Origin of the sequence: Priestia sp. FSL R5-0597 (genome assembly GCF_038006305.1) — a bacterium.
GTDB lineage: Bacteria > Bacillota > Bacilli > Bacillales > Bacillaceae_H > Priestia > Priestia zanthoxyli.
This window is the reverse complement of record NZ_JBBOUZ010000001.1, coordinates 4,322,047-4,700,000: the sequence shown is the minus strand read 5'-3', so window position 1 is coordinate 4,700,000 and position 377,954 is coordinate 4,322,047. Positions and strand designations below refer to the sequence as shown.

Genomic DNA, 377,954 nt, shown 5'->3' with positions numbered 1-377,954 from the left:
CTTAGAAGTGAGAATGCCGGTATGAGTAGCGAAAGACAAGTGAGAATCTTGTCCACCGAATGCCTAAGGTTTCCTGAGGAAGGCTCGTCCGCTCAGGGTTAGTCGGGACCTAAGCCGAGGCTGAAAAGCGTAGGCGATGGCCAACAGGTTGATATTCCTGTACCACCTCCCCGCCGTTTGAGTAATGGGGGGACGCAGTAGGATAGGGTAAGCGCGCTGCTGGATATGCGCGTTCAAGCAGTTAGGCTGATGAGTAGGCAAATCCGCTCATCATAAAGGCTGAGCTGTGATGACGAGGGAATTATAGTACCGAAGTTCCTGATTCCACACTGCCAAGAAAAGCCTCTAGCGAGGCGGGAGGTGCCCGTACCGCAAACCGACACAGGTAGGCGAGGAGAGAATCCTAAGGTGATCGAGAGAACTCTCGTTAAGGAACTCGGCAAAATGACCCCGTAACTTCGGGAGAAGGGGTGCTCTGGTAGGGTGTATAGCCCGAGAGAGCCGCAGTGAATAGGCCCAGGCGACTGTTTAGCAAAAACACAGGTCTCTGCGAAGCCGCAAGGCGAAGTATAGGGGCTGACGCCTGCCCGGTGCTGGAAGGTTAAGAGGAGGGGTTATCCTTTGGGAGAAGCTCTGAATCGAAGCCCCAGTAAACGGCGGCCGTAACTATAACGGTCCTAAGGTAGCGAAATTCCTTGTCGGGTAAGTTCCGACCCGCACGAAAGGCGTAACGATCTGGGCACTGTCTCAACGAGAGACTCGGTGAAATTATAGTACCTGTGAAGATGCAGGTTACCCGCGACAGGACGGAAAGACCCCGTGGAGCTTTACTGTAGCCTGATATTGAATTTTGGTACAGCTTGTACAGGATAGGTAGGAGCCTGAGAAGCCGGAGCGCTAGCTTCGGTGGAGGCGTCGGTGGGATACTACCCTGGCTGTATTGAAATTCTAACCCGCGGCCCTGATCGGGCCGGGAGACAGTGTCAGGTGGGCAGTTTGACTGGGGCGGTCGCCTCCTAAAATGTAACGGAGGCGCCCAAAGGTTCCCTCAGAATGGTTGGAAATCATTCGTAGAGTGTAAAGGCACAAGGGAGCTTGACTGCGAGACCTACAAGTCGAGCAGGGACGAAAGTCGGGCTTAGTGATCCGGTGGTTCCGCATGGAAGGGCCATCGCTCAACGGATAAAAGCTACCCCGGGGATAACAGGCTTATCTCCCCCAAGAGTCCACATCGACGGGGAGGTTTGGCACCTCGATGTCGGCTCATCGCATCCTGGGGCTGTAGTCGGTCCCAAGGGTTGGGCTGTTCGCCCATTAAAGCGGTACGCGAGCTGGGTTCAGAACGTCGTGAGACAGTTCGGTCCCTATCCGTCGTGGGCGTAGGAAATTTGAGAGGAGCTGTCCTTAGTACGAGAGGACCGGGATGGACACACCGCTGGTGTACCAGTTGTCTTGCCAAAGGCATCGCTGGGTAGCTATGTGTGGACGGGATAAGTGCTGAAAGCATCTAAGCATGAAGCCCCCCTCAAGATGAGATTTCCCATAGCGCAAGCTAGTAAGATCCCTGAAAGATGATCAGGTTGATAGGTCAGAGGTGGAAGCGTGGCGACATGTGTAGCTGACTGATACTAATCGATCGAGGACTTAACCAAACTTTAAAAGTGTAAGCTTTACTCAGCAAACTGTTATCTAGTTTTGAAAGAATAAATCTTTCGAAAAAAAGTATTGCTTTCTTTATATAATAGTGTATAATATAATATGTCTGGTGGCGATAGCGAAGAGGTCACACCCGTTCCCATACCGAACACGGAAGTTAAGCTCTTTAGCGCCAATGGTAGTTGGGACTTTGTCCCTGTGAGAGTAGGACGTTGCCAGGCTTTTATATCGGAGGATTAGCTCAGCTGGGAGAGCACCTGCCTTACAAGCAGGGGGTCGGCGGTTCGATCCCGTCATCCTCCATCATCGACTATTTAAGTCAGAGATTGCACGCCGGTGTAGCTCAATTGGTAGAGCAACTGACTTGTAATCAGTAGGTTGGGGGTTCAAGTCCTCTTGCCGGCACCATTTTTTTCGAGCCATTAGCTCAGTTGGTAGAGCATCTGACTTTTAATCAGAGGGTCGAAGGTTCGAGTCCTTCATGGCTCACCATTTAATATTCACACGCGGGTGTGGCGGAATTGGCAGACGCGCTAGACTTAGGATCTAGTGTCTTACGACGTGGGGGTTCAAGTCCCTTCACCCGCATCTTTACTTAATTTCATATATGTGCGGAAGTAGTTCAGTGGTAGAACACCACCTTGCCAAGGTGGGGGTCGCGAGTTCGAACCTCGTCTTCCGCTCCACATATATAAGTCCTGCCGGGGTGGTGGAATTGGCAGACACACAGGACTTAAAATCCTGCGGTAGGTGACTACCGTGCCGGTTCAAGTCCGGCCCTCGGCACCATTTTAATAAGCGCCCGTAGCTCAATTGGATAGAGCGTTTGACTACGGATCAAAAGGTTAGGGGTTCGACTCCTCTCGGGCGCGCCATAAACGGGAAGTAGCTCAGCTTGGTAGAGCACTTGGTTTGGGACCAAGGGGTCGCAGGTTCGAATCCTGTCTTCCCGACCATTTATGGGGCCTTAGCTCAGCTGGGAGAGCGCCTGCCTTGCACGCAGGAGGTCAGCGGTTCGATCCCGCTAGGCTCCACCAATGAAATTAAATAATTGTAACGAATAATATGGCGGTGTAGCTCAGCTGGCTAGAGCGTACGGTTCATACCCGTGAGGTCGTGGGTTCGACTCCCTCCGCCGCTACCATATAAGTTACATTTGTTATAAATATACGGAGGAATACCCAAGTCCGGCTGAAGGGATCGGTCTTGAAAACCGACAGGGGTGTTAAAGCCCGCGGGGGTTCGAATCCCTCTTCCTCCGCCATTTATTTATATCATATTCATATCATCGCGGGGTGGAGCAGTTCGGTAGCTCGTCGGGCTCATAACCCGAAGGTCGCAGGTTCAAATCCTGTCCCCGCAACCAAAGTGGTCCCGTGGTGTAGCGGTTAACATGCCTGCCTGTCACGCAGGAGATCGCGGGTTCGATTCCCGTCGGGACCGCCATTTTGTTTGGCTCGGTAGCTCAGTTGGTAGAGCAAAGGACTGAAAATCCTTGTGTCGGCGGTTCGATTCCGTCCCGAGCCACCATTTTAAGACGGCGATTGTGGCGAAGTGGTTAACGCACCGGATTGTGGTTCCGGCATTCGTGGGTTCGATTCCCATCAGTCGCCCCATCTTAAGTAACGCGGGTGTAGTTTAGTGGTAAAACCTCAGCCTTCCAAGCTGATGTCGTGAGTTCGATTCTCATCACCCGCTCCAAATAATGGGCCTATAGCTCAGCTGGTTAGAGCGCACGCCTGATAAGCGTGAGGTCGGTGGTTCGAGTCCACTTAGGCCCACCATATTCCACAGTAGCTCAGTGGTAGAGCTATCGGCTGTTAACCGATCGGTCGTAGGTTCGAGTCCTACCTGTGGAGCCATACGGAGAAGTACTCAAGTGGCTGAAGAGGCGCCCCTGCTAAGGGTGTAGGTCGTGTAAGCGGCGCGAGGGTTCAAATCCCTCCTTCTCCGCCAGTCGTTTTAAATTTAAATATGGCCCGTTGGTCAAGCGGTTAAGACACCGCCCTTTCACGGCGGTAACACGGGTTCGAATCCCGTACGGGTCATCTTAAAAAGGTTTGCATATATGCAAACCTTTTTTTATTTGCGCTTTTTTAAAGATTAAGTAAACAGGAATAATAGTTAGGAATAATTACCATGAATTTTCAGAATAAAAAGTAAGTTTTAAGCAGGATTTTCCCTATATCATATGGAATTATTCATAAAGTAATAAAGTATGAAGAGTATGGAATAAAGAGTAATTTTAAAGAACATTTATTCTATTATATTTGTAGAAAAGGTTTATGTTTTTACTATAAAAGGGAATGAGTGGTAAGAAGCGTATATTATGTGCGTATATTATGTTTGAAGTTAAAGGGGTGGCAAAAGTGAATCTAGCGGTTCAGCCTACTGAATTTGATGTTCATTTGTATCACGAAGGAAACTTATTTCGCAGTTACTCTATTTTCGGTGCGCATCAGGTAACGGTAGAAGGAATTGAAGGCGTACGATTTTGCGTGTGGGCACCTCATGCAAAGGGTGTAAGCGTTGTAGGTGATTTTAATAAATGGAACGGTTTTCAACATTCAATGGTTAAAGTTAATGAAGAAGGTATTTGGATGACATTTATCCCTGAATTAGAACAAGGGACTATTTATAAATATGAAATCATCACACAAAGCAATCAAAAAAAATTAAAAGCAGATCCATACGCTTTCTTCAGTGAAGTGCGTCCAAACACTGCGTCTATTGTTTACTCATTGGATGGGTACAAATGGAACGACCAATATTGGCGTAGAAAGAAAAAACAGCAAAATATATATGAAAGACCACTGTGTATTTACGAGCTGCATGCAGGGTCTTGGAGGACTCATGAAGATGGCAGCCTTTATACATACAGTGAATTAGCACAGGAGCTTATTCCTTATATTGCTGAACAAGGTTTTACACATATTGAGTTATTACCAGTCATTGAGCATCCGCTCGACCGATCCTGGGGATATCAAGGAACTGGATACTATTCTGCTACCAGTCGATACGGTACACCTAAAGAGTTGATGAACTTTATAGATGAGTGTCATCAAAATAATATAGGCGTTCTTTTAGACTGGGTACCCGGGCATTTTTGTAAGGATGAACATGGTCTGTATATGTTCGATGGAGAACCTACTTATGAATACAAAAAAGAACCCGACCGTGAAAACTATGTTTGGGGAACAGCTAATTTCGATTTAGGCAAGCCTGAAGTACAAAGTTTTCTCATTTCGAACGCTTTGTTTTGGTTGGAGTACTTCCACATAGATGGATTTCGAGTAGATGCTGTAGCTAATATGCTTTATTGGCAAAATTCTTCTGGAAAAGCAGTAAATGATGGAGCTGTCAGCTTCTTAAAAAAATTGAATGAAGCTGTTTTTAAATCTGATGAAACGATATTAATGATGGCAGAAGATTCAACGGATTGGCCCCTTGTTACAGCACCTACGTATGAGGGCGGTTTAGGCTTTAATTATAAGTGGAACATGGGATGGATGAATGACGTTTTAACGTACATGGAAGCTGGAGTGGAAAGACGTCCCTATCTTCACGATAAAATGACCTTTTCACTAATGTATGCGTTTAACGAAAACTTTATTTTGCCGCTTTCTCATGATGAAGTCGTACATGGGAAAAAATCATTGCTTAATAAGATGCCAGGTGATTACTGGCGCAAGTTTGCACAGCTTCGACTGCTATATGGATATTTCTTTGCACACCCTGGAAAAAAGCTTTTATTTATGGGCGGAGAGTTTGGCCAATTTGATGAGTGGAAAGATTTAGAAGAGTTAGACTGGATGCTTTATGACTTTGACATGCATCGCAATCTTAACGGATATATGAAGGATCTCATCAAGATTTATAAAAGAAGCAAGCCTTTATATGAATTAGACCATAATCCAGATGGATTTGAATGGATTGATGTTAACAATCATCATCAACAAATTTTCTCCTTTATTCGCAAGTCGAAAGAAAATCAGGAGATTTTTATAGTTGTTAGCAATTTTTCTGAGCATCCATATCATTCTTACAAAGTTGGAGTTCCAGTTGAGACAGAGTACATTGAAGTTATTAACAGTGATGACGAAGTGTACGGCGGTTCAGGCATTGTAAATAAAAAGGCATTAAAATCAGTGGATGAATCGTTTCACGGTCAACCTTTTTGCATTGAAATGAATATTCCGCCGTTTGGCATTAGTATACTACGAGCAAAGAGAAAACGAGGGGAGAGAAAACAACATGTTAAAAAAGAAATGCGTAGCGATGTTATTGGCAGGAGGAAAAGGTAGTCGGCTAAGTTCGCTTACAAAAAATCTAGCAAAGCCAGCTGTACCATTTGGTGGTAAGTATCGAATTATTGATTTTGCTTTAAGTAATTGTACAAATTCAGGTATTGAAACAGTGGGTGTATTAACACAATATCAACCGCTAGTTCTCAATTCATACATTGGAATTGGAAGCGCTTGGGATTTGGACCGACGGAATGGTGGCGTCACAGTATTGCCTCCATACGCGGAGTCAGATGGAGTAAAGTGGTATAAAGGCACGGCTAGCGCTATTTATGAAAATTTAAACTATTTGACACAATATGATCCTGAGTACGTACTGATTCTATCAGGTGATCACATTTATAAAATGAACTATGAAAATATGCTTGATTATCATATAAACAAAGAAGCAGATGTAACGATTTCTGTTATTGAAGTACCTTGGGAAGAAGCGAGCCGTTTTGGTATTTTAAATACAAATAGTGACCTAGATGTAATGGAGTTCGATGAAAAGCCACAGCGTCCTAAAAATAATCTAGCTTCTATGGGGATTTATATTTTTAAATGGAGTATTTTAAAAGAATATTTAGAAATGGATGCACGCAATCCATACTCAAGCCATGATTTTGGTAAAGATGTTATTCCGCTTTTACTAGATGAAAAGAAAAAGCTAATTGCATATCCATTCCAAGGTTATTGGAAAGATGTAGGAACTGTAAAAAGCTTATGGGAAGCGAATATGGATTTGTTATGTGATAAAGACGAGCTTAATTTATTTGACTCTTCATGGAAAGTATACTCTGTTAACCCTAATCAGCCTCCTCAATATATTGCGCCAAACGCCTGCGTGGTGGAGTCATTAGTAAATGAAGGGTGCGTTGTCGAAGGAAACGTAGAGCAGTCCGTGTTATTTCCAGGTGTACAAATCGGTTCAGGTTCTGAAGTTAAGAAAACGGTTGTCATGCCTACTGCAAAGATAGGCTCTAACGTATATATTGAAAACGCAATTGTTCCATCGGACATTGAAGTTCCAGACGGTACTATCATTCGACCGACCAAAGGAAGCGAAGAAGTAATTCTTGTTACTCAAGAATTGATTGAATCAGTTGCTAAATGCATTTAACGAACAGAGAGGATGAACGACATTGAATAATCAAATGCTTGGTATTATTGATGCTTGTACAAACACAACAGCGCTGCAGCCTTTAACCTTTTATAGATCGATTGCTGCCATTCCTTTTGCAGGGCGCTATCGATTAATCGATTTTACGCTTTCTAATATGGTGAACTCTGGAATTTCGAGCGTTGCCATTTTTCCTCGTGATCGCTATCGCGCATTGATGGATCATATAGGTTCAGGAAAAGAATGGGATTTGGATCGGAAGCGAGATGGATTGTTTATCTTCCCTCCTATGACAAGTGATTTACACTTAGAGAGTCCATCACTATTCACGCAGTTCCGTTATCATATTGATTATTTCTTAAGAAGTAAGCAGGAATACGTATTAATTGCTAATAGTTATACGATATGTACAGTTGACTTTGAGCACGTGCTGCAGCGTCATATTGCTTCAAATGCAGATATTACTGAAATGAAGCAGGGTGATAAATCGCTTAATATGTATATTATTAATAAATCTATTCTAGTTAATATTTTGCAAAATGAATCGCATGATTTTTATACGATTAAAGAAATGGTTCGATATATGGCACAATCTCATCGTGTAGAAAAGTACGAACACCACGGATATACGGCTGAGATTTCTAGCTTAGATGCCTACTATAAAACAAGTATGGAAATTTTATCTCCAGATGTTTGGAAGCAGTTATTTATCAACGAACGTCCTGTTTTCACTAAAGTAAAAGATGAACCGCCTACTCGTTACGCAAAAAAAGCGGTTGTGAAAAACTCAATGATCGCAAACGGGTGCGTGATTGAAGGACATGTGGAAAATAGTATTATCTTCCGAGGCGTTAAAATTGGAAAAGGTACGGTCGTTAAGAATAGCATTGTGATGCAAAAAGGCGTTATTTTAGAAAATAGTGTATTAGAAAATGTTGTTTTAGACAAAGATGTGAAAATAGGAAGTAATGAAACGTTGCTAGGTGAGTCAGGTCTACCTAGAGTCATTGCTAAAGGAACAACTCAAGGAGCGTTGATGAAGTCGTGAATGTATTATTTGCTGTATCAGAATGTGTACCTTTTATTAAAACAGGAGGATTAGCAGACGTAGCAGGTGCCCTGCCTAAAGAATTAAAAAAGTTAGGAACGAACGTATGTGTAGTCATGCCAAAGTACGGAACCATTCCTCAACATTATCAAGATGAAATGGTGCTTGAAAAAGTTATTCATGTGCAGGTTGGGTGGAGAAGACAGTACTGTGGGATTGAATCGTTAACAATGGATGGCGTTAAATATATTTTCATTGATAATGAATATTATTTTAAAAGAGATAGCTTATATGGGCACTACGATGACGCTGAACGATTTGCTTTCTTCAGCAGAGCTGTGCTTGAAGCTATCCCATTTTTAGAGAATGAGCCTGATATCATTCATTGTCACGACTGGCATACGGCTATGATTCCATTTTTACTTCGTGCTAATTATGATATGTATGATCATATCCAGACGGTCTTTACGATTCATAACTTGCAATTCCAAGGAATTTTCCCTAAAAGCAATTTATATGAGCTATTAAATTTAAATGATTATTATTTTACTACAAGCCAGCTCGAGTTTTATGGGAATATTAATTTTATGAAAGCGGCTCTTGTATCAGCTGATAAAATTACCACGGTAAGTCCTACATATCGAGATGAAATTCAAATGCCCTATTACGGAGAAAGTTTAGATGGATTATTGCGTCAGCGAAATCAAGATTTAATTGGGATTGTAAATGGAATCGATGAAGAAGCTTATAGCCCAGACGCAGATCAGCTTATATCTTATCCTTATTCTGTAGAAGAGATTGAAGGAAAATATAAAAATAAAAAAGAGCTCCAGCGCTATCTTGAATTAGAGGAAAATAAGGATGTTCCAATTATTTCGATGGTTACAAGGTTAACCCAGCAGAAGGGATTGGATTTAGTCAAGCACGTTTTCCATGAGACGGTTAACTTAGGAGCCCAAATTGTTATTTTAGGAACTGGCGAACACGAGTTTGAGCAGTTTTTCCGTGAGATGGAAGATACGTACCCGCAACAAGTAAAAGCCATTATTGGTTTTAATGAGGAACTTGCTCATAAAGTTTATGCCGGTACGGATTTATTTTTAATGCCTTCCCGTTTTGAGCCTTGCGGACTCGGACAATTAATAGCCTTAAAGTATGGAACCATTCCAGTCGTGCGTGAAACGGGCGGCCTGAATGACACGGTTAAAGCTTATAATGAATATAGCGGAGAGGGAAATGGCTTCTCTTTTAAGAATTATAATGCTCATGACATGCTTCATACGTTAGAAAGAGCTGTTTCATTTTATCACCAGAAAGATGTATGGAAAAAATTAATGATGGATGCTATGAGTCAGGATTATAGCTGGGGGCAATCGGCATTTAAATATAATCAATTGTATTCAAATTTGACATCTACTCCATCGTGAAAGGGTGAGCAGATTGTTCTCTGATAAAAAAAGCTTTCAAGAGGCTTTTTTAAAAAAGCTGGAAATGACATATGGAAAGAGCTTTAAAGAATCTACTGTTCAAGATCACTATCATACATTAGGAAATATGGTGCGAGAGTATATTAGCAGCGATTGGATTTCAACCAATGAAATTCATAGGTCTTCACATACAAAGCAAGTGTATTATCTTTCTATCGAATTTTTATTAGGCAGACTGTTGGGTCAAAATCTGTTGAACTTAGGAATTCGGGAAGTTGTAAAAGAAGGATTAAGTGATCTGAATATTTCACTTGAAAATATTGAGGAAATCGAAGTAGACGCAGGATTAGGAAACGGGGGATTAGGCAGGCTTGCTGCTTGTTTTTTAGATTCTCTTGCTTCACTTAATCTTCCTGGTCACGGTTATGGGATTCGCTATAAACACGGTTTGTTTGATCAAAAGATTGTAAACGGCTTTCAAATTGAGCTCCCAGAACAATGGTTAAGGCATGGGAATTCATGGGAAGTACGCAAATTAGATCAAGCAATCGAAGTGAACTTTTGGGGCGAAGTTGAAATGGTACAGGAAGACGGAACATTCTCTTTTCGTCATGTAAAAGGAGAACCCGTCTCTGCTGTTCCTTATGACATCCCGGTTATCGGGTATAAAACAGATACAGTGAATACACTTCGCCTTTGGAATGCGGAGCCTTCATCATTTCCAGTACATAAAGATGTGATGGAGTATAAGCGTCAAACAGAGGCTGTATCAGAATTTTTATATCCGGATGATACACATGAAGATGGTAAAATATTAAGGTTGAAACAGCAATATTTTCTTGTGTCAGCTAGCTTACAAAGTATTATCAGAGCACATCGAAATACCTATCAAACACTTACAAACTTTCACGAAAAAGTAGCCATTCATATTAACGATACGCATCCTGTACTTGCGATTCCTGAGCTAATGAGAATTTTACTGGATGAAGAAAAAATGGAATGGGAAGATGCATGGCATATTACGTCCAATACCATTTCATACACAAACCATACGACTCTTTCTGAAGCCCTTGAGAAATGGCCGATTGATTTATTTCAACCCTTGCTTCCACGAGTGTATATGATTATTGAAGAAATTAATGAGCGCTTTTGTAAAGAATTATGGGAAGCATATCCAGGAGACTGGCAGCGGATTGAAAATATGGCTATTTTAGCGCACGGGCTAGTAAAGATGGCTCATTTAGCAATTGTGGGAAGTTATAAAGTAAACGGCGTGGCAAAGATTCATACTGATATTTTAAAAGAACGAGAAATGAAAGATTTTTATCAGTTTTATCCTGCTAAATTTAACAATAAAACGAATGGAATTACCCACCGGCGCTGGTTGTTAAAAGCTAACCCGCAGCTTTCCTCTCTTATTACCGAGGTGATAGGAGATAAATGGATTAAACAGCCGCATTCTCTTATAAAGCTCCAAGAGTATGTGGAAGATCCAAGCTTTTTACAAGGACTAAAAACAGTAAAACAACAGCGTAAAAAGCTGCTTGCCGATATTATTCAAGAGCAAACGGGAATTAAAATAGATTCACATTCTATTTTTGATGTACAGGTTAAAAGGCTTCATGCTTATAAAAGACAGCTTTTAAATGTACTGCACATTATGTATTTGTACAATCGATTAAAAGAAGACCCTAATTTTCAAATCGTGCCTCGTACATTTATTTTTGGTGCGAAAGCTTCTCCCGGCTATTATTATGCAAAAAAAGTCATCAAGCTAATTAATTCTGTAGCTGATGTTGTCAATCATGATCCACAAACATCACCGTTTTTAAAAGTCGTTTTTTTAGAAAACTATCGAGTGTCACTTGCTGAGTATATCTTTCCTGCAGCGGATGTCAGCGAACAGATTTCAACCGCCAGCAAAGAAGCTTCGGGAACGGGAAATATGAAATTCATGATGAACGGAGCGTTAACTCTTGGTACGATGGACGGAGCGAACGTCGAAATTAGCGAGGCAGTAGGAAAAGATAATGTCTTTATTTTTGGGTTAAAAGCCGAAGAAGTATTGAGCTATCAGCAAAATGGAGGATACCGTGCCTATGATTATTACCATCATGATAAGCGGATTCGACAAGTGCTCGAGCAGCTCACAAACGGCTTCTTACCTGACACATATGACTTATTCGAGCCTATATATGATTCATTATTAATGCAAAATGATGAATACTACGTACTCCGTGACTTTGACTCATACGTTACGGCACAGCAAAAAGTAAACGAAGCTTATGGAAATGAAAATAAATGGCTTCAAATGAGTGCGACGAACATTGCACATTCCGGCTTTTTTTCTAGTGACCGAACGATTGAGGAATATGCATCTGATATTTGGGGAATTCATTCCACTAAAAATTTATTAAATCAATAAATAAAAAAGGTGTAGTCAACGACTACACCTTTTTTATTTTATCTGTTGTCACCGTTTAAGAAATCACCTAAAGAACCAAGGATACTGCCTTCACCTTTACCTCCCGTTGGTGAAACTGCACTTGATAAAACGCGATCGGCTAGTCGACTAAAAGGAAGAGATTGAATCCAAACTGTTCCCGGTCCTGACAGAGTAGCAAAAAACATGCCTTCTCCTCCAAACAGAGCTGTTTTAATTTTCCCTACATATTCGATGTTGTAATTTACATCACGGGTCATGGCCACTAAACAGCCAGTATCCACACGAAGGCGTTCACCCGGCTGCAGCTGTCTCTTATGAATGGTGCCGCCTGCATGCAAAAATGCGAGACCATTGCCTTCTAATTTTTGCATAATAAAACCTTCACCGCCAAAGAAGCCAGTTCCTAGTTTTTTTTGAAAGTCAATACCAACGGATACGCCTTTGGCAGCGCATAAAAAGGAGCTTTTTTGACAAATAATTTTATGATCGAGCTGCTCTAAATCGACAGGAATAATCTTACCTGGAAAAGGTGAAGCGAAAGATACTTTTCGCTTGTGATATCCGTTATTTGTATATACCGTCATAAATAAACTTTCACCAGTTAATACGCGTTTCCCAGCACCTTTTAGTTTATTAAAAAGTCCGCTGCTGTTGGAGGAAGAACCGTCACCAAAAATGGTTTCCATCTCAATATCATCTTCCATCATCATCATTCCTCCAGCTTCTGCTATCACACTTTCTGAAGGATCTAATTCAATTTCAACAAACTGCATGTCATCTCCATACAATTTATAATCAATTTCATGTGCATTCATTATGTTCACCTCATTATTAATTCTAATCTCCTATTCATTCGATGTCATCTCCCATAGCTCCTACTAAAAATAGAAAAAAGAGTAGTATGAAGAACTACTCCTTTTCAGTGTATGGATCTTTCTCATAGGCCGGTAAATCTCCAAATATGGTCATCGTACCTTCTTCATCCAGTGCATTTTCATATCGCTCATGCTCTTTTGAAGGGTAAATAGGAAGAGGCTGTCCATATAAATCGGTAGCGGCAAAGTTTTCATAATCTTCAACGTACCCAATAGCTTCATCCGCCTCAATATAGGTTTCACTATAGTTAGACGTATCTTCTATAAAATCAGAAGGAGATTCAGACGTCCCGTAACGCGCAACGTCTTGCCAAGAATCTTCTGCGTCGTATCCTGTCGTCTCGGTATCGTCATAGTCGTATTGACCAAATGGGTGATGGAGAACATTTTCTTCTACAGGTCTGTGCTTTGGAATATCCTGTGATGGGCTATGTTCTCTACAGTATAAAGTAGTTGGTACAGCCTGAAGTCTTTCAAACGAGATATCTGCTCCACATACTTTGCATGTTCCATACGTGCTGTGAGCGATTGCCTGCAGTGCTTCTTCTATTTCATGTAGCTCTTGTTTTGCATGTTCATTTAGTGCAAGGTCTTTTTCACGCTCGTATGTTTCTGTGGCTGTGTCACCAGGGTGGTTATCGTAGCTTGAAAGTTCTCCTACAGCATCGTGAGCGTCGCTTCGAGTTAGACCAAAATGATCATTTTGATCAAAGTGCGATTGAATATCAGCCTGCTGCTGCTGTAAATTTTGTTTTAACTGACTGATTTCTTGTTTTGAAAGTGTCATGAAGCTCCCCCTTAAAAATTTAGTGTGCTTTTGTAGTATGTGTTAAAAATTCAAAAAAACACGATTCATATTAGGAGGATTTGGGGTATTCATGAAGCTAAGAGAGAAATGCAGTGGAAAATTAAAGAAAGGTAAAGGTTATAGAAAAGGGTATGATAAAAATAACGTTCTTGAGGGCTAAAGAGTACTAAATAGATCATAAAGATTTTTTTATTGGTTTACTGAAAAGGCGTAATTTAGACAAGCGAAATTAATTTTTGCTCATGAATCGCGATGCTAGATTTTTTTGAACTGAAAGTTTATAATAAGTTAGTTACAGACTTAAGAAAAAAAGATGAACGGGGGGACGTAGTGTGATTGCAACGACCGAACAGTTAGTACAAGAATACATTAAAGATGCGATTGAGTGTGCAAAAAATGAAAATCAGCCAAAATTGGTCAGTTTAGTGAAAAAAGTAAGACCTATTGACCCCCTTATTTTTTATGCGAACGGACATGACCAGTTTTATAAAGAACGCTTTTTTTGGAAAGATCCCAACAGTTATTATACATTTGTTGGATTAGGATATGCGCATACTATTTGCACCAATGCGGCAAAAGAACGTTATTTCCACATTGAAAATGAATGGAAGCGCTTTATAAAAGAAGACTTTTATAAAAATAACCAAATTTTCCCTGATGGGACAGGTCCTCTTTTATTTGGAGGATTTTCATTTGATCCAAATCAGTATCGAGAAAACTATTGGAGTGATTTCCCGAGTTCAAAATTTATGATTCCAACTGTGTTATATACCCAGGTAAATAAAGAAGGATATCTTACCGTTAATATGATGGTTAAAGGACAAGATTCTGTAAAAGAGCACATCAATTATTTCGAAGAGGTCCAAAAACTTGTTCTTTGTGAAGAGTACGACGGGGAATCTCATATTTCACCTTTGCTGTTGGAAAAAGAAGAAATTGGGGTAGAGAAATTTAAAGGAAATATTGAAAGAGCTACTACTTTAATTAAGCAACAGGTTATAGAGAAAGTGGTTCTTGCTCGCCAATTAAAAGTAAAATTTAATGAAGATATTTCTACTGAATACGCGCTTCAGCGTCTGTTAAAGGAACAGCCAACTAGCTACACATATATTTTAGAGGGAGAGCATCAGCATTTTATCGGCGCTTCCCCAGAAAGACTAGTACAAAAACAAGGAGATTACGTGTTTTCCACTTGTTTAGCGGGTTCGATTCCAAGAGGAAAGACAAGGCAGGAAGATCACGAACTAGGTGAGGAATTGCTTCAGGATCCTAAGAACTTAATTGAGCACGATGTTGTTGTTCATATGATTAAAGAAGCGATGAATTCTTATTGTTATGAAGTAGAAATTCCAAGTAAGCCAAGTTTATATAAAACAAAGCATATTCAACATTTGTATACACCTGTGAAAGGGCGTATAAAGGAAGATGTGACGCTATTTTCATTTATTCAAAAGCTCCATCCAACACCAGCGTTAGGAGGATATCCTCAACAGGAGGCCTTGCCTATTATTCGAAAGCTAGAATCCTTTGACCGAGGGTGGTACGCAGCTCCTTTAGGATGGATGGATATCAATGGAAACGGTGAATTTATAGTAGGAATCCGCTCGGCTGTTATTCAGCAAAAAGAAGCTGTTTTATTTGCGGGCTGTGGAATTGTAGCAGATTCTACGCCTGAAAGTGAATATGAAGAAACAAAAATTAAATTCAACCCGATGCTTTCAGCTTTAGGAGGGATTATGCGTGGAACACATTAAATCATTAACAACGTATATTGCGTCATTCGTGGATGAATTAGTAGAAGCAAATGTTGAAGAAGTAGTGGTCAGTCCAGGGTCACGTTCAACGCCTATTGCGATGCTTATGGCTGAGCACCCTGATATTCATGTGCACTTAAACATTGATGAACGTTCTGCCGGTTTTTTTGCTCTAGGAATAGCAAAAGCAAAGAAAAAACCAGTGGCGCTTGTATGTACATCTGGAACAGCTGCAGCGAATTATTATCCTGCAGTAATTGAAGCTCACTACTCACGCATTCCTTTAGTCGTTATCACAGCCGATCGGCCGCACGAGTTAAGGGATATAGGTGCCCCGCAGGCAATTAATCAGAATCATCTTTTCGGTCAGTATGCGAAGTGGTTTGTAGATACAGCTTTACCAGAAGAAAGTGCAGATATGAATCGTTATATTCGAACAGTAGCTTCAAGGGCTGTTCATACAGCTCAAGCTATACCGAGCGGTCCTGTACACATTAACGTACCTTTACGTGAACCGATTGTACCAGATTTGTCTATTGAAGATTTATGGAGTCAGGGGAAACGCGGTAAATCATATGTGGCTGCTATTCATGGAGAAGCATCTCTATCTGAAAAAGGATTCGAAGAAATTGCGAAGCGCCTAGAGGGAACAACAAAAGGACTTATTATATGCGGAGATCAAATGTCTTTAAAAGCAGTAGACAGCGTATGCCGTTTAGCTGACGCTTTAAGCTTTCCGGTGCTCGCAGATCCGTTATCACAATTAAGAAGCGGCAAGCATTCAAAAGAAAATGTAATAGAGACATATGATACATTTTTAAAAAGTGATAAGGTTGATGAGCGTTTTTACCCCGAAGTTGTCATTCGTTTTGGCGCGATGCCGGTATCGAAACCGCTATTGCAATTTTTAAAAGCACACGAGCCGAAAGAAATGTTTGTAGTTGACCAAGGTAAAGGCTGGAGAGATCCTACTTTGCGTTCAACAGTGATGATTGAAGCCAATGAAACATTATTTTGTGAAGAACTGATCAAGCGCCTTTCAGCGAATCAAGAGGAGTCTACTTCATGGCTGAGTCTATGGAAAAAGATTAATGCTCAAACTGCACAGGCTCTCAAAACATTAACTTCTGGCCAGGAATGGTTCGAAGGACAAGTAGTTCAAGAAATTGTGGATGTAGTACCTGAAGGCACGGCTTTGTTTGTTGGAAATTCAATGCCTGTTCGAGATATTGATTCTTTCTTCTTAAATACGGAGAAAGATATTCCACTTTTTGTAAACCGAGGAGCAAATGGAATTGATGGTGTGGTTTCGTCTGCTCTAGGCGTAAGCACGGCTTACGATCACACCGTTTTATTTATTGGTGACCTATCTTTTTATCACGATTTAAATGGTCTGCTGGCAGCTAAGATGCATAATTTAAATTTAACCGTTGTGCTAGTTAACAATGACGGCGGAGGAATTTTTTCATTTTTACCGCAGTCAAAACAAGAAAAGCACTTTGAATTTTTATTCGGTACGCCAACTGGATTGAATTTTGAGCATGCCACTCGTCTGTATGATGGCACATTTTCTTCAGCAAGCAGCTGGGAAGAATTTCGACATGCAATGAACCATGCTTTCACAAAAGGCGGGTTACATGTTGTAGAGATTCGCACAACTCGTACAGAAAATGTAGAGACTCATCGCAGTTTGTGGAAACTTGTTTCCGAGGAAATAAATTTGTCAAACGGTGAGGAATAAGCAATGATGTATCAATTAAATGGTGTATCTTACTATGTGCACACCGAGGGAAAAGGAGAGCCGCTGCTGCTTCTTCACGGCTTTACCGGTTCTTCTCAAACCTGGCGTACCTTTATGAAGAAATTCGTTAAAGACTATCAAGTGATTGCTGTTGATATTATTGGTCATGGCCAATCAGCAGCTCCGAAAGAAATCAAACCATATTCAATGGAAGCAGTTGTTGAAGCACTGCATGAGCTGCTTCAACAGCTATCTCTATCACAGGTGAATGTAATTGGATATTCGATGGGAGGAAGGCTTGCTCTCTCATTTGCTCAGCGATATCCACACCTTGTGAAAAAGTTGGTATTAGAAAGCGCATCGCCTGGTTTAAAAACGCGAGAAGAACAAAAGCTAAGAAAAGAAAAAGATGAGCAGCTGGCGAGCCGCATTGTGAAAAATGGAATTGAAGAATTTGTGAACTTTTGGGAGGAAATCCCTCTTTTTCGTTCTCAAAAGCAATTGCCTAGCTATGTTCAAGAAGCGGTGCGTCAAGAAAGACTTTCGCATACAGAAATCGGCCTTTCCAACAGTTTGAAAGGAATGGGAACAGGAGTCCAGCCGTCCCTTTGGGAGAAGCTGGACGATCTGTTGATGCCGGTTTTGCTTATTACAGGAGAAGTAGATCAAAAGTTTTGTTTAATTTCCAAAGAAATGCAAACATTAATACCAAATGCTACTTCTAAAATTATTTTAGGGACAGGCCATGCAATTCACGTGGAACAACCCGAGATTTTTGGTAGAATAGTAAGTGAGTTCTTAGCTACTACATAATTAGGAGGAAATAAAGATGACAGTTGAATGGACATCAGTACGTCAATATGAAGACATTTTATACGAAACATATAACGGAATCGCTAAAATTACGATTAACCGTCCGGAAGTGCACAATGCATTCCGTCCAAAAACAGTAATGGAATTGATCGATGCATTTGCTTATGCTCGTGACGATGCAAGCGTTGGAGTAATTGTATTAGCAGGTGCTGGGGATAAAGCATTTTGCTCAGGCGGAGACCAAAGAGTTCGCGGTCACGGCGGCTATGTAGGAGAAGATGAAATTCCACGTCTAAACGTTCTAGATTTACAGCGTTTAATTCGCGTAATTCCAAAGCCGGTTGTTGCAATGGTATCAGGCTATGCAATTGGTGGAGGCCACGTTCTTCACGTTGTATGTGACTTAACAATTGCAGCGGATAACGCAGTCTTTGGACAAACAGGTCCTAAAGTTGGAAGCTTCGATGCAGGATATGGCTCTGGTTACTTAGCTCGCATCGTAGGCCATAAGAAAGCACGTGAGATCTGGTTCTTATGCCGTCAGTACAACGCTCAAGAAGCACTAGACATGGGATTAGTAAACACGGTCGTTCCATTAGAGCAGCTTGAAGCTGAAACAATTCAATGGTGTGAAGAGATGTTAGAAAAAAGTCCAACCGCTCTTCGTTTCTTAAAAGCAGCATTTAATGCTGATACGGACGGCTTAGCTGGTATCCAGCAATTTGCGGGTGACGCAACGCTTCTTTATTACACAACGGACGAGGCAAAAGAAGGTCGCGATGCATTTAAGGAAAAACGCAATCCAGACTTCCAACAGTTCCCACGTTTCCCTTAAACAGCTGAAACAGCTTGGTGATTATCATCAGGCTGTTTTTTCAATTTGATTTAGTTAATTAGTATAAAAAGGAGAGAAATTTATGAGTGGCCAAACGATTCCTAATGGGCTTATGCAAAGAGCATATTTGACGCCAAACCGAGTGGCGGTAGAAACACTGCAAACGTCGCTTACTTTTCAAGAGCTTCATAAGCGTGTTCAAAAAGTAGCGCAGCAGCTTTCGTTTAACGGTGTAAAGCAAGGTGATACCATTGCTTTATGCATGAAAAACAGCGTGGAGTTTATTGAGATTTTACATGCGGTTTCTTATATTGGCGCTCGGGTGCTGCTCGTCAATACGCGTTTGACAAATGAAGAAATCAATTATCAGCTAACAGATGCAAACGTGTCGTTGCTTATTACGGATGAAGCATTTTTAACGAGAGAGTTCCAAAGTTCCATTACTCAGCTTCCTTTATCTTCTTTAAAAAGTTCTCCAGAAACAGAAACGTATTTTCAGAAAACGTGGAATCTCGAGGAGACGTTCACCATTATGTATACGTCTGGAACAACAGGTAATCCAAAAGGAGTGCTGCAGACATATGGAAATCACTGGTGGAGTTCCATTGGTTCAGCGCTTAATTTAGGATTAAATGAAAAAGACTGCTGGCTTATAGCGGTTCCTTTGTTTCATATTAGCGGATTATCCATTTTAATGCGGAGCGTCTTTTACGGAATGAAAATCATTTTAGAAGAACGATTTGAAGCAAGAGCGGTGAATGAAGCCATTGAAAACAAAGGAGTAACAATTATTTCGGTTGTCACTTCCATGCTATCGAATATGCTGGATGAATTAGCTGAACGTAAATACCCAAATACATTTCGCTGTATGCTTTTAGGAGGAGGACCCGCACCGCTTACTATTTTAGAGGCTTGTGTGAATAAAGAAATTCCTGTTTATCAAACGTATGGAATGACAGAAACATCTTCACAGTTCGTTACGCTTTCACCTGAAGATAGTTTGCGAAAACTGGGATCAGCAGGTAAACCATTATTTCCGTGTGCAATGAAAATTGTAGATGAGAATGGAAATGAAACACGTGAAGCAGGAGAAATCATTGTTAAAGGTCCAAATGTTACAAAAGGATATTTAAATAAACCTGAAGCTACTAAAAAAGCCCTTCAACAAGGCTGGTTCTATACAGGAGATATCGGGAAAGTGGATGAAGAAGGTTTTCTATATGTATTAGACAGACGTTCGGACCTTATTATTTCAGGTGGAGAAAATGTATATCCAGCTGAAATTGAAAATGTTTTGTTGAAGCATCCCGCTGTTAAAGAGGCCGGTGTAACGGGAGTAGCCGATGGAAAATGGGGACAAGTTCCTGCAGCATGCATTGTTATAAACGAAGACGTTTCAGATGAAGAGTTATCTTTACACATTCAACAATTTTTAGCAAAGTACAAACTTCCAAAGTATTTCGTTCGAGTAGAGGAGCTGCCGCGAACGGCCTCTAATAAAATCATACGCCGGAAGCTATCATCGTTCATACAGAAAGGAATTTAATCGATGATTATCAAAAAAGTACATCTTTATAAAATTGACATGAAGCTTCTTTCTCCTTTTTCAACAAGCTATGGTACGGTCCAGGATCGAGAATTGATTTTGCTTGAAGTAGAAGATGAAAAAGGATTTACAGGATGGGGAGAAGTCGTTGCTTTTTCATCTCCTTGGTATACGGAAGAAACGATTCAGACATGTTTTCATATGTTAGACGATTTTTTAATTCCTTCGCTTCTTCACCAGCAGCTTCAAAAACCAGAGGATGTTCAAAAGTTATTCAAACCTCTAAAGCGGAACAACATGGCTAAAGCAGCTTTGGACTGTGCTGTATGGGATTTGTATGCAAAGCGCCAAAATAAGCCCTTAGCTGAAGTAATTGGCGGAATAAGGCCTGCTGTAGAAGCTGGAGTGGTAGTTGGCTTAAATGATATTTCCATCATGAAAGAACAAATAAAGACTTATATGAAAGATGGTTATAAGCGCTTTAAAGTGAAAATTAAGCCAGGCGCTGACTATGAGCTACTGAAACAAATTCGAGATGAATTTCCAAGCATTCCTCTTATGGCTGATGCCAATTCAGCCTATACGTTAAGCGATAGTGATTCATTGAAAAAACTAGATGAATTGAATTTAATGATGATCGAACAGCCGTTAAGTTCGGATGATATCCTTGATCATCGATTATTACAAAAGCAAATGAAGACGCCGATTTGCTTAGATGAAAGTATTGTGAGCTATGAAGATGCACGTCATGCAATCGAACAAAAAAGCTGCAAGATTATCAATGTGAAAATCGGTCGAGTTGGCGGAATGTCTGTAGCAAAAAAAATTCATGATTTATGCGCCCTACATGGTGTAAGGCTTTGGGTTGGCGGAATGTTAGAAGCCGGGATTTCACGAGCTCATAACATCGCCCTTGCCACACTGCCTTCTTTCACGATACCAGGTGACATTTCTGCGTCGTCTCGCTATTGGGAAAAAGATATTATTAAGCCCGAAGTAGAGGTAGAAGCCGGAGTAATAAAGGTGAAGGAAAAACCGGGGATCGGATACGATATTGATAAAAAGTTTATCAAAACAATCACAGCATTTGAAAAAGAATACAAATAATTAAAAACCGTTTTTTATGAAAAACGGTTTTTTTATTGATGTTGGCAATGTTTAGTAGAAAAATAGGACAAATTTTTTAAAAAGAGCACATTGTTCCATCAAGCGTGTCAAAACATGTTATGATGGAGTAGTTTGATGAAAAAAGTCGAAGGATTTTATCGTAAAAAACAAAATTATTTTTGAAAATAGGTTGATAGTTTTCTAAGTTGTCCTATATAATGTGTTTATAACATAACACAATATGTTGTTTGTTAAACAATAATAAAATACTATATTTTGTGTTTTCCAGTGAAAAAGGTGTCTGATAAAAAGACTTAAAAGGGAATTTGGTGAAAATCCAAAGCTGTCCCCGCAACTGTGAATGCTGATGAAATAAGGAGATCCACTGTGAGTAAACATCATGGGAAGGCCTTAAAGTAAAAAGAAGCATAAGTCAGGAGACCTGCCTTTTTTATGTCGTTTTATCTTCTTCGGGAGGTGAGAGGGTAGAGCGAGGATTGAGAAAAGACTTAGTGTCTTCTTCTATCTTCGTTCTATTCGCTCACCGAGGTACGGTGAGCGATTTTTTATTTTGAAGTGAAGAGAGGAGCCATATTTATGGTGAATACATTAAAGCCTACAATTCTACATGAATTAACTGCATATATTGAACGTTTAAAAAAAGAATTTACGCAGCTTGATTTTTCTTTGTATGAGGAAAAGGTTATTCAAACTGTTACAGTAAAGGAAAATATGACGGACGAAAAGGTTGCAAACGTACTAATTTTGGCAGCCCTAGAGCGTATTTCAATGGAAGAACCAGATTGGACGTACGTGGCGGCAGACGTCTACTTAAACGAACTATATCGAAAAGCAGCGGACAACCGAGGTTATGATAAAAAAGAGAAGTACGGTTCGTTTTATGAGCTTATTCAAGAACTAACAAAAATCGGCATTTATAATAAACAGCTATTAAAAACATATACAGAAGAAGAAATTAATGAAATTGCTTCAGTCATTATTCCTGAACGCGATCGTTTATTTACATACATTGGATTGCTGACATTAGCAGATCGCTATTTAGCGACATCACATGATAAGCGTGTATACGAATTACCGCAAGAACGTTTTCTTATCATTGCTATGACGCTGATGTCTCAAGAAAAGAAAGAAAATCGAACAGCATTAGTAAAAGAAGCGTACTGGGCGCTTTCTAGTCTATATATGACGGTTGCCACACCAACACTCTCAAACGCAGGAAAGAGCTACGGACAGCTATCTAGCTGCTTTATTGATACGATTGATGACAGCTTACGCGGTATTTATGATAGCAATACAGATTTGGCCACGCTTAGTAAAAATGGAGGCGGAATTGGTGTCTACCTCGGTCATATTAGAAGCCGAGGAAGTGATATAAAAGGTTTTAAAGGCGTATCATCAGGAACAATTCCATGGATGAAACAGCTAAATAATACGGCTGTAAGTGTCGATCAGCTAGGTCAACGACAAGGAGCTATTGCCGTATATTTAGACGTTTGGCATAAAGACATTTTTTCATTCTTAGACGCGCGTTTGAACAATGGTGATGAACGCCAGCGCACGCATGATTTATTCACTGGCGTATGTTTGCCAGATTTGTTTATGGAAAAAGTAGAAGCACGTGAAGACTGGCACTTATTCGATCCTCACGAAGTTCGTACGCTGATGGGCTACTCGTTAGAAGATTTTTATGATGAAGAAGAAGGCAGCGGTTCGTTCCGCACTCGTTACGCTGAGTGTGTAAACAATGAACAGCTTTCAAGAGAAACAGTGCCTGCTATTGAGATCTTCAAGCGCATTATGCTTTCGCAGCTTGAAACCGGAACTCCTTATATGTTCTATCGTGATACGGTTAACCGAGCTAATCAAAACCGACACGCGGGCATGATTTACTGCAGTAACTTATGTACAGAAATCACGCAAAACCAAAGTACAACGGTCGTAACAGAGGAAATTACGGAAGACGGAAAAATTATTATTACAAAGAATCCGGGCGATTTTGTTGTATGTAATCTTTCTTCTATTAACTTAGCGAGAGCCGTAACTGAAGATGTACTTGAACGTTTAATTCCAATTCAAGTACGCATGCTTGATAATGTTATTGAGTTAAATGATTTGCCGGTACTTCAAGCAAAGCTAACGAATCAAAAGTACCGCGCAGTAGGGCTTGGCACATTTGGCTGGAACCATTTGCTTGCCTTAAAGAAAATAGCATGGGAGACAGATGAAGCGGTAGCATATTGCGATGAATTGTATGAACAAATTTCTTACTTAACCGTGCAGGCAAGCATGAACTTAGCTAAAGAAAAAGGCGCATATCCATTATTTAAAGGCTCAGATTTTGAGTCAGGCGCTTATTTTGAAACACGTGAATACACGAGCGAAGCGTGGAGTGAACTGCGTAGCGAAGTTCAAAGCAATGGGATAAGAAATGGATATTTAATGGCTGTAGCACCTAATTCATCAACATCTATTATCGCGGGTTCTACGGCAAGTATTGATCCGATTTTCCGTAAGTTTTATTCAGAGGAAAAGAAAAACTATAAAATCCCAGTGACGGCACCAGATTTATCGCCAGCAACAAACTGGTATTATAAGTCCGTTTATTTAATTGATCAGCACTGGAGCATTAAGCAAAACGCCAAGCGCCAGCGTCATATTGATCAATCTATTTCATTCAATTTATATGTACAAAATGATATCCGAGCAAAAGAGCTGCTGGATCTTCATATGACGGCATGGAAAGAAAAATTAAAAACGACCTATTACGTACGTTCAACATCAAGTGAAGTCATTGAAGAATGTGAAAGCTGTCATAGTTAAAAGGAGTGAATAATTGATGACAAGCATGTTAAAACGAGAATTAATGAACGAAACAGCTCCGAACCGTTCGACAGGAATCATCAACGGCAAGAGCTCCAATATTCTAAACTGGGATGACGTCCGATTTTCATGGGCGTTCCCTAAATACAAGCGTATGCTAGCTAATTTCTGGACGCCGTTTGAAATTAATATGGGTCAAGATATTAAACAGTTCCCTCAGTTAACCGCTGACGAACAAGAGAGCTTTCTAAAAATTATTGGCCTGCTGGCGCTACTGGACAGTATTCAATCAGATTATGCTAGCAAAGTAGCTGACTATGTAACCGATTCTTCGATTAACGCTCTAATGATTATTTTAGCGCAGCAAGAAGTGGTTCATAATCATTCGTATTCATATGTTTTATCAAGTCTTGTACCAAAAGGAAAACAAGATGAAGTATTTGAATACTGGCGTACAGACGAAAAGCTTCGCGCACGAAATGACTTTATTACAAACGGATATAAAGCATTTAGCGAAGAAGCAACGGTTGAAAACTTTTTGAAGTCTATGGTATATGATGTTATTTTAGAAGGACTTTTCTTCTATAGCGGATTTGCGTTCTTCTATAATCTTGCGAGAAATCAAAAGATGGTGGCGACATCTACGATGATTAATTATATCAATCGTGATGAACAGCTTCACGTTGGGTTATTTGAAAAGATTTTCAAGGAAGTACTAAATGAAAATCCAGCTTATCGTACGGAGGAGCTAGAAACGTTTGTAGTTGAAACGTTCCAAGAGGCAGCTCGTCTTGAAATTGAATGGGCGGAATCTGTTATTGGAGAAAAATTCGACGGCATTACGATGAAAGAACTGCAGCAGTACATTGAATATATGGCGAATAAACGCTGTAATCAGTTAGGCTTCGGTCGAGCTGCTTTCCCAGAAGCACCGATTGAAAATCCTCTTCGTTGGATTATTGCTTATCAAGAGGTAGATTTAGGGAAAACCGATTTCTTTGAACAGAAATCACGACAATATACAAAAGCATCAGATGCAAATGGATTTGATGATCTATAAACACAAAAGCTGACTAATTTCCTTATTGATTAGTCAGCTTTTTTTAAGTGAATAAGTCCAAGTTCTAACGCACGTGTGGTAATTAAGTCATCAATTTCTTCTGGAATGTTTTCAAGTGTTCCCCATTTGTATGTCCATAAATGAGTAAATGATTGTACATAGATTGGAAAGGTTTGTTCATTTGCTTTTATGGCTTCTTCTTTAAAAAAATGAATCAGTTGTTCAGTCTTCATACTAGTCTCCTTTTTTATAATCTTGAAGAGAGAAAAAAGACAACCCAGAGGCTGTCCTTTTGCGGGTTACGCTTCAGTTGGCTTGAACGTTTTACAGTCTGTTTCATAGCTGCTTGCTGCATGTTTTCCGCTATGACTTACTACGTAAATTTCTTCTGCACTGCAGTGATTTCCATTTTTCCAAAAGTGACAGTTGTTTACTTCACAAAGAATGTTTTGTTCCAACGTTAACCCTCCTTTGTATGTGATAGCTATAGTATGGTCAAAATTCAACTAACTTATAAGAAAGGTGGTAGACTTTCATTTTAATTGAGAATTTTTATCAATTAAACATTGACAAAGAGAATCATTCTCAATTAAACTGTATATATAGTAAAGAATACAGGTTGTTGTCAAATCATTAAATGAATAATTAATTGGGAGGGAACAAACATGTCATCAGTCATGGTTGTAGGAGGAGACAGGTTAAAGCATATTACAGATCGTCTAGCGGGAGAAGGGTTTAATGAAGTAATTCATTTAGATGGCCGTAAAAGCAATATGGTGAAGCGAGAAATTCCCGAACATATTGGGTTTGTATTAGTTATTACGGATTTTATTAATCACAATATGGCAAAAGTCATTAAAGAGAAAGCAAAAAAACAGCAAAAACCAATTTATTTCGTCAAACATTCATGGAGTGCTATTCGTAAAGTGATTGAGCAAATTTCATGATTTAATTTTTGATCATTATTGAGAATGAATTTCAATTAGGGCGGTGAGACATAGATGGAACCGATGAAAGTGCATATAAAGACACTCTCCAATAACCACATCGAACAATTTATTCGATGTCCGTACAAATTTTATCAGCAGCAGCTTCTTTTGAAAAAGACATCTATAGATTGGAAACAGCATGTTCAAGTAACCGTCCATCAAATCATTAAAACATACTATAGCAAGCCAGTTGAGTATCGCTCAAACCTCTATGTTTTACAGCTTATTGAAAAATATTGGCGTCTAAAGCCAAATATGTTTTCATCACCCATTCACTATTACGATGTGTTAGCTAAAGTAAGTGATTATTTACTGAGGTTTTTAGGCGAGAAAACACATGTGGAGCTACCACTTTTTGTGTTTGAGAAATACAGCGTTTATGTAGAAGAAATTCAAAGCAACCTTTCTCTGACCATTGATTTTGCTGCATGGACAGAGAAGTCTTATACGGTAACAAAATTCATTCTAGATGACCATGAAGAAGTGAAGAACGCAATGAAAGACTTTATTATCGTTTTTTCGAAACAAGCTTTTAAAAAGGTTCCTGAACAAATTCGTTTTTATTCATTATTAACCGGAGAAACAACAACTTATTATATTGCAACAGGCGATTATGAAAAAGCCATACTTCAACTACATATTGTCAAAAGTGTGTTAATGGAACCAAAACATTTTCAAAAGAACTATGCATCCAGTGAGTGTGAAAACTGTCCTCTTAAGCAAGAATGTGATGAAGAAGGGGATGTGCGGCCCACACTACTGGTGTAAAGGAGAGTCATTTAAATGAAGGAAATCTTACTAGCTTATGCGAGTATGTCAGGCAACACAGAAGCAATAGCCGATTTGATTGAAGAAGAATTAGTCAAGCATGGATTGCATGTGAAACGAACAGAAGTATATGACATTGATGCTTCGGACCTTGTATTGGCAGAATCTATTATCTTTGGAGCTTATACGTGGGGAGATGGAGAGCTGCCAGATGATTTTTTAGATCTTTATGATGAAATGGATGATATAGATCTCAGTCAAAAGCAGATGGCTGTATTTGGTTCAGGTGATTCATCATATGATGTTTTTTGCGGAGCAGTTGATTTAATTGAAGAAAAAATAAAGGGACGCAACGGAAATATAGCTGTTCCTGGTTTGAAAATCGAGCTTTCTCCCTTTGGAGAAGATGTAGAAAAATGTAAGGTATTTGCTAAAGACTTTGCTGAAGTAGTGGCAAAATCTGCTGCTTCATAAGAAAACCCGGTCAAGTGCTGACCGGGTTTTTAATATGGCTTCTTTTTGCTGTATTCTTTATTATCTTTCATAAATAGACGCCAGAAATAAAAGAATCCAGGAAATAAAATCGCAAAGCCAACAATATACACAATAAATAACGAATGGAACGCATCGGGATGTGTAAATCCATTCTCAATCGTTACGTTTGGATACACGACATACGGTAAATGACTTCGTCCGTATACGTAACTTGCTAAGAAATATTGAAGGACGATTGATACCACGGCTAAACGAGGCATTCCTTTTCCTTTTTGAGAAGGCAGCAGCAGAGCAATACCAGCTACTACAAATAGACCTACAGACCCGTAAAGAAGAGGCTTAAACTGCATCATTTTATCATATAACCAGCTGGCTTCTGATTGCATTGTAATCATAATAAAGATAGCCATTAGCAGTGAAAGAGGTCCTGTAATGAGCGCATCGCGCCGATAGACCGCATAAGCTTCCATTTCGTCAGATGACTTCGAGTAATCTGCTAATAAAAGAGACGACAGAAACAGGGAAGAGGTAATGGCAAAACCAATAAATGAATAGACGTGCGGACTTGAAAACACTCTTGCTAAATTTAATCGCTGCGTTCCGTCAATTACATCAATAAATCCACCTTGACTTACGGGCAGTACGGCGATTAAAAAAGCAGGAATTAATACGCCAGATATACCAGATACATAAACCAACGCTCTCCGATATTTGAAGCTGCCAGCATAGTGTGAAAACACTAAAAATCCGCTTCGAATAGATAAGAGAAGTAAAATGATACTCCCCGGTACTAGTAGCACTGTTCCAAGCGTAAATGTAGCTCGCGGAAAAAAGCTAAACAGCGCAACAACAATCGCAACGATAAATACATTGGTTACTTCCCAAGTAGGCGATAGATATCTGTTTGCTACATCTGTAGCATTTGTTTTCGTACGGTTAATATAGACCATCGACCAAAAACCAGCTCCAAAGTCCATCGTTCCCATTACAGCATAGATAAAAATGAAGCCCCATATTACAGTAATTGCTAGTAATGAATCACCCATATTCTCACATCCTTTTTAATCTGCTTGCGCAGCAAGCTCTTTAGAAAGCGGATTTCGTCTAAAATAAAACACCAGTACAAGGGCGACTGCGGCCACGAGTACGATATAAACAAGCAAAAACAAGAAAAATAAAATATGCAAATTAGCAGAAGTAGTAACGGCTTCTGATGTACGCATGATGCGGTAAATGACCCAGGGTTGTCTGCCTGTACATGCGAAAATCCATCCGAATTCAATGCCCATGATCGCGAGAGGGCCCGTTGCGACAAATGCCCACATGAAAACTTTAGGGAAGCTTTTCTTCTTTAAAAACTTGTACCAAACAACGCCCACTAGCGCCACTAAAATTAAAATCGATCCGATAATGACCATACCGTTAAACAAGGTATGCACAAAAAGCGGCGGCCAATAATCTCTAGGGAAGTCATTGAGTCCAGTAATCACTGTATTAAAGCTATTACCCGACAAGAAGCTGAGCATCCATGGAAACTCAATGCCATACTTGACTCGCTGTTCTTTTTCATCTGTAAATCCGCCTAAAGCTAATGGCGCATGATCTTGCGTTTCAAATAGACCTTCAGCTGCTGCAAGTTTTTCGGGTTGATATTCGTATACTTTTTGCATCGATTCATGTCCATTCAAAGCTGTTACAAAAGAAAAAATCCCGCCGATTACTAATCCCATCATCAATGCTTTATGATGAAATTTATATTCTCTTGGATTATGTTTTCGCGCACGAAGCATTTTAAAGGCAGCGACTGAAGCAATGACAAAGCCTCCGGTTGTATAAGCAGAAACGGCTACGTGACCGGACGTTACAAAGAAACTCGGATTAAAGAAAGCTGCCCAAGGATCTACGCTTACAATTTCGCCATTTAAAATTCGAAAGCCAGCAGGTGTTCCTTCAAATGCGTGCACGTTTGTAATTAAAACGGCAGAGGCAAGAGCACCTATTGCTACTAAAATGAGACTGATAATCCTCATTTTTCGAGAAATACGGTCCGCTGCGTATACGTAAATAGAGAGAAAAAGAGCCTCAATAAAGAAAGCATAAATTTCAATTTGAAAAGGAAGAGCCATCACTTTTCCTACGATTTCCATAAAACCCGGCCAAAGCAACGCTAATTGCACACCAGCAATCGTTCCCGTAGGAATAGCGACTCCAAGCAGGACAGCAGCTCCTTTTGTCCAGCGCTGTGCCATAAGTTCATAATCTTTATCTTTTGTTTTGTAGTAAAGAATTTCAGCCAATAAAATCATGAGAGGAATGCCGACGCCAAGAGTGGCAAAAATGATATGTACTCCCATGTTCAGACCAAACATTGAACGTGCAGTAACTAAATGATCCATTCATTTTTCAACCTTTCCAGTAAAGTATTGATAAACCTTATTGTCCACTTTTTACCACGCTTTATGCATCAGAATTGGTAAAACATATAACTTGAAAATAGTAATCATTACGATTATAATAAGTATATATTGTTTTAAAGGAGAGATATTTAATGAAAACAAATATTCATCCAGACTATCGTAAAGTTGTGTTTATGGATACAAATAGCGGAACATCATTTTTATCAGGATCTACAAAACAATCAAATGAGACCGTCCAATGGGAAGATGGCAACACATATCCGCTTTTAAAAGTTGAAATTAGTTCGGATACACATCCATTTTATACAGGAAAACAAAAATTTGCTGATAAAGGCGGCCGTGTGGAACGCTTTAAGCAAAAATATAAATTACAATAAAAAAACTAGCCGAGAGGCTAGTTTTTTTATTAATATAATGCTTTTTTCAACGTATCAATGTTGTGTTGCATAATGGAGAAATAATCTTCTTTATTTTTAACATCGTTTTTCGTTAATGACTCTAAGTTATGAAGTGTTAAAGCTTGAGCTCCCACTTCATTTTTTACAAGTGTAGACACTTTAGGCTTTAAATTTTGGTCAAAGATAAAGTATTTGATATGGTCTTTTTTTGCTTGTTTTACGATGTTTTCTAATTGTTTTTGAGACGGCTCATTTGTAGGAGATAAACCCGCTACGCTAATTTGCTTTAATCCGTATCGTTTTTCCCAGTAGCCGTAGGCTGCATGTGATACTAAAATTTCTTTATGAGGTGCGTCGCCAATCGTTGTTTTTAACTCTTGGTTCACATCTTCAAGCTGAGTCTTTAAGGATTGGAAGTTCTTTTCAAATTCTGCTTTTTTATCTGGTTTTAATTCAACAAGTTCATTTTTAATATTTTCTGCTAATTGAATAGCTAAAATAGGATCAAGCCAAACGTGAGGGTCTGTATCTCCGTGGTGATGCTCTTCTTCATGTGCATGTTCGTCCTCGTGGGCATGCTCATCTTCAGAACTCTTTGCTAGTTCAATTCCTTTTGCAGCTTCTACTAAAGCGACATCTTCATTCTTTAGCGTAGACTGTGCTTTATCTGCAAAGCCTTCAAGCCCAATTCCTGAGTAAACGAATGCGTCCGCGTTTGCGATTTTGACCATTGTTTTTGTGGTAGGTTCAAATGAGTGAGCATCTACACCGGTTGGTAAAATGCTTTTAGCTTCTACATATTTTCCACCGATTTTTTCAGTGAAATCCTGTAAAGGGTAAATTGTTGTGTAAACTTCTAATTTTTTATTTTTATTATCAGATGCGTTATTTGCACTGCTTGAACTGCACCCTGCAAGGGCTGTTCCAATTCCTAATGCCAGCACCATTAAAAGTGGTTTGAATTTCATTATGTTGCTCCTTCCGTTCGTATCGTAACCATTTATGACCTATGTTATTATATCGTAATTATTACGATTTGAAAACTAAAAATTTACGCACTTACTGTAAACTTAGGAAGGGGGTCTTTGAAAGTAGCCCAATCTTGATTCATTTCCTCATTTGTCAGCAAACAGTGGTCTAAAGTTTCAATTATTTCAGCTTTGTTCATATCAATACCAATCAATACAAGCTCGTTAATACGGTCTCCAAATTGTTCATCCCATTTTGCTCGTAATTCAGGTTCTTCCTTTAAGGTTTGTTCCCTTTCCTCTGCTGTGTACGTTGCGACCCATTCACCCGCTCCTTGAATCATAATGGACGTACCTGCTTGAGAAAGAAGTCCTGCCATATGGTTACGTGAAGCAAGCCAGAAAAATCCTTTTGCACGTACAATATCAACCGGCCAGTCCTCTAACCATTTCATAAAGCGTTCAGGATGAAGGGGACGATTCCTTCTATATACAAAAGAAGAAATACCAAACTCTTCTGTTTCAGGCGTATGGTGTTCTTCATTTAATTCTTTAATCCACCCGGCTCCTTGACTAGCTTTTTCAAAGTCGAATAAGTCGGTATGAAGTATGGCTTCAAGTTTTACCTCACTATTAATTGTTTGGATAACAGTGGCCTCTGAGTTTAATTTGTGAAGAACAGCCTGCAGCTCATCTGCATCATCTTTTGTTAACAAATCAACTTTGTTTAATAAAATGACGTTTGCAAATTCAATTTGATCGATTAATAAATCAACCACTTCTCTTTTATCGTTTTCATCCGTTCCTTCTTTGCGGTCTAATAAGCTTTCGCCGGATGAAAAGTCTTCCCAAAAGCGATTAGCATCTACTACAGTGACCATCGTATCTAATGAACATTTCTGAGTTAAATCAATGCCAAGCTCTTCATCAATATAAGTAAATGTTTGAGCAACAGGGATAGGTTCGCTGATTCCGGAAGATTCAATGACAATATAATCAATATCATCATTGTCAGCGAGGCGTTCTACCTCTTTCATTAAATCATCTCGAAGCGTACAGCAAATACAGCCATTTTGCATTTCAACAAGTTTTTCTTCTGTTCGAGAAAATCCGCCTTGTTTAACTAAGTCTGCATCAATATTTACTTCGCTCATGTCATTGACAATGACCGCGACCTTTAAACCTTCTTTATTTTTTAAAATATGGTTCAAAAGAGTTGTTTTACCTGACCCAAGGTATCCGCTTAAAACGGTAACGGGAATTTTTTTCACTGTTATAACCTACTTTCTTGTCTTTAAATAATAATGATTACGATTTAACACTTTTCATCTTATAGGAAAAAGTATTATAATACAAGAAAGAATTTTTTTTATGAAGGAGAAGACAGCAAATGAGCTTATTACAAGATGTTTTAGAATTCAACAAAAAATTTGTAGAAGAAAAGAAGTATGAACTTTACGAAACAAGCAAATTCCCTAATAAAAAAATGGTTATTTTATCGTGTATGGACACAAGATTGGTAGAACTGCTTCCGCACGCTTTAAATCTGCGTAACGGAGACGTGAAAATTGTTAAAAATGCAGGAGCACTTGTTTCACATCCATTTGGAAGTATTATGCGAAGCATTTTAGTAGCTGTGTACGAGCTACAAGCTGATGAGGTATGTGTAATTGGTCACCATGACTGCGGAGCAGGTAAACTTCAGGCGGAACCTTTTTTAGAGAAAGTAAGAGCAAAAGGCATCTCAGATGAAGTGATTAATACCATTGAATATTCTATGGACTTGAAAAAATGGTTAACGGGTTTTGATTCAGTAGAAGAGACTGTTCAGCATAGTGTAGAGACAATTCGTAATCATCCTCTATTTTCAAAAGATACTCCTGTACATGGACTAGTTATTGATCCAAATACAGGAAAGCTAGATGTTGTTGTAAATGGTTATGAAGCAATCGAAAACAACTAAAGCTTAGTGTGATTTTTTCTCAGGTACTTCATCGATGCCACCCGGATGGAACGGGTGGCATTTTAAAATGCGTTTTATAGTCAAATAAGATCCCTTTACGGCACCAAAGCGTTTAATGGATTCAACTCCGTACTGGGAGCAAGTAGGGTAAAACCGGCACCTTGCCGGAAGAAAAGGCGAAATTCCTTTTTGATATCCTTTTATAAGTAAAAGCAAAAGCTTTGCAATCATTTATTATCACGTTCTTTCTTTCGTGTTTGCTCATACTATAAGGGATAGAAGGAATAAAAAGCAACTAAAAGAAATAAAGGTTATTAAATGGATGAAATATATCGGAATTGCATGTTATGATAGGTGAAAGAAGAAAAAAGGAGTGGTATTATGCCATCAGTAGAAAGTTTTGAGCTAGATCATAATGCGGTTAAAGCACCTTACGTAAGACACTGCGGTGTTCACAAAGTGGGAAGCGACGGCGTTGTAAATAAATTCGATATTCGTTTTTGCCAACCAAACAAACAAGCAATGAAGCCGGACGTTATTCATACGTTAGAGCATTTATTAGCTTTTAATATTCGTACTCATGTAGAAAAATACGATCACTTTGATATTATTGATATTTCGCCTATGGGATGTCAAACGGGATACTACTTAGTAGTGAGCGGGGAGCCGACTGTACGTGAAATTATTGATTTGTTGGACGATACGCTAAAAGATGCAATTAACATTACTGAAATTCCAGCAGCAAATGAAAAACAGTGCGGTCAAGCAAAACTTCACGATTTAGAAGGAGCAAAACGCTTGATGAAGTTCTGGTTAGAACAGGACAAAGAAGATTTAGAAAAAGTATTTGGCTAAAAATAAGCAGTCCGCTGGGCTGCTTATTTTATTTGGAAAAAGATGAAGACGTTTCTCCGAGTCTAAAGAAAGGGAAATGTCTCTTTTTATGAAAAAAATGTTTTAATCAACTAAAAAAGGGTACAACTATACTATATAAAGAGTTCATAAAGGAGCGAACAACATGGCAGCAAATGTAAATGAAATTGTTAATAAACAAGTGGCAAACTTTAGTGTAATGTACATAAAACTTCATAATTTTCATTGGTACGTGAAAGGTGAACAATTCTTCACTCTTCATGAAAAGTTTGAAGAGCTGTATACGGAAACAGCTACAATTATTGATGACCTTGCAGAACGCCTTTTAGCACTAGAAGGAAAACCTGTGGCAACAATGAAAGAATCGTTAGAGCTTTCTTCTATTAAAGAAGCGGATGGAAGCGAAACGGCTAAAGACATGGTTGCTTCTTTAGTAAGCGATTTTGATACGCTAACTGCTGAATTAAAAGAAGGAATGGATGCAGCCGGTGAAGCGGGCGATGAAACAACAGGAGACATGCTGTTAGCTATTCATCAAAGCTTAGAAAAACATACGTGGATGTTAAAATCATTCCTAGGCAAGTAAGCAAAACCTGCGAGCAATCGCAGGTTTTTTTATGATAAGATGGACGAACACTTTTTTTTCACCGGCATATACTGTAGGGATATGACTTCTGAAAGGGTGAAAAAAGTGGATATGCAGAAGCTTTCTGTCTTGATAATTTCAAGTTTAGGTTCACTGGCTTTTTTTTTATTTGGAGAGTGGGACTATTTACTAATGGCTTTAGTAGCATTAGTGGCGATGGATTACTTGACAGGCACGATTGCAGCTTTTATAAATAAACGTTTATCTAGCAAAGTAGGTTTTAAAGGAATTGCCAAAAAAATTTTTATTTTTGCCATGATTGCTGTAGCAAACTTTATCGATTCTGTATTTTGGGAAAACGGTCATATTATTCGAGATGGAGCTATTTTGTTCTATATTTTAAACGAAATGATTTCAATTACAGAAAACGCAAGAATTGTAGGGGTTCCAATTCCAGAGCCGTTAAAAAAAGCAATAGCGATTTTAAAAGACCGCTTTAAATCGTAGAGTGTATAAAAAAAGAATAAGATACACATAAGAAAGATAAGTTGGCACTAGAAAGAAGGAGCTGAATATCTTTCATGACAAAAAAATATTATGTATCTCTGAGTTCAGGGGAAATCAATCAGTCAAATACTGCTTCAGATTGGAATTATGCGATTGAAGCAACAGATGAAGAAGTGGAGCAGCTGAGAACCTATTTAGATCAGCGCGCTTCAAGCGATTGGTCAAGCTTTTGGCGATCCCATATTCCGTATCTGGAATATCATCATGATTCTCAAAATGATATGTACGATAAAACAACAGTTGACATATATGCCATGCTTTATCAGCTGGGAGACGATGAAACAAAATCACATATCAAACAGATGAATATTTTATCTTCAGATAGAACGGAATAAGGGGTAAAATGCAAAGAAAAAAAGTACGAGCATACTTTTCTTATCAGGTATGGCCGTAATGTATGATAAAATAAGGGAAAAATCAAATGGAGTTTGAGTCGACCATGTACACATTTAAGGATGCATATCATAATCAAGTATTTTTATCATTTGAAAAAAATCCATTCTCGAAAACTCCACGTCATGTTTGGGTCGTATGCAGGTATGAAAATCAATGGTTGCTAACGAATCACTCAAAACGAGGTTTAGAATTTCCCGGAGGAAAACTAGAAGGCAATGAAGTACCAGAAGAAGCAGCGGTTCGAGAAGTGTTTGAAGAAACAGGCGGAGAAGTCTCTTCTTTAACTTATATTGGTCAATATAAAGTAGTAAGTAAAGGAAAGACTATTATTAAAAACATTTATTTTGCTACGATTGGAAATGTAATTAAAAAAGAAGACTACATGGAAACAGATGGTCCCGTAATGATTGACGAACTACCTTCGGGCATTCAACAAGATGATGCGTACAGCTTCATTATGAAAGATAATGTTTTGCAGTATGTAATGAAATATGTAAAGCGAACATTTTTGTAAAAGCATCATATCAACGAAAATACCCCCGTTTGTACGGGGGTATTTTTTATGAGCGTCGGATCAATTTCTTTTCTAGATAAGCCACGCCTTGGTACATAATCGTAGCGAAAATGGCAATTAATAATAAGCTGAGAAGAACAAGAGTAAAGTTGAAGACTTGGAAACCATAAATAATCATATATCCAAGCCCTTTTGAAGAAACTAAAAATTCTCCTACGATGACGCCTACCCAAGATAAACCGACGTTTACTTTAAATGTGGAAATAATGGCAGGCATGGAAGCTGGAAGAATTGCTTCTTTAAAACAGCGGGTTTTCGTTGCCCCGAAGCTTTTTAGTAATTTAATATAGTTTGGATCCACTTCTTTAAAGGCTGTGTAAACGACGATGGATGTAATGATAACGGATATAATCGCTCCCATCGTTAAAATTGAGAAAAATCCTGGCCCAATTGCTACAATTAAAATAGGGCCCAGCGCTACTTTAGGCATGGCGTTTAAAATAACGAGGTAAGGGTCTAATATATGTGCAAGCCTAGTTGAATACCAAAGGGCCGTTGCAAGTAAAATACCTAGCACTGTGCCTAAAATGAAGCCAAGAACTGTTTCGAATAACGTAAAACCAATATGTTCTGCCAGCGAGCCGTCGGCAAGTTTAATTAAAAATAAATGCCATACTTTAGTAGGGGAACTGAAGATTAAAGGGTCAATCCACTTTAAACGAGAAGCCAGTTCCCAGAAGCTAAAAAAGGCTAAGAAAATGACCAGCTGTACGCTCAGTACTAATCGTTTTTCGCCCCGAACCTTGCGAAGGTAGCTTTCGTGAAGAGTATCTAGGGAGCTAGTGGGTTTCAAGTTGATCAAGCTCCTTCCATATGTCCATAAATAAATCGTTATAGACAGGATGCTGTCGTGCTTCAAACGGAGAGAGGGTTCGTAAAATAGAAGGAACCGTGAATGTTTTTGCGATTTTTCCTGGCTTGGCTGAGAATAAAAAGATTCGGCTGCTCATAGCAATGGCTTCGCCGATATCGTGCGTGACCAAAACGGCCGTTTTTTGATAAGTCATCAGTGTTTTGGAGACAAGTTCTTCAAGCTTGAGTTTTGTTTGAAAATCAAGTGCTGAAAAAGGTTCATCCAAGAGTAAAATAGCGGGGTCAATGGCAAGTGTTCGGACTAAAGCGACGCGTTGTCTCATGCCTCCGGATAACTGGTGTGGATATAGGTCATCTACGCCTTGTAGACCAATTTCTTTTAGGAGCAGCAGTGCTTTACTCTCCGTTTTGTCTGTTAGCTGTCCGCGAATTTCAAGCCCAAGTAAAATATTTTCTTTAATGGTTTTCCACGGAAACAAATAATCTTGTTGAAGCATATAACCGATGTTTGGAACTGATGTTCCGATATTTTCACCGTCTATTGTGACAGAGCCTGACGTTGGTTCAATCAAGCCTGCAATAATCGATAGAAGCGTCGTTTTTCCACATCCGCTTGGGCCGAGAAAGGAAACGAATTCTCCTTCTTCAATAGACAAATTAATATGTTCAAGTGCAGTGGTAGCAGACTTTGTCGTAAGGTACATATGTTGAACATCTTGAATGTGAAGTTTTGTCATATTACTCCCTCATTGCATCTTTTGCGAATTTTGTGTTGACTAGCTTGCTGTGATCAATGTGTCTTGGAAGTTCTCCAGATTCGTCCATGATTGTTTGTAAATGATCCCACTCTTTTTGATCTAATAAAGGGTTAGTTGCAAAGGATTTTTGGGATTTATAGCGGTCAATAACCGTTTTTAGCGTGTCTTTAGGTGTATCTTCAAAATACGGTGCAACCACTTCAGCAATTTCATCTGTGCTATGTGTATTCACCCATTTTTGTGCTTTGTAAATAGCTCGAGTAAATTTAGCTGCTGCTTCAGGGTTATCTTTTAAATAGCTTTCTTTGGCCATAAATGTTGTATAAGGAACTGTTCCTGATTCTTTTCCGAAGGAAGCAACGATATGTCCTTTTCCTTGTTTCTCTAAAATACTAGCCGTTGGCTCAAATAATTGAACGTAATCTCCAGTACCAGAAGCAAAAGCATTCGCAACGTTAGCAAAATCAATGTTCTGAACGAGTTTTACATCTTTTTTAGGATCAATATTATGCTGTTTTAACACATATTCCCCTACCATTTGCGGCATGCCGCCTTTGCGTTGACCAAGAAACGTTTTGCCTTTAAGCTGATCCCATGAAAATTGATCGACCTTTTTACGTGCTACTAGAAATGTTCCGTCGGTTTGGGTTAGCTGTGCAAAGTTGATGACGGGATCACTAGACCCTTGTGCATATACGTAGATTGACGTTTCCGAGCCGACTAAGGCGACGTCGATGCCATCAGATAAAAGTGACGTCATTGTCTTATCTCCGCCCCAAGTTGTTTTTAAATCTACCTTTAGTCCTTCTTCTTCAAAAAAGCCTTTTGAAATAGCGACGTACTGGGGAGCATAAAAGATAGAGCGAGTTACTTCGCCGACACGAACCGTTTGTACAGATGTTGTTTTGCTGCAGCTAATTAGTGGAATGAGTAAAATCATAATAGCAAGCAAAGAAAAAAGCCATTTAATTGGTTTCATAAAGCAAACCTCCTTAAAGTAATAAAATATTTTATGATAATGTATGTAAAGAAGTGGAAGAAGGTGAGTGCCTATATAACTATGTGGAAAATCAAAGAAGTAGTAGTCAACGACTGAAAGTAAACCTTAGCGGAAGAAAGTAAACCTTAGCGGAAGAAAGTAGGCTAGTTATATAAAGAATGGAGGAAAAAAATGAAAGATGGAACAATTCTTCATAAACAGCGTTTCCCATCATCAAATCCTCGCGTGACGCTGTGGGTGATTACATATGCATGTCAAGGGCTTAAGATTAAAGGAATGCTTGCAGAGCCAAAAGAAAAAGGAATGTATGACGGCTTTTTATACTTAAGAGGAGGTATTAAGAACGTAGGAACGGTTCGCCCTGCTCGACTCATTCAATTTGCTTCACAAGGTTTTATTGTGATGGCTCCGTTCTATAGGGGAAATCAAGGAGGCGAAGGAAACGAAGATTTTGCAGGAGATGATCGTTACGATGCTTTTGCTGCTTACGATTTACTGAAACAGCTCCCTAACGTCCACCATGACCGCATTCATATTTTTGGGTTTTCACGAGGGGGAGTGATGGCTTTACTCACAGCCATTGAAAAAAAAGACAGCCGTTCTCTTGTGCTATGGGGAGGCGTCACGGATATGGTGCTGACATATGAAGAAAGAGAAGATTTAAGAAGAATGATGAAGCGGGTGATTGGAGGAACTCCTTCTAAATATCCTGAAAGATACGAATGGAGGACACCTTTGCATCGTGCTCATCTCGTCGAGCCGCCGGTCTTGCTTATTCATGGTTTAGAAGATAAAAACGTCTCAATTGATCATTCCTATCAGCTCGAATCTAAACTAAAGAAGTCCAATAAAAAAGTTACCAGCTGGTATTTTGAAAACTTTCCACATGCTTTTCCACCAAAAGAAAACCGAGAAACGGTAAAGAAGTTAACGAAGTGGATGAAAGCGCAATAAAAGATATGCTACGATAGAAAAAACAAGTAGAATAACAGTGAGGAGTGAGAGAAAATGGGGATGCCGCTAGAATTAAATACAATGATTGTGACAAAAGGCAACGAAAAGCGTGTAACAGATAACATTTTTCAAGTTGAGAAAAAAGGATATCGTTTGTATCCGTTGGATATTCCATTAAACATTCACAAAACGAAAAATGGAGAATGTATTGGAACTGCTGTTGTGCGTAAGGTAGAAATGGAGCAGGAAAAAACCATTGTCACATATGAACTGACAAAATTACATTCGACTAACTAAAAAACCGATCGTCTATAAGACGATCGGTTTTTTATTAGACTCTAGGTCCGCCTAATGTTGAAATGTCCGATGCTACATCATTAAAACGCTTGAAGTTCGCTTTGAATTTAGCGGCAAGTTCAGTTGCTTTTTGGTTATAAGCTGTTGCATCGTTCCATGCTTTAGAAGGCTGAAGCACTTCATCAGGAACTCCCGGAACATGAGTTGGAATCGATAAACCAAAAATAGCATCTGTTACTGTTTCGGTATTAGCTAGTTCTCCTTCAAGAGCTGCTTGAACCATAGCTCGAGTGTAACTTAACTTCATTCGTTCACCCACGCCGTATTCACCGCCGGTCCATCCAGTGTTTACAAGGTAGACATTTACGTTATGTTCATCGATTTTCTTTCCTAGCATTTCTGCATAAGTTGTTGGAGCAAGAGGTAAGAAAGGCTCACCAAAGCATGTAGAGAAAGTAGCCTGTGGCGATGTTACGCCGCGCTCTGTTCCAGCTAACTTACTAGTGTATCCGCTCAGAAAATGGTACATCGCTTGTTCTTTTGTAAGCTTGCTGATTGGAGGTAAGACGCCGAAGGCATCAGCAGTTAAAAAGACAATAGCTGTAGGGTGCCCAGCAACGCTTGGCAATACCGTATTATCAATAGAGTCAATTGAATAAGCGGCACGAGTATTCTCTGTTAAACTATTATCATTGTAATCTGCTACTTTCGTATTTTGATTCAACACTACATTTTCCAGTACTGCGCCGAAGCGAATTGCATTAAAAATTTGCGGTTCTTTTTCTTCGGAAAGCTGAATGCACTTCGCGTAGCAGCCTCCTTCAATATTAAATACACCAGAGCTTGACCAACCGTGCTCGTCATCTCCGATTAAACGACGGTTTGCATCAGCAGAAAGCGTTGTTTTACCCGTTCCAGATAAACCAAAGAATAATGCAACGTCACCTTCTTCTCCTACGTTAGCAGAACAGTGCATGGATAGAATATTGTTTTGAGGAAGCAAGAAGTTCATCACTGAAAAAATGGATTTTTTCATTTCACCAGCGTATTCAGTTCCTCCAATTAGCACAATGCGTCGCTCTAATGAAAGAATAATGAAGGTTTCCGAATTCGTCCCGTCTGTTTCAGGGTCAGCTTTGAACGTTGGAGCTGCTACAATTGTAAACGGCTTCACATCATCATTTGTTTTTTGTTCAGCTGAAGGGCGAATGAATAACTGCTGAGCGAATAGGTTGTGCCATGCAAATTCATTAACTACTTGAATTGGTAACTGATACTTTTTATCAGCTCCAGCATATCCATTAAAAACAAAAAGTTCATCCTGCTTCTTTAAGTGGGTTAAGACTTTTTTGTATAGCGCATCGAATCGCTGAGCAGAAATTGGCTGATTGACGGGTCCCCATTCAACCGTTTTTGAAGATACAGCATCGCTTACAATAAATTTATCCAAAGGAGAGCGACCTGTATATTTTCCGGTTTCGACTGACACAGCACCTGTAGAAGTCAGCGTTCCTTCGCGTCGAGCTAGAATTTTTTCAACAAGTTGTGGAACAGATAATTGGTGTTTTGTTGTTTTTAATTGAAGCAAACCATTTAATTCGATAGACATATCAACAGTACTCATGTGCACTACCTTCCTTTTTAGCTATTATTTATTCATTAATGTTTGAAATTTATAATTAGTATAACACATTTATTTAATTATTCTATACTATTTAACTAAAAATGTTTGTGTATTATAAAAAAATGTACGTTATACCTATTTTAGACACATGTATATGTGCTAGAAGCGAAAAAAGTGAAGCTATTTCAAGTGAAAGCCTTTTTTTGGTCTGTCTTGTTAACCAAACTTCGTGATCATTCTTAATAAGGTATACTATTTTTAAATTTGAGTATGTTACATTAAAACAGATTCAAACATAAAGAGATGATTTCCATTTGAATGTTGTTGACAGTGAAGCGCTTTTTCATGTATTATATGTCCTTGAACGGATACTCTCTTATCCCGAGCTGGTGGAGGGACAGGCCCTGTGAAACCCAGCAACCATCGTCATTTTTTTGTGTAGACGATAAGGTGCTAACCTGATGCAAGGGCACAACCTTGATCGATAAGAGTGAAAGGCTTATGTAGAATTTGATACCTTTCCTCGATACAAGGAAAGGTTTTTTTATATTTTTTAACGTGTAATGAAAATAAGGGAATGAGTACCGTATCACAATGTATCGTATTTATAAGGAGGAAAACTGATGTCAACACAACGTCGTCTGTTCACGTCAGAATCTGTTACAGAGGGACATCCCGATAAAATTTGTGACCAAATTTCTGACTCAATTCTTGATGCTATCCTAGCAAAGGATCCAAATGCTCGTGTTGCTTGTGAAACAAGCGTAACAACTGGTTTAGTTTTAGTAAGCGGTGAAATTACAACTTCTACTTACGTGGATATTCCTAAAACAGTTCGTGAAACAATTAAAGGAATTGGCTATACTCGTGCAAAATACGGATTTGATGCTGAAACTTGTGCAGTATTAACATCTATCGACGAGCAGTCAGCTGATATCGCTGCTGGTGTAGACCAAGCGTTAGAAGCACGTGAAGGTCAAATGTCCGATGAAGAAATCGAAGCAATCGGAGCTGGAGACCAAGGGTTAATGTTTGGTTATGCATGTAACGAAACAAAAGAATTAATGCCTCTTCCAATTTCATTAGCTCATAAACTTGCTCGCCGTCTAACAGAAGTACGTAAAGAAGAAATTCTTCCTTACCTTCGCCCGGATGGTAAAACACAAGTAACAGTTGAATATGATGAAAACAACAAACCTGTTCGCATCGATACAATTGTTATTTCAACTCAGCATCACCCAGAAGTAACGTTAGAGCAAATTCAACGTAACTTAAAAGAATATGTAATTAATCCAGTTGTTCCAAATGAGTTAATTGATGAAAATACAAAGTATTTCATTAACCCAACAGGACGTTTCGTAATCGGCGGCCCTCAAGGAGATGCTGGTTTAACTGGTCGTAAAATTATCGTTGATACTTACGGCGGATATGCTCGTCACGGCGGCGGTGCATTCTCTGGTAAGGACGCAACAAAAGTAGACCGTTCAGCAGCTTATGCAGCTCGTTATGTTGCGAAAAACATTGTAGCAGCTGATCTTGCTGATAAATGTGAAGTACAACTAGCATATGCAATTGGTGTTGCACAGCCAGTATCTATTTCAATTGATACATTCGGTACAGGAAAAGTTTCTGAAGAAGTACTAGTAGATGTAGTACGCAAAAACTTTGACCTACGTCCAGCAGGCATCATTAAAATGCTTGATTTACGTCGCCCAATTTATAAGCAAACAGCAGCTTACGGTCACTTTGGTCGTACAGATGTGGAGCTTCCTTGGGAGTTCACAGACAAAGCTGAAGCATTAAAAACTCAAGCTTTAGCTAAATAATAAAAAAAATCTCCGTGAAAACGGAGATTTTTTTTATGCCCATTGAATACCTTCAGCAGATTTTTCTACGACATCTTCATATTCTGAAAGCAAATGCTGAAAAATGGCGTCCCATGATTGAGTAAGAGCATAGTGTCTCGCTGCATGGCCAAAGTGAAGCCGCTGGTGCAAATCATCAAGTAAACCTGTAATAGCCGAACTGAATTCTTCTAAGGAGTGAGGTTTGCAAAGGTAGCCGTTTCGCCCGTGCTGAACCATCTGTTTAACTCCTCCTGCATTTGCTGCCACCACGGGAGTTCCAGAAGCAAGAGACTCCAGTACGACATTTCCGAACGTTTCTGTTTCTGAAGGGAAAACAAACAAATCAGATGAAGAATAGATATGAGCAAGTTGCTTACCTTCAAGAAAGCCTGTAAATGTCATATGCTCAGATGCTTGCTGTTGCATTTGTTCTTTTAAAGGACCATCTCCCACAATAAGCCAGTGAACTTGGTGGCGGATATGATCAGGTAAAGATCGGGCAATTTTTAGTAAAAAATCAGCGTTCTTTTCTTTAGCTAACCTTCCTACATACGTTAAGATGTAGGGTTTTTTTATATTATATTTAATACGAATATCAAAGCGGTCATAGTGGGGATGGAACAATTTGTGATTTACCCCTCGCGACCAAATAGCTACGTTGTGAAACCCTTGTTTTTCTAGCTGCTGTTTGGTCACTTCGGAGGGAGCGAATAATTTTTGTACAGGTTTATAAAACCATTTCATATATTTTTGCAGTGGTACACGCATTTTTTCAAGTTCATAGTGAGATAAATAATCATCAAAATTGGTATGATAAGAGCCGACAAGAGGAATACCTAATCTTTTCCCGTAATAGGAGCCGCAAAGCCCCATTGTAAAAGGAGTGGCCAAATGAATAAGAGAAGGGTTGAATTCCTGCAGCTGCTTTTTAATTTTTAAAACGTTTGGCAATGAAAAGCGGCTGTTTGGATAAAGGAAAAACGGCATGCTAGGCGAGCGGTGAACATACGTTGAAAACGACCGATTATGAGCAAATTCAGGAGCAAATACCTGGATGGGAATTTGCTTTGATTTGACATACTGAGTAAATTGATAAAGTGTTTTAGCAGCTCCGTTAACTTCCGGAGCAAATGTATCTGTAAATAAAGCAATTCTCATGAGTACTCCTCCTATCAATTAGACTAAAAATATGTTCAGTGAAACAGCACCTGAAAAGATGCCGAGTATCAGGCCTACCATGACATCCGTCGGATAGTGCAGACCGAGATAAATTCTTGAAATGCCTACCGTTACTGCAAGCGGCAAAAGAACGGCAGCGAAGGCTGGGTAAGTAATCATCAGAGGGGTAACTAACGAAAAAATAGCCGTTGTATGCCCCGATGGAAATGAATGATCTTTTAATGGATTTTCTAATACTTTTGTATGCTTTAGTTGAATATAAGGCCGTTGTCTCGGATATAGCTTCTTAGCAATGGCAACAGGAATATGGCTAACGGCTAGAGAAAAGGCACAGGCGTAAGCGACGGATGAAGGATGCAGAAATAGCAGCAAGCACGCTATCACAATGGTAAACGTGGCTCCGCCGGCATGAGTTAGTAAACGTAAAAATCTATTTAAGTGCTTTCGATCAAAATGTTGATTTACACTTTTGAATAATCGGCATTCGGCATCGTATACATACTGAATTAACTTGGCTTTCATAGAGTCGCTCCCTTTTTAATAAATACGTCTTTATTATTCAGTTTAATCTTTAATTGTGGAGGCAGTACTAAAACGATGTAAATTAATATGGAAATTTCTTTACAATTGTGGAGAGAATAGAACATGATTAGAGAGTTTGTGGAGATACTAAAAAAATTCCCTCAGTATGACTTTCTGAGGGAACGTTTCCTTTATAATGAAGAATCAGATTTCTTAATAGACTTATAATACTGCCCTTTTTCTACATATTCTGTACGAATGCGCTGCATATCTTTTAAATCTTCCTCAGTCAGAGTGCGGATTACTTTAGCAGGTCGACCGAGTGCGAGAGTATTAGGTGGTATTTTTTTACCGGGAGGCACTAAACTTCCTGCACCGATAAAAGCACCTTCACCAATTTCCGCACCGTCTAAAATAATAGAGCCCATGCCAATGAGCGCGCGTTTGCGGATGATGGAGCTGTGTAAAATAACTTGATGTCCTACTGTCACATCATCCTCAATAAGCAAAGGAGCATTTGGGCTTTGATGGAGTGTTGATTGATCTTGTATATTTACTCGTTTCCCGATAATAGTAGGCGAAACATCTCCTCTAATAACGGTGTTAAACCAAATGCTGCTTTCTTCACCAATGGTGACATCTCCAGTAATCGTGACATAGTCTGCGAGGAAGCAGCTGGGTGCAATATTAGGCATTTTTTCTTTATACGGATAAATCATCAAATCATCTCCCTTTATTAGTTGAAAAAAAGTAGTAAATCTTCTAATGTAAGTGTACAAAGGTTTTTAAAGCAGGTAAACAAAAAAAGGAAGAAGGAGTAACTCAAATGCATAAATGGGAAGCAGTAAATCCAAAAGGCGTTATTGTCATGGTCCATGGAGCAGCGGAGCATCACGGGCGCTATCGCTGGCTGATTGAGATGTGGCGTTCGGTTGGAATGCACGTAATCATGGGAGACCTTCCTGGCCAAGGCTTAACAACGAGAAGAAGAGGACATATCCTATCCTTTGATGAATATGTATATGAAGTGGAAGAATGGGTACGTGAAGCGCAAAAATATGATTTGCCTATTTTCCTGTTAGGACATAGTATGGGAGGACTGGCGGTTATTCGTACGCTGCAGACAAAAAATCTTCCTATATGGGGTGCGATTCTTTCCTCACCTTGTCTAGGATTAAAAGAGCAAGTACCAGCTTACTTAGATATGTTATCTAAAGGATTAAATAAAGTCATGCCGAACAAACTTTTTGATTTGGGTCTTACTGTTGAAAAAGCAACAAGAAACCAAGAAGTTCGAGATGAAGATGAAAACGACTCACTGTACGTTACAAAAGTTTCTGTAAGATGGTACCGAGAATTGATTCAAGCTGTTAACTTAGCTTTTAAAGATATCGATCGTTTGCCGGATGTTCCGCTTCTTGTGATGCAGGCAGGAGAAGATAAAATTATTGAAAAGCTGATTGTTAGACAGTGGTTTGATGAAATAGAGCTAAGTGAAAAAATCTACAAAGAATGGTCTCAGCTGTATCACGAAATCTTTAATGAGCCTGAAAGAGAATACGTTTTTACATACGCGAAAAGCTTTGTTGATCTTCACATTTAATGAGTGCTGTCAGAAATTGAGGTGAAAATAAATGAAGATTCCGTCTCGTCCTATTTCATTAATGAGAAAAATTTATCGAGAAGTGTTTCCCGTCGTTCATCATGAGCTTAATCATTGGCGGGAACGGGCAAAAGAGATTCCTAATAAAGAATTACGCACTCAAGCATTGGCAAGTATCGATACAAAAACTTTTCATTGTGAAGGAGGCGGCATCCTATCGATTTTAGCGAAAGAAAACATGATTGAATGCGTAAAATTTATCGTTGCCTACCAAACAATCAGCGATTACTTAGATAACTTATGTGACCGCAGCAATTCGCTCGATCCTAAAGATTTTGCAGCCTTACATGAATCGATGCCAGATGCGTTGACTCCTCATGCACCTCTTGGGGATTACTATCGTTTTCGAACGGATAAAGACGATGGAGGATATTTAGCGGAACTTGTCCAGACTTGTCAGCAGTCCTTGCGAAAAGCCTGTAATTACCATATCGTCTCTTCACATTTATTAGAACTAGCTACTTATTATTGTGATTTGCAAATACATAAGCATGTTGAAATCAAGGAAAGAGTTCCACGATTAGAGAATTGGTTTGATGCTCACCGGCACAGTGTTCCTGAAATGGAGTGGTATGAATTTTCAGCGTGCTCTGGTTCAACGTTAGGCATTTTTTGTTTGGCCGCTTACAGTTTTCAAGAAGAGATGACCAAAGAAATGACGGAGAAAATAAAAGCGGGATATTTTCCTTATATTCAAGGTTTACATATTTTACTCGATTATTTAATTGACCAAGAAGAAGATAAAGCAGGAGGAGATTTGAACTTTTGTTTTTATTATCCTCACTATCAGCAAATGATGGACCGCTTTTTGCATTTTGTTGTAAAAGCGGACGAATATGCTAAAAAACTGCCGGATTATCACTTTCACTGCTTTATCTATAAGGGACTCCTGGGCGTTTATTTGTCCGATCAAAAAGTGAGGGCACAAAAACATGTTCATGTGAATGCACGTCGATTAATCAAAGCGGGGGGAGCACTCAGCTACTTTTTCTATATCAACGGACGCTTGTACCGAATGTTAAAAAGATAAGCCATATGCGGCTTATCTTTTTTCAATAGCAATGATGAACGGAGGATTGTTTTGCTGATTCATGAAGCGATATTGTAAAACATGGACGTCTTTTTGATCCAGATTTTGGACGTACGTTAGTAAATCGTCTCTTTCTTGTTTCCCTTGTTCGTGTCCGTGATAAATAACGAGCACAATCACTCCTTCAGGTGCTAGCAAATCAAGTAACTGCTCAATTGCAGAAATTGTTGTTTCAGAAGTGGTGACGATGTCTTTATCTCCACCTGGTAAATAACCTAAATTAAAGACAGCGCCCGTCACTCGTCCATTAATAGAGTGGGGAAGCATGCTTATATTGCTATGGCTTTCTTGGATAAGCGTGACTCGTTTTTCTACATGATGTTCTGTCAATCGCTGCTGAGTTGCTTGAATGGCTTGGGGCTGAATGTCAAATCCATATACATGACCTGTATCTCCGACTAAGTTGGCTAAGAACAATGTATCATGTCCATTTCCTGCTGTAGCATCAATCGCGACATCTCCTTCGGCCACAGCATTAGTGAGCAACGTGCGGGCAAAAGGCAGGATACGTTCTATTTTCATCTTTCCATCAACTCTTTTTCGTAATATTTTCCTTGATAGCTTTGGCGACGTTCGAGCTCTTGATCAATGGCATTTAATACGCTCCACTTATTTACGCTCCACATCGGTCCGATCATGAGGTCTATCGGTCCATCACCGGTAATACGATGAACAATCATCTCAGAAGGGATTACTTCGAGCTGATCGCATACAAGCTTTACATATTCTTCAAATGAAAGAAATTCAACAAGGCCCTTTTCATACTGTTTGACCATAGGAGTTCCTTTTAGTAAATGAAGCAGATGAATCTTAATTCCTTGAACGTCTAATTTTGCTACTTCCCGTACCGTTTCCATCATCATCTCAGGTGTTTCTAAAGGCAAACCATTAATGATGTGAGAACAAACGCGAATACCGTGTTTTCGAAGCTTTGCTACACCATCTACATAGCATTGATGATCGTGTGCCCGGTTGATAAGCAGTGAAGTTCGTTCATGAACAGTTTGCAGTCCAAGTTCTACCCATAGATAAGTTCGTTCATTTAATTCAGCCAAGTACTCCACCACATCGTCGGGGAGACAGTCAGGGCGCGTGGCGATAGAAAGCCCAACAACTCCGGGAAGCTTTAAGACCGCTTCATATTTTTCACGAAGCTCCTCAACAGGAGCGTGAGTGTTAGTGAATGCTTGAAAGTAAGCAACGTATTTTCCGTCTTTCCATTTATGATGCATTTTTTCACGGATTTCGTTAAATTGTGTCACAAGATCATCCGCTCTGTTTCCAGCGAAATCTCCTGAACCGGCAGCGCTGCAAAACGTACAGCCGCCGTGAGCTACCGTGCCGTCTCTGTTTGGACAATCAAATCCTCCATCTAAGGCTACTTTAAATACCTTATGGCCAAAGTGGTTACGTAAGTGGTAATTCCAGGTATGATAACGTTTGTTTTCAGATTTATACGGAAATGGGTTTGTCTGATTCAAATCAGCAACCTCCTTTTTACATGCAATATACATCAACAAATTGTATCAAAAACGTGAAAAAGTGCCAAACAAATTTAAGGATGCTTATATTTAACAGGTTCTTCTTGTCGTAAAGGAGAGTAAAGTTGCGCAAAATAAGACAGAAATGAACGAATAGGAGGAATAGACAATGACAACTCGTCAAGCAGTGGATCAACTTATGCAGCAGTGTGAAGATGCTATTCGCTTTGGACAAGGTCAGTTACAGGAAGGCATGAAACAAGAACATTACAATGACACTGAATATACAAAAGCACAGGAAAAATTAGAAAATGCTTATAAAGAAATTGAAGAGTTTTCTCACAGTGCAAATGCACAGCAAAGAGAGCAGCTATATCGCATGCGCCTGCAAGTTCAGCAGCTGCAAAATAAATTGATTACAACTCAGCATTAAGGAGAGGATTTTATGGCAACTCGTTCAAATCAAAATAACCCGGAACAAAAAACAAAAAACGGGATCAACAGCAATGATATTGAGCTAGGAAAAGATTTTGATCCTGTAAAAGAATTAAAAGCACGGAACAGCAAGCGTGCCCAGCCGGTTCGTTCGAAGCAAAAATAAGCGGTAAAAAGGTGATTTTGCATGATATTGTCATGTGAAATCACCTTTTTAAATAGTCAGCGAATTTCAAATAAATTGTCTATATGTAAAAGCATTGCGAACCCTTTAAGAAAAGACTAGAATGTACGTTGGCATTCGAATAGATAGGGGGGAGATCAATGCCCAAGTCACTTTGGTTTTTGATTATTGGTATGCTTGTAAACGTAACGGGAGCTTCGTTTTTATGGCCTCTCAATACAATTTATATAAATGAACATTTAGGAAAGTCGTTATCCGTTGCAGGAGTGGTTCTTATGCTGAACTCTGCTGCAAGCGTAGTGGGTAATTTACTAGGGGGAACGCTTTTTGACAAAATTGGAGGATATAAATCCATTTTATCAGGAATTATTATTACCCTTGTTGCATTAGTGGGACTGGTGTTTTTTCATGGTTGGCCTACATACGTTGTTCTCTTGGTTATTGTAGGATTTGGATCTGGTATTGTGTTTCCATCTATGTATGCAATGGCAGGCTCAGTCTGGCCACAAGGCGGAAGAAAAGCATTTAATGCGATGTACGTTGCTCAAAATGCAGGAGTGGCTATTGGCGCAGCGGTAGGGGGCGTTGTAGCATCCTATTCATTTACGTATATTTTCTTAGCTAATACAATTTTATACGTTATTTTTCTTCTTATTGCTATTTTTTCATACCGTCATATTTCGGTTACAGTTGGGCAAACGAATGTCCTTAATGAAGCCGGTAGTATTCAGCACAAAACGAAACTGACGGCCCTTCTTATTTTATGTACAGGATACGTATTATGCTGGGTCGCGTATGTTCAGTGGCAAACAACGATTGCTACGCATACGCGTGAGTTGAATATACCTCTTTCTAGCTACAGTTTGCTTTGGACGATTAACGGCATTTTAATTGTAGTCGGTCAGCCTTTGATTGTGCCTATCATTCAAAAAGTAGCAAAGACATTAAAAGTACAGGTTCTAATTGGAACGGTTATTTTTGTGGCTTCTTTCATCATCGTGGTGAATGCCACAACATTTTCGCAGTTCTTAACAGCAATGATTGTGTTAACAGTTGGAGAAATGTTTGTTTGGCCAGCAATTCCAGCTGTCGCAAGTCAGTTAGCTCCATCAGGAAAAGAAGGGTTTTATCAAGGCGTAGTCAACAGTATGGCTACTGCAGGTAAAATGATTGGCCCTCTCTTTGGAGGCATTATTTTCGATGCGTTTAATATGTCTACCCTGTGCTATTTATTAATTGCACTATTGTTATTTAGCATGTGTACAACATGGATATACGATTATAAATTAAAAGAAAAACGTCAGCGTTCACTAACCATCTCTAAATAAATAGAGGTGGTTTTATTTTTGACTGTTCAATAAACGTAGGAATGTCTTCAGTATTCCTTTAATAATATAGTAAGGGTCGTGACAAGCAAAGAAAGGAGTATATACCTGTAAAAATGTAAGCGTTTTCTAATTATATAACTTCTTGGGGGGCTAGAATATGCTTAGTATGATTGGATTAATTGGAGGATTATTGCTGCTCATTGTATTAACGATGAGAGGCATGAATTTATTTATAGCAGGTCCGCTTAGTGCTTTAGTTGTTGCGTTAACAAGCGGAATGCCTTTATTTCCACAGCTGGTGAAAGAAGGAGAAGCAAATTTTGTTGGGAATTATATGTCTGGTTTCACAGGATTTATTGCTTCTTGGTATTTAATGTTTCTATTGGGCGCCGTTTTTGGAAAAGTGATGGAAGACAGCGGGGCCGCTGATAGTGTTTCTCGCTGGATTGTCAGTAAACTAGGAATGAAAAGAGCAGTGTTGGCGATTGTACTTGCCTGTGCGGTCTTAACATATGGAGGAGTCAGTCTGTTTGTAGTAGCATTCTCTGTCTATCCAATGGCTTTAAGCTTATTCAAACAAGCTGATTTGCCGAGGCGGTTTATCCCTGCTGCTTTAGCATTCGGTTCCGTTACGTTTACGATGACCTCGGCTGGATCGCCTGAAATCCAAAACTGGATTCCAATTGAATATTTAAAGACTAGTCCGTATGCAGGATGGGAAGTTAGTTTAGTTGTAGCGGTAGTGATGGCTGTATTCGGCTACTGGTGGTTAAAGCGCTTGATTTCAAAAGCAGTTAAAAATGGAGAGCGTTTTATATCACGCGAGAAAGATCCAGCAGTAACGGAAAATCAGTCTCTTCCTAATCCGTTATTAAGTTTGCTTCCGCTTGTGGTCGTGCTCATTATTTCTTTTGCACTTCATAAGCCGCTTCAGCAATCTGCGTTGATTGTCGCACTTTTAAGCGGTATTATTGTCACATACATTGTGAACCGAAAACACTTTAAAGGATTTTGGAATGCAGCATCAGAAGGGACGCTTGGAGCGTTAATTGCAATTGGGAATACAGCTGCTGTCGTAGGTTTTGGAGGGGTTGCTAAGGCTGTTCCCGCGTTTGGAGTGGCTGTAGATGCCATGACGCATATTCCAGGCAGTCCGTTGATAGGGGGAGCTATTGCGGTGAGTGTTATCGCGGGGATGACAGGTTCGGCTTCAGGAGGTCAGGCGATTGCTTTGCCAATTTTAGCCCCTCACTATCTAGATGCTGGTGTAAATCCAGAAGCTCTCCATCGTGTAGTAGCTATATCTTCTGGCGTATTAGATTCCTTGCCTCATAATGGTTATGTCGTCACCACAATTAATTCTATTTGTGGAGAAACTCATAAAGATGCGTATGGATCAGTTGCAGCGATGACGGTAATTGTTCCGCTTGTTGGTCTCGTACTTGCGATTATCCTGTTTTCTTTTGGATTTGGTATTTAATAATAGCTGTTAAAGAAAGTAGAGGCGGGGACAAAAGTATTTTAGCTGAAGGAAGATCCGAACGATAAATCGTTCGGATCTTTTCATTATTATGGTGAACTCGGCTTTTATGTGTTTAGTTGCTTTAAGCTGTTGATTGGAGCGCAAGATGAAGCCTTGCACGGAAATGAACAGTTTTGTAGCAAGGAGTCCAGATATCCTATTTATTCAGCTTTAGATAGGATTAACTTAATTATGTCTAAATCTCTTTGTTTGGCGTTGTATGTATGTTTTTGGGAGAAGTTGTTCATATATAAGAATGAAAGAGGGGATTTAGCAACAAAGCAGTGAGGCAGTGTAGAAACTTTTACAAAATCCGTTGAACAACTTGCAGTTTGCGAACATATTATTTACAATACAAGGTAGTATGATGTAAAAACTATGATAAGGAATAGTAGTGAACGAAGCGAGCTAAGAGAGCTGACGGGTGGTGCGAGTCAGCAAACGGGCGTTCATGAACTCACCTTGGAGTTGTAAATGTGAAGTAAAGTAACATTTACCGTCTATCCGCGTTAAGGAAAATGAGTGAGTACATAATTGTGCTAATTTGGGTGGTACCGCGGGAAGTTTATTCAACCTCTCGTCCCTTTGTTTGAGGGATGAGGGGTTTTTTAGTTTAATTAAATACAGCTGGAGCGTACAAGGAGGATTATGTATGGCTTTTAATCATGAAAAGATCGAACAAAAATGGCAAAAAGTTTGGGAAGAAAATAAAACATTTAGAACAACAGAAGATGAAGGAAAGCGTAAGTTTTACGCATTAGATATGTTCCCTTATCCATCTGGGGCGGGTTTACACGTTGGGCATCCAGAAGGTTATACAGCAACGGACATTTTATCTCGTATGAAGCGTATGCAAGGATACAATGTACTTCATCCAATGGGATGGGATGCATTCGGACTACCTGCTGAGCAGTATGCATTAGATACAGGAAACGATCCGGCTGAGTTCACTGAACTTAACATTAATAATTTCCGTCGTCAAATCAAATCGTTAGGTTTCTCTTACGATTGGGAGCGTGAAATTAATACAACTGATCCTAACTACTACAAATGGACGCAGTGGATTTTCTTACAGTTATATAAAAAAGGCTTAGCTTATGTGGATGAAGTAGCTGTTAACTGGTGTCCTGCGTTGGGAACAGTACTTGCAAACGAAGAAGTTATAGATGGCAAAAGTGAGCGCGGTGGGCATCCGGTTGAGCGTCGTCCAATGAAGCAGTGGATGCTTAAAATCACAGCTTATGCAGATCGTTTACTAGAAGATTTAGATGATCTTGATTGGCCAGAAAGTATTAAAGAAATGCAGCGAAACTGGATTGGCCGCTCTGAAGGAGCTCACGTTCACTTCACAATTGATGGATATGACGAAACATTTACTGTGTTCACAACGCGTCCTGATACGCTGTTTGGGGCAACGTATGCCGTTTTAGCACCTGAACATCCGTTTGTGGATAAAATTACGACAGCCGAACAAAAAGAAGCGGTAGAAGCGTATTTAGATCAAATTAAAAGCAAAAGCGATTTAGAGCGTACAGACTTAGCTAAAGACAAAACGGGCGTATTCACAGGTGCTTATGCAATTAACCCTGTAAACGGTGAGAGAATGCCAATTTGGATTGCTGACTATGTTCTAATGAGCTATGGTACAGGTGCAATTATGGCTGTTCCTGCTCATGATGAGCGTGATTATGAGTTTGCTGTTAAATTTGAACTGCCGATTAAAGAAGTAGTAGCGGGTGGAGACGTTTCAAAAGAAGCTTATACAGGCGACGGCGAGCACGTTAATTCAGACTTCTTAAATGGTCTAGACAAAGAAGAAGCAATTTCAAATATGATTCAGTGGCTTCAAGCAAATGAAAAAGGTGAAAAACAAGTAACATACCGTCTGCGTGACTGGTTATTCAGCCGTCAGCGCTACTGGGGTGAACCGATTCCTGTTATTCACTGGGAAGATGGCACAACAACTGCAGTTCCTGAAGATCAGCTTCCGCTTGTTTTACCAAAAACAACTGAAATCAAGCCGTCAGGTACAGGTGAATCTCCATTAGCAAACATTGATGACTGGGTGAACGTTGTAGATCCGGAAACGGGCAAAAAAGGGCGCCGCGAAACAAATACAATGCCTCAATGGGCAGGCAGCTGCTGGTATTACTTACGCTACATTGATCCAACGAACAGCGAAGCATTAGCAGATGCAGACAAATTAAAAGAATGGTTGCCGGTTGATATTTATATCGGTGGAGCTGAACACGCTGTTCTTCATCTATTGTATGCTCGTTTCTGGCATAAATTTTTATATGATATCGGCGTAGTTCCAACAAAAGAGCCGTTCCAAAAACTGTTTAACCAAGGTATGATTCTTGGAGAAAACAATGAAAAAATGAGTAAGTCAAAAGGTAACGTTGTAAACCCAGACGAAATCGTAGAAAGCCACGGTGCAGATACGCTTCGCCTTTACGAAATGTTTATGGGACCGTTAGATGCATCCATTGCTTGGTCAACAAAAGGGCTTGATGGTGCACGCCGTTTCTTAGATCGTGTATGGCGTTTACTTATCGAGGATAATGGTGAATTAAGCAGCAAGGTTCAAGAAAGCAATGATACTACACTTGAACGCGTATATCACCAAACGGTGAAAAAAGTAACGGAAGATTACGAAGGTCTTCGTTTTAATACAGGTATCTCTCAACTTATGGTATTCATCAACGACGCATACAAAGTTGATGTGCTGCCAAAGCAATACGTAGAAGGATTTGTGAAGCTATTAGCACCAATTTGTCCTCATACAACTGAGGAATTATGGAGCAAACTAGGCCACGAAGATACGATTTCATATGAAGCTTGGCCTGCGTTTGATGAAGCGAAACTTGTAGATGATGAAGTGGAAATTGTCGTTCAAATTAACGGTAAAGTACGTGCAAAATTAAACGTACCTGCTGAGGCATCTCGTGAAGAGCTTCAAGATATTGCAATGGCTAATGAAGATGTTCAAGAGTTCATTGAAGGTAAGACAGTACGCAAAGTGATTGCTGTGCCTGGTAAATTAGTAAACATCGTAGCTAATTAAGTATTGATGTAGAACAGCCCCCCTGACTAAAGAGCAGTCAGGGGGGCTGTTCTAGACCTAAGCGTCTGATGTCCCCCTTTCGGGGTTGACATCAGGCCCTTAGTTAAACCTTTAACTACGATTGGAAAAGCTTAGGTAGGCTGCTGCTTAAGCTTTTCTTATTTAGTGGCATAAAGGTATTTGAATTTGCTACAATAGCGATAGCAAGCTGAATGAAAGAATAGAGAGGAATGACGAAGATGGAAGAAGTAAAAGTGATTACGCCTGAAGAGCTTCAAAAACGCGTGGAAAATGGAGAAGAGCTTCATTTAGTTGATGTTCGCGAAGATGAGGAAGTAGCAGAAGGAATGATTCCAACTGCTAAACACATTCGTATGAATGATATTCCAACTAATGTGGATTATTTCGATAAAGAAAAAGAATATATTTTCATTTGCCGTTCTGGACGCCGCAGTGAAAACGTATGTTACTACCTTCAAGAACAAGGTTATAAAGTAACAAATATGGTTGGCGGTATGTTAGAGTGGGAAGGAAAAACGGTTAATAAATAAGAAAAAGCGCCTTTGACAGGCGCTTTTTTCTTTTGGAATGAAACTTCTACCATTCGACTAAAATGATAGTAGCAAAACAAATGATGACTAAATCTATAAAAGTCTTCATAAAAATAGAGGTAGGAAGAAGTTGAAAATCAGTACGAAAGCCATCATTGAGAGAAGCAGTCCATTCTGATTGAAACAAATTTGATAGGACAAGGTGGTAGAAGCTATGATACAGGTGAAAATGTTTGATAAAGAGCATGAAAAAGATTTAGAGTTTGCGGTGAACCGATTTTTACGCAAATTAGAAGATGAAGACGTCGTGGATATTAAGTACCAAGTCACAGTGGATGTTGATCGTGATGAGCAGGTGTACTGTTTTTCAGCCATGGTTATGTATAAAGCCTAGCATATTATGCTAGGCTTGTTGCAAATTCTCCTGCATTACTGCCAGCCAAACGGCCTGTTACAAGGGCAGAAGTAATATTGTATCCTCCAGTATATCCGTGGATATCAAGAATTTCCCCGCAGAAGTAAAGGCCTTGCATAAATTTAGAAGACATTTCTTTTGGGTGAATTTCTTTAACGGATACTCCGCCTCCTGTGACGAAGGCTTTCTCTAAAGAAAGTGTGCCGTTTACAGCAAATTCAAATCGTTTGCACATTCTCGAGAATTCTCTCAGTTTTTCATGCTGAAGCTGTCCCGCTAGCGCTTGGCTATCAATGTCTGCTTGCTCGAGTAAAAATAATAGATAGCGTTCAGATACAAAACCTTTTAAAACATTTTTAATCACTTTTTTCGGCTCTTCTTTTGTTGTTTTGACTAATTGTTGAAAAATCTCTTCTTCGTTTTGGCTAGGAAATAAATCAAGAGACATTTGAACAGTGTTGCTTTTTTGTTTCTTTAACTCTTTAACAACATATTGGCTGCAGCGAAGAGCGGCAGGGCCAGAGATGCCAAAGTGAGTGAAAATCATATCCATCTGATGAGTTATGACAGGTTTGCCTTTTTTATTAAGTACGCTTAGTCCTACGTTGCGAAGCGATAGACCTTGAAGCGTTTTTGTTTTAATAAAGTGTTCGCTAGATGTAATAGGAACTTCTGTTGGGTAAAGTTCAGTAATTTTATGACCTGCATCTTTTGCCCATTGATAACCGTCTCCTGTCGAACCCGTATGAGGCACTGATTTTCCGCCTACTGCAATCACAACGCTTTTCGTTTGGATTGCTTCTCCGTTTTGAAGCACAACTTCTTTCACGGTGTTGTTTTCATAGTTTACGCGTTTAACGGCTGTGTTTGTGCGAATTGTTACACGAAGACGGTGAAGTTCACTAATTAATGCATCAACAACAGATTGTGCTTTATTGCTAACCGGAAACATACGCCCGTGATCTTCTTCTTTTAATTTAATTCCAAGGCCTTCAAAATAGGAGATGATATCTTCGTTATTAAAAACAGAAAACGCACTGTATAAAAAGCGTCCGTTTCCTGGAATGTGTTTAATAAGTTCATCAATCGGAAGGCGGTTTGTTACATTACAGCGGCCCCCTCCAGAAATGGCAAGCTTTCGTCCAAGTTTATTGCCTTTATCAATTAATAATACGTTTGCACCTGACTCACCAGCTGCAATCGATGCCATCAAACCAGAAGGTCCTCCTCCGATTACGACTACATCATATATCATACTTTCACCAACCTGTCTATTCTTAAAAAATTTTAGTTTGTTCACTGACAAATCTCTCAACATTGGATAAAATGGGCTATAGTCTTTGTTTTTTAGCTTGTTGACGAGTGTGAGTGAGTATAAGACCTTTCTTAGTGTATACTCTCACTTGCTTCTTTTCAATTCTATCATTATTATCAGTATGTAACATTAAGTATCGGAGGCAAACGTATGTCTGATTCAAAATTGTTAAGAGGGACCTTTGTGCTAACGCTTGGCACTTATGTATCCCGAATTCTGGGAATGATTTATTTATTTCCATTTGCGATCCTTGTTGGAACCGTAGGGGGAGCACTGTTTGGTTATGGATATAACCAATATGCTATTTATTTAAGTATTGCTACAGCCGGTATGCCAATGGCCGTATCGAAATTTGTATCAAAATATAATGCACTCGGTGATTATTATACGAGTAGAAGAATGTATCGGGCCGGCATGAAATTAATGCTTGTCACAGGAATACTTGCATTTTTACTTTTATATTCGTTAGCGCCTGTTATGTCTAGAATTACACTTGGAGGCTCTGATTTAAATAACTCCTTAGAAGATGTAGTAATGGTTATGCGAATGGTTAGTGTTGCGTTAATTGTAGTACCGATGATGAGTTTAATGCGAGGATTTTTCCAAGGTCACCAGTCTATGGGACCCACAGCTGTTTCACAAGTAGTTGAACAACTTGTGCGGGTTGTCTTTTTATTAGCATCCACTTATATCGTCATCAAAGTTGTACATGGGAGTCTTGCGCTAGCCGTTGGATTTGCTACAATGGGTGCTTTTGTAGGAGCTCTTGCTGGACTTGCCGTATTAATTTGGTACTGGAAAAAACGAAAGCCTCATCTCGATAAAATGGTGAACGAGCAGACGGTAACGCCTACGCGTATTTCTACCGTATCCATTTTTAAAGAGCTGCTTACGTATTCATTGCCCTATGTATTTGTCAGCTTAGCTATTCCGCTTTATCAGTATGTGGATCAATTCACATTTAACCGTGCGATGGTAGCGGCTGGACAAAAAGAAATAGCGGAGTCCATGAACGGAATTGTTCAGTCTTATGTTCCAAAGCTTGTGATGATTCCTGTTTCATTAGCTACTGCATTCGGTTTGACTCTTGTACCAACGATTACACGTTCATTTGTGAATAAAGATTATAATGTATTGCAAAAGCAAATTGATCAAACATATCAAACGATTATGTTTCTTGTGCTGCCAGCATCTGTAGGGTTAATGGCTTTAGCTGGTCCAGCATATACGTTTTTCTTTGGAACAGATGCATCGGATGCGGGTGGAAATGTCTTGCTTTATTATGCACCCGTAGCTTTATTGTTCTCGTTTTTCACGGTTAATGGAGCTATTTTACAAGGGATCAACAAACAAAAATATGCTGTTTTAAGTCTATTATTTGGATTGATTGTGAAAATTGTCGTGAACGTGCCATTTATTCTTATGTTCCACGAGATCGGTTCAGTTTTAGCGACAGCACTAGGCTATATCGTATCTCTTGTTTATATGTTTGCGCTTATTCAAAAACACGCAAAATATAACTACAGTGAGTTTATAAAACGCTCTGTGCTCATTCTCATTTTTGTTGCGATTATGGGAATCAGCGTAAAAATTGTTTCAGTAGTAATTGGTCTGTTTACAACCCCAGGACGATTCTCTGCCACGGTTATTACGATTATAGGAGCAGCAGTAGGCGGCCTTATTTACTTTATTATTACCTATCGTTCAAGCCTGCTTGAAAAAGTAATGGGAGCGAGGGTAACAGGTGCAATTGAACGAAAGATACTGCGCCGAAATAAACAGCGCAGTGCATAAGAAGATGACTCGTTAGAGTCATCTTCTTTTCAAAAAAAGGAGGATATTACATGCGTTTGGATAAATTGCTTTCTACCATTGGGTACGGAAGCCGAAAAGAAGTTAAAGGTCTTTTAAAGACTGGAGCTGTTAAGGTAGACGGTACAGCGGTTAAAGGTGCTAAGGTACATGTTAATCCAGATGAACAAGAAATAACTGTGCATGGCGAAGCCGTTTCTTACCGAGAATTTGTTTACTTTATGCTGCATAAGCCGCAAGGTGTCATATCAGCGACGGAAGATTCTCTTCATGAAACAGTTTTGGACTTATTGGAAATTGACGATGCTGTGTATGACCCATTTCCGGTAGGGCGTTTAGACAAAGATACAGAAGGGCTCTTGCTGCTGACAAATGACGGTCAGCTTGCACATCAGCTGCTATCTCCTAAAAAGCACGTTCCTAAAACGTATTTTGCAAAAATTAATGCGCCGGTGACTGAAGAAGATGCTGAAGCATTTAGACAGGGTGTCACTCTTGATGATGGATACGTAACAAAATCAGCAGAGTTAAAGGTACTAACAAGCGGTGTGGAATCAGAAATTGAATTAACGATCGTTGAAGGGAAATTTCATCAAGTGAAGCGTATGTTTGAAGCAAGAGGAAAAAAAGTAACGTATTTAAAACGTTTATCTATGGGAGCTTTGCTATTAGACGAGTCGTTAGATTTAGGAGAGTACAGGGAGTTAACGGAAGAAGAACTAGCTTTATTACAAAAATCAAATGCCTAAGAAGAGGCGAAAGAAAAAGGAACCTAAGTCTAAAATGGTTCCTTTTTTTGTCCACTTTATTCGACAAGTGAAACATTTCACGTTAAAGCACTTAAACGAGTACCAACTCTGCTTGACGTGCAAATGGAGCGGGGGACTATGCACTCGTCCAAGTCTTGACTTTCTACTGCGTAGAATTTTATCTCTATATATAAATCACTTACTACCCTTGAAATAAACTTACTAGGATGACATCTTGACCTTCTTTTGCGTAGTCGTCCATGTACCGCGACTTGGGCTGCGAACTAAATCATTATATGCTAACACATTCAAGTCACGCTGAATGGTTCTTGGTGTAATACCAAATTCGTCTACGAGCTCTTGCGTTGTAACTGTTCCATTTTTACAAATGAACATATAGACCGATTTGATACGAGTTAGCATTCGATTAGTTGAAGGTTTCAAAAAACCACTTCCTTATTCGTTTTTCGTAAGGCACAACTTCTTTATAACTCTGAGATGTCAAGCACTATTTCAGTCCTTATCCTTATTGTACACAAAATCGACAGAAAAATAAAAGAGAAAACGCAAATTAACACAATATTTACAAAAAATGATATAAATATGTAATCCTTTCGTAACATCTCCTTCCTCTATTTGCACATTTTTTATAGTATATGTAAACAATAAACAAATAGAATCCGTTTTTATCGATTGTGCCTACAAATTATTTCCCGGAATTTTGACTCTGTAAACCTTTGATATGAAAGGAAAGAGACAATTATTTCTTTCTATATAAAGGTATGATAAAGTTAAATTTACCAATAGTAATGATAGATACAATCTGTAAAAGCAGGCAAAGGAGGCACACAGATGACAGCAATTAATTGGAAAGAGGAAGTGCAAAAAAGAGAAGCTGAAATTCTAGCTGAGACGCAGCGTTTTTTGCAAATTAAAAGTGTTTTGACAAGCACAGAAAAAAAAGAAGAGCCATTTGGACCTGGAGTTGCTCAAGCGCTTCACTTTCTTTTAAACAAAGGAAAAAATGACGGGTTTTCCGTCAAGAACGTAGACGGATATGCAGGTCATATTGAAGCGGGAGAAGGAAAAGACCTTCTTGGCATTTTGTGTCACGTAGACGTCGTTCCTGAAGGAGACGGGTGGTCGGTTGATCCATACGGCGGTGAAATAAAAGACGGGAAAATTTTTGCTAGAGGAGCAATCGACGATAAGGGCCCGACGATGGCTGCTTATTATGCGATGAAAATTGTGAAAGATTTAGGGCTTCCTCTATCTAAGCGGGTTCGAATGATTATTGGAACGGATGAAGAAAGTGACTGGAGATGTGTGGACCACTACTTCAATCATGAAGAGATGCCAACGATGGGCTTTGCGCCGGATGCGGATTTTCCTATCATTTATGCTGAAAAAGGCATTACAGATGTAGAAATTCGCCAGCAGCCCATTGAAGGAACAAAGGGAAGCGTCCAGCTTACATCATTTGTCTCTGGGCGACGCTACAATATGGTTCCTGATCTTGCAACAGCTGTTCTTGAATTCCATAGTGAAACGGATATTAGAAATAAATATGATCAATTTTTAAAAGATCAGTCTTTAAAAGGTTCAATAACCGAAAAGAGCGGTGCGTATACACTTACTCTAGAAGGAGTTTCAGCACATGGAAGCGTGCCTGATAAAGGGAAAAATGCTGGGCTTACACTTCTTCGCTTTTTACACACATTAGAACTTGATGAACAAGCTAATCAGTTTGTAGGTTATGCAAATGCGTATTTAGTCCAAGATGCACTAGGAGAAAAAATGGGCTTAAATCGCAAAGATGAGGTCACGGGTGATTTAACGATAAATGTGGGAATCATGTCTTATAATCAAGAAGAAGCGGGGCACTTTGGCTTAAATATTCGCTATCCTGTATCAGCTCATATTGACGATATTATTGATACGATTAAAGAAAAAAGTGAATCTTATCAAATGACTATCAAACATTTTACAGATTCTAAACCACATCACGTCGATCAAAAACATGAGCTTATTCAAACGCTTCAAAAGGTTTACCAAGAACAAACAAATGAAGAACCTACGCTTATTTCAATTGGAGGAGGAACATATGCCAGAGCATTAGAAGCGGGTGTGGCATTTGGACCTCTTTTCCCAGGCCGTGAAGAAGTAGCGCACGAAAAAGACGAGTACATGGTAATTGAAGATTTGCTTCGTGCAACAGCTATTTATGCACAGGCTATTTACGAATTGGCTAAATAAAAAGAGGTTGAGACATAACGAAACGAATCCAATTTAAAGGTGAATAACTAGGATACATGAGCTGGACTGTTTGTGACACCGCAGTTGATTTCCATGCAAGGCTTCGCTTTCCGCGGGCGGCCGCTGAGTCTCCTCGTCGCCTGGGCCCCTGCGGGGTCTCACCTGTTCTGCTTTTCCCGCAGGAGTCTTCGCCTTGCCCTCCAATCAACTGCTAGAAGTAACGAAACCGATGAACCTACATTCACCATCACAAAAAAACGAACCATGAATCAAACATGTTGATCAATGGTTCGTTTTTCATTTGGGCTAAAATCCTTTTGTTCCAGCCTCTTTATTATTCATATGAGAATAGGTCGCTTGATAAATAACGTTCACCTGTATCGCAAGCAATACATACGACCACTTGATCAGGAGATAATTTTTTGGCTACCTCGATAGCAGCATAGCACGCAGCGCCAGATGAAGGACCGACTAAAATCCCTTCTTCAGAAGCTAGGCGTCGCGTAATATCGTAGGCTTGTTCATCTTTAATTTTTAAAATTTCGTCGTAAACCTCTATGTTAAGCGTATCAGGAATAAATCCAGGGCTTGTTCCTACAAGCTTGTGCTTTCCAGGTCTTCCTCCAGATAATACAGGAGACCCAGCTGGTTCCACAACATGAACGGTCATATTTGGGTAGTTTTCTCTTAGGACTTCACCTGTGCCCGTGATCGTTCCGCCTGTTCCAGCAGTAGCAACAAAAGCAGATAGGTCTTTTCCTAAATCGTTCATTGCCTCAATAATTTCCTTAGCAGTCGTTTTTCGATGTGCGTCAGGGTTTGCATTATTTTCAAACTGCATGGGCATAAATGCATTTGGAATTTCTTTTGTAAGCTCTTCTGCCTTACGGATTGCGCCAGGCATTTTTTCATCGCCAGGTGTTAGAACAACTTCAGCACCATATGCTTTTAACAAGTTAATTCGTTCTTGAGTCATCGTATCGGGCATGACTAAAATAGAACGATACCCTCTTGCTGCTGCATTCATAGCTAAGCCAATACCTGTATTTCCGCTCGTTGGTTCAATAATGGTGGAATTTTCATTGAGCAAGCCTGCTTTTTCAGCTTCCACGATCATATTAAAAGCAGCACGGTCTTTTACACTACGGCTCGGATTAAAAAATTCTAGTTTTAAGTAAACGGATGCTCCATCTGCTGGTTGAAGACGATTCAATTTAACAAGAGGTGTCTCGCCAATTAAATCAGCCATATTGTTAACAACTTTCATTTTTCTCATCCTTTTCTTATAAAAATTCTCTGTATTATTTCTATGATAACACAATTTCTTATTTTTTAAGCACATGACAAATTTTCAGAAAAACCTCTCTATTTGATCCAGAAAACCTTTAAAATAAATCTAGCTCTTTTTGAACATGACAAATTGGGGGAAGATAATGAAAAGAAAAGGAGGGATTTGATGAAAAGTGATCAACACTATTTTATTGGAATCAACGTGCCAGTCTCCATTGCATATCAGGCAGAAAATTGGGCAAAAGAATTAACACCTTTTCCTTTAAAACAATGGACATACCCTGACGATTATCATATAACACTACAATTCTTAGGATTTGTAGATAACAAAAAGGAAAAGCTGATTAACCGCTTAAAAGAAGTAGCCTCCCGTCATTCAAGTTTTTCACTGCAGACCGTTCAGTACGATGTGTTCGGTGCGTATAACAAGCCTAGAGTGCTTTATGTAAGCCTTAAGCCAAATGATAAGCTTGTGAATCTACAAAGGGATATACAAGCTGTATGGGGAGACCTAAGCGGCTTATACGAAAAACGTCCTTATCGTCCTCATATTACGATTGCAAAGAAGTGGGGAGGGGAAGCCGGGCTTTCGGAAGAGCAGTTAAAGCAAACGTCGGTTGAAGAACAGTTTCAAGTAAGTTCATTTGCCCTTTTTGAAGTTCATCCTGCTAGCAAACCTAAATATAAAAAAATACTATCTTTTTCATTGCAGTCACAGTAGCATATGAACATACAAGCATGGAGAGAGGTTATTTAAAGATCACTCTTATTAAAGGAAAGAAAACGCCGATGATAATAGAGAAACAATCGGTGAACCAAGTGTTAGAGGAATTTTAATTAGGGGATTGATGTAAACGTGGCGCAGCTACTTAAGGTGCAAGATTATATTTCCCGTTATGAAAAAGACGTTTATCACTACACGTCTCAGTTTAATCATTTAAAAAAACATAATTGGAAGAAAGCAAAGCAATTGTTTGAACAAGGGCTATTACATGGCCCTCCTGTAAAAGAAGAAACAAAAGCTCAACGTTCATTTTTGCAAAAAGCAAAAGAGCGGTTTACAAGGAAAAAAGAAACGCTTGAAGTGGAAGAAGCGTTCTCTAGCGATAGCGTGGAAAATCAAGAGCTATTGAGGTTTACAACTCTTCCACAAACAGCGGAAGATTTGAAAATATTGTTTTTAGAAAATGTATTTGATCTTCAAATGAAATGGGCTACATCCACTTTATTTGAGTTCTCGCAAGCAGATCGTAAATATTACCATGATGAAGCTCTCCGTTATTTTATTCAGCGCTTTCCTGATACGTATCTCGTGATGTACAAGCCTGTTTTCCTGATTAATAAAGCTCCGGTAGAAGGGGATATCATTATTGTTACTCCAACGGAAACCCTCTGTATTTGTTTAATAGAAACATATAAAAGTGCTGTTTTTCAGTATTCAAAAGAAAATTTTTGGACAGAGTTAAGAGGAAGAGATCAAAAAAAGATATTAAATCCGTTAATTGGGTTAAATCGAATGGAGCAAATTGTCCGAAGTATCTATCGTACTCACGATATTGAACATAGCGTAAAGAAAATATTACTAAGCAGAAATGGATACATTGACTACGCTGCGGAGCCTTATCAGGTTGAATTTGTAGATGCTAGAAAGTATGAAGAATGGTTTTATGAACTTAGGAAATCTAAAGCGCCTTTAAAGTTTAAACAGATGAAAGCAGCTCAGGTACTGCTCGAACACAGCCAGAGTATTTATTTTGACCGGGAATTCGAAGCAGGTGAATAATCCGAACATTCATGCTATGAAAGTGCTTTCGTTTTTGCGTTTGCTACATATAATGCTACTAAAGAGGTAATTGGCATAAGGAGGAGAAAAGGATGACTGGTGATAATAAGTTTCAGGCTTATTTAGATCAAATAGATCGTATTACTGTTTTAGTTCCAACTTCTTATCATGAAGGTCAAATTGATTTTTTTGTGATTAAAGGTGCACAAATGCATGAGACCATCTCTATTGAAAACGTACATGAATTAGAAGGTTTTATCAAATATGAAGGTAAGGTTGAAGAGAGCATAGAAATTGGACATTCGTACGTTATCTGTGATAATCACGGGGAGAAAGTTCCGTTGCAGGTAGGGGCTGTTATACGAACAAAAGAGTTTGATGAAAGATTTTATTATAATCAAAATGATTTGGGTGCAGCCTTTTATTCAGATCATATTATGATAAAAGTCTGGGCCCCGACTGCATCAGCAGTGGTTTTAAAATTAATACATGCAAATAGCGGAGAAGAAGAACTGTACGTTATGACTCGTCAAAGAAAAGGCGTATGGGAAAAGGAACTTCCCTTAGATAAAGAAGGGTATTATTATCGATTTTTAATAGATGTAAACGGTCGGACAAATGAAGCGGTGGACCCTTATGCCGTTGCAGCTACAGCAAATAGTGAATACGGAGTTCTGATAAATCTTCATACAGCCTATGTTCATCCCCATGAAAAGCCGCCTTTCCTTCAGCCAACGGATGCCGTTATTTACGAAATGCATGTTCGAGACTTTTCTATTCATCCTTCAAGCGGGATAGAAAAAAAAGGTACGTACCTAGCTGTTACTGAATCAAGCGGTCAGCCAGGCAAACCAACAGGCCTCCATTATTTAAAAGAGCTAGGAGTGACCCATCTTGAATTTCTTCCTATTAACGACTTTGGCGGAGTAGATGAATTAAATCCTCATGCTTCTTATAATTGGGGGTATAATCCATTGTTGTTTAATGTGCCGGAAGGAAGCTACTCTGCTGACCCTTCAAATTCCACCACTCGTATTGTTGAAGTGAAGCAATTAATATCAACGCTTCATCAACAGGGATTCCGTGTTATTATAGATGTAGTTTATAATCACGTATTTGTACGAGAAGAATCACCTTTTGAAAAAATTGTTCCGGGCTATTATTTTCGACATGATGAGTTTGGGATGCCTTCGAACGGGACGGGAGTAGGAAATGATTTTGCTTCTGAACGGAAAATGGCGCAAAAGTTTATTATCGATTCAGTATTATTTTGGATAAAAGAGTACGATGTTGATGGTTTTCGTTTTGACCTCATGGGGATTTTAGATATAGAAACGATGAAAATCATTCGGGAAAAAATAAATGAAATTGATTCTACTATTTTGGTGTTTGGCGAAGGCTGGGATTTAAATACGCCTCTTCCCCACACTCAAAAAGCAATGATGGCGAATGCCCGCCAAACACCTCAAATCGGCTATTTTAATGACCGCTTTCGAGATTCTGTAAAAGGAAGCACGTTCGATGTGTATGAAAAAGGTTTTATCAGCGGGAATATTCATCAAAAAGAAGCAGTGCAATCTGTGATAGCGGGTAGCATTCTGGATAAAGAAGACAGTCCCGCTTTATTTATAAATCCAGCACAGTCAATTAATTATGTTGAATCACATGATAATCATACGCTGTGGGATAAGTTAACGAATTCAAACGGAGAAGAAGACGAAGACACTCGTAGAAGTCGTCATCGCCTTGCTACTGCTATTGTGCTTCTTTCACAAGGCATACCGTTTCTTCATAGTGGTCAAGAGTTTTACCGCACTAAAAAAGGCGTAGAGAACAGCTATAATTCACCCGATGATATTAATGCACTCGATTGGAATCGAAGAAGGGAATTTTCTTCTGATGTGAATTGGGTTCAAGAGCTGATTCGTATTCGCAAACAGCACGATGCATTTCGCTTGGGGGATGCTTCAGCGATTAGGCAGCATGTCTCTTTTCTAAACACGCCGAAATCCGTTATTGGCTATTGCTTATCAAACGTATTGGCTTACGGTCCGTGGAAGAATATTATTGTGTTTTTTAATCAAGGCCTAATGGAAGAAAAAGTAGTTTTGCCAGAAGGACCATGGAAAATAGCACTTGATCATTGTAAAGTATATAAAAATGGGTATCCTACTATAGAGGATAATGCTATAAATGTTCCAAAGCTTAGCGTTCTTATTTTATTTCAAACGTAATTATTGTCTTCAACCACTTGACGAAAAAAGTGTGATGGAGATAATATTTATAAAGGATGGCTATTGATACATATCCTCAATAGCCGTCTTTTTTATTTACTAAGAAAATAACGTCATGATGTCTTAATAGATTGCTTTATTGAGTGAAATTTTTAAACGAAATGTGTGTGTTGAAATTGAAGGTGAATTGGTTGGAAGATATATTAGGAAGCGAATGGGAAATTACTCCTGCTGGCGGAGCGACAGGAGAAGCTTATTTTGCAAAATTTCAAGACCGAAAGCTTTTTTTAAAGCGTAATTCATCACCTTTTTTAGCAGTATTGTCAGCTGAAGGAATTGTACCGAAGCTCGTGTGGACAAGACGAATGGAAAATGGAGATGTGATCACAGCTCAGCACTGGCTAGATGGTCGAGAATTAAAACCAAAAGATATGAATTCGAGTCGAGTGACAGAATTGCTTAGTAAAATTCATCATTCAAACGAGTTATTAGATATGTTGAAAAGGTTAGGGAAAACACCGCTTCTTCCCGGAGACGTGCTAGCCGATATTCTAGAGAACGTGGACGAGCGACTTCAAAAAGAGAGTATTGTAGAGCAGGGAATCAGCTATTTACAAGCAGAGCTTCCGTCCATTCAGACAGATAAATATGTGGTATGTCACTGTGATGTGAACCACAATAACTGGATGCTTGGAGAGAATACGCAGCTATATTTAATCGATTGGGACGGAGCGATGATTGCAGATCCTGCTATTGATTTAGGTTTATTGCTTTATTGGTACATCAATCCATCTCAGTGGGAAGAATGGCTTGAGCATTATGGGGTTGAACTAACTGAGAACTTGAAAACGAGAATGAAGTGGTATGTGATAAGTCAAACCATTTTATTCATTGAATGGCATCGTTCGAAAAATGAACATTCTGAAATGAATTACTGGCTTGAATATCTTCGGATGTTGCTCGTCAACGACATTCAAGCACAGTAGCAAAGGTTATGACAAGGTAGATAGTTCTTGGACCCATTGTGATAAATTTTGTTGATTGGTTTGAATATGTTCGTCTAAATGAGCAGCACTTTTTGCATCTTGCGTGTATTTATAAACGTTTTGTAGTGTTGCTTGTACGTCTGTGCTAGCATATCCTTTTGCTAACATTGATTGAATTAAACGTTCAACCTGTTCACATTCCGCAACCGTTCCGCAGCAATCACTTTGATGATTAGATAAAATATCTTTTACTATATTCATTTGGTGTTCGGCATTTAAAGGCATTAAGCATCATCCTTTCTCGTATGATGCTCTTATTTTTTTCTATCTAAACACAATTATGCATGAAAATGTCGGTTGTTTCGAATAACCGACATTTTCAATGCGTCAAAATAAATTAAAGAGGTGCAACATGAGATTACGAAACAAACCTTGGGCAAAAGATAAAATTGCTGAAAATCCCCAATACGTGGTTCCAAATCCAGCGGAGTATAAAGGAAACTGGAAAGAAGTTTTTGGAAATGAAAATCCTCTTCATATTGAAGTAGGAACAGGAAAAGGCCAATTTTTAGTAGGGATGGCTAAACAAAATCCGCATATCAACTATATTGGAATTGAAATGTATGAAAGTGTCATCTTAAGTGCTCTAGAACGATTGATTGAAGAAGAGCTTCCAAATTTAAAGTTGTTGAATGTAGATGCTAACCATCTTAGTGAGTTTTTTGCAAAAAATGATGTGGGTCGCGTTTATCTCAATTTCTCTGATCCATGGCCAAAAAAGAGACATGCCAAGCGCCGCTTAACATACAAAACGTTCTTAAGCATGTATGAAAATCTGCTGGTTGATGGTGGAGAAATTCACTTTAAAACAGATAATCAAGGGCTATTTGAGTATTCATTGACAAGCTTTTCAGAATATGGACTTCTTCTCAAGTACATTAGCTTAGATTTGCATAAAAGCGATTTTGAAGGCAATGTTATGACGGAATATGAAGAGAAATTTTCACAAAAAGGCAGCCGCATTTACCGCTGTGAAGTAAAATACCTGAATGAAAAAGACTGAGTTCCTCAGTCTTTTTTTGTTCAAAAAGAGAAGGGGATAGTGATAAAATAAAAAGGAATATAATGGAGGTGTAAAATGGAAACGCTAACAATAGGCGAATTAAAAGTTACATGGCTTCGTGGAGGGAATAATCATTTAGATGGAGGGGCAATGTTTGGTGTTGTTCCAAAAGAGCTTTGGACAAAAAAATATCCCATTTCAGACGGGAATCGAATTCCCATGAGGACTGATCCTTTGCTCGTTCAAACTGAAAAACACCTCATGTTAATTGATGCAGGTATAGGAAATGGGATGTTGGATGAGAAAAAAAAGCGTCATTTTGGCGTAACGGAAGAATCATTTATTGCTGAAGACTTACAAAAGTTAGGGTTCACGTGCGAAGATATTACTCATATCATTATGACGCATCTCCACTTTGATCATGTGTCAGGCTTAACAAAATGTATCAACGGAAACTTTTCCTCTGCTTTTCCAAATGCAAGAATTTTTGTTAGTGACATCGAGTGGAATGAAATGAGGAATCCTAATATACGTTCTAAAAATACGTATTGGAAACAAAATTGGGAATTTATTCAGCATCAAGTAATAACATTTAGCGACAAAGATGAAATTGTGCCTGGAGTAACGGTTCATCATACCGGCGGTCACAGCGATGGTCATGCTGTAGTTATATTAAAAGGAAACAATGACATCTTAATGCACATGGGCGATCTTTTGCCAACACATGCACATCAAAATGTCTTATGGGTAATGGCATATGATGACTATCCAATGACTTCGATTGAACAAAAGCAGCAGTGGTTAGCTTATGCCTATGAGCATCAAGCTTGGCTAAGTTTTTATCATGATGCTTTTTATCGAGCTGTAAAATGGGATAACAAAGGAGAAATAGTTGACGAAATTAAACGGGTGTATTCAGCGTCAATTCAATAATAGCACCGCTTTTTTTATCAATGAAAAACTCGTAATGTTCCTGTTTTGCATCACGTGTTCTGATAATTCCACCTGTATAACCATAAAAAGAGAGACCATGCTTTTGAATGACCTTAGTCGTCGTTTCAATCCATGAGCCGTCGATTGCCCCATTTTGTTTAAAAGCGCTTTTAACAATCGTAAGGGCTTCCGATGAGGAAATTGACGACGTTCTTTTTTGAATAATATAAGCGCTTGCAAATCCGACTGCAGCTCCTGCTATTAGTTGAGTCCATTTCACGTTATTCACCTGCTTTTTAAGGATATGTTTTCATCATTATATCAAATTGTCGAATGCTTTGTTAAGTTGAGTCATAGAAGAGAAGGACGGAACTAGCAACTATTTCCGGTTTTCGATACAATAAAGAAAATGATACATAAAGGAGAGTATATATGAACAATGAAACGCTATCTCTATTTAAAACATTAACGGAGTTACCAGGTGCCGCTGGAAACGAACATCAAGTACGTTCATTTATGCGCTCGCAAATTGAACCCCTTGTAGATGAAGTCATTCAAGATGGGTTAGGAAGTTTATTCGGCGTTCGCTATAATGAAGAAAAAGGTCCTAAAGTAATGGTAGCAGGACATATGGACGAAGTAGGATTTATGGTTACGTCTGTAACTGATAAAGGAATGCTTCGTTTTCAAACTCTAGGAGGATGGTGGAGTCAAGTACTTCTAGCTCAACGCGTCCATGTTGTGACAAAAAAAGGTCCTATCACCGGCGTAATTGCTTCTATCCCTCCCCATTTATTAGACGAATCACAGCGCAACAAGCCAATGGCCATTAAAAATATGATGATTGATGTGGGCGCAGATAGCAAGCAGGAAGTAGCAGAAATGGGCATTCGTCCTGGCGATCAAATTGTACCGATTTGTCCGTTTACGCCAATGGCAAATGAAAAGAAAATACTGGCAAAAGCATGGGATAACCGCTATGGGTGCGGACTTGCGATTGAATTATTAAAAGAAGTAAAAAATGAAAAATTGCCAAATATCTTATATTCTGGAGCTACTGTTCAAGAAGAAGTAGGACTTCGCGGTGCTCAATCAGCTGCGAATATGATTAAACCGGATTTGTTTTATGCACTAGATGCTAGTCCTGCTAACGATACGTCAGGCGATAAAAATGCATTTGGACAATTAGGAAAAGGCGTATTACTTCGTATCTTTGACCGTACGATGGTCACACATAGAGGAATGAGAGAATTTATCTTAGATACAGCTGAGACAAACAGCATCCCTTATCAATACTTCGTTTCTCCAGGAGGTACGGATGCAGGGCGCGTTCATACTTCTAATAACGGAGTTCCTTCTGCAGTGATCGGCGTATGTTCACGTTATATTCATACCCATGCATCTATGATTCATGTGGATGACTATGCAGCTGCAAAAGAATTATTAGTCAAACTTGTACGCTCTACAGACCAAACAACGCTTGATACGATTAAACAAAACGGATAAAGAAGAACAAAGCAGCTGCTTTTGCGGTTGCTTTGTTTCATCATGACAGGAGAAAAAAATGAAAATTGCAATCGGAACGAAGAATCCAACAAAAGTAAATGCAGTAAAAAAAGTATTTGGAGATACTTTTACATATGTAGAGGTAGACGTGCAGTCCGGGGTGTCACCACAGCCTTTTTCTGATGAAGAAACCATCCAAGGAGCGATTAACCGCGCGCGTGCTGCTGTTAAAGAGACAGGTGCTGATATTGGCATTGGACTTGAAGGAGGGGTACAGGAAACACCTCATGGCTTATTCCTTTGCAATTGGGGAAGTCTTGTTACCTCTAAGGACCTTGAACCGATTTTAGGTGGAGGGGCTCGTATTCGGCTTCCTGAAGCGGTAGCCGACATGCTTCGTCATGATAAAAAAGAATTAGCCGAAGCTATGGAAGTGTATACAAACCAAAAAAATATTCGAAAAAAAGAAGGAGCAATCGGCATTTTCACCAATGGGAATTTAGATCGGACTTCTATGTTTTATCAGGTTGTTTTAATGCTAAAAGGACAGCTAGATTTTAGGACAAATCAAGCTGTTCAATAGGAAATTCCTTTGTAACCCTTTATAATAGAAAAGCATCAGTGTATGATAGTTGCAACAACTCATATACTATGTTTTGATGTAGAAGGATTAAAAAATGTATGGGGCTTTAGCCGTTTAAATACGAAAGTAAAAGAAAAAGTGGAGGAAAGAAAAATGGAAAAAATGCAAACAATTGAACAATACAAAGAAATTATTAAAGAAGGAAAGCATATCATGATGTTTTCAGCAGACTGGTGCCCAGATTGCCGAGTAATCGAGCCTGTGCTTCCAGAAATTGAGGCGAATCACAGCGAGTATACATTTCACTATGTGGATCGCGACGACTTTATCGATCTTTGTGCAGAATTAAGCATCTTTGGTATTCCAAGCTTTGTTGGTTACAGCAACGGAGAAGAAACAGGACGTTTTGTCAGCAAAGACCGTAAAACAAAAGAAGAAATTGAAGAGTTCATTAACGGCTTAAATGCATAAAACAAGTGAAGACTGATAGCGATAAATTGCTATCAGTCTTCATACATAAAAATGAGAAAAGGAGGCGTAAATATGGCGAAAATGAATAGTCAAAAGATGAGAAAGCTACTTGAAGAGCGATTAACGGGTGCGGATTGGTCATTTTTATTTGACCGTGAAAAAGATACGCTTCGCGTTGAACATAAGGAAACGAAAAAAGGTGTAACCATTTCTTTACCTGGACTAATTGCAAAATGGGAAGAAAAAAAGGAAGCGGCTCTAGATGAAATGGTATATTATATAAAAGAAGCTCTTCGTGTTATGAACGATGAACAGCAGGTAACGGGAAAAGAAAAGCGCATTTATCCAGTTATTCGCTCAACGTCTTTTCCGGATAAATCGAATGAAGACGTGCCGTTGATTTATGATGAACATACAGCTGAAACACGCATTTATTATGCGCTTGATTTAGGCAATACATATCGTCTATTAGATGAGAAACTAATTCGTAAGGAAAATTTAGATCTATCCGCAGTGCGGGAAATGGCTAAATTTAATCTTCGCTCTTTGCCGATTTCACATAAAAAAGATACGGTAGCAGGCAATGACTTTTATTTTGTAAATCAGAACGATGGATACGATGCAAGCCGAATTCTTAACGAGGCATTTTTGCAAGATTTTGCTTCTAGTGTTTCGGGCACAATGGCTGTAGCAGTACCTCATCAAGATGTGCTGATTCTAGCTGATATCCAAAACGAAACGGGTTATGATATTCTTGCGCAAATGACCATGAGCTTTTTTGCAAGTGGACGTGTACCCATCACAGCTCTTTCATTTTTATACGAAAACGGTGAGCTAGAACCTATTTTTATTCTAGGAAAAAATCGCAGTAAAGGACGGGACTAATTATGAATCTTTTTTATAATAAAGAAGGTATCGGCGATACGTTAATCGTCAAGCTAGAAGATATTGCAATTGAAAATCGCACGTTTGAAACAAAAAGCGACGTTGTGCGTATCTTTGATCAAAAATCAAATACAACGGCTGGCTATAACATCTTTCATGCTTCTTCTAAGTTAAAAGTAGAGGGAAATGGTTCTCTTGAATTAACAGAAGAAATGGTGGAAGAAGTAAATCGTGTACTTAGCGAAAGTGGTTTTGAAGGTAAACTTGAAGTGGATTTATCTCCTAAGTTTGTAGTTGGATATGTTCAAGAAAAAGAAAAGCATCCAAATGCAGATAAGCTAAACATCTGTAAAGTAGATGTTGGCACAGAAACACTTCAAATTGTATGTGGAGCACCAAATGTAGACGCAGGTCAAAAAGTCGTCGTAGCAAAAGTAGGAGCGGTTATGCCAAGCGGTATGATCATTAAAGATGCAGAGCTGCGCGGTGTACCTTCTTCAGGCATGATTTGCTCTGCTAAAGAGCTGGCGCTTCCGAACGCTCCTCAAGAAAAAGGGATTTTAGTACTTGAAGACAAATATGAAGTAGGTCAGCCTTTTCAAGCATAAAAGCAGAGTGTGATACTAATTTATAGGGCAAAAGCAGGATGTTTTTTTACACGTATATTTCAAAGCGTTACAGTTGCTGAAAAGCAATTGTCAATTCTTAAAAAGGTTTGATAAAATTAAAAGCCACTAGTCTAGACTAGTGGCTTTTTTCGCGTTTAATTATGAGTGCTAATTAAACATGAAAAAATATTTTTGCAAAGAGGAATTTTACTGTATAAATAAGGGAAGCAAAATAGTAGATTTTATAGTAAGAGTTCAAGCATACGTGATAGAATGATAAATGAAAAGATAGTATATATATCCATCTCAGAGAATACTTTGAGGCCAAAGGTAAATAAAGGATGTATGGATAGCTTTTTGTAGATGTCGCAGCACTGCGATATAAGAGGCTAAACGAAGTAAGATAGTCTGATAGAAAGAGTGATAAAAATGGGTTTTGTACGAAAAGTAATGGATTATTTACTAGGATACGAAGTGAAAGAAATCGTTGTAGACGAACATGGAAATACAACGGAAGAATACCCTTTAAATAGAGAAAAAACAATTCCTAAAAAGAGGGCTACTAAGCCTAAACAAATGCAGTCAGTTCATCAAAAGCCAGTGATGAAAGCAGCGCCAAAACCTTCTGTTCCACACTCGGCCAGAACGCAAAAGCGGAATTACAGTGAAGAGCAGCAAGATGTTCATACAAAAGTAGCTTATCAATACCCAAAAGGAACGTTTCGTTTCCCTTTAATTGATGATACGGGAGAAGCAAAAAAGGCAGCAGCTCCTAAAAATGAACCAAGGCCTGTAGCAAAAAAGGCACCGGCTCCGTTTTATCAAGAGCCTGTTCGCAAGTCGGCGCTAACGCAGCCTAAGTCAGTATCTCAGCCGTTAAAAGCGGTATCTGAAAAGAAAGAAGCGATTCCGCAAGTAAGAAAACGTCCGTTCCGTCCGACTGAAATCCCTTCACCTGTTTATGGGTTTAATAAGCGGCCTTCTAATGTTGTACAAAACGGAAGTGAGGAAGTAGTAGAATATGAGCTTCCGAGTACACAGTTATCAAAAGCAGCGTTTGAAGATGAAATTTACCGACGAGCGATGAATACGTCTGTTGTAGAGCCGTTAAGAAAACCAGTTTCTAAGCCTATAGCGGAAGAAGCACAGATTCAAGAAACGGAAGAAATGATGCAACTGTCTTCTCAGCGTTTTGCTCAGTGGAAGCAATATGAGGAGAATCAAAAAGAGAAGATATCATTTCCTGAAGAAAAGCCAAGTTCTTCAGTAGCCGTAAAAGAACAGGAAGAGGTTCCAACTTTTGAAGAATCACATGCGGTCGAACCGTTAGTGGCAAAAGAGAAAGCTACCGACTGGGATTTGGCGGAAGAAACAGCAGTAGCTGAAGAGGCTCCAATTTCAAAGGAAACGCCTCCGTTTGAATCATCCGTTTCTTTCCAACAAGAGATCGGAAATGAAGCTGAAGAGGCAGAAGCAGAAACGTTGATGGAAGAAAGCCCAGCGTTTTTACAAGCAGAAGAAGTAGAAGCACTAAAGCCTAGAAAGAGAGAAGAAGTTCCAGCCGCTGAAAAAGAAAGTGACGTCATTCTAGAAGAGCCAACAAACAGTGTTCATGTTGAAGCAGAACATGAGCTGAATTCTGAAAGTTTACATCCATCGCAACCCGCAGCTGATGAATGGCAACCAGAAGCGGTATCCGCTGTTGTGCACCGAGAGCTTGAAAATTCAGTGATAAAAGAGGAAGAGAGCAGGATGCAAGAAAGTCAAGAGTTACAAGGACAAGTACAGCAAGAGTCAGCTGTAGAACCTCTTGTACCTGCAGAACAGCCAGGGAATGCTGAACGAGCTCGCGGTAAGCGATTAGTGCCTTTTAACGTAATGATGCTGAAAAAAGACCGCACGAAGATGGATAACAGCGCTCGAGAAAAAAGTCAGTCGTCCCAAGGTTCATACCAAAGGCAGGAGGCAGAAGCTCTGCAAAAAAAAACGGAAGTAAGTAGGCAAGAAGAAGTTCACGGTGAAAAAACCGAAGAAGTGGTTCCGCAGGCTTCATTAAAATCTGAAGAACCTGTAAATGTAAAAGCTTCTTCTCCTTATGCATTTCCTGGAATGAACTTGCTTAACATTCCTCCAGCTGCTATTGAAGAAGATAATCAATGGGCGGATGAGCAGCGTGAGCTTTTGGATATGACATTAAAAAACTTTAACGTTCGAGCTAAGGTCGTAAACGTCACGCAAGGTCCTACCGTAACCAGATTTGAAGTACATCCTGAACCCGGTGTGAAAGTGAACAAAATTACGAATTTAACAGATGATATTAAACTGAGCCTAGCCGCGCGTGATATTCGAATTGAAGCGCCAATTCCAGGGAAAAATACGATTGGAATTGAAGTGCCAAATCGTCAAAGTAAGCCGGTGTTAATTCGCGAAATTTTGAGGCATCCTTCTTTTAGAAAAGATAACTCTCCTTTAACGGTGGCGTTAGGGTTAGATATTTCAGGAACGCCGGTTGTGACTGACTTGAACAAAATGCCTCACGGTTTAATTGCTGGAGCGACGGGGTCTGGTAAAAGTGTGTGTATTAATACCATTATCGTCAGCTTGCTTTATAAAGCTGCGCCACACGAAGTCAAGCTTATGTTAATTGACCCTAAAATGGTTGAGCTAGCTCCTTACAACGGCATTCCGCATTTAGTCAGCCCGGTTATCACGGATGCGAAAGCAGCTACTACAGCTTTAAAGTGGGCAGTAGAGGAAATGGAGCGCCGTTACGAACTGTTTGCACATGCGGGCGTACGTGATATTACAAAATACAACGAACGTGTAAAAGAACATAATGAAAAAAGCGGGGAGCTGCCGTATCTAGTTATTATTATTGATGAACTTGCCGACTTGATGATGGTATCTCCAGGGGAAGTAGAGGAAGCTATTTGCCGTATTGCACAAAAGGCAAGAGCGTGTGGCATTCACTTATTGCTTGCAACGCAGCGTCCTTCCGTAGATGTTATTACAGGCTTAATTAAAGCAAATGTGCCAACGCGTATCGCATTTTCTGTTTCTTCGCAAGTTGATTCACGTACAATTATCGACACAGGAGGAGCAGAGAAGCTATTAGGTAAAGGTGATATGCTGCTTCTTGAAAACGGATCTTCTAAAAGCGTTCGAATTCAAGGGAACTTTGTTTCAGATGAAGAAATTGATCGCGTTGTAGATCATGTCAAAAAGCAAATGAAGCCAACATACTTATTTGATCAAGAAGATTTGTTGAAAAAGCAGCAAAGCTTTGCTTCAAATGAAGAAGATGAGCTTTTCTATGAAGCATGCGAGTTTGTGCTAGACCAAGGCGGTGCATCTACTTCCAGTCTGCAAAGACGCTTCAGAATGGGGTACAATCGCGCAGCGCGCCTAATTGATATGATGGAGCAGCAAGGAATTATTTCAGAAGCAAGAGGAAGCAAGCCGAGAGATGTGCTCATTACCGAAAACGAGCTTCAGGAAATGGAAAGTCAAACAGCCACTTCTACATTTTAAGCTGTTTTTCTGCATGTAGGTTAAAAAAAGAGGCTATGCAAAATCAGCAGGATACAGCTTTATGTGAGCTAACGCTCTGTCACTGTATCCGCCGCCTCTTTTTTTCCTGCTTTAAGTTCGTTTATACAGAATTTGAGTAGGGATTTTGGAAGAAATCCATCAGGAAAAAAAGGAAAAGGTTTGTCAGAACTAGTAAAATGATTTACTATATGTAAGGATAATGTGTGTTTTGCTTTTTTAGCATGTGATAGTTTGCTATCATTTCTCACCAGCTGAAACATATGAGCTGAAGGCGTTTAAAGAGGACAAACCAAAATAATTAGAGTACGAGTGAAGAGTAATGACAGAAGAAAATCATGAACTGATTAACTTTAATGAAATTCGTGAACAAAAGCAGCTTCAGTCTGATAATGCTATTTGCGACTTTTACAATCAATATTGCTTTTTTGTGAACCGCTATACGAATATACGAGAAAAAGTGCGGGCTTCACATCTATTTAAAGAGTTAGTAAACTTGCCTCATGAGGCGGCTCTATCTGATTCCCATGAACAATTATTTTTTCAGTGGTTTGCATTTGAATATGTAACCATTCAGGGGAAAACCCTGCTGCAGCTGTTTTTAGCTGATCAGGCGAAGCAGAAAACAGAGTCGTTTTTAATTCAAGGAGCCTTTTTTTTGACGAGTGTACTAGAGCCAATTATTGTGTCTAAAGTACCTAATTCGTTTTTCTTAAAAGGATATACCCCATTGACAAATGAGCAGGTTATCATCAAAGATGTAAGAGGAAGATTTGCAAATTTAGAGGAACAACAAGTAATTTGGATTCGAAAAATAAAATCAATCGGATATGACGTGTTAATTGACTCTTTCTTTTTAGGACATAAACAACGCATTGAACAGTTAGTAACCCAATATAATGACAAAAAAAATGCAATGACATGGCGATCGTTTTTAAAACAGCAGGCTATATACTATGTGATGAAGCCAAAATAAAAGGCCGTTTCGCAAGGGAAGAGAGTAGAAATGGAGTCATGGAGTTATGTTATAAGAAGTGATATAATGTACGAATGTTATCGTGAAATCAGCAATCAAACGACATTTATATACGTTTGTAAGAGCAATTCTAGATAACCGTCATATACTGTCTTACAGATAGACGAATGTTGGAGGTTCTTTATATGACAGTTTACCATTTTGTAGGTATTAAAGGAACAGGAATGAGTGCGCTTGCGCAAATCCTAAACGATATGGGCTTTCAAGTTCAAGGATCGGATATTGAAAAAGAAATTTTTACGCAAAAAGCACTAGAACAGCAGGGAATTCCTGTTTTACCATTTGATAAAAATAATATTAAAGACGGCATGACTGTAATTGCAGGAAATGCTTTTCCTGATACGCATGAAGAAATTGCAGAAGCAGCTTCAAAAGAAGGAGTCAAGCTTGTACGCTATCACCGTTTCTTAGGTGACTTTATGAAACAGTATACGAGTGTAGCTGTAACAGGAGCACACGGAAAAACATCCACAACGGGTATGTTAGCGCATGTGATTCAAGGAGCTGAACCTACTTCATATTTAATTGGAGACGGTACGGGTAAAGGTGTAAAAGACAGCAAGTATTTTGCGTTTGAGGCATGTGAGTATCGCCGCCACTTCTTATCTTATACGCCAGACTATGCAATTATGACGAATATTGATTTTGATCACCCTGATTATTTTGCCAATATCGATGATGTATTCAGCGCGTTCCAAGAGATGGCACTTCAAGTCAAAAAAGGAATTATTGCCTGTGGAGACGATGAACATCTGCAGCAAATTCAAGCGAAGGTACCTGTTCTTTATTACGGATTAGGCGAAGAAAATGATTTCCAAGCACGTAATATCGTAAAAAGCACAACAGGCACAACATTTGACGTGTTCGTTCGAAATACATTCCACGCATCATTTGAGATTCCAGGGTATGGCGACCATAACATCTTAAATGCACTTTCCGTTATTGCACTTTGTCATTATGAAGAAATTGACGTTGCTGTGCTGCAAGAGCGTTTTAAAACATATCAAGGTGTAAAGCGTCGTTTCAGCGAAAAGAACGTTGGCAAACAAGTGCTAATCGATGATTATGCACACCATCCAACGGAAATTAATGCAACGATTTCAGCTGCTCGTCAAAAGTATCCAAACCGCGAAGTTGTGGCTGTTTTCCAACCGCATACGTTTACGCGTACACAAACGTTCTTAGAGGACTTTGCAGCAAGCTTACAGCACGCTGATAAAGTATATCTATGTGACATTTTTGGATCAGCCCGTGAGCATCAAGGTAAATTATCAATTGAAGATCTACGAAGCAAAATCAGCGGAGCTGAATTAATTAATGAAGAAACAATTGAATCGTTAAAAGACCATAATGAAGCTGTATTAGTATTTATGGGTGCTGGAGACATTCAAAAGTTTGAAAAACTATATCAGCAAACCGTATCATAAAAAAAAGGCACTCTCCTGAGTGCCTTTTTTTTATTTCAAAACTCATTTTAAATTTTCAGGGTTTAACGCTTTTAATTCTTCAATGACAAATAGCCCGTCTTTACGAATCAACACGTCATCGAAATAAATCTCACCGCCACCGTATTCTGGGCGCTGAATCATCACCATATCCCAGTGAATATTTGACTTGTTTCCGTTATACGCATCTTCGTAGCACTCGCCAGGAGTGAAGTGGAAGCTTCCGTCAATTTTTTCATCAAATAAAATGTCTTGCATTGGATGTTGAATATACGGATTTACGCCAATCGCAAATTCGCCAACAAAACGAGCGCCTTCATCTGTATCAAAAATGCCGTTGATGCGTTCTGTATCATTAGCGGTTGCTTCAACAATTTTACCGTTTTTAAATGTTAAGGATACATTCTCAAACGTAAAGCCTTGATAGTTAGAAGGAGTGTTGTAAGAAATTGTTCCGTTTACAGAATCACGTACAGGAGCCGTGTATACTTCACCGTCCGGAATATTCATTTCTCCGGCACACTTCACTGCAGGAATATCTTTAATAGAGAACGTTAAGTCTGTATTCTCACCCGTTAAACGCACTTTGTCCGTACGGTTCATGAGCTCAACTAAAGCATCCATCGCTTTGCTCATTTTGCCATAGTCTAAGTTGCATACATCGAAATAAAAATCTTCAAATGCTTCTGTACTCATTTTAGCAAGCTGCGCCATTGAATCGTTTGGGTAGCGAAGAACGACCCATTTTGTTTTTGGAACGCGAATTTCTCTATGTACTTTTTTACCGATCGTATTCCCTTGGATTTTCATTTTATCTGCCGGAACATCTGATTGTTCAAAAATGTTTGAACCAGAACGTAAGCCAATATAAGCATCCATTTCTTTCATCACATTTGCTTCGAAGTCTGCCATCATATTGTACTGCTCTTCTTGTGCACCGTTTAAAAGAGCTCGGTCTACCGAATGATCTTTTAGCAGTACAAACGGGTAGCCACCGGCCTTGTACGCTTCATCTACAAGTGCTGTCACAAGCTCGCGCTGAAGTCCAAAGTTTTCGATTAATACTTTTTCTCCTTTTTGAAGGCGAACAGAATAATTAATTAAATTTTTAGCTAATGTTGCAATTCTAGGGTCTTTCATAAATAGTGCCTCCTTAAAATAACAATGATTGATGATTCACTTTCCATTGTACCCCACTGAGCTTATTTTGTTTGTTTTTATGCTTTAAAATCCTTTTTTTCTTTAGGAAGGGAAATAACTCATATATCGCGAAATAATGTAGCAATCTTCCCTTTTTATGAATAAATGCAGAGAGAATATGGTAAAGTTAAAGAGTCTATAGGGAATAGAAGGTTTAATTGTTTATAAAATTGGGAAAGTAGTTATAACAAGAGAGATGAAAATAGGAGGTGCCTTGCACAGATGGTTATTATTCTTTATTTAAGCGCTGCTATTGTTGCCATTGCGATTTTTTACCTGGTGGTTTCCGTGTCAAAAACATTGAAATCCGTTCAGCACACATTAAATTCAGTGGCAGGTACTTTAGACGGTGTAGAAAAGCAAATGACAGGAATCACAGCTGAAACAACTGCACTTTTACATAAGACTAATCTGTTAGCTGAAGATATTCAGCGTAAATCCGAAGCGCTGAACACAGTCGTGGATTCTGTTAAAGGCGTAGGTGACTCAATCCAAGACCTAAATAAGTCGATTAAAAGCGTATCATCAAGCGTTTCAGAGAAAGTAGAAGAAAATAAAGAAACTGTTGCTCAAGTCGTTCAATGGAGCAATGTTGCATTAGACGTATGGGAACGTATAAAATTAAGAAAACAGAAAAAAATTGACGCGGAGCCTGTACCTGTTGAAGTAAAAGAAAAAGCGGTTCAACGCTCACGCTCATTTTCATAAGGATGAACTTTAAAGGAGGAGACGCATATGTCAAACAAACCAAATAAACCAAACAACACTTCAAATAAAGGCTTTTTAGTAGGAACAGTGATTGGAGGAGTTGTAGGAGCTGCAACGGCATTATTACTTGCTCCAAAATCAGGTAAAGAGTTCCGTTCGGATTTAAATGAGCAGGCAGCTTACGTTCGTTTAAAAACAGAGCAAGCGAAAAACAGCGCTGTTGAAAAAGGACAAGGGTTTGCTCAAACGGCTAAAGAAAAAACGGCTGGTTTATCACAAACATTATCTGAGCAATCTTCACAAGTAGTGGACAAAGTGAAAAACTTCCGTAAAGTAGATCCTGAACACGAAGCATTACCTCCAACGAGCTTAGAAGTGCTTGCTGATGAAGTGGAGTCTCAAAGCAACGAAGACGTTCAACAGAAGCTAACAGAAGCTCAAAAAGCATTAGATGAAGTGGAAAGCACAGTGCCACGACCATAATAAAGAATCAAAAGCGTTTACCCTATAGGGTGAACGCTTTTTTTGTATGTAATTTAGGTTGGGTAACGGCAAGTAAATGTTAGTTTCATCAGAGGGATTTTAATTTAACAAGTTCTTTTCTTTCTATGCTGAAAATAACTTCACCTTATAAATAAATTCATTAGCATTATACATAAAGCTGAGCACTCTTTTTGTATGGAAACGGTCAAACCATGTAAACTTAAGAGTAAGTACAGAAAGGGTGAAAAAAATGAAAAAGATTTCAACAGTTGAAGAGTTCGAACAAGTTATTAAGGAAAACCATCGCTTTTTATTTTTAAAGCACAGCACGACGTGTCCAATTAGTGCAGCTGGTCATGAGGCATTTTCAGCGTTTGCTTCTAGTCATGAAGACATTCCTTCTTATTATCTTCATGTGCAAGATTCACGAGACGTATCCAACTATATTGCTGAAACGTATGAAGTGAAGCATGAATCACCTCAAGCGCTTCTGTTTGAAGATGGAAAAGTGAAGTGGCACGCTTCTCACTGGAACATTAACGAAGAAGAATTAGCGAAAAATGTAGCTCATTAATTGAAAGAGGCTGGTACAAAAGCAGTTTAGGTGAAGGAAGATCCGAACGATTAATCGTTCGGTTTTTTTTGTAAGCTGATTGCGGTTTCATCCACTTTTTCGTACAATAGATGTAGTTTAGCACATAAAAGCAGAGAAGCCCCTTACATATATCCTCCATCACCTATCATCTTATGTAGTAACCCTGCTAAACGGATTTTTTAAAATCAGTGAAAGGGTGGACGTACATGACGAATTCAGATCTTCAGCATTTGCGATCTCAAATTGACGAAGTAAATATGAAACTGTTAAAGCTTATTAATGAGCGAGGCGAGCTTGTTCAAGAAATAGGAAAATTAAAAGGAATGCAGTCAACCAAACGGTTTGACCCTGTTCGTGAACGAGCAATGCTTGATGCGATTTTAAGCAAGAATGAAGGACCGTTTCAAACATCTACGCTTCAACATATTTTCAAAGAGATTTTCAAAGCTCATTTAGAGCTTCAAGAAGATGATCATCGTAAAGCACTTCTTGTATCCCGTAAAAAGAAGCCGGAAAATACAATCGTTACGGTAAAAGGAGAAACAATTGGTGACGGACTTCAGCGTTTTGTAGCAGGACCTTGTTCCGTTGAAAGCTATGAGCAAGTAGCAGCCGTAGCAAAAGCCGTAAAGCAGCAGGGTGTGCGGATGCTTAGAGGCGGAGCCTACAAGCCAAGAACATCTCCTTATGATTTTCAAGGCCTCGGCTTAGAAGGACTGCAAATTTTAAAAAGAGTAGCTGACGAATATGATTTAGCCGTTATTAGTGAAATTGTCGACCCCGCTGATATTGAAACGGCTGTAGAATACGTAGATGTGATTCAAATTGGTGCTCGTAATATGCAAAATTTTGAGCTGTTAAAAGAAGCGGGTGCGGTGAAGAAGCCTGTCTTATTAAAGCGGGGCTTAGCCGCTACGATTGATGAGTTTATTAATGCTGCTGAATACATTGTATCAAAAGGAAATGATCAGCTGATTTTGTGTGAACGAGGAATTCGTACGTATGAGCGAGCAACGCGAAATACGCTGGATATTTCAGCCGTTCCCATTTTAAAACAAGAAACTCATTTACCTGTTTTAGTCGACGTCACGCATTCAACAGGAAGACGAGATTTGCTTGTTCCAACGGCTAAAGCGGCTCTTGCCATTGGTGCGGATGGAATTATGGCAGAAGTTCATCCAGATCCGGCGGTAGCACTTTCTGACTCAGCTCAGCAAATGGATATTCCACAATTTACAGAATTTATGAAGCAGCTAAAACCTATATGTAACTTAAATTTATAAAAAAACGTAAAAAAGAAAAATTCGTATACTTTTATGACAAGTTTGAGGCACTTAATGGTTTCAAGCTTGTTTGCCTTTCGTTATAATAAAGATAAGCGAAATTATCACGTATTTTGAAAACAGTCGATAACTTTTGTCAAAATAGGAAAGAATAAGTGCAAATCCAAAAAACAAGAATTTATGAAATTCTCGTGAAACTTGTCGGAAAAAGGCGGTAAATACGTTGCGGTGAAGCACATAGTATCGTATAGTAGTTACAGATATTCGCTATCATTCTGTGAGTGCATATGATATAAATTCGCGATTCACTTTTTTTATTTACTTACTATACACCGTCTTTTACATTGTTACATATAAACTGGTAAAATTGTCTTTGCACACGTAATAATAAGGGCATAACAGGAATGATTTAGATGCATACAGGGTATCTAAGCTGTATGTAAGAGTGAAGGAGCTAGAAATAGCCATTCTATAAAGGAAGATGGATTTATATACGTAAATACAAGAAATGAAATAAGGATAAAATAAACGAAATGTTTTTCGATAAGGAGTGTTTGTTGTGAACGTAACAATTTATGATGTAGCAAGGGAAGCAAGCGTGTCGATGGCAACGGTTTCTCGTGTGGTAAACGGAAATCCAAATGTAAAACCATCAACTAGAAAAAAAGTATTAGAAACAATTGAAAGACTAGGCTATCGTCCGAACGCAGTAGCGCGTGGATTAGCCAGTAAAAAAACAACGACAGTAGGAGTTATCATTCCTGATATTTCAAATATTTTCTATGCAGAGTTAGCGCGTGGAATCGAAGATATTGCAACAATGTACAAGTATAATATCATCTTAAGTAACTCCGACCAAAATCAAGATAAAGAACTTCATCTTTTAAATAACATGCTTGGTAAACAAGTAGACGGAATCATCTTCATGAGTGGGAATGTAACGGAAGAACACGTAGAAGAGTTAAAAAAATCACCGGTTCCAGTTGTACTTGCAGCATCAATCGAATCAACTAACCAAATCCCATCTGTAACTATTGATTATGAACAAGCAGCTTTTGATGCAGTGCAATCACTAATTGACAGCGGTCATAAAAATATTGCATTCGTTTCAGGTACGCTAGAAGAACCGATCAATCATGCGAAAAAAGTAAAAGGGTACAAGCGTGCTCTTACTGAAAGCGGATTGCCTGTACGCGATTCTTATATTGTAGAAGGAGACTACACGTACGATTCAGGTATTGAAGCAGTTGAAAAACTATTAGAAGAAGATGAAAAGCCAACTGCTATTTTCGTTGGAACGGATGAAATGGCATTAGGCGTTATTCACGGGGCACAAGATCGCGGGTTGAATGTACCAAACGATCTAGAAGTTATCGGTTTTGATAACACAAGACTTTCAACAATGGTTCGTCCTCAGTTAACATCTGTTGTACAGCCAATGTATGATATTGGTGCAGTAGCGATGCGTCTCTTAACGAAATACATGAACAAAGAAACGGTAGACAGCAGCATTGTACAGCTTCCTCACCGCATCGAGTTCAGACAATCAACAAAATAATACCTGTGAATGAATAAGAACGAATCCAAAGTTCAGACACGGGGAGATAGAATATGAAAAAAATTGATATGCTCACACCTATAGGGATACTAATTGGTATCTCTATGGTTGTGTTTGGGGTTATTTCAAGTGGAGGAATGAGCGGTTTTTTAGCTTTTATTGATGTGCCATCGATTTTAATTGTACTGGGAGGCGTTTTTGGTACGCTGTGCGTGAGCTTTCCGTTAAAACAATTAAAAAATATGGGAAGAGTAGGGAAACAAGCGTTTCAATCGAAAGAAATAAACGTAGAAGAAATTGTAGGAACATTTGTACATTTATCGGAAAAAGCGCGTCGAGAAGGGCTTCTATCGCTAGAAGCAGAGCTTGAACAAATCGATGATTCATTTGTGAAAAAAGGTATTTTGCTAGCCATTGATGGAGTAGAACCAGAAATGATTCGAGAGCTGCTTGAAGCTGAAATAGCTGCAGTAGAAGAAAGACATACGAGAGGTCGAAGTATGTTTGAAAAAGCAGGCGATTATGCCCCCGCTTGGGGAATGATTGGGACGCTCGTTGGGCTAGTACTAATGCTTAAAAGCCTTAATACCCCTTCATCGCTTGGGCCTAACATGGCAATTGCTCTTTTAACGACTTTCTACGGGGCGCTGCTTTCAAACTTGTTTTTTCAGCCAATCGCAGCTAAATTAGCTGGTAAAACGGAGCATGAGCTTTTTGTTAAAGAAGTGATTATTGAAGGTGTCATCGGCTTGCAGGCGGGGCAAAATTCTCGCTTTGTGCAAGCAAAGCTAAAAGTATTTGCCCCTGTTGAAAAACGAAAGCTGGAAGAAAAGAGAGAACACGTTCGTGAAGCGTAGAAGAAAAAGGTATTCGGCACAGTCGCCAAAATGGATGGTAACATTTGCTGATTTGGTGACGTTAATATTAGTTTTTTTTATTTTACTATTTTCAATGTCTAGCGTTGATAATCAAAAGTTTCAGACCGTTGTCAATTCGCTTACAAGCGGTGGCTCATTAGCTTCTGTAGAAAAGAGCCAGCAGTCTCAAAAGCTGGATAACATTTTAGCGAAAGTGCAAAATTACCTGAAGGAAAATAAGCTTCAGAATGTTATTACTGCTAAGCGAGATGAACGCGGAGTTGTGCTTATTTTACAAGAACAGGTGCTGTTTGAAACAGGACAGGCAGACATTTTGAAGAAAGGTACCCCTTTCCTGGATGAATTAGGAAGGTTATTCAGTACTATTCCAAATGATATTAAAGTAGAAGGTCATACCGATAATCGACCTATTCACACCTATCGTTATCCATCTAATTGGGAACTATCGGCAGCGCGTGCCAGCGGCGTCATACGTTATTTAACGAACCACTTTTCTCTTTCTGCTAACCGCTTTGAAGCACTTGGATACGGAGATACAAAGCCGCTTGTTCCGAACACGTCTAATGACAATTTACAAAAAAATAGACGCGTCGAAATTATTATTTCAGATCCCAAAGCACAGTGAAAAAGGCCATACGTTTGTATAGCCTTTTTTTAAGAATGAGATGTATGAGAACGAATAGGATAAAGAGCGCGCTCAAGAGTTTGAGCGTTTTTTTCTGTTATTTCTGGTTTTCTTGGAATTGGCTGATAGATATTAGGTTCATCATCCCACTGCGTGCAAATGGGGTGAGGCGATACTTTTGTCCATTTTTCAAGCCATGATAGAGGAAGCATGCCTTCTGCCTTTCGTTCAATCATTTCAAGCCAAATGAATGACCAAGCCCGAGGAACAACCCGCCAAATATCATAACCTCCTCCGCCAACCGCAATCCATCTTCCCTGACAGTATTCATGGGCAATTTCATGAGCAATTTTAGGAATCTCACGGTATATTTTCGTGGTGCCGCATAAATGAGTGAGCGGATCGTAATAATGAGAATCGGCTCCATTTTGTGTCAAGATAACATCTGGTTTAAAAAAAGCAGCTACTTCTTTTAAAGAGGTCTTATAAACGTCGAGCCAAGACTCATCTTCCGTATAAGCATCAACAGGCACATTAAATGAATAACCATAGCCTTCACTGTGCCCGCGTTCGTTAACGTTTCCCGTGCCTGGAAACAAGTAGCGTCCCGTTTCATGAATGGAAAGAGTACAAACGGAAGGATCGTCATAAAATGTCCATTGCACGCCGTCACCATGGTGAGCATCTGTATCGACATAGAGGACGCGCGCGTTGTACTTTTGCTGCATATATTTGATGGCTACCGCGCTATCGTTATAAATACAGAAGCCGGAAGCTTTTCCTCGAAAGCCGTGGTGCAATCCTCCTCCTAAATTTAGAGCATGCTTAGCTTTTCCAGTCATCACATAATCTACAGCCGTAAGTGTACCCCCAACTAAAAACGCACTGGCTTCATGCATGTTGGGAAACATAGGTGTATCTTCTGTTCCAAGACCAAAATCTGCTGCTTTTTCAACAGAAAGCTCGCCGCTTCCTGCTAATTTTACCGCTTGAATATAGCTAGTATCATGGACAAGCTGAAGTTCTTCATCAGATGCCATCCGCGGTAATACAATATCTTGATTGCCTAAAGCGCCAAATTCCCGTAACAGTTCATATGTTAGTTGAACACGAAGCTGGTTAAACGGATGATTATTGCTGAATTTGTACGAAAGAATATCATCTGAATAAATAAATACAGCATTACTAGTCATTACGTCATCTCCGGTAATTTAGGCCATAGCACCTCATAGCCGTTTTCTTTTAATGTATTTATACTAATCAATGGGTTAATAGCTTGAATGCGAAGCACAAGGATTTTATATCGTTCATCTACATCAGGGTAGACAAGTACGCTTAAGATGTTTGTTCTCTTTGAACCAAAGAGGGATGTAACTTCAGCGAGCACGCCAGCCTTATTTTCTACTTTTATTTCAATTTGTGAACCTGGCTTATTAGTGCCAGTAAGCTGAATAAACGTATGTAGTAGATCTCTTTCGGTAACAACTCCTACTAACCGCTTGTTTTTTGTGACGGGAATACAACCGATTTGGTGTTCATAAAAAATGCTTGCAATTTCTTCAACAAAATCAAGAGGGTGAGCTGTAATGACTTCTGTTTTCATAATCATCCGCACGGGTTCGGATAGAAGAGCAGATGTATAAGTATTATCTAAAATAGATGGACTTGCATCTCTTACGTCTCGATCAGAAATGATGCCAACTACGTGATGAAGGTCATTAACGATAGGAATATGTCTAATCTTATGTGTATCTAAAAGTTTCATAGCTTCAGCAATCGTATGGTCGGGGGTTAAGGTAACGAGATCGGTTTTCATCATCTCTTCAACAATCATCAGACACAGCTCCTTTTCTTAAAGGTCAGCTCAATACATAAAGCGATTTCGAAAGCGCAGGCTATCAAATTCTTGTATGCTTTCTTGAGGGACTCTGCTCCCGATTCTTACCATCAAACAATTAGCAGGGTGGGAGCTAATCTCCGGATCATCTGTGGCAAACCACGTCAGTCCGCCTTTATTCATCATTTTCTCCATAATTTTGCGGTAATCCCACACATTTAGCCCTGTTCCTTTTAAATCCCAATGCCAGTAGTATTCTGTCGTAATGACAATATAATCTTCCATTGCATCATCCATCATAGATACGATAAGCAAGTTTTTTCCAACAGCGTAGCTGCGAAACGGGGCAGCTACCTCTATAGCTCCTAATTCGATTAAATTCTCCATATTTCCTTCCGACCATCGTTCTAGAGGATCGGGATATAAAAAGGTGACATAACCAATGATTGTATGATGATGACGAGCAATAATGATTCTACCTTCAGGCAAGTTGGCAATCTCGATCAATGCTTCTTTTTGCTGTTCAGGTGGACGAAAGGCCGTTAGTTGCTCATGAAAATCAAGTTGTTGCAAGGTTTGTGAGGAGACAGGTCCTTCAATAACAATTGCTCCAACCGCTGTTTTTAGTTCTTTCATATTGTATGTTTGGGAATGTTTCACATGAATCACCACCTTCAAGCAGTCTTATCTGTATTATAATACAAAAAAAACTCTACATTAAAGCGTTTTCAAAAAATTAAATAAAAGAAAAGGAGTTTTTTCAAAAACATAGAATAGGAAATTAAAAGAGATTCTTGTTAATTCGACACTTATACAACAAAGGTTGTCATATAACAAGGGAGACTATTATCCCAATTCCGACAAATAATTTTTATAAAATTGTGAAAAGTATATTTTTGTTATATAATAGGTTTGTAAATTTTATACATAAGGGGGAGTTTGTGATGAAGGTGGAAGCGCTTCCTGTAATTGAAGGGGTATACAACTTACAGGACTACGATAAAACGTATCAAACCTTTGACTGGTCACAAGTGGAGAAGGAATTTTCATGGCATGAAACAGGTAAATTAAATGCAGCTTATGAAGCAATTGATAAGCACGCAAACTCTACGCGTAAAAATAAAGTTGCGCTTTATTATCGAGATGCGCAGCGCAATGAAAAATATACATTCAAAGAAATGAAAGAATGGTCAAACAAAGCCGCAAACGTGCTAAAACAAGCAGACGTAGAGAAGGGAGATCGTGTGTTTATCTTTATGCCTCGCTCTCCGGAACTTTATTTTGCATTGTTAGGCGCGGTGAAGCTTGGCGCTATTGTTGGGCCTTTGTTTGAAGCATTCATGGAAGGTGCAGTAAAAGATCGTTTGCAAGACAGTGATGCAAAAGTGTTAATTACAACGCCTGAACTGCTGAGCCGCGTTCCGGTGAAGGATTTGCCAGCTTTAAAACACATTCTCCTTGTAGGGGAAAATGTAGCAGAAGAAGGCATTCAACTAGATTTTCTGAAGCGATTAGAAGCGGCGAATAAAGAGGTGGAGATTGAGTGGGTAGATAGAACAGATGGTATGCTGCTTCATTATACATCAGGTTCAACTGGAAAACCAAAAGGGGTGCTTCACGTTCATAATGCAATGCTTCAGCATTATCAAACTGCTAAGTGGGTGCTCGACTTAAAAGATGACGATGTGTATTGGTGTACAGCAGATCCGGGTTGGGTAACGGGAACTTCCTACGGAATTTTTGGTCCTTGGCTTGCTGGAGCAACAAATGTGATTGTAGGAGGACGCTTTAGTCCAGATGCATGGTATCAAGCACTTGAAGACTTTGGCGTAACGGTTTGGTACAGTGCGCCTACAGCATTTCGTATGCTAATGGGTGCTGGCGATGACTTAGTTAAACGCTATGATTTAAGCAGCCTCAGACATGTATTAAGCGTGGGAGAACCATTAAATCCTGAAGTGGTACGCTGGGGAATGAAGGTTTTCCAAAAACGTATTCATGACACGTGGTGGATGACTGAAACTGGAGGTCAGACGATTTGTAATTACCCGTCTATGAAAATTAAACCAGGATCTATGGGAAAACCTATTCCGGGTGTACAAGCAGCAATCGTTGACGATCAAGGACAAGAGCTTCCACCTTATCGAATGGGTAACTTAGCAATTAAAAAAGGCTGGCCATCTATGATGCATGCAATTTGGAACAACAAGGAAAAGTATGAGTCATACTTTATGCCAGGCGACTGGTACGTATCAGGTGATTCCGCGTATATGGATGAAGACGGTTATTTTTGGTTCCAAGGCCGAATTGATGACGTTATTATGACCGCAGGAGAACGAGTTGGTCCATTTGAAGTAGAAAGTAAGCTTGTTGAACACCCTGCTGTAGCAGAAGCGGGTGTCATTGGTAAGCCTGATCCTGTGCGTGGGGAAATTATTAAAGCGTTTATCGCACTTAGAGATGGGTATGAATCTTCAGATGAACTGATTGAAGATATTCGTCAATTTGTGAAAAAAGGGTTAGCTGCTCATGCAGCTCCACGTGAAATCGAGTTTAAAGATAAGCTACCTAAAACACGAAGCGGTAAAATTATGCGTCGCGTTTTAAAAGCGTGGGAATTAGATTTGCCAACGGGCGATTTGTCGACGATGGAAGACTAAGGAGTAAACGTTTCAATCTTTGTAGGGAAAATAAGTGATTTTTATAAAGTTCAAACAGCCAGCTGTTTGAACTTTTTTTTGGACTTGAATTTTAAAATGAAATCATTCATAATTGTGGGGTGTAAACTTTTAAATAAAATAAACTGCAGTGATAGGAAGAAGTAATACTTGTCTCCCTGTTTAAGAGAGCTGATGGTTGCTGAAAATCAGTACATAGACAAATATGAAATACGTCCTTGAGCATCTTTTGTGAACTTACAGTAGCAAAAGACGGGTAGACCGTTACATCATTTAAGTGGGAAATAATTTATTTCCAAATAGGGTGGTACCGCGATATTTTCGTCCCTTCTTTTTTAAGAAGGGGCGTTTTTTATGTTGTTCAACAAATTGTAACGAGCAATTAGATAAAGGAGAGAATATAACATGGATATTTTACAAGATCTTGAGTTTCGAGGGCTCATTAATCAACAAACGGATGAAAAAGGTTTAAATGAACTTTTGAGTAAAGAGTCTGTTCGTTTGTACTGTGGATTCGATCCAACAGCCGACAGCCTTCACATCGGCCACATGCTTCCTGTTTTAATTTTGCGTCGCTTTCAACAAGCTGGACACCAACCGATTGCATTAGTTGGTGGAGGTACGGGTCTTATTGGAGATCCAAGCGGTAAAAAAGCAGAGCGTACGTTAAATGAAAAAGAAACGGTTGCTATGTTTAGTGAGCGTATTAAAGGTCAGCTTTCACGCTTCTTAGATTTTGAAGAAGGTGAAAATGCAGCGGTTATTGCGAATAACTATGACTGGATTGGCACGTTAGATGTTATTACATTCCTACGAGATATCGGTAAAAACTTTGGTATTAACTACATGATGGCAAAGGATTCTGTTCAATCTCGTATCGAATCAGGCATCTCATTTACGGAATTCAGCTACATGATTTTACAATCATATGATTTCTTGAACTTATACCAAACGTATAACTGTAAGCTTCAAATTGGCGGCAGCGACCAATGGGGAAATATTACAGCTGGCTTAGAATTAATTCGTAAATCAGAAGAAGATGCAAAAGCATTTGGATTAACAGTTCCGCTTGTAACAAAAGCAGACGGCACGAAGTTCGGTAAAACAGAAGGCGGAGCAATTTGGTTAGACGCTGAAAAAACAAGTCCGTATGAATTCTACCAGTTCTGGATTAATACAGATGATCGTGATGTTATAAAATATTTAAAATACTTTACATTCTTATCACATGAAGAAATTAATGAATTAGCAGCATCTGCAAAAGAAGCGCCTGAAAAACGCGAAGCACAAAAAGCACTAGCAGCGGCGATGACTACGCTTGTACACGGTGAAGAAGCTCTTGAGCAAGCCATTCGTATTTCGCAAGCTTTATTTAACGGAAGTATTTCAGAGTTAACAGCAGAAGAAATTAAGCAAGGATTCAAGGATGTTCCTTCTTACACGCATACAGGTGAAGATATTGGTTTAATCGATTTACTTGTAGAAAGTAAAATCTCTCCTTCTAAACGTCAAGCGCGTGAAGATATTTCAAACGGTGCGATTTACTTAAACGGTGAGCGTGAGCAAGATTTGCAAAAAACAGTAGGAGCAGAAGACCGTATTGAAGGTCAATTTACAGTAATTCGTCGAGGCAAGAAAAAATATACGCTTATTCAATACGCATAAAAAAAGGCCGAAAGGCCTTTTTTTGTATAAAGACAGTAAAAAAGCCGCTCCATAGGGAACGGCTTTTTACTATTAACGAGAGTAGAACTCTACGATTAGTGCTTCGTTGATTTCAGCAGATAATTCAGAACGCTCAGGTAAGCGAGTGAATGTACCTTCTAATTTCTCAGCGTCTACTGTTAAGTAGTCTGGTACGAAGTTGTTAACTTCAAGCGCTTCTTTCACGATTGAAAGGTTGCGAGATTTTTCGCGAACACCGATCACTTGACCAGGTTGTACACGGTAAGATGGGATGTCAACGCGTTTACCGTCAACTAAAACGTGACCGTGGTTAACTAATTGACGAGCTTGACGACGAGTGCGTGCAAGACCCATACGGTATACTAAGTTATCAAGACGAGCTTCTAAAAGAATCATGAAGTTCTCACCGTGCTTACCAGTTAATTTACCAGCAGCAACGAATAAGTTACGGAATTGACGCTCAGTTACACCATACATGTGGCGTAATTTTTGCTTTTCTTGTAATTGTAAACCGTACTCAGAAATTTTCTTACGTTGACCTGGGCCGTGTGGACCTGGAGCGTAAGGGCGTTTTTCTAATTCTTTACCTGTACCACTTAGAGAAAGACCTAAGCGACGAGAGATTTTCCAACTTGGACCTGTATAACGAGCCATGATGACTCCTCCTTGTTTGTGTTTTTATTTTATGCAAAACAAAAACAGACACATTCTAGCGATATGCTCATTTTGTTTTCATGTACCATCGCTCTAGCAGCAGAGAGTTACACGATACACCATCTTTTTAAAAGAATTGCTACTTCTGTAAAACAACCTTTTAATGAGGAACAAAATGAAAAAACATAAAGAAGATTGTATAAGCTGCAATATTTCACACAACGAGTATTATAGGTGTTTCCTCGTATAAAGTCAAGGAAGATTGAAGATTAAAAGAATGTAAAAGAAAGGATATATTCATTTGAAGTATGAAAAGAGAAGAAAGAACGTAAGAAAACGGCGGTGATGGCTAATCAAACGTTTGTTTAATAAGCAAAAACCGCTGATTTGCAGCGGTTTTTTTTGCTTATTCATATTTAAAGAAAAGAAGTGAGTTCTTTGACGAATTCTTCAAGATACTGTTGATCGATTTCATCAAAGCGATTTTTGATTGGACTGTCAATATCAAGAACACCTAAAAGCTGACCGTCTTTTACAATTGGTACAACGATTTCAGATTGAGAAGCGGCATCACATGCAATGTGGCCAGGGAAGGCGTGAACATCTTCAATTCGCTCTGTTTTTTGATTTTGAGCTGCTGTACCGCATACGCCTTTTCCAAGTGGAATACGAACGCAAGCCGGCAGTCCCTGGAAAGGTCCAAGCACTAACTCCCCGTCTTCCATTAAATAAAAACCTACCCAGTTTACTTCATTTAAAAATTGATTTAGCAAAGCTGAAGCATTTGCTAGATTAGCAATCGCATTGCTTTCTCCTTCTAATAAGGCGCGTAATTGCTTAATTACTAATTCATAATCTTTTTGTTTTGAGCCGCTGTAGTTTTCGACATTAAACAATGTATTCTCCTCCATTCAACATAAGATTTAATGAATTTTTATCAGGAAACGTCAGTTTTAACGCTACTTTGTCGATAAAAGATTACAGGAACTAAAAAGCCTATCACGAATTATGTAGAGAGGCTACTAAAATCCTTTTTAAATACTGTAACGATTTCTACACAATTTTGCAATCATATGTGTTTGGTAAAAATAAATCGAAATGAGGTGTAGATAGATGGCTGTACAGTCAAAAACGAAAGAGAAAATTATTGATGCGGCTGTTTCTCTTTTTAACGTAAAAGGTTTTGATGGTACGTCGGTGCGGGAGATTGCAGGAAAAGCGAAAGTGAACGTAGCGAATATTTCATATTATTTTCATAGCAAAGAAGGATTACTTGAAAGTTTAGTGATTTCTTATTTTGAAGGTTATATTGGGGTGCTGGAGCAAGCATTTCAAGAAATGAAAAAGCTGTCTTCAACAGAAAGTATGATCGTAATGATTCGAGCTATCTTACATTACCAGCACGAAAATAGGCATATTGCCCGGCTTGTATATAGAGAAATCTCTCTTGACACGATTTTAATTCGAGAAGTTATGACTACGTATTTAACCAAGGAAAAATACTACTTAAAAACAATCCTTGAAAGAGGGATGAAAGAAAAGGAGTTTCGAAAGCTGCACGTTTCCTTTACAATCATTGAGCTTAAGGGCATGCTCTCTATGCCTTATCTTCATCCTCAGTATCTAAGTGAAGTTCTTCATATATTGCCTCACGAACCGTATTTTGTTCAGCAATATGCGATTGAGCTTGAGCAATGGGTGCACACAACGGTATGTTTGCCATATGAACGGACAAACAAACTGCGCGTTCAATTATCCTAAATGGAGCTCTCCATAGCCTTGGCCTAAATCCTTCGCACAGTGGGCGTCTGACCCATATACGAGAGGGATTTTTTTCTGTTGGGCTGCCTTTACGACAAAGGGAGCTGGATACGCTTCCTTGCACAAAGGTTTAAACAACCCTGCACTATTATAATCCAACGCCAGATTTTTCATTTTTATTTCATCGAGTATTGATAAAATAATAGGGGAAAGTGTGTCTTCATATGGAAAGCGAGTTTGAAATTTATGTACGAGTGTCATATGACCAATGCGCTTAGGCTTATAAACGCCTAAATTGGCCTGTACAGAGCGTAATACCGTGTTGTAATACTTATCATATACTTTGCTTACGCTGCCGAATTTCTGTACAATATGTGCAAATACGTCAGCGCTAAAATCCAGGCAGTCATATTCTTCTTCATATTTTAAGAAGTGAACCGAAAGGATGCTGTCATCGAGATAAGGACCATATTCGTTTAAGAACTCTGTTGTTTCGTGTTCAAATCCTTCAATAAAGTCAACTTCCAATCCGATATTAATACGAATATCGCGCTCAAATTCTTTTTTTACTTGCTGTACGTTTTGAATGTAGCGATCAAGTTTGTCAGGAGCCATTCCGCTGTCTCGATCAGGCGTCGGATCAATGAAGCTTTTTGGTAACGGAGCATGCTCTGTAAACGAAATCTCGCCAAAGTTCAGGGAAATCGCCTGTTCAACATATTGTTGCAATGAATCAGGCGAACCGTGTGGGCAAAATGGAGTATGAATATGTTTGTCAACTTTCATAAAAAATGCCTCCTTTTTTCTTCTTTTTCCATTGTAACGACACAAAGTGACTCCATGCCAATATTTTGTATAAAAAAATTTAATTTTTTGCTCAAAAGTTGGGCTTTACATGGTATCATAAAAACATTGACGCAAAAAAATTTAAAGGATTAAATTCACCCTTTTTATAAATAAGAAACTTGTCATGTAGAACGCACTGTAAGGGGGCTTAGTATGGAATTCATTATAGCACTAATCATACTCATTATCGGATTAGTTGTGTACGGAATGTTTTCACGTAAAAAGATTTATCAAGAAATTGATCGCCTGGAAACGATCAAAGTCGAATTAGCAAATACGCCAGTTGCAGAGGAAATTTCAAAAGTAAAAGAATTGAACATGACAGGTCAAACTGAAGAGCTATTTGAACGTTGGCGTGAGCAGTGGGATGAAATTATATCAACTAATCTCCCCAAAATTGATAAAGAACTGTTTGAAACGGAAGAAGCAGCAGATAAATACCGATTTAAAAAAGCGAAGCAGTTATCTATACATATTGATCAAGCCTTAGAACAAACCAAGATAGATATTGAAAACATACTTACTGAACTTCAAAATTTAATTGGTAGCGAACAAGATAATCGATATGATATTGAGGAATTAAATCAGCTTCACCGCCATGTGAAGAAAAAATTGCTCGCACATCGGTATTCCTATGGAAATGCTGAAAAAACGTTAGAATACGCAATTAATACATCGAAAGAGCAGTTTAAAAAATACGAGGAAGAGACGATTAACGGAAACTATCTTCAAGCACGTGAGATTGTTCTTCAATTAAAAACTGATTTAACAGCTATTGATTCGTATTTAGAACAAATTCCGAAAGTGTTAGTTGAGTGTCAGACCACTCTTCCTGTTCAATTCAATGAGCTGCTTGACGGGTTCCGCGAAATGAGTGAGCAGGGATATGTGTTAGATCATCTGCAAGTAGAAGAAACGGTAGAGCTTTTAAAACAAGAAACTGCTGAAATTATTGCAGATATTGAAGAATTATATGTGGAAGAAGCGATTACAAAACTAGATGATGTTAACGAACGCTTAGAGCAGTTATATGACTCACTTGAGCATGAGGTTTTCTCCTATCATAAAATGAACCGTGAATCTCATACGGTATCTAACTTCCTTCGTATGCTTCAAGAACGAAACCGTGAACTTCGTGAAGAAACGCTATTTGTACAGCAGAGCTATCATTTTAAAGAGCGCGATTTAGACGTATATTACAAAATGGATCGCGAACTAAAACGATTAACTAACTTGTACTATAATATTTCGGACAAGGTAGCGGAGCACAATTTAGCCTACAGTGTGATCCAAGAAGAACTCGAAGACGTTTCCAAACAGCTTAATCAATTAAAAGAATCTCAGGAATCCTATAGCGATATGCTACAAGCTCTTCGCAAAGATGAGCTCTCAGCTAAGGACAAAATAGAAGAACTGAAAGCTCAGTTGATTGAAGCACGACGCCTTATTCAAAAAAGCAACCTTCCCGGTGTTCCTGAAGAATATAAAGTGCAGCTTGAAAAAACGGTTCATATCTTAAATGAAGTAACCGCTAAGCTGAAAGAAAAACCCCTTAATATTCAAGCTGTTCAATCTTTACTTGAAGATGCTGTTGGTTTTGTTCAAGATACATTTGATGAAACAGAGGCAATGTTAGAGGAAGCGCGACTCGTTGAAAGAGTGATTCAATACGGGAACCGTTATAGAAGTACTCATCACTCGATTGCACAGTCTTTAGAAGAAGCAGAAGAAGCATTTCGTCATTATGAATACAAAGAAGCGTTAAAACAGGCATCTGCAGCTATTGAGCAAGTGGACCCTGGTGCGCTTGATCGTATACAGCGTATTGTATCTTCACAGAGTTAAAAAGCTCGTGTCCTTTGGACACGAGCTTTTTTATGATGCTTTTCTTTGTATACTATCCGTGTGATGTGTACCTCTTGCAATGCTAATAATATAGCCTATGAAGGCAGCAGCAACTGTTGGAATAAGCCAGCCAAGGCCTTGGCTATAAAGGGGCAAATAGTTTTTGAAAAAATCGTCTATGCTTGTTAAGATAATTCCTGCTGCTTTTAACCCGTCAAAAATGCTCAGAATCGAGCTAATGATTACGGCTGTCACATATACTTCTCGACCGAACGAAATGGCTCTTTCAATTAATGATAAAGCAATTAGCGTAATGGCAATAGGGTATACAAAGGTCAAAATAGGTATGGAAATAGAAATTAATTGAGTAAGCCCTACATTTGAAATAACAGCACTAAACAGCATTAAAATGACAACAAATGTTTTATATGACATGCTTGGCACCAGCTGCGTGAAAAATCGTGCGCAAGCAGAAGTTAATCCGATGGCTGTCGTTAGACAAGCAAATGTAATAGCAAGTCCTAAAATAATGGTGCCAAACGAACCGAATAATGTTGTAGCTACAGCTGTTAAAATAGCTCCTCCATTTTCTTTCATACCAATTGCTTCTACGCTTGAAGCGCCGACATACGCGAGAGAAAGATAAACGATAGCTAACCCAGCAGCAGCAATCAACCCGGCTTTGATACATACCGAAGCGAGTGTTCGTTCGTCCGTTACGCCTTTTTCCTTAATACTGTTGATAACAACGATGCCAAATACGAGAGCTGCAATTGTATCCATTGTCAAATATCCATCAATAAAGCCGCCCGTAAATGGAGAGGCTATATATTTGGCGTGAGGTTCTTGAAAAGAACCCATAGGTGTCATTAAACTTTTGATAGCTAAAAGAGCTAATACTGCGAGCAGTAAAGGAGTTAGAATTTTTCCTATGCGATCAACAATTTTAGTTGGATTCAATGATAAATAAAGTGTTAGTCCAAAGAAAATAACGGTATAGACCATTAAAGGAATCTTGCTTGCAACCGCATTTTCTGATAAAAATGGGGTCACACCGATTTCAAACGCTACTGTATCCGTTCTGGGTATACCAAAAAAAGGGCCAATTGCTAAGTAAAGCAATATAGTAAAAGAAATCCCGAAAATAGGGTGAACTTTTTTAGCTACTTCGGTAAAGTTTCCATTGCTTTTAGAAACAGCGATTATCCCCATAAGCGGAAGTCCTACACCTGTAATGAGAAAACCGATAATGGAACTCCAAGTGTGTGTTCCGGCTTGCTGTCCGAGCAAAGGAGGGAAAATCATATTTCCCGCTCCGAAAAAGAGAGCAAACAGCATAAGACCGATGGCGAGTATTTCTTTGTTAGTGAGTGCTTTGGTTTTCATAATGCCTCCTAGTGTTTCTTATGTTGATGATTAAATTTTCTGACTTTTTAAAAACTAAAAGTACGTGATACATACTACCACATTTATGGAATCATATATAGGTTTTTTTGAAAAAATCTAAATAGTTTATCAATAATAAAAGGAACGCCTAATTTAAAAAAATACCAAGGTGTGGTATGATAATACGTTGTTCCGAAAAAATGAAGAAGGGGGCGCGCATCCTTGATTTATTTAGATAATAGCGCTACAACAAAACCCTATAATGAAGTCATAAAATCTTTTACCAAAGTAGCTACAACTTATTATGGCAATCCATCGTCCCTCCATCAATTTGGCGTACAGGCGGAGAATTTGTTGAGCCGTTCACGTGAGCAAGTAGCAGAATTGCTGCACGTATCGTCAAATGAAATTATCTTTACATCAGGAGGAACGGAAGGGAATAATTTAGCTATTAAAGGCGTAGCGATGCAATATAAAAGCCGAGGTCAGCATATTATTACGACAAATATTGAACATGATTCTGTTCATGAACCATTTAAGCAGTTAGAAGCACTAGGGTTTCATGTGACGTATGTTCCGGTAGATTCAAATGGATTTGTGTCACCTGCGGCTATTGAATCAGCTATTACGGATGAAACCATTTTAGTATCCGTTATGCATGTAAATAATGAAATTGGCACCATTCAGCCAATTGAAGAAATTGGACAGATGCTCACGAACTATTCGAAGGTGCTTTTTCATGTCGATCATGTGCAGGGGATTGGAAAAGTTCCGCTTTCTTTAGCAAATCATAAAATTGATTTATGCACATTATCAGGACACAAAATTCACGGCTTAAAAGGAACGGGGATTTTATATAAACGGAATGGAGTTCAGCTTCATCCGTTGCTTAGCGGAGGCTCTCAGGAAATGCAGCATCGATCAGGCACGGAAAATGTTCCGGGAATCGTAGCATTTGCTAAAGCACTTCGTTTAACACTTGAACATGCAGCTCAGAATCAGCAAAAAATGCAGAAAATAAAAGCAGAACTGATGGACAAACTTTCTGCTCACGAAAGAATCACGATTAATACGCCGAATGAGCATTCAGCTCCCCATATTATAAATTTTACAGCGCAAGGTATTAAAGGTGAGGTTTTTGTTCACGCTCTTGAAGAAAAAGGAGTGTTTGTATCAACTACATCTGCCTGCTCATCAAAACGAAAAAAGCCAAGTAAAACGCTTTTAGCTATCGGTAAAAATTACGAAGAAGCCGATCAGTCCATTCGTTTGAGCTTGTCAGGATTAAATGACTATAATGAAGTAACGCCCATTATAAATGCTATTTTCACAGTAATTGAAGATCTAAAGAAAGTAATGAGGTAAATAACTATGATATATAACCATATTTTAATTCGATACGGAGAAATTTCCACTAAAGGACAAAATAGAAAAAAATTTGTTGCGCAGCTAAGAAAAAATATTGTAACGGCTCTTAGTGCATTCCAAAACATTCACGTAAAATACACAAGAGACCGCATGTATATTCACTTAAATGGTGAAAATCACGAGCCTATCATTGAACGTCTTCAGCAAATCTTTGGTATTCAAAGTTTTAGTTTAGCATTAAAAGTTGAAAATGAACTTGAAGCCATTCAAGAAGCAGCGCTAGAAGCAATGAAAGAATTTGATATAGAAGGAAAAACGTTCAAAGTATCTACTCGAAGAGCGTACAAACAATTTCCTCTTGATACAAATGAATTAAATTATGCAGTAGGAAGTCATATTCTACGAAATACAGAGCATCTACAAGTAAATGTAAAAGAGCCAAGCGTAAATGTACGAGTAGAAGTGAGAAGTGAAGCAACGTATATTACATGTTTTGATTATCGCGGAGCAGGGGGTCTTCCAGTTGGTACGAGTGGAAAAGCGATGCTCATGCTTTCTGGAGGAATCGACAGCCCGGTTGCAGGATACTTAGCTATGAAGCGCGGTTTAGAAATAGAAGCGGTTCATTTTTATAGTCCGCCTTTTACAAGTGAACGTTCTAAGCAAAAAGTAATTGATTTAACGCAAAAATTAACGGCTTATCACGAAAAAGTAAAGCTGCACATTGTACCGTTTACAGCTGTGCAGCAAGCGATTCAAAAACAAATTCCAGAGAATTATACGATGACTTCTACACGTCGTATGATGCTTCGAATTACGGACCTCATTCGTGAAAAAAATGAATCGTTAGCTATCGTAACTGGAGACAGCTTAGGGCAAGTAGCTAGCCAAACTGTTGAGAGCATGTATGCGATTAATGAAGTGACGAATACGCCAATTTTGCGTCCGCTTGTGACAATGGATAAAACGGAGATTGTTGAAATTGCCCGTAAGATTGATACGCATGAAATTTCGAATCGTCCGTATGAAGACTGCTGTACCATTTTTACGCCAAGCTCACCTAAAACGAAGCCAAAGCGTGAAAAAATCAATCGATACGAACAATTTTATGATTTTGAAACATTAATTCAAGAAGCGGTAAATAATGTAGAAACGCTTGAAATGACTGCTTCTTCGGCTACAAATACGGCAGAGAACGTCGAAGATTTGTTTTAAAAGTAAAATTTCATAAAATTACCAAAAGAGATCATGTATGAAGCCATGTGTTTTGACACAATCTATATTCAACAAGGAGGTGAAAACACATGGCAAACACAAACAAATTAGTAGCTCCTGGTTCAGCAGCTGCTATCGACCAAATGAAATACGAAATCGCTTCTGAATTCGGTGTAAATCTTGGACCAGAAGCAACAGCTCGCGCTAACGGATCTGTTGGTGGAGAAATCACTAAACGCTTAGTTCAACTAGCTGAGCAACAACTTGGTGGTAAATAAGTCATATTAATTAAATAGTGATGGCTAAAAAGAGTGGGGGAAACCCCACTCTTTTGTCTTGTTTGTTTTGTCACGTATAATAGAGAAAAGGTCAAGCTTTATAAAGTAAAGGAGATGTTGGCGATGGGAACTTTATTTTACGGCGGCAAAATATATACGATGCGAAAAGAAGATGAACATGTAGAAAGCGTATATGTTGAAAAAGGATTTATTGAAGATATAGGTGCAGAAGAAGAGTTAAGAATCAAATGGGGTCCTGCAATTGAAAACGAAGTACACCTCAAAGGATATACAATGTACCCTGGCTTTGTAGATAGCCATCTTCACTTGATTGGTCACGGTGAAAAGCTTCTTCGGCTTGATTTGTCTCAAGCTACTTCTCGGGAAGACGTGTTGAGGCGTGTTCGACAAAAAGTAGAGAGTACACCAAAAGGAGAATGGGTGATCGGGGAAGGCTGGGATGAAAATCAGTGGGAAGATTCCTCATTGATTCAGTATCAAGATCTTGATCAGCTTTCAACTGAACATCCTATTATGTTGAAGCGAGTTTGTCGTCACGGATTAGTAGCGAACGGAACAGCTCTTAAAATAGCCGGAATTACAGCTGAAACACGTGATCCGGAAGGAGGCATTATCCAGAGGGATGAAGCTGGAAATCCTACCGGTTTTTTGGCTGATCAAGCGCAAGAATTAGTAACGGCTCATATTCCTCAAGTATCAGAAGCATACATTCGACAAGCGCTCTCAGTGGCCATTAAAGATTGTGTTCGGCACGGATTAACGGGTGGACATACGGAAGATTTAAATTATTATGGAGGCTTTCTGCGTACATATCAAGCATTTCAAGACGTTATTCATAAAGAAAAGCAGCTGTTTCGTGCTCATTTACTTGTTCATCATGAAGTTGTAGATGATATGTATACATACTGTGAAGAAAAGAAAGACACATCCAATTTTATTGAAATAGGACCAATGAAGATTTTTGCTGATGGTTCGCTTGGCAGTCAATCTGCGCTTTTAAGCTTTCCCTACAAAAGCGACCCTTCTACAAGAGGTGTAGCTATTCAATCACTAGATGAATTAAAGCAGCTAGTGAGGAAAGCGAGAGAATTGGGCATGACCGTTGCAATTCATGCGATTGGTGATTTAGCGTTTCAATATGTAGTAGAAAGCATCGAGCAATACCCTCCTCAAACAGGGCGAAGAGATCGTATCATTCATGCGCAGATTTTACGAAAAGATTTAGTTGATCGTGTAAAAAATCTTCCTGTTGTATTGGATATTCAGCCTCGGTTTTTAGCCAGCGATTTTCCATGGGTTATTGAAAAAATTGGAGAAGAGCATTTGGATTATTGCTATGCGTGGAAAACGTTATTGGACGAGGGCGTTATGTGTGCAGGTGGATCGGATGCGCCTATTGAACCTATCAATCCAATGTTAACGATTCATGCAGCGGTTTCAAGAAAAACTTCTCCAAACAGCTCGGTCGTTTACATACCTTCTGAGCGACTGACTGTATTTGAAGCTGTTCAGCTGTTTACGTTAGGAAGCGCGCAGGCCATTCATCAAGAGCATAAAAAAGGATACGTTCAAAAGGGTTATGTAGCTGATTTTACCGTATTAGAAAGAGATCTGTTTGAGATACCTGCAGATGATATTCCAGGGGTACGGGTGCAGATGACTGCTATTGATGGAGAAATTGTATATCAAAAATAAAAAGCGCCCAAGGGCGCTTTTTGTTATAGAAATGTACGCTTAACTCGTTGCCAGAAAGAGTTATCTTTCAGCTTAACCGTTTTAATTTGACGGTCGCTTAAACGAATTTGAACTTGATCAACTTGACGTGCATTTAATGCTTCGTTATCTATTCCAATAATTGGATTGTGGTTGTTGTCATTGGATAGTTTTAAAGTGAGCGTATGCTCAGCGCTTAGGATGAATGAAGATCCTAATGTACGATAGTTATTATTATTTAACGATGCCAATTCGCTGACTTGCATACAAGGAATTAACGGATCAACTACGGCTCCATTTACCGATTTATTATAAGCCGTACTGCCTGTTGGTGTTGAAATAATCATCCCATCCCCACGGAATGTTTCAAAGTGATTTTCGTTAATAAAAACATCTAGACTGAATGTTTTTATAACACCTGATCGAATGGAACATTCATTTAAGCAATAAAAAGAAGTTCCTTGATCAATTTGAGTTTGTAAAACGGGAAATCGACGTACTTCTATATTTTCTGTTGTAATAGCTTCAATCATTTTATCCGTTTCATCAATATGAAAATCGCAGTAAAAGCTTAGCTGATCTGAAGTTGTGACACCAGCATATAAGCAGTCATCTCGAAAGCCAGATTGACGGACAGCCTGCAAGAAAGCTCCGTCACCGCCAATACTTACAATGATGTTAGCGCTGTCGAAATGGTCTACTACATGAAAATCATATTGTTTTGCAAGTTCAATAAGTGGACTTACGAGCGCCTTTGTTTCCTGGTTTTTTGGATGAAAGAAATAAACGTTGCGACGATTTGGCATAGATAGTTCCCCCTTGTTTGTCTGATATGTAAAATATTAGCGATAAAGTAAACTTTTTAAAAAAAGTTTGTTACAATAATTATAGCATTATTGCTTTAAAAATTAAAAGAATAATCTTTTAATTCTGACACCTAAAAAGGAGGATTTTCATGAACAAAAAAAGGTGGATTGCTCTTTTGATTGCGGCCTGCTTATTCATTTTCTCTGCGATTGTTAATGTTGGTTTTTCAGTCAAAGAAGAAAAAGATGACGGTCTGGCAGGCATATTTGGAGGAGACGACAGTGAACTATCAGAAACAGTTATCGAAAAAGGGAATGCAGCTAAGAAAATTGCAGTACTAGAGGTCAATGGAACGATTCAAGATACAGGAAGCGGTTCCTCTCCGCTTATGTCTCAAAATGGTTATAACCACCAAGCATTTTTAAAGCAGCTAGAGGCTGCAAAAAATGATAAGGCAGTTAAAGGAGTCATTATTAAGGTGAATTCACCGGGCGGGGGCGTCGTTGAAAGTGCTGAAATACATAAAAAAATTGAAGAGCTGAAGAAAGACACGAAAAAGCCAGTTTATATTTCAATGGGATCAATGGCTGCTTCAGGAGGCTATTACATTTCAACAGCTGCTACTAAAATCTATGCAATCCCTGACACTTTAACAGGTTCACTAGGTGTAATTATGCAAAGCGTTAACTATGGCAAGCTGGCGGATAAACTAGGAGTAGAATCTGTTGTTATTAAAAGCGGGGCTCATAAAGATATTATGTCTCCAACAAGAGAAATGACCGGAGAAGAAAAAGAAATTATGCAAACACTTGTAGACAACTCGTATGATGGTTTCGTCAATGTTATCTCTGAAGGACGTCACCTTTCTAAAGAAAAAGTGCGTTCTATTGCAGATGGACGAGTGTACGATGGACGTCAGGCTAAAGAGCTGAAGCTGGTCGATCAACTAGGCTATTTTGAAGATACGGTAAAAGGAATGGAGAAAGATTACAAGTTAAAAGGTGCACAAGTAATTCAATACAATCAAGGATTCGGACTGCCTTCTTGGCTTTCAATGAGCATGCAAAAAGTAATTGGTGGAGATGAACAAGTTACCGCAATGTTAAAAACATTTGCGCAGCCAAGCTCTCCGCGCTTGATGTATTTATATGCAGAATAGAGGTGGGAACATGGAAAATCAATCTCATTCAACCGAATCAAACGACACTATAAAACATGAGCCAGCGGTAAGTGCTCCAATAGGTAGTGAATTCCATTATGCAGGCTTTTGGATGCGCTTTTGGGCATATCTTTTGGATCTAGCTGTAGTAGCTAGCTTGAACTCCCTGCTGATCAAACCCATTTTCCATTTAGCAGATATTCCTCAAGGGGATGGATTTTTTTCTCCCTATACGATTGTGACGGTGATTATCTTTTATGGTTATTTTGTTTTAATGACCAAGTATTTTGGACAAACGCTTGGAAAGATGGTGTTTGGGCTTAAAGTAGTATCACTGAAAGACTCCACTTTAACTTGGCCTGTTGTGCTGTTTCGTGAAGGAATTGGACGTTATATTTCTAAAACAGTTTTTTTACTTGGCTATTTGTTAGTTGCTTTTTTACCTAAAAAGCAAGGAGCGCATGATTACTATGCAGATACAACCGTTATACATGAAGGTACAATAAGCAGATAATAAAAAGAGGCTGGGGCAAAAGTATTTAGACAAATTGAAAAACGAACCATTGATCAAGGTGTTTGATTAGTGGTTCGTTTTTTTGGTTATGGTAAACGTAGGTTTCATGTGTGTAGGTCTTTCTAGCAGTTGATTGGAGGGAAAGCGAAGCCTTGCACGGAAATCAACTGCGGTGTCGCAAGCGGTTAAGCTCATGTATACTATTTGTTCGTCTTTAAATTGGATTCATTTCGTTATGTCTCAACCTCTTTTTATTGTTTTCATAAGGTTTAATATTCTGTGTGTTGGAGATAATGTGAAGCTAAGAAGGAGTGAAGGATGTGCTATGGCTTTTATGGATATTGCTAGCACTTTTAATTGTTATTGTACTTATTGTATGGACAAACATCACGCTATTTGTAGAGCTTCATCATGTCCGAGATAACGATTATTACAGAGTGAGACTCAGGGCTTGGTTTGGTCTTATTCGCTATACATATGAAATTCCGGTAGTGAAAGTAAAAAAAGATTCTCCTCGTTTGCTTGTTGAAAAGAAGAAAGGAATGGGTGATCAAGGAAAAGAAGACGAGAATTCATGGAGTGATTATTCTGTAGAAGACGGGTTAAGCATGTTAGAAAATGCGAAGCAATTCCTTGAACAGGTAGTCGGTTTTCATAAAATTTTTCGTCGTTTCTTACAGAAAGTGACGGTAAGGGATATTAAATGGCACAGCCGTTTCGGCTTAGGTGATGCTGCGTTAACAGGCGTACTTACCGGGGCTGTATGGTCTGCAAAGGGGGGCATAGTTGGTATAATCAGCCGTTATATGAAACTAAAAGATATGCCTGTAATGAGCGTTACCCCTGTATTTCAACATCTTTGGTCAGAAACGGTATTTGAGTGCATAATTTCTTTTCGAGTTGGTCAAGCTATTCTAGTAGGTTTACGGACCTTGAGATACTGGCGGCATACGTCCAAAAAGCGTCGCAAAAGATGGAAGTCGTCAAATAAGAACAAGACACACTCTGTGAAAACATAAGGAGGTTATCTTAATGGCAGAACATCCAATTAAAAGTTTAATGTCGACAGCTATGGAAAATTTAAAGGAAATGATTGATGTTAATACAATCATTGGTGATCCCGTAGAAACACCTGATGGCAGCGTTATTTTAACTGTCTCAAAAGTAGGTTTTGGCTTTGCAGCGGGCGGAAGCGAGTTTGGAGTAGAAGGGCATGCGCCATCTTCTCCAGGGCAGCATCAGCAAGAATCAGGTCATCCATTTGGCGGAGGTAGCGGTGGCGGTGTATCAATTACGCCAATTGCCTTTTTAATTGTGAGTGGAAGCGGAATTAAAATGCTTCACCTTAATGAAAGTACACATTTATATGAAAAGATTTTAGATACAGCACCTCAAGCAATTGAACGCGTGCAGCAAATGTTCAAGCGAAATAACCATCAGCAGGATCATCATAATCAACAAAATCAGCATCATGACGGTGCAAATGATTTTAATTTGTAGGGATAAAATAAAGCTTTGCTTGCTTCTTTGAACGATAAAAGAAGCAAGCAAAGCCTTTTTTTATTGGGCATGTTTTCTAGCATATAGCGTTATAGTATGTATGTCATTTAATTGCAATATAGAGACAGACAAGCTAATATGAACAGTGTACATACTTATTTAAAGGAGGAATTATTCGTGACTAAATTTAAAGGTAACGATGTAACATTATTAGGAAATCAAGTAAAGGTTGGAGACAAGGCGCCAAACTTTACCGTTTTAGCAAATGATTTATCAGAAGTAACGCTTGACAGTACAAAGGGTTCTGTTCGCCTAATCAGTGTAGTTCCTTCTATTGATACTGGAGTTTGTGATGCGCAAACTCGCCGCTTCAACGAAGAAGCAGCTAAATTAGATAACGTAAAAGTATTAACAGTGAGCGTAGATTTACCGTTTGCTCAAAAGCGCTGGTGTGGTGCTAATGGCATTGATAATGTTCAAACATTATCTGACCACCGTGACTTATCTTTCGGCGAAGCATATGGTGTAGCTATTCAAGAATTACGCTTATTGGCTCGTTCAATCTTTGTAGTAGACTCAAATGACAACGTAACGTATGTTGAGTACTTACCAGAAGTAACTGAGCATCCGAACTACGAAGCAGCAATCGAAGCAGCTAAAGCAGCTAAGTAAGATTGTCGATGGCGTTCGGCAGAAGGCGGAAAACAATGTTTTTCGCCTTCTTTGTGTTTTAAGAAGCTTTTATGATAAAATATGATGTTCCAAATAGGACGTTTACTCATTTATATAGATATCATTTCATTACACAGGAGGCAGAATATGAGTCAATTAGCTAGTATGGAAAAGCTATTTGGTGTAATTGATCAAACAGCTATTATTTTAAGAAAAGAACTAAACTGCGTATATTTAGAAGCAGTAGCTGAAACGGGAGAAAACTTGTTTCAAGGAACTATTTTGCAAGAAGAGCTAGATGAGGTAACCAAAAAACGTTTAAAAAAAGAATACGATTCAATCACGCTTGATCATTTTGAAAAAGAAACGATTCGAAAAGCATATCAGCTAGCTATTTTAAAAGGGATGAAAGAAGCAGTTCAGCCTAACCACCAAATGACCCCTGATGCTGTAGGACTATTTGTCAGCTACTTAGTTGGAAAATTCATGGCAGGAAAAGATAAGTATACGCTTTTAGATCCAGCAGTAGGAGCTGGAAACTTATTAACAACCATTTTAAATACACACGCTGCGTCAATTGAACATGTATACGGTGTAGATGTGGATGATTTATTACTTCAACTGACATATGTAAATGCAAACTTACAGAAGCACGGCGTTCAATTATTTAATCAAGACAGCTTACAGCCGCTTTTTATTGATCCTGTTGATTTAGTTGTCTGTGACCTGCCGGTTGGTTATTATCCAAACGATGAAGGGGCAAAAGAGTATAAAGTAAGAGCTGAAGAAGGTCATACCTATGCTCATCACTTATTCATTGAACAAAGCTTGCGCCATGTAAAAGACGGAGGATACGTAGTAGCTCTTATTCCAAATAACTTGTTCGAATCTGAACAGTCTCATTTATTACAGCCGCTGCTAAAAGAGGAAGCAATCGTTCAAGGAATCGTTCAGCTGCCGCTTTCAATGTTCAAACAAGAGCAGGCTGCTAAGAGTATTATCATTCTTCAAAAGCAAGGAGAAGGGGTAACGGCACCTGAGAACGCGCTGCTTGTGAATTTGCCGAAGTTCAGTAATCGAGAAGCAATGAGTGATATTATGGCTCAAATGGACCAATGGTTTCGCGTTAATAAAAAGTAAGTCTTTTTCGAAAATAATGAATATTTGCCGGTAGCGTTTTCATGATGTATAGCTCTTGAAATCTATTGTCGTGAATGATTAAATGAATAAGGATAGAAATCGTGTCGAAATGCATAGAATATTGTAGAGATTACACTTTTATGTTCTGTTCGTTATGTTTATGATGCACGTATAATAAAGAAGGAGCTGTTTTTTTATGTCAAAAATCATGGCAATCAACGCCGGCAGTTCTTCACTTAAGTTTCAATTATTTGAAATGCCAAGTGAGACGGTATTAACAAAAGGTTTAGTAGAACGAATTGGTTTAGATAACGCTGTTTTCACGATCTCGGTAAATGGTGAAAAACAAACGGATATTACAGAAATCCCTGACCATGCTGTTGCAGTTAAAATTTTAGTTGAAAAGTTACTTTCTCAAAACATCATTCAATCATACGATGAAATCACTGGTGTAGGTCACCGTGTCGTACACGGCGGAGAGAAATTTGCTGACTCTGTTTTAATCACAGATGAAACACTAGCGGAAATTGAAGCTTTATCTGATTTAGCACCGCTTCACAACCCAGCAAACATTGTGGGAATTAAAGCGTTCCAAGATATTCTTCCAAATGTTCCAGCTGTAGCAGTCTTCGATACAGCATTCCATCAAACAATGCCAGAAAAATCATTCTTGTACAGCTTACCGTACGAGTACTATGAAAAGTATGGCGTTCGTAAATACGGTTTCCACGGCACATCTCATAAATATGTTTCTGAGCGTGCAGCTGAGCTTCTTGGACGCCCAATTGAACAATTACGCTTAATCTCTTGTCACTTAGGTAACGGTGCAAGTATCGCTGCAATTGAAGGCGGAAAGTCAATTGATACATCAATGGGCTTCACACCATTAGCTGGTGTAGCAATGGGAACTCGTTCAGGTAACATTGACCCTGCATTAATTCCATTTATTATGGAGAAAACAGGAAAAACTGCTGACGAAGTATTAAATGTATTAAATAAAGAAAGTGGTCTTTTAGGTGTATCTGGTATTTCTAGTGACCTACGCGATCTAATCAAAGCAAGCGCTGAAGGCAATGAACGCGCTGAAACAGCACTTGAAGTATTTGCTAGCCGTATTCATAAATATATCGGTTCTTATGCTGCTCGTATGTCTGGTGTAGATGCAATCATCTTCACAGCAGGTATTGGAGAAAACAGTGATGTTGTACGTGCTCGCGTTCTTCGTGGTTTAGAGTTCATGGGCGTTTATTGGGATCCAGCTTTAAATAGTGTACAAGGAGAAGAAGCATTTATTAGCTACCCTCATTCTCCAGTTAAAGTTATGGTTATTCCTACAGACGAAGAAGTTATGATTGCACGTGACGTTACTCGTTTAGCGAATATTTAAGTTCATAAAGTGCCTCTTCAATGCATGAATTCTCATAAATTGTCAGGCAAACTAACGAAAAGCTGATTTCCTTGTTAGGAAATCAGCTTTTTTATATAGCGTAAGGAGCTGACGGTTGAAAGAAGGTTTACAACGTATAGAAGAAAGAAATAATATAGGAAGCAAAATGTAACGGATGCATTATTTGTTATAATAAAAATAAAACTACTTATTTCTTGAAAGGGTGACATGATGATATTAACGAATCGCGAAGAACAGCTTTTAGAAGAAATCTATAAATGGGAAGAGAGCTTACAGAGCGTAGAAGCAACTGAGATGGAGTTATTGTACGAAGAATGGTTAGAAAAAGGGCTTAACTTAATTCCTGCTTCTGTTCGTGAGACCTATTTACATAAAATTGATGAGGGACTCTTTCAGTTAACTGCATTAATTCAAGGTACGGAAATGCAAACTCAAGCGACAAAACGAATTATTGAAACCGCCCGTGTATTCAAAGAAGATATCACAGATCTGTCAGAAATGAATTCCCTTCAAGTAGATCAGCTTTCTTATATATGCGAACAGCAAATGGCCAAGCTGCGGTTGTATGCGCTGAGTCAAGGAGCACTTTCAGGAACCGGCCAATCGCTGCTAGTCGGTATTGATATACCCGCTGTTTTATGCATGAATATTCAAGCGGTGCAACAGGCAGCAATGAGCTATGGCTATCATATCCAGACTCCTTCAGAGCTTATGCTAACGCTAAAAGTTTTTCATGCAGCAACGTTACCTAGACACCTTCAGGCTGAGGGGTGGCATCAATTAAAGAGTGAGCTAAGCCAAGAATTTGACCCGTATTTTTATGAAGGTGTTGATCAAATTGTAGATAAGACGTGGCTGCAAAAAATCGTTGTGCAAATTGGAAAAACGCTAGCTATATTTGCTGCGAAGCGAAAAGTTTATAATCGTTTGCCAATTGTGAGTATGATGGTTGGCGGAGGGATGAATTATCGAATGGCCAAACAAGTGACAGATTATGCGAAGCGCTTTTACCAATACCGCTATTTGCTGGATAAGAAAAACGAGTCTCATTAATTTTTCATGAGACTCGTTTTTTTGTCTATCCGTGAACTTTTTTTGATATTTCCTCATTTGTTCGATACCAAATCCACAAATCATTAATAATAGAAGCAAGTTCTCCTATCTCGCTATTTAATTCACAGGAGCGGATAAAATTAGTCTCATCTTCTAACGCCGCTTGTTTTTGATTAATCCTCTTTTCTACAGATTGAATTTTGTCTGGAATTTGCCCTCGAATGGATTCCCATTTTAGGAGGATATCCTGCTGAACTTTTTCAGAATAGAATGTCCATTCTCTTTCAAGAGCAGGAATTTTTATACCGAGTCTGTTGTCATAAGTAAAAAAGCGCTCCATTTTTTCACCTCTTTCCTTCCATTTTATACAATGACAAAAGCCAGAGCTACTTTAAGTGAAAAATAAATCATTTATACTTGATTTATGCATATAAATATACAATGCATTTAAGGCAGGAATATTCATTCACGTCTATTTTTACAGTATTTTAAAAGCTTTTATCCTATTAAATTAAAAAAAACGTGAATTTATATACTTTTTTTTGAATAACTATTGAAAATAGATTAAAAAGTTGTTAAAGTAATAGTAGATTAAATGAATAAAAATTAAAACGGTTGTATTAATATATATAATTTGTAGGAGGAATAGATGATGAGTAATCCAAAAGTTGTTTTAGCATATTCCGGAGGTTTAGATACATCAGTTGCAATTAAATGGTTACAAGAAAAAGGGTACGATGTGGTAGCTTGCTGTTTAGACGTAGGCGAAGGAAAAGATTTAAAATTCGTTAAAGAAAAAGCCTTAACAGTTGGAGCGGTATCGTCATATGTGATTGATGCAAAAGAAGAATATGCTAATACATTTGCATTAGCAGCACTTCAAGCACACACGTTATATGAAGGAAAATATCCATTAGTATCTGCACTATCTAGACCGCTAATCGCTAAAAAGCTTGTAGAAGTAGCAGAACAAGAAAATGCAGTAGCTGTCGCACATGGATGTACGGGAAAAGGAAATGACCAAGTGCGTTTCGAAGTATCAATTAAAGCATTAAATCCACACTTAGAAGTTTTAGCTCCTGTTCGTGACTGGAAATGGTCTCGTGAAGAAGAAATCGAGTATGCAAAAGAAAAGAATATTCCAATTCCAATTAACTTAGACAGCCCATTTTCAATTGACCAAAACTTATGGGGAAGAAGTAACGAGTGCGGCGTTCTTGAAGATCCTTGGGCAGCTCCACCTGAAGAAGCATATGACCTAACGGCTTCTCTTGAAAATACTCCGGACACAGCCGATGTAGTAGAAATTGAATTCGTTGAAGGTGTTCCAGTAGCATTAAATGGTCAATCTTATACGCTAGCTCAGTTAATTCTAGAATTGAATGAAATTGCAGGTAAGCACGGAGTGGGACGTATTGATCATGTAGAAAACCGTCTTGTGGGAATCAAATCACGTGAAGTATATGAGTGTCCAGCTGCTATGACATTAATCAAAGCACACAAAGAGCTTGAAGATTTAACATTAGTGAAAGAAGTCGCGCACTTCAAACCAGTGATTGAGAAAAAATTAACAGAAGTTATCTATGAGGGTTTATGGTTCTCTCCATTAACAAATTCCCTGCTTGCATTCTTAAAAGACACGCAGCAATATGTGAACGGAACAGTGAGAGTAAAACTATTTAAAGGGCATGCTATCGTAGAGGGACGTAAATCTCCTAATTCTTTATACAATGAAAAACTTGCAACATATACAAAAGAAGATGAATTTGATCACAATGCAGCAGTTGGTTTTATCTCATTATGGGGTCTTCCAACACAAGTGAGTAGCATGGTAAATCAAAAGAAGGTGACAACGGTATGACCAAACTTTGGGGAGGGCGTTTTACGAAACGCCCTGAACAATGGATTGACGAGTTCGGTGCGTCCATTTCATTTGATCAGCATCTTGTAGAAGAAGATATTGAAGGCAGTTTAGCACATGTAACAATGCTTGAGAAATGCAGCATTCTTTCTGGAGATGAAGCGTCACAAATTAAAAAAGGCCTTCAAACACTGCTTGAAAAAGCTAAGAAGAAAGAATTAACATTTTCTGCTCAATATGAAGATATTCATTTGAATTTAGAAAAGCTATTAATTGATGAAATTGGTCCGGTTGGAGGTAAGCTTCATACGGGTCGAAGCCGTAATGATCAAGTTGCTACAGATATGCACTTATATTTAAAAAAGCATGTTCAGCAAATTGTAGGACTGATCGAAAATCTAGAAGATGTGCTGCTTACAAAAGCAGATCAGCATGTCGAAACTATTTTTCCAGGCTACACACATTTACAGCGCGCGCAGCCGGTTTCTTTTGCTCATCATCTAATGGCTTATGTTTCAATGTTTAAGCGTGATGCTGAGCGTTATGCGGAATCACTAAAGCGTATTGATTTATCTCCTTTAGGAGCAGGAGCTTTAGCTGGCACGACATTTCCAATTGATCGTCATTACAGCGCGGAGCTTCTAGGCTTTAATGGAATTTATCAAAACAGTATGGATGCTGTCAGCGACCGTGACTTTATTTTAGAGTTTTTAAGCAACAGTTCTATTTTAATGATGCATTTATCTCGTTTTTGTGAAGAGTTAATTTTATGGTCTAGTCAAGAGTTTCAATTTATTGAAATGGATGATACGTATGCAACTGGCAGCAGTATTATGCCTCAAAAGAAAAATCCTGATATGGCAGAGTTAATTCGTGGTAAAACAGGACGAGTATATGGTCATTTATTTAGCTTGTTGACTGTGTTAAAAGGCACGCCTTTAACATACAACAAAGACTTGCAAGAAGATAAAGAAGGCATGTTCGATACGGTTACAACGATTGAAGGCTGCTTAACAATCTTTGCTGGCATGATTGAAACAATGACAGTAAAAACAAATGTTATGGAAAAAGCTACGAAACAAGATTTTTCAAATGCAACGGAGTTAGCTGACTATCTTGCTGCAAAAGGTATGCCGTTTCGTGAAGCACATGAAGTGGTTGGGAAACTAGTTCTCGTTTGTATTCAGAAAAATATCTACCTAATGGATTTGCCGCTCGAGCAATATAAAGAAGCGTCAGATTTATTTGAGGAAGACATCTACCATGTATTAAGTCCAAAAACAGCTGTTAATCGCCGCAATAGCGCGGGAGGAACAGGGTTTGAACAAGTGAAAAAAGCAATTCAGCTAGCTAAAGATGAATTGCATGAAAAAGCTTCAATATAAAACAGTTTTCAAAACGTCCGCAGAAAATTCTGCGGGCGTTTTTTGATGTGAGATAAATGGTATAACTAGAGCAATTAAGAAGAAAATAGAAAAGATCATGTAAGGGATTATGAAATAAAGTTCACATTCGTAAAGAAAATAGAGTGAAAAAGGAGAAGTGACATATGAAAGACAAAAAACATCCGCAGCATGTATATGAATATGATTTTGAAGGAGAAAAAGAGACATCAAGACAGCTAATGGATTCTTATTCAAGCGGCGTTATTGGCGATGCTATGGCTTCTGTAGTTGAAAATCCAGAAGCACAGAGTGATAACGAACTATATGAATAACTACATGCATATACTGTATATAGACTAAGAAAAGCAGGATTATGCTGAGCTCTATCGAAAGGTAACGTCATAGTAAATCCGGTTTTCTAAAGGATTTGGTGTGGCGTTCTTTTTTCAGTTAATCACTGATATAAGAAAAGAGGGATAAAGGTGAAAATTGGAGTGCCGAAAGAAGTAAAAAATAATGAAAATCGCGTGGCTATTACTCCAGCTGGTGTTACAGCTTTAGTTAACGGTGGGCATGATGTATATATTGAAACACAGGCAGGAGAAGGCTCTGGATTCCATGATGAAGATTACACAAATGCAGGAGCTTCTATTGTAAATACTGCAAAAGAAGCATGGGATGCTGAAATGGTTATGAAAGTAAAAGAACCGATTTCAGAAGAATACGGATATTTTCGTGAAGGACTTATTTTGTTTACGTATTTACATTTGGCAGCTGAAGAAGCGTTAACGAAAGCATTGATTGATAAAAAGGTAGTGGGTATCGCTTATGAAACGGTACAGCTTCCAAATAAAAGCTTGCCTCTGTTAACGCCGATGAGCGAAGTTGCAGGAAGAATGTCTTCTCAAATTGGAGCTCAATTTTTAGAAAAAACCAAAGGTGGCAAAGGGATTTTGTTAAGTGGAGTGCCAGGCGTGCAAAGAGGAAAAGTAACAATTATTGGAGGAGGAGTAGCGGGAACCAACGCTGCTAAAATTGCGGTCGGATTAGGGGCTGATGTCACAATAATTGATTTAAACGCTGATCGCCTTCGCCAGCTGGATGATTTGTTTGGTAAAGAAGTGACAACATTAATGTCAAATCACTACAATATCGCACAATCTGTAAAAGAGTCAGATTTAGTGATAGGAGCGGTTCTCATACCGGGAGCTAAAGCGCCAAAGCTTGTCACCGAGGAAATGGTTCAAACGATGTCAAAAGGGTCAGTTGTGGTTGATATTGCCATTGACCAAGGCGGAATTTTTGAAACAACTGATCGTATTACTACTCACGATAACCCGACTTACTCGAAGCATGAGGTCTTGCATTATGCTGTTGCTAATATGCCAGGGGCTGTTCCCCGCACGTCGACCTTAGCGCTGACCAACGTAACGGTTCCTTATGCTCTGCAAATAGCAAATCAGGGATATAAAAAAGCGTGCTTAAAAAACCCTTCCCTTCTTCAAGGCATCAACACCCTAAATGGGTTTGTCACTTACGCGGCTGTTGCAGATGCACACGGTCTAACTTACGCTGATGCAACAACTTTATTAGAGCAAGCATAATAAGGCATGTTTTTGCGCAGTTTGTGATATGATAGCCGCGTATTCACTTGTTTTGTAACCAAAACAGACGGGTAGAATATAGAAAAGGTTAGTGTAAAAGGAGAGAATATATGATGCACGTTTCTTATCATGGACATTCTGTTGTTAAAATTGAAACAAAAGGAAAAACAATTTTAATTGACCCGTTTATCACTGGAAATGAATTAACAGATTTAAATGCTGAAGATGTAAAAGCAGATGTGATTTTACTGACTCATGGCCATAATGATCATGTAGGCGACACGGTGGAAATTGCTAAGCGCAGCGGTGCACTTGTTGTGGCAGTAGCAGAATTAGCTACATATCTTAGCTGGCAAGGCTTAAACGTACATCCAATGAGCATAGGCGGAGCCTATACATTTGATTTTGGTACGGTAAAATTGACACAAGCTTTCCACGGTTCAAGTTATACAGAAAATAATGAGAAAATTATTTATACAGGAATGCCGGCTGGTTTGCTTTTAACGATTGAAGGAAAGACAATTTATCATGCTGGAGATACGGCTTTATTTTCTGATTTAAAGTTAATTGGTCGCCATGAGCCTGACGTAGCATTTCTTCCAATTGGAGATAACTTTACAATGGGACCTGAAGATGCGGCTATCGCAGCGGAATGGGTGCAGGCAAAGCTTGTTGTGCCAATTCACTACAATACATTTCCTGTAATTAAGCAAGATCCTCATCAATTTGTTGAGTCTTTATCTGGTATTGAAGGAAAAGTATTAAAAGTTGGAGAAGGATTGGATCTTTAATCATAGAGGATGGGACAAAACGATTTCAGTTAAAGTTAAAAAAGAACGAGTAATCGATAATATCGATCACTCGTTCTTTTTTTATTGTTAAGGTGAACGTAGGTTTCACATTTGTTCATCTTTAGATTGAATCGATGCAGTTATGTCTTAATCTCTTTTTATTTGCAAAGAAACGTTCTGCTTTTTTTACTTTCCCGCATACGATAGTAATAATAAGGAGGGAGAGTTATGGAAAAAAATCGAGTTATTTTATCGCTTTTACTATGCGGAGTGATGCTTTACTATGCAATGCCGCACTTAGTGTTAACAACTGCGAGTTTGCAAGGGATTTTTAGTATAAGCTGGCTTACCTTTGCTCTTTTTGTAGCCGGAGGCAATTTGTCATCACTACTTTATGCACCGCGCCGTAAAAAGACAGGTATTCAAAAAAATAGTGCGAGAAAGCCTTTGCGTCAAAGAGGTTAGATTGAATCCATTTCACTTCCCCCGTATAATAAAAGAAAAGACATATGAAACGTAAAAACGTTTTAGAAGGGTGAAGTACACGTGGCGACAAAACATGAGCAAATTTTACAGTATATCGATTCGCTTCCAATTGGTGAAAAAATTTCAGTGCGCCAAATTGCCAAAGAACTGACTGTCAGTGAAGGCACGGCGTACCGAGCAATAAAAGATGCGGAAAATAAAGGATATGTTTCAACGATTGAACGAGTAGGGACTATTCGAATTGAACGAAAGAAGAAAGAAAACATTGAAAAGCTCACGTTTGCCGAAGTAGTAAACATTGTAGATGGACAAGTGCTGGGCGGACGTGAAGGTTTGCATAAAACGTTAAATAAGTTTGTTATTGGAGCGATGAAGCTTGATGCTATGATGAGGTATACCGAGGCCGGAAACCTTCTTATCGTAGGGAATCGAGTAAACGCTCATGAATTAGCCCTTGAAGCAGGCGCAGCCGTTTTAATTACGGGCGGCTTTGATACGGAAGAATGGGTTAAGAAGCTTGCGGATGATCTGAAGCTTCCTATTATTTCAACGAGCTATGATACATTTACAGTTGCAACGATGATTAATCGGGCTATTTATGATCAGCTGATAAAAAAAGAAATTGTGCTTGTAGAGGATATTTTAACACCCGTCTCTGAAGCGGTTAGCTTGCAGTTAACCGATACGATTGAAAAATGGCACGAATGTAACGATCAAACGCACCACAGTCGTTTTCCTGTAGTAGATCAGCATATGAAAGTTCATGGTATGGTTACCTCAAAAGATGTTATTGGATATGATCTTTCCACTTCGATTGAAAAAGTGATGACGAAAAATCCGATGACCGTTCACGGGAAAACATCGGTCGCTTCTTCCGCTCATATGATGGTATGGGAAGGGATTGAAGTGCTGCCTGTAGTGGACGATTACCATCGACTAGAAGGCATTATCAGCCGTCAAGATGTCTTAAAAGCGCTGCAAATGATTCAGCGTCAACCACAGGTAGGAGAAACCATTGATGACATTGTAACGAATCAATTTATGGACGTACAAGAGACAAAGGAAGCACCTGTCTATCGCTGTGAAGTAACGCCACAAATGACAAATTATATGGGAACTATTTCATACGGAGTTTTTACTACTATTGTGACGGAAGCTGCTAATCGTGTTCTGCGCTTATATAAAAAAGGTGATTTGGTTATTGAAAACATTACCGTTTATTTTATTAAACCGGTTCAAATTGAAAGTGTAATTGAAATTCGCCCTAAGCTATTAGAACTAGGTCGGAAGTTTGCTAAATTAGATGTAGAAGTCTACAACGCCGGAGTTGTAGTAGGAAAAGCGATGATGATGGCTCAGTTATTGGACAGAGTATAAAAAAAGAAGCTGGGACAAAAGTATGTTAGACGAAGTGAAAAACGAACCATTTATCAACCATGTTGATGAGTGGTTCGTTTTTTTTTGTTAGGGTAAACGTAGGTTTCACCTGTTTAGATTCTTCTAGCCGTTGATTGGAGGGCAAGACGAAGACTCCAGCGGAAAGCGAAGTCTTGCACGGAAATCAACGGCGGTGTCTCAAGCGGTTCAGCTCATGTCTCCCATTTGTTCGTCTTTAGATTGGATTCCTCTCGTTATGCCTCAGCCTTTTTTACATTTGATCTGCTTCTTTTATTGCATAAGGCTGATAGTACTTATAAGCTTTGACACCTGCTATTATGCTACCTGAACCGAATAATACAAATAATATGCCGATGATAAGCGAAAGGTTTGTTTCGTAAATAAACCATTGATTGATCCCAAAAAATAATACAAAAGAGCCAAGACAAATACTCGACTTAGCGGAAATCCACTTTCGTTCCATTGGGCGTTTTGAACGTACGTATTTTACTTTTAAATACATGTAGAAAACAAAGGACACAACGATTAAAATCATAAAAAATGGCACAGACGCCCCTCCAGTCCGGTGTATTTCTATCCGTAATGTTTCTAGATGCTAGTAATGCGTAGTGTTGAAAGTGTTTACAGTAGTATCTATTATTTTACAGGTCAATAACAGAAAATTCTACTATTGATTGATTCTTCTTTTAAAAAGGAGAAGAGATATGATTTAATAAAGATTATGGATACAGCGCTGGGGAAATATAAGTGCATGTGGTACGTACATAAAACAAGAACAGTATTGACAGGAGAGAGAAAATGAAAGCACAAATATTAGAAGCTATTAAGCAGTTTGACACCATCATTATTCACAGGCACATTCGTCCAGATCCAGATGCATACGGATCTCAGTGCGGATTAGCGGAATTGTTAAAAACATCTTTTCCGGAGAAGAAGGTATACGTAACGGGAGAAGAAGCGGAGTCGTTAAAATTTTTATACCGTATGGATGATATCGCCGATGACACCTATGAAGATGCGCTTGTCATCGTTTGTGATACGGCGAATGAAGCGCGTGTATCAGATCAGCGCTACGCAAGTGGAAAAATGATCATTAAAATCGATCACCATCCGAATCAAACTCCTTACGGTGATTTACTTTGGGTTGAGACGTCTGCTTCTTCAACAAGTGAAATGATTTATGAATTTTACTTGGAAGGAAAAGAAAAGGGGTTAGCTCTTAATGATGAAGGAGCAAAGTTAATTTTCACTGGTATTGTCGGTGATACGGGCCGATTTTTATTTCCAAATACAAAGCCGAAAACGTTTTGCTATGCAAGTGAATTGATTCAATATGGCTTCAATTTTAAGGATGTATATGATCAGCTATACAAAACAAAAGAAAACGTCGCTCACTTACATGGATATGTGCTGCAAAACTTCACGATGTCTCCAGCGGGAGTTGCTCACATGAAAATTCCGAATGAAATTCTTCGCAAATATGATGTGACACCTGCTGATGCCTCTCAGCTAGTCGGCTCGTTAGGACAAATTGATGGAGTGAAAACGTGGGTATTTTTTGTAGAAGAAGAAAATCAGATTCGGGTCCGCCTGCGTTCAAAAGAGCTTGTGATTAATACAATTGCTAGAAAATACAACGGAGGAGGCCATCCTCTTGCGTCCGGCGCTTCCATTGACTCATGGGAAGAAGTAGAGCCTTTACTACTTGATTTAGAAGAGCTCTGCAGTCAGGAGTAATCTGTAAAATAAGCCGTTGATTTTAAATCAGCGGCTTTTTATAGTACTTTTTCCATCTTTTTAATTCGAACTTCAATCGAAAGCGTTGTATAAAAATAAATTTGATGAACTTCAACTTCATAAATCGTTTTATCGAATTCGTATTTTTTGTTTTCAATTGCTTTTTTTAAGATATCCCTGCTTCGATACGCACTTTCAATATCTTGGGCAATTAAGTGCTGCGCTTCTTCGTCGACGCTTTTTTGAATATTGTATTCCACCACAGAGTTTACTTTATAACGATGGCCGTTCACTAATTTTACTTTCACATTTTGAATAATCAAATGCTGCTTCATTTCCTTGTTTAATGCTTTTACATCTTCTTGCCATGCGCTAATTTGCAAATTTGCTTTTTTTAGCTTATCATTAGCAATTCGAATCTCCTCTAGCTCTCTATCTCTTGAAACGCCGTAAATTGTTAAAAACACTCCCCAGCTGACAATTGCTCCAATGACAATACCGGCAAAAAAACGCTGCCAGTCGGAGCGCTTGAACATTCGCTCGCTGGGTACTCTCATACAAAGTGCTCCTGCGTTAACCACTTGATGATCAGAGCCCCGGTCTGAGCTCCTCCCATAGCGGATAGAATTAAAAGAATTTGTTTGAATACATCTTTTGTCGCTCCTTCAAAGAGTCCTCGCTCAAAGCTGTAAAACGTATCAAATGTTCCTCCGATGGCTCCGACAATTGCCCAGATTTTTAAGCTATTGCTGAGGGTATGCATAACGTACAGGGGAGATTTTCCAATTAAGAACCCCGCAAATGCTCCGATTAATGAACCGCCTAAAATAATACCTAATGAAGTAAAGTAACTCCAAATGAAAAGAGACATAAAAGGCTCTTTTGTCATGACGCGTCCTCCTTTACTATTTTATTGATAACTCATGCTTCCTACATATATATGGACAAACGTTCAGAGTTATGTAATTTGTCTACGCCCGCAACAAAATTTATAATGAGAATAAAGAATTAAAGAAAGGTGGGAAGTCCTGTGCCTTTTGTTCACTTACAGCTTCAAAGTTCTTATAGCTTACTAAGCAGTTCTGTTCGTATTCATGAACTTGTAGAAACAGCTAAAAAAATGAACTATGAAGCGATTGCTTTGACCGATGAAAATGTAATGTACGGAGTCATTCCTTTTTATAAAGCCTGCGTGAAAGCGGGGATTAAGCCGATTATTGGGCTTACACTATCAATTTTGGAACATGAAGAAAGCGAGCAAGCGTATCCTTTAGTTTTGCTAGCAGAAAATGATAAAGGCTATGAAAATCTATTAAAACTAAGCAGTTTAGTTCAAACAAAGGAAAAACACGGTGTAAAGAAAAAATGGCTCCAGCATTATAGCAGCGGGCTGATTGCTATTACACCTGGCGTAAGGGGAGAAGTAGAAACTCTGCTAGCAGAAAACCAGCTTCAAGATGCAAAGCGAGTGCTTCAATTCTTTAAAAAAGTATATTCTCAGTCTTTGTATATATCTATACAGCGCCACGGACAGGATGAAGCTTTGATAAATCAGCAGTTAACGGAGCTTGCTGCTGAAGAAAATGTCCCGCTCGTAGCAACGAATCAAGTGAAATATTTAAAACAAGAAGATCGGGACGCATATGATTGCTTAGCGGCTATTCGAGACGGAGAGAAATTACATAGCGGTGAACAGGTGCAAGAAGAAAGCAGCGAGTACTATTTCAAATCACCTCATGAAATGGAAGTTCTCTTTCATGATCAGCATTTTTTAATAGAAGAAAGTATAAAAATCGCAAGACGATGCGAGCTTAAAATTTCTCTAGGCGTCATGTCTATTCCAAAATACCCTGTTCCTCCGTCCGTTACATCATCAACCTACTTACGCACTCTTTGCGAGAAAGGACTGCAAGAAAGAGTTCAAGTGATCACGGAACAATACCAGAAACGCTTAGATTATGAGCTGAACATTATTGAAAGTATGCGCTTTAGCGATTACTTCCTTATCGTGTGGGATTTTATGAATTATGCTCATGAACATGGTATTTTAACAGGTCCAGGTCGTGGCTCAGCGGCGGGCTCACTAGTTTCATACGCCTTACGAATTACAAATGTTGATCCAATTCAGCATCAGCTTCTCTTTGAGCGCTTTTTAAATCCTGAACGTATTTCGATGCCTGATATTGATATCGATTTTCCTGATAATAAACGGGATCAAGTCATTCAGTATGTGGCTCAAAAATATGGAGCGCTGCATGTAGCTCAAATTATTACATTTGGAACATTAGCGGCTAAAGCAGCCGTACGTGATGTAGGAAGAGTGATGGGATTTGATCAAGAGGCGTTAAATAAAATGTCTAAAGCGATTCCAACTAAACCAGGTACAACGTTAAAAAGCGCTCTTCGTGATTCAAGAGTTCTTCAAACTTATTTAGCAGAAAATGAAGCCAGAAAGCAATGGTATAACATTGCCATGAAGATAGAAGGACTGCCAAGGCATACTTCCACACACGCAGCAGGCGTTGTGATCAGTGAGAAGCCGCTGACGCAATCTATAGCTGTACAAGAAGGACATGATGATGTATATCTGACTCAATATCCAATGGAAGCTCTGCAAGACGTTGGGCTTTTGAAAATGGACTTTTTAGGTTTGCGTAACTTAACCATTTTAGATCACATTTTAAAGAAAATTGAGCGGGACATGAGCCAAAAGCTGTCACTGTCTCGTATTCCATTTAACGATCAGAAAACTTTTGAACTGCTGAGCAAAGGAGATACGACAGGGATTTTTCAGCTAGAGTCAGATGGAATGAGAAGGGTTCTTCAGCAATTAAAACCTACAGAGCTAGAAGATATTGTAGCAGTTAACGCGCTGTATAGACCCGGTCCGATGGAAAATATTCCAACTTATATTAAGCGCAAGCACGGAGTGGAGAGCGTCATATATGACCATCCCACGCTTCAAGGCATTTTACAATCCACCCATGGCGTTATCGTGTATCAGGAGCAAATTATGCAGATTGCTTCAAAGATGGCCGGTTTTTCTCTTGGAGAAGCAGATTTATTGAGAAGAGCAGTTAGTAAAAAAGAACGATCCGTGCTTGATCGTGAACGAGCACATTTTGTTCAAGGAAGCGAGAAGAAAGGATATGACCTATCCGTTGCTAATCGGGTCTATGACCTTATTGTGCGCTTTGCTGATTATGGCTTCAACCGGAGCCATGCCGTTGCTTACAGTATGGTGGCCTATCAGTTAGCTTATTTAAAAACACATTATCCGCTACAGTTCTTTTCAGCGTTGTTAACGAGCGTTATTGGAAACGAAGGGAAAATTGCTCAATATATTAATGAACTCAAAAGAAAAAAAATACAAGTTCTCCCACCTTCTATTAACAAGAGCATGTATTCGTTTAATGTAGAAGGTGAAAGAATAAGATATAGCCTTGCAGCGATTAAACATATTGGTGCGGCAGCTATGCAGGAAATAACAGAAGAGAGAAAGAAAAAAAGATTTGAAGACTTATTTGATTTTTGTGCACGTGTTTCACCAAAAGCCGTGAATAAAAAAGCGCTTGAAGCTTTGATTTTGTCCGGAGGCTTTGATGAATTTGGAGAAAATCGAGCAACTTTATTAGCAACCATTGATGTAGCATTTGAACATGCAAGCTTGGTGCTCCCTGATGATGACTTTGGATTTGGAGCTGAATTTTCGTTAAAGCCTAAATATATGGAAAAAGAGGAACTGAAAATAGAAGATCGGCTTCAGTATGAAAAAGATATGCTAGGTTTTTATTTATCAAGCCACCCTGCTTCTCAGTATGAAGCACTGAATTCCTTTTATTCTGTTGTTTCTCTTCACGATATGAAAGAACACGCTTCAGGAAAAGCGGTCTCTCTTTTAGTATTTGTGTTGGAAATTCGCGTCATTCGCACGAAAAAAGGAGAGCAAATGGCCTTTTTGCGCATTACGGATGAAAGTGGAGAAGGAGAAGTTGTTGCGTTTCCCCGCGTATTTGAGCAGAATCGTCTGCTGTTTGAACAAGGTAAGGTTTTACTGATACATGGAAAGATAGATGAAAGAAATGGGCAGCAGCAAATTGTTTGTCAACGTGCTGAAGCTGCTAGCGAAGCGGTTCAAAAATTACCGTCAGAAGAATTGTACTTACGTATAGAAACAAAGCAAGGTACGGAAAAGCTGCTTCATACTATTTATCAGCATTTTCAGTCTCATAGAGGGAAAATCCCCGTGAAAATTTATTATGAGGCAGAACGTCAATTGGTCAAGCTTCCTGTTCACTATTCTGTTGAACGAAGCGATGAGTTGATCAAAACGTTAAAAGCAATGCTTGGAGAGAAGCACGTTGTGTTCAAGAAGATATAGTCTTTACAGATTTCATGTGATGTTATATGGTAAAATAGTTAAAAAAGTGGTCTGACCACCGTTTTTTTATAAAATATACGAATTAGATGCGTTTTTCTTGAAATGAAATGCAATTGGATTTATAACATCATATGAGTGTGGGAAAGAACATGGTTCAGGCACAGTATTTGTTATCATTTTGTTTATTGGGAGTGAAATTCATTGTCTTTACGTGAAGAAGCATTGCATATGCACCGCATTAACAAAGGTAAACTAGAATCAAAGTCCAAAATTCCTGTTCGAAACGCAGAGGATTTAAGCCTTGCTTATTCCCCTGGTGTAGCAGAACCTTGCAAAGAAATATATGATGATGTAAACAATGTATATGAATATACGATGAAAGGAAATATGGTAGCTGTTGTATCTGATGGCACTGCCGTATTGGGCTTGGGCAATATAGGCCCTGAAGCTGCTCTGCCAGTAATGGAAGGGAAAGCGGTCCTTTTTAAAAGTTTTGCCGGCGTAGATGCATTCCCAATTTGTTTAAACACGACAGATGTGGACAAAATTATAGAAACTGTTAAATTGCTAGAACCAACTTTTGGAGGCGTTAATTTAGAAGATATTGCGGCTCCTAACTGTTTTGAAATTGAAGAGCGGTTGAAAAAGGAAACAAATATCCCGGTTTTTCATGATGATCAGCATGGGACGGCTATTGTTACGGTAGCGGGTCTTCTTAATGCCCTGAAGCTGACAGGAAGAAAAATGTCACAAATCAAAGTAGTAGCGAATGGAGCAGGAGCTGCTGGTATTGCTATTATTAAATTATTATACAGCTATGGAGTGCGCGATATTATTATGTGTGATTCCAAAGGAACGATTTATGACAAGCGTCCTCACGGCATGAACCGTATAAAAGATGAAGTTGCAGCCTATACAAATCGAAGCAAAGTAGAAGGTACGTTAGCCGATGCGTTAGAAGAAGCTGATGTATTTATTGGAGTTTCGGTTGAAGGAGCACTCACATCGGAAATGATTGGAAAGATGAATCCAGACCCAATCATTTTTGCAATGGCAAATCCAGTGCCTGAAATTATGCCAGAAGAAGCTAAAAAAGCTGGCGCGAAAGTAATCGGCACCGGACGTTCAGATTTTCCTAATCAAGTGAACAATGTCTTAGCGTTTCCGGGGATATTCCGAGGTGCACTGGATGTGCGTGCTACTCATATTAATGAAAAAATGAAAATGGCTGCAGTTGAGGCCATTGCTAATTTAATTACGGAAGAGGACTTGAATACAGACTATGTGATTCCAGGGCCATTTGATGCACGAGTGGCTCCGGCAGTAGCCGCAGCTGTTGCAAAAGCAGCTATGGAAACAGGCGTTGCCCGAATAAAAGTAAAGCCAGAAGCCGTAGCTGAAAATACACGCCGTTTAGCGATTATTGAATAAGGTTACATCAACTGTTCTTTGACAGGCATGATGCTTCAAGCATGCCTGTTAAAGTAATGTAAAGTGAGTGGTAATAAACTTGAAGAATGAACGTTCAAAAGTATATGTAGAAATTCTAAAACAAATTCGCCAGCTAATGGAAGATGATCGTTTAACTACGGGTGATAAAATTCCGTCAGAACGAGAGCTTTCTGAACGGTTAGGCGCAGGACGTTCTTCCGTTCGAGAAGCGCTCAGAGCGTTAGAGCTAATTGGATTGATTGAAACTAGAAGAGGTGAAGGTACGTTTATTAAAGAAGTGGGAGATCATCAATTTATTGATTTATTAGCTACTTTTTTAATACAAGACGGCAAAACAAAGTCAGACTTAATTCAGACGAGATATATTCTGGAAAAAAGCTGTTTGTTTTCTGTTTTAGCGGAACAGAACAAAATCAATGTTTCAAAAGTAATTCAAAAGCAGAATGACGATCGCTTAAAGAACTTGTTTGACTATTTGTTTTCTTTGCAGCCTAATCGGCTATTGCACCGAATTTGGCTGATTATTTGCCGTTTTTCTCAAACCTTTCAACAAAACTCAGCGCCAAGCGACACTCTTATAAATGAATTAGTAGAGGCGCTAGTTAAAAAAGATGAAGCAGCTGTATTAAATCTTCACCATCAGTGCTACAAACAAGTGTGAAAGAAGGAATTTGTCGAAAGAGACATGCCATCTTTCTACACAAAATCAAACCGTCATCTAGTAAAGTAAATAGCAACTAATAAAGTGAAGCGAATAATTCATCCAATTTTTTCTTATATGTCGCTTGTTTTTGCGTTTGAGACGGGCTTTCATAACGTGTAAAGTAGAAGAAGAGGAAGAAGAAAGGTTCTTATGTTAAAGAAAAGAACCAAAAGGAGGTTACACCTTGTTACGAGATTTATTTACAAAAAACACAAAAACTCCAAAAAAACGAAAATATGCTACGATTCCTTCTGAGCATATGAGACAAGATGTACCTGAAGGGATTATGACCAAGTGTAAAAAGTGTAAGAAAATCATGTATACAAAAGAGTTAAATAAAAACTTAAAAGTATGCTTAAACTGTGGATATCACCATCAAATGACAGCACCAGAGCGTATTGAAAGCTTGATTGACAGCGGTACGTTTGTTGAATACGACAAAGATATGACGTCAGAAAATCCTCTTGGATTCCCGGACTATCTTGAAAAGCTCGAAAAAGATCGTGAGAAAACTAATTTAAGTGAAGCGATTGTTACGGGTGAAGGAGATATTGAAGGAATTAAAGTAGTGGTTGCTGTTATGGATTCACACTTCCGTATGGGAAGCATGGGTTCTGTAGTAGGTGAGAAAATTACTCGCGCCATTGAAAAAGCAAAGGAAATGCATGTCCCATTCCTTATTTTTACAGCTTCAGGCGGTGCACGTATGCAAGAAGGTGTTCTGAGCTTGATGCAAATGGCTAAAACTAGCGCAGCCCTTAAAATGTTCAGTGACGAAGGCGGCTTAATCATTTCGATCATGACACATCCTACTACAGGAGGAGTGTCAGCAAGCTTTGCTTCGCTAGGCGATTATAATTTAGCCGAGCCGGGCGCGTTAATTGGCTTTGCTGGAAGACGTATTATTGAACAAACAATTAGAGAAGAGCTTCCAGAAGATTTTCAGACGTCTGAATTTCTGTTGAAGCATGGTCAATTAGATGGAGTTATTGACCGTCACGATTTAAAAGACACGTTAACAACTATTTTAGATATACACGTAGCAGGAGGTGACATCGAGTGGTAAGTGAATTAGAGTTTGAACGTCCAATTGTTGAGTTACGCGACAAGATTGCAGAACTGAAAGAGTTTGCTAAAAATACAGAAGTGGATTTATCTAGCGAAATTGATAAGTTGGAAAAGCGCTTAGAAAAAGTAGAAAACGATATTTACAATCATCTAAGCCCGTGGAACCGTGTTCAAATTGCTCGTCATCCTGAGCGTCCTACAACACTCGATTATATTACTCGCTTGTTTACAAACTTTTTAGAGTGTCATGGAGATCGCTTTTATGGAGATGATGAAGCAATCGTAGGAGGAATTGCCAAGTTTAATGGCGTGCCTGTTACCGTGATTGGACATCAGAGAGGTAAAGATACGAAAGAAAATATTCGCCGTAATTTTGGTATGCCTCATCCTGAAGGCTACCGTAAAGCACTGCGTCTAATGAAGCAAGCGGAGAAATTTAACCGCCCAATTATTTGCTTTATTGATACAAAAGGAGCTTATCCAGGAAAAGCGGCAGAAGAACGCGGACAAAGCGAAGCTATTGCGAAAAATCTTTTCGAAATGGCTGGCTTAACTGTACCTGTTATTTGTATTGTCATTGGAGAAGGAGGAAGCGGAGGAGCCTTGGCATTAGGTTTAGGAAATCACCTTCATATGCTTGAGAACTCGACGTATTCAGTTATTTCTCCAGAAGGAGCGGCTGCCATTCTTTGGAAAGATTCTTCTCTTGCTAAAAAAGCTGCTGAAACGATGAAGATTACAGCACCGGATTTGAAAGAACTGGGTATTGTAGATGAAATGGTTTCAGAGGTAAAAGGCGGAGCTCATCGAGATATCGATGCACAAGCTGGATACATGGAAAGCATTATTAAGAAGTCATTAAAAGAACTGATGAATTTATCAAAAGAAGAGCTAGTGGAAGAGCGTTATTTAAAATACAAAAAAATCGGACAATTTGCAGCTGAAAACGATGCCATTACTATAAAATAAAGAAACGTGCACTCTTGAAAAATAAGGGTGCGCGTTTTTGTGCGGTTTGTATAGCCCTTCTCTATTGTGTTTACAAGTTCTTCGTGGTATTTTATAGACAGCAAAAACCTTTAAGTAAAAGTAGAAAAAGAGTGTTTTTTAAAAAATTCCTATGGTTATTAGCAGCTGTGCGAGCGTTTGTCTTTTCTCTAAAACGTGAGATATATAAGACAAATCAGGCAGCAAGTATTGCTGTATGAATTGCAGGGAATAGTAAAACAAGAAGCAAACGATGAAGAAATTCATCGTTAAAGTGCTGTGTATTTGTTTGCTATTTGATTCAGCGCTATGTAGGTATTTCATAAGTTACACGTAAAGCAAGGTGAACAGGTTAAGGCAACAAAATATTTGTTCACAGCCTGCTTGTAAAAGGTTAGTAAAGGAAATAGCTGTTTGCTCTACCTAAAGAGTAAATAGTAAATATATAGGAGGAAATTTGAATGCGTAAAACTAAAATTGTATGTACTATTGGACCAGCGAGTGAAAGTGTAGAAAAATTAGTTGAACTAATTAACTCAGGCTTAAACGTTTGTCGCCTAAACTTCTCTCACGGTGACTTTGAAGAGCATGGTGCACGTATCGTTAACATTCGTGAAGCTGCGAAACAAACAGGTAAAACAGTAGGTATCTTACTTGATACAAAAGGACCTGAAATTCGTACAAACACAATGGAAAATGGTGCAATTGAGTTAGAAGAAGGCGCTGAAATCATTGTTTCTATGACAGAAGTAGTGGGAACAACTGAAAAATTCTCAATTACATATCCAGGTCTAATTGATGACGTACACGTAGGATCAAAAATCCTTTTAGATGACGGTTTAATCGGTCTTGAAGTACTAGACATCAATAAAACTGATGGTGAAATCAAAACGAAAGTACTTAACCCTGGTACATTAAAAAATAAAAAAGGTGTAAACGTGCCAAACGTAAGTGTAAACCTTCCTGGTATCACTGAAAAAGATGCAAACGATATTGTATTTGGTATCGAACAAGGCATTGATTTTATCGCTGCTTCTTTTGTGCGTCGTGCATCTGATGTATTAGAAATTCGTGAACTACTAGAAAAACACAATGCAGCTCACATTCAAATCATCTCAAAAATCGAAAACCAAGAAGGCGTAGATAACATCAAAGAAATCCTTGAAGTTTCAGACGGCTTAATGGTTGCTCGTGGTGACTTAGGAGTAGAAATTCCTGCTGAAGAAGTACCATTAGTACAAAAAGATCTAATCAAACAATGTAATGCACTTGGCAAACCAGTTATTACAGCTACACAAATGCTTGATTCAATGCAACGCAACCCGCGCCCGACTCGTGCGGAAGCAAGTGACGTTGCCAATGCTATTTTTGATGGTACAGATGCAATTATGTTATCTGGTGAAACAGCTGCGGGTTCTTACCCAGTTGAAGCTGTACAAACAATGCATTCAATCGCTTCTCGTGCTGAGCAAGCTCTAAACTACTCTGAGATTTTACAACAGCGCAGCAAGCAAGTTGGCCCATCTATTACAGATGCAATCGGACAATCTGTTGTACACACAGCGCTTAACTTAAACGCTAGTGCAATCGTAGCGCCAACAGAAAGTGGTTATACAGCGAAAATCGTTTCTAAATATCGTCCGCAATCTCCAATCGTAGCTGTTGCAGCAAACGATTCTGTTGCACGTCGTCTTTCTCTAGTATGGGGTGTTACACCAGTTGTTGGTGAGCGCGTAAGTACAATTGACGATATGTTAGATCACGCTGTAAATGACGCAGTAAAAACAGGCGTTGTAGCACACGGTGATTTAGTTGTTATTACTGCTGGTGTTCCAGTTGGAGAATCAGGTGCAACGAACTTAATGAAAGTTCAAGTTGTAGGTGACGTTCTGGCTAAAGGACAAGGAATTGGTCGTAAAGCAGCAGTTGGTAAAGTAGTTATTGCTAAAACTGCTGAAGAAGCAAATGCAAAAATGACTGAAGGTGCTATCCTTGTTACAAACAGCACAGATCGCGATATGATCAGTGCAATCGAAAAAGCAGGGGCTCTTATTACGGAAGAAGGCGGTCTAACAAGCCATGCAGCTGTAGTAGGATTAAACTTAAGCATTCCTGTCATTGTAGGTGTAGAAAACGCAACAAGCGTATTCTCAGAAGATCAAGATATTACAGTTGATGCTTCACGTGGTGTTGTATACAACGGACACGCAAGCGTACTGTAAGAAACACGTAGATGATTGAAAAAAAGAGAAGGGGAAATCCTTCTCTTTTTGTTTAGGCAATTCAATAAGCGAAGAGGTGATGATGGTGAGGAAGCTTCTTCCGCTCCTTCTTATTGTACCTGCTGTTGAGGTGATGATTTTGATTTATTCAAGTCATCTCATTGGTGTAATGTCAACATTTTTACTGATTATTGCTACCAGTTTTATTGGTGCGTTTCTAGCGAAAAAACAAGGAACATCTCTTTTTCAAAAAGCACAGCGTCAGATGAGCCAAGGACATGTTCCAAGCGGTGAAATCCTTGATGGTATGTGTGTACTATTTGGCGGTTTGTTTCTACTGTTTCCAGGCTTCTTGACAGATGTTGTAGGCTTTATCTTTTTACTGCCGTTTACACGCAAAATCGTTAAGCCTTTCCTTTTAACGTGGCTAAGAAGATTTTTTCAAGGACGTAATCGAATGACGATTATTCGTTAACTAGAAAGTGTGTGAAAGAAGCTTCTTTCACACACTTTTTCATTTTCCTATAATAAACTGCCACGTTTCTTTAAAAACTCCCGTTGTATGAAGTGTTTTTAGAATAACAAGAATAACAGGGCCAACTATTAATCCAAAAAATCCAATCAATTGATATCCTACAAATAAAGAAATTAATGTAGCAAGAGGGTCAAGACCAATGCTCGATGACAGAATCTTGGGCTCCATAATTTGTCGCTGCACAAGTACTACAGCATATAGTACCGAAAGTCCTACAGCAAATGACACATTATCTGTTGCAAACGCATAAATCATCCAAGGAACAAAAACCAGTCCTGTTCCGAGGTAAGGAAGAATATCTACTAAGCCGATTAATAAAGCGACTGTAATAGCATAATCAACCTTAAGAACAAGTAAACCAAAAAGAACGATGATGGTGGTAATCGAAATAAGCGTAAGCTGAGCTTTAATAAAACCAAACAGTGCATTTTTAAGCTCCATAACAACTGTCTGTCCATTTTCTCTTACTTTTTTAGGAATAAACACGCTGCTTTTAGCCATCAGCTTGTACCAATCTTTACTAATAAAAAAAGTAGCCAGCAATGAAAAAATAATCACAGTAGCTGCATTAGGCAATACGGATAAAAATACTGGGATGCTTTGCAATACATTTTGCAGAAAATCGCCCACCGTTTGAGCGATATGGTTGCCTACCCCTTTAATGTTCGATAAAATAGTTGCTTGCTGACCGGTATTTAAGTTATTAAACATAGAAGTAATGCGTTCATAAAACGGAAGTATTTGTTCTGTAGCAATATTTTCAATAAATATGACCACTTCTTTGAAATTTGTGGGAACAACTTTCGCTAAATACGTACTTCCTGCAATAATCTCTGTGATAAGTAACGTAATAAGTCCAGCCAAAAGAGAGAAGATAAGAACCATTGACAGTAAAACAGCTAAGTAGCGTGGTAAGCGCAGCTTTAATTCAAATAGATTAACCATAGGATTTATAAAAAAAGCGATGCAGCAGGCGATAATAAATGGATAGAGGAGAGAAGAGACATAATAACTAAGAAATACAGCTGCTGCAATAATTACCAACACACAAGCTAAGCGAAATAGGCGATGTAAATGAAGCTTGTACACAATAAATAGAGGCCTCCTTGTAAACGATAGTCAACAAAAGAAAAAGCTACTCATAAAATAGTTACGTAATACGCTTTAGAATTATCACAATAAAAAAAGAAAGGATGAGTAAAATGTTTTCACAACCGATGCTTTTTTTAGCTGTTTTACTCGTAATTGGATTAGTGGCTAAAAATCAATCATTAATCATTGCAGTTGCATTTTTACTTATTTTAAAATTAATCGGGTTAGACAGTAAGGTTTTTCCGTTTCTACAATCAAAAGGAATTAATATTGGGGTAACGGTGATTACAATTGCCGTTCTTGTGCCAATTGCAACAGGAGACATAGGGTTTAAACAATTAGGAGAAGCTGTGAAATCTTCTTATGCCTGGATTGCTCTAGGAGCCGGCATTGCTGTAGCAATTATTGCCAAATATGGGCTTACGCTCTTGGAAGATGATCCGCATATTACGACCGCTTTAGTTTTTGGCACAATTCTTGCTGTGGCGCTGTTTCAAGGGGTAGCAGTAGGTCCGTTAATCGGTGCTGGAATTGCTTATTTATTTATGAAATTAACTGAACTTTTTTCGTAGAAATTTTTGTATAATAATAATTTTTTTAAAATTTCTTCTCTCTTTTGATTCACAAAAGTCAGATAATTGTTTATAATATATTTTGAGGCCGCATCTTTTTACATACAATTGTATGTTTTACCTATAGGGCTGTAACAAAGCAATGACACATGCAGATGTTTTAATTTTGTGTGTTATTGAAACAAATGGAAATGTAAGCATTTTCTTTACGTGGGGTGAAGGAATGTTCTTCCAAGATATATATTCAAAAGAGGCGCTTCGTATATCATTTAATGTCTAGTTGAGCAGAAGCTCAATTTTGTTTTTCACGTTTTACACAGAAAGGTATGGGGAATTTTTTCTGTAAAGGAGTGGAGATTTATGACAGCAACTCGAGGTCTAGAAGGGGTAGTCGCTACAACGTCAGCAGTAAGTTCAATTATTGATGACACTTTAACATATCAAGGCTACAATATTGATGATTTAGCGAATTATGCAACATTTGAAGAAGTGGTGTATTTACTATGGCACGGAAAATTACCTAATAAAGAAGAATTATCTGTGTTTTCTAGATTACTAGCAGAAAACGCTAAATTACCCCAAGAAGTCTTAAATCATTTCAAAACTTATCCAATTCAAGATGTTCATCCAATGGCAGCTTTAAGAACAGTCGTATCACTATTGGGGTTGTACGATCCTGAAGCTGATTTAATGGATGAAGAAGCAAATTATCGCAAAGCTGTTCGTTTGCAAGCACAATTACCAACAGTGGTGACGGCTTTTTCAAGAGTTCGCAACGGATTAGAGCCAATTGAGCCAAACGAAAATTATAGCATTGCCGCTAACTTTTTATATATGTTAACCGGCGAAGAGCCAACTGATATCCAAGTAGAAGCGTTTGATAAAGCACTTGTCTTACACGCTGACCATGAGCTAAATGCTTCAACTTTTACAGCGCGTGTCTGTGTGGCAACGTTATCCGATATTTATTCAGGGATTACAGCCGCTATTGGGGCGTTAAAGGGTCCTCTTCACGGGGGAGCGAATGAAGCTGTTATGAAAATGTTGTCTGACATTCAAACAGTTGAAAACGCAGAACCTTACATTCGCGAAAAGCTCGCGAAAAAAGAAAAGATTATGGGATTTGGACATCGTGTGTATCAGCAGGGTGATCCTCGTGCCAAGCACTTGAAAGAAATGTCTGAAAAACTTACAAAACAAGCAGGAGATACAACGCTATACGATATGTCAGTGAAAATTGAGGAAATCGTAACAGGCGAGAAGAAGCTTCCGCCAAACGTTGATTTCTATTCAGCTTCTGTATACCACAGCTTAGGTATTGATCACGATTTATTTACTCCGATTTTTGCCGTAAGCCGCGTATCAGGATGGATTGCTCACATTTTAGAGCAGTATTCAAACAATCGTTTGATTCGTCCAAGAGCTGATTATATCGGTCCTGGAAAACAAACGTACATTCCGCTTGAAGAGCGCAGCTAAACAATGTGACGAAGGTGCTCACGTTCGTTGAGCACTTTTCCATAAGTGAAAGTAGACAATTTTTTAAGGAGGTCATTCTCATGACAAAAGGTGAACAAATTTCTGTAGCAAACGGCGTTTTAAACGTACCAAATAACCCAATTATTCCATTTATCGAAGGTGACGGAATTGGTCCGGATATCTGGGCAGCAGCTTCCCGCGTATTAGAAGCAGCAGTTGCAAAAGCATACAATGGTGAAAAAGAAATCGTTTGGAAAGAAGTATTAGCAGGTGAAAAAGCATTTAATCAAACTGGCGAATGGTTACCGGAAGAAACGTTAGATGCAATTCGCGAATACATAATTGCAATCAAAGGACCATTAACGACACCAGTAGGCGGTGGAATTCGTTCTCTAAACGTGGCATTGCGTCAAGAATTAGACTTATTCACATGCTTACGTCCTGTTCGCTACTTTGACGGCGTACCTTCTCCAATTAAGCGCCCAGAAGATACAGATATGGTTATCTTCCGTGAAAATACTGAAGATATTTATGCTGGTATTGAATATGCGAAGGGTTCTGAAGAAGTACAAAAACTTGTTTCATTCCTACAAACGGAATTAGGCGTAAATAAAATCCGTTTCCCTGAAACTTCTGGATTAGGTATTAAGCCTATTTCTTCTGAAGGAACAGAGCGTCTTGTGCGTGCAGCAATCAACTATGCGATTGAACAGGGCCGCAAGTCTGTTACGCTTGTACACAAAGGTAACATTATGAAATATACAGAAGGCGCATTTAAAAATTGGGGCTATGAGCTAGCTGAAAAAGAATTCGGCGATAAAGTATTTACTTGGGCTCAATATGACCGCATCGTTGAAAAAGAAGGTGCACAAGCTGCAAACAAAGCTCAAGCAGAAGCGGAAGCAGCAGGAAAAATTATTGTAAAAGATTCTATTGCAGATATCTTCTTACAACAAATTTTAACTCGTCCACGTGAATTCGATGTAGTAGCAACAATGAACTTAAATGGAGATTACATTTCAGATGCATTAGCAGCACAAGTTGGCGGTATCGGAATTGCTCCAGGAGCAAACATCAACTATGAAACTGGACATGCTATCTTTGAAGCAACTCACGGTACAGCACCTAAATATGCTGGTTTAGATAAAGTAAACCCATCTTCTGTATTATTATCAGGTGTGTTAATGCTTGAACACCTTGGCTGGAATGAAGCAGCGGATCTAATCATGAAATCAATGGAAAAAACAATTGCTTCAAAAGTAGTAACATATGATTTCGCACGTTTAATGGACGGCGCAACAGAAGTGAAGTGTTCAGAGTTTGCTGATGAATTAATTAGCAATCTAGGAAAACAAGTAACAGTTTAATAGCTATTCATTTAGGGGAGGAATTATAATGGCAAATATGCGTAAAAAAGTATCTGTTATCGGAGCGGGCTTTACAGGAGCTACAACTGCTTTTTTAATTGGTCAAAAAGAATTAGCTGATGTTGTATTAGTTGATATTCCGCAATTAGAAAATCCAGCTAAAGGTAAAGCGCTGGATATGTTAGAAGCAAGTCCTGTACAAGGCTTTGACGCTAACATTACAGGAACAGCCAACTACGAAGACACAGCTGATTCTGACATTGTCATTATTACAGCTGGTATCGCGCGTAAGCCAGGTATGAGTCGCGATGATTTAGTCACAACGAACCAAAAAATTATGAAGTCTGTTACTCAAGAAGTTGTTAAATACTCGCCAAACTGTCACATTATCGTGTTAACAAACCCGGTAGATGCTATGACGTACACAGTATTTAAAGAATCTGGTTTTCCTAAAAACCGCGTAATCGGTCAATCAGGCGTATTAGATTCTGCACGTTTCCGTACGTTCGTAGCGCAGGAGTTAAACATTTCAGTGAAAGATATCACAGGTTTTGTACTTGGTGGACATGGCGACGATATGGTACCTCTTGTACGCTACTCATATGCTGGCGGTATTCCTCTTGAAACGCTTATTCCAAAAGCGCGTCTTGAAGCAATTGTTGAAAGAACACGCAAAGGCGGCGGCGAGATCGTTAACTTATTAGGCAACGGAAGTGCGTACTACGCTCCTGCTGCTTCTTTAGTGGAAATGACAGAAGCGATCTTAAAAGATCAGCGTCGTATTTTACCAGCGATTGCTTACCTAGAGGGTGAATATGGTTATAACGGCATCTACTTAGGTGTTCCGACCGTATTAGGAGCTGCAGGAATTGAGCAAGTAATTGAATTAGAACTTACTGATTCTGAAAAAGCTGCGTTAGATCAATCAGCAAAATCAGTCAAAACTGTCATGGGTGTATTAGCTTAATACAATAAAGTAGGTTTGAGTATAGGTTTTTATAGATATTCAAACAATAGTCACAAGGAAAATTCGAGGGAAACCTCGAATTTTTCTTGTATATAAAGAAAAACTATTACTTTATACAAAAGGTGGAATGATGATGGTATTAGGTAAAAAACAAAAAATAGGTCGAAGTCTTGAAGATATAAAAGTTGGAGAAAAATTAACGCTAACTGAACGAATTGAAGATAAAGATATCTTATTGTACTTAGGGCTGACAAATGATTCTAACCCTTTATACATTCAGCATGATTATGCATCTCAGACACCTTTTAAGAAACCTATTGTGCCAAGCATTATGATTACCGGTATTATGACAGCAGCCATTTCAAAGTACTTGCCCGGACCTGGAAGCCATGTTGCAGAACATACGGTTGCCTTTCCTAAAAAAATTCATCATTATAGTACGATTGAATTTTTATTTGAAGTCACAGAGGTAGATGTTTCTTCTAAAACTGTTACGATTGAAGTAGAAGCGGTCAATGAACAAAAAGAGAAAGTAGTAACGGCTCGGTTTCTTGTGTATCCGCCGCTTAGACTTCCATCAGTAGAGACACATGACTTTGAAAATTTTTAAAACGCCCTAAATATTGATAAATATAGAAGAAGCTCTTTAGCCATATTTTCTGAAAATGTTGAAATGTATTGGAGAACGAGGCTAAAACATTGTATGATAAGAGAAGATAAATAGAAAATAATATCATTTGGGTGAAGCTGCGGTTTAATTTAACTAGATGGAGGCTTATATCGTTAATATGAGTAAGAAATTATTAGTCGTAGATGATGAACAATCAATTTCAACATTATTACAATATAATTTACAACAAGCTGGCTTTACAGTAGAAACAGCTGAAGACGGGGAAGAAGGATACAACAAGGCATTAGAAGGAAAACCTGATTTAATTGTGTTAGACTTGATGCTTCCTAAAATGGATGGAATTGAAGTTTGTAAAAAGCTTCGTCAGCAAAAAGTGATGACGCCTATTTTAATGTTAACTGCAAAAGACGATGAGTTTGACAAGGTATTAGGGCTAGAACTTGGCGCAGATGACTACATGACGAAACCATTTAGTCCTCGAGAAGTAGTAGCCCGTGTAAAAGCCATTTTACGCAGAACACAAATTATTGCTCAGGAAAATGAACAGGAGGAAGATGGCGAACGCATCATGATTGGTGATTTAAAAATTCTTCCAGATCATTATGAGGCCTACTTTAATCAAGAGCAGCTTGAGCTTACTCCGAAAGAATTCGAGTTATTATTATATTTGGCAAAATACAAAGGACGGGTATTAACTCGTGATCAGCTGCTGAGTGCAGTGTGGAATTATGATTTTGCCGGAGATACGCGAATTGTAGATGTGCACATCAGCCATCTGCGTGAGAAAATTGAACATAATACGAGAAAACCGGTTTATATAAAAACGATTAGAGGATTAGGATATAAGCTGGAGGAACCAAAGGTAGATGAATAAATTTCGTTCAAGGCTACTTTTGGCTCTATTAGTACTTATTATTATTGTATTAGTAGGTCTTGGCCTGCTGCTGGGGCAGTTGTTTAAAAACTTTTATTTTCAAACGTTTCAAGAGCGAATGGAAAAAGAAGCAAAGCTTGTGGAAATGTACATTAGTGAAGAAGGCATCACAAGTCCTGCTTTAAAATCTAAAGTTGATCAAATCAGTCATTCGCTAAGTGTACGAACGACTGTCGTTCAAAAAGATGGAAAAATATTAGTTGACTCAAATCCAGGTAGCAAGCAGCAAAGAATCGAAAAAAGTATTGTAATCCAACAAGTATTAAAAAAGCAGTTAAACAGCAAAAAAAGCTTTGATCAAATTAAAGAAGATTACGACTTATATTACTATGGTATCCCGCTTATTATAGAAGGTAAGCAAGAGGGGTTTGTTGTTTTGAGTACATCGTTTGATTCATTAAAACAAGTAAATCAGCAAATCTGGGGGCTTCTTATTGGAAGCTTAGGTCTAGCTTTGATTGTGATTTTACTCTTAGGTGTAAAGATTATGGGGCGCTATACCCGTCCTATTGAATCGGCAACCAAGGTGGCTATGGAACTTGCAAAAGGGAATTATAAAGCTCGTACATATGAAGATTATGTAGATGAAACAGGGATGCTGAGTCAGTCTATTAACGCACTTGCTCGTAATCTGCAAGAGTCTATCACTAATCAAGAAATGCAGCAGGACAGGCTGCGCACGCTAATTGAAAATATGGGAAGCGGTATGCTTCTTATCGATAGTCGAGGCTATATAAACTTAGTGAACCGAGCTTATAAAGAGCAGTTTCATATACATCCGGACGACTTCCTTTATCACTTGTATTATGAGGTATTTGAGCACAAAGAAATCATTAAACTTGTGGAAAAAATATTTATGACCGAAGTAAAGGTTCGAAAACAAGTCGTTTTGCCTTTAAATATTGAACGAAGATATTTTGATGTTTACGGAGCGCCGATTATTGGCTTAAACGATGAATGGAAAGGCATTGTGCTTGTTTTCCATGATATTACCGAGCTGAAAAAACTAGAACAAGTGCGCCGTGACTTTGTAGCGAATGTGTCTCATGAACTAAAAACACCTATTACGTCCATTAAAGGGTTTAGTGAGACATTGTTAGACGGTGCCATGGAAGATCCAAAGCTGCGAGAGCAGTTTCTATCTATTATTCTAACGGAAAGCCAGCGCATGGAGAGCCTGATTCAAGATCTTTTGGATTTATCTAAAGTTGAACAGCAAGGTTTTAAACTAAGCATTCATTCAGTAGATTTGAATACCCTTCTCTATGAGGTCATAACAGTGCTATCGAACCGAGCGAATGAAAAAGAAATCACTCTAACGTTAGATACGCTTCCTGAAGAAGCGTGGATTGATGGTGACAGTCAGCGCCTTATGCAAGTGTTCGTTAACTTAATTGGCAATGCGCTCATGTATACAATGCCTGGAGGAACCGTTCACGTTTCGCTTGAAGAGGAAGAAGAAACGATTACGGTTCATGTTCAAGATACAGGTATCGGTATTGATTCTGATGAAATTTCACGTATTTTTGAGCGTTTTTACAGAGTAGATAAAGCAAGAAGCCGCAATTCCGGAGGAACAGGTCTTGGATTAGCAATTGTTAAACATCTTGTTGAAGCTCATAAAGGGGAAATTGAAGTGAAAAGTGAAGTCAATAAAGGGACAACTTTTTCGGTGAAGCTGCACAAGTATTTGCCGCAGATGTAAAATGTTTACGTTCCTTTTACAATTTATTTAATGTAGCTTAATAATTAATTGATACAATTTTTCATGGAAACCCCTTCATCCAAGGAGCCAATATGTAAGGCGAAAATAGCTTTAACCGTGCTATTTTCGCCGATTCTTTTTGACAATTTCTATCCATTCACATGCTACACCGCCTAAAATAACCAGGCGGTGTTTTTTATTTTATGATGTATAGATCTTATCACCATATGAAAATAAAACGTTGAATTCAAGAGTACTTTTTGTTCTTAAAGCTTATTGTTTGCTAAAATAAAGGTAAGATAAGAAGAGAGCGAAATGGAGGAACATGAATGACACAAAAACTAGTATTAATTGACGGGAATAGTATTGCCTACCGTGCATTTTTTGCTTTGCCGCTTTTAAACAATGATAAAGGAATACATACAAATGCCATATACGGCTTTACTACAATGCTGACACGTATTTTAGAGGAAGAGAAGCCAACGCATTTACTGGTGGCTTTTGATGCAGGGAAAACAACGTTTCGTCACAAAACATTTACAGAATATAAAGGAGGCAGACAAAAGACGCCTCCTGAACTTTCAGAGCAGTTTCCCTTTATTCGTGAGTTATTAGATGCATATGGAATTAAGCGCTATGAACTGCCTGAGTACGAAGCAGATGATATTATCGGTACACTTTCAAAACAAGCAGAACAAAAAGGAATGGCCGTGAAAGTCATTTCCGGTGATAAAGATTTACTTCAGCTTGTGTCAGAGCATGTAACCGTAGATATTACGAGAAAAGGAATTACGGATGTGGATTCCTATACGCCTGCAGCCATTGATGAAAAATATGGAATCACGGCTGCGCAAATCATTGATATGAAGGGTCTTATGGGAGACAGCTCAGATAATATCCCAGGTGTGCCTGGAGTTGGAGAAAAAACAGCCTTAAAGCTATTAAAAGAGTTTGAAACCGTTGAAAATGTATTGCAATCTATCGATCAAGTCAGCGGTAAAAAATTAAAAGAAAAGCTAGAAGATAATCGTGAATCAGCCATCATGAGTAAAAAGCTTGCAACTATTTATTGCGAAGCGCCTCTTGAAGTATCTGTAGAAGATGCGAAATATGACGGGTTTGAATCTTCAAAGGTCATCTCTTTATTTAAAGAGCTTGGGTTTAATTCTCTGCTTGCTAAATTTGGTGAATCAGCAGAAGAGGAAGCAGATTTTGAAGAACTGACGTTTGAAATAGTGCAGGAAGTTCACGATGATATGTTAACAAGCGAAGCAGCTCTGATCGTAGAAGGTTATGAAGAAAACTATCATCACAATCAGCTGCTCGGTTTTGGAATCAGCAACAAAAACGGCCACTATTTTATTGATAAAGACACAGCTCTTTCATCTTCCAAGTTTACAGCATGGCTAGAAGATGAAGATGTAAAAAAGACGGTATTTAATGGAAAACGTACGATTGTATCGTTAAAATGGGCGGGGCATGAAATTAAAGGAATTGAACATGATGTAATGGTTGCTTCTTACATCTTAAATCCCGCTGAAGCAAATGATGACCTAGCGACAATTGCAAAATTAAAAGGATATCATCAAGTGCAATCAGATGAAGCTGTGTATGGAAAAGGAGCTAAGCGAAGCATTGCGGAAGCTGCTCAGCTAGCTGAGCATGTTATAAGAAAAGCAGCCGCCGTAGCTTATTTAAAAGAAGTGTTGGAAAAAGAATTGGTTGAAAATGAACAGTTTGAGCTGTTTGAAAAGCTTGAAATGCCTCTTGCCATTGTCCTTGCCGATATGGAATATCAAGGGGTGAAAATTGATCGGGCGCGTTTGGATGAAATGGGCGAAGATCTTCGAGAACAGCTTGAAAAAATTGAAGCGAAAATCTACGAATACGCTGGACAAGAATTCAATATTAATTCACCAAAGCAGCTAGGAGTTGTTCTTTTTGAAAAAATGCAGCTTCCAGTCATAAAGAAAACAAAAACAGGCTATTCCACATCAGCTGATGTATTAGAGCAATTAGCTAGCGCCCATGATATTATCCCAGAGATTTTACAATACCGTCAGCTAGGAAAATTACAGTCTACGTATATCGAAGGGTTAAAAAAGGTTATTCATGAAAGCGATGGAAAAGTTCATACCCGCTTTAATCAAACGTTAACTCAAACGGGAAGGTTAAGCTCAGTAGATCCTAACTTGCAAAACATCCCGATTCGTCTTGAAGAAGGTAAAAAAATAAGAGGTGCGTTCGTGCCTTCACAGCCTGATTGGTTAATATTTGCGGCGGATTATTCACAAATTGAGCTGCGCGTACTGGCTCATATTGCAAATGATGAAAAGCTAATTGATGCGTTTAAGCATGACTTAGATATTCATACGAAAACAGCGATGGATGTGTTCCACGTCGAAAGAGAAGAAGTAACGTCGAATATGCGCCGTCAGGCTAAAGCAGTTAATTTTGGAATCGTCTATGGCATCAGTGATTACGGTTTATCGCAAAGTTTAGGAATTACAAGAAAAGCAGCGGCTACTTTTATTGAACGCTATTTAAAAAGCTTCCCGGGTGTACAGGAGTATATGGATACGATTGTGCGCGATGCAAAAGAAAAGGGATACGTAACAACGCTCTTGCACCGCCGCCGTTACTTGCCTGAAATCACGAGCCGAAACTTTAACCTCCGCAGCTTTGCTGAGCGTACAGCTATGAATACGCCTATTCAAGGGACAGCAGCTGACATTATTAAAAAAGCAATGATCGAAATGGATAAGCGCTTAAAAGATGAAAATCTTCAGGCTAAGCTGCTGCTTCAAGTACACGATGAGCTGATTTTTGAAGCCCCAGAAGAAGAAATTAAAATTTTAGAGAAAATCGTACCAGAAGTAATGGAGCATGCTTTAGAGCTAGAAGTTCCGTTGAAAGTAGATTATTCTTACGGAAAGACTTGGTACGAAGCAAAGTAGTGGAAAAAGGATGTGACAAACGTGCCAGAATTACCAGAAGTTGAGACCGTCAGACGTACGTTGATTGAATTAGCCAGTGGTAAGACCATTGAGCGTGTAACCGTTAAATGGCCTAATATTATCAAACGTCCTGAGCAAGTTGAGCAGTTTTGTGACGCGCTTGTTGGACAAACCATTCGAGATGTTGAACGCAGAGGTAAGTTTTTGAAAATTGTACTCGATGATTATACGATGGTTTCTCATCTGCGTATGGAAGGAAAATATGCTCTCCATGAAAATGCAGACGAACCAGATAAGCATGTACACGTCTTTTTTCACTTCACCGACGGAACAGAATTACGATACCGGGATGTAAGGAAATTTGGTACCATGCACTTATTTAAAAAGGGAGAGGAAGATCTGTTTCCTCCTCTTATTGGCCTTGGACCTGAACCGTTTGACGAAACATTTAATCCAAGTCAGTTAAAAATGCGAATCGGCAAAACCTCTCGAAAAATCAAGCCGGTTTTACTCGATCAAAATGTCGTGGTTGGGCTAGGGAATATTTATGTAGATGAAGCACTATTTCGCGCAGGGATTCACCCTGAACGAGTGGCCAGCCAATTAACAGACGAAGAGTATGAAAAATTGTACGAAGAAATTGTAGCGACCCTTCAAGAAGCGGTGAAACAAGGGGGAAGCACAATTCGCACGTATGTAAACACACAGGGGCAAATAGGCATGTTTCAGCAGCAGCTTTACGTGTACGGAAGAAAAGGCGAATCCTGTAAAATTTGCGGTACCCCAATTGAAAAATTTGTTGTAGGCGGTAGAGGAACACATATCTGCCCAAATTGTCAGCCGGCTAAAAAATAACAATGGATGGGCTCCTTTCATATACTACGTATAGACAGAAAGGAAAGGAGTCCTCTCATCATGATAACATTTTCTTTACTTATTCTTGCTTTTGCCGTAAGTCTTGACAGCTTTAGCGTTGGCCTGACATACGGACTTCGAAAGGTGAAAATCCCGCTGAAATCCATTTTTATTATTTCATGTTGCTCAGCATTTTCTTTAATGTTTTCTATGTTTTTAGGAAAGGTACTTACGCATCTATTTTCAGTGGATGTACTAAATAAAGTAGGCGGAGGTATTCTTGTTCTACTTGGAATGTGGATTTTATACCAGTTTTTTTGTCCGGCAGATTCATCTCGAGTGAAAGAAGAAAAAACATTAGTGAAAATTGAAATTAAGTCAATTGGCTTAGTCATTAACGTATTGAAAAAACCAACGGCAGCAGATTTAGATAATTCAGGTTCCATCACTGGGATTGAAGCATTTATACTTGGAATTGCATTATCTCTTGATGCATTTGGAGCAGGGTTTGGAGCAGCTTTATTAGGTTATTCGCCGTATGCTTTAGCAATTGCTGTAGCTCTTATGAGTTCACTTTTTTTAAGTGCTGGCATACAGTTTGGCAAAGTTTTTTCACGTTTATCATGGATGAAAATGTTTTCCTTTTTACCGGGAGTTCTGCTTATTATTTTAGGTATTTTTAGATTTTAAATAAAGCGATAAAGGAGAGGCCAATGTCAATTGTAATTGGATTAACGGGCGGAATTGCTAGTGGAAAAAGTACGGTAACCGGAATGCTGAGAGATATTAATATTCCAGTAATCGATGCTGACCACATTGCAAAAGAAGTCGTCGAACCAGGAAAAGAAGCATATAACCAAATCGTAGAGACGTTCGGCCGTGCCATTCTTCACGAAAATGCGGAGATCAATCGAGCGGCTTTAGGGGGAATTGTGTTTTCTCAAGAGGAAGAACGTAAAAAGTTGAATGCAATTGTACACCCTGCGGTAAGAAAAGAAATGCTTTCTCAAAAGGAAAGGTATATCGAGGAAGGATATGATGCTGTGGTATTAGATATTCCGCTGCTGTTTGAAAGTGATTTGACGCATTTAGTCGATAAAGTAGTGGTTGTATATGTCGATGAGCCTGTGCAGCTAGAAAGGTTAAAATCTCGTAATGATCTCTCGACGAAAGATGCCTATGCACGTATCCACGCACAGCTGCCTTTGATTCAAAAAGTAGCCTTAGCCGATGCGGTGATCAATAACAACGGACCTGTAGAGGAAACAAAACAACAGCTTTTAAGTATATTAGCCCTATGGCTAGATTAAAGAGGCTGAGATAAACGTATGTTAGCTGAAGGGAAATCCGAACGAGCTTGATTCTTGAGGTAGAATCAAGCTCGTTCGGATTTTTTTATTGAGAATATTTACGAGCTTCTAAAAAAGAATGTGTTAAATATCTGTTCTCGCTATATACATATAGTAAAACTTAATTAAAATAATTTATTAAAAAAAATTAATATTATTCACTTTTTAAATATTTATGTTATACTATTCAATATAAAAAGTTAAATAGTATAACACATATAGAGAGGGGTATAGCCATGAAAGCACGTATTGCCATTAATGGTTTTGGGAGAATAGGAAGAATGGTTTTTCGCACAGCGATTATAGAGGAGAATTTAGATATTATTGCTATAAATGCATCTTATCCAGCAGAAACATTAGCACATTTAATCAAATATGACTCTATACACGGACCATTTAATGGAGATGTTAAATGTGATGATGATGCGCTAATTGTTAACGGTAAAAGAATCCAGCTATTAAATTCACGCGATCCGCTGAATTTGCCTTGGAAAGAGCTTGGGATTGATTTAGTTGTTGAAGCGACAGGGAAATTTAATTCAAGAGAAAAAGCGCAGTTACATATTGAAGCAGGTGCTAAAAAAGTTGTCTTAACGGCACCGGGTAAACAAGAAGATATTACTATTGTGATGGGCGTAAACGAACGAGAGTTTGATGTGAATCAGCATAACATTATCTCTAATGCCTCTTGTACGACAAATTGTCTAGCTCCAGTTGTCAAGGTGTTAGACGAAGCGTTCACAATTGAAAACGGTTTAATGACGACCGTTCACGCATATACAAATGATCAAAAGAATATTGATAACCCGCATAAAGACTTGCGAAGAGCCCGTGCGTGTGCTCAATCAATTATTCCTACAACAACTGGAGCAGCCAAGGCGCTTTCATTAGTTCTTCCTCATTTAAAAGGAAAGCTTCATGGAATGGCGCTGCGCGTTCCTACGCCGAACGTATCGCTTGTCGATTTAGTTGTGGATGTAAGGAAACCTGTGACGATGGAAGATGTTAATCTAGCGTTCATTAAAGCTGCTGAAGGACCATTAAAGAATATTTTAAATTTAACAATGGAACCACTCGTATCAATTGACTTTAATACAAATCCTCATTCAGCGATTGTAGATGGACTATCGACTATCGTAATGGAAGATCATAAAATTAAAGTGTTAGCTTGGTACGATAACGAGTGGGGCTACTCTCAGCGCGTAGTCGATTTGGTAAGATATATTGCTGCAGAAATGCGTAATGGATCAAAGATAAGAGTAAGCTAAGAAAGCTATAGATTGCTTTTTAAAAAAAACAGGGAGCTATCGCCCTGTTTTTTTTGTTTTTATTCAAAAGAATAGGGAAAAGCAATAAGATAATCATGCAAAGGAGTGTTTCTTTTCCTCAATTTTAATAAAAAAATGAATAGTCGTTTAGCAGCTTTTACACACTGTCTCACGAGAATACAGGGGTAATTTGTATAGGTCTATCTGCGGGAACAATCTTTAATAAAATCAAAACACGTATTGCAAAATAAATGTAAACAAAGTATACTATGTTTCGTGAACTTCTTGTGTACCTTTCGGTGATGTGGCTACTTAAAGGGTTAGGACCTCTTTGGACTAACTTTCCCCCGTGGTAGTTAACATGCTATATGGCGAAAGAACTTCATGTTTAACGATTAAAAATTGTTAAAGGGGGAAATATCATTATGGAAACAATGGGTCGTCATGTCATCTCAGAATTATGGGGATGCGATTTCGATAAGTTAAATGATATTGATTATATTGAAAAAACGTTTGTTGATGCAGCTTTAAAATCTGGTGCGGAAGTTCGCGAAGTAGCGTTCCATAAATTTGCACCTCAAGGTGTAAGTGGCGTTGTTATTATTTCAGAATCACATTTAACGATTCACAGCTTCCCAGAGCATGGTTATGCAAGTATCGATGTTTATACTTGTGGTCATTTAGATCCTACAATCGCAGCAGATTATATTGCAGATGCTCTAAGTGCACAGACACGTGAAACAATTGAATTACCACGTGGAATGGGTCCTGTTCAGGTAAAACAAACTAAAGCGAATGCACTTTAATAGTGTCGATTGATTACGTAAGTTAAGAGGTGTATTACACACCTCTTTTTAGTATATAAATTTTTAATATGCAAAAACAAAGGGGATAACAACATGGGGGTAGTACAAGTAGTTAAATCTTTATTTTCTAATCATGTAGAAACAAGCGATCGTCATTCAGATCCGACTCTAAAAACGCATTATTACAAAACAACGGCTGGGAATGCATTTAAGCAAGTTCATGAAATGTTGAAGCATATGCAAGGGATAGAGATACTTGCTGCGTATGAAGAGCGAGGAGAAATTAGCTTAAACGTTGTAAAAGGAAGAAAAGCTTTTGTTGTGATTACCATTATTAGCGTACGTCCTCTTGAAACCGCTATCGATTTTTCTGCTACAACAGAGTCAAAAGTGGTGCCAGTTGATTTTGGTTTTAGCAAAGAACTTGTACGTACGCTTTATAAGAGCTTTGATCAAAAACTTATTCCTCTTTCTTCGTAAGTTCCTTATCATTTTTGAATTTCAGGAAATAAAATGGGGAAATTCCTTTTCCTTTACTTGTATTCAAGCCTTGTTTTCTATAAGATGGAATAAAGTAAATCCTTTAATATAGCATCGTGTTTGATAAAGGAAATGATGATGATAATCATAATAAATGGCGAATAGCCGGCTAACATAGATGAAAATTAACTTATATGAGAGAAAATAAAAAGAAAAACAAGGTTTATTATTGGAGCTGAGAATATGAAGTGCCCATCCTGTCATTACAATGGAACGAGAGTGCTGGACTCGCGCCCTGTAGAAGAAGGCCGCTCTATTCGTAGAAGACGTGAATGCGAAGAGTGTCACTATCGTTTTACAACTTTTGAGAAAGTAGAAGAACTTCCGTTAATTGTTGTAAAAAAAGATGGAGCGAGAGAAGAGTTCAGCAAAGACAAAATCCTTCGAGGGTTAATTAAGGCGTGTGAAAAACGCCAAGTAAGCTTAAAACAACTGGAAGATACCGTACACGATATTGAAACAGAGCTGCGCAGTCAGGGTACATCAGAGGTGCAGTCAGATGTGGTAGGAGAAATGGTGATGGAGCGATTAGCTGCTATCGATGAAGTCTCTTATGTTCGATTTGCTTCGGTATACCGACAATTTAAAGACATCAATGTATTTATTGATGAATTAAAAGATTTAATTAAGAAGGAACGACTGTAAAAGAGCTATTGAAGTATTCTTTAGGCTCTTTTTTTGTCATTTCTATTACTTTAAAAGTAGGTAGGGAACGACATGAAAGAACAACATTGGAAAGAAATGATACCGGTCGATCGTTATGTTGTTCGTTCGAGCGGCATACTGCAGGAATACGACCGAAAGATTTTAACAATGCTCTATCAGCCGTTGGTGGGTACGACGTGTTTTGGTTTGTATATGACGCTATGGAGCGAGCTGGAACAAGATCGTTTATGGGGAAAAGAGTCTACGCATCATCACCTAATGTCAATGATGCAAATTAATTTGAAAGCTATTTACCATGAGCGGTTAAAATTAGAAGGTATTGGTTTGTTAAAAACATATATTAAGGAAGAAGATGATGTTCGTGTGTTCATTTATGAGCTCATTCCTCCTCTTACGCCCCATCAGTTCTTTAACGATGGCGTGTTAAATGTATATTTATATAACCGACTAGGAAAATCCATCTTTCAAAAAATAAAAAATTATTTTTCGGATTCACTCGTGGATGATCAATCGTTCAAAGATGTGACGCATTCATTTAACGATGTATTTAAATCAGTTAAAGCAACGGAGCTGGCTCCAAGTTTTCAGTCTGAAAGCAAGGATGTATTTTCTCCTGATGCTCAAACGGACTTTATAGATTCTTCAAACCGTGCTTCTATTGAGATGAGCCCGGATTCCTTTGATTTTGATTTATTTTTAGCAGGCCTAACAGATTCAATGATTTCGAAAAGGTCCATTACATCTAAAGTAAAACAAGCGATTGAAAAGTTAGCTTTTTTATACGGCATTGATCCTCTTCAAATGAAAAATGTAGTGCTCGATTCGCTAAATGAGAATGATCAAGTTGATATTGAATTGCTTAGAAAAGCAGCACAGTCCTTTTACCAATTTGAAAATGGAGAAGCACTTCCCAATCTAAGCGAACAAATTCAGCCTCCTATGCTTCGTACTATGCAGGAAAAGCAGCCTCAGACTAAGGAAGAGCAGCTCATTCAACAGCTAGAAGTCACCTCTCCTCGACAGCTATTGATCGAGTTTTCAGGGGGGGCAGAGCCATCAAAAGCAGATTTGCAAATGATTGAAGAAGTGATGTTTAATCAAAAGCTTTCACCAGGGGTAGTAAATGTTCTGATTTACTATGTTATGCTAAGGTCCGATATGAAATTATCTAAGAGCTATGTAGAGAAAATTGCTGGACACTGGGCGCGCAAAAAGGTACAAACTGTTCAAGATGCCATGAATTTAGCTAAAAATGAACAGAAAGAATATCAGAACTGGACCGAGGCAAAGCAAAATAAAAAAACGGCCGGACGAAAAATTGTGCGTAAAGAAATGGTGCCAGAGTGGTTGAGCGATGAAGAAAAAGAAGAGAAAAAGCAGCCTTCAAAAGAAGTGGATGGATTTGAAGAAGAAAAACGAAAGCTACAAGAAGAGCTCAAGCAGTTAGATCAAGAGCTAAAACAAAAGCATAAAGAATAAAAAGCAGGTATGATAGAGATGAGGTGAAAAAGATGAAGCCTATCAATGATTCACTAAATCAGTTAGTGAACAAAAAGGATTTTAAAGCACGTTTAGAAGCATTAAGAAACAGTATTCTGTCTAATCCCGAAGTTAAAACGTTTCTGCAAGAGCATCGCCATGAGTTAGATGAGCAAATGGTCGACCGAGGCTTGATGAAGATGCATGAATTTATCGATCAGAGCAAATGCTGTGACAAATGCCCTTCTCTGCAAAGCTGTGTCAATATGGTGAAGGGGTATCACCCTCAGCTGGTTGTAAAAGGCCGTAATATTGATTTACAGTATGAACGCTGTCCTAGAAAAGTACAAGAAGATGAGCGAAAAGAACAAGAATCTTTTATTCAGTGTATGTACGTGCCCAAAGAAATTTTACAGGCAACGATGTCTGATATTGAAATTGAGCAGGGAAGATTTGAAGCCATTAAATTAGTAAGAGATTTTGTGCGAGAATATGAGCCAAATAAGAAAATGAAAGCTTTATATTTACACGGTTCGTTTGGTGTGGGGAAGACGTATTTTCTTGGAGCAATTGCCAATGCGTTAGCCGAAAAGAAAGTGAAATCTACGATTCTGTATGTCCCGGAGTTTTTGCGTGAGTTAAAAGGTTCGTTTCAAGATCAAAGCTTCAATGAGAAAATAGAGTATGTCAAAAAAGTACCGGTTCTTATGCTTGATGATCTCGGAGCAGAATCTGTAACGAGCTGGATGCGAGACGATGTGCTCGGAACCATTTTACAATTCCGCATGCTCGAAAATTTGCCGACATTTTTCAGCTCGAATTTAAATTTTAAAGAGCTTCAACATCATTTGACTTATACCCAACGAGGCGAGCAGGAAGAGCTCAAAGCCGCTCGTGTCATGGAACGAATTAAGTCTCTAGCCATTCCCGTTGAAATGAATGGAGAGAATAAGCGAAATAGATGAGCAGGTCGTTTTACATTTCTTGTAACGACTTGCTCATTTTTTTGCATGTTGCCCCATATACATTAATAAAGCGTGTCCAAAGGGGGGCTATGAGGAATGAAAATATTCTTTAAATATGTAGAAGACGCAGTCATTGTATATGAGTCTTTATGCGCGAAGCGAAGCGCTTTATCATATGGTTCACAGTGCTTGAAGTTGGTGAATAATCAGCTTTTAGTTATTGATGAGACATACAATCGAGAGGCCATTTTACAAGACATGGTGATACCGGTATTAACGCACGTGATTTTAAAAAAGAAAGAAAAAAAGATGATGGTAAACATATTAAAAGAACAATTTTTCTATTCAGAAGAGGAAGAACAAGATTTGCTGCTTCAAATTATGGGGGGGATTATGGAAGGAGAGAGAGGCGAAATTCCGCAAAAAACATTTTCCCTTCCAAGAGAATTACTTATCCGCCAGGCTCTTCAAGACTTCTTCATTCATAATGTAACATTCACCTTTGAGTCTTTTCTCCAATTCCGTTTAAAAGAATATCAAGAGCGGCTGCGCTATTATGCTGAGCTGGCGATTGATGAATATAAGCTTGAACAAGACTATCAAATTCTTATTCATCAGCTGCGTCAAGCAGCTAATGAAAGACAGTCATCTACAGGCGATGTGTATGTAATGCATTTGAATAAAAACAAGTTTGTATTGTACGACCAAAGCAGTAGATATGTTCCGGAGCGTGAATGTGCAGCCCTAGCAGAGGCCTTTCTATCTGAACAAGAATCAGTATACATAGACTCAACTATCATCGCGCCTTTGCTGAGTTTATCTCCAGCTGCTATTCATCTGTATAGCGACCAGCATGATCATGATTTTGTTTATACCATTCAAAATATTTTTCAAGAAAAAGTGATGTTATACGAAAAAAATGAATTTCCGTTTGATCAAAAGCAAAATATAACGTGAAAGGTTGATTTCTATTTTGAAAATGAATATAATAAATGCATATTGAAAAACAGCTATATGTCACAAGTTATGATGAGGACATGAGTGTATATTTACGGTTTATAGAGAGGGAGATCTAGGCTGAAAATCTCCTAACACGGAATATATTCTTACCACCTCTAAACTTCAGTAGTAAACGAGCAGCGTCTCTAGTAATTACTGACGGAATTTCCGTTATAAAACCTCGAGCCGCTTCGGGTTATTTGGGTTATCCAAGATACGAAGAGGAAACAAGGGTGGTACCGCGTGTATACACAACTCGTCCCTTTTTATAAGGGACGAGTTTTTTGTTTTTACAAAAAGTTTATTAGTTATGTTAAAGGAGTGGAAAGTTGTGTCAGAAGTAATCAAAATGACATTTCCTGATGGAGCTGTTAAAGAGTATCCAAAAGGATCATCAACAGAAGATATTGCGGCTTCTATTAGCCCGGGATTAAAGAAAAAAGCATTAGCAGGTAAAGTAAACGGCGAGCTGCTGGATTTACGTACGCCAATCGAACAAGATGGCAGTCTTGAAATCATTACGCAAGATGCTCCTGAAGCGCTTGAAATTATGCGCCATAGTACAGCGCATTTAATGGCTCAAGCAATCAAACGTTTATACAAAGATGTAAAAGTACAGCTAGGTGTAGGCCCGGTTATCGAAAATGGGTTTTACTATGACATCGATATGGAAGAATCAATTACTCCTGAAGATTTAGGTAGAATTGAAAAAGAAATGAAAAAAATCGTTAATTCAAATATTGAAATTGAACGAAAAGAAGTTTCTCGTGAAGAAGCCATTCAACTTTTTAAAGAAGTTGGCGATGAACTAAAGCTTGAATTGATCGATGCGATTCCAGCAGGTGAAAAGGTGACGATTTACCAACAAGGCGAATTCTTTGATCTTTGCCGAGGTGTGCACGTGCCGTCAACAGGCAAAATTAAAGAGTTTAAACTATTAAGCGTAGCAGGTGCTTATTGGCGCGGAGACAGCGACAATCAAATGCTGCAGCGTATTTACGGTACAGCATTCTTTACAAAAGCAGATTTAGACGAGCATCTTCGTCTTCTTGAAGAAGCAAAAGAACGTGACCACCGTAAACTTGGTAAAGAGTTAAACTTATTTACAAATTCTCAAAAAGTAGGACAAGGTCTGCCTTTATGGCTTCCAAAAGGTGCGACGATCCGCCGTATTATCGAACGTTATATCGTAGATAAAGAAGTAAGCCTTGGTTATCAGCACGTTTACACGCCGGTGCTTGGAAGTGTAGAACTTTACAAAACGTCTGGTCACTGGGAGCACTATCAAGATGACATGTTCCCTGCAATGGAAATGGATAACGAAGACCTGGTTCTTCGTCCAATGAACTGTCCTCATCACATGATGGTGTACAAACAAGGTATTCACAGCTATCGTGAGCTTCCAATCCGTATTGCTGAACTTGGAACAATGCACCGCTACGAAATGTCAGGAGCATTATCAGGACTTCAGCGCGTTCGAGGCATGACGTTAAATGATGCACATATCTTTGTACGTCCGGATCAAATCAAAGAAGAATTTATTCGTGTGGTTCGCTTAGTTGAAGCGGTTTATAAAGATTTTGGATTTGAAAATTATTCATTCCGTCTATCTTATCGTGATCCTGAAGATACAGAAAAATACTTCGATGATGATGCAATGTGGGAAAAAGCACAAAGCATGTTAAAAGATGCAATGGATGAGCTTGACCTTGATTATTATGAAGCTGAAGGCGAAGCGGCATTCTACGGTCCAAAACTAGATGTTCAAGTTAAAACAGCTCTTGGTAAAGAAGAGACGCTATCTACGGTTCAATTGGATTTCTTACTTCCTGAACGCTTTGATTTAACGTATGTAGGGGAAGACGGAAAACAGCATCGACCTGTTGTTATTCACCGCGGCGTGGTGTCAACAATGGAACGTTTTGTAGCTTTCTTAATCGAAGAATACAAAGGAGCTTTCCCAACGTGGTTAGCACCTGTACAAGTTCAAGTGATTCCGGTATCACCTACGGTTCACCTTGAGTATGCAAAAGAAGTGCAAGAACAGCTTCAGCTTGCGGGTATTCGCGTGGAACTTGATTCTCGCGATGAGAAAATTGGCTATAAAATCCGTGAGGCTCAAATGCAAAAAATTCCTTACATGCTTGTTGTAGGGGATAAAGAAGTAGAAGATAAAGCAGTAAACGTACGTAAATATGGTGAGCAGAATTCAGAAACAGTGGATTTCCAAGCCTTTTTACAAAATGTAAAAGCAGAAGCATCTCGTTAATGAAAAAAGCAGAGAATTGAAATTCTCTGCTTTTTTATCTAACATTTATAAAAAACTGTTGCATAAATGGTTTTCCTTTGATACAATAACTTTTGTTGTGAAAAAAGAACGAAATCATTGACTTTTGTCTTTGTTGATACTATAATAGCTTAAGTAATTGAATACTTGTTTATACAGAAGAAGAAGCACCCGCTTCTCACCTGAGTGACGCATAAAGCAGTTAGCAGGTACATCGTATCTTAATTAAAACGATAGAAGTGTGGGTGCAGTATGTACTCACACTTTTTTGTGTGAGTTAATAATCGGTCTAAGCAAGCGTATTCGCTCATTAAACCTTGGAGGTGGCTACTTATTAGCAAGGACATGATGGTAAACGAGGGCATTCGAGCTCGCGAAGTTCGTCTAATTGATCAAAATGGTGAACAATTAGGAATTAAATCAAAAAATGAAGCATTAGAAATTGCTTCACGAGTAAATCTTGACTTAGTAATGGTTGCTGCAAATGCGAAACCGCCGGTATGTCGTATTATGGACTACGGTAAATTCCGCTATGAGCAACAACGTAAAGAAAGAGAAGCTCGTAAAAACCAAAAAGTTGTAAACTTAAAAGAAGTTCGTTTAAGTCCAACAATTGATGAACATGATTTTAACACTAAACTTCGTAACGCACGCAAGTTCCTTGAAAAAGGTGACAAAGTGAAAGCGTCTATTCGCTTTAAAGGTCGTGCCATTACTCATAAAGGGATTGGCCAAAAAGTACTTGAACGTTTTTCACAAGCTTGCGAAGATGTAAGTTCAGTTGAATCGGCTCCTAAAATGGAAGGCCGCAGCATGTTCTTAGTCTTGGCACCTAAAAACGAAAAGTAATAGAACGAGGAGGAACACCCCATGCCAAAAATGAAAACACATCGTGGCGCTGCAAAGCGTTTCAAAAAGACTGGAAGCGGTAAATTAAAACGTGCTCGTGCTTACACAAGCCATTTATTCGCTAACAAATCTACAAAACAAAAGCGTAAATTACGTAAAGGTTCTTTAGTAAGCAAAGGTGACTTCAAACGTATCCGTCACTTATTAGATAACATTAAGTAATTTGGGTTGAGATAGAAACAATACAGGAGGTAAACAATTATGCCACGCGTAAAAGGCGGTACAGTAACACGCAAACGTCGTAAAAAAGTTTTAAAATTAGCTAAAGGTTTCTTCGGTTCGAAGCATAGATTATATAAAGTTGCTAATCAGCAAGTTATGAAATCTCACATGTATGCTTATCGTGACCGTCGTCAGAAAAAACGTGACTTCCGTAAATTATGGATCACACGTATTAATGCAGCTGCTCGTATGAACGGTCTTTCTTACAGTCGTTTAATGCACGGTTTAAAATTAGCAGGTATTGAAGTTAACCGCAAAATGCTTGCTGACTTAGCTGTAGCTGATGAAAAAGCATTTGCTGAATTAGCAACTGCTGCTAAAAAAGGCTTAGATAAGTAATGAATATAAAGTCTCGTCATCTTTAGATGATGAGGCTTTTTTGCTATCGGAGGACATATCATGAATGAACTGCTGCTTACCTATTTTATTGTTATTAATATAATAGGGATAGGAATGATGTATAGAGATAAACAAAAAGCGAAAAGACATGAGTGGAGAATTGCCGAAAGCACACTGTGGACGGTAGCTGCTATCGGAGGAGCCATTGGAGGACTGATTGGTATGTATTGCTATCGTCATAAAACGAAGCACACATCGTTTACAGTAGGTTTTCCTATTCTTGCCGCTCTTGATTTACTTTTCTTTTTTGTTATCAGCTGAGCACAAATGATTTTGTGCTCAGTGTAAAAATTCTCGAACGGGGCTTTTCCAGCGAATAGGAGCATTTGGATACATGTTGTGTACGTGATTTTCCAGCAGCTTGAAATCTTGTTTTTGCAGTTCATGCAATCGAGATGGATCTGTTAACACCATTGTAATCGACAAAGACTCTGGTTCATTGGGATTGCTGTATTTTTCTCCTTCAAATAAAATACCTTTATACGTTAGTAGAAAATTTTTGCGGATATTCGTTTTTTCGTCAACGACAAAAAATTGCTGATGTTCCTGAGCTGCTACAAGCTTCCGCTTTGGACTGCGAAAATGCTGAACCAGCTTTAATAGTGTGTAAGCAACAAGCGCGAAAATGAACACGCGAACGATAACAATAACAAACATAACGCTCCCTCCTTTACAAGGCACAGTTTTCTTACTTTACGTTTCAGTCTCTAAAAAGTTTCACGATTTTTGATATAATTTCTTTATTGGTTTAAAAAGAAGAAGATATACATAATTACAGGAGTGATTACATTGAATTTACAACAGCTATTTACCATGCAGCGCCAGCTGGATCAGCATATAGAGGACAAGCATCAGCTTCATAAGGAAGACTTGGTTCCAAGAAAACTTTTAGCTCTGCTTGTTGAAATGGGAGAGCTGGCAAACGAAACGCGCTGCTTCAAATTTTGGAGCGTTAAACCTCCGGCTGAAGATGCTGTTATTTTAGAAGAATTTGTGGACGGCGTACATTTCATTCTTTCTTTAGGTATTGAAAAAGGATACGATGATTTAACTGAGCTGCCAAAAGTAAAAGCAGCTGATTCAAAAACAACACAATTTTTACAGGTATTTGCACAAGTTTCTGCTTTCGAGCAGGACCTGTCAAAAGAAAACTATGTGAACATGTTTGCATCTTACATGAAGCTTGGCGATATGTTTGGTTTTTCCGCTGAACATATTGAAGAGGCGTACATGTCAAAAAATGAAGTGAATTTTAAACGCCAAGAACAAGGATACTAGAAATAAAGGGATGGGAAATTTTACTTCAACCTCTTTTTAGCTATAATAGAGGTATACATATGAAAGGGGTAATCCATATGACAAAGTTAGATGAAACATTGACGATGCTTAAAGCACTAACAGATGCAAAAGGAATTCCTGGAAATGAGCGTGAACCGCGTGAGGTTATGAAGAAATATATTGCACCTTATGCAGATGAAGTAACGACGGATGGGCTAGGCAGTTTGATTGCAAAAAAAGTAGGCAACGAACAAGGGCCTAAAATTATGGTAGCCGGTCACTTGGATGAAGTTGGTTTTATGGTGACTCAAATTGATGAACGCGGCTTTATTCGTTTTCAAACGGTAGGCGGATGGTGGTCTCAAGTTATGCTTGCTCAACGCGTAACCATCGTGACATCTAAAGGAGAGGTAACGGGGATTATTGGCTCAAAGCCACCTCATATCTTGCCTCCAGAAGTTCGCAAAAAGCCAGTTGACATTAAAGATATGTTCATCGATATTGGTGCTTCTAGCAGAGAAGAAGTAGCGGAGTGGGGAGTAAAACCTGGTGATCAGGTTGTACCTTATTTCGAATTTACGGTTATGAACAATGAAAAGATGCTCCTAGCGAAAGCCTGGGATAACCGTATTGGTTGTGCAATCGCTATCGATGTATTAAAAGCTTTAAAAAATGAAAAACATGAAAATGTTGTGTATGGTGTAGGAACGGTGCAAGAAGAAGTTGGACTCCGAGGTGCAAAAACATCTGCTAACTTTATTGAACCGGATATTGCATTTGCTGTTGATGTCGGTATCGCTGGAGATACACCTGGTGTTTCTGATAAAGAAGCCTCTTCTAAAATGGGGCAGGGTCCGCAAATCATTTTATATGATGCTTCCATGGTCTCTCATAAAGGACTTCGAGATACAGTGGTAGATGTGGCAGATGAATTAAATATTCCGTATCAATTTGATGCAATTGCTGGAGGCGGTACGGACTCGGGTTCTATCCATATTTCAGCTAACGGGGTGCCAGCACTTTCGATTACAATTGCAACTCGTTATATCCATTCTCATGCAGCAATGCTTCATCGTGATGATTATGAAAACGCAGTTAAATTAATTGCGGAAGTCATTAAGCGCTTAGACCGAGATACGGTTAACGCCATTACGTATAATTGAAAAAAGCTCATTCTCCTAGGAGAATGAGCTTTTTGTTGTACATAGGAAAAGGTTATTTATTTTAAACCGTTTTCAAGCGTTGTCAGAATTTCTTCTTTTTCTGATTCCGGAGACTTTTCCCAAAGCACTTCAAATAAAACACCAAGTCCAGGGAGCATTTTTTCTTCACCGCTTTGAATAGCGTCAGAAATTGTAGCCTCAAGCTCTTCTTTTGAGTTTCCTGAAACGTTTGCAATAACAGCATTTCGTAAATTAAGATCCATCATTTTCACCTCAGCTATCGTAAAGTTACCAATAGTTTTTGTTTTCTTTGCGATTTCTATGTACAATAAAGTGAAACTTATCTAATGATTATTGAACAAAATGTAATCGAACTATTTATTTTTGTATAGATAAAGGAGTTATGTTTGTGAAACAAATTGATTCAGTTAAAAATCCGCAGGTAAAAGCGTGGAAAAAACTGCATAATAAAAAAGACCGTGATAAGCAGGGCCTTTTTATGGTAGAAGGCTTTCATTTAGTCGAAGAGGCTATCAAAAATAAGGATTGCGTAAAGGAACTAATTATACGCGAATCGACCGAAGTGCCCGCACAGTGGGATATAGACGGTATCGAAATAATCGTTGTAAACGAAGCAATTAGTAAGTTATTATCTGACACAGAAACACCTCAAGGAATTATTGCCGTGTGTTTTCAAACAAAGCATGCGGAAATTATTCATACAGCACAGAAAGTATTGCTTTTAGATGCCGTGCAAGATCCAGGTAACCTAGGTACCATTATCCGAACCGCTGATGCTGCGGGAGTGGAGGCTATTATCATTGGAGAGGGCAGCGTGGATGTGTACAACCCAAAAGTCGTTCGTTCAACGCAAGGAGCTATTTTTCACCTTCCAATTGTAAAAGGCGATTTACTCGAAATAATTTCATTGTTAAAAGAAAGAGGAATAGCAGTTTACGGCACGTCGTTACAAAATGGAAAGGTCTACACACACGTAAAACCTTCAAACGAATTTGCGCTGATTGTGGGAAATGAAGGAAATGGCGTAAGCGAGAAAGTGTTGGAACAAACGGATCAGAATCTGTACATTCCCATCTATGGAAAGAGCGAGTCGTTAAATGTTGCCATCGCTTCTGGAATCTTACTTTATTATTTACGCGGAATGTAGTTGCATCAAGAACGTGTTTTCACTATAATAATACAATAGTTACATATGTAAAAAACGATGAAAGAGAGCAGTAGCTTATGTCCGTTTATGCAGGGAGAAAATGCCATGACTGAAAGCATTTTTATAAATGTAATAAGTGAATTCACCTCTTGAGTTGACACTTAGACCATCTTACATAGATGTAAAGGTGTTCCGGAGATTCCGTTAACTTGAATGAAGTGAACTGTATACGTCTGTGTATATAGTTAACAAGGGTGGTAACGCGACTAATCCTCGTCCCTTTTTTGGGAGGAGGTTTTTTTATTTGTCATTTTTTACGTTAAAAGGAGGAATAAGTGATGAAAGAACGTTTACAAGAACTTCAACAAGAAGCAATTGCAAAAGTCGAAGCAGCAAGTGCTTTAAAAGAATTAAACGACGTACGCGTAGCTTATTTAGGAAAGAAAGGCCCTATCACAGAAGTACTTCGCGGTATGGGAAAACTTTCAGCTGAAGAGCGTCCTGTAATGGGAGCACTTGCAAATGAAGTACGTGAAGCGATTGCATCTAAAATTGAAGAAAAACAAACGGCGTTAGAAGCAGCCGAGGTAGAGCGTAAACTTGCTTCAGAAACAATTGACGTAACGCTGCCGGGACGCCCGGTTAAAGCAGGTACGCATCACCCGCTCACAAGCGTGGTTGAAGAAGTAGAAGATTTATTCTTAGGAATGGGCTATGAAGTAGCAGAAGGACCAGAAGTAGAGCAGGACTACTATAATTTCGAAGCGCTGAACTTGCCAAAAGGTCACCCAGCACGTGATATGCAAGATACGTTCTATATTACGGAAGAAACGCTTCTTCGTACGCATACATCAACTGTTCAAGCTCGTGTTATGAACAAGAATGAAGGCAAAGGACCTGTTAAAATTATTTGCCCAGGTAAAGTGTACCGCCGCGATGACGATGATGCTACGCATTCACATCAATTTATGCAAATTGAAGGTCTTGTAGTAGACGAAAACATTCGTATGAGCGATTTAAAAGGCACGCTTGAAGTATTTGTGAAAAAGATGTTCGGTGCAGACCGTGAAATTCGTCTTCGTCCAAGTTTCTTCCCATTCACTGAGCCGTCTGTAGAAGTAGACGTATCGTGTGCAAAATGTGGAGGTAAAGGCTGTAATGTATGTAAACAAACAGGCTGGATTGAAATTTTAGGAGCCGGTATGGTTCATCCAAATGTTCTTGAAATGGCTGGATACGATTCAACTAAATATCGTGGTTTTGCTTTTGGAATCGGTGTAGAGCGTATTGCTATGTTAAAACACGGCGTGGATGATATTCGTCATTTCTATACAAATGATGTTCGTTTCTTAGATCAATTTAAACAAGTATAAAGGAGGGACTACGATGTTTGTATCTTATCGTTGGTTACAAGAGTATGTTGACTTATCAGGCGTAACGGCAGAAGAGTTAGCTGATAAAATCACAAAAAGTGGAATTGAAGTTGAAGGTGTAGAAAACTTAAATAAAGGCATCAGCGGAGTGGTAATTGGTCACGTTGTAGAACGTGAACAGCATCCAAATGCGGATAAATTAAGCCGCTGTCAAGTAGATCTTGGCGGAGGAGAAATCGTTCAAATCGTGTGCGGAGCACCTAACGTGGCACAAGGTCAAAAAGTAGCGGTTGCAAAAGTGGGAGCTGTACTTCCAGGTAACTTTAAAATCAAGCGTGCTAAGCTTCGCGGTGAAGAATCGAACGGTATGATTTGTTCTCTTCAAGAGCTTGGCATTGAAAGCAAGCTTGTGGCAAAAGATTATCAAGAAGGCATCTTCGTCTTCCCAAGTGATGCTGAAGTAGGAGCGGATGCGCTAGATGCATTAAACTTAAACGATGAAGTATTAGAACTAGGGCTAACACCAAATCGTTCAGACTGCTTAAGTATGTTAGGTGTAGCACATGAGGTGGCTGCTATTTTACGTCGTGAAGTGAAGTATCCGTCAGTAAACGTGCAAACGTCTGATGAGCAAGCAGCTGATTATATTTCCGTTAAAGTAGAGGCAAAAGAAGACAATCCCCTTTACGTAGCGCGCGTTGTGAAAAACGTAAAAATTGCTCCGTCACCATTATGGATGCAAACGCGTTTAATGGCAGCTGGTATTCGACCTCATAACAACGTTGTTGATATTACCAACTATATTTTGCTTGAATACGGCCAGCCGCTGCATGCTTTTGACTATGATCGTCTTGGTTCAAAAGAAATTGTTGTACGTCACGCGTCAGAAGGCGAGAAGTTTGTAACGCTTGACGATCAAGAGCGCGTATTAAAAGGCAATCAGCTTGTTATTACAAACGGCAGTGAACCGGTAGCCCTTGCAGGTGTAATGGGGGGAGCAAACTCTGAAGTAAAAGACGATACGGTAAATGTTCTTATTGAATCAGCTTACTTCAAAGGTTTAACAGTTCGTCAAGCTTCCAAAGACCACGGTCTTCGCAGTGAGGCAAGTGCTCGTTTTGAAAAAGGAATTGATCCTAACCGTACGCGTGTAGCTGCTGACCGCGCAGCAGAATTAATGGCTGAATACGCTTCAGGTGAAGTGGTAAGCGGTACTGTAGAAGTAGATACACTAACTGTGGAACCTGCTGTTGTAGCTGTGTCACTTGGACGTATTAACAATGTGCTTGGTACAGAACTATCGATGGAAGAAGTACAAGATATTATGAACCGTCTTCAATTTGAAAGCAAAGTCGAAGATGAAACAATCGTTGTAACGGTACCGACTCGTCGAGGCGATATTACAATTGAAGAAGATATCGTGGAGGAAGTAGCGCGCATGTATGGTTATGACAACCTTCCTACAACGCTTCCTGTAACAGTGGCAACTCCAGGAAAATTAACAGAGTATCAGCTTGGACGCCGTAAAGTTCGCCGTTTCTTAGAGGGAGCAGGGCTAGCGCAAACAACAACCTATTCGTTAACGAGCGCTGAAAAAGCTACTCAGTTTGCACTCAATGCAACAAGTACGATTGGTTTAGCAATGCCGATGAGTGAAGATCGCAGCATCCTTCGTCAAAGCTTAGTGCCTCATTTACTTGAAGCAGTGAAGCACAATAATGCTCGTCAATCGGATTCTATTGCGCTATACGAAACAGGCTCAGTGTTCTTATCTAAAGGTGAAGGGGAATTACCGGATGAGCAGGAGCGCGTAGCTGGTGCAATCACGGGTCTATGGCATGCTCACGGCTGGCAAGGTGAAAAGAAAGTCGTTGATTTCTATGTGATTAAAGGTGTACTAGAAGGGTTATTTGCACAGCTTGGTTTAGAGAAACGAATCTCATATGCTCCCGTTAAAAAAGACGGTATGCACCCTGGACGTACAGCGGCTGTATGGTTAGATGAAAAAGAAATTGGATACGTGGGTCAAGTTCATCCTGTTGCTCAGAAACAGTATGGCCTTCGTGAAACATACGTGTTTGAATTACACCTTCAAGAGCTATTAGCTGCAGATGTCGAAGAAGTTCGTTATTCAGCTATTCCAAGATTCCCATCTATTACACGTGATATTGCACTTGTTGTAGATAAAAACGTTCTTGCAGGAGAAGTTCAGCGCGTCATCTATACGACGGGCGGAGAACTTTTAAAAGACGTGACAGTATTTGATCTATATGAAGGCGAGCGTATGGAAGAAGGCAAGAAATCTGTAGCTTTCTCTTTACGTTACTTAGATCCTGAACGTACATTAACAGATGAAGAAGTAGCAAAAGCACATGGTGCAGTTTTAGAAGCTGTTGAAAAAGAATTTGGTGCAACGCTTCGTTCATAAGAATAAAAAAAGAGATGTGGATTTCCACATCTCTTATTTTTTAGCTAATTTTAAAGCTTTTTCTGTATTAGCAAAATGGATTTTAGCTAAAGAGTTCAGCGCATTGACGCCATGTTTTTTAATAATTTTAGCAGCGGCTATATCAACTTGTGCTCCAGCTCCGCGAGGAATGACCATCCCCGTCTTTTCCGTTAGTAAATCCATTTGTTTTAAAAATGCGTATCTGGCAATAATGGAAGCAGCGGCTACAGATAAATGAACGCTTTCTCCTTTTGTACTGAAAAAGACATTTTCTTTGATAATCTCTTTTTCCTTTACGATGTGTTTATAATAGGTGTTTTTTTCAACAAACTGGTCAATTAAAATCGCATCAGGTTTTTCAGGATCCAATTTTTTTAACACGTTGGATAAAGCTTTGTTGTGCAACAGAGCTTTCATTTTACCTTGTGACATGCCTTTTTCTTGAAATGCATTATACTTTTCGTTATGTAAGACAAGCAAACTGTAAGGAATAAACGAAACAAGCTGCTTGGCAATTTCAATGATTTTAGCATCCGTTAACTCTTTTGAATCTCGTACTCCTAATTCTTTTAACAAAGGAAGCTGCTCTTTTTGAACATAGGCAGCAACTACGGTCATGGGACCAAAATAATCTCCCGTTCCTACTTCATCAGAACCAATGACCGATAGTGAACTGAAGTTTGATGGGAGGTGTGAGACGGGAGCCTTTTTAGCAGCATCTAAAGGACCTCCCCACTTAGCTGCTTCTGTTTCAGCTTCTTTTCCTTGAAAAAGTACTTTTCCAGAGCGGTATGCAGTGATAGAACAGCCGGGAGTTTTAGCCGAAAAAATACTTCCCTGCGGCAATTTAGGCTGCAAATAGGATGTGTAATGAAGCTTCATTTTAGCTATCTGATCAGCTGATACCTTAATAACAGCATGTGACATAATGCTTCACTCCTTTCGGGGTATTTTAGTTTACTTTATAAGCACTATCCCTTATGATAGCTTAAATATAGATATGTTTCCATTGAAGTCTTCTTCGTGGTATGATAGGGATTAGGATTTTTCGTGGAACGGAGGATTTTCTCGTGTCAAGACAAGATAAAACACGTGCGACAGTTGACATCTTTGGTCAGCAGTACAGCATCGTCGGTAGCGAAAGTACAAGCCATATTCGACTTGTCGCCTCTATAGTGGATGAAAAAATGCGTGAAATCAGTACTAAAAACCCTTCTTTAGATATCAATAAATTAGCAGTATTAACAGCTGTGAATGCTGTACACGAATATATAAAACTGAAAGAAGACTATGAGAGACTTGAACAAAAACTTTATGGAAAAGAGGAATGACTGAGTCAATGCTTAATATCATTTTAATTATATTGCTTCTTTTAGGCTTTGTAACAGGTCTTAAAAGGGGATTTATTTTGCAGCTCATTCATATTGTCAGTTTTGCGGTTTCGTTTATCGTCGCTTATATGTTTAGTGGAGATTTGGCAAGCCGACTTCGCTTGTTGATTCCGTTTCCAGACAATATTCAGCAGCAAAGTGTCGCATCGTTTGTATTTGATTCTGGAACGATAGAAGACGCTTTTTATCGAATGATTGCATTTGCGATTTTATTTTTTGCTACTCACATTGTACTTCGCCTTGCAGGCTCTGTTTTAACGGCTTTAACCGAACTGCCAATTCTGCGCCAGTTAAATAAATGGGGCGGAGGTGCACTTGGATTCGTTGAAGTGTATATCATCGTTTTTATTTTGTTATACATTGGAGCCGTGATTCCTGTAAGTGAAATTCAAACGCCAATTCAACAGTCTTCAATTGCAATCAATATCGTACAAAATACTCCATACTTATCGTCTGCCATTCAAGATTTGTGGACTCAGTATGGTGTAATGTAATGAAATTACAATAGCTTGTTGAGAGGGTGTGTCGAAAGTGTCATAATACTTTTGAGATACCCTCTTTTTTTATCGCAGTCTGTTCTGCGGTTTTCACGGAGATAAAAGTATGTCTAGATAAAAATTTGAGAGAGTACATATGTCACTCATCATGTGTTGAAAGTTTCGTTATTATGATAATAGGCTGGTGAAAAGAGATGAATAAAAAGGATATTATTAAATTGTTAGAAACAATTGCTACATATATGGAATTAAAAGGAGATAACCCTTTTAAAATTTCTGCTTTTCGAAAAGCAGCTGCAGCGCTAGAAACGGACGAGAGAACGCTGACAGAGATTGAGGATTTTACCAAGCTCCAAGGGATTGGTAAAGGAACGGCCGCAGTTATTACAGAGTATATGGAAACAAATGAGTCAAGCGTACTAGAAGAACTAAAGCAAGAAGTTCCTGAAGGACTTATTCCTCTGCTTAAGCTGCCGGGGCTTGGAGGTAAAAAAATCGCTAAATTATATAAAGAGCTAGATATTAAAGACATGGAATCACTGCATCAGGCCTGTATGGAAAATCGAGTGCAGGGACTAAGCGGTTTTGGTAAAAAGACGGAAGAGAAAATTATCGCTGCTATTGAAGAGTTTGGGAAACGTCCTGATCGTTTGCCTCTTGCTTTTATGCTTCCAATAGCGGAAGAAATTTTAGAAGCCCTTAAACATATGCATAGCATTGAGCGTTTTTCTCAAGCAGGGAGCATTCGCCGCATGAGAGAAACTGTAAAAGATCTTGATTTTATTATTTCAACAGCTGAGCCTCATGCTGTCCGTGAACAGCTAGTATCGCTGCCAAATGTGAAGGATGTCATTGCAAATGGAGATACAAAAGTATCGGTAACGTTAGCCTATGAGTACGATGTGTCCGTGGATTTTCGTCTTGTAGAAGATAAAGCGTTTGCCACGACGCTTCATCATTTTACAGGATCAAAAGATCATAATGTGCGCATGCGTCAATTAGCAAAAGAACGCGGTGAAAAAATTAGCGAGTATGGCGTTGAAAATGCGGAGACAGGCGAAGTTATGACATTTGAGTCTGAACAAGCATTCTATGAACATTTTGGGCTGTCTTTTATTCCGCCGGAACTTCGTGAAGATGGAACGGAAGTAGATGCATTTATAAAACCTCAAACGCTTGTGACCTACGGTGCGGTAAAAGGTGATTTGCATATGCACTCCACGTGGAGCGACGGGGCGTATTCGATTGAAGAAATGGCGGAAGCATGTCGCGCGCGAGGCTATGAATACATGGCGATTACAGACCACTCTCAGTATTTAAAAGTAGCTAACGGTCTAACGCCTGAACGCATTCGCAAACAGCGTGAAGAAATTAATCGTTTAAACGCACAGTTCGATGATTTTACAATACTAGCAGGAATTGAAATGGATATTTTGCCCGATGCAACACTTGATTATGATGATGAAATGCTAGCTGAGCTAGATTTTGTTATTGCGTCCATTCACTCTAGTTTTTCACAATCACGCGAAGAAATTATGAATCGTTTAAAGCAAGCGTTAAATAATGTTCATGTAGATTTAATCGCTCATCCGACCGGTCGTTTGATTGGTCGCCGCAACGGATATGATGTAGATATTGATATGCTAATTGAATTAGCTAAGGAAACAAAAACGGCTCTTGAACTAAACGCGAATCCAAACCGTTTAGATTTAGCCGCTGAGCACATAAAAAAAGCACAAGAGGCAGGAGTTAAAATTGCAATTAATACAGATGCTCACAATCTAGACATGCTAGAGCATATGGAAATTGGAATATCTACGGGAATTAAAGGCTGGCTTAAACCAGAAACGGTATTAAATACGTATAGCCTCAAAGAATTAACCGCCTTTTTAAATCGACATAAATAAGCAACAGGAGGAATCAGTTTTGCAATCACGTATTTTCCATGTACTAGAGTTTAATAAAGTTAAGGAACAGCTTCAGAAAAAAGTAGCTTCTTCTTTAGGCCGAGAAAAAGTAGCGAATTTGATTCCCTCGACTCAGTATGAAGAAGTAGTCAAATGGCAGGAAGCAACAGATGAAGCTACAACCGTGCTGCGATTGCGTGGCAACGTACCGCTAGGAGGCATCTTTGACGTTCGACCTAGCGTAAAGCGCGCTGAAATTGGAGGAACGCTAAGCTCTAATGAACTTCTTGATGTAGCAAGTACTATTTATGCTGCAAGACAAGTCAAGCAATTTATCGAGCAAGTAGTAGAAGACGAAGATTTACAGCTTCCAATTATAATTGAACATATCGAAAAACTAATGCCTCTTCCTGAGGTAGAACAAACAATTAAAATGAGCATTGATGAGAATGGCACAGTACTAGACGGTGCAAGCGACCAGCTAAGAGGCATTCGTCAAAAACTTCGCTCGACGGAGTCTCGTATTCGCGAAAAGCTAGAAAGTCTTATTCGCTCCTCGTCTGCTCAGAAAATGTTGTCAGATGCGATTGTTACCATTCGAAACGAACGTTTCGTTATTCCTGTTAAGCAAGAATATCGCAGTGCGTATGGAGGCATTGTGCACGATCAGTCTTCATCTGGAGCAACGTTATTTATTGAGCCACAGGCGATTGTGACGTTAAATAATGAGCTTCAAGAAGCAAAAGTAAAAGAAAAACAAGAAATTGAGCGTATTCTTATTGCTCTAACCGTTCAGGTAGCGGAAGTGGCAAATGAACTCCGTCAAAACGTTTATTTGTTAGGTGAGCTGGACTTCATGTTTGCTAAAGGGCGCTATAGCCATGAGCTAAAAGCTTCAAAACCTAAAATGAACGATCGAGGCTATATTAAGTTAGTGAAGGCAAAACATCCTCTTATTGCACAGGAAGATGTCGTTGCAAATGATATTGAGCTAGGTGATCAATATACGTCTATCGTTATTACAGGACCAAATACCGGCGGTAAAACCGTAACGTTAAAAACACTTGGGTTATTCACATTAATGGCTCAAGCAGGTTTGCAGATTCCTGCGCTGGATGGATCGGAAATGGCTGTGTTTAAACACGTATTTGCTGATATTGGAGATGAGCAGTCCATTGAACAAAGTCTGAGTACCTTTTCATCTCATATGGTCAACATTGTAGATATTTTACAAAAAGTAGATCATGAAAGTCTGGTCTTGTTCGATGAATTGGGAGCCGGAACAGATCCCCAAGAAGGTGCAGCGCTTGCGATTTCGATTTTAGATCAAGTATATGAAAGAGGCGCTCGCGTAGTTGCGACTACTCACTATCCTGAATTAAAAGCGTACGGCTATAACCGTGAAGGAGTGGTCAATGCTAGCGTAGAGTTCGATATTGAAACATTGAGCCCTACTTACAAGCTGCTGATTGGTGTACCGGGTCGAAGCAATGCTTTTGAAATTTCAAAACGTTTAGGTTTAAGTGCAGAAGTAATTGAACGTGCCAAAGGCTATATTGGCTCAGAAACAAATAAAGTAGAAAACATGATCGCTTCTCTTGAAGATAGCCGCCGTCAATCTGAACATGAGCTAGAAGAAGCTGAACAGCTAAGAAAAGAGGCTCAGAAGCTTCATAAAGAATTACAGAGTCAGATTATTGAGTTTAATGAAAAACGAGATAAGCTGTACGAAAAAGCTGAAGAAAAAGCTCAAGCCACAGTTCAAGCAGCATCTGAAGAAGCAGAGAAAATCATTAGCGATTTGCGTAAAATGAGTCAAAAAAATCATGCGCTTGTAAAAGAGCATGAATTGATTGAAGCACGTAAGCGTCTAGAAGATGCAGTTCCAACTCTTGAAAAAAGTAAAAAGAAACCGGCTGTGCCGAAAAAACAAGAGCGCACTCTTCAAGCTGGAGATGAAGTGAAAGTCTTAAGCTGGGGACAAAAAGGAACGCTTGTGGAACGAGTAAGTAATAATGAATGGCAAGTGCAAATGGGAATCATGAAAATGAAGGTGAAAGAAAAAGATCTTGAATATATTAGTTCCCCAAAACCTGTAGAAACAAAGCCGCTTGCTACGGTAAAAGGAAAAGATTATCATGTAAATCTAGAACTGGATTTAAGAGGAGAGCGCTATGAAAATGCGCTGATTCGAGTTGAAAAATATATTGATGATGCTTTGTTAGCCAACTATCCGCGCGTTTCGATTATCCACGGTAAAGGAACTGGAGCTCTTCGTAAAGGTGTACAGGAATATTTGAAAAATCATCGTTCTGTTAAAAATATTCGTTTCGGAGAAGCTTCTGAAGGAGGTTCTGGCGTTACGGTTGTGGAATTTAAGTAAAAGAATGCTGAGATAAAGGTGTCAGTGGATGCGCTGAACAAGCATATATGAAGATGGAAAATCCGACATGGCTCATGAACTATGTTGGGTTTTCTATCTCTTTTAAGAACGATGCAAGTAAAGGAAAGAGACCTGTCAGTTCATTACGTGGAGTGTAATATAAATTAGGAGTGATGCAAAAATGAGGGATTTTTGGAAAGACCCGTATATTGAATCCGCCGCTTATTACAGCGTGGTTGTCTTGAGCATTGTCGTCTTTCTTGTTGTGTTTGAGCTCGTTACTAAATATAAGAATTGGGAAGAGATTCAAAAAGGAAATATGGCTGTTGCGATGGCAACAGGTGGGAAAATATTTGGATTAGCTAATATTTTTCGCTATTCAATTGAGCACAACGACAATTTGTTAAGAATGCTTGGATGGGGAATATATGGGTTTGTTCTTTTACTAGTCAGCTATTTTATTTTCGAATTTTTGACGCCGAAATTTCGAATCGATGATGAAATTGAACAAGATAACAGAGCCGTTGGGTTTATTTCACTTGTTATTTCAATCGGTATGTCCTATGTAATAGGAGCAGGGATAGGATAGGAGAGAGTCATGGAGAAGTTAGCGAAAATTTTACTCATTTTATGCGGAGTGTTTATGCTTATTGGTCTTATCTATTTATCTATATAGCTTTTCCTAACATTGTGATGACAGCAAAAAAGCTGGCCTTAAAGCAGGTCAGCTTTTTTAATGATTACTTCCATACATCTTCAGCAATTGCAATCACGTGCTTTACTTTATCCCACTGCTGTTCTTCAGTTAGTAAATTTCCTTCTTCTGTAGAAGCAAATCCGCACTGGGGACTCAAACAAATTTGATCAAGAGAAACAAATTCTGCCGCTTCAGCAATTCGTTTTTTCACTGCTTCAGGATCTTCTAAATCTCCAAATTTTGATGTGATAAGACCAAGGACAATCTGAAGGTCATTTCGCTTTACATGTCGAAGAGGTTCGAATCCTCCTGAGCGTTCATCATCAAATTCTAAAAATAGTCCATCTACGTTTAACTGACTGAAAATAGCTTTTGACGCATTTTCATATCCGCCGCTTGCTGTATAAGTAGACTGGAAATTCCCTCTGCAAATATGCATTGTAATAACCATATCATCTGGCTTATGCGCAATGGATTCATTGATCGCATCCGTAAAACGTTTCAGTAATTCTTGGGGCGTAAATCCTTTTGACGCGATTTGTTCTTGTCCTTTTTCTGAGAAAAAGACCGCCCACGCAGTATCATCTAACTGTAAATAGCGGCATCCAGCATCATAAAATGCTTGAATGGCTTTTTGATATGTTTTAACTAAATCAGCAAAAAATACATCCGTATCCGAGTAAGCAGACTCTTCAATATGGCCTCTGAAAAACAGCATATTGGGACTTGGAATGGTGAACTTAGCCACGTGTTCTTTTCCGGCCGCTTGATGAAGAAATTTATAATCTTCAATCATAGGGTGGTGATTAAAATCTAGTTTTCCAGTAACTTTTATACCGTGAGCTTTTGTTTGGACCCCGTGAAACTGAATTCCCGACTCTGCTTCGTAAAGTTCTACGCCCACAAGTTCTGATAGAAAATCAAAGTGCCACCACGCACGGCGAAACTCACCGTCTGTTATGGCTTTTAATCCAATTTGTTTTTGCTTTTCTACGAGCTTACTAATTTCTTCATCTTCAATTGCTCGAAGCTGTTTCTTTGTCATTTCCCCGTTTTCTACCTGTAATCGTGCTTGCTTGATACGCTCAGGACGCAAAAAGCTTCCAACGTGATCTGCTTTGAACGGTCCTTTAGTCAATGTTGTTATCAATTTATACAGCTCCTTAAAAAAATCTAATTTTTATTATATACAAAAAATTCGGATAATGTACAGGGATAAATCCAATTTTTATTTATTACGCTGCAGGATGAAAGAGTGATTAGACAGGAAAGAGAACATTCAATAACGATTGCATCTAAAAAAAGAATGAACTATAATTTTAATTAGAAAATTCTAATTTTTTATTTTTTTGAGGGAGAGGATACGTGTGGAATCCACCGAAAAGATATGGCTTTCTCAATACCCAGAGGAAATATCTGCTACGCTTCATTATGAGCAAAAAAATTTAGCACAGCTTTTTGAAGAAGCAGTTCAAAAAGCCCCTAAAAAAAACGCAATCTATTTTCTAGGGAAAAAAATGACGTTTTCCCAACTGCATCAAGATTCTTTGAAACTGTCATCTTACCTTATTGAACTGGGATTAAAAAAAGGGGATAGAGTAGCCATTATGCTTCCAAATTGCCCTCAAGCTGTCATTTCCTTTTATGCTGTTCTTCTTGCCGGAGGAGTAGTCGTTCAAACAAACCCTTTGTATACGGAAAGGGAGTTAGAGTATCAGCTGAATGATTCAGAAGCGACCATGATTATTGCACTCGATTTGCTATATCCGCGTGTAGTAAAAATGAAAGCGTTAACAAGTGTAAAACACGTAGTCATCACCTCTATTCAAGACTATCTCCCATTTCCCAAAAACATAATCTATCCATTTATTCAGCGCAAACAGCAGAAGATAAGCGTGGATGTGAGTCATACGGAGACTACTCATTTATTTAAACGCATTATAAGTGAATCCTCTCCAGCAGTATGTAATGCTGAGGGAATTTCAGACGAAGATATCGCGATTTTACAATACACCGGGGGAACAACAGGTTTTCCAAAAGGAGTCATGCTTACTCATAAAAACTTGGTAGCCAATGCAACGATGTGTTCACATTGGTTATACCGCTGCAAGCATGGAGAAGAAAAAGTGCTTGGAATTATCCCGTTTTTTCATGTGTATGGTTTAACAACGGTTCTGGTTCTATCGGTTTTGCAAAACTACGAGATGGTGCTTCTGCCTAAATTTGATGCAAAAACGACGCTCAAAACCATTCATAAGCAGCAGCCTACTTTATTTCCAGGTGCTCCGACAATTTACATCGCATTATTAAACCATCCTGATTTAGCAAAATACAACCTATCTTCTATTGATTCATGTATGAGCGGTTCGGCTCCTCTGCCTGTGGAAGTGCAGGAGCAGTTTGAAAAGCTCACTGGAGGTAAACTAGTGGAAGGATATGGATTGACGGAAACCTCTCCTGTTACTCATGCTAATTTTCTTTGGAAAGAGAGAATTCCAGGAAGCATTGGAGTGCCTTGGCCAGACACAGATGCCAAAATTCTCTCGTTTGAAACAGGTAAAGAAGCTGCTGTAAGCGAAGTAGGAGAAATTGCGGTTAAAGGTCCTCAGGTCATGAAAGGATATTGGAAGCAGCCTGAAGAAACGGAGGCTGTTATGCGAGACGGGTGGTTGCTAACAGGTGATGTTGGCTATATGGATGATAAAGGTTATTTTTATGTAGTAGATCGAAAGAAAGATATTATTATTGCCGGGGGATATAATATCTATCCTCGAGAAGTTGAAGAAGTATTATATGAGCATGAAAAAATTCAAGAAGCTGTAGTGGTAGGTGTTCCTGACCCATATAGAGGAGAAACAGTGAAGGCTTACATTGTATTAAAAAATGGTGTAAGATGTACTGAAGAAGAGTTAAATGAGTTTTCTAGAAAGTATTTAGCTGCTTATAAAGTTCCGCGCCTTTATGAATTTCGAAATGAGCTTCCAAAAACAGCGGTCGGGAAGATTCTGCGACGAGCGCTGATTGAAGAAGAAAATGAAAAGCATAAAAAGGCGACGTAATCGATCGTCGCCTTTGATTTTTTTGCTGAAACATAATTGACAGATACTTGCGGTTTCTTTATTATAAAGATATGAATGAATAATCATTCATATTTTAAAGGAGCGTATAAGATTGAGAAGAAATAAGCCAAAGTATAAGCAGATTATCGATGCAGCTGTAGTAGTAATAGCAGAAAACGGATACCACAATGCTCAGGTTTCTAAAATTGCTAAGCAGGCTGGAGTTGCAGACGGTACGATATATTTATATTTTAAAAACAAAGAAGATGTCTTGATTTCCTTATTTCAAGAGAAGATGGGACAGTTTGTAGAAAAAATTTATGAAGAACTGGCGGGAATTGAAACTGCGGCAGAAAAACTTCACGTATTAATTGACAAGCATTTTTCGTTTCTAGCGGAGGATCATCATTTAGCTACAGTGACACAGCTTGAACTGCGTCAATCGAACAAAGATTTAAGATTGAAAATTAACGATGTATTAAAAGATTATCTGACTCTCATTGATTCTATTTTACAGACAGGAATCGAAACGGGTGAGTTTTCTGAAAATATAGATATTCGTCTTGCGCGACAGATGATTTTTGGAACGATTGATGAAACTGTCACAACATGGGTAATGAACGATCATCGATATGGTCTAATAGAATCGGTAGATAAAGTCCATTCCCTGCTGTTAAACGGCTGCAGCGGCTCATAATCGTAAGTGAGCCTGCTGCTCCCTTGCGAGGGGAGAAGCGCAAGGTAATGAAAATAGAAAGAAAGGGTGGGGGAAACAAATGGAGATTATCCAGGTTGAAACTGTTGATGCAATAAGCTTCATTACGTTGAATAGACAACCTGCTAACGCTTTGTCTCAAGATTTATTAAAAGATCTTTCAAGTGTTTTAAAACATTTAGAAGATAGCAAAGAGACAAGGGTTATCGTCATTAAAGGCGAAGGGAAATTCTTTTGTGCTGGAGCTGATATAAAAGAGTTTACATCACTGCAGCAGGAAAAAGATTACGAGAAACTTGCTGTTAACGGCCAAGAGCTCTTTGAGTATATTGAAAATTACCCAAAACCAGTTATTGCAGCTATTCATGGAGCTGCTTTAGGCGGAGGATTAGAGCTTGCTATGAGCTGCCATATTCGTTTGGTAACAGAAAATGCTAAGCTGGGCTTGCCTGAACTTCAGTTAGGAATTATACCAGGGTTTGGAGGAACTCAGCGATTGCCTCGTTATGTAGGGGTTCATAAGGCTTGTGAGATGATGCTGACAAGTGATCCAATATCGGGCAGCGAGGCAGTGGAGTTAGGATTGGCAAACGCAGCTTTTGAAGAAAGTCAGCTTATCAATGAAACATTTTTACTTGCTAGAAAAATTGCCAAAAAAAGCCCAATCTCTGTTAAAGCTACTTTGCAGCTGCTTCAACATGTAAAAACAGATGCTTATTACAGCGGCATCAAAAAAGAAGCGCAATTTTTTGGAAGCGTATTCAAAAGCAGTGATGCTCAAGAAGGCGTAGCCGCTTTTATTGAAAAGCGCCAGCCCAAATTTTTAGGAAAATAAGCTTAGGAGGGGAATTGAATGAATATTTATGTGTTAGTAAAAAGAACGTTCGATACAGAGGAGAAACTTTCACTAAAAAATGGTCAAATTGTTGAAGATGGAGCTGAATTTATTATTAATCCTTACGATGAGTATGCAGTTGAAGAGGCTATTCAGCTAAAGGAAAAGCATGGCGGAGAGATTACGGTCGTGAGTGTAGGAGGGGAAGAATCAGAAAAAGAACTCCGAACAGCTTTGGCTATGGGAGCAGATAAAGCGGTTTTAATCAATACGGAAGATGACATAGAAGATGGCGATCAGTACACGACTTCTAGGCTGCTGGCACAGTACTTAAAAGAGCAATCTCCTGATTTAATCTTAGCAGGAAACGTAGCGATTGACGGAGGTTCAGGCCAGGTGGGACCGCGCGTAGCAGAACAGTTAGAAATCCCTTATATTACAACGATTACAAAGCTGGATATTGAAGGTGAAAAAGTGACGGTTGTACGCGATGTGGAAGGAGATTCGGAAGTTATTGAAACGTCGCTTCCTCTTTTAGTAACAGCTCAGCAGGGACTTAATGAGCCTCGCTATCCATCTCTTCCAGGGATTATGAAAGCGAAGAAGAAACCGTTGGTTGAAGTGGAATTAGACGATTTAGATTTAGATGAAGATGATGTAGAAGCAAAAACAAAGACAATTGAAATTTATTTACCTCCGAAAAAAGACGCGGGGCGCGTATTACAAGGAGATATAAAAGATCAAGTAACAGAGCTGGTCAATTTACTGCATAAGGAAGCAAAAGTCATTTAATAAGTCAAAAGTCAAAACAATGGGGGTATTGTAATGGGACGCAAAGTGTTAGTTCTTGGAGAAGCACGTGATGGGGGATTACGAAACGTATCGTTTGAAGCGATTTCCGCAGCGTCTACTGTAGCTGATGGGGGAGAAATTATTGCAGCGTTAGTAGGAAAGGACGTAAAATCTTTAAGTGAAGAACTTATTGCATACGGAGCAGATAAAGTTGTTGTGACGGAGCATGAAGATTTAGCTGCTTACACATCGGATGGTTACGCTCAGGCATTATTAGCCATCATTGAAAGTGAACAGCCTGAAGCTATCGTATTTGGGCATACGGCTCTTGGCAAAGATCTAGCGCCAAAACTGGCAGCTCGCTTAGATAAAGGACTTATCTCGGATGTGACGGATGTAGAAGTGGGAGGGGATCAAGTAGTCTTCACTCGCCCAATTTATTCTGGTAAAGCATTTGAGAAGAAAATCATGACCGATGCTTTTACGTTTGTCACGATTCGTCCAAATAATATTTCACCGCTTGCAAAAGATGAGGGGCGTACAGGTGATGTAGAGGATTTAAATGTTGAAATCAAAAACCTGCGTACTGTTGTAAAAGAAGTCGTACGCAAAGCAACGCAAGGGGTTGATTTGTCCGAAGCAAAAGTCGTGATTGCAGGTGGTCGAGGTGTAAAAAGCACGGAAGGTTTTGGACCTCTCCAAGAACTAGCGGACGTGTTAAATGGAGCTGTTGGAGCGTCTCGCGGAGCGTGCGATGCAGATTACTGCGACTATTCTCTTCAAATCGGTCAGACGGGCAAAGTAGTCACACCAGATTTATACATTGCCTGCGGAATTTCAGGTGCTATTCAGCATTTGGCAGGTATGTCAAATTCAAAAATTATTGTTGCAATCAATAAAGATCCTGAAGCGAATATTTTTAAAGTAGCTGACTACGGAATCGTTGGAGATTTATTTGAAGTAGTGCCTCTGCTAACGGAAGAATTTAAAAAGCTGAAAGTACAGTCTGCGTAAGATTCTCGGACAAAAGTATTTGAGACGAAGTGAAGAACGAACCGTTGATCAAGATTTTTGATTAGTGGTTCGTTTTTTTGTTAGGGTAAACGCAGGGTAGGTCTTTCTAGCAGGTGATTGGAGGGCAAGGCTCCTGCTAGAAAAGCGAAGTCTTGCATGGAAATCAACTGCGGTGTCGCAAGCGGTTCAACCCATGTATACTATTTGTTCGTCTTTGGATTCATTTAGTCAGGTCTCAGCCTCATGGGAAATGAAATTTTCTACGCATATTTTTAGGCAAATTGTACAAACTAGAGCGGAGAATAAACAGTATAAATGTAAGCAAAAAGTTAGCAAACCTTATTTGAAGGTGATATACTGTGAGTAGAATTTGGATATTGCATATATTTAGGAGGAATTAAAATGGCTATTGCACATGCTACAGATAAAAACTTTACAGATGAAATTAAATCAGGCCTAGTGCTTGTTGACTTTTGGGCACCATGGTGTGGCCCTTGTAAAATGATTGCTCCAGTTCTTGAAGAAATTGATGGCGAACTTAACGATAAAGTTAAAATCGTAAAAGTAGACGTTGATGAAAATCAAGAAACAGCTGGAAAATTTGGTGTTATGAGTATCCCAACTTTAGTATTATTCAAAGATGGAGAGAAAGTTGATCAAGTAGTTGGTTTCCAACCAAAAGAAGCATTAACAGAATTAATTAATAAACACGCGTAAGTCAAAACCTAGCTCAGGCTAGGTTTTTTTCTTTTTCTCCACTTTTTCTCCACTTTTTCTCTTTTGGGAATACTTTTATTTAGCGAATATGCGTTCGTTTGTTTTATACTAGATGTAAGGAACACCGCCATAAATCCAGCTTATGTACATGTATTAAGACAGGAAAGAATGTAGGTTACGCTTCATAAGCGATTGTATAGATGGACAGAGTAAGAGAAGAGGAAGGAGAAAAGTATGAACGATTATTTAAAAGAAAAGCTGGCTATTTTACCGGATCAGCCCGGCTGTTACTTGATGAAAGATAAATATGGAACGGTCATTTACGTAGGAAAAGCAAAAGTATTAAAAAATCGAGTACGTTCCTACTTTACCGGATCTCATGACGGAAAGACGCTTCGACTTGTAAACGACATTGTCGACTTTGAATATATCGTCACATCTTCTAATTTAGAAGCGCTTATTTTAGAAATGAATTTAATTAAAAAGCATGACCCAAAATACAATATTATGCTTAAAGATGATAAGGGCTATCCGTTTATTAAGATTACAGCTGAAAAACAGCCCCGACTTGTTATTACAAGAAAAATAAAAAAAGATAAAGGGAAATACTTCGGTCCTTATCCTAATGTTCAAGCAGCAAATGAAACAAAGCGGCTTCTTGATCGCATTTATCCGTTAAGAAAGTGCTCCACTATGCCAGATAGGCCTTGTTTGTATTACCATATCGGGCAATGTCTAGCTCCTTGCGTAAAAGAGGTAAAAGAAGAGCAAAACAAACAAATTATTGAAAATATCACGCGGTTTTTAAATGGTGGATATGAGCATGTCAAAACAGAGTTAACTGAAAAAATGTTAAAAGCTTCAGAAGAACTTGACTTTGAACGGGCTAAAGAATACCGAGATCAAATTGCTCATATCGAAGCGACAATGGAAAAGCAAAAAGTAACGTTTAATGATTTTGTTAATCGAGATGTGTTTGGCTATTCTTACGATAAAGGCTGGATGTGTGTTCAAGTTTTCTTTATTCGCCAAGGGAAATTAATTGAGCGAGAAGTTTCTATGTTTCCTTTTTATAAAGAGCCAGAAGAAGATTTCTTAACTTTTATCGGTCAGTTTTATGCCAAAAATATTAAGCCAAAAGAAGTGATGGTTCCAGCAACGATTGATGCAGAGTTAGCTGAGAAGTTAGTAGAAGTAGAGGTTCAGCATCCAAAGCGAGGCAAAAAGAAAGAATTAGTAGAACTTGCGTGTAAAAATGCAAAAATTGCGCTCGGTGAAAAATTCTATTTAATTGAACGAGATGAAGAGCGTACAGTTGGCGCAGTTGAACGGTTAGGAGAAGAGCTTGGAATTGCCGCTCCTTATCGGATTGAAGCATTTGATAACTCAAATATTCAAGGAACAGACCCAGTTTCTGCGATGATTGTTTTTGTTGATGGGAAACCGGAAAAGAAAGAATATCGCAAATATAAAATTAAGACCGTAAAGGGACCAGATGATTACAGTTCCATGAGGGAAGTCGTTCGCAGACGGTATTCCAGAGCGTTAAAAGAAGGCCTTCCGCTTCCTGATTTAATTGTTGTAGATGGAGGCAAAGGGCATTTAGCTGCAGTCCAGGACGTTCTCGAAAATGAATTGGGACTTTTAGTGCCTACAGCAGGTCTTGTTAAAGATGATAAACACAGAACCTCCAACCTGATGATTGGTGAGCCTCCTCAAATCATACCGCTTGAACGCAATAGTCAAGAATTTTATTTGCTTCAGCGAATTCAAGATGAAGTTCACCGCTTTGCAATCACCTTCCACCGTCAAGTGCGCTCTAAGTCCGCTTTTCAGTCAGTTCTAGACGACATTCCGGGAGTGGGAGAAAAGCGTAAGAAAGCTTTGTTAAAGCATTTTGGTTCGGTGAAAAAATTGAAAGAAGCAACGGTTGAAGATATACGAAATTCAGGTGTTCCTCAAAACATTGCTGAAAAAATTTATGAAACATTACAAAAATAGTCTTGAAATAATAGAAAATATTTGATAAGCTATTAACTAATTTCATACGACACTTCATCAAATGAAGTGAAGATAGAGGTGCAAATTTAATCAGTACGCATCAGGAAGGGTATGAGCCCTTATGAACGATGCGGAAAGGGAAATTTGCCGAAGTGAACATTACCTCATAGTAATGATTGCTGGTTCTGCGTTGAATAAACGTAGGATTGTCAAGATGTAGATTCTTGGAGAGCTATCTCACGGCAGTGGACGGTTATGTTTTATAATTTTCGTTCGTTAAGCAATGAGAGCTCATCTCATTGCTTTTTTTATTGTCTGAGTAAAAAAATTTAGCTTCTCATCATCCTGCATATGCAAATTTATTGAAAAGGAATGAACAAAATTATGGCATTAATCGTTCAAAAATTTGGTGGAACATCTGTTGGTTCTGTTGAACGTATTCAACATGTAGCAAACCGTGTTATTCAAGAAGCAGAGCGCGGTAACCAAGTAGTAGTTGTTGTATCGGCAATGGGCAAAACCACAGATGCACTGGTGAAATTAGCAAGTGATATTACGGACAGTCCAAGTAAACGCGAAATGGATATGCTTCTTACAACTGGAGAACAAGTAACGATTTCCCTGTTAACAATGGCTCTTCAATTCAAAGGTCATGAAGCCACTTCGCTAACAGGTTGGCAAGCTGGTATCCAGACGGAAGCAGTTCACAGCAATGCACGAATCCAGCACATTGACACGACTCGTATTCAAAGCCAATTAGATAGAGGTCGAATCGTAGTAGTAGCTGGATTCCAAGGCTGTTCAGAAGATGGAAGCATTACAACATTAGGTCGAGGCGGCTCTGACACTACGGCAGTAGCTCTTGCCGCGGCACTAAAAGCTGCAAAATGTGATATTTATACAGACGTAACAGGAGTGTTTACGACGGATCCGCGCTACGTAGAAGATGCTCGTAAACTTCATTCTATTTCATATGACGAAATGTTAGAATTAGCCAATTTAGGAGCAGGGGTGCTGCATCCGCGCGCTGTTGAGTTTGCAAAAAATTATCAGGTACCGCTAGAAGTGCGTTCAAGCTTAGAAAACGAGAATGGAACGATTGTTGAGGAGGAAGTTTCAATGGAACAAAACTTAGTCGTAAGAGGAATTGCGTTTGAAGATAATATTTCACGGGTGACAATTGAAGGGTTAAACAACGAGTTACAAACTCTTTCTACTATTTTTACAGCATTAGCAAAAGAACAGTTAAATGTGGATATTATTATTCAAAACGTAACGGCTAATAATCGCCTCTCTATCTCATTTTCTATTAAAACTGTAGATGTAGAAGCTGCTCTTGCCGTCTTAAAAGAGTATAAATCTACCTTGGGGTATACGCGTATTGAACATGAAAGCAGTCTGGCCAAAGTATCGATTGTGGGATCTGGCATGATATCTAATCCAGGTGTTGCAGCCGAAATGTTTGAAGTGCTGGCAGGAGAGAAAATTGAAGTGAAGATGGTCAGCACGTCTGAAATTAAAGTATCTACAGTTGTACCGCATGCTGATATGGTAAAAGCTGTTGAGACGCTTCACGTAGCATTTGAATTAGAAGAGCAGCAGGCAGTGCAAGTATAAAGAAAAGAAAAAAGACGTGGTATCTCCACGTCTTTTATATATACGTATTTCTTACTTTTTATAACGCTCCGCACGGGTTTCGGTAGGTAAGATATCTTTTCGGTCCCACTGCACGGAAATCAGCACTTTTCCGTTCTTTTCTTTAGGTGTTAAGTAGGCTTCTGTTAGGCAGTTGTTTTGACGCTGAATCTGTTCAGCCACAAACCCTGACTCAAGATGAAATGAACAAGTTTCCTGCTGAAATCTTTTGCTGACCACATCACCTGATAACTCAAGCTCTAGTGAATATTTATCTTTTTTGGCAAGCGTCAGTGTTCCCCAGGAAGCTGCTTTAAAAAATGCGACGATTTCATCCATTGTATTTAATGGATATTTACGCGCAAGGTGTTTTCCTGCCCAGTATGAGATGGTATTCGTTTCGTCTCCAAGAAGCTCTGGAATTAACACGTCACGCAAAAGGCTGTATCCGAAATATGGAACGTGATCAAGAGCTCTCTCTGTTTCAGCTGCGGCATTAGGTTCTAATGTTTCCATCGTCTCTTCAAGTTCTTGCTGTGATTCTGTTTGTAAATTGCTCATGCTTTCCCCTCTTTCTTTACTACTATTATATACAAATCTAAAAAACCTCTCACGCATTTTTTTAATAAAATGTAAGAGGATCTTTATTATGGTAAAAAGAGTTAGATGTAAAGATAAAAAATCCATAAAATTACTTTTAAAAGGGTACTTTTACCTGTGTAAATGTTTTGTGAACTTGTTTACAATAAAAGTATAAAGTAAACGCTTACTTAACTGTGGCAAGCGATATTATAATAGAAAGAAAAAATCTTTAACATCAATGCAGTAAGCGTTAACAAATATAAAATTTTATAAATTTATATTTTATAGAAGATTTAAACATCTTGCCTTGACGCTCTTAATCGATGGGAGTAAAATTAACCTGTCACATACTTTATTAGGAAATGCAAAGGTTTTCATTTCCTGTATTCACGATTAATCTATTTGTCTAGTGGGAGTAAGAAAGTTCTTCACAAACTATGTTCATTTAACTAAGGGGGGTCTACGCAGATGGCGGCAAACAGAGAGTTTCAATATCGGAGAATCCATTCACTACTTGGAGTAATACCAATCGGGATTTTCTTAACACAGCATTTAGTTGTGAATCATTTCGCGACAAAGGGAGAAGAATCATTTAATCAAGCAGCTCACTTCATGGAGAGCTTACCTTTCCGCTATGCTCTAGAAATTTTCATTATTTTCTTACCAATCGTTTTTCACGCAATATATGGTCTTTACATCGCATTCACTGCTAAAACAAACGTTAACAACTATGGATTTTTCCGTAACTGGATGTTTATCCTTCAGCGTGTTTCAGGTGTAATCACACTTATCTTCATCACATGGCACGTATGGGAAACCAGAATACAAGCTGCGCTTGGAAAAGAAGTAGATTTTCAAATGATGGAACGAATTTTAAGCAACCCAGCAATGTTTGCATTCTACATAGTTGGTGTTGTATCTACGATCTTCCACTTTGCAAACGGTCTATGGTCATTTGGAGTTAGCTGGGGGTTAACTGTAACACCACGTTCTCAAAGAATTTCAACTTATGTGACATTAGCAATCTTCTTAGCACTTACATTCGTAGGTGTTCGTACATTATTCGCATTTGCATAAAATTAAGGTTTTGAAGGAGTGGGGTTCCGATGAGTAACGGAAAAATCATCGTAGTCGGTGGCGGTTTAGCTGGCTTGATGGCAACAATAAAAATTGCTGAGTCTGGCAAGCAAGTAGATTTATTTTCACTAGTTCCGGTAAAAAGATCTCACTCAGTTTGCGCGCAAGGTGGAATCAACGGAGCCGTAAATACGAAAGGTGAAGGAGATTCACCATGGGAACACTTTGATGACACAGTGTATGGCGGAGACTTTTTAGCCAACCAGCCACCTGTAAAAGCAATGTGTGAAGCAGCTCCTGGTATTATTCACTTACTTGACCGTATGGGTGTTATGTTTAACCGTACTCCTGAGGGTTTGTTAGACTTCAGACGATTTGGCGGAACGCAGCATCACCGTACGGCTTTTGCTGGAGCAACAACGGGTCAACAGTTATTGTACGCATTAGATGAGCAGGTTCGTCGCTATGAAGTTGCCGGACTTGTGACAAAGTACGAAGGATGGGAATTCTTAGGTGCTGTTCTTGATGATGAGCGCAGCTGTCGCGGAATTTCTGCACAAAATTTAAAATCAATGGAAATTAAAACGTTCCCAGCTGATGCGGTTATTATGGCTACAGGTGGACCTGGTATTGTCTTTGGAAAATCGACGAACTCAGTTATTAATACAGGTTCAGCGGCATCTATCGTGTATCAGCAAGGTGCATACTATTCAAACGGAGAGTTTATTCAAATTCATCCAACTGCTATCCCGGGAGATGATAAGCTTCGTCTTATGAGTGAATCTGCTCGTGGAGAAGGCGGACGCGTTTGGACATATAAAGACGGTAAACCTTGGTATTTCTTAGAGGAAAAATATCCGGCATACGGTAACTTAGTACCTCGTGATATTGCAACTCGTGAAATTTTTGACGTCTGCGTAGCGCAGAAGTTAGGAATTAACGGAGAGAACATGGTTTATCTGGACCTTTCACATAAAGATCCAAAAGAGCTAGACATTAAACTTGGAGGTATCATCGAAATCTATGAAAAATTCATGGGCGATGATCCGCGCAAAGTACCAATGAAGATTTTCCCAGCCGTACACTATTCAATGGGCGGTTTATGGGTGGATTACGATCAAATGACAAATATCCCTGGCTTGTTCGCAGCTGGTGAGTGTGATTATTCGCAGCACGGAGCGAACCGTTTAGGAGCAAACTCATTATTGTCAGCTATTTATGGCGGTATGGTTGCTGGTCCTAAAGCCGTTGAATACATCAATGGTTTAGAAAAGAGCGCAGATGCTATTTCTTCAAGCGTATATGATCGTCATGTGAAAGAAGAAGAAGAGAAATGGAACAATATCATGAATCTTCAAGGTACAGAAAATGCATACGTTCTTCATAAAGAGCTAGGGGAATGGATGACTGACAACGTGACAGTCGTACGATACAATGACAAACTGTTAAAAACAGATGAAAAGATTCAAGAATTAATTGAACGCTATGATCGTATTAACATTAATGACACGGCTAAATGGAGTAATCAAGCGGCAACATTTACTCGTCAGCTTCAAAACATGCTCCAACTTTCACGTGTTGTAACGCTTGGAGCTTACAACCGTAACGAAAGTCGCGGTGCTCATTATAAGCCGGATTTCCCAGATCGTAACGATGAAGAATTCTTAAAAACAACAATGGCATCTTTCGTTGATAAGAAAACGGCTCCTTCTTTCCATTATGAAGAGGTAGACGTATCGTTAATCAAACCGCGTAAGCGCGACTACACAAAGAAAAAAGATGAAAAACCAAAAAAACAACAAGAGGGGGTTCGTTAATCAATGAGTGAACAACAAACAGTCCAAAAGACAGTGCGCTTCATTATTACACGTCAAGATTCAGCTGAATCTGCTCCTTACAATCAGGAGTTTGAAATTCCGTATCGTCCGAATATGAACGTTATTTCAGCACTGATGGAAATCAGACGTAACCCTGTTGATGCTTCAGGTAAAGAGGTTGCTCCGATAAACTGGGAAATGAACTGTTTAGAGGAAGTATGCGGAGCCTGTTCAATGGTTATCAACGGTAAACCTCGTCAGTCATGTACAGCTCTTGTTGATAAACTAGAACAGCCGATTCGCTTGCAGCCAATGAAAACATTCCCTGTTGTTCGTGACTTGCAGGTAGACCGCAGCCGTATGTTTGATTCACTGAAAAAAGTAAAAGCCTGGGTTCCGATCGATGGCACATACGATTTAGGACCAGGACCGCGTATGCCTGAAAAGAAACGTCAGTGGGCGTATGAGTTATCCAAGTGTATGACATGCGGCGTTTGCTTAGAAGCTTGTCCAAACGTAAACGACAAGTCAAACTTCATCGGTCCAGCACCACTTTCTCAAGTTCGCTTGTTTAATGCCCATCCAACCGGTGCGTTAAATAAAGGAGAACGTTTAGAGACGATTATGGGTGATGGAGGGCTAGCGAACTGCGGGAACTCTCAAAACTGCGTTCAATCATGTCCAAAAGGAATTCCATTGACTACTTCAATCGCAGCTTTGAACCGCGACACAACAATTCAAGCATTCAGAAGTTTCTTTGGTAGCGATCAAGTATAACCACTCAAAACCTCTCCACGTGGAGAGGTTTTATTTTGTCTATGACGAACGGAGGAAATACAGATGAATAATATTTCGTATATTGAAGACATGGATCACTGGAAAGAGTCATTTTCGTTTAAGCAGAAAATCAAGGTAAGATTTTCGGAAACAGATATGTTTGGGCACTTAAATAATACGGTTCCTTTTGTTTATTTTGAACAAATACGTACGGAATTCTTTCACCATATTGGCTTTATGCAAAAGTGGACGAGTGAGTATGAGGGAACGATACCGGTGGTGGCTGATTTGCAGTGCGACTATGTCAAACAAGTGTATTTTGGTAACGTGCTAGCTGTTTTTGTAAAGGCCCATAAAATCGGACGTTCTTCGGTTGATTTACACTATATGATTCAAAATGAGCAAGGAGAGGTTGTACTCACGGGGAGAGGAACAATGGTGCAAATTTCTAAAGAAACAGGAAAAAGCGTGCCTTGGAATGAAGAGATGAAAAGGTGTTTATCGACTATATAAAAATGGCTTGAAGGCTCTTTCTTCAGGCTTTTTTTCTTTTTCAAAGGTAAAAAAGAGTTTTTTGCATATTTTTTCTAAAACTAGTAACCGCGTAGGCATACCGCACATAAGATATGTTGACTAAATTTACACCCATCCGATAGTTCAACTCAGGATCAGGCAAGGAGGGTTACATTGAAAGAAAAAGAGTTTCAACCTAAACCGCTACTTACAAAGCGTGAACGAGAAGTATTCGAGCTTTTAGTACAGGACAAAACAACAAAAGAAATCGCGAGTGAACTATTCATTAGCGAAAAAACAGTTCGAAATCATATTTCTAATGCGATGCAAAAGCTTGGAGTCAAGGGGCGTTCTCAAGCAGTCGTAGAACTCCTTCGAATGGGAGAACTTGAACTATAACATGAGCTGGCTTTCTTTTTAGAAAGCCAGCTTTTTGTATATTTTTTTAAGTATCGCATATGTATCTAAAAAGAATATCATTAAGAAAATATTATAAAAAAGGTAAATCTTTATAAAAGAAACTTATTGCTTGAAATTGAATTTCAGAGTACGTATACTTTTAAGTAAGGAGATACTACTTCAAAAGAAAGAGAGGTGAGATGATGAAGAATGTATGGTTAGGGGTATTATTATGCATGATATTCTGCTTGCCTTTTGCGAGTTTGCCAGATAAATTTATTGATAATGACTTTGAAAAAGTAAAGGTCACAAAAAGTTCGGTACAGCATTACACGGATATCGTGCACATGTCTCCAGGAGCTAAGCACAGCGTCAAACAAATAGGATCTCTAATACAAAGTGTGATAGTAACTTTTGCTTTAGTATGGGTGAGTACCAAGCTCATCATTCCGACGCATCAAATTGCGTATTTTTTCCTCAAGAAAACACTTTTTTATCCAAAAATCTTTCAATCAAGTTACCTCAATTAAATAAAAAAGGTTGAAATTTCAGCAGCCTTTTCTTCAAACCTAAAATTACCTACTATTCTTAGGCTTATTTGTCATGGGGATTTTCTATACAAATAATGCAATGAAAATTTAATATTCTTCTTAAAAACTTTATAGGAGTGATCATTCAATGATGATTAAAGAAACGGAATTACCAGGAATCGGCCGTAAATTTGAAATTGAGACAAGCGGAGGAAACCGTGTGGTCGTTATTATTCATGATGATGGACGACGTGAAATCTACCACTTCGATCAAAAAGATTTAGAAGAAAGCATTTTTGACATTACGTTAACAGATACGGAATCAAGACAGCTAGCTGCAATTTTAGGCGGCATGATTTACAAGCCAAAAGCAATGGAAACCATTGAAGTGGCATTCAATGACTTAGTGATTGAATGGTACAAAGTTGAAAAACAGGCGAAAGCTCACAGTAAAACAATTGGCGAAATTGACGTTCGCAGCAACTATGATGTCACAATCATCGCTGTCATTAAAAACACGCAAAAAAAATTATCCACCCCAGGACCAGATACGTTAATTGAAGAAGGAGATACGCTTGTCATCTCTGGTGAAAGAGGAAATTTAAAAACGCTCATTAAAGAATTGCTTTCACAAGGAGGTAGTTCATAATTGGATCATTTAGTATTTGAAGTTGGGACAGCTTTGTTACTAGTCGCTTTAGCGGCTATACTAGCACATAAATTTAAATTTACGATTATTCCATTCCTCATTCTGCTGGGCATGGCGGTTGGTCCCCATGCTCCTGAGTTTGGCTCATTCAGTTTAAAGTTTATTGAAAGCCAAGAGATTATTGAATTTATGGGGAGAATTGGAGTTCTCTTTTTACTTTTTTATTTAGGGTTAGAATTTTCAGTTGGAAAGTTAATTAAATCAGGTAAGTCCATCGCGGTGGGAGGATCTATTTATATTTTAATTAACTTTACCTTAGGATTATTGTATGGATACCTGACAGGAAATCCTCTTCTTGAAGTGCTGATTATCGCTGGAATTATTACGATTTCGTCCAGCGCAATTGTCGCAAAAGTATTGGTTGATTTAAAACGAACGGCAAATCCAGAAACGGAATTGATATTAGGGATCATCATGTTTGAAGATATTTTCTTAGCGGTTTATCTTTCTGTCGTTTCAGGGTTGGTGCTTGGAGACCACGGATCGCTTGCTGGATCTTTAACATCTATTTTAATTGCGTTTGGCTATATGATGCTGTTCTTTATCATTGCTCGAAAAGCTACGCCTCTACTAAATAAACTTTTAAATATTTCATCGAATGAAATCTTTATAATCGTCGTTTTTGCGGTATTGTTTTTTGTGGCAGGCTTCTCAGAAACAATTCACGTGGCAGAAGCAATTGGAGCATTATTGCTTGGGCTTGTATTTTCTGAAACAGAACATCGCGATCGGATTGAACATCTTGTCGTACCGTTTCGTGATTTCTTTGGAGCCATCTTTTTCTTCAGCTTCGGATTAAGTATTGATCCTCTCACGCTCTGGGATGCAGGCTGGCTTGCCCTTGGAGCAGTTGCGCTTACGATTATTGGTAACTTTACAGCCGGTATGATTTCAGGAAGAAAAAGCGGGCTGTCACACAAGGCTTCGACCAATATTGGATTAACAATCATGTCACGAGGTGAGTTTTCAATCATTATGGCTAACATCGGAATTGAAGGAGGATTATCGGCCATCCTTCAGCCATTCGCTGCGCTTTATGTATTGATTTTAGCTATTATTGGTCCTTTGTTAACGAAGGAGTCTAAGCATATATACGGATTTTTAAACTCAATATTTAAATGGAAAAAACCAAATCCTCAAGAATCTAATGGATAAAATATATAAAACACAGTTGACAAATCGGATTAATATGATAAAATTCAAAATAATCCAATAACAAATCAGTTAACTATAGCAACGGGCTGATCGGTCAACCGAAAGCTCCTACCTTTTTTAGGTAGGAGCTTTTATGTTTTTAGGTGAAATAGCTTTTGATTTAAAAATTCAAGGAGGAGGAATTGCTGTGAGTGTCGTGATTCAATCGGTTAACCGCTCATTTCAAAAAGGAGAACAAGTAACTCAAGCATTGCGAAATGTAAATCTTACGATTAATAAAGGTGAATTTATTACCATTATTGGTCCGAGCGGATGCGGAAAAAGTACGCTGCTTAAAATGATCGCTGGACTTGATATAGATTATGAAGGGCGCATTGAAATCAACGGGAAGCACATAGCCGGACCTAGCATTAAACAAGGAATGATCTTTCAAGAACACCGCTTGTTCCCGTGGCTTAATGTGGAGCAAAATATAGCGGCTGACTTATCGCTGAAAGATTCGAACGTTCGGCGCCGCGTAGATGAGCTAATTGATATTGTCAGGCTGAAAGGATTTGAAAAAGCTTATCCTCGGGAACTATCTGGGGGGATGTCTCAACGAGTTGCGATTGCGCGTGCTCTTTTAAGAAATCCCGAGGTTTTATTGTTAGATGAACCGTTTGGTGCGTTGGATGCTTTCACTCGCACTCATCTGCAAGATGTGCTGTTAGACATATGGAAAAAAGAAAAAACAACCATGATTTTTGTTACCCACGATTTAGATGAATCCATTTACTTAGGAACTAAAATTGTGATTATGAGTGCCAGACCAGGAGAAATTAGTCGGGTTGTTCCAGTAGAAATTAGTCATCCGCGAAAAAAGACAGAACTACCTTTTCAGCAGCTAAGGCAGCAAGTGCTGAAAGAATTTGAAGAAGCAGGAGAACATTAAAGATTCAATCAGACAGAGAAGGAGACAGAACAGATGAAAAAGCTACTTTTAACTGCAGCTATTGTACTTGTTCTCGCATTGGCTGGGTGCGGGACGAAAGAAAAAGCGAGCGGCGAAGATTCGAAAAACGTTACGATCAATATTGGCATTCAACAAAGCCTAGGACCTTTAATGCTGGCACAAAACCAAAAATGGTTTGAAAAAGAATTTAAAAAAATAGGTGTAAACGTTAAATGGACAGAGTTTCAAAGCGGTCCTCCGCAATTTGAAGGGTTAGCATCTGGACACTTGGATTTCGGCCAAGTTGGAAACTCACCGGTTATTTCTGGTCAAGGGGCAGATATTCCATTTTTAGAAATTGCTAATTCGAGCGACGGATTAAAAGGAAATGCTATTTTAGTAGGAAAAAACAGCAAGATTAAAAGCGTAAAAGATTTAAAAGGTAAAAAGATTGCGGTTGCCAAAGGCAGCAGCGGTTTTAACTTATTGTACAGAGCTCTTGATCAAAATGGGTTAAAGCCAAGTGACGTAAAGATTATTCAGCTTCAGCCAGACGAAGCTCAGCCAGCATTTGAAAATGGGTCAGTGGATGCATGGTCAATTTGGGAACCGTTTATCTCCCTGCAAAACTTAAAAAATGAAGCTCGTATTTTAGCAGACGGCGATTCGTTAAAGGTTGCTTCACCAGGCTTTACTATTGTAAGAGAAGGCTTTGCAAAAGATCATCCAGAGTTAGTCGTTAAGTTTTTACAAGTTTATCAAAAAGCACTTGAATGGCAAAACGAACATTTTGAAGAATCTGTGGATATTCTAGCAAAACAAAAAAATCTAGATAAAGACGTAGTAAGACAAGTGTTAAAAAATAATCCTGCCTATAATCGCCCAACCTCTAAAGAAATTATTGCAGAACAACAGCGAACAGCTGATTTTCAACAATCTTTAGGCGTTATTAAAAAGAAAATTGATACGGGAGATGTCTTTGATAATTCATTTATTGAAAAAGCATTAAAAGAAAAATGAGGTGATGAAAATGAGTAAAACATCCGTGGTTTCAGGACATGTCCAGTCTTCAGCAGCTCACTTGCAACAAGTGAAAAAAAGAAAGGAAGAAGCGAAAAATAAGCAGGGAATTTTCCTTCGTTCTCTCGTCGTGCCAATTTTGCTTATCGTCGTGTGGCAAATCATTGGTTCTGCGGGCTATGTATCTAAAACCGTTCTTCCTACACCTGTTGATATTGTACTTTCTTTCAAACAGCTCATCGTATCGGGAGAACTCGGAGCTAATCTTCAAATCAGTATTTTACGTGCTGCCATAGGTTTTGCCGTTGGAGCTGGTCTAGGTTTACTATTTGGTATTATTGTCGGTTTCTCAAAGAAAACGGAGCACTATATGGATCCATCCATTCAAATGCTTAGAACTGTTCCTCACCTTGCCTTGGCTCCTTTATTTATCTTATGGTTTGGCTTTGGGGAAATTTCAAAGATATTGCTAATTGCAAACGGTGCGTTTTTCCCAATCTATGTTAATACGTATTTAGGCATTCGCGGCGTTGATTCGAAATTGTTTGATGTTGCGCGTGTTCTGCAATTTAGTAAATGGAAACAAATCACGAAACTCATTTTACCAGCCGCTCTTCCTAATATTTTACTTGGTGTCCGATTGTCTTTAGGTATTGCATGGCTCGGACTGGTAGTAGCTGAATTAATGGGAGCAAGTGAAGGTGTAGGATATATGATTATGGATGCTAGGCAGTTTTCTCAAACAGATGTAGTTTTTGTCGGAATTATCATTTTTGCTGTTGTAGGCAAATTAACTGATTCATTTGTCCGAGTATTAGAAAAGCGTCTTCTTAAATGGAGAGACAGCTACGCAGGTGAAAAATAAAAGAAGGATTTATATACTTATTAATCCTTGTAAATCTATCAGTTTTATAAGTTAAAAGGAGAGATGATAATGAGTCAGTTTACAATTATTACGGGAAGCCCTTCAAAACAATCAAGGTCAGCTGCTTTAAGTGAGTATATTGCAGCATATCTGCAAAATGAAAAACATGAAGTAAAAACCGTGCATGTCCGCGATCTACCAGCTGAAGACTTACTATATGCTAACTTTTCTAGCCCTGCGATTCAAGAAGCTCAAAAGAAAGTGGCAGATGCTGATGCCGTTATTATTGTCAGCCCAATCTATAAAGCTAGCTACACAGGAATCTTAAAAACATTTTTAGATTTAATACCTGAAAAAGGTTTGCACAATAAAACCGTGCTGCCGATAGCTACAGGGGGAACCATTGCTCATCTACTGGCTCTTGATTATGTATTTAAGCCGACATTATCCGTTTTAGGAGCTACTGCTCTTATTCATGGAGTTTATATTGTTGATTCTGAGGTGGCCTATACGAAAGAAAATGAAATTGAGTTTATTGCGGAAGAAGCAGAAGCGAGAATTAAACGTTCATTAAAAGAGCTTGAATATCATCTAGAACAAACGAAAAGGAGTGTTGAATCATGAAAATGTTATGGTTTATTCCTTCCCATGGAGATGGAAGATATCTAGGGACAAATCGAGGAGGTCGTTCAGCAGACTATTCATATTTTCGGCAAGTTGCTCAAGCAGCTGACCGGTTAGGATTTGAAGGAGTTCTGATTCCAACGGGGAAATCATGCGAAGACCCGTGGCTATTGGCTGCTTCACTTATACCTGAAACAGAGCGTTTGAAATTTTTAGTAGCTGTACGTCCGGGCATTATGGCTCCTTCCGTGGCAGCGCGCATGACTTCGACTCTTGATCGAATTTCAAACGGTCGTTTACTAGTTAACGTAGTAGCAGGAGGAGATCCAGCAGAATTAGCCGGAGACGGCCTTTTCTTATCACATGATGAACGTTATGAAGCTGCGGATGAATTTTTAGATGTGTGGAAAGGGTTATTGGCTGGAGATACGGTTAATTATGAAGGAAAACATATTCATGTAGAGAACAGTGAGCTGTTGTATCCACCTGTTCAAAAACCTTCTCCACCTATTTATTTTGGCGGATCTTCACCCGCAGGACAAAAAGTTGCAGCAAAACATTCTGACGTGTATTTAACGTGGGGAGAGCCTCCTGAACAAGTAAGAGAAAAAATAACGGCTGTGAGAAAGCAAGCAGAAGCAGAAGGCAGAACCGTTAAGTTTGGGATTCGTTTGCATATTATTGTACGGGAAACGGAAGAAGAAGCTTGGGAAGCAGCCGATCGATTAATTCAGCATTTGGACGACGACACAATTCAAGCTGCACAGCGTACTTTTGCAAGGTATGACTCAGTTGGGCAGCAGCGAATGGCGAGCCTTCATAGAGGAACCCGAGAGGAACTTACGATTAGCCCTAACTTATGGGCAGGTGTGGGGCTCGTCCGGGGAGGTGCAGGAACTGCCCTGGTAGGCAGTGCTGAAAATATAGCGAAACGAATAAAAGAATATGAAGCTTTAGGAATTGAATCTTTTATTTTATCAGGCTATCCGCATTTAGAAGAAGCTTATCACGTAGGAGAGTTATTGTTCCCGCTTTTAAATATTGATGAGGGTGAAGGAAAGAGTGAAAGCATCGGTGAGATTATTGCAAACGATAGGTTTCCAAAAGCTTCAACCTCGTAAAAGAAGAACCGGTGAATTTTTCACCGGTTCTTCTTTTACATTCATCTCAGCCGAGAGACGAGTCCGTTAAATTGTTGGTTTTGGTTTTTCAGGTGCAGCTTGTTTATCTTTTCGACTTTCTTGAATATATACTTTAAAGAGAAAAATATTTAAACAGCCCAGTGTGAGGAATAACGGTGCAAAATAATATTCTTGAGACATAAGTAGGACGAAAACGCTTCCAAAACAGAACAGAGAACTAAACATAAAGTAAAACTGTAAGAATCTTCTCATTTTAGTCGCCTCCTATTCTTTTTCTTCTTACACTTATTATATCAAATACTTTCCAAAAAAGACACAAAATATTCACAAAATGTTCAATTTTTTTCTTAATTACCTATTGATTTTTTTGTCGATATGTAAATTAAGTGGGTTGTAATACCAATTAATTCCTGGGTGTAACTTTCTGATGGAAAGTTTATGTAAAATTTTATATGATAGAAATGGTATTGAAAAAAGGGGGAAAATCATCATGAGACGAATTGGGTGGCTATTTTTTACTATGGCAATTCTCTTACTCATAACTGCCGGTTGCTCAAATGATCAACAGAAAGCACAGGATCGATTTGATAAATATGTAGCCATGTGGAATAAAGAAGATTTTGAAGGTATGTATGGATACTTGTCTAAAGATGCTAAAAAGACGATTTCAGAAAAAGACTTTGTAAATCGATATAAAAATATCTATGATGCAATTGAAGCGGACAAGCTTAAAGTGAAGGCAAGTAAAATAGAAGACTTAGAAATAAAAGACCATAAAGCTGTTTTACCTTTTGAAGTAAACATGAACTCTGTAGCCGGTGAAATCTCATTTAAAGAAAATGCTGCTGTGGTTCAAGAAAAACAAGGGGATACAGAGAATTGGTATATTAATTGGAAGCCTAATATGATTTTTAAAGGACTTGAGCAAGGAGAGCAAGTAAGAGTAGCTACTCAGTCAGCTGTGCGTGGAGAAATTATGGATCGTTCAGGGAAATATTTAGCTCAAAACGGAGAAGCGATTCAAGTTGGAGTTGTTCCCCAGCAGTTTTCTAAAGGCGGCGAGCAAGCGATACGACAATTAAGCAAGACTCTTGCTCTTTCAGAAAAAAGTATTAATCAAGCACTGAGCGCTTCTTGGGTGAAAGAGAATCAATTTGTTCCTATTAAAACAGTTAGTCAAAAAGACGCCTCTAATTTAGAGAATTCTTTGAAAAAAGTAGAAGGCATTCAACAAAAAAAGGTGAATGCGCGCGTATATCCTTGTGAAGAAGCGTGTGCTCATTTAGTTGGATACGTTGCGCCTGTCACAGCTGAATATTTAAAAGAGCATAAAGATGAAGGTTATAATGCTCAGTCTAAAGCTGGAATGATTGGCTTAGAGTCTTTGTATGAAGATAAGCTTCGTGCTCGAGACGGCGTCACGATTTATACTGTAGATAAAGATGGTAATAAAAAGAATGAAATTGCAAAAGTGAATCCAAAAGACGGGGAAAGCATTCAGGTTACGGTAGACACGAATGTTCAAAAATCCCTTTATGAACAGTTAAAAGATGAAAAAGGAGTAGCTACTGCTCTTCAACCTAAAACGGGAGAAATATTAGGTCTTGTAAGCACGCCAGCTTTTGATCCGAATTCTTTTTCTTTTGGAATCGATGCTAATACGTATCAATCCCTTTCAACGAATCCTAATAAGCCGTTAATGAATCGTTTTACCAAAACGTATTCTCCGGGATCTACATTTAAGTTAGTCACCGGAGCTTTAGCGGTTGATGAAGACGTGCTAAATCCAAATGAAAGTATATCAATCAGCGGGAAGAAATGGCAGAAAGATAAAAGCTGGGGAAATTTCTACGTAACACGAGTGGGCAGCAAACCGAATGTTAATTTACGTGATGCTTATGTTACATCTGATAATATTTATTTTGCGCAGACTGCTTTGAAGCTAGGTTTAGACAAATTTAACAGTGGTTTAAAACAGTTTGGGTTTAATCAAAAATTGCCTGTTAATTATCCTTTTGAAACGTCTAAAATTGCAGGTGATCAAGATATTAAAGATGAGGGAGTATTAGCAAACTCTGGCTATGGCCAGGGGAAACTGCAAGTGAATCCTCTCCACTTGGCATTGATGTATACATCGATTGTAAACGATGGAAATATAGTAAAGCCTATTCTTATGAACGGTGATGAGAGTGGAATATGGAAAAAACAAGTAATATCTAAAGAAACGGCGCAATTAATTCAAAATGATTTAGTTGATGTCATTGAAGATAAAAACGGTACGGGTCATGCAGCAAAGATAGATGGGTTAACCTTGGCTGGAAAAACGGGAACAGCAGAGCTAAAGAAAACTCAAGGTGAAAAAGGGCAGGAAAACGGATGGTTTGTAGCTGTGGACACAAAACAGAAAAACTTACTCGTTTCAATGATGGTTGAAGGGGTAGAGGATAAAGGCGGAAGTCATTACGTCGTGCCGAAAGTAAAAAATGTATTTCAGCAATATAATAAGTAAATAATAAAAGCCAGTTCTAAAAGAGCTGGCTTTTATTATTTACACAAGGGGAGTAATGTTAAGTTTTTGTAAATCCCAATTTTATACAAACTCTGAAAACCCTTATTTTAAAAGGAATCAACGTATTATTGTTAATGTATTGTAAAGAAGCCTAAAAAAATGTGTTTGAAAAGTTATTGACAATTAACAATAATAGGAGTAATTTTTGACTTGGCGTAAAAAAATGAATCGCATAACCTATAGGTAAAAGAACCACATTTTGGGACTTTTGCTCTGGTAAACGTTTGTTTTTTTAGAATTTTTTGATACACAAGAGAGGTGGTTTCTCTCGTTATAGTAATGAACAGCTAGGTTTTATCCATTACTTTAAATGAAAAAAGAAACTAGAACACATATAAAAAGATAGAGAGAAAAAACGAGTGGTAAAGTTTCGATAAATTGGATGGAGGATTGCAACGTGATCAAAAGAAAAAAAGACAAGTTTTCTGAAATGTTAATGGACATTGCCCAAAATATTAAGGACTCAGCGGAGTTTTTAGGCAGCTTTGAACTTCAAAATGTATCTGACCTAAAGGAATTTGCCAACGTTTTAAAAGCGTATGAATCAAAAGGTGATAAATACGTGCATACAGTGATTACTGAGTTGAACAAAGCATTTATTACTCCAATTGAGCGTGAAGATATTTTACAGCTAGCGATGAGCATGGATGATGTACTTGATGGCATCGACAGCTTTGCTGCTTTAATGGAAATTCATTCAATTACGACATTTGATGAATATGTAGCTGAATTTGTTAAAAATATTCAAGGCTGTGCTGAAGAAATTTTAATTACTATTAATTTGTTGTCTGAGAAAAAGCTTCTTCAAATTAGTGAGCATGCAATTAAAATTAAAGAGTATGAGTCACATTGTGATACATTATATCGTCGTGCACTAAAACAATTATTTGCAACATGTAAAGATCCAATTAAAGTTATTCAATATAAAGAAATTTATGAAACGCTAGAAGAAATCGCGGATTATTGTCAAACGGTTGCGAACAACTTAGAATCAGTTATTATGAAGAATGCGTAACGGGGCTATAGTATAATGGATTCAATGCTAATATTAACCATTCTAATTGTAGTTGGTGCACTTGGTTTTGACTTTATCAACGGATTTCACGATACAGCTAATGCCATTGCGACTTCTGTTTCAACCAAAGCTTTAAAACCGCGACATGCAATTCTTTTAGCCGCAACCATGAACTTTGTCGGGGCTATGACGTTTACGGGCGTAGCCAAAACGATTACAAAGGATATCGTTGATCCTTATACGCTTCAAAATGGTTCTGTCGTTATTTTAGCAGCATTAATTTCTGCTATCGCGTGGAACCTAATCACATGGTATTTCGGTATCCCGAGTAGTTCTTCTCATGCAATTATTGGATCGATTGCAGGAGCAGCTATTGCAGCTGCTGGATTTGGTGCTTTAAATTACAAAGGTTTCATCAAAATCATCGAAGCCCTTCTAATTTCACCAGTTCTAGCCTTTGTAGTAGGTTATATTGTCTATACGATTATCAAGCTAACGTTTAAAAACCATAACTTGACGAAAACGAATAAGCGTTTTCGCCGCGTTCAAATCCTGACTGCAGCTCTACAATCTTACACACACGGTACGAATGATGCGCAAAAAGCAATGGGTATCATTACGCTAGCGCTTATTGCTAACAATATGCAAAGCGGTACTGAGATTCAGTGGTGGGTACAGCTGGCTTGTGCGGTCGCAATGGGGCTTGGAACGTCAATTGGTGGATGGAAAATCATTAAAACCGTTGGCGGTAAAATTATGAAAATTCGTCCTGTTAATGGAGTAGCTGCGGACTTAACGGGTGCTGCCATTATCTTTGGAGCAACGTTTATTCATCTACCTGTCAGTACTACTCATGTTATTTCATCTTCTATCTTAGGTGTAGGTTCTGCTCACCGAGTGAAAGGTGTAAAATGGGGAACTGCACAGCGCATGGTGATTACATGGGTTATCACATTGCCAATTTCAGCTTCATTAGCTGCACTTATCTATATGATTTTAAATTTGTTCTTTTAATAAATGGGGAGCTTCTTTTAAAGAAGCTCCTTTTTTTATTTACATCCCCTCATTTGCACAGTACACTTAAAACATGAAAATAACACAATCGTTTTTAAAAGGGAGATGGGGAAATGTTTGGAAAAGTAGCTGCTGATGTATTGGGGCTAAGTGATATTGGTTCTGTTATTAAGCCAGTTGATTATGACAAGGTAGATGCAGACGATTACGTTATGCATGAAGAACAAGAAAAAATTTATTTTCTAATCAAATCAAAGTCAGATGAATATTGCTTTACCAATAAAGCGCTCATTCACCTTGATGGAACAAGTGCTACAAGTAAAAAGCGAATGCTTCGCCGCTATAACTACAGCACAAATCACATTTCAAACGTAATGCTAGAAACGGCTGGAACTGTCGATTTAGATGTGGAAATTAAATTTAAAATTGGCTCGGAAACTTTTTCTATCGATGTACACAAAAAGCATATAGAAGAGGTAAAAGATTTATATAAAGCGCTGTTTAAAATGTCTGAAATAACGCGTGAAAATGAAATTGCGCTCGATTTTGCTAAACAAAGCATTCAGCTAGCTTCTTCTACGCTAAGCAGTACAAGAAATACAAGTGGAAGTGTTGCTGGTGAATTTAAAGAAATTAACGAAGCCGCGTTTTCTTGGTTATTAGATAAAAAAACAGCCTACACAACAAAAGATTTCAGCTCAGTTTTCGAGCTGTATATCAATAATTAATAGAAACAGCTGCTCCTTTTATGGAGCAGCTGTTTTTTAATGCTGAACGTTGTAGAATCCTCATGTTAACCTTGAAAAATCACCGAAAAAAGAGCACAATATAAAATAGAAAAGAGAAACAATAGAGACGGGTTTAACTGAAAGAAATAATAGAAAATAAGACTTATAGGTGGAAAGGATTACGGTATGACAGCAAAAAATAATGAGGATACAGTGGCAGAATTAGAAAAGTCACTTCGACATATTGCAGCTATTGTGAAGCAAAAAGGAAGAGAAATTTTAGAAGACTATACGATTACGCCACCTCAGTTTATTGCTTTGCAGTGGCTGTTTGAACGTGGAGATATGACGATTGGCGATTTATCAAATCGGATTTTTCTCGCTTGTAGTACAACGACAGATTTAGTAGATCGTATGGAAAAAAATAAGTTGGTGGTTCGGGTCAAAGATCCGAAAGACCGCCGCGTAGTGCGTATTCATTTGCTTCCTGAAGGAGCACGTGTTATCGAAGAAGTAATTGAAAAGCGACAAACGTATTTAAATGGCGTACTGGCAAACTTCTCTCCTAGTGAAACAGAAGTTTTACGAGTAACGTTACGAAAATTACATGATGAAATGAAAGAAAAATGAGGCGATTGTTTTGAGTAGACCAATTGGTGTTATAGATTCAGGTGTGGGCGGATTAACGGTAGCAAAGGAAATTATGAGACAGCTTCCGAAAGAACAAATTATGTACATTGGAGATACAGCCCGCTGCCCATACGGTCCTCGTCCCAGTGAAGAAGTACGAGCTTTCACATGGGAGATGACTAATTATTTAGTAGATAAAGATATTAAAATGCTTGTTATTGCGTGCAACACGGCTACGGCAGTTGTACTAGATGAAATTCAAGAACAGCTCGATATTCCGGTTATAGGCGTCATTGAACCAGGATCACGAGCTGCGCTTAAAGTAACTAAAAATCATAAAATAGGCGTAATCGGCACAAACGGAACCGTTAAAAGCCAAGCCTATACACATGCACTCCGCGCTCTTCATACGAGAGTGGAAGTGGAAAATTTAGCATGCCCTTTGTTTGTACCTCTTGTAGAGAGCGGTAATTATGAAGGACCGGAAGCGCAGCGAATTGTAAAAGAAACATTAAAACCTTTTTATCATACAGATATGGATACCCTTATTTTAGGATGTACGCATTATCCGTTATTAAAGCCAGTTATTCAAGAAGCAATTGGGCCTCGAGTTCAGTTAATCAGTTCTGGTGAAGAAACGGCAATAGAGGTAAGTGCCATTCTTTCTTATAGCAATTTACTAGCTCCTAGAAGCATGGAGCCCGAACACTACTTCTATACAACAGGCTCAATAGAACTGTTTCAATCTATTGCATCTAAATGGTTTGAACACCCTGTATATAATGTTGAGCATATCAAGCTTTAAAACCGAGCATATTAAGCTCGGTTTTTTTTGTGGCCAAAAACTTGTTTGAGCTGGTCTAAAATGCAAATAAGCTCGTATACATAGTAGTACAAACAGTCTGAGGAGGGAAAGGAATGTCCAAAAAGACCAAATTTGTTCTCATATCCGCCGTGGTGACCACATCTGTGTTGTTATCCGGCTGTGGACTTTTCGGAGGGGATAACGCAGCAAAAGAAATTGATCCGCCAAAGGATGTCACCTATGTGAAAGATGAAAAATCATTAGCGACTGAAGCGAAAGTAACGGAAGCTAATAAAAAACAAAGTAAAGCGGCAGAAACATCTGCGCCTACCAAAAGAGAAATTTACTTAATTGATAAAAACGGGTACGTTGTTCCCCAGACGCTTGAAATTCCTAAATCAAAAGGTGTCGCTAAACAGTCTCTTGAATATTTAGTAGAGGGTGGACCAGTCACAAACTTATTGCCAAATAATTTCCGAGCGGTTCTTCCTGCTGATACAAGAGTTTTAGGGACAAAGCTGGAAAGTGACGGCACGATGGTAGCAGATTTTTCACCTGAATTTGCTGAATATAAAAAAGAAGATGAACTCCGTATCCTGCAGGCCGTAACGTGGACGCTGACGCAGTTTGAAGGCGTAAATAAAGTTAAAATTCGCATTAACGGCTATGATAAAGATGAGATGCCTGTAAATCATACACCAATCAGTAAAGGGTTGAGCAGAGCAGATGGTATTAACTTTGATAATACTGGAGTAGTTGACGTAACCCAAACGAAGCCAGTTACGATCTATTACTTAGCTCAAGAGGGCAAACAAACTTACTATGTTCCTGTTACAAAACGAATTGCTTCTGATGACAAAGATATGTACACTGCAATTGTGAACGAGCTTGTAGAAGGACCTGCGCCTGCATCAGGTTTAGTGACAGATTTTAATCCTGATGCAAAGCTCGTAGCAGCTCCAAAGTATGCGGACGGTCAGTTAACGCTGAACTTTAATAAAAACATCTTTGGAAATTTAAAAGGAACGGAAATTTCTCAGTATGTTCTCGACTCCTTGGTGTTATCGCTGACGGAACAAAAAGCCGTAGACAGCGTTGCCATTAAGGTGAATGGCAAAAAAACGCTAAAAGATGAAAAAGGGAAAAAGCTAACGGAGCCAGTTTCAAGACCTAAAAATGTGAACACAGGTAGTTTTTAAAAACAAATTTTTGTTATACTAGTAAAGGACTAAGTAGAAAGAGGTCTGCTGAAATAGCGACCTCTTTCCGCTGTTTTATAGTTAAAATGGAAGAAGCTATTACATATAAATGAATTAATAGGAGGACATGCTTAATGCGTTTGGACGGTAGGGAATTTAATGAATTGAGACCTGTATCTCTTCATACTTCATACTTAAAGCATCCAGAAGGATCTGTATTAATCTCGGTGGGAGACACAAAGGTTATTTGTACAGCAAGCATAGACGACAGAGTGCCTCCTTTTATGCGTGGACAAGGAAAAGGATGGATTACAGCTGAATATTCTATGCTGCCTCGAGCTACGGCACAAAGAAATATACGCGAATCAACAAAAGGTAAAGTCACAGGACGAACAATGGAAATTCAGCGTCTGATCGGACGAGCTCTTCGTTCTGTAGTCGACCTGGAAAAGGTCGGAGAAAAAACCATTTGGATTGATTGTGATGTTATTCAAGCAGATGGCGGAACAAGAACAGCATCGATTACAGGTGCATTTGTGGCTATGGTTTTAGCGTTTGGAAAGCTGGTTGAAGAGAACAAGCTGACAGAAATTCCTATTCGTGACTATTTAGCTGCGACTTCAGTAGGTATCCATGGAGAAAATTCGATTTTAGATTTAAATTATGAAGAAGATTCGACAGCGGAAGTTGACATGAATATTGTGATGACAGGAAGCGGACAGTTTGTAGAATTACAGGGAACGGGAGAGGAATCGACGTTTTCGAGAGAACAGTTAAACCATCTTCTGGATTTAGGGGAAAAGGGTGTTTATCAATTGATTGAACAGCAAAAGGAAGTTCTTGATCATCTGGCTGCTTACATTCCGGTTAAAGAAAGGTAAGGGATTAACGTGCGTGAAATCATTATTGCAACTAAAAATGCAGGCAAAGTAAAGGATTTTGAAACACTATTCTCACCGAAGGGATTTAAAGTAACATCGCTTCTTGATTTTCCTGAAATTGAGGACGTGGAAGAAACGGGCGTTACATTTGCAGAGAACGCCACGCTAAAGGCAGAAACCATTTCATCAGCATTAAATAAGCCGGTTATTGCCGATGATTCTGGGCTTGCTATTGATGCCTTAAACGGAGAGCCAGGCGTTTATTCCGCGCGTTATGCTGGTGAAAATAAAGATGATAATGCTAATATAGAGAAGGTACTTCAAAAATTACATGACGTGCCGTTTGAAAAGCGCACGGCACGTTTTCATTGTACGCTTGCTATTGCAGTGCCTGGAAAGAGAACAGAGCTTGTAGAAGGCACGTGTGAAGGGCGCATCTTGGAAGAAAAAAGAGGCGAGAACGGCTTTGGATACGATCCTATTTTCTTTGTAGAAAAATGGAACTGCTCCATGGCAGAATTGTCTAAAGAACAAAAAAATCAAATTAGTCACCGAGCAAATGCGTTAGAAAAACTAGCACCGCTAATTGATGCGCAATTTTAGAAGGAGTGATGACGTGTGAAACTATTAATTGTAAGCGATAGCCACGGGTTACAAGAAGAACTGCTCACTATCAGAGAAAGACATGCTGATGTAGATAAGATGATTCATTGTGGTGACTCTGAGCTGCCACAAGACAGCAAAGAAATGTCTTCGTTTTTAGGCGTTCGAGGAAATTGTGATTATGATGCATCTTACGTCAATGATCGAGTAGAGTCACTTGGAGAAGCCACGTGTCTGGTTACACACGGTCACTTATATAATGTTAAAATGTCTATGATGAATCTGCATTACAAAGCGAGAGAAGTGGGGGCAAACGTTGTTTGTTTTGGGCATTCTCACATAGCGGGAGCTGAGCTCATGGACGGAGTTTTATTTATCAATCCAGGAAGTATGTTACTTCCTCGTATGAGAAAAGAACGTACGTATGCTATACTAGTAATGGATGGTACAGAAGCTACCGTGCAGTTTTACGATATAAGCGGTAAACATATTCCTAGCATGCAGTTAACCTGTACACTTTCAGCATAATATAGCCAAATATAGGGAGAAGAGAAGGTTTTTTACCTCTCTTCTCATAAAATTTCAAAAAAACGTTGACTTTTAAATTATATTTGAATATAATAAGTATTGTCTTTGATACAGTTTAACATTATGTCCCAGTAGCTCAGCAGGATAGAGCAACGGCCTTCTAAGCCGTCGGTCGGGAGTTCGAATCTCTCCTGGGACGTCTAGAAAAAAATCCCGGTTTTTACTTTTTAGTAAAAGCCGGGATTTTTTTATTTATCTTAAAAGTGAATGTTTGTTCATTCAGTGTGTACAAATGAACGTTTCAGAAAAACTTTTTGAGTGGCTATAAACCCTTATTGCATCAATAATGAAAACGCATTCAAGTATTCTGTTTAGTCTAAATTGTCTAAAAAAATCTTGAAAAGTGGTTGACTATGCATAGAAATGGGCGTAAGATAGTCCTCAAATATAAGTTTTCTAAAAATTTTAATTAATTGTAATTAATTTAAAATATGATGTGTAAAGCATTGTTCAAAAAGCATATAGCGTTTTAAAACGTTGAAGAGGATAAGTAGTTTTGATGTTTAGGTATCAACAGAGAGTCGGGTTGCTGGAAGCCGGCGTTACCAAGTCAAAATGAACTCACCTCAGAGTGTCACCCTGAAATTCAGTAAGGGCGACCGAGTGTACTTCCAAAGCACTCGTTATCAAAAAGAATGTACAGTATACATTCATAAGGTAATCATTACGATTACAAACGAGGGTGGTACCGCGTAAAGTACAAAAGACTTTTCGCCCCTTGACCTATATCATTTGATAGGGTCTATTTAGGGGTGAGAAGTCTTTTTTCTTTTATCTAGAAAACGAAAGGATGAGAAAAGTGGGAGCCAATATGCAAACGAAAGAACCTGTAAGCGCTGGGGCACAAATGAATGGAGCTGACATGTTGATTGAATCTCTAAGAAGAGAAAACGTTGACGTCATCTTCGGTTACCCAGGGGGAGCCGTTTTACCGATTTACGATAAGCTATACGGTTCAGGAATGTTTCACGTACTTGCTCGTCACGAACAAGGTGGAATTCACGCAGCAGAAGGGTACGCAAGAATTTCAGGTAAACCCGGTGTAGTTATCGCAACAAGTGGTCCTGGTGCAACAAATATCGTAACAGGTTTGGCAGATGCGATGATTGACTCACTTCCTTTAGTTGTTTTTACTGGTCAAGTAGCTTCAAGTGTAATTGGTTCTGACGCGTTCCAAGAAGCAGATGTATTAGGAATCACAATGCCAATTACAAAACATAGCTATCAAGTACGCAATATCAGCGACATGCCGAGAATCATCAAAGAGGCATTTCATATTGCGACAACAGGAAGACCTGGTCCAGTCTTAATCGACATTCCAAAAGATATGGCACAGGGTGATGGAACATTTAATTACGAAGGAGAAATTGATTTACCTGGCTATCAGCCAACTTATTTTCCAAATCAGCTGCAGGTTAAAAAGTTAACAGACGCAGTAGCAGCTGCAAAGAAACCTGTTATTCTAGCAGGTGCGGGAGTATTATTGAGTAAAGGTTCAGAAGAATTAAAAAATTATGCTGAGCGTCAAAATATTCCGGTCATTAATACGCTTTTAGGGTTAGGTTGTTTTCCTGCAGATCATCCGCTTCATTTAGGAATGGCTGGCATGCACGGAACGTACACAGCAAACATGGCAATTTATGAGAGTGATCTTCTCATTAGTATCGGGGCGCGCTTTGATGACCGAGTAACAGGTAACTTAAAGCATTTTGCACCAAATGCAAAAATTGCTCACATTGACATCGACCCAGCGGAAATTGGAAAGAATGTTCCAACCAAGATTCCAATTGTTGGAGATGCAAAAGAAGTATTAAAGCAATTGCTTCTGCAAGAAGGAGAAGTTGGAGATTATACGAAATGGCATGAGAAATTAGCGGCGTGGAAACAAGAATATCCATTATGGTATCAGAACTCAGCGGACGTGTTGAAACCACAAAAAGTAGTTGAGTTGCTTCACAAATATACAAATGGAGATGCCGTTGTTACAACGGACGTTGGGCAACATCAGATGTGGGTAGCTCAATACTACACATTTAATAATCCAGATCGATGGGTAACTTCAGGTGGCCTTGGCACCATGGGTTTTGGATTACCTTCTGCAATCGGCGCTCAGCTGGCAAATAAAGATAAAACAGTTGTAGCAGTCGTTGGTGACGGTGGATTTCAAATGACGCTTCAAGAATTAGGGGTTATTAGAGAATTAAACTTACCTGTTAAAGTGGTTGTGCTTAACAATCAGTCGCTTGGAATGGTTCGTCAGTGGCAGGAAATCTTCTATGAAGAACGCTACTCGCACTCTTTAATTCCGAATCAGCCTAATTTAATGAAGCTTGCAGAAGCCTATGATATCAAAGGTTTACAAGCTTCTACTGAAGAAGAAGCGCATGCGGCTCTGAAAGAAGCAATGGAAACAGATGGACCTGTTTTACTAAACTTCTTTGTCGCACCTAAAGAAAACGTATATCCAATGGTTGCACCTGGAAAAGGATTACATGAAATGGTAGGGGTGAAACCATGAAGCGAATCATTACAGCAACTGTATTAAACCGTGCGGGCGTTTTAAATCGCGTAACGGGGTTATTTACAAAAAGAAATTTCAATATTGAGAGTATTTCGGTAGGACACACTGAATCTGAAGATGTATCACGCATGACGTTTGTCGTAAACGTAGAGCATGACAATGCTGCTGAACAAGTGATTAAGCAGTTAAACAAGCAGATTGACGTGTTGAAAGTTCAAGATATTACGGATCAAGCCGTGGTGTCAAGAGAGCTTGCTTTAATGAAAGTAGCATCTACACCTGCGAGCCGTAACGAACTTTATGCAGTAATTGAGCCTTTCCGTGCAACCATCATTGATGTAAGCCGCGACAGCTTAATTATTCAAGTAACAGGTGAATCCAGCAAGATTGAAGCGATGATTGATTTACTTCAGCCTTATGGATTAAAAGAAGTAACGCGCACAGGGACAGTAGCTGTTCCGCGCGGTACGCAAAAAGCAGCAGCCAAACTTTCATCAATCATTTAATTCTAGCTAGTTACTAAAAAAGTAAACTATATAAAACTATATAAACTAAGAGGAGAGATTTATTATGACAAAGGTATATTACAACGGAGATGCAAAGGATCAATTATTACAAGGTAAAACAGTAGCAATCGTAGGTTATGGTTCACAAGGTCACGCTCACGCACAAAACTTACGCGACAGCGGAGTAAACGTGGTAGTAGGATTACGTAAAGGTAAATCATGGGATCAAGCAGAACAAGACGGCTTCACTGTATTATCTGTAAAAGAAGCAGTTCAACAAGCAGAAGTAGTAATGGTATTACTTCCAGATGAGCATCAGCCAAAAGTTTATAACGAAGAAATTCTTCCAGGATTAAAACCAGGAAAATCTTTAGTATTTGCTCACGGTTTTAACATTCACTTTAATCAAATCGTAGCACCTGAATTCGTTGACGTATTCTTAGTAGCTCCAAAAGGTCCTGGTCACCTTGTAAGAAGAACGTATGAAGAAGGAGCTGGCGTACCGGCGTTATTCGCAGTATTCCAAGACGTAACTGGCGAAGCAAAAGACGTAGCATTAGCTTATGCTAAAGCAATTGGCTCAGCTCGTGCGGGTGTATTAGAAACAACGTTTAAAGAAGAAACAGAAACAGATCTTTTCGGTGAGCAAGCAGTACTTTGCGGCGGTTTAACTTCATTAGTTAAAGCTGGTTTTGAAACGCTTGTAGAAGCTGGCTACCAACCGGAAGTTGCATATTTTGAGTGTTTACACGAATTAAAATTAATTGTTGACCTTATGTATGAAGGCGGAATGGAAGGCATGCGTTATTCAATCTCTGATACAGCTCAATGGGGTGACTTCGTTTCAGGACCACGCGTTGTAGATGAGCGTTCAAAAGAACAAATGAAAAAAGTGCTTGAAGATATCCAAACAGGTAAATTTGCAAAAGGCTGGATCCTAGAAAACCAAGCAAATCGTCCAGAATTTACAGCTATCAATAACCGTGAAAACGAACATTTAATTGAAAAAGTTGGCGCTCAATTACGTGAAATGATGCCATTTGTTAAAAAACAAAAGAAAGAAGCGGTGATCGCTAGTGCAAAAAATTAAACTATTTGACACGACGCTACGCGATGGTGAACAGTCACCTGGAGTCAATTTGAACCTACAAGAAAAGCTTGAAATTGCTAAGCAGTTAGAGCGATTAGGTATCGACATTATTGAAGCCGGATTTCCAGCTTCTTCAAAAGGTGATTTTCAATCCGTAAAAGAAATTGCGTCTATTGTCAAAAATTCTTCTGTAACAGGCCTTGCAAGGTCTGTTACAAAAGATATTGACATTGCATGGGAAGCGTTAAAAGAAAGTGCAGAACCAAGACTGCATGTTTTTATCGCTACTTCCGAAATTCATATGCAGCATAAATTGAAAAAAACACCTGATGAAGTACTTGAAACAGCAGTGGAAATGGTGAAATACGCAAGTGAAAAATTCCCGGTTGTTCAATGGTCTGCTGAAGATGCATGTCGCACAGATTTACCGTTTTTAGCTAGAATTGTAGAAGCTGTTATCGATGCTGGTGCAAAAGTCGTTAATATTCCAGATACGGTAGGATTTATCACGCCTGGTGACTATCAATCCGTATTTAATTACTTAAAAGAACATGTATCAAATATTCATAAGGTCGATTTGTCAGCTCACTGCCACGATGACTTAGGGCTAGCTGTTGCTAATTCAATGGCTGCTATTGAAGCAGGAGCTACTCAAATTGAAGGAACGATTAACGGAATCGGAGAACGTGCAGGTAACGCTGCTCTTGAAGAAGTAGCACTTGCGCTTCATGTCCGTCAAGACTTCTATCAAGCGAGCACAGGTTTGATCTTGCCCGAAATCAAGCGTACGAGTGACATTATCAGTAAGCTTACCGGAATGAATATTGCGCCAAATAAAGCAATTGTCGGAAAAAATGCTTTTGCTCATGAATCAGGTATTCACCAAGATGGCGTCTTAAAAAATCCGTTAACATATGAGATTATTTCCCCAGAACTTGTGGGTGTTAAACAAAATCCGATTGTGCTGGGTAAACACTCAGGCCGTCATGCGTTCCGTACACGCTTAGTAGAGCTTGGGTTCACATTGGAAGATACAGAAGCAAACGTGCTTTTTGAGAAGTTTAAAGACTTAGCAGATAAGAAAAAAGACATTACCGACGATGATTTATTGGCATTAGTCATTCAAAAGCAAGTTAGCAAAGACAGTGAATATAAGCTTGAAAGTCTGCAAGTTCAGTATGGTACGAACAATATTCCTACGGCTACGATTACGCTTCGCAAAGAAAACGGCGAAGAGATTCAAGAAGCAGCTACGGGATCTGGAAGCGTGGAAGCTATCTATAATACGCTGCAGCGCTGTGTTGAGCAAGATGTCAAACTATTAGACTATCGTATTCAGTCTATTAACGGCGGTCCGGATGCACTGGCTGAAGTATTTGTGAAGGTTGAAAGCGAAGGAACTGAAGCAAGCGGACGCGGAGTAGCATTTGACGTATTAGAATCGTCAGCGAAAGCCTATTTAAATGCCATTAATCGATTAATCGCTATTCAGCAGCATCGTACAAAGCAAGAAGTAATGTGAACTGAAGGGAGAGACCACCATGACAAAAAAAGTCGCTGTATTACCAGGTGACGGCGTAGGAACAGAAGTAACCAAAGGCGCTGTTGCCGTTTTAAAAGCAATTGGAGAGCGCTTTGATCATCAATTCGAGTTTACGTATGGATTAATTGGCGGAGCTGCAATTGATGAGGCTGGCACACCTCTTCCAGAAAGTACAATTGAGATTTGTAAGCAGGCGGATGCCGTCTTACTTGGATCCGTTGGAGGGCCAAAATGGGATCGTAACCCTTCACATTTGCGACCAGAAAAAGGTTTGCTAGCTATTCGAAAAGAATTGGATTTATATGCTAACCTTCGTCCAGTGACGTTTTATGATAGCTTAGCAGATGCCTCTCCTTTGAAAAAAGAATACATTGAAGGTGTTGACTTCGTTATCGTTCGTGAGCTAACAGGGGGCTTATATTTTGGTCAGCCTAGCGAGCGTCGAACAGAAGGAAATGAAGAGACAGTTGTCGACACGTTATTTTATAAGCGTACAGAAATAGAAAGGATTATTCGCCAAGCGTTTGAAACGGCTGTAAATCGACGTAAAAAGGTAACGTCGGTTGATAAAGCGAATGTGCTTGAGTCTAGTCGAGTGTGGCGTGAAGTAGCTGAAGAAGTAGCAAAAGACTACCCGGATGTAGAGCTTGAGCATATGCTTGTAGATTCAGCTGCTATGCAGTTAATTCGTAATCCGAAATATTTTGATGTAGTGGTAACTGAAAATATGTTTGGTGATATTTTGAGTGATGAGGCTTCTATGCTGACAGGATCGTTAGGGATGCTTCCATCTGCGAGTTTAACGGTTGATGGTCCATCTTTATACGAACCGGTTCACGGTTCTGCACCAGACATTGCTGGACAAAACAAAGCTAATCCGATTGCTGCTATTTTATCTGCAGCAATGTTGCTTAGACATTCATTTGGATTAGAAACAGAAGCAGCGGTGATTGAACAAGCGGTTGAAAGTGTATTACATGCAGGTCATCGAACAGCTGACTTAGCAGACGGTAATCATTATTTAGGTACCGATAAAATGGTGGATGCAATAACTGCGGTTATTGCCAACGATTCTGCCATTTCAAGCATTATGACAGCTTACAGTTAATCATGCGTTTCTCACGTTTTGTGAGAAACGTTTTTCATAATCAGAAAGGAGGAGCAGTATGAAACCAAAAACAATTATTGATAAGCTTTGGGAACAACATGTTGTACGTCGAGAAGAGGGGAAGCCGGACTTATTATATATCGATCTTCATCTTATTCATGAAGTAACGTCTCCTCAAGCATTCGAAGGTCTTCGCGTGGCAAATCGTCAAGTGAAGCGTCCGGACTTAACGTTTGCTACAATGGATCACAATATTCCAACGGTTGACCGTTTTAATATTAAAGATCCGATTGCAAAGAAACAAGTAGACAAACTATCTGAAAACTGTCATGAGTTTGGCGTGAAGCTTTTAGATTTAACAAGCGAAGAGCAAGGAATTGTGCATATCATTGGACCGGAATTAGGATTGACGCAGCCTGGAAAAACCATTGTGTGCGGAGATAGCCATACATCTACTCACGGTGCATTTGGAGCGCTTGCTTTTGGTATAGGAACGAGTGAGGTAGAACATGTTTTAGCAACGCAAACGCTATGGCAAGCGAAACCAAAAACGCTACAAGTGAAAGTAAATGGCAAAAAACAGCCTGGTGTTTATGCTAAGGACATTGTGTTAGCAATTATTCAAAAATTCGGCGTGAATTTTGGAACGGGTTCAATCGTAGAATTTACGGGCGAATGTATTCGCGATCTTTCAATGGAAGAGCGCATGACTATTTGTAATATGTCTATTGAAGCCGGTGCAAAAGCTGGTTTAATCAGTCCAGATGATGTTACTTTCTCTTATATTAAAGGGCGTCAGTATGCTCCTAAAGGAGAACAGTTTGAAAAAGCAGTGGAAGCTTGGGCAGCTTTAGCAACAGATGAAGGTGCAACATACGATGAAACGCTAGAAATTGATGCAGATACAATTGAGCCTGTTGTAACATGGGGAACAAACCCGGCGATGAGTTCTTATGTTAGCAAGCAAGTTCCTACATTAGAAGAGTGTACAACAGAAGCTGAGAAAAAGTCTTTGTCACGAGCACTTGAGTATATGGGCTTACAGCCCGGCATGGCAATAGAAGAGATCCCAGTTCAGCATGTATTTATCGGTTCATGTACAAATGCTCGTTTGTCTGATCTTCGTGACGTGGCAGCCTTTATTAAAGGAAAGAAAGTGTCACCAGATGTGCGAGCGATGATTGTACCAGGTTCTCAAAAAGTAAAGCGAGTGGCTGAAGAAGAAGGGTTATCTGCTATTTTTATTGAAGCAGGCTTTGAATGGAGAGACTCGGGCTGCAGCATGTGTCTAGGCATGAACTCTGACTTAGTTCCACAAGGCGAACACTGTGCGTCCACTTCTAATCGAAACTTTGAAGGACGTCAAGGAAAAGGTGCCAGAACGCATTTAGTAAGCCCGGTAATGGCAGCAGCGGCAGCGGTATATGGACATTTTGTTGATGTACGCAAACTACAAGAACAAGCGGTGCGATAAGGAGGAGAACACAGATGAATGCTTTTACAATCCATACAGGAAAAGTAGCAGGTCTCGACCGAGCAAACGTAGATACTGATCAAATTATCCCAAAGCAATTTTTGAAAAGAATTGAGCGTACTGGCTTTGGCCAATTTCTCTTTTTTGATTGGCGATATAATGAAGATGAAACGTTAAATGAAACGTTTGAACTAAATCAGCCTCAAAATCAAGGAGCAACAATTCTTGTAGCTGACGAGAACTTCGGGTGTGGTTCGTCACGTGAACACGCTCCATGGGCGCTTTTAGACTATGGGTTCCGTGCCATTATCGCACCGTCATTTGCGGATATTTTTAAACAAAACTGTCTAAAAAATGGTATTTTACCTATTGTTTTACCAAAAGAAGATGTTTCCTATTTAATGAAAGAGTCTCAAAGTGCTTCTTACGCCTGTACAATCGATCTTCATCAGCAAAAAATTACCGATGAAGCAGGTTTTGAACGTACGTTTGAGATCAATGGCCATTGGAAATATATGCTTGTTAACGGATATGATGAAATTGGCTATACGCTTTCTTTTGAAGACGACATTTCTGCTTATGAAGCAAAAACGGTAAGATATTAACCAAAAATCGAGCAAAATGATGATTTTGCTCGATTTTTTTGCGTTCCGTTAATTCAATTGCTAAACTGTAAAGCAAATGGACCGCGAAGTGGGGAGAAAACATGTCGAATGAACAACAAAACAAAATTGTAGCTTTTCCTCTATTAAAAGAACGGTTGGTTGAAAAAGCTACAGAACATATGCAGCACAAGCAATTTCAAGAAGCACTTCCTTTATTTGAGCAGGCCTACGAACTTGATAATAAGCATCATGAAATTTTGCTTGGCCTTGTTATTTGTCACGTGGAGCTCGGTGATGCAGGCATAGCTAAGGAATTATGTGAGCAAATGCTGAAAGAAGATATTGGCGATTATTATCATAATTTGCAAATGTACCTCATGGTGTTAATTCAGCTTGGTCATTATCATGAAGGATATGTCACTCTACAAGCAGTTATTCAAGAACACAAACTCCCTTCTGAACATGCTGAACAGCTTTATCAGCTATTGGAGTTCTGCAAAAATAGAATGAATCAAGAACAAGTCATAGAAGAACAAACAGAAGAAGAACAGATAGAGCAGTTTAAATCATTCACAGCTCTAGACAATATTCAAGATCAGCTTGAATGGGTTCATTCATTAAAAACAAAGAGAATTGAAAAGCAGCGCTTCTTTCTGGAACAGCTATTTTCATCTGAAGCTATTCACCCTATCGTAAAAACAGTCGCTTTAAAAACAGTCATGGAAGAAGAAGTAGACATTGATTTTATGATTAGTAAGTTTGGAGAGACGAAAAAAGTAAATGCGCTTCAGCTTCAACGAACAACACCGTATTTGTTTGCCGAGCAAGTAGAAGCGCAGCTGACGGAAAAGCTGGAGCATGAAAATCCTACATTGCTGCAGGTTGCCGTTGAAATATGGCAGCGTCATTTATTTATAACATTTCCGTTTTTACCGGGTGATAATGTAAAACTTTGGACAGAAGCGGTGTATGCTGTTAGTCTGATGATGCAAGGAGAAGAGTCAGATGCAGCTGTAGCAGAGGAAGACGGAAGTTTCTCCGCAGCTGAATTACGAAAGGCAATTAAAGAGCTAAAAGAAATTGAAGAAATTTCTTTTATATAAAATGTGGTGTTTAGTTGAAACGTCATTGTTGTATGTTATAATATAATGGTTGTAAAATGCACTTAAATACGTATAGTAGAATTTCATCTTTACATTACATTCCTACTTACTTTAAAGTAGTAGGGAGTTAAATAGATAATGATTGAGGTTTGAACTGATAGGCTATCTGCATTATCTAATTTAGAAATCACTACTTAAAATGATTTTGGAGGGAAACATTCATGTCTGCAAAATGGGAAAAACAAGAAGGAAATCAAGGCGTTTTAACAGTAGAAGTTGAAGCTGCTGAGTTTGATAAAGCCTTAGATAAAGCATTCACAAAAGTTGTAAAACAAGTAAACGTACCAGGGTTCCGTAAAGGTAAAATGCCTCGTCCACTTTTCGAAAAACGTTTTGGCGTAGAATCTTTATACCAAGATGCACTAGACATCTTATTACCTGAAGCTTACAGCAATGCAATTGTTGAAGCTGGTATCGAGCCGGTTGATCGTCCAGAAATCGATGTTGAAACAATCGAAAAAGGACAACCTCTAGTTTTCACTGCTAAAGTAACTGTTAAGCCTGAAGTTAAATTAGGCGAATACAAAAACTTAGAAGTAGAAAAAGTAGATACAACTGTAACAGATGAAGACGTTGAAGCTGAATTAAAAACACTTCAAGAGCGTCACGCTGAACTAGTTGTTAAAGAAGAAGGAACAGTAGCTGAAGGCGATACAGCTGTAATCGACTTTGAAGGTTTCGTTGATGGCGAAGCATTTGAAGGCGGAAAAGGCGAAAACTATTCTTTAGAAATCGGTTCTAACACATTCATCCCTGGCTTTGAAGAGCAACTAGTTGGTCTTGAAGTAGGCGCTGAAAAAGAAGTGGAAGTAACATTCCCTGAAGAGTATCACGCTGAAGAGCTAGCTGGTAAAGCTGCTAAATTCAAAGTGAAATTACACGAAATCAAATCTAAAGAGCTTCCAGCTTTAGACGATGAGTTTGCAAAAGACGTAGATGAAGAAGTAGAAACTTTAGAAGCGTTAAAAGCAAAAACAAAAGAAAAATTACAAAGCGATAAAGAAAACCAAGCAGAATCAGCTCTTCGCGACACTTTAGTAGAAAAAGCTGCTGAAAATGCTGAAGTAGAAATTCCAGAAGCAATGTTCAACACTGAAATGGATCGTATGATGCAAGAGTTTGAACAACGTTTACAAATGCAAGGTCTTAACCTTGAACTTTACTTCCAATTCTCAGGTCAAGATGAAAAAGCTCTTCGCGACCAAATGCGTCCGGATGCTGAAAAGCGTGTGAAAATCAACTTAACGCTAGAAGCTATTTCAAAAGCTGAAAATCTTGAAGTAAGCGAAGAAGAAGTAGAAAAAGAATTAGAAAACATGGCAGGAATGTACAACATGCCTGTCGAAGAAATTAAGAAAGTGCTTGGCAGTCTTGATAGCATTAAAGAAGACATGAAAGTACGTAAAGCAGTTGAATTTCTTGTAGAAAACAGCAAAGCTGTTGCATAATAGTAAGTAAGAAACAAGGCGCGACTTGATCGTGCCTTGTTTTATAAACTTCAATAGTTTTTTTATATCATAACCAACACCGTAGAAGCAGCTTTAACCCATTGTTTGAAATCCGTGGTTATGAAATAGGCCCAATAAGAGGACACTATATAATAGCAGATCTTCATTCTGTTATGCTCATCAACAACATATACATAAAACGTTTTAGTATCTATTCAAGAAAATGTATGGTAAAATGCAATACAAATCTTTTCATAGCGCTTTTACTATGTGATAAAGAGGGGCATTTACCTACAAATAGATGAGTTGTTCATGTTGTTGGGCTATAGCGCGGATAGAAATCAGCTTCGAGCACTTTAGTAAATACTACAAGGGGTGAAAATTATGTTTAAATTTAACGATGAAAAAGGGCAGTTAAAATGCTCATTTTGTGGTAAAACACAAGAACAAGTACGCAAGTTAGTTGCGGGTCCAGGTGTTTACATATGCGATGAATGTATTGAACTTTGCACGGAAATCGTAGAAGAAGAGTTAGGTACAGAAGAAGAAGTAGAATTTAAAGATGTACCAAAACCAAAAGAAATTCGTGACATTTTAGATGAGTATGTAATTGGTCAAGAGGATGCGAAAAAATCGTTATCTGTTGCAGTATACAACCATTACAAACGAATCAATTCAAACAGTAAAATTGATGACGTTGAGTTATCAAAAAGTAATATTGCATTAATTGGACCTACAGGAAGCGGTAAAACTTTACTAGCTCAAACATTGGCTCGTATTTTAAACGTACCGTTTGCGATTGCAGATGCAACATCTCTAACAGAAGCGGGTTATGTAGGAGAAGATGTTGAAAACATCTTATTAAAATTAATTCAATCAGCTGATTACGATGTGGAGAAAGCTGAAAAAGGTATCATCTACATCGATGAAATTGATAAAGTAGCGCGTAAGTCTGAAAACCCATCTATTACACGTGATGTATCAGGTGAAGGTGTGCAGCAGGCTCTTCTTAAAATCTTAGAAGGTACTGTAGCAAGTGTTCCTCCTCAAGGTGGACGCAAACACCCTCATCAAGAATTTATTCAAATTGATACAACAAATATCTTATTTATTTGCGGTGGTGCGTTTGACGGAATCGAACCTATTATTAAGCGCCGTCTAGGTAAAAAAGTAATTGGTTTCGGTTCAGAAACAAAACAACAAGACTTTACAGAAAAAGAGTTACTAGCAAAAGTATTACCGGAAGATTTATTAAAATTTGGTTTAATTCCAGAGTTTATTGGTCGTTTACCGGTTACTGCTAGCTTAGTGCCTCTTGATGAAGAAGCGCTAGTTGAGATTTTAACAAAACCGAAAAATGCACTAGTGAAACAATATCAAAAAATGCTTGAACTTGATGACGTTGAACTTGAGTTCGAAGACGAGGCTTTAGTAGAAATTTCTAAAAAAGCAATCGAGCGTAAAACAGGTGCTCGTGGTCTACGTTCAATCATTGAAGGTATTATGTTAGATGTAATGTTTGATCTTCCTTCACGTGATGATATTACAAAATGTATTATCACAGGTGAAACAGTTCGTGATCAAGCGGCTCCTAAGTTCGTATTAGAAGACGGATCTACTATTCAAGAAGGCAGCAAAACATCAGCATAAAAAAAGCCGGGTACTCAATTTGAGTACCCGGCTTTTTTCTGTTGATGAAGGACAACTAAATTTTACTTTTTACTAGAATCTTGTTTATTCCTACTGCTGCAGGGAGATAATAACTGATAATTATCTTACTAAACTGCGCAGGAGGTTTATCTATGAACTGGACGAATATTGCCTTAATGGTCCAACTCTTTTTTGGTATCATCATTGGCTTATATTTTTGGAATTTATTACGCAATCAGCGTACGCAAAAAGTCTCAATTGACCGGGATTCAAAGAAAGAAATGGAGCAACTGCAGAAGATGAGAGCCATCTCTTTAACTGAGCCGCTTGCCGAACGTGTGAGGCCGTCTAGCTTCTCCGATATTGTCGGACAAGAAGATGGAATTCGGTCACTAAAGGCTGCCCTTTGCGGTCCTAATCCACAGCACGTTATTGTATACGGGCCGCCTGGAGTAGGAAAAACAGCAGCAGCACGTTTAGTGTTAGAAGAAGCAAAGAAAAATAAAAAATCACCTTTTAAACAAGCAGCTGTATTTGTAGAGTTAGATGCAACTACGGCGCGTTTTGATGAGCGAGGCATTGCAGATCCTTTAATTGGATCAGTGCATGACCCCATTTACCAAGGCGCAGGCGCTATGGGCCAAGCTGGAATTCCGCAGCCAAAACAAGGAGCAGTTACAGATGCACACGGGGGAATTTTATTTATTGATGAAATTGGAGAACTCCATCCTATTCAGATGAATAAGCTGTTAAAGGTTCTAGAAGATCGAAAAGTGTTTATGGAAAGCGCCTATTACAGCGAAGAAAATACACAAATTCCAACACATATTCACGATATTTTTCAAAATGGTTTACCAGCCGACTTTCGCTTGATTGGTGCGACGACTAGAACGCCTAATGAAATTCCGCCTGCCATTCGTTCCAGATGCGTAGAGGTATTTTTCCGTGAGCTTGATCGCGACGAAATTATTACAGTTGCAAAAAAAGCAGCAAATAAAGTCAGAATGGATATATCAGAAGAAGGTTTATCTCTGTTTTCTACATATGCACGCAATGGACGTGAAACGGTTAATATGATGCAAATTGCGGCTGGACTAGCGATATCAGAGGAACGAACGGACATTAAAAATGAAGATATTGAATGGATTGTTCATTCTAGTCAACTATCTCCAAGACACGATCCGAAAATTGCAGATGAGGAAAAAGTGGGGCTTATTAATGGATTAGCCGTGTACGGGCCCAACTCTGGAGCACTTTTAGAAATTGAGGTCAAAGCGATTCCTGCAAAAGAGAAAGGGAACATTATTATTACGGGTATCGTTGAAGAGGAAAGTATAGGGACTCAAGGGAAGTCTATTCGTCGTAAAAGTATGGCTAAAAGCTCAATTGAAAATGTCATAACGGTTCTTCGCTCAATGGATGTGCCAGCCGATGAGTATGATATCCACGTGAATTTTCCGGGAGGTGTGCCAATCGATGGACCTTCTGCTGGTATTGCTATGGCAACAGGGATCTACTCAGCAATTTATGAAGTCCCAATCAAACACACGGTAGCAATGACAGGAGAAATTGGTCTGCACGGCAACGTAAAGCCAATTGGCGGCGTAATTCCAAAAATCAAGGCAGCAAAACAAGCAGGCGTTCAGACGGTGATTGTGCCAAAAGAAAATATGAATGCAATGGTAGAAAAGGTAAAAGGTATCGATATTATTCCTGTCCATCATTTAACAGAGGTGTTTGAACAAGCACTATTGTCTGTACATGAGCATGTTGCACATTTGTCGGTAGATCCAGCTATTCCAAATAGAGAATCTAGCTAATTCTATCATGATAATTAAAAATTAATGGTCAGATGAATATTCATCGCCTTTTTCGCGTATAAAACCTTTATACACAGCCAACGAAAAAGGCGTTTTTTTATGAAAAGAGCTTAAAAAGATATATTTTGCCTTTTAATTCTTTCTCATGATACAATTAGTAATTACTATTGTTAGACAATGTGTATACAAATGAGATAAAATTGTTAAAAGAATTCACACTTTACATACTTTAATTGACGAGCATTGGAGGTGTTCATTGCATGGCAGAAAAAGAAAAATTGACAATGCCGCTACTGCCTTTACGAGGTTTGATCGTCTATCCGACAATGGTGCTTCATTTAGATGTTGGGCGAGACAAATCTGTGCAAGCATTAGAAAAAGCAATGATGGATGATCACTTAGTTTGTTTAGTATCACAAAAAGATATGGGTATCGATGAACCAACAAAAGAGGATTTATATAGAACCGGTACGTTGGCAAAAATTAAACAAATGCTAAAGCTGCCGAATGGAACGATGCGCGTCTTAGTAGAAGGACTAAATCGCGTAACCGTTACAGAATTTGAAGACAGCGAAGAATATTTTGTTGTACACGTGGAAAAGCAAAATGAAGAACATCAGGTTGATGTAGAAGATAAAGCGCTGATGCGCACGCTTTTAGACTATTTCGAACAATACATAAAACTTTCCAAAAAGGTGTCCGTTGAAACTCTTTCAACCGTAAGTGACATTGAAGAACCAGGAAGATTAGCAGATATTGTAGCCTCTCATTTACCAATAAAAATTCAGCTTAAACAAGAAATTTTAGAAACAACTGATGTGAAAGAAAGATTAAATACGATCATTTCTCATATTCAAGACGAGCAAGAAGTTTTGCAGCTGGAGAAAAAAATTGGACAGCGTGTAAAGAAATCAATGGAACGCACTCAGAAAGAGTATTATCTTCGTGAGCAAATGAAGGCGATTCAAAAAGAGCTTGGAGACAAAGAAGGAAAGACAGGAGAAGTAGCAACGCTTCGCGAAAAAATTGAAGCAAGTGGGATGACGGACCATGTCAAACAAGTGGCGTTTAAAGAATTGGATCGCTATGAAAAAATTCCTGCTACCTCCGCTGAAAGCTCAGTCATTCGAAATTATATCGAGTGGTTGATTGCGCTACCTTGGACAAACGAAACGGAAGATACGCTCAATATTCATAATGCTGAACAAGTGCTGAACGATGAGCACTATGGCCTTGAAAAAGTGAAGGAACGCGTATTAGAATATCTAGCCGTGCAGCAGTTGACAAAATCTCTTAAAGGCCCTATTTTATGTTTAGCAGGACCTCCTGGCGTAGGGAAAACATCCCTAGCCCGCTCAATTGCTACGTCTCTAGATCGTCATTTTGTACGAGTATCTCTAGGCGGTGTGAGAGATGAGTCAGAAATCCGCGGTCATCGTCGCACGTACGTGGGAGCTATGCCTGGACGCATTATTCAAGGAATGAAAAAAGCAGGAACGATTAACCCTGTATTTCTGCTTGATGAAATCGATAAAATGTCAAATGATTTCCGAGGAGACCCGTCTTCTGCTTTGTTAGAAGTATTGGATCCTGAACAAAATCATAATTTCAGCGATCACTATATAGAAGAAACGTATGATTTATCAAAAGTGATGTTCGTGGCTACAGCTAATAACTTAGCTACGATTCCGGGGCCGCTGCGCGATCGAATGGAAATTATTCAAATTGCTGGTTACACGGAGCTGGAAAAGCTTGAAATCGCGAAGCGTCACCTATTGCTGCGCCAGCTAGAAAATCACGGATTGCAAAAGGGCAATTTGCAGATTCGCGATGACGCCTTAACAGCAATCATACGTTTATATACGAGAGAAGCTGGTGTTCGTAACCTTGAACGCGAAATTGCTTCCATTTGTCGAAAAGCAGCTCGTATCGTAGTCTCTGGTGAGAAAAAGCGCGTGGTGGTGACGGCCAAAACGCTTGAAGAATTCCTTGGTAAGCCTAGGTTCCGCTACGGACAGGCTGAGACGGAAGATCAAGTTGGCGTTGCTACAGGTCTTGCTTACACAACTGTAGGAGGAGACACGCTGGCCATTGAAGTAAGCTTATCCCCTGGTAAAGGAAGACTAGTGCTAACCGGAAAGCTTGGAGACGTGATGAAAGAATCAGCTCAGGCGGCATTTAGCTACGTGCGTTCAAATGCAGAGAAACTAGGAATTGATGAGAAGTTTTATGAAAAACATGATATTCATATCCATGTTCCAGAAGGAGCTGTACCAAAGGATGGACCTTCTGCAGGAATTACCATTGCCACTGCTCTAGTATCAGCACTAACGGGTAAACCAGTGCGTAGAGAAGTAGGAATGACAGGAGAAATTACACTAAGAGGTCGCGTATTACCAATCGGTGGTTTAAAAGAAAAGTCACTTAGTGCACACCGTGCCGGATTAACTAAAATATTAATCCCTCACGATAATGAACGTGATATTGAAGATATCCCTGACAGTGTACAAGAGGAATTAGACATCGTTCTTGTGTCACATGTGGACCAAGTATTGGAACATGCGCTAGTAGGAGAGGTAAAATGAAAGTAACTCAAGCCGATATTGTTATCAGTGCCGTACGCCCTGAACAATATCCTAAAGAAAACCTGCCAGAATTTGCGTTAGCAGGCCGTTCAAATGTAGGAAAATCATCTTTTATTAATAAGATGCTCAATCGCAAAAGCTTAGCGCGTACGTCGTCTAAGCCTGGAAAAACTCAAACGCTTAACTTCTTTTTAATTAATGAAATCCTTCACTTTGTAGACGTACCTGGCTACGGATTTGCAAAAGTGTCTAAAAAAGAGCGTGAAGCATGGGGGAAAATGATTGAAACGTATTTAACAAATCGTGAGCAGCTTAAAGCTGTGTTAATGATTGTTGATCTACGCCATGCTCCTTCAAAGGATGACGTTATGATGTATGAGTTTTTGAAGCACCATGACCTTCCCGTTATGGTTATTGCGACGAAAGCCGATAAAATTCCTAAAGGAAAATGGCAGAAGCACTTAAAAGTAGTGAGAGAAACGCTGGATTTAGATCCAAATGATGAATTAATTCATTTCTCATCTGAAACAGGTGAAGGAAAAGATAAAGCGTGGAAATCTTTGCAGTATCGCATGACTCACTAAACAAAGGAATAGAAGCTAAAAAAATGGAACGTTTATCATCACTCTACCAGGAAGTGAGTCAAACGTTCCATTTTTTTAACTTGTTTACATAGATTACTTTCGTTTGAAAAATAATAAATATAGCCCAACTAGTAACAATAAAATAGGCCAGAAGGTTGTTAAATAATTTACGCCGTCTTCAACTTTTGGCAAAAATAGTTTAAGACGGTCTGAAAACATCATTAAAATGGCAATAATTAAAAGGGTGCCGCCTTGGAAAAAGCCCGATTTGGCTTTTCTAGCACTGAGTAAAAAGCTAATGGCCACCATAAAAACGACCATGCTAATATTCGTAGGCCAAAAGGGAATTTGTTCACTTACATAGAAATGAATACCTAAAGTGATTAATATGTAACTTGCAAGCAAGTTTGAATGATCTTGAGATAAAGCAGACTCAGTTAACAGTGCCGCTCCTATTAAAATTAACAGTACAGGCCACGTGTATACCTTTGCTGCAATGCTCATATGTAGTTCATTCAGTAAGAAAAAGATTCCAAATCCAACTAGTAAGACACCAAAAAACATTGATTGCTTTTTCATAGTAACCTCCAGGTGTTTCAAAACAGAAAACGTGATAAAACGCTGCTTTTTTGATACAATTTATTACGGAATAACAGTTAATATCTTAACACATGTTTTCAAAGACTGTTCACATTTTTTTTTCGAATGACTTATAGAACATGTTATAATAGTTAGAGATAAGGCGAAGATTACATCTGTGTAATGTCCGCCGGTTTTTACTAATAGGAGAATGAAGAACGCCGGATTTTACGGGCAGTTATCTCACTGTAGCTCTTTGGAAATTTAGGGGTTACTGCCCGTCAAATTCGGATAAATAAGCACATTTCAATTATAGGGGGTATGTACAAATGCATATTATAGCAGTCGGCTTAAACTTTCGAACAGCCCCTGTTGAAATAAGAGAAAAGCTTAGTTTTAATGAGCAAGAACTAGCATCTGCCATGAAAACGTTAAGCGGCCAAAAAAGCATTTTGGAGAACATCATTGTTTCAACATGCAATCGTACGGAAATTTATGCTGTTGTTGATCAATTACACACGGGCCGTTATTATGTAAAAGCATTTTTAGCTGAATGGTTCGGAATAGATAAAGAAGAGTTTTCGCCTTATTTAACCATCTATGAAAATGATGGAGCCATCGAACACTTATACCGAGTAGCATGTGGATTAGATTCAATGGTGATTGGTGAAACACAAATTCTTGGACAAGTGCGTTCAAGCTTTTTGCTTGCTCAAGAAGAAGAAACAATTGGAACGGTTTTTAATCAGCTGTTTAAACAAGCTGTGACATTAGCCAAAAAAGCTCATCATGAAACAGAAATTGGTGCGAATGCAGTTTCTGTCAGCTACGCAGCCGTAGAGCTTGCTAAAAAGATTTTTGGAGACTTATCATCTAAACACGTATTGATTCTTGGTGCGGGAAAAATGGGTCAGCTGGCCGTGCAGAATTTATATGGCAGCGGAGCTAAAAAAGTAACGGTAGTGAATCGAACATTTGAAAAGGCACAGGAGCTAGCAAACCGTTTTTCTGGAGAAGCCAAACCATTTGCTGATCTTCAACATGCTTTAAGCGAAGCAGATATTTTAATTAGTTCAACAGGAGCTAATGACTATGTAGTAACGAAACGAATGATGAGTGAAGCAGAGCGTACGCGTAAAGGTCGTCCATTGTTTATGGTAGACATCGCCGTTCCGCGTGACTTAGATCCAGAACTAGATGAGCTAGAGACGGTCTTTTTATACGATATCGACGATTTAAACGGGATTGTAGAATCTAATTTGCAAGAGCGTCAAAAAGCTGCGGATGAAATTGAAATTATGCTTGAAGCTGAAATTGTTGCTTTCAAGTCTTGGCTTGGTACATTAGGCGTTGTACCTGTTATTTCTGCACTTCGTCAAAAAGCACTTACCATTCAAGCTGAAACGATGAAAAGCATTGATCGTAAGCTCCCAGATTTATCTGAGCGTGAGCGCAAAGTGTTAAATAAACATACAAAAAGTATAATTAATCAACTTCTTCGCGATCCAATTTTACACGCGAAAGAATTGGCTGGAGAGAAACATGCTGAAGAGTCTTTAGAGCTGTTCATGAAGATTTTTAATATTGAACAGGAAGTTGCTTTGCAAAAAGAAAAAGAAGAGCAGCTTCATACATCGATTACGTCTCATTCAGTAGCTTATCAGTCTTAAGTGAGGATTGAATAATGGTTGATATGGAATTAACCAGAATCTATGAATTGATTGTGATTTTATACGCGGTGAGCGTTTTATTATATTTTATTGATTTTGTACAAAATAACCGGAAGGCAAACTCGATAGCCTTCTGGTTACTTTCTATTGTATGGGTTTTGCAAACAGCCTTTTTAATTTTACGAATGTTTGAGACGGGAAGGTTTCCTATTCTTACTGTTTCTGAAGGGCTGTATTTTTACGCGTGGGTGTTAATTACTCTTTCACTTGTGATTAATCGCCTGTTCCGCGTTGATTTTATGGTGTTTTTTACAAATGTGATTGGTTTCTTAATTATGGCTATTCATACGTTTGCTCCACTTGAAACATACACGGCTGTCCAGTCGGAGCGCCTTGTGTCAGAATTATTAATCATCCATATTACCATGGCTATTTTATCTTACGGCGCTTTTTCAGTTTCTTTTGTTTTTTCTGCTCTGTATCTTGTTCAGTATAATTTATTGAAAAAGAAGAAATGGGGCAAGCGCTTGCTAAGAATTGAAGATTTAACAAAGCTAGATTACATGTCCTATGTATTAATTTTAATTGGTGTACCGCTGTTATTGCTTTCGTTAATCTTAGGAATCATATGGGCTTATATTAAATACGTAGATTTTCATTGGTACGATACAAAAGTGTTAGGTTCATTTTTAATGTTTGTTGCATACAGCGCTTACTTGTATGCTAGACTGCGTAGAGGTATTCAAGGAAAGGCAATCGCGATGTGGAATATTGGATTGTTCTTAGTCTTACTTATTAATTTCTTTTTATTTGGCAGTTTATCGAATTTTCACTTTTGGGGTTCGTAATTAGGAGGACAACATGCGAAAAATTATTGTCGGCTCTCGTCGAAGCAAACTTGCGTTAACACAGACCAAGTGGGTCATTGAACAGTTAAAAAAACAAGGTCTTCCTTTTGAGTTTGAAATTAAAGAAATGGTGACAAAAGGGGACAAAATTTTAAATGTAACGCTGTCCAAAGTAGGCGGTAAAGGTCTTTTTGTAAAAGAAATTGAACAAGCCATGTTAGATAAAGAAATTGATATGGCCGTTCATAGTATGAAAGATATGCCGGCTGTTTTGCCAGAAGGATTAACGATTGGATGTATTCCTTTACGAGAAGATCACCGTGATGCGCTTATTTCAAAAAATGGTGAGCGATTTGAGGAGCTGCCAAGCGGTGCTGTGATTGGGACAAGCAGCTTGCGTCGAGGGGCACAGCTTCTATCTATGCGTTCAGATATCGAAATTAAATGGATTCGAGGAAATATCGATACACGCCTAGAGAAATTAAAAAATGAAGATTACGATGCGATTATCTTGGCCGCTGCAGGACTATCTCGTATGGGCTGGTCGAGAGATACGGTCACTCAGTACCTAGAGCCGGAAATAAGTGTTCCTGCTGTAGGACAAGGAGCTTTAGCTATCGAATGCCGAGAAAATGACGATGAATTATTATCGCTTCTTCAAACTCTAAATCATGATGAAACGGCTCGTGCTGTTAGAGCTGAACGCGTATTTTTAAAAGAGATGGAAGGCGGATGCCAAGTTCCGATTGCGGGATATGGGCGTATAGTAGACGGTGGAAATATTGAGCTAACGTCGCTAGTCGCATCTCCTGATGGCAAAACGATTTATAAAGAGCACATTACGGGAAAAGACCCCGTTGCTATCGGTTCAGAAGCTGCTAGTCGCTTAACATCTCAAGGAGCTAAGCTTTTAATTGACCGCGTAAAAGAGGAGCTGGACAAATAATGAGTCATGAGGCTCCTCTTTTTTTGAAAAAAGTTTTGATTACAAGAGAAGCGAAGCAGGCTCATTCATTTGCAGCACAGATTAAAAAGCTTGGAGGCATACCTTTAAGCTTACCAGTCCTCACGTTTGCACGTTCTAACAATGAAAAAGAAGTGGAAGATGTCCTGCTGTCGATTGACTGTTTTGATTGGATTGTTTTTACAAGTCAAAACGGCATTTCTTTTTTCTTTGAATGGCTAAAAGAGTTAAATATCAGTCGGAGTGCTTTAAAAAGATTAAAAGTGGCTGCGGTTGGAGAAAAAACCGCAAAATTGCTGGAAAAATACGATGTTAACGTGCAACTTGTTCCAAAAGAATACGTTGCCGAATCACTTCTTGAGTCGTTAAAAGCAAATGTGTTACATCACGAGCGAGTTCTCCTTGTACGAGGACAATTAGCCCGCTCTGTTTTAAAAGATGGGTTAAAAGAGTGTGAGGTAACGGATTTAGTTGTATATCAGACCATTCGAAATCAAGGCTCTGAACGCTTGGTTAAGCAACATTTAGAAACAGGAATTGATGCCATTACTTTTACAAGTTCTTCTACAGTGAGATTTTTTGTCGAGTCAGTTAAAGATATTCCGAATTGGCTTGAGCTTATAAATGAAACCAAAGTTGTTTGCATCGGTCCTATTACGAGTCAGACAGCGAGCGAATATGGAATTAAGCATCTTGTTCCTAACACATACACAATAAATGGTATGATAGATATGTTGGTTAGTTGTTTTGAATAATAAAGGAGGATTTTAACATGAAAGATTTACAATTTACACGTCATCGTCGTCTTCGTAATTCTGTAAATATGCGTGCGCTTGTACGTGAAACACATTTACAACCGGAAGACTTTATATATCCTATTTTTATTGTAGAAGGTGAACAAAAAAGAAATGCTGTAAAATCAATGCCAGGTGTGGATCAAATTTCTTTAGACTACTTGAATGATGAAATCCAAGAGTTAGTCGATTTAGGAATCAAGTCAGCTATGGTATTTGGTGTTCCCGCTGAAAAAGATGCGGTCGGCTCACAGGCATACCATGACCACGGAATTGTCCAAAAAGGTATTCGTCAAATTAAAGAAAATTTTCCAGATTTTGTTGTTATCGCAGATACATGCTTGTGTCAATACACAGATCATGGCCACTGTGGTGTAATTGAAGACGGAAAAATCTTAAACGATCCTAGCCTTGACTTATTAGCGCGTACAGCGGTTAGTCAAGCTAAAGCAGGAGCGGATATTATTGCGCCTTCAAACATGATGGACGGTTTCGTGGCAGCTATTCGCCACGGTCTAGACGAAGCTGGATTTGAAGATGTGCCGGTGATGTCTTATGCTGTTAAATATGCATCTGCTTTTTACGGACCATTCCGTGATGCAGCGCATTCTTCTCCTCAATTTGGAGACCGTAAAACATATCAAATGGACCCAGCTAATCGCTTAGAGGCACTTCGAGAAGCGGAATCTGATGTCGAAGAAGGAGCAGATTTCTTAATTGTAAAACCAGCTCTATCATATTTAGATATTATGCGCGATGTTAAAAATACGTTTAATTTACCTGTAGTGGCTTATAATGTGAGCGGTGAATATTCAATGATTAAAGCGGCAGCTCAAAACGGCTGGGTAAATGAAAAAGAGATTGTTCTTGAAAAATTAATTAGCATGAAGCGTGCAGGAGCGGATTTAATTGTAACGTATCATGCTAAAGACGCAGCACGCTGGTTATCTGACAAGTAATTAAGGAGGCTTACACATGAGAAGTTATGAAAAGTCAAAAGCAGCTTTTTTAGAAGCGCAGCAACTAATGCCGGGTGGAGTAAACAGTCCTGTTCGTGCATTTAAATCAGTAGATATGGATCCTATTTTTATGGAACGAGGAAAAGGCGCTACGATTTACGATATTGACGGCAACAAATATATTGACTACGTCTTATCATGGGGACCTTTAATTCACGGACATTCCAACGATCAAGTAGTTGAAGCAGTAAAAAAAGTAACGGAATCTGGTACAAGCTTTGGTGCACCAACATTAATTGAAAATGAGCTCGCTAAAGTTGTGATTGAGCGCGTTCCTTCAATCGAAATCGTCCGTATGGTGAGTTCAGGTACGGAAGCAACGATGAGCGCACTGCGTTTAGCGCGTGGCTATACGGGCCGCAACAAAATTTTAAAATTTGAAGGCTGTTACCATGGACACGGTGACTCTCTTCTCATTAAAGCTGGCTCAGGCGTTGCAACGTTAGGCCTACCAGATAGCCCGGGAGTGCCTGAAGGAATCGCTAAAAACACGATTACAGTGCCGTACAATGATTTAGAAAGCGTACAATATGCTTTTAAAGAATTCGGAGATGACATTGCCGGAGTAATCGTTGAACCGGTAGCAGGAAATATGGGTGTGGTACCACCTCAGCCCGGTTTCTTACAAGGGCTTCGTGATATCACATCAGAATATGGCTCACTGCTCATTTTTGATGAAGTAATGACAGGGTTCCGCGTAGCGTACAACTGTGCACAGGGCTACTACAACATTACGCCTGACTTAACTTGCTTAGGAAAAGTAATCGGTGGTGGTTTACCAGTAGGTGCTTACGGTGGTAAAGCTGAAATTATGGAGCGAGTTGCACCAAGCGGCCCGATTTATCAAGCAGGTACATTATCAGGTAATCCGCTTGCGATGACAGCTGGATACGAGACATTAACACAGCTGACACCTCAATCCTACGATGAGTTCATTCGTAAAGCAGATCGCTTAGAAGAAGGATTGATGGCAGCAGCTGAAAAATATGATGTGCCGTTTACCGTAAACCGAGCTGGTTCAATGATCGGTTTCTTCTTCACAAACGAACAGGTCATAAATTACGAAACAGCGAAAACATCGAATTTAGATTATTTTGCAGCTTACTATCGTGAAATGGCTAATGAAGGCGTGTTTTTACCTCCTTCTCAATTCGAAGGAATGTTTTTATCAACTTCTCATACAGATGCAGACATTGAACATACAATTGCAGCAGCTGAAAAAGCTTTTTCAAAGTTGCGTGGATAAACAGCTAAATAGAAATAACTTTTATAAAGAAGCTTACGGAGGATTCCGTAAGCTTTTTTAGTTTTCAAGACATATTTTAATTTATTTGTTCATACATCTTTAATGACCGCGCTATTACCTGGCGGGTGTTGGAAGGGGGAGAACAATTTGTCGCAGGATAATTTATCATGTCTGCGTTTTTCCGTAGAAGAATCAGTATGGTTTCAAAAAGGACAGGAAGTCTCACAACTTTTGTCTATCTCCTTAGAGCCTCAAGTATCTATTCAAGAATATGACCAATATGTGTCTATTCGAGGAGCATTACAATTAACAGGTGAATACGAAACGTACGAGGGAGAGCACTCGTTACGCGAATATACAAATGAGAATCAAGTGCAATCTATCTCTGTCCGTGAAGACGGAACGGCTGAATTATCACATCAATTTCCTGTTGATATTACCATTCCTAAAAATCGTATTCAAAGTATTGAAGATGTATATGTATCTATTGATTTATTTGATTATGAATTACCAGGCACAAATCAGCTGCAGCTAATGGCTGACTTGTCCATCACAGGATTGTACGGGGAACAGCATGAAGAACAAGAACAAGAACGAGAAGAAGAGGAAGAGTTTGCGGAAGAACAGCACATCGTCTCCTATGAAGAAGCAGACGATGCTGAAGAGGTATATACTGAAAACTTTGCTCAAGAAGAAGAGAAACAAGAGGAGCAAGAGTTTGACGTAAGCTATCGTGAAGCTCCCGCACTTTTAGAGGCAGAGGCTATTGAAGAAGATCATTCAGAAAAGCCTCCTAGTTATTTTTCATCTGTATTTAAAAAAGAATCTCGTGCTGAGCCGGTCGTGGAATATGAAGAGGAAGCATATGAACCATTTGAAGTCGAAGTGAAAAAAGAGGCACCAATCGAGGAAGAAAGAGAAGACAACGTGATTGAGCTCTTTCAGCTTCGTCAAGAGCAAGAAAGCTTCGAAGAATCGCAAGCTAGTGAATTAAATACGTATGCTGACGTTCAACAAGAGGCTGAGCAAGAAAAGGAAAAGATTATTGTTGAATTTCGGAAAGAAGAAAATGAAAGCGGCCGAAATGAAAACGCCCTTTATTTAACAAAGCTCTTTTCGCGGGAAGAAGAAGCTTTTTCAACGTGGAAGCTTTGTATTGTTCAAGACGGAGATTCGCTTGATACGATAGCAAACCGCTATAATACGAATGTACAAAACATTTTACGAGTGAATAATTTAGGAGATGAATATGAGCTGGAAGAAGGAAGCATCTTAAATATTCCCGTTCGTTAAAGTCGGAAAGAAAACAGTTTTGACGCATATAATGTCTTAACTGTTTTCTTTATTTTTTACGAGGAAGGAGAATATAGATGCAGCGGACAGTAGCAGACTACAAAGTATTGTTAAAAGAATATGACTTAGATGTTGACTTTATCGAAGACTACGGAAAAGTAAAAAAAGTCTATACAAAAACTGGCGTATTTGCGCTTAAAGAAATGGCGAATCATCAAGAGCGAAATCAGAACTTCATTCAAAAGTTGCAGAACGTGTATCAAAAAGGGTGGATGGGCTTTGTCCCTATTTATCAAACGAAGCGTTCTCAGCCCATTGTTTCAGATGAAAGCGGCTCGTATTACTTAATGCCGTGGCTCCCAAATAACCCAACCGAAGAGCGTGATATTCGATATCATAAATTATTTCAAGAGCTTGCTAAGCTTCACGGTGCTTCGGCGCAGGAAGTAGAAGTAAAAAAAGAAGATATAGAAAATCATTATACATCGATGAAAGAAACGTGGGAAAAACGTCAGGAAGAGCTGAAGCAGTACGTAGTAGAATGCGAGAAGAAAGTGTATATGTCCCCGTTTGAGTTGCATTACTGTACATTTTATTATGAAATGACAAGAGCGCTTGAGTTTGGTTTTGGAAAGCTCGATCAGTGGAACGATGAAATGGAAGAAAAGGAAAAGATCCGGCTGGTTACGTCTCATGGAAAGCTATCGGCTAAACATTTTATCTATGACGAACGGGGAAATGGTTTTTTTATTAACTTTGAACATGCAAAAGATGCTTCACCGATTTATGATTTGGTCTCATTTTATTTCCGTACTCTTCGCACGTACCCAGTAACTACCTATGACAGCTATGAGTGGTTTAGTACGTATGAAAAACATTTTGCTCTCAGAGAAGAGGAAAGACTGCTTTTGCACAGTTATTTAGCGTTTCCAGAACCCTTGTATCAGTGTATCGTTCAATATAGGCAGCATAAAGAAAGTAAAACGGAGCTTGAACATATGCAGTCATTTATTCGAGCATACTGGCTGACGAAAAACATTGAACAGCTCAATATTAAAATATTTGAAGTAGATCAGCAAAAAAAAATGGCAGCGGAAGCAGCTGCACAAGCCCAAGCGAACGAATAGCGCTTGGGTTTTTAAATCCAGTCCGAATATAAAGCAACCGCTAGTATGGCAAGAAGTGCCAACAACAGTACATCAAAGGTTGTGGGGAAGAATAGTGTACGTATACCTTGAAAAATTGTTAAAGGAACAATAAACTGTCCACAAGCCGCTCCTGCTGTTTTGAGCCACCGCTGCAGCTGATACGAATTTACATTTATTCGTTTCTTCATTTGTACATGCCCCTTTCAATCCACGTGCCCAGGTTAAAGTAAGTATATGAAAAAAGAAAGAAATGGTGCCATTTTTTTGAGCGGACTTTTCATTTTATTTCCAAAATTAGCGAGTGAATGAAAAAATAAAGAGCAGAACAAAAAAATTATGAATATAATCATAAAAAAATGGAGAAGATTATTGACGATTCAACATTTTTTCATATAGTATAATTAAGAGAAATTCATACATAAATACAGTGAATAGGAAGAGTACGGGATGTTCGTCTTTCAGAGAGAGAAATCAGCTGCTGTGAGATTTCTTAAGAATGTGCACTCGGAATGTCGCCTATGAGTAGCTTTTTTGAACAGCTGCATAGCTCAGTAGAAAAAGCCGGTTAATCAACCGTTATGAAATGAAGTGTATAGGCTTATCAAACGGGATACGTCTATAAAAAAAGGTGGTACCGCGAAATCAACTCCTTTCGTCCTTTTATTAGGAAAGGAGTTTTTTTATGTTTATAAAAGCTTTACACAGTTTCTAAAGACTGAAACTTTATATTATGGAGGTATACATTATGTCTGAAAAAGAAGTGACTCTTCCAACGAAGTATGATCCAAAAGCCGTTGAAGAAAATCGTTATCAGTATTGGTTAGACGGGAAGTTTTTTGAAGCAACAAATGACCCTGAAAAAGAGCCATATACAATTGTAATTCCACCCCCAAACGTAACGGGCAAGCTGCATTTAGGCCACGCTTGGGATACAACGTTACAAGACATCTTAACGCGTATGAAGCGCATGCAAGGCTATGACGTTTTATGGCTTCCCGGCATGGACCATGCGGGGATTGCAACGCAGGCAAAAGTAGAAGAAAAGCTTCGCAACGAAGGGAAAAGCCGCTACGATCTAGGCCGCGAAAATTTTGTAGCCGAAACGTGGAAATGGAAAGAAGAATATGCAAGCTTTATTCGCCAGCAGTGGTCGAAGCTAGGACTTGGCTTAGACTATTCACGCGAGCGCTTCACGCTTGATGAAGGCCTTTCTAAAGCAGTGCGCGAAGTATTCGTAACGCTTTACAAAAAAGGGTTAATCTATCGCGGAGAATATATTATTAACTGGGATCCAGCTACAAAAACAGCTCTTTCAGACATCGAGGTTATTTACAAAGATGTACAAGGTGCGTTTTATCATATGCGCTATCCGTTGGCAGATGGTTCTGGACATATTGAAATCGCAACAACTCGTCCTGAAACAATGCTAGGAGATACGGCTGTAGCTGTTCACCCTGAAGATGATCGCTATAAGCACTTAATCGGCAAAAAGGTTGTCCTTCCGATTGTAGGTCGTGAAATTCCAATCGTAGGCGATGATTATGTAGATATGGAATTCGGTTCTGGTGCGGTAAAAATTACGCCTGCTCATGACCCGAACGATTTTGAAATTGGAAACCGTCATAATTTAGAGCGTATTTTAGTGATGAATCAAGACGGCACGATGAATGACAAAGCAGGTAAATATGAAGGAATGGATCGTTTTGCTTGCCGTAAGCAAATTGTTAAAGACCTTCAAGAAGACGGCGTATTGTTCAACATTGAAGACCACATGCATTCAGTAGGTCACAGTGAACGAAGCGGTGCCGTTGTTGAACCTTATTTATCAACTCAGTGGTTTGTAAAAATGCAGCCGTTAGCAGATAAAGCAGTAGATCTTCAAAAACAAGAAGAAAAAGTAAACTTTGTGCCTGATCGTTTTGAAAAGACATACTTACACTGGATGGAAAATATTCGCGACTGGTGTATTTCGCGTCAGCTTTGGTGGGGACATCGCATTCCAGCTTGGTATCATAAAGAAACTGGAGAAGTATACGTAGATCATGAGGCTCCAGCAGATATCGAAAACTGGGAACAGGATTCAGATGTATTAGACACATGGTTCAGTTCAGCGCTATGGCCGTTCTCAACAATGGGCTGGCCGGATGTGGATGCAGCTGATTTCAAACGCTACTACCCAACAAATGTGCTTGTAACGGGCTACGACATTATTTTCTTCTGGGTATCTCGTATGATTTTTCAAGGTCTTGAATTTACGGGTAAACGTCCGTTTGACGATGTACTTATTCACGGTCTTGTACGAGATGCTGAAGGTCGTAAGATGAGTAAATCACTTGGTAACGGCGTAGATCCAATGGAAGTAATTGAGAAATACGGTGCAGATTCTCTTCGCTATTTCTTATCTACAGGAAGCTCACCAGGACAAGATTTACGCTTCAGCTTTGAAAAAGTCGAAGCGACGTGGAACTTTGCAAATAAAATTTGGAATGCTTCTCGTTTTGCATTAATGAACATGGACGGCATCACATTTGAAGAGCTTGATTTATCAGGCGAAAAGTCAGTTGCGGATAAATGGATTTTAACGCGCTTAAATGAAACGATTGAGCACGTAACAAAATTAGCTGACAAATATGAATTTGGTGAAGTTGGACGCATTCTTTATAACTTTATTTGGGATGACTTCTGCGATTGGTACATTGAAATGGCTAAACTTCCTCTTTACGGAGAAGATGAAGCAGCTAAAAAGACCACTCGCTCAATTTTAGCTTATGTACTTGATAACACAATGCGACTTTTACATCCATTCATGCCGTTTATTACTGAAGAAATTTGGCAAAGCTTGCCGCATGAAGGTGAATCAATTACAGTAGCTAAATGGCCGGAAGTACGCGCTGAGCTTTCGGATAAAGAAGCTGCTAACGATATGCGTTTACTTGTAGATATTATCCGTGCTGTTCGTAACATTCGTGCTGAAGTGAACACGCCGATGAGCAAACAAGTAAAATTATTTATTAAAGCTAAAGATGAAAATATTCAAAGTCAGCTTGAAAAGAATCGTGCGTATGTAGAACGTTTCTGTAATCCAAGTGAGCTTGTGATTTCAACCGATGTTTCATTAGATGAAAAAGCGATGACTGCTGTTGTAACAGGCGCAGAATTAATTTTACCTCTTGAAGGTTTAATTAATATCGAAGAAGAAATCGCCCGTTTAGAAAAAGAATACGATAAGTTAAACAAAGAAGTAGAACGTGTACAAAAGAAATTAAACAACCAAGGCTTTATTGCAAAAGCGCCTGCTAAAGTAGTAGAAGAAGAGCGTGCAAAAGAGCAAGATTACGTTGAAAAACGTGAAGCTGTTCAGTCTCGTATTGCTGAATTACGCGGATAATCAATGGGTTAATAAACTAACAGAAAAAGCGTGGCTTGTATAGCGACGCTTTTTCTTTACATAATAATAGCGATGGAAAAGAAAGGTGAATAAAAGATGATAACGACATATGAAGAAGCGCTTGATTGGATTCATAACAGACTTCGCTTTGGAATCAAGCCGGGGTTAGAACGAATGGAATGGATGCTAGAGCAGCTTGATTTTCCGCAGCAAAATATAAATGCTATTCACGTTGCTGGAACGAATGGTAAAGGTTCTACTGTTTCGTATTTGCGAAATATGTTAGAAGAAGCAGGGTATAAAGTTGGAACGTTTACTTCCCCTTATATCGAAACATTTAATGAGCGGATTAGCGTGAATGGACAGCCTATTTCAAATGAAGCAATGACCGCTCTTGTTCAGGAAGTAAAGCCTGTAGTGGAGCGACTAGAACATACGGACTTAGGGTCAGCAACGGAATTTGAAGTGATTACAATCATGGCTTTTCTTTATTTCGGCTATCATGATTCAGTTGACTATGTTGTGTTTGAAACAGGTCTTGGGGGACGATATGATTCAACAAATGTTGTGAATCCTATGGTTAGTATTATTACAAACATTGGATTTGATCACATGGCGATACTAGGTGATACGGTAGAAGAAATTGCAGCAGAAAAAGCGGGGATTATTAAAAAAGAAGTCCCTATTATTACTGGTGCAGAGCAAGTAAAGGCGCTTGACGTCATTACAGAAGAGGCAAATTTGAAGCAGGCTTCGTTATTTGTGTTAGGAAAAGAATTTAAAATTGAAAACTATGAGCCCTTAGCAAATGGAGAAGGCTTTACGTTAAAAACGCCGTATGGTACATTTGAACACTTGCAATTAAATATGCTTGGCTATCATCAAGTTAAAAATGCAGCTTTGGCTGTGATGGCCGTTTGTTATTTAAAAGAAAAGAAAAAGCTTTCTATCTCCAATGAGCAAATGATAAAAGGGATTCAGCATACAAAGTGGAACGGCCGCTTTGAGATAGTAAATGAGCATCCTTTAACGATTATTGACGGGGCTCATAATGCAGAAGGCATTGATAGCTTGTTATCTACTTTACGCCTTCATTATGAAGATCGAAACATTCATTTAATCTTTAGCTGCTTAAATGATAAAAGCGCTGATCGAATGGTCCAAGAACTTGAAACAATCGCTGCAAGTATTACATTTACGTCGTTTGACTTTCCTCGTGCTCGCGCAGCTGGGGAGCTTTATGAGATGAGTACTCATCGTAATAAGCATATGGACGAGGAGTGGAAAAAAGCAATTGCTTACGTAAAGGAAAAGGCGACAGGTGAACAAGACATGGTCGTGATTACAGGGTCTCTGTATTTTATATCAGAAGTGCGGGCCTTTCTTCTCAAATGAGCAGAAGCAGCAAGTGAAATCTTGCTGCTTTTAACATAATGTAAGAAAGGGATACAAATAATAAGGAAGCACTAAGTTCAAAGTATTGTCACTTTCACCCCCTAGGTAAGTGATATATAATAAACATGTACATCACTAAATAAGGAGATTGTTAACATGAGTAAGAATAATGAAAAAATTGTACCGAAAAGTAATAAAAACTTTACCGGTATTATTCTTACCTTTTCAGTGATAGCGAATGTTATTATCTTACTGCTATTCTTTTCGAATATTGGCTATCAAGGAAAAGTAAGTTTTGATTTGACTATCTTTCCACGGTTAAATGCTATTTTGAATAGTTTTACGTTTATTTTTTTAGTTGCAGCGTTGATTTCAATCTTTAGAAAAAACATCAATGCTCATAGAGGGTTTATCTTAGCGGCATTCACTTCTACACTGCTCTTTTTAGTTTCATATTTAACGTTCCACTATATCTCAACGGAAACAGCTACGTTTGGTGGAGAAGGAATTGTTCGTCCCATTTACTTCTTTATTTTGATCACACACAGTTTCTTAGCAGCGATTATCGTTCCGCTGGCACTGTTTGCACTTGTGTGGGGCTGGACAATGCAAGTTGAAAAACATAAAAAAATTGTGCGATGGACAATGCCAATCTGGCTTTATGTAAGCCTTACAGGTGTAATTGTCTACTTATTTATGGCTCCTTACTATTAAAAAACGTCTGCTTTTGCAGACGTTTTTTTATGCTGTTTTTGTTTTTTAGTGGTATAATCCTTATTACCTATAAAAGGTGTGTTTTAAGGAAGGAGGCATACAGAATATGACTTTTATGGGTATTAAGATTCAGTTTATTAATGAAGGAGCTGTTTGATACTAATCAATAAAAGAGAGGTGTGGAAATGGATAAACTGTCAAAAGAGAATAAAGGACTTTCTCTCACGCAAGTGATCATACTGGTTATCGTAATAGGTCTTCTAGCAGCTTTTCTCATACCGTTTATTGGCAGCTATTTAAAAGGAAAAGATACATTGCCCCATTCAAAAGAAAATCTACAGTTAGTATTCTATACCCCTGAAATGGAAGGAGTCGTATGAGTATAATTTACCTTTATCTATTCGTTTCAGGTATCACTCTAGGTTCATTTTACAACGTAGCAGGCCTTAGAATTCCTCAGGGAAAATCTATTTTATCTCCAAGATCTCATTGTCCACACTGTTTATACGTTCTTTCTCCACAACAGTTAATCCCCGTAGTCTCCTACATTAAAAATGCAGGAAAATGTAGTATGTGTCGCAAAAAAATCTCCTTCATCTACCCGTTCGTAGAATTTTCGACAGGAAGTTTATTTGTATATGCTTTTTTAAAATTGAATATGACGTTAGAACTGATTGTCATATTAACTTTTGTTTCTTTTTTAACAATTATCGTTGTCTCAGATATAGCCTATATGATTGTCCCAAATAAGGTGCTGCTTTTCTTTTTGCCTATCTTTCTTCTTGAGCGTCTTTTCATTCCATTAACTTCGTGGAGTGATTCTTTAATGGGAGGAGGAATCGCATTTTTTCTCCTCTTTCTAATCGCATTTCTCAGCAGAGGAGGCCTTGGAGAAGGAGATATTAAATTGTATGGTTTGATTGGTATTGTGCTTGGAGTAAAGCTTGTTTTGCTATCACTTTTTTTAGCTATATTAATAGGCGGAACCGTTAGTATAGGAGCATTGTTAATGAAAAAGGCAAAGGTAGGTGTACCAATTCCTTTCGTTCCTTTTATTTTTATAGGGACAATCGCTGCTTATTTTCATGGAAACGAATTGATAGATTGGTATGTTAGCAACTATTTTTATTGAGCTTCAAGTCTTCGACAAAGTTAAAATTTCTGTAACTAAATAGCGAAAACCTTTTGTAACAAGACGACAAATGTCTTGTTATTTTTTTTTTCTTCTATGATAGCATGGAAAAAAGTGTATGTTTTATGTCGGTTTACCTCAGCTTACAACCGGTACTAAGACTACGTTAACTAAAGGCGGTGGGGCAGTGGACAAGCAGGAACGAAAAATTTCAATTAAAATCAATGGTCAATCTAAGGATGAGAAGGAAGAACAAGCGCCGGAAAAAGACGAATTTACGTGGGTTCTTCCGGAACCGGCATCCAAAGATTCTCATGTGGAAGAAAATAAAGTGGTGTTTATTGAAGATGTAAGAAATGAAAAGAAGAAAAAGCCGCGATTACACCCTAAAAATGTTTCGATTAAAACAGTAAACGGCGGTGTGATCAAACGAACGGCTGTGATTGTATTACTAGCAGTCGGAATAGGCAGCGGCATCGGTATGGTTGGTGTGAAAATGATGACAGGAAGCGAACAGCCTGTAGGAAAAGCACAAACAAGTGAGCGAGCGAAAGAAGAAAAAGCTGCTCAAACAGCGTCTGCCACTGAAAGTGTTGGTAAAGCTGAAAAGAAAAGCGAACAGGAATCGAAGGATACGTCAGCTGCTGCTTCTACTTTAGACCCTTTTTCCTTTTACATTGTGCAAGCAGGTGCTTTTTCATCAAAAACTGCTGCAAATAAAGCAATGGATAAATGGAAAGAAGAGAACGAAGCAGGCGAGATTTTTTCACCTAAAACCTATTCTCTTGTCGTTGGTGCTGCGACTGGAGAAGAAAAAGCAAAGGCACTTAGTAAAACGTATAAACAACAAGGTAAAGATGTATATGTAAAGTCTTATGAAATTAAGCCCACCAGCGAATTAGGGAAAAAAGATCAAACGGTTATAACAACAGCGCAGCCGTTTATGGCTAATCTCTTAGATCAATCTGTTAAAGCGATTGAGGGAGAGCGGGTAGCCGATATCAAATCTTTGAAAAAAGAGCTGACAAAAGTTCAGAAAGAAGCGTCAAATGAAGACATTAAAACCATGGTGAGAACCCTTCAAAAGGCTGCGGCTTCTCTTTCTTCATATGAAGACAATAAAAGCAGTAAAGACGCTTGGCTTGCTCAGGGATACGTGTTAAAAGCTCTTCAGCAGTATGAAAGCCTTGTAACGTCTTAACAGGTGAGGTAGTGTAATGCTGCCTCACTTGTTTATTGTCATTTAGAGATGAAATTGCTAAAATAACGGTGTGTCCTTCTTTTTTAAAATCAAAATGCAAAGGTGAGATGTATGAAACAAACATTAATTTTAGCCTCAGGCTCTCCTCGTCGAAAAGAATTACTTCAGCAGCTTCACATTCCCTTTACCGTTCACGTTAGTACAATTGAAGAAATCGTCAATCCATCATACACTCCGTCCGAGGTAGTAATGGATTTAGCTAGGCAAAAAGCAGTGGACGTCGCTTCGCATTATAAAGAGGATATGGTCCTAGGCGCCGATACAGTTGTCGTATATGGCAATCGTATTTTAGGAAAGCCAAAAACGAAACAAGAAGCGATTGAAACACTTACGATGCTGTCAGGTCAAAAACATCAGGTGTTAACTGGAGTAGCGTTCGTATCAAATGCAAAAGTTCATACGTTTTATGAACAAACTGATGTAGAGTTTTGGCCGATTGAACAAGATGAAATCGTACAGTACGTAGAGTCAGGAGAGCCTATGGACAAGGCTGGTTCTTATGGAATTCAAGGTCTCGGTGCTGCGCTAGTTAAAAAAATTGAAGGAGACTATTTCTCCGTGGTGGGCTTGCCGCTCTCCCGAACAATACGTGAGCTAAAACAATACGGTTTCGTCTACTAAAAAGGAGTGACGAAATTGGATCAATCATTGCTAATTAAAGATTTTCCTCAAGATGAAAGACCTCGAGAGCGCCTTGTGGCAATGGGTGCTTCTAGTCTTTCTAACCACGAGCTTATTGCTATTTTGCTGCGCACCGGAACCAAAGATGAATCTGTTCTTCAGCTGTCCAATCGCATATTAACGCATTTTGAAGGTCTTCAACTTTTACAGCATGCATCGCTTGATGAAATGATGAATATTAAAGGTATCGGACCTGCAAAAGCGATTCAAATTATAGCGGCTATTGAAATAGGTAAGAGGATTGTACAGCGGAAATCTAGTGAGCGATATACCATTCATGGCCCTGAAGACGGAGCTAATTATGTGATGGAAGAAATGCGCGTGCTGTCCCAAGAGCATTTCGTCTGTTTATACCTCAACACGAAAAATCAAGTTCTCCACAAGCAAACCATTTTTATCGGAAGCCTCAATTCATCTATTGTCCATCCAAGAGAAGTATTTAAAGAAGCCTTTCGTCGTTCAGCTGCATCTCTTATTTGTATTCATAATCATCCCTCCGGCGACCCTACTCCCAGCAGAGAAGATATAGAGGTAACGAAACGCTTAAAAGAGTGCGGATTTATCATAGGAATTGAATTGTTAGATCATTTAATTATCGGAGATCGAAAATATATTAGTTTAAAAGAAAAAGGATACATGTAAGGCTATGCTTTTTAAAATCCTTGGGTTATAATAGTAGTCATGATTTTAAATGACAAGTTCTTTACAATCATTCGTTATTAATAGACAAAGTATGACTTTTTATCATACAATATTTGGCGTTGACATCTATGAAAAAAGTATAGAAAATAAAAAATGTTACTTATGAAATGAAGAAATTGAATTATGGAATTTTTACCTTTGCATTTTGGTAAGAGAAAGGAAGAGACACATGTTTGGAATCGGTACTAGAGACCTTGGAATAGATTTGGGTACTGCAAATACGCTCGTTTATGTAAAAGGAAAAGGAATTGTTGTGCGTGAGCCGTCTGTTGTGGCTTTGCAAACTGATACAAAACAAATCGTTGCGGTAGGTAACGATGCAAAAAATATGATTGGTCGTACACCTGGGAACGTAGTAGCCCTTCGTCCAATGAAAGATGGAGTTATTGCAGATTACGAAACAACTGCGACGATGATGAAATATTACATCAATCAAGCTCAAAAAACAAAAAGTTTGTTTGCGGGTAAGCCGTATGTAATGGTTTGTGTACCTTCTGGCATTACAGCTGTTGAGAAGCGTGCCGTTATTGATGCGACTCGTCAGGCTGGCGCGCGTGATGCGTATACAATTGAAGAACCGTTTGCTGCAGCAATCGGCGCCAATCTACCGGTTTGGGAGCCAACGGGAAGTATGGTAGTAGATATTGGTGGAGGAACAACAGAAGTTGCGATTATTTCTTTAGGCGGAATCGTAACATGTCAGTCAATCCGTATCGCTGGGGACGAGATGGATGAAGCGATTATTCAATATATTCGCAAGAATTACAATTTAATGATCGGTGAGCGTACGTCAGAAGCATTAAAAGTAGAAGTCGGCTCTGCCGGAATTCCAGAAGGTATTGAAAACATGGAAATTCGCGGACGTGACTTACTAACAGGTCTACCGAAAACAATCGAAATTTCAGCAGAAGAAATTGCAGAAGCGCTAAAAGATACAGTGGCTTCTATTGTCGATTCAGTAAAAAGTACATTAGAAAAAACACCACCTGAACTTGCGGCAGATATTATGGATCGCGGTATTGTATTAACAGGCGGTGGCGCATTGCTACGTAATTTAGATAAAGTTATTAGTGAAGAAACAAATATGCCGGTTGTCATCGCAGAAGATCCGCTTGACTGTGTTGCAATTGGAACTGGTAAAGCGTTAGAACACATTGATTTATTTAAAAATCGTACAAGCGATTCATATCGCTAAATATTAAGAGGTGTAGATCGTGCCACAATTTTTCTTAAATAAACGTTTAGTTATTTTATTGGTCAGTATTATTGTATTAGTGGCATTGATTGGTTTTTCGTTAAATGGTCGTAAAAATGTAACGTGGCCTGAGCAGTTTGTCAAAGATACGGTTGGTCTTGTTCAGGCTACCTTTAATGAACCCGCACAATTTGTAGCGGGTTTCTTTCAGAATGTAGGTGACTTAAAGCGTACATACGAAGAAAACGAGGTATTAAAAGCCCGTTTAGACGAACGCATGCAATTAGAAACGAAAGCCAACGCTTTGCAGCAAGAAAATAAAAAATTAAGAGCACAGCTCGACAAAAAAACGGATTTAAGTCAATACAATCCAATCGAAGCAACAGTTATTGCTCGTAATCCAGACCGTTGGCATGAGGTAATTGCCATTGATAAAGGGACGGTTCATAATGTACAGGAAAATATGGCTGTTATGACTCCTGAAGGGCTGATTGGTAAAGTGAAGCATGCATCTAAGTTCACATCTACTGTGCAGTTAATTAGTTCATCAGATCGTACAAACCGTGTATCTGCTAAAATTCAGGCTAAAAAAGAAGTGTTTGGTTTAATTGAAGGCTATGATGATAAAGAACAGGCGCTTGTTATGCGTCGTATTCCTTTTGATGCTGATATTAAAGAAAAGCAAAAAGTAGTAACGTCCGGTCTAGGACAAGAAGACGGCATTTTTCCTAGCAATCTTCCAATTGGCGTTATCACAAAAATTGAGCCTGATGAATATGGATTAACGAAAAAAGCTTATATCAAACCTGCTGCTGACTTGTATGACTTAGATAACGTAGTTGTAGCTAAAAGAAGTGCGCCCGCTGCTGAAGACGATTTAGGGGCGGAGGAGGCTAACTGATGAAGCGGTTTGTCCTTCCTATTCTCGTGCTTGTCGTTTTTATGTTTGAAAGTATCTTTGTTAATTTTGTCGCCATGGCATCACCATGGCGAGACTGGATTCTATCGCCTCACTTTGTTGTAGTGGTACTGGCTTTTATGGCAGTGTATTATCACCCAAAGCAAGCGATGCTATATGGGGTAATCCTTGGATTCATGTACGATATTGCCTTTACGGATGTCTTAGGAGTATACGCGCTTGGATTGCCGGCCGTATGCTATATCGTATCAAAACTAATGAAGATTTTTCAGCAAAATACGCTTATCGTAATCTGCATGTCGCTATTAGCTGTAGCCATTATTGAGTTTTATGTATATGGAATTAATAGCATTATTAATATATCCGATATGACCATTGGTCGCTTCTTGCAAGAGCGATTTTACGCAACCATCATTTTAAATGCCATATTTGCACTCATTTTTGCATTTCCGCTTCAAAGATGTTTTCAATATTTCGCTAAATTTATCGATGAACGCTGATCCGAAAATATATTACGCTTCTCGTTCGTGATGTGATAAAAATGCTGATTGAAGAAACGAAAAAAAGGAATTGAGTAAGTCTCTGTCGAAATTATATATTCGTTGAGGTGAGCGTCTTGAATAAACAAAAGCAACAAAATGTGACAATTAAAGGAACAAAAGATGGATTAACGTTGCATCTCAATGATACATGTTCATTTGCAGAGCTTTTGACGGAACTTAAGACGAAGCTTTTGACAAATAAGCATGGCGATGCCGATCAAATCGTCACAGTGTATGTCAAAATCGGAAATCGTTATTTAACTACAGAGCAGGAAACCGAATTGAAGGCGCTCATAGAAGAAAATCAGTATTTAGTAGTTAAACAAATTGATAGTAACGTTATTTTAAAGCAAGATGCAGTCCGAGTAAGAGAAGAAAGTGAATTAGTATCTGTTACAAAGGTAGTTCGTTCAGGACAGGTTCTCCATGTAGAAGGCGATTTGCTTCTAGTCGGAGACGTAAATCCCGGAGGAACCGTTGTAGCTGGAGGAAATTTATTTGTATTAGGTGCTTTAAAAGGGATTGCTCATGCAGGATATCGCGGCAATAAAAACGCCGTTATTGCTGCATCGTTAATGAAACCTTCACAGCTGCGCATTGCTGATATCATTACCCGATCAGAAGAAGAGCGCAGTGAGAAGGAAGAGAATATAATGGAATGTGCATACTTAGATGATAATGATCAAATGGTGATAGATCGCGTGCAAGCTTTACCGCATCTAAGACCGAATTTGACCAGGGTAGAAAGGAGAATTTGACAGTGGGAGAGGCTATTGTTGTTACGTCTGGTAAAGGTGGAGTTGGAAAAACAACGACATCAGCCAATTTAGGTACTGCTCTAGCATTAGCTGGAAAGCGCGTGTGTCTAGTAGACACTGATATCGGCTTACGCAACTTGGATGTTGTAATGGGGCTTGAAAATCGTATTATTTATGATCTTGTAGACGTGGTAGAAGGTCGATGCCAACCGCAAAAAGCCTTGATTAAGGACAAGCGTTTTGAATGTTTGTACTTACTTCCTGCTGCTCAAACGAGTGACAAAACAGCTGTTCAACCAGAACAAATGCGAGAGTTAGTTCTTCAGTTAAAGCAAGACTATGACTATGTGGTTATTGATTGCCCAGCTGGTATTGAACAAGGCTATAAGAATGCCGTAGCTGGCGCTGATAAGGCACTCGTTGTGACAACACCGGAAGTTTCAGCTGTTCGTGATGCTGACCGTATTATTGGATTATTGGAGCAAGAGGATATCGAATCTCCAAAACTGGTTATTAACCGAATCCGTAGTCATATGATGAAAAATGGAGACATGCTGGACGTGGAAGAAATTTCTCAGCTTCTGGCTGTTGATTTAATTGGAATCGTTGCTGACGATGAAAATGTTATTCGTGCTTCTAACAACGGTGAACCAATTGTCATGGATCCATCAAGCAAAGCATCAATTGCATATCGTAATATTGCAAGACGTATTCTAGGTGAAACGGTTCCTCTTCAATCGTTAGATGAAGAAGATAAGGGAATGTTTGCACGTATTAAACGATTCTTTGGTGTTCGTTCTTAAAAAGCTTCCGATAGAGGAAGCTTTTTTTATTTGTGTGATTTTGTAGAGTCAAGCTGTCATAAGCTCCACGGACAAGTCATATAGTTGATTATACGATAAGAACAAGGAGAATGATGAATCATGAATCGACGTGCTGATGAAATCCGTAAACGAATTGCTGAGCGCAAGCGAAAACAATTAAATACAACGAAGCGTCTTCCTCAAGAACCTCTTCATACGTCCTTAATGAGTGAAGAAGAAAAATATGGATCGATGGATTATTCTGCGGTTGAATACACACCATCAGCAAAGGAATATCACCCGTTATTTCGAAAAGAACGCTTTTTATTTAAAATTTTAGCTTCGGCCTGCTTAGTGTTAATTGTAGGGATTATGTTCAAGAACGCTTCTCCTGCTTTTGAACAGGCCAGAGTGGTGGTTCAACAAACAATGGATAAAGAATTTCAGTTTGCAGCTGTTTCCTCTTGGTATGAAGATAAGTTTGGGAAGCCGTTAACGCTCCTGCCGAATAAGGAGTCTAGCAAAACGGAGCAAAGTGTAAGCGGAGAATACGCTACTCCAGCTTCAGGGAAAGTAACGGAAACATTTGCTCAAAGTAAGCAAGGGGTGACGGTTCAAACAGGAGTGGATTCTGTTGTAGAAGCAATGAGTGAAGGTATTGTAAGGTATGTAGGAAAACGTGATGATACTGGGAATACGGTTATTATTCAACATGCCGATGGAACTGAAACTTGGTATGGACAGCTCAAAAAAATCAATGTTAGCATGTATGATTTTGTGAATAAAGGCAAAGAAGTAGGAATTGTGGAAAACAGTAAAAAAGGCGATGCTGGAACGTTCTATTTTGCTATTAAAAAAGGCGATAAGTTTGTGGATCCTAGTCAGGTGATTCAATTTGAATAGTGCTTTTTCGTTATTGATGAAAATTCACATTCATCCATTGTTTTGGGGGATTTTCGTAATTGGTATCTTAACGGCTACGGTAAAGCAGCTTTTTTTGTTATTTATTATTGTAATTATTCATGAACTGGGCCACGCCGTAGCAGCTCAGTGTTTTTCTTGGCGAATTCGTAGAATTATGCTCTTACCTTTTGGAGGAGTAGCAGAAGTAGATGAACATGGTAATCGTCCATTTCGAGAAGAGTTTATTGTGACAATAAGTGGACCTCTTCAGCATCTTTGGATGTTTGGAGCTGCTTTCTTATTAATGAAAATAAATGTGTTGTCTTTGGAAACGTATGAGCAATTTATGTTTCAATGCACAGTAATTTTACTGTTTAACCTTTTGCCCATTTGGCCATTGGACGGAGGGAAGCTGCTTTTTTTAATGTGCAGTCGTTCTTTACCATTTTTAGAAGCGCATAAGCTTGCACTCCGGTTATCAACGTTTTTTTTAGCTATCGGTATTATCTACGCCGTCATTATGCATCCTTTTCAGCTGCACTTATGGATTGTTATTTCATTTTTAATTATATCCGGATATTTGGAATGGAAGAGCAGGCAATTTGTCTACATGCGCTTTTTGTTGGAGAGGTATCATGGAAAAGAGCATCCAATTGGAGCTTTAAAAACGCTAAGTGTATCAACCAGTGAGACGCTCCATCAAGTCCTGCAAAAATTCCAAAGAGGTTGTAAGCATATGATTATTGCTACATCTCAAACAGGCGAGCATGTACAAATTGATGAAAATGAACTTTTACACGCTTACTTTGTAGAAAAAAGAACAAATAGCCCACTAGATGAACTTGTAACAGTTTACTGATTTCTAGTAACATAGAATAGAATGAAAAAAGTTCGGTTGCACTGACCGAACTTTTTCCTATGAATTTAGATTAAAGTGAGGCAATGTATGTGAAGGCATGTATCATTAACGCGGCTACTTCTTCCAAACGTATAGCCGTGATAAACGATAAAACACTAGAAAAAATATATTTAGAAGAACAAAGCGAGAATCAAATTATTGGTGATATATATTGGGGTAAAGTCGTAAAAGTCCTGCCGCATATGCAAGCAGCCTTTATCGATATTGGTTTATCAATGAACGGATTTATTCATCGAAATGAACTTGTATCCTATCAGCAGTCAGATAATCCTCACAAGGATCAGCAGCCGATGTCTGCTTTTATTCGTGAAGGAGAAAAAGTATTGGTTCAAGTTGTAAAAGAAGGCATTGGAACAAAAGGGCCGAAGCTGACGGGTATTATTGAATTTTCTTCTGATGAGCTTGTATATTTACCGCACGGAAACTATGTCGCTGTATCCAAAAAAATAGATGAGCCAAAACGCCAACAGTGGAAACAGCTTGGCGAGCGGTTAAAACAGGGGATGGAAGGCTTTTTATTTCGAACAGCGATTGAGGAAAAATCAGAAGCTGCGGTCCAACACAAAATAAAAGAGCTACAGAAGAAATATGAGCGCCTTGAACGACAGACACAGGGAATGAAAGCTCCTGCCCTAGTCAGCAAAGGACAAGATTTTCTCGAAACAAGAGTGCAAGCTGCACTTCAACAAGGAATTGACGGGATAGTAGTAGATGACTTTGACCTATATCAGCATCTTCAAGCTGCCTACCCTAACTCGTCAATAGAGTACTATAAAGGAAATGAAAATATTTTCTCCTTTTATGATGTGGAACGGCAAATAGAGAAGCTTTTAAAGCGAATCGTGTGGCTCAAAAGTGGAGGTTATATCGTTATTGACGAAACGGAAGCGATGACGGTCGTAGACGTGAACACGGGGAAGTTTTCCGGAAAAGATAATATTCGAAAGACGATGCTTCAAACAAATATGGAAGCTGCGTATGAACTGTCCAAACAGATGCAATTACGTCACTTAGGCGGCATGATCTTAATTGATTTTATAAATATGTCTCATAAAGAAGATCGGACAGAAGTAGAAAGGTACATGAAAAAGCTATGTGAACAAGATGAAGTGCGGACGAATGTAGTTGGCTTTACAGAGCTCGGCATATTGCAATTAACGCGGAAGAAAGTGCGCAATAGCATTGGGTCAACATTAACTATGCCTTGTGAAGTATGTGAAGGAACCGGTAAAATGATTGATTCCAAAACGGTTGCTTTTCAAATTGAACGTGTAATTTGGGAACATCGCGGCGCGGAAGAAGAGGCTATTTGGATTGAGACGCGAAGTGATGTTATAAATGAAATGAAAGCTCAAGGGTTTCTCAAAGCTCTAGAGAAAATGGTTAAAAAAACCGTATATCTTACGCCAAGCGATGATTATACAAACGCATTTGTTTTGCGTCAATTGGGGTCGAAAGAGCAGATTCAAAAAAGGGTCTCTGCTTCTATATAAATTTTTAGAAGAAAACATGAATTCCAATTGACACTAACCTTTGATTTGTAGTAAGATTTAATATGTTGGTTTGTAGCACCCGTGCTACAACCGCTCAGAACAGGTTTTAAGTTCACTTGAACACCTGTGATGGCGAGTCTTAGTTTTTAGAGGAGGTGCAGAGAATGTACGCAATTATTGAAACTGGTGGTAAGCAAATTAAAGTAGAGGCTGGTCAAGCAATCTACGTTGAAAAACTTGCTGGTGAACAAGGCGAAACAGTTACTTTTGACAAAGTATTATTTGTAGGTGGCGACAGCGTGAAAGTTGGTGTTCCTTTCGTAGAAGGTGCAACAGTTACGGCTAAAGTTGAAAAACAAGGTCGCGCTAAAAAGATCACTGTATTTAAATACAAAGCAAAGAAAAACTATCGTCGTAAGCAAGGTCACCGTCAACCTTACACAAAAGTTGTAATCGACGCTATCAACGCGTAATTATAACAAATGATTAAGGTGACGATTTCTCGTGATGCAAATAAGAAAGTTGACGGGTTCACGATGAGTGGACATGCTGACTTTTCCGAACACGGAAAAGATCTTGTTTGTGCGGGAGCATCTGCAGTTTCATTTGGAACAATTAATGCTATCTTTTCAATAAGTGGGGTTGAACCGCACTTAGAGCAAGGTGGAGATGGTGGCTATCTCCGTTGTGAGATTCCGAAAGATGTGGATTCGTTCACATTGGAACAGATTCAATTGCTATTAGAAGGTATGGTTGTTTCACTGAAAACGATCGAATTAGATTACAGTAATTATATAAAAATTAACGACAACTAAACAGGAGGTGGATGTCATGTTAGTAAGATTAGACCTTCAATTCTTCGCTTCTAAAAAAGGAGTAGGTAGTACTAAAAACGGTCGTGATTCAATCTCGAAACGTCTTGGTGCTAAACGTGCTGATGGCCAATTCGTATCTGGTGGTTCAATTTTATACCGTCAACGCGGTACTAAAATTTACCCAGGTGCAAACGTAGGTCGTGGTGGAGATGATACTTTATTCGCTCAAATCGACGGTATCGTTAAATTTGAACGTTTCGGTCGTGACCGTAAAAAAGTATCTGTATACCCTGTTGCTCAAGAAGCATAAGATACAAAAAGAAAACTCTAACCCAAGTAGGTTAGAGTTTTCTTTTTGTAGAATATTTCACCTATTACCCATTGGAATTTGTTATAATCGAACATATCTAAGAAGATTGATACGAGATGTTTGTCAGCGTTGTGAAATACTTATGCTCGAGTCAAAGTTAGGAGTGCTAAGATGGAAAAAGAATGGGATGTCGTAGAGGTATTAAGATACGCGCGGCATGATTGGTTAAATAAGCTGCAATTAATCAAAGGCAATCTAGCGTTGAATCGGCTTGATCGAGCGAATGAAATCATTGAAGAAATTGTAAATGAATCCAAACATGAATCCAAGTTAACAAACATCAATATGCGACTGTTTGCGGGCTTTGTTATGACCTATCATTGGAATAACCATGCTGTTCGCTTAGATGTGGAAGTGCTTGGAGAATTGAAGGATTTATCACAATACGATGAGTTCGTATACAACTGGTGTTGCTATTTGACAGAAGCACTCGAAAAATATGTTGATTATCATGCAGAAAACTATTTGAGTATTTCAGTATGCATTGAAGAACAGGGAATTCGTTTCTTTTTTGACTTTAGTGGAATACTAACAGATATACAGAAGCTACAAAACAAGCTACAATGTTATGAGTGCGCTCAAGGAGTTGCATTAGTTGAACAGCATATGTCTGAAGATGAATTTAGCCTTATGCTCACAATAAGTTAAAAGCGCTTTTGCTATGGCAAGAGCTAAGATATAGAACGGAGTGAAAAAGAAATGTTTGTAGATCAGGTCAAGGTATATGTAAAAGGTGGCGACGGAGGAAATGGAATGGTTGCCTTCCGTCGCGAAAAGTACGTACCAAAAGGAGGTCCTGCAGGTGGTGACGGTGGTCACGGTGCAGATGTCATTTTTGAAGTAGAAGAAGGATTACGTACGCTGATGGATTTCCGCTATAAGCGTCACTTTAAAGCAAGCCGTGGTGAACATGGAATGTCAAAAGGACAGCACGGACGTAACGCTGAGCCGATGATTGTAAAAGTTCCACCAGGTACCGTTGTGTTGGATGAAGATACGAACGAAACGATTGCTGATTTAGTTGAGCACGGCCAGCGCGCAGTGATTGCTAAAGGTGGACGCGGAGGGCGTGGGAATACGCGTTTTGCTACACCTGCAAATCCAGCACCGGAGCTTTCAGAAAATGGAGAGCCAGGTAAAGAGAGAAATGTCATTCTTGAATTAAAAGTATTAGCCGATGTAGGATTAGTTGGTTTCCCAAGTGTTGGAAAGTCAACGTTATTATCCGTAACGTCTGCTGCAAAGCCAAAAATTGCTGAATATCATTTTACAACAATTAATCCGAATTTGGGAGTAGTTGAGACAGAAGATAGTCGCAGTTTTGTGATGGCAGATTTACCAGGGCTAATCGAAGGTGCACATGAAGGTGTAGGATTAGGTCATCAGTTTTTACGTCACATTGAACGTACCCGCGTGATTGTCCATGTAATCGATATGTCAGGTTTAGAAGGCCGTGATCCATATGAAGATTACTTAACTATTAATGAAGAGCTGCGTCAGTATAATATGCGTTTAACGGAACGTCCGCAAGTAGTGGTAGCAAATAAAATGGATATCCCGCAAGCCGAAGAGAATTTAGCTGCATTCAAAGAAAAAGTAGGGGACGAAGTGAAAATCTTTCCAATTTCTGCGGCAACGCGTGATGGAATCCGCGAACTGTTATTTACAGTAGCTGATCTTGTAGAAACGACGCCGGAATTCCCAATGCAAGAAGAGGAAGATCTATCTATGCACCGCGTACTGTACAAGCATGAAAAGAAAGAAGTGGAATTTGTTATTACGCGTGATAGCGATGGCTCATACGTATTAAGCGGTGAAAAAATCGAAAAATTATTCAAGATGACTGACTTCTCACGTGAAGAATCAGTTCGTCGATTCGCGCGCCAGCTTCGAGGCATGGGCGTCGATGAAGCCCTTCGTGAACGAGGAGCAAAAGATGGCGACATTGTAAAGCTGTTTGAATATGAATTTGAATTTATCGACTAATTGTTGTTCATAGGATAAGGGGAGGGGCTTTACTTGCATAAGAGCGATAAGCAGTTTTATTTAGTTCGCGAAGATGTATTACCAGAAGCGATGAAAAAAACATTGGATGCGAAGCTGTTAATTGAACGGGGAAAAGCTGAGTCGGTAGCAGATGCTGTACAAGCCGTAGACTTGAGTCGCAGTGCTTTTTATAAGTACCGCGACACGGTCTTTCCGTTTCAGACGGTTGTCAAACAGCGCATTATTTCACTGTTTTTTCATATTGAAGATCGATCAGGAACTTTATCACATTTATTGAGCACCGTTGCATCATCGGGATGCAATGTGCTAACAATTCACCAAACCATCCCTTTACAAGGGCGTGCCAACGTAACTCTTTCATTAGATACAGCAAGTATGAGTGTTGAGTTAAATGAAATGCTGCGAAGACTGAAAAGCTTAGAGTTTGTAGATAAAGTGGACGTGCTTGGTTCAGGGGCATAATGGTAAACAGATATAGATAAGGAGAGGCATGATTGTGGGGAAAGTAGGATATTTAGGACCAAAGGCAACATTTACACATGTGGCCGTCCAAGGCGTATTTAAACAGCACGACCATATTCCATACAAAACAATTCCAGCATGCATTGATGCAGTGGATAAAGGAGAAATTGAGTATGGAATTGTACCGTTAGAAAATGCACTTGAAGGATCTGTAAATTTAACACTTGATTATCTCATTCATGAACGTCGTCTGCCGATTGTTGGAGAAATTGTGCTTCCAATTCGTCAGCATTTAATGGTTCATCCATCTCATGCAGAACAGTGGAAAAACATTGAAACGATTTATTCTCATCCTCATGCAATTGCGCAGTGTCATAAATTTTTACACGGAGAATGTACGTCAACTGCAGTAGAAGAGATGACATCAACGGCGTTTGCTGCTAAATATGTAAGCGAACACCCTGAGCTTAATATTGGAGCTATTGCGAATGGATTAGCAGCCCGTGAATATGGATTACATATTGCTTGCCCGAACATTCATGATTATGATCATAATACAACAAGATTTGTTATTTTGCATAAAGATGGAGGACAAGAGGTGCCATTTTTAGCTGGAAACGGGTGCAAGACAACGTTAATGATTACACTTCCATCTGATCAGGCAGGAGCGCTTCATCAAGTGCTTTCAGCTTTCTCTTGGCGTAAGCTAAATCTGTCTAAAATTGAATCCCGTCCCATGAAAACAGGGCTTGGAAACTATTTCTTTATCGTTGATATTGAACAAAAAATGGATGAAGTATTAATCCCTGGGGCTATGGCTGAACTTGAGGCACTAGGCTGTAGCGTAGAGCTGTTAGGAAGCTATCCTCATACACTACTTGAAACAGAAATCCCGCTTTAAAGCGGGATTTTTTTTGTTATAACACCTTTTTACTCATTCGAAACTAAATAACCTTCCGCTTCAAGAGCTAAGCAGGCAGCATTCAGTTTTTCAATTGTATCTGCTTCAATCGTATGAAGGTGAATCCCCTCTGTTAACTGAGATAAATAAGTTGCGTTTGTTTCTTGAATTTTTTTTATGAACGTTTCTACTTCTTTTCGGGTTTGAATCATAACGGAAGCCGTTAATTCACCATACACAGGGTGTTCAACGGTTACATTTTTTACGAGAACGCCGTGGTCAACAAGCAGGAGAAGCTCCTTTTCAGCATCTTCTGGCGTATGCTGACAGGCAATAATTCGCTGATGCACGGTAGTTTGAGATGGATTTTGAATATAAATATATCCTTGGCTTGTTGCGATAATGGGCTCATTTTTAGCTTTAAGCAGCGAAATATCTTGTACAATGACTTGGCGGCTAACGTTTGTTCTTTTCGAAAGCTCACTGCCCGTCATTGGTTTATTCTCTGTTTGTAACCATTGTAGAATAAGTTCTCTTCTTTCTTCTCCAAGAATTTTTTTTTGAGTTCCTGGCACCTTTAATCCCTCCTTTTACACTGTCATAAATTCTTGCTGTAATAAATGAAAAACGGATATGAGTCGATCAATATGCTTAAACGTTGAATGTTGACTAAATGAAAGACGTACAAAGTTCTTAGCATTCGCAGTCGATTTGCCAATCGCAAGTAAAGAAGCTAATGGTTCCTGCTGATTTACATGGCAGGCACTTCCCGTAGATATAGCAATTCCGTGACGATTACATTGTAACATAACATATTGACCCTGTATGTTTGAAAATGTCAGTCCAATAATTCCAGGAAAATGAGAGTTCCCAAGGCCTTCTACCTCTATAAAAGGAGCAAGAGATTCTAGTTTTTCCAGTAAGTACGATTTTAAGCGCTCATAATGGCTTCTGGCGGTTTTCATTTCTGCATATGCGCATTCAGCTGCTGCAGTAAAGGCAGCAATGCCTGTGGTATTTACAGTCCCAGGGCGAAAGCCTTTTTCATGAGTTGCTTTATGGTAAATAGGCTTCCAAGAAGAACTTGAATTCATGTATACCATTCCTACACCTTTTGGTCCGTAAATTTTATGACTAGAAACTGAGATGCTATCAGCTTTCAGCTTTTTAACATCAATAGGAAGCTTACCGAAAGATTGAACACAATCACAGTGAAAGAGAATTTCTTTTTTAGATAAAAAATGGCCAATATCCTCAACTGGCTGAATTGTACCGAGCTCATGATTGATATGCTGAATGGCTACTAGCACAGTGTCAGGTCGAATCGTCTTCTTTAAGTCGTCTACAGACACAACGCCGTTTTGATCTACAGGTACGTAAGATAAGGAAAAGCCTTCTTTTTCAAGCTGCTGCAACGTATGAAGAACTGAAGAATGTTCAAGCTTCGTTGTAACCAAATGTTTTCGTTTGCTAGTGTTTCCTTTTAAAAGAGAGTGAATAGCTAAGTAATTAGCTTCTGTTCCCCCGCTTGTAAAAAAAAGATCATCCTCTCGGCAATTTACTAACAGGCTTAATTTTTTTCTGCATAGTGTAAGCAGATTCTCTGCTTGTGTTCCAAGTGTGTGAAGACTGCTGGAATTTCCATAATAGCTCGTTGCCGCTTCAGTATATACCTCAATTGCTTCTTGTCTCATTGGCGTTGTTGCTGCATAGTCCAGATAAATCATTTTCTCCCCCCGATAAAAAAACTTCTTGTCTTTCATTTAATAATATGTAAATATAGGTGTCAAGACACATGTAAATAAAGAGGTGTAAAATGTTAGAGACGGATGTTTTAATTATTGGAAGCGGATTAGCAGCGTTTTCTGCAGCTTATGAACTGTGTCGTCATAACAGAGTTGTAATGGTAACGAAAGGGAAAATTGACCGCAATAACTCAGTTCTTGCTCAAGGCGGAGTAGCAGCTGCTATTGGAAGCAGCGATCACTGGAGTGAACATCTCTATGATACGTTGATTGCGGGCAATAAGCATTGCAATGAACAAGCGGTACGCACTTTAGTGGAAGAAGGTGCGGCTGTAGTAAATGAATTGATTCATAAAGGAATGAAGTTTGATAAAAATCCAGATGGTACGCTGCATTTTGGAAAAGAAGGAGCCCATCGTGTCAATCGTATTTTGCATGCAGGTGGGGATGCAACAGGACAAGCGCTGTTCGCTTTTTTGAAAAAAGAAGTACTGCCATATATTACAGTGATTGAAAACGAAATGATTCAGCATTTAGTAACTGTAGATGGAACGTGTAGAGGTGCTATCGGACAAGGTGAAAACAACAAAATTACTATATATTATGCTCGCCAAACCATTATTGCTACCGGAGGAATCGGCGCTTTGTACAAGCATACATCTAACCAGCCGCTTGCGACAGGAGATGGGCTAGCGCTTGCGTACAGGGCTGGAGCAAAATTAGCGGACTTAGAATTTGTTCAGTTTCATCCGACCCTTTTGTATCAAAAGGAAGCGAAAGGTCTAGTATCCGAAGCGGTTCGAGGTGAAGGTGGTGTACTGGTAAATGAATGGAATGAACGTATAATGGAAGGCGTTCATCTCTTTAAGGATTTAGCACCGCGAGATGTTGTAGCAAGGACGATTTTTAATGAAATGAAAAAAGGAAGATCCGTATTTTTAGACATTGAAAAAGTGGCTCATTTTGAACAAAAATTTCCTACGATTACGGCACTGTGTCGAAAGTATAAAATTCAATTGGACAAAAAACGAATACCTGTTACTCCGGGCGCACATTTTTTAATGGGTGGAATTGAAGTAGATGCTTACGGACAAACAAGTGTTGAAGGATTGTATGCCGTGGGGGAAGTTTCTTCTACAGGCGTTCATGGAGCAAATCGTCTAGCAAGCAATTCATTGTTAGAGTGTCTTGTATTCGGAAAACGGGCAGGGCGTCATATTTTACATAAAGCGAGAACGGTATCTCGTTATACTCCCGTTCGTTACGTCTATAAAGGCATGCCTAAAATCCTGCCTGCCACAAGACAAATTCAGCATAAAATGATGGATTGTGTAGGAATCATTCGTCATGAAAACGAATTGGCTACCATTGTGCATGAATTCACAAATTATTTGGATGGAATACCTCTTGATCAAGAAGTTATATATTCGAGGGAAGCTGCAACCATCTGCAATATGCTAACTGCAGGTCTGCTTATTGCCGAGTCCTCTCTTGCAAGAAAAGAAAGTAGAGGAGGTCATTACCGAAGTGACTTTCCACATGAAAAGCAAGAGTGGGAGCATAAGCGAATTATTAAGCAGTCTGCCGCTTCAACAAAACAATCATTGATTTTATAAGCAAGGAAATCTAAAAAGAAAGGTGAGGTAGCATAATGAACACGTTGAAATTACAAACACTGTTGCAGTCTTTTTTTATAGAAGACATTGGAGATGGAGATATAACTTGTGAAGCTATTTTTTCTCCGTCTGACCAAGGGAAGGCTGTGTTTACGGCAAAGCAATCAGGTATTATCGCAGGAGTGGAATTGATTAAAGAAGGATTTCATTTAATAGACCCTAATGTGAAAGTGGATTTCGAAAAAAAAGATGGAGATGTTCTTAAGCCTGGAGATAAAATAGCTGCCGTTTCAGGATCCGTGCGATCTATTTTGACCGGTGAACGGGTAATTTTAAACTTACTTCAAAGAATGAGCGGCATTGCCACGATGACGCACAAAGCCGTAGCGATGCTTGGCAGCTCACATACCCGCATATGTGACACGCGAAAAACAACGCCTGGTCTGCGAATGTTAGAGAAGTATGCCGTTCGTGCTGGAGGAGGTTATAATCATCGTTTTGGCTTGTACGATGGCGTCATGTTAAAAGATAACCATATTGCACATGCAGGATCTATTCTAGACGCTGTTGTGAGAGTAAGAGATCAGCTTGGACATATGGTTAAGGTGGAAGTAGAAATTGAAAATAAAAGTCAATTGCTAGAAGCAATAGAGGCAGGAGCAGATGTCATTATGTTCGATAACTGTTCTCCAGAAGTCATTAAAGATTGGATACCGCTGGTTCCCGCTCATATTGTCACAGAAGCATCCGGTGGAATTACGCTTGGCACGCTCCATTCTTTTAGAGACAGCGGAGTGGACTATATTTCACTTGGAGCTTTAACGCATTCAGCAGGGTCTATCGATATCAGCTTGGACTTATTAACAGAAAGGGGAACAGAAAATGATGAGTTTATTACAAACGCTTCAGCAGCAAACGCTGCCCGCTAAATATACGGAGCTCACAGAAAATGAAATGAAAAGAAGAGTATTAGAAATCAAGAAAAAACTCGGAAGCAAATTGTTTCTGCTCGGCCACCATTATCAAAAAGACGAAGTGTACGAGTTTGCAGATGCGGTAGGAGACTCCTTACAGCTGGCTCAAATAGCGGCTGAAAATAGAGAAGCTGAGCATATTGTGTTTTGCGGCGTTCACTTCATGGCAGAAACAGCTGATATTTTAACAGATGAAAACCAAAAAGTCATTTTACCCGATATGCGAGCTGGCTGTTCAATGGCTGATATGGCTACTATTCAGCAAACAGAAAAGGCATGGCCTGTCTTGCAGGATCTTTTCGGAGATACGATTATTCCGCTTACGTATGTAAATTCTACAGCTGCAATTAAATCTTTTGTAGGCGAACATGATGGTGCAACAGTAACATCTTCAAATGCAAAAAATATGGTGGAGTGGGCATTTTCTAAAAAAGAGCGCATTCTCTTTTTACCAGATCAGCATTTGGGCAGAAACACAGCTTATGATTTAGGTGTTGGACTAGATGAAATGGCCATTTGGAATCCTATTGAAGAAATGCTTGAATATGAAGGCGATATAAACAACATCAAGGTGATTCTATGGAAAGGTCACTGTTCTGTGCACGAAAATTTCACGGTTAAAAATATTGATTATTTACGCGAGAAGCAGCCTGAGATGAATATTATTGTTCATCCGGAGTGTTCCTATGAAGTGGTGCAAAAATCAGATTATGCAGGTTCTACAAAATATATTATTGATACAATTGAAAAAGCTCCTTCAGGCTCTAAATGGGCCATTGGCACGGAAATGAACTTAGTGAAACGGATTATCAACAGTCATCCGGATAAAGAAATTGTTTCGCTTAATCCCTATATGTGTCCTTGTTTGACGATGAACCGAATTGATTTGCCTCACTTGCTGTGGGCTTTAGAAAGCATTGAAGAAGGAATAGAAGTAAATCAAATCAAGGTAGATAAGCATACAGCGCAAGGTGCAATCAAAGCGCTAACGAATATGCTAGAACGAGCATAAAGATTTTTAAGACAATTGAAAAGAGAAGGTCTAAAAGAAGACTTATTGACATATTGTTTGTGTTGATAAGTCTTTTTTTCTTTATCATAAAAACTTGAACCAAACTGTGGGCAAAATGAATAAAAAAATGGTTCAAGGCATATCTTGTGATGAACAAACAGAACTTACTTTGATTTTGCACATATAGATGGCAGAGACTCTACTCGGGAGGGGAATGACGTTGAAAATCCATATCGTTCAAAAAGGGGATACCCTTTGGAAAATCGCTGAAAAGTATGGGGTTAATTTTGAAGAGTTAAAAAAAGCGAATTCTCAATTAAGCAATCCAGACATGATCATGCCTGGAATGAAAATTAAAGTGCCGACAAGCGGAGTGCCTGTTCAAAAAGAAGGAGCTCCTTCACCTGGTATAAAAGAAATGCCTAAAGTTCAACACCCTTATAGTGACCAATCCACTAAAGCTTATCCAGTAACGGAAATTGATGAAAGTTCAGATGACAATAAATCAGCTAATCAGCCTGCTCAGACGCCCTTTATGCAGCCGATAAAAGAAGCACCAATTGCGCAGCCAAAGAAAGAAGCACCGATTGCTCAACCGAAAAAGGAAACGCCCATTGCGCAGCCAAAGAAAGAAGCGCCGGTCGCCCAGCCTAAAAAAGAGGCACCAATTGCGCAGCCTAAAAAAGAAATGCCAGTTGCACCAAAGCTTCCTAAATTAAAGCCGATTGCACCTGAGATTGATATTAACAACTATTACACGGTTAATATGGCGATGCAGGCTCCAAAAAAAGAAGCGCCAAAAGAACTGCCAAAGCATGAATCGCCAGAAAGTCCTGAAATGGAGAGTATCGAAATGCCTCCTCAAATGCCATGTTATCCAATCACGCCGATATCGCCTGTGATGCCAGGCTACGGATTTAATTATATGCCGTGTCATCCGCCAATGTATGCACCACAGCCGTATCCAATGCCAATGTATCAACAGGCTCCAATGTATCATCACGGTTATGAAAACGAATCGTTTGAAGAACATGCAATGGGTGCTCATATGGCACCGATGCCAATGTATCCAATGATGCCACACAGCTGCTATGGACCGGTACAATGCTCTCCTTGTCCGCCTCCATGGGGATATCAGCAGCCCGTTTATCCGGCCTATCATCAAGCACCAATGTATCCACAAGTGCAGGGAGCCATGACAGGTGGACATTATGAAAGTTCTTCGGAAGGTTTTGGAAACGTGCCTTACCATTATGGGCAGCACTATGCCCCACAGCAGCAAGGAGACTGCGGCTGCGGTGAACCAAGACCTGACGACTATGCCACACAGCAGCCTTATCCACAGTATCAGCAGCCGGTACCTTACGGCTTTCAGGATCCAAGGGCACTCTATCCAGCCCCATATGGCATGATTGGTGTACCTCCGTATCCTGCGTTTGACCCAAATGCATTTAGTATTCCAGAATATGATGAGTACGACGAAGATGAAGATTGATTATTATAGACGAGACGATTTTAATTTAAATCGTCTCTTTCTCTATTTGAAAAAAAGAGATATTCACGTTGAGACCTACCGTATGAAAAAGCCTCACGTCATCATCGCGGATACGAATAAAGGAAGAAAAGTAATAAAAGCATACAGAGACAAAGGTAAAATTGAACATGTTTATCACGTTTTATCTCAAATTAAGCAGGGGTATGCGGTTAATTTCGAAACTTACCCAGAAGGTGAACTTTATATAAAGGACCGTCATTTGTATTGGGCGATGATGCCCTTTGTTAAGCAAGTAAAAGAGATAACGTACGAAAGTTTTCAGGATCGGGAAGAGGTATTACAAACATTGATCCGCTATCATGGAGAAGTTCGTAAAAAGAAAATAGCTGCGTATACAAAGCTTCCTGAATATGATCTTATTTTAAAATGGAAAAAGCGGCTTTCCTCTTTTCGAGAAACGTCGTATATATTTAAAGAGTGTAATCAATTTCATGTATATAAAGATATTGTGACTTGGGGGGAAAAAGCTTTAGTTTTAATGGAGCGTTTCAGAGATAGTCAGTTGAACCACTCCATTATTCATGGTGACGTTGCTTCACATAATTTCTTGAAAACAAACCACTTGGGTATTGTTATGATTGATTTTGACTTAGCGGCTAAAGCTCCTGCTCTTTATGACTATGTTCAGCTGGCCCAGCGCTTTTTGCCTTACGTCCAGTGGTCGATGAAAGAACTACTTCAACACTCGAAAATAAAAGAATTAAGCAAGCAGCGTTTTTTTCTTGCTTCTTTGCTATTTCCATCGATGCTGATGAGAAACTGGAATATAAACCCCTCTGCTTTATCATGGGCAAACCGTCAAAGGTTAATGCAGCAATCAGTTGAAGAATGGTCACAGCGTACACGGTTTTATCGAGTGATTTACCAGCACTTACAAAACCTACATGACATGTAAAGAGTTTATAAACACTTCATCGAATAAGAAACGGCTTGTCTTTTAATCCTAATAGTAAGCTCAGAGTAAATAGAGCTTAAATTAGGGGGCGATTATGTTGAATAGGTATGTAGCAACTTCTTTAGCTTTTGCATGTATGATGGGACTTGGCGCTTGCAATAACAAAGACCAAGGTATGGAACAACGCTATACAGATACGACACAGCCTGTTGGGTATCATACAAATGAAAAAGCGAATGAACATCGCGTAGATAATCCGAAAGGTCCAATGACTGAAGTTTTAGATGGGAATGGAACACCTAATTATCCGTTAAACGTAAGTGATGGACGTTTTGACAATCCGACAAACCCTTATGGAAACATCAATAATACAAATGATCGTACAAATGGCGTGGCTAATATGTATTACGGTGAAGATTATCCAAGAGACTTTACGGAAAAAGTGGCTGATCGAGCTGCAAGCGTTAAAGGTGTAGAAAATAGTCGCGCCGTTGTCCGTGGAGATCAGCTATTAGTTGCTGTGGATCCTGCCAAAGACATAAATAACGGCCGTTTAAGACAAAATGTGCTCGATAAAGTAAAGCCTATTGCGAAGGACTACAATGTTCAAGTAAAAGTAGATCACGATGTATTTATGAATGCTCGTTCTCTTGATGACGATATTCGAAATGGAAAAGACCGAAATACGATTCAAACTAATTTCAATGGTCTATTTGAATCAGTCGATGAGAATGTCAATCATAAACATCGTTAAATGAAGAAGCAGCTGTCTGTGAAGGGCGGCTGTTTTTTTGATGAGAATACATATAAAAAAGCTGCCATTGAAGCCAGGCAGCTATTCCTCGAACATGTAACTATTAATTTTTCTTGTTAGAAGCAGATTTGTTTGTTGTTTTAGATTCCGCTTCTTCATTTTGAGCGTTAGTTTCGTTTTGTTTGAGGCGACCTTCTCTTTTTTTCGTATCTGCTGGTGCCGTAGCGACACTCTTTGTATTTTTAACATTTTTTGCAGAAGAGCTTGTCTTATTAGCTTGTGTGTTTGGCTTCTCGTTGTTAGTTGTCTGACTATTTTCGTATTCAGCTTCCACGTCGCTTGCTAGAGCTGCAGAAACTTGAGCGTAAGTATGGTCTGTATAGTTCATCATATTTTCGTATACTTCAGGGCTCGCGAGTCCATCAGGTTCTACGCTTGCTTCTTCTTTCTTAATCGTTTCAGTCCATTCTTTTGTTTCTTGAATAAGTTTTTTTCCTATAATTACTTCTTCAACAATAACTGGTCTTTTGGTTATTTCTACTCGTTCTTCCATGATTGGAACACGAATAATTTCATCTTCTGTAAGTGGGCCAGCGTTATAGTCTCCGTCAATTACAGGGCGGCGTTCAATATAAAACTCTTCTCTTGTAACAGGAACGTGTACAGTTCTTTCTTCCTCTATTACTTTTTTGTGGAGTTTTACTTCACCTACTTGAACGCGTTCTTTTAAGACATCTAATTTTTCTTCACGCAGTTGGACAGCTCTATGCTCGTTGTGTTCCGTATAGGTTCCGTACGCTGGAGTTTGTTCAGAGCTTACGGCATCTATCAAAATTAGAATTTTACCAGCAGCTACATCTGTCTCGCACTGCACGGCTGAGATGTCTGGGATGCCCATGCGGATTAATTTTGATTTCAAGCCGCTTCCTTGTTTGAGCCCCATGCCGCCTGTCATCATGGTAAAAAAGTTATCCATCATGACGCCAGCTAATGAACTTACGGCAGGCGAACCAGCTTCAATAATTACATTTGTATCATGACCTATTTGAAATGTATTGCTTTTACTATTAGAAATGACCATGATGTCTGTTTCTCGATAACCTTGACGTTTTAAATTATGGATAACATCTAAAGCTTCTTTTTCTGAAAAAAAAGTTCCGACTACACGTTTATTCATTCTCATTACTTCAGCTCCCTTTTTTATGAAAATAGATAATAGAAGTCCTTACAATTACTTCCACTATGTACATACCCTGCGAAAATTTAATTAAAACGTTTAAGAGAAAATTTTACAAATAGTGTGCAAATGTAACAAATACTCCATGTTTTCTTAACATAATATCGTGAAAAGGATTCGCTTCATAAAATAAGAGGATAAAAGAAAATAAGTAGGTCAAACTATTAGTGTAGATTTTCACAAAACCTTTTTAGATAATACTAAAAAGAGTATGATTAACGTGTGAGGTGAAGGTGAGTGAAGAAAGTCATTCATCAAGCAGCTTTTTTAATGCTAGTAAGTATTGTGCTTTGTATAATGCCATACCGTGCAGATGCGAATGAAAAGGAGCCGATGACATTATTTCTTGAGCGCGTGTATGTGGATGGAGTCGTAAGTCAAGAGATGATCAAAAGCCCTTCTATGACAAAAAAACAATTAATGAAAAAATATAAAAATTGGCGACTGCTTAAAGAAACCGATCGAGAGCTAGTTTTTAGAACAAGCATAGACGATATTTCACCTATTTTAAAAGACAACGGCTACGTAGGGCTTTCTGTTAACGGTATTCTCTCAGCATTTGAAGGCAAGCCAGCTTCGTCGCAGCACATTATACAGTCGTTTTTTCAAATTGACATCAAAAGGCTTGAAAGCTATCAGCATGAACAATTAAAGAAAGGTATTCGCGTTCAATCAAAAGATGAATATCTTTCCCTCATTAATTTCTATAAAATCTATCAGCTCCAGCAGCGGCCGCTTTCGATCAAGCAGCCGTTTTTTAGTATGGTAAAATAATTATTGAATTCAACATTCTAAATTGCTTCTATTTGCTTTTGGCGATATGTTAAAATGGTATTCAGCAGTCTAGTATTGTATATAACTTAAAAGGTCATTCATCAATAAAAGTGGGCGGTTCTATTTTTTACAGCTATTGTAAAAGTGGGTTGAGAAAGATGAAAAGAGGCGAACGTTCTCTTGAACGTCTTTTTAAAAGGAACTGTAAAGGAAAATAGAGAACGATGCGGGCAGGACTCTTCATAGGTAAGATGGAAGGTCACTGCCCGCGCGTACGTGAGTAAGGAGAGAGCTTATTGTTTGATTATATCAAAGGCACGGTTACATATATAAATCCTGAGTATATAGTAATTGAAAACAACGGAATAGGCTATCAGGTCTTTACGCCGAATCCATACGTGTTTTCAATTGATGAACAACCAAAAACGGTTTACACCTATCAATATGTAAGAGAAGACGTAATTGCACTTTACGGGTTTGCTTCGCGAGAACAAAAGGATTTATTTATGAAGTTAATTAGCGTGTCAGGAATCGGCCCAAAAGGCGGTTTAGCTATTTTAGCGTCAGGTAATCCAGCGCAGGTTGTCCAAGCTGTGGAGGAGGAAGACGAGAAGTTTTTAGTTAAGTTTCCAGGAGTAGGTAAAAAAACAGCTCGACAGATGATTCTAGATTTAAAAGGAAAGCTGCATGATATTGTACCAGATGCCGTTCCTTCTTTATTTGCAGATTTGGACGCACAACAAGTCAAATCTCAAAGTTCAGAAGCACTCGATGAAGCGATTGAAGCACTTAAAGTATTAGGTTACGCAGAAAGAGAAATCAAAAAAATTGTTCCAGCTTTAATGAAGGAAACGATGACAACAGATCAGTATATTAAAGAAGCGCTAAAACGATTATTGAAACAATAAGTAAGGGAGGAGTAAAATGGACGATCGTATTGTAACGGGAGATGTTCTTGGTGAAGAAGAAATCATCGAGCAAAGTTTGCGGCCGCAAACCTTACAGCAGTATATTGGTCAGCATAAAGTAAAATCCCATCTTGACATTTTTATTAAAGCTGCCAAAATGCGAAGCGAAACGTTAGATCACGTGCTCTTATATGGTCCTCCAGGATTAGGTAAAACAACCCTTGCCACTATTATCGCTAATGAAATGGGCGTGCAAATCCGAACGACCTCAGGGCCAGCCATTGAGCGTCCAGGCGACTTAGCAGCGGTTTTAACCAGCTTAGAGCCTGGAGATGTGCTTTTTATTGATGAAATTCATCGATTAAATCGTTCTGTTGAAGAAGTACTGTACCCAGCAATGGAAGACTTCTGTTTGGACATTGTGATTGGAAAAGGGCCGAGTGCACGTTCTGTCCGTCTTGATTTGCCTCCGTTTACGCTAGTAGGTGCAACAACAAGAGCAGGGCTTTTATCTTCTCCTTTACGTGATCGCTTCGGCGTTTTAAGCCGTTTGGAATACTATCAAGAAGAAGATCTTGCTTCGATAGTAGAAAGAACAGCAGCTATTTTAGATGTAGAGATTGATCAGAAAGCGACGTTTGAGATGGCTAGGCGTGCTAGGGGAACTCCACGTATTGCGAATCGCTTGCTTCGAAGAGTCAGAGATTTTGCCCAGGTAAAAGGAGACGGAGCTATAACTGAAACCCTTGCTACTGAAGCATTAGAAATGTTACAGGTGGACCGTTTAGGTCTTGATCATATTGACCATAAATTATTAAGAGGGATTATTGAAAAATTTAGAGGCGGGCCTGTAGGCTTAGATACAATATCAGCTACTATTGGTGAAGAATCTCACACGATTGAAGATGTATACGAGCCTTATTTACTACAAATTGGCTTTTTGCAGCGAACGCCTCGAGGACGAATTGTGACTCCTTTGGTTTATGATCATTTTCAGCTGGAGGTGCCTGATCAGTGAATGATATGCCTAAGATGCTGATCACATTAGGAGGCATTTTAGTAGTCATTGGGCTGTTATGGCAGTTCGTTGGCAAGCTTCCTGGCGATATTTTTATTAAAAAAGGAAATACAACCTTTTATTTCCCGATTGTGACATGTATCCTAGTAAGCGTTGTGTTATCACTTATTTTTTATGTAATTGGCAGGTTTAAATAATTAAGTAGAAACAGGTGAACATTTTGAAAGTAGATTTATTTGATTTTCATTTACCAGAAGAATTGATTGCACAAACACCACTTGAGCAGCGAGATGCATCAAGACTCATGGTATTAAACAAAGAAACAGGAAATGTGAAACATCATATGTTTCATGACCTTCTTGATTATGTGCAAGAAGGAGATTGTTTAGTCTTAAACGATACGCGTGTTCTTCCTGCACGTTTATTTGGCACAAAAGAAGATACAGGTGCTAATATTGAAGTATTGCTTTTAAAGCAAACACAAGGCGATACGTGGGAGACGCTTGTAAAACCGGCTAAGAGAGTAAAAGAAGGAACGGTTATTTCGTTTGGTGACGGACGTCTGACTGCTGTATGCAAAGAAACGAGCGATCAAGGCGGACGTTTGCTAGAATTCAACTATGAAGGCATCTTTTATGAGGTGCTTGAACAGTTAGGAGAAATGCCGCTGCCCCCTTATATTAAAGAACGTTTGGATGATCAAGAGCGCTATCAAACGGTTTTTGCCCGTGAGCAAGGTTCTGCAGCAGCGCCAACAGCAGGTCTTCACTTTACAGAAGAGATGCTTGAACAGTTAAAAACAAAAGGTGTGCATATTGCATTTTTAACGCTTCATGTCGGATTAGGTACGTTCCGTCCAGTCAGCGTTGACGACTTAGAAGAGCACGATATGCACGCAGAGTTTTATCAAGTGAGTGAAGGAACCGCGGCTTTACTAAACAGCGTACGCGAAAAAGGCGGACGCATTATTTCAGTAGGTACAACTTCTACCCGTACTCTTGAAACAATTGCAACTGAGCATAACGGAAAATTTGTTGCTTCTTCAGGCTGGACCAATATTTTTATTTTCCCAGGGTATGAATTTAAAGCAATTGATGGAATGATTACAAACTTCCATCTTCCAAAATCTACGCTCATTATGCTTGTAAGTGCCTTAGCAGGAAGAGAAAACGTCATTTCTGCCTATGAACAAGCTGTAGCAGAGAAGTATCGCTTTTTCAGCTTCGGCGACGCGATGCTAATCGTGTAATTTAACATGAAAGGAATACATCAATGACAGCAATTCGTTACGAACATATAAAAACTTGTAAACAAACAGGAGCGCGTTTAGGTATTGTCCACACGCCTCATGGTTCATTTGAAACGCCTATTTTTATGCCAGTAGGCACATTAGCTACAGTAAAAACAATGTCTCCGGAAGATTTAAAAGCAATGGGGGCAGGCATTATTTTAAGTAATACGTACCATTTATGGCTTCGTCCAGGTCATGAAATTGTTAAAAAAGCAGGTGGTCTGCATAAATTTATGAACTGGGATCGTCCTATCTTAACAGATTCAGGCGGCTTCCAAGTTTTTAGTTTAAGCGATTTGCGCCGTATTGAAGAAGAAGGCGTTCATTTCCGCAACCATTTGAATGGAGACAAGCTTTTCCTATCTCCAGAAAAAGCGATGGACATTCAAAATGCGCTTGGGTCTGATATTATGATGGCATTTGATGAATGCCCTCCTTATCCAGCAGAGTATGACTACTTAAAACGTTCAGTAGAGCGTACTAGCCGATGGGCAGAGCGATGCCTTGAGGCTCACAGCCGCCCTCAAGACCAAGGTCTTTTTGGAATTGTTCAAGGCGGAGAGTTTGAAGATTTACGCCGTCAAAGTGCAGCTGATTTAGTATCAATGGACTTCCCAGGTTATGCTGTGGGAGGCCTGTCAGTTGGAGAACCAAAAGATGTGATGAATCGTGTGCTTGAGTTTACGACGCCATACTTGCCAACTGACAAACCTCGTTATTTAATGGGAGTAGGATCACCTGACTCGTTAATTGATGGAGCAATTCGCGGGATTGACATGTTTGACTGCGTATTACCAACGCGTATTGCACGTAACGGAACGCTTATGACAAGTGAAGGTCGTCTTGTTGTTAAAAATGCCAAATATGCAGAAGACTTCGGTCCGATTGATCCAAACTGTGACTGCTACACATGTCAAAATTATTCAAGAGCGTATATTCGCCACTTAATTCGCTGTAATGAAACGTTTGGAATTCGTTTAACATCTTACCATAACTTATATTTTCTGCTAAACTTAATGGAGCAAGTCCGTGAAGCCATTCGCGAAGACCGACTTGGCGATTTCCGCGATGAGTTCTTTGAAAAATATGGGTTTAACGGCCCAGACGCAAAGAATTTCTAGGTCACTACAGGAATTTTCATCAAATTTATGAATGAGTACCTGTTGATAATATAAATAAAAGGAGGAGTTTTCATGGGTGTTTTACAAAATATTTGGCCATTACTTTTAATGTTTGTCATTTTCTATTTCTTGTTAATCCGTCCACAGCAAAAACGTCAAAAAAACGTACAGCAAATGCAATCAGCACTTAAAAAAGGTGATAAGATTGTTACAATTGGCGGTATGCACGGTTTGGTAGAAGCAATCGATGAGTCACAAGTTGTGGTTCGCAGCACTGACGGTTCAAAATTAACATTTGACCGCAATGCTATTCGTGAAGTAAGAAGCGTAGATTAATAAAAAAACGTCACGTACATGTACGTGACGTTTTTTTATGCTTCTCGTGAACCGGCAATGTTTACGCCAACAATTCCCCCGAGAATAGCGACTCCAATAAACCCAGCGTGAAATAAAAGCTGCTGTGCAGAAAACAGGTGACTATAGCCGAGGAATTGCAGCAAAAACATTAAAAAAGAATAAGAAATACCAGTGGCTCCTCCAACAAGCAGTCCCTTTGAACCGTTTCGTCCTCCCGCTATAAATCCTCCGATAAACAGTGTAATAAATGAGAGAATAAGTAAAAATAAACGTACGGACTGTTCTTCAAGCGATGTGAATTTTAAAATAAGCGAAAAGATAATGCTAATCGCTAAAGCCATCACTAAGATTGTTGCTACCCCTGCAAATACAGCGTTGCTCATTCGTTTTGCACCCAACTTGTTTCCCCCTCATGAAATAAAAAGATAGGTGAACCCTTAGTACGAGCATATTCGGGATGACTTCAAAATAGACGCATAAAAGTAAGGCTATTTTAAAATAAATGGTACAAACTACAAGGGAATACATAAAGGAGGTCTTTGCAGTGGAACTATTAATCATGGTTGCGCGAACCGTGCTTTTGTATGTAGTAGTTTTAATTATTTTTCGCGTTATGGGCAAAAGGGAAATAGGAGAGCTGAGCATTTTGGATTTAGTTGTCTTTATTATGATTGCTGAAATGGCAGTAATGGCTATTGAAAACCCAAAAGATCCTTTGCTGTATTCAATTCTTCCGATGTTAACGCTTCTTATTATTCAAATTGGTTTAGCTATATGGTCTCTTAAAAGCAACCGAATGCGAAATTTTATTGATGGTAAACCTAGTATTATCATTGAAAATGGAAAAATAAATGAACATGAAATGAAAAGGCAGCGATATAACTTCAATGATTTGCTTGTGCAGCTGCGAGATAAAAATATAAAAAATGTAGCTGATGTTGAATTTGCTATTTTAGAATCTTCAGGAAGGCTATCCGTGTTTGAAAAAGATCAGCAATCAGGTAAAAAAGGCAATTTGAATTTGCCTTTTATCATTGACGGCGTTATTCAAGAAGAGCATCTGTTGCATGAACATAAAACAACGGAATGGTTAAGGCAGGAGTTAGAGAAACTGGGGCATTCAAACTTAGACAAGATTTCATATTGCAGCTACGACAACGGAAAATTTTTTATAGACTTAATAGATGTGAAACAATAAAACGCGGAGTGCTCCGCGTTTTATTTTCGTTTAAAATAACGTAAAACAGAAAAGCGATTTAATTCTTCTTTTGTTATCAGTCTAAAAAGCAGCAAAAACAGTACATATACAAAGCTTGTCAGTGCAATTGATAAAATGGTTCGTAAGCTTAACGGGATGGAAGTGAAAAGGTTCATATAAGCAAAGTGTCCAATAAAGCCTGATATGCCCATTACAGCAAAGCTGCGAAGATACTCAAACACATGAAGCTTATACGTGATTTTTTTCATGACCGTAGACAGATGTAAAAGAGTGACAAGCATCATTCCCACAACAATTGCAAGGCCAGCTCCCATAATGCCTAGATTGGGCTGAGTTGCGAGTAAGAAGATAAGAGACGTTTTGACCGCTGCTCCTATAAAACTGTTAATCATGGCGGCTTTTGCAAGGTCTAGCGCCTGCAGAACAGCTTGAAGCGGCCCTTGAAAGTAATAAAAGATAAAAAAAGGCGCCATGACTTTGACAAAAATAGCAGCTTTGTCAGAACCATACATCAATTCCATTACCGGATTAGCAAATACATAAAGAACAACAACGGCCAGTCCGCCTGTTACAAACGACAAGCGGAGAGCTTGATGAAGCCGATATTCGATTTGTTTCATTTGATTCTGTGCAAGAGATTCACTGATTGCGGGAACCAAAGAAGTGGATAGAGACACCGTTACAAAAGAAGGCAGCATCAGGAGAGGGAGTGCAAAGCCTGTTAATTCTCCGTACTGCTTCGTTGCTACCGCTGTCGCTACTCCTGCAATTGCTAAACTTTGAGCTACTACAATCGGTTCTAAAAACCAAGAAATTGACCCAATCATGCGGCTTCCTGTCGTGGGAAGAGCGATTCGCATTAAGTCAAGGAACGTATCTTTTCCCGCATGTAAAGAAGCAAAAAATTTTCGTCTTACCGTTATTTTCTTCTTTCGCTTGAACATAAACACCATGTAAAACAGGGAAGCGAGCTCTCCAAATACCGAAGAGAGCATAGCGCCAGCCGCGGCGTACTCAATTCCATAAGGTAAAAATGCTTTTGTACAGACAGCAATTAACGTAATTCGCACCACTTGTTCAATAATTTGAGAATAAGCAGCGGGCTTCATTTGCTGCTTTCCTTGAAAATATCCGCGAATGACAGACGACACGGCGATGATCGGAATAACAGGAATAATCGCAAGCAGCGGATAGATCGTACGTGAATCTGTAAAGAAGGTTTTTGCTACAACGGGAGCGAATAATATTAGTCCGAGCGTAAATAAAACGCTCAGCGTACACGTAATACTTAAAGAGACGACAAGTATTTTTTTTATTTTATGCCTGTCACCTAAAGCTTCTGCTTCTGCCACTAACTTTGAAATGGCAACCGGTAGCCCAAGCTGTGTTAAGGTGATTACTAATACCAGCGTGGGGACCGCCATCATATAAAGTCCCACACCTTCGTCTCCAATCATTCGAGCCACCACAATTCGATTGACAAACCCGAGTACACGTGTAATTAAGCCAGCAATTATTAAAATAATAGTTCCCTGTAAAAATTTAGACATATACTCACTGCTTTCTTGAGGTTTATACAGTGAATATATGCGCCGTCGGTGTCCAAGCATGACAAGTATTCCTCATACGAGAAAGAAATTTTACGCAAAATGTCAAACGGAAAGGAGGATCAATATGACACATCCATTTATTTCAGCTTCGAAAGAACTTATACAGCCTGTCGTATCCAGCAAAATGGAAGAATTTCATATGCTCGGATATGAAGAAGTAACGGAGAACGATTTATTGAGTTATTTGGAAATGAAAAAATGGAAAAAAGAAAAGGAGCTATCTCTCCATCAAGTTGTAAATGATATTTTATCTGTTAAGATCACGCAGGTGATGAGCTATGTAACCATTGAATCTTATAAATCTGATATGTTCTCAAGTGTTAATAATGGAGAAGACTGGAAAGAATTATTAAAGTAGAGTTTGTAAAATACATGTATTAAAATTTGATAAGGTCTTTATTTGACAGACATTAGGTTATGAATGATAATTAGATTGGTCATTTATCTATTGTTATCATTTCATGTTTTTTACATAAGAAGGAGGATTTTCTGTCGATGGTTAAAAGAGGACGTATCGTTGCCTTTTTCCTCTTAGTACTGCTTGTGTTTAGTACAATCGGAACAACGATGACTGGAATTACAAAAGATATTAAACTTGGCCTCGACCTTCAAGGTGGATTTGAAATTTTATATAAAGTCAGTCCAGCTAAAAAAGGCGATGTCATTGACAAAAAGGCACTTAACAGCACGGTTGAAGCGCTGCGTCAACGTGTCGATGTACTGGGAGTTAGTGAGCCCAGCATTCAAATTGAAGGAAACGACCGCATCCGTGTTCAGCTAGCTGGTGTCACGAATCAAAAGCAAGCTAGGGATCTGTTATCAACTCAAGCAAACTTAACGTTCCGTGACGTGAACGATAAGGTGCTGATGGATGGTACAGACTTAGCGCAAGGCGGGGCAAAGCAATCGTTTGACCAAAGCAATCAGCCTAGCGTCTCACTAAAGTTAAAAAATGCGAAAAAATTTGAAAAGATTACGCGAGAGCTTTCTCAAAAACCAGCACCTAACAATTTAATTGTCATTTGGCTGGATTATGAAGAAGGAAAAGACTCGTACCAAAAAGAATCAGCAAAACAAAATCCGAAGTACCTGTCTGCAGCTTCTGTTAGCAGCGTGTTAACACAGCCAGATGTTGAAATTTCAGGTGGAAACTTCACAGTGAAAAGTGCAACGCAGCTGGCGGAATTACTAAACGCCGGGTCGCTGCCAGTTAAATTAGATGAGCTATACTCTACATCCGTTGGAGCGCAGTTTGGAGAAGAAGCTCTTCATACGACTATACTAGCGGGTATTATCGGCATCGGAATTATTTTCCTTTACATGCTGTTTTTCTACCGTTTACCGGGGCTTATTGCCGTTATTACACTCAGTTTTTATATCTACTTAAACTTAGTTGTATTTGACTGGATGCACGTGGTTATGACGCTTCCAGGGATTGCGGCTCTTATTCTCGGCGTAGGTATGGCAGTAGATGCGAATATTATTACCTACGAGCGGATTAAAGATGAACTGAAAACAGGAAGGTCTGTTATATCGGCTTACCGGGCAGGAAATCGTCGCTCACTTGCGACCATTTTTGATGCCAATATTACAACAATGTTAGCGGCTCTTGTACTGTTCTTTTATGGTCAAAGTTCAGTAAAGGGATTTGCAACAACATTAATGATCGGGATTGTGCTAAGTTTTATTACGGCCGTATACGGTACGCGTTTATTAATGAGCCTTTTAGTAAACAGCCGCTGGTTTGATAAAAAACCAGGATACTTTGGCGTGAAGAAAGAGCAAATTCACGATTTAAGCAAAGATGACGGCACAACCGTTTTACCTACAGCGTGGGATAAAATTGACTTTGTTAAATACCGTAAAGCGTTCTTCACATTCTCAAGCGTGCTCGTGATTATCGGTATTATCTCGGTTGCTGTGTTTAGGCTGAACCTCGGTATTGACTTTACGAGCGGAACTCGTATAGAGATTCCAGCAAATCATACCGTTACGCAGGCTGAGATACAGCGTGAAATGAAGTCTCTTGATATCAAAACGGATGACATAGTTATTACAGGAAAAAGTAATGATACGGGTGTCGTACGTGTAGTTGGGGTCTTGAATAAAAAAGAAATTGCCAATTTAAAAGACCACTTTAAAGACAAATACGGTTCTGAACCAAACGTAAGCACCGTTTCGCCGACAGTTGGAAAAGAACTGGCGAAAAATGCAATGATGGCGATCGTGATTGCTTCAATTGGAATTATCATCTATGTAACGATTCGATTCGAGTTTTACATGGCGCTTGCAGCCGTGCTTGCTCTGTTGCATGATGCGTTCTTTATCGTTACGGTCTTTAGCTTAACAAAGTTAGAGGTAGATTTAACGTTTATCGCCGCTGTCTTGACGATTGTTGGTTACTCAATTAACGATACAATCGTTACGTTTGACCGCATTCGTGAAAACATGCAGAAATTCAAATCCAAAACGTTCGACGATTTGGCATTTATCGTAAATCTAAGTTTACGCGAAACGTTTACTCGTTCGATGAATACCGTGTTAACAGTTGTGATTGCAGTTGTAGCACTTCTTGTATTCGGAAGTGAGTCCATTCAAAACTTCTCAATTGCCCTGTTAGTAGGTTTAATTCTTGGTGCATATTCATCTGTGTTTATTGCTGCGCAGCTATGGCTTGTGTGGAAAGGTAAACAGTTGAAGCGTGAGGAACAAAAAGAAGTAGAAAGCAAGTAATTCAAAAACGTGCGAAGTGTTCGCACGTTTTTTTTGTACGTGAAAATTTAAGGCGCACTGTCAGAAAAATATGCTTATTTTCTTTCGTTGCTCCATTTCATCCACTCTAGTATAATAATGTGGGTTAAGGGGTGAAGAGACATGTTACAGTCAAAAAAACGTTGGAATGTTCAAGAATGTGATGAACAACTTGTTAATGAATTTGTAGAAAACCTCAATATTACACCTCTAGTAGCTTCGTTATTACTTAATAGAGGCATGACAACAGTAGAAGCGGCACGTGAGTTTTTACACGTTGATGCACAAACGTTCCACGATCCGTTTTTATTGCACGATATGGACAAAGCAGTAGCTCGTATTCAGCAAGCAATTGATCATAATGAAAAAATTATGATCTATGGAGATTACGATGCGGACGGCGTCAGCAGTACTTCAGTTATGTTATCTGCTTTACAGCAGCTCGGCGCTGATACTGATTTTTATATTCCTAATCGCTTTACAGAAGGTTATGGGCCGAATAAGGCAGCATTTGATAAAATAAACGCAGGCGGCTATCAGCTGGTGATTACGGTAGACACAGGTATTTCGGCAGTCGAAGAAACGGCGTATGCACGTGAATTAGATTTTGATTTAATTATTACTGATCACCACGAGCCGGGTCCGGTTTTACCCGATGCGTATGCAATTATTCATCCAAAGCTTCCGGGAAGTACATATCCATTTAAAGAACTGGCAGGTGTAGGAGTGGCTTTTAAACTCGCTCATGCGCTGTTAGGGGAGCTTCCGGAACATTTGTTAGAACTAGCAGTGATTGGGACGATTGCTGACTTAGTTCCTTTAGTCGACGAAAACCGCTTAATTGCTCGCAAAGGTCTTGACTATCTCAAGCTCACGAAGCGTACTGGAATTGAAGCGCTGCTGAGCGTATGTGGAGTAAAACGCGAAGAAATTACTGAAGATACAATTGGATTTGCCATGGCTCCTCGCATTAATGCAGTAGGACGTCTTCAAGATGCTGATCCAGCTGTTCATTTGCTTATGACAACAAATGCTGAAGAAGCAAAAGGTTTAGCTAAAGAAATTGATGCGTTAAACAAGGAAAGGCAGCAAATCGTAAATGATATTACGGAAGAAGCCGTTGAATTTGTTGAAAGTATGTATCCTCCGGATGAAAATAGCGTTCTTATTGTAGAGGGAGAAGGATGGAATGCAGGCGTTGTTGGAATTGTTGCTTCTAGGCTCGTAGAAAAGTTCTACAGACCAACAATTGTATTAAGTGTTGACTCTGAAAACCATATTGCTAAAGGTTCAGCAAGAAGTATCCAAGGCTTTGACTTATTCGCGAACTTATCTAAATGCCGTGACATTTTGCCGCATTTTGGAGGGCATCCAATGGCAGCTGGCATGACGTTAAACAGCGAGGATGTAGAAGAACTGCGCAGACGCCTTAATGAACAAGCAAGCAACGTGTTAACTCAACAGGACTTTATTCCAATTACATCAGTTGATACAGTATGCAAAACAGAGGAAATTACGCTGGAAAACATTGAACAAATGAGTGCGCTTGCTCCATTTGGTATGCATAATCCGAAGCCAAAAGTTCTCATTAAAGATGTTCATACAACATCTATGCGGAAAATTGGCGCGAATAAAAATCATTTAAAACTCGTATTTGAAGACAGCGGTGTATCGGTTGATGCAGTAGGATTTGGGTTAGGCTATATATTAGATGAAGTATCTCCTATAGCTAAGGTATCATTAGTAGGTGAACTATCTATTAATGAGTGGAACAATATGCGCAAACCGCAGCTGATGGTAGAAGATATCTCTGTAGATGAGTGGCAGATGTTTGATTATCGCAGCGCGGTTGATGTCAAACGTTTCTTTGAACAGGTATTCACAGATCAAATGAAAGTTGTTGCTTTTCACGATTCAACAATTGATAAATACAAGTCGATGCTGCCGATGGAACATGTTGTTCTTATTCAAAATGAAGAACAGGCAAAAGCATGCATGTTTGCAGGAGAACAGATCGTTTTATTAGATTTGCCTCCGTCACAGAAGTGGCTTGAAGCTTTGTTTGTCCAAGGTATTCCTTCTAGGATATACGCTATTTTCTTAACGGAAGAAGACCATTATTTTGATACAATCCCAACTCGCGATCACTTTAAATGGTTCTACGGCTTTTTAGCGAAAAAGGGTCCTTTTGATTTAAAACGCTACAAAGAAGATTTAGCAATTCATAAGGGCTGGTCGAAAGAAACGATTGATTTTATGGCAAAGGTGTTTTTTGAGTTAGAATTTGTTACAATAAACAATGGCTTAATTTCGTTAGTGAAAAATTCTACGAAACGTGATTTAATAGAATCTGCGACTTATCGCCAAAAGCAGCAGCAGATTGAAATAGAAAAAAACTTTATTTATACGTCATATGTACAGCTTAAAAATCAATTTCAAGATATTTTTAAGCGTTCGATTGAATGAGGAGGCAACATTAGAATGAATTTTAAAGATTATATTACAATTGTACCTGACTGGCCAAAACCAGGTATTACATTTAAAGATATCTCAACATTAATGGATAACGGTGACGCATACCGTGCCGCAACGGATGAGATTGTAAAATATGCCAATGATAAACAAGTTGATATTATCGTAGGACCGGAAGCTCGCGGATTTATCGTTGGTTGTCCAGTAGCATATGCGTTAGGTATTGGCTTTGCACCTGTTCGTAAAGAAGGAAAATTACCGCGTGAAGTAATTAAAGTAGATTACGGTTTAGAATACGGTAAAGACGTATTAACGATTCACAAAGATGCAATTAAGCCAGGTCAGCGCGTGTTGATTACAGATGATTTATTAGCAACAGGCGGTACAATTGAAGCGACAATTAAGCTTGTTGAAGAATTAGGCGGAATTGTTGTTGGAGCTGCGTTCTTAATTGAACTTTCTTACCTTGACGGCCGTGACAAACTAGACGGTTACGATGTATTCACATTAATGACGTATTAAGAAGAACGATCACATAAAAAAGAGTACCTGATACAGGTGCTCTTTTTTCGTTAAAAAACGTGAATACGTAAAATGGAAATGATGTAAATTTCATAAATTAGACGCAAAGGCTTTACATCCTTGGATTTTTTCAAGATAATAGTTACAATATGAATTAAAAATGCTAGTTGATAAAAGGTGATTTCATGGCAAATGAGCAAGTCCTAACAGCGGAACAGGTCATTGACAATACGAAGCGATATTTAAATGAAGAAGACGTGGCTTTTGTACAAAAAGCATATGATTTTGCAAAAGAAGCTCACAAAGAACAATATCGCAAGTCGGGTGAACCATATATTATCCACCCGATTCAAGTCGCAGGAATTTTAGTTGATCTAGATATGGATCCAGCAACAATTGCAGCTGGATTTCTACATGATGTGGTCGAAGATACAGAGATAACACTAAAGGATTTAGAAAAAGCTTTTAACGAAGAAGTAGCAATGCTAGTAGACGGCGTAACGAAACTTGGAAAAATTAAATATAAGTCTAAAGAAGAGCAGCAGGCTGAAAATCACCGCAAGATGTTTGTGGCAATGGCTCAAGATATTCGAGTCATACTGATCAAACTTGCGGATCGTCTTCATAACATGCGTACGCTGAAGCATTTACCGCAGGAAAAGCAGCGACGCATTTCAAATGAAACGCTTGAAATTTTTGCTCCTCTTGCTCATCGTCTTGGTATTTCAAAAATTAAGTGGGAGCTTGAAGATACAGCTTTACGTTACTTAAATCCTCAGCAATATTATCGCATTGTCAATTTGATGAAGAAAAAGCGTGCGGAACGCGAGCAATATTTGGCTGAAGTTATTGATGAAGTTCGTGAGCAAGTAGATGAAGTGTCGATTAAAGTTGAAATTTCAGGACGTCCAAAACATATTTATTCCATTTATCGTAAAATGGCACTGCAAAACAAGCAGTTTAATGAAATTTACGATTTACTAGCTGTGCGCATTATTGTAAATAGTATTAAAGACTGCTATGCGGTGTTAGGGATTATTCACACGTGCTGGAAACCAATGCCAGGACGTTTCAAAGATTATATTGCGATGCCAAAACAAAATATGTACCAGTCTCTTCATACGACGGTTATCGGACCAAAAGGTGATCCGTTAGAAGTTCAAATTCGAACATTTGACATGCACCAAATTGCTGAGTATGGAATTGCTGCTCACTGGGCTTACAAAGAGGGAAAAACAGCTGAGCATGCTTCATTTGAAGAAAAGTTAACGTGGTTTAGAGAAATTTTAGAATTTCAAAATGATGCAAACGATGCAGAAGAGTTTATGGAATCTCTAAAAGTTGATTTGTTTTCTGACATGGTTTATATTTTTACGCCAAAAGGCGACGTCATTGAGCTTCCTTCGGGTTCTGTTCCAATTGATTTTTCCTATCGTATTCATTCTGAAATCGGAAATAAAACCATTGGAGCAAAAGTCAACGGCAAGATGGTTACGCTTGATTACCGTTTGAAAACGGGGGACATTATCGAAATTTTGACGTCTAAGCATTCATATGGTCCAAGCAAGGACTGGTTAAAGCTTGCTCAAACGTCTCAAGCCAAAAATAAAATTCGCCAATTCTTTAAAAAGCAAAGCCGCGATGAAAATATTGAAAAAGGCAAAGAGCTGGTTGAAAAAGAAATTCGTCAAATGGAGTTTGACTTAAAAGAAGTATTAACAGCTGATAATATCAAACGAGTAGCGGAGAAGTTTAATTTCTCAAATGAAGATGATATGTATGCAGCTATTGGATATAACGGATTAACTGCGGCTCAAGTAGCTAATCGTTTAACCGAGAAGTGGAGAAAGCAGCGCGATCAAGAACAAGAGATCCAAATTGATGACATTGCACGCGACACTGCGGCTAAACGTGTTCGCCAGCATAAACGAAAAGATTCCGGTGTTATCGTACCGGGTGTAGAGAACATGCTGATTCGCTTGTCTAAATGCTGTAATCCAGTTCCCGGAGATGAGATTGTTGGTTTTATTACAAAGGGGCGGGGAGTATCTGTTCATAGAGCAGATTGTTTAAACGTTCACACAGATGATGCTGAAAGCCGTCTTATTCCTGTAGAGTGGGAAACACATATTAAAGAAGGCAAAGAGTTTAATGTGGAAATTGAAATTTCGGGCTACGACCGTCGAGGCTTACTAAATGAAGTTCTGCAGGTTGTAAACGAGACTAAAACGAATATTTCAGCCGTTTCAGGAAAATCGGACCGAAACAAAATGGCTACGATTCATATGTCAATTTCTATTCATAACATCAGTCATCTTCATAAAGTGGTCGAGCGCATTAAGCAGCTTCGAGACATTTATTCAGTTCGCCGAATTATGCATTAAGAAAGGTCGTTATACATGAGAGTAGTCGTACAAAGAGCAAAGAGTGCAAAAGTAACTGTTGCAGGCGAGACGGTCGGCGAGATTGAGCACGGATATATGCTTTTAGTCGGTATTACCCACGAGGATACTGAAGCCGATGCAGAGTATGTAGCAGACAAAATTGTAAATTTGCGAGTGTTTGAAGATGAGTCTGGCAAAATGAATTTGTCGCTTCTAGATGTAGAAGGAGAAATTTTATCGGTATCTCAATTTACGCTTTACGGAGATTGCCGAAAAGGCAGAAGACCAAACTTTATGGAAGCTGCTAGGCCAGATCATGCTGTAACGATTTACAACTATTTTAATAAAGTATTATCAGGAAAAAATATTCGAGTAGAAACCGGCGCATTTGGCGAAATGATGGACGTATCATTTACGAATGACGGACCGGTCACACTTATTGTAGAAAGCAAAGAAAAAACGCAGGCTCACAGATGAGTCTGCGTTTTTTCTTTGTTTTGAAAGTAGTGATTTAATCCTTCAGCGATAGCGGATGTAATCATTTGCTGATAACTGATGGAATTAATATACGTTTCTTCCCGTTCGTTGCTTAAAAAGCCCAGTTCAATTAATGTACTCGGACGTGTATTTTCGCGAAGAACATAATAGTTTCCAAATCGTTCTCCTTTGTCTTTCAATTTTGCATGTTCAATGAGTGACTGATGAATAGAATGTGTGAGTGGACTGTCCTGATGCTGATGATAATAATACGTCATAAGGCCAGTTAGCTGTGAGCTGTTCGTACTGTTGTAGTGAACGCTTATAAAAGCATCTGCTTTAGTCGATTGCAGCGTGCGCTGTGAAAGCAGAACGTACTCATCACGGGTGCGGGTTAAAATGACGTGTGCGCCTTCTTTTTGAAGTTTGTTTTGTAAAATCAGCGCTGTTCGGAGAGTGAGATCTTTTTCATATGTGCCCTGTGTGCCGATGGCTCCTTTGTCTTTTCCTCCATGGCCTGCATCAATAATAATGGTTTTGCCCTTTAGGTGCTGCAAGCTTTTACTCAGCGTATAAACAGGCTGGCGCTGCGCTACTTGCATGCTAGGCTGAACGCTGCGGAGCGCTACGGTTTTCGTGAATTTTTTAAACACCCAGCCTTGAATACCCGAGCTTTCTACATAATACCAATCTCCTTGACGGTCTGAAACGGATAGTCTTGTATTCTTCGTCAATTTATTTGTAATTGAAAATGAACGTCCTGGACCGCTGCGTACATGAAGAGAGTCAGCTGTTACAACAATGGGTTGATGCACCGGTACATTTGGGCGCTCAAATGAGGAAGAGCACAGTAACAAAAGGATACTTGCAGCCAAAACAGATACAGACTTCATGTTAAGATGGCGAATAGATAGACCTCCTTTTTATAACAAAATAGAGTATTCGATGAAAAGAAAAAAAATCCTTTCTCTTATGTAAAAACATCTTTTTTGGGCAATGCTAATAAAAGGATAAGTAAGTGTAGGCAGGGAGGAAGAAACGATGAAGTTTAGTGAAAAAGGTGAACAATCATTTCAGCAGGTAAATCCGGTATTTGGCATTCATTTTCATGATTTTATTGATAGAGAAAGTGAAGCTTCATCCCTTGAATTGGCTTCTGAATTTGGTTTAACGCTTCGAGATATTCAGAAACTAAGAAAACAATTAGACCGCTCTTAACATGAAAGGTGCTTGACAACTGCTCATTTCATTCGTAATATAGAAAGCAATTGCTAAATTAAAATGAATGTATAACATTTTTATATTGATAAGCCAAAGATCGAGAAAAGTAGTAAAGATGACACATGGCTAGAGAGGAAATGTCTTAGGCTGAAAGCATTTCTACATGATGACTTTATGAAAGAACACTCAGGAGGCTTCACTCTGAAAAGGGAAACTTAGTAGGAGATGAACGTGTTCGTGCGTTAACGAAATGAGTGGAAACATGTCATATGTTTCAATTAGGGTGGTACCACGTGAGATTAACTCTCGTCCCTACTATGGAAAAATAGTAGAGGCGAGAGTTTTTTTGTATTGTAAATTTTAAATATAGGAGGCATATCACGTTATGTCAGTTCAAATACCTAGAGGCACACAAGATATTTTACCGGGCAAAGTAGAATATTGGCAGTTTGTTGAACAGCGAGCAAGAGAAATCTGCCGTGCGTTCAACTACCAAGAAATTCGTACACCAATGTTTGAACACACTGAATTATTTTTGCGCGGAGTGGGAGAAACAACGGATATCGTGCAAAAAGAAATGTACACATTTAAGGATCGAGGCGACCGCAGCTTAACACTTCGTCCAGAAGGAACAGCTGCAGTTGGACGATCATTTGTTTCAAATAAAATGTTTGGAAATCCAACGCAGCCAACAAAGCTGTTTTATATCGGTCCTATGTTTCGTTATGAACGCCCTCAAGCGGGACGTTTCCGTCAATTCGTTCAGTTTGGCGTAGAAGCATTAGGGGTAAATGATCCAGCTATCGACGCTGAAGTTCTTGCCCTGTTAATGAGCTTTTACCAATCGCTTGGATTAAAAAAATTAAAGCTGGTTGTTAACAGTTTAGGAGATACAGAAAGTCGTCAAGCTCACCGTCAAGCACTTATCGATCACTTTGCACCTCGCATCGGAGAGTTTTGCAGCGACTGTCAAAGCCGATTGGAGAAAAATCCTCTTCGTATTTTAGATTGTAAAAAAGATCGTGACCATGAACTGATGGCTACAGCGCCGTCTATTCTTGATTATTTAAACGACTATTCAAAAGAATATTTTGAAAAAGTACAGCAGTACTTAACCGATTTAGACATTGACTATGTTGTAGATCCGACGCTAGTACGCGGGTTAGATTATTATAATCACACAGCATTTGAACTAATGAGTGAAGCAGAAGGATTTGGCGCCATTACAACTCTTTGCGGCGGAGGCCGTTATAATGGGCTGATTCAAGAAATCGGCGGACCTGAAACACCAGGTATCGGATTCGCTTTAAGCATTGAACGCTTATTATCTGCATTGGAAGCAGAAGGAATTGAGCTTCCGGTAGAAACTGGCGTAGATTGCTATGTAGTGACAATGGGCGATGAGGCGAAAGAAAAATCTGTTTCAATTGTAAATACGCTTCGACGTGCAGGTTTTGTAGCAGATAAAGATTATCAAGATAAAAAAATGAAAGCTCAGTTCAAAGCAGCCGATCGTGTACAAGCAAAATTTGTTGTTGTTCTAGGTGAAGATGAGCTAGCAAAACAAGTTGTAAACGTAAAGAATATGGAATCTGGCGAACAGCAAGAAGTATCAATTGATCAATTGGTTAGCTATTTGCAGGAACAAGTATAAGGGGGAACCATGATGACAAAACGTTCATACTACTGTGGAGATGTAACAGAACAAGCAACTGGCGAAACAGTTCTATTAAAAGGATGGGTTCAAAAGCGCCGTGATTTAGGCGGATTAATTTTTATTGATTTACGCGACCGCGGCGGAGTTGTGCAAGTTGTATTTAATCCTGAAAAATCTGCTGAAGCGCTAAAAATTGCTGAAGATGTACGTAATGAATTCGTACTGGAAGTGCAGGGAACTGTTGTAGCTCGTGAAGAGGGAACCGTTAACCCGAACTTAAAAACAGGTAAAATTGAAGTTCACGCTGAGCAAATTACGGTGTTGAATAAAGCCAAAACACCTCCTTTTGCCATTGCGGATCAAACGGAAGTATCAGAAGATGTTCGATTAAAATATCGTTATTTAGATCTTCGACGTTCTGAAATGTTTAACACGCTTAAAATGCGCAATGACATTACAAAAACAATTCGCGACTTCTTAGATCAAAATGACTTTTTAGATGTTGAAACACCTATTTTAACAAAAAGCACGCCAGAAGGTGCACGTGATTATCTTGTGCCGAGCCGCGTACACGAAGGTGAGTTTTATGCTCTTCCTCAATCACCGCAAATCTTTAAGCAGCTGTTAATGGTAAGCGGAGTTGAGCGTTATTATCAAATTGCTCGCTGCTTCCGCGATGAGGACTTGCGTGCAGATCGTCAGCCTGAATTTACTCAAATCGATATTGAAACATCATTTTTATCTCAAGAGGACATCATGACAATGACGGAAGAAATGATGTCTAAAGTAATGAAGCGCGTAAAAGATTTAGATGTAACGACGCCTTTCCCGCGCATGTCATATGATGAAGCGATGAGCCGCTATGGTTCAGATAAGCCGGATACACGTTTTGAAATGGAGCTAGTCAACTTATCAGAGCTTGTGAAAGACTGCGGGTTTAAAGTATTTAGCGCAGCAGTTGAAAACGGCGGAGAAGTAAAAGCGATTAACGTAAAAGGTGCCGCTTCTAGCTATTCACGTAAAGATATCGATGCTTTAACAGAGTTCGTGAAAATTTACGGTGCTAAAGGGTTAGCATGGCTGAAAGTTGAAGCAGACGGCTTAAAAGGACCGATTGCAAAATTCTTCAACGAAGATGAGCAAAAGCAATTTGCTGAAGCTCTTCAAACGGAAGAAGGAGATTTACTTTTATTTGTAGCTGATAAAAAGTCAGTTGTAGCAGATGCACTTGGCGCTCTTCGTCTAAAGCTTGCAAAAGAACAAGGGATTATTGATGAAACGAAATTTAACTTCCTATGGGTAACAGATTGGCCTCTTCTTGAGCATGACGAAGAAGACAACCGTTACTACGCGGCTCATCATCCATTCACAATGCCAGTTCGTGAAGATTTACCAATGTTAGAAAGCGATCCTGGACAAGTCCGTGCACAAGCATATGACTTAGTGTTGAATGGTTACGAACTTGGCGGAGGATCTTTACGTATTTATGAGCGTGATATTCAAGAAAAAATGTTTAAAACGCTTGGATTTACATTAGAAGAAGCATATGAGCAGTTCGGTTTCTTACTTGAAGCATTTGAATACGGTACTCCTCCTCACGGCGGAATTGCGTTAGGTCTTGACCGTTTGGTTATGCTTTTAGCAGGACGTACAAACTTGCGCGATACAATTGCCTTCCCTAAAACAGCAAGTGCAAGCTGTCTATTAACAAATGCACCTGGTGAAGTAAGTGAAGCGCAATTAGACGAGCTGCATTTGCAGGTAAAAAAGCAAAAAACAGAAGCGTAATCGATTAAACCATCTGTTAAATCGAGCCTGTCACTGGAGCACGACAGGCTCGATTTTTTTTGTTTTACTTATTAATTGCAAAGTGATTTTTTCTGTGATAAGATACTTTCAAGAACTAAATAGTCCTGATGTGTTCGTCCTTAATCCAGTTTTGACCGAACAATTTTTTGCTTGGGAGCTCGGAGTTTTTAACGAGCGTACATGCCTCATCTCGAGGACTTACAATGGTTAAAGCAGAGCACCCACCTGCCGAGAGCGGGTTCAAAACGAAGGCACTCGAGACGGCACGATCGGGACTAGCATACATATAAGAAATCCTCTATGTAATGATTTGCATAGAGTTTTTTTATGGAGAAATAACGAATGCTCATGTTCGTTTTGCTAAAAATATGGTATAGTCAATTTCGTTGTTTATTTGAATTAATCATACACGTTGGTGTATTTAATAGAGGAGTGTTTTAACATGTTGCATCAGTTTTCGCGTAATGAACTGGCGATAGGAAAAGAAGGGTTAGCTACTTTAAAAGGCAGCACGGTTGCTATTTTAGGGATAGGAGGAGTAGGGTCGTTTTCTGCTGAGGCTTTGGCTCGGTCAGGAGTAGGTCGTTTAATTCTTGTAGATAAAGACGATGTTGATATTACAAACGTAAATCGTCAAATTCATGCGCTGCTTTCGACGGTAGGTCAGCCCAAGACAGAATTAATGAAACAGCGTATTTTGGATATTAACCCAGACTGTGACGTCGTTTCTCTTCAAATGTTTTATACGGAAGAAACGTATGAAGAGTTCTTTAGTTACAAACCGGACTTTGTAGTGGATGCATCCGATACGATTTCGTATAAAATTCATTTAATGAAAGAATGTTTAAAACGTGATATTCCGATTATTTCAAGTATGGGTGCTGCGAATAAAATGGATCCAACACGTTTTAAAATTGCAGACATTTCAAAGACGCATACAGATCCGATTGCAAAAGTGGTTCGTACTCGTCTGCGTAAAGAAGGAATTCGCAAAGGAATTAACGTCGTTTTTTCTGATGAACGTCCAATCGTTATTCGCGAAGAAGTTCGCAAAGAAGTAGGAAACGATCAAGCGCAAATTCGAAAAGCGAAAATGCCCCCATCTTCTAATGCTTTTGTTCCATCTGTAGCGGGATTAATTATGGGCGGTCATGTTATCAATGAATTATTAAGTAATATTAAGATTCGCCGCGTAGGTGATCAATAAAAAGAAGGCTATCGCAGCCTTCTTTTTTTTATGGAAATATCTGTTCTATTTATGCTTTGGATGGAATCTTCTGTTTGATATGTATAAAAAGTACTAATAAATTGAAAAATATGGCTTGATGGTGAATTTACACTGTAGTAAAAAAAGAGATTTATGTAAATTTATTTAACGCTTTATTTACATAAAATTTACGTTTTGGCTTTCTTTCTGTTGTATCTTCTACAGTAATATTCAGAAAGTCTTATATATCAAGGGTTTTGATAGAAATAAGAAAAAATAAACCCCAAATAAGTAAGTTTACAGTAACTTAAAATTCACTTCATATAAAGACAACAATCTACTCGTATAATGTGTCTTGTACCTGTTGTTCGAGTACAAAGGACTAGTACTAATTACACATATATTTATTGGAGGGTAATGTAATGAAAACAAAGGGTTTTAAAGTAACATTAGCAGCTTTTTTAATGGTAGGAGCACTAGCAGCATGTGGTAAAGAAGGAGCAAGCAACGACAGTGGTTCGGGCAGCAAAGAAGAAGTGTCAGGTACGTTAACAGCGGCGGGATCTACAGCTTTACAACCACTTGCAGAAGAAGCAGCGAATGGAATTACGGAAAAATATCCAAACCTTTCAGTAACGGTACAAGGTGGAGGTAGTGGAACTGGTGTTAACCAAGTAGCATCAGGAGCAGTTGACATTGGAAACTCTGACGTTCCAGCAGCCGATAAAATCGAAGATAAATCAAAAGCAGATAAACTTGTCGATACGAAAGTAGCGGGCATTGGGTTCGCACTTGTTGTAAATAAAGATGTAAAAGTAGAATCGTTAACAAAAGAGCAAATTCAAAAGATTTTCTCTGGTGAAATTAAAAACTGGAAAGAAGTTGGCGGAAACGACGAAAAAATTAACGTAATCAACCGTCCAGCATCATCTGGTACACGTGCTACATTTGAGAAAACATTAATGGGTGACGCAAAAGTAAATGACAGCGTTGGTACAGCTCAAGATTCAAACGGAGCGGTTGAGCAATCAGTAAACTCAACTCCAGGAGCAGTAAGTTACCTTGCTATGTCGTATTTAATTGGCGATAAAAAAGAAAGTTTAAAAATGCTTAATATTGATGGTGTGGAGCCAACAACAGAAAATATTGTTTCTAAAAAATATCCGTTCTGGTCTTATGAGTACATGATTACAAACGGTGAGCCAAAAGATGGTGCAAAAGAGTACATTGATTATGTATCTGGTAAAGACTTTGCTAAGCAAGTAGAAGATATGGGCTATATCCCAATGACTGAATTCAAAAAATAAAAGTGTTTTTAAAAAGAATAGGGCTGACTAACACAGTCAGTCTTATTCTATTTGAATGTTAATAAAGTATATAGCAAATAAAAAGAAAAGCGAATATATACTGAATATGTAAGGAGACAGAGCGATGAAGGGGAAAAAATCCATTAATTATGTAAAAAGCGAATACATTGGCCGTACGCTTTCTACATTTTGCGGTATTTTAATTGTACTTGTTACGTTAGCTATTATCGTATTTATTTGTGAAAAAGGCATACAGTCATTTTTACAAAGCAATATATCAATCGGTGAAATGTTGACTTCAACAAAATGGAGCCCAAACAATAAAGAATACGGGGCACTTGTGTTTATTCTGGGTTCAATGCTTGTATCAATCGGAGCCGTTATTATAAGTGCTCCAATTGGAATTGCTATTGCCATTTTTAACAACTATATTTCGCCTAAATTTGGGTCAACGGTTTTACGACCGGTTTTAGAGCTTTTAGTCGGAGTTCCTTCAGTGGTATACGGCCTTTTAGGGGTTACCATTTTAGTGCCGCTTCTTCGCGATAACTTCGGCGGAGTGGGCTTTAGTTTGATTGCCGGAATTATTGTCTTAAGCGTCATGATTCTTCCGACAATTGCAAGTATTGCTGACGATGCAATTCGAAGCGTAGCACCTGAATATTTAGAAGCTTCTTATGGACTAGGTTCAACAAGATGGCAGGCAATTAGCCGAGTTATTATTCCATCTGCTAAAACAGGTATTTTAACAGGTATCGTGTTAGGGCTTGCCCGTGCATTCGGAGAAGCGCTAGCTGTGCAAATGGTTATCGGAAATACGGTTAAGCTTCCTGAAAGCTTATACAGCCCAACGGCAACATTAACAGGTATTTTAACAATGGATATGTCTAATACGTTAAACGGAACGGCATGGAATAACGCATTGTGGACGTTAGCCATGATTTTACTGCTTATTTCTTTCGTGTTCATTTTAATTATCCGAGCAATTGGGAAACGAGGTGCTCATCAATGAGAAACAAAAATGCACGCACAGTAAATAATATATGGACAGGTATTTTTTATGGCATTGCCGCTCTAGTTGTGGCGCTATTAGTGTATTTAGTTGTTGAAATTATCGCCAAGGGCTGGGGATTTTGGGATCCGAACTTTTTATTTGGAAAGCCAAGCAATACGATGGCAGGTGGCGGTATTGGACCGCAGCTGTTTAACTCGTTTTACATGCTTGTTTTAACGCTGATCATTTCTATTCCTCTTGGTTTAGGAGCCGGAATTTACTTAGCGGAGTACGCGAAGCAAGGTCGTTTCCTAAATTTCGTCCGCTTATGTATTGAGACAATGGCGTCATTACCGTCCATTGTAGTTGGTTTATTTGGATTATTAATTTTCGTCACATTTTCAGGCTGGGGCTATACGCTTATCGGCGGAGCACTTGTGATTACAATTTTAAATTTACCGGGTTTAACGCGCGTATGTGAAAGTGCGATTGCATCTGTTCCTGCGAGTGTAAAAGAAGCGAGTTTAGGCTTGGGTGCGACTAAATGGCAAACAATTGTCAAAGTAGTGATTCCATCAGCGATTCAACAAATTATCACGGGCGTTATTTTAACAGCGGGACGAATCTTTGGAGAGGCAGCTGCGCTGATTTATACAGCTGGCTTAACGACGCCGATGTTAAATTCAAATGCCGACTTAACGAGTCCTGTAAACCCGTTTAATATTTTTCGACCAGCGGAGACGCTTGCCGTCCACATTTGGAAATTAAACTCTGAAGGAATTGTACCTGATGCGAGATTGATTGCAACAAAGTCAGCTGCTATTCTAATCATTATGGTTCTGTTGTTTAATATCATCGCTCGTTTAGTAGCAAAACTTTTAGACAGCTACTTTAAAGGTTCAACAAAAACGAAAAAACGAAAAGACGTTAAAAGTGCAGCTTAATAGATAAAGACAAAAAAGAAAATGGCTTTGAAACTGAGCAACAGTTTCAGCCATTTTCTTTTTTTAATGTCTCTAAACGATTGAAAACTTTTGAAAAGTATTTTTCTTGTCCATTTTGTTTAGGATGAAAATATTGTTTGTTTTTGATGCGATCCGGTAAATACTGTTGAAGGACCCATCCGTTATCAAAATCATGCGGGTATTGATATTCAACGCCTCGTCCAAGGTTCTCTGCTCCTTTGTAATGAGCATCCTTCAAATGAATGGGAACGTCGCCGGACAACCCTTTTTTAATATCACTTATCGCTTCATCTAATGCTTTGTAAGCAGCGTTGGACTTCGGTGATAGGCAAAGCTCAATAACGGCGTTTGCAAGCGGGATGCGTGCTTCTGGAAGTCCTAATCGCTCAGTTGCTTGAATAGCTGCTAGTGTCCTCATGCCGGCATCCGGATCAGCTAGTCCAATGTCTTCATAGGCAATGACTAAAAGGCGACGATTGATGCTGATCAAGTCTCCTGCTTCAATTAGCCGTCCCAAATAATGAAGAGCGGCATTTACGTCGCTCCCGCGAATCGATTTTTGAAAAGCCGATAATACATCATAGTGAGCGTCACCATTTTTATCATGTGAAAAATACTTTTGCTGCAGACATTCTTCTGCCGTTTGTAAGGTAATAACGATTTTACCATCGCTTTCACTTGTTGATAAAACAGCTAGTTCCAGAGCATTCAAAGCCGAGCGCACGTCACCGTTACAGCTGTTGGCAAAGTGGTTCATGGCGTCATCTTCTACGACAATTTTTCTATCCCCAAATCCATTGGATGAGTCGTTGAGTGCTCTTGTTAGCGCCATTTTGATATCATCTGGCGTAAGAGATTTTAATTCGAAGATTTGGCATCTGCTTCGAATAGCAGGATTAATCGCGTGATAAGGATTGCTTGTTGTCGCTCCGATTAGAATGATCATGCCGTTTTCTAAATAAGGAAGCAAAAAGTCTTGCTTGGCTTTGTCAAGGCGATGAACTTCATCTAGCAGAAGAATTACTTTGCCTGACATTTTGGCCTCTTCGGCGACAATTTCCATATCTTTTTTATTGTTTACAACGGCATTTAACTGACGAAACGCCGTGTTGGTTGTTTTTGCAATAGCTGTGGCAATTGTTGTTTTCCCGACGCCTGGAGGCCCATATAAAATCATCGAGCTTAAGTGATTTGCTTTTACCATTCGATAAATCATTTTATCTTTGCCAACTAAATGCTGCTGCCCGATAACGTCATCTAAATGAGTCGGACGCATTCGAAATGCGAGAGGTTTTGTAGACATGTTTTTCTCCTTTCTTTTCTTTCACTGTATCACAAGAGGTGAATAGGTGGTGGAAATTTATCTTATAGGCATAGTATGTTATAATATCAACAGTTACATTTGCAAGAAACGCGTATAGAGAAGTTCATATAGCTTAGTAAAAAACGACTCATCACAGCATTCAGTGACAACGTGAGGGTCTTATTTTTTTCATAAATAAAAAAAGTGTATTGAAGGAGTGTATCGTATGAAAATTTCAACAAAAGGACGCTACGGTTTAACGATTATGATTGAGCTTGCGAAGCGCTTTGGAGAAGGTCCTATCTCGCTTAAAACTATTGCTCAAACGCATGATTTATCTGAACATTATTTAGAACAGCTTATTTCACCGCTGCGTAACGCTGGGCTTGTAAAAAGCGTGCGCGGAGCTTATGGAGGTTACATCTTGGCACATGAACCTGCTAACATTACTTCTGGCGATATTATTTCCGTTTTAGAAGGTCCTATTAGTCCTGTAGAAGGAATTGAAGATGAAGAGCCTGCAAAACGCGAGCTGTGGATTCGTATTCGAGATGCAGTTAAAGAAGTGCTAGATAGTACAACGCTTGAAGATTTAGCAAATCATTCTGATGATGATCAAGCGTCTTATATGTTTTATATTTAATAATGAGCTAGGAGGCGTTTATTTTGGAACGTATTTATGTTGATCATGCAGCAACGTCTCCAATACATCCAGCAGTCGTTGAGAAAATGACGACTTTTATGCATGAGTACTTTGGAAATCCGTCTAGTATTCATCACTACGGGCGGGAAAGTCGACGCTATTTAGACGAAGCTCGCCAAACGATTGCAGCAAGTATTGGAGCACACGAAAATGAACTGATTTTTACAAGTGGTGGGACAGAAGCAGATAATATGGCACTGATCGGAGTCGCTCTTGCAAACCGCCATAAAGGAAATCATATTATTACCACGCAAATTGAACACCACGCTGTGCTTCATACGTGTGAATATTTAGAAACACAGGGCTTTGAAGTGACTTACCTACCAGTTAATGAGTACGGACAAGTATCTGTGGATGAAATAAAATCAGCCCTAACGGATCAAACAATTCTTGTGTCGGTGATGTTTGGAAATAATGAAGTAGGTGCTATTCAGCCAATTGGAGAAATTGGAGTTCTATTAAAAGAGCATGGAGCATATTTCCACACGGATGCAGTGCAAGCTTATGGATTAATTCCGTTAAATGTGCAACAATTAGGTGTCGATCTTTTATCCGTTTCGGCTCATAAAATTAACGGACCAAAAGGGATGGGCTTTTTATATGCAGCTGCTCACGTTTCACTGTCTCCTTTGCTATTTGGAGGAGAACAAGAGCGCAAACGACGAGCTGGAACTGAGAACATGACAAGTATCGTCGGGTTTGAAGAAGCTGTGAAAATTTCGCAACAAACGCTGCAAACACGTGCAGATGAATATAGAAGATACAAAGAAATAATGGTAGCTGTGTTGAAAGAAGAAGGTATTTCATTTGAAATTAACGGACATCTTGAAAATGCTCTGCCACATGTGTTAAATTTATCATTTCCAAAAACAAATGTTGAATCGATGCTCGTAAATTTAGACTTAGCAGGAATTGCGGCATCGAGCGGTTCAGCTTGCACAGCGGGAGCAATCGATCCTTCTCATGTGCTTGTTGCTATGTTTGGAAAAGGGTCTGAGCGTTTAACAACTTCTATTCGATTTAGCTTTGGCCTAGGAAACTCTGCTGAGCAAATTGAAAAAACCGCACGTCAAACAGCAAACATCGTTAAGCGACTAACGATGTAAATAGCAGCCATCAGTAGGGTCTTCATCCCTCACTGATGGTTTGTGTCGTTTCTTTCGCTTTTTAGCGAACAATTTAATTAAAATGAAGAAAACGGAGGTGGCGAAGTTGACAAAATCACCTAAAGATACACGTGTAGTAGTCGGAATGAGCGGAGGCGTTGATTCATCTGTAGCAGCTCTTTTATTAAAACAACAAGGATACGATGTGATCGGAATCTTTATGAAAAACTGGGACGATACGGATGAAAACGGCGTTTGTACTGCGACTGAAGATTATAACGATGTTATTCGCGTATGTAATCAAATTGGTATTCCCTACTATGCAGTCAACTTTGAGAAACAATATTGGGATAAAGTATTTACCTACTTTTTAGATGAATATAAAGCAGGTCGTACACCGAATCCTGATGTAATGTGTAATAAAGAAATTAAATTCAAAGCCTTTTTGGAGCATGCAATGACGCTAGGAGCAGACTATCTAGCGACAGGACATTATGCACGCGTTGCGTATCGTGACGGGGAGTATAAAATGCTTCGAGGCGTAGATGGAAATAAAGATCAAACGTATTTCTTAAATCAATTAGGACAAGATCAGCTTTCAAAAGTAATGTTCCCAATTGGAGAAATTGAGAAATCAAAAGTGCGTGAAATTGCAAAAGAAGCAGGCCTTGCTACAGCAACGAAAAAAGACAGCACAGGTATTTGCTTTATTGGCGAACGCAACTTCAAGGAATTTTTAAGTCAGTATCTTCCTGCTCAGCCAGGTGTGATGCAAACGCTTGACGGCGAAGTGAAAGGCAAGCATGACGGCCTTATGTACTACACGATTGGTCAACGCCATGGTTTGGGTATCGGAGGCAGCGGCGAACCTTGGTTTGTAGTTGGAAAAGATTTAGAAAAAAACGTTTTATACGTCGATCAAGGCTTTCACAATGAGCTGCTTTATTCTACATCTCTTACAGCAACAAATGTCAGCTGGGTAAGCGACCGTGACTGGTCGTCACCAATGACGTGCACAGCAAAATTCCGCTATCGTCAAACCGATTCAGCAGTAACCGTTGAGAAAGTCGATGATGATACAATTAAAGTTATTTTTGCTGAACCCGTGCGGGCAATTACGCCAGGTCAAGCAGTTGTGTTTTACAAAGATGACGAATGTCTTGGCGGAGCAACTATTGACAAAGTATTTCAAGAAGAAGAGCAAATTTGGTACGTATAATTTATATAAGCAAGAACGAAAAACCTCAGCTGTATATAGCTGAGGTTTTTCTATGATATACTTTACTTATTGGGTAAACTAATAACTTACATATTCTAGATTTTCATGATGTGAAAATCTTTTAAATCATAACTAAAACAGTGGAGTGAACGAAAAAATGACAGATAAAAATCAGCTAGGAATTCAGTATATGCAGGAAGGGAAATTTGAAGAGGCTGCTAAAACATTTTCAGAAGCAATTGAAGATAATCCAAAAGATCCAATTGTGTATGTGAATTTTGGCAATTTGTTAGCGGCTGTTAGTGAGATGGATCGTGCTTTGAAATTTTATGAACGTGCGATTGAATTAGATGAAGAAACGGCAACAGCGTATTACGGAGCAGGAAATATTTATTTTAATGCAGAGCAGCTTGAGCAGGCAAAGCACTACTTTGATTTAGCAATCAAAAAAGGCTTAGATTCATCCGATGCCTACTTTATGCTTGGTTTAACGCTGTTTCATATGGAAGAAATTCGTTTTGCGATGCCTTATCTGCAGCGAGCGGTAGAACTAAACGAACATGATGTAGAAGCAAAATTTCAGTACGGTCTTTGTTTAGCACAGCTCGAAATGGTAGATGAAGCGATTGCTGAATTTCTTAAGGTAGTAAATCAAGAGCCAGAACATGCCGATGCTTTCTATAATTTGGGCGTAGCGTATGCCATGAAAGATGATAAGGACAAAGCAATTGAGATGTTAGATGAAGCTTTAAACGTGCAGCCAGATCACGTAATGGCAGCAAATGCTAAACAAGTTCTGTCTACATTAGAACATTAAGAAAGCGGGTAAAGGAAGGATAACATGAACGAAGAACTAGTGAACCCTTCACAGCCAGAACGTCATTATATAAGCGGCACGTCAATTGTAACGGTTTTTCATAACGAAGAAAACTTATATAACGTTACGCGGATACGGATCAAAAAAACAAATTTAGAGATTGAAGATAAAGAAACGGTCGTTACAGGCTATTTTCCTAAGCTTAATGAAGATGAAGTATACACATTTTACGGGGACTTCAAAGAGCATCCAAAGTTTGGTCTGCAATTTCATGTTGAGCAGTTTAAAAAAGAACTTCCGCAATCAAGGCAAGGGGTTGTTCAGTACCTATCAAGCGATTTATTTCACGGAATCGGTAAAAAAACCGCTGAAAATATTGTGGACGCCCTAGGAGAACGCGCTATTTTTCGTATTTTGCAAAATGAGTCCGTGCTAAAAGAGGTTCCGAGGCTTTCAGCCGACAAGGCAGAGGCTTTAGTAACGCAGCTTCGTGAACATCAAGGGTTAGAAGAAGTAATGGTAAAGCTGACAGACCTCGGGTTTGGACCGCAGCTTTCGATGAAGATTTTCCAAGCGTACAAACAAGAAGCGCTTGAAATTGTTCAAAATAATCCTTATCAGCTCGTAGAAGATATTCAAGGTATTGGTTTTAGCAGGGCCGATGAACTTGGAAAGAGGCTTGGTATGGCAACCAACCATCCTGATCGTTTGCGTGCAGGTATTTTATACGTCATTGAGCAAGAATGTAATCAAATGGGACATGTATACGTCACGGCAGATCAGCTGTATGGAAAAACAGCAGAGCTTCTTCGAAAAAGCAGGCATGAGAATCTGTCTGAAATGGATCTTACAAGAGAAGTGGACGCATTAAAAGCAGACAAAAAGCTTATCATTCAAGACGAAAAAATTTATTTTCCTCCCCTTTTCTATGCTGAAAAAGGGCTGGTTAAAGCTATTCAAAAAATTATGGCCCAAACGCAATACGAAGAGCAGTTTCCAGAATCAGAATTTTTACTAGCTTTAGGTGAACTAGAAGAGCGATTAGACGTGCAATATGCACCGTCTCAGCGCAAGGGCATACAAACTGCTTTAATGTCTCCAATGCTTCTTTTAACAGGTGGACCAGGTACAGGGAAAACAACGGTTATTAAAGGAATAGTCGAACTCTATGCAGAACTTCACGGATGTTCGTTAAATCCAGGGGATTATAAAAAAGATGAAGCTTTTCCTGTTTTACTTGTGGCACCTACTGGACGCGCTGCTAAACGAATGAGCGAAGCGACCGGACTTCCGGCAGTTACGATTCACAGATTATTAAAATGGAACGGACAAGAAGGATTTGACCATAATGAGGAGAATCCAATTGACGGAAAATTATTGATTGTGGATGAAGTATCGATGGTAGATTTGTGGCTTGCTCATCAGCTGTTTAAGTCTCTTCCTGCTAATTTACAGGTTATTTTAGTTGGAGACGAAGACCAGCTTCCTTCAGTAGGTCCGGGACAGGTGTTAAAAGATTTACTGAGTTCAGAAGTAGTTCCTACCGTCCGTCTGACAGATGTATACCGGCAAGCGGAAGGGTCGTCGATTATTGATTTGGCTCATGAAATAAAAAAAGGAAAGCTTCCGGAAGACTTATCGAGGCAGCAAGGAGATCGTTCCTTTATTCGCTGTCAAGGACAGCACATCACGAATGTCGTGCAACAAGTTTGCGGGAATGCGTTAAAAAAAGGCTATACGGCTAAAGATATTCAAGTTCTAGCTCCTATGTATAAAGGTCCTGCAGGGATTGATAAACTGAATGAAGTTCTTCAGGAATTATTTAACCCGGCTTCTGAGCAAAGAAGAGAGCTTAAGCACGGAGATATTACGTACCGAGTCGGAGATAAAGTGCTGCAGCTTGTAAATCAGCCGGATAGCAACGTATTTAACGGAGATATGGGAGAAATCGTCTCAGTTTTCTTTGCCAAAGAAAATACGGAAAAACAGGATATGCTGGTTATTTCATATGAAGGAAACGAAGTAACTTATACAAAGCAAGACTTTAATCAAATAACTCATGCATACTGCTGTTCCATTCATAAATCGCAGGGAAGTGAATTTCCCATTGTTGTGCTTCCAATTGTCAAAAGCTATTACCGAATGCTGCGACGCAATTTACTTTATACGGCCGTTACGCGAAGTAAACAGTTTTTAATTTTATGCGGCGAAGACGAAGCGTTTCAGCTTGGAGTCAGCCGGAATGAAGACAGCGTTCGACAAACGAATTTACAGCCCCTGCTTCGAGAAAGCTTGGATAACGACATAGAAGATCCCGAAATTCCATTTATGAAAGATGCAAATATTGGGATGGAAAACGTTACGCCGTATGATTTCATGTAACCTTTCGCATGCTAACAAAGAGTTAAATAAACTCCTTTGTTGCCATCCTTCTTTGCTAATTGTCAGAAAATAAAGTATGGGCGTGAAAAAAAGTGGACATAATGCGTTTATATAAGTAGAACGTATAAAGAGGTGTCGACTTTGTTTAAATGTCCAAACTGTAAAAGTATTGACGTTGGCAAAATTGGTGTAAATCAGTATTACTGCTGGAATTGTTTTATTGAAATGACTATTTCAAAAGGACAAATTAATACTCACCAAGTAGAAGAAGATGGAACATTGAGCTCGCTTGATGATTTGTTCTCAGATGACGAGCGCACAATCAATTTCTAATTCTTTTTTACCGGGAGGAAGAGCAATGGGCAGAATCATTCCGTCAGTAGTCGCTTTCGGTCTTGGAGCTTATGCATTTAAAATGGCAGATGATCGAGAGATGTTTACAAAAAGAAATATGAAAAAAATGCGTAAACGTATGATGAAAGCTATTCACTAATAAAAAAGCACTATTGCACTGAGCTGCAATAGTGCTTTTTTGCAGGCAGAAGATACAACTGCATGTATAAACTCCTTTCTTTATCAAAAAATAGAAGGGAGGAGGAGTTTACGTTGAAAGATAGTTCATTCAAATGGTTCTATAGATTCGGACTGCTGTTATTAGCACTGCTGTGCGTATTAGTCTTTTTTAAAGTCCAGTTTTTATGGCTGCCTGTTATTTACATGTTTTTAAAAGCACTGCTGCCTTTTTTTATTGCAGCATTCATTACATATTTACTTCATCCGCTTATTGAAAAAACGCATGATAAAGGCGTGCCTCGTCCTCTAGCTATTTTACTGATCTACATTATCTTTTTTGGAGGAATCGGGTTCGGAGCCTATAAGTCGTATCCTATTTTTGTGGAACAAGTAAAAGATTTAAATGAACAGCTGCCTCATTTTACGAATACATATAGACATTGGGTAGAATCGATTCATGATCGTACAACTTCACTTCCAAACGGTGTACATGAGAAAATTGAAGGCAGCATTGATGATGTAGAGGCTACGCTCAACGTGTGGCTTACAAAAGTGGCGGAAGGATTAAAATCATTGATTACCTCTTTTTTGATTTTAATCATTATTCCATTTATTGTTTTTTATATGCTGAAGGATTTTTCCTCTATTAAGAAAGCAACAGCTTATGTCACACCTAAAAAGTGGCACAAACCAGGCGAACGTTTTTTATCGGATGTGAATGAATCGCTTGGCAATTATATTAGAGGACAATTTTTTGTTTGTCTCATTATTGGTGTGATTGCCACAGCAGCACTTTGGTTCTTTCATGTACCTTATGCACTTCTTTTAGGCTTTATTATTGGCGTAACGAATATCATTCCGTATTTTGGCCCGATTATTGGTGCGGTTCCAGCAGCTATTATTGCAGCAACTATCTCGATAAAGTTGGTTATTACCATTGTCATTATTATCTTTGTGCTGCAGTTTCTAGAAGGAAATGTGCTGTCTCCGCTTATCGTAGGAAAGAGCCTTCATATTCATCCTTTGTTTATCATGCTTGCGCTCCTTTTAGGAGGAGAGTTTGGAGGAGTATTGGGTCTCATTTTGGCTGTGCCAATTTTAGCAGTCGTTAAAATATCTATTTTGCATATTCGCTCTTATACGCTCAAACATTGACAAAGAGCGGTTAATTTGTCATAATATCGCCATAAGAAAACGCTACATATTTTGAACACAATGATGGATCGAGTACGTTGCACACTGGTTTTTAGAGAAGGGCTTCCTTGGCTGAAAGAAGCGCTAAACAAAGAGCAGCTGAACGCTAGTCCAGAGTGCAGGCTAAAACCTGCCGTGTCAGCAACGTTAACGCTATGAAGGTGATAAATGCTTTTGGCATTTATAATCAGGGTGGTACCGCGAGTTCAACTCTCGTCCCTGCTATAGGGATGAGAGTTTTTTTGTGTGCAAATAACTAGCAATTACTTTTGGACACAGGGAAAATAGATGCTTTTATGTCATCATTTTTTTGTCTATAAATAAGAAGAGTATTAAAGGAGGACCAATCATGAAAAAACTGACGTCAGCACAAGTTCGTCAAATGTATTTAGATTTCTTTAAAGAAAAAGGCCATGATGTAGAACCAAGCGCATCTTTAGTTCCGCATGAAGATCCATCTTTATTATGGATTAACAGTGGAGTAGCTACATTAAAAAAATATTTTGATGGTCGTGTTATTCCTCAAAATCCGCGTATTTGTAACGCACAAAAATCTATTCGTACAAACGATATCGAAAACGTAGGTAAAACGGCTCGCCATCATACGTTTTTTGAAATGCTTGGTAACTTCTCTATCGGTGATTATTTCAAAGAAGAAGCAATCCAATGGGCATGGGAATTCTTAACGAGCGATAAATGGATTGGATTCGACGCAGATAAGCTATCCGTAACAGTTCACCCTGAAGATGAAGAAGCATTTAAGATCTGGAATGAAAAAATGGGCGTGCCTAAAGAGCGTATCATTCGTTTAGAAGGTAACTTCTGGGATATTGGAGAAGGTCCGAGTGGTCCAAATACAGAGATCTTTTATGATCGCGGAGAAGCATATGGAAATGACCTAACTGATCCCGAATTATATCCAGGTGGAGAAAATGAGCGTTATTTAGAAATTTGGAACCTTGTATTTTCTCAGTTTAATCATAATCCTGATAATACGTACACGCCGCTTCCAAAGAAAAATATTGATACAGGAATGGGCTTAGAGCGTATGGTTTCTGTTATTCAAGATGTGCAAACAAACTTTGATACAGATTTGTTTATGCCAATTATTGAAGCAACAGAAAATATTTCAGGCGCTAAATATCGTACAAATGATGAGCAAGATACGGCATTTAAAGTCATTGCTGACCACATTCGTACGGTAACATTTGCTGTAGGTGATGGTGCTCTTCCTTCAAATGAAGGCCGCGGGTATGTGCTGCGTCGTTTGTTACGCCGAGCAGTTCGCTATGCTAAAAAGTTAAACATTAATCGTCCGTTCATGTACGACCTAGTGCCGGTAGTAGGTGAAATCATGGTTGATTTCTATCCGGAAGTAAAGGAAAAAACGGATTTTATCCAGCGCGTAGTCAAAAATGAAGAAGAGCGTTTTCACGAAACGTTAAATGACGGACTAGCTATCTTGGCAACTGTTATTAAAAAAGAAAAAGCGCAAAACAGTGATACGGTACAAGGCGAAGATGTTTTCCGTCTATATGATACGTATGGCTTCCCTGTTGAATTAACGGAAGAATACGCAGAAGATGAGAACATGAAAATCGATCATGCAGGTTTTGAACGTGAAATGGAAGCACAGCGTGAGCGTGCGCGTGCTGCTCGTCAAGATTCTAGTTCTATGCAAGTTCAAGGCGGCGTACTTGGTGAAGTAACGGTTGCAAGTGAGTTTGTGGGCTATGATAAAAATGAAGTAGAAACAGTTGTTGAAGCAATTATTGTAGACGGTAAGCTTGTTGACCGTGCTGAAGCTGGAACAGAAGCGCAAGTCATCTTAAGCCACACGCCATTCTACGCAGAAAGCGGCGGTCAAATTGCGGACCAAGGTACGATCCAAAGTGCTTCAGGAAAAGCGGAAGTAAAAGACGTTCAAAAAGCGCCAAATGGTCAAAATGTCCAAACGGTATCTGTAACAAGCGGTGAGCTTGTAAAAGGTGAAACATACATGGCAACGCTTGATGAAGAAAACCGCAGTGCGATTGTGAAAAACCATACGGCAACGCATTTATTGCATCAAGCATTAAAAGATACGTTAGGAACGCATGTTAATCAAGCGGGTTCTTTAGTAACAGCGGATCGCTTGCGCTTTGACTTCTCTCACTTTGGTCAAGTGACACAAGAAGAGATTGAGAAAATTGAACAAATCGTTAATGAAAAGATTTGGGACAGCATCTCTGTACAAATTGAAAACAAAGCAATTGACGAAGCAAAAGCGATGGGTGCAATGGCACTATTTGGTGAGAAATACGGAGATATCGTGCGCGTAGTACAAGTAGGCGACTACAGCTTAGAATTATGTGGTGGATGTCACGTACCAAATACATCTGTTATCGGTTTATTTAAAATTGTATCAGAATCTGGAATCGGTGCAGGTACTCGACGTATTGAAGCTGTAACTGGAAAAGCTGCCTATCAGTTAATGAATGATCAAGTAGGTTTACTAAAAGAAGCTGCGGCAAAAGTAAAATCCAACCCGCGCGATTTAGTAGGGCGCGTTGAAGGATTACTAGAAGAAATTCGTAATCTTCAGCGTGAAAATGATTCACTATCTACAAAGCTTGGCAATATTGAAGCTGGCAATCTTGTTGACCGCGTACAAAACATTAATGGTGTAAATGTCCTAGCAGCAAAAGTGAATGCAACGGATATGAATAACCTTCGTGCAATGGTTGATGATTTAAAACAAAAATTAGAATCTGCTGTGATCGTATTAGCTTCTCCACAAGGTGAAAAGGTAAATATTATTGCAGGTGTAACAAAAGATTTAATTGCTAAAGGCCATCATGCTGGCAAACTTGTTAAAGAAGTAGCAACGATTTGCGGCGGAGGCGGAGGCGGACGCCCTGACATGGCGCAAGCTGGAGGAAAAGACGCTAGCCAAATTGAAAAAGCACTTGGCACTGTAGAAGAATGGGTTAAATCCGTTTAATTCTCCTCTTTCTTGGTGTACAATATAAATAAGACTTAGCATAGTGCACAATGTGTTCACAAATTAAGAGAGTGAGGTGGGACCGTGAGTTCATTTGATAAAACCATGCAATTTAATTTTCAAGATGAGCCAGCTGAAACAAACGTACATGAAGTATTGTTTACGGTTTATGACGCACTGCAAGAAAAAGGCTACAACCCGATTAACCAAATCGTTGGGTATTTGTTATCAGGAGACCCTGCTTACATTCCTCGTCATAACGATGCGAGAAACACAATTCGCCAGTTAGAGCGAGACGAGCTCATTGAAGAACTTGTTAAATCTTATTTACAACAGCATCGAAAGGATTCATAAATGCGCGTATTAGGATTAGATGTAGGAACCAAAACAATTGGTGTGGCAGTTAGTGATGAAATGGGATGGACAGCGCAAGGAATTGAAACAATTAAAATTGCAGATGAGCAGATGGAGCAATCATATCCTCGTTTACAGCAGTTAATTGACGAATATTCCGTAGAGAAAATCGTAGTGGGTCTTCCTAAAAATATGAATGGTACGATTGGCCCTCGAGGCGAAGCGTGCATCGAGTTTGCTGACAACGTCAAAGAAAAACTTAACATTGAAACGATGATGTGGGACGAGCGCTTGTCAACGATGGCAGCAGAGCGAGTACTGCTGTCTGCCGACGTAAGCCGCAAGAAACGCAAAAAAGTAATCGATAAAATGGCAGCTGTTATGATTCTTCAAGGATACTTAGACAGCAAGCAATAAGAAAAGCAGCAGGCTTTGCTTAAGCTGACAAGTTATGACTTTCCCTTTTACATATTCTTTTGTACGTAAAAGGGAAGTGAAATAACTGAACAGCTTGCTTTTCGCTGAAGAAAAAGTTAAGCTAAGAGCTTACAATATAAAATGAGGTGCAAACATGAGCGTAGAAGAAAATAAAATTACAATCGTCGATGAGAATGGAAATGAGCAACTATGCGAAATTTTATTCACATTTGATTCTGATCAATATAACAAATCATATGTAATTTACTATCCAATCGGAGCAGACCAAGATGATGAAGAAGAAATTGAAATTCATGCATCTGCTTTCACACCAAGTGAAGACGGTCAAGACGGCGAGCTTCAACCGATTGAAACAGAAGAAGAGTGGGACATGGTTGAGGAAATGGTTAACACATTCCTTGACGAAGAAGGCGAATAATTATAGTGAAAAAGCTGATGACAATCGTTATCAGCTTTTTTTTACATAGCGGCCGTTCTTTTTAGATATAAAAAGGTTTTTCCTTGCATTCTTAGGGGAGATTGTATGATAATGACGAAAAATGAGATAAATTGTAGTATAATAATTCCTGCGTGTGAGAGTGCATTTTAATAAAAGAATTCATTGTTTGAACGGATGAAACTAGACTTTGGGCAGACAATAACATAAATCATGGAAAAAATTTAGGAGAGGCGATAGTTTAAGGAAGCGATACCATCTCACACCTATAGGAGATACGAATGAATCGCAATCTCATGTATCCTCTCTGTTCATACTTACAAAAAATCAAGAAGAAAAGAGGTGAAACTGGTTGTATCTTCTTTTACAGAAGTAGATTTAACCAGGAAGCTGCTTGTCGCAACAAACATTTTTACCACCTAATCGTTCAAGGAAAAAACGAGTTATTTTTATTACAATTATCGTACTTCTTTTACTTGTTGGCGGTGCATTTTTCTATGCTCAATCCCGCTTAACACCCGTGGATCGAAACAGCAATAAAAAAGTAAATGTGACCATTCCACAAGGTTCTTCCGTTCAATCGATTGGTACGGTATTGAAAAAAGAAGATTTAATTAAAAGTAAAAGTGCCTTTCGCTATTACGTGAAATTAACCCATGTATCTGGATTTCAAGCTGGAACGTATTTATTTTCTCCTTCCATGAGCTTAGGGGAAATGGTTGAAAAAATGGAAAAAGGCGAGGTTTCAAAACAACCTGATATTCGTGTCACCATTCCAGAAGGACGCCAGCTTGTCGAAATTGCTGATATCATTGCTAAAAATACAAAGTTTACAAAAGACGAAGTCATGAAAAAGCTAGACGATAAGGCATTCATCAATAAAATGAAAGAAAAGTATCCAGATTTAGTAACGGATGAAGTGATGCAAAAAGATATTAAACATCCGCTAGAAGGTTATTTATATCCCGTTACGTATGATTTTTATGATAAAAATGTGTCGTTAGATGAAATATTGGATAAAATGGTAGGGAAAACAAATAATGTATTAGGTCAGTACAGTGGGCAAATGGAAAAGAAAAAATTTAGTGCACATAAATTGTTAACCATGTCTTCTCTAATTGAAGAGGAAGCGACTGCGAAAGTCGACCGAGAAAAAATTGCCAGCGTCTTTTATAATCGCCTTGAAAAAAACATGCCTCTTCAAACGGATCCAACCGTATTATATGCCTTAGGAGAGCATAAAGACCGGGTGTTCTATAAGCATTTAGAAGTGGACTCTCCTTACAATACGTATAAAGTAAAGGGGTTGCCTCCAGGACCAATTGCCAGCTCTGGATTGATGTCAATCAAAGCTGCGTTACATCCAGCCAATACAGATTATTTATACTTCTTGGCTACACCTGAAGGAAAAGTTATTTTTACCAAAACGTTAGAAGAACATAACAAAGAAAAAGCCAAGCATATTACAGGTAAAGAAAAGCAAAATACCGAAAAATAATTGGAAATTTAAAATTGGGGAATCGCGATACTTCGCATTCCCCATCTTTTATGTTAAAATATATCGGGTTTACGTAAAAACGAAAAAAACTTATAATAGACTAGTTGTCTTACTATTTTGCAGTAATGAAACGTTATGAAAACATAATGTAAAATGTACTTCTGAGAACGGAGGAAGTGTTTTGCTTTTACAAAACGTAGAGCAGTATGTGGAAAAGCTTATTCCTAAGCGCCAGGAGCTTATTGAAGAAATGGAAGCTTATGCAGAAGAACATCACGTTCCGATTATGGAATTGATTGGTGTTGAAACGCTATTGCAAATTCTTCGTCTTCATCAGCCAAAACATATATTAGAAATTGGAACAGCGATTGCATATTCGTCTATTCGAATCACCCATGCGCTTCCAGAGGCACGAGTGGTTACGGTAGAACGAAATGAAGAGCGTTACCAAAAAGCGCAAGAGTTTATTGAACGGGCGGGAAAACAAGATAAAATTGTGTCGTTGTTTGGAGATGCACTTGAGCTTAGAGATGAAATTGAACGTCATGGTCCTTATGATGCAGTCTTTATCGATGCAGCTAAAGGTCAGTATCAGCGTTTTTTCGAACATTATGAGCCGATGCTATCTTCTAAAGGAATGATTATTTCGGATAACGTACTATTTAAAGGTCACGTAGCGACCGATTTGGCGGAAGTAGAAACACGTCGACGCCGCAGCTTAATTAAAAAAATTCAAGCATACAATACGTGGCTGATGAATCATCCCGATTATTATACAACTATTCTCCCTATTGGAGACGGAATCGCGATTAGTATTAAAAGAGGTGACCAAGAATGAAAAAACCAGAACTATTAGTGACACCAACTGCAGTTTCGGAAATCGAATCATTACTACAAGCTGGAGCAACAGCTATTATGGTTGGTGAACAGCGCTACGGTTTGCGTTTAGCAGGTGAATTCAAACGTGAAGATATCGTAGAAGCTGTAAATATTGCTCATCAGCATGATGCAAAAGTCTACGTAGCGATGAACGGATTATTTCACAATGATAAAATCGCCGAATTAAATGAATATATTTTATTCTTAAAAGAAGCAAGCGTGGATGCGATTGTATTTGGAGATCCGGCTGTATTAATGGCAGTGCGTGAAACAGCTCCAGAAATGAAGATGCACTGGAGTACTGAAACAACGGGAACAAACTGGTATTCATGTAACTACTGGGGCCGCAAAGGAGCTAAGCGTGCAGTTCTTGCTCGTGAGCTAAGCATGGATAGCATCATTGATATCAAAGAAAAAGCCGAAGTAGAAATTGAAGTTCAGGTGCATGGCATGACGTGTATGTTCCAATCGAAACGTTCACTTCTTGGCAACTACTTTGAGTATCAAGGAAAAGTCATGGAAATTGAAAATCGTAAAGTAGAAAAAGATATGTTTTTACTTGATAATGAGCGAAACAATAAGTATCCAATTTTCGAAGATGAAAATGGAACGCACATTATGAGTCCAAATGATATGTGCATTATCGATGAGCTTTCCGAAATGATTGACGCTGAAGTAGATGTATTTAAAATTGACGGCGTATTAAAGTCACCGCAATATATTTTAGAAGTAACAAAAAAATATCGTCAAGCGATTGATTTATGTGTAGATGACCGTGAAGAATACGAAAACGTTAAAGACGATTTGTTAGAAGAAATTGAAAGCTTGCAGCCAATTAACCGCCCGTTAGACACAGGGTTTTTCTTTAAAGAAACGGTATATTAAAAAGCATGCAAAGAAAGATAAACAAAGGAGGTACAAACGATGGCTGTTCAAATCGATACTGTAGTAGAAGGTAAACGAGTTATTACTAAAAAGCCTGAGTTGTTAGCTCCAGCCGGTAACCTTGAAAAATTAAAAGTTGCCGTACACTATGGAGCAGATGCTGTGTTTATCGGAGGAAAAGAGTTTGGCCTTCGTTCAAATGCAGATAACTTTACATTTGAAGAAATGGCAGAAGGTGTTCAGTTTGCAAACAAATACGGCGCACGTATTTATGTTACAACAAACATTTTTGCTCACAATGAAAATATGGACGGACTTGAAGATTATTTAATGGGATTAGAGCGCGCTGGCGTTTCTGGAATCATCGTAGCTGATCCGTTAATTATCGAAACCTGTCGACGCGTTGCACCTAAGCTTGAAGTACACTTAAGTACCCAGCAATCACTTTCAAACTGGAAAGCCGTTCAATTCTGGAAAGAAGAAGGATTAGAACGTGTTGTACTTGCTCGTGAAACGGGTGCTGAAGAAATGCGCGAAATGAAAGAAAAAGTGGATATTGAAATTGAAGCTTTTATTCACGGAGCGATGTGTATTGCTTATTCAGGCCGCTGCGTGCTAAGTAACCACATGACAGCGCGTGATTCAAACCGTGGAGGCTGCTGTCAATCATGCCGTTGGGACTATGATTTATTTAAAGTAGAAGACGGTAAAACGGAAACGCCTTTATTTGATGAGCAAGACGATCCGTTTGCAATGAGTCCAAAAGATTTAAATTTAATTCAATCTATCCCCCAAATGATTGAGCTGGGTATTGATAGCTTGAAAATTGAAGGACGTATGAAGTCGATCCACTATATTGCAACAGTGGTGAGCGTATATCGCAAAGTGATTGACGCATACTGTGCAGATCCTGAGAATTTTGTGATTCAAAAAGAATGGCTTGATGAGCTAGACAAATGTGCGAACCGCGATACGGCTCCCGCCTTTTTTGAAGGGGTTCCTGGAGTGGATGAACAAATGTTTGGCGTACACGGCAAGAAAACAAAATTTGATTTTGCTGGTTTAGTATTGAATTATGATGAAGAAACAAGCATCGTGACATTGCAACAGCGTAACTATTTTAAACCGGGAGAAGAAGTGGAATTTTTTGGTCCGGAAATTAAAAACTTTACGCAAAAAATAGATAAAATTTGGGACGAAGATGGCAATGAACTAGATGCTGCGCGTCATCCGCTGCAAATTGTGAAATTTAAAGTGGACCAACCTCTATTTTCATATAACATGATGCGAAAGGGGATTTAAATATAAAATGGGGAAAAAGCCCGTTGTAATCGGTATCGCTGGTGGATCCGGTTCTGGTAAAACAACTGTAACCAAAGCTATTTATGAGTATTTTAAAGGGCATTCTATTATGCTTCTTGAGCAAGACTATTATTATAAAGATCAAAGCGATGTACCGTTTGAACAGCGTTTGCAAACAAATTACGATCATCCTCTAGCATTTGATAATGATTTGCTGATTGAACACTTGCAAAACTTATTAAATTATGAGAGCATTGACAAACCGGTATATGATTACGCAATTCATACGCGCTCTGAGAAGGTAATTAAAGAAGAACCAAAAGATGTTATTATCTTAGAAGGTATTCTTGTACTAGAAGATCAGCGCTTGCGTAATTTAATGGATATCAAGCTATACGTAGATACAGATGCGGATCTTCGTATCATTCGTCGTATGCTTCGTGATATTAAAGAACGAGAGCGTACGCTTGAGTCAGTTGTTGATCAATACGTATCTGTCGTTCGCCCGATGCATAATCAGTTTGTTGAACCAACAAAACGCTATGCAGATATTATCATTCCTGAAGGCGGTCAAAACCACGTAGCGATTGACTTGATGGTCACTAAAATTCAAACAATTCTTGAACAAAATGCCATTTTATAATAACATAGCATAGATGCAGGAATTTTTTTGAAGACAATGCAGACATATTCTGCTAACTAAACACAAACATTATAAAGAATAGAGAAACGAGCAGCTTCTATTTTGAAGCTGTCATTTCTCTATTAACTGATTTTTCCACAGAGTGGAAAATTTTTTGTACATACAGAAATCGACTGTATACACTAGAGATTTTGAGTTCAAGAAGGAGTGAAGGGATTATGGCACAAGAAAAAGTATTTCCAATGACAGAAGAAGGAAAGCTAAAGCTAGAGCAAGAGCTAGAATATTTAAAAACAGTAAAACGTAAAGAAGTTGTAGAGCGTATCAAGATCGCCCGCAGTTTTGGAGATTTATCGGAGAACTCTGAGTACGATTCTGCAAAAGACGAGCAGGCTTTCGTGGAAGGACGTATTACAACGCTTGAGAATATGATTCGCAATGCGAAAATTATTGAAGAAGATGTAGAAAATTCTTCTATCGTATCATTAGGTAAATCTGTAACATTTGTAGAGTTGCCAGATGGTGACGAAGAAACGTATACAATTGTAGGTAGTGCAGAAGCAGATCCATTTGAAGGGAAAATTTCAAATGATTCGCCAATTGCTAAAAGTCTAATGGGCAAACAAATTGGAGATCAAGTAACTGTTCAAACTCCTGGTGGAGATATGTCAGTGAAAATTGTATCTGTTAAGTAAAACATATGGTTGGAAGCGTTCTACTGAATGCTCGTAAGTAAAAAAGCTGACACTCGTCAGCTTTTTTTATATGATTTAAAAAAACGGAGAGAATAGAAAAGATATGTAGGAAAGGAAAGATGAAGATGAAAGATATCGATTTTACTAAAACAGCGCTTGTTTTAATTGATTTACAAAAAGGGATTGTTCCAATTGGAGGAGACGAAATTGTAGAAAAATCTGTTCAGCTTGTGAATCGTTTCCGCGAACAAAATGGATTTATTAGCTTTGTACGAGTAGATTTTCAAGATGGAAAAGATGCGTTGACGCCAGAAACGGATCAAAAGCCATCTGCTCCTCAAGAAAGACCTGCAGACTGGGCAGAATTCGATCCAAGACTTAATGTTCAAGAGACTGATTACATTGTGACAAAACGTCAGTGGGGAGCCTTTTTTGGGACAGATTTAGACCTTCAGCTTCGCCGAAGAGGAATTGATACAATTGTCCTTTGCGGAATTGCAACAAATATTGGTGTGGAAAGCACAGCTCGTGAAGCATTTCAGTATGGATATAACCAAATTTTTATCACGGATGCCATGGCGACATTTACAAAAGAAGAGCATGAAGCCACTCTTTCTTACATCTTTCCGAAAATAGGAAAGCTACGAACAACTCAACAATTTTTAACGGAAAATGAATAATAAAAACTTGCTGAATCAGCAAGTTTTTTTATGGAATGAAAAAAAGAATGAATATTTCTTAAGATAATGGTTTTAAAAGTAATGGCAACGTCGACACTTGTAAAGAGTGAGGTGTAGTCATGAAAATAATTCACAAGCGAATTTATATTACTCTTATTTTTATTTTATTATTAATTAGTGGACTGGGAGCACGGCTTGTTCAACTCCAGCTTGTCAGCACGGAATCTTTTACTGATAAAAATATTAACTTAATTGAAGGAAGCGTAAAACAGCGTACGCAGGAAATGGTGGTAGACGACGGGCGAGGGAAATTCGAAGATAAAAATGGACAGTCTTTAACATCTATCACGCATAATCGCTTAGTTCTATTTCCGTTTTTAGAAAAAATGAAGTGGCCCGTTCAGCAAATAAGCGAAATTGTGGGAATGCAACCACAGGAATTAACGAACAGACTAGCGAATGCTAAAACACCGGTTGTTATTACAAAAGAATTATCCCATGCACAAGTCGAAAAAATAAATGCATTAAAGGTACCTGGCGTGTTTGGAATTCCTCTAAAAGATGAGCGTCCAGTTCCTCTTGCTGAACATTTAATCGGACTAGAAGCACAAAGCAAACAAATAATTGAAGAGAAGTACAGTGATAAATTGAGAAATGGAGCTATTAAATCAACTACGCCTGTAGGTATCTCAGGGATGCAGAGGGCTTTTGACGAGTTTTTGCTGCCTGAACAAGAGTCTAAGCTCCTTTATCATGTTGATCGACTAGGTGGGCCTATGTTTGGCATCGATGTAAAATATACGGGCACAGCTAACCCTTATTATCCAGTCAGTGTGCGTACGACGCTTGATTTGTCTGCTCAGGAGCTAGTGGAGAATACATTGAATCATTATAAGTTAAAAGACGGAGGAGCCGTCTTAATTGATATAAAAAGCAATAAAGTAATTGCGATGGCCAGCAGGCCTTCAATTAATAAGAAAGATCCATTTAAAAAGCAAAACGGTTCAGACAGCGTAGAAAATCGTTTGCTGACGCCGCAAACTCCTGGATCTATATTTAAAACCGTAACAGCAGCTGCAGCGCTTGAACAAAATAAAATTCAGCCTTCTTTTACCTATAACTGCGATAAAAGTATTTATGGCAATAATGTAGAAGAAGATCATCAAAAAGGGCAGCTGACGTTTGAAGAAAGCTTTGCGCAAAGTTGTAATGCAACGTTTGCCCAGCTAGCAAAAGAAATGATAATATCTAATCCGGATATCATTGAACAATATGCTGATAAGTTAGGGCTTCTTCAGCCTGTAGGATGGACGGGTGATGTGTTTCACTTTGAACATTTTAAGCAGTTTTTAGGAGAAAAATCGGGAAGAGTTTGGACAAATGATAGAGAAAAAAAAGTACCAAATGCTGTAGCGCAAACAGCAATTGGACAGCTTGACGTAAAAGTGACTCCGCTTGCAGTAGCAAATATGATGGCGACAATTGCACGGGGAGGAGAAAAGAAGCAGGTAAAAGCGGTAGATGCGCTGGACTATAAAAACAATACGTCACTGTATACGTTTAAAGAGCATGAGCTAAAAGGAGATACGATTAATGAAGCCACAGCTGCTTCTATGCAGCAGCTTTTAAAAGGCGTCGTACAGAGCGAAAAAGGAACAGGAAGAAGATTTCAAACGCTTCCTTATGAAGTGGCAGGAAAGTCAGGAACTGCTGAAATCAATGTGAAGGCCGATATCGTCAATAAATGGTTTGCGGGTTACTTTCCGGCAGATGATCCAAAATACGCAATGGTAGTAGTGGATTTAAATACAAAAAGTGCGATATCTCCCACAAACAGCGTATTTTATGATATTGTTAAAGGGATGTATGACTTAAATACACGTTAAAACAAGAAGAATTTGTAAAAAATATTACAAATATACTTCAAATAAATTTTGATGCTTCATGTATAAGAAAACACATGTTAGAATAAAGCATTATAAAAGTTGGAGGAAATTGTAGCAATGAATAACAATCGTTCTTCAAGACACGAAAACAAAGAAAAAAAAGTAAACCGATTATATAATCTGTTAATTGCTGTCGTAGCGGTTTTAATTGTATTTGTCGGTGGTACGATGATTCTTGGAAACAAGGATAAATCGGATAACCAAGCGGAAACAACTCAAAACAATCCGCAAACAAATGACCAAAAAACGGACAAGACGGCTAAAAAAGACGATGATTCTTCGAAAGATGATCAAGCAACAGAGGATCAAGCAACGGACGATCAAAGCTCTGAAGATGACCAAAGCTCTGAAGATGATCAAGCAACAGATGAAGAATCAAACGACTCAGATTCACAGGCTGAAGTAGAGAAAAATCCAGAGCCTGGCGTGGCAGAACGCAAGGTAGATCCTTCATGGGATTCAGTAGGTACATCACAAGATGCTCCTGCAGCAACATATAAAAAAGGATCAACGGATTGGAACGAAATGCTAAAAGCTGTAGGCGAAGGGTCAGGCATTAGCCCAAGCAATATGACCGTATGGCGTCTAGGTAATAACGGTGGCGTAGGTAAAGCTGTAGCTACGGTTAGTCCTAAAGGCAGCTCATCAACAAAATACCGCGTTCAAATTGAATGGGTAGATGGAGAAGGCTGGAAGCCCGCAGTAGTGGATAAGCTTCAATAAAAAAAGCAGCGCGCTAGCGCTGCTTTTTTATTTTGAAATGAACAACTGCAGAGTACAGTTTTTTACCTTGTTCATAGTCCACAGACATTTGATGAGATACGCTATGTACCTCAAGTAAAATCGCCTTATTTTGATCAATTTTTTCAGCAATTTGTTTTTCAAGCATTTTAACATCAGGCGCTTCAAAAAATTCTATTTTATCTTCAATCATTTCAAATTCAAAATTCATCTTACGGCCTCCTTACCTCATTACTATAGTATAGCAAATAGAAAGTTAAAAGCTTAAAATCTTTGTAAATGAAGAACAAACGATGACTAAAAACATACTATATCCATAAGAATTATTAGTTATGAGGAGGCGTTTTTTATGGGGCTAGAGTTTTTAGATATCTTTGAAAAGTGGGCGAATGAGTATGATGCATCGGTAAGCGGGAAAGATGAACAGTATAGAGAAGTGTTTCGCAATTATAATGAAATCTTAGAATATGTAGCAGACCGTTCAATAGGGCATGTGATAGAATTTGGAACAGGCACTGGAAACTTAACAAAAAAACTTTTAGAAAAAGAACTTACGGTAGTAGGAATTGAGCCGTCAGTGCCAATGAGACAATTGGCACACCAGAAATTAGGAGCAGATGTTTTAGTCACACCGGGAGACTTTTTACAGTTTGATACATCGTTGTTTCCAGCAGAGAGCTTAGTTAGTACGTATGCATTTCATCATTTAACAGATAAAGAAAAAGAAGAAGCTGTGATAAACTATGGAAAGTTACTTCAAACCGGTGGTAAAATAGTGTTTGCCGATACAATGTTTGAAACAGCGGATTCATTTGCTGATACCATTGTTCAGGCAAAACAAAAAGGGTATACGCAACTAGCAGAAGATCTAGAGAGGGAATACTATACAACGATCCCTGTCTTAAAGCAAATCTTTGAAAGCAATGGTTTTCACATAACCTTTACACAATTTAATCACTTTGTGTGGGTATTGGAGGCAACGAAACAATAGTAGAAAGAGGTTTTAAAATGAAAGTAGCAATCATTGGAGCAATGGAAGAAGAAGTGACGATTTTACGCGATAAAATTGAGAATCGTCAAGAAACAGTAATCGCAGGATGTGAATACTCAACAGGAACAATCAGCGGCGTGGAGGTTGTATTATTAAAATCAGGTATTGGAAAAGTAAATGCGGCGTTATCTACAGCCATCTTACTAGAGAAGTTCAAACCTGATTACGTTATTAACACAGGATCAGCAGGCGGTTTCCATCCAGAGTTAAACGTAGGGGACGCGGTTATTTCAACAGAAGTTCGTCATCATGATGTAGATGTAACGGTATTCAACTATGAATACGGTCAAGTGCCAAACTTGCCTGCAGCTTTTAAAGCAGATGAAAAACTAGTTCGCCTTGCTGAAGAAAGCGCTCTTGAAGTAACGGATATGAAAATTGTAAAAGGATTAATTGCTACAGGAGATTCGTTCATGAACGATCCTGTGCGCGTAGAGTTTGTTCGCTCTAAGTTTCCAGACCTTTATGCAGCTGAAATGGAAGCAGCGGCTGTTGCTCAAGTATGCTATCAATTTGGCGTACCGTTTGTTATTCTTCGTGCTCTTTCTGACATCGCCGGCAAAGAATCAAATGTTTCTTTTGAGCAATTTTTAGAAAAAGCAGCTGTTAATTCAACGAAATTAGTATTGAATTTTATTACAAAATTAAAATAAGCTGTTCATAAAATATAGAGTTTGTTTTCGTCTACACTCTGCATCGTTTGTCATAACATGGGGTGTAGACTATATTTTTATCTTAATTCCTACTTTATTTATAGGTTAAGTTATATTATTTCGATAGCGAGGTGTTCAAGATTATGAAGGTAGTCAAAAACGTTCATGAATTGATTGGAAACACACCTATGATTGAGATTACACAATTTGATTTACCTAGGGAAATCAGGATATTTGCCAAGCTGGAATATGTTAATCCAGGAGGAAGTGTAAAAGATCGTTTAGGAAAAGAACTGCTGCAAGAAGCTCTTGGCTCTGGAAGACTGAAGCGAGGCGGAACGCTGGTTGAGCCTACTGCTGGGAATACGGGGATCGGGCTGGCTTTAGCTGCTCTTCAGTACGAAATAAACGTCATACTATGTGTTCCAGAAAAATTCAGTATTGAAAAACAGCAGCTTATGAAGGCTTTGGGGGCAACGGTGGTTCAAACGCCTACTGAAGCTGGTATGAAAGGTGCTATAAACAAAGCTCAAGAGCTGCTGCGTGAAATCCCTGGTTCTTATTGTCCTCAACAGTTTGCTAATCCGGCCAACCCTATGACTTATTATAAAACCTTAGGGCCAGAAATATATGAACAGCTTGATGGAAAAGTTGACGTGTTTGTAGCTGGAGCAGGTACAGGGGGGACATTTATGGGTACAGCGAAATTTTTGAAAGAAAAAAATCCTTCTCTAAAAACAGTCATCGTGGAGCCAGAAGGTTCAATTTTAAACGGGGGGAAATCCGGTCCTCACTTAACTGAAGGAATTGGAATGGAGTTCATCCCTGATTATATGGAGCGATCTTATTTTAATGCTATTCATACTGTTGAAGATGTTTATGCTTTTCAAAGAGTGAAGGAGCTGGCTTTAAAAGAGGGGTTACTAGTAGGTAGCTCTTCAGGAGCAGCCTTTGAAGCAGCCCTGATTGAAGCAAAAAATGCAGAAAAAGGGGCTCATATCGTCACGATTTTTCCGGATAGCAGTGAACGGTACTTAAGTAAAAATATTTACAGTGGAGGAAGATAAGATGAAACGTAAAACACAGTTGATTCATGGTGGAATTGTTGGCGATGAACAGACGGGTGCTGTCTCTGTTCCTATTTATCAAGTGAGTACTTATAAACAAGAGGGAGCGGGAAAACATACGGGATATGAGTATTCGAGAACCGGTAACCCTACACGTCATGCCCTAGAAGAACTTATCAAAGAAATTGAAGGAGGATATGCTGGGTTTGCGTTTGGATCTGGTATGGCCGCTACTACTGCCGTGTTCATGCTGTTTAACAGCGGAGATCATGTGTTAATTACAGATGACGTATACGGAGGAACGTATCGAGTGATCACAAAGGTACTAAGCCGTATCGGCATTGAGGCTACTTTTATTGATACAAGCGATATCCAAAATATCGAGAAAGAAATTCGCCCTAACACAAAAGCCATTTTTATTGAAACTCCAACGAATCCTCTTCTAAAAATTACTGACTTGCAGCATGCTTCTTCAGTAGCTAAACAACACCATTTACTTACCATCGTTGACAACACATTCAGTACGCCGTATTGGCAAAATCCTATCGAAAAAGGCGCAGATATTGTTCTGCACAGTGCAACTAAGTATTTAGGGGGACACAGTGACGTTGTAGCAGGGCTAGCAGTGGTGAATTCGCCTAAATTAGCTGAAGACCTTCATTTTATCCAAAATGCGACTGGAGGCATTTTAGGACCTCAGGATTCTTGGCTTTTAATGAGAGGGATTAAAACATTAGGAATACGAATGGAAGAACATGAATTCAACACGGGGAAAATAGTAGAATTTTTACTTGCCCACCCTGCTGTGGCAAAAGTATATTATCCAGGATTAAAAACCCACCCAAACCACCTCATTGCTAAAAAGCAAGCAAGAGGTTTTGGGGGAATGGTTTCGTTTGATGTGGGAAGCGAAGAGAAAGCGGAAGAAGTACTGAGCAAAGTGAAGTATTTTACATTAGCAGAAAGTTTAGGAGCCATCGAAAGCCTCATTTCCATTCCTTCTAAAATGACTCATGCTTCTATACCGAGCGACCGACGTAAAGAGCTAGGAATTACAGATGGATTAATTCGTATTTCTGTAGGTCTTGAAGATGTAGAAGATTTAATTGAAGACTTAGAAAGAGCATTGGAATAAAGGTGGTAAAAATAGGATTTTTATAGACCTATAGATCTATGATAGAGTAGAGTTATAACATTCTACTGAGAAGGTGATTGTATGAAAGCTCAACACATCAAAGCAAAAATTGAAGATTACAGCCGCTTTATTTACGTCCTTCTAGCCGTAAGTACATTCTTGTATATTGGTGTTATGATTGGCCAAGGTGAAAAAAGTGATATGCAGCTTGGAATAATGGAAGCGATCGTTATTCTTTTTACCGCCCTTGCTTTTTATTTTAGTTATCAAACTAAAAAACTAAAAAAAGAATTAATGAAAGAAAAAGAATAATAGATACAAAAAGGCGATGATCCATCGTCTTTTTTTTATGAGGGTTAAAAAAATAAAAAAATTCCCTATTTTTCAAAAAAACAGTTTACTTTTTATAAGTTCGTGGATATAATTACCATTGTAAGGAAAATACTTTATTAAAAGGAGGTCGAGTCATATGTTAAGACGTTTATCAGGTATGGATCATTCAGTTTGGGCTATGTTCAAAAATCGTCTATATATGTATACTATTCGGCCGTGTTCCTGCATCAAGTAACTTTCTTACCTTGATCGTTAAAACACGTTAATTCACCACAGGTGCGAATAGTAGCCCTGTGGTTTTTATTGTCTTTCAGCCACAGGATGCTTATGCATAACTGTGGTTTTTTTTGTATAAGGAGGTGATTGGAATGACACTGAATATTTTCTTTTTAACTATTACCATAAAGTCCCGTCAATACTCAGAGGAAGAAATTAAGCATGAACAGTATGTAAGACAATTAGAAGAAGAAATAAAAGACCGCAAGTATGAATTTTATCGTCATTTCTAATTTAAATAGTGGAAAGGAGTGGATGAATGATGATTAATCAAAAAGGATATATCGTTGTATGGCTGCTTGTGGAGAAAGATTCCACCTAAATGACTAGTAGGGGGAGTAATGATGTGTTTGCTGCGGATTATCATTTGGAAATTATTTTAAAAAAAGAGCGGAAAGAAGGATTAATTCTCCTTCTTTCCGCTCTTTTTTTTCTCTTTTTCGGCTCTGTAAAATTCGTGAAACATTTTCATCAGCGCTCGCTTTTCAATTCGCGAAACATAACTTCTTGAAATATTTAACTCCTTTGCAATTTCTCGCTGGGTTTTTTCATCCTGCAAATCCAAACCGAAGCGGCCAACAATTACTTCTTTTTCTCGATCATCGAGGATATCGATGTATTCTTTTATTTTTTCTAATTCCATATTTAGTTGAATCATATCAATTACATCGTCTGATTCTGATTTTAATACATCAATCAAACTGATTTCATTTCCTTCTTTATCCTGGCCAATTGGATCATGCAGCGACACATCTTTTTTTGTTTTTTTGAGCGCTCGCAAGTGCATCAATATTTCATTTTCAATACAGCGTGCGGCATAAGTAGCTAATTTTGTTCCTTTTCCTTGCGAATAACTTTCGATTGCTTTAATTAAACCGATTGTCCCAATTGAAATTAAATCTTCCGCATCCTCTCCCGTGTTTTCAAACTTTTTAACAATATGCGCAACGAGTCGGAGATTGTGTTCAATAAGAAGGTTTCGCGCTTCTTGATCTCCTTGTTCCATTAAAGATAAATATCTCTTTTCTTCAGCAGCAGACAAGGGTTGAGGAAAAGCATTGTTTTTTACGTAGGAAACAAGGAAAACCAATTCTTTAAAGAAATAGCCTAGTGCGGTAAATAATGCAGACATCTCTTCACCTCCATAAGGGGATATCAACCTGTGAGAGACTAACATTACACTATATGTAAAAAGAAGGATGTCTTTGCCTGTACGTTTAAAATTCCCCCCAGGGACAAGAGAGTTTGAAAAAGTCCACAGATTTTTCTTTAGAGATAGTTACCAGCCTATACAGAGAAAAAGTATGTACATACGCTAGTAGTAGTTCATAGTGTAAGGAGGGAGAGTATGTACGGTTACGGAGGCTGCTGTTATCCTAATTATCCAGCTTACCCATGCGGAGGAGGGTTCGGCTGGGGACTTGGATTGTTGATTGTTCTATTTGTTCTGTTATTAATTTTCGGAAGCTTCTATTGGTTTTTTAGCTGCTGGTGTTAAAAAAAACTCATGCATGTGCATGAGTTTTTTTAGATGACATATCCTACCGAATAGAACCATTCATTTTTAAGAATTCTTAAGGAATTTTCGCTTTGTTTCTTAAAGAAGATGATTTATTCTATAATTAAGAAAAGAAGCAAGATGATAATATTCCTTTGTAAAAGTAAATGGAGCTCTATACTTTTTTTAGCTTGAACGTACTAATCATCAAGCAAGCGAGTACGATAATTAAAAACATATAAAAGTGTGAAGGCAAATAAGGGACGCCCAAGTAGCTAAGAGTTAATAAACAACCTGCTGCGGTAATAGGGAGCCCTGTAAAATACCCAGTATTTTCTGTGATGTTAAAGCGGGCAAGACGAAGTGCTCCGCAAGCAATGTAACAGATGGTAACAATTGAACCTGCAGCACCAAAGTGAGATAAAATACTTTGATAAAGTAGTAGAGCTGGAGCGATGCCAAATGATATAATATCGCACATGGAGTCCAGTTGTTTTCCAAGTTCAGATTCAATTTGCAGCTTTCTGGCTACCATGCCGTCGAATCGGTCTGCTAACGCTGCTAAAAAAATTAGTAATAAACTTAAGTTCAATTCATTTTTCATGACAAATAAAATAGCAAAGCTTCCTAAACTTAAATTAACAATCGTTAAGGAGTTTGCCGCTTGGGATCTCAGCTTTTTAATTGTATGATCTAGATAGTCTAATAAAAACAATTTCCTCACTCCTTTAAAGGATGGAATGAACTAAAGGTAAAAAATAATGGTAATTTCATTGTAGACGCAAACCTTATTCTAGTAAAGAACTATTCAGTATGTGGAGGTAAAATTATTGTTGCAGCACCTGTATCGAACGTTTATTGAGCTTACGAATCACCAGGGATCATCGAAGCTCATTCGAAAATTCACTTTCTCTAAATGGAGTCGGTTTATTATACCCTCCTATACAAAAGTTTTTAAAGTAAATAAAGAAGAAATGGACAAGCCTCTGCATCATTATCAAAACTTACACGAGCTATTTATTCGTCGTTTGAAGCCTTCTGCCCGTCCGGTCGATCAGCAGAAAGACAGCGTTGTCAGTCCTGTAGATGCAAAGATAGAAGCATATGGAGTCATTACGCCTCAAAAAGAAATGATTGTAAAAAACAAACCTTATTCTATACAGGAAATGGTTTCAAATGATCTCATTCTTGAAAAATATATAGAAGGACAGTTTATCATCCTCTATCTTAGTCCAAAAGACTATCATCGCATTCACAGTCCTCTTAAAGCACAAGTAGGGAATACGTGGACCGTTGGACAAAAGTCTTATCCAGTAAATTCATTAGGAATCAAGTATGGGAAAGAACCGCTTGTGAAAAATTTCCGGAAGCTCACGGAGTTAACATTTGAAAATGGTCACATGCTGATGGTAAAAGTAGGAGCCATGTTTATAAACAGCATTGAAGCGGTTTCTAAAAAAGAAGTAGTCGAAAAAGGGGAAGAAATGGCTTACTTCACGTTTGGCTCGACTGTCATTTTATTATTTGAGAAGAACTCAATCACTTTTGATTCTAACGTCCACTCAGGTTCTTACGTAAAATGTGGAGAACCAATTGCTCATTTGAAAAAATAGAGCCTATATAATAAAAGAGTAGATAGATAAATGAAGATGCAGCTTTCTTTTATTAAGAAGGCTCTTTTATTCGTTAAGAAGGAATTTGTATGCTAATCTTTAATGATCTTCTTTCAATTTCCTCTTCAATTAATTTTATAAAATCAGGGCTTAATTGCAGTTCGGTTGCTTTGCTGTATGACTCAATAAGCAGCTCATCTGATAATTTTCTCATAAGATTGCCGCCACCTCCTACTAAAATAAATATCCTAAAAAGTTATATTTAAATGCTAATAAATTCCTTATTTATAATCTAACATGAATCAAATAAAGGAACAATCGTTCTGTTATCCACAGCTTTCGGTGGATAAAATGTGGGTATGTTGTTTATAATTACCATTAATTGCTGAACTATAACAGAGGATAATGTGTATAACCTTATCCACATAGTTGGGGTTATCATTTTTTGTCGAAAACTTTTAACAGAATTTGTTTACCACTTACCCTATTTGATAAGTAATAAACGTTTTCTGCACTATTTTTTATTTTAAGTTTGCAGTGGGTAAATATATCGTAAGCTCACGAACAAATGGAGGTTTACTGCCTTTTGTCAATAACTTTCTGTATAAAGTTAAAGCATTCACAAGGCATATCCTTTATACTAAGAAAAGACCTGTTTTTGAAGAGAATAAAATTTTAGGTTGGAAAATAACAAGAAGTCGTTATAATGATAGACGGCGTTAATTTTAGTATGTAACTATATATTCGAGGTGCATGATACGTGTTGAAACTTTTTTTACCAAATGAACATGTGAAAAACGTGTTTCAAATTAAGCCAGACGATTTGAAAGAGCGCGGGATAAAAGGAATTATTACCGACTTAGATAACACGTTGGTGGAATGGGATCGCCCTGATGCCACTCCGGAATTAATTGAGTGGTTTCAGTTAATGAAAGATAGTGGAATTAAAATTACGATTGTATCGAATAATGTGGAGAAACGAGTCAAGCTGTTTTCAGATCCAGTTGGACTTCCATTTGTATATAAAGCACGCAAACCGATGCGTAAAGCATTTAGAAGAGCTCTTCGTGATATGGAGCTGCAAAAAGATGAGGTTGTGGTCATTGGCGACCAGCTTTTAACGGATGTATTAGGAGGAAATCGCCTAGGCGTATATACGGTTTTGGTTGTACCAGTTGCGCAAACAGATGGATTTGTAACGAAATTTAACCGTAAAATGGAACGAAGAATTTTAGGTTGGATGAAACGAAAAGGTATGATTAACTGGGAGGATTAAAACGTGAGTGAAGAAAAAATACAGTGCGTAGGATGCGGAGTGGAGATTCAAACAGAACGACCGAATGAACTTGGCTACGCTCCAAAATCAGCATTAGAAAAAGAAGCTATTATTTGCCAGCGATGCTTTCGCTTGAAGCATTATAATGAAGTACAAGATGTTTCCTTAACAGACGATGATTTTTTAAAAATCTTAAATGGAATTGGTCAAACGGACGGTTTGGTTGTAAAAGTTGTAGATATCTTTGACTTTAACGGCAGCTGGTTACCTGGTTTGCATCGATTTGTTGGAAATAATAAGGTTCTTTTAGTGGGAAATAAAGCAGATTTATTGCCGAAGTCTATAAAGAAAAATAAACTAATTCATTGGATGAAGCGAGAAGCGAAAGAGCTTGGCCTAAAATCAGTGGATGTGTTCCTCATGAGCGCGCAAAAAGGACAAGGAATTCGAGAAATTGCCGAAGCCATTGAACATTATCGCGAAGGTAAAGATGTATATGTTGTTGGATGTACAAACGTTGGTAAATCGACATTTATTAATGCCATTATTAAAGAAGTAACGGGAGAAAAAGATATTATTACTACGTCTCAATATCCGGGCACAACGCTTGATATGATTGATATCCCGCTTGATAACGGCGCGTCTTTATATGATACGCCTGGCATTATTAATCATCATCAAATGGCTCACTATGTAGATAAACGAGACTTAAAGTTAATTTCTCCTAAAAAAGAAATAAAGCCGAAGGTTTATCAGCTAAACGAAGGGCAAACGTTATACTTTGGAGGACTGGCGCGCTTAGATTATGTACAGGGAGGCCGCAAGTCGTTAACATGTTATGTATCGAATGATTTGCATATCCATCGTACAAAGCTTGAAAAAGCAGATGAGTTGTATGAAAAGCAAGCAGGTGAACTGCTTCAGCCGCCGCGCCCAGAGCAAATGAGTGAGTTTCCTGAACTTGTTGCACATGAATTTACAATCAAAAATGAAAAGACGGATATTGTTTTTTCAGGGCTTGGCTGGGTGACGGTTAATGAGTCAGGTTCAAAAGTTGTGGCGCATGCACCAAAAGGAGTCGGCGTATTTGTGCGCGATTCTTTAATTTAAACAAAAAGGGGAAAAAATCTTGAGTACATTATATGGGCTAGTTGGTTATCCGCTTGGGCATTCACTATCGCCATTGATGCAAAATGATGCCTTTAAACGTCTGAACATGGATGCGCATTATGAGGCTTTTCCAATTGAACCTGTTCATTTTGAGTCAGCTATTGGAGAGCTAAAAGATAAAAACATTCAAGGATTTAATGTCACGATTCCGTATAAAGTTGATATTATGAATCATTTGGATGAAGTCGATTCATTAGCAAAGGCAATTGGCGCTGTAAATACAGTTGTTAATCAAGATGGCCGTTATATTGGATACAATACCGACGGAGAGGGGTATGTGACTTCTTTACTCAAAGCAGTAGAAGGCGGCTTATCCCAAAAAAGAATTTTAATTATTGGAGCTGGAGGAGCTGCGAAAGCTATTTTTTATACAATTGCAGCTCAGCACGCTCCCGATGTAATTGCGATATGCAATCGTACCGTCGAAAAAGCAGCTGTACTAGCTAACGAGCTGCCTTTTTCGACGAAAACGGCGGCGATGTCTATTTCTGATGCGGAAAAACAACTAGATACATTCGATATTATTATTAATACCACTTCGGTGGGGATGTATCCTAACGTTGATGAGCTGCCTTTAGCACTTACTTTATTGCAAAAAGAAGCGGTAGTCAGCGATATTATTTACAACCCTTTAAAAACAAAGCTTTTGAAAGAGGCTGAAGCAAAAGGGGCAGGCACTCATAACGGTGTCGGTATGTTTGTACTGCAAGGTGCACTTGCATTTGAAAAATGGACGAAGGTCCGTCCTGACGAAGAGGCAATGGAACACATTGTTCTTTCAACACTAACTAAGAGATAAGATACAACGGAGGTTTTTATGTTAACAGGTAAACAAAAACGTTTTTTACGTTCAAAAGCACATCATTTAAATCCAATTTTCCAAGTAGGAAAAGGTGGAGTCAATGAAAATATGATTGGTCAAATTGCTGATGCATTAGAAGCAAGAGAATTATTAAAAGTAAGCATTCTGCAAAACTGTGACGAAGATCGTGACACGGTTGCTGCTCGATTAACAAAAGGAACAAAAGCAGAGCTTGTACAAGTGATTGGAAATACAATTGTGTTATATAAAGAATCACGTGAAAATAAGCAGTTAATGCTTCCAAAAGTGAAATGAAATAGAGCGGGGAAACCCGCTCTATTTAAAAATGAAGTAAATTAAAGGAGTCGGGGATTGTTGAAGAGTATTGGAATTTTAGGTGGAACGTTCAATCCGCCTCATTTGGGGCATTTAATGATGGCAAATGAGGTTTTGCATGCCTTGAAATTAGATGAGATATGGTTCATGCCGTCATATATTCCACCTCATAAAACAATCAAAGAGCCTATTGAGCCATATCATCGTTTACAAATGCTAAAGCTAGCTATTGAAGAACATGATCAATTCACCCTGCAGCCGATTGAATTTGAGCGCAAAGAGCCTTCATATACATATGATACGATGAGAATACTAACAGAGAAATATCCAACGTATCAGTTTCATTTCATCATTGGTGCTGATATGGTAGAATATTTGCCGAAGTGGTATGAAATTGATGAATTAGTCAATTTGGTTACATTTGTAGGTGTAAAGCGCCCGGGGTATACCATTACGTCCCCTTACCCGATAAAAGAAGTAGAAGTTCCGCAGTTTGATGTCTCCTCTTCCTTTATTCGCGAACGAGTAGTAAAGAAAGAAACCATTCGTTATTTTATACCTGCTGGTGTTAAACAATATATCGAGGAGAATCAATTATATGAATCGAACTGAGGCATTAGAAATCGTAAAGAAACAGTTAACAGAACGTCGTTATATTCATACTGTCGGGGTAATGGAAACAGCAATTGAATTAGCTAAACGTTTTGAAGCAGACGAAAAAAAAGCAGAACTGGCTGCTATTTTTCATGACTATGCCAAGTTTCGTCCAAAGGAAGAGATGAAGCAAATTATTATTGATCAAAACATGAACCCTTCTTTATTGGAATACAATACCGAATTATGGCATGCTCCAGTAGGCGCGTTTTTAGTGGGAAATGAAGTAGGGATTACGGATAAGGAAGTATTGGATGCAATTGCTTACCATACATCCGGAAGACCTGGCATGACGTTACTTGAAAAAATTGTGTACGTTGCTGATTATATTGAACCTGGAAGGAGATTTCCAGGTGTTGATGAAGTGCGGGAGTTAGCTAAAACCGACTTAAATGCAGCACTTATTCAATCATTAAAGAATACTATTTCTTTTTTAATGACCAAACATCAGGCCGTTTATCCCGATACGATGATGACATATAATGATTTAATCTTAGGAGGTCAAACACATGACAGAACGTGAATTGCTATCTCTTGTTGTAGAAGCAGCCGATGATAAAAAAGCAATCGATATCGTAGCGTTAAATATGGAAGGAATCTCACTTGTGGCAGATTATTTTGTTATTTGTCACGGTAACTCAGATAAACAAGTGCAGGCAATTGCTCGTGAAATTAAAGAAAAAGCACACGAACAAGGCATTTCTGTGAAGCGTTTAGAAGGGTTTGAGCAGGCTAAGTGGGTGCTTGTTGATCTTGGAGATGTTGTGGTTCACATTTTCCATAAAGATGAGCGCGGATATTATAACTTAGAACGCTTATGGGGAGATGCACCATTTGTAAGTTCAGAAGAGCTACAGCTATGAGCAGGTACGGAGAATTTGCCTACGTATATGATCAGCTAATGGCAGACGTTCCGTATGACGATTGGGCTGAATTTTTTAATCAGCAGGTGGCAAAAGCAAAAACAAAGCCTAACAGTATATTAGACCTTGCCTGCGGCACGGGAGAACTCTCCGTTCGATTTGCAAAAGAAGGTTTCTCCGTAGTCGGCGTTGATTTGTCTGATGATATGCTTATGGTAGCTCAAGAGAAGGCAGCAGAAGCAGGGGTAACGCTATCTCTTTTTCAGCAAAACATGGCGGAACTTGAGTTATTGAAAGAGTTTGATTGTGTAGTAATCTTTTGTGATTCTTTGAACTATTTGCAAAGTGATAAAGAAGTTCAAGAAACCATTCAACGTGTATATAAACACTTAAAACCAGGTGGGCTCTTTATATTTGATGTTCATTCAGTGCACAAGATGAAGGACGTATTTGGAAATCAATCTTTTTCTTATGTAGATGAAGACGTGTCATATATTTGGAACTGCACCTATGACGATACAGACATGCGTGTAGAGCATGATATTACGTTTTTTGCTTATGATGAAGAAATCGATGCATATCATCGCTTTGATGAGGTGCATGCTCAGCGCACTTGGTCGATTGACCATTATCGATCATGGTTGAGCCAAGCTGGTTTTATAAATATAGAAGTAAGTGCAGATTTCAAAATGAGTAAGCCTACTTCAAACAGTGAGCGCATCTTTTTCTCTGCGCAAAAAAAAGAAGCCGAGTAGAGGCTTCTTTTTTTGTTTCAAAGCAGGATTTCTACAGAAATTATGGAATAAGACTATCAAACTGATTGTGAACAAGCTCAATGTCTTCGTCAAATTTTTCGTGTGTTTTTTGAAATACGTGCACAAACATCTCTCCGAGTTCAGCTTCTAAAACTTTAATACCTTCTCCGGTTACACCGCCTTTTACGCATACTTTATCCTGCAAGGTAGGAAGCGTAAATATTTCTTTTTCCAACAGTTTTCCCATTCCAATAATCATATCGCTGGCCATGACGGTAGCTTCTTCTTCAGAAATATTTGTTTCTTGAACTGCTGCATCAATAAAGCGTTGAAGCAAAAAGCTGAAGAATGCAGGACCGCAGCTTACGATATCGGATGATACGCGGGTAATCGTTTGATCAATAGCCACAGGCTTTGACATAGATGAAAATAATTCATGTAAATAATTTTGGTAAAAAGGCGTACATCTTTCTCCAAACGTGAAAAGAGAAACACCTGCTAATGCCCGATTCGTAATGCTAGGGATAATTCTAGCTGCTTGACTCGGAATGAGGCGTTCGATTTGTTCTACGCTAATTGGACTGGTAATGGATACAATGCAGTGATCTTTCGTCAGCAGTGGTTCTAATTTTATTAAAAGGGGGTGAATATCCAATGGCTTAACACAAATAAAAATGACTTTGGATGCGTGAACAACTTCTTCAGCTGTATCAGCAACATGAATTTTTTTATGCTGCTGTTGAATCTCTTTGGCCCTTTTTTTTGTACGATTCATAATAGTAATTTTAGAAGGACGTACGGCTTTTGATTCAATAAACGCATCAATTAATATTTTCCCCATGTTTCCTGTTCCGATAAACCCTATGTTCACTGATTCATTCCCTCCTTCAAAAGCCTTTTCTTCTAAACACTATGAAGACGTAATGGAATTTATGACGTTACTTCAAAATTCAAAGGAGTGTACAAGTTGACTTTTTCAAAAAAACAATGGCTAATTGGGTGTATCTGCTTAGCAGTTGGGTTGGCTTTTTATATCTATCGCACAGGCGGAGAGAAACCGGAAAGTTCTCTTCAAACCTCAGATATAATCAAGGCAGAATCTTCTGGTACAAAAAAAGAAGGAGAGTCGTCTAATCAAGTAATTTCAAGCCAAGATTCCTCGTTTGTGATGGTGGATATTAAAGGAGCTGTTCAGAAGCCTGGTGTATACCAGCTTCCGAAAGATGCAAGGGTAAAAGATGCTCTAGCACAAGCCGGAGGCGCTACGAAAGAAGCGGACTTAAGACAGCTCAATTTAGCTAGCAAGCTACAAGATGAAATGGCTGTGTATATTCCAGCTGCTGGAGAAGAAATCCTCCCTTCATCTCCAGTTTCTTCAATTTCTTCCTCAGGAACTTCAAATGATCAGCCCCTTGTTAATATCAATACAGCGAACACTGATGAACTGCAAACGTTAAATGGCATTGGACCTTCAAAAGCCAGTGCCATCGTTTCATATCGAGAGGAAAATGGCTTGTTTCAAACAGTAGAGGATTTGGGAAAAGTATCAGGTATTGGCGAGAAGTCGCTAGAAAAAATCAAAGCTCAAATTACGGTACAGTAGAGACTTATTGACGAAAAAGGAAAAAAAACGCTACACTATGAAAGAGAAAAGTATCATTATTCAGTTTTAAATAAAAAGGCAGGGAATGAGATGAACCGGATTTCATGGGATCAATATTTTATGGCACAAAGCCATTTGCTAGCTTTAAGAAGCACTTGTGAACGTCTGGCTGTTGGAGCTACAGTGGTGCGTGATAAACGTATTATAGCTGGAGGATACAACGGTTCGATCAGCGGAGGCGTGCATTGTGCTGACGAAGGCTGCTATGTAATTGATGGCCACTGCGTAAGAACTGTCCATGCAGAAGTGAATGCACTCTTGCAGTGTGCTAAGTTTGGTGTGAAGACAGAAGATGCGGAAGTATACGTCACGCATTTTCCTTGTTTAAACTGCTGTAAAGCTCTTATTCAAGCGGGAATTAAAACAGTATATTATGCTAATGATTACAAAAATCATCCGTATGCTGTTGAGTTATTTGAACAGGCGGGAGTGAAAACAGCAAAAGTTGAACTTGATGAAGCAATCATTGACTTAAAAAGTAAAGAGAAGCTTCAATTTGTAACGGATGTTCTCGCTCGTTTAGAAAAAAGCGGAGCTGACGAAGCAGAAGTGATGAATTTACAGCGTGAAGCTCTCGCTTTGTTTACGGCAAATTAAAGGTAAAAGAGGTTTTTTACTTGGTAACAGTAAGAAGCCTCTTTCTTTTAAGGAAGAAAGGAGCTAAAAGTGAAAGGATATTATATTTACTGTGCTTTTAGCATGATGCTAGCCTTATATGTATATGATAATCATTCCGCTGTAAGCCTGTTTTTGCTAATCGTGCTTTTCATTTTTCAATGGCTACAATGTCCGAGGAAAGTGGTTATTGCTTCTGCACTGTTGAGCGTTTTGTGCGTCTACCTATTAGCTGAGGCAAATAACCATAACAAAACGGTTCTTTTAGCTGAATCTTCTACTTTTATAGGCGAAATTTCATCTGTTCCGCATAGTGACGGCGACAAGCTTACTTTTAAGTTTACGGTTCAAAATGAAGAAGTCATGGCTTTTTATAAACTAAAAACGCTGGAAGAGAAACAGCAGCTCGAAAAGCTAACGATTCATCAAGTTTGTCAACTAGCAGGGCAATTAACTTCTCCTTCAGCTGCTCGCAACCTTCATGCATTTGATTATCAGCAATATTTATACCATCAGTCTATTCATTGGCAGCTTAACGTCAAGAGACTTGATTTGGCAAAATGCCAGCTCCCCACCTTAACTCCACTTACGTACCTTACCTTTATTCGTCAAAAAGGAATTAATTATATTCAACAAAACATGTCGGATCCAGGCGCTGGATTTATGCAGGCACTAATTTACGGCGAGCGTACTGGGATCGAAGAAGAGAGTATCAAGCGCTATCAGCAATTTGGTTTAATACACTTGCTTGCCATATCAGGTCTTCATGTTGGACTGCTGACAGCGATGTGTTTTTATTTGCTTATTCGGATTGGAATAACGCGCGAGCGAGCCATTATGCTTTTACTTTTGCTTCTTCCTGTATACATGGTTTTGGCCGGTGGCAGCGCTTCAGTTGTCCGAGCTGTTTTTATGAGTATGCTGATGCTTATATCGATAAAAATACAAAGAAAAATTCTTTTGGTTGATAGCATCAGCCTTGCTTTTATGAGCATGCTGCTTTTCAAACCGTACTATTTATTTGATGTAGGATTTCAGCTTTCTTTTGCCGTTAGTTTTGCCTTGATTTTATCGAGTCAGACAATTTTACCTCGTTTTCATTCTTCTTTCAGCCAGCTCATGGCTGTTTCAGCGATTGCACAAGTCAGTTCACTTCCTTTATTGTTGTACTATTTTTATGGAGTATCTCTCCTCAGTTTGCCATTAAATATGGTTTTTGTACCGTTGTTTTCTCTTGTTGTATTACCTCTTTGTTTGCTCATTCTTTTTGTTCGTATCATCTTGCCGGGAGTGAGTGAATTGCTGGAGCAAATTCTTCATGTTCTTTTACTTGCTTGTGAAAAATTGCTTGATTTTTTTGAGTGGATTCCCGCTGATTTCGTAACGGGAAAACCCCATATTTTGCTGTTTTTGGGCATGTACCTATGCATTTATGCTTTATTTGTGGCGGTCGAAGAAGGGAAATTTTTCGTTCGCTATATGTTTCTTCTCGCGGCATTGTTAGCCGCACAATGTATGTATCCTTATTTGAATCCAAAAGGAACGGTCACAATGGTCGATGTAGGACAAGGAGACTGCTTTATCATTGAGCTTCCTTATCGAAAAGGCGTGTATATGATCGATACCGGAGGAACCGTTTCATTTCCAAAAGAACCATGGCAAAAACGCCGTTCTTCTTTTGACGTGGGAGAAGACGTACTTGTTCCCTTTTTGCATTCAAAAGGAATGACAAAGGTAGATAAAATGATTATTACACACGGCGATTATGATCACGCAGGGGCGGCACAGCATTTATTTTCACAAGTGGCTGTCGGAGAGCTGGTGCTTGGGAAAAAAGCCGAATTAAATGACGTAGAGACTGGCTTGGTGATCGCTGCTCAAAAACAAAGCGTGCCTGTTCAAATTGTTCAACAAGGAGATAGCTGGCAAGAAGGAGGTGTCTTATTTCAGGTTATTTCTCCCACAGGTTTCGAAGAAACGAGCAACAACGGCTCAATTGTAATAGACGCTAAGTTAGGAAATTTAAGATGGCTATTCACCGGAGATTTAGAAAAGGAAGGAGAACAAAGAATATTGAAAGACTTTCCCAACCTTAAAGCAGATGTATTAAAAGTGGGGCATCATGGCAGTAAAACCTCAACTTCAGAAGAGTTTGTTCAACATTTAAACCCTAAAGTAGCGCTTGTTTCAGCGGGGCAAAAAAATCGTTATGGTCATCCTCATCAAGAAATATTAGAGCTTCTGAAAAGCTACGGGGTGTATATTTACCGAACGGATGAAGATGGTGGGGTAATGTATGAATTTACAAAAAAGTCAGGAACGTTTTCGCAGCAACTTCCATAGTCTATAGTAAGAAAAACGAACTGAAAAAGACTGCTAAGAAGCAGCCTTGAAGCAATTTTACGAACCCAAGTAGTGAATCACAGTTGCAATAACAAATAAGGCAGTGAAAAAGCCAAATGAAACACCAAATCCTACGGCAGAATCGACAGCGTCGTTGCGTTTACTTTGGACACTTTCTTCAAATTGGTTCATTAACACCCCTCCTGTTTACAGTATAATCTAACTTTTTTTAAAAATCTAGACAATTTAAAAGCGTTTTCACAAACTGACAACAGTTAACAACTATACTTTATGAGCATGAGGAGAAAATAGAGATAAGGGTTTAATCATTAACAAATAAGTAACCTAGGGCTTATATTGTTGATGTTTATCATAAACTGAGGAATTGTCGTTTTAAGACAATTCCTTTTGTATTGTTGCCAAAAACTCATAACACCTTTACGATAGAAATTGTATTTTGTTTATCAGTAACTATACATAATCAATATAGATGAATAAAAAAAGAGGAGCGTATATACGTTGGCAGTTGATAGCTTAAAAAGTATTACCAAAAATAATATCGCCCCCGTTTATTTAATACACGGGGTTAATGCATTTATGAGTAAAAAAATTAGAGATAAAATCGTCGACTATACGTTGAATGAAGAAGATAAAGAATTTAACTTGTCCCTATACGATTTAGAAGAGACATCGATTGATCAAGTTCTAGAAGATGCTGAAACGCTTCCTTTTTTAGGAGACAAGCGTGTAGTGGTTGCGAAAAATGCAGCATTTTTAACGGCTGAAAAATCAAAAGATAAAGTTGAGCATGATCTGGCAAAACTTCAGCAATATGTCGAACAGCCCCCGTCTTTTTCAACGTTAATTCTTCTAGCCCCTTATGAAAAGCTGGATGAAAGAAAAAAAATAACAAAATTATTAAAAAAACAAGCAGCTTACATCGAAGCGAACGAATTTGGTGAAAAAGAAATGAAGCAGTGGATTCATAATTTGCTTTCAAAAGATGGAGTGAATATGGATGAAGATGCTGAAACGCTGCTTATTCAGCTTGTGGGGCTTAATGTAACGCTCGTGACAAATGAAATTGAAAAAATGGTGTTATACGTTGGACAAGGAGGAGTCATTACAAAAGAAGTGGTGCTTAAGCTTGTGGCAAAAACGCTTGAACAAAACGTATTTACGCTTATTGATGCTGTTATTCAGCGAAAGGTTTCTATCGCTTTAAATATGTATCAGGATTTGCTGCGTAACAACGAAGAGCCTATTAAAATTTTATCTTTGTTAGCGACGCAGTTTCGTTTAATTTATCATACGAAGCAGCTGTCTAGTCAAGGGTACGGTCAGCAGCAAATTGCTCAAACGATTAAGGTTCATCCGTTTCGTGTGAAAATCGCTTTGCAGCAGAGCAGAAGTTTTGAGGAACAGCAGCTTAAAGGAATTTTAAAGGATTTAGCAGAGGCAGATTATGAAATGAAGACGGGAAAAATGGATAAAGCGCTTATTTTACAGCTGTTTTTATTAAAAAGAGCGCAATAAAAAAACGATCCTAATGGGATCGTTTTTGTCTCAATTATGCAGATAAACCGTTAAGTTTTACTGCTAAGCGAGATTTTTGACGAGCTGCAGCATTTTTGTGGATAAGACCAGATTGTGCGGCTTTGTCTAATTTTTTAGAAGCAACAGCAAATGCTGCTTTTGCGTTATCTACATCGTTGTTTTCAACTAAAGCTTCAAAGTTTTTGATTGCAGTACGCATAGCTGATTTAGCTTGAATGTTATGAGCACGGCGAGCTTCAGTAGTTTTTACACGTTTGATAGCTGATTTAATGTTTGGCATCCGTTTCACCTCCCGAAATGATAACAATCGAGATTATATAGAACTCGACATTCTTCACAATAAGAACAAAAGATATTTTATCAAACACAAGGACAGAATGCAATAGCCTTGACAAGGAATTTTATATGACAGACCTCTCTTTAAAAGCTTGTAGCTGATATTGCGCCCTTCCTTCTACTTTTCGTTTCTTAAATGCATGAATCTGCCAGTCCTCGGTGACAATAATTTCAACAAAGATTGTCTAGGAGGTTAAGAAATGGAAAAAGAACTTGATTTAAGTCAATATAGCGTGCGCACGGATTTAGCTGTCGAAGCAAAAGACATAGCGTTAGAAAATCAGCCTAAACCGAATAACCAGTCAGAAATCAACGGCGTAATTGTAAAAGAAAAAGAAGAACAAGGTGTCAAAATTTCAATGGTAGAAATTACGGAAGAGGGCGCAGAAGCAATCGGTAAGAAAAAAGGCCGATATGTAACCCTTGAATCGGTAGGCATTCGCGAGCAGGATACTGAAAAGCAAGAGGCTATGGAAGAAGTATTTGCTAAAGAGCTGAATTTTTTTATTAAAAGCCTCAACATTCCAGATGATGCTAGCTGTCTTGTAGTGGGTCTTGGAAACTTAAGTGTGACACCAGATGCGCTTGGACCAAAGGCAGTAGATAATTTGTTGATTACAAGACATTTGTTTGAGTTACAGCCTGAAAGCGTGCAAGATGGCTTTAGACCCGTTAGCGCCATTGTTCCGGGAGTAATGGGAATGACGGGTATTGAGACAAGTGATATTATCTTTGGCGTTGTAAAGAAAGTGAATCCGGATTTTATTATTGCAATCGATGCGCTGGCCGCTCGTTCGATTGAACGGGTAAATGCTACCATTCAAATTTCAGATTCAGGTATTCATCCTGGGTCTGGGGTTGGAAACAAGCGCAAAGAAATCAGTTATGAAACACTTGGCATTCCAGTTATTGCAATAGGTATTCCAACGGTGGTGGATGCTGTGTCCATTACAAGCGATACAATTGACTTTATCTTAAAACATTTTGGCCGAGAAATGAAAGAGCAGGGAAAGCCGTCTAAGTCGCTGCTTCCGTCCGGTATGACGTTTGGAGAAAAAAAGAAGCTCACGGAGGATGATTTACCCAATGAAGAGCAGCGTCAAACGTATCTCGGTATGATTGGCACTCTTCCCGATGAAGAAAAAAGACGTCTTATTCATGAAGTGCTTGCACCTTTAGGTCATAATTTGATGGTTACACCAAAAGAAGTGGATATGTTTATTGAAGATATGGCTAATGTAGTTGCAGGAGGACTTAACGCTGCTTTGCATCATGAAGTGGACCAAGAGAACTTTGGGGCATATACTCATTAATACGCTTTTAGATGAATGAGTTCTTCAGAATATAGTCATAATGGTTAGTACTACAGAAGATAAAGAAGTAAGGGGCCTAATAATATGATTAAATTTACTTTAAAATCAGTAGTGCTAACTATTTTTTTACTGTTCGTCGTATTTTTAGGAATGCAGACGGCTCAGCAAGGGCTGATTAAAATGAAGGGATATAATGATCCTTCGATTGAACATGTTATTAATGTGTCTAAAACGTCAGATGGTCAGGTGGAAGCTGCTGTTTTAGGTTCAAAAAAAGTTGTGAACATTGATGAAAAACAGCAGCTTTTAGAAAAACGAAAGGCTTTTAACTTTTTCTCCTCGCTAGGTCAAAGTCTAGCGGAAGGAGTGAAAAGTACAATAGGGAAAGCTTTTAAGGCTATCCATCATCTTCTTAATTAAAAGCAGAATCTCTTTCTGCTTTTTTGTATGGAAAAATCCCCAATGGAATGCTTATTGAATGTTGACGAATGTGTTGTTATAATTTAGTTTAGTGTATTTTGCCGATTTTCAGTAGGAGTGAAAAAAATATGGATAGAGAAGCAAGATTGAAACGACAATCGAAAATCAGAAACTTTTCGATTATTGCTCATATAGACCACGGTAAGTCAACATTAGCAGACCGTATTTTAGAAAAAACAAATGCGTTAACACAGCGAGAAATGAAAGCTCAGCTTTTAGATTCGATGGATTTAGAACGTGAACGTGGAATTACCATTAAATTAAATGCTGTGCAGCTTCAATACAAAGCAAAAGATGGAGAAGAGTATACTTTTCATCTAATTGACACACCGGGACACGTCGATTTTACATATGAAGTGTCGCGAAGTTTAGCCGCGTGTGAAGGTGCTATTCTAGTAGTAGATGCAGCTCAAGGTATTGAAGCTCAAACACTAGCAAACGTATATTTAGCGCTTGATAACAACCTTGAAATTTTACCTGTCATTAATAAGATTGACCTGCCGAGCGCAGAGCCAGAGCGAGTGCGCCAAGAGGTTGAAGACGTAATTGGATTAGATGCGTCGGAAGCTGTATTAGCTTCAGCTAAAGCAGGAATTGGAATCGAAGAAATTTTAGAACAAATTGTTGAAAAAGTTCCTGCTCCTGAAGGGGATCCAGATGCACCGCTTCAAGCGCTAATCTTTGATTCATTTTATGATGCATACCGAGGTGTAGTTGCATCTATTCGTATCGTACAGGGACGAGTAAAAGTAGGCGACAAAATTAAAATGATGGCAACAGGAAAAGAGTTTGAGGTAACGGAGCTAGGTGTGTTAACGCCAAAAGCCGTTGCTAAAGATGAACTTTCTGTTGGCGACGTAGGGTTTTTAACAGCAGCTATTAAAAATGTTGGAGATACGCGAGTAGGGGACACGATTACTCTTGCCAAAAACGGAGCAAGTGAACCTCTTCCTGGCTATCGTCGTCTGAATCCAATGGTATACTGCGGACTGTATCCGATTGATACAGCGAAGTATAACGATCTTCGTGAAGCACTAGAAAAGTTAGAGCTAAATGACTCTGCACTTCAGTTTGAGCCAGAGACGTCTCAGGCCTTAGGGTTTGGTTTCCGATGTGGATTCTTAGGACTGCTTCACATGGAGATTATCCAAGAGCGTATTGAGCGTGAATTTAAAATTGATTTAATTACAACAGCTCCAAGCGTTATTTATGACGTATATTTAACAGACGAGACTCATCTGTCTGTAGATAACCCTTCTAATATGCCGGACCCACAAAAGATTGAACGCGTGGAAGAACCGTATGTGAAGGCCACAATGATGGTACCAAACGATTATGTTGGTGCTGTGATGGAGCTTTGTCAGAAGAAGCGAGGCAACTTTATTGATATGCAGTACTTGGATGCTAATCGCGTGAGTATTGTATACGAAATTCCGCTGGCTGAAATTGTATATGATTTCTTTGATCAACTAAAATCAAATACAAAAGGCTACGCGTCGTTTGACTACGAGCTTATCGGATATCAGCCTTCGAAGCTTGTGAAGATGGATATTCTCTTAAACGGTGAAACGGTCGATGCGCTGTCCTTTATCGTTCACAGAGATTCAGCTTATGATCGTGGTAAAGTCATTGTAGAAAAGCTTAAAGAGCTTATTCCACGTCAACAGTTCGAAGTGCCGATTCAAGCGGCAATCGGTCAAAAAATTGTGGCGCGTTCAACAATTAAAGCCATTCGCAAAAACGTTTTAGCAAAATGTTACGGAGGAGATATCTCTCGTAAACGTAAACTTCTTGAAAAACAAAAAGAAGGTAAAAAACGTATGAAGCAGGTCGGTTCTGTTGAAGTACCGCAGGAAGCATTCATGGCTGTGCTTCGCATGGACGAAGATTAATAGCTGAAATTCTATTATTTAACATGTCAAATTAGTTTTGAAAATGAAGCGAATCTGATACGATGGTAAAGAGTTTTGAGCGCTGTAAATAAGTGTGAACGAACATAGATAAAAATACCGCAGAGAGACTCTGCGGTATTTTTATCATTTATAAATGTGATTGAGGTGAAAGTCCATGGTGAAGGCAGCATATCTGCATATCCCGTTTTGTCATCATATTTGTCACTATTGTGACTTTAATAAAGTGTTTTTCAAAAATCAGCCCGTTATGCCGTATTTGGAAAGCATGCGAGAAGAAATGAAACAAACAGTCGAACGTTATCCAACGACCAATTTGAACACGATATTCGTTGGGGGTGGAACGCCCACAGCCTTAGATGAACAGCAGCTGGAGTATTTTTTAGAATCCATTCGTATGTATCTTCCTTATGATGAGAAAGGTGAGTTTACATTTGAAGCGAATCCGAATGAATTGACAAAAGAAAAGCTTCAGCTTCTCCATGACTATGGCGTGAATCGTTTAAGTATTGGTGTACAAACGTTTAATGAAAGGTTATTGGAGAAAATTGGACGTGTGCATTCAAATAGGCAGGTATTTGATTGTATTGAGCAAGCGAGAAAGATTGGAATGTCGAATATAAGCTTAGACTTAATTTATAGCTTGCCGGAACAAACGGTAGCTGATTTTTCTTCTACGCTTCAAACCGCTTTTTCATTAGAGGTAGAGCATATGTCTGCCTATTCGTTAATTATTGAACCTAAAACGGTATTTTATAATTTAATGAATAAAGGGAAGCTGCCGCTGCCTGCTCAAGAAGAAGAAGCAGCTATGTATGAGCTGCTTATGAAAGAAATGGACAAACAAGGTTTTCATCAATATGAAATCAGTAATTTCGCAAAGTCAGGCTACGAGAGTATTCATAATCTAACATATTGGAACAACGACGATTATTACGGAATTGGTGCAGGCGCACATAGCTATATTGACGGAATAAGACGAGCAAATATTGGACCATTAAAAAAGTACATTGATTCAGTCGAGCAAAAAGGAAATGCATATCTTAATGAAGTGAGCGTGACCGAGGCTGAAAAAATGGAAGAAGAAATGTTTTTGGGTCTTCGTAAAACGAAAGGAGTCTCAAAAGAGGAGTTTAAGCAAAAATTCAATCGAGAATTAAAAGATGTATTTGGAGAACCTATTCAAGAATACAAAGAGAAAGGACTTTTGGGTGAAGACAATAGCTCCGTCTTTTTAACACACAATGGTCGATTTTTGGGGAATGAAGTTTTTCAAGCCTTTATTGGGATAATCTAATACCAAATCGTTGACATCGCTATAGTGATTTGGTAATTTATTATTAGATTTAGCACTCAGAGTTTTAGAGTGCTAACAGAGGTGATGAAGCGTGCTTACTGATCGACAGTTATTAATTTTACAAGTCATTATTGATGATTTCATTCGATCTGCGCAGCCGGTAGGCTCTCGAACATTATCTAAGAAAGAAGAGTTTAATTTTAGTTCGGCTACGATTCGTAATGAGATGTCAGACCTAGAAGAACTTGGATTTATTGAAAAAACTCATACTTCTTCAGGGCGCGTTCCGTCTGAGAAAGGCTATCGTTATTATGTTGATCACCTAGTGTCCCCGCAGCACTTGAAAGCAAGCGATGTTTCTACAGTACGTTCGGTATTTGCTGAGCGCATTGTAGAACTGGAGCAGCTCGTTCAAAAATCAGCGCAAATTTTATCTGATTTAACGAGTTTAACGTCCATTGTGCTAGGGCCAAAAGCGGTCAGCCATAAGTTAAAACAGCTGCAGATTTTACCTTTAACGGCTCAGTCAGCTGTTGCCATTATTGTGACTGATACAGGACACGTTGAAAGTCGGACGATTACGTTACCGAGCAGTATTCAACCTTCTGATATTGAAAAGATGGTTAACATTTTGAACGAAAAGCTCATCGGCGTTCGCATTACTGATTTACATGATAAAATGTACAAAGAAGTAGCGACGCTCTTAAAAAGCCACATTCAAGGGTATGAGCAGACGATGGATATACTCAATGATGCATTAAAGCTCAACATGAATGGCAAATTAGTAGTTGGCGGCAAAACGAATATGTTTGCTCAGCCGGAATTTCATGATCTTAATAAAATTCGCGGGCTGTTCAACATTATTGAACATGAACAGCAGTTTTATAAGCTGCTAAGCCCAAATGAGGCTGGCATACACGTGAAAATTGGTCATGAAAATAAGTTGAATGAAATGGTAGGCTGCAGCTTAATTACAGCTAGTTATTCTTTTGGTCACGAACAGCTCGGCACAATTGCTATACTGGGACCGACCCGCATGGAATATGCGCGTGTGATTAGTTTGCTTACACTGCTATCATCAGATATGTCTCAAGTGTTAACAAACTTGTATAAAGAATAAAGGAATCGGGTGGAATATATTACTTCCATCCTTTCCCTGTGATAAAATAAAAATCGTTGTTTAAAATGTGAAAATGTGTGTAAACATTTAAGGGAGGTGAATGAATTGTCAAACGAAAAGCAAGTAGAAGAACAAAACGAAGAAGTGGTTGAAGAAGTTCAAACAGAAGCTGCTGAAGCAACTGAAGCTGAAGCGTCTGAGGAAGTAAACCCTCTTCAACAAGAAAATGATCAATTAAAGCAACAGCTTGAAGAAGAAGAGAATCGCTACTTACGTCTACAAGCTGATTTCGATAATTTCCGTCGTCGTTCACGTCTCGATGCAGAAGCTGCTCAAAAATACCGTGCTCAATCATTGGTTGCGGATATTTTACCAGCACTTGATAACTTTGAACGTGCATTACAAGTTAACACAGCGGACGAACAAACTAAATCTGTGCTACAAGGTGTAGAAATGGTATACCGTCAATTGGTGGAGGCACTTCAAAAAGAAGGTGTTGAAGCAATTGAGTCAGTTGGGAAAACATTTGATCCATACGAGCATCAAGCAGTGATGCAAGTAGAAGACGATGAATACGAACCGAACACGGTAGTAGAAGAGCTTCAAAAAGGTTACAAATTAAAAGATAAAATCATCCGCCCTGCGATGGTTAAAGTGAATCAATAACACTACATATTATGAAGGAGGTCATTGTCAATGAGTAAGATCATTGGTATCGATTTAGGTACAACTAACTCTTGTGTCGCTGTATTAGAAGGCGGCGAACCAAAAGTAATTCCAAACCCAGAAGGAAACCGTACAACGCCATCAGTTGTGGCATTCAAAAACGGTGAGCGTCAAGTTGGGGAAGTAGCGAAACGTCAAGCTATCACAAACCCTAACACAATTATTTCAGTTAAACGTCATATGGGTACAGACCATAAGGTGGAAGCTGAAGGCAAGCAATACACGCCTCAAGAAATGTCAGCTATCATTCTTCAACATTTAAAAGGTTATGCTGAAGAGTATTTAGGTGAGCCTGTAACAAAAGCTGTTATCACAGTTCCTGCTTACTTTAATGATGCTGAGCGTCAAGCAACAAAAGATGCTGGTAAAATTGCTGGTTTAGAAGTAGAGCGTATTATTAACGAGCCTACTGCAGCAGCGCTTGCATACGGATTAGAAAAAACAGATGAAGATCAAACAGTTTTAGTTTATGACCTTGGTGGCGGTACGTTTGACGTATCTATTCTAGAACTTGGCGACGGCGTGTTTGAAGTTCGCGCAACTGCAGGTGACAATCGCCTTGGTGGTGACGACTTTGACCAAGTAATCATCGACTATTTAGTAGCTGAATTCAAAAAAGAAAACGGCGTTGATTTAAGCAAAGATAAAATGGCGCTTCAACGTTTAAAAGATGCGGCTGAAAAAGCGAAAAAAGATTTATCAGGCGTAACATCTACACAAATTTCTTTACCATTTATCACTGCTGGAGAAGCTGGTCCTCTTCACTTAGAAGTATCTTTATCACGTGCTAAATTTGACGAGTTATCAGCAGGTCTTGTTGAACGTACAATGGCCCCTGTGCGTCAAGCTTTAAAAGATGCAGGTCTTTCTGCAAGCGAACTTGATAAAGTAATCTTAGTTGGTGGTTCAACTCGTATCCCAGCGGTACAAGATGCAATCAAAAAAGAAACTGGTCAAGATCCTCATAAAGGTGTAAACCCTGATGAAGTAGTTGCACTTGGTGCAGCAATTCAAGGTGGCGTATTAACTGGTGATGTAAAAGACGTTGTATTACTAGACGTAACGCCTTTATCACTAGGTATCGAAACAATGGGTGGCGTATTTACAAAGCTAATTGAGCGTAATACGACAATTCCAACAAGTAAATCACAAGTATTCTCAACGGCTGCAGATAGCCAAACGGCTGTAGATATTCACGTTCTTCAAGGTGAGCGTCCAATGTCTGCAGACAATAAAACGCTAGGACGTTTCCAATTAACAGACATTCCTCCTGCACCACGCGGAGTACCTCAAATCGAAGTATCATTCGATATTGATAAGAACGGTATCGTAAACGTTCGTGCAAAAGATTTAGGTACAAACAAAGAGCAGGCGATTACAATTAAATCTTCAACTGGTTTATCAGATGACGAAATCGAACGCATGGTAAAAGAGGCGGAAGAAAACGCAGATGCTGATAAGCAACGTAAAGAAGAAGTGGAACTACGCAACGAAGCAGATCAACTAGTGTTTACAACTGAAAAAACATTAAAAGATCTTGAAGGAAAAGTAGAAGAAGCTGAAGTAACAAAAGCTAACGAAGCAAAAGATGCTTTAAAAGCTGCGATTGAAAAGAATGACCTTGAAGAAATCAAAGCGAAAAAAGATGAACTTCAAGAAATCGTTCAAGCGTTAACTGTAAAATTGTATGAGCAAGCTCAACAAGCTCAGCAAGCAGGTGAACAAGGCGCTCAAAATGATGATGTTGTAGATGCAGAGTTTGAAGAAGTAAACGACGACAAAAAATAATGCATCTTGACGACTAACGTGAATGACGCCATGGTGCGATTCACATCTTTTTAAAAAGTCAAAGTCAAGCTTATTTCTTGGCTTTGACTTTTTTAACGTGGAAAAGCGAAAGGGGAAGTTTTTCTCTTGGCTCTCTGCGTGCACGTGAGCAATAGAAAGTAACTTTTATGTTGCTATGGAATTATTAATAATGATACAATTACGTTTATGTGAAACGATTCGGGAGTGAGTATTGATGAGTAAGCGAGATTACTATGAAGTACTCGGTATCAGTAAGAGCGCTACAAAAGATGAAATAAAAAAAGCATACCGCAAGCTTTCTAAACAATATCATCCAGATATTAATAAAGCGGAAGATGCTGCTGACAAATTTAAAGAAGTAAAAGAAGCATATGAAGTATTGAGTGATGACCAAAAAAAAGCACAATACGATCAATTTGGTCATACTGATCCAAATCAAGGCTTTGGCGGCTTTGGTGGAGGCGGCTCAGACTTTGGCGGCTTCGGCTTTGAAGATATTTTCAGCTCGATCTTTGGTGGTGGTGGTCGCAGACGTGACCCTAATGCTCCGAGACAAGGTGCCGATTTACAATACACGATGACACTTTCTTTTGAAGAAGCTGTTTTCGGAAAAGAAACAACAATTGAAATTCCACGTGAAGAAACGTGTGAAACATGTCACGGTTCAGGTGCAAAACCTGGAACAAAAGTTGATACATGTTCGCACTGTAATGGTTCAGGTCAGTTAAACGTTGAACAAAACACGCCGTTTGGTCGCGTGGTAAATCGACGTGCGTGTCATCATTGTAATGGTACGGGAAAAATCATTAAAGACAAATGTGCAACGTGCCACGGTGACGGTAAAGTAACAAAACGACGTAAAATTAATGTTAAAATTCCAGCTGGTGTAGATGATGGTCAACAGCTGCGCGTTAGTGCTCAAGGAGAACCAGGGGTAAATGGTGGTCCTCCGGGAGATTTATACGTAGTGTTCCACGTGCGCACTCATGAATTCTTTGAACGTGATGGAGACGATATCTACTGCGAAATGCCTTTAACGTTTGCTCAGGCAGCACTAGGTGATGAAGTAGAAGTACCAACTCTACACGGCAAGGTGAAGCTGAAGATTCCTGCTGGTACACAAACGGGGACGAAATTCCGTTTAAAAGGAAAAGGTGTGGCAAACGTACGAGGGTATGGTCAAGGAGATCAGCATATTCACGTTCGCGTTGTAACGCCAACAAAAATATCAGAAAAACAAAAACAATTATTGCGTGAGTTCGCTGAACTGAGCGGTCAAGAAGCCGTTGATGAGCAGCATGATTCCTTTTTTGCAAAAGTAAAACGAGCAATTAAAGGAGAATAATTGTCTTTCATAATAAACAGAGACAGGTTGGTAAAGGTACTTTGCCAACCTGTCATCTGTCATGTTCATATTTAAAATCCTATATTACTGAAGGCAGAAAGGATGAAGTTGGTAGCAATGAAATGGTCTGAAATTTGTATTCATACAGCGCAAGAAGCAATTGAACCCATCTCTCATATTTTACATGAATCAGGAGCTAGCGGGGTAGTCATTGAAGATCCTGCTGATTTAGTGAAGGACAGAGATACAACTTTTGGTGAAATCTATGATTTAAACGTAGAAGACTACCCAGAGGAAGGTGTAGTGATTAAAGCATACCTTCCAGTTAACAGCTTTTTAGCAGAAACTGTGGATGGTATCAAAAAAGAAATTAATGGACTGCTTGTTTACGACTTTGATTTAGGAGCTAACAAAGTTACGATCAGTGAAGTGAACGAGGAAGAGTGGGCCACTGCTTGGAAAAAATATTACCACCCTGTGAAAATTTCAGAGCGTTTTACGATTGTACCAACTTGGGAAAACTATGAAAAAGTAAGCACAGATGAATTGATTATCGAGCTTGATCCCGGAATGGCTTTTGGTACAGGTACGCATCCAACGACGGTTATGTCTCTTCAAGCATTGGAAAGAACAGTGAAAGCAGGAGATACCGTTATTGACGTGGGTACAGGCTCAGGAGTGCTAAGTATTGGCGCAGCCCTGTTAGGAGCAAGTAATGTACAAGCTCTAGATCTTGATGAAGTAGCCGTACGTTCTGCCCGCGAAAATATTGAACTGAATCAAGTTGGAAATATCGTAACAGTAGGTCAAAACAACTTATTGCAAGGCATAGAAGGGCCGGTTGACATTGTTGTGGCGAATATTCTAGCTGAGGTAATCGTTCGTTTTGTAGACGATGCTGCAAAGGTATTAAAGCCAGGAGGCATGTTCATTACATCAGGTATTATTAGTGCGAAAAAAGAAGATGTCAAAAAAGCGTTAACGGGAGCGGGCTTTGTTATTCAAGAAGTAACGCTTATGGAAGACTGGGTAGCAATTATTGCGCAAAAACAAGCTTAACAAGTGAGAAGGTGTCAAGATGCAACGTTATTTTCTGTCAAATGATCAATTTCAAGAGCAAAGTGTCACAGTGATACAAGATGATGCCCATCATATCTCACGCGTCATGAGAATGAATGAAGGATCACAGTTTATTGCCTGTAATGAACAGGGGCAAGCTGCTTTGTGTGAAATTGAAAATATTTCCGCTAACGAAGTGAAAGCATCTATTATAGAATGGATAAGCGAAGAAAAAGAGCTTCCAGTCCATGTTACAATTGTGAACGGTCTGCCTAAAGGGGATAAGCTCGAGCTTATTATCCAAAAAGGGACAGAACTTGGAGCGTATAGGTTTATCCCTTTTATTGCGGCTCGTTCAGTTGTTAAATGGGATGATAAAAAGAGTCAAAAAAAAGTAGATCGCTGGAACAAGATTGCTAAAGAGGCTGCAGAACAATCTCATCGTACGATTGTACCAGCAGTAGAAGCCCCAATTTCTTTTAAGAAACTAGTAGAAATTAGCGGTGACTATACTCATAAAGTTGTAGCCTATGAAGAAAGAGCAAAGCAAGGAGAAACATCTCATCTGCATGCTGTTCTTTCAGCTTTAAAACCCGGCAATTCCGTGCTTGTGGTTGTAGGCCCCGAGGGTGGTTTGACCGAGCAGGAAGTAGAAGTATTAGAAGAAAATGAATTTACAATAAGCGGATTTGGTCCGCGGATTTTACGAGCAGAAACAGCTCCATTATATGCGCTGTCTGCTATATCTTATCAAACTGAGTTAATGAGGTGACGATTATGTCAACAGTTGCTTTTCACACGCTAGGGTGTAAAGTAAATCACTATGAAACAGAAGCAATTTGGCAATTGTTCAAAGGCCAAGGCTATGAGCGTGTTGAATATGAACAAACTGCCGATGTATATGTAATTAATACATGTACGGTAACAAATACAGGAGATAAAAAGAGCCGTCAAGTTATTCGCAGAGCTGTGCGAAAAAATCCAGATGCGGTTATTTGTGTAACTGGATGTTATGCTCAAACTTCGCCAGCTGAAATTATGGCCATTCCTGGTGTTGATATCGTAGTAGGTACACAAGATCGTGTTAAGATGCTTGAGTATATTGAACAATTTAAAAAAGAGCGTCAGCCGATTAACGGTGTAGGAAACATTATGAAAACACGCGTATATGAAGAGCTAGATGTACCGGCATTTACAGACCGTACGCGTGCTTCGTTAAAAATTCAAGAAGGCTGTAACAACTTCTGTACATTCTGTATTATTCCATGGGCACGCGGTTTAATGCGTTCTCGTGATCCTAAAGAAGTAGTAGCACAAGCACAGCAGCTAGTGGATGCAGGCTATAAAGAAATCGTGTTAACAGGTATTCACACTGGCGGATACGGAGAAGACATGAAAGATTACAATCTTGCCCAGCTTCTTCGTGATTTAGAGTCTCAAGTAAAAGGATTAAAACGCATTCGTATTTCGTCAATTGAAGCAAGTCAAATTACGGACGAAGTGATAGAGGTACTAGATCAGTCAGAAATGGTTGTACGTCATTTGCATATCCCTCTTCAATCAGGTTCAAATACGGTATTGAAGCGCATGCGTCGTAAGTATACAATGGAGTTCTTTGGCGAGCGCTTAAACCGTCTGAAAGAAGCTCTTCCTGGATTAGCGATTACATCAGATGTGATTGTCGGGTTCCCAGGTGAGACAGAAGAAGAGTTTATGGAGACGTATAACTTTATTAAAGAGCACGGTTTTTCAGAGCTTCACGTATTCCCGTATTCTAAACGTACAGGTACGCCAGCAGCTCGTATGACCGACCAGATTGATGAAGAAGTAAAAAATCAACGTGTGCACCGTTTAATCGAACTTTCAAACCAATTGGCAAAAGAATATGCTTCAACGTTTGAAGGAGAAGTACTGGAAGTAATTCCGGAAGAAAAATATAAAGAAGATCCTGAAAGTGGTTTATATGTAGGATATACTGATAACTACTTAAAGGTTGTGTTTAAAGCGTCTGAAGAAATGGTTGGAAAGCTTGTAAAAGTGAAAATTTCAAAAGCTGGATATCCTTATAATGAAGGTGAGTTTGTTCGCGTGCTAGATGAGGTTCATCTTCAAGATCAGGTGAAAATGAGCTCATAACACTTATTGGAAAGCTGCGTGTTTGCGCAGCTTTTTTCATACGTATAAAACAGCTGAGCGAGTAATGTTTTATCAAGAAAGTTCATAAAATAAAGGGGGAATAACTGCATTACTTTATGTAAAGCGGTTGACCTTAAGGAATCATTATATTATAATTGCAAAAGACATGTCTAACATGTCATTTCATTATGATGTTAGTGGTTTTGTTCGGAGGGAGGGAATTAGAATGTCAAGAACAGTTGTTCGTAAAAACGAATCGCTTGAAGATGCTCTTCGTCGCTTCAAACGTTCAGTTTCAAAAACTGGTACGTTACAAGAAGCAAGAAAGCGCGAATTCTATGAAAAGCCTAGCGTAAAGCGTAAGAAGAAATCTGAAGCTGCTAGAAAACGCAAGTTCTAATAAGAGGGTGGATTTATGAGTCTTCTCGAGCGTTTAAATAGTGATATGAAACAAGCGATGAAAAACAAAGAGAAAGAGAAGCTTGGGGTCATTCGTATGGTCAAAGCATCTCTTCAAAACGAAGCCATTAAGTTAGGCACTGACCTAACTGAAGCAGACGAGTTGACGGTTATTTCTCGCGAATTCAAACAACGTAAAGACTCCCTCCATGAATTTGAGAAAGCAGGTCGTCAAGATCTTGTTGATAAAATTCATTCTGAATTAGCGGTTTTAGAAGTTTACGCTCCTAAACAGCTAACTGAAGAAGAGTTATCTGAAATTATTAAAACGACGATTGAAGAAACGCAGTCTTCCTCTAAAGCTGATATGGGGAAAGTTATGGGAGCGCTTATGCCGAAAGTAAAAGGCAAAGCGGATGGCTCTCTTGTTAATAAGCTTGTCCTTCAACACTTATCATAAAAAACACCTTACCTTGTGTAAGGTGTTTTTTATATAGATAATATCCGAACGTATGTTTTGTTTCTCTAGTGCAAAGAATAAAATAGATAAATTTTAAAAAATTTGAAACTATTGTTAAAGTTATTCGTATATACAGATACATACTCATACTATCTATGGAAGGAGGGAAGTGTATTCGGTGAAAACCTTATTTTCTTTCGTGTGCTTTCTTATTTTAGCCACTGGGTTATTCCCCACTATTAGCACCGCTGACGTGAAGCGTGTACACGTTATTCCTGTCAATAAAACGGTAGAAAATGGACTGCTTTCTTTTTTAGACAGATCCATTGAAGATGCGGAAAATGACGGTGCAGATTTGATTATATTGGACATAGATACTCCTGGAGGAGCTGTAGATGCAGCTTCTGAAATAGCTAAAAGCTTAACCTCAACACCTATTCCTACCGCTGCTTTTGTCGACAAAAAAGCATTATCGGCCGGAGCGTATATTGCACTTAACGCCGATCAAATTTATATGACACCCGGTTCTACAATGGGATCGGCAGCTGTGATTGACCAACAGGGAAATGCAGCAGGAAAAAAAGCTCAGTCCTACTGGTTATCGGCTATGAAGAGCGCAGCAGAACAAAATAACCGAAACCCTAAATATGCAGAAGCGATGGCAAACACAAAGATGGTCATACCTGAGCTCAACTTAAAAGGAAACGAATTGTTGACGCTAACTCCGAAGCAAGCCGAGCAAGTTGGTTATTCAGAAGGAACTGTAAAAAATTTAGATAATCTCCTGAGCGTGCTTGGCTATGAAGATGCTAAACTGACGTATGCAAAAATGAGTGTAAGTGAACAAATTGCTCGTTTTCTTACCCATCCGCTTGTTGTTCCCATTTTATTATCTATTGGTGCTTTAGGAATTGTAATTGAATTGTTTACGCCTTCATTCGGTATTGCGGGCTCCATTGGAGTAGCTTCACTTCTTTTATTTTTCTATGGCCATATGGTAGCAGGATTAGCAGGAATGGAAGCCCTCGTTTTATTTATAGCAGGAATTATACTGCTTCTATTAGAGATTGTAGTGCCAGGCGGCGTTTTAGGGCTGCTAGGGCTTGGAGCTATCATTTTAAGTTTTTTTATGTCAACAGATAATAATGTCGAAATGGGAATTTCTCTTGTAATTGCAATAGTGGTGGCACTGGGAGGTGCGTTTGTGATGATGAAATTTTTTAAAAGAAAGCTTACACCTTTCAAAAAAATGGTGCTTAATGATTCACTTAATACCGAATCTGGTTATGTATCGAATCAAAATCGGTATGAATTAATAGGAAAACAAGGTAAAACAACAACACCGCTGCGTCCTTCAGGCACCGTGCTCATCGATGAAGAGTATGTGGATGTAGTCACTGAAGGCGGATATTTAGACAAAGATGTGTTAGTAAATATTATAAAAGTAGAGGGATCAAGGGTTGTGGTGCGGAAGCTCACAGAGCCTTTGAAAAAGGAGGACCTTAATTAATGGAAGCAGGTAGCGTATTGTTTTTTGTAGTTATTGGCCTAGCAATTATTGCTTTAGCTGTTTTTTTCACTTTTGTACCGATTATGTTATGGATCTCAGCATTAGCAGCAGGCGTTCGTATTAGTATTTTCACACTGGTCGGAATGAGACTTCGTCGAGTGATACCATCTCGCGTTGTGAACCCGTTAATTAAAGCAAGTAAAGCCGGTTTAGGTATTACCATTAATCAATTAGAAAGCCACTATTTAGCAGGCGGTAACGTGGACCGCGTGGTAAATGCGTTGATTGCAGCGCACCGAGCAAATATTGAGTTAACATTTGAGCGCGGAGCAGCTATCGACTTAGCAGGCCGTGATGTGCTAGAAGCTGTACAAATGAGCGTTAATCCAAAAGTTATTGAAACACCTTTTATTGCAGGGGTGGCTATGGATGGAATCGAAGTCAAAGCAAAAGCCCGAATTACCGTTCGTGCAAACATTGATCGACTAGTAGGGGGAGCTGGAGAAGAAACGATTATTGCCCGTGTTGGCGAGGGGATTGTTTCTACAATCGGTTCACAAAAAGATCACAAAAAAGTATTGGAAAACCCTGATATGATCTCTCAAACGGTTTTAGGAAAAGGGTTGGATTCCGGAACAGCGTTTGAAATCTTATCCATTGATATTGCTGATATCGACATTGGTAAAAATATTGGGGCAGTTCTTCAAACAGACCAAGCAGAAGCAGATAAAAATATTGCCCAAGCAAAAGCCGAAGAACGTCGTGCTATGGCCGTTGCTCAAGAACAAGAAATGCGTGCAAAAGTAGAAGAAATGCGTGCAAAAGTAGTAGAAGCAGAAGCAGAAGTACCATTAGCGATGGCAGAAGCACTGCGCTCTGGCAATATTGGCGTCATGGATTATATGAATATTCAAAACTTGACTGCTGATACGGATATGCGTGATTCAATTGGAAAAATGTCTAAAGAAGACGATGAGAAATAATGAATCAGTTTAACAAGGAGGTTTTCTCCTAATGAATATCGTTGAAACGCTTATTAAACTAATTATTAATAATGCTTTCATTTTTGTCATCATTGGAGGGATTATTTTTAACGTTGTGCAGCGTTTTATGGCTCAGTCAAAAGAGGAAGAACAGCAGCGTTCTAAAAGAGCTCCTATGCCTCCTGTAAACAATCCTTCAAGGCGGGAAAGACCTAGATATCGCCCTGTCAAAGAAGAGCCAAAAACAGCTCGTATGGAGCCAGAAACTGTTCCTTCAGCGGAAACAAATCCTTTGCAAGAAAAACTGGAAGAGCTAAAAAACCGTTCGTATCATGAACCTTCTATTCAAAAGAAAATCGCAGTTGAAAAACCAAAAATAACTGATGAGAAAAACGTTTTTAAGCCCATTTCTCGTAAAGAAGCTGTTCAAGGAGTGATATGGTCCGAAATTCTAGGGCCGCCAAAATCGAAACAACGTAAATATAAACGATAAATAGATGTGATACATTAACCCCCTTTCTCATAAACATGAGATGAAAGGGGGTTCTTTTTATGAGCAAAAAGTGGAGACACCAAATGAAAAGATGGATGACAAAAACAATGGAACTACCCGCTGATGTATTAATGGATCTTCCCCGTATTACGTTAGTTGGACAAATACACATTTATATTGAAAATCATAAAGGTTTATTAGCCTTTTCTGATACTGAAATACGCGTGTTACTAAAACAGGGACAAATGTTAATTCGAGGTGAAGGACTGGTCATTAAAGTAATACTGCCAGAAGAACTGGTTTTAGAAGGTAAAATCAATCAAGTTCTTTATTTAGAACAATAACACAAGGAGGAAAAAAATGAAGAATGGATGGACAAACTTTGTTATTGGTACCGTACGTATTCGAATTGTTGGAAAAGGAATTGAACGTTTCTTAAATAATTGTGTGAGACAACAGATTATGATCTCGAATGTCCATAAAGTTGACGGTCAGCTAGCGACAGCAACGATATTATTGAAAGATGTAAAGAAAATTCGTATACTAATTCGCAACGCAGACTGTAAAATTTATTTTATAAGAGGCCGAGGTTTTCCTTTTTTAACAAAACGAGTGATTAAAAATAGTGGATTTGCTTTAGGTTTTCTTTCTTTTTTTATTATTCTTGGTTTGCTTTCCAACATGGTGTGGAAAGTGGAAATTAGCGGTGCAGAACCACAAACAGAACATCAAATGACGAAGCAGCTGGCCAAAATAGGTGTAAAAAGAGGAGAGTTTCAATTTCTGTTAGAGAGTCCTGAAAAAATTCAGCGCTATTTAACGGATAATATGAACAATATTACCTGGGTGGGAGTAGAAGTGCGCGGCACTTCTTATCACTTCCAAGTGGTTGAAAAAAATGAGCCCAAGCCTCAGCAAAAAACACCTTACCAACATTTAATTGCTAAAAAGAAAGCTATTATTACGAATTTGTTTGTCGAAAAAGGACAACCTTTAGTCAAGGTTAATGATTTTGTCAACGAAGGCGAGGTCTTAGTTTCCGGTATTATTGGAAACGAAAAAAATAAAAAAGTAGTAGCTGCTAAAGGAAAAGTCTACGGTGAAACATGGTATAAGTCTGAGGTGGAAGTGCCTTTAAAAACTGATTTTCAAGTATTAACGGGTAATGGATATACGAAGCACTATTTAGATTTTCAAGCTTTTAAAATGCCTCTTTGGGCTTTTAACAAAGAGAAATACGGCTCAAAGGTGACAGAAAAAGTGGAGCATCCACTCTATTTTTTTAAATGGAAATTACCTCTGTCGTATGAGAAAGTTGCTGTACGAGAAGAACAGAATTCGCAGCGCGTCTATTCTAAACAAGAGGCGGTGGAAAAAGCTTTGGAAATCGGTCGAAAAAAATTACTATCAACTTTAGGTGAGGATGCTAAAATAAAAGGTGAAAAAGTTTTGCACCAAGAACAGGACAATGGTAAAGTTAGATTATCAATACATTACCAAGTTATAGAAAATATTGCGAACACTCAACCAATTATTCAAGGAGATTGATGAATGTCAGAACAGCTAGTAACAATTAACGTACAACTTGATGATTCAAACGAAGCCATTTCATTATTTGGCGTACAAGATGCGAATTTAAAGCGAATTGAAGAAGAAATGCAGGTCTCGATCATTTCAAGAGGTGAGACTGTTGTAGTCTCCGGAAGTACAGAAAATGTTCAGCTAGTGGAAGAAATGCTTAAAAAGTTACTGAACATTATCCGCAAAAATATTTCCATATCTGAACGAGATGTTGTGTATGCGATTCAATTAGCTAAGAAAAATTCTCTCGAGTTTTTTGAAGATGTATATGAAGAAGAGATTGGTAAAAACGTAAAAGGTAAGACTATTCGTGTTAAGACATTAGGACAAAGTCACTACATTTCTGCTATTAAGAAAAATGATTTGGTATTTGGAATTGGGCCTGCTGGTACCGGTAAAACGTATTTAGCCGTTGTCATGGCCGTTAATGCTCTTAAAAATGGTCACGTACAGCGTATTATTTTAACACGTCCTGCTGTTGAAGCAGGTGAAAGTCTTGGCTTCTTGCCAGGAGATTTGAAAGAAAAAGTAGATCCGTACTTGCGGCCTCTGTACGATGCATTACATGATGTATTAGGAACAGAACATACGCAACGCCTAATCGAACGCGGAGTTATTGAAATAGCACCCCTTGCTTACATGCGAGGTCGTACACTAGATGATGCGTTTGTTATCTTAGACGAAGCACAAAACACCACGATGGCGCAAATGAAGATGTTTTTAACACGACTAGGATTTGGGTCTAAAATGGTGATTACAGGAGATATTTCACAAATTGATTTACCAAAAGGAGCTCAGTCTGGTCTAGCGGCTGTCTCGAAAATCCTGACCAATGTTAAAGGTATTTCGTTTGTTCATCTAGAACAGTCAGATGTTGTGCGCCATCCACTTGTGGGACGCATCATTCAAGCGTACGAACAAGCTGACCAAAAGACCCTTTCTTAATAGGGTCTATTTTTTGTAAAGGGGGTACGTTTGTGTCAACGTTTCGGATAATCAAGCAAACAATGGCACAGATCGAGCGATTACGGTTAATTCAAATTGGGTTATATGCCTTGTTAGGTATAATGATGTTTGCGTCTATGTATAGCAATGTAAAGCCGCAGGAATTAGATCTCAGACTATTGTCTATTTCCCCGCAAACCATTTACTCACCCGTTACCATTGAAGATAAAGAGAGCACAGAGAAAAAACGGGCAGAGGCAGAACAAGCCGTTGAAGATGTGTATACACAAAAAACAGAATACGCACAGAACCAAGTCGATCTTGTTGCATCTATTTTTGATGCGATGATGGAAGTTAATACAGAATATGAAAAAGAAGATCATGAAGATGACAGTATCGATGCCGTATTAAAAACCAAACAAAAAATGTTAGAGGACAAGCTTCCTGAAGACATTCAAAAAAACTTGCCAAAGGATACCATCAAGCAGCTGCTTCAGTCTTCTAACAGTGATTTATCGATTGCGAAAGACGCTGTAGTTACAGCCGTTCATCATGTGATGAAAGATCAAGTGAAGATTAGCGATGTAGAAGAGAAAAAAGACCAGGTAGAAGGTCAGCTTGTTTACACCAATGTCAGCAACTCTCTAAAGGATTCAATGAATGCAATTGCTAAATTCGCTATCATTCCAAATGTGATTTATGATCCCCAAAAAACAGCTGAAAACCGTCAAGCAGCTGTGGAAAAAGTGGAGCCTGTTCGAATTAAACAAGGTCAGATTATTGTAGAAGAAAATCAGCTTATTAATCCTGATATATATCGTCAGCTCCAGCTCGCGGGATTGTTGAATAATAAAGGATCTATTCAGCCTTTTGCGGGATTAGCTTTGCTGATTGTGATGATGATAGCGGGCCTCATTTACTATTTGCGTGAATTTCACACCAAGACATATCAGCCCTTGTTGTTGTATGTATTGGTAGCAACCATTACGATTGGCCTCATGAAAATCTTAAGCGTGTTTCAGCAAATTGATTTATCGGAAATAGGTTTCTTAGCTCCTGTTGCAGTGGGAGGTTTGCTGATTCGAATTTTAATGGATGAACGCATTGCTATTTTATCAAGCATTGTATTTGCTATTTGTGGAAGCATTATTTTTAATGGTGAATTGACAACCTCGTTTAATATGAACATCGGGATCTACTTTTTAATTAGCAATATTGCTGCTATTTTATTTTTAAGCAGGCAGCACAGGCGTTCACGGATTTTGCAGGCAGGTCTATTTGTGGCTATGGTAAACGTAATTATTAGCTTTGCTATTATTTTTATTAAAAATGGCCAAATTGGTACTGTAGAGCTTGGCTATTACAGCATGATGTCAATTGCATCTGGTGTTATTGCTTCCGTTTTAGCTATAGGTTTGCTTCCGTTTTTTGAAAGTGGATTTGGCATTTTATCTACGATGAAGCTGATTGAATTATCGAGTCCTAATCATCCGCTATTACGTAAAATCTTAACCGAAACACCGGGAACGTATCATCACAGTGTAATGGTGGCAAACTTATCTGAAGCGGCGTGCGAAACGATAGGAGCTAACGGTTTATTAGCGAGAGTGGGGGCTTATTACCACGATATTGGTAAAACGAAGCGACCGCAGTATTTTATTGAAAATCAAATGAATATTACCAATCCGCATGATAAACTAAGTCCGAAGACTAGTAAAAATATTATAATCGCACATGCTACAGATGGAGCGACCATTTTGCGAAATCACAAGTTTCCAAAAGAGATTGTAGATATTGCAGAGCAGCATCACGGAACGACCCTGCTTAAGTTTTTCTATCATAAGGCACTTGAACAAACAGAAGAAAAAATTGATGAAAAAGAATATCGCTATCCTGGACCAAAGCCTCAGTCAAAAGAAGCAGCGGTTATTTGCATAGCTGATAGTGTAGAAGCAGCCGTAAGGTCAATGTCCAATCCAACTCCGGAAAAGATTGAGAACTTGGTGCGAAATATTATTAAAGATCGCTTGCAGGATGAGCAGCTTAGCGAGTGTAACGTAACGCTCAAAGAGCTAGAGTTAATTCGCCAAGCACTATGTGAAACTTTAAATGGGATTTTTCATTCCCGAATTGAATATCCAGAGATAAAAAAAGAGAAGGTGAAGGTATGAGTTTAGTTATTGATTTTATTGATGAAACAAACGAAGTGAGTAAAGAGCAGCAAAAAGAGCTTGAGAAGCTGCTTGAAGCCGCTGCTATATATGAAAATCTTCAAGAGGATGCAGAAGTATCCGTTACATTTGTGGATAATGATCGAATTCAAGAAATCAATCATCAATACCGCCATAAAAATCAGCCAACGGATGTAATATCGTTTGCGCTAGAAGAAATGGGCGAAGATGAAATGCAAATTATCGGAGATGAGATGCCAAGAGTCCTGGGGGATATTGTCATTTCGATTCCAAAAGCTCATGAGCAAGCAGAAGAATACAATCACTCGTTTATGAGGGAGCTAGGATTCTTAACGGTTCACGGTTTCTTGCACTTGCTTGGGTATGACCATGAAACATCAGAAGATGAAAAAGAGATGTTTACACGTCAAAAAGATATTTTAGAACAATATGGACTCTCGCGATAAAAAAGGGATAGCTAAAGTTGTCAGTAGCTTTGGTTATGCAATAGAGGGGTTTCTCTATGTTTGTAAAACACAGAGAAATATGCAAATTCACGTAGCAGCTTCTTTCATCGTCCTTCTCTTAGGAGCCGTGCTGTCAATTACAGCTGGTGAATGGACGGTTGTGCTGCTTCTGATTGCAGGCATGTTCAGCTTAGAGTTAATGAATACAGCGGTTGAAAAAGTTGTTGATTTAGTTTCTCCTGAATATCACATACTAGCAAAACACGCAAAAGATGCAGCCGCAGCCGCGGTGTTGGTCTATGCGTGTTTTGCTGTCCTTATAGGAGGAATTATTTTCTTAAAGTATTTGTTTTAAAAAGGATTCTTTTTGGTTCTTTACACCCCCGTGGTATAATAAAAAAGGACAAGTTAAAAGACATGTAGAAGCGCAAAAGGAGAGCGGATAAATGGATAAGACCGGACTGATTGATGAGGCGAAAAAAGCTCGTGAAATGGCTTATGTACCGTATTCAAAATTTAAAGTTGGTGCAGCTTTATTGACGAAAGATGGAAAGGTTTATCGCGGCTGCAATATTGAAAATGCAGCTTATAGCATGTGCAATTGTGCTGAGCGTACGGCTTTATTTAAAGCCTATTCAGAAGGAGATAAAGAGTATGCAGCACTTGCTGTAGTAGCTGATACTGATCGTCCTGTTTCTCCGTGTGGAGCATGCAGACAAGTAATCTCTGAGCTTTGTCCAAAAGAAATGAAAGTTATATTAACCAATTTAAAAAATAACATACAAGAACTAACTGTGGAAGAATTACTTCCAGGAGCATTTTCATCGGAGGATTTACATGAGTAATAATGAATTTAAGTCAGGTTTTGTTTCAATTATTGGAAGACCAAACGTAGGGAAATCAACTTTTTTGAACCGAGTAATTGGTCAAAAGATTGCGATTATGAGTGACAAACCGCAAACAACTAGAAATAAAATTCAGGGTGTGTACACGGAAGATCAGGCGCAAATTGTGTTTATTGATACACCAGGAATTCACAAACCAAAGCATAAATTAGGCGACTTTATGATGAAGGTAGCGCAAAATACGCTTAAAGAAGTAGATTTAATTTTATTTATGATTAACGCAACAGAAGGCTTAGGTCGAGGCGATGAATTTATTATCGAGCGTTTAAAAGATACAAAAACGCCTGTTTTCCTTGTGATTAATAAAATTGATGAAATTCATCCAGACGAATTGTTTTCAATTATCACGAATTATAAAGACTTATATCCTTTTGCTGAAATTGTGCCAATTTCAGCTTTACAAGGAAATAACGTGGAGCGCTTGCTTGATCAAATCAAGCAGCGATTGCCGGAAGGTCCGCAGTATTACCCGGCAGATCAGGTAACAGATCACCCAGAGCGCTTTATTATTACGGAATTAATTCGTGAAAAAGTACTGCATGCAACGAGGGAAGAAATACCTCATTCTATTGCCGTTGTGATGGATTCTATGCAAAGACGAGATAATGGCGCTGTTTACGTCGGCGCTACAATTATCGTCGAAAGAGATTCACAAAAAGGCATCGTAATTGGAAAGCAAGGAAAGATGTTAAAAGAGGTAGGAAGAAAAGCAAGAGCAGACATTGAAGCTCTTTTAGGTTCAAAAGTATTTTTAGAACTATGGGTAAAAGTGCAAAAAGATTGGCGAAACCGAGCGTCGCATCTCCGTGACTTTGGATTTAGAGAAGACGAATATTAATCATTTGAGTTCTTGTTGGCGTCGATTTATACCCCTTCATAAAAGAAGGTAATTTGTAAAAAATTGTGTTACATGATTTTACGTCGGAAGGCTATTCTAAACATAAGGAATTGAAATATGTATCTGATCTTTATGGTTAGAAAGGTGGGAGTTCTATGTTGAATTTTACTTGGAACATTTTTTCACAAACAGGTAGCATTGATACTTATCTCATTTTTAAGGAACTTGAAAATGAAGTGAAAGAAAGACCCGAAACATATGAGGACAACAGCGAAAGTCTCAATTCTCCCTTGTCTTAGCCTTCTGTAAGATGGCGGTGATGATGATTGTTTAAAAAGTGCGAAGGAATTGTCATTCGAACGAATGATTACGGTGAATCAAATAAAATTGTCACCATTTATTCACGTGAACTCGGAAAAGTGGGTCTTATGGCAAGAGGGGCAAAAAAGCCCAGTAGTCGCTTAGCTTCCGTCACACAATTATTTACGTATGGATACTTTTTTATACAAGCAGGTTCAGGAATGGGTACTCTCCATCAAGGAGAAGTTATCTCATCTATGAGAAGCATACGCGAAGATATCTTCACAACAGCGTATGCTTCTTATATTCTTGAATTAACAGATAAAGCTACTGAGAACAATAAACCAAATCCATTTCTATTTGAACTGCTGCACCAAACCATTCATTATATGAACGAAGAGTATGATGCAGAGATCTTAACATTTATTTATGAAATGAAAATGTTAAACGTTCTAGGTCTTCATCCTACATTAAATGAATGTGCAGTCTGCCATCAAGGTGAAGGAACATTTCATTTTTCCATTCGAGAAGGCGGGTTTATTTGTCATCGATGCTTAGAAAAAGATCCTTATCATTTGAAAATTAGTCCGATGACGGTTAAACTATTAAGGCTATTTTATTACATTGATTTAAAGCGGTTAGGTTCTATTTCTGTTAAACCCGAAACAAAAAAACAATTAAAGTTTGTAATTGATCAATATTATGAAGAATATTCAGGATTGTTTTTAAAAACAAAGCGGTTTTTGAATCAGATGGAGTCTTTAAAACAATCGCTCTCTGATGAGAAATAGAAAAGATAATCAGTGATATGCAAGGAATTGCTGTCGCTAGGGTGCCTCGTAGTGTGTAGAGGACACCCTTTTTACTGTGGAGCGAAGGGGTAGTTTCGCTTATTGTAAGCGTAATGTCTGCTTTTTTTGAGAAGCCATGGTAAAATAAACGGCATTCTAAAAAGATAAAATGCTAAAATTAATAAGTTATAGCTTTTACTTTTGCTTAAAAAGTATATAATGTTTTATAAATAGTATGTCACATTTAATGATTAGGTGGTGAGTACAATCGAACTGAACAAACGACAAGAACAAATTTTACAAATTGTCAAAGACGAAGGCCCCATTACAGGCGAGCATATTGCAGATCAGCTTAGCCTTACGCGGGCCACGCTAAGACCGGACTTGGCTATTTTAACAATGGCTGGTTATCTAGAAGCGCGACCGCGCGTAGGTTACTTTTACACAGGTAAAACAGGAGCACAGCTTCTTACAGATAAAATAAAAAAAATACAGGTGCAAGAATATCAGTCTATCCCTGTAGTCGTGAACGAAAATGTGTCGGTATATGATGCTATTTGTACAATGTTTCTAGAAGACGTGGGGACCCTTTTTGTAGTGGATGAGAAATCACAGCTAGTGGGAGTACTGTCGCGTAAAGATTTATTGCGCGCGAGTATCGGAAAGCAAGAGCTCACATCTATTCCTGTTCATATTATCATGACGAGAATGCCCAACATTACATATTGTTATCGCGAAGATTTGTTAATTGATATTGCTAAGATCTTAATTGAAAAACAGATTGATGCTATGCCCGTTATTAAAGAGGGAGACGGCAATTTTGAAGTGGTGGGACGCATTACCAAAACAAATATTACAAAATTACTAGTAGCACTAGCAAATGATGAAGTATTATAAGTGAAAAAGGATTAAAAAGGGGATGCACAAAATATGAACAACCCATGTCTTTATGTCATTTCGGATTCTGTAGGTGAGACAGCTGAACTAGTTGTAAAGGCTGCATCAAGTCAGTTCAATATGACGGACTTTGTAATTAAAAGAGTACCTTACGTAGAGGACATCGCAACACTTTCAGAAGTGGTTTCAGTAGCGAAGTTGAACAACGCTATTATTGGCTTTACGCTAGTAAAGCCCGAAATGAGAGAATTTTTAATTCAAGAAGCGTCCAAAAACGGGGTAGAGGTATTTGATATTATTGGACCTTTAATTGATAAAATTCAATCTTCTTATCAACTTTCTCCGCGCTATGAGCCTGGAATGGCTAGAAAGTTAGACGAAGATTATTTTAAGAAAGTAGAAGCGATTGAATTTGCAGTGAAATATGATGATGGGCGTGATCCAAGAGGCATTCTTAGAGCGGATATCGTATTAATCGGTGTATCAAGAACATCTAAAACACCTCTTTCTCAGTTTTTAGCACACAAGCGTTTGAAAGTAGCCAACGTTCCGATTGTACCTGAGGTAGATCCGCCAGAAGAGCTGTTTCACGTATCACCTGAGAAGTGTATAGGGCTTACTATCAGTCCTGAAAAATTAAACGATATTCGTAAAGAGCGTTTAAAGTCTCTTGGGCTAAACGATAAAGCAATTTATGCTAATATTGGCCGTATTAAAGAAGAACTTGAATTCTTCCAAGGAATTGTAGATAAGATTGGCTGTGAAGTGGTTGATGTATCCAACAGAGCCGTAGAAGAAACAGCTGGTATCATTCTCAATACCATCAAAAAGAAATAAACGATGAATCTCCTCTGTGCGTGACAGAAAGGAGATTGCTTTCTTATGTTTGTATGCTGTAAGCCTAAGAAAATATACCAAAGATGAATATGACAGAACTTTTAAAAACAAGTGACTTTGGTATAGAAAATATAGGTTGTTTATATTATAATAAAAAATTGTGATAAAAAAGAATAGTTTTAGGTTTAGACTTTGTTAAGAACGAATAAACTATTTATATAAAAGTCAAGTCAAAATCCAAAAAAGTATTCGACAAATGCCATCTACAGGAAATAACAAATTGTTAGAAGGAATCTCTGGAGGGATGTAGAATACAGAGTTATAGCAAAAGAAAAAGTAAAGTTTTTGTCGATGCTGATGCATGCCCTGTTAAAGCAGAAATCGTTGAACTTACACATACATATGACATCGAGCTTGTGTTTGTTGCTTCCTATGCTCACATGCAAACAAATCCTACACCAGGAAAATGGGTCTATGTAGATGCAGAAAAGGAAGCCGCAGATTTATATATTTTAAATCACGCAGCCAAGCAGGATATTGTCGTAACTCAAGATACTGGCTTAGCAAGCATGTTAGTAAGTCGAGGGGTTTACGCACTGTCTCCTCGTGGAAAGTACTATAATGACGACGAAATGAATACGGTGCTTTTCTTTCGCTATGTTTCTGCAAAAGAGCGACGGTCAGGGCGTCATACTAAAGGCCCAAAGGCATTTAGTGAAGAAGATCGCCAGCATTTCATTCAAGCTTTTGAAAAAATGTTGTCGAAACTTGCAGGAATTTAGCACTTAGTGAAGAATATTATATGAAATACGGAGCTGTTACTATGGCAAATCGAATTCCTGATGAAGTAATCGACCGTATTCGGCATTCAGTAGATATTGTCGACGTCATAAGCGATTATGTACAACTAAAAAAACAAGGGCGCAATTATTTTGGACTCTGTCCGTTTCATGGGGAAAGCACACCATCTTTTTCAGTATCGCCTGATAAACAAATTTATCATTGCTTTGGATGCGGTGCAGGAGGGAATTCATTTTCATTCATAATGGAATTAGAAGGACTGTCCTTCACGGAAGCAGCTCAGCAGCTTGCTGAAAAAGGAGACATTCCTTTTGAACATGAGATACATCCTCATGAAGAAGATAATCAAAAGCCTAGCAATAAAATGATTGAAGCACACGAGCTTTTAAAGAAATTTTACCATCATTTATTGGTAAATACAAAAGAAGGCCAAGATGCTTATGATTATTTAATAAATCGAGGGTTTTCACGAGAAATTATCGATGAATTTGAGATAGGTTTTGCTTTAGATTCGTGGGAATTTGTAAGTAAGTTCTTAACAAAACGTGGGTTTAATCCGCAAGAGATGGAACATGCAGGTTTAATCATTAAACGCAACCAAGATGAAACGTACTTTGATCGTTTTCGCGATCGAATTATGTTTCCTATTGCTGACTTGCAAGGCAAAACAATTGCATTTTCAGGGCGCCTGCTAAAAGAGATAAAAGGGCAGCCTAAATATTTAAACAGTCCCGAAACTTCTATTTTTAACAAAAGTCGCACACTCTACAACTTTCACCGCGCTAAAAAACATATACGCAAAAATCAGCAGGTTATTTTATTTGAAGGATTTGCAGATGTTATTTCAGCTGTTAAAGCGGGGTGCCCAAACGCAATTGCAACAATGGGAACTGCCTTAACAGAAGAACAAGCCAAAATTATTCGTCGAAATGTAGAGTCCGTTATCATTTGCTATGATGCAGATTCTGCTGGAATTGAAGCAGCGCACAAAGCAACTGCTATCTTAACAAATGTGGGTTGTACCGTTAAGATTGCTGTGATGCCGGATGGTTATGACCCGGATGATTATATTAAAGAATACGGGGCAGAGAAGTTTCAAAATGATGTTATTAATAGCAGCTTGACCTTTATGGCATTTCAAATGAGGTATCTCCGCCGAAAGCGAAATCTACAAAATGAATCTGAACGTATGCAATACATTGAAGACGTTTTGAAAGAAATAAGCCTCCTTACAAAAGCTGTAGAGCGAGATCATTATTTACGCCAATTGGCACAAGAGTTTTCCATTTCATTAGATGCGCTTAAAGAACAGCAGTATCAAGTGTATCGAACGGAAAAAAAGAAAAAGGATAATGATTCTCCAAATCGAAATAATATAAATAGACAACCAGTCGTAAAGAGAAGCTTATTACCGGCTTATCAAAATGCAGAACGTTTTTTGATCGCTCATATGTTGAAAGATAAGGATGTAGCATTTAGAATTCAAGACCGACTTCAAGGTCAGTTCAATGTCGAAGAACATCGTGCGCTTGTTCTATATTTGTATGCCTATTACGAGGAAGGACACGAGCCTAATCCGAGCGGATTTATTGAGCGGTTGCCCGAATCTTCGTTGTCTAGTCTAGCTTCAGAATTGGCGATGATGTCAATCAATGATGAATTGTCGGAGCAAGCTTTGAATGATTATATCCAAACGATATTGATTTATCCACAAAGGGTAGCGATAGAAAAAAAAGAAGCAGAAAAGCAAGAAGCAGAGCGTCAAAAAGATTATTTAAAAGCTGCGACAATAGCAATGGAAATTTTACAGTTGAAAAAAACGTTAAAATAAACGATGTTGCGTATTAGTCCCACTTTTAGAAGGTTTTCCTTAAAATTTTGGAAGGAGGGGATCTGATGGCTGAAAAATCAGCTCAATCAAAACAACTTGATTCAGATTTAACAATTGAACAAGTAAAAGATCAATTGACCGAAATCGGAAAAAAACGTGGTGTGCTAACATACGAAGAAATTGCAGAGCGTATGGCGAACTTCGAAATTGAATCCGATCAAATGGATGAATATTATGAATACCTTGGAGAACAAGGTGTTGAAGTAATGAGTGAATCTGAAGCAAATGATGACGATGCCGATCCCGATATTCAAGAACTGTCAAAAGAAGAAGAGTTTGATTTAAATGATTTAAGTGTACCTCCTGGTGTGAAAATTAATGATCCAGTTCGTATGTACTTAAAAGAAATCGGACGCGTTGACTTATTGTCGGCAGAGGAAGAAATCAATTTAGCAAAACGTATTGAAGAAGGCGATGAAGAAGCGAAACGTCGTCTTGCTGAAGCAAACTTACGTCTTGTGGTAAGTATCGCTAAACGCTATGTTGGACGCGGTATGCTGTTTCTTGATTTGATTCAAGAAGGAAACATGGGTCTTATTAAAGCGGTAGAAAAATTTGATTATCGCAAAGGTTATAAATTCAGTACGTATGCGACATGGTGGATTCGTCAAGCTATTACTCGTGCGATTGCTGACCAAGCAAGAACGATTCGTATCCCTGTTCATATGGTTGAAACGATTAACAAACTAATTCGTGTTCAACGTCAGCTTCTACAAGATTTAGGTCGCGAACCATCTCCTGAAGAAATTGCAGAAGATATGGACTTAACACCAGAAAAAGTTCGTGAAATCTTAAAAATTGCCCAAGAGCCGGTTTCTCTTGAAACGCCAATTGGTGAGGAAGATGATTCTCATTTAGGTGACTTCATTGAAGACCAAGATGCAACATCACCTTCTGAACATGCTGCATATGAATTATTAAAAGAGCAGTTAGAAGACGTCCTTGATACGTTAACAGATCGCGAAGAAAATGTTCTTAGACTCCGCTTTGGTCTGGACGATGGGCGTACGCGTACGCTTGAAGAAGTAGGAAAAGTATTTGGCGTAACGCGTGAGCGTATTCGTCAAATTGAAGCTAAAGCGCTTCGCAAGCTTCGTCACCCTAGTCGAAGCAAACGTTTAAAAGATTTCTTAGAATAGATAAAAGCGTAAATAGCGCTTATGAGATAGCTTCTTTCCCTGCGGAAAGAGGCTGTCTGTTTTTTTATGGAATAAATTTCATGAAAACGCATTTTAAAGAAGTATATTGATTTTTTTACCAACTTTTCTTCTTTCATATATTTTACTGAATTGTCCTTCGTTTTGCAAATGCTCCTTTATATTCTTTTGTTATAGAAGCGTAAGATGTTCAAATTTCATTTAAACATCCGAAAAAAATGGAATCGCTCTCATTTTATTCTTGCATTGATGAATACTCCTCTATTATAACATGAAAAAATTAAAACGTTTTAAAAGTTGAGAAAATTTACAAAAATGAATTATAATTAGATAATGTAAGCGTATACATTTTTAGGGGGAATAAAAATGAATTATGAATTAACCAATGAACAAAAGATGATTCAACGGACGCTGAGAGAATTTTCAGAAGCTGAAGTAGCACCAAATGCACTAGAGCGCGATCGAAGTAAGCAATTTCCGCTTGATGTTTTTAAAAAGTTAAGTGAGCTTGGTGTAATGGGCCTTCCTTTTCCTGAAGAGTATGGTGGCGGAGGCGCAGATACGGTTAGTTTTGCTATTGTCGTAGAGGAGTTAAGTAAAGCTTGTGGCTCTACAGGAATTACATACTCAGCTCATGTTTCGCTCGGGGGGGCACCTATTTATTTATTCGGAACAAAGGAGCAAAAAGAACAGTACCTACCTGCTTTATGCTCCGGGGAATCTTTTGGAGCGTTTGGTTTAACCGAACCGAACGCAGGAAGTGACGCGGGGGGAACGGAGACCGAAGCAGTGTTGAAGGATGGAACATTTAGGATTAATGGAAGTAAATGCTATATTACGAATGCCAGCTATGCAAAGTTTTTAGCTTTAACAGCTGTTACAAACCGTACAGAAGGTAAAAAAGAAATTTCAGCTATTATCGTGCCCACAGAAGCTCGAGGTTTTACTGTAATAGACAATTACGAGAAAATGGGTCTACATGCTTCAAATACAACTGAACTCGTTTTAGAGGATGTTGAAGTGCCTGAAGAGAATTTACTCGGTGTAAGAGGAGAAGGATTCAAACAATTTCTAATGACGCTTGACGGGGGAAGAATTGGAATTGGGGCAATGGCCGTTGGAATCGCTCAAGCGGCTTATGAGAAAGCACTGTCATATGCGCAGGAAAGAAAGCAGTTTGGGAAAGCTATTTCATCGTTTCAAGCGATTCAGTTTAAATTAGCTGATATGGCCATGAAAATTGAGTTAGCAAGAAATATGGTGTATAAAGCAGCGTGGTTAAAAGACCAAGGAAAGCCATTTACGAAAGAAGCAGCTATGTGTAAACTGTATGCTTCTGAAATTTGTATGGAAGTAGCCAGTCAAGCTGTGCAGATTCATGGAGGATACGGCTACATGAAAGAGTATCACGTGGAGCGGTATTTACGGGATGCCAAGCTTTTAGAAATTGGAGAAGGAACTTCGGAAATTCAGCGCTCTGTTATTGCAAGGCAAATTGGCTGTTAAGATAAGCAATAAGAAATTAGTTAATTATGTAAATAAAACCCTTTCACTTATGAGCATTTTCAAGTAAAATAAAAGTGCTTATACTATTTTGTTATTTCTAGGGATGGGAATACATAAAGGGGGTATAGTGAGTGAAGCGAAATCCGCTAATACCATTTTTATTAATTGCGGTAATCGGGATTGCTTTAATGTTAACGCTTTCGTTCAACGGATTGAACAATGCAAAAGAAATCGCGGCTGAAAAAGAAGGCGGTGGCGCGGAACAGCAGGCTTCAGCTAAACCAGAAGAAATTTATCAAAAAACTTGTATTGGTTGTCACGGCGATCAGTATCAAGGTGGAGTAGGTCCTTCGTTAAAAGGAATTGGGAAAAAAGTTTCTCAAGACGAAATTGCAGATATTGTTGTAAACGGTAAAGGAAACATGCCGGCCGGGCTGGTTCCACCGGAAAAAGCGAAGGAAATGGCTAAATGGGTATCCGAAATTAAATAGAGTTCAGAAACATGATTTTCTGGAAAGCCGCTCATTTATAAAGCAGGCTTTTTTTTTATGATGTTTTTATACGCATTCAGCTAGAAGGAAAACATGAAGAGAAATAGGAATCATGCAGCTATCTATGTTAAAATAATGAACAGTAATCACATAGAGAATAGGTGACAAAATGAATGAATTAAACTTATCAACAAGACTTGAAGAAGTAGTAAAGTCGATTCCTTTGGGAGCAAAGATAGCAGACATTGGCTCAGATCATGCGTATTTGCCATGTTTTGCTTATTTAAATGGATATATTAGCGGCGCTGTAGCAGGTGAAATTACAGAAGGTCCCCTGCAATCGGCTATTCAGCAGGTGAAAAAAACAAGCTTAACGGATGTTATTGATGTTCGAAAAGGAAACGGCCTAGAAGTAATATCACCGAATGAAGTAGACTGTATTACAATCTGCGGAATGGGCGGAACGCTTATTACGATGATTTTAGAAGAAGGAAAGGCAAAATTAGAAGGAGTAAAACGACTGGTGCTTCAGCCGAATATTGGTTCACATCATATTCGCAGCTGGCTGATTCAACACAACTGGGAAATCATTGATGAAAAAATCATCGAAGAAGACGGTCGTATGTATGAAGTCATCGTCGCTGAACCTGGAAACCCTTTAGCTCCGTATAACGGGGAAGTGGAAGCCGGTGTGTTAATGGGCCCTATTTTAAAAGAAAAGCGCTCTTCTGCTTTTATGACAAAGTGGACGCATGAACTAAATCATCTTAAACAAATTGTCAGTCAAATGGAACAGGCTCAGTCAGAGGAAAGCAAAGCAAAACTTCAAAAACTTACCCAAGACATCTCATTAATTGAGGAGGCGTTAAAATGAGTAAAATCCCTAACGGATTTCAAGTAATTGAGGCATTTGAATCATTTTCTCCCAAGCATTTAGCGGTTGAAGGAGATAAAATTGGTTTACAGATTGGAACGTTAAACAAGCCTGTAAAAAAAGTAATGGTAACGTTAGATGTTCTTGAAACGGTCGTAGACGAAGCAATTGAAAAACAAGTGGATTTAATTATTGCTCATCATCCTCCTATTTTTAGACCTCTAAAACAAGTGGTTACAGATCGTCCTGAAGGACGTATTTTAGAGAAATGCATTAAGCATGATATTGCCGTATATGCTGCTCATACAAACTTAGATATAGCTAAAGGCGGAGTAAATGACTTGTTAGCCGAAGCGTTGGGGCTACAAGAGACAAAAGTGCTGGTTCCGACAACGTCGATTCAATTGAAAAAGCTAGCTGTATTTGTTCCTTCAAATGACGCTGAAGCAGTGCGCACAGCTATTTGTGATGCGGGAGCTGGACATGTTGGCCTTTACAGCGACTGTACGTTTTCAACAGAAGGCGAAGGCACATTTAAACCTTCTTCAGAAGCCAATCCATACATTGGCTCAAAAGGAGAGCTAGAACGTGTCAATGAAACAAAAGTTGAAACTATTTTTGAAGCGGGTCAACAAAATAAAATTATTCGTGCCATGCTCAGTGCTCATCCTTACGAAGAAGTAGCCTATGACATTTATCCAGTGGAACAAACGGGCGAAACGCTTGGACTTGGACGAATTGGTAAGTTAAAAGAAGAGATGACGTTAAAACAGTTTGCCGATCACGTTAAACAAGCATTGGATGTAGATGGTGTCAGAGTAGTAGGGTCTATGGATGCCACTGTGAAAAAAGTAGCTGTTCTTGGCGGAGACGGAAACAAATATATTACAAACGCAAAATTTAGCGGAGCAGATGCCTATGTAACAGGTGATTTGTATTTCCACGTTGCGCATGATGCAATGGCAATGGGATTAAACGTTGTAGATCCTGGTCATCATGTTGAAAAAGTCATGAGAAAAGGTGTAACACGCGTATTAAACAGTCTTTTTGAAGCGAAAAACTTTGAGTGTGAAGTATTTGATTCAAAAGTAGACACAAACCCATTTACGTTTATGTAACAAAGAAGGTGTTGACGAATGTCAACACCTTCTTTTGCGTCTATTAAGACGATTTTTTTGTTCGAACTTTTGGTAAAATTTTTGAAAGAGGCACACTTTTTTCACGTGTCCATGTTGTTTCATCTTCCGGATCGAACTGATCTAGAAAATTGATGACCTCTTTTGTGATTGGAGTAGGGGTAGATGCGCCTGCCGTAACAGCTACGGTTTTCGCGTTCATCAACCATTCGATCTGAAGCTCTGAGATGTCACCGATGCGATATGCCTCAGTGCCGGCAATCTCCATTGATACTTGAGCTAGACGGTTTGAATTGTTACTTTTAGGATCTCCTACTACGATTGTAACATCTGCTTCACCTGCTTGCTCAGCTACAGCTTCTTGGCGAACTTGTGTAGCTAAACAAATTTCCTTGTGAACTTCAGCGTGCGGATATTTTTCTTTTACTTTTTCCATGACATCTGCAACGTCCCACTGACTCATTGTTGTCTGATTGGTTACAATGACTTTTTCACGTTGAATATTTAAATGGGCTACGTCTTCTGCTTTTTCAATTAAATGAACGATATCTGGTGCGATGCCAAGTGCACCTTCTGGCTCAGGATGATTTCTTTTTCCGATATAAATAACGTCATAACCTTCTTTTTCTTTTTGGCGAATAAGGTCGTGGGTTTTTGTAACATCCGGACATGTAGCATCGATTGTTGTTAAACCTTTTTCTTTTGCTCGTTCTTTTACTTCTGGAGATACTCCGTGCGCCGTAAAAATAACGGTTCCTTCATTTATTTGGTCTAAGATTTCTAGGCGATTAGCACCGTCCAGTGTGATAATGCCGTCCTCTTCAAACGCATCTGTAACGTGTTTATTATGAACAATCATTCCTAAGATATAGATTGGTCGAGGCAATGATTTATCTAAAGCGGCGTTTCGTGCAATGACCATTGCGTCTACTACACCATAACAATAGCCGCGCGGTGCGATTTTAATAACTTTCATTTCAATTTCCTCCTCATCATAATCCTGACGAGCAATTCAACTCGCTTCTATTATATAAAAGAGGAAGGAAGAATACAAAGATATTCTTTTTTTACTTACTGTCTTTACTTACGGAACTAGCAGATTTATCAAATATAAAGTTTTGGTTTAGACACTCGATCTCTAGAGGAAAGTTCAATTTCTTCTTCGAAGAAATCCAGCTCATCATCAGATGAATCCGTGCTTTCTGAGCCTGTTGACAAAACCTTACTGTCTTTGCTTTCATCAGTTTCAGCAACCTCTGTTCCTTCTGCTTCGAGTACTTCATCTGTATCGTCACTTGAGCGCAGGGCTTGATAGATTTTCCATAGAGAAGGAGCATTTTTGACAAGAGGTCCGTATTGTTGAATCATAGGTCCCATCGTTTCCGCAGCTTTTAATACTCGCTGAACATTTCCCATCATGGAGCTTAAGTTAGCAGGGTTCGTTAAACCTTGCAAACCTCCAAGCAGGGAAGAAGAGTTGGTCGCTCCTGCAGCACCTTGGGCTCCTGAAAGGCCTGAAAACAAAGAACCTCGAGGAGCAGCAGCTGCTGCTTGTTGAAAGGGGATGTTTCTATTCCCGCCTCTTCGGAATAGGCGAGTTAAGAAGTTACCTCCTCCACGGTTCAGGCCTTGCTGATTCGGGTAAAATGATTGTTGAGCATTTGTTTGCTGGGCAAAGTTACGAAACTGCTGTAATGGATTAAATTGGCCAAAGTTACCAGGTTGTTGCCCAAAACCGTTTTGCGGTGGCATTCCTGGCATCATTCTTCTTTGCATACCGGGTGGAAATGGTGGTCTTCGCTGTAGCAAAGGACGCACCTCCTTTAGTAAAGTAGATTTTCTTTTACTATCGTATGCAACTCGCGATAAAATGTTTTTGAAACAGGTAATAAGTTTTAGTAATATGAATGAGAAGTAGTCACAGAAGGAAAAATCGATTATAATCATATATTGTGCCTTAAAAGATGAACGTGAATGTAAAAAAGGAGACTATTATGGAAAAAACAAACTTTGAACGTTTTGAGTTTCAACCATTTTTAATAGAAGCAATTAAACAATTAGGTTTTTATCAGCCTACAGAGATTCAAGAGCGCTTAATTCCTTCCGTTTTAAAAGGGGAAAGTGTAATTGGTCAGTCACAAACAGGGACGGGCAAAACACACGCTTATTTGTTGCCTTTACTTGAAAAGGTAGATCCTAAAAAAGAAGAAGTACAAGTTGTAATTACCGCTCCAACTCGTGAGCTTGCTTCTCAAATTTATCAAGAAGTCTTAAAGCTAACAAAACACAGTGCTGAAGGAGAAGAAATTTCAGCAAAATGTTTTATCGGCGGTACAGATAAGCAGCGTACAATCGACAAATTAAAGAAACAGCCTCAAGTGGTTGTAGGAACACCGGCTCGTTTGTTTGATTTAGTAAATGAAAAAGCGTTAGTTGTGTATACAACTAAGGCGTTAGTAGTAGACGAAGCTGATTTAATGCTTGATATGGGATTTTTAGAAGATGTGGACCGTTTGGCAAGCAACATGCCTGAAAAATTACAGATGCTTGTTTTTTCAGCAACGATTCCTGAAAAATTAAAGCCATTCTTAAAAAAATACATGGAAAATCCAAAATTTACGCATGTTTCGCCGAAGCAAGCAGCAGCGGCTAAATTAGAGCATGTATTAGTTCCACTACGTCATCGTAACAAGTTTAAGCTGCTGCACGATATGCTTATTTCGTATAATCCTTATTTAGCTATCGTCTTTACAAATACAAAGAAAATGGCGGACGAAGTAGCAGATGACCTACTGTCTAAAGGCTTAAAAGTAGGAAGAATTCACGGAGACTTATCTCCTCGTGACCGTAAGAAAATGATGAAGCAAATTAATAATTTAGAATTTCAATACGTAGTAGCGACAGATTTAGCAGCTCGCGGTATTGATATTGAAGGGATTTCACACGTTATTAACTTTGAGCTTCCTTCAGATCTAGATTTCTACATTCACCGCGTAGGCCGTACAGCTCGTGCTGGTCATTCTGGAATTGCTGCTACAATCTTCGATGTGGAAGATGAAGATGCAGTAAATAAGCTAGAGAAAATGGGAATCGAGTTTGTAAACAAAGATCTTCAAAAGCAAGAATGGGTTTCTATTGATGACCGTAACCGCCGTAAAAAGCGTGTGAAGAAAGCGGATGAAGTGGGAGAAGAGGCACATCGCTTTATTCAAAAGCCTAAGAAAGTAAAGCCTGGCTATAAGAAAAAACGTGCTCGTGAAATTACAAAGTACGTGCAAAAGAAAAAGCGTAGTGAAAGACGCAACAATCGTTAATCGCAATAGGTTAGAGGTGTAAAAAAGAATGTTGAAAATTGGTTCTCACGTATCGATGAGCGGCAAAAAGATGCTTTTAGGAGCAAGTGAAGAGGCAGCTTCTTATGGAGCAAATACGTTTATGATCTATACAGGCGCTCCACAAAATACTCGTCGCAAAAAGATTGAAGAGCTTAATATTGAAGCTGGTCTTTTGCATATGAAAGAGCATGGAATGAAAGATATTGTTGTACATGCTCCTTATATCATTAATTTAGGGAATACAACAAAGCCCGAAACATTTGAGCTTGGAGTAGATTTCTTAACGTCTGAAATTCAGCGCACCCATGCTCTTGGCGCAAAGCAAATTGTTCTTCATCCAGGGGCTCATGTGGGGGCCGGAGCAGATGCTGGTATTCAGCAAATTATCAACGGTCTAAACGAAGTGTTGACAGCTGATCAAGAAGTTCAAATTGCGCTTGAGACAATGGCTGGAAAAGGAACAGAGTGTGGAAGAAGCTTTGAAGAAATCGCCCAAATTATTGATGGTGTGACGCACAATGAAAAGCTCTCTGTTTGTTTTGACACATGTCACGTACATGATGCTGGTTACGATATCGTTCAAGACTTTGACGGTGTATTAAATGAATTTGACAAAACCGTAGGAATACAGCGAATTAAAGTGCTTCACATCAATGATAGTAAAAATGTATGCGGTGCTCGAAAAGACCGTCATGAAAACATTGGGTTTGGTGAAATCGGATTTGGTGCACTGAATTATATTGTTCATCACCCAGCGTTTAAAGAAGTTCCTAAAATTCTAGAAACTCCTTATGTAGGAGAAGATAAGAAAAATAAAAAAGCGCCATATCAATTGGAAATTGATATGATTCGTGCACAAAGCTTTGATTCAGAGTTAAAACAAAAGCTTATGTAATTTCATATGTGATTGAAAGAGGTCATGTCTACAGACATGACCTCTTCTTTTACATTAACTGCTGAAATAATTCGTTCACGCGTCTGGCAGTTTCACGATCTGTTACTTGAGCAATTTGTTTGATTAAATTTCGGCGCTCTTCAAGGTTATAAATATTTACGGGCTGCTGTCTAATGACAGATACAAGGGTGTGTGCCTGCTGATCTGTAATGGGGATGTTGTATTGTTTGCTATACTTTAAAAGCTCTTTCGGGGTAATATTGTTTACTTTCTTATTGACAATCTGCTGTACAATTTTCATATGATTACCTCCTCGTCATATACAGTTTATGAATAAAAAAGAAAGATGTGACTATATTGTGTAATAAAACAACATTTTGAGTCGGATGAACCTACGGGGGTAAGAAAGCGAAAGAGTGAAACGGCTTAGTTTACAAATAAAAGACAATCCTGTATACTACATTAATGACTAAATCGTAATGATTCTGAGAAAGTAAATGGGTAACGGAGTATACGATAGAAACCGTGCCCTCTTTTGTATGGAGAAATATAAAAAAAGAATGGTGAGGCGCATATGAATACACCTGATATCATTGAAATTGATCATTTATCATTTCAATATGATGGAGTGAATGTATTAGAAGATATAAGTTTTTCAATTCCAAAAGGAGCTTTTTTGGGGCTCGTTGGTCCAAATGGTTCTGGGAAATCAACGCTAATCAAATGTTTGCTTGGTTTGCAAAAACCATCTCAAGGTTCAATTCGTTTATTTGGAAAAGATCAGAGAAGGTTTAAAGAACGAAGTAAAATTGGATATGTATCGCAAAAAGCGAATAGTTTCAACAGCGGCTTTCCTGCTACCGTTTTTGAAGTGGTTTCCACGGGCCTTACTTCAAAACTAGGTTTGTTTCGCTTTATGAATGCTTCTCATAAACAAAAGGTAAAAGAAGCGGTAGAAGCAGTGGGGATGAGCGAATTTTTAAATCGAAACATAGGAGAGCTATCCGGTGGTCAGCAGCAGCGAATTTTTATTGCACGCGCGCTTGTAAGTGAGCCCGAGCTGTTAATTTTAGATGAGCCTACGGTCGGAGTGGATGCACAAAATGTATACACTTTTTATGAGCTTCTTGAAAAGTTAAATAAAGAAAAAGGAATTACGCTTGTGCTTGTTACTCACGATATTGGAACTGTCTCGGAAAAAGTAACCCACGTTGCTTGTTTAAATAAATTTTTACACTTTCATGGGAATGCCAAAGAATTCGAACAGCTTTGTGAACATGACGTATCTATGTTTTATGGTCATAATGTTCATGTGTTAACCCATGATCATCATCATGGAGGGCAGCACGTATGATAAGCAGTTTATTTCAATTTGAGTTTTTGCGAAATGCATTTTTAACAGGTATGATTATTGGCGTCTTAGCTCCTTTATTGGGCACGTTCATCGTAGTAAGACGTCTTTCTTTAATTGCAGACGCGTTAAGTCACGTGACGCTAGCCGGAATTTCTGCGAGCTTGCTTCTTAGTCAGAAAATAGGGTTTATGCAAGGAGTGAACCCCGTCTATTTAGGAATGGTGTCTTCCGTTACAGGGGCTCTTTTTATCGAGAAGCTTCGAGGGGTCTACAAGCACTATCAAGAGCTGGCCATTCCGATTATTTTATCGGGCGGAATTGGTATTAGTGCAATTTGTATCTCGCTGGCAGACGGTTTTAATAATGATTTAATGAATTATTTGTTTGGAAGCGTGAGTGCAGTTAGTCGTTCGGATCTTTGGACAGTTGTTGTCATAGCGGTATTTGTAATAGCTATTGTCTTTTTCTTATATAAAGAATTATTTATTTTATCTTTTGATGAGGAGCATGCTTCTGCTTCTGGAATTAAATCGAAGTGGATGCACTTTTTATTTATCGTGATGGTTGCTCTTGTCATTGCTGTATCGATGCGTATCGTCGGTATTCTATTGGTGTCATCGCTTATGACTCTTCCTGTAGCAGCAAGCATTCGCTTAGCTAGAGGCTTTAAACAAACGATTCTGCTTTCGGTGATTTTTGGTGAAATATCTGTTTTAGGCGGATTATTTTCAGCGTACTACTTGGATTTAGCACCAGGCGGTACAATTGTTGTCATTGCTGTTGTTATTTTAATCATATCTATTATGATTAATAAAGGACGGAAGGGGAAACAAAAATGAATTTAACTGAAGCCATTCATTTATTAAAAGATCAAGGATATAAACATACAGGAAAACGTGAAGAAATGCTTGCCTTGTTTTCAAAATCAAATAAGTACTTAACGGCAAAAGATGTATTAGAATATATGAAGCCTGATTATCCTGGTCTAAGTTTTGATACAATCTACCGTAATTTATCATTATTTGTGGAGTTAGGCGTACTTGAAATGACGGAGCTTTCGAGCGAAAAGCACTTTCGATTTAAATGTGCAACTGCTCATCATCATCACCACTTCATTTGTTTAGATTGTGGAAAAACAAAAGAAATTGAAGCTTGTCCGATGGAGTATGTAGACGAGGATTTGCGAGGGTATAATATTACAGGCCATAAATTCGAAATTTACGGTCAATGTATAGAATGTAATCAATAAAAAAGAGAGGGTGCTATGCACCTCTCTTTTTTATTTTTGCTGTTCTTTTAACCAGTCGGCTACCCACTGATCTGCTTCTAGCCAGTTATATACGCGAACCACTCCTTTTGGAACAGGTAAGCGATTATAAGGAGTATCAAATAAGATAACGGGAATATTGCATTCTTCACTGATTTCACAAGCATTATCATGTTTGTCTTCAAAAAAGATATCAACATCGTATCGTTTTGCTGTCTCAACTTTAAAATGAGAGCCGACTAACTCAATGTGATGAAACGATAGCTCATTTTTTTGAAACCATTCTTCCGTGACGTCCAATAGCTGATCGTGCCTTGCACTAATAAAGAATAATTCGTGCTTTTGATGCCACTTTTGCAAAACCGCTTTTGCATCGTCTGCAAGTGGAGAGGTTTCGTAAATAGAGCGTTCATTTGCTTTAAACCATTTCCCGAGTTCTGCAGGTGATACATTTACAAAAGGGCTGAAATCATATTCTGTAATATCTTCAAGTGTTAAATTTAAGTTAAAGGCTTTATTTAAATGAGGAACAAAAGTTTCAGGAGAGGTAACAGTTCCATCAATGTCAATTCCAAACTTTTTTGTCAACTACGTGCACTCCTTTAATACGTTTATTCTACTTAGGTGCTTGATTATTCTTGTCTAGTGTAACATAAAGCCTAAAGAGAAACAGTAATACTTTTTATACTCCTTAAGAAAAAAGATAAGGATGATTATACGGTGTGGGAATCGTGCAGGTATCTATTTTTGCAAGAAAATGAGCAGCTGTATAAGATTAACACTTATAATTTTTTCTCGCATTCAGATACTATAAATGCTCCTTATTTACGAAAGCGAGGGATTAAGCATGGAGAATGAAGAACAAAGGCGTAGAAAAGATGTATATGAAGCTGATTTCATGGAAGAAACTGCAGCTGAAGTGGGCGTTCCTTACCGAGTAGGAGAGCCACATGCAGAGCGTGAAGTTATAGATATTGACCGCAATCGCAATCATGAAGTCGCTGGACGAGGAGAAGGAACGGGATACGGTCGTTTCGCACTCGTGCTTTCGATTCTTTCACTATTCTTTTTACCAATTATTCTTGGTGCCGCTGGGATTATTCTAGGGTTTATCGCACGCAGAAAAGGAGCACTTACGCTAGGAGCATGGGCAATAGGGATCGGAGTTGTATCGATTATTGTCGGTACGTTTATATTACCGTTCTTTTCATAAAAAAAGCGAGGCGCATATGCGCCTCGCTTTTTTTGGTTATGATTTAGCTGCAGCTTTTTCAGCTTCTTGCTTTGCGTGATATTCAGCAGCAATTTTATCAATTTCTTTTTTTAGTTCCTCAACCATTGTTTCTTCCGGAACTTTGCGTACGATTTCACCTTTGCGGAATAGAAGACCTTCACCGCGTGCTCCTGCAATCCCGATATCAGCTTCACGAGCTTCGCCAGGACCGTTTACAGCGCAGCCAAGTACCGCTACTTTAATCGGTGCTTTTACAGTTGAAATATACTCTTCAACTTCATTAGCAATGCTAATTAAATCAATTTCAATACGTCCGCAAGTTGGGCAAGAAATAAGCGTTGCAGCATTGGAAGCTAAACCGAATGATTTTAGCAACTCGCGTGCAACTTTTACTTCTTCTACAGGATCCGCACTTAAAGAAATACGTAATGTATTTCCGATTCCTTTAGACAAAATAGCGCCAAGACCCGCTGCACTTTTTACAGTTCCCGCAAATAATGTACCCGATTCTGTAATTCCTAAGTGAAGAGGGTAGTCAAAAGCTTGAGCAGCTTTTTCATATGCTTCAATTGCCAAGTTAACATCGGATGCTTTCATTGAAACGATGATGTCATGGAAATCAAGGTCTTCTAAAATTTTAATGTGATGAAGTGCACTTTCTACCATGCCATCTGCTGTCGGATAGCCGTATTTATCTAAAATACGTTTTTCCAGTGAACCGGCGTTAACTCCAATACGAATTGGAATATTTTTAGCTTTTGCAGCATTTACAACAGCTTCCACTTTTTCACGGCGTCCAATATTACCTGGGTTGATACGGATTTTATCCGCTCCGCCTTCAATTGCTTTTAACGCTAAGCGATAGTCAAAATGAATATCTACAACTAATGG

General features: G+C 38.9%; 372 protein-coding genes, 21 tRNA genes, 2 rRNA genes, 1 other RNA gene, 3 riboswitches and 9 other annotated features (2 of these 408 only partly in view). Of the genes, 331 read left to right on the top strand and 65 right to left on the bottom strand.

Going from position 1 to position 377,954, the window contains the following annotated elements; translation table 11 throughout:
* From MKX72_RS24825 to MKX72_RS24695, 27 genes are all read left to right on the top strand, one after another.
* A 23S ribosomal RNA gene (locus tag MKX72_RS24825) occupies window positions 1-1,652 on the top strand (it extends 1,284 nt beyond the left edge of the window).
* Window positions 1,653-1,761: 109 nt separating this feature from the next.
* Window positions 1,762-1,877: ribosomal RNA gene (gene rrf / locus MKX72_RS24820) — 5S ribosomal RNA — on the top strand.
* Window positions 1,878-1,886: 9 nt separating this feature from the next.
* Window positions 1,887-1,959, top strand: a tRNA-Val gene (locus tag MKX72_RS24815).
* A gap of 29 nt (window positions 1,960-1,988) precedes the next feature.
* Window positions 1,989-2,064, top strand: a tRNA-Thr gene (locus MKX72_RS24810).
* 8 nt (window positions 2,065-2,072) lie between these two features.
* A tRNA-Lys gene (locus tag MKX72_RS24805) sits at window positions 2,073-2,148 on the top strand.
* Window positions 2,149-2,162: 14 nt separating this feature from the next.
* Window positions 2,163-2,244, top strand: a tRNA-Leu gene (locus tag MKX72_RS24800).
* Window positions 2,245-2,267: 23 nt separating this feature from the next.
* A tRNA-Gly gene (locus MKX72_RS24795) sits at window positions 2,268-2,342 on the top strand.
* Window positions 2,343-2,356: 14 nt separating this feature from the next.
* A tRNA-Leu gene (locus MKX72_RS24790) sits at window positions 2,357-2,445 on the top strand.
* A gap of 9 nt (window positions 2,446-2,454) precedes the next feature.
* A tRNA-Arg gene (locus tag MKX72_RS24785) sits at window positions 2,455-2,531 on the top strand.
* 4 nt (window positions 2,532-2,535) lie between these two features.
* Window positions 2,536-2,612: transfer RNA gene (locus MKX72_RS24780), tRNA-Pro, on the top strand.
* A 5-nt stretch (window positions 2,613-2,617) separates the two neighbouring features.
* Window positions 2,618-2,693, top strand: a tRNA-Ala gene (locus MKX72_RS24775).
* Window positions 2,694-2,723: 30 nt separating this feature from the next.
* A tRNA-Met gene (locus tag MKX72_RS24770) sits at window positions 2,724-2,800 on the top strand.
* A 27-nt stretch (window positions 2,801-2,827) separates the two neighbouring features.
* Window positions 2,828-2,920, top strand: a tRNA-Ser gene (locus MKX72_RS24765).
* A 25-nt stretch (window positions 2,921-2,945) separates the two neighbouring features.
* Window positions 2,946-3,022: transfer RNA gene (locus MKX72_RS24760), tRNA-Met, on the top strand.
* Window positions 3,023-3,026: 4 nt separating this feature from the next.
* Window positions 3,027-3,102 (top strand) — tRNA-Asp (locus MKX72_RS24755).
* Between the two features lie 8 nt (window positions 3,103-3,110).
* Window positions 3,111-3,186, top strand: a tRNA-Phe gene (locus tag MKX72_RS24750).
* A gap of 10 nt (window positions 3,187-3,196) precedes the next feature.
* Window positions 3,197-3,272: transfer RNA gene (locus MKX72_RS24745), tRNA-His, on the top strand.
* An 11-nt stretch (window positions 3,273-3,283) separates the two neighbouring features.
* Window positions 3,284-3,357, top strand: a tRNA-Gly gene (locus MKX72_RS24740).
* A gap of 6 nt (window positions 3,358-3,363) precedes the next feature.
* A tRNA-Ile gene (locus tag MKX72_RS24735) sits at window positions 3,364-3,440 on the top strand.
* A gap of 3 nt (window positions 3,441-3,443) precedes the next feature.
* Window positions 3,444-3,518, top strand: a tRNA-Asn gene (locus tag MKX72_RS24730).
* A gap of 3 nt (window positions 3,519-3,521) precedes the next feature.
* Window positions 3,522-3,612, top strand: a tRNA-Ser gene (locus tag MKX72_RS24725).
* A gap of 20 nt (window positions 3,613-3,632) precedes the next feature.
* Window positions 3,633-3,704 (top strand) — tRNA-Glu (locus MKX72_RS24720).
* Window positions 3,705-3,998: 294 nt separating this feature from the next.
* Window positions 3,999-5,960 (top strand): 1,4-alpha-glucan branching protein GlgB, encoded by a 1,962-nt coding sequence (gene glgB, locus MKX72_RS24715; RefSeq protein WP_033579577.1) that lies wholly within the window; start codon window positions 3,999-4,001, stop codon window positions 5,958-5,960.
* Window positions 5,911-7,062, top strand: coding sequence for a glucose-1-phosphate adenylyltransferase (locus MKX72_RS24710; RefSeq protein ID WP_016765788.1), 1,152 nt, complete (start codon window positions 5,911-5,913; stop codon window positions 7,060-7,062). Before glgB ends, MKX72_RS24710 begins: the two co-directional genes overlap by 50 nt.
* A gap of 22 nt (window positions 7,063-7,084) precedes the next feature.
* Window positions 7,085-8,110 carry a glucose-1-phosphate adenylyltransferase family protein gene (locus tag MKX72_RS24705; protein ID WP_025750736.1) on the top strand — a complete coding sequence of 342 codons (1,026 nt, stop codon included), beginning with the start codon at window positions 7,085-7,087 and terminating at the stop codon, window positions 8,108-8,110.
* Complete coding sequence (glgA, locus tag MKX72_RS24700; protein ID WP_033579578.1) at window positions 8,107-9,537, top strand: glycogen synthase GlgA; 1,431 nt, start codon at window positions 8,107-8,109, stop codon at window positions 9,535-9,537. Before MKX72_RS24705 ends, glgA begins: the two co-directional genes overlap by 4 nt.
* A 13-nt stretch (window positions 9,538-9,550) precedes the next feature.
* The gene (locus MKX72_RS24695; protein ID WP_028411871.1) at window positions 9,551-11,962 is read left to right on the top strand and encodes a glycogen/starch/alpha-glucan phosphorylase; all 2,412 of its coding nucleotides are present in this window, start codon (window positions 9,551-9,553) and stop codon (window positions 11,960-11,962) included.
* A gap of 38 nt (window positions 11,963-12,000) precedes the next feature.
* Here MKX72_RS24695 and MKX72_RS24690 read toward each other — a convergent pair whose 3' ends face one another.
* Together MKX72_RS24690 and MKX72_RS24685 are read right to left on the bottom strand one after the other, a co-directional pair.
* Window positions 12,001-12,798 (bottom strand): TIGR00266 family protein, encoded by a 798-nt coding sequence (locus MKX72_RS24690; RefSeq protein WP_013059569.1) that lies wholly within the window; start codon window positions 12,796-12,798, stop codon window positions 12,001-12,003.
* Window positions 12,799-12,892: 94 nt separating this feature from the next.
* The gene (locus MKX72_RS24685; RefSeq protein ID WP_013059568.1) at window positions 12,893-13,645 is read right to left on the bottom strand and encodes a TraR/DksA C4-type zinc finger protein; all 753 of its coding nucleotides are present in this window, start codon (window positions 13,643-13,645) and stop codon (window positions 12,893-12,895) included.
* Between the two features lie 353 nt (window positions 13,646-13,998).
* On the opposite strand from MKX72_RS24685, the gene MKX72_RS24680 reads away from it, so the two are divergent.
* The 8 genes from MKX72_RS24680 to MKX72_RS24645 all read left to right on the top strand — a co-directional run bounded on the left by MKX72_RS24680 (window position 13,999) and on the right by MKX72_RS24645 (window position 25,363).
* Window positions 13,999-15,420, top strand: a complete 1,422-nt coding sequence (locus MKX72_RS24680) for an isochorismate synthase (protein WP_033579579.1) — start codon at window positions 13,999-14,001, stop codon at window positions 15,418-15,420.
* Window positions 15,407-17,161 carry a 2-succinyl-5-enolpyruvyl-6-hydroxy-3-cyclohexene-1-carboxylic-acid synthase gene (gene menD / locus MKX72_RS24675; RefSeq protein ID WP_033579580.1) on the top strand — a complete coding sequence of 585 codons (1,755 nt, stop codon included), beginning with the start codon at window positions 15,407-15,409 and terminating at the stop codon, window positions 17,159-17,161. Before MKX72_RS24680 ends, menD begins: the two co-directional genes overlap by 14 nt.
* 3 nt (window positions 17,162-17,164) lie before the next feature.
* A complete protein-coding gene (menH, locus tag MKX72_RS24670) occupies window positions 17,165-17,974 on the top strand; it encodes a 2-succinyl-6-hydroxy-2,4-cyclohexadiene-1-carboxylate synthase (RefSeq protein WP_028411867.1) in 810 nt (269 codons plus the stop codon).
* A 16-nt stretch (window positions 17,975-17,990) separates the two neighbouring features.
* A complete protein-coding gene (menB, locus tag MKX72_RS24665) occupies window positions 17,991-18,809 on the top strand; it encodes a 1,4-dihydroxy-2-naphthoyl-CoA synthase (RefSeq protein ID WP_013085280.1) in 819 nt (272 codons plus the stop codon).
* Between the two features lie 82 nt (window positions 18,810-18,891).
* Window positions 18,892-20,355, top strand: a complete 1,464-nt coding sequence (locus MKX72_RS24660) for an o-succinylbenzoate--CoA ligase (protein WP_028411866.1) — start codon at window positions 18,892-18,894, stop codon at window positions 20,353-20,355.
* Window positions 20,356-20,358: 3 nt separating this feature from the next.
* A complete protein-coding gene (menC, locus tag MKX72_RS24655) occupies window positions 20,359-21,462 on the top strand; it encodes an o-succinylbenzoate synthase (RefSeq protein WP_028411865.1) in 1,104 nt (367 codons plus the stop codon).
* 278 nt (window positions 21,463-21,740) lie between these two features.
* Window positions 21,741-21,926, top strand: a riboswitch (cobalamin riboswitch).
* 133 nt (window positions 21,927-22,059) lie between these two features.
* Window positions 22,060-24,303 carry a ribonucleoside-diphosphate reductase subunit alpha gene (locus tag MKX72_RS24650; protein ID WP_033579581.1) on the top strand — a complete coding sequence of 748 codons (2,244 nt, stop codon included), beginning with the start codon at window positions 22,060-22,062 and terminating at the stop codon, window positions 24,301-24,303.
* A 16-nt stretch (window positions 24,304-24,319) separates the two neighbouring features.
* A complete protein-coding gene (locus MKX72_RS24645) occupies window positions 24,320-25,363 on the top strand; it encodes a ribonucleotide-diphosphate reductase subunit beta (protein WP_013059560.1) in 1,044 nt (347 codons plus the stop codon).
* A 29-nt stretch (window positions 25,364-25,392) separates the two neighbouring features.
* On the opposite strand, the gene MKX72_RS24640 is transcribed toward MKX72_RS24645, so the two are convergent.
* Window positions 25,393-25,596, bottom strand: coding sequence for a hypothetical protein (locus MKX72_RS24640; protein ID WP_013059559.1), 204 nt, complete (start codon window positions 25,594-25,596; stop codon window positions 25,393-25,395).
* Window positions 25,597-25,662: 66 nt separating this feature from the next.
* Window positions 25,663-25,821, bottom strand: a complete 159-nt coding sequence (locus tag MKX72_RS24635; RefSeq protein ID WP_013059558.1) for a DUF1540 domain-containing protein — start codon at window positions 25,819-25,821, stop codon at window positions 25,663-25,665.
* Between the two features lie 207 nt (window positions 25,822-26,028).
* On the opposite strand from MKX72_RS24635, the gene MKX72_RS24630 reads away from it, so the two are divergent.
* Genes MKX72_RS24630 through MKX72_RS24620 form a run of 3 tightly spaced genes read left to right on the top strand, consistent with a single transcriptional unit; the run spans window position 26,029 to window position 27,594 of the window.
* Window positions 26,029-26,310, top strand: coding sequence for a DUF2325 domain-containing protein (locus tag MKX72_RS24630; RefSeq protein WP_028411863.1), 282 nt, complete (start codon window positions 26,029-26,031; stop codon window positions 26,308-26,310).
* 54 nt (window positions 26,311-26,364) lie between these two features.
* The gene (locus MKX72_RS24625; protein WP_230624654.1) at window positions 26,365-27,120 is read left to right on the top strand and encodes a hypothetical protein; all 756 of its coding nucleotides are present in this window, start codon (window positions 26,365-26,367) and stop codon (window positions 27,118-27,120) included.
* Window positions 27,121-27,135: 15 nt separating this feature from the next.
* Window positions 27,136-27,594 carry a flavodoxin gene (locus MKX72_RS24620; protein WP_033579582.1) on the top strand — a complete coding sequence of 153 codons (459 nt, stop codon included), beginning with the start codon at window positions 27,136-27,138 and terminating at the stop codon, window positions 27,592-27,594.
* 29 nt (window positions 27,595-27,623) lie between these two features.
* Here MKX72_RS24620 and MKX72_RS24615 read toward each other — a convergent pair whose 3' ends face one another.
* On the bottom strand, window positions 27,624-28,661 hold the full coding sequence (locus MKX72_RS24615) for a cytochrome d ubiquinol oxidase subunit II (RefSeq protein WP_028411860.1): 1,038 nt from the start codon (window positions 28,659-28,661) through the stop codon (window positions 27,624-27,626).
* 15 nt (window positions 28,662-28,676) lie between these two features.
* Window positions 28,677-30,011, bottom strand: coding sequence for a cytochrome ubiquinol oxidase subunit I (locus tag MKX72_RS24610; protein WP_028411859.1), 1,335 nt, complete (start codon window positions 30,009-30,011; stop codon window positions 28,677-28,679).
* A 152-nt stretch (window positions 30,012-30,163) separates the two neighbouring features.
* Here MKX72_RS24610 and MKX72_RS24605 point away from each other — a divergent pair, with 152 nt between their 5' ends.
* On the top strand, window positions 30,164-30,409 hold the full coding sequence (locus MKX72_RS24605) for a type B 50S ribosomal protein L31 (RefSeq protein WP_013059552.1): 246 nt from the start codon (window positions 30,164-30,166) through the stop codon (window positions 30,407-30,409).
* 29 nt (window positions 30,410-30,438) lie between these two features.
* Here the strand turns inward: MKX72_RS24605 and MKX72_RS24600 are convergent, their stop codons facing one another.
* Window positions 30,439-31,398: a metal ABC transporter solute-binding protein, Zn/Mn family gene (locus tag MKX72_RS24600; RefSeq protein WP_028411857.1), complete on the bottom strand. Its 960-nt coding sequence runs from the start codon at window positions 31,396-31,398 to the stop codon at window positions 30,439-30,441.
* A gap of 83 nt (window positions 31,399-31,481) precedes the next feature.
* Window positions 31,482-32,669: a GTP-binding protein gene (locus MKX72_RS24595; protein ID WP_080754453.1), complete on the bottom strand. Its 1,188-nt coding sequence runs from the start codon at window positions 32,667-32,669 to the stop codon at window positions 31,482-31,484.
* A gap of 119 nt (window positions 32,670-32,788) precedes the next feature.
* On the opposite strand from MKX72_RS24595, the gene MKX72_RS24590 reads away from it, so the two are divergent.
* Entirely contained in the window at window positions 32,789-33,361 is a 573-nt protein-coding gene (locus MKX72_RS24590; RefSeq protein ID WP_028411855.1) for a beta-class carbonic anhydrase, read from the top strand.
* Window positions 33,362-33,364: 3 nt separating this feature from the next.
* Here the strand turns inward: MKX72_RS24590 and yidD are convergent, their stop codons facing one another.
* The gene (gene yidD, locus MKX72_RS24585) at window positions 33,365-33,592 is read right to left on the bottom strand and encodes a membrane protein insertion efficiency factor YidD (protein ID WP_080754454.1); all 228 of its coding nucleotides are present in this window, start codon (window positions 33,590-33,592) and stop codon (window positions 33,365-33,367) included.
* A gap of 150 nt (window positions 33,593-33,742) precedes the next feature.
* On the opposite strand from yidD, the gene MKX72_RS24580 reads away from it, so the two are divergent.
* From MKX72_RS24580 to ytkD, 5 genes are all read left to right on the top strand, one after another.
* Window positions 33,743-34,216 carry an S-ribosylhomocysteine lyase gene (locus tag MKX72_RS24580; protein ID WP_013059547.1) on the top strand — a complete coding sequence of 158 codons (474 nt, stop codon included), beginning with the start codon at window positions 33,743-33,745 and terminating at the stop codon, window positions 34,214-34,216.
* Window positions 34,217-34,379: 163 nt separating this feature from the next.
* A complete protein-coding gene (locus MKX72_RS24575) occupies window positions 34,380-34,820 on the top strand; it encodes a Dps family protein (protein ID WP_013059546.1) in 441 nt (146 codons plus the stop codon).
* An 81-nt stretch (window positions 34,821-34,901) separates the two neighbouring features.
* The gene (locus MKX72_RS24570; RefSeq protein WP_033579583.1) at window positions 34,902-35,327 is read left to right on the top strand and encodes a phage holin family protein; all 426 of its coding nucleotides are present in this window, start codon (window positions 34,902-34,904) and stop codon (window positions 35,325-35,327) included.
* A gap of 74 nt (window positions 35,328-35,401) precedes the next feature.
* The gene (locus MKX72_RS24565) at window positions 35,402-35,722 is read left to right on the top strand and encodes a hypothetical protein (protein ID WP_033579584.1); all 321 of its coding nucleotides are present in this window, start codon (window positions 35,402-35,404) and stop codon (window positions 35,720-35,722) included.
* Window positions 35,723-35,826: 104 nt separating this feature from the next.
* On the top strand, window positions 35,827-36,297 hold the full coding sequence (gene ytkD / locus MKX72_RS24560) for an RNA deprotection pyrophosphohydrolase (protein WP_013059543.1): 471 nt from the start codon (window positions 35,827-35,829) through the stop codon (window positions 36,295-36,297).
* A gap of 46 nt (window positions 36,298-36,343) precedes the next feature.
* On the opposite strand, the gene MKX72_RS24555 is transcribed toward ytkD, so the two are convergent.
* From MKX72_RS24555 to MKX72_RS24545, 3 genes are read right to left on the bottom strand one after another with little or no spacing between them, the layout of a single operon-like run.
* Window positions 36,344-37,150, bottom strand: a complete 807-nt coding sequence (locus MKX72_RS24555; RefSeq protein WP_033579585.1) for an ABC transporter permease — start codon at window positions 37,148-37,150, stop codon at window positions 36,344-36,346.
* Window positions 37,137-37,907, bottom strand: a complete 771-nt coding sequence (locus MKX72_RS24550; protein WP_025750714.1) for an ABC transporter ATP-binding protein — start codon at window positions 37,905-37,907, stop codon at window positions 37,137-37,139. Before MKX72_RS24550 ends, MKX72_RS24555 begins: the two co-directional genes overlap by 14 nt.
* Before the next feature lies 1 nt (window position 37,908).
* Window positions 37,909-38,907 (bottom strand): ABC transporter substrate-binding protein, encoded by a 999-nt coding sequence (locus MKX72_RS24545; RefSeq protein WP_033579586.1) that lies wholly within the window; start codon window positions 38,905-38,907, stop codon window positions 37,909-37,911.
* A 192-nt stretch (window positions 38,908-39,099) separates the two neighbouring features.
* Here MKX72_RS24545 and MKX72_RS24540 point away from each other — a divergent pair, with 192 nt between their 5' ends.
* Both MKX72_RS24540 and MKX72_RS24535 read left to right on the top strand, forming a co-directional pair.
* Complete coding sequence (locus MKX72_RS24540; RefSeq protein ID WP_028411850.1) at window positions 39,100-39,882, top strand: alpha/beta hydrolase family protein; 783 nt, start codon at window positions 39,100-39,102, stop codon at window positions 39,880-39,882.
* 54 nt (window positions 39,883-39,936) lie between these two features.
* A complete protein-coding gene (locus MKX72_RS24535; protein ID WP_028411849.1) occupies window positions 39,937-40,179 on the top strand; it encodes a DUF2584 domain-containing protein in 243 nt (80 codons plus the stop codon).
* Window positions 40,180-40,213: 34 nt separating this feature from the next.
* On the opposite strand, the gene pckA is transcribed toward MKX72_RS24535, so the two are convergent.
* Window positions 40,214-41,803, bottom strand: coding sequence for a phosphoenolpyruvate carboxykinase (ATP) (gene pckA / locus MKX72_RS24530; RefSeq protein ID WP_028411848.1), 1,590 nt, complete (start codon window positions 41,801-41,803; stop codon window positions 40,214-40,216).
* A 373-nt stretch (window positions 41,804-42,176) separates the two neighbouring features.
* Window positions 42,177-42,294, top strand: a riboswitch (SAM riboswitch).
* Between the two features lie 132 nt (window positions 42,295-42,426).
* Here pckA and metK point away from each other — a divergent pair.
* Window positions 42,427-43,629 carry a methionine adenosyltransferase gene (metK, locus tag MKX72_RS24525; RefSeq protein WP_013059536.1) on the top strand — a complete coding sequence of 401 codons (1,203 nt, stop codon included), beginning with the start codon at window positions 42,427-42,429 and terminating at the stop codon, window positions 43,627-43,629.
* Window positions 43,630-43,662: 33 nt separating this feature from the next.
* Here the strand turns inward: metK and MKX72_RS24520 are convergent, their stop codons facing one another.
* The 3 genes from MKX72_RS24520 to MKX72_RS24510 all read right to left on the bottom strand — a co-directional run bounded on the left by MKX72_RS24520 (window position 43,663) and on the right by MKX72_RS24510 (window position 46,070).
* A complete protein-coding gene (locus MKX72_RS24520) occupies window positions 43,663-44,808 on the bottom strand; it encodes a glycosyltransferase family 4 protein (RefSeq protein WP_033579587.1) in 1,146 nt (381 codons plus the stop codon).
* A gap of 18 nt (window positions 44,809-44,826) precedes the next feature.
* Entirely contained in the window at window positions 44,827-45,351 is a 525-nt protein-coding gene (locus tag MKX72_RS24515) for a phosphatase PAP2 family protein (RefSeq protein WP_028411846.1), read from the bottom strand.
* Window positions 45,352-45,542: 191 nt separating this feature from the next.
* Entirely contained in the window at window positions 45,543-46,070 is a 528-nt protein-coding gene (locus tag MKX72_RS24510) for a gamma carbonic anhydrase (RefSeq protein ID WP_028411845.1), read from the bottom strand.
* A 107-nt stretch (window positions 46,071-46,177) separates the two neighbouring features.
* On the opposite strand from MKX72_RS24510, the gene MKX72_RS24505 reads away from it, so the two are divergent.
* Both MKX72_RS24505 and MKX72_RS24500 read left to right on the top strand, forming a co-directional pair.
* Window positions 46,178-46,954: an alpha/beta fold hydrolase gene (locus MKX72_RS24505; protein ID WP_013059532.1), complete on the top strand. Its 777-nt coding sequence runs from the start codon at window positions 46,178-46,180 to the stop codon at window positions 46,952-46,954.
* Between the two features lie 31 nt (window positions 46,955-46,985).
* The gene (locus MKX72_RS24500) at window positions 46,986-48,044 is read left to right on the top strand and encodes a tetraprenyl-beta-curcumene synthase family protein (RefSeq protein ID WP_028411844.1); all 1,059 of its coding nucleotides are present in this window, start codon (window positions 46,986-46,988) and stop codon (window positions 48,042-48,044) included.
* 12 nt (window positions 48,045-48,056) lie between these two features.
* On the opposite strand, the gene MKX72_RS24495 is transcribed toward MKX72_RS24500, so the two are convergent.
* Complete coding sequence (locus MKX72_RS24495) at window positions 48,057-48,626, bottom strand: class I SAM-dependent methyltransferase (protein WP_033579588.1); 570 nt, start codon at window positions 48,624-48,626, stop codon at window positions 48,057-48,059.
* The gene (locus tag MKX72_RS24490) at window positions 48,623-49,585 is read right to left on the bottom strand and encodes a TIGR01212 family radical SAM protein (protein ID WP_033579589.1); all 963 of its coding nucleotides are present in this window, start codon (window positions 49,583-49,585) and stop codon (window positions 48,623-48,625) included. Before MKX72_RS24490 ends, MKX72_RS24495 begins: the two co-directional genes overlap by 4 nt.
* A 169-nt stretch (window positions 49,586-49,754) precedes the next feature.
* Here MKX72_RS24490 and MKX72_RS24485 point away from each other — a divergent pair, with 169 nt between their 5' ends.
* The 7 genes from MKX72_RS24485 (at window position 49,755) to MKX72_RS24455 (ending at window position 57,066) form a co-directional block, all read left to right on the top strand.
* Window positions 49,755-50,018, top strand: a complete 264-nt coding sequence (locus tag MKX72_RS24485; protein ID WP_013059528.1) for a YtzC family protein — start codon at window positions 49,755-49,757, stop codon at window positions 50,016-50,018.
* Between the two features lie 12 nt (window positions 50,019-50,030).
* Window positions 50,031-50,186, top strand: coding sequence for a hypothetical protein (locus MKX72_RS24480; RefSeq protein ID WP_013059527.1), 156 nt, complete (start codon window positions 50,031-50,033; stop codon window positions 50,184-50,186).
* A gap of 158 nt (window positions 50,187-50,344) precedes the next feature.
* Complete coding sequence (locus tag MKX72_RS24475; protein WP_033579590.1) at window positions 50,345-51,532, top strand: MDR family MFS transporter; 1,188 nt, start codon at window positions 50,345-50,347, stop codon at window positions 51,530-51,532.
* A 157-nt stretch (window positions 51,533-51,689) separates the two neighbouring features.
* Window positions 51,690-53,012, top strand: coding sequence for a GntP family permease (locus MKX72_RS24470; RefSeq protein WP_028411840.1), 1,323 nt, complete (start codon window positions 51,690-51,692; stop codon window positions 53,010-53,012).
* A 411-nt stretch (window positions 53,013-53,423) separates the two neighbouring features.
* Window positions 53,424-53,642, top strand: a binding site (T-box leader).
* A gap of 64 nt (window positions 53,643-53,706) precedes the next feature.
* The gene (gene leuS, locus MKX72_RS24465) at window positions 53,707-56,121 is read left to right on the top strand and encodes a leucine--tRNA ligase (RefSeq protein WP_028411839.1); all 2,415 of its coding nucleotides are present in this window, start codon (window positions 53,707-53,709) and stop codon (window positions 56,119-56,121) included.
* 239 nt (window positions 56,122-56,360) lie between these two features.
* Entirely contained in the window at window positions 56,361-56,672 is a 312-nt protein-coding gene (locus MKX72_RS24460) for a rhodanese-like domain-containing protein (RefSeq protein WP_028411838.1), read from the top strand.
* Window positions 56,673-56,886: 214 nt separating this feature from the next.
* Window positions 56,887-57,066: a sporulation protein Cse60 gene (locus MKX72_RS24455; RefSeq protein WP_013059521.1), complete on the top strand. Its 180-nt coding sequence runs from the start codon at window positions 56,887-56,889 to the stop codon at window positions 57,064-57,066.
* 4 nt (window positions 57,067-57,070) lie between these two features.
* Here the strand turns inward: MKX72_RS24455 and MKX72_RS24450 are convergent, their stop codons facing one another.
* On the bottom strand, window positions 57,071-58,342 hold the full coding sequence (locus tag MKX72_RS24450; RefSeq protein WP_033579591.1) for a BaiN/RdsA family NAD(P)/FAD-dependent oxidoreductase: 1,272 nt from the start codon (window positions 58,340-58,342) through the stop codon (window positions 57,071-57,073).
* Between the two features lie 210 nt (window positions 58,343-58,552).
* On the opposite strand from MKX72_RS24450, the gene MKX72_RS24445 reads away from it, so the two are divergent.
* Both MKX72_RS24445 and MKX72_RS24440 read left to right on the top strand, forming a co-directional pair.
* Window positions 58,553-60,196 carry a putative polysaccharide biosynthesis protein gene (locus MKX72_RS24445; RefSeq protein ID WP_028411836.1) on the top strand — a complete coding sequence of 548 codons (1,644 nt, stop codon included), beginning with the start codon at window positions 58,553-58,555 and terminating at the stop codon, window positions 60,194-60,196.
* Window positions 60,197-60,246: 50 nt separating this feature from the next.
* Window positions 60,247-60,963 (top strand): pseudouridine synthase, encoded by a 717-nt coding sequence (locus MKX72_RS24440; protein ID WP_033579592.1) that lies wholly within the window; start codon window positions 60,247-60,249, stop codon window positions 60,961-60,963.
* Window positions 60,964-61,185: 222 nt separating this feature from the next.
* On the opposite strand, the gene MKX72_RS24435 is transcribed toward MKX72_RS24440, so the two are convergent.
* Window positions 61,186-61,407, bottom strand: coding sequence for a DeoR family transcriptional regulator (locus MKX72_RS24435; protein ID WP_013059517.1), 222 nt, complete (start codon window positions 61,405-61,407; stop codon window positions 61,186-61,188).
* Window positions 61,408-61,815: 408 nt separating this feature from the next.
* Here MKX72_RS24435 and pepV point away from each other — a divergent pair, with 408 nt between their 5' ends.
* Window positions 61,816-63,219: a dipeptidase PepV gene (pepV, locus tag MKX72_RS24430; RefSeq protein ID WP_033579593.1), complete on the top strand. Its 1,404-nt coding sequence runs from the start codon at window positions 61,816-61,818 to the stop codon at window positions 63,217-63,219.
* On the opposite strand, the gene MKX72_RS24425 is transcribed toward pepV, so the two are convergent.
* Both MKX72_RS24425 and cysK read right to left on the bottom strand, forming a co-directional pair.
* Window positions 63,212-63,427, bottom strand: a complete 216-nt coding sequence (locus tag MKX72_RS24425) for a hypothetical protein (RefSeq protein ID WP_080754455.1) — start codon at window positions 63,425-63,427, stop codon at window positions 63,212-63,214. The two genes, pepV and MKX72_RS24425, sit on opposite strands and share 8 nt — an antisense overlap.
* Window positions 63,428-63,553: 126 nt before the next feature.
* Window positions 63,554-64,486 (bottom strand): cysteine synthase A, encoded by a 933-nt coding sequence (gene cysK / locus MKX72_RS24420; RefSeq protein WP_033579594.1) that lies wholly within the window; start codon window positions 64,484-64,486, stop codon window positions 63,554-63,556.
* Window positions 64,487-64,675: 189 nt separating this feature from the next.
* Here cysK and thpR point away from each other — a divergent pair, with 189 nt between their 5' ends.
* The 4 genes from thpR to MKX72_RS24400 all read left to right on the top strand — a co-directional run bounded on the left by thpR (window position 64,676) and on the right by MKX72_RS24400 (window position 69,512).
* Complete coding sequence (thpR, locus tag MKX72_RS24415) at window positions 64,676-65,230, top strand: RNA 2',3'-cyclic phosphodiesterase (protein ID WP_033579595.1); 555 nt, start codon at window positions 64,676-64,678, stop codon at window positions 65,228-65,230.
* Between the two features lie 135 nt (window positions 65,231-65,365).
* The gene (locus MKX72_RS24410) at window positions 65,366-66,292 is read left to right on the top strand and encodes a hypothetical protein (protein WP_028411831.1); all 927 of its coding nucleotides are present in this window, start codon (window positions 65,366-65,368) and stop codon (window positions 66,290-66,292) included.
* Window positions 66,293-66,384: 92 nt separating this feature from the next.
* Window positions 66,385-68,526: a type I pullulanase gene (pulA, locus tag MKX72_RS24405; RefSeq protein ID WP_155007620.1), complete on the top strand. Its 2,142-nt coding sequence runs from the start codon at window positions 66,385-66,387 to the stop codon at window positions 68,524-68,526.
* 161 nt (window positions 68,527-68,687) lie between these two features.
* Window positions 68,688-69,512, top strand: a complete 825-nt coding sequence (locus MKX72_RS24400) for a phosphotransferase family protein (protein WP_176344694.1) — start codon at window positions 68,688-68,690, stop codon at window positions 69,510-69,512.
* 6 nt (window positions 69,513-69,518) lie between these two features.
* Here the strand turns inward: MKX72_RS24400 and MKX72_RS24395 are convergent, their stop codons facing one another.
* Window positions 69,519-69,797: a YtzH-like family protein gene (locus MKX72_RS24395; RefSeq protein WP_028411828.1), complete on the bottom strand. Its 279-nt coding sequence runs from the start codon at window positions 69,795-69,797 to the stop codon at window positions 69,519-69,521.
* Between the two features lie 127 nt (window positions 69,798-69,924).
* Here MKX72_RS24395 and trmB point away from each other — a divergent pair, with 127 nt between their 5' ends.
* A complete protein-coding gene (gene trmB / locus MKX72_RS24390) occupies window positions 69,925-70,575 on the top strand; it encodes a tRNA (guanosine(46)-N7)-methyltransferase TrmB (RefSeq protein WP_028411827.1) in 651 nt (216 codons plus the stop codon).
* Window positions 70,576-70,650: 75 nt separating this feature from the next.
* The gene (locus MKX72_RS24385; protein ID WP_033579597.1) at window positions 70,651-71,508 is read left to right on the top strand and encodes a YtnP family quorum-quenching lactonase; all 858 of its coding nucleotides are present in this window, start codon (window positions 70,651-70,653) and stop codon (window positions 71,506-71,508) included.
* Here the strand turns inward: MKX72_RS24385 and MKX72_RS24380 are convergent.
* Window positions 71,477-71,788, bottom strand: a complete 312-nt coding sequence (locus MKX72_RS24380) for a PepSY domain-containing protein (RefSeq protein ID WP_028411825.1) — start codon at window positions 71,786-71,788, stop codon at window positions 71,477-71,479. The genes MKX72_RS24385 and MKX72_RS24380 overlap by 32 nt on opposite strands.
* 152 nt (window positions 71,789-71,940) lie before the next feature.
* Here MKX72_RS24380 and MKX72_RS24375 point away from each other — a divergent pair, with 152 nt between their 5' ends.
* From MKX72_RS24375 to murC, 8 genes are all read left to right on the top strand, one after another.
* Entirely contained in the window at window positions 71,941-73,014 is a 1,074-nt protein-coding gene (locus MKX72_RS24375) for a M42 family metallopeptidase (protein ID WP_013059506.1), read from the top strand.
* Between the two features lie 58 nt (window positions 73,015-73,072).
* Complete coding sequence (locus MKX72_RS24370; protein WP_033579598.1) at window positions 73,073-73,597, top strand: DUF84 family protein; 525 nt, start codon at window positions 73,073-73,075, stop codon at window positions 73,595-73,597.
* Window positions 73,598-73,750: 153 nt separating this feature from the next.
* The gene (locus MKX72_RS24365; protein WP_013059504.1) at window positions 73,751-74,068 is read left to right on the top strand and encodes a thioredoxin family protein; all 318 of its coding nucleotides are present in this window, start codon (window positions 73,751-73,753) and stop codon (window positions 74,066-74,068) included.
* 72 nt (window positions 74,069-74,140) lie between these two features.
* Window positions 74,141-74,953 (top strand): DUF1444 domain-containing protein, encoded by an 813-nt coding sequence (locus MKX72_RS24360; protein WP_080754456.1) that lies wholly within the window; start codon window positions 74,141-74,143, stop codon window positions 74,951-74,953.
* A 2-nt stretch (window positions 74,954-74,955) separates the two neighbouring features.
* A complete protein-coding gene (gene ytpR / locus MKX72_RS24355) occupies window positions 74,956-75,561 on the top strand; it encodes a YtpR family tRNA-binding protein (protein WP_028411821.1) in 606 nt (201 codons plus the stop codon).
* Between the two features lie 429 nt (window positions 75,562-75,990).
* Window positions 75,991-79,092, top strand: a complete 3,102-nt coding sequence (locus MKX72_RS24350; RefSeq protein ID WP_033579599.1) for a DNA translocase FtsK — start codon at window positions 75,991-75,993, stop codon at window positions 79,090-79,092.
* Between the two features lie 340 nt (window positions 79,093-79,432).
* Window positions 79,433-80,086 carry a hypothetical protein gene (locus MKX72_RS24345; RefSeq protein ID WP_033579600.1) on the top strand — a complete coding sequence of 218 codons (654 nt, stop codon included), beginning with the start codon at window positions 79,433-79,435 and terminating at the stop codon, window positions 80,084-80,086.
* Window positions 80,087-80,271: 185 nt separating this feature from the next.
* Window positions 80,272-81,573, top strand: coding sequence for a UDP-N-acetylmuramate--L-alanine ligase (murC, locus tag MKX72_RS24340; RefSeq protein WP_013059499.1), 1,302 nt, complete (start codon window positions 80,272-80,274; stop codon window positions 81,571-81,573).
* A 42-nt stretch (window positions 81,574-81,615) separates the two neighbouring features.
* Here the strand turns inward: murC and MKX72_RS24335 are convergent, their stop codons facing one another.
* Window positions 81,616-82,731, bottom strand: coding sequence for an aminopeptidase (locus MKX72_RS24335; RefSeq protein ID WP_028411818.1), 1,116 nt, complete (start codon window positions 82,729-82,731; stop codon window positions 81,616-81,618).
* A 282-nt stretch (window positions 82,732-83,013) separates the two neighbouring features.
* On the opposite strand from MKX72_RS24335, the gene MKX72_RS24330 reads away from it, so the two are divergent.
* From MKX72_RS24330 to motS, 7 genes are all read left to right on the top strand, one after another.
* Window positions 83,014-83,499, top strand: a complete 486-nt coding sequence (locus MKX72_RS24330) for a DUF948 domain-containing protein (protein ID WP_028411817.1) — start codon at window positions 83,014-83,016, stop codon at window positions 83,497-83,499.
* Window positions 83,500-83,526: 27 nt separating this feature from the next.
* A complete protein-coding gene (locus MKX72_RS24325; RefSeq protein WP_013059496.1) occupies window positions 83,527-83,982 on the top strand; it encodes a YtxH domain-containing protein in 456 nt (151 codons plus the stop codon).
* A gap of 250 nt (window positions 83,983-84,232) precedes the next feature.
* Complete coding sequence (ytxJ, locus tag MKX72_RS24320) at window positions 84,233-84,556, top strand: bacillithiol system redox-active protein YtxJ (RefSeq protein WP_028411816.1); 324 nt, start codon at window positions 84,233-84,235, stop codon at window positions 84,554-84,556.
* A gap of 227 nt (window positions 84,557-84,783) precedes the next feature.
* Complete coding sequence (locus MKX72_RS24315) at window positions 84,784-85,860, top strand: bifunctional 3-deoxy-7-phosphoheptulonate synthase/chorismate mutase (protein ID WP_033579601.1); 1,077 nt, start codon at window positions 84,784-84,786, stop codon at window positions 85,858-85,860.
* Between the two features lie 559 nt (window positions 85,861-86,419).
* A complete protein-coding gene (gene ccpA, locus MKX72_RS24310) occupies window positions 86,420-87,418 on the top strand; it encodes a catabolite control protein A (protein ID WP_013059493.1) in 999 nt (332 codons plus the stop codon).
* A gap of 53 nt (window positions 87,419-87,471) precedes the next feature.
* Entirely contained in the window at window positions 87,472-88,275 is an 804-nt protein-coding gene (gene motP, locus MKX72_RS24305; protein WP_033579602.1) for a flagellar motor protein MotP, read from the top strand.
* On the top strand, window positions 88,265-88,921 hold the full coding sequence (motS, locus tag MKX72_RS24300; RefSeq protein WP_080754457.1) for a flagellar motor protein MotS: 657 nt from the start codon (window positions 88,265-88,267) through the stop codon (window positions 88,919-88,921). Before motP ends, motS begins: the two co-directional genes overlap by 11 nt.
* 29 nt (window positions 88,922-88,950) lie before the next feature.
* On the opposite strand, the gene MKX72_RS24295 is transcribed toward motS, so the two are convergent.
* From MKX72_RS24295 to MKX72_RS24285, 3 genes are read right to left on the bottom strand one after another with little or no spacing between them, the layout of a single operon-like run.
* On the bottom strand, window positions 88,951-90,114 hold the full coding sequence (locus tag MKX72_RS24295) for an acetoin utilization protein AcuC (protein WP_028411812.1): 1,164 nt from the start codon (window positions 90,112-90,114) through the stop codon (window positions 88,951-88,953).
* Window positions 90,114-90,755: an acetoin utilization AcuB family protein gene (locus MKX72_RS24290; protein ID WP_028411811.1), complete on the bottom strand. Its 642-nt coding sequence runs from the start codon at window positions 90,753-90,755 to the stop codon at window positions 90,114-90,116. The genes MKX72_RS24295 and MKX72_RS24290 overlap by 1 nt, the downstream gene beginning before the upstream one ends.
* Window positions 90,756-90,785: 30 nt before the next feature.
* Complete coding sequence (locus MKX72_RS24285) at window positions 90,786-91,418, bottom strand: hypothetical protein (protein ID WP_028411810.1); 633 nt, start codon at window positions 91,416-91,418, stop codon at window positions 90,786-90,788.
* Window positions 91,419-91,702: 284 nt separating this feature from the next.
* Between MKX72_RS24285 and acsA the strand changes: the two genes are divergently transcribed.
* Window positions 91,703-93,418 carry an acetate--CoA ligase gene (acsA, locus tag MKX72_RS24280; RefSeq protein ID WP_028411809.1) on the top strand — a complete coding sequence of 572 codons (1,716 nt, stop codon included), beginning with the start codon at window positions 91,703-91,705 and terminating at the stop codon, window positions 93,416-93,418.
* Between the two features lie 139 nt (window positions 93,419-93,557).
* Window positions 93,558-93,768: a binding site (T-box leader), on the top strand.
* A gap of 73 nt (window positions 93,769-93,841) precedes the next feature.
* Entirely contained in the window at window positions 93,842-95,101 is a 1,260-nt protein-coding gene (gene tyrS / locus MKX72_RS24275; protein ID WP_028411808.1) for a tyrosine--tRNA ligase, read from the top strand.
* A 72-nt stretch (window positions 95,102-95,173) separates the two neighbouring features.
* On the opposite strand, the gene rpsD is transcribed toward tyrS, so the two are convergent.
* Both rpsD and MKX72_RS24265 read right to left on the bottom strand, forming a co-directional pair.
* Window positions 95,174-95,776: a 30S ribosomal protein S4 gene (gene rpsD / locus MKX72_RS24270; protein ID WP_013059485.1), complete on the bottom strand. Its 603-nt coding sequence runs from the start codon at window positions 95,774-95,776 to the stop codon at window positions 95,174-95,176.
* A gap of 416 nt (window positions 95,777-96,192) precedes the next feature.
* Window positions 96,193-96,672 carry a GAF domain-containing protein gene (locus tag MKX72_RS24265; RefSeq protein ID WP_155007621.1) on the bottom strand — a complete coding sequence of 160 codons (480 nt, stop codon included), beginning with the start codon at window positions 96,670-96,672 and terminating at the stop codon, window positions 96,193-96,195.
* A 217-nt stretch (window positions 96,673-96,889) separates the two neighbouring features.
* Between MKX72_RS24265 and refZ the strand changes: the two genes are divergently transcribed.
* Window positions 96,890-97,537 (top strand): forespore capture DNA-binding protein RefZ, encoded by a 648-nt coding sequence (gene refZ, locus MKX72_RS24260; RefSeq protein ID WP_013059482.1) that lies wholly within the window; start codon window positions 96,890-96,892, stop codon window positions 97,535-97,537.
* Here the strand turns inward: refZ and hisJ are convergent.
* Window positions 97,529-98,323 carry a histidinol-phosphatase HisJ gene (hisJ, locus tag MKX72_RS24255; RefSeq protein WP_155007622.1) on the bottom strand — a complete coding sequence of 265 codons (795 nt, stop codon included), beginning with the start codon at window positions 98,321-98,323 and terminating at the stop codon, window positions 97,529-97,531. The genes refZ and hisJ overlap by 9 nt on opposite strands.
* 213 nt (window positions 98,324-98,536) lie before the next feature.
* On the opposite strand from hisJ, the gene ezrA reads away from it, so the two are divergent.
* Window positions 98,537-100,228 (top strand): septation ring formation regulator EzrA, encoded by a 1,692-nt coding sequence (gene ezrA / locus MKX72_RS24250; RefSeq protein WP_028411807.1) that lies wholly within the window; start codon window positions 98,537-98,539, stop codon window positions 100,226-100,228.
* Between the two features lie 30 nt (window positions 100,229-100,258).
* On the opposite strand, the gene brnQ is transcribed toward ezrA, so the two are convergent.
* Window positions 100,259-101,614: a branched-chain amino acid transport system II carrier protein gene (gene brnQ, locus MKX72_RS24245; RefSeq protein WP_033579604.1), complete on the bottom strand. Its 1,356-nt coding sequence runs from the start codon at window positions 101,612-101,614 to the stop codon at window positions 100,259-100,261.
* Window positions 101,615-101,836: 222 nt separating this feature from the next.
* On the opposite strand from brnQ, the gene MKX72_RS24240 reads away from it, so the two are divergent.
* The 4 genes from MKX72_RS24240 (at window position 101,837) to MKX72_RS24225 (ending at window position 106,191) form a co-directional block, all read left to right on the top strand.
* Entirely contained in the window at window positions 101,837-102,979 is a 1,143-nt protein-coding gene (locus MKX72_RS24240; protein WP_028411806.1) for a cysteine desulfurase family protein, read from the top strand.
* 6 nt (window positions 102,980-102,985) lie between these two features.
* Window positions 102,986-104,197 carry a tRNA uracil 4-sulfurtransferase ThiI gene (gene thiI / locus MKX72_RS24235; protein ID WP_028411805.1) on the top strand — a complete coding sequence of 404 codons (1,212 nt, stop codon included), beginning with the start codon at window positions 102,986-102,988 and terminating at the stop codon, window positions 104,195-104,197.
* Window positions 104,198-104,286: 89 nt separating this feature from the next.
* Window positions 104,287-104,475, top strand: a complete 189-nt coding sequence (locus tag MKX72_RS24230) for an alpha/beta-type small acid-soluble spore protein (protein ID WP_028411804.1) — start codon at window positions 104,287-104,289, stop codon at window positions 104,473-104,475.
* 123 nt (window positions 104,476-104,598) lie between these two features.
* Entirely contained in the window at window positions 104,599-106,191 is a 1,593-nt protein-coding gene (locus MKX72_RS24225) for an amidohydrolase (RefSeq protein ID WP_047749744.1), read from the top strand.
* A 23-nt stretch (window positions 106,192-106,214) separates the two neighbouring features.
* Here the strand turns inward: MKX72_RS24225 and MKX72_RS24220 are convergent, their stop codons facing one another.
* Entirely contained in the window at window positions 106,215-107,015 is an 801-nt protein-coding gene (locus MKX72_RS24220) for an NAD kinase (RefSeq protein WP_028411802.1), read from the bottom strand.
* A gap of 149 nt (window positions 107,016-107,164) precedes the next feature.
* Between MKX72_RS24220 and sppA the strand changes: the two genes are divergently transcribed.
* The 8 genes from sppA to MKX72_RS24180 all read left to right on the top strand — a co-directional run bounded on the left by sppA (window position 107,165) and on the right by MKX72_RS24180 (window position 114,462).
* Window positions 107,165-108,175, top strand: a complete 1,011-nt coding sequence (gene sppA / locus MKX72_RS24215) for a signal peptide peptidase SppA (RefSeq protein WP_028411801.1) — start codon at window positions 107,165-107,167, stop codon at window positions 108,173-108,175.
* Between the two features lie 10 nt (window positions 108,176-108,185).
* On the top strand, window positions 108,186-108,689 hold the full coding sequence (locus MKX72_RS24210) for an RDD family protein (RefSeq protein ID WP_033579607.1): 504 nt from the start codon (window positions 108,186-108,188) through the stop codon (window positions 108,687-108,689).
* Window positions 108,690-109,009: 320 nt separating this feature from the next.
* Window positions 109,010-109,708, top strand: a complete 699-nt coding sequence (locus MKX72_RS24205) for a DUF2953 domain-containing protein (RefSeq protein WP_047749746.1) — start codon at window positions 109,010-109,012, stop codon at window positions 109,706-109,708.
* A gap of 13 nt (window positions 109,709-109,721) precedes the next feature.
* Window positions 109,722-110,189 carry a GerW family sporulation protein gene (gene ytfJ, locus MKX72_RS24200; RefSeq protein ID WP_028411798.1) on the top strand — a complete coding sequence of 156 codons (468 nt, stop codon included), beginning with the start codon at window positions 109,722-109,724 and terminating at the stop codon, window positions 110,187-110,189.
* 177 nt (window positions 110,190-110,366) lie between these two features.
* The gene (gene tpx, locus MKX72_RS24195) at window positions 110,367-110,861 is read left to right on the top strand and encodes a thiol peroxidase (protein WP_028411797.1); all 495 of its coding nucleotides are present in this window, start codon (window positions 110,367-110,369) and stop codon (window positions 110,859-110,861) included.
* A gap of 147 nt (window positions 110,862-111,008) precedes the next feature.
* Complete coding sequence (locus MKX72_RS24190; protein WP_034271473.1) at window positions 111,009-112,001, top strand: class I SAM-dependent methyltransferase; 993 nt, start codon at window positions 111,009-111,011, stop codon at window positions 111,999-112,001.
* 196 nt (window positions 112,002-112,197) lie between these two features.
* Window positions 112,198-113,388, top strand: a complete 1,191-nt coding sequence (locus MKX72_RS24185; RefSeq protein ID WP_013059468.1) for an acetate kinase — start codon at window positions 112,198-112,200, stop codon at window positions 113,386-113,388.
* Window positions 113,389-113,616: 228 nt separating this feature from the next.
* On the top strand, window positions 113,617-114,462 hold the full coding sequence (locus MKX72_RS24180) for an EcsC family protein (protein ID WP_223260323.1): 846 nt from the start codon (window positions 113,617-113,619) through the stop codon (window positions 114,460-114,462).
* Window positions 114,463-114,487: 25 nt separating this feature from the next.
* On the opposite strand, the gene MKX72_RS24175 is transcribed toward MKX72_RS24180, so the two are convergent.
* On the bottom strand, window positions 114,488-114,802 hold the full coding sequence (locus MKX72_RS24175) for a hypothetical protein (RefSeq protein WP_155007624.1): 315 nt from the start codon (window positions 114,800-114,802) through the stop codon (window positions 114,488-114,490).
* Between the two features lie 312 nt (window positions 114,803-115,114).
* On the opposite strand from MKX72_RS24175, the gene MKX72_RS24170 reads away from it, so the two are divergent.
* The 7 genes from MKX72_RS24170 to MKX72_RS24140 all read left to right on the top strand — a co-directional run bounded on the left by MKX72_RS24170 (window position 115,115) and on the right by MKX72_RS24140 (window position 121,966).
* Window positions 115,115-116,323 carry an argininosuccinate synthase gene (locus MKX72_RS24170; RefSeq protein WP_033579611.1) on the top strand — a complete coding sequence of 403 codons (1,209 nt, stop codon included), beginning with the start codon at window positions 115,115-115,117 and terminating at the stop codon, window positions 116,321-116,323.
* Complete coding sequence (argH, locus tag MKX72_RS24165) at window positions 116,320-117,708, top strand: argininosuccinate lyase (protein ID WP_014458026.1); 1,389 nt, start codon at window positions 116,320-116,322, stop codon at window positions 117,706-117,708. The genes MKX72_RS24170 and argH overlap by 4 nt, the downstream gene beginning before the upstream one ends.
* 164 nt (window positions 117,709-117,872) lie before the next feature.
* Entirely contained in the window at window positions 117,873-118,040 is a 168-nt protein-coding gene (locus tag MKX72_RS24160) for a hypothetical protein (protein ID WP_013059463.1), read from the top strand.
* A 150-nt stretch (window positions 118,041-118,190) separates the two neighbouring features.
* Window positions 118,191-119,312 (top strand): alanine dehydrogenase, encoded by a 1,122-nt coding sequence (ald, locus tag MKX72_RS24155; protein WP_014458028.1) that lies wholly within the window; start codon window positions 118,191-118,193, stop codon window positions 119,310-119,312.
* 113 nt (window positions 119,313-119,425) lie between these two features.
* Window positions 119,426-120,103, top strand: coding sequence for a metal-dependent hydrolase (locus MKX72_RS24150; RefSeq protein ID WP_034271489.1), 678 nt, complete (start codon window positions 119,426-119,428; stop codon window positions 120,101-120,103).
* Between the two features lie 228 nt (window positions 120,104-120,331).
* Window positions 120,332-120,568 carry a hypothetical protein gene (locus MKX72_RS24145; RefSeq protein ID WP_033579613.1) on the top strand — a complete coding sequence of 79 codons (237 nt, stop codon included), beginning with the start codon at window positions 120,332-120,334 and terminating at the stop codon, window positions 120,566-120,568.
* 81 nt (window positions 120,569-120,649) lie between these two features.
* Window positions 120,650-121,966 (top strand): CBS domain-containing protein, encoded by a 1,317-nt coding sequence (locus MKX72_RS24140; RefSeq protein ID WP_028411790.1) that lies wholly within the window; start codon window positions 120,650-120,652, stop codon window positions 121,964-121,966.
* A gap of 271 nt (window positions 121,967-122,237) precedes the next feature.
* Here MKX72_RS24140 and MKX72_RS24130 read toward each other — a convergent pair whose 3' ends face one another.
* Window positions 122,238-122,534 (bottom strand): YtpI family protein, encoded by a 297-nt coding sequence (locus tag MKX72_RS24130; RefSeq protein ID WP_028411789.1) that lies wholly within the window; start codon window positions 122,532-122,534, stop codon window positions 122,238-122,240.
* A gap of 251 nt (window positions 122,535-122,785) precedes the next feature.
* Between MKX72_RS24130 and MKX72_RS24125 the strand changes: the two genes are divergently transcribed.
* Window positions 122,786-123,724, top strand: coding sequence for a DHH family phosphoesterase (locus tag MKX72_RS24125; RefSeq protein ID WP_033579614.1), 939 nt, complete (start codon window positions 122,786-122,788; stop codon window positions 123,722-123,724).
* A 38-nt stretch (window positions 123,725-123,762) separates the two neighbouring features.
* On the opposite strand, the gene ytrI is transcribed toward MKX72_RS24125, so the two are convergent.
* Window positions 123,763-124,281, bottom strand: a complete 519-nt coding sequence (ytrI, locus tag MKX72_RS24120; RefSeq protein WP_014458035.1) for a sporulation membrane protein YtrI — start codon at window positions 124,279-124,281, stop codon at window positions 123,763-123,765.
* A complete protein-coding gene (locus MKX72_RS24115; protein ID WP_013059455.1) occupies window positions 124,278-124,613 on the bottom strand; it encodes a YtrH family sporulation protein in 336 nt (111 codons plus the stop codon). Before MKX72_RS24115 ends, ytrI begins: the two co-directional genes overlap by 4 nt.
* 141 nt (window positions 124,614-124,754) lie before the next feature.
* On the opposite strand from MKX72_RS24115, the gene dnaE reads away from it, so the two are divergent.
* The 7 genes from dnaE to MKX72_RS24080 all read left to right on the top strand — a co-directional run bounded on the left by dnaE (window position 124,755) and on the right by MKX72_RS24080 (window position 135,012).
* On the top strand, window positions 124,755-128,105 hold the full coding sequence (dnaE, locus tag MKX72_RS24110; RefSeq protein ID WP_154991852.1) for a DNA polymerase III subunit alpha: 3,351 nt from the start codon (window positions 124,755-124,757) through the stop codon (window positions 128,103-128,105).
* A 201-nt stretch (window positions 128,106-128,306) separates the two neighbouring features.
* Complete coding sequence (locus tag MKX72_RS24105) at window positions 128,307-129,536, top strand: NAD(P)-dependent malic enzyme (protein ID WP_028411786.1); 1,230 nt, start codon at window positions 128,307-128,309, stop codon at window positions 129,534-129,536.
* Window positions 129,537-129,615: 79 nt separating this feature from the next.
* Window positions 129,616-130,218, top strand: coding sequence for a FadR/GntR family transcriptional regulator (locus tag MKX72_RS24100; RefSeq protein WP_028411785.1), 603 nt, complete (start codon window positions 129,616-129,618; stop codon window positions 130,216-130,218).
* A 226-nt stretch (window positions 130,219-130,444) separates the two neighbouring features.
* Window positions 130,445-131,326 carry an acetyl-CoA carboxylase, carboxyltransferase subunit beta gene (gene accD / locus MKX72_RS24095; RefSeq protein WP_028411784.1) on the top strand — a complete coding sequence of 294 codons (882 nt, stop codon included), beginning with the start codon at window positions 130,445-130,447 and terminating at the stop codon, window positions 131,324-131,326.
* Window positions 131,320-132,297, top strand: a complete 978-nt coding sequence (accA, locus tag MKX72_RS24090; RefSeq protein ID WP_047749772.1) for an acetyl-CoA carboxylase carboxyl transferase subunit alpha — start codon at window positions 131,320-131,322, stop codon at window positions 132,295-132,297. The genes accD and accA overlap by 7 nt, the downstream gene beginning before the upstream one ends.
* 479 nt (window positions 132,298-132,776) lie before the next feature.
* Complete coding sequence (pyk, locus tag MKX72_RS24085; protein WP_033579617.1) at window positions 132,777-134,537, top strand: pyruvate kinase; 1,761 nt, start codon at window positions 132,777-132,779, stop codon at window positions 134,535-134,537.
* A gap of 82 nt (window positions 134,538-134,619) precedes the next feature.
* Complete coding sequence (locus MKX72_RS24080) at window positions 134,620-135,012, top strand: FxsA family protein (protein WP_033579618.1); 393 nt, start codon at window positions 134,620-134,622, stop codon at window positions 135,010-135,012.
* 39 nt (window positions 135,013-135,051) lie between these two features.
* On the opposite strand, the gene ytvI is transcribed toward MKX72_RS24080, so the two are convergent.
* Complete coding sequence (gene ytvI, locus MKX72_RS24075) at window positions 135,052-136,161, bottom strand: sporulation integral membrane protein YtvI (RefSeq protein ID WP_154991851.1); 1,110 nt, start codon at window positions 136,159-136,161, stop codon at window positions 135,052-135,054.
* 113 nt (window positions 136,162-136,274) lie between these two features.
* On the opposite strand from ytvI, the gene MKX72_RS24070 reads away from it, so the two are divergent.
* The 23 genes from MKX72_RS24070 (at window position 136,275) to MKX72_RS23960 (ending at window position 159,781) form a co-directional block, all read left to right on the top strand.
* Entirely contained in the window at window positions 136,275-136,736 is a 462-nt protein-coding gene (locus MKX72_RS24070) for a DUF441 domain-containing protein (RefSeq protein WP_033579620.1), read from the top strand.
* Between the two features lie 360 nt (window positions 136,737-137,096).
* Window positions 137,097-138,215 carry a citrate synthase gene (citZ, locus tag MKX72_RS24065; protein WP_033579621.1) on the top strand — a complete coding sequence of 373 codons (1,119 nt, stop codon included), beginning with the start codon at window positions 137,097-137,099 and terminating at the stop codon, window positions 138,213-138,215.
* A 74-nt stretch (window positions 138,216-138,289) separates the two neighbouring features.
* On the top strand, window positions 138,290-139,582 hold the full coding sequence (gene icd / locus MKX72_RS24060) for an NADP-dependent isocitrate dehydrogenase (RefSeq protein ID WP_255255780.1): 1,293 nt from the start codon (window positions 138,290-138,292) through the stop codon (window positions 139,580-139,582).
* A gap of 28 nt (window positions 139,583-139,610) precedes the next feature.
* The gene (gene mdh / locus MKX72_RS24055; RefSeq protein WP_013059443.1) at window positions 139,611-140,549 is read left to right on the top strand and encodes a malate dehydrogenase; all 939 of its coding nucleotides are present in this window, start codon (window positions 139,611-139,613) and stop codon (window positions 140,547-140,549) included.
* 133 nt (window positions 140,550-140,682) lie between these two features.
* A complete protein-coding gene (locus tag MKX72_RS24050; RefSeq protein ID WP_098112321.1) occupies window positions 140,683-141,159 on the top strand; it encodes a MaoC family dehydratase in 477 nt (158 codons plus the stop codon).
* Window positions 141,160-141,337: 178 nt separating this feature from the next.
* The gene (locus MKX72_RS24045) at window positions 141,338-142,054 is read left to right on the top strand and encodes a response regulator transcription factor (RefSeq protein ID WP_013085192.1); all 717 of its coding nucleotides are present in this window, start codon (window positions 141,338-141,340) and stop codon (window positions 142,052-142,054) included.
* A complete protein-coding gene (gene pnpS, locus MKX72_RS24040; protein ID WP_028411777.1) occupies window positions 142,047-143,819 on the top strand; it encodes a two-component system histidine kinase PnpS in 1,773 nt (590 codons plus the stop codon). The genes MKX72_RS24045 and pnpS overlap by 8 nt, the downstream gene beginning before the upstream one ends.
* Before the next feature lie 329 nt (window positions 143,820-144,148).
* Window positions 144,149-146,776, top strand: coding sequence for a DNA polymerase I (gene polA / locus MKX72_RS24035; protein ID WP_155007625.1), 2,628 nt, complete (start codon window positions 144,149-144,151; stop codon window positions 146,774-146,776).
* A 21-nt stretch (window positions 146,777-146,797) separates the two neighbouring features.
* Complete coding sequence (gene mutM, locus MKX72_RS24030) at window positions 146,798-147,631, top strand: DNA-formamidopyrimidine glycosylase (RefSeq protein ID WP_028411775.1); 834 nt, start codon at window positions 146,798-146,800, stop codon at window positions 147,629-147,631.
* A 60-nt stretch (window positions 147,632-147,691) separates the two neighbouring features.
* Entirely contained in the window at window positions 147,692-148,321 is a 630-nt protein-coding gene (ytaF, locus tag MKX72_RS24025; protein ID WP_033579623.1) for a sporulation membrane protein YtaF, read from the top strand.
* A 23-nt stretch (window positions 148,322-148,344) separates the two neighbouring features.
* A complete protein-coding gene (gene coaE / locus MKX72_RS24020) occupies window positions 148,345-148,941 on the top strand; it encodes a dephospho-CoA kinase (protein WP_033579624.1) in 597 nt (198 codons plus the stop codon).
* Window positions 148,942-149,216: 275 nt separating this feature from the next.
* Complete coding sequence (locus MKX72_RS24015; RefSeq protein ID WP_013059435.1) at window positions 149,217-150,248, top strand: glyceraldehyde-3-phosphate dehydrogenase; 1,032 nt, start codon at window positions 149,217-149,219, stop codon at window positions 150,246-150,248.
* Window positions 150,249-150,673: 425 nt separating this feature from the next.
* Window positions 150,674-151,054: an adenosylmethionine decarboxylase gene (gene speD / locus MKX72_RS24010; protein WP_013059434.1), complete on the top strand. Its 381-nt coding sequence runs from the start codon at window positions 150,674-150,676 to the stop codon at window positions 151,052-151,054.
* Between the two features lie 93 nt (window positions 151,055-151,147).
* Window positions 151,148-151,534: a hypothetical protein gene (locus MKX72_RS24005; protein ID WP_028411774.1), complete on the top strand. Its 387-nt coding sequence runs from the start codon at window positions 151,148-151,150 to the stop codon at window positions 151,532-151,534.
* Window positions 151,535-151,777: 243 nt separating this feature from the next.
* A complete protein-coding gene (gene nrdR / locus MKX72_RS24000; RefSeq protein ID WP_013059432.1) occupies window positions 151,778-152,239 on the top strand; it encodes a transcriptional regulator NrdR in 462 nt (153 codons plus the stop codon).
* Between the two features lie 72 nt (window positions 152,240-152,311).
* The gene (locus MKX72_RS23995) at window positions 152,312-153,739 is read left to right on the top strand and encodes a replication initiation and membrane attachment family protein (RefSeq protein ID WP_033579625.1); all 1,428 of its coding nucleotides are present in this window, start codon (window positions 152,312-152,314) and stop codon (window positions 153,737-153,739) included.
* A gap of 32 nt (window positions 153,740-153,771) precedes the next feature.
* Entirely contained in the window at window positions 153,772-154,704 is a 933-nt protein-coding gene (dnaI, locus tag MKX72_RS23990) for a primosomal protein DnaI (RefSeq protein ID WP_013059430.1), read from the top strand.
* A 96-nt stretch (window positions 154,705-154,800) separates the two neighbouring features.
* Window positions 154,801-155,661, top strand: a complete 861-nt coding sequence (gene ytxC, locus MKX72_RS23985; protein ID WP_028411772.1) for a sporulation protein YtxC — start codon at window positions 154,801-154,803, stop codon at window positions 155,659-155,661.
* A gap of 60 nt (window positions 155,662-155,721) precedes the next feature.
* Window positions 155,722-155,970: a binding site (T-box leader), on the top strand.
* A 43-nt stretch (window positions 155,971-156,013) separates the two neighbouring features.
* Window positions 156,014-157,972 (top strand): threonine--tRNA ligase, encoded by a 1,959-nt coding sequence (gene thrS / locus MKX72_RS23980; RefSeq protein ID WP_217915987.1) that lies wholly within the window; start codon window positions 156,014-156,016, stop codon window positions 157,970-157,972.
* A gap of 171 nt (window positions 157,973-158,143) precedes the next feature.
* Window positions 158,144-158,266: a sequence feature (ribosomal protein L20 leader region), on the top strand.
* A gap of 69 nt (window positions 158,267-158,335) precedes the next feature.
* Complete coding sequence (infC, locus tag MKX72_RS23975; RefSeq protein ID WP_013059427.1) at window positions 158,336-158,839, top strand: translation initiation factor IF-3; 504 nt, start codon at window positions 158,336-158,338, stop codon at window positions 158,837-158,839.
* Window positions 158,840-158,860: 21 nt separating this feature from the next.
* Window positions 158,861-159,061 (top strand): 50S ribosomal protein L35, encoded by a 201-nt coding sequence (rpmI, locus tag MKX72_RS23970; RefSeq protein ID WP_013059426.1) that lies wholly within the window; start codon window positions 158,861-158,863, stop codon window positions 159,059-159,061.
* A gap of 39 nt (window positions 159,062-159,100) precedes the next feature.
* On the top strand, window positions 159,101-159,460 hold the full coding sequence (rplT, locus tag MKX72_RS23965) for a 50S ribosomal protein L20 (RefSeq protein WP_013059425.1): 360 nt from the start codon (window positions 159,101-159,103) through the stop codon (window positions 159,458-159,460).
* Between the two features lie 60 nt (window positions 159,461-159,520).
* A complete protein-coding gene (locus MKX72_RS23960; RefSeq protein ID WP_028411770.1) occupies window positions 159,521-159,781 on the top strand; it encodes a DUF1294 domain-containing protein in 261 nt (86 codons plus the stop codon).
* A gap of 18 nt (window positions 159,782-159,799) precedes the next feature.
* Here the strand turns inward: MKX72_RS23960 and MKX72_RS23955 are convergent, their stop codons facing one another.
* The gene (locus tag MKX72_RS23955; protein ID WP_028411769.1) at window positions 159,800-160,177 is read right to left on the bottom strand and encodes a hypothetical protein; all 378 of its coding nucleotides are present in this window, start codon (window positions 160,175-160,177) and stop codon (window positions 159,800-159,802) included.
* Between the two features lie 132 nt (window positions 160,178-160,309).
* Here MKX72_RS23955 and MKX72_RS23950 point away from each other — a divergent pair, with 132 nt between their 5' ends.
* Entirely contained in the window at window positions 160,310-160,798 is a 489-nt protein-coding gene (locus MKX72_RS23950; protein ID WP_033579626.1) for a dUTP diphosphatase, read from the top strand.
* A gap of 77 nt (window positions 160,799-160,875) precedes the next feature.
* A complete protein-coding gene (locus MKX72_RS23945; RefSeq protein WP_028411767.1) occupies window positions 160,876-161,961 on the top strand; it encodes a M42 family metallopeptidase in 1,086 nt (361 codons plus the stop codon).
* 56 nt (window positions 161,962-162,017) lie between these two features.
* Here MKX72_RS23945 and sspI read toward each other — a convergent pair whose 3' ends face one another.
* Entirely contained in the window at window positions 162,018-162,224 is a 207-nt protein-coding gene (gene sspI, locus MKX72_RS23940) for a small acid-soluble spore protein SspI (protein WP_013059420.1), read from the bottom strand.
* Between the two features lie 140 nt (window positions 162,225-162,364).
* Between sspI and MKX72_RS23935 the strand changes: the two genes are divergently transcribed.
* From MKX72_RS23935 to pheT, 3 genes are all read left to right on the top strand, one after another.
* On the top strand, window positions 162,365-163,129 hold the full coding sequence (locus MKX72_RS23935) for a TrmH family RNA methyltransferase (RefSeq protein WP_176343388.1): 765 nt from the start codon (window positions 162,365-162,367) through the stop codon (window positions 163,127-163,129).
* A 48-nt stretch (window positions 163,130-163,177) separates the two neighbouring features.
* Window positions 163,178-163,413: a binding site (T-box leader), on the top strand.
* A 54-nt stretch (window positions 163,414-163,467) separates the two neighbouring features.
* Window positions 163,468-164,502, top strand: coding sequence for a phenylalanine--tRNA ligase subunit alpha (gene pheS / locus MKX72_RS23930; RefSeq protein ID WP_014458064.1), 1,035 nt, complete (start codon window positions 163,468-163,470; stop codon window positions 164,500-164,502).
* Window positions 164,503-164,515: 13 nt separating this feature from the next.
* Window positions 164,516-166,930 (top strand): phenylalanine--tRNA ligase subunit beta, encoded by a 2,415-nt coding sequence (pheT, locus tag MKX72_RS23925; protein ID WP_028411765.1) that lies wholly within the window; start codon window positions 164,516-164,518, stop codon window positions 166,928-166,930.
* Window positions 166,931-166,963: 33 nt separating this feature from the next.
* Here the strand turns inward: pheT and rnhC are convergent, their stop codons facing one another.
* Entirely contained in the window at window positions 166,964-167,878 is a 915-nt protein-coding gene (gene rnhC / locus MKX72_RS23920; RefSeq protein WP_033579627.1) for a ribonuclease HIII, read from the bottom strand.
* Between the two features lie 143 nt (window positions 167,879-168,021).
* On the opposite strand from rnhC, the gene zapA reads away from it, so the two are divergent.
* The 5 genes from zapA (at window position 168,022) to MKX72_RS23895 (ending at window position 173,718) form a co-directional block, all read left to right on the top strand.
* A complete protein-coding gene (zapA, locus tag MKX72_RS23915; RefSeq protein WP_013059415.1) occupies window positions 168,022-168,282 on the top strand; it encodes a cell division protein ZapA in 261 nt (86 codons plus the stop codon).
* Window positions 168,279-168,836, top strand: coding sequence for a CvpA family protein (locus MKX72_RS23910; RefSeq protein ID WP_014458067.1), 558 nt, complete (start codon window positions 168,279-168,281; stop codon window positions 168,834-168,836). Before zapA ends, MKX72_RS23910 begins: the two co-directional genes overlap by 4 nt.
* Before the next feature lie 197 nt (window positions 168,837-169,033).
* On the top strand, window positions 169,034-170,746 hold the full coding sequence (polX, locus tag MKX72_RS23905) for a DNA polymerase/3'-5' exonuclease PolX (protein WP_028411763.1): 1,713 nt from the start codon (window positions 169,034-169,036) through the stop codon (window positions 170,744-170,746).
* Between the two features lie 19 nt (window positions 170,747-170,765).
* Window positions 170,766-173,129 (top strand): endonuclease MutS2, encoded by a 2,364-nt coding sequence (locus tag MKX72_RS23900; protein WP_033579629.1) that lies wholly within the window; start codon window positions 170,766-170,768, stop codon window positions 173,127-173,129.
* A gap of 181 nt (window positions 173,130-173,310) precedes the next feature.
* Window positions 173,311-173,718: a DUF350 domain-containing protein gene (locus MKX72_RS23895; RefSeq protein WP_013059411.1), complete on the top strand. Its 408-nt coding sequence runs from the start codon at window positions 173,311-173,313 to the stop codon at window positions 173,716-173,718.
* Between the two features lie 151 nt (window positions 173,719-173,869).
* Here MKX72_RS23895 and MKX72_RS23890 read toward each other — a convergent pair whose 3' ends face one another.
* Window positions 173,870-174,976 carry a 5-methyltetrahydropteroyltriglutamate--homocysteine S-methyltransferase gene (locus MKX72_RS23890; RefSeq protein ID WP_047749792.1) on the bottom strand — a complete coding sequence of 369 codons (1,107 nt, stop codon included), beginning with the start codon at window positions 174,974-174,976 and terminating at the stop codon, window positions 173,870-173,872.
* 217 nt (window positions 174,977-175,193) lie between these two features.
* On the opposite strand from MKX72_RS23890, the gene MKX72_RS23885 reads away from it, so the two are divergent.
* The 8 genes from MKX72_RS23885 (at window position 175,194) to MKX72_RS23850 (ending at window position 184,576) form a co-directional block, all read left to right on the top strand.
* Window positions 175,194-176,885 carry an AMP-binding protein gene (locus tag MKX72_RS23885; protein ID WP_098626995.1) on the top strand — a complete coding sequence of 564 codons (1,692 nt, stop codon included), beginning with the start codon at window positions 175,194-175,196 and terminating at the stop codon, window positions 176,883-176,885.
* A 112-nt stretch (window positions 176,886-176,997) separates the two neighbouring features.
* Window positions 176,998-177,582 carry a TetR/AcrR family transcriptional regulator gene (locus MKX72_RS23880; protein WP_013059408.1) on the top strand — a complete coding sequence of 195 codons (585 nt, stop codon included), beginning with the start codon at window positions 176,998-177,000 and terminating at the stop codon, window positions 177,580-177,582.
* A gap of 79 nt (window positions 177,583-177,661) precedes the next feature.
* The gene (locus tag MKX72_RS23875; protein ID WP_155007626.1) at window positions 177,662-178,435 is read left to right on the top strand and encodes an enoyl-CoA hydratase; all 774 of its coding nucleotides are present in this window, start codon (window positions 177,662-177,664) and stop codon (window positions 178,433-178,435) included.
* An 18-nt stretch (window positions 178,436-178,453) separates the two neighbouring features.
* The gene (locus tag MKX72_RS23870; protein WP_016765685.1) at window positions 178,454-179,227 is read left to right on the top strand and encodes an electron transfer flavoprotein subunit beta/FixA family protein; all 774 of its coding nucleotides are present in this window, start codon (window positions 178,454-178,456) and stop codon (window positions 179,225-179,227) included.
* Window positions 179,228-179,260: 33 nt separating this feature from the next.
* Window positions 179,261-180,241 carry an electron transfer flavoprotein subunit alpha/FixB family protein gene (locus MKX72_RS23865; protein WP_033579632.1) on the top strand — a complete coding sequence of 327 codons (981 nt, stop codon included), beginning with the start codon at window positions 179,261-179,263 and terminating at the stop codon, window positions 180,239-180,241.
* A 402-nt stretch (window positions 180,242-180,643) separates the two neighbouring features.
* Window positions 180,644-180,958 carry a thioredoxin gene (trxA, locus tag MKX72_RS23860; protein WP_013059404.1) on the top strand — a complete coding sequence of 105 codons (315 nt, stop codon included), beginning with the start codon at window positions 180,644-180,646 and terminating at the stop codon, window positions 180,956-180,958.
* Between the two features lie 234 nt (window positions 180,959-181,192).
* Window positions 181,193-182,959, top strand: coding sequence for an excinuclease ABC subunit UvrC (gene uvrC / locus MKX72_RS23855; protein WP_014458075.1), 1,767 nt, complete (start codon window positions 181,193-181,195; stop codon window positions 182,957-182,959).
* Window positions 182,960-183,024: 65 nt separating this feature from the next.
* Window positions 183,025-183,202: riboswitch (Lysine riboswitch) on the top strand.
* Window positions 183,203-183,343: 141 nt separating this feature from the next.
* Window positions 183,344-184,576, top strand: coding sequence for an aspartate kinase (locus MKX72_RS23850; RefSeq protein WP_048019702.1), 1,233 nt, complete (start codon window positions 183,344-183,346; stop codon window positions 184,574-184,576).
* Window positions 184,577-184,627: 51 nt separating this feature from the next.
* On the opposite strand, the gene MKX72_RS23845 is transcribed toward MKX72_RS23850, so the two are convergent.
* Window positions 184,628-185,155 (bottom strand): YslB family protein, encoded by a 528-nt coding sequence (locus tag MKX72_RS23845; RefSeq protein WP_028411755.1) that lies wholly within the window; start codon window positions 185,153-185,155, stop codon window positions 184,628-184,630.
* Window positions 185,156-185,644: 489 nt separating this feature from the next.
* On the opposite strand from MKX72_RS23845, the gene MKX72_RS23840 reads away from it, so the two are divergent.
* From MKX72_RS23840 to ssuD, 13 genes are all read left to right on the top strand, one after another.
* Window positions 185,645-186,253 carry a succinate dehydrogenase cytochrome b558 subunit gene (locus MKX72_RS23840; protein ID WP_028411754.1) on the top strand — a complete coding sequence of 203 codons (609 nt, stop codon included), beginning with the start codon at window positions 185,645-185,647 and terminating at the stop codon, window positions 186,251-186,253.
* A 29-nt stretch (window positions 186,254-186,282) separates the two neighbouring features.
* Window positions 186,283-188,070, top strand: coding sequence for a succinate dehydrogenase flavoprotein subunit (gene sdhA / locus MKX72_RS23835; RefSeq protein WP_013059399.1), 1,788 nt, complete (start codon window positions 186,283-186,285; stop codon window positions 188,068-188,070).
* Window positions 188,071-188,073: 3 nt separating this feature from the next.
* Complete coding sequence (sdhB, locus tag MKX72_RS23830; RefSeq protein ID WP_013059398.1) at window positions 188,074-188,847, top strand: succinate dehydrogenase iron-sulfur subunit; 774 nt, start codon at window positions 188,074-188,076, stop codon at window positions 188,845-188,847.
* Between the two features lie 63 nt (window positions 188,848-188,910).
* On the top strand, window positions 188,911-189,360 hold the full coding sequence (locus tag MKX72_RS23825; RefSeq protein ID WP_028411753.1) for an acyl-CoA thioesterase: 450 nt from the start codon (window positions 188,911-188,913) through the stop codon (window positions 189,358-189,360).
* Window positions 189,361-189,534: 174 nt separating this feature from the next.
* Window positions 189,535-189,759, top strand: coding sequence for a spore germination transcription factor GerE (gerE, locus tag MKX72_RS23820; RefSeq protein ID WP_013059396.1), 225 nt, complete (start codon window positions 189,535-189,537; stop codon window positions 189,757-189,759).
* A 203-nt stretch (window positions 189,760-189,962) separates the two neighbouring features.
* A complete protein-coding gene (locus MKX72_RS23815) occupies window positions 189,963-190,289 on the top strand; it encodes a hypothetical protein (protein WP_028411752.1) in 327 nt (108 codons plus the stop codon).
* A 148-nt stretch (window positions 190,290-190,437) separates the two neighbouring features.
* A complete protein-coding gene (locus MKX72_RS23810; protein WP_013085158.1) occupies window positions 190,438-190,938 on the top strand; it encodes a cation:proton antiporter regulatory subunit in 501 nt (166 codons plus the stop codon).
* Window positions 190,939-192,153, top strand: coding sequence for a cation:proton antiporter (locus MKX72_RS23805; RefSeq protein ID WP_028411751.1), 1,215 nt, complete (start codon window positions 190,939-190,941; stop codon window positions 192,151-192,153).
* Window positions 192,154-192,286: 133 nt separating this feature from the next.
* Entirely contained in the window at window positions 192,287-193,084 is a 798-nt protein-coding gene (locus tag MKX72_RS23800) for an ABC transporter ATP-binding protein (protein WP_080754460.1), read from the top strand.
* A gap of 33 nt (window positions 193,085-193,117) precedes the next feature.
* Window positions 193,118-194,104, top strand: coding sequence for an aliphatic sulfonate ABC transporter substrate-binding protein (locus MKX72_RS23795; protein ID WP_155007627.1), 987 nt, complete (start codon window positions 193,118-193,120; stop codon window positions 194,102-194,104).
* A 10-nt stretch (window positions 194,105-194,114) separates the two neighbouring features.
* On the top strand, window positions 194,115-194,969 hold the full coding sequence (locus tag MKX72_RS23790; RefSeq protein WP_033579636.1) for an ABC transporter permease: 855 nt from the start codon (window positions 194,115-194,117) through the stop codon (window positions 194,967-194,969).
* A gap of 69 nt (window positions 194,970-195,038) precedes the next feature.
* A complete protein-coding gene (gene ssuE / locus MKX72_RS23785) occupies window positions 195,039-195,593 on the top strand; it encodes an NADPH-dependent FMN reductase (protein ID WP_028411747.1) in 555 nt (184 codons plus the stop codon).
* Window positions 195,590-196,714, top strand: coding sequence for an FMNH2-dependent alkanesulfonate monooxygenase (ssuD, locus tag MKX72_RS23780; protein WP_033579638.1), 1,125 nt, complete (start codon window positions 195,590-195,592; stop codon window positions 196,712-196,714). The genes ssuE and ssuD overlap by 4 nt, the downstream gene beginning before the upstream one ends.
* A 66-nt stretch (window positions 196,715-196,780) precedes the next feature.
* On the opposite strand, the gene MKX72_RS23775 is transcribed toward ssuD, so the two are convergent.
* Complete coding sequence (locus MKX72_RS23775; protein WP_013059387.1) at window positions 196,781-196,987, bottom strand: hypothetical protein; 207 nt, start codon at window positions 196,985-196,987, stop codon at window positions 196,781-196,783.
* 238 nt (window positions 196,988-197,225) lie between these two features.
* On the opposite strand from MKX72_RS23775, the gene MKX72_RS23770 reads away from it, so the two are divergent.
* The 24 genes from MKX72_RS23770 (at window position 197,226) to yihA (ending at window position 224,864) form a co-directional block, all read left to right on the top strand.
* Complete coding sequence (locus MKX72_RS23770) at window positions 197,226-199,244, top strand: penicillin-binding transpeptidase domain-containing protein (RefSeq protein ID WP_047749796.1); 2,019 nt, start codon at window positions 197,226-197,228, stop codon at window positions 199,242-199,244.
* A 442-nt stretch (window positions 199,245-199,686) separates the two neighbouring features.
* Window positions 199,687-200,319 (top strand): DUF47 domain-containing protein, encoded by a 633-nt coding sequence (locus MKX72_RS23765; RefSeq protein ID WP_029711160.1) that lies wholly within the window; start codon window positions 199,687-199,689, stop codon window positions 200,317-200,319.
* A gap of 15 nt (window positions 200,320-200,334) precedes the next feature.
* Window positions 200,335-201,333 carry an inorganic phosphate transporter gene (locus MKX72_RS23760; protein WP_028411744.1) on the top strand — a complete coding sequence of 333 codons (999 nt, stop codon included), beginning with the start codon at window positions 200,335-200,337 and terminating at the stop codon, window positions 201,331-201,333.
* A 113-nt stretch (window positions 201,334-201,446) separates the two neighbouring features.
* Window positions 201,447-202,061 carry a PH domain-containing protein gene (locus tag MKX72_RS23755; protein WP_013059383.1) on the top strand — a complete coding sequence of 205 codons (615 nt, stop codon included), beginning with the start codon at window positions 201,447-201,449 and terminating at the stop codon, window positions 202,059-202,061.
* Window positions 202,062-202,247: 186 nt separating this feature from the next.
* On the top strand, window positions 202,248-202,691 hold the full coding sequence (locus MKX72_RS23750; RefSeq protein WP_013059382.1) for a MarR family winged helix-turn-helix transcriptional regulator: 444 nt from the start codon (window positions 202,248-202,250) through the stop codon (window positions 202,689-202,691).
* A 10-nt stretch (window positions 202,692-202,701) separates the two neighbouring features.
* Window positions 202,702-203,496 carry a glutamate racemase gene (gene racE / locus MKX72_RS23745; protein WP_049166239.1) on the top strand — a complete coding sequence of 265 codons (795 nt, stop codon included), beginning with the start codon at window positions 202,702-202,704 and terminating at the stop codon, window positions 203,494-203,496.
* 113 nt (window positions 203,497-203,609) lie between these two features.
* On the top strand, window positions 203,610-204,695 hold the full coding sequence (locus MKX72_RS23740; protein ID WP_033579640.1) for a GerMN domain-containing protein: 1,086 nt from the start codon (window positions 203,610-203,612) through the stop codon (window positions 204,693-204,695).
* A gap of 134 nt (window positions 204,696-204,829) precedes the next feature.
* Window positions 204,830-205,576: a ribonuclease PH gene (gene rph / locus MKX72_RS23735; protein WP_033579641.1), complete on the top strand. Its 747-nt coding sequence runs from the start codon at window positions 204,830-204,832 to the stop codon at window positions 205,574-205,576.
* Window positions 205,577-205,585: 9 nt separating this feature from the next.
* On the top strand, window positions 205,586-206,179 hold the full coding sequence (locus MKX72_RS23730; RefSeq protein WP_028411740.1) for an XTP/dITP diphosphatase: 594 nt from the start codon (window positions 205,586-205,588) through the stop codon (window positions 206,177-206,179).
* A gap of 15 nt (window positions 206,180-206,194) precedes the next feature.
* A complete protein-coding gene (locus MKX72_RS23725) occupies window positions 206,195-206,707 on the top strand; it encodes a metallophosphoesterase (RefSeq protein WP_028411739.1) in 513 nt (170 codons plus the stop codon).
* Between the two features lie 125 nt (window positions 206,708-206,832).
* Window positions 206,833-206,906 (top strand) — tRNA-Arg (locus tag MKX72_RS23720).
* Window positions 206,907-207,235: 329 nt separating this feature from the next.
* Window positions 207,236-207,489: a binding site (T-box leader), on the top strand.
* A 68-nt stretch (window positions 207,490-207,557) separates the two neighbouring features.
* A complete protein-coding gene (ilvB, locus tag MKX72_RS23715; RefSeq protein ID WP_205689536.1) occupies window positions 207,558-209,285 on the top strand; it encodes an acetolactate synthase large subunit in 1,728 nt (575 codons plus the stop codon).
* Window positions 209,282-209,794, top strand: coding sequence for an acetolactate synthase small subunit (gene ilvN, locus MKX72_RS23710; RefSeq protein ID WP_013059375.1), 513 nt, complete (start codon window positions 209,282-209,284; stop codon window positions 209,792-209,794). The genes ilvB and ilvN overlap by 4 nt, the downstream gene beginning before the upstream one ends.
* A 64-nt stretch (window positions 209,795-209,858) precedes the next feature.
* On the top strand, window positions 209,859-210,884 hold the full coding sequence (gene ilvC / locus MKX72_RS23705) for a ketol-acid reductoisomerase (protein WP_028411737.1): 1,026 nt from the start codon (window positions 209,859-209,861) through the stop codon (window positions 210,882-210,884).
* Window positions 210,871-212,406, top strand: a complete 1,536-nt coding sequence (locus MKX72_RS23700; protein ID WP_013085140.1) for a 2-isopropylmalate synthase — start codon at window positions 210,871-210,873, stop codon at window positions 212,404-212,406. The genes ilvC and MKX72_RS23700 overlap by 14 nt, the downstream gene beginning before the upstream one ends.
* A 19-nt stretch (window positions 212,407-212,425) precedes the next feature.
* Entirely contained in the window at window positions 212,426-213,535 is a 1,110-nt protein-coding gene (gene leuB / locus MKX72_RS23695) for a 3-isopropylmalate dehydrogenase (RefSeq protein WP_155007628.1), read from the top strand.
* A gap of 58 nt (window positions 213,536-213,593) precedes the next feature.
* Window positions 213,594-215,009, top strand: coding sequence for a 3-isopropylmalate dehydratase large subunit (leuC, locus tag MKX72_RS23690; RefSeq protein ID WP_028411735.1), 1,416 nt, complete (start codon window positions 213,594-213,596; stop codon window positions 215,007-215,009).
* 14 nt (window positions 215,010-215,023) lie between these two features.
* Entirely contained in the window at window positions 215,024-215,614 is a 591-nt protein-coding gene (gene leuD, locus MKX72_RS23685; protein WP_028411734.1) for a 3-isopropylmalate dehydratase small subunit, read from the top strand.
* 101 nt (window positions 215,615-215,715) lie between these two features.
* Window positions 215,716-216,717, top strand: a complete 1,002-nt coding sequence (locus MKX72_RS23680; protein ID WP_033579642.1) for a tetratricopeptide repeat protein — start codon at window positions 215,716-215,718, stop codon at window positions 216,715-216,717.
* A gap of 221 nt (window positions 216,718-216,938) precedes the next feature.
* Window positions 216,939-218,225: a trigger factor gene (gene tig, locus MKX72_RS23675; RefSeq protein WP_016765666.1), complete on the top strand. Its 1,287-nt coding sequence runs from the start codon at window positions 216,939-216,941 to the stop codon at window positions 218,223-218,225.
* 384 nt (window positions 218,226-218,609) lie between these two features.
* Window positions 218,610-219,875, top strand: coding sequence for an ATP-dependent protease ATP-binding subunit ClpX (gene clpX, locus MKX72_RS23670; RefSeq protein WP_013059367.1), 1,266 nt, complete (start codon window positions 218,610-218,612; stop codon window positions 219,873-219,875).
* Window positions 219,876-220,027: 152 nt separating this feature from the next.
* Entirely contained in the window at window positions 220,028-221,695 is a 1,668-nt protein-coding gene (gene lonB / locus MKX72_RS23665) for an ATP-dependent protease LonB (RefSeq protein ID WP_028411731.1), read from the top strand.
* A gap of 260 nt (window positions 221,696-221,955) precedes the next feature.
* Window positions 221,956-224,280 carry an endopeptidase La gene (gene lon, locus MKX72_RS23660; RefSeq protein ID WP_014458105.1) on the top strand — a complete coding sequence of 775 codons (2,325 nt, stop codon included), beginning with the start codon at window positions 221,956-221,958 and terminating at the stop codon, window positions 224,278-224,280.
* Window positions 224,277-224,864, top strand: a complete 588-nt coding sequence (yihA, locus tag MKX72_RS23655; protein ID WP_013059364.1) for a ribosome biogenesis GTP-binding protein YihA/YsxC — start codon at window positions 224,277-224,279, stop codon at window positions 224,862-224,864. Before lon ends, yihA begins: the two co-directional genes overlap by 4 nt.
* Before the next feature lie 93 nt (window positions 224,865-224,957).
* Here the strand turns inward: yihA and MKX72_RS23650 are convergent, their stop codons facing one another.
* Complete coding sequence (locus MKX72_RS23650; RefSeq protein ID WP_013059363.1) at window positions 224,958-225,443, bottom strand: LiaF transmembrane domain-containing protein; 486 nt, start codon at window positions 225,441-225,443, stop codon at window positions 224,958-224,960.
* 329 nt (window positions 225,444-225,772) lie between these two features.
* On the opposite strand from MKX72_RS23650, the gene hemA reads away from it, so the two are divergent.
* From hemA to ysxE, 8 genes are all read left to right on the top strand, one after another.
* Window positions 225,773-227,113, top strand: a complete 1,341-nt coding sequence (gene hemA, locus MKX72_RS23645; RefSeq protein WP_033579644.1) for a glutamyl-tRNA reductase — start codon at window positions 225,773-225,775, stop codon at window positions 227,111-227,113.
* Between the two features lie 14 nt (window positions 227,114-227,127).
* Entirely contained in the window at window positions 227,128-227,961 is an 834-nt protein-coding gene (locus MKX72_RS23640; protein WP_013059361.1) for a cytochrome C assembly family protein, read from the top strand.
* Between the two features lie 13 nt (window positions 227,962-227,974).
* Window positions 227,975-228,907 (top strand): hydroxymethylbilane synthase, encoded by a 933-nt coding sequence (hemC, locus tag MKX72_RS23635; RefSeq protein WP_028411729.1) that lies wholly within the window; start codon window positions 227,975-227,977, stop codon window positions 228,905-228,907.
* On the top strand, window positions 228,907-229,680 hold the full coding sequence (locus tag MKX72_RS23630) for a uroporphyrinogen-III synthase (protein ID WP_049166235.1): 774 nt from the start codon (window positions 228,907-228,909) through the stop codon (window positions 229,678-229,680). Before hemC ends, MKX72_RS23630 begins: the two co-directional genes overlap by 1 nt.
* Window positions 229,681-229,697: 17 nt before the next feature.
* Window positions 229,698-230,678, top strand: a complete 981-nt coding sequence (hemB, locus tag MKX72_RS23625; RefSeq protein WP_155007629.1) for a porphobilinogen synthase — start codon at window positions 229,698-229,700, stop codon at window positions 230,676-230,678.
* A 16-nt stretch (window positions 230,679-230,694) separates the two neighbouring features.
* Window positions 230,695-231,984, top strand: a complete 1,290-nt coding sequence (hemL, locus tag MKX72_RS23620; RefSeq protein ID WP_013059357.1) for a glutamate-1-semialdehyde 2,1-aminomutase — start codon at window positions 230,695-230,697, stop codon at window positions 231,982-231,984.
* A gap of 147 nt (window positions 231,985-232,131) precedes the next feature.
* Complete coding sequence (gene spoVID / locus MKX72_RS23615) at window positions 232,132-233,277, top strand: stage VI sporulation protein D (protein WP_049166232.1); 1,146 nt, start codon at window positions 232,132-232,134, stop codon at window positions 233,275-233,277.
* A gap of 77 nt (window positions 233,278-233,354) precedes the next feature.
* The gene (gene ysxE, locus MKX72_RS23610; RefSeq protein ID WP_013085128.1) at window positions 233,355-234,404 is read left to right on the top strand and encodes a spore coat protein YsxE; all 1,050 of its coding nucleotides are present in this window, start codon (window positions 233,355-233,357) and stop codon (window positions 234,402-234,404) included.
* Window positions 234,405-234,415: 11 nt separating this feature from the next.
* On the opposite strand, the gene MKX72_RS23605 is transcribed toward ysxE, so the two are convergent.
* Window positions 234,416-234,613 carry a hypothetical protein gene (locus MKX72_RS23605; protein ID WP_013059354.1) on the bottom strand — a complete coding sequence of 66 codons (198 nt, stop codon included), beginning with the start codon at window positions 234,611-234,613 and terminating at the stop codon, window positions 234,416-234,418.
* Window positions 234,614-234,843: 230 nt separating this feature from the next.
* Window positions 234,844-235,088 (top strand) — a binding site (T-box leader).
* An 82-nt stretch (window positions 235,089-235,170) separates the two neighbouring features.
* Here MKX72_RS23605 and MKX72_RS23600 point away from each other — a divergent pair.
* The 23 genes from MKX72_RS23600 (at window position 235,171) to pheA (ending at window position 255,785) form a co-directional block, all read left to right on the top strand.
* Window positions 235,171-237,813 (top strand): valine--tRNA ligase, encoded by a 2,643-nt coding sequence (locus MKX72_RS23600; RefSeq protein WP_155007630.1) that lies wholly within the window; start codon window positions 235,171-235,173, stop codon window positions 237,811-237,813.
* Between the two features lie 96 nt (window positions 237,814-237,909).
* Window positions 237,910-239,208, top strand: a complete 1,299-nt coding sequence (locus tag MKX72_RS23595) for a bifunctional folylpolyglutamate synthase/dihydrofolate synthase (protein WP_028411724.1) — start codon at window positions 237,910-237,912, stop codon at window positions 239,206-239,208.
* Window positions 239,209-239,364: 156 nt separating this feature from the next.
* Window positions 239,365-239,922, top strand: a complete 558-nt coding sequence (locus MKX72_RS23590) for a DUF420 domain-containing protein (protein ID WP_028411723.1) — start codon at window positions 239,365-239,367, stop codon at window positions 239,920-239,922.
* Window positions 239,923-240,107: 185 nt separating this feature from the next.
* Window positions 240,108-240,302, top strand: coding sequence for a hypothetical protein (locus MKX72_RS23585; RefSeq protein ID WP_033579647.1), 195 nt, complete (start codon window positions 240,108-240,110; stop codon window positions 240,300-240,302).
* Complete coding sequence (locus MKX72_RS23580) at window positions 240,299-241,054, top strand: prepilin peptidase (protein WP_034265545.1); 756 nt, start codon at window positions 240,299-240,301, stop codon at window positions 241,052-241,054. The genes MKX72_RS23585 and MKX72_RS23580 overlap by 4 nt, the downstream gene beginning before the upstream one ends.
* 118 nt (window positions 241,055-241,172) lie before the next feature.
* Entirely contained in the window at window positions 241,173-242,255 is a 1,083-nt protein-coding gene (locus MKX72_RS23575; protein ID WP_033579649.1) for an SPOR domain-containing protein, read from the top strand.
* Window positions 242,256-242,366: 111 nt separating this feature from the next.
* Window positions 242,367-242,936 (top strand): Maf family protein, encoded by a 570-nt coding sequence (locus MKX72_RS23570; protein WP_033579650.1) that lies wholly within the window; start codon window positions 242,367-242,369, stop codon window positions 242,934-242,936.
* A 15-nt stretch (window positions 242,937-242,951) separates the two neighbouring features.
* Entirely contained in the window at window positions 242,952-243,638 is a 687-nt protein-coding gene (gene radC / locus MKX72_RS23565) for a RadC family protein (protein ID WP_028411718.1), read from the top strand.
* A gap of 229 nt (window positions 243,639-243,867) precedes the next feature.
* Entirely contained in the window at window positions 243,868-244,893 is a 1,026-nt protein-coding gene (locus MKX72_RS23560) for a rod shape-determining protein (protein WP_013059345.1), read from the top strand.
* Between the two features lie 19 nt (window positions 244,894-244,912).
* Complete coding sequence (mreC, locus tag MKX72_RS23555) at window positions 244,913-245,794, top strand: rod shape-determining protein MreC (protein ID WP_013059344.1); 882 nt, start codon at window positions 244,913-244,915, stop codon at window positions 245,792-245,794.
* Window positions 245,794-246,312: a rod shape-determining protein MreD gene (mreD, locus tag MKX72_RS23550; protein ID WP_014458115.1), complete on the top strand. Its 519-nt coding sequence runs from the start codon at window positions 245,794-245,796 to the stop codon at window positions 246,310-246,312. The genes mreC and mreD overlap by 1 nt, the downstream gene beginning before the upstream one ends.
* Window positions 246,313-246,428: 116 nt before the next feature.
* Window positions 246,429-247,112 carry a septum site-determining protein MinC gene (minC, locus tag MKX72_RS23545; protein ID WP_028411717.1) on the top strand — a complete coding sequence of 228 codons (684 nt, stop codon included), beginning with the start codon at window positions 246,429-246,431 and terminating at the stop codon, window positions 247,110-247,112.
* A 2-nt stretch (window positions 247,113-247,114) separates the two neighbouring features.
* Window positions 247,115-247,915, top strand: coding sequence for a septum site-determining protein MinD (gene minD, locus MKX72_RS23540; RefSeq protein ID WP_013059341.1), 801 nt, complete (start codon window positions 247,115-247,117; stop codon window positions 247,913-247,915).
* Between the two features lie 120 nt (window positions 247,916-248,035).
* Window positions 248,036-248,818 (top strand): M23 family metallopeptidase, encoded by a 783-nt coding sequence (locus tag MKX72_RS23535; RefSeq protein WP_028411716.1) that lies wholly within the window; start codon window positions 248,036-248,038, stop codon window positions 248,816-248,818.
* Complete coding sequence (locus MKX72_RS23530) at window positions 248,811-249,677, top strand: M50 family metallopeptidase (protein ID WP_033579652.1); 867 nt, start codon at window positions 248,811-248,813, stop codon at window positions 249,675-249,677. Before MKX72_RS23535 ends, MKX72_RS23530 begins: the two co-directional genes overlap by 8 nt.
* Window positions 249,678-249,760: 83 nt before the next feature.
* Window positions 249,761-251,230, top strand: a complete 1,470-nt coding sequence (locus MKX72_RS23525) for an Rne/Rng family ribonuclease (protein WP_048019719.1) — start codon at window positions 249,761-249,763, stop codon at window positions 251,228-251,230.
* Between the two features lie 78 nt (window positions 251,231-251,308).
* Window positions 251,309-251,380 (top strand) — a sequence feature (ribosomal protein L21 leader region).
* 14 nt (window positions 251,381-251,394) lie between these two features.
* Window positions 251,395-251,703 carry a 50S ribosomal protein L21 gene (gene rplU / locus MKX72_RS23520; RefSeq protein ID WP_013059337.1) on the top strand — a complete coding sequence of 103 codons (309 nt, stop codon included), beginning with the start codon at window positions 251,395-251,397 and terminating at the stop codon, window positions 251,701-251,703.
* Window positions 251,704-251,712: 9 nt separating this feature from the next.
* Window positions 251,713-252,045 (top strand): ribosomal-processing cysteine protease Prp, encoded by a 333-nt coding sequence (locus tag MKX72_RS23515; protein ID WP_013059336.1) that lies wholly within the window; start codon window positions 251,713-251,715, stop codon window positions 252,043-252,045.
* A gap of 16 nt (window positions 252,046-252,061) precedes the next feature.
* On the top strand, window positions 252,062-252,355 hold the full coding sequence (gene rpmA, locus MKX72_RS23510; protein ID WP_013059335.1) for a 50S ribosomal protein L27: 294 nt from the start codon (window positions 252,062-252,064) through the stop codon (window positions 252,353-252,355).
* 171 nt (window positions 252,356-252,526) lie between these two features.
* Window positions 252,527-253,063, top strand: a complete 537-nt coding sequence (locus MKX72_RS23505; protein ID WP_013085118.1) for a Spo0B C-terminal domain-containing protein — start codon at window positions 252,527-252,529, stop codon at window positions 253,061-253,063.
* A 51-nt stretch (window positions 253,064-253,114) separates the two neighbouring features.
* Window positions 253,115-254,401, top strand: coding sequence for a GTPase ObgE (gene obgE, locus MKX72_RS23500; RefSeq protein WP_034265523.1), 1,287 nt, complete (start codon window positions 253,115-253,117; stop codon window positions 254,399-254,401).
* 33 nt (window positions 254,402-254,434) lie between these two features.
* Window positions 254,435-254,884, top strand: a complete 450-nt coding sequence (locus MKX72_RS23495) for an ACT domain-containing protein (protein WP_028411711.1) — start codon at window positions 254,435-254,437, stop codon at window positions 254,882-254,884.
* Window positions 254,885-254,912: 28 nt separating this feature from the next.
* Entirely contained in the window at window positions 254,913-255,785 is an 873-nt protein-coding gene (gene pheA, locus MKX72_RS23490; RefSeq protein WP_028411710.1) for a prephenate dehydratase, read from the top strand.
* 29 nt (window positions 255,786-255,814) lie between these two features.
* Here the strand turns inward: pheA and MKX72_RS23485 are convergent, their stop codons facing one another.
* Window positions 255,815-256,360 carry a transcription repressor NadR gene (locus MKX72_RS23485; protein ID WP_028411709.1) on the bottom strand — a complete coding sequence of 182 codons (546 nt, stop codon included), beginning with the start codon at window positions 256,358-256,360 and terminating at the stop codon, window positions 255,815-255,817.
* A 15-nt stretch (window positions 256,361-256,375) separates the two neighbouring features.
* Complete coding sequence (locus MKX72_RS23480; protein WP_028411708.1) at window positions 256,376-257,512, bottom strand: IscS subfamily cysteine desulfurase; 1,137 nt, start codon at window positions 257,510-257,512, stop codon at window positions 256,376-256,378.
* 89 nt (window positions 257,513-257,601) lie between these two features.
* Here MKX72_RS23480 and nadB point away from each other — a divergent pair, with 89 nt between their 5' ends.
* From nadB to MKX72_RS23450, 6 genes are all read left to right on the top strand, one after another.
* Window positions 257,602-259,146, top strand: a complete 1,545-nt coding sequence (gene nadB / locus MKX72_RS23475) for an L-aspartate oxidase (protein ID WP_028411707.1) — start codon at window positions 257,602-257,604, stop codon at window positions 259,144-259,146.
* 35 nt (window positions 259,147-259,181) lie between these two features.
* Complete coding sequence (nadC, locus tag MKX72_RS23470; protein WP_033579656.1) at window positions 259,182-260,075, top strand: carboxylating nicotinate-nucleotide diphosphorylase; 894 nt, start codon at window positions 259,182-259,184, stop codon at window positions 260,073-260,075.
* Complete coding sequence (gene nadA / locus MKX72_RS23465; RefSeq protein ID WP_028411705.1) at window positions 260,032-261,132, top strand: quinolinate synthase NadA; 1,101 nt, start codon at window positions 260,032-260,034, stop codon at window positions 261,130-261,132. Before nadC ends, nadA begins: the two co-directional genes overlap by 44 nt.
* Window positions 261,133-261,346: 214 nt before the next feature.
* Window positions 261,347-262,627: a SafA/ExsA family spore coat assembly protein gene (safA, locus tag MKX72_RS23460; protein ID WP_155007631.1), complete on the top strand. Its 1,281-nt coding sequence runs from the start codon at window positions 261,347-261,349 to the stop codon at window positions 262,625-262,627.
* A complete protein-coding gene (locus tag MKX72_RS23455; RefSeq protein WP_223546267.1) occupies window positions 262,617-263,582 on the top strand; it encodes a phosphotransferase in 966 nt (321 codons plus the stop codon). Before safA ends, MKX72_RS23455 begins: the two co-directional genes overlap by 11 nt.
* 94 nt (window positions 263,583-263,676) lie before the next feature.
* Window positions 263,677-264,336: a YhcN/YlaJ family sporulation lipoprotein gene (locus tag MKX72_RS23450; RefSeq protein ID WP_033579658.1), complete on the top strand. Its 660-nt coding sequence runs from the start codon at window positions 263,677-263,679 to the stop codon at window positions 264,334-264,336.
* Window positions 264,337-264,439: 103 nt separating this feature from the next.
* Here the strand turns inward: MKX72_RS23450 and MKX72_RS23445 are convergent, their stop codons facing one another.
* Window positions 264,440-265,519 carry a YsnF/AvaK domain-containing protein gene (locus MKX72_RS23445; protein WP_028411701.1) on the bottom strand — a complete coding sequence of 360 codons (1,080 nt, stop codon included), beginning with the start codon at window positions 265,517-265,519 and terminating at the stop codon, window positions 264,440-264,442.
* Window positions 265,520-265,810: 291 nt separating this feature from the next.
* Between MKX72_RS23445 and MKX72_RS23440 the strand changes: the two genes are divergently transcribed.
* The 7 genes from MKX72_RS23440 to yajC all read left to right on the top strand — a co-directional run bounded on the left by MKX72_RS23440 (window position 265,811) and on the right by yajC (window position 271,021).
* Window positions 265,811-266,347: a BofC C-terminal domain-containing protein gene (locus MKX72_RS23440; RefSeq protein WP_028411700.1), complete on the top strand. Its 537-nt coding sequence runs from the start codon at window positions 265,811-265,813 to the stop codon at window positions 266,345-266,347.
* A gap of 296 nt (window positions 266,348-266,643) precedes the next feature.
* The gene (gene ruvA, locus MKX72_RS23435) at window positions 266,644-267,255 is read left to right on the top strand and encodes a Holliday junction branch migration protein RuvA (protein ID WP_155007632.1); all 612 of its coding nucleotides are present in this window, start codon (window positions 266,644-266,646) and stop codon (window positions 267,253-267,255) included.
* A 16-nt stretch (window positions 267,256-267,271) separates the two neighbouring features.
* Window positions 267,272-268,273: a Holliday junction branch migration DNA helicase RuvB gene (gene ruvB, locus MKX72_RS23430; RefSeq protein WP_028411698.1), complete on the top strand. Its 1,002-nt coding sequence runs from the start codon at window positions 267,272-267,274 to the stop codon at window positions 268,271-268,273.
* A complete protein-coding gene (locus tag MKX72_RS23425) occupies window positions 268,270-268,470 on the top strand; it encodes a DUF2905 domain-containing protein (protein ID WP_028411697.1) in 201 nt (66 codons plus the stop codon). The genes ruvB and MKX72_RS23425 overlap by 4 nt, the downstream gene beginning before the upstream one ends.
* Before the next feature lie 23 nt (window positions 268,471-268,493).
* Window positions 268,494-269,522, top strand: coding sequence for a tRNA preQ1(34) S-adenosylmethionine ribosyltransferase-isomerase QueA (queA, locus tag MKX72_RS23420; protein ID WP_028411696.1), 1,029 nt, complete (start codon window positions 268,494-268,496; stop codon window positions 269,520-269,522).
* 23 nt (window positions 269,523-269,545) lie between these two features.
* Window positions 269,546-270,685: a tRNA guanosine(34) transglycosylase Tgt gene (gene tgt, locus MKX72_RS23415; protein WP_013059317.1), complete on the top strand. Its 1,140-nt coding sequence runs from the start codon at window positions 269,546-269,548 to the stop codon at window positions 270,683-270,685.
* A gap of 72 nt (window positions 270,686-270,757) precedes the next feature.
* Window positions 270,758-271,021 (top strand): preprotein translocase subunit YajC, encoded by a 264-nt coding sequence (gene yajC / locus MKX72_RS23410; RefSeq protein ID WP_028411695.1) that lies wholly within the window; start codon window positions 270,758-270,760, stop codon window positions 271,019-271,021.
* Between the two features lie 35 nt (window positions 271,022-271,056).
* Here the strand turns inward: yajC and MKX72_RS23405 are convergent, their stop codons facing one another.
* The gene (locus MKX72_RS23405) at window positions 271,057-271,440 is read right to left on the bottom strand and encodes a TIGR04086 family membrane protein (protein WP_014458132.1); all 384 of its coding nucleotides are present in this window, start codon (window positions 271,438-271,440) and stop codon (window positions 271,057-271,059) included.
* A 146-nt stretch (window positions 271,441-271,586) separates the two neighbouring features.
* Here MKX72_RS23405 and MKX72_RS23400 point away from each other — a divergent pair, with 146 nt between their 5' ends.
* Window positions 271,587-272,240: a DUF421 domain-containing protein gene (locus tag MKX72_RS23400; protein ID WP_028411694.1), complete on the top strand. Its 654-nt coding sequence runs from the start codon at window positions 271,587-271,589 to the stop codon at window positions 272,238-272,240.
* A gap of 20 nt (window positions 272,241-272,260) precedes the next feature.
* Here the strand turns inward: MKX72_RS23400 and spoVB are convergent, their stop codons facing one another.
* Complete coding sequence (spoVB, locus tag MKX72_RS23395) at window positions 272,261-273,871, bottom strand: stage V sporulation protein B (RefSeq protein WP_028411693.1); 1,611 nt, start codon at window positions 273,869-273,871, stop codon at window positions 272,261-272,263.
* Between the two features lie 64 nt (window positions 273,872-273,935).
* On the opposite strand from spoVB, the gene MKX72_RS23390 reads away from it, so the two are divergent.
* The 6 genes from MKX72_RS23390 (at window position 273,936) to dtd (ending at window position 282,477) form a co-directional block, all read left to right on the top strand.
* A complete protein-coding gene (locus tag MKX72_RS23390) occupies window positions 273,936-274,229 on the top strand; it encodes a post-transcriptional regulator (RefSeq protein WP_028411692.1) in 294 nt (97 codons plus the stop codon).
* 137 nt (window positions 274,230-274,366) lie between these two features.
* Window positions 274,367-276,604 carry a protein translocase subunit SecDF gene (secDF, locus tag MKX72_RS23385; RefSeq protein ID WP_033579659.1) on the top strand — a complete coding sequence of 746 codons (2,238 nt, stop codon included), beginning with the start codon at window positions 274,367-274,369 and terminating at the stop codon, window positions 276,602-276,604.
* Between the two features lie 141 nt (window positions 276,605-276,745).
* Window positions 276,746-279,088: a single-stranded-DNA-specific exonuclease RecJ gene (recJ, locus tag MKX72_RS23380; protein ID WP_047749811.1), complete on the top strand. Its 2,343-nt coding sequence runs from the start codon at window positions 276,746-276,748 to the stop codon at window positions 279,086-279,088.
* A gap of 15 nt (window positions 279,089-279,103) precedes the next feature.
* Window positions 279,104-279,616, top strand: a complete 513-nt coding sequence (locus MKX72_RS23375) for an adenine phosphoribosyltransferase (RefSeq protein ID WP_013059309.1) — start codon at window positions 279,104-279,106, stop codon at window positions 279,614-279,616.
* A 185-nt stretch (window positions 279,617-279,801) separates the two neighbouring features.
* On the top strand, window positions 279,802-282,000 hold the full coding sequence (locus MKX72_RS23370) for a RelA/SpoT family protein (protein ID WP_013059308.1): 2,199 nt from the start codon (window positions 279,802-279,804) through the stop codon (window positions 281,998-282,000).
* A 15-nt stretch (window positions 282,001-282,015) separates the two neighbouring features.
* Window positions 282,016-282,477 (top strand): D-aminoacyl-tRNA deacylase, encoded by a 462-nt coding sequence (gene dtd, locus MKX72_RS23365; protein ID WP_047749812.1) that lies wholly within the window; start codon window positions 282,016-282,018, stop codon window positions 282,475-282,477.
* Here the strand turns inward: dtd and MKX72_RS23360 are convergent.
* Window positions 282,468-283,352, bottom strand: coding sequence for an N-acetylmuramoyl-L-alanine amidase (locus tag MKX72_RS23360; protein ID WP_223546263.1), 885 nt, complete (start codon window positions 283,350-283,352; stop codon window positions 282,468-282,470). The genes dtd and MKX72_RS23360 overlap by 10 nt on opposite strands.
* 166 nt (window positions 283,353-283,518) lie before the next feature.
* Between MKX72_RS23360 and MKX72_RS23355 the strand changes: the two genes are divergently transcribed.
* The 8 genes from MKX72_RS23355 (at window position 283,519) to pstA (ending at window position 291,616) form a co-directional block, all read left to right on the top strand.
* Window positions 283,519-283,695 (top strand): hypothetical protein, encoded by a 177-nt coding sequence (locus MKX72_RS23355; RefSeq protein ID WP_013059305.1) that lies wholly within the window; start codon window positions 283,519-283,521, stop codon window positions 283,693-283,695.
* Between the two features lie 87 nt (window positions 283,696-283,782).
* Window positions 283,783-284,015, top strand: a binding site (T-box leader).
* Between the two features lie 68 nt (window positions 284,016-284,083).
* Window positions 284,084-285,352, top strand: coding sequence for a histidine--tRNA ligase (hisS, locus tag MKX72_RS23350; protein WP_028410586.1), 1,269 nt, complete (start codon window positions 284,084-284,086; stop codon window positions 285,350-285,352).
* Window positions 285,353-285,364: 12 nt separating this feature from the next.
* Window positions 285,365-287,143 carry an aspartate--tRNA ligase gene (gene aspS, locus MKX72_RS23345; protein WP_013059303.1) on the top strand — a complete coding sequence of 593 codons (1,779 nt, stop codon included), beginning with the start codon at window positions 285,365-285,367 and terminating at the stop codon, window positions 287,141-287,143.
* Between the two features lie 119 nt (window positions 287,144-287,262).
* Window positions 287,263-287,444, top strand: a non-coding RNA gene (gene ssrS / locus MKX72_RS23340) — 6S RNA.
* Window positions 287,445-287,606: 162 nt separating this feature from the next.
* Window positions 287,607-288,371 (top strand): tRNA threonylcarbamoyladenosine dehydratase, encoded by a 765-nt coding sequence (locus MKX72_RS23335; protein ID WP_028411687.1) that lies wholly within the window; start codon window positions 287,607-287,609, stop codon window positions 288,369-288,371.
* Window positions 288,372-288,793: 422 nt separating this feature from the next.
* Window positions 288,794-289,678 carry a phosphate ABC transporter substrate-binding protein PstS family protein gene (locus MKX72_RS23330; protein WP_074677613.1) on the top strand — a complete coding sequence of 295 codons (885 nt, stop codon included), beginning with the start codon at window positions 288,794-288,796 and terminating at the stop codon, window positions 289,676-289,678.
* A gap of 124 nt (window positions 289,679-289,802) precedes the next feature.
* The gene (pstC, locus tag MKX72_RS23325) at window positions 289,803-290,690 is read left to right on the top strand and encodes a phosphate ABC transporter permease subunit PstC (RefSeq protein ID WP_013059300.1); all 888 of its coding nucleotides are present in this window, start codon (window positions 289,803-289,805) and stop codon (window positions 290,688-290,690) included.
* Complete coding sequence (gene pstA / locus MKX72_RS23320) at window positions 290,687-291,616, top strand: phosphate ABC transporter permease PstA (RefSeq protein WP_025750576.1); 930 nt, start codon at window positions 290,687-290,689, stop codon at window positions 291,614-291,616. The genes pstC and pstA overlap by 4 nt, the downstream gene beginning before the upstream one ends.
* A gap of 46 nt (window positions 291,617-291,662) precedes the next feature.
* On the opposite strand, the gene MKX72_RS23315 is transcribed toward pstA, so the two are convergent.
* Complete coding sequence (locus tag MKX72_RS23315; protein ID WP_033579665.1) at window positions 291,663-292,940, bottom strand: replication-associated recombination protein A; 1,278 nt, start codon at window positions 292,938-292,940, stop codon at window positions 291,663-291,665.
* 226 nt (window positions 292,941-293,166) lie between these two features.
* Here MKX72_RS23315 and cymR point away from each other — a divergent pair, with 226 nt between their 5' ends.
* The 21 genes from cymR to MKX72_RS23210 all read left to right on the top strand — a co-directional run bounded on the left by cymR (window position 293,167) and on the right by MKX72_RS23210 (window position 314,336).
* Window positions 293,167-293,583 carry a cysteine metabolism transcriptional regulator CymR gene (gene cymR, locus MKX72_RS23310; protein WP_013059297.1) on the top strand — a complete coding sequence of 139 codons (417 nt, stop codon included), beginning with the start codon at window positions 293,167-293,169 and terminating at the stop codon, window positions 293,581-293,583.
* A gap of 23 nt (window positions 293,584-293,606) precedes the next feature.
* The gene (locus MKX72_RS23305; RefSeq protein ID WP_028411684.1) at window positions 293,607-294,749 is read left to right on the top strand and encodes a cysteine desulfurase family protein; all 1,143 of its coding nucleotides are present in this window, start codon (window positions 293,607-293,609) and stop codon (window positions 294,747-294,749) included.
* Between the two features lie 106 nt (window positions 294,750-294,855).
* Entirely contained in the window at window positions 294,856-295,968 is a 1,113-nt protein-coding gene (gene mnmA / locus MKX72_RS23300; RefSeq protein ID WP_028411683.1) for a tRNA 2-thiouridine(34) synthase MnmA, read from the top strand.
* Window positions 295,969-296,125: 157 nt separating this feature from the next.
* The gene (locus MKX72_RS23295; protein ID WP_013085089.1) at window positions 296,126-296,785 is read left to right on the top strand and encodes a tetratricopeptide repeat protein; all 660 of its coding nucleotides are present in this window, start codon (window positions 296,126-296,128) and stop codon (window positions 296,783-296,785) included.
* 24 nt (window positions 296,786-296,809) lie between these two features.
* Entirely contained in the window at window positions 296,810-299,167 is a 2,358-nt protein-coding gene (recD2, locus tag MKX72_RS23290; protein ID WP_033579666.1) for an SF1B family DNA helicase RecD2, read from the top strand.
* A 141-nt stretch (window positions 299,168-299,308) separates the two neighbouring features.
* Window positions 299,309-299,500 (top strand): hypothetical protein, encoded by a 192-nt coding sequence (locus MKX72_RS23285; RefSeq protein WP_013059292.1) that lies wholly within the window; start codon window positions 299,309-299,311, stop codon window positions 299,498-299,500.
* A 25-nt stretch (window positions 299,501-299,525) separates the two neighbouring features.
* Window positions 299,526-299,660: a YrzQ family protein gene (locus tag MKX72_RS23280; protein WP_013059291.1), complete on the top strand. Its 135-nt coding sequence runs from the start codon at window positions 299,526-299,528 to the stop codon at window positions 299,658-299,660.
* Window positions 299,661-299,773: 113 nt separating this feature from the next.
* Window positions 299,774-300,835: an AI-2E family transporter gene (locus MKX72_RS23275; protein ID WP_028411681.1), complete on the top strand. Its 1,062-nt coding sequence runs from the start codon at window positions 299,774-299,776 to the stop codon at window positions 300,833-300,835.
* 388 nt (window positions 300,836-301,223) lie between these two features.
* Entirely contained in the window at window positions 301,224-303,857 is a 2,634-nt protein-coding gene (alaS, locus tag MKX72_RS23270; protein ID WP_155007633.1) for an alanine--tRNA ligase, read from the top strand.
* Window positions 303,858-303,941: 84 nt separating this feature from the next.
* The gene (locus tag MKX72_RS23265) at window positions 303,942-304,211 is read left to right on the top strand and encodes an IreB family regulatory phosphoprotein (protein WP_013059287.1); all 270 of its coding nucleotides are present in this window, start codon (window positions 303,942-303,944) and stop codon (window positions 304,209-304,211) included.
* The gene (ruvX, locus tag MKX72_RS23260; protein ID WP_013059286.1) at window positions 304,212-304,628 is read left to right on the top strand and encodes a Holliday junction resolvase RuvX; all 417 of its coding nucleotides are present in this window, start codon (window positions 304,212-304,214) and stop codon (window positions 304,626-304,628) included. It abuts the gene before it with no gap.
* A gap of 154 nt (window positions 304,629-304,782) precedes the next feature.
* Window positions 304,783-305,067, top strand: a complete 285-nt coding sequence (locus MKX72_RS23255; RefSeq protein ID WP_013059285.1) for a DUF1292 domain-containing protein — start codon at window positions 304,783-304,785, stop codon at window positions 305,065-305,067.
* A gap of 412 nt (window positions 305,068-305,479) precedes the next feature.
* Complete coding sequence (mltG, locus tag MKX72_RS23250) at window positions 305,480-306,583, top strand: endolytic transglycosylase MltG (protein ID WP_028411679.1); 1,104 nt, start codon at window positions 305,480-305,482, stop codon at window positions 306,581-306,583.
* Window positions 306,584-306,764: 181 nt separating this feature from the next.
* Window positions 306,765-307,421: an O-methyltransferase gene (locus MKX72_RS23245; protein WP_028411678.1), complete on the top strand. Its 657-nt coding sequence runs from the start codon at window positions 306,765-306,767 to the stop codon at window positions 307,419-307,421.
* Complete coding sequence (locus MKX72_RS23240; protein WP_028411677.1) at window positions 307,418-308,347, top strand: peptidase U32 family protein; 930 nt, start codon at window positions 307,418-307,420, stop codon at window positions 308,345-308,347. The genes MKX72_RS23245 and MKX72_RS23240 overlap by 4 nt, the downstream gene beginning before the upstream one ends.
* A gap of 39 nt (window positions 308,348-308,386) precedes the next feature.
* Complete coding sequence (locus MKX72_RS23235) at window positions 308,387-309,649, top strand: peptidase U32 family protein (RefSeq protein ID WP_028411676.1); 1,263 nt, start codon at window positions 308,387-308,389, stop codon at window positions 309,647-309,649.
* A gap of 7 nt (window positions 309,650-309,656) precedes the next feature.
* On the top strand, window positions 309,657-310,292 hold the full coding sequence (gene udk, locus MKX72_RS23230) for a uridine kinase (RefSeq protein ID WP_028411675.1): 636 nt from the start codon (window positions 309,657-309,659) through the stop codon (window positions 310,290-310,292).
* A 218-nt stretch (window positions 310,293-310,510) separates the two neighbouring features.
* Window positions 310,511-310,987, top strand: coding sequence for a transcription elongation factor GreA (gene greA, locus MKX72_RS23225; RefSeq protein WP_013059279.1), 477 nt, complete (start codon window positions 310,511-310,513; stop codon window positions 310,985-310,987).
* 119 nt (window positions 310,988-311,106) lie between these two features.
* A complete protein-coding gene (locus MKX72_RS23220) occupies window positions 311,107-311,667 on the top strand; it encodes an isochorismatase family protein (RefSeq protein WP_372456109.1) in 561 nt (186 codons plus the stop codon).
* Between the two features lie 119 nt (window positions 311,668-311,786).
* The gene (locus tag MKX72_RS23215; protein ID WP_155007634.1) at window positions 311,787-313,553 is read left to right on the top strand and encodes a peptidoglycan D,D-transpeptidase FtsI family protein; all 1,767 of its coding nucleotides are present in this window, start codon (window positions 311,787-311,789) and stop codon (window positions 313,551-313,553) included.
* Window positions 313,554-313,670: 117 nt separating this feature from the next.
* Window positions 313,671-314,336 (top strand): YrrS family protein, encoded by a 666-nt coding sequence (locus MKX72_RS23210; RefSeq protein ID WP_033579670.1) that lies wholly within the window; start codon window positions 313,671-313,673, stop codon window positions 314,334-314,336.
* A gap of 13 nt (window positions 314,337-314,349) precedes the next feature.
* On the opposite strand, the gene MKX72_RS23205 is transcribed toward MKX72_RS23210, so the two are convergent.
* On the bottom strand, window positions 314,350-314,565 hold the full coding sequence (locus MKX72_RS23205) for a YrzA family protein (RefSeq protein ID WP_033579671.1): 216 nt from the start codon (window positions 314,563-314,565) through the stop codon (window positions 314,350-314,352).
* 138 nt (window positions 314,566-314,703) lie between these two features.
* On the opposite strand from MKX72_RS23205, the gene MKX72_RS23200 reads away from it, so the two are divergent.
* The 6 genes from MKX72_RS23200 (at window position 314,704) to MKX72_RS23175 (ending at window position 319,102) form a co-directional block, all read left to right on the top strand.
* Window positions 314,704-315,345: a class I SAM-dependent methyltransferase gene (locus tag MKX72_RS23200; RefSeq protein ID WP_013059274.1), complete on the top strand. Its 642-nt coding sequence runs from the start codon at window positions 314,704-314,706 to the stop codon at window positions 315,343-315,345.
* Between the two features lie 17 nt (window positions 315,346-315,362).
* Window positions 315,363-316,058, top strand: coding sequence for a 5'-methylthioadenosine/S-adenosylhomocysteine nucleosidase (mtnN, locus tag MKX72_RS23195; RefSeq protein ID WP_028411671.1), 696 nt, complete (start codon window positions 315,363-315,365; stop codon window positions 316,056-316,058).
* 143 nt (window positions 316,059-316,201) lie between these two features.
* Window positions 316,202-317,125, top strand: coding sequence for a PLP-dependent cysteine synthase family protein (locus MKX72_RS23190; RefSeq protein WP_028411670.1), 924 nt, complete (start codon window positions 316,202-316,204; stop codon window positions 317,123-317,125).
* 1 nt (window position 317,126) lies between these two features.
* The gene (locus tag MKX72_RS23185; protein WP_028411669.1) at window positions 317,127-318,260 is read left to right on the top strand and encodes a bifunctional cystathionine gamma-lyase/homocysteine desulfhydrase; all 1,134 of its coding nucleotides are present in this window, start codon (window positions 317,127-317,129) and stop codon (window positions 318,258-318,260) included.
* An 81-nt stretch (window positions 318,261-318,341) separates the two neighbouring features.
* Window positions 318,342-318,572, top strand: coding sequence for a YrhC family protein (locus MKX72_RS23180; protein WP_028411668.1), 231 nt, complete (start codon window positions 318,342-318,344; stop codon window positions 318,570-318,572).
* Window positions 318,573-318,961: 389 nt separating this feature from the next.
* A complete protein-coding gene (locus MKX72_RS23175; protein ID WP_014458165.1) occupies window positions 318,962-319,102 on the top strand; it encodes a YrzI family small protein in 141 nt (46 codons plus the stop codon).
* 170 nt (window positions 319,103-319,272) lie between these two features.
* Here the strand turns inward: MKX72_RS23175 and sigK are convergent, their stop codons facing one another.
* Complete coding sequence (gene sigK, locus MKX72_RS23170) at window positions 319,273-320,001, bottom strand: RNA polymerase sporulation sigma factor SigK (protein ID WP_013059268.1); 729 nt, start codon at window positions 319,999-320,001, stop codon at window positions 319,273-319,275.
* A gap of 216 nt (window positions 320,002-320,217) precedes the next feature.
* Here sigK and MKX72_RS23165 point away from each other — a divergent pair, with 216 nt between their 5' ends.
* A complete protein-coding gene (locus tag MKX72_RS23165; protein ID WP_014458166.1) occupies window positions 320,218-320,367 on the top strand; it encodes a hypothetical protein in 150 nt (49 codons plus the stop codon).
* 175 nt (window positions 320,368-320,542) lie between these two features.
* Here MKX72_RS23165 and pssA read toward each other — a convergent pair whose 3' ends face one another.
* Entirely contained in the window at window positions 320,543-321,082 is a 540-nt protein-coding gene (gene pssA / locus MKX72_RS23160; protein ID WP_013059266.1) for a CDP-diacylglycerol--serine O-phosphatidyltransferase, read from the bottom strand.
* Window positions 321,083-321,197: 115 nt separating this feature from the next.
* Between pssA and MKX72_RS23155 the strand changes: the two genes are divergently transcribed.
* On the top strand, window positions 321,198-321,980 hold the full coding sequence (locus tag MKX72_RS23155) for a phosphatidylserine decarboxylase (protein ID WP_028411667.1): 783 nt from the start codon (window positions 321,198-321,200) through the stop codon (window positions 321,978-321,980).
* A 73-nt stretch (window positions 321,981-322,053) separates the two neighbouring features.
* Here MKX72_RS23155 and MKX72_RS23150 read toward each other — a convergent pair whose 3' ends face one another.
* Window positions 322,054-322,194: a sporulation histidine kinase inhibitor Sda gene (locus MKX72_RS23150; RefSeq protein ID WP_013059264.1), complete on the bottom strand. Its 141-nt coding sequence runs from the start codon at window positions 322,192-322,194 to the stop codon at window positions 322,054-322,056.
* Window positions 322,195-322,743: 549 nt separating this feature from the next.
* On the opposite strand from MKX72_RS23150, the gene MKX72_RS23145 reads away from it, so the two are divergent.
* From MKX72_RS23145 to MKX72_RS23110, 8 genes are read left to right on the top strand one after another with little or no spacing between them, the layout of a single operon-like run.
* Window positions 322,744-323,256 (top strand): YqeG family HAD IIIA-type phosphatase, encoded by a 513-nt coding sequence (locus MKX72_RS23145; protein WP_013059263.1) that lies wholly within the window; start codon window positions 322,744-322,746, stop codon window positions 323,254-323,256.
* A gap of 3 nt (window positions 323,257-323,259) precedes the next feature.
* A complete protein-coding gene (gene yqeH, locus MKX72_RS23140; protein WP_028411666.1) occupies window positions 323,260-324,366 on the top strand; it encodes a ribosome biogenesis GTPase YqeH in 1,107 nt (368 codons plus the stop codon).
* Between the two features lie 19 nt (window positions 324,367-324,385).
* On the top strand, window positions 324,386-325,225 hold the full coding sequence (gene aroE, locus MKX72_RS23135) for a shikimate dehydrogenase (protein WP_099000501.1): 840 nt from the start codon (window positions 324,386-324,388) through the stop codon (window positions 325,223-325,225).
* 18 nt (window positions 325,226-325,243) lie between these two features.
* A complete protein-coding gene (gene yhbY, locus MKX72_RS23130; protein WP_013059260.1) occupies window positions 325,244-325,543 on the top strand; it encodes a ribosome assembly RNA-binding protein YhbY in 300 nt (99 codons plus the stop codon).
* 60 nt (window positions 325,544-325,603) lie between these two features.
* Window positions 325,604-326,176, top strand: coding sequence for a nicotinate-nucleotide adenylyltransferase (locus MKX72_RS23125; protein WP_025750563.1), 573 nt, complete (start codon window positions 325,604-325,606; stop codon window positions 326,174-326,176).
* Complete coding sequence (yqeK, locus tag MKX72_RS23120) at window positions 326,163-326,741, top strand: bis(5'-nucleosyl)-tetraphosphatase (symmetrical) YqeK (RefSeq protein WP_034265439.1); 579 nt, start codon at window positions 326,163-326,165, stop codon at window positions 326,739-326,741. Before MKX72_RS23125 ends, yqeK begins: the two co-directional genes overlap by 14 nt.
* Complete coding sequence (gene rsfS, locus MKX72_RS23115; RefSeq protein WP_013085071.1) at window positions 326,728-327,081, top strand: ribosome silencing factor; 354 nt, start codon at window positions 326,728-326,730, stop codon at window positions 327,079-327,081. Before yqeK ends, rsfS begins: the two co-directional genes overlap by 14 nt.
* Window positions 327,078-327,836: a class I SAM-dependent DNA methyltransferase gene (locus MKX72_RS23110; protein ID WP_098626975.1), complete on the top strand. Its 759-nt coding sequence runs from the start codon at window positions 327,078-327,080 to the stop codon at window positions 327,834-327,836. The genes rsfS and MKX72_RS23110 overlap by 4 nt, the downstream gene beginning before the upstream one ends.
* A gap of 40 nt (window positions 327,837-327,876) precedes the next feature.
* On the opposite strand, the gene comER is transcribed toward MKX72_RS23110, so the two are convergent.
* On the bottom strand, window positions 327,877-328,707 hold the full coding sequence (gene comER / locus MKX72_RS23105; RefSeq protein WP_025750559.1) for a late competence protein ComER: 831 nt from the start codon (window positions 328,705-328,707) through the stop codon (window positions 327,877-327,879).
* A gap of 96 nt (window positions 328,708-328,803) precedes the next feature.
* Here comER and MKX72_RS23100 point away from each other — a divergent pair, with 96 nt between their 5' ends.
* From MKX72_RS23100 to MKX72_RS23090, 3 genes are all read left to right on the top strand, one after another.
* Window positions 328,804-329,439: a helix-hairpin-helix domain-containing protein gene (locus MKX72_RS23100; RefSeq protein WP_155007635.1), complete on the top strand. Its 636-nt coding sequence runs from the start codon at window positions 328,804-328,806 to the stop codon at window positions 329,437-329,439.
* Window positions 329,440-329,529: 90 nt separating this feature from the next.
* Window positions 329,530-330,096: a ComE operon protein 2 gene (locus tag MKX72_RS23095; protein WP_028411661.1), complete on the top strand. Its 567-nt coding sequence runs from the start codon at window positions 329,530-329,532 to the stop codon at window positions 330,094-330,096.
* Window positions 330,097-330,165: 69 nt separating this feature from the next.
* The gene (locus MKX72_RS23090) at window positions 330,166-332,457 is read left to right on the top strand and encodes a DNA internalization-related competence protein ComEC/Rec2 (protein WP_155007636.1); all 2,292 of its coding nucleotides are present in this window, start codon (window positions 330,166-330,168) and stop codon (window positions 332,455-332,457) included.
* A gap of 57 nt (window positions 332,458-332,514) precedes the next feature.
* Here MKX72_RS23090 and MKX72_RS23085 read toward each other — a convergent pair whose 3' ends face one another.
* Window positions 332,515-332,649 (bottom strand): YqzM family protein, encoded by a 135-nt coding sequence (locus MKX72_RS23085; RefSeq protein WP_013059251.1) that lies wholly within the window; start codon window positions 332,647-332,649, stop codon window positions 332,515-332,517.
* 327 nt (window positions 332,650-332,976) lie between these two features.
* Here MKX72_RS23085 and holA point away from each other — a divergent pair, with 327 nt between their 5' ends.
* Window positions 332,977-333,993, top strand: coding sequence for a DNA polymerase III subunit delta (holA, locus tag MKX72_RS23080; RefSeq protein ID WP_099331296.1), 1,017 nt, complete (start codon window positions 332,977-332,979; stop codon window positions 333,991-333,993).
* A gap of 34 nt (window positions 333,994-334,027) precedes the next feature.
* On the opposite strand, the gene rpsT is transcribed toward holA, so the two are convergent.
* Window positions 334,028-334,294, bottom strand: a complete 267-nt coding sequence (gene rpsT / locus MKX72_RS23075) for a 30S ribosomal protein S20 (RefSeq protein WP_013085065.1) — start codon at window positions 334,292-334,294, stop codon at window positions 334,028-334,030.
* 256 nt (window positions 334,295-334,550) lie between these two features.
* Between rpsT and gpr the strand changes: the two genes are divergently transcribed.
* The 35 genes from gpr (at window position 334,551) to MKX72_RS22900 (ending at window position 368,960) form a co-directional block, all read left to right on the top strand.
* Complete coding sequence (gene gpr, locus MKX72_RS23070) at window positions 334,551-335,663, top strand: GPR endopeptidase (protein ID WP_028411658.1); 1,113 nt, start codon at window positions 334,551-334,553, stop codon at window positions 335,661-335,663.
* An 84-nt stretch (window positions 335,664-335,747) separates the two neighbouring features.
* Complete coding sequence (locus MKX72_RS23065; protein WP_028411657.1) at window positions 335,748-336,083, top strand: YqxA family protein; 336 nt, start codon at window positions 335,748-335,750, stop codon at window positions 336,081-336,083.
* Between the two features lie 128 nt (window positions 336,084-336,211).
* A complete protein-coding gene (gene lepA / locus MKX72_RS23060) occupies window positions 336,212-338,035 on the top strand; it encodes a translation elongation factor 4 (protein ID WP_013059246.1) in 1,824 nt (607 codons plus the stop codon).
* 175 nt (window positions 338,036-338,210) lie between these two features.
* Window positions 338,211-339,350, top strand: a complete 1,140-nt coding sequence (gene hemW / locus MKX72_RS23055) for a radical SAM family heme chaperone HemW (protein ID WP_047749825.1) — start codon at window positions 338,211-338,213, stop codon at window positions 339,348-339,350.
* Between the two features lie 91 nt (window positions 339,351-339,441).
* Entirely contained in the window at window positions 339,442-340,470 is a 1,029-nt protein-coding gene (gene hrcA / locus MKX72_RS23050; protein WP_013059244.1) for a heat-inducible transcriptional repressor HrcA, read from the top strand.
* A gap of 105 nt (window positions 340,471-340,575) precedes the next feature.
* Window positions 340,576-341,136 (top strand): nucleotide exchange factor GrpE, encoded by a 561-nt coding sequence (gene grpE / locus MKX72_RS23045; RefSeq protein ID WP_028411655.1) that lies wholly within the window; start codon window positions 340,576-340,578, stop codon window positions 341,134-341,136.
* Between the two features lie 30 nt (window positions 341,137-341,166).
* Window positions 341,167-342,984 (top strand): molecular chaperone DnaK, encoded by a 1,818-nt coding sequence (gene dnaK, locus MKX72_RS23040; protein ID WP_014458181.1) that lies wholly within the window; start codon window positions 341,167-341,169, stop codon window positions 342,982-342,984.
* Between the two features lie 235 nt (window positions 342,985-343,219).
* The gene (dnaJ, locus tag MKX72_RS23035; RefSeq protein WP_013059241.1) at window positions 343,220-344,350 is read left to right on the top strand and encodes a molecular chaperone DnaJ; all 1,131 of its coding nucleotides are present in this window, start codon (window positions 343,220-343,222) and stop codon (window positions 344,348-344,350) included.
* A 117-nt stretch (window positions 344,351-344,467) separates the two neighbouring features.
* Entirely contained in the window at window positions 344,468-345,409 is a 942-nt protein-coding gene (prmA, locus tag MKX72_RS23030; protein ID WP_028411654.1) for a 50S ribosomal protein L11 methyltransferase, read from the top strand.
* A 19-nt stretch (window positions 345,410-345,428) separates the two neighbouring features.
* On the top strand, window positions 345,429-346,181 hold the full coding sequence (locus tag MKX72_RS23025) for a 16S rRNA (uracil(1498)-N(3))-methyltransferase (RefSeq protein ID WP_155007637.1): 753 nt from the start codon (window positions 345,429-345,431) through the stop codon (window positions 346,179-346,181).
* Window positions 346,182-346,186: 5 nt separating this feature from the next.
* A complete protein-coding gene (gene mtaB / locus MKX72_RS23020; RefSeq protein ID WP_049166213.1) occupies window positions 346,187-347,545 on the top strand; it encodes a tRNA (N(6)-L-threonylcarbamoyladenosine(37)-C(2))-methylthiotransferase MtaB in 1,359 nt (452 codons plus the stop codon).
* Between the two features lie 226 nt (window positions 347,546-347,771).
* Window positions 347,772-347,945: a 30S ribosomal protein S21 gene (gene rpsU, locus MKX72_RS23015; protein WP_013059237.1), complete on the top strand. Its 174-nt coding sequence runs from the start codon at window positions 347,772-347,774 to the stop codon at window positions 347,943-347,945.
* Between the two features lie 15 nt (window positions 347,946-347,960).
* A complete protein-coding gene (locus MKX72_RS23010; RefSeq protein ID WP_013059236.1) occupies window positions 347,961-348,404 on the top strand; it encodes a GatB/YqeY domain-containing protein in 444 nt (147 codons plus the stop codon).
* Window positions 348,405-348,582: 178 nt separating this feature from the next.
* Complete coding sequence (locus MKX72_RS23005; protein ID WP_155007638.1) at window positions 348,583-349,914, top strand: NfeD family protein; 1,332 nt, start codon at window positions 348,583-348,585, stop codon at window positions 349,912-349,914.
* Window positions 349,914-350,897, top strand: a complete 984-nt coding sequence (floA, locus tag MKX72_RS23000; RefSeq protein ID WP_028411651.1) for a flotillin-like protein FloA — start codon at window positions 349,914-349,916, stop codon at window positions 350,895-350,897. Before MKX72_RS23005 ends, floA begins: the two co-directional genes overlap by 1 nt.
* Before the next feature lie 31 nt (window positions 350,898-350,928).
* A complete protein-coding gene (locus tag MKX72_RS22995; RefSeq protein ID WP_033579678.1) occupies window positions 350,929-351,390 on the top strand; it encodes a hypothetical protein in 462 nt (153 codons plus the stop codon).
* A 59-nt stretch (window positions 351,391-351,449) separates the two neighbouring features.
* Window positions 351,450-351,734, top strand: coding sequence for a sporulation protein YqfC (gene yqfC / locus MKX72_RS22990; RefSeq protein ID WP_013059232.1), 285 nt, complete (start codon window positions 351,450-351,452; stop codon window positions 351,732-351,734).
* Window positions 351,735-351,750: 16 nt separating this feature from the next.
* Window positions 351,751-352,938: a sporulation protein YqfD gene (gene yqfD / locus MKX72_RS22985; protein WP_028411649.1), complete on the top strand. Its 1,188-nt coding sequence runs from the start codon at window positions 351,751-351,753 to the stop codon at window positions 352,936-352,938.
* A 3-nt stretch (window positions 352,939-352,941) separates the two neighbouring features.
* Entirely contained in the window at window positions 352,942-353,916 is a 975-nt protein-coding gene (locus MKX72_RS22980) for a PhoH family protein (RefSeq protein WP_033579680.1), read from the top strand.
* Window positions 353,917-353,978: 62 nt separating this feature from the next.
* Window positions 353,979-356,087 carry an HD family phosphohydrolase gene (locus tag MKX72_RS22975; protein WP_186808524.1) on the top strand — a complete coding sequence of 703 codons (2,109 nt, stop codon included), beginning with the start codon at window positions 353,979-353,981 and terminating at the stop codon, window positions 356,085-356,087.
* On the top strand, window positions 356,084-356,554 hold the full coding sequence (gene ybeY, locus MKX72_RS22970) for an rRNA maturation RNase YbeY (RefSeq protein ID WP_028411646.1): 471 nt from the start codon (window positions 356,084-356,086) through the stop codon (window positions 356,552-356,554). Before MKX72_RS22975 ends, ybeY begins: the two co-directional genes overlap by 4 nt.
* Window positions 356,538-356,909, top strand: coding sequence for a diacylglycerol kinase family protein (locus MKX72_RS22965; protein WP_016765589.1), 372 nt, complete (start codon window positions 356,538-356,540; stop codon window positions 356,907-356,909). Before ybeY ends, MKX72_RS22965 begins: the two co-directional genes overlap by 17 nt.
* A gap of 91 nt (window positions 356,910-357,000) precedes the next feature.
* On the top strand, window positions 357,001-357,399 hold the full coding sequence (locus MKX72_RS22960; protein ID WP_033579682.1) for a cytidine deaminase: 399 nt from the start codon (window positions 357,001-357,003) through the stop codon (window positions 357,397-357,399).
* A complete protein-coding gene (era, locus tag MKX72_RS22955; RefSeq protein WP_013059225.1) occupies window positions 357,392-358,297 on the top strand; it encodes a GTPase Era in 906 nt (301 codons plus the stop codon). Before MKX72_RS22960 ends, era begins: the two co-directional genes overlap by 8 nt.
* A 155-nt stretch (window positions 358,298-358,452) precedes the next feature.
* Window positions 358,453-358,596: a YqzL family protein gene (locus MKX72_RS22950; RefSeq protein ID WP_014458193.1), complete on the top strand. Its 144-nt coding sequence runs from the start codon at window positions 358,453-358,455 to the stop codon at window positions 358,594-358,596.
* A 27-nt stretch (window positions 358,597-358,623) separates the two neighbouring features.
* Window positions 358,624-359,388 (top strand): DNA repair protein RecO, encoded by a 765-nt coding sequence (gene recO, locus MKX72_RS22945; RefSeq protein WP_013059224.1) that lies wholly within the window; start codon window positions 358,624-358,626, stop codon window positions 359,386-359,388.
* A 258-nt stretch (window positions 359,389-359,646) separates the two neighbouring features.
* Window positions 359,647-360,285, top strand: coding sequence for a helix-turn-helix transcriptional regulator (locus MKX72_RS22940; protein ID WP_025750542.1), 639 nt, complete (start codon window positions 359,647-359,649; stop codon window positions 360,283-360,285).
* Window positions 360,286-360,318: 33 nt separating this feature from the next.
* Complete coding sequence (locus MKX72_RS22935; RefSeq protein WP_014458195.1) at window positions 360,319-361,122, top strand: pyruvate, water dikinase regulatory protein; 804 nt, start codon at window positions 360,319-360,321, stop codon at window positions 361,120-361,122.
* Between the two features lie 311 nt (window positions 361,123-361,433).
* Complete coding sequence (locus MKX72_RS22930) at window positions 361,434-361,904, top strand: YaiI/YqxD family protein (protein WP_028411643.1); 471 nt, start codon at window positions 361,434-361,436, stop codon at window positions 361,902-361,904.
* A gap of 41 nt (window positions 361,905-361,945) precedes the next feature.
* Entirely contained in the window at window positions 361,946-363,754 is a 1,809-nt protein-coding gene (gene dnaG, locus MKX72_RS22925) for a DNA primase (protein WP_016765586.1), read from the top strand.
* 65 nt (window positions 363,755-363,819) lie between these two features.
* A complete protein-coding gene (gene rpoD / locus MKX72_RS22920; protein ID WP_013059219.1) occupies window positions 363,820-364,953 on the top strand; it encodes an RNA polymerase sigma factor RpoD in 1,134 nt (377 codons plus the stop codon).
* A gap of 384 nt (window positions 364,954-365,337) precedes the next feature.
* Window positions 365,338-366,477, top strand: coding sequence for an acyl-CoA dehydrogenase family protein (locus tag MKX72_RS22915; RefSeq protein ID WP_028411642.1), 1,140 nt, complete (start codon window positions 365,338-365,340; stop codon window positions 366,475-366,477).
* A gap of 131 nt (window positions 366,478-366,608) precedes the next feature.
* On the top strand, window positions 366,609-366,968 hold the full coding sequence (gene cccA, locus MKX72_RS22910; protein WP_013085044.1) for a cytochrome c550: 360 nt from the start codon (window positions 366,609-366,611) through the stop codon (window positions 366,966-366,968).
* Window positions 366,969-367,137: 169 nt separating this feature from the next.
* The gene (locus MKX72_RS22905; protein ID WP_028411640.1) at window positions 367,138-367,842 is read left to right on the top strand and encodes a tRNA (adenine(22)-N(1))-methyltransferase; all 705 of its coding nucleotides are present in this window, start codon (window positions 367,138-367,140) and stop codon (window positions 367,840-367,842) included.
* On the top strand, window positions 367,839-368,960 hold the full coding sequence (locus MKX72_RS22900; RefSeq protein WP_155007639.1) for a Nif3-like dinuclear metal center hexameric protein: 1,122 nt from the start codon (window positions 367,839-367,841) through the stop codon (window positions 368,958-368,960). Before MKX72_RS22905 ends, MKX72_RS22900 begins: the two co-directional genes overlap by 4 nt.
* Before the next feature lie 43 nt (window positions 368,961-369,003).
* Here MKX72_RS22900 and MKX72_RS22895 read toward each other — a convergent pair whose 3' ends face one another.
* Together MKX72_RS22895 and MKX72_RS22890 are read right to left on the bottom strand one after the other, a co-directional pair.
* The gene (locus tag MKX72_RS22895) at window positions 369,004-369,954 is read right to left on the bottom strand and encodes a 4-hydroxy-3-methylbut-2-enyl diphosphate reductase (RefSeq protein ID WP_028411638.1); all 951 of its coding nucleotides are present in this window, start codon (window positions 369,952-369,954) and stop codon (window positions 369,004-369,006) included.
* 128 nt (window positions 369,955-370,082) lie between these two features.
* Window positions 370,083-370,796: a YqfQ family protein gene (locus tag MKX72_RS22890; protein ID WP_340760969.1), complete on the bottom strand. Its 714-nt coding sequence runs from the start codon at window positions 370,794-370,796 to the stop codon at window positions 370,083-370,085.
* A gap of 176 nt (window positions 370,797-370,972) precedes the next feature.
* On the opposite strand from MKX72_RS22890, the gene MKX72_RS22885 reads away from it, so the two are divergent.
* Together MKX72_RS22885 and MKX72_RS22880 are read left to right on the top strand one after the other, a co-directional pair.
* Window positions 370,973-372,292 carry a DEAD/DEAH box helicase gene (locus MKX72_RS22885; RefSeq protein WP_013059212.1) on the top strand — a complete coding sequence of 440 codons (1,320 nt, stop codon included), beginning with the start codon at window positions 370,973-370,975 and terminating at the stop codon, window positions 372,290-372,292.
* Between the two features lie 28 nt (window positions 372,293-372,320).
* Window positions 372,321-373,208 (top strand): deoxyribonuclease IV, encoded by an 888-nt coding sequence (locus MKX72_RS22880; protein ID WP_028411635.1) that lies wholly within the window; start codon window positions 372,321-372,323, stop codon window positions 373,206-373,208.
* Between the two features lie 49 nt (window positions 373,209-373,257).
* Here MKX72_RS22880 and MKX72_RS22875 read toward each other — a convergent pair whose 3' ends face one another.
* Window positions 373,258-373,509: a DUF2624 domain-containing protein gene (locus tag MKX72_RS22875; protein ID WP_013059210.1), complete on the bottom strand. Its 252-nt coding sequence runs from the start codon at window positions 373,507-373,509 to the stop codon at window positions 373,258-373,260.
* Window positions 373,510-373,782: 273 nt separating this feature from the next.
* Here MKX72_RS22875 and MKX72_RS22870 point away from each other — a divergent pair, with 273 nt between their 5' ends.
* From MKX72_RS22870 to MKX72_RS22860, 3 genes are read left to right on the top strand one after another with little or no spacing between them, the layout of a single operon-like run.
* A complete protein-coding gene (locus MKX72_RS22870; RefSeq protein WP_028411634.1) occupies window positions 373,783-374,562 on the top strand; it encodes a metal ABC transporter ATP-binding protein in 780 nt (259 codons plus the stop codon).
* Entirely contained in the window at window positions 374,559-375,401 is an 843-nt protein-coding gene (locus tag MKX72_RS22865) for a metal ABC transporter permease (protein ID WP_028411633.1), read from the top strand. Before MKX72_RS22870 ends, MKX72_RS22865 begins: the two co-directional genes overlap by 4 nt.
* Window positions 375,398-375,811 (top strand): Fur family transcriptional regulator, encoded by a 414-nt coding sequence (locus tag MKX72_RS22860; RefSeq protein ID WP_013059207.1) that lies wholly within the window; start codon window positions 375,398-375,400, stop codon window positions 375,809-375,811. The genes MKX72_RS22865 and MKX72_RS22860 overlap by 4 nt, the downstream gene beginning before the upstream one ends.
* A 30-nt stretch (window positions 375,812-375,841) precedes the next feature.
* Here the strand turns inward: MKX72_RS22860 and MKX72_RS22855 are convergent, their stop codons facing one another.
* On the bottom strand, window positions 375,842-376,417 hold the full coding sequence (locus MKX72_RS22855; RefSeq protein WP_034271152.1) for a 5' nucleotidase, NT5C type: 576 nt from the start codon (window positions 376,415-376,417) through the stop codon (window positions 375,842-375,844).
* Window positions 376,418-376,676: 259 nt separating this feature from the next.
* Between MKX72_RS22855 and MKX72_RS22850 the strand changes: the two genes are divergently transcribed.
* Window positions 376,677-377,042, top strand: coding sequence for a hypothetical protein (locus tag MKX72_RS22850; RefSeq protein ID WP_013059205.1), 366 nt, complete (start codon window positions 376,677-376,679; stop codon window positions 377,040-377,042).
* A gap of 36 nt (window positions 377,043-377,078) precedes the next feature.
* Here the strand turns inward: MKX72_RS22850 and ispG are convergent, their stop codons facing one another.
* Window positions 377,079-377,954, bottom strand: the 3' portion of a protein-coding gene (gene ispG, locus MKX72_RS22845; protein ID WP_201763664.1) for a flavodoxin-dependent (E)-4-hydroxy-3-methylbut-2-enyl-diphosphate synthase. 228 nt of this gene lie beyond the right edge of the window; only the last 876 of its 1,104 coding nucleotides appear in the window; the start codon falls outside the window, past its right edge; the stop codon is at window positions 377,079-377,081.

Bases quoted from the DNA above. Each gene is read 5' to 3' on its own strand.
- glgB (WP_033579577.1), top strand. From the start codon at position 3,999: ATGTTTGAAGTTAAAGGGGTGGCAAAAGTGAATCTAGCGGTTCAGCCT.
- MKX72_RS24710 (WP_016765788.1), top strand. From the start codon at position 5,911: ATGTTAAAAAAGAAATGCGTAGCGATGTTATTGGCAGGAGGAAAAGGT.
- MKX72_RS24690 (WP_013059569.1), bottom strand. From the start codon at position 12,798: ATGAATGCACATGAAATTGATTATAAATTGTATGGAGATGACATGCAG.
- MKX72_RS24685 (WP_013059568.1), bottom strand. From the start codon at position 13,645: ATGACACTTTCAAAACAAGAAATCAGTCAGTTAAAACAAAATTTACAG.
- menH (WP_028411867.1), top strand. From the start codon at position 17,165: ATGATGTATCAATTAAATGGTGTATCTTACTATGTGCACACCGAGGGA.
- menB (WP_013085280.1), top strand. From the start codon at position 17,991: ATGACAGTTGAATGGACATCAGTACGTCAATATGAAGACATTTTATAC.
- MKX72_RS24660 (WP_028411866.1), top strand. From the start codon at position 18,892: ATGAGTGGCCAAACGATTCCTAATGGGCTTATGCAAAGAGCATATTTG.
- menC (WP_028411865.1), top strand. From the start codon at position 20,359: ATGATTATCAAAAAAGTACATCTTTATAAAATTGACATGAAGCTTCTT.
- MKX72_RS24650 (WP_033579581.1), top strand. From the start codon at position 22,060: ATGGTGAATACATTAAAGCCTACAATTCTACATGAATTAACTGCATAT.
- MKX72_RS24645 (WP_013059560.1), top strand. From the start codon at position 24,320: ATGACAAGCATGTTAAAACGAGAATTAATGAACGAAACAGCTCCGAAC.
- MKX72_RS24640 (WP_013059559.1), bottom strand. From the start codon at position 25,596: ATGAAGACTGAACAACTGATTCATTTTTTTAAAGAAGAAGCCATAAAA.
- MKX72_RS24630 (WP_028411863.1), top strand. From the start codon at position 26,029: ATGTCATCAGTCATGGTTGTAGGAGGAGACAGGTTAAAGCATATTACA.
- MKX72_RS24625 (WP_230624654.1), top strand. From the start codon at position 26,365: ATGGAACCGATGAAAGTGCATATAAAGACACTCTCCAATAACCACATC.
- MKX72_RS24620 (WP_033579582.1), top strand. From the start codon at position 27,136: ATGAAGGAAATCTTACTAGCTTATGCGAGTATGTCAGGCAACACAGAA.
- MKX72_RS24615 (WP_028411860.1), bottom strand. From the start codon at position 28,661: ATGGGTGATTCATTACTAGCAATTACTGTAATATGGGGCTTCATTTTT.
- MKX72_RS24610 (WP_028411859.1), bottom strand. From the start codon at position 30,011: ATGGATCATTTAGTTACTGCACGTTCAATGTTTGGTCTGAACATGGGA.
- MKX72_RS24605 (WP_013059552.1), top strand. From the start codon at position 30,164: ATGAAAACAAATATTCATCCAGACTATCGTAAAGTTGTGTTTATGGAT.
- MKX72_RS24600 (WP_028411857.1), bottom strand. From the start codon at position 31,398: ATGAAATTCAAACCACTTTTAATGGTGCTGGCATTAGGAATTGGAACA.
- MKX72_RS24590 (WP_028411855.1), top strand. From the start codon at position 32,789: ATGAGCTTATTACAAGATGTTTTAGAATTCAACAAAAAATTTGTAGAA.
- yidD (WP_080754454.1), bottom strand. From the start codon at position 33,592: ATGATTGCAAAGCTTTTGCTTTTACTTATAAAAGGATATCAAAAAGGA.
- MKX72_RS24580 (WP_013059547.1), top strand. From the start codon at position 33,743: ATGCCATCAGTAGAAAGTTTTGAGCTAGATCATAATGCGGTTAAAGCA.
- MKX72_RS24575 (WP_013059546.1), top strand. From the start codon at position 34,380: ATGGCAGCAAATGTAAATGAAATTGTTAATAAACAAGTGGCAAACTTT.
- MKX72_RS24570 (WP_033579583.1), top strand. From the start codon at position 34,902: ATGACTTCTGAAAGGGTGAAAAAAGTGGATATGCAGAAGCTTTCTGTC.
- MKX72_RS24565 (WP_033579584.1), top strand. From the start codon at position 35,402: ATGACAAAAAAATATTATGTATCTCTGAGTTCAGGGGAAATCAATCAG.
- ytkD (WP_013059543.1), top strand. From the start codon at position 35,827: ATGTACACATTTAAGGATGCATATCATAATCAAGTATTTTTATCATTT.
- MKX72_RS24550 (WP_025750714.1), bottom strand. From the start codon at position 37,907: ATGACAAAACTTCACATTCAAGATGTTCAACATATGTACCTTACGACA.
- MKX72_RS24545 (WP_033579586.1), bottom strand. From the start codon at position 38,907: ATGAAACCAATTAAATGGCTTTTTTCTTTGCTTGCTATTATGATTTTA.
- MKX72_RS24540 (WP_028411850.1), top strand. From the start codon at position 39,100: ATGAAAGATGGAACAATTCTTCATAAACAGCGTTTCCCATCATCAAAT.
- MKX72_RS24535 (WP_028411849.1), top strand. From the start codon at position 39,937: ATGGGGATGCCGCTAGAATTAAATACAATGATTGTGACAAAAGGCAAC.
- pckA (WP_028411848.1), bottom strand. From the start codon at position 41,803: ATGAGTACTGTTGATATGTCTATCGAATTAAATGGTTTGCTTCAATTA.
- metK (WP_013059536.1), top strand. From the start codon at position 42,427: ATGTCAACACAACGTCGTCTGTTCACGTCAGAATCTGTTACAGAGGGA.
- MKX72_RS24520 (WP_033579587.1), bottom strand. From the start codon at position 44,808: ATGAGAATTGCTTTATTTACAGATACATTTGCTCCGGAAGTTAACGGA.
- MKX72_RS24515 (WP_028411846.1), bottom strand. From the start codon at position 45,351: ATGAAAGCCAAGTTAATTCAGTATGTATACGATGCCGAATGCCGATTA.
- MKX72_RS24510 (WP_028411845.1), bottom strand. From the start codon at position 46,070: ATGATTTATCCGTATAAAGAAAAAATGCCTAATATTGCACCCAGCTGC.
- MKX72_RS24505 (WP_013059532.1), top strand. From the start codon at position 46,178: ATGCATAAATGGGAAGCAGTAAATCCAAAAGGCGTTATTGTCATGGTC.
- MKX72_RS24500 (WP_028411844.1), top strand. From the start codon at position 46,986: ATGAAGATTCCGTCTCGTCCTATTTCATTAATGAGAAAAATTTATCGA.
- MKX72_RS24495 (WP_033579588.1), bottom strand. From the start codon at position 48,626: ATGAAAATAGAACGTATCCTGCCTTTTGCCCGCACGTTGCTCACTAAT.
- MKX72_RS24485 (WP_013059528.1), top strand. From the start codon at position 49,755: ATGACAACTCGTCAAGCAGTGGATCAACTTATGCAGCAGTGTGAAGAT.
- MKX72_RS24480 (WP_013059527.1), top strand. From the start codon at position 50,031: ATGGCAACTCGTTCAAATCAAAATAACCCGGAACAAAAAACAAAAAAC.
- MKX72_RS24475 (WP_033579590.1), top strand. From the start codon at position 50,345: ATGCCCAAGTCACTTTGGTTTTTGATTATTGGTATGCTTGTAAACGTA.
- MKX72_RS24470 (WP_028411840.1), top strand. From the start codon at position 51,690: ATGCTTAGTATGATTGGATTAATTGGAGGATTATTGCTGCTCATTGTA.
- leuS (WP_028411839.1), top strand. From the start codon at position 53,707: ATGGCTTTTAATCATGAAAAGATCGAACAAAAATGGCAAAAAGTTTGG.
- MKX72_RS24460 (WP_028411838.1), top strand. From the start codon at position 56,361: ATGGAAGAAGTAAAAGTGATTACGCCTGAAGAGCTTCAAAAACGCGTG.
- MKX72_RS24455 (WP_013059521.1), top strand. From the start codon at position 56,887: ATGATACAGGTGAAAATGTTTGATAAAGAGCATGAAAAAGATTTAGAG.
- MKX72_RS24450 (WP_033579591.1), bottom strand. From the start codon at position 58,342: ATGATATATGATGTAGTCGTAATCGGAGGAGGACCTTCTGGTTTGATG.
- MKX72_RS24445 (WP_028411836.1), top strand. From the start codon at position 58,553: ATGTCTGATTCAAAATTGTTAAGAGGGACCTTTGTGCTAACGCTTGGC.
- MKX72_RS24440 (WP_033579592.1), top strand. From the start codon at position 60,247: ATGCGTTTGGATAAATTGCTTTCTACCATTGGGTACGGAAGCCGAAAA.
- pepV (WP_033579593.1), top strand. From the start codon at position 61,816: ATGACAGCAATTAATTGGAAAGAGGAAGTGCAAAAAAGAGAAGCTGAA.
- cysK (WP_033579594.1), bottom strand. From the start codon at position 64,486: ATGAAAGTTGTTAACAATATGGCTGATTTAATTGGCGAGACACCTCTT.
- thpR (WP_033579595.1), top strand. From the start codon at position 64,676: ATGAAAAGTGATCAACACTATTTTATTGGAATCAACGTGCCAGTCTCC.
- pulA (WP_155007620.1), top strand. From the start codon at position 66,385: ATGACTGGTGATAATAAGTTTCAGGCTTATTTAGATCAAATAGATCGT.
- MKX72_RS24400 (WP_176344694.1), top strand. From the start codon at position 68,688: ATGTGTGTGTTGAAATTGAAGGTGAATTGGTTGGAAGATATATTAGGA.
- MKX72_RS24395 (WP_028411828.1), bottom strand. From the start codon at position 69,797: ATGCCTTTAAATGCCGAACACCAAATGAATATAGTAAAAGATATTTTA.
- trmB (WP_028411827.1), top strand. From the start codon at position 69,925: ATGAGATTACGAAACAAACCTTGGGCAAAAGATAAAATTGCTGAAAAT.
- MKX72_RS24385 (WP_033579597.1), top strand. From the start codon at position 70,651: ATGGAAACGCTAACAATAGGCGAATTAAAAGTTACATGGCTTCGTGGA.
- MKX72_RS24375 (WP_013059506.1), top strand. From the start codon at position 71,941: ATGAACAATGAAACGCTATCTCTATTTAAAACATTAACGGAGTTACCA.
- MKX72_RS24370 (WP_033579598.1), top strand. From the start codon at position 73,073: ATGAAAATTGCAATCGGAACGAAGAATCCAACAAAAGTAAATGCAGTA.
- MKX72_RS24365 (WP_013059504.1), top strand. From the start codon at position 73,751: ATGGAAAAAATGCAAACAATTGAACAATACAAAGAAATTATTAAAGAA.
- MKX72_RS24360 (WP_080754456.1), top strand. From the start codon at position 74,141: ATGGCGAAAATGAATAGTCAAAAGATGAGAAAGCTACTTGAAGAGCGA.
- ytpR (WP_028411821.1), top strand. From the start codon at position 74,956: ATGAATCTTTTTTATAATAAAGAAGGTATCGGCGATACGTTAATCGTC.
- MKX72_RS24350 (WP_033579599.1), top strand. From the start codon at position 75,991: ATGGGTTTTGTACGAAAAGTAATGGATTATTTACTAGGATACGAAGTG.
- MKX72_RS24345 (WP_033579600.1), top strand. From the start codon at position 79,433: ATGACAGAAGAAAATCATGAACTGATTAACTTTAATGAAATTCGTGAA.
- murC (WP_013059499.1), top strand. From the start codon at position 80,272: ATGACAGTTTACCATTTTGTAGGTATTAAAGGAACAGGAATGAGTGCG.
- MKX72_RS24335 (WP_028411818.1), bottom strand. From the start codon at position 82,731: ATGAAAGACCCTAGAATTGCAACATTAGCTAAAAATTTAATTAATTAT.
- MKX72_RS24330 (WP_028411817.1), top strand. From the start codon at position 83,014: ATGGTTATTATTCTTTATTTAAGCGCTGCTATTGTTGCCATTGCGATT.
- MKX72_RS24325 (WP_013059496.1), top strand. From the start codon at position 83,527: ATGTCAAACAAACCAAATAAACCAAACAACACTTCAAATAAAGGCTTT.
- ytxJ (WP_028411816.1), top strand. From the start codon at position 84,233: ATGAAAAAGATTTCAACAGTTGAAGAGTTCGAACAAGTTATTAAGGAA.
- MKX72_RS24315 (WP_033579601.1), top strand. From the start codon at position 84,784: ATGACGAATTCAGATCTTCAGCATTTGCGATCTCAAATTGACGAAGTA.
- motP (WP_033579602.1), top strand. From the start codon at position 87,472: ATGAAAAAAATTGATATGCTCACACCTATAGGGATACTAATTGGTATC.
- MKX72_RS24295 (WP_028411812.1), bottom strand. From the start codon at position 90,114: ATGACTAGTAATGCTGTATTTATTTATTCAGATGATATTCTTTCGTAC.
- MKX72_RS24290 (WP_028411811.1), bottom strand. From the start codon at position 90,755: ATGATTGTTGAAGAGATGATGAAAACCGATCTCGTTACCTTAACCCCC.
- acsA (WP_028411809.1), top strand. From the start codon at position 91,703: ATGAAGGTGGAAGCGCTTCCTGTAATTGAAGGGGTATACAACTTACAG.
- tyrS (WP_028411808.1), top strand. From the start codon at position 93,842: ATGGATATTTTACAAGATCTTGAGTTTCGAGGGCTCATTAATCAACAA.
- rpsD (WP_013059485.1), bottom strand. From the start codon at position 95,776: ATGGCTCGTTATACAGGTCCAAGTTGGAAAATCTCTCGTCGCTTAGGT.
- refZ (WP_013059482.1), top strand. From the start codon at position 96,890: ATGGCTGTACAGTCAAAAACGAAAGAGAAAATTATTGATGCGGCTGTT.
- hisJ (WP_155007622.1), bottom strand. From the start codon at position 98,323: ATGAAAGTTGACAAACATATTCATACTCCATTTTGCCCACACGGTTCG.
- ezrA (WP_028411807.1), top strand. From the start codon at position 98,537: ATGGAATTCATTATAGCACTAATCATACTCATTATCGGATTAGTTGTG.
- brnQ (WP_033579604.1), bottom strand. From the start codon at position 101,614: ATGAAAACCAAAGCACTCACTAACAAAGAAATACTCGCCATCGGTCTT.
- thiI (WP_028411805.1), top strand. From the start codon at position 102,986: ATGATATATAACCATATTTTAATTCGATACGGAGAAATTTCCACTAAA.
- MKX72_RS24230 (WP_028411804.1), top strand. From the start codon at position 104,287: ATGGCAAACACAAACAAATTAGTAGCTCCTGGTTCAGCAGCTGCTATC.
- MKX72_RS24225 (WP_047749744.1), top strand. From the start codon at position 104,599: ATGGGAACTTTATTTTACGGCGGCAAAATATATACGATGCGAAAAGAA.
- MKX72_RS24220 (WP_028411802.1), bottom strand. From the start codon at position 107,015: ATGCCAAATCGTCGCAACGTTTATTTCTTTCATCCAAAAAACCAGGAA.
- sppA (WP_028411801.1), top strand. From the start codon at position 107,165: ATGAACAAAAAAAGGTGGATTGCTCTTTTGATTGCGGCCTGCTTATTC.
- MKX72_RS24210 (WP_033579607.1), top strand. From the start codon at position 108,186: ATGGAAAATCAATCTCATTCAACCGAATCAAACGACACTATAAAACAT.
- ytfJ (WP_028411798.1), top strand. From the start codon at position 109,722: ATGGCAGAACATCCAATTAAAAGTTTAATGTCGACAGCTATGGAAAAT.
- MKX72_RS24190 (WP_034271473.1), top strand. From the start codon at position 111,009: ATGAGTCAATTAGCTAGTATGGAAAAGCTATTTGGTGTAATTGATCAA.
- MKX72_RS24185 (WP_013059468.1), top strand. From the start codon at position 112,198: ATGTCAAAAATCATGGCAATCAACGCCGGCAGTTCTTCACTTAAGTTT.
- MKX72_RS24180 (WP_223260323.1), top strand. From the start codon at position 113,617: ATGATGATATTAACGAATCGCGAAGAACAGCTTTTAGAAGAAATCTAT.
- MKX72_RS24175 (WP_155007624.1), bottom strand. From the start codon at position 114,802: ATGGAGCGCTTTTTTACTTATGACAACAGACTCGGTATAAAAATTCCT.
- MKX72_RS24170 (WP_033579611.1), top strand. From the start codon at position 115,115: ATGAGTAATCCAAAAGTTGTTTTAGCATATTCCGGAGGTTTAGATACA.
- argH (WP_014458026.1), top strand. From the start codon at position 116,320: ATGACCAAACTTTGGGGAGGGCGTTTTACGAAACGCCCTGAACAATGG.
- MKX72_RS24160 (WP_013059463.1), top strand. From the start codon at position 117,873: ATGAAAGACAAAAAACATCCGCAGCATGTATATGAATATGATTTTGAA.
- MKX72_RS24150 (WP_034271489.1), top strand. From the start codon at position 119,426: ATGCACGTTTCTTATCATGGACATTCTGTTGTTAAAATTGAAACAAAA.
- MKX72_RS24145 (WP_033579613.1), top strand. From the start codon at position 120,332: ATGGAAAAAAATCGAGTTATTTTATCGCTTTTACTATGCGGAGTGATG.
- MKX72_RS24125 (WP_033579614.1), top strand. From the start codon at position 122,786: ATGAAAGCACAAATATTAGAAGCTATTAAGCAGTTTGACACCATCATT.
- ytrI (WP_014458035.1), bottom strand. From the start codon at position 124,281: ATGAGAGTACCCAGCGAGCGAATGTTCAAGCGCTCCGACTGGCAGCGT.
- MKX72_RS24115 (WP_013059455.1), bottom strand. From the start codon at position 124,613: ATGACAAAAGAGCCTTTTATGTCTCTTTTCATTTGGAGTTACTTTACT.
- pyk (WP_033579617.1), top strand. From the start codon at position 132,777: ATGCGTAAAACTAAAATTGTATGTACTATTGGACCAGCGAGTGAAAGT.
- MKX72_RS24080 (WP_033579618.1), top strand. From the start codon at position 134,620: ATGGTGAGGAAGCTTCTTCCGCTCCTTCTTATTGTACCTGCTGTTGAG.
- MKX72_RS24070 (WP_033579620.1), top strand. From the start codon at position 136,275: ATGTTTTCACAACCGATGCTTTTTTTAGCTGTTTTACTCGTAATTGGA.
- citZ (WP_033579621.1), top strand. From the start codon at position 137,097: ATGACAGCAACTCGAGGTCTAGAAGGGGTAGTCGCTACAACGTCAGCA.
- mdh (WP_013059443.1), top strand. From the start codon at position 139,611: ATGGCAAATATGCGTAAAAAAGTATCTGTTATCGGAGCGGGCTTTACA.
- MKX72_RS24050 (WP_098112321.1), top strand. From the start codon at position 140,683: ATGGTATTAGGTAAAAAACAAAAAATAGGTCGAAGTCTTGAAGATATA.
- MKX72_RS24045 (WP_013085192.1), top strand. From the start codon at position 141,338: ATGAGTAAGAAATTATTAGTCGTAGATGATGAACAATCAATTTCAACA.
- pnpS (WP_028411777.1), top strand. From the start codon at position 142,047: ATGAATAAATTTCGTTCAAGGCTACTTTTGGCTCTATTAGTACTTATT.
- polA (WP_155007625.1), top strand. From the start codon at position 144,149: ATGACACAAAAACTAGTATTAATTGACGGGAATAGTATTGCCTACCGT.
- ytaF (WP_033579623.1), top strand. From the start codon at position 147,692: ATGATAACATTTTCTTTACTTATTCTTGCTTTTGCCGTAAGTCTTGAC.
- coaE (WP_033579624.1), top strand. From the start codon at position 148,345: ATGTCAATTGTAATTGGATTAACGGGCGGAATTGCTAGTGGAAAAAGT.
- MKX72_RS24015 (WP_013059435.1), top strand. From the start codon at position 149,217: ATGAAAGCACGTATTGCCATTAATGGTTTTGGGAGAATAGGAAGAATG.
- speD (WP_013059434.1), top strand. From the start codon at position 150,674: ATGGAAACAATGGGTCGTCATGTCATCTCAGAATTATGGGGATGCGAT.
- MKX72_RS24005 (WP_028411774.1), top strand. From the start codon at position 151,148: ATGGGGGTAGTACAAGTAGTTAAATCTTTATTTTCTAATCATGTAGAA.
- nrdR (WP_013059432.1), top strand. From the start codon at position 151,778: ATGAAGTGCCCATCCTGTCATTACAATGGAACGAGAGTGCTGGACTCG.
- MKX72_RS23995 (WP_033579625.1), top strand. From the start codon at position 152,312: ATGAAAGAACAACATTGGAAAGAAATGATACCGGTCGATCGTTATGTT.
- dnaI (WP_013059430.1), top strand. From the start codon at position 153,772: ATGAAGCCTATCAATGATTCACTAAATCAGTTAGTGAACAAAAAGGAT.
- ytxC (WP_028411772.1), top strand. From the start codon at position 154,801: ATGAAAATATTCTTTAAATATGTAGAAGACGCAGTCATTGTATATGAG.
- thrS (WP_217915987.1), top strand. From the start codon at position 156,014: ATGTTAAAGGAGTGGAAAGTTGTGTCAGAAGTAATCAAAATGACATTT.
- infC (WP_013059427.1), top strand. From the start codon at position 158,336: ATGATGGTAAACGAGGGCATTCGAGCTCGCGAAGTTCGTCTAATTGAT.
- rpmI (WP_013059426.1), top strand. From the start codon at position 158,861: ATGCCAAAAATGAAAACACATCGTGGCGCTGCAAAGCGTTTCAAAAAG.
- rplT (WP_013059425.1), top strand. From the start codon at position 159,101: ATGCCACGCGTAAAAGGCGGTACAGTAACACGCAAACGTCGTAAAAAA.
- MKX72_RS23960 (WP_028411770.1), top strand. From the start codon at position 159,521: ATGAATGAACTGCTGCTTACCTATTTTATTGTTATTAATATAATAGGG.
- MKX72_RS23955 (WP_028411769.1), bottom strand. From the start codon at position 160,177: ATGTTTGTTATTGTTATCGTTCGCGTGTTCATTTTCGCGCTTGTTGCT.
- MKX72_RS23945 (WP_028411767.1), top strand. From the start codon at position 160,876: ATGACAAAGTTAGATGAAACATTGACGATGCTTAAAGCACTAACAGAT.
- sspI (WP_013059420.1), bottom strand. From the start codon at position 162,224: ATGGATCTTAATTTACGAAATGCTGTTATTGCAAACGTTTCAGGAAAC.
- MKX72_RS23935 (WP_176343388.1), top strand. From the start codon at position 162,365: ATGTTTGTGAAACAAATTGATTCAGTTAAAAATCCGCAGGTAAAAGCG.
- pheS (WP_014458064.1), top strand. From the start codon at position 163,468: ATGAAAGAACGTTTACAAGAACTTCAACAAGAAGCAATTGCAAAAGTC.
- pheT (WP_028411765.1), top strand. From the start codon at position 164,516: ATGTTTGTATCTTATCGTTGGTTACAAGAGTATGTTGACTTATCAGGC.
- rnhC (WP_033579627.1), bottom strand. From the start codon at position 167,878: ATGTCACATGCTGTTATTAAGGTATCAGCTGATCAGATAGCTAAAATG.
- MKX72_RS23910 (WP_014458067.1), top strand. From the start codon at position 168,279: ATGACTGAGTCAATGCTTAATATCATTTTAATTATATTGCTTCTTTTA.
- polX (WP_028411763.1), top strand. From the start codon at position 169,034: ATGAATAAAAAGGATATTATTAAATTGTTAGAAACAATTGCTACATAT.
- MKX72_RS23895 (WP_013059411.1), top strand. From the start codon at position 173,311: ATGAGGGATTTTTGGAAAGACCCGTATATTGAATCCGCCGCTTATTAC.
- MKX72_RS23875 (WP_155007626.1), top strand. From the start codon at position 177,662: ATGGAGATTATCCAGGTTGAAACTGTTGATGCAATAAGCTTCATTACG.
- MKX72_RS23870 (WP_016765685.1), top strand. From the start codon at position 178,454: ATGAATATTTATGTGTTAGTAAAAAGAACGTTCGATACAGAGGAGAAA.
- MKX72_RS23865 (WP_033579632.1), top strand. From the start codon at position 179,261: ATGGGACGCAAAGTGTTAGTTCTTGGAGAAGCACGTGATGGGGGATTA.
- trxA (WP_013059404.1), top strand. From the start codon at position 180,644: ATGGCTATTGCACATGCTACAGATAAAAACTTTACAGATGAAATTAAA.
- uvrC (WP_014458075.1), top strand. From the start codon at position 181,193: ATGAACGATTATTTAAAAGAAAAGCTGGCTATTTTACCGGATCAGCCC.
- MKX72_RS23850 (WP_048019702.1), top strand. From the start codon at position 183,344: ATGGCATTAATCGTTCAAAAATTTGGTGGAACATCTGTTGGTTCTGTT.
- MKX72_RS23845 (WP_028411755.1), bottom strand. From the start codon at position 185,155: ATGAGCAATTTACAAACAGAATCACAGCAAGAACTTGAAGAGACGATG.
- MKX72_RS23840 (WP_028411754.1), top strand. From the start codon at position 185,645: ATGGCGGCAAACAGAGAGTTTCAATATCGGAGAATCCATTCACTACTT.
- sdhA (WP_013059399.1), top strand. From the start codon at position 186,283: ATGAGTAACGGAAAAATCATCGTAGTCGGTGGCGGTTTAGCTGGCTTG.
- sdhB (WP_013059398.1), top strand. From the start codon at position 188,074: ATGAGTGAACAACAAACAGTCCAAAAGACAGTGCGCTTCATTATTACA.
- MKX72_RS23825 (WP_028411753.1), top strand. From the start codon at position 188,911: ATGAATAATATTTCGTATATTGAAGACATGGATCACTGGAAAGAGTCA.
- MKX72_RS23815 (WP_028411752.1), top strand. From the start codon at position 189,963: ATGAAGAATGTATGGTTAGGGGTATTATTATGCATGATATTCTGCTTG.
- MKX72_RS23810 (WP_013085158.1), top strand. From the start codon at position 190,438: ATGATGATTAAAGAAACGGAATTACCAGGAATCGGCCGTAAATTTGAA.
- MKX72_RS23800 (WP_080754460.1), top strand. From the start codon at position 192,287: ATGTTTTTAGGTGAAATAGCTTTTGATTTAAAAATTCAAGGAGGAGGA.
- MKX72_RS23795 (WP_155007627.1), top strand. From the start codon at position 193,118: ATGAAAAAGCTACTTTTAACTGCAGCTATTGTACTTGTTCTCGCATTG.
- MKX72_RS23790 (WP_033579636.1), top strand. From the start codon at position 194,115: ATGAGTAAAACATCCGTGGTTTCAGGACATGTCCAGTCTTCAGCAGCT.
- ssuE (WP_028411747.1), top strand. From the start codon at position 195,039: ATGAGTCAGTTTACAATTATTACGGGAAGCCCTTCAAAACAATCAAGG.
- ssuD (WP_033579638.1), top strand. From the start codon at position 195,590: ATGAAAATGTTATGGTTTATTCCTTCCCATGGAGATGGAAGATATCTA.
- MKX72_RS23775 (WP_013059387.1), bottom strand. From the start codon at position 196,987: ATGAGAAGATTCTTACAGTTTTACTTTATGTTTAGTTCTCTGTTCTGT.
- MKX72_RS23770 (WP_047749796.1), top strand. From the start codon at position 197,226: ATGAGACGAATTGGGTGGCTATTTTTTACTATGGCAATTCTCTTACTC.
- MKX72_RS23765 (WP_029711160.1), top strand. From the start codon at position 199,687: ATGGAGGATTGCAACGTGATCAAAAGAAAAAAAGACAAGTTTTCTGAA.
- MKX72_RS23760 (WP_028411744.1), top strand. From the start codon at position 200,335: ATGGATTCAATGCTAATATTAACCATTCTAATTGTAGTTGGTGCACTT.
- MKX72_RS23755 (WP_013059383.1), top strand. From the start codon at position 201,447: ATGTTTGGAAAAGTAGCTGCTGATGTATTGGGGCTAAGTGATATTGGT.
- MKX72_RS23750 (WP_013059382.1), top strand. From the start codon at position 202,248: ATGACAGCAAAAAATAATGAGGATACAGTGGCAGAATTAGAAAAGTCA.
- MKX72_RS23740 (WP_033579640.1), top strand. From the start codon at position 203,610: ATGTCCAAAAAGACCAAATTTGTTCTCATATCCGCCGTGGTGACCACA.
- rph (WP_033579641.1), top strand. From the start codon at position 204,830: ATGCGTTTGGACGGTAGGGAATTTAATGAATTGAGACCTGTATCTCTT.
- ilvB (WP_205689536.1), top strand. From the start codon at position 207,558: ATGAGAAAAGTGGGAGCCAATATGCAAACGAAAGAACCTGTAAGCGCT.
- ilvN (WP_013059375.1), top strand. From the start codon at position 209,282: ATGAAGCGAATCATTACAGCAACTGTATTAAACCGTGCGGGCGTTTTA.
- ilvC (WP_028411737.1), top strand. From the start codon at position 209,859: ATGACAAAGGTATATTACAACGGAGATGCAAAGGATCAATTATTACAA.
- leuB (WP_155007628.1), top strand. From the start codon at position 212,426: ATGACAAAAAAAGTCGCTGTATTACCAGGTGACGGCGTAGGAACAGAA.
- leuC (WP_028411735.1), top strand. From the start codon at position 213,594: ATGAAACCAAAAACAATTATTGATAAGCTTTGGGAACAACATGTTGTA.
- leuD (WP_028411734.1), top strand. From the start codon at position 215,024: ATGAATGCTTTTACAATCCATACAGGAAAAGTAGCAGGTCTCGACCGA.
- MKX72_RS23680 (WP_033579642.1), top strand. From the start codon at position 215,716: ATGTCGAATGAACAACAAAACAAAATTGTAGCTTTTCCTCTATTAAAA.
- tig (WP_016765666.1), top strand. From the start codon at position 216,939: ATGTCTGCAAAATGGGAAAAACAAGAAGGAAATCAAGGCGTTTTAACA.
- clpX (WP_013059367.1), top strand. From the start codon at position 218,610: ATGTTTAAATTTAACGATGAAAAAGGGCAGTTAAAATGCTCATTTTGT.
- lonB (WP_028411731.1), top strand. From the start codon at position 220,028: ATGAACTGGACGAATATTGCCTTAATGGTCCAACTCTTTTTTGGTATC.
- lon (WP_014458105.1), top strand. From the start codon at position 221,956: ATGGCAGAAAAAGAAAAATTGACAATGCCGCTACTGCCTTTACGAGGT.
- yihA (WP_013059364.1), top strand. From the start codon at position 224,277: ATGAAAGTAACTCAAGCCGATATTGTTATCAGTGCCGTACGCCCTGAA.
- MKX72_RS23650 (WP_013059363.1), bottom strand. From the start codon at position 225,443: ATGAAAAAGCAATCAATGTTTTTTGGTGTCTTACTAGTTGGATTTGGA.
- hemA (WP_033579644.1), top strand. From the start codon at position 225,773: ATGCATATTATAGCAGTCGGCTTAAACTTTCGAACAGCCCCTGTTGAA.
- MKX72_RS23640 (WP_013059361.1), top strand. From the start codon at position 227,128: ATGGTTGATATGGAATTAACCAGAATCTATGAATTGATTGTGATTTTA.
- hemC (WP_028411729.1), top strand. From the start codon at position 227,975: ATGCGAAAAATTATTGTCGGCTCTCGTCGAAGCAAACTTGCGTTAACA.
- MKX72_RS23630 (WP_049166235.1), top strand. From the start codon at position 228,907: ATGAGTCATGAGGCTCCTCTTTTTTTGAAAAAAGTTTTGATTACAAGA.
- hemB (WP_155007629.1), top strand. From the start codon at position 229,698: ATGAAAGATTTACAATTTACACGTCATCGTCGTCTTCGTAATTCTGTA.
- hemL (WP_013059357.1), top strand. From the start codon at position 230,695: ATGAGAAGTTATGAAAAGTCAAAAGCAGCTTTTTTAGAAGCGCAGCAA.
- ysxE (WP_013085128.1), top strand. From the start codon at position 233,355: ATGCAGCGGACAGTAGCAGACTACAAAGTATTGTTAAAAGAATATGAC.
- MKX72_RS23605 (WP_013059354.1), bottom strand. From the start codon at position 234,613: ATGAAGAAACGAATAAATGTAAATTCGTATCAGCTGCAGCGGTGGCTC.
- MKX72_RS23600 (WP_155007630.1), top strand. From the start codon at position 235,171: ATGTCTGAAAAAGAAGTGACTCTTCCAACGAAGTATGATCCAAAAGCC.
- MKX72_RS23595 (WP_028411724.1), top strand. From the start codon at position 237,910: ATGATAACGACATATGAAGAAGCGCTTGATTGGATTCATAACAGACTT.
- MKX72_RS23590 (WP_028411723.1), top strand. From the start codon at position 239,365: ATGAGTAAGAATAATGAAAAAATTGTACCGAAAAGTAATAAAAACTTT.
- MKX72_RS23585 (WP_033579647.1), top strand. From the start codon at position 240,108: ATGGATAAACTGTCAAAAGAGAATAAAGGACTTTCTCTCACGCAAGTG.
- MKX72_RS23580 (WP_034265545.1), top strand. From the start codon at position 240,299: ATGAGTATAATTTACCTTTATCTATTCGTTTCAGGTATCACTCTAGGT.
- MKX72_RS23575 (WP_033579649.1), top strand. From the start codon at position 241,173: ATGTTTTATGTCGGTTTACCTCAGCTTACAACCGGTACTAAGACTACG.
- MKX72_RS23570 (WP_033579650.1), top strand. From the start codon at position 242,367: ATGAAACAAACATTAATTTTAGCCTCAGGCTCTCCTCGTCGAAAAGAA.
- MKX72_RS23560 (WP_013059345.1), top strand. From the start codon at position 243,868: ATGTTTGGAATCGGTACTAGAGACCTTGGAATAGATTTGGGTACTGCA.
- mreD (WP_014458115.1), top strand. From the start codon at position 245,794: ATGAAGCGGTTTGTCCTTCCTATTCTCGTGCTTGTCGTTTTTATGTTT.
- MKX72_RS23535 (WP_028411716.1), top strand. From the start codon at position 248,036: ATGAATCGACGTGCTGATGAAATCCGTAAACGAATTGCTGAGCGCAAG.
- MKX72_RS23525 (WP_048019719.1), top strand. From the start codon at position 249,761: ATGTATGTGAAGGCATGTATCATTAACGCGGCTACTTCTTCCAAACGT.
- rplU (WP_013059337.1), top strand. From the start codon at position 251,395: ATGTACGCAATTATTGAAACTGGTGGTAAGCAAATTAAAGTAGAGGCT.
- MKX72_RS23515 (WP_013059336.1), top strand. From the start codon at position 251,713: ATGATTAAGGTGACGATTTCTCGTGATGCAAATAAGAAAGTTGACGGG.
- rpmA (WP_013059335.1), top strand. From the start codon at position 252,062: ATGTTAGTAAGATTAGACCTTCAATTCTTCGCTTCTAAAAAAGGAGTA.
- MKX72_RS23505 (WP_013085118.1), top strand. From the start codon at position 252,527: ATGGAAAAAGAATGGGATGTCGTAGAGGTATTAAGATACGCGCGGCAT.
- obgE (WP_034265523.1), top strand. From the start codon at position 253,115: ATGTTTGTAGATCAGGTCAAGGTATATGTAAAAGGTGGCGACGGAGGA.
- pheA (WP_028411710.1), top strand. From the start codon at position 254,913: ATGATTGTGGGGAAAGTAGGATATTTAGGACCAAAGGCAACATTTACA.
- MKX72_RS23480 (WP_028411708.1), bottom strand. From the start codon at position 257,512: ATGATTTATCTGGACTATGCAGCAACAACGCCAATGAGACAAGAAGCA.
- nadB (WP_028411707.1), top strand. From the start codon at position 257,602: ATGTTAGAGACGGATGTTTTAATTATTGGAAGCGGATTAGCAGCGTTT.
- nadC (WP_033579656.1), top strand. From the start codon at position 259,182: ATGAACACGTTGAAATTACAAACACTGTTGCAGTCTTTTTTTATAGAA.
- nadA (WP_028411705.1), top strand. From the start codon at position 260,032: ATGAGTTTATTACAAACGCTTCAGCAGCAAACGCTGCCCGCTAAATAT.
- safA (WP_155007631.1), top strand. From the start codon at position 261,347: ATGACGTTGAAAATCCATATCGTTCAAAAAGGGGATACCCTTTGGAAA.
- MKX72_RS23455 (WP_223546267.1), top strand. From the start codon at position 262,617: ATGAAGATTGATTATTATAGACGAGACGATTTTAATTTAAATCGTCTC.
- MKX72_RS23450 (WP_033579658.1), top strand. From the start codon at position 263,677: ATGTTGAATAGGTATGTAGCAACTTCTTTAGCTTTTGCATGTATGATG.
- MKX72_RS23445 (WP_028411701.1), bottom strand. From the start codon at position 265,519: ATGAGAATGAATAAACGTGTAGTCGGAACTTTTTTTTCAGAAAAAGAA.
- ruvB (WP_028411698.1), top strand. From the start codon at position 267,272: ATGGACGATCGTATTGTAACGGGAGATGTTCTTGGTGAAGAAGAAATC.
- tgt (WP_013059317.1), top strand. From the start codon at position 269,546: ATGACAGCAATTCGTTACGAACATATAAAAACTTGTAAACAAACAGGA.
- yajC (WP_028411695.1), top strand. From the start codon at position 270,758: ATGGGTGTTTTACAAAATATTTGGCCATTACTTTTAATGTTTGTCATT.
- spoVB (WP_028411693.1), bottom strand. From the start codon at position 273,871: ATGCTTGGACACCGACGGCGCATATATTCACTGTATAAACCTCAAGAA.
- MKX72_RS23390 (WP_028411692.1), top strand. From the start codon at position 273,936: ATGACACATCCATTTATTTCAGCTTCGAAAGAACTTATACAGCCTGTC.
- secDF (WP_033579659.1), top strand. From the start codon at position 274,367: ATGGTTAAAAGAGGACGTATCGTTGCCTTTTTCCTCTTAGTACTGCTT.
- recJ (WP_047749811.1), top strand. From the start codon at position 276,746: ATGTTACAGTCAAAAAAACGTTGGAATGTTCAAGAATGTGATGAACAA.
- MKX72_RS23375 (WP_013059309.1), top strand. From the start codon at position 279,104: ATGAATTTTAAAGATTATATTACAATTGTACCTGACTGGCCAAAACCA.
- MKX72_RS23370 (WP_013059308.1), top strand. From the start codon at position 279,802: ATGGCAAATGAGCAAGTCCTAACAGCGGAACAGGTCATTGACAATACG.
- dtd (WP_047749812.1), top strand. From the start codon at position 282,016: ATGAGAGTAGTCGTACAAAGAGCAAAGAGTGCAAAAGTAACTGTTGCA.
- MKX72_RS23355 (WP_013059305.1), top strand. From the start codon at position 283,519: ATGAAGTTTAGTGAAAAAGGTGAACAATCATTTCAGCAGGTAAATCCG.
- hisS (WP_028410586.1), top strand. From the start codon at position 284,084: ATGTCAGTTCAAATACCTAGAGGCACACAAGATATTTTACCGGGCAAA.
- aspS (WP_013059303.1), top strand. From the start codon at position 285,365: ATGACAAAACGTTCATACTACTGTGGAGATGTAACAGAACAAGCAACT.
- MKX72_RS23335 (WP_028411687.1), top strand. From the start codon at position 287,607: ATGTTGCATCAGTTTTCGCGTAATGAACTGGCGATAGGAAAAGAAGGG.
- MKX72_RS23330 (WP_074677613.1), top strand. From the start codon at position 288,794: ATGAAAACAAAGGGTTTTAAAGTAACATTAGCAGCTTTTTTAATGGTA.
- pstC (WP_013059300.1), top strand. From the start codon at position 289,803: ATGAAGGGGAAAAAATCCATTAATTATGTAAAAAGCGAATACATTGGC.
- pstA (WP_025750576.1), top strand. From the start codon at position 290,687: ATGAGAAACAAAAATGCACGCACAGTAAATAATATATGGACAGGTATT.
- MKX72_RS23315 (WP_033579665.1), bottom strand. From the start codon at position 292,940: ATGTCTACAAAACCTCTCGCATTTCGAATGCGTCCGACTCATTTAGAT.
- cymR (WP_013059297.1), top strand. From the start codon at position 293,167: ATGAAAATTTCAACAAAAGGACGCTACGGTTTAACGATTATGATTGAG.
- MKX72_RS23295 (WP_013085089.1), top strand. From the start codon at position 296,126: ATGACAGATAAAAATCAGCTAGGAATTCAGTATATGCAGGAAGGGAAA.
- recD2 (WP_033579666.1), top strand. From the start codon at position 296,810: ATGAACGAAGAACTAGTGAACCCTTCACAGCCAGAACGTCATTATATA.
- MKX72_RS23280 (WP_013059291.1), top strand. From the start codon at position 299,526: ATGGGCAGAATCATTCCGTCAGTAGTCGCTTTCGGTCTTGGAGCTTAT.
- alaS (WP_155007633.1), top strand. From the start codon at position 301,224: ATGAAAAAACTGACGTCAGCACAAGTTCGTCAAATGTATTTAGATTTC.
- ruvX (WP_013059286.1), top strand. From the start codon at position 304,212: ATGCGCGTATTAGGATTAGATGTAGGAACCAAAACAATTGGTGTGGCA.
- MKX72_RS23255 (WP_013059285.1), top strand. From the start codon at position 304,783: ATGAGCGTAGAAGAAAATAAAATTACAATCGTCGATGAGAATGGAAAT.
- MKX72_RS23240 (WP_028411677.1), top strand. From the start codon at position 307,418: ATGAAAAAACCAGAACTATTAGTGACACCAACTGCAGTTTCGGAAATC.
- MKX72_RS23235 (WP_028411676.1), top strand. From the start codon at position 308,387: ATGGCTGTTCAAATCGATACTGTAGTAGAAGGTAAACGAGTTATTACT.
- udk (WP_028411675.1), top strand. From the start codon at position 309,657: ATGGGGAAAAAGCCCGTTGTAATCGGTATCGCTGGTGGATCCGGTTCT.
- greA (WP_013059279.1), top strand. From the start codon at position 310,511: ATGGCACAAGAAAAAGTATTTCCAATGACAGAAGAAGGAAAGCTAAAG.
- MKX72_RS23220 (WP_372456109.1), top strand. From the start codon at position 311,107: ATGAAGATGAAAGATATCGATTTTACTAAAACAGCGCTTGTTTTAATT.
- MKX72_RS23215 (WP_155007634.1), top strand. From the start codon at position 311,787: ATGAAAATAATTCACAAGCGAATTTATATTACTCTTATTTTTATTTTA.
- MKX72_RS23210 (WP_033579670.1), top strand. From the start codon at position 313,671: ATGAATAACAATCGTTCTTCAAGACACGAAAACAAAGAAAAAAAAGTA.
- MKX72_RS23205 (WP_033579671.1), bottom strand. From the start codon at position 314,565: ATGAATTTTGAATTTGAAATGATTGAAGATAAAATAGAATTTTTTGAA.
- MKX72_RS23200 (WP_013059274.1), top strand. From the start codon at position 314,704: ATGGGGCTAGAGTTTTTAGATATCTTTGAAAAGTGGGCGAATGAGTAT.
- mtnN (WP_028411671.1), top strand. From the start codon at position 315,363: ATGAAAGTAGCAATCATTGGAGCAATGGAAGAAGAAGTGACGATTTTA.
- MKX72_RS23190 (WP_028411670.1), top strand. From the start codon at position 316,202: ATGAAGGTAGTCAAAAACGTTCATGAATTGATTGGAAACACACCTATG.
- MKX72_RS23185 (WP_028411669.1), top strand. From the start codon at position 317,127: ATGAAACGTAAAACACAGTTGATTCATGGTGGAATTGTTGGCGATGAA.
- MKX72_RS23180 (WP_028411668.1), top strand. From the start codon at position 318,342: ATGAAAGCTCAACACATCAAAGCAAAAATTGAAGATTACAGCCGCTTT.
- MKX72_RS23175 (WP_014458165.1), top strand. From the start codon at position 318,962: ATGACACTGAATATTTTCTTTTTAACTATTACCATAAAGTCCCGTCAA.
- sigK (WP_013059268.1), bottom strand. From the start codon at position 320,001: ATGTCTGCATTATTTACCGCACTAGGCTATTTCTTTAAAGAATTGGTT.
- MKX72_RS23165 (WP_014458166.1), top strand. From the start codon at position 320,218: ATGTACGGTTACGGAGGCTGCTGTTATCCTAATTATCCAGCTTACCCA.
- MKX72_RS23150 (WP_013059264.1), bottom strand. From the start codon at position 322,194: ATGAGAAAATTATCAGATGAGCTGCTTATTGAGTCATACAGCAAAGCA.
- yhbY (WP_013059260.1), top strand. From the start codon at position 325,244: ATGTTAACAGGTAAACAAAAACGTTTTTTACGTTCAAAAGCACATCAT.
- yqeK (WP_034265439.1), top strand. From the start codon at position 326,163: ATGAATCGAACTGAGGCATTAGAAATCGTAAAGAAACAGTTAACAGAA.
- rsfS (WP_013085071.1), top strand. From the start codon at position 326,728: ATGACAGAACGTGAATTGCTATCTCTTGTTGTAGAAGCAGCCGATGAT.
- MKX72_RS23110 (WP_098626975.1), top strand. From the start codon at position 327,078: ATGAGCAGGTACGGAGAATTTGCCTACGTATATGATCAGCTAATGGCA.
- MKX72_RS23095 (WP_028411661.1), top strand. From the start codon at position 329,530: ATGAACCGGATTTCATGGGATCAATATTTTATGGCACAAAGCCATTTG.
- MKX72_RS23085 (WP_013059251.1), bottom strand. From the start codon at position 332,649: ATGAACCAATTTGAAGAAAGTGTCCAAAGTAAACGCAACGACGCTGTC.
- rpsT (WP_013085065.1), bottom strand. From the start codon at position 334,294: ATGCCAAACATTAAATCAGCTATCAAACGTGTAAAAACTACTGAAGCT.
- gpr (WP_028411658.1), top strand. From the start codon at position 334,551: ATGGAAAAAGAACTTGATTTAAGTCAATATAGCGTGCGCACGGATTTA.
- MKX72_RS23065 (WP_028411657.1), top strand. From the start codon at position 335,748: ATGATTAAATTTACTTTAAAATCAGTAGTGCTAACTATTTTTTTACTG.
- lepA (WP_013059246.1), top strand. From the start codon at position 336,212: ATGGATAGAGAAGCAAGATTGAAACGACAATCGAAAATCAGAAACTTT.
- hemW (WP_047749825.1), top strand. From the start codon at position 338,211: ATGGTGAAGGCAGCATATCTGCATATCCCGTTTTGTCATCATATTTGT.
- dnaK (WP_014458181.1), top strand. From the start codon at position 341,167: ATGAGTAAGATCATTGGTATCGATTTAGGTACAACTAACTCTTGTGTC.
- dnaJ (WP_013059241.1), top strand. From the start codon at position 343,220: ATGAGTAAGCGAGATTACTATGAAGTACTCGGTATCAGTAAGAGCGCT.
- prmA (WP_028411654.1), top strand. From the start codon at position 344,468: ATGAAATGGTCTGAAATTTGTATTCATACAGCGCAAGAAGCAATTGAA.
- MKX72_RS23025 (WP_155007637.1), top strand. From the start codon at position 345,429: ATGCAACGTTATTTTCTGTCAAATGATCAATTTCAAGAGCAAAGTGTC.
- mtaB (WP_049166213.1), top strand. From the start codon at position 346,187: ATGTCAACAGTTGCTTTTCACACGCTAGGGTGTAAAGTAAATCACTAT.
- rpsU (WP_013059237.1), top strand. From the start codon at position 347,772: ATGTCAAGAACAGTTGTTCGTAAAAACGAATCGCTTGAAGATGCTCTT.
- MKX72_RS23010 (WP_013059236.1), top strand. From the start codon at position 347,961: ATGAGTCTTCTCGAGCGTTTAAATAGTGATATGAAACAAGCGATGAAA.
- floA (WP_028411651.1), top strand. From the start codon at position 349,914: ATGGAAGCAGGTAGCGTATTGTTTTTTGTAGTTATTGGCCTAGCAATT.
- MKX72_RS22995 (WP_033579678.1), top strand. From the start codon at position 350,929: ATGAATATCGTTGAAACGCTTATTAAACTAATTATTAATAATGCTTTC.
- yqfC (WP_013059232.1), top strand. From the start codon at position 351,450: ATGAGCAAAAAGTGGAGACACCAAATGAAAAGATGGATGACAAAAACA.
- yqfD (WP_028411649.1), top strand. From the start codon at position 351,751: ATGAAGAATGGATGGACAAACTTTGTTATTGGTACCGTACGTATTCGA.
- MKX72_RS22980 (WP_033579680.1), top strand. From the start codon at position 352,942: ATGTCAGAACAGCTAGTAACAATTAACGTACAACTTGATGATTCAAAC.
- MKX72_RS22975 (WP_186808524.1), top strand. From the start codon at position 353,979: ATGGCACAGATCGAGCGATTACGGTTAATTCAAATTGGGTTATATGCC.
- ybeY (WP_028411646.1), top strand. From the start codon at position 356,084: ATGAGTTTAGTTATTGATTTTATTGATGAAACAAACGAAGTGAGTAAA.
- MKX72_RS22965 (WP_016765589.1), top strand. From the start codon at position 356,538: ATGGACTCTCGCGATAAAAAAGGGATAGCTAAAGTTGTCAGTAGCTTT.
- MKX72_RS22960 (WP_033579682.1), top strand. From the start codon at position 357,001: ATGGATAAGACCGGACTGATTGATGAGGCGAAAAAAGCTCGTGAAATG.
- era (WP_013059225.1), top strand. From the start codon at position 357,392: ATGAGTAATAATGAATTTAAGTCAGGTTTTGTTTCAATTATTGGAAGA.
- MKX72_RS22950 (WP_014458193.1), top strand. From the start codon at position 358,453: ATGTTGAATTTTACTTGGAACATTTTTTCACAAACAGGTAGCATTGAT.
- MKX72_RS22935 (WP_014458195.1), top strand. From the start codon at position 360,319: ATGAACAACCCATGTCTTTATGTCATTTCGGATTCTGTAGGTGAGACA.
- dnaG (WP_016765586.1), top strand. From the start codon at position 361,946: ATGGCAAATCGAATTCCTGATGAAGTAATCGACCGTATTCGGCATTCA.
- rpoD (WP_013059219.1), top strand. From the start codon at position 363,820: ATGGCTGAAAAATCAGCTCAATCAAAACAACTTGATTCAGATTTAACA.
- MKX72_RS22915 (WP_028411642.1), top strand. From the start codon at position 365,338: ATGAATTATGAATTAACCAATGAACAAAAGATGATTCAACGGACGCTG.
- MKX72_RS22905 (WP_028411640.1), top strand. From the start codon at position 367,138: ATGAATGAATTAAACTTATCAACAAGACTTGAAGAAGTAGTAAAGTCG.
- MKX72_RS22900 (WP_155007639.1), top strand. From the start codon at position 367,839: ATGAGTAAAATCCCTAACGGATTTCAAGTAATTGAGGCATTTGAATCA.
- MKX72_RS22895 (WP_028411638.1), bottom strand. From the start codon at position 369,954: ATGAAAGTTATTAAAATCGCACCGCGCGGCTATTGTTATGGTGTAGTA.
- MKX72_RS22885 (WP_013059212.1), top strand. From the start codon at position 370,973: ATGGAAAAAACAAACTTTGAACGTTTTGAGTTTCAACCATTTTTAATA.
- MKX72_RS22880 (WP_028411635.1), top strand. From the start codon at position 372,321: ATGTTGAAAATTGGTTCTCACGTATCGATGAGCGGCAAAAAGATGCTT.
- MKX72_RS22875 (WP_013059210.1), bottom strand. From the start codon at position 373,509: ATGAAAATTGTACAGCAGATTGTCAATAAGAAAGTAAACAATATTACC.
- MKX72_RS22870 (WP_028411634.1), top strand. From the start codon at position 373,783: ATGAATACACCTGATATCATTGAAATTGATCATTTATCATTTCAATAT.
- MKX72_RS22865 (WP_028411633.1), top strand. From the start codon at position 374,559: ATGATAAGCAGTTTATTTCAATTTGAGTTTTTGCGAAATGCATTTTTA.
- MKX72_RS22860 (WP_013059207.1), top strand. From the start codon at position 375,398: ATGAATTTAACTGAAGCCATTCATTTATTAAAAGATCAAGGATATAAA.
- MKX72_RS22850 (WP_013059205.1), top strand. From the start codon at position 376,677: ATGGAGAATGAAGAACAAAGGCGTAGAAAAGATGTATATGAAGCTGAT.